Here is a 447,678-nt window from a genome sequence, read left to right on the forward strand (position 1 = left end):
AGAAGTCCGCGTGGCCCGGGGTGTCGAGCAGGTTGATGACGCAATCGCGGTATTCCATCTGCATCACCGAGGACGCCACGGAAATGCCGCGCTGCTTTTCGATTTCCATCCAGTCGGACGAGGCATGGCGCGAAGCCTTGCGCGCCTTGACGCTGCCGGCGATCTGGATCGCGCCTGCGAACAGCAACAGCTTTTCGGTCAGTGTCGTCTTGCCCGCGTCGGGGTGGGAAATGATGGCGAACGTACGGCGCCGCGCTACTTCGTGAGGGATGTTCATGATCGGAAGGATTTTACTTGGCGCCGCTTTTGGGCCCGGCGCGGTCCGGTATCGGGCATGAAAACGCGCGGGGCATGCACCGTCGCCGGCGCATGCCCCGCGCATGAGGTTCAGGAATGGCGGCGGAACGAAGCCAGGAACACGCCGGCCAGGATGAAGAGCGAGCCGAAGGTCCGGTTCATCCAGCGGATATGCTTGGCGCTGCGCAGCAGGCGCAGCACGCGCGCCGCCAGCAGCGTGTACACGCCCATGGCCACCAGGTCGGTGAACGCCAGCGTGGCGGCGATGGCCGCGTATTGCTGCGTCAGCGGCAGCGCGGTGTCCACGAACTGCGGCACCACGGCCAGCAGGAACACCGTGCCCTTGGGGTTCATGGTGTTGATCAGGAAACCGCGCAGCACCAGTTCACGGATCGTGGCGCGCTTGGGGTCGCCGGAATCCACCGTGACAGGCGCCGCATCCGTGCGGATCTGGCGCACGCCCAGGTAGATCAGGTAGGCCACACCCAGGTACTTGACCACGTTGAAGGCCATCTCGGACGTGGCCAGCACCGCGCCCAGGCCCACGGCCACCACCACGAACTGGAACAGGATGCCCATGATCAGGCCGGCCGTGTTCCAGTAGCCGCGCGCAAAGCCGTATTTCAGGCCGGAGGACATCGCCGAGATCGCGCCCGCGCCAGGCGAGAACGAAATGGCCCAGGAGGCCAGGAAGAACGTCAACCAGGTAGATAAGGGCATGGCGCGGGTCCGTGGGGGGCGGTTGCGGTGATATTACTTGCTCAGCAGCGCGGCGCGCGGCGCACCTGCGGGGCGTCCGGAACCGCCATTGCCTGCGGCGCGGCCGGAGCCTTCCGGACGGCGGTGGTTCTGTTGCGGACGGCCTTCGTTGCGGCCAGCGTGGGCCGGACGGTCGGCGGGCTTGCCGTCGCGCGAGCCATGGTTGGCGCGGCCTTCGCCGCCGGCACGGGCCGGGGCGGGGGCGCGGCCGCCAGCCGCGGCGCGGGACTGGCCCTGGCCTTGGGCCGGCCGCGAGCGGCCGCCGTTGCCATTGCCGTTGCCGCTACGGCCGCCATTGCGGCCGCCGCCGCCGCGCGGGCTGCGGTTGTCTTCGTCGCGTTCCTGGCGGTCGAAAGCCGCGGCGGTCGTGGCCGGCGGCGTCCAGCCTTCCACGGGCTTGCGCTCGATGGTCTTCTTGATCAGGCGCTCGATGTCCTTCAACAGCTTGATTTCGCTGTTGTCGACCAGCGAGACCGCGGCACCGGTGGCGCCGGCGCGGCCGGTGCGGCCAATGCGGTGCACGTAGTCTTCAGGCACGTTGGGCAGTTCGAAGTTCACCACCTGGGGCAGTTGGTCGATGTCCAGGCCACGGGCGGCGATGTCGGTCGCGACCAGCACCGTCACGGTGCTGTCCTTGAAGCCGGCCAAGGCGCGGGTGCGGGCCGATTGGCTCTTGTTGCCATGGATGGCGGCGGCGGTCAGGCCGTCCTTGACCAGCTTTTCGGCCAGGCGGTTGGCGCCGTGCTTGGTGCGGGTGAACACCAGCACCTGGTGCCAGCCGCTTTCGCGGATGATGTGGCTGATGAGGTCGCGCTTGTGGTGCTGTTCCACCATGTGCACCGTCTGGGTGACCAGCTCGGTGGCGGTGTTGCGCGGGGTGACGGAGACTTCGCCCGGATTGTTCAGCACGCCGCGCGCCAGGGTGCGGATCTCGTCGGAGAAGGTGGCCGAGAACAGCAGGTTCTGACGCTGCTTGGGCAGCAGCGCGAGGACCTTGCGGATGTCGCGGATGAAGCCCATGTCCAGCATGCGGTCGGCTTCGTCCAGCACCAGGATTTCGACGCCGGACAGGTCCACGGTCTTCTGGCCGCAGTGGTCCAGCAGGCGGCCGGGGGTGGCGACCAGGATGTCCAGCGGCTTTCTCAGCGCGGAGATCTGGGGGTTGATATTGACGCCGCCGAACATCACCATGGAGGACAGCGGGGTGTACTTGCCATAGGTCTGCACCGATTCCTCGACCTGCGCGGTCAACTCACGCGTCGGGGTCAGGATCAGGCAACGCGGACGGCCGGGCTTGCGCAGCTCGGGTTTTTTCTGCATCAGCAGGTGCAGGATGGGCAGCGTGAAGCCGGCGGTCTTGCCGGTGCCCGTCTGTGCGGCGGCGAGCAGGTCGCCACCCTTGAGGACCTGGGGAATGGCCTGGGCCTGAATGGGGGTGGGCGCGGTGTAGCCGGTTTCGGCAATGGCGCGCAACAGGGAATCAGCCAGCCCGAGGTCGGCAAAAGGGGAAGAGGTAGTCAAAACAACTCCAGCGGCAGCCCGTCGCTCAAGTTGAGAGACTCCAATCCAGGCGGACGAATAAAGGAGAAAAGGGAAGCGCCCTGATGGGCGAAGCTCGGCAGCGAAGGGCCTAGCGGACGTGCGCAGATTGGCAAAACGCACCGACGGATTGTAGCTGATGTGGCGTTGCAGCACCGCCCGGGCGGGCTAGTTCTGTATCAATAAGCAACACATTGCTGCGCCTTTGCACGAAATAAGTGTTTTCCCTAGGCTGCAATCCCTATAATCCGTCCGCTTTCATCCATTTGAAGAATAAAGGATCGCAATGAAAAAATCGGCAATTGTGGGCGTAGTCGTCGCGCTGGGCGCAGTATGGACCGGCACGGCTTGGTATACGGGCCAGAAGGCCGAGGCTTTCGTCAAGCAATCGATCGAGCAGGCCAACCTTGAACTGAAGAAGGTCGGCGAAAAGTGGGGCGTGACCCCCGTGGTTGAGCTGGTGTCCTTCGACCGTGGCGTGTTCTCGTCCACCGAGCGCTACCGCATCAAGTTCACCGAGGCGCCCGCCGACGGCCAGCCGGTCACGGAGCACGAGCTGCTGTTTGTCGAGCACCTGGACCATGGACCTTTCCCGCTGTCCAACCTGAAGTCGGGTTCCTTCGCGCCCGCCATGGTGGCCAGCCGCTTCCAGCTGGAAGAAACGTCCCTGGTCAAGGAATGGTTCGCCGCCGCCAAGGGCGCGGTGCCGCTGTCCGGCGCCTATAGCGTCAGCTACGCCAAGAACATCAGCGGCAACTTCGACATGGCTCCGGTCGAGTTCGCGAAGGACGCCAACAGCCTGAAGTTCTCGGGCATGAAGGGCGACGTGACCTACGCCACCGGCAGCAAGCACGGCACGGTCGCGCTGAAGGCCGACAGCCTGACGCTGGCGGGCGAATCCGAAGAAAGCGACATCGTCAGCATGGCCATGACCGGCCTGACCTTGACCAGCGACATGACGCCGGCGTCGAACGACATGTATGTCGGCAGCCAGAAGGTCGCGCTCAAGAACTGGACCATCACGTCCAAGGAAAAGCCGCCGGTCCAGCTCAAGGACACCGCGATCACCGTCGACATGACCGAAGCCAACTCGCTCATGGGCGTGAAGATGGCCATGGATTTCGGCATGATCAACGTGCAGGAAAAGGACATGGCCGGCCTGAAGCTGGTGCTGGACGCGCAGAAGCTGGATTCGAAGGCCTTCAAGGCGCTGAACGACGTCTATGAAGCCGCTTCGCGCCGCATGATGCAGAGCAAGGGCGAAGAACAGTCGCCCCAGTTCACGGACGAAGAAAAGCAGGTCATCAAGACCAACGTCGAACTGCTGCTGGCCGGCAACCCGACGCTGGCGGTCTCGCCGCTGGAAGTGCGCACGGCCAACGGTACGTCGACCTTCAACCTGGATCTGGACATGGCCAAGCCGGCCTCGCTGGACGGTGAGTTCGCCGACACGCTGAAGCAGGTGATCCGCAAGCTCAACGCCAAGCTGGTGCTGTCCAAGGGCAACCTGAGCGACCTGATGGCCATCGAACCCCAGGTGCGCGGCGTGCCGGCCGAGCAGGCTCAGCAGACCGCTAAGGGTCAGGCTGAAATGGTTGGCACCATGGCCACCGCCATGGGCATGGCCAAGGTCGAAAACAACAACATCGTGACCTACTTGAACTACGCTGACGGCCAGGTCGACTTCAACGGCAAGAAGATGCCGGTCGAACAGTTCCTGATGATGGTCATGAGCGGCGCGATGGGCGGCGCCCGCTAAGCCGGCCAGTCTCTCGCATCGAGCTATACAAAGGCCGCCGCGCCCTGGGCGCGGCGGCCTTTTTTTATTGCGGGCCGAGGCTGTTGCGTTTCAGCGCGGCAAGGCGCCGGCAGCCACTTCGCCGTTGCGCAGCACCGCGACGTGGAAGCGCTTGTCGGCCGCCTTCATGATGTCCTCGGTGGGATCGCCCTGCACCAGCAGCAGATCGGCCACGTTGCCCTCGGCGATGGCGCCGTGCTGGTCCATGCCCATCAGGTCATGTCCGCGCGAGGTGCCGGCGATCAGCGCGTCCACGGGCGTCATGCCGAACTCGACCATGTAGGCGAGTTCCATGGCGTTCTCGCCGTGCAGGTTGAACGGGGTGCCGGCGTCGGTGCCCAGCGCGATGCGCCCGCCTGCCTTGTAGTACATCTGGAACGACTCGCGGTGGCGCTGCTCCACCGCGCGCGCCTTCTCGACCGCGTAGGCGGGGATGCCGTTGTCGGCGTTGGCGATGATGTTGCGCACCGCGGCGATGGTGGGCACCAGATAGGTCTGGGCGTCCAGCATCTCGCGCAGGCATTCGTCGTCCATGAAGATGCCGTGCTCGATGGAATCGATGCCGGCGCGCACCGCATTCAGGATGCCCAGCGTGCCCTGCGCATGGCTGGCGGTGCTCTTGCGAAAGCGCTTGGCCTCATGCACGCCGGCCTTCATTTCGTCGAAGCTGTAGTGCGCGTCCATGGGGCTGACGCCTGGCGTCATGACACCGCCCGTGGCCATGATCTTCACCAGGTCGCAGCCGGCGTGGACCTGTTCGCGCACCGCCTTGATCACGTCCTCACAGCCGTCGGCCACGCGGCCGATGCGGTTGCCGTGGCCGCCCGTCATGCAGATGATGCGGCCCGAAGCCCTGATCGTGGGGCCGGGGAACACGCCGCGCGCGATGGCGTCGCGCACGCCGAATTCCAGGTAGTCCTTGCCGCCGCAATCGCGCAGCGCGGTGACGCCGCCGCGCAGGCTGGCCTGGGCGTTCTCCAGCGCCGTCAGCGTGATCTGCGCGGGGCCTTGCTTGCTCAGTTGCGCATTGGGATCCGCGCCGCCGGTGTAGACCAGATGGACGTGACAGTCGGCCAGGCTGGGCATCAGCGTCATGCCGTCCGTGCGCACGGTCGCGCCGGCATAGCCGGAAAACTCGCCGGCCGGCGCCACGCGCGCCACGTGCCGGCCGTCGACCAGCACGCCGTGGTTGGGCAGCAGCGTGCCCTTGCCGTCGAAAACCTGGCCGCCTATGAACAGGGTCTGTCGTGTCGCCGTCATGTCTCGCTCCGGGTTGCGCCTGGCGCTACCCCGCCACGTCCAGCCCCTCGCGGGACATGGATTGCAGGCGGGGCATGAGGCCAAGCAGGTGTTGGCTGTAGGGATGCTGCGGACGTTCGAAGAGGTCTTCGGTGTTGGCCACTTCCAGCAGTTCGCCATAGCGCATCACGCCCACGCGGTCGCACATCTGGCGGATCACCGGCAGGTCGTGGCTGATGAACAGCATGGTCAGCCCGAGTTCCTCCTGCAGGTCCTTCAGCAGGTTCAGGATCTGCGCCTGGATGGACACGTCCAATGCCGAGGTCGGTTCGTCGCAGATCAGGAAACGCGGTCGCGTGGCCAGCGCGCGCGCGATGCAGATGCGCTGCCGTTGGCCGCCCGAGAACTCGTGCGGAAAGCGCTCGGCGGCGCGATCGGCCAGGCCCACCACGTCCAGCAGGTCGGCCACGATGCGGCGCGTTTCCGCTTCGCTGGCCGCCAGCTTGTGGAAGCGGATCGGCTCGGCCACGATGTCCAGTACCCGCATGCGCGGATTGAGCGAAGAGAACGGATCCTGGAAGATCATCTGGATCTGCCGCCGGAATGGGTTCAGCTGTTTCTCGCCCTTGAGCGCGGTCAGGTCCGTGCCGCCGAAATTGACCGAGCCTTCGCTCGGCGTGTAGAGGCCGGAGATCAGCCGCGCCACCGTGGACTTGCCCGAACCGGACTCGCCCACCAGGCCGAAGACCTCGCCCTCGCCGATGGAGAAATTGACGCGTTTGACGGCGTCCAGCGTGCGCTGGTTGCGCTTGAGCAGGGCATTCTTCAATACGAAACGCATGCTCAGGTCGTTGACCTGCACCAGCGGGCCGCCGGTGCGCGCGCCGAAGTCGCGGCGCTGGCCCAGCCAGTGCGTGGCCAGGTCCAGCGGTTGCGCCGGCTTCTTTACGTCCTCGATGTAAGTTACCAGCGGGAAGCGCCGCAGCTTGATGTCGGGACGCGGCACGGCCGAGATCAGGCTGCGCGTGTAGGGATGGTCGGGGTCGCCCAGGATCTTGGATGTGGGGCCTTGTTCCACCAGCTTGCCGTGGTACAGCACCGCCACGCGGTCCGTCACGTCCGCGATCACGCCCATGTCGTGCGTGATGATGATCATGCCCACCTGCTCTTCACGGCACAGCTTCTTGAGCAGTTCCAGGATCTGCGCCTGGATCGACACGTCGAGCGCGGTGGTGGGTTCGTCGGCGATGATGACTTCGGGCTCGCAGCACAGCGCCAGCGCGATCACCACGCGTTGCCGCATGCCGCCGGAGAACTGGTGCGGGTATTGCTTGACGCGCAGTTCCGGCTTGTCGATGCCGACCTGCGCCAACAACTGCACCGCGCGCTTCTGCGCTTCGGCGTGGGACAGGTTCAGGTGCACCTGCATGGTCTCGACCAGCTGGCTTTCCACCGTCTGCAGCGGGTCCAGCGAGGTCAGCGGATCCTGGAAGATCATGCCGATGCGACGGCCGCGCACTTTGCGCTGCTGCGCCGGGGTCAGCGTGTCGATGCGTTCGCCGTTCAGCAGCACGGAGCCGCCCGCCAGGCGGCCAGGAGCCTCCAGCAGGCCGATCACGGCGTTGCCGATGGTGGACTTGCCGGCGCCGGATTCACCTACCACGCCCAGGATCTCGCCTTTTTCCAAGGAAAGCGAGACGCCGTCCACGGCTACCAGCGTGCCGCGGCGGCTGGGGAATTCGATGCGGATATCGTCGATGTTCAACAGGGCCATGGCGTCCTCAGCGCAGCTTGGGGTTGAGCGCGTCGCGCAGCCAGTCGCCCAGCAGGTTGACCGACAGCACCAGCGCCACCAGCGCGATGCCGGGGAAGATGGAGATCCACCACATGCCCGAGAACAGGTAGCTGTTGCCGATGCGGATCAGCGTACCCAGCGATGGCGCTGTGGGTGGCACGCCCACGCCCAGGAAGGACAGCGTGGCTTCGGTGATGATGGCGATGGCCAGGTGGATGGTGGCGATGACCAGCACCGGTCCCATCACGTTGGGCAGGATGTGGCGGCGCAGGATGGTGAAGGGGCCGATGCCGATGAGGCGCGCCGCCTGCACGTATTCCTTGTTGCGTTCCACCAGCGTGGAGCCGCGCACGGTGCGCGCGTATTGCACCCAGCCGGAGATGCCGATGGCGAAGATCAGCACGTAGAGCGCGAGCTGGTCGTGCATGTCGCGCGGCAGGAGGCCGCGCGCCACGCCGTCGATCAGCAGCGCCACCAGGATGGCGGGAAACGAGAGCTGCACGTCGGCGATGCGCATGATGAAGCTGTCGATGCGGCCGCCGGCGTAGCCGCTGATAAGGCCCAGCGTCACGCCCAGCACCATCGAGAACAGCACCGAGGCGAAGCCCACCAGCAGCGACACGCGCGAGCCATACAGCACCGCCGACAGGATGTCGCGGCCCTGGTCGTCGGTGCCCAGCAGGAAATCGGGACTGCCGCCCTCTTCCCAGGCCGGCGGCGTATTGGCGTCCATGATGCTCAGGGACGCCAGGTCAAAGGGGTTGTGCGGCGCGACCACGGGGGCGAACAGCGCGCCCAGCAGGATGGCCAGCGTGACGATCGCGGCGATGATGGCGCCGGGCGAACGCTTGAAGCTGTGCCAGAGGTCGCTGTCGGCGGCGCGGGCGAAGAAGGGAGCGATGCGAGCAATCATGATGAGTCCTTTACTTGCTCTGCACGCGCAGACGCGGGTCCACGGCGAAGTACAGCAGGTCCACGACCAGGTTGATGACCACGAACATGAAGGCGATCAGTACCAGATAGGCCGCCATGACGGGGATGTCCACCATGCTGATGGCCTGGATGAACAGCAGGCCCATGCCTGGCCACTGGAACACGGTTTCCGTGATGATGGCGAAGGCGATGATGGAGCCGAGCTGCAGGCCCGTGATGGTGATGACGGGCACCATGGTGTTCTTCAACGCATGGCGGAAATTGATCAGCCGTTCCGGCAGGCCGCGGGCGCGCGCGAACTTGATGAAGTCGGCGCGCAGCACTTCCAGCATCTCGGCGCGCACCAGCCGCATGATCAGGGTCATCTGGAACAGCGCCAGCGTGATGGCCGGCATGATCAGCGCCAGCCAGCCTGATTTGGTCAGAAAGCCGGTGGTCCACCATCCCAGGCTGACCACGTCGCCGCGCCCGAAGCTGGGCAGCCATCGCAGCTGCACGCCGAAGAACAGGATGAGCAGGATGCCGATGAGGAAGGTGGGCAGCGAGATGCCGGCCAGCGAGATCGCCATGAAGGCCTTGGACAGCACACCGTGGCGCTTGAGCGCGGTGTAGATGCCCATGGGTATGCCCAGGGCCAGCGCCATTACGGCAGATACGAAGGACAGTTCCAGCGTGGCCGGCATGCGCTCTTCGAGCAGTTCGCTGACGGGTCGGCGATGGCGGTACGACATGCCGAAGTCGCCGCGCACGGCGTTGGCCACGAAGTGCGCGTACTGCACCACGAAGGGATCGTCCAGGCCCAGCTGTTCACGCAGTTCCGCGCGTTGTTCAGGGGTGGTGTCCTGGCCCACCATGCTGGCTATCGGGTCGCCCACATAGCGGAACATGGCGAACGCGATCAGCGCCACCGTCAACATCACCAGCACCGACTGGATAAGCCGTTGCGCAATAAAGGAAAGCATTATCGGGAGCCCTCGGATTCAGATGACGCCGGGCCGCGTTTCCCTCGGATAGTGGGAGCCGGGGCTGGGCCGGGCGCGCCCGGGCGGCATGCGCCGCCCGGGGTTCGCGTCGCCGGTTTACGGCAGGACGACGTCGCGCAGGTCGAGCACGTCGTCGGCGCGCTGAATGACCTTGATGTTGTCCTTCACGCCCCAGGACATGGGCTGCTGGTGCAGCGGCAGGTAGCCATAGTCGTTGCGCACGATCTCGAAGGCTTCCTTGATCATGGCGTTGCGCTTGGCCTGGTCGGTTTCGACGCCGATCTTGTCGGTGAGTTCGTCGACCTTCTTGTTGCAATAGCCGCCCAGGTTGAACTGGCCCGCCGCGGTCTTGGCATTGCGGCACGAGGTCAGGTTCAGCAGCGTGTTGTGCGCGTCGGTGGAGCTGGGCGTCCAGCCCAGCATGTACATGCTGGTCTGATTGCCGGCCTGCAGCAGGATCTTGCCGAAGTACTTCGACTTGGTCTGCGCCAGCAGGTTGATCTTGATGCCCACGCGCGCCAGCATGCCGGCGACGGCCTGGCAGACCTTCTCGTCGTTGACGTAGCGGTCGTTCGGGCAGTCCATGGTGACCGTGAAGCCCTTGGGATAGCCGGCCTCGGCCAGCAGCTTCTTGGCGCGGTCGGGATCCGGCTTGTACGGCGCGCCGAAGGAATCGTCATAGCCGTTGATGGCGGTGGCGATGAGCGAGCCCAGCGGCTTGGCCGCGCCGCGCATGATCTTCTCGTTGATGGCCTTGGTGTCCACGGCCAGCACCACGGCTTCGCGTACCTTCGGATCCTTGAAGGGGTTCTTGCCCTTCACGTCCGAGAACAGCAGCTCGTCGCGGTCCTGGTCCATGCCGATGAAGATGGCGCGCGCTTCGGGCGCGGTCAGCGGCTTGACGCCCTTGGCGTCTTCGAGCCGTTTCCAGTCCTGCACGGGCACCGGCTGCACTAGGTCCATTTCGCCGGAGATCAGCGCGGCCACGCGCGTCGCTTCCTGCGTGATGGGCTGGAAGATGACCTCGTCGACGTTGGTCTTGATGTTCTTGTTCCAGTAGCCGTCGTAGCGCTTGAGCACGGTCTTCACGTCGGGCTGGCGCGAGGCCAGCATGAAGGGGCCGGTGCCGTTGGCGTTGAGGTTGGCGTAGTTGCCCTGGTTGTCGCCCTTGACGTTGGTGGCTTCGGTGGTCTTGTTCTTTTCCGACCACGACTTGCTCATGATGTACAGGAACACCCATTCGCGCGGCAGGATCGGGTTGGGCGTGGGCGTGGTGACTTCGATGGTGTAGTCATCCACCTTCTTGATGTCGGAGGCCTTGGCGCCGTAGCCCTTCATGTCGGAACCCGGGGTCAGGCTGCGCTTCCAGGAGAAGATGACGTCGTCCGCCGTGAACGGTGAACCGTCATGGAATTTCACGCCCTTGCGCAGCTTGAACACCCACTTCGTGGGTTCGGGGTTTTCCCAGCTTTCCGCCAGCAGCGGAGTCAGTTTCAGATTGCCGTCGTAGCCGGCAAGCGTTTCGTAGATGTTGCCCTGGAAGCCCAGCGTGAACGTTTCGTTCAGGGCCATCGGATCCATGGACGTCGCATCGCCTTGGTAGGACCAGTGAAAGGTCTTGGCGGCCGCGCCGGCGCTGAATGCCAGCGATGCGGCGATGGCAGCGGCGAGCGCAGCTTGCTTCAGGTGGGGAAAAGTACGCATAGCCCTCATGCTCCGTGTGGTGCGCGGATAGCGCGACAGAAGTGACAGGGCCCCGGCCCCATGGGGATCCGGGGCATGGCGTTGCTGCTTACGACGAAAAACGGATTGGGGTCTGGCGGGACGCAGCGCGAGCTGCGTGCGCGCCGGTGATGGCGCTGCCGGGTATCACTGCGTAGGACTTCGACTTCACGATAGACCCAACCCCTTGTGATTATCATGACGGGGACGGACCCGCATCGATGTAGGACGAATCTTATAGACGCATTCGTTTAAGCGTCAATCGGTTTGGATTGGGGTTAGTACTTGCTTGCCGGCGGCGTGGAATGGTGCGTTCGGCAAGGCTGGCGGCTGTGGGCTCAGGCGCCGGGCGGCGGCGCGTCGGCAAGGGTTTTCGCCAATTCGCGCACCACGCGCTTGCGGCGGTCGCTGTCTTCGTAGTGCTCGCCCAGGGCCGACCATTCGGGTCGGCTGCGGGCCTCTTTCAGCGCTTCGGGCAAGGGCCCTTTGCGCCAGGCTTCGTCCTCCGGATGGTCTAGTCTCAATGGCTCGCGCGCGGCATGGCCGCGGCGCTCCAGCGCTTCGATCAGTTGCCGCTGCCGCAGGGCCAAAAGACGCAGCACCGCGTCGTCGACGCTGATCTCGCGCCAGCCGCGCAGCTTGCCCGCCACGCGCTTGCCCAGCTTCTCGACGCCTTGCCACAGGCCGCCGGCGGCGGCGCCGATCAGCATGCCGGTGCCCAGGCTCAAGCCCGCGCTGAACAGATCCACCGCCGCGCCGGCCATGGCGCCCGCGGCGGCGCCCATGCCCACCTGCACGCCCATGTCCTTCAAGGCCTGGGGATGGAACAGGTCCATGCCCCAGCGTTCGCCTTGCAAGGGCAGCGCATCATCGGTGAAGTCGGCCGCGCGGAAGTTGTAGAGCGCCAGCAGGGCGTTGACGCAGGTCTGCTCGCGCTGGCGCACCTGATCGCGCAGCTTGCCCGAGGCGGCCGCGAGCGCTGCCTCGTCGCTGGCGCTGGAGACGTGCAAGGCCGCTACGTCGATCAGCAGGTCGGCCAGCAGTTCGTAGGCGGCGCCGCGGCGCGCGCGGCGCTGCTCGGCCAGGTTGGCGGACAGCCGGGCCAGCGCTGCGGCGTGCCGGTCCAGCAGCACGCCGAGCTTGGCGTAGAGCTGCTGTTCGCCATCCAGCGGCGGCGCGACTGTGTCGAATTCCACGACCGCGTGCAGGCCCAGCCGGGCCATGGCGGCGCGCCATTCGTCGGCGCGATGCGCGGGCGCGTTGACGAAGTTCAGCACCGGCAGCAGAGGACGGCCGCAAGCGGCCAGGATGGCGAGTTCGTCGCGGTGCTTGCCCAGCACCGGATCGCGCGCGTCGATGACGTACAGCGCGGCGTCGCAGTCCAGCATCTTGGCCAGTACGCGGGCTTCCTGCTCGTAGCGGCCATGCGCCTCGGGCGTGTCGAGGAAGCGGCGGATGCGCGCCGGCCCGTCCAGGCGTTCTTGCGGGCCGTCGAGCGTTTCCAGGTATTCCAACAGCGAGATGCTGTCTTCCATGCCCGGCGTGTCGAACCATTCCAATACGGCCCGCCCTTCCAGCCGCAGGCGCGCGCCTTCGACGTGGCGCGTGGTGCCGGGGCTGTCGGCGACTTCGCCGAAGGTGGTGTCGCGCGTCAGCGTGCGCAGCAGCGAGGTCTTGCCGGTGTTGGTATGGCCGACCAGCGCGATCTTGATGAGATCCTCAGCCATGGCCGGACTCCAGCCACGCAAGCGGGGCCAGGGGCGCCTGCAGCACGGCGTCGGCGGGCAGGCCCAGCGCCAGCAGGCGTTCGCGCCATAGAGAGGCGCGGGTGGCGGGAGCTTCGGCGTCCGCGCGCGGCGTGACCAGCCATACGCGCGTCTGTTCCGCGTGCGCGGCCAGTTCGGCGATCAGCGACAGCGTGCCTCGGTCCGGCGTCTGGCGCGCATCGCAGGCGATCAGCATGCGCGTGGCGGCCTGGCCGGCGAGCGCGTCCAGCACGCGGTTGCGCTCTTCGCGGGTATCCAGGTTGCCGGCCTGCTGGACGCCCGCGGGCATGTCGGCGGGCGGCCAGGCCAGGTCCGGCGGCAGCTCCAGTCCCAGCAGCACGGGCTGGCCGCCCAGGCCCGCGAGCGGCGGCGCGCCGACGCGCGGCTCGTGCAGGGGATCGACGGGGCGGTCTATGCCGGTGGACAGGGCGGGCGGCTCCAGGCGGTCGCGCAGGGCGGAGAAGCCGGGCAGTGAGGGATCGATGCGCAGGCGGCGCAAGGTGCGTAGCGATCCCGCCACGCACAGGACGCCGGCCAGCAGGCGCGGCAGGATGCCGTAGACCACCAGCACGCCGATCAGCCAGAGCGACCACTGCGCCTGCGCCTCGGCGGGCAAGACCTGTGCGCCATCGCTGGCGCGGATCATGGCCGCATCCGGCATGGGAAAGCCCAGCTGGGCTGGCAGCCAGCCGATCGCCTGCGTCAGGCTCACGAAGGTGTCGGGCGCCAGCAAGGTGGTGGCCCAGATGAAGCGGTAGCTGGCGGTGGACAACACGGCCAGCAGCACCGCCAGCGCTGCGCACAGAGCCGTCAGCCACAGCAGGTGGCTGACGCTGCCGAAGAGCCAGCGCAAGGCGCCCGCGCGGGCCAGCAGGTTGAGGAAAGCCTGGGGTACCAGCGCGCTGTCGGGGCCGCGGGCCAGCTTGCGCGTGGCCCAGAGCCAGAGACGTCCCAGTCCCGTGACGGAGGACGCCCGCAGCAGGAAGCTGGCCAGCCACAGCAGGAAGGTGAGCGCATGCAGGCCCAGCAAGGCGCCCAGCGCCCACAGCACGTTGACCGGCCGGGAGCCGTCGCCCAGCGCGCCCAGCGCGGCGCCGGCACCGGACATCGCGGCCAGCAGGAACAACGCGGCCAACATGGCGAGCGCGCTACGGCGCCATTTGTCGACCAGGGGGATGAGATTCTCGCGCTGCGCCAGCAACGCGGCGCGGGCGAGGATGCGCGTGGGCAGATCGGCGTCCTGCTGCCGCACGCGGCGCACCGCGGCAGCGTCTTCCAAGGGCCCCCAATGCGCTTCGCGCAGGCGTATCAGCTCCGCCAGCCAGTGCGCGCGCACGGGGCCGGCACCAAGGGGGTCGGGCGTGGGGGTGGAATCGCGAGAGGTCGTAGACGGCATCGCGTCGGGCGGCGGTACGGTCAGGCCCTGGGGGCGGTGGACCATTGTAGACCGGGCGGGACGGGAAACGGGGCCGCAGCCCCCACGCGTCAGTGGCTGGCGCGGGCGCTGCGGTACTGTCCGGGCGTGACGCCGACGGTGTCGCGGAAGACCCGCGCCAGGTGGCTGGCGTTGCCGAAGCCGCAGGCCTGGGCGATGCCGGCCAGGTCGCCCTTGCCGGCCGCCAGCAGCTTGCGCGCATGCGCCAGCCGCCGCGCCCGCACCCAGGCGTGCGGCGGCTCGCCGAAAGAGGTGTGGAACATGCGGGCGAAGTGGTAGGTGGAGAGCGCCGCCACGCCCGCGAGTTCGTCCAGCGTCAGCGGCTCGGCCAGGTGCGCGTCCACGTAGTCCATGATGCGCCGGCGCACGACGGGCGCGAGGCCGCCGCGCAGCGTTGCCGCGGGCTTGCGCGCCACACCCTGGTTCAGCAGATGGTGCAGGACTGTTTCGGCGGCGCTGCTGGCGGCCAGCCGGTCGGCTGGCTGGTTCCAGTCGGTTTCCAACAGCTGCCGGCAGACGTCGATCAGCGAGTCGTCGTGGATGTAGGTGCGGTCGCGCAGTTCCAGTGTGCGGGGCTCGCAGTCCAGCCGCATGACGGCTTCGCGGGCCAGGCGTTCCGGAGCGATGTACAGGTGCAGGAACTGCACGCTGTCGTTCATGCACCAGCGCGAATAGTGCTCCGAGGGCAGCACGCAGAACTTGCCGGCGCCGCCGTGCAGCCGGTCCGGGCCCAGGCGGAACGACTTGTCGCCGCCGCGCAGATAGAGCGACAGGGTGTGATGGCCCGGGTTGTCGTAGCCCATGGTTTCGTGGGCGCTGCGCGACCATTGCGAAATGGCGATGCCATCGCCCAGCGCGGCGGCGCGCCCCAGCGTTGCGGTGGAACCCGCCAGGGTGCGGAAGACGGAGAAATCGGCCGGGGCCGAGGCGACGGTAGCCATATGGGTGGAATGCTACTGCGATCCCGGGCGCGACGCGTGCGCGCGCGGAAGAAAACCGCAAGAACCGGCAATTCTTGCGGGCCGGGGAGGCGCAAACTTGGTTTCCCGACGGTCTTGCGGACCACCCTTCCGCGTCCCTGTTTCAGCATCGCATCGTGAACCTCTTCCTGTATTTCCTCACTGTCGTCATCTGGGGCACCACCTGGATCGCCATCAAGCTGCAGCTGGGCGTGGTGGCCATTCCCGTCTCCATCTTCTACCGGTTTGCGCTGGCGGGCCTGGTGCTGTTCGCGGCCCTGGCCCTGACCCGCAAGCTGCAGAAAATGGACCGGCGCGGCCACTGGCTTTGCGTGGGCCAGGGGCTGTGCCTGTTCTGCCTGAACTTCCTGTGCTTCTACACGGCGACCCAGTGGATTCCCAGCGGCCTGGTATCGGTGGTGTTTTCGGCGGCGACGCTGTGGAACGCGCTGAATGCCCGCCTGTGGTTCGGCACCCGCGTCGCGCCGCGCGTGATGGTGGCCGGCGCGCTGGGCTTTTCCGGCCTGGTGCTGTTGTTCTGGCCCGAATTGGCGGGGCAGGAGGCCAGCCATGAAACCTTGCTGGGCCTGGGCTTTGCCCTGTTGGGCACGTTCTGCTTTTCGACGGGCAACATGCTGTCGTCGCTGCAGCAGCGCGCCGGCATCCGGCCCTTGACCGGCAATGCCTACAGCATGCTTTATGGCGCAGCCATCCTGCTGGCGGGGTGCCTGGCGGCGGGTCTGCCATTCGACTTCGATACCTCGCCTTCCTACGTCGGCGCCCTGCTCTATCTGGCGATTCCGGGCTCCGTGATCGGCTTCACCGCCTATCTGACGCTGGTGGGCCGCATGGGCCCGGCGCGGGCCGCCTATTGCACGGTGCTGTTCCCGGTTGTGGCCCTGAGCGTGTCCACCTTTGCCGAAGGGTATCAATGGACGGCGCCGGCCCTGCTGGGCCTGGCGCTGGTGATGCTGGGCAACCTGCTGGTCTTCACCAAGTGGACGCCGTTCGCGCGGGGCGCGGCGGCTTGAGCTTGGCCCAGGGCCGGGCAAGCCCTAGCGGGTCAGAGCGCGCAGCCCTTCCAGCAGGCGATCGATTTCCGCGTCGTTGGTCAGATAGCTGACCGAGGCACGCGCGATCTGGGTCAGGCCGCGCGCCTGCATGTCCAGCGGCGTGTAGGACACGCCGTTGCTGCCGATGGTGATGCCCTGCGCGGCCATGGCGCGCTGCACGGATACCGCGTCCTGGCCGGCCAGGTCGAAGGACACCAGGCCCGAGCGTTCGCGGCCCTGGTCCAGCACCGTGATGCCGGGGATGGCTGCCAGTTCGGTCCGCAGGGCCTGGGCCGTGGCGGCGATTCGCGCGCGGATGGCTGGCAGGCCGATGTCCAGGGCTTCCTGCAAGGCGTTGGCCAGGCCGCAGCGCAGCGCTAGCGAGGCCTCCGCCGATTCCAGGCGCGCGGCGTCCTGGCGCAGTACGGGTTCGCCATCGGCGCCCAGGGGCGCGGAATGGGTGTCGACGAAGGCGGGCGTGAGCTGGTCCAGGAAGTCGCGCCGCACATATAGCAGGCCGGTGCCGCGCGGGCCGCGCAATGCCTTGCGTCCCGCCCCGCTCAACACATCGCAGCCGATCTGCGCCACGTCCACGGGCAACTGGCCGACGGCTTGCGCCGCGTCCACGAAGTACGGGATGCCGTGACGGCGCGCCACGCTGCCGATGGCGGCGGCCGGATTGATCAGGCCACCGTTGGCGGGCAGCCAGGTCAGCGCGATCAAGCGCACCCGCTCATCGAGCATGGCCTCCAGCTCCTGCGGATCGACGCAGCCGCTGTCGTCCGAGGGGATGGTTTCCAGCGTGGCGCCAGCACGCTGCGCCTTGAGCCGCATGGCGGCCAGGTTGCCGCCCCATTCGTGGCGGCCCACCAGGATGCGGTCGCCGGCGCGCCACGGCGCCATCGCCGCGAAGGCCGCGCCCCAGCCGGGCGAATTGCCGCCGGTCAGCGCGATCTCGGCCGCGTCCGCGTTGAGCAGCCGGGCCGCCAGCGTGCGAGCCTGCTCGATCAGCTCCCGCGACCGCACACCCGCTTCCATAGGCCCTTGCGTGGCTTCGCGGTGCAGGTGGGCGTGGATGGCGTGCAGCGTGGCGGCCGAGGGCAGCGACGCGCCGGCGTGATTGAAATGGACGGTGGTGTGCGCGCCTGGGGTCTGGGCGCGCAACGCCTCCACGGCGCTGGGAGTCAAGGGGGCGGACATGGCGGCTCCGGCGGGGATCAGGCTTGCGTGAGCGCGATAACGGCTTCGATTTCCACCGCCACGCCCTGCGGCAGGGACGCCACGCCGACGGCGCTGCGCGCATGGCGGCCGGCGTCGCCGAACACTTCGACCATCAGGTCGGAGGCGCCGTTGGCGATGGCGCTCTGGCGGTTGAAATCCGGCGTGCTGGCCACGAACACGCCCAGGCGCACGACGCGCGCCACGCGGTCCAGCTTGTCGCCGGTGGCGGCGGCGATCTGCGACAGCAGGCCCAGCGCCGACAAGCGCGCCGCTGCCACGCCATCGGCGTCAGAAACCTGGTCGCCCAGGCGGCCCAGATAGGCGGCCTTGCCGTCCTTGCGGGAGATCTGGCCCGAGATATACAGCAGGTTGCCTTCCTGCACGAAGGGCACGTAGTTGGCGGCGGGAGCGGCGGCGGCTTCGAGGGTCAGGCCAAGTTCGGCCACGCGGCCGGAGATCGAGCGGGTCATGAGGGACTCCTGAATAGGGAAACTAAGGGCAAGCCTCATGCTATCGGCCACTGCGGACCCTGACCAATCAATTTTCGCGCAGTACACATGAGTAAAACTAATGTGTATCGTCTTGCTCCGCGGCTACCTGCGCCAGCCACGCGTGGAAGCGCTGCGCCGCGTCGCCAAGCGCGCCGCGCGGCGTCACGAACCACCAGCCGATACGGGGAGATTCGAGCGCGGCGTCAGGCAGGGCCTCCACCAGCGCGCCGCTGGCGAGCTGGGCGGCGATAAGGCGGTGGCGGCCCATCGCCATGCCTTGCCCCGCCAGCGCCGCTTCCACAACGATGTTGTAGTCATGCAGACGCACGGGCCGCACGCCGCCCAGGTCCACGCCATGATGCCGGGCCCAGGCGTCCCATTCGAAGGGATGGCGGGCATGCGAGGCCAGCAACGGAAATCGCAGCAGATCCTGCGGCGTGCGCGGGCGTTTCCTGCCCGCGATCAGCGCGGGCGCGCAGACCACCGACAGCCGCTCCGCCATGATCAACCGCGCCCGCACGCCGGGCCACACGCCGCGCCCGTAGCGGATGGCGACGTCGACCTCGCCGCCCGCGACGTCCGCCAAACCGATGTCGGGCTGCAATTGGAGATCAATGTCGGGATGAGCGGCGGCAAACGCCGCCAGGCGCGGCGCCAGCCAGCGCGTGGCGAACGAGGCCAGCAGCCCGACGCGCAGCGTCTGCCGCACAGTCTCGGGCGCACGGATCTCGTCGGTACCCTGGCGCAGCAGTTCGAAGGCCGCGTGCACGCGCTCGTAATAGGCCTGACCCGCCGCGGTCAGCGCCACGGCGCGGGTGAGCCGCTCGAACAGCGCCACGCCCAGCTCGGCTTCCAACCGTTGGATATGGTGGCTGATGGCGCTTTGCGTCACGAAGAGTTCCTGCGCGGCCAGCGAAAAGCTCATGCGCCGCGCGGCCGCTTCAAAGGCGCGCAGGGAAACCAGGGCAGGCAGGGATCGCGCGGAACGCATGGAGGCAGGCGATGTGGTGATGAGGGAATGCGCATCATCGTACGCCGCGCGCGGCCCGGCAAACAGGCCGTTTGCGCCGCGTCCAAATGCAAAAGGCCCGCAACAAGTTGCGGGCCCTTCAGTACTGCATTCTTTGGCTCCCCGAGCTGGGCTCGAACCAGCGACCTGCGGATTAACAGTCCGTCGCTCTACCGACTGAGCTATCGGGGAACAGGTAGAGGGGGCGAATTATGCACAAAAAAACGGAAGAATGCAAAACGGCCCCGCGCGCGGGTTCAGGCGCTCTGGATCGCCTGCGCCGTGCGGAACAGCTGGGGCACGATGTCGCGCACCAGGCGGTCGGTGGAATAGTCGTGGCGCGGCGCGCTGACGCTGATGGCGGCCAGCGGCATGGCGCGGGCATCGCGCAGCAGCACCGCCGCGCCCACCTGATTCTGCAGGACCTGGTCTTCGGTCAGGGCGTAGCCCTCATCCCGGGCTTGCCGGACCAGCGCCAGCAACGCTTCGGGATCGATCACGGTGCGAGGGGTGAAGGCGCGCGGGGGCGAACGCAGAAGCGCCTGTCGCACGGCTTCGTCGTCCAGCTGCGCTAGCAGCATGCGTCCCGCGCTATTGCACCATGCCGGCATGCGGCGTCCCGGCAGCATTTCCGCCAGGGTCATTTGGCGGCTGGGCAGGCGCAACAGATAGATCATGTCGCTGCCCGCCAGCACGCTCATATGCACCGCCAACCCGCAACGATCGCGCAGCGCGACCAGGTGCGGCGCGGCCATGGATACAAGCCGGTCGCTGCGCAGGAAAAAGTAGCCGAGCTCCACCACGCGCGGTCCTAGGCGGTAGCGTCGCGAGGCGGCTTCCTTGACCAGATAGCCCAAGCGTTCCCAGGTATGCACGAAGCGTTGCGCGGCGCTCTTGCCCAGGCCGGTCACCGTGGCGATATCGGTCAGGCCCAGCGAGTCGCCGGCATCGCGGAATGCTTCCAGCACCCGGACGCCTTTTTCCAGCGATGCGACGTACAGCGGATCGTCGGCGGCCGCCGGCTCCGGCGGCAACGTTGCCGGTGCGACATCGGGAGGGGATGGCTGGCGCTTTTTCATGGAGGTTTCTCGAGTGCGGGACAGGCGGCGATGGCAGCCGGGGGCTGGGCAGGCGCTAGTTTCCCCGGATTGTCCGGCTTGGCAATACCCACTATAAAGTTAAGTATTCAATACTTTGTATTGCATAGCAATACTTTTAGGCAGCAAATGACTATCGAATCGACCCTATGCGACATGACCGCCGTCGCGCTGCGCGGGGAAATCGCAGCCGGGCATCTGAGCGCCCGCGAACTCATGGCGGCGCATCTGCGGCGCATCGAGGCCTGGAACCCGCGGATCAATGCCATCGTCACGCTGGACGCCGAAGCCGCAATGGCCGGCGCGGCCCGGGCCGACGAGCGCCAGGCTGGCGGGCAGGTTCTGGGTCTGTTGCATGGCCTGCCCATCGTGCACAAGGACTCGTTCCTGACGGCGGGCATGCGCACTACCTATGGTTCGCCGCTATACCGCGACTTTGTGCCGGAGCGGGACAGCCTGATCGTCAGCCGCGAACGCGCCGCTGGCGCCATCACCCTGGGCAAGACCAATCTGCCCGAATTCGGCGCGGGCTCGCAAACCTTCAATACCGTATTCGGCGCCACCCGTAATCCCTATGACCCGCGCATGACCGCCGGCGGAAGCAGCGGCGGCGCCGCCGCCGCGCTGGCTACCGGCATGGCGCCGCTGGCCGACGGCACGGATATGGGCGGTTCGTTGCGCAATCCGGCCTCGTTCTGCAATGTCGTGGGCCTGCGTCCTTCTCCGGGCCGCGTGCCGCAATGGCCCGCGGCCAGTCCCTACAACACGTTGACCGTGGCCGGACCCATGGCTCGCACCGTGGCCGATGTGGCCTTGCTGCTGGCCGCCACTGCCGGTCCCGATTCGCGCGATCCCTTGGCCATTGAACAGGATCCGGCCTGCTTTCTTGGCGCCCTGGAGCGCGATTTCAAAGGCGTGCGCATCGCCTATGCGCCGACCTGGGGGGATTTGCCCGTCGAACCCGCGGTGGTGCAGGCCCTGGAGCAGCGGCTGCCTGTGTTTGCGGATCTGGGCGCGCGCGTGGAGCCGGCCTGCCCCGATTTTTCCGGCGCGGATGCCGCTTTCCAGGCCCTGCGCGGACAGACCTTTGCCGTGGGCTATGAGGCCGCGTTGCTTGAGCACCGGCATCTGCTCAAGGACACGGTGATCTGGAACATCGAGCTCGGCCTGCGGCAATCCGCCGCCGCCGTCGTGCAGGCGGAGCGGGACCGCGCCGCGCTGTTCGCGCGCATGCACGCCTTCATGCAGACATACGAATTCATGATCGGCCCGGTCAGCCAGGTGCTGCCGTTTCCGGTCGAGCAGGAAACCGTCGGCAGCATCGAGGGTACGCCGATGCTCAATTACATCGACTGGATGCGTTCGGGCTATTACCTGTCCCTGACGGGGCATCCAGCCATTTCGGTGCCCTGTGGCTTTACCGCCGAGGGGCTGCCGGTAGGCATCCAGATCGTCGGGCGCTACCGCCAGGAGCGCGCCCTGCTGCAGCTTGCCCACGCGTTTGAGCAAGCCACGCAATGCTGGCGCCGGACGCCGGCTCTGGCCGACTGAACCACACAACCAACACAAGGGGAATTACGCATGATCAAGCACATCGCCAAGAGCGCATTCTTGTGCGCTCTGGCTGTCGGGCCGGCTCTGGCCGCGGCGCAGGACTATCCAAGCAAGCCGATCACGATGGTCGTGCCATTCCCGCCGGGCGGTTCGACGGACGTCATTGGCCGCCTGTTCGCCGCCAAGCTGGGTGATCGCCTGCGGCAGACCGTCGTGGTCGAGAACAAGCCGGGCGCCAATACCGGCATCGGCGCAGCGGCTGTCGCGCGCGCTGCTCCGGACGGCTATACGTTCATGATCACCGGAGCGCCCACTTTCACGCTCAACCCGCTGCTCTATCCGAATCTGAACTACGACCCGATCAAGAGCTACGAGTATGTCGCGATTGCCGGCAGCACGCCCTTCGTGATCCTCACGAATCCGCAGACGGGCATCGCCGCCGTTGCCGACATCAAGAGCAAGTCGGCCGCCCAGCCGCTGAGCTTCGGTTCCTTCGGCAACGGTTCCACGCCGCACATCGCGGGTGAATCGCTGGCGCAGCGTACCGGCGCCAAATTGCTGCATGTGCCCTATCGCGGCAGCGCGCCCGCCATGGCCGACCTGCTGGGCAATCAGATCCCGCTGTCGATCGACACGCTGGTCGCTGGCCTGCCGCAGATCAGGGCGGGCAAGGCGCGCGCCGTGGCCCTGACCGGCAACGCGCGCTCGGCCCTGGTGCCTGACGTGCCCACCGTCGCGGAAGGCGGCGTGGCGAACTACGACTTCGAAACCTGGTTCGGCGTGGTGATGCCGAAGGGCACGCCCGCGCCCATCGTCGCCCGCTTGTCCAAGGAGATCGAAGCGGTCATGGCTGAACCCGATACGCGCGCCAAGCTGGAGCAACTGGGGTTCGACGCCACGTACGCCGATCCGGCCGCGTTCCGCCGCAAGGTGGAAACCGAACTGGAGCGCAATGTGGCGATCATCAAGGCTGCGGGGATCAAGCCGGATTGAATCCCGGCTGCGCAGAAAAAAAGGCCGACTCCTGGAGTCGGCCTTTTTCATTCGTTCTTGGTGCCGGTGAAAGGAATCGAACCCTCGACCTTCTCATTACAAGTGAGCTGCTCTACCAACTGAGCTACACCGGCGCTGCGTACCCGGGGGCACGCGAAGGGCTGCATTGTAATGAAAAAAATGCCGGCCCTGCGGGGATGCCTTATTTGACGATGGTCAGGCGCGGACGTTTGGGTTCGTCGTCGTCTCCGCCGTCGTCGCCGGGGGCGGCGTCGGCGTCGGAACCTTCGGGCGCGGCGGTGGCCGTCGCGCCCTGGGCGCCCGCTTCCGGCGGTTCGTAGGGCTGCACTTCGAAGCCCATGCCGGCGCCGGTTTCGCGCGCGTAGATGGCGCTGACGGCACCCACGGGAACGTAGACGTTTTCGGTCACGCCGCTGAAGCGGGCCTGGAATTCGATGAATTCGTTGCCCAGCACCAGGCGGTTGGTGGCCAGCGTGCCCACGTTCAACGTGATCTGGCCGTCGCGCACATGGGCGACGGGCACCATGGTGTGCTCGTCGACCTGCACGGTGATGTAGGGCGTATAGCCGTTATCGGTGCACCATTCGTGCAGCGCGCGGATCAGGTACGGTTTGGTCGAAGTTTCACCCATCACGCAACAGCCTTAGCGACGCATCACTTTTTCCGAAGGCGTCAGCGCTTCGATGTAGGCCGGACGCGAGAAGATGCGTTCGGCGTACTTTTGCAGCGGAGCCGCGTTCTTGGGCAGTTCGATGCCGTAGTGGTCCAGGCGCCACAGCAGCGGAGCCACGGCCACGTCGAGCATGGAGAATTCCTCGCCCAGCATGTACTTGTTCTTCAGCAGCATGGGGGCCAGCTGGGCCAGGCGGTCGCGGATGTTCTGGCGGGCGTTGGCCAGCTTCTTTTCGTCGGGCTTGGCGCTGCGGTCTTCCAGCGTCGAGACGTGGACGAACAGTTCCTTCTCGAAGTTGTAGAGGAACAGGCGGGTGCGGGCGCGCATGACCGGGTCGGCGGGCATGAGCTGGGGATGCGGGAAGCGCTCGTCGATGTACTCGTTGATGATGTTCGACTCGTACAGGACCAGGTCGCGTTCGACCAGAATGGGCACTTGACCGTACGGGTTCATCACCGAGATGTCTTCGGGCTTGTTGTACAGGTCGATGTCGCGGATCTCGAAATCCATGCCTTTTTCGAACAACACGAAGCGGCAGCGTTGCGAAAACGGACACGTGGTTCCGGAATAGAGCACCATCATGGCGGTAAGTCCTTTATTGAAAAACGAAAGGCCAGCGCCTTAATCTAGCAGGCGCTGGCCCCAATTGCCAGGCGGGATAGGCGTACAGCCCTATCCGCTGATGCCGTCCCCATTTGCAATCGGGGACGGATAAGAACCTGGCGGGGCGTTGCGGTTAGCGCACGTGTTTCCAGTACGAGGCGTTGAGGCGCCAGGTAACCAGGAAGAACAGCAGCAGGAACAACATGACACCGACGCCGAGACGGACGCGGAATGTCTGGACGGGTTCGGCCATCCAGGACATGAACGCAGTCAGGTCGGCGACGTCGTTGTCGTATGTTGCGACTTGGGCCGGGTTAGCGGCCTTGAATTTGGCATCGAAGGTGGCATGGCCGTGGTAGTTGGCTACCGGTTCGGCCTTGACCGTGGAAAAACCCTGTGCATCGTACACCGTGGTGACGCGTTCCCAGGTTTTGGGGGCGCCTTCCTTGCCTTCGACCTCGTGCATGGCGACCGTCGTGAGCTCGCGCGGACCCTGCACTTCCCAGAGCGCGTGGGGCATGCCCACCGACGGGAAGACCAGGTTGTTCCAGCCCGTGGGACGCGCGGTGTCGCGGTAGAAGGTGCGCAGGTAGGTGTAGATGTAATCGGCGCCCGAGGGGCCGGCGTTCACGGATTTGGCGCGCGCGATCACGGACAAGTCCGGGGGCGTCGTGCCGAACCACTGCTTGGCGTCCTTCGGGGTCATGGCGACGTTCATCATGTCGCCGACCTTTTCGCCGGTGAACAGCAGGCTTTCCTTGATCTGCTGGTCGGTCAGCCCGATGTCCTTGAGCTTGTTGTAGCGCATCGAGGATGCGCTATGGCAGTTCAGGCAGTAGTTGACGAACAGCTTGGCTCCGTTCTGCAGCGACGCCATGTCGTTGACGCGGTACGGGGCCTTGTCCAGGGGGTAGCCGCCTCCGGCGGCGAGGGTGGCGGTACACGTGAGCATCAAGGCCACGGCACCAATCAGCTTCTTGATCATGGTTAATCCGTTATCTGGTGGGCTCAGTGGGCGTGGAACGTGACGCGGTCGGGCACCTTCTTGAAAGTGCCCAGGCGGCTCCATACCGGCATCAGGAAGAAGAATGCCAGGTACAGCAGCGTGCCGATCTGCGAGGTGACGTTCAACGGCGGACTGGGCGGCTGCGTACCGATGTAGCCGAGCACCAGGAAGTTGACCATGAAGATGCCGTAGATCCACTTGTGCCAGGTCGGGCGGTAGCGGATCGACTTGACCGGGGAATGGTCCAGCCAGGGCAGGAAGAACAGGATGACGACCGTGCCGCCCATGGCGACCACGCCCCAGAACTTGGCGTCGATCACGCGCAGCAGCACGGCCACGACGATCAGGATGCCGGGGACGGCGATGCGCATGAAGCCCTTCAGGTTGCTCTTGACGAGCAGCGCGATGGCGCCCAGCACGGAAGCGCCCGCCAGCACCCAGGTGAACTCGTCGGTGGTGGCGCGCAGCATCGAGTAGAACGGCGTGAAGTACCAGACCGGCGCGATGTGCGGGGGCGTCTTCAGCGAGTCAGCGGGGATGAAGTTGTTGAACTCGAGGAAGTAGCCGCCCATTTCCGGCGCGAAGAACACGATGAACGCGAACACGAGCAGGAAGCCGGCGACGCCCATCAGGTCGTGCACCGAGTAGAACGGGTGGAACGGGATGCCGTCCTTCGGGCGGCCGTACTTGTCCTTCGGGCCCTGCTTGATCTCGATGCCGTCCGGGTTGTTCGAACCGACTTCGTGCAGCGCCACCAGGTGGGCCGCGACCAGGCCCACCAGCACCAGCGGGATGGCGATGACGTGGAAGGCAAAGAAGCGGTTCAGCGTGGCGTCCGACACGACGTAGTCGCCGCGGATCCAGATCGACAGCTCAGGACCGATGAAGGGAATGGCCGCGAACAGGTTCACGATCACCTGTGCGCCCCAGTAGGACATCTGGCCCCAGGGCAGCAGGTAGCCGAAGAAGGCTTCCGCCATCAGACAGAGGAAGATCGCGACGCCGAAGATCCACACGAGCTCGCGCGGCTTGCGGTAGGAACCGTAAAGCAGTCCGCGCAGCATGTGCAGGTACACGACGACGAAGAACATCGACGCGCCGGTGGAGTGCATGTAGCGCACCAGCCAGCCCCACGGGACTTCGCGCATGATGTATTCGACGGACTGGAACGCGCGTTCCGCGTCCGGCTTGTAGTGCATGACCAGGAAGATGCCGGTCACGATCTGCAGCACCAGCACCAGTAGGGCCAGTGAGCCAAAGAAGTACCAGAAGTTGAAGTTCTTCGGTGCGTAGTACTCGGACAGATGGGCTTTCCAGGTAGAGGTCACCGGGAAGCGCCGGTCCAGCCAGCCCAACAGGCCTGTCGTCTCGACGGTTTTCTCGCCAGCCATGTAACGGCTCCTTCTCTCACGTGGCGTAATGCGGATTTACTTACGTAATTCGGGAAAAAAGCGCGACGCGCGCGTCAGGCCTTGTTGTCTTCATCGACGCCCACGATGATGCGGGTGTCGGTGAGATATTGGTACGGCGGGACTTCGAGGTTGTCGGGAGCGGGCTTGTTCTTGTAGACACGGCCGGCCAGATCGAACGTGGAGCCGTGGCAAGGACAGAGGAAGCCGCCCTGCCAGTCGGCGCCCAGACTGCCGCCCTTTTCGAAGTGGGACGTGGGCGAGCAGCCGAGGTGGGTACAGATGCCGACGCAGACGAAGAGCTCGGGCTTGCGCGAGCGGCCTTCGTTTTCGGCGTATTTGGGCGTGAAGCCGGGGCGCTTGGAATCAGGATCGGCCAGCAGCGCGTCCTGGGTCTTGAGACCAGCGAGTTGTTCAGGCGACCGGTGGATGATCCAGACCGGTTTTCCGCGCCATTCAACCGTCTTCATGGTGCCGACGGGAATGTCGCCGACGTCCACTTCAACGGGAGCCCCGGCAGCGCGGGCCTTTTCGGAGGGAGAAAACGTGCTCACAAGCGGCACTGCCGTTGCGACACCTGCTACGCCACCCACAGCACAGGCGGTGGTAACCCAGAAACGTCGCGAAGGATCAGGTGGCAGGTTGGGATCAACCGCACCGTCATCATCGTGCACCAGCGTATCCTGACTCATCTTCCTATCCTTGTTGATGCGCCCGCTCTACGAGTAGCATCACTTCTGCGGCATCGGGTTCGCGGGAATTTGTAACAACATAGCAACCGCGTATTATAGCGCCAGCCCACTCACGGGCGTATCACGAAGGGAGTGCTTTTATGAGCAAAGCGACTGGTTTCGTCAAAGAATTCCGAGATTTCGCTGTCAAAGGCAACGCAGTGGACCTGGCGGTCGGTGTCATCATCGGCGCGGCGTTCGGCAAGATCGTCGATTCGCTGGTCAAGGACATCGTCATGCCGTTGGTCAACTTCATCCTCGGAGGCTCGGTCGATTTTTCGAACAAGTTCCTGGTTCTGTCGATGCCGGCCGGCTACAACGGCCCCATGACCTACGCCGACCTCACCAAGGCCGGTGCCAACGTATTTGCGTGGGGCAACTTCGTCACGATCATCATCAACTTCGTGTTGCTGGCCTTCGTGATCTTCTGGATGGTCAAGGCCATCTACAAGGCCCGCACCAAGGCCGAGGAAGCGCCGGCGCCCGCCGCGACGCCCGAAGACGTGGCGCTGCTGCGTGAAATCCGCGATCTGCTCAAGAAGCCCTGATCCGATGCCGCCGCCGGCCCGGGATCCGCATGGACGCGGATCCGGGCCGCGGCTGGCGGACGTTCCCGCCGGCGCATGCCGGCCCCCGCTGAACGATCCGCTGCCTGTTCCCTTCCCCTAGTCCCGTTCTGCTGCCATTTGCCGTTCGACGCGCCGCGCGAACATGGCGAAGCTTGCGCGCACGATGCTGGGCTTCAACAGGAAATCGTGCGATTCGGCGGCCAGCGCGTCATTCACCGGTTTCACCTCGCCATAGGCGGCTGCTGCCTGCAATTGATTGCGGGCGGCGCGTTCGATCAGCACCGACAGGTACAGCGCTTCCTCGATGCACGAGCCCGCTGCCAGAAAGCCGTGGTTGGCCAGCAGGATGCTGCGCTTGCCGCCCAGCGCCGCCGAGATGATCTCGCCTTCCTGGTCGGCGATGGGCAGGCCGGGCCATTCCTTCAGATGGGCACAGTCGTTGTGGAACGGCGTCGCGTCCATGTGCGCGACCACCAGCGGCTGCCCCGTCATGGACAGCGTCGAGACATGGGGCGGGTGCGTGTGGATGATGCACTGCACGTCGGGACGCTGGCGATAGACCCAGAAGTGAAAGCGCACGGCGGGGTTGGGCGTGCCGGGGCCGTCGAGCACCTCCATGTTGTCGTTGATGCGGATGACCGAGGCCGGGATGATCTCGTCGAAGGCCTGGGCCAAGGGCGTCGTCAGGAACGTGCCGTCTTCCTTGCGCACGGTGATCTGGCCCGCCAGGGTTTCCGAATGGCCTTCGCTGGCGAGAATGCGGCAGCTCAGCGCCACCTTTTCTTCTTCGCTCCAGTTCCCGAAGTCGAGCTTGTTCGCGGAGCGCGCAAAGAAGGCGTCGGCATGGGCTTGTTTTTCCAGCATGGGGTCTCCTTGGGATAATGGCTCCATTACACGCCCGCCTCCGCCGCCCGCGATTGACCGATCACGAACGAGGGTTGACTCAATGCGACAGGAAGACCGGCGCCTTTCGGCCAGTGTTGGCCGACCCGACAGAGTGTTCCGATCATGCCACGCGCCCGCCAGACAGTGAATCCATCCGCCCGGCCCGCCTGTTCCGAGGCGGATCTGAACTTTGCGCCGCAGTTCCGCCCTTTCTATGCGCAGGAGATCGCGGGCTACGAGCGCGAGCTGGACAAGCTGGTGCTGCCGGGCGAATTCAGGGCGCTGACCGAACCGCCCAGGCTGCTATTGCAGGCCTGCAGGCTGCGCGCGGGCGGGCTGGTGGTGAGCCTGGAGTCCACGCCGATCAGCGTGCACCACCGCGCGGAGCATGCGGCCGATCTGGAGCATGCGGAGTTCCTGGCGAGCTTTGTGATTGCGGGCCACGGCGTCATCGTGCAGAACGACGCGACGCTGCCGCTGGAACCCGGCGACATCATCTTCCGCACGACCGCACTGCCATCGGAAATCCGGATGTACACCGATTCGCGCATCGTGGTGGTCAAGGGGCCGCTGTCGCGCCTGCTGGGCGCGCATAGCCTGGCGATGTCGCAGTTCACCGCGCAACGCGGCGTGGCGGTCCTGCCCATGGTGCAGACCGCCCATCGCTGCCTGCATCATGTGTTCTTCGACAAGGCGGAATCGAATCCGACGTCGTCGCTATTTGCCGAGCAGGCGCTGTTGGCGCTGCTCGCCTCGATCTACACCAGCCAGGCGTTGGAGAAGATACCGGGCGATGCGCGCGCGCCCGCCGACAACTGGCAGGTGCTGGCCAGCTATATCGATGCCCACATCACCGATCCGGAACTGTCGGTGCAGGCGGTGGCGGATGTGCTGCGCGTGACCACGCGCTGGGTGCACCGGCTGTTCAAGATGCGCTCGCTGCAATACACCAGCTATGTGCGTGAACGCCGCCTGCAGCTGGCCCGGGAGGCGCTGGAGGATCCGCGGCGCGCGCACGTCGAGGTCAAGGACATCGCGGCGTCTTGCGGCTTTCAGCACGCGAGCCATTTCATTCGCCGCTTTCATGAACGCTTCGGCATGTCGCCGGCCCTGTATCGCAAGACCGCCAGAAGCGGCAACGGCGGCGCCTAGCGCCGCGCCGCCTGCTCATGCCGTTCCTGCGCGTCAGCCCCGGCGCAGGTCCTGCGGGGTGGGCTTCATGAGAAACGCGGAGCTACCCGCCACGATGCCGAGGAAGGCCAGATAGACGCCGACGGGAAGAATGCTGTCGAACTTCTGCACCAGCGTGGCCGAGATCAGCGGCGCCAGCCCGCCGCCGATGGCGGCCGAGAACTGGACCCCGATGGACAATCCGGAATAGCGCAGCTCCGCGGGAAACTGCGCGCTGTAGAGGCTGGATTGCGGCGCGATCATGATCGCGTAGTTGAAGGCCATGGCGACGAAGACGGCAAGGCTGTACGCCATCAGCGAACCGCTGCCCACCGCGAGAAAGATCGGAATGGCCATGAGTCCAAGCAGCATGCCGCCCCAGCCACAGACGCGGCGCGCGCCGATGCGGTCGGCCAGCACGCCGAACAGCGGAATGGTGAACATCAGCACGCCAGCGCCGTAAAGCAAGGCATGCAGCGCGTCGGCGCGGCTGAAGCCGAGCTTGGACACCGCGTAGGAAACCGAGAACACCAGGAAGGTGTAGATCAGCGTGACCTCGGCAATCTTGCAGCCTATGCACAGCAGCAACGATTTGCCGTGCGCGCGCAGCAATTCGCCCAAGGGCATCTTGTCTTGCACGGACTGTCTGTTGCGCGCCTTCTCGCGCTTGACCTCTTCGAATTCAGGCGATTCGTCGATGCCGTGGCGGATGAACAGGCCGACGACGATCAGCACTGCGCTGGCCAGGAATGGCAGGCGCCAGCCCCAGGACAGGAAGTCCGCTTCCGGCAACCGCGTCACCAGCGCGAAGGAACCCACCGACAGCAGGATGCCCAGGGGCGCGCCCACCAGCGGCAGGCTGCCGAAGAACGCCTTCCATTTGGGCGGCGCGTGTTCTACCGCCATCAGCATGGCGCCGCCCATCTCGCCGCCGAACGACAGCCCCTGGCCGATGCGCAGCACCACCAGCAGCACCGCAGCCGAGATGCCGATTTGTTCATAGGTCGGCAACAGCCCGATGAGCACCGTGCAGATCCCCATCAGCAGCAGGCTGAGCGTCAGCATGGATTTGCGGCCGATGCGGTCGCCGAAATGGCCGAACAGGATGCCGCCGATGGGCCGTGCCAGCATGCCGCTGGCGAAGGCGCCGAAGGCTGCCAGCGTGCCGGTGACGGGGTCGAACTGCGGGAAGAAAATCTTGTTGAACACCAGCGCCGCGGCGGTGCCGTAGGCGAGGAAGTCGAAGGCTTCCACGGCGGTGCCGATGACTGTGGCAACGGCGACCCGGAACAGGTTCGGTTTCTTGTGTGATTGGGCAATAGGCTGCGCGGCCTGGATGGCGTCCATGTGGTTCCCTCTTGTCTTGTAGTAATGGTTCTTGTCGTTGTGCGCGGGACTCAGGGTCCTGGCGGCACGTACCCTGGCAACTGCTGGATGCGCTTGCGCCACGCCGCGATGGCGGGATAGGCGGCGATGTCGATGGCGGCTTCCTCGGCCAGCGCCAGGTAGCCGTAGCAGGCGATGTCGGCCACGGTCGGCGCTTCGCCGCCCGCCAGCCAGGCGTGGTCCGCAAGGCGCTTTTCCAGGCGCTGCAGCACGCGGTCGGTGCGGGCCTGCATGCCGGGCACGTCGAGCAAGGCCTCGCTCACGCCCAGGTGGTGCGCGGCCTCGGCGTTGCTGACCACGCGCGTCAGGCGCAGCGGCTGCAGGCTGTTGGCGATCTCGTTGGCGGACACCGATATCCAGGCGTGCATGGCGCCGATGCGAGGCAGCGGCGCCAGCCATTCGGGGGCGTAGTGATGCGCCAGATGCAGCAGGATGGCGTGGCTGTCCCAGATGGCCGTGTCGCCATCGGTCAGCGCGGGGATCTGCTGGAAGGCGCTGACGCGCTCGAACTCCGCGGTCTGGTTCTTGCGGGCCAGCACGTCGACGAACCTGCTTTGGTAGTCCCGGCCGATGAGCGCGAGAAACAGGCGCACCTTGTAGCAGTTGCCGGAGCGCGGGTGGTCGTAGAGGGTCAGCATTCAATGGCTCCGTGTGTAGGAGGCCCGGCCGGAAAGGGCCGGCAGCGGGCGGCTGCATGGAATGCTAGGGCGCTGGACTGCGCGCGGAATTGACAGGGAGAGAACCGCGATTGACCAGATGCGACGCACAGGCGGCGCCTTGATCGCGCCCTCTGGTTTTCCCCTAGCCGAGTCCTGCGGATTCGGCACGGACGGCGCGCACGGTCGCGCTGGGCGCCGTGCAATGAAAACGCCCCCTTGCGGGGGCGATCTTGAGGAGGCGGAGCCGGTTATGCCGGGTTGTCGATGTCGACGAATTCGACCTTGATGCCGAAGCGTTCCGCGACCGCCTGGCCCAGCGCCTGCGCGCCGTAGCGCTCGGTGGCATGGTGGCCCGCGGCGATGAAGCCCACGCCGGTTTCGCGCGCCAGGTGCACGGTGGATTCGGAAACCTCGCCCGTGATGTAGGCGCTGGCGCCCGCGTCCGCCGCATCGCCCAGCATGCCTTGCGCGCCGCCCGTGCACCAGGCCACGCGCGCCAGGGGCATGTCCGGGTCGCCCACCACCAACGGCTGGCGGCTCAGGCGTTCGGCCACACGCTCGCCCAACTGGCCCAGCGTTGCCACGCCCGTCGCCGTACCCAGCCAGACCAGGTTGTCTGGGCCGCAGGTTTGCGGCGCGCCGTCATCGCGCAGCGCGGGCGTCAGGCCCAGCACGCGCGCCAGCTGCGCGTTGTTGCCCAGCGTGGGATGCGCGTCCAGCGGCAGATGGTAGGCGTACAGGTTCAGGTCGTTTTTCAGGGCCAGGGCCATGCGCGCGCGGCGCGTGCCGATGACGCGGCGGTCTTCGTTGCGCCAGAGCCAGCCGTGATGCACCAGCACCGCATCCGCGCCGCGTTCGACCGCCACGCGCAGCAGGGCTTCGCTGGCCGTGACTCCGGCGATAATGTGTGCGATTTCGGATCGGCCTTCCACCTGCAGCCCGTTGGGGCAATAGTCCTTGAAGCGTGCCGTTTGCAGGGTGTCGTCCAGCCAGTTGGCCAGGACGTGGGAGTCCACTTTACTCATAGCTAGTCCTATCAGAATCATGCGCCGATATTGGCTGATCTTTGCTCAGGCCGTCACGGTCTGCCTGGGTATTCTATTCGTCGTGACGACCTTGCGGCCCGACCTGCTGCGGCTGGCCGGGCCGGCGGCGGGGCCTCAGTCCGCCGCGGCGGCCGCAAGACCGCCGGCTGCGCGCACCCAGGCCACTGCGTCCTATGCTGACGGCGTGGCTCGCGCGGCGCCCTCCGTGGTCAACGTATACACCACCAAGCATGTGAACGTGCCGTTGATTCCGCTGCCCGACGATCCGGTGCTGCGCCAGTTCTTCGGCCAGGTGCCGGGCGTGACGCGGCGCCAGGCCTCGACCAGCCTGGGGTCCGGCGTGATCGTGAACCAGGACGGCTACGTGCTGACCAACTACCACGTGGTGCAGGCCGCGGAAGCGATCGAGGTTGCGCTGTCCGACGGCCGCCGCGATACCGCGAAAGTGGTGGGCGCGGATCCGGACACCGATCTGGCCGTGCTGAAGCTGGCCACCTTGCGGTCCCTGCCCGCGGCCACGCTGGCGCCGGACCGGGGCTTGCGGGTGGGCGACGTGGTGCTGGCCATCGGCAATCCGTTCGGGGTGGGGCAGACCACCACGCTGGGCATCGTATCGGCGCTGGGCCGCAACGGGCTGGGACTGAACACCTACGAGAACTTCATCCAGACCGACGCGGCGATCAACCCCGGCAATTCCGGGGGCGCGCTGGTCGACGCCGCGGGCAATCTGGTGGGCATCAATACCGCCATCTATTCCGAATCGGGCGGGTCGATGGGCATAGGCTTTGCCACCCCCATCGAGATCGCGCGCAAGGTCATGGACGAGATCGTCAAGACCGGCGCGGTCAAGCGCGGTTGGCTGGGCGTGGAGCCGCAGGACGTGACGCCGGAGCTGGCGCGTGCGTTCGGGCTGGATCGCGATACCGCGGGCGTGATCATCGCCGGCGTGATGCGCGACGGGCCGGCGGCGCGCGGCGGCCTGCGGGTGGGGGACATCGTGCAGTCGGTCAACGGCAAGCGCATGATGGACACCGCCAGCCTGCTGTCGGAGATCGCGCAGCTGCCGCCGGGCCAGAGCGCCAAGCTGGGCATATTGCGCAGCGGTAAGCCAGCCGAGCTGGCGGTGGTGGTGGGCACGCGCCCGGGCAAGCCGCGCTAGGACAGCGCCGGGTCCGCGGGTGGGGGTTCAGGTTGCGGCGGGGTCCTTGGCCATCAGGCGCACCGCCGACAAGATGGCTTTCTTGGTGCTTTCGGATTGATTGCGCAGCAGCGCCCATATTTCCGTGCAATAGCCGTCCGGGCCGTCGTCCGGCGGGGACGCGCCGTTGTGCGGCGCATCCCCGCCCGGCCCCACGCCGTCGGTCAGCCACGGCACGCTGGTGTCCAGCGCCCGCGCCAGGCGCAGCAAGGTAGCGCGAGACGGCGAGTAGCAGTCTTCGCGCATGAGGATCCGATGGATGCACGATTGCGGCACGCCAGAAATGCGAGCCAGCTGGTTCTGGCTTTTGATGCCGCGCCAGCGCATCAGGGTGTGCAGTCTTTGGGCGAGTGACATGAGGGCAATGTAGAGTTGCCGTGGGCCGCCCACAAGGTGAAACGGTCCTGCTTTGTGGGCAGGACCGTCCGAAGGGATCAGTGGCGCTCTGTCAGCGAGTCCGAATCGGTCTCGCTTTCTGCTTCTGGTTTGGGCGTGACCAGCCGGGCGCAGATCAGCCCGACCTCATACAGCAGGCACAGAGGCACCGCCAGCATGAACTGGCTGACCACGTCGGGCGGCGTGACCACGGCGGCGATGATGAAGGCGCCCACCACCACGTAGCCGCGCGCGGCCTTCAACTTGGAGAGTTCGACCACGCCCATCTTCACCAGCAGCACCACGGCCACGGGCACTTCGAAGGTGATGCCAAAGGCCATGAACATCGTCATGACGAAGCTCAGGTAGGCCTCGATGTCCGGCGCTGGCGTGATGGACTGCGGCGCGAACGTGGCGATGAAGTGGAACACCGTGCGGAACACCACGAAATAGCAGAACGCCATGCCCGCGATGAACAGAAAGGTGCTGGAAACGATAAGCGGCAGCGCCAGGCGCTTCTCGTGCCGGTACAGGCCGGGCGCCACGAAGGCCCAGGCCTGGTACAGCACCACGGGCAGCGCCAGGATGAACGCGGCCATCATCGTGACCTTGACCGGCACCATGAACGGCGTGATGACGCCGGTGGCGATCATGCGCGTGCCTTCGGGCAGCGAAGCCAGCATGGGCTGGGCCAGCACGTCGTAAATGGCCGACGCGCCGGGGTAGATGAACAGCACGATGAATATGCCGATCACGGCGGCGGCGGCGCGCAGCAGGCGGGTGCGCAGCTCGACCAGGTGGGAGATGAAGGTCTCCTGCTGGCCTTCTTCTTGGGAGGCGTCCTGGGTCACGTCGGGGTTCCGGAGGGCGCGACGGGCTTGGCGGCGGGCGCGGCGTCGTCGGCCTTGGGCGCGCTGGGCGCGGGTTGTTGGGTCGCGGCGGGCGCGGGCGCAGCCACCGGCGGCAGATCCAGGTCCAGGTTCAGGCTGTGGTTCTGGCTGGGCGGCGGCGCGATGCTGCGTTCGGGTTCGGCAGGCGTTTCGCTGGCCACGGACGGTTCGGCCTTGATGTTGGCTTCGCGCGCGACCTCGTCGAGTTCAGCGCGGAACTGCTGGACGGGTTCCTGCAGCGAGGCCTGGGTTTCGTTCAGCGACTTCTGCACGCCCTGGGCGGCATCTTCCATTTCGCTCTTGAACTTGCGCAGTTCGTCGAGCTCGATTTCGCGCTGGATATCGGATTTCACGTCATTGACGTAACGCTGCGCGCGCCCGAGCAGGTGGCCGACGGTGCGGGCAACCTTGGGCAGGCGTTCGGGGCCGATGACGATCAGGGCGATGACGCCGATCACCATCAGTTCAGTGAAGCTGACATCAAACATTCGACGGCCGCTCGGGAGTGGATGCAATAAGGGCCGGCCTGTTCAGGACGGCCCGGGAGCCGAGCAGGCGCTCAGGAGTTGGATTTTTCCTTGGCCTGCACGTCGATGGTGTCGCCGGAGACGCGTTGCTGCGCGATCGGCTCGGCCGGCTTGTCGCCGCCGTTGGCGTCCTTCATGCCTTCCTTGAAGCCCTTGACCGCGCCGCCCAGGTCCGAGCCGATGTTGCGCAGCTTCTTGGTGCCGAAAATCAGCGCCACGATGACCAGGACAACCAACCAATGCCAGATGCTGAAACTACCCATGATGTTTCTCCGAATTACGCGTTGGGGGCCACGCGCCCTTTCCAGGGTCGCGAGCCGCCGATGATGTGGAAATGCAGATGCGGGACTTCCTGGCCGCCTTCGACGCCAGAATTGATCATGATGCGAAATCCGCCATCAGGGCCCGGATTGCAACCGTTTTCAGCGGCTAACCGCGGCGCTAACGACATCATTCTACCCAACCATTCTGCGTCCTCCCCCTTAATATCCTGCATGGATGTGACATGACGTCGAGGGATCAGCAATAAATGTACCGGCGCGGCCGGATTAATGTCGTGGAACGCAACAAAGTCCTCGTCCTCGTAGATTTTCTTGGACGGGATGTCGCCAGCGGCGATCTTGCAGAAAATACAGTTGTCGCTCATTTTTCCGGGTTCCGTGTTCAGTCTTGCGGGCGGCTCGCCTTTTCCGCCAGGCCGGACAGGCCCTCGCGGCGAGCCAGTTCGGCCAGTACGTCTTCGGGCCGAAGCTTGAAATGTGTCAAGGCCACCAGGCAATGGAACCACAGGTCGGCGGTTTCGCTGACGATGCGGTCGGGCACGCCGTCCTTGGCGGCCATGACCAGTTCGGTGGCTTCTTCGCCGATCTTCTTGAGGAAGGCGTCGGGGCCTTTGGCCAGCAGCTTGGCGGAATAGGAGGCTTGGGGATCGCCGCCGTTTTCGGGACGGCGGGTTTCCAGGGTATCGGCGATGCGCGCGAGGATTTCGGCGGCGCTTGCGGCTTGAGCGGTCATTTGTAGATCAGTTCGGGGTCTTTCAGCACGGGGTCCACCGTGATCCAGGAAGCCTGGTCGGTCTGGCCTTCCAGGCGGCGGTAGAAGCAGCTGGCGCGCCCGGTATGGCAGGCGATGCCGCCTTGCTGGTGGATCTTGAGCAGGATCACGTCGCCGTCGCAGTCCAGGCGCAGTTCGTGCACTTCCTGGGCATGGCCGGACTCTTCGCCCTTGCGCCACAGGCGCTGGCGGGAACGCGACCAGTAAACGGCGCGCCCGGTGGCGGCCGTTTCGGCGAGCGATTCGCGGTTCATCCAGGCCACCATCAGGATCTGGCCGTTTTCGGCGTCCTGCGCGATGGCGGGTATCAGGCCGTTTTCGTCGAAGACGACGTCGGCCATCCAGGCGGGTTCGTTGCTCATCTCATTCATCCGTTGTCCTCGCGCGGCGCCTTGCAGGCCGCCACTGGCGCGTGGGGACTCATCATCTTACGGCAATACCTTGTTGCACGCCTGAGAGGGGCTTCCCAAACTGATCCAGACTATCCCCAATTCAGGCCAGGCGAGCTGGGTTTTTCAATGCGTGCCAAGCAATCCGGCCTATGCAACTCGAGGCGCCACTCAAGCGAGGCCGCGCGGTGCCGGGCTCCGCCGGTCCGCTGCGGCACCCCCCTGGGGGGAAGCGCCGCAGGCGCTTCGGGGGGACTACATCCGTACTGGGATGCCGAGGCCAGCCATGAAGCGCTTGCACTCGCCCACGGTGTGCTGGCCGAAGTGGAAGATGCTGGCGGCCAGGACCGCGCTGGCGCGGCCGGTGGTGACGCCATCTGCCAGATGCTGCAGATTGCCCACGCCGCCGGAGGCGATGACGGGCACGGGCACGGCGTCCGAGACGGCGCGCGTGAGTTCCAGGTCGAATCCGGACTTGGTGCCGTCGCGGTCCATGCTGGTCAGCAGGATTTCACCCGCGCCGTAGGCGGCCATGCGGCACGCCCAGGCCACGGCGTCCAGCCCGGTGGCCTTGCGGCCGCCATGGGTGAAGACTTCCCAGCGGGCGGGTTCGCCCTGGGCCGAGACGCGGCGCGCATCGATCGCCACCACCACGCATTGCGAGCCGTGGTAGTCCGAGGCGGCGCGGACCAGTTCCGGATTGGCCACGGCGGCGCTGTTGATGCTGATCTTGTCGGCGCCGGCATTCAGCAGGCGCTGGATGTCGGACACCTGGCGCACGCCGCCGCCCACCGTCAGCGGAATGAAGACCTGCGAGGCCACCTGCTCGATGATGGGCAGGATCAGGTCGCGGCCGTCGCTGGTGGCGGTGATGTCGAGGAAGGTGAGTTCGTCGGCGCCCTGCTCGTTGTAGCGGCGGGCGATCTCGACGGGGTCGCCCGCGTCGAGCAGGTTGACGAAGTTCACGCCCTTGACGACGCGGCCCGCGGTGACGTCAAGGCAGGGAATGATGCGGCGGGTCAGCGCGCTTTGCACGGGCGCGCCGGCCGCGGGGGTGCTGCTGGAGGTGGTCATTTTGCCAGTTCGTCGGCGCGTGCCTGCGCCGCTTGGAAGTCGAGCGTGCCTTCGTAGATGCTGCGGCCCAGGATGGCGCCTTCGACGCCGTCTTCCTCGACGGCGCAGAGGGCTTCGATGTCCTGGATGCCGGCGATGCCGCCCGATGCGTAGACCGGGATGCGCACGTGCTGGGCCAGGCGGACCGTGGCTTCGACGTTGACGCCGGACAGCATGCCGTCGCGGCCGATGTCGGTGTAGATGATGGCTTCGCAGCCGTAGTCCTCGAACTTCTTGGCCAGGTCGAGCACGTCGTGGCGGGTCAGCTTGCTCCAGCCGTCGGTGGCGATCTTGCCGTCGCGGGCATCCAGGCCGACGATGATCTGGCCCGGGAAGGCGCCGCACGCGTCCTGCAGGAAGCCGGGGTTCTTGACCGCGGCCGTGCCGATGATCACGTAGGAAATGCCGGCGTCGAGGTAGCGTTCGATGGTGTCGAGGTCGCGGATGCCGCCGCCGATCTGCACGGGGATGTCGTCGCCGACAGCGTCCAGGATCGCCTTGATGGGGGCTTCGTTCTTGGGTTTGCCGGCGACGGCGCCGTTCAGGTCGACCAGATGCAGGCGGCGCGCGCCTTGGTCGAGCCAACGTGTGGCCATGGCGGCGGGGTCTTCAGAGAACACCGTTGCATCGTCCAGGTCTCCCTGGCGCAGGCGCACGCAGCGCCCGTCTTTGAGATCGATGGCGGGGATCAGCAGCATGGTGGGCAGCGAAAAAATATATGGGTTGAAAGGGCTGGCGGGCGTGGGCTCGGAGCCTACGGCTGCCAGTCTACAAAATTGCGATACAGGCGCAAACCGTGCTCGGCGCTCTTTTCGGGGTGAAACTGCACCGCGAAAATGTTAGCTGCCGCCACCGCGCAGGTAAAGGCAAGGCCATACTCGGTTTCACCAACAGTCAGGTCCGGATCTTCCGGGTCGGCGTAGTAACTATGGACGAAATAGAAGTGCGTTTCGTCCGGAATGCCGGCCCAGATAGGATGAGAGCGCGTCTGGCGCACTTTGTTCCATCCCATGTGCGGGACCTTGAGGCGCTCGGGGCGGGTGTCGGCCAGTCCGGCGGCGCCGGTGTCGGTCAGGCAGGCCGCGTCATCGCTGACGGGGTCGGCAAAGCTGGGGCCCGAGAAGCGGCGCACCACGCCGGGGAACAGCCCCAGGCAGGAGGTGCCGCCTTCCTCGCTGGAATCGAACAGCATCTGTTCGCCCACGCAGACGCCCAGCAGGGGCTTCTCGCGCGCGGCGCGCACGACGGCCTCGCGCAGGCCGGATTCGTTCAGGGTGCGCATGCAGTCCGCCATGGCGCCCTGGCCGGGAAACACGACGCGGTCGGCCGCGGCGATTTCCTGTGGTTGGCTGCAGATGCGGATGTCGGCATCGGGGGCGGCGTATTTCAGGGCGCGGGCGACGGAATGGAAATTGCCCATTCCGTAGTCGACGATGGCGATAGTGGTCACTTCTTTCTGCCTGCTGCGGGTGGATGGCGGAGGTGTTACAGCACGCCCTTGGTGGAGGGCACGACGTCGCCCATGCGGGGATCGACTTCCATGGCCATGCGCAGGGCGCGGCCACAGGCCTTGAAGACCGTTTCCGCCTGGTGGTGGGCATTGACGCCACGCAGGTTGTCGATGTGCAGCGTGATCAGGGCGTGGTTGACCAGGCCCTGGAAGAATTCGCGCGTCAGGTCCACGTCGAAGTCGCCGATGCGGGCGCGCGTGAAGGGGATGTGGTATTCCAGGCCCGGGCGGCCGGAGAAGTCCACCACCACGCGCGACAGCGCTTCGTCCAGCGGCACGTAGGCGTGGCCGTAGCGGCGCAGGCCGGCCTTGGTGCCGACCGCCTTGGCAATGGCCATACCCAGCGTGATGCCCACGTCTTCAACCGTATGGTGCGCGTCGATGTGCAGGTCGCCTTCCGCCTTGATGTCGAGGTCGATCAGGCCGTGGCGCGCGATCTGGTCCAGCATGTGGTCCAGGAACGGCACGCCGGTGTCGATCGTCTGCTTGCCGGTGCCGTCGATATTGACGGCCACGCGGATGCGGGTTTCGTTGGTGTTGCGGGTGATCTCAGCGGTACGCATGTTAAGCACTCAAAATCTCTTGCAGGGCGGATAGCAAGGCGGCGTTTTCGGCCGGGGCGCCCACCGAGATGCGCAGGCAGTCGGCCAGCAGCGGATGGGCGTTGGAGAAGTTGCGAATCAATATTTTGCGCGTTTTCAGGGCAAGATGCACGGCGTTGCCGTCCAGCTTGCCGGAAAAGCGGGCAAGAACGAAGTTGCCGGCGGAAGGGAATACCCGCACCCCGGGTAACTGGGCCAGGGCGGCGGCCAGCGGTTCGCGGTCCGCGCGCAGGCGGGCGGCCTGTTCGTCCAGCACCGGCTTGTGGCGCAGCACGGCCGACAGCGTGGCCTGGGTCAGCACGTCCAGGTTGTAGGGCGGGCGGACCTTGTTCAGTTCCGCGATCCAGGCCGGATGGCCGGCCAGGTAGCCGAAGCGCAGGCCGGCCAGGCCGATCTTGGACACCGTGCGCATGACGACCACATTGGGCGCGTCCAGCACCTGCGGCATCCAGGTACGGTCGGCGAAGGGCTGGTAGGCCTCGTCGAGTACCACCAGGCCGGGCGCGGCGGCGATGATGGCCGCTACGTCCTCATCGGACCAGAGGCCGCCGGTGGGGTTGTTGGGCACGGCCAGGAACACCACCTTGGGCTGGTGTTCCTGAATGGCGGCCAGCATGGCCGGCAAGTCCAGGGTCAGGTCGGCGGTCAGCGGCACGCCGACGAAGCGGGCGTGGTCGAAGCGCGCGGCCATGTCGAAATAGACAAACGACGGCCAGGGCGACAGCACCGCGTCGCCCGGGTTGCAGCAGGCCTGCACCACAATGTGGATGAGTTCGTCCGAGCCGTTGCCGAACAGCACGTCCGCCGCATCCGGCACGCCGAAGGCCGTTTTCACGGCCGCTTGCAGCGCCGACAGGTCGGCCGCCGGGTAACGGTTGAGCGGCGTGTCGCGCACGGCGCGGGCGATGTCGTCGCGCACCGCCTCGGGCAGTTCGTAGGGACATTCCATGGCGTCGAGCTTGATGCAGCCCTCGGCGTGGGCCACGGGATAGGCGGCCAGTTCGCGGATGTCCGCCCGGACGGTGCCGGCGATGCGGCCCGGCACGCTCATGGCTGGTCGATCCGGTATTGGGCGCTGGCGGCATGCGCCTGCAGGCCCTCGCCCAGCGCCAGTTCGGCGGCGATGCGGCCCAGTTTCTGGGCGCCCTGGTGCGAAACCTGGATCAGGCTGGAGCGCTTCTGGAAGTCATAGACGCCCAGCGGCGAGGAAAAGCGCGCCGTGCGCGAGGTCGGCAGCACGTGGTTGGGGCCGGCGCAGTAGTCGCCCAGCGATTCGGAGCTGAAGCGGCCCATGAAGATGGCGCCGGCGTGGCGGATCTGCGCGGTCCATTTTTCGGGCTGCTCGGTGGAGATCTCTAGATGCTCGGGCGCGATGTCGTTGGCGATCCGGCAGGCTTCTTCGAGATCCTGGACCAGGATCAGCGCGCCGCGGTTGGCCAGGCTGACGCGCAGGATGTCGGCGCGCGGCATGGTGGGCAGCAGGCGCTCGATCGAGGCCTGCACTTCTTCGATGAAGGCGGCGTCGGGGCACAGCAGGATGGACTGCGCGAGCTCGTCGTGCTCGGCCTGCGAGAACAGGTCCATGGCGATCCAGTCGGCGGGCGTCTTGCCGTCGCAAATGACCAGGATTTCGCTGGGGCCGGCGATCATGTCGATGCCGACCACGCCGAACACGCGGCGCTTGGCGGCGGCGACGTAGGCGTTGCCCGGGCCGACGATCTTGTCCACGGCCGGCACGGTGGCGGTGCCGTAGGCCAGCGCGCCCACGGCCTGCGCGCCGCCGATGGCGAAGACGCGGTCCACGCCGGCGATGGCCGCGGCGGCCAGCACGATGGGATTGCGCACGCCGTCCGGCGTGGGCGTGACCATGACCAGTTCCTGCACGCCCGCGACCTTGGCCGGGATGGCGTTCATCAGCACCGAGGACGGGTAGGCGGCCTTGCCGCCGGGCACATACAGACCCACGCGGTCCAGCGGGGTTACCTGCTGGCCCAGCATGGTGCCGTCGGCGTCGGTATAGGTCCAGGTCTCGGCGCGCTGGCGTTCGTGGTAGCTGCGCACGCGGTCGGCGGCGGCTTCCAGCGCGTTGCGCTGGGCCGCGGGCAGCGCGGCCAGGGCCGCATGCCAGTCCGCCTTGGGGATCTCCAGCGTCTGGGCCGATGCGCCGGGCATGCGGTCAAAGCGCTGCGTGTATTCCACCAGCGCGGCGTCGCCGCGGGCGCGCACGTCGGCCAGGATGCCGGCCGCGGCGCGGTCGATGGATTCGTCCTCGGTGGCTTCGAAGGCCAGCAGCGTGGACAGGGCGGATTTGAATCCGGGATCGCGGGAGTCGAGACGATTGATCAGGGCCATGGCGTCATGGAGCAAGCAGGTAACGGCCGCCGCGGCGTCGCGGCGGGCGAGGGTCAGGCGTTGCGGGCAGCGGCTCTTTCGAAGGCGTCCAGCAGCGGTTGCAGGCGGGCGCCGCGGGTCTTCAGCGCGGCCTGGTTGACGATCAGGCGCGAGGAAATCGGCATGATGTCTTCCACCGCGACCAGGTCGTTGGCGCGCAGGGTGCCGCCGGTGGACACCAGGTCCACGATGCAGTCGGCCAGGCCCACCAGCGGCGCCAGTTCCATCGAACCATACAGCTTGATGATGTCCACGTACACACCCTTGGCCGCGAAGTGTTCACGGGCTGACTGCACGTACTTGGTGGCCACGCGCAGGCGCGCGCCCTGGTGGACCGCGCCTTCGTAGTCGAAGCCCTTGCGCACGGCCACGGCCAGGCGGCACTTGGCGATGTTCAGGTCGATCGGCTGGTACAGGCCGCCGGGTTGTTCCTTGGCGTGCTCGATGAGCACGTCCTTGCCCGCGATGCCGAGGTCGGCCGCGCCGTACTGCACGTAGGTGGGCACGTCCGAGGCGCGCACGATGATCAGGCGCAGGCCGGGATCGCTGGTGGGCAGGATCAGCTTGCGCGAACTTTCGGGATTCTCGGGGACTTCGATGCCGGCCTCGGCCAGCAGCGGCATGGTCTCTTCGAAGATGCGCCCTTTGGACAGTGCCAGGGTCAGGGGGGCGACGGTGGTGGGGGCATCGTTCATGCCTGTTCCTTGCCGGTAACGCGTTGGATGTTCGCGCCGAGCGCGCGTAGTTTGACTTCCATCTGGTCGTAGCCGCGATCCAGGTGGTAGATGCGGTCGACCAGGGTTTCGCCTTCGGCCGCAAGGCCGGCGATGACCAGGCTGGCCGAGGCGCGCAGGTCGGTGGCCATGACGGTGGCGCCAGACAGGCGCGGCACGCCGCGCACGACGGCGGTGTGGCCGTCGATGTCGATGTCCGCGCCCATGCGGCGCAGTTCCTGCACGTGCATGTAGCGGTTTTCGAAGATGGTTTCGACGACGACCGAGGTGCCTTCGGCCACGGCGTTCAACGCCATGACCTGAGCCTGCATGTCGGTGGCGAAGCCGGGATATTCCAGCGTGCGAAAGCCCACGGCGCGGGGGCGCGAGGACATGGCGCAGCGGATCCAGTCGGGGCCGGTCTCGATGGTGAGGCCGGCCTCGGTCAGCTTGCCCAAAGTGGCGCCGAGGATGTCCGCGTCGGTATTGCGCAGGACGATGTCGCCGCCCGCAGCGCCCACCGCGCACAGGAAGGTGCCGGCCTCGATGCGGTCGGAGATGACGCGGTGTTCGGCGCCGTGCAGGCGCTCCACGCCGTCGATCACGATGCGGCTGGTGCCGTGGCCCTGGATGCGCGCGCCCATCTTGATGAGCAGTTCCGCCAGGTCCACCACTTCGGGTTCGCAGGCGGCGTTTTCCAGCACGGTCCGGCCTTCGGCCAGCACGGCGGCCATCAGCAGGTTTTCGGTGCCGGTGACGGTGACCATGTCGGTGCGCACCGAGGCGCCCTTCAGGCGTTTGGCGCGCGCCACCACGAAGCCGTGTTCGATGCTGATTTCGGCGCCCAGCGCGGCCAGGCCCTTGATGTGCTGGTCCACCGGACGCTGGCCGATGCTGCAGCCGCCGGGCAGGCTGACGCGGGCTTCGCCGAAGCGCGCCAACAGCGGGCCCAGCACCAGGATGGAGGCCCGCATGGTCTTGACCAGGTCGTAGGGAGCTTCCAGCTTGTCGACCTGGTTGGCCTGCAGCGTGACCGTGCCGTCCGCGTCACGCTCGGCGCGCACGCCCATGCGGCCCAGCAGGCGCAGCATGGTGGCGGTGTCGTTGAGGTGCGGCACGTTGCTGAGGGTCAGCGCGTCGGCGGTCAGCAGGCCCGCGCACAGGATGGGCAAGGCCGAGTTCTTGGCGCCGGAGATGGAGATTTCGCCATGCAGGCGCGAACCCCCGGTGATGCGTAGCTTGTCCATTACTTGCCTGCTTGCTGGTATTCGGCGGGAGTCAGGGTGCGCATGGACAGCGCATGGATCTCGGCCTTCATGCGGTCGCCGAGCGCGGCATAGACCAGCTGATGGCGCTGGATCAGGCGCTTGCCTTCGAAGGCGGCGCTGACGATGACCGCGTCGAAATGCGAGCCGTCGCCTTGCACGTCGAGATGTTCACAGGGCAGGCCGTCCGCGATGTATTGGCGGACTTGCGCGGGAGTGGGAAGCATGGACGTCAGTTCCTGAGTTTGTAGCCGCTGGCCAGTAGCCGCAGCGCATAGAGCGATAGCGCGAGGAACACCCCCGTCACCACCGCCAGGCTGCGCCAGGGGGAGACGTCCGACACCGAGAAGAATCCGTAGCGGAAGCCGTCGATGGTGTAGAAGATGGGGTTCCAGTGGGACACGCCCTGCCAGAAGGCGGGGAGCGTGTGGATGGAATAGAACACGCCGGACAGGAATGTGGCCGGCATGATGAGGAAGTTCTGGAAGGCCGCGAGCTGGTCGAATTTCTCGGACCAGAGGCCCGCGATCAGGCCCAGCACGCCCATGATGCCGCAGGCCAGCACGGCGAAGACGGCCAGCCACAGCGGGTGGGCGGGGACCAGCGAGACAAAGAACAGCGCCACCACCCACACGCACAGCCCGACCGCGAGGCCGCGCACGATGGCCGCCAGCACGTAGGCGGCGAAGATGTCGCGGTGCGACAGCGGCGGCAGCAGCATGAAGACCAGGTTGCCGGTGATGCGGCTCTGGATCAGCGATGACGAGGGATTGGCGAAGGCGTTCTGCAGCATGCTCATCATCATGAGCCCGGGGATCAGGAACGCCGTGTAGGGCACGCTGCCGTACACCATGACGCGCCCTTCCAGCACGTGGGCGAACACCAGCAGGTATAGCAGCGCGGTGATGACGGGCGCGGCGATGGTCTGGAAGCTGACCTTCCAGAAGCGCAGCAATTCCTTGCGCAGCAAGGTCGGGAAGCCGGAGCCCGCATCCAGGCGGGGCTGCACCAGCGGCTGGCTGGCGGTCGCGGCGGGCTGGGTCATGACGAGATCTCTTCGGGTTGCAGGGCGGTCGCGGGTTGCTCGTCGCCTTCGTGCATGATGCGCACGAAAGCGTCTTCCAGGTCGACCCCGCCGACGCGGGCCATCAGGGCCTGGGTGGTGTCCAGCGCCACGATGCGGCCGCGCTTGAGCATGGCGATGCGGCCGCACAGGGCTTCCGCTTCTTCCAGGTAGTGGGTGGTCAGCATGATGGTGTGGCCGGCCCTGTTCAGGCGCGAAATGAATTCCCACAGCGTGCGCCGCAGGTCCACGTCCACGCCGGCGGTGGGTTCGTCCAGCACGATCACGGGCGGACGGTGCACCAGCGCCTGGGCCACCAGCACGCGGCGCTTCATGCCGCCGGACAGCGCCCGCATATTGGAGTTGGCCTTGTCGGCCAGCCCCAGGTTGAACAGGATTTCGTCGATCCAGTCGTCGTTCTTGCGCAGGCCGAAATAGCCGGATTGGATGCGCAGGGTCTCGCGCACCGTGAAGAACGGGTCGTAGACGAGCTCTTGCGGCACCACGCCCAACGCCCGCCGCGCCGACTTGTAGTCGGCCACGACGTCGTATCCACAGACCGTGGCGCGGCCCGAACTGGCGTGCGCCAGACCGGCGAGGATCGAGATCAGCGTGGTCTTGCCGGCGCCATTGGGCCCGAGCAGGCCGAAGAACTCGCCGTGCTCGATGTTCAGGCTGACATTGTCCAGCGCCTGGAAGCCGGCGGCGGGCGCGCGCCCGAGCAGCTTCTGCCAGCCGCGCTGGCGCGGGGTATAGACCTTGGAGACGTTTTCTAGACTGACGGCGGACATGACGGCGGGAAATGGCCCGGAAAGAGCGAATTGATCATTATATAAGCGCGCCGCCGCTGCCCTGGCCGGTAGCCCTGGCATTCCCCTGGGTATCCGGCTAGTCTGTCCCTAAAATAATCGGCCCGGCGGGCCACTAGGGCGCGCCGGGCCGCGACAGCCGCAAGGCCGGTCATTGGTTGCGTTGGTTCAACGCCTTGATGAGGCCGTCGATGCCGTCGCGGTTGATCTGCTGGGCGAACTGGTTGCGGTAGTTTTCGATGAGCCAGATGCCTTCGACGTTCATGTCGTAGATCTTCCAGCCCTGGGCCGTCTTTTCCAGGCGGTAGTCGACGCCCACCGGCTGGTCGTTGCCCTGCGAGATCAGGGTGCGCACCACCACGTCGTCGGCTTTGGGATCGCCGCGGAACGGCAGCGCGCGCACCGTGGTGCTGGACGTGACGCGGGTCAGCGCGCCGCTGTAGGTGCGCACCAGCGTGCCGCGGAAGGCGTCGGCCAGTTCCTTTTTCTGCACGTCGTTGGCCTGGCGCCAGTAGCGGCCAGCGGCCAGGCGCGTGGTCTTCTGGAAGTTGACGTAGGGCAGGATGTGCTCGTTGACGACCTGATTGATGCGGGCGGGGTTGCCGGCCTTGACGGAGCCGTCGGCCTTCAGCACGTCCAGGGCCTCATTGGCCGTGGCGAGCACGAACTGGTCGGGAGAACCGTTGGGGTCGGGTTTGGCCTGCGCGCCGGCGGTCAGGCCCAAGGCCAGCAGGCCCGTGAAAACCAGACGCTGCAGGGAAACAAAAGAAACTCGCATCAAAACTCCTTACTTGTACTGGGGCGCAACCCCGCGGCTTACTTGGCCGCAGGTTGCGCCGCGGGTTGAGCCGCCGGCTGCGCGGCGGGGGCGGCGGCGTCCTCGTCGTCTTCGTAGTTGGGCAGCGAGGACTCGTCGTCCACCTTCTGGCCCAGCACCATGGCGGCGCGGCGCTGCAGATAGGCATCGCGCACGAAGCTGTAGGGATCGAGCGCGACGCGGTCGATGGTGTCGGTGGCGCTCAGCAGGCTGGCGCGCGTGTCGACCACGCGCAGGCCCCACAGCGAGTTGCGCAGGCGGACGTTGTCGATGGAATCGACGCCCATGTAGCCGTAGGTGGTGCCGGCGTAATCGCCGATCAGGCCAGCGCCGTCGCGTACCGACGACGAGCCGAAGAACGGCAGCACCAGGTACGGACCCTGGCTGAAGCCCCACACGCCCAGCGTGGTGCCGAAGTCGTTCGGGATGCGGCGCGCGCCATTGGCCGAGGCGACGTCGAAGCAGCCGCCCACGCCCATGGTGGTGTTGAACAGGAAGCGGCCCAGCGTGTTGACGAAGTCGTGGCCGCGGCCCTGCAGGAAGCTGTTGGCGCCGGACCAAAGGTCGCCGACGTTGCTGAAGATGTTGTGCACGCAGCTGCGCACCGGCTGCGGCGTGACGAAGGTATAGGCCTGCGCCACCGGCTTGAAGACGGCGCGGTCGACGGTGTCGTTGAATTTGTACACGCCCCGGTTGAAGCCTTCCCAGGGGTCGCGGGGATCCGGGTTCTGCGGCGCGGCGCAGCCTGCCATCAGCGCGCCCGCGGCGGCGACGGTGGCAATCCTGCAAATAGCTTTCTTGTTCATGATCAGGGCATCCCTATCAACGATTCTTATGATATTGCGTACCTTGGACGCGCTGCTGTTACCGCGTCTGTCGCATTGTCTTTAATTTGGCGTTTTCGCGGCGGGTTCCGACGCGCTCGAGCCTTGCTTCTCGGCCGACCCGTACAGGAACTGGCTGATCAGTTGTTCAAGCACCACGGCGCTTTGCGTGTAGCGGATCTTGCCGCCGTCGACAAAGTTTTCCTCTTCGCTGCCCGCGGTCAGGCCCAGGTACTGTTCACCCAGCAGGCCCGACGTCAGGATGGACGCCGAAGTGTCCTTGGGGAACTGATAGGCCGTTTCCAGGTTGACCGAGACGATCGCCTGGAAGGTCTTGTCATCGAACGAGATGCCGGCAACCCGGCCCACGACGACCCCCGCGCTCTTGACGGGCGCGCGCACCTTGAGGCCGCCTACGTTATCGAAGTTGGCCGTCAGCGTATAGGTCGGGGCGAAAGAAAAGGTGCTCAAGTTGCCGGCGCGCAACGCCAGGAACGCCAGCGCGACCGCGCCCAGCAATACAAACAGGCCTACCCAGAAGTCGGTTTTTTCGCGAGACATGATCGATCCGTATCAATTTCCAAACATCAAGGCGGTGAGCAGGAAGTCCAGCCCAAGTACCGCCAGGGAGCCCACCACCACGGTGCGAGTGGTCGCGCGGGCAACGCCTTCCGGGGTGGGCTTGGCCTGCCAACCCTCGTAGAGCGCGACCAGCGTCACCGTGACGCCGAAGACCAGGCTCTTGATGACGCCGTTGGCCACGTCTTTCCAGACGTCGACGCCGTTTTGCATCTGCGACCAGAACGCGCCGGCGTCCACGCCGATCAGCAGCACGCCCACGACCCAGCCGCCCAGGATGCCCACCATGGAGAACACCGCCGCCAGGATGGGCATGGCGATGATGCCGCCCCACAGGCGCGGCACCAGCACGCGGCGTATGGGGTCGACGGCCATGACTTCCATGGCCGCGAGTTGCTCGCCGGCTTTCATCAGGCCGATTTCCGCGGTGAGCGAGGTGCCCGCGCGGCCGGCGAACAGCAGCGCCGTGACCACGGGCCCCAGTTCCCGCACCAGCGACAAGGCCACCAGCAGGCCCAGCGCTTCTTCCGAACCGTAGCGGTTCAGCGTGTAATAACCCTGCAGCCCCAGCACGAAGCCCACGAACATGCCGGAGACGGCAATGATGAGCAGCGAGTAGTTGCCGATGAAATGGACCTGCTGCGACACCAGCCGCGGACGCGACAGCGCAATGCCGCTGCGCGCCAGCATGGCGCCGAAGAACCGGGTGAAGTAGCCGATGCCGGAAACGCGGGTGCGTACCCAGCCGCCCAGCGCGCCGATGGCGTTGTTGGATCCGCTCATGCGCGGCGGCCCTCCTGTTGCGAAAGCCACTTCTTGAAAGCGGGCGTTTCGGGATACTGGAACGCGACGGGGCCGTCGGGCTCCCCTTTGAGGAACTGCTGCACGTAGGGGTCTTGCGAGGCCGACAGCATTTCCGGCGTGCCGGCGGCGGCAAGCTTGCCCTGCCCGACCAGGTACACCTGGTCCGCGATGGCGAACGATTCATGCACGTCGTGCGTGATCAGCACCGAGGCGCAGCCGAGCCGGTCGGCCAGGTTGCGGATCAGGCGGGCGGTGATGCCCAGCGAGATCGGGTCCAGCCCCGCAAACGGTTCGTCGTACAGAATGAGTTCGGGCTCCAGCACCACGGCGCGGGCCAGTGCCACGCGCCGGGCCATGCCGCCGGAGATTTCCGCCACTTTCAGGTGCGCGGCTGCGCGCAGGCCGACGGCGTCGAGCTTATCCAGCACGCGCTCGGTGACTTCGGGTTCCGCCAGTGTGGTGTGTTCGCGCAGCGGGAAGGCCACGTTCTCGAACACGTTCAGGTCGGTGAAAAGCGCGCCCTGCTGAAATAGGACGCCCATGCGCTTGCGCAGCGATTGCAGTTCGGTGCGGCTGACATGGGCCATGTCCTGGCCGAAGGCCAGCACCCGGCCCCGCTGCGCGGTGAGCTGGCCGGTGGCCGCGCGCAACAGCGTGGTCTTGCCCGAACCGGAGCCGCCCATGATGGCGACGACCTGGCCGGCGCGCACGTCCATGGAAATGTCGCGCAAGACGGTGAAATCACCATAGCCTAGCGCCACACCTTCCAGGCGCAGGGCGAAGTCCGGGGTCTTGCTGGTTTGAGCGGGCATGGGCAACGAAAGGGTGTTTCGGCGGCGGAGCTTGCCCTGCTGTCCGGTCGATGCAACCGGCAAAATTCATAGCCGGCGCGGCGAAGACAGGCGGCGTCGGGAAGCGCCCTGTTACTCATATGCCGGGGGCGAGACTAGGCCTGGGCTCCCGGCGGCGAGGCGCCATTGTAGCCCGACGCTTTGTAATCACAACGCGATAGCCCGCGCGTGGAACAGTGTTTTCGGTTCAGGGAACAATATGCTTAGCGCCGCGCCTGTGCCGCCGCGGTCTCCCGGACCAGCCGCGCGACCAGGTCGGCGGTGCTCTCGCGCCGCGCGAGCGGCGCGCCCTGGCCGGCCCACAGGGACAGCACATCGGTGTTGCCGGCCTTGCCGCCCGCCGTGCGCATGGGGCGCGTCAGCGCGTTCTGCAGGGGGTACGGCAGGATGTCGGCCGCGATGGCGTCGGCCTCGCGCATGAAGGCGTTTTCGATGCCGCGGGCGGGCCGTCCCGAGAACGCCCGGGTCACGCGCGATTGCTCCGCGCGGGAGGCAGGCAGCAGCGCCTTGTAGGCTTCATTGATGCCGGATTCCGTGGTGGTCAGAAAGGCCGTCCCCATTTGTGCCAGATCGGCGCCCAGGGCCAGCGCGGCGGCGATGCCGCGGCCGTCCATGATGCCGCCGGACGCAATAACAGGGACGGATACTGCGTCGGCGACCTGTGGCACCAGCGCCATGGTGCCGATCAACGATTCCTCGAAGCCGCCCAGGAAGGTGCCGCGGTGGCCGCCGGCCTCGGCGCCCTGCGCCACGATGGCGTCCACGCCGTCCTGTTCCAGCGCGACCGCCTCGCGCACGGTGGTGGCGGTACCCACGGTCAGGATCCCCAGCTCGCGGCAGCGCGCGATGGCCGCGGCCGGCATGCGGCCGAAGGTGAAGCTGAAGACGGCCGGCCGTACCCGCAGGATGGCCTCGATCTGTTGCGGCAGCGGGTCGGCCTGCGGGCCGGGCTCGGCGGGAGCCGGAAGGCCCAGCTGCTGGTGGTAGCGCGCCATCAGCGCCAGCATGCGGTCGGTGTCGCCGCGCATGGGTTCTTCCGGCACCGATGCGAACAGATTGATGGCGAACGGCAGCGGCGTGCGCGCGCGGATGTCGCGCGCCGCCGCTTCGATCTGCTCGGGACTCATGTAGGCCGCCCCGAGCGACCCCAGGACTCCCGCCTTCGATGCCTCGGAAATCAGCTCTACCGTCGTGGCGCCGCCGGCCATGGGGGCCTGGACGATGGGATGGTGCAGCTTGAGCAGATCAATCAGACGGGTAGCCATGGAATTTCTCCTGGAAGGTTACTGAAGCTGGATGTTCCCAGCCTTGATGACGTGGGCCCACTTCTCGGTTTCGCTCTTGATGAAGGCGCCGAATTCCTCGGGCGTGCCGCCGCCGGCCTGGCTGCCGGTGTCGGCGATGGCCTTTTGCACGTCCGGTTCCTTCAGGATGCGGTTGAACTCGGCATTGAGCTTGGCGATGATGGGCGCGGGCGTGCCGGCGGGGGCGACGATGCCCTGCCAGTTATAGGACTCGAAGCCCGGCAGACCGGATTCGGCCATGGTCGGCACGTCGGGCAGCACGGCCAGGCGCTTGGCGGAGGTGACCGCGATGGGGTGGATCTTGGCGCCCTGGATCGCGGGCAGCGCGGAATAGCCCATTTCGAACATCATCGAGATATGCCCGCCCATGAGGTCGGTCGCCGCCAGGCTGCCGCCCTTGTACGGGACGTGGACGATGTCGATCTTGGCCTGCTCGCGGAACATTTCGCCGGACAGGTGGTGCGCGCCGCCCACGCCGGACGAGCCGAACGACAGCTTGCCGGGCTGCTTCTTGGCCAGCGCGATCAGGTCCGCCAGCGTCTTCACGGGCAGCTCGTTGTTCACGCTCAGCACCAGCGGGCTGTTCTCGATCAAGATGATCGGGGCCAGATCCTTCCGCGGATCGTAGGGCATGTCCTTCATCAGCGTCGGGTTGACCGCCATGGGCGCCAGGTTGCCCGTGCCGATGGTGTAGCCGTCGGGCGCGGCGCGCGCGATCAGGTTGGTGCCGACCACGCCGCCCGCGCCCGCCTTGTTCTCGACCACGATAGGCTGGCCCAGCGAGTCGCCCAGCTTGCGGGCCAGGAGGCGCACGCGGGTGTCGGCGAAGCCGCCCGGCGCGTAGGGCACGATCATGGTGATGGGCTTGGCCGGCCAGTCGGGGGTCTGGGCCTGGGCGGCGCCGCTGAAGGCGGTGGCGGCTGCCAGGGCGACAATAAGGGGACGCAACAATTTCATGCAGATGACTCCTGGTTTTGTTTTTAGTGTGAACGGGCCCGCGGGCCGATCGCATTATGCCCAGCGGCATTGTCATCTGTCGTGATCTTTCCCAAGCGCCACGCGGATAGCATCAGCAGCGCGGCGCTGGCCGCCAGCACCTGCGGCAGGCCGACGCTCCACTGCGCGGCCCAGGACGCCAGCAGCGGTCCCAGGATCTGCCCGGCGGCGAAAGCCGCGGTCATGAGGGCTGCCGCGCGCGGCGCGGAGGCACCCGCCGAGCGTCTGGCGGCCAGCATGCCCGCCTGCGTGATCACCATGAAGGTGCCGCCCACCAGCACTGCGGCCACGATCACGGCGGCGATGTGGTGCCAGACGGCCACGGCCAGCATGCCCAGCGCCATGAGAGCCTGGGCGGCGCGCCAGATTTGCACGCTGTCGCGGCCCCGCGCCAGGCGAGGCACCAGCAGGCAGGACACCGCCGCGGCCAGGCCGAACAGGGGCCAGGCCCAGCCGAAGATGGCCGGGTCGGGAATGATTTCCTTGGCCATCGCCGGCAGGAAGGTGGCTGGGACGATGTAGCCCACGCCGAACGCGCCGTAGTGCAGCGCCAGCGTAGGGATGTCGCGCGGCAGCCGGGCGGCGTGAGCCGCGCTGGCCGATCGCGCCGGCATTGGCGTGGCTTGGCGGCGCAGCCCTGACCAGGCGATTGCGGACAGCGCCAGCGCCAGCCCCCCCAGCGCGATCCAGACCGTGTCGGCGCGCGCGCCCCACGCCGCCAGCGCGAGGCAGGCCAGCCCCGTCAGCGCAATGCCCGCGCCCACGCCGGCGTAGGTCACGGCGGACGCGCCCGCCTCGCGCGGATCGCCCGCAGGCACCGCCCGCCATGCCGCCACGCAGATGAAGGCGCTGGCGCTGGCGTAGCCTGCGGCCAGCCGCAGCGCGCACCACATTGCCATGCCGTGCCAGAGCGGCATGGCCAGCGTCAGCAGCGCCACCGCAAGCAGGCTGGCCGCCAGCGTGCCGCGCAACCGGCGGATGGGCCAGGCGACCGCCGCCAGCGCACCCAGCAGATAGCCCACGTAATTGGCGGAGGCCAGCCAGCCGCCCTGCGCCAGCGACAGCCCGGCCTCCTGCGCCATCAGGGGCCAGACCGGCGTGAAGGCGAACCGGCCTATGCCCATGGCGGCGGCCAGGGCCAGCGCTGCGGGCCATGCCAGGGCGGCGGCGCCGCGCGAGGCGGAAGGGTAAATGGGCGTTGACATGGCCCTTACTCTACGGCTGTACTAATATCATTAATAGTGAATTATTAAGATAGCGAGTTCTCAAAATGAGAAACTTGGACCTCGATGCGCTGCAGATCTTCAAGGCGGTTGCCGATCAGGGCGGCGTGGCGCGCGCCGCTGCCCACCTGAACCGCGTGCAGTCCAATGTGTCGACGCGCCTGAAGCAGCTGGAGGCCTCGCTGGAGGCGCCGCTGTTCCGGCGCCAGAATCGCCGGCTGGTGCTGTCGGACCAGGGGCGGGTGTTGTTGTCCTATGCCGACCGCCTGCTGCGCCTTGCTGACGAAGCCCAGGCCGCGGTACGCGACGGTTCCCCGCAGGGCGTGCTGCGCATCGGCACCATGGAAAGTACGGCCGCCGCGCGCCTGCCGCCCATTCTGGCGGCCTATCACGCGGCCTGGCCGCAAGTGCGGATCGAACTGGTGACCGGCACGTCGGGGGCGTTGGCAGCCAAGGTGCGCAACTACGAGATCGAGGCCGCGTTCGTGGCGCAGCCCTTTCCGGCCGAGGGCTTGGCGGTGATGGATGCGTTCAAGGAAGAACTGGCGCTGATTTCGCCCTTGGCCTGGGACCCGATCGACAGCCCCAAGGATCTGGGAGAGCGCAGCGTGATCGCCTTCGCGGCGGGATGCTCATATCGGCGCATCCTGGAGTCCTGGCTGAACCAGGAAGGCGTCGCGCCGGGCAAGGTGATGGAGTTCGCCTCGTACCACGCCATCGTCGCCTGTGTGGCGGCGGGTTCGGGCGTGGCCATCGTGCCGCGTTCGGTGCTGGCGGTGCTGGGGGCGGAGCACACAGTGCGCATCGGCGCCCTGTCCGGCTCGCATGGCAGGGCCCTGACTCAGCTGGTCTGGCGCGCCGATGACGACACGCCGGCCTTGCAGGCCCTGCGGCACAAGCTCGATTCGCCGCAAGGCTGAGGCATGCCGCGCGTGATGCGCGGCCCTTTTGCGCTTAGAAGCGGTAGCCGACGCCCAGCGTCGCGACCCACGGATCGATGCGCGCGGTACCGATGTGCTGGCCGTCCAGCTTCACCTTGGAGCGGATGTCGATGTAGCGGATGTCCGCGTTCATGAACCAGCGCTCGTTGATCTTGAAGTCCGCGCCCAGCTGCGCGGCCACGCCCCAGGAGTCGCCCAGCTTCAGGTCCGAGCCCTTCAGCGCGCCTTCGGCCTGGGTGTCGAAGAAGTGGGTGTAGTTGATGCCCACGCCGATGTACGGCTGGATCATGCTGTCGGGCAGGATGTGCCATTGCAGGCTCAGCGTCGGCGGCAATTGCTTGGTCGAGCCGATCTTGCCCAGGCCGCTGCCGCTGACGTCATGCTGGAAGGGCCAGGCGCCCAGCAGTTCGATACCGATGTTGCGCGTGGCCATGTAGGTCAGCGTGAAGCTCGGGCGCACGTTGTTGCTCACGTCGAGTCCGACGCTGCCATTGAGCACGGTGCCGTTGTTGGACGAGGGGCGGACCTGCGTCACGCCGACCTTGAACAGCACGTCGCCCGCTTCGTGGGCGTGCGCGGGGGCGGCGAGCGTGCCAGCGGCGAGCAGGCCGGCGATGGCGGTGGCGCGGATACGGCCGTTCAGCGAAAACATTCTCTTCTCCGATCTTTCCATTGGGTGAGACGACAGGTTCTCAAACCTGGCGTCCGGCCCGCTTGATGTGTGTCAAATCGTGAAAAGACCGCAATCGGAAAGTGGTTATGTTGCAACAGGCCGGAGGGCAGGCAAAAAAATCGCCGCCGGCGCAATGCGCTCGGCGGCGATCCGGTTGAGCCTGATCGTGGCGATCAGCGCGGCAGTTCGCTGCTGCCCATGAGGTAGGCGTCCACCGAGCGCGCGCACTGGCGTCCTTCGCGGATGGCCCAGACCACCAGGGACTGGCCGCGACGCATGTCGCCGGCGGTGAAGACCTTCTCGACGTTGGTGCGGTAGTCGTCGGTATTGGCGCGCACGTTGCCGCGCGCATCGCGGTCCACGCCGAAGGCGTCCAGCACCGTCTGCACGGGCGACACGAAGCCCATGGCCAGCAGCACCAGGTCGGCCTTGATCTCGAATTCAGAGCCTTCGACTTCGCGCATCTTCATTTGGCCGGTGGCTTCGTCCTTGAACCATTCGACGCGCGCGCCGATCAGCTTTTCGACCTTGCCATTGCTGCCCTGGAGCAGCTTGGTGGTCACGGACCAGTCGCGCTCGCAGCCCTCTTCGTGCGAAGAGGAGGTGCGCATTTTCAACGGCCAGTACGGCCAGGTCATGGTCTTGTTTTCGCTTTCCGGCGGCTGGGGCATCAGCTCGAATTGCGTGACCGAGGCTGCGCCGTGGCGGTTGCTGGTGCCGACGCAGTCGGAACCCGTGTCGCCGCCGCCGATCACCACCACGTGCTTGCCCTTGGCCAGCGTCTGGTTGGTGAGCCGGTCGCCCGCCACCGCCTTGTTCTGCTGGCGCAGGAAGTCCATGGCGAAGTACACGCCCGACAGCTCGCGGCCGGGAACCGGCAGGTCACGCGGCGTTTCCGAACCGCCGCTCATCACTACCGCGTCGAACTCGGCCAGCAGCGATTCCGGCGTGCGCACCGTCAGGCCGTCGGCCACGGGGTCGCTGGGATTGCCGATGTAGGTCGACGGCGCGAACTCCACGCCCTCGGCTTCCATCTGCGAGATGCGGCGGTCGATCTGGTGCTTTTCAAGCTTGAAGTCGGGGATGCCGTAGCGCAGCAGGCCGCCGATGCGGTCGCTCTTTTCGAACAGCGTCACCGAATGGCCGGCGCGGGCCAGCTGCTGCGCGCACGCCATGCCGGCGGGGCCGGAGCCCACCACGGCAACCTTCTTGCCGGTCTTGCGCGCCGGCACCTGCGGCGACACCCAGCCCTCGGCCCAGCCCTTGTCGATGATGGCGTGCTCGATGGACTTGATGCCGACAGCGTCGCTGTTGATGTTCAAGGTACAGGCAGCTTCGCACGGCGCCGGGCAGATGCGGCCGGTGAACTCGGGGAAGTTGTTGGTGGAGTGCAGGACGTCCAGCGCGCGCTTCCAGTCCTGCCGGTACACCAGGTCATTCCAGTCCGGGATGATGTTGTTGACGGGGCAGCCGTTGTTGCAGAACGGGATGCCGCAGTCCATGCAGCGCGCCGCCTGCTGCTTGGCCTGGTCGTCGCTCAGGTGCAGCACGAATTCGCGCCAGTTCTTCAGCCGCTTCTGCGGGGCCTCGGAGGCCTCCTGCAGACGCTGAAATTCCATAAAGCCGGTAATCTTTCCCATGGTATCCCTCACGCAGCCAGTTGTTGCGGGTTGGCTGCACGCCACATTTCACCCAATGCGCGGCGGTAGTCCGTCGGCATGATTTTCACGAATTTGCCGCGCGAGGCTTCCCAGTCGCCCAGGATTTCGCGGGCGCGGAAGCTGCCGGTGTAGCGGAAGTGGTCTTCCACCAGGCGGCGCAGGATGGTTTCGTCCGTTTCGCGTTCACCGCCGCGCTGCGCGCTGTGCCAGACGTCGATGTTGTTCTGGGCAAGCTGTTCCGCGTGCGGCACGATGCTTTCCAGTTCGACCATGGACAGGTTGGCGCGCTGCTTGAGCGTGCGTTCCGGATCCCACACGTAGGCCACGCCGCCCGACATGCCTGCCGCGAAGTTGCGGCCCGTGGCGCCCAGCACCACGACGGTGCCACCGGTCATGTATTCGCAGCCGTGGTCGCCGGTGCCTTCCACGACGGTGGCCGCGCCCGAGTTGCGCACCGCGAAGCGTTCGCCGGCCACGCCGTTGAAGAACGCCTCGCCCGCCAGCGCGCCGTAAAGCACGGTGTTGCCGGCGATGATGTGGTCGGGGCCGAAGCCGCGGAAGTCGTTGGGCGAGCGCACGATGATGCGGCCGCCGGACAGGCCCTTGCCGACGTAGTCGTTGCCTTCGCCCACCAGGTCCATCGTGATGCCGTGGGCCAGGAACGCGCCGAAGCTTTGGCCGGCCGTGCCGTTGCACTGGATGTGGATGGTGTCGTCCGGCAGGCCATCATGGCCGTAGCGCGCGGCCACCGCGCCCGACAGCATGGCGCCGATGGTGCGGTTGCGGTTGCGCACGGGGACGATGAACGAGACCTTCTCGCCGCGTTCCAGCGCGGGCTTGCTGCGCTCGATCAACTGGTGGTCCAGCGCGCCGGCCAGGCCGTGGTCCTGCTCTTCGGTCTGGCGCACGTCGGCGTCGGATTGCGTTTGATGGAACACGCGGGCGAAGTCCAGGCCCTGGGCCTTCCAGTGCTCCACGCCCGAACGCATGTCCAGCAGGTCGGCGCGGCCGATCAGGTCGTCGAACTTGCGGATGCCCAGCTGGGCCATGATTTCGCGGACTTCCTCGGCGATGAAGAAGAAGAAGTTCACGACGTGCTCGGGCTTGCCCTGGAATTTCTTGCGCAGGACCGGGTCTTGCGTGGCCACGCCCACCGGGCAGGTGTTCAGGTGGCACTTGCGCATCATGATGCAGCCTTCCACGACCAGCGGCGCGGTCGCGAAGCCGAACTCGTCGGCGCCTAGGAGCGCGCCGATGACGACGTCGCGGCCGGTCTTCATCTGGCCGTCGGCCTGCACGCGGATGCGGCTGCGCAGGCGGTTGAGCACCAGCGTCTGCTGCGTCTCGGCCAGGCCCAGTTCCCAGGGCGTGCCCACGTGCTTGATGGACGACACCGGGGAGGCGCCCGTGCCGCCGTCATGGCCGGCGATCACGACATGGTCGGCCTTGGCCTTGGCCACGCCCGCGGCCACCGTGCCCACGCCGACTTCCGACACCAGCTTGACCGATACCGAGGCCTTGGAATTCACGTTCTTCAGGTCGTGGATCAGCTGGGCCAGGTCTTCGATGGAATAGATGTCATGGTGCGGAGGGGGCGAGATCAGGCCCACGCCCGGCACCGAGTAGCGCAGCTTGGCGATGTATTCCGACACCTTGTGGCCGGGCAGCTGGCCGCCTTCGCCGGGCTTGGCGCCTTGCGCCATCTTGATCTGGATCTGGTCGGCCGACGACAGGTATTCGGCGGTCACGCCGAAACGGCCCGAGGCCACCTGCTTGATCTTCGAACGCAGCGAATCGCCCTTCTTCAGTTCGACGTCCGCTTCGATGCGGTCCGAGCCCAGCACCGAGGCCAGCGTGTCGCCGTCCTTGATGGTGCTCTTGCCTTCGCGCATTTCGGCGCGGTAGCGCAGTTCGTCCTCGCCGCCTTCGCCGGTGTTGGACTTGCCGCCGATGCGGTTCATGGCCACGGCCAGCACCGAGTGCGCTTCGGTGGAGATCGAGCCCAGCGACATGGCGCCGGTGGCGAAACGCTTGACGATGTCCTTGGCGGATTCGACGTCGTCCAGCGGAATCGCGCGCGACGGATCGAAGCGGAACTCGAACAGGCCGCGCAGCGTCATGTGGCGGCGGCTCTGGTCGTTGATGATCTGCGCGTACTCCTTGTACGTGCGGTAGTTGTTGGCGCGCGAAGCGTGCTGCAGCTTGGCGATGGAATCCGGCGTCCACATGTGCTCTTCGCCGCGTACGCGATAGGCGTATTCGCCGCCCGCGTCCAGGTCGTTGGCCAGTACCGGATCGGTGCTGAAGGCGGCGCGGTGCTGGCGCAGCGCTTCCTCGGCCACCTGGAAAATGCCGATGCCTTCGATGTTGGAGGCGGTGCCGGTGAAGTACTTGTTCACCAGCGCGGTCTGCAGGCCCACGGCTTCGAAGATCTGCGCGCCGGTATAGGACATGTAGGTGGAAATGCCCATCTTGGACATGACCTTGTTCAGGCCCTTGCCGATGGCCTTGATGAAGTTCTTGACCGCCTTTTCGGGGTCGTTCATCTTGCCCAGCGATTCCAGCGCCAGGTAGGGGTGGATGGCTTCTGCGCCGTAGCCGCCCAGCAGCGCGAAATGGTGCACTTCGCGCGCCGAGCCGGTTTCCACGACCAGGCCGGTATTGGTGCGCAGGCCGGCGCGGATCAGGTGCTGGTGGACCGCAGACGTCGCCAGCAGCGCGGGGATGGCCACGCGCTCGCTGTCGACCAGGCGGTCGGACACGATCAGGATGTTGTAGCCGCTGCGCACCGCGTCCACGGCGCGCGCGCACAGCGCGGCCACGCGGGCTTCGATGCCCTCCGGGCCCCAGGCGGCGGGATAGGTGATGTCCAGCTCGAAGCTGCGGAACTTCTTGCCCGTGACCTGCTCGATGTCGCGGATCTGCGCCATGGCGGCGAAGTCCAGCACCGGCTGCGACACTTCCAGGCGCAGCGGCGGGTTGACGTTGTTGATGTCCAGCAGGTTCGGCTTGGGGCCGATGAAGGACACCAGCGACATCACCAGCTGTTCGCGGATGGGGTCGATCGGCGGGTTCGTGACCTGCGCGAACAATTGGCGGAAGTAGTTGTAGAACGGCTTGGCGCGATCGGACAGCACGGCCAGCGGCGCGTCGTTGCCCATCGATCCGATGACTTCCTCGCCCGTCGTGGCCATCGGTTCCAGGATGAACTTGTAGTCTTCCTGGGTCCAGCCGAAGGCCTGCTGGCGGTCCAGCAGCGACACCTGCGACTGCGTGGCGACGGCGGCCTGGCGCGGGGCCGGCAGCGATTCCAGCTTGATCTGCAGACGTTCGATCCACTGGCGGTACGGCCGGCTGTTGGCCAGCTGCAGCTTGATCTCGGCGTCGTCGATGATGCGGCCCTGTTCCAGGTCGATCAGGAACATCTTGCCCGGTTGCAGGCGCCACTTCTTGACGATGCGGTTCTCGGGGATGGACAGGGTGCCGGCTTCGGAAGCCAGGATGACCATGTCGTCATCGGTGACCAGGTAGCGGGCCGGGCGCAGGCCGTTGCGATCCAGCGTGGCGCCGATCTGGCGGCCATCGGTGAACGCAACCGCGGCGGGGCCGTCCCACGGTTCCATCATGGCGGCGTGGTACTCGTAGAAAGCGCGGCGGCTTTCATCCATCTGCGTGTGCTGCTCCCAGGCTTCCGGGATCATCATCATCATGGCGTGGGCCAGCGAGTAGCCCGAATTCACCAGCAGTTCCAGGCAGTTGTCGAACGTGGCGGTGTCCGACTGGCCTTCGTAGACGATGGGGTACAGCTTCTTCAGGTCGTCGCCCAGCACGGCCGACTGCATCATGCCTTCGCGCGCGCGCAGCCAGTTGAAGTTGCCCTTGACCGTGTTGATTTCGCCGTTGTGGGCAATCATGCGGTACGGGTGGGCCAGCGGCCAGGCGGGGAACGTGTTGGTCGAGAAGCGCTGGTGCACCAGCGCCAGGGCCGACACCGTGCGCGGGTCGGCCAGGTCGCGGTAGTAGCGGCCGACCTGGTCGGCCAGCAGCAGGCCCTTGTAGACCACGGTGCGCACCGAGGCCGAGGGCACGAAGTATTCCTTGCCGTGCGCCAGATGCATGTTCTGGATGGCGTGGCTGGCGGTCTTGCGGATCACGTACAGCTTGCGTTCCAGCGCGTCCGGCACCATCACGTCGGCGCCGCGGCCGATGAACAGCTGGCGGATCACGGGTTCGCAGGCGCGCACGGCGGGCGACATGGGCATGTCCACGTCCACCGGCACGTCGCGCCAGCCCAGGACGACCTGGCCTTCGGCGCGCACGGAGCGTTCCAGCTCCTGTTCGCAGGCCAGGCGCGAGGCCGTTTCCTTGGGCAGGAACACCATGGCCACGCCGTACTCGCCGGGAGGCGGCAGCGTGATGCCTTGATGGCCGAGCTCGTCGCGATAGAGCGCGTCGGGAATCTGGATCAGGATGCCGGCGCCGTCGCCCATCAGCTTGTCCGCGCCGACCGCGCCGCGGTGGTCCAGGTTTTCCAGGATCTTCAGGCCCTGCTGGATGATGGCGTGGCTTTTCTTGCCCTTGATATGGGCGACGAAACCGACGCCGCAGGCGTCATGCTCGTTCTTGGGGTTGTACAGGCCCTGGGCGGAAGGCAGCCCGATGCGGCTGGCATCGATGGGGGTCGCCTTGGGCGGGGGACAGGAGTCGATCGGGGTAATTTGGGGCATGGCGCGCTCCGCAGTGGGCCTGCGTCGTAATGTTGCAGTGCAGGAGACGGACAATACCCCCGACATGAGTAGGGTGCAATAGGAATAAATAGGGTATGTCCCCTATTTTTAATATGGACTGTCATTGATGGTTAATTCGGTGACGCATCAAGAGCCGCGCCAAATGGGCCTCGCCAGGAGGGTATGCACCAGTAAGGTGCTCGCTCATGCGACAAATCGCCTTTTTTCCTATAATATGTCCCCAATTATTTGAGGGATTTTGATAGCTGCGGCTGGCGTCGGCGTTGCGGAAACGCCAATGCGCACGGCGGTCTGCGCCGTAGTGGCACGCCACAATGAAAGAACCCGCCGTTCAGGCGGGTCCGTAATCAGGAGGATGTCGACGTGGGCGTCGTGGTGGGCGGCGAGGAACTCGGTTCCGCGTCGGTAGACGCCGCCGCCGGCTTCTTGCGCGGACGCCCGCGCTGGCCAGGTGCGACCCGGCGGCTGGCGGTATGGGCCAGGCTGGCGATGAAGGCGGGGCCGCCCAGCGCCCATTGTCCGGAGACAGCCTGGTCGATGCGCTGCGTTTCCTCGCGCGACAGGCCGTCCTGCAAGCGCTTGCGGTAATTGGCCTGGCGGTCGAACGGGGTATTGCCACAGGCCCAGTAGTCCGCGTGGTCCGACTGCCATTGCGCGGGCGCAGCGGTGGTGTTGCCGGTATGGCTGGAAGCGGACGACCAGGGCCAGGAATCGGGATCCTGCGAGGCGCCGCTGCGCACCGGGTAGGTTTCGAGCCAGACCAGCGACGGCAGCACCCAGGCGCCCGGTTCCAGTAAGGCAGAGCGGTAGCGGCCGGCGAAGACCCGGCCGCCGCGCAGGCGCGCCGCAAGGTTGCGGCCCAGCGTCTGCATCAGGCGCGGCAGGCCTTCCTCGTCCGCGGGCGTGGCCAGCAGCAGGATGCGGTCGTTGGCAAGCAGCCAGCCGTGAACCGAGACTCGGTGGCGTTGGGCGGATTCGCCCAGCCACGTGGCCAGTTGGTTCAATATGTCGGCCGGCGCGGGCTGCGACGGCGCCGCCAGCGGCTGGATGAAGTTGGCCTGCACCAGTTGGGGCAGCCCAGGGGCGTACAGACGGGGCAGACGGGCCATAGTGTCAGGACTTGCGTATTTGGAAGAACGGGTTGTCTTCGCTCACGGTATATAAATAGTGCCACGGTGGGCGCTGGTCAAGTCCCGTGATCATGGTCAGGGCAGGAAATCGCTTTTTTTCTGTCGTTCGTACCCCATAAAGCCCAGGTTAACATTCGGCGACGGAACGTCGTACCGTGGATATCCCCTAATCCGCGAGACGTTCTTTCCCATCATTCCGACCGGAGGAAAGCAATGGCAGTCGCCCTGGAACTCATTTCGCAGCATCGCTGCTTCGGCGGCTGGCAGCGCTATTACCGCCACGAGTCCGCGGAGATCGGCCTGCCCATGCGCTTCTCCGTCTACCTGCCGCCGCAGGCCGAGCAAGGCCCGGTTCCGGTGCTCTTCTACCTGGCGGGCCTGACCTGCACGGAAGAGACCTTCATGATCAAGGCGGGCGCCCAGCGCCTGGCCGCCGAGCTTGGCGTCATGCTGGTCGCCCCGGACACCAGCCCGCGCGGCGCCAACGTGGCCGGCGAGGACGAAAGCTGGGACCTGGGCACCGGCGCGGGCTTCTACGTGGACGCCACCACCCCCGCCTGGCGCGACCGCTACCGCATGTACAGCTACGTGACGCAGGAACTGCACGGCATCGTCACGGGCGAGGCCCTGCCCGGCGACGCGTCGCGCACCGGCATCTTCGGCCATTCCATGGGCGGCCACGGCGCGCTGGTGCTGGCGCTGCGCAACCCCGGCAAGTTCCGCTCGGTGTCGGCGTTTGCGCCCATCGCCGCGCCCAGCCAGTGCCCCTGGGGCAAGAAGGCGTTCGGCGCCTACCTGGGCGACAGGACCGAGGATTGGGCCGCGTACGACGCATCCGCGCTGATGCGCGGCGCCACCAACCCGTTTCCCGCTGGCATCCTGATCGATCAAGGCGAATCGGATCAATTCCTGGCCGAACAGTTGTATCCCGAGGTATTCGAGGCAGCCTGCGCCGCCGCTGGCCAGCCGCTGGACCTGCGGCGCCATCCGGGCTACGACCATGGCTACTACTTCATCTCGACGTTCATCGAGGATCACATCCGGTTTCACGTCGAGCGGCTTGGAAAACCGGCGCCCTGAGGGCGCGCTTCTATACTGGCGGGCCTGCCGCGGCAGGCTGCTTGCGCGCCCCGGCGCGCCGCCTGCGGTCTGTGCTCAATAGGAACGCCTGATTTGATCAACGGAATCGCTCCCTTCGTCTGGATACTGCTGGGCGCCGTCGTCGTCCTGCTGCCGGGCATCGTCATGCTGCTGGGCCGCGGCGGCCCGCGAGACGAGCGCGGCCGCAGGATGTTCCAGTTCCGGCCGGTGCGCCGCCTGTTCGGCCTGATGCTGGTGCTGCTGGGATGCGTATCGGGCCTGCTGGCCCTTTCGCTGGTGCAATTCTTCCGCCTGACGACCGATGAGCCGGTGGCGCATATTGAAGTTCGGCAGGTGGCCGACGGCCAGTTCCAGCTCAGCGCCAGCGCACCTGGCACCGGCACCAAGCAGTACGTCCTCTACGGGGATCAGTGGCAGATCGATGCGCGGGTCGTGCGCTGGCGCCTGCCGGCGCTGATGGCCGGCGTGCCGCCGCTGTACCGGCTGGAGCGCCTGTCCGGCCGCTATAGCGATGCGGCGCGGGAAGCCTCGGCCACGCGCTCGGTCCACGCGCTGGACGACTGGCCGGCGCCGGATCTGGCATCGCTGAAGAAGAATTTCCCGAACTGGTTCCCGTTCGTCGATGTCCAATTTGGCAGCGCTGCGTATATGCCGCTGTTCGATGGCGCCCGCTACCAGGTGTTGATGGATCCGCGCGGGGCGCTGTTCGTGCGGCCCGACGGCGAAGCTACGGCCGAGGGCTTGAAGCGGCTGGGCTGGTAGGGCAAGCCGCAGCCGCGTCCGGATCACGGGCTGGCCATCCGCCGGCAGCGCTCGTTTGTCCCATGGCGGCAAACCACCCCGAAAAAAATAAACGGGGACGCAATGCGACGAATGAAACTTTGACGCGTCGCAATAGTCGAATTAGCACTCCCAATACTAGAGTGCTAACATCGAATCCATGTCGTTATCCCTTCGCCATCCGGAGACCCCCGCTATGAAGCAACCCAGTACCTCGTTGGCCGCTACCGGCAACGCCCTGGCGTTGGCCATTGCCAATCCGGGCGCACTTGGCACGATCGACGCTTATATCTCCTCGGTCAACCGCCTGCCGGTCTTGTCCGCGGAACGTGAAACCGAGCTAGGCCGCCGCCTGCGCGACCAGGAAGACCTGGGCGCCGCGCGTGAACTGATTCTGTCGCACCTGCGCCTGGTGGTGTCGGTGGCGCGTCAGTACCTGGGCTATGGATTGCCGCATGCCGACCTCATCCAGGAAGGCAACGTGGGCCTGATGAAGGCCGTCAAGCGCTTCGACCCCGAGCGCGGCGTGCGCCTGGTGTCGTTCGCCGTGCACTGGATCAAGGCCGAAATTCACGAGTACATCATCCGCAACTGGCGGCTGGTGAAGGTCGCGACCACCAAGGCCCAGCGCAAGCTGTTCTTCAACCTGCGCAGCATGCGCCCCGACGGCCAGACGCTGGATCCGGAACAGGTCGACCACATCGCGCGCGAACTGAACGTGCGCCGCGAAGACGTGAGCGAAATGGAAGTGCGCCTGTCCGGCCGCGACATGTCGCTGGAAAACCAGGACGATGACGATGACAGCTACGCGCCCATCGCCTACCTGTCCGACGAGGGCCGCCAGGAACCCACCCGGGTGCTGGAACGCGCCGCCCGCGACCAGCTGCAAAGCGCCGGCCTGACCGACGCGCTGCAAGCGCTGGATCCGCGTTCGCGCCGCATCGTCGAGGCCCGCTGGCTGCAGGACGACGGCGGCGCCACGCTGCACGAACTGGCGCAGGAGTTCGGCGTGTCGGCCGAGCGCATCCGCCAGATCGAAGCGGCCGCCCTGAAGAAGATGCGCGGCAACCTGGCCTCTTGAGGCGCTTGTCGAACCATGCGAAGGGCCGCGATCAGCGGCCCTTTTGCTTTTCCGGCGCGCCGCGGCCGCGCATGAATATATTGATACAAATTCGGGCGGAAATTTTGCGCGGCGCGAGAAACTTAATGAGGATCGCACCGCCTAACTTCATGTAGACCGCGAACTTCGGTTAGCAGTCTTGTCATCCGTCTCGGCTTCTCCTCTTTCCCCTCCCCTATGAGACGGATGCTTGCGGGGCACCATGCATACCTGGTGCCCCGTTTTTTATGCGCGTCCGGTTTGCGCTTGCACAGAACTCAAGCGGCCAACGCCGTGCGCAGCCGGAGCAAGAAGCGCGGCTTGTCTAGGCCGCCTGGGCGTTGTCGGAGGCCGTCATGGCGCCATGCCACAGCGCGTCCTGCACGCGCCGTACGCCGGTCGCCATCGAACCGTCCTGGTACAGCTTGATCCAGCGGTAGCCGGGCGCCATGTTGTCCACCACGTGCTTGCCGTCGCGGATGCTGAACTGGAAGCAGGTCGACGGCGTGGCCAGCAGGCGCAGGTTGTGGCGGCGGCGGTCGAACTCATGGTGCACATGGCCCCACAGCAGCACGCGGACCTGCGGCCAGCGCGCCAGCAGCTTGAACAGGGCCTGCGGGTTGTCGATCATCATCGAATCGTGCCAATGGCTGTCGATCTGCATGGGGTTGTGATGCATGGCGACCAGCGTGTGGCGGCCCGGAGCCTCGGCCAGCGCGGCCTCCAGCAGGTCGAGCTGGCTCGCGGGCAGATGGCCGGCGTTGGAACCGGGCACGGTGGTGTCCAGCGTGACCACGCGCCAGGCGCCCACGTCCGTCACCGGGACCGACCATTGCGGCAGTTCCTGGCGCATCACGGCCGGCAGATCATGGTTGCCGGGCAGACAGCGGATGCAGGCCTGCGCCAGCGCCGGCGCCTCGGACAGGACGCGCGCCAGCCGGCGATAGGCTGCGGCCTCGCCGTCCTGGGACATGTCGCCGGTCGCCAGCAGCAGATCGGGATGCTTGCCGTCCGCCTCGATCTGGCGCAGCACCGCGCGCAGGCTGGCGTCCGTGTTGACGCCCAGCATCGAGGTTTCAGGTTCGCCGAACAGATGGCTGTCGGTCAGCTGGACCAGCATGGCGGGCGCGTCGTCGCGCCGGGTCAGGGAATGAATCCGGGCCAAGTGCCGCTCCTGCAAAGTTTGTGCGATTCCACATTACCCAAAAAACACGGCGCGACGCGTATCGCTTGTCCGCATTGGGGTAACGAAACGTGCATTCTCCACGATTCCTGGTAGTTCCTGCTCCGGTCCGGGAGGAAAAAGCCGCTATTCTTGTGGAACTTCACACAAGCTCCCCCCACAGAACATGGATGTAGGTTTTCTCGTATTCGGCCTGGCGGGTCTGTTGACGCTGGTCTGCTTCATGCCGCCCCTGGCCGGCCGCCTCAAGCTGCCCTATTCGGTGCTGCTGGCCATCGTCGGCTGTCTGCTGGGCATCATCGTGCACGTCCACGGCTGGGCGCCCAGCTGGATCGGCGACTTCCTGGATTCGCTGGAACGCTTCGAGATTTCGTCCGAAACCTTCCTGATGGTGTTCCTGCCGGTGCTCTTGTTCGAGACCGCGCTGTCCATGAACGTGCGGCGCTTGATGGACGATATCGGACCCATCCTCATGATGGCCATCGTGGCCGTGGTGGTCTGTACCGTGGTGGTCGGCGTCACGCTGGACGCCATTTCGCCCTACGGCTTGGTGGTCTGCCTGCTGCTGGGCGCCATCGTCGCCACCACCGACCCCGTGGCGGTGGTGGGCATCTTCCGCGAAGTGGGCGCGCCCAAGCGCCTGACCACCCTGGTCGAAGGCGAAAGCCTGTTCAACGACGCGGCCTCCATTGCCCTGTACTCCGTGCTGTTGGCCGTGCTGGGCGGCCATGGCGAACTCACCGCCAGCGGCATCTTCAACGACTTCATCGTGCACTTCATCGGCGGCGGCCTGGCGGGTTTCGCCATGGGCCGGCTGGCATGCTTCCTGTTCGCCTGGCTGCGCGGCTTTCCCACCGCGGAAATCACGCTGACCCTGACGCTGGCCTATCTGTCCTTCTTCATTTCCGAGCACTACCTGAACGTGTCGGGCGTGGTCGCCACCGTGATCGCGGGCCTGGTGGTGGGATCCACCGGCCGCACGCGCATGTCGCCGACCACCTTCGAATACCTGTCCAGCGCCTGGGAGCAGTTCGGCTTCTGGGCCAACTCGCTGATCTTCCTGTTCGCGGCCATGCTGATCCCCAAGCTGATGGCGGCCGCCGACTGGCAGGAACTGGCGCTGGTGGCCGTGGTGTTCGTGGCGACGCTGGTCGCGCGCGCCATCGTCGTCTTCGGCCTGTTGCCGCTGCTGGGCCTGACTCGGCTGGGGACCAAGGTCAGCAGGCCCTACAAGGTTGTCATGCTGTGGGGCGGCCTGCGCGGCGCGGTGTCGCTGGCGCTGGCGCTGGCCGTGACGGAGCAGACCGGGGTGGCCGAAGAGGCGCGCCAGTTCATTGCGGTGGCCACCACCAGCTATGTGCTGCTGACCTTGTTCATCAACGGCATCAGCCTGCGGCCGCTGATTCGCATGCTGGGCCTGAACCAGTTGTCGCCGGTGGAGCGCACCATCCGCAACCAGGCGCTGGCCGTGGCGCTGGAAGACCTGCAGGGCAAGACCGAAGAGGTCGCCAAGACCGAGCATATCGGCACCGAGGTCCGCGACCGCATTCGCGCCGTGTTCGACGCCAGCCTGACCAGCGTGCATGACGGCCAGGTCAGCCAGATGACGGACGAGCAGCGCGTGGCGGTGGGGCTGGCCATCGTGGCCCAGCGCGAAGAGGAAATGTTCTTCGACATCCTGAAGGCGCAGATCGTGGACTGGCGCATGGCCGAAACGCTGCTGGCGCGGGCCGAACGGCTGGAGGACGCGATCCGGCTGGGCGGCATTCCGGGTTTTGAGCGCGCCATCGTTGCCGACGTGCGCTATTCCACCGGTTTCCGGCTGGCCTTGCGGCTGCATTACCTGTTCGGCTTCCAGGGCTGGCTGGCGCGTGAACTGGGCCAGCGCTTCGCCAACCTGATGAGCAAGCGGTCGGTCGCGCAGCGCCTGATCGCCTTCGCGCGCGAACAGATCACGCCCCTGCTGGGCGAGGACGCCACGCAGCGCATCGTGTCCCTGCATCAGCGCCGCCTGGACCTGATCGAAAACGCCATGCAGGCCCTCAACCTGCAATATCCGTCTTATGCCCAGTGGTTGCAGGAAAGCTACCTGGGCCGCGTGGCCCGCGAAATGGAGCGCATCCGCTACCGCGACATGCTTGAGCAGTTCCTGATCAGCGGCGAGGTCTACGCCGACCTGATGGCGCAGTTGAAGAGCCGCTGGGCCCACATCGACAAGCACCCGCCGCTGGACATCGAAATGAGCGCGGCGGACCTGATCAAGCGCGTGCCGCTGTTCGAAGGCCTGTCCGCCGATTCCCTGCGGGCCATCAGCAAGCTGCTCAAGCCGCGCCTGGCGCTGCCGGACCAGCGCGTGCTGAACAAGGGCCGCCATGGCGAAGAAATGTGTTTCGTGGCCTCGGGCGCCGTGGCCGTGCATCTGCCGGACAACACCATGATCGAGCTGGGCAGCGGTGAATTCTTCGGCGAACTCGGCCTGCTGGGCGAACAGCAGCTGATGCCGGAGGTGACGTCGCTGGGTTACAGCAAACTGCTGATGCTGTCCTCGCGCGATTTCCACGCCCTGCTGGCGCGCGACGAGCATCTGCGTGAACGTATCCAGGTCGTGGCCAAGCAACGCCTGCGCGCAATCGAGGTGTGGAAGCAGTTTTCGCAGGCCAATGCCGCGCCCGCCCCGGTCCCCGCGCCGGCCTCGGCGCCGAGCCCGGCCCAGGCCGCCGAGGCCGCGGAAGCGGCGGGCGCTGCGTCCGGCACCGATACCCAAGCGGCGCGCGAAGCCGCGGGGGCGGATGCGCCGCCTGCAGGCGGCCTGCCAGGGAATCTCGCCGGCAACGTCACCGACACCCCGGCGCTGGGCGAGCCGGGCATCGTTCCGCGTTGATTCAGGAGTCGTGGCGGCCCGCGCAGCCGCGGGCCGCGAGGCTCAGGCCGGGATTTCGCCGGCCGCGCGGCGTTGCATGATGTCTTCGATGATCACCAACGCCGCTTCCAGCGTGAATTCGCCTTCCGCAACCTGGCGCACGGCCGTGGCCGCGTCGATGGTGGCGATCTCCATCACCTCGCCGTCCCGGTTGGCAGGACGGGCATCGGCTGCCAGCACGCAGGTGCTGGTCAGGACATCCTCGACCTGATAGCCCTCGGGCAGTCGGCGGTGGATGCGCAGGATGGTGCGCAGGGGCGAGCGCCGTGTCAGGTCGGGCGCGTCCAGGCCCGCCTCTTCGCCGCATTCGCGCACCAGCGCCAGTTCCAGGTCTTCGCGGCTGCCGGCCAGGCCGCCGACCAAGGTGTCCCACATACCGGGATCGGTCGATTTGCTGAGCGCGCGCCGCGCGACCCACAGGCGGCCATCCGGCGTCCATGCGTTCAGATGCACGGCCTTGGTGAGCAGGCCCAGCGGCCGCACGGCCGCGCGTTCGATCACGCCCAGCGGCTCGTCGCCGTCCAGAACATCCAGCAATTCGTCGCGCCAGCCACGTAGGCAGTTGGCTTGGCGCAACAGTTGCGCGGCCTGTTCGAGCACGCCGTTCAGGTCTGCGCCGGGCTGCAGGTCCGCGCCGATGCGCAGGCTTGCGCCGTCCGTTGCGATGCCGGGCGCATCGCGCAATGCGTCGCACGCCGCATGCGTGGCCCAGCCGCAGCGACGCCCCGCTATATATAAAGCGCGCGCGCCTTCCGGGGCGGGCTCTTGCGCGCGGGCGCGCAGGTCGGCGTACAAGTCGGACAACTGCTTGGGCATCGTGGAACCGTGGTGATGATGTTGCCGACGATTTTATGCCACCCTGTTTATCGCGCGCGGTCAAGGGGCGCGCGGAGATGGGGGCGGGCCTGACGAATTCAAGGGCACTAACTTACATCTATTTGCGCGTCCGCTATAATCCGCCAGTTTCTTTGTGATTTCGAGTGGGAACGACAGGGGCCGCTCTATCTCCCCGTCACGCCCTACCATCTAATAATTGCGCGTTGCCCGGTTCCGGTGACTTCCGCCACTAGCGAACGGACCTTCGCGCCGTGTTTCGAGGTAAGCATGAAGAAGTGGAGAGGGATACTGGGGGCTTGTGCGATGCTGATTGGCAGCGTGGCAGGTGCTCAGGTGCAAGATATGCCCGGCGGCCCGAAGGTCAATCAGCTCAATCTGCATGAAGGCGTGACGGCAATCTCGCGCGACATCATGTGGTTGCATTGGATGCTGCTCACGATCTGTATCGTGATCTTCATCGGCGTCTTCGGAGTGATGTTCTACTCCATCTGGGCGCATCGAAAATCCCGTGGTCATAAAGCCGCGACCTTCCATGAGCATCTGGGCGTGGAAGTCGCCTGGACCGTCATTCCGTTCATCATCGTCATCGCCATGGCGCTGCCCGCCACCAAGACGGTGGTTGCGATGAAAGACACTTCCAGCGCCGACCTCACCGTGAAGGTCACCGGCTACCAATGGAAGTGGGGCTACGAGTACCTCGACGGCTCGGCCACCGGCATCAAGTTCCTTTCCACGCTCTCGACCCCGCGCGCTCAGATCGAGAATCGCGAACCCAAGGGCGAGTTCTACCTGATGGAAGTGGACAACCATCTGGTCGTCCCGGTGAACAAGAAGATCCGCATCGTGCTGACCGCGGCTGACGTCATCCACTCGTGGATGATTCCGGACTTCGGCGTCAAGCAGGACGCCATACCCGGCTTCCTGCGCGACACCTGGTTCAACGCCGACAAGCCTGGGATCTACCGTGGCCAGTGCGCGGAACTGTGCGGCAAGGATCACGCATTCATGCCCATCGTCGTGGAAGTCATGGCGCAAGCCGACTACGATAAGTGGGTTGAAGACCAAAAGAAGAAGATGGCGGCAAACGCCGACGATCCCAATAAAGAGTGGACGGAAGCCGAACTGGTTGCCCGCGGCGAAAAGGTTTTCGCGGCGAATTGCGTTGCCTGTCACCAGGCCAACGGCAAGGGCATCCCGGGCAGTTTCCCCCCGCTCGACGGAGACAAGGTTGTTCTGGGCCCGAAGGCCGAACAGATCAACACCGTGCTGAAGGGCAAGCCCGGCACCGCGATGGCGGCATTCGGCGGGCAGCTCAACGATGTCGAAATCGCAGCGGTCATCAGCTATACGCGCCATGCCTGGAGCAATGCAGGCAAGGGGCAGGACCCGACGGTTCTACCGAAGGACGTGCAGGCTGCGCGCTGATTGCGCGCGCCTCGCCACACCCTCGCAGAACCGGTTCCGTTTAGTTAGAGATACCCTGCCGGCCCCGTCGATCGGGCCCGGCACTCAGCAGGAAGGAGTCCATCATGAGCAGCGTCACTGTAGACCACGTGTCGCCGGGCCACGGCCACGGTCACGATGACCACCACCACGCCATCCCCACCGGCTGGCGCCGCTGGCTTTTCGCCACGAACCACAAAGACATCGGGACGATGTACCTCATCTTCTCGTTCGTCATGCTGCTGGAAGGCGGCACGCTGGCGCTATTGCTGCGCACCGAGCTCTTCGAGCCGGGCCTGCAGTTCTTCCGCCCCGAACTCTTCAACCAGTTCACCACCATGCACGGCCTCGTCATGGTGTTCGGCGCGGTCATGCCGGCCTTCGTGGGTTTCGCCAACTGGATGATCCCGATGCAGATCGGCGCCTCCGACATGGCGTTCGCCCGCATGAACAACTTCAGCTTCTGGCTGCTGCCGGTGGCCGCGATCATGCTGACCGCGTCGTTCTTCGTGCCCGGCGGCGCCACCGCGGCCGGCTGGACGCTGTACGCGCCGCTGTCGCTGCAGATGGGCCCGGGCATGGACCTGGCGATCTTCGCGCTGCACATCATGGGCGCCTCGTCCATCATGGGCGCGATCAACATCATCGTCACCATCCTGAACATGCGCGCGCCCGGCCTGACGCTGATGAAGATGCCGCTGTTCTGCTGGACCTGGCTGATCACCGCCTTCCTGCTGCTGGCCGTGATGCCGGTGCTGGCCGCCGCCATCACCATGGTGCTGACCGACCGCCATTTCGGCACGGGCTTCTTCAACGCCGCCGCAGGCGGCGACCCGGTCCTGTATCAGCACGTGTTCTGGTTCTTCGGGCATCCCGAGGTCTACATCATGATCTTGCCGGCGTTCGGCATCGTGTCGGCCATCGTGCCCGCGTTCGCCCGCAAGAAGCTGTTCGGCTACGCCTCCATGGTTTACGCGACGGCTTCCATCGCCGTGCTGTCCTTCATCGTGTGGGCGCACCACATGTTCACCACCGGCATGCCGGTGACGGGCCAGCTCTACTTCATGTATGCCACCATGCTCATCTCCATCCCCACCGGGGTGAAGGTGTTCAACTGGGTCGCCACCATGTGGCGCGGCTCCATGACGTTCGAAACCCCGATGTTGTTCTCGATCGGCTTCATCTTCGTGTTCACCATGGGCGGCTTCACCGGCTTGATCCTGTCGGTGGCGCCGATCGATATCCAGGTCCACGATACCTACTACGTGGTTGCGCACTTCCACTACGTGCTGGTGGCGGGCTCGCTGTTCGCGCTGTTCGCCGGCGCCTACTACTGGGTGCCCAAGTGGACCGGCCGCATGTACAGCGAAAAGCTGGGCAAGCTGCACTTCTGGTCGACGCTGATCTCGTTCAACGTCACCTTCTTCCCGATGCACTTCCTGGGCCTGGCAGGCATGCCGCGCCGCTACGCCGACTATGCGGGCCAGTTCACGACGTTCCACCAGATGGCCACCATCGGCGCGTTCTGGTTCGGCCTGTCGCAGCTGATCTTCCTGTGGGCGATGGTGCGTTGCTACATGGGCAAGGGCGAACCCGCCGCGGCCAAGCCGTGGGAAGGCGCCGAAGGCCTGGAATGGACCGTGCCGTCGCCTGCTCCCTTCCATACGTTCGAAACCCCGCCCGAAGTGAAGTAAGGCAGCCTTTCATGTTTCAGGTAGCACAGCAATGACACCCGAGCAGCGCCGCCGCAACAAGATCGCAGGTCTGGTCCTGCTGGCTTTCGTCATTGCCGTGTTTGCCTGGACCGTGCTGCGCGGCTCGGCCCTGCTGTCTGGCGTCGCGGTCAGTTAGGCGCGGGCCATGAGCGACGACCTGCGCGAAACCTCCCAGCGCAAGCTGAGTTTCCTTCAGACCATGAAGGCGGTGGCGTGGGGGTTCTTCGGCGTGCGCAAGGGGGCGGGCCATCGGGAAGACGTCGCCAAGCTCAACCCGGTCCATGTGATCGTGGCGGGGCTGCTGGCAGCGGCTATCTTCGTTACTGTGCTGGTATTAATTGTGCGTTGGGCCGTTTCCAGCCTGACTTGAATCACTTAATTCTATAAATCTGTACCAGGGAGAAAGCCATGAGTGCAAGCCACTCGGTTCAAGGTAAAGAGGCACCGTACTACTTCGTGCCCGCCGACTCGGGTCATCCCGTGCGTACGGCTGTGGCGCTGCTGTTCATGGGCCTGAGCGCCGCGGCCTGGATCAACGGCGTCAGCTGGGCCAAGTGGACCCTGCTGGCGGGCTTCATCGGTTTGATCGTGGTGCTGTACTACTGGTTCGGCGACGCCATCCACGAATCCGAGATCGGCCTGAACAGCAAGCGCATCGACGGTTCCTACCGTTGGGGCATGAGCTGGTTCATCTTCTCGGAAGTCATGTTCTTCGCGGCGTTCTTCGGCGCCCTCTGGTACACGCGCACCATCACCACGCCGTGGCTGGGCGACATGGACCACCGCCTGATGCTGTGGCCCGACTTCCAGGCCGTGTGGCCGAACTTCGGTCCCGCCGGCGTGGTCGAGCACTTCCAGACCGTCGGACCCTTCTGGCTGCCCACCATCAACACGGCGCTGCTGCTGAGCTCCGGCGTCACGTTGACCATCGCCCACCATGCGCTGCGCGAAAACCATCGCGGCAAGACCATCTTCTGGCTGCTGGCCACCGTGGTCCTGGGCTTCGTCTTCGTGGCCTGTCAGGCTTACGAATACCACCACGCCTATACCGAGCTGAACCTGAAGTTCAATTCGGGCGCCTACGGTTCGCTGTTCTACATGCTGACGGGCTTCCACGGCTTCCACGTGCTGTTGGGCGCCACCATGTTGACGGTCATCCTGATCCGCCTGATCCGCGGGCATTTCACGGCCGACCATCACTTCGGTTTCGAAGGCGCCGCCTGGTACTGGCACTTCGTGGACGTGGTGTGGCTGGGCCTGTACCTGTTCGTGTATTGGTTCTGAGCGTTACGCGGAAACTATGAAGCGCGCCAGTTCTTGTGTGAGAACTGGCGCGTTTTACTCATCTGCGATCGTGATGCACTTGCGGGAACCCGCAGCCCGGATGCCTATCTAAGGCCTGTGCTTTCGATCCAGCCCATGTAATGGGCGAACAGCACAAACAGGAACAGAGCCACCGACAATCCGATGCGCACCGTCAGCGCGTTGACCGTGCGGCTGGTGGTTCCCTTGTCCCGCATCAGGTAGACCAGAGCCGATGCCAGGCTGGCCAGAATCCCGATAAAGGCCAGGACGACGAAAACGCGCATGGTGGTCTCCGGACGAATCAGAGTAGTTATTGTAGAAATATGGCCCGACCGCATTCAACCCGATACACGGTAGCCGCCTTGCTGTTGCTGGGTGTCGCCGTGGTCATCCTGGCTTCGCTGGGGCAATGGCAATTGCGCCGCGGCGATGAGCGACGCGCCATTCTGGCCGCTATCGAAGCGGGCCGCAAGCAAGCGCCGCTGCCCTTGACCCCGGCCACCGATCCCGCCGAGATGACCGCCTGGCGTTCGGCCCAGGCCAGCGGGGTCTGGCTGCCGCAATTCAGTGTACTGCTGGACAATCGCAACCACGACGGCAAGCCCGGCTATTGGCTGGCCACGCCCTTGCTGCTGGACGCCGATGCGCGCCGCGCCGTGCTGGTGCTGCGCGGCTGGATTCCGCGCGTCATGGGCATCCAGGGCCAGGGTCCTGCGCAGCCACCGCTGCCCGCCACGCCCGAAGGGCAGCAGACAGTGACGGGCGAACTGTCGCCGCGCGTGCCGCGCCTGTTCGAGATCTGGTCGCTGGGCGGGACGGAGCAATCCGCCTTGCCGGCATCGCTGCCCGCGGCTGGCGGCGTTTTGCCGCAGGTGCAGAACCTGCCGCTGGACGCATACGCCAAGTCCACCGGTCTGGCGCTGCTGCCCACGGTGCTGTCGCAATCCGCAAGCGGTGCTGAAGACGGCCTGGTGCGCGATTGGCCGCAGCCGTCCGTGGACTTCCAGCAGAACACGTCCTATGCCGTACAGTGGTTTGCCTTTGCCTCGATTGCCGCCGTCGCATGGCTGGTGGTGCTGGGGGGCGCCATCCGGCGCATGCGGCGCGCGCAGAACGCGCCCGACGCCTGACCGGGACGCCGATTCTTAACCCGCAAGACGACAGGATACAAAGTGGCTCGCGACCTTTCCTCTACCAAGCCCGCACGCAAGCGCTCCCTGATGCCGATGCTGCTGGTGTTCCTGTGCTCGCTGGCGCCCATCGTCGCGGCGGTCGTGGTCTACATGAATCCGCAGTGGTGGCCCGATGAGTCCAGCAATTACGGCGCGCTCCTGAATCCGCAGCGGCCCATGCCCGCGGCCGCGGAATTGCGCCTGACCACGCTGGATGGCCAGCCTTTCGACCTGCAGAGCCTGAAGGGCAAGTGGCTGCTGGTGGCCGCCGACGGCGGCGCTTGCCCGGAAAGCTGCGCCCGCAAGCTCTTCATCGCGCGCAACAGCCATGCCAGCCAGGGCAAGAACGTCGACCGGCTGGCGCGTGTCTGGTTCATCACGGACGATGCGCCCGTGCCGGACAAGGTGCTGGAAGCCTACAAGGGCACGGTCATGGTGCGCGCGAATCCGGACCAATTGGCGCGGTTCCTGTTGGCGCGCGATACTGCGGCGGGCCAGCCCGGGCTGGAGGCGCCGATCTGGGTGATCGACCCGCTGGGCAACCTGATGATGCAGTACCCTGCCGAGGCCGATGGCGTGAAGGTGCGCAAGGACATCAGCAAGCTGGTGTACAGCTCGAGAATTGGGTAACCACCCCCGGAGCGCCTGCGGCGCTTCCCCCTCAAGGGGGGCGCCGAGCGGGCGCCGTGCATGGACCGGCACAGCCGGCTCCATGGCGGCCCGGATTGGGGCAGGATGGTTTTAATGCGTCGCGCGCGGCGCCGCAGATTGGATGTTTATGGAAATCGAACGCATCAAAGCGCGTTATCGCAAGCTTGTTTTCTTTACCTGGTTCCTGACGCTGGACCTCATCATGTTCGGCGCTTTCGTGCGGTTGACGGACTCCGGCCTGGGCTGCCCCGATTGGCCCGGCTGCTACGGCAGCGTGACGCCGCTGGGCGCGATGGGCGACATCCACGAAGCGTCGCAGGCCATGCCTTTCGGCCCGGTCACCTTGTCCAAGGCCTGGATCGAAATGATCCACCGCTATGTCGGCACCATCCTGGGCATGCTGATCATCGCCATCGTCTACATGGCCTGGCGCTACCGTAGCCAGCTGGGCCGTTCGCCCAAGCTGGCCGTCGTGACCCTGATCGCGGTTTGCGTGCAGGGCGCGTTCGGCGCCTGGACCGTGACCCACAAGCTGATGCCCGTCGTCGTGACCGCACACCTGGTGTTCGGCCTGTCGGTGCTGGCGTTGATGACCTGGCTGTCGGCGCGCGAGCGTCCGCATCTGGCCGTGGCCGCGGCGGCCGCGCGCTGGAAGCCCTGGGTGGCCGGGGGCTTTGCCCTGCTGCTGGTGCAGGTGACCCTGGGCGGTTGGGTCAGCACCAACTACGCCGCGCTGGCCTGCATGGACTTCCCCATGTGCCACGGAGCCTGGGTGCCGGAAATGGATTTCCATGGCGGCTATTCGGTCATCCGGGCGCTGGGCGAATTGCCCTCGGGCGAGATGATCTCCCAGCCGGCGCTGACCGCGATCCACTGGGTCCACCGCAACTTTGCCTTCGTGGTGTTCCTGTACCTGGGCATACTGGCCTGGCGCCTGCGCGCCGAGCCCGGCCTGCGCGGCCCGGCCACGCTGATGCTGGCGCTGCTGGGCGCGCAGCTGCTGACCGGCCTGACCACGATCTTTTTCCAGTGGCCGCTGTTGATCGCGGTGCTGCACAATGGAGGCGCCGCCGGCCTGACCCTGGCCGCGGTGGTGTTGATGGTGCGTTTGTCCACAGCTGGACGTGCGCCCGCCGGGGGCTACGGCCCCAATTCGGTGCGCGTTTAAAATAGGGCCCACTATGACCAGTATTGCTGCTCCCCAGCCCGGATTGTTCCGCCAGTATTTCGTCCTCACCAAGCCGCGTGTGACGCAGTTGGCGGTGTTTTGCGCCGTGATCGGCATGTTCCTGGCGGCGCCCGGCATTCCCGACATGCGCCGCGTGCTGTTCGGCACGCTGGGCATCTGGCTGCTGGCCGCGGCCGCTTTCGCCATCAATTGCCTGATCGAACAGGAAATCGACGCCCGCATGCTGCGCACCGCGCGCCGCGGCACGGCGCGCGGCACGATTTCGGCGTTCCAGGTGCTGAGCATGTCCGGCCTGCTGGGCGGCGCCGGCATGTTCGTGCTGTATCACCTGGTCAATCCGCTGACCATGTGGCTGACCTTCGCCACCTTCGTGGGTTATGCCGTCATCTATACCGTCATCCTGAAGCCGCGCACGCCGCAGAACATCGTCATCGGCGGCCTGTCGGGCGCCATGCCGCCCGCGCTCGGTTGGGCCACCGTGGCGGACTCGGTGCCGGCCGAGGCCTGGATCCTGGTGCTGATCATCTTCATCTGGACGCCGCCGCACTTCTGGGCGCTGGCGCTTTACCGCAACCACGATTACAAAAAGGCCGGCCTGCCCATGCTGCCGGTCACGCATGGCAACCAGTTCACGCGCCTGCACATCCTCTTGTACAGCGTGGCGCTGGTCGCCACCACGTTGCTGCCCTATGCCATCCGCATGAGCGGCGAACTCTATCTGGCGTCCGCGCTGGTGCTGGGCGGCATGTTCGTTTCCTATGCGTGGCGGCTGTATCGCGCCTACAGCGACGAACTGGCGCGCAGCATGTTCCGTTTTTCCATACTCTACCTGGCGCTGCTGTTCGGCGCCCTGCTGGTGGACCACTGGGTCGGCCTGCTGCGCTGATCCCCTGGAGGTTGTCGATGTCCGTGTTTTCCACCAGCCGCCGGCTGGTCCTGCGCCTGGGCGCAGCCGCCGCTTTCACTGCCGCTCTGGCCGCCTGCGGCGACAGCAAGCCCGTCTTCAAGGGCAGCGACATCAGCGGCACCCAATTGGGTCGTGGCATGGAGCTGGTCGATTACAACGGCAAGACGCGCCAGTTGTCCGATTTCGCCGGCAAGGTGGTGGTCGTGTTCTTCGGCTTCACGCAGTGTCCGGACGTGTGCCCGACCTCGCTGGCCGAGCTGACCGAGGTCATGAAGAAGTTGGGTCCGGACGCCGACCGCGTCCAGGTGTTGCTGATTTCGGTGGATCCCGAGCGCGACACGCCTGAAGTCCTCAAGCAGTATGTCACCGCCTTCGATCCGCGCTTCCTGGGGCTGACCGGCACGCCGGACCAGGTGAAGAAGGCCGCCGCGTCCTTCAAGGCCTATTACGCCAAGGCGCCCACCAAGGACGGCAGCTACACCATGGACCACACGGCCGCGTTCTACCTGCTGGACGGCAAGGGCGAATCGCGCGTGCTGGCCAACAACAACATCGGGGTGGAAGCCCTGACGCAGGACATCAAAGCCTTGCTCAAGGGTTGAGCAGGCGCGCCCGCCCCTGGCCTACTTGCCGGCGGCGGCCCAACCGGCCAGCGCGGCGCGGGCCGGCTCGCTCAGTTCGGCGGCGGGGATCTCGCGCCGATGCGCCATGATCATCAGCGCGTAAGGGGTGGCCAGCGCGGCAGCCTCGGGGCACAGGCGGGACTCGTCGCCCACCGACGGCGAAACATTGCGCCAGTAGTTGATGGCCTGTTCGAGCTGGGGCAGGGTAATGGGATCCATCCGGCTATTGTCCACGAATGGGCAATGCTGTCCACCCGCGCAAGTCCTGCAAAGAAGCGTCACCATCGCAACACGCCGAAACCGTGCCTGGGTGCTATACCACTGCCGGTTAGTAACGATGGAGCATCGTCATGAATACATCCGCCAAAATTGAATCTGCGCGCCGCGCCATCCATCCCCTGGTCGCCGCGGCCGCAATCGCCGTCATCGTCATGTGCACGGTGGGCGTGGCCGCCGTGATGGGCTGGTTGCCCTCGCCTTCGGCCAACCCGCATGCCGACGAGCCGGTGGCCGAGGCCGGGCCGGAAAGCGCCAACCTGGCGCCTGCGCCGCAGGCCGCCGTGCCGCCCGCGCCCGCGCAACAAGGGGCCCAGGCGTCCGCCGCGCCGCGTCCGCAGGCTCAGGCGCAGGCGCCAGCTCCCGCCCAGCGTCCCGCGCCCCAGTCGTCCGCGCCGCAAGCCTGCGCCACCTGCGGCGTGGTGGAATCGGTCCGACAAGTGCAGGTCCCCGTCAAGGACAATAGCGACCACCTCATCGGCACCATCGGCGGCGGCGTGGTCGGCGGCGTCGTGGGCAACCAGTTCGGCGGCGGCAGCGGCAAGACGGCCCTGACCGTGCTGGGCGCGGTGGGCGGCGCTTTGGCAGGCCGTGAAGTTGAGCGTAATATCAGACAGCAACAAACGGTGACGCACTATGAACTCACGGTGCGCATGAATGACGGCAGCACGCGGCAGTTCCGCAGCGCGCAGCCGTTCGCTTTTGCGTCCGGCGATCATGTGCGCGTGGAGAACAATCAGCTGCTGCGCGGATGATCCCGCCTGCCGGCGATATCTGTCTTAGGGGAGACCAGGAATGAGCGACCAACACACGAACCCGTTCGTTCTGCCCGGCATGGGCCAGCATTCCGACCTGTCGGGCAACCCGCTCCTGGCCAGCATGGAAATGATGCGCCAGGCCTGGGCGGGCCTGACCGGACCTGGCGGTCTGGCCAGCAGCCTGCCCATGGCTCCCCCGATGAACCTGGAAGACCTGGACCGCCGTATCGCCGAATTACGTTCGGTGGAAAACTGGCTGCGCATGAACCTGTCCATGCTGTCCGGGACGATCCAGGGCATGGAAGTCCAACGCTCCACCATCAGCACCTTGCGAGCCTTCGTGGACAGCGCGGCCAGCATGGACATGAGCGCCTTCCAGGACAGCGGCGCGGCCTCGCCGCTGGAAGTGGTGCTGGGTCTGAAACCTGCGCCCAAGTCCGCAACCAAGGCGGCGGCCTCTGGTTCTGCCGCCGAGGGCGGCAAGACCAAGGACGAGGAAGCCACCGGCGCTGCGGGGCAGCAGCAATCCGCCGCGCCAGGCATGAGCGAGCAGATGGGCGCCGCGGCGCAATCGGCTTCCAAGGCCTGGTGGGATCTGCTGCAGCAGCAGTTCAACCAGATCGCCGCCGCTACCGCGGCTTCCATGCCGGCGGCGCCTGCCGCTCCCGGCGCGGATGCGGCGGCCAAATCCAGTCCCAAACCGGGCGATTCCAAGGCCGCGGCCGCGCCCGCCGCCAAGGCGTCCAAGCCGGCGGCCCGCAAGTCCGCCGCGCCCCGCAAGGCCGCCAAGAAAACCGGACCGGACGCCAACTAGCGTCGGTCCTCTCTTTCAATCGTCGGGCGAGATGGCCGCAAGGCCTCTCGGTCGCCATTCAACATACTGGAACCTATGCTTAACGTAGTAATTCTTGCCGCCGGACTGGGTAAACGCATGCAGTCCGATCTCCCCAAAGTGCTGCACACGCTGGCTGGCAAACCGATGCTGGGCCACGTGCTGGACAGCGCGCGCCAACTGAAGCCGGCGCGCATCATCGTCGTGGTCGGCCACGGCGCGGACCGTGTCAAGCAGGCCTACGAAGGCCAGGCGGACCTGCACTTCGTGTTGCAGCAGCCGCAGCAAGGCACCGGGCACGCCGTACAGCAGGCCGTGCCGCTGCTGCTTGAGGGCGATGGCAAGGACGACGTGACCCTGGTGCTCTACGGCGACGTGCCGTTGGTACAGCCCGAAACCCTGCAGCGCCTGCTGGCAGCGCGCGGCGCCGGCGCCGCTGTGCTGACCGAAGTGTTGGAAGATTCCACCGGCTATGGCCGCATCGTGCGCGACGCCAGCGGCAACGTGTGCCGCATTGTCGAGCACAAGGACGCCTCGGACGCCGAGCGCGAGATCAAGGAAGTGAATACCGGCATCCTCACCGCGCCGACCGCGAAGCTGAAGGACTGGTTGTCCCGCATCGACAACAACAACGCCCAGGGCGAGTACTACCTGACCGACGTGGTCGGCCTGGCGGTGGTCGACAGCGTGCCGGTGGGCGCGGCCCAACCGGGCGCGTCCTGGGAAACGCTGGGCGTGAACAGCCGCGTGCAGCAGGCCGAACTGGAACGCCGCTGGCAGGCCGAACAGGCCCGCCGTCAGCTGGAAGCGGGCGTCACCCTGGCTGACCCGGCGCGCTTCGATGTGCGCGGCTCGCTCACCTGCGGACGCGACGTGTTCATCGACGTGGGCTGCGTGTTCGAAGGCCAGGTGTCGCTGGCCGACGGCGTGCGCGTGGGCCCGCATTGCGTGCTGCGCGACGTCAGCGTCGGCCCGGGCACGCACATCGAAGCCTACAGCCATCTGCAGCAGGCCCAGGTCGGCCGCGATGCGCGCGTCGGCCCGTACGCCCGTCTGCGTCCCGGCGCCGAACTTGGCGATCGCAGCCATGTCGGCAACTTCGTCGAGATCAAGAAGAGCGTGCTGGGCGAGGACAGCAAGGCCAACCACCTGGCCTACATCGGTGACGCCGACATCGGCGCGCGCGTGAACGTGGGGGCGGGCACCATCACCTGCAACTATGACGGCGTGAACAAGCACCGCACCGTCATCGAGGATGACGCCTTCATCGGTTCGGACACGCAGCTGGTGGCCCCGGTGCGTGTCGGCCGCGGCGCGACGCTGGGCGCAGGCACCACCCTGACCCGCGACGCGCCGGCCGAGAAACTGACGGTGTCGCGCGCCAAGCAGGTCACCGTCGACGGATGGCAGCGCCCGGTCAAGAAATCGTGACGGGGCAGAGCGGAGAGGCGCCGGCCAACGGCGCCAAGCCCGCGCCGCCCGACGGCCTGCCGACGCCGCGCCGGTACTGGGCGGCGGCCACCGTGATGACAGGCATCAGCCTGTCGGTTCTGGACACCACCATCGCCAACGTGGCCCTGCCCACGATCGCCGTCGACCTCAATGCGTCGCCGGCCCAGGCGGTCTGGATCGTGAACGCCTACAACCTGGCGGTGGTGATGATGCTGCTGCCCTTGTCGGCGCTGGCCGAGCGCATCGGCTTTCGCCGCATGTTCACCTTCGGCCTGATGCTGTTCACCCTGGCCTCGCTGGGCTGCGCCCTGGCCGGCACGCTCTGGCAGCTGACGGCGGCGCGCGTGTTCCAGGGCATAGGCGCGGCGTCGCTCATGTGCATGTTCGGCGGGCTGGTGCGCAACATCTATCCGCTGAAGCTGCTGGGACGCGGGATCAGCATCAACGCCACCACCGTGGCCATCATGTCGGTGCTGGGGCCGACCATCGGCTCGGCCATCCTGTCGGTGGCGCCCTGGCCCTGGATCTTTGCCGTCAACCTGCCGATCTGCGCGCTGACGATGCTGGGCCTGCGCCATCTGCCGGAAGTGCCGCGCAACGACGTGAAGCTGGACTGGATCAGCGCCCTGCTGTGCATGCTGACCCTGGGCGTCTTCATTTCGGGCGTGGACATGATGGGCATGGACCTGCTGCGCGGCATCGGTCTGGTGGCGATCGCCACGGTTATCGGCTTCGTGCTGGTGCGCCGCGTCGGCAAGCAGCCGGCGCCGCTGGTGCCGGTGGACCTGCTGCGCATCCGTCCGCTGGCCTTTGCGGTGGGCGCCTCGGCCTGCACCTTCGCCGCGCAGATGGCGTCCTATGTGTCGCTGCCGTTCTATTTCCAGCAGGTGCTGGGCCGGCCCTATCTGGAAGTGGGCATGCTGATGGGCGCCTGGCCCGTGGGTACCGCCCTCATCGCTCCGCTGGCGGGCCGGCTGTCCGACCGTTACTCGGCCGCCACGCTCAGCGGCATAGGCGCGGCCGCGATGGTGGTCGGCATGCTGTGGCTGGCGGCGCTGCCGGCCACGGTGTCGAACTGGCCCATCGTCGCGGGCATGTTCGTGGCGGGGATGGGTTTCGGCTTTTTCCAGACGCCCAACAACCGCGCCATGCTGTCGGCGGCGCCCCGTTCGCGCAGCGGCGCGGCGGGCGGCCTGCAGGCCACCACCCGGGTCTTCGGCCAGAGCTTCGGCACGGCGCTGGTCGCGATCGCGTTCAGCATCAGCCTGGCCCATGGCCCGGGCCTGGCGCTGGTGCTGGGCACCATTTGCGCCGGGCTGGCGGTGGTGGTCAATACGGTCCGCTTCAGCAAGCTGCGGACCTAGGGCGGTCCCGAGGGGCCGTCTTTACGGCGCCGGCGGGCCCGGGCCTCGGCCGCTTCTATAATGACGGCCGGCGCCGGGTTTCAGTCACCCGGCGCAACGATTACCTATTTTGAAGGCGTTCAGGCATGAAGATCACGGTCGTGGGTACCGGTTACGTGGGGTTGGTGTCGGGGGCGTGCCTGGCCGACATGGGCAACGACGTCATGTGTCTGGACGTGGACGCGGCGAAGATCGCCCTCCTGCGCCAGGGCGGCATTCCCATCTACGAGCCGGGCCTCGAAGACCTGGTGCGCCGCAACGTGCAGGCGGGCCGCCTGCATTTCACCGACGACGTCGCGCAGAGCGTGGCCTTTGGCGACGTGCAGTTCATCGCCGTCGGCACCCCGCCCGGCGAGGACGGTTCGGCCGACCTGAAGTACGTGCTGGCCGCCGCCCAGAACATCGCGCGCCACATGACGTCGCGCAAGCTGATCGTGGACAAGTCCACCGTGCCGGTGGGTACCGCCGACAAGGTGCGTGACGTGGTGGCGCGTGAACTGGCCGCGCGTGGCGTGGACATTCCGTTCAGCGTGGCGTCCAACCCCGAATTCCTGAAGGAAGGCGCGGCCATCAACGACTTCATGAGCCCGGACCGGGTCGTGGTCGGCGCGGACGACGACTACACCATCGGCGTCATGCGCCGCATCTACGAGCCCTTCCAGCGCACCCACGACCGCCTGATGGTCATGGACGTGCGCTCGGCCGAGCTGACCAAGTACGCCGCCAACGCCATGCTGGCCACGCGCATTTCCTTCATGAACGAAATGGCGAACCTGGCTGAAGCCCTGGGCGCGGATATCGAGCAAGTACGCCGCGGCATCGGCGCCGACCCGCGCATCGGCTATCACTTCCTGTACCCCGGCGCGGGCTACGGCGGCTCCTGCTTCCCCAAGGACGTGCAGGCGCTGGTCAACACCGCTGCCGAGAACGCCTTGCCCATGCGCGTCATCGAGGCCGCCGAGGCTGCCAACCACGCGCAGAAATTCCGCCTGTCCGAAAAACTGGTGGCGCGTTTCGGCGAAGACCTCAAGGGCCGCAAGATCGCGCTATGGGGCCTGTCCTTCAAGCCCAATACCGATGACATGCGCGAAGCGCCCAGCCTGACCGTCATCGCCGAACTGACGCGCCGCGGTGCCGAGGTGCGCGCCTATGACCCCGTCGCCATGCACGAGGCCGCGCGCGCGCTGGCCGGCAAGCCCGGCATCAGCTTCGCCACCGACATGTACGACGCGCTGGACGGCGCTGACGCGCTCCTGATCGCGACCGAATGGAAGGTCTTCCGCGCGCCCGATTTCGACCGCGTCAAAGCCCTGCTCAAGACCCCGCTCATCATCGACGGACGTAACCTCTATACGCCCGCGGACGTGCGCGGCCTGGGCTTCGAGTACTCGGGCATCGGCCGCGCATGAGAATCCTGCAGCTGAACTTCGAGAAGGGGTGGCGCGGCGGCGAACGGCAGACGCTGTACTGCATGCGCGCATTCCGCAAGGCCGGCCACGACGTCGAAGTGATGTGCCGCGAAGGCGCGCCGCTGGCTGAGCGCGCGCGCCAGGAGGGTTTCGTGGCCCATACCTGCCGCAACGTGCCCGGACAGCTGGCCTTCCTGGCTGGCGCAGGCCGCTACGACATCGTCCACGCGCAGACCGCCAACACCATCACCTGGGCGGTCCTGACCAAATGGCTGCACCGCCGGCCGGTGGCTTTTTCCCGCCGCACGTCCTTCGTGGTCAAGCCCGGCGATGAATGGAAGACCGGCTTCAAATGGCGCCACGCCGACCTGTTTGTGGCGATCAGCGAGATGGCCGCGGGCGAACCGCGCCGCCTGGGGATCGAGCCCGTCATCATCCGCAGCGCCGTCGAGCCGCACCAGATCGACGCCGAGAATGTCGCCCGGCTGGTGCGCGAATTCGACCTGACCGGCAAGAAGGTCATGGCCACGTCGGCCGCGCTGATCCGCGACAAGGATCCGGTCACGCTGGTGCGCGCCGTGGCCGAATTGGCCAAGACGCGCCGCGACTTCGTGTTCCTGCACTTCGGCGCCGGCGGCGACCGCGAGCAGCAGGCCAAGGACGAGGCGCGCAAGCTCGGCATCGAGGACGTCTATCGCTTTGCAGGCTTTCGCAAGGGCGTGGAAGATTTCTACAGCATCCTCGACGTGTTCGTCATGAGCTCCGAGGAAGAGGCCCTGGGCAGCAGCGTGCTGGACGCCTTCCTGCAACGCGTGCCAGTGGTGTCCACCGATGCCGGCGGCCTGAAGGAAAGCCTGGCCGACGGACGCGGCGTGCTGTGCGCCGTGGGCGATTTCCAGGCCATGGCGCAGGGCATGGCGCGTTGCCTGGACGACGCGGCCTTCCGCCAGGAAGTCACCGAACGCGCCTATGCTTACGTGCGCGACGAGCACGACGTGCAGAAAATGGGCAACCGCTACCTGGCGCAGTTCGAGCGCCTGCTCGCCCGCCGCTGATCCGCCGCGCGTCAGGTCCGCAGATCTATCCGGGTCTCGAACTTGGCGCGATGCACCGAGAAGAAGGTGCGCACGTTGCGCACATTGGCCTGCGCGGTAAAGGCCCGGTGCACCAGCGCGTGATAAGCCGGCATGTCCTTCACCTGTGCGATGACCACGAAATCCGGCCCCGGCGACACCCGGTAGCACTGCAGCACCGCGGGTTCGGTCAGCATGCTCTGCTCGAACGCGTCCAGGCTTTCAGCCGCCTGCACGTCCAGGGTGATCTCCACGATCGCCGTCAGCGTGCTGCCCAGTTTTTCCGCCGACAGGATCGCCACCTGCCTGTCTATCACCCCTTCGTCCACCAACCGGCGGACCCGCCGCAGGCAGGTCGGGGGCGAGGCATGCACGCGTTGCGCCAGCTCCTGGTTGGTCAGCGAACTGTCTTCTTGTAACTGTTCAAGAATGCGCCGGTCCAGATCGTCCAGCTCTGGCAGGGAAATCTGTGCGTTTTGCATGATTAATTTCAAAAAAATGATTTTGAAGAAATATTATTTAATCACAATCATGTAAGGGAATTAACTTCCATTTTTATCAGTATAAAGAAATCAAATTTCTTGCGGGGACGAGCACAATGCGTCGGTACACGAACTTACCGGAGCACTCTCCTATGTGCGGCATTGTTGGCGCCGTCGCCCAGCGCGACATCACCCCGATCCTCGTCGAAGGCCTCAAGCGCCTTGAATATCGCGGCTACGACTCCTGCGGCGTCGCCGTCTACGCCGACGGCCATCTGCGCCGCACGCGCAGCACGCAACGCGTGGCCGAACTGGCCGAACAGGTTGCGCAGGACAAGGTCAGCGGCTTCACCGGTATCGCCCACACCCGCTGGGCCACGCACGGCGTGCCGGCCACCCACAACGCCCACCCGCACTTCTCGCGCCTGGGCAACGACGAGCCGCGCATCGCGCTGGTCCACAACGGCATCATCGAGAACCACGACGAACTGCGCGCCGAGCTGCAGGCCGTGGGCTACGTCTTCGAAAGCCAGACCGACACCGAAGTGATCGCGCACCTGGTCAACCACCTGTATGCCGGCGACCTGTTCGAAGCCGTGCAGAACGCCGTGCGCCGCCTGCATGGCGCCTACGCCATCGCCGTGTTCTGCCGCGACGAGCCGCACCGCGTGGTCGGCGCGCGCCAAGGCTCGCCGCTGGTCGTGGGCGTGGGCCAGAACGAGAACTTCCTGGCTTCCGACGCGCTGGCCCTGGCCGGCACCACCGACCAGATCATCTACCTGGAAGACGGCGACGTCGTCGACCTGCAGCTCTCGCGCGTCTGGATCGTGGACGCCAACGGCAAGAACGTGGACCGCGAAGTCCACACCGTGCACGTGCATACCGGCGCGGCCGAACTCGGCCCCTACCGCCACTACATGCAGAAGGAAATCTTCGAACAGCCGCGCGCCGTCGGCGACACGCTGCAGGACATCGAAGCCATCACGCCCGAACTGTTCGGCGACCAGGCCTACAAGATCTTCAAGGACGTCGATTCCCTGCTGATCCTGGCCTGCGGCACCAGCTACTACGCCGGCCTGACCGCCAAGTACTGGATCGAGTCCATCGCCAAGATCCCGGTGGCGGTGGAAATCGCCAGCGAGTACCGCTACCGCGACAGCGTGCCCAACCCGCGCTCGCTGGTGGTCACCATCTCGCAGTCCGGCGAAACCGCCGACACCCTGGCCGCCCTCAAGCACGCCCGCTCGCTGGGCATGGAAAACACGCTGACCATCTGCAACGTGTCCACCAGCGCCATGGTGCGCGAGTGCAAGCTGTCGTACATCACGCGCGCCGGCGTCGAGATCGGCGTGGCGTCCACCAAGGCCTTCACCACCCAGCTCACCGCCCTGTTCCTGCTGACCCTGGCGCTGGCGCAGGTGCGCGGCCATCTGAGCGAAGAGCAGGAAGCCGAACACCTGAAGGCGCTGCGCCACCTGCCCGTGGCCATCGGCTCGGTGCTGGCCCTGGAGCCGCAGATCATGGCCTGGGCCGACCGCTTCGCGTCCAAGGAAAATGCCCTGTTCCTGGGCCGCGGCATGCACTACCCGATCGCCCTGGAAGGCGCGCTCAAGCTCAAGGAAATCAGCTACATCCACGCCGAGGCCTACCCGGCCGGCGAACTCAAGCACGGCCCGCTGGCCCTGGTGACCGAGCACATGCCCGTGGTCACCATCGCGCCCAAGGACGAGCTGCTGGAAAAGCTGAAGTCCAACATGCAGGAAGTGCGCGCCCGCGGCGGCGAGCTGTATGTCTTCGCCGACGCCGACAGCAAGATCCAGAGCGCCGAAGGCATGCACGTGATCCGCATGCCGGAGCACTACGGCAAGCTCTCGCCCATCCTGCACACCATCCCGCTGCAGCTGCTGTCGTACCACACGGCGTGCGCGCGGGGCACGGACGTGGACAAGCCGCGTAACCTGGCCAAGAGCGTGACGGTAGAGTAAGGCCGGACAATCGCAGCCGTATCGAGCAAAAGCCCACCCGCCCGGTGGGCTTTTTGCTTTTTGGGCGGCTCGTGTGCGAATACTTACTTGTGCTGCGGACGGGCGTCAGTCTTTGTTATTTCTGAATAATGACTGTAGCCAGGCTGTTTTTGAATATGACATTGCGCCGGCCATTAATAAATAACCCCGCGCCGACATTATGTTTTTTAATTTTGGTTAAACCGGACCAAGAAAAACCCTTTTATATATTTGCTAACAACCTCAATGACGGGTCATGTTGCGGTTTATGTAATGAATGTAATTATTTGAGGGATTTCCCTGGGTTTATTGCGACGAATTCGACTTACTTGCACAGCAATAAAAATATTTAGAAAGAATTTCGCTGTTTGCTACCTATACGATTCGTTGGCTCGCCGCTTGGCACGTCTGATCAAGTATCGAGCTGTAAATATTCTTAAGCAATACGCCCGCCCGAACCGGGGCAAACATATTCGATTCTGCATCGATCTCGTGCCCCCGGGTGTCAATTTCTAGTGTCTCCGACACGACGAAAACAGTGAGGTCCCCCGTGGTAAAGAGAATCGCAGTGTGTGGCCTTGGATATGTCGGCCTGCCCGTAGCCGTCGCATTTTCCAAGCGCTTTGATGTCATCGGCTTTGATGTGGACAAGCGGAGAATCGCACGGCTGAAAGAGGGTGATGACTGGACCGGCGAGATCGAACGCGACGTGTTGCTGGCCTCCCCGATGCAGTTCACCGACCAGATTTCGGAACTGGAAGGCTGCGATTTCTTCGTCGTGGCCGTTCCGACCCCCGTCGACGAAAAGAACAACCCGGATTTTTCGCTGCTGGTGCGCGCCTGCCGCTCGATCGGCCCCGTGCTGCGTCCCGGCTGCATCGTGGTTTTTGAATCCACCGTCCATCCCGGCGCCACCGAGGAAATCTGCGGACCGGAGCTGGAGAAAGTGTCCGGCCTGCGCTGCGGCGTCGATTTCAAGCTGGGCTACAGCCCCGAGCGGATCAATCCGGGCGACCGCGAGCATCCGCTGGAGAAGATCGTCAAGATCGTGTCCGGCCAGGACGAGGAATCGCTGGAGGTCATTGCCGGCGTATACGAGAAGATCATCGACGCCGGCGTGCACCGCGCCTCCTCCATCAAGGTCGCCGAGGCGGCGAAGGTGCTGGAGAACACCCAGCGCGACATCAACATCGCGCTGATGAACGAAATGTCGAAGATCTGCGATCTGGTCGGCATCCGCACCTCGGAAGTGCTGGCAGCCGCCGGCACCAAGTGGAACTTCCTCAAGTTCTCGCCCGGCCTGGTGGGCGGACACTGCATCGGCGTCGATCCGTACTACCTGACGTCCAAGGCGCAGGAGCTCGGCTATCACCCCGAAGTCATCCTGTCGGGCCGCCGCATCAATGACGGCATGGCCAGCCATGTGGCTTCGCGCGTGGTTCAGACCCTGGCCCGCAACGGCCGCCTCAATGCCACGACCCGCGTCGGCATCCTGGGCATGACGTTCAAGGAAAACGTGCCCGACATCCGCAACTCCAAGGTGGTCGATCTCTACAACGCCCTGGGCGAATACGGCATCACTCCTGTCGCCTGCGACCCGATGGTCGACCCGGAACAGATGGAGCACGAGTACGGCATCAAGCTCGTGGAACGCGACCAGTTCCGCGACATGGACGTGCTGATCCTGGCGGTGCCGCACCGCGAAACCATGGACTCCATCTGGGACGACCTGCCCACGCTGGTCAAGAGCGGCGGCATGGTGTGCGACCTGAAGTCCGTGCTGGACAGCAAACGGCTTCAGTCCGACCTCCTGTACTGGACTCTTTAAGTTCAGGCTCACTATCGATCACTAGAGGAGAGCCTCCGAATGGCTGCTTTTACCACCGCTCCGATTGGAACCTGCCGCATCCATACGCCGCTGCGCGATGCCGTGGGCCGCTACCCGATCAAGCTGCAACTCGGGCGCAACTACGGTTTCGTGCACACCAGCGCCGAGGCGCTGCAGCAGGCGCGATTCATGTTTGGCCAGGGCGACATTCCTGCCGACGTCCAGCGCGTGATCTTCCGGCCTTCGAATGGCGAGCAGGCGCGCAAAGGCGCCCACAAGCCGGCTGACCTCTACGTGGTCGAACTGTCTTCGCGCAAGCTGCTGACCATAGACGGCTACCCGATACAGTCCAACTACCTGGTGCGCTACTTCAGCGAGTTCTTCGCCGACCGCACGCGCACCCGGATGTTCTGGTCCATGGCCCACGCCGACCGTCTGGCCGAGCGCCGTGCGCTGCTGGACCAGGAGCCGGTCTTCAAGGCGCTCACGCCGGACGACCGCAATCTGCTCGCCCGTATCGTCAAGCGCGACCAGACGGATGAGGAGATCGAGCAGGAAATGAACCAGCTGGTCGATCTGCTGGGCCGCGACAAAGTGGTGTTTGTCACGCACGTCAATGCCATGACGCCGGACAACGCGCCCATCGAGCAACGCCAGCAACTGATCGCCGCGGTGCTCGTCAGCGCGCAGCGCATCGGCGTGCCTTGCTACGACCCGACGCCGCTGATGAACAAGATCGGCCAGTCCGAGGCCATGGAAAATGGCGGATTGGACCTGACCCACTACACGCCGGCTTTCGCCGAGCGCCTGTGCGCAGAGTGGTTCAAGACCTACATGCGTCCGCGCCTGGATGCGTCGACGACGCAGCCCTCCGCGCCCAAGCTTTCCGCCGACGAAAGCGCCGATCGCATCGAGAAGCTCTGGGATTCGGGCGAACTGCGCGAAGCCTCGCGCCGCGTGCGCGAGGTGCTGCGCCGCCATCCCGGCCTGCCCGACCACACGCTGCTGTTTGCGCGCATCCAGGAAGAACTGGGCGACTACGAAGGATCGTTGGCGCTCTTGGGCAGCGCCGACGGCGCGGTGGCGTCCGGCAGCAAGGCAGAGCAGATCCTGATGCGCAACCAGTTCAAGCTGGGACGCCATGACGTGGCGTACTCGCTGGCTGCCGGCTTGCTGGGCGATGAGATCGAAACCCCCGAAATCGTGCGCATTGCGGCGATTTCCGCGGGCCAATTGGGTTATGTGGACGAGACCCTGGGCAACTGGAAGCAGCTGTTCCGCATCTCTTCCCCGGAAGACGCGGTCGCGGTGGAAGCCGCCGACACCGTGCTCGCGCTGCTGCAGGCCAGCGGTGACATGGAATCCGCCATACGCTGGATCCACGAGGTCCGCGCGGCCATGCCTGCGTACGGGCGCGGCTTCGCCATGCTGTGGCGCGACCGGCTGCTGGCCGGCGATCGCGCCGGACTGCGCAACCTGGCGTCCGAATCGCCCGCGCTCAATGATGTCGACGCGCTGGAGCTGGTCAAGGAAGCTTCGTGGCGCGGCGGCATCATGGCCGCCGCCACGCTGGCGGTTTCGTGCAAGCTGGCAAGCAGCGAGCAGGAAGATATCGTCGCCTGGCTGAATTCGCAGTCGCAAGCCTGGGCCGAGGAAGGCAACCGCGCGCTGGAAGAAGGACGCCTGCGCGATGCCGCGGAGCGCATCTGCGCGCACCGCCTGCTGACTCCCGATGCGCTGGCCGGCGTGCGCGCCCAGCGCGCCTTCGAGCGCGCGATGCGCCTGGGCGTGCGGGCCGCGCTGGTGGCGGGCAATCACAAGGAAGTCATCGACCTTACCGACATCGCGCTGGACAGCCAGATCGATTTCCCGGAGCTGCATGCCATGCGCGGCCGCGCGGCCGATGCGCTGGGCGACAAGAAGACCGCCATGCGGCACCTCGAGCAGGCTGCCGCCGGCGAGTCCGCCTCGTTCAGCACCCAGCTGCATTTTGCGCGAGTGGCCTTCCACGGCGGCTGGTATGGCGAGGCCATCGACGCCTACAAGACCGTGCTCGACCATGCCGGCGCGGACCAGGGCGCCAAGGACGAAGCGCAGCGCCAGCTGGGCAGGCTTGGACCCCGCGCCATCCGCGGCGCGCGGGAGATTCTTTCCTCCGGCGATCACCAGGCGGCCTGGAATCTGCTGGAGCGCGTCGCGCAGTCCTGGCCCGGCATGTCGGAAGTCGACCATGAAAAGCGGCGCATCATCGCCGTGCTGTACGCCGAAGCGCGTGCGCTGGATTCGGCCAGCACGACCGAACGCCTGGCGTTGGGCGAGCGCATCCTGAAGCTGGTTCCGGAAGATCCCATCGGCTTGCGCCTGGCCGCCGTGGGCGCCATGCGCCTGCATCGCTTCGAACAGGCCCTGCCGTACTGGCGCAAGCTGCAGGAACGTTCCGAGAATCCGGCGCAGTTCGATCACTACATCGAACGCTGCCTCGTGTGGATCGAGAAGATCAACCGGAGGAAGGCAGCATGAATCCCCCATTGACTACCGAGCGAGCGGAGGCTGCATCCGATCTGCAAGCGGTGCAAGCCCGGTTGGAAGAGATCGTCACGGCGTCGGTGCGGGTTCAAGTCGCCCAGGAAAACCTGCCCCGCGCCCAGGAATTGGCGCGCGACCACATGGCCGATTCCAAGGTCCGCTTCCTGCTGCTCAGGCTGAAGGAGGCGGCGGGCCTGAACGAAGGCATGGCCGAGCAGTGGGCCACGCTGTTGCAAGAGTGCCCGGACGATTTCCTGATCGTGCGCTACTGCGCGACTCGGTTGGTGAAGGAACGCAAGATCGATGAGGCCTTGGCCTTGGTCGATCATCATCTTCCGCCCTCGACGCAGAACCCCAATCGCTTGTTCGCGCGGGCCAAGCTGCTGAGCGACATCCGTGCGCACGAGCAGTCCGACGAACTCTTTCGCCGGCTGATTTCCGAGAACACCGATCGCAACATGCGCGTCGAGTTCGCCAAGCGCCTGCGCAAGCGCGGGTTGCTGGCCGACGCGTTCGATGCGATCGCGCCCGTCATGAAGCACCTGACGCCCGGCAGCAAGGCGGCGGAGCTGGCCAACGACCTGGCCAGCGACTACGCCTTCTACCAACGCTTCGAATCGGAAGAAGGGCTGGTGGGCAAGGATGTCAGGATCGTGTCGATGAAGCATGCGATCCTGCACTTCCGCGACCGCAAGATCGTGGATCAGTCGGCGGAGAAGCCGGTGTCGGTCGCGCTGGTGACGGGCAGCCTCGGGCCCGGCGGCGCCGAGCGCCAGCTGACGCGGCTTGCGGGCGAACTGACACGCCTGGCCGAGTGCCCCGAGCGCCGGCCGGCCGACGTGATCATGATGCCGAAGAAAGTCGAAGTCATGGTCAAGCAGCACACCGAGCCAGCGGGCTCCACCAAGAAGCAGGGGCTGGATTTCTTCCTGCCGGTGCTGGTGAAGGCACAGATCCCGGTCACGGAAATCAACAAGCTGCCAGCCGTTTCGGTGTCTCATCAATCCGTGCCCGAAGGCAGCCTGAGCCGTCTGCTGGAGCAGTTGCCGCCTCCGGTGCACTACGGCGTGACCCGGCTTACGCCTGTGCTGCGGGAGAACCCGTTCGACGTGGTGAGCCTGTGGCAGGACGGGACCTGCCTGTTCGGCGCGCTGGCCGCGCTGCTGGCCGGCGCTCCGACCATACATCTGGTCTTCCGCGGACTGCCGCCGAACATCCGCAAGGACCGCTTCCGCGAGGAATATCCCGAGCTCTACCAGGCCCTGGCCCAGGTGCCGGGGGTGGTTTTCGTCAGCAACAGCTGCAAGGCCGCGGAAGCCTATTCGGAATGGCTGGGCATCCCGATCACGCGCTTTCACATCCTGTACAACGGCGTGCCCGATCTGTCGACGGACGCCTCGGCCGTGGATGAGGAAAAGTGGAAAGCCTTCCAGGAAAGCACGAACGATGCCACCGAGACGATAGGCGGCGTGTTCCGCCTGGAGCCGGACAAGCGGCCACAGCTATGGATCAAGCTGGCGGCGATGTACCTGAAGGACAGGCCGCAGGCGCGCTTCGTCATCGTCGGCGACGGACGCCTGCGCGAGAACATCGAGGCCTTGGCTGAAGAGCTGAGCGTGACGGACAGATTGTTGCTGGTCGGTCTATCCAACCACGTGGGCTATTGGTATTCGCAAATGGATGCCAGCGTCCTGCTGTCGCGCTACGAAGGCTTGCCCAACGTGCTGATCGAAGCCCAGTTGGTGGGTGTGCCGGTGATCTCGACTCCCGCTGGCGGCGCCGGCGAGTGCTTTGTGGAGAACGAGACCGGCCACCTGCTCAGCTGCGTCGATCACCCGGACCTGCACGAGGCATGCGAGAAAGTCGCGTCCATGGTGGACCAGGTGCGCAGCAACGAGCAGCTGAGGGACCACAGCCGTCACCGGGCGCAGAAGCTGTTCTCGCTCGATGCCATGCTGACCAAGTTCATGGGCCTGTGCATGCCCGTGGTGTCCGAGAACGACGAACGCATGGATATCGAGCCCATGCGCCTGATGCAAGCCTGATTGGCGTCCAACCGATCAAGCTGCGCAAACGAAAGGATCTTATGCATATGTACGTCCCGGGTTCAGGGCTGCGGCGCAAAGCAGCCCTGACCATGGTGGTTCTTGCCACGCTGACTCTCGCGGGGTGCCAGCTGCCCCGTTCCGGCCCGATGCTGAGCGAAATGACGGGCGCGCACTATGACAAGGACGTCATCGTGATGCCCGTGTCGCGCGAACTGGTGCAGGCCAGCCGGGTGCCCGACGTGGCCGACTTTCCCGTGCGCTACCGCGATCTCACGCAGGCCGGATTCGACCGCCTGGTTCCCGGTGACGGCATCAACGTGAAGGTATGGGAGCGCGGCGGGCTGGGCGTGTTCGCGGCGGATCCGTCCGGCGTGAGCGACCTGGGAAACCAGGAGATAGACCCGGCGGGGAATGTGAGCTTCCCAATTCTGGGCAAGTTCCATGCCGCCAACATGACCCTGGCGCAGTTGCATGACGCCGTTGTCGCGCGCCTGGCCAGGCTCGTCGTGGGCGCCGACGTCAGCGTGACGCGCGCCGCGGATGCGCGCGGCCAGATGGTGACGGTGCAGGGCAACCTGACCAAGCCCGGCATGTATCCCATCACCCAGACCTCGCAGCGCCTGAGCAGCGCGCTGGCCCAGGCCGCGCCGGTGCAGACGAACCCCGAGCAGCTCGTCATCAGCCTGCGCCGCGACAACCAGGTGGCGTCGGTGCGGCTGTCGGATATCTACCGCAACCAGAACAACGACATCCTGCTGCGCGCGGGCGATGTCATCACCGCCTATGACTCGAAAGAGTACCTGACCGTGCTGGGCGCCGCCGGCACCCAGGGGCGCGTGGCCATCAGCAAGCGCAACTACAGCGTGCTGGATGCGCTGGCGGATTCCCGCGGCCTGGACGACAAGCTGGCGGATCCGCGTTCCGTGTTCCTGTTCACGCCCGCCAAGGCTGGCGCCGAGGGCAAGCCGGATCTGTTGCCGGTGGTCTACCAGTTCGATCTGACGCGTCCGGAGCAAGTGGCGCTGGCGCGAGAATTCACCGTGCAGGAAGGCCAGGCCATCTATATTTCGGATGCGCCGTTCACGCAGGTGCAGAAGGTGTTGTCCGCGTTCCGCGTCACGATGAGCGCCGGCTTCAGCGCCACGCGCGCCATTGACAGCGATTCGGGCGGCTCGTCCGGCATAAGCCAATAGCGTGTCGATGAGTAACGAGGACAGGATCAAGGGCTGGCGTTCGCGCCGTAAGGAAAGTAGCTACGCAGTAGGATCCGGCGTCGCGGCCTGGCGCCTGGATCCGGCGGCATTGTTTGAAGCAAGGGCCACGCCGGCCGTCCTGCTCAAGCCTCTGGTCGCGCGCCTGCAGGGCGAGCCGCACGATTCCGTGGCTGCCCGGCGGGCGGTGTACGAGGCGGTGCAGGCGGAACTGGACGCGGAGATCGCGCGCAGCGACGTCGACGAGACGCTGGCGGATTTTTCGCGCCGGCGCCTGCGCGTCATCGTGCGGCTGCTGGAAATGGATATCCGCGATGGCGTCGAAGTGTTCGTGCCCGGCTACATGCCAGCCAAACTGGTGGCCGAAGACGAGCGCCTGGCCGCGGCGCACGCGCGGCGCGTGGAGCGCCGCAAACAGGACGAGGCGCGCGAAGCGCGCCGCCACGCCTCGCGCAATGACATTGCGCTGGAGGTCGAAGTACCGCAGGACGAGGCTGGCGATCTCGCGATATTGCGAGCCCGCTTGCAAGGCCTGCATGAGGGGCACGATCCGAGCCATTCCGTGAAGGTCCGGCCGGTCGGGCGCACGCTGCTGGCGATGTTCATCTACCAGCTGCGCGTGATGCATGGCGAGAGCCGGATCGCCCTGGTATGGGCGCTGGTGGGCCCGGTCGTGCTGCTGACGCTGATTTCGTCGCTGTACATCCTGATGGGCACGCACTACATCATGGGCATGGACGTGCAGACGTTCTCGCTGTTGGGCGCGACGACCTGGATCATGTTCCGGCAGATCGCTTTCAGGAGCAGCACGGCCTACGTGTCAGCCCGCGGTCTGCTGAACTTCCAGGGCGTCACGCCCTTGATGTGCGCGCTGGTGCAGGCGTTCATCTATGTGTCGGTGTATCTGGTGGTGTTCCTGGTGCTGATCAGCGCCGGTCATGCGCTGGAACTCGTGACCTTGCCGAAAAGCTGGTCCGGCTTCCTGCTTTTTGTCATGCTGATGGGATGCTTCGGGGCCGCGCTGGGCGTGCTGTTCGGATCGATCGCGACCTACTGGCATTTCTTTCTCAGGCTCGCGCCGATCATTGAACGCTTTCTGCAGATCTTCGCGGCGGTGTTCTTCGTGTCGGAGCAGTTGCCGGAGAACCTGCGGCCGTGGATGCTGTGGCTGCCATTGGCGCATGGCATGCAGCTGCTGCGTTCCGCGTACTTCGAGGCCTACACCTCGCATGATGCGAGTCTCGGGTACTTCCTGACCTCTTTGGTTTTCATGATGGTGCTTGCGTTGGCGGCGGAGCGTCTGGCCCGTCCCAATGTCCAGCCGATGTGAGGGAAGAAGATGATCCATCTCAATGGCGTCACTGACGAGCCCTATGCATTCGGCAGCAGGCAGGCGCTGCTTTCCAACGTGGATCTCGACATTCCGGTCGGGCGCTATGCGCTGCTGTCGCCCGCGCCGGAACTGCATCGCCAGATCGTCGATGTGCTGTGCGGCTTGCGGCCGCCGCGCCAGGGCTTCGTCAAGCACGATGGCAACGTGTCCTGGGCGATAGGCCGCCAGGGCTTCATCCGCGGCAAGGCCAACGGCCTGAGCATGATCGACTTCGTCAGCGAGATGTACGAGATCGACGCGGATGCCACGCACGAACTGGTCGCCGACCTGGTCAGCGATCCCAGAACCCTGGCCAAGCCCATGGAGCATTGGCCGCTCTACGCGCGGCAGGAGTTTTCCTTCGCGCTGGCGCTGGCGCCGGCGTTCGATGTCTACGTGATCGAAGGGGCCATCCCTTTCGAGCCTTGCCGTTTCACCCGCCTGTGGCTGGCTCTGTTCGAAGAGCGCCTGGTCGGCCGGACACTCATTCTTTCCAGTTACCGCCAGAATCAGTTGGCGGACTATTGCTTCAAGGGTTTGATTTATGAACGAAGCGCACTCAGCATCGAAGACGACCTCGACCAGTGCATCCGCAGGTTCCCCCCGCGACGATCAAGGAGCGAATCCGGCACAGGCGACGACGTCCTCGGAGGCGGCTTCGATGAGGGCGGAATCGGCCTCTGAAGGCCGGTCCGAAATCGAACGCCGCCGCGGCGAGCGGCAATCGGCGCTGCGCGAGCGGCGCCGCCACCGCTGGATCAACACGCTCATCGTGCTGGCGCCGGTCGCGTGCGCCCTGGTCTACCTGCTGCTCTTCGCCACGCCGCGCTACGAGGCGGAGTCGCGCTTCTTCGTGCAGTCGGCCTCGGGCCAGCAAGGCGGCGGAGGGGCCGCGGCCAGCCTGCTGACCACGGGCAACGCGGGCGGCATGCTGGGCGGCTTCGTGGATGGTTGGGCGGTCGCCGACTTCCTCAAGTCGCGCGACGCCATGCAGCAGCTGGACAAGAAGGTCGGCCTGCGCCAGTACCTGATCCGTGCGGGCCTGGATCCGGTGAATCACCTGGCCGAAGACTCCAGCGAGGACGATCTCTTCCGCGCCTACCGGGCTTCCGTCAAGGTCTCGTTCAATGCGCTGGAGCAGATCGACGTGCTGCGCGTGAGCGCATTTTCCTCGGAGGACGCCGCGCTGCTGTCCAGGGCGCTGATCGAGCTGGCCGAGAGCTTCGTCAGCTCGATGAACGAGAAAGGCGTCGCCGACAAGCTGAAAGTGAGCGAGGAAGCGGTCAAGCTCGCGGAGCAGAAGGCCCTGGCCGCCCGGGAAACGCTGACCGCATGGCGAACCACGCACGGCAACATCGATCCCACGGCCACGGTGACGATGCTGCTGAACCTCTCCAGCCAGCTCGAAGGCGAGCTCAACACTGCGCAGATCAATCTCGACAAGATCCGCGCGTTGGGCAACAAGGACCATTTCATGCTGCGGCCCGCCGAGATGCAGGTGACTTCCCTGAAGAAGCGGATCGCGGCCGTGCGTCAGCGCCTGAGTGGCGCGGGCAACACGGAAGCGAAACAGCTCAAGTCCTACGAGGCGCTGCGCAACGCCCAGGCTTTCGCGGACTCGAACCTGACCCTGGCGCAGCAGACCTACCAGCAGGCCATGACGGATACGCTGCGGCTGCAGCGTTACCTGTCCATCATTGCGCAGCCGGTGCCCACGGACCGCCCGAGCAGTCCGCGCACGGGGATCCTGCTGCTGCAGGCGTTGGCGCTGGGTTTTGTGCTGATGTTCATCGCTCGCGTGGCGTGGGCGTTGTTGAGAGGATTGCGTCATGGTTGATACGGCAATTGCGGATCGTCCCGCTGGTACTGAGGCTGCGGCACGCTTGCGTGACGTGATCAGGCAGATTCACTCCTCGCCCGAGCCGCTGAACGACATGTCCATGCTGGAACCGGCGCTGCGCGAGGCTGCGGAGGGCTGGCGCGATGCCCGCCGCCTGCTGGTTTCGCCCTTGGTGCGGGAAGGCAAACTGGTTGCCGCGATCGCTGCGCTGGAGATCATGGTGGCGGTCTATCCTGCGCGCGCCGACGAGCGCCGCCTGCTCGCCAGCCTGTTCGGGCGCACGGAGCAATGGGACCGCGCCATCGCCGAGGCGGACGCCGCCGCAGGCATCGAGCCCGGCGCGGCGGCGCTGCATGCGGCGCGCATCCAGTTGCGCGTGCAGGCCGGCCGCGTGGCCGAGGCTGCCGAGGTCGCGCGCGCGACCAGGAACCTGGCGGAAAACGAGCCTGGCGAAGCCTACCCCTGGCTGATGGCCTTCGTGCGCAATGGCGATGCGGCCGAGGCGGCAGGCATGGCCGCCGCCTTGGACCCGCGAGAGCTGCCCAACGAGCGCGTGGCGACGATGGCCGTGCGCGCCCTGCTGGATGACGGCAGGGTGGCGGCCGCCATCGCCTTCGGCGACGCGGCCCTGGGCGCGGGCCACGACTGCGCGGTCCTGCGTTCGTCCCTGGGTCTGGCGCATCTGCGGCGCGGCACCGAAGACGACCGCAAGGTACATGCGCTGGCGCACTTCGAGGCCGGTCTGAGCGCGGCGCCTGCGGATGTCAGGCTGTTGACGCTGCATGGCGAGACCCTGCTGCGCGCCGGGCGCTACAAGGAAGCCCTGACGCCGTTGAAGCAGGCCATCGACCTGGCGCCGGATCTGGAGCAGACGCGGGCCTTCTATGCGCGCGCGCTGCGCTACACGCTGCAGTATGACGCGGCGGCCGACCAGATGATGCATTTGCTGGAGAAGTCGCCCGAAAAGCAGCTCTGGCAGCGTGCGGCCATCAGCGCGCTGTCGCAGGCGGGCCGCAAGCAGGAGGCCGAGACGCTCTTCGGGCAGTACGTGGCGCAACGCGGCCAGCGGCTGCCGGCGACCTTCCAGGAGGCCATGACGCAGCTGGAGGAACGGCTGCACACCGCACCGATCCCGCAGGCGCGCCTGGACTGGGCCTGGTCGATGCGCGGCGACACCAGTATCGATCGCGCGCAATGGGAGCGCCGCGCGCGCTGGGGCCATCTGGTGGACCACCTGCTGTTCGACTGGCTCGAATGCCGCGAGGAAAGCGTCGAAGAGGCCATGCAGGTGCTGGGAGAGCTGGATACCGGCGAGCGCTTCTTTGCGCCGCTGCTGGCGGGCGGCAAGGGCGTGGTGGTCGCCACCGCGCACGTCGGCCCCATGTATGCCGGGTTGATGGCGCTGGAACTGGTGGGCATCCCGTCGCGCTGGCTGGCGACCGCGCCCAGCATCGCGCAGAGCAGCTACTCCGCGGCGCTGATCTCCACCGCCGACCAGACCGAGGCGCAGGTCGCCAAGGCCTGCATGCGCGCGTTGACGTCGGGCTACGTGCTCTGCCTGGCGATAGACGGCGCGGCCAATCCGGCGGCGCCTCGCACCACCTTCGAAGGGCAGGACGTGACTTACTCCGGCTTCGCGTCCCACCTGGCGCATCGCATGGGCGTGCCCTCGGTGTTCTACGCGCCGCGCTGGGAGAACGGCCGCGTCGCCTACACGCTGGAGATGCTGCCCGCGGCCAAGCCTGGCGAGGACGCCGAGGCGTATTCCCTGCGCTGGCAGCAGGCCTATTTCGAACGGCTCAGGGAGCATCTGGCCGGTCCTCCGGAAAACCTGCGCCTGAGCGGCGGCATCTGGCGCCACGTCACGGCCGCGGACAAGTCCGCGCAGCAATAGGAGCGAGTGCCGATGAAGGCTGCAATCAAAACCGCGGGCTGGCTGCTTGCCCTGGCCATGTCGTACGGCGGGACGGCCACCGCCGCTGAAACGTGCAAAAGCCCGGACGAGCATTGTCCGTCCGTCGCGGCGCTACTGCAGCAGCGCGAGGGCTACGGCGCCCGGGCCACGGGCGGCCTGGGCGGCAAGTTCATCGACGTCACGTCCGATCAGGATTCGGGTCCCGGAACGCTGCGCGCCGCGTTGGCGCAGGCGAAGAAGGGACCGACCTGGATACGCTTCGCCTCCGACATGACCATCGTCCTGGATACGCAGCTGCGCGTGCCGTCGAACACGACGATAGACGGGCGCGGCAGGCGCGTCACCCTGATCGACGATGGCTTGGGCGTGTATGGCAGCAAGAACGTCATCCTCACGCACCTGACGATAGACGGACGCCTGTCGCGGCTTACGCAGGCCGTGAACGTGGCCAACAACAGCCGTGACGTGTGGGTCGATCACATGGATCTGTCGCGGATGTCGGACCGGCTGCTGAACGTGAAGAACGGGTCGACCGACGTCACGATCTCATGGACCAAGTTCCACAATTCGAACAAGGTCATGTTGCTCAACAACATTACGTCGAAGAACCTTTACGCCAACTACGACCGCGACTCGATTGCGCGCGTGACGCTGCACCACAACTACTTCCTCAACACCGTGCAGCGCAATCCGCGCGGGCAGTTCGGCACCTTCCACCTGTTCAACAATCTGCTGGAAGATTGGGATTTCTATGGCATGAGTTTCAGCCTGGAGGCCAAGGCCCTGGTCGAAGGCAATATCTTCAAGAACTCCGCGCAGCGCAAATGCGTGGAGCCGGAGTTCTTCCCCACGGTGGAAGGCATCAACGTGAACTATTGCCACTACATCCCGGTCGCCGCCAAGCGCAGCGCGCTGGAAAATGGCGAATCCGACCGCGGCGCCTATGAGACGCGGAAGGACGAACACGGTTATACGCGCGATTACAAGGCCTTCCTGCGGCTGAAGGACAATCTTTACCTGGGCGACGCGAAGCCGGTGTTGCAGGACTACCGGCGCGAGGCTGCGCCGACGCCGCCGTATTGCTATGGCTATGAAAAGCCCACGGCGGAGCTGGCGGAGAAGATCCGCAAGTTCGCGGGAAATACGGGCGGGGACACGCCGTTGCCGGTGTCCAGGATCGGGTCGGATTGCGGGGGGTCTCCAGGCCAGTAGTCTCGCGGTTCGCAGAAGCGGAGCCGGACCATGCGGATTGAAGCTAGGTGCTGTTCGCGAAATACAGCCTATGATTTGTTTTTAGAGAATACAAATCATAGGCTGTGAAAAGCCACAAACCACATTGTGTATTTCAGATTAACAGCCTAGACTTTGTATATCTGAAATACAGCTTGAGGTTTGTATTATGGATTTCACCGTACGCACCGCGACACAATTACCGGCCTTGCTCCAGGGGTTTCGCAAAGAGGCCGGCTTGACCCAGGCGGCCACGGCCTTGCGCCTTGGGGTCACACAACAGACTTTGTCCGCCCTGGAACGCAATGCCGACAAGGTCAGCGCAGACCGGCTGCTGCAGCTGTTGAGCATCCTGGGGGTCGAAATGGTCTTGCGCCAGCAAGGGGCGCAGCCGGGACCCGAAACAACATCCGAACCCAGCTGGTAAAGCCATGGGGCGACGTTCACATGCGCAGATCCTGGGCCTATGGATGAATGGCACCTATGTCGGAGAGTGGAGCAATCGACCCCACGCCGGCGAGGTCCTGCAGTACGACAAGGACTGGGTCGCCTCCGCGCCGGGCAGGCCATTGTCGCTGTCCCTGCCCTTCACGCCGGGCAATGGCCCGCATCGTGGCGACATGGTCCGCGCATACTTCGAAAACCTGCTGCCCGACAGCAAGGAAATCCGCGAACGGGTTGCGCGCCGGTTCCGGGCAGGATCGACCGACGCGTTCGCCCTGCTTGCCGAGATCGGCCGTGATTGCGCCGGCGCCTTGCAGATCCTGCCTGCGGGAACAGCGCCTGCAGACGTGACGTCGGTGCAAGCCTCGCCCTTGAACGATGCCCAGGTGGCGCAGCTGTTGCGCAGCGTGCCGGCGCCGGCGCTTCTCGGCGGCCAGACCATCGCCGAGGATGATTTCCGCATTTCCATCGCAGGTGCGCAAGAGAAGACCGCCTTGCTGCGGATGGACGGACAATGGTGCCTGCCCCAAGGCGCCACGCCGACGACTCACATCCTCAAGTTGCCATTGGGGCTGGTCGGCAATATGAAGTTCGACCTGAGCGAATCGGTGGAAAACGAATGGCTGTGCTCGGAGATCCTGGCTGCCTACGGCATGCCCGTGGCGCGCACGGAAGTACTGAGCTTCGAAGACATGAAGGTGCTCGCCGTTGAACGTTTCGACCGCCGCTGGCAGGACGGCGGAGACGGAGCCCGTGGTCTCATCCGCCTGCCGCAGGAAGACATGTGTCAGGCCACCGGCACCCCGCCGCACCTGAAGTACGAGGCGGATGGCGGACCCGGCATCGAGCGCATTATGAGTCTGCTCGAAACCTCGCGCCACGCAGAGCATGACCGGCGGACATTTTTCCAGGCTCAGGTCCTGTTCTGGATGCTATGCGCAACGGACGGCCACGCGAAGAACTTCAGCCTGTTCTTGCGGCCTGGCGGGGCATATGAACTTACCCCGCTATACGACGTGCTGTCCGCTTATCCGATCCTGGGCGAAGGGCCAGGCAAACTGTCGCCTGTCCGCGCGAAGATGGCGATGGCCGTGCGCTCGAAGAACCCACACTGGCGCATGCGCGACATCCAGCGCCGCCACTGGCTGACGGTGGGCGCGCGACATGGCGTCGTGACGCCGGACGGCCAGGGAGTCCAGTTCGTCGTGGACGATCTGATCGCGCGCACGCCAGAGGCTGTGCGCATGGTCCGCGCCAGATTGCCGCCAGGATTTCCGCAGGCGGTAGCGGACGGCATACTGGGCGGCTTGCAGGCGGCGGCGGACAGGCTCGCCGCGTAGCTTTGGCGCGTGCGTAGCAGCTACTGCAATTCATCGTTCGTTGAGTACATACCGCCCCGGCGTCTCCCCCGTCATCTGCCGGAAGTACGCGATAAACGCGCTGTCGCTGGCAAAGCCCAGATCGAACGCCACCGCGGTCACGCTCTGGCCCGCAGCCAGCAGATCCACGGCGCGCAGCAGGCGCCAGAGCTGTCGCCAGGCCTGATAGCTCATGCCGGTTTCGCGTTGGAAGATCCGGGTGATGGTGCGCGCGCTCGCGCCGACGCGTTGCGATAGCGCATCCAGTTCGGGCGGCAGTTCCTCCAGGTTCAGGCCGGCCAGGCGGCGATCCGTGGGCACGGGCAGCAGCATGGGCTCCTGTCTTGCCGCGCGCAATTCGTCCATGCACACGGCCAGCAGGTTGCACGGCGCGCCCTGGGACCAGTCGGCGTCAAAGGGTTCCAGGCTGATGCGCTCGAACACCTCGCGCAATAGCGGAGTCATCGAAAGTATGGCCGCGGCGGCCGCGGGCGCCGCGATACGCGCGGTGTCCAGATAGATCGAGCGGTACTCGACTTCGCCGCGGATCATGACGCGGTGCTCGGTTCCAGGCGGTATCCATGCCGCGCGGATCGGAGGCAGTACCGCGATCAACCCTGGCATTGCGAGGCGGATGGAGCCCGCGTGAGCAAAGAGCAGTTGGCCCCGGCCATGGCTATGCAGGCCGGAATCGTGCCGTATCAGGCGCGATGCGATGCCCGTCACCGGCTGGGCCATGGTGTCGGGGTTGAACGCGTCGGTGGGTGCGAGCCTGGCCATTTGTCCGAGTTCCGATGCTTTTTGTCTTCCTGGCTACAACGGCGAAGGCGACGGCCGGCTAAAAAACGGACTCTCCGTTTACCGATACCGCCATGTCCCGCCGTCCGCCTCTTCTGCTCGTCATTCCGCTGCTGAGTTTTCCGCAGATCGTCGAGACGATGTACAGCCCCGCCTTGCCGTTGATCGCAACAGCCTATCGGGCCACGCCAGAGGAAGCTGCGCAGACGCTCTCGCTCTGGTTCGTGGCCTTTGCCTTCGGCGTGGTGGTCTGGGGTCGTCTATGTGATTCCCGGGGCCGCCGGCCGGCGCTGCTGGCAGGGCTGGCGCTATATGCGCTGGGCGCGAGCTGGGCCATGGCGGCGGGCGATTTCACGCAGTTCCTCGCAGCCAGATTGATCTGCGCCTTCGGTGCGGCCGCGGGCTCAATCGTAACGCAGACGGCGCTGCGGGATAGCTATCAGGGTCCGACGCTGGCCCGGGTCTTCTCCATTCTGGGAATGGCGTTGGCCGCGAGCCCTGCGGTCGGCATGTATGCCGGGCAGGAGATCGCGGCGGCCGGCGGGCTCCAGGGCGTCTTTCTCGCGCTGGTTCTGCTCGCCGTCGCGCTGCTCGGGGCCAGCGCGTTGCTGTGGCCGGAAACCCGGCCGGAGTCACATGCGGCGGCGCCCTTCTGGCCGACACTGCGCGCCATGCTGCAAGACCGGGCGATCTGGCGCAGCGCGGCGCTGATCGCCATTTTCAACCTGGCGATTTTCGGCTATTACCAGCTGGGTCCATTCCTTTTCGCCCGCTTGCAGGATGCGTGCTTGGGGTTCGGCGAAAGCGGGTTGGCGCTGGCCGCGGCGTCGCTGTGCGGCGCGTTCCTGAACACGGCGCTGCTGCGGCGGGGGTATGCGTCCGAATGCCTCGTCCTGCTGGGTATCGGTCTGATGGCGCTAGGCGCGGCGCTGGTTGCCGCGCTTGTCGGGAGTTCGGCGTTTCTCATCGGCATGGCCGTGATTGCAGCGGCCTACGCGATCGCGATACCCAACATCCTGGCCCATGCCTTGCGCGCCTATGCCTGCGCCGCGGGGACGGCTGGCGCGATCCTGAGCCTGATCTACTACAACCTGCTGGGGGCCGCGTTGGTTCTTGCGGGGCTGGGGCAAAGGCTGGACCTATTGTTGGGCTGCTGTGCCCTGTTGGCGGCCGCCGTGCACGTGAAATGGCGCCCCGGCGCTTGAGGCGGGGCTCATGCGCCTCATGTCGATTGGGTGCTCTCACGGCGCAGGATCGAAACACGCAGGCCGGCGGGAAAGTCGGCAGCCGCGCCGCGCATGTCATAGCGCACCATCAGACCATGATTGTGTGCGATGCGGCGCGCGATCGATACGCCCAGGCCGCTGCCGGATTCTTCATTGCCGGCGGCGCGCACGAACCGGTCGCCCAGCCGTGGCAGGACCTCGGGCGCGATGCCCGCGCCAGCATCATCGATGAGGATGGCGCGGGCGCCAAGCGTCAGACGCACGCGTGTATGCCGCGGGCCATAGCGCACGGCGTTATCCAGCAGATTCTTCAGCATGATGGCCAGCGCATTGTTGCTGCCGGCCGTCGGAAGCGCGTTTTCCTTTCCGTCCGGCCATTCGATATCGATCTCGATGTCGCGCCGGTTTGCGATCCAGAGGCAGTCACCGACCGCCTGCTCGGCCACCAGGCTCCAGTTGACGGCGTCGTCAAAACCCGAGGGGCCGTTGCTGTCGAGCCGCGCCAGCGTCAACAACTGAGCTACCAGCCGGTCCAGGCGGTCCAGCCCCGCACCCACGCTGCGTTGGGCATCCGCTCGCAGCGTTGCGTCCTGCGCGCGCTGCGCCACTTCCCACTGCGCGCGCAAGGCGGCGAGCGGCGTGCGCAACTCATGGGCGGCGTCCGCGGTCAGGCGGCGTTCCTGTTCGATAAGACTGGCGACTCGTGCCAGCAAGTCATTCATGGCTTGCACGAGAATCTTGAGTTCCGCCGGCGCGGCAGCCTCGGACAGCGGCGTGCCGTCATCGGGACGGCGATTCTCCAAGGCCTGGGACAGCATGCGCACGGGCCGCAGAGCGCGGCGCACGGAAAGAATGAGCATGGCGATGAGTACAGGTAGTCCGATCAGCCAGGGAGCGATCTGGCTTGCGATGTAGGCGACCATGAGATCTTCGCGCTCACCGATGCGCTGGCCCACCGCGACGCGCGTTGTCTTGTCGTCGCTGGCGAGGTAATAAATCCGCCATGGCACGCCGTTGACCGTACTGTCGACAAAGCCCTCCTGGGACTGGTCGCGCGGGAATTGGAGCGCTTCGGCATCCAGTACAAGCGGCGCGCCTGCGTCGCGCCATATCGCCACGGACAGGTCTTTGCCGCTGGCGTCTCCAGAGTTCGGCGGGTGGGGGGCTTGAAGCGGGCCGGGAATGCTGGCGCGGGGGGGAAGCAGGGCCGCGACCGCAAGCGTCTGCTCAGCCAGACGCAGCATGTCGGTGTCGTAGAGCTCGTTGATTTCGTGTGCGGCGCGCCAGTAGGTGCCTGCAATGGTCAGCAGCCATGCCAGGGGAGCGGCCAGCAGCACGGCAATGATCAGCCTGCGCTGCAGCGTCATGCCTCGGTCTCCACCTGGCCCAGCGCGTAGCCAGCGCCTCTCAGTGTGCGGATCAGCTTGGGATGGATCTTCTTGCGCAGATGATGCACATGAACCTCGAGGGCATTGCTTTCCAGGTCGGAGTCCCAGTCGTAGAGCTTGTCGCGGATGAAATCGCGCGTCAGCACCCGGCTGGGATGCGTCAGGAATAGCTCCAGTAGCTGTGCTTCGCGTACGGTCAGATCCACCGCCAGTCCCTTCCACCGCGCTTCATGCGAGGCCGGCTGATACTCCAGGTCCCCATGGCGCCATACGGGTTCGGGCTTGCCCGCCAGCCGGCGCGTGACGGCGCGCAGACGGGCGGCCAGTTCATCCAGCGTGATGGGTTTGATCAGGTAGTCGTCCGCGCCAGCGTCGAGTCCGCCTATCCGGCTTTCGACGGCGTCGCGCGCGGTCAGTATGACCACGGGGACGTCGATTCCGGCTTGGCGCCAACGTGTCAGCAACGTCACCCCGTCTTCGGATGGCAGACCAAGATCCAGCACCACCGCATCGTAGTGCACGGCGCGCAGGGCATGGTCGCCCTCTTGACCGCTGACGAACCAATCCACCGCGTACCCCAGCAGCCGCAGGCCGTTCTTGAGGCCATCGCCTATCAGCGGGTCATCTTCGACGATAAGAATTCGCATTCAAGAACTCCTACTAATGGCTTGGATGAGATTACCACCGAGGCGCGGTTAATTTGGAGTTAAGGTTCGGCCCGTACGCTGCGGCCATCGTTAAAGCAAGCGCTTCAAATGGACCGACCAGAAATCATGACGCCGCAGCGCAAGGCCTCGCCACAGTCGACCGATTGGCCTTACACGGCTCCGCTCGCGCGGCCCCGCCCGGCATTGTTCGTGCATCCCTACGACGACCCGCAGCGCGGCTGTGTCGAATCCTATATCTACCTGCGCTACCGGCAGCGTTTTGGCGCTCGCCTGAAGCACTGGATGCCGACCCTGGTCAGCCTGCAGGCCGAAGGCCAGATCCTCGCCGCGGCAGGATTTCGCGGCGCGGCTGAAACCCTGTATCTGGAGCGCTATCTTTCGGCGCCGGTGGAGCAGTACCTGCGTCAGCGCGACTTGTCCGTGGCCCGTCGCCACATCGTCGAGACGGGCCAGTTCGCCGCCGTCCGGCCGGGCGCGGGACGGCTGCTGGTGCCCCATCTGGCACTGCATCTGCACCAGCAGGGCTTCGAATGGGCGGTCAGCACCCTGACCTCCGAACTGCACCACCTGTTCTCGCGCATGGGCCTGGCTCATCAGCCCCTGGCCGCCGCCACGCCCGCGCGGCTGGATCCTGGCGAACGGCGCGACTGGGGCAACTACTACGAACATGATCCTCAGGTATTTGCCGGGCGCCTGAGCCTTATTCTGAATCGATTCGGCGAGTCTCAATCATGACCGGTCAGGAGTTTCTTGCGTCGTTGACGCGCGGCGACCGTCGCTTGCAACCTGCCTTGCGTTCATCGGTGGCATTGACCTATGCAGAACTGTCGGAGCGGGTGCGGGTTTGCGCGGACGCGCTCTCTGCATATGGCCCGCGGGTAGTCGCGACGCTGTTGGACAACGGCGCGGATTGGATCGTTGCCGATCTGGCGTGCCTGGCGATGGGCGCCGTGCACTTGCCATTGCCGTTGTTCTTCACGCCGGAGCAGCGGCAGGCCGCGATGAGCGCGGCCGGCGCCAGCCTGCTGCTGACGCCGGCCAGCCGGCATGCGCAAGCAAGCTCCGACATGGATGTGTCCGAAGTCACCCAGCTCGGCGGCCTGGCGGTCAGGCTGCTGCCTTTTCCGGCGATTCCCTTGCCGGCTGGCACATCCAAGATCACGTTCACGTCTGGCTCCACCGGGCAGCCCAAGGGCGTATGTCTGGGCAGCGCCCAGATGCTGGATGTCGCGCATGGCCTGGCCGACGCCACGCGCGGGATCGGCATCGGCAGCCATCTCACTGCCTTGCCTTTGCCCGTGTTGCTGGAGAACATCGCCGGCGTCTACGCGCCCCTGCTGGAAGGCGCGTGTATCCACGTATCGCGGTTGGCGGAGGTCGGGCTGCAGGGATCCTCCCAATTCGATCCCGGGCGATTTCACGCGGCGCTGACTGCGTCCGAGGCCAATAGCGTGATCGTGCTGCCGCAGATGCTGCGCGCCTACGCCGCCTGGCTGGCAGCAACCCGGACGCCTGCGCCACCGCAACTGCGCCTGATGGCTGTGGGCGGCGCCGCGGTGGGTGCGCCATTGTTGGAGCAGGCGCGCAGGCTTGGTCTTCCCGCCTACGAAGGATATGGCCTGTCTGAAGCCGCTTCCGTGCAGACGCTGAACTTGCCGGGCGCGGATTTGCCGGGCTCGGCGGGCCGGCCATTGCCGCATGCGCGAGTCCGCATCGCCGAAGACGGCGAGATCGAGATCGCCGGGACGCCGTTTCTTGGCTATCTCGGCGTTCCGGCGACGGCCGGCGATTGGTGGCCGACTGGCGATCTTGGTCGCCTGGATCCAGCAGGGTATCTGCATGTAGAAGGCCGCAAAAAGAACGTTCTCATCACGGGCTTCGGCCGCAACGTTTCGCCGGAGTGGGTCGAGATCGAACTGGGCAATCAGCCCGAGATCCGCCACGCAGTCGTGTACGGCGATGGCGAAGCCGAGCTGGGCGCCGTGATCTGGCCCCAGGGCATGGCTTCGGCGGCGGCCATCGACGCGGCCATAGCGCGGGCCAACCAGCGGCTGCCCGACTACGCCCGCATTGGCCGCTGGCTTCAGGCGCGCGCCGAGTTCTCGGTGGACGGGGGCATGGCTACCGCCAACGGACGGCCCCGCCGAAGCGCGATTCTTCAACAGCATCCGGACCTGTTCCAAAGCGTCCGGCCCTTTTCTCCGGTGTAAACCAAAATGCCATTTTTCGATTCTCTCGTGGACGCAACGCGGGGCAGCCGGGAAGCGCTGGTCCAGGCGCCCATCATCCAGGACTGTCTGCGCGGCGAGGTCGCGCTGCCTTCATACATCCGCTTCCTGGCCGAGGCCTATCACCATGTGCGGCACACGGTGCCCTTGATGCACGCGTGCCGCACCCGCATGCCAGGCCGCCTGGCATGGATGGACGCGGCGCTGGAGGAATACATCGAGGAGGAAACCGGCCATGACGAATGGATACTGAACGACCTGCGCGCGGCGGGTGCGGACGCCGAGGCGATCAAGTGCGCGGGCCCCGGCCCGGATACGGAAATCATGGTGGCCTACGCCTACGACACCATCATGCGGAACAACCCGGTGGGCTTCTTCGGCATGGTCCACGTATTGGAGGGAACGAGCGTCGCGCTGGCTCTGAACGCTGCGGACCGGATCCAGCAGGCGTTGGGCCTGCCCGGAACGGCCTTCAGCTATCTGCGCTCGCATGGCACGCTTGATCAGGAGCACACCGCACATTTCGCCGAATTGATGAATCGGCTGGAGCATCCCGACGATCAGGCGGCCGTCATCCATGCGGCGCATATGTTCTACCGCCTGTACGGTGCGATCTTCCGCGGATTGCCGCGAGCCGCGGCCGGGAGCGTGCCGGCATGAAGATCAATCAGGCCTCGGTCGTGCTTACGGGAGCTGCCGGCGGGTTGGGCAGCGCCATCGCACGCATGTTGCGCGCCGAAGGAGCGCGCGTGTTGCTGGTCGGACGGCGCGCCGGTCCCACGCTGGAACTGGCCAAGTCATTGAGCCTGGACGCGCATGACCGCAGCGCGGTAGACGCCCTCGTGGTGGATATCACCACGCAGGAAGGACGGGCGGCGATTGCGGACGCCGCCGCGGCGCGTCGCGCCAACGTGCTCATCAACAACGCGGCGGTCGCGGGGTTTGGCGCGGCGGGCGCGATGGACCCTGAGCAGACCCAGCAGATCTTCGATACAAACGCCATCGCGCCCATGCTGTTGACCGCCAGCCTGCTGCCCGTGCTGCTTGGCCAGCCACGCGCTCAGGTCTTGAACATAGGCTCCGTGCTGGGCAGCCTGGGCGTTCCCGGCTTTGCGGCGTACGGCGCGTCCAAGGCAGCTCTGCGTGTCTATACGGAATCCCTGAGACGCGAACTCGCGGACTCTCCCGTGCGTGTCCAGTATTACGCCCCGCGCGCCATCGATACACCCTTCAATGCGGCTGACGTCATCGCCTTCAACCAGGCGACCGGATCGCCGACGGACAGCCCGGAGGCGGTCGCCCGTGCCGTGCTGCGCATGCTGGAAGCGGAGACGGCCCAGCGTTACGCCGGCCTGTTCGAAGCCCTGGCGGTCCGGCTCAACGCACTCTTTCCGCGCCTGCTCGATGGCGCATTCACCAAGCATCGGCGCGCCTTGAGGCCGCCGCCGCCGCAATCAGGAGTCTCATCATGATCCGCAGAGCTTTCCTGCGTTACGCTTCATCGGCCATGCTTGCCATGAGCGCATATTCCTTTCTTCCCGCAGCCCAAGCGGAGCCGGCCGACATGGACAACGCCATCGGCGCCTTGCAAAAGGAGTGGGCGGAGATTCAGTATCAGATGCCGGAAGCGAAGCGGGAGACCGGCTTCGAAGCCCTGGCGCAGAAGGCGCATGCCGTGACCGCGAAGTACAACAACCGCGCCGAGCCTCACATCTGGGAAGGCATCATCCTGAGTTCCTGGGCTGGGGCCAAGGGCGGGCTGGGCGCGCTTGGCATCGCGAAGCAGGCCAAGGCCGAATACGAGACTGCGATCCAGATCGACAGCAACGCGTTAAGCGGGTCCGCGCTCAACAGCCTCGGTGTGCTGTACTACAAGGTTCCTGGCTGGCCGGTCGGCTTCGGGGACAACAAGAAGGCCGAGGCGTTGTTGCAGCAGGCGCTTGCGATCAATCCGGATGGCATAGATCCCAACTATTTCTATGCGGATTATCTGGTTTACCGGAACCGCAATGCGGAGGCGGCCCCATATCTGGAGAAGGCGTTGCGTGCGCCCGCGCGCCCTGGGCGCGAGCTCGCCGATCGGGGGCGCAGGCAAGAGGCCGAGGCCCTGCTCAAGAAAGTTCGTGGCTGAGGCGGGGTTCCAGCTCCGGAGGCGGGTAATCAGTGCGCGGGGCGGGCGCTGGCCATGATCAAGTCAGATGCACCGACGACGCGATCCCCTGGTCCGCCATCTTCGAATACGGGCAGATCGATTCCGTCTCGTGGACCAGCGCCAAGGCGAGGTCCTTCGGCAGTCCGGGCAAGGAAATCTCCAGCCTGGCCTTGATGCAGAACAGGCCGTCAAACGCTTCGCGCGCGAAAGTGGTGGTGCAGTGAATGGCGAAATCCGCCGGCAGCGGGACACCGTTCTTCATGGCGACCAGCTTCATGGCGCCATGAAAGCAAGCGGCAAAGCCGGCCGCGAATAATTGCTCGGGATTGGTGCCGCCGCCGTTGCCGCCAAGCTCCTTGGGCAACCTGAGTTCGAGTTCCAGTTCGCCGTCGTTGGAGATCGCGCGGCCCGACGATCTGCCGTGTCCGGAGACGCCGCCAGTCACGGACACGGTGGTCGTGTACAGGGGCAGGTCCTCTGTGCCGACATAGGGTTCCAGGAGCGAAACAGAGGGCGCGGACGGGGCTTTCATGGGGGACTCCTCAAGTGCGGATATGCGGTTTGCTGTTTTTTCCGCGGCAACTATAAAGTTGTCCCCTATGGGCGAAAAGACAGAATTTCTGTTCTGACCGGCATCTTTTCTTGTACCGTCAGCGCCGGCTTCCTAGGCGCTCTTCTTGATATTGGCAAGCCGGTGCAACTCGTCCACGTCAAGGATAGCCAGCCCGCCATAGTAGGTTTCCAGCACGCCCGCGCGAGCTAGCCTCGCAAGCGCTGCATTGCAGCGTTGCCGCGAAATGCCGCACAGGCCGGCGATTTCTTCCTGGGAAACCTTCAGGCGTCCGTTGGTGCCGGAATGCCTCTCCGCATTGAACTGCGCGGCGACGGCGCGCGCCACCGTGGTGTCGACGTCGAGCAGCACGTTGGACGTGAAGCTGCTCATCAGCCAGTCCACGCGTTGCGCGAGATGCATCATCAGCGCCTTGGTGAACTCGATGTTGTTGTTCCAGAGACGTTCACAGGTCTCGCGCGGCAGAATCACGATCTGGCTGGGCCGCAGCGCGACCACCTCGTACTCGAACCGCTCGCGGCGGATCATGGTGGCTTCGCCGAACCAGCTGCCGGTGCTGAAGCCGGCCAGAGACAGGGACTTGCCGTCCGCGCCCGGCGAGGACCATTTCACCAGCCCCTGCACCACGCCGTACCATCCCGGCGAGCGGCTGCCCGCGCGGAACAGGAACTGGCCCGCGGCCAGCGTCACGACGCGCAATTCCGCGCGGATCAGGTCGCGTTCGAGTTCCGGCAAGCCCTTGTACCAAGGGACGACGTCGAGCATCTTGTCCACCGCCCCTTGCGTGCGCCGCCGCCGCGCGCTCAGGGGTTCGTCGCCGGCGTCGGCAAGCCGTTCGCCCATGTGTGCCTCCTTCGTAGCCGTTGTGGTGCCGCTCAGGTAAACCCTAGGGTGCTTTGTCACCATGATGACTGTCCGCGGTCTGGGGCCGGCACCAGAATAGCCGAGGTCCCAGACGCCAAAACCCACAAGAGGAGACAAGCATGTTGCCCATGCAAGGCATGATGTCCCGCAGCGCCCTGGCCTGCGGCCTGGCCGTGACGCTGCTGCACGCCCCTGCGGCCCAGGCGCAGATTTCAGACGATGTTATTCGAATCGGCTTCATCACCGACATGTCGGGCGTGTACTCGGGGCCGGACGGCCCGGGCGGCGCCGAGGCCATCAAGATGGCGATCCAGGAGATGGGTGGCGAGATCAACGGCAAGAAGATCGAACTGCTGACGGCCGACCATCAGAACAAGGCGGACATCGCCTCGGCCAAGGCACGGGAATGGTTCGACCAGATGGGCCTGGACATGCTGATCGGCGGCACCAATTCCAGCACGGCATTGGCCATGTCCAAGGTTGCGGCCGACAAGAAGCGGCCCATCATCGTGGTGGGCGCGGGCGCCCCGGCGCTGACCAACGAACAATGCACGCCCTACACGCTGAACTACGCCTACGATACCGTGGCGCAGGCGCGCGGAACGGGCGCGGCCGTGGTCAAGGCGGGCGGCAAGAGCTGGTACTTCCTGACGGCCGATTATGCCTTTGGCCACGCGCTGCAGGCCGACACGACCAAGGTGGTCCAGGCCGGCGGCGGCACGGTGGTCGGATCGGTCAAGCATCCGCTATCGGCCAGCGACTTTTCTTCGTTCCTGCTGCAGGCGCAAAGCAGCAAGGCGGAGATCCTGGCCCTGGCGAACGCCGGCGCGGACGCCACCAACTCGATCAAGGCCGCCAATGAGTTCGGCATCACCAAGACCATGCGCCTGGCCGGCCTGATCATGTTCATCAACGACATCCACGCCATGGGGCTGCCCGCCTCGCAAGGCATGTATCTGACGGACAGCTGGTACTGGAACGCATCGGACGAGACCCGCGCCTGGGCCCGCGCCTTCTTTGAAAAGCGCAAGGCCATGCCCTCCTCGCTGCAGGCGGCCGATTACTCCGCGGCGCTGCAATACCTGCGCGCGGTCAAGGCCACGGGTACGGATGACGCCGACCGCGTGCTGGCCTATCTGCGCGAGAACAAGCTGAACGACGTCTACATCAAGAACGGCGTAGTGCGGCCGGACGGCCGCGTCGTGCACGACATGTACTTGCTGCAGGTCAAGACGCCGGAACAGTCCAAGGAACCCTGGGACTACTTCAACGTCGTGCAGACCATCGACGGCAACCAGGCCTTCACCACCAAGGAAGAGAGCCGCTGCGCGCTCTGGAAGTGAACCTCATGAGCAAACGCAAAGTCATCGTGACCATCGCCCCGACCGGGGGCATGGCATTCAAGAGCCAGAATCCGCACCTGCCCACGCAGCCGCTGGAGATCGCGGAGGACGTGTACCGCTGCTATAACGCGGGCGCCAGCGTGGTGGCGCTGCATGCGCGCCGTCCCGACGACCAGGCGACTTGCGACGCTTCGGTGTACCGGCAGATGAACCGGCTCATCCGCGACCGCTGCGACATCGTGCTGAACAATTCGACCGGCGGCGGCGTGCATGGCGACATGGTCAAGGAAACCTCTCCGGGAACGTGGGAGATCCTGTGGGAAGAACGGCTCAAGGGCATGGACGCCGGCGCCGAGATGTGCACGCTGGACGCCACGACCTTGAACCTGGCGTTCGGCGACCGCGAATACCTGATGAACACGCCGCTCACCAAGGCCCGCGAACTGGCCGCCGGCATGCAGGCGCGCGGCATCAAGCCCGAATGGGAGGTCTTCAGCCCCACGCACATCCTGCAGGATGCCACGACGCTGATCGAAGAGGGACTGGACGAAGGGCCGCATTTCATCAACCTGGTCATGAACGTGCATCGCAACTTCCAGAACGCCATGCCATTTTCGGTGCGGCATTTGCAGATGATGGTGGACCTGCTGCCCAGGAACAGCATCTTCTGCGTCAGCGGCATCGGCCCCGCGCAGCTGGAGGCCAACATGGCCGCCCTGCTGCTGGGCGGCCATGCGCGGGTCGGCCTGGAGGACAACCTGTACTACCGCCACGGCGAACTGGCCACCAACGTCCAGCTGACCGAGCGCATCGTGCGCATCATCCGTGAAATGGACATGGAGCCCGCAACGCCCGCGGAGGCGCGCGAGATCCTGGGACTGCCGCTCAAAAGCGGCATCCGTCCCGAGTTTGCGCTCTGAACAGGAACCGCCATGAGCAATTCACTGCAAGGAAAACGCGTCCTCGTCACCGCGGGCGCGCAAGGAATAGGCCTGGCGATCGCGCGCAGGTTTCTGGAGGCGGGCGCCGAGGTGCACGTCTGCGACGTGGACGAAGCGGCGTGCAAGGCCGCTGCCGCCGCGCATCCGCGCCTGGGCGTCAGCGTGACGGACGTATCCAGCGAGGCGCAAGTCCAGGCCATGTTCGGCGAACTGGCGAAGAAATGGGGCAAGCTCGACGCGCTGGTCAACAATGCCGGCGTGGCCGGCCCGACCAACCGGCTGGAGGAAACCACGCTGGACGCCTGGCAGCGCACGCTGGATGTCAATCTGACGGGAACCTTCCTGTGCGCACGCAGCGCCGTGCCGTTGCTGCGCGCGGCAGGCGGCGGGTCCATCGTCAACATCTCGTCCGTCGCGGGCAGGCTGGGCTTTTCGCTGCGCACGCCCTATAGCGCCAGCAAGTTCGGCCTGGCCGGCCTGACGCAGACCTGGGCCATGGAGCTGGGGCCTTCGAACATCCGCGTCAATTCCGTGCTGCCGGGCGTGGTGTCGGGCGACCGCGTTGAACGGGTCATTGCCGCCCGCGCCGCGGCTGCTGGCGTGAGCAACGACGCGATGCGCGAGCAGCTTGTGGACAAGGTGTCGTTGCGCCGCATGACCAGCCCGCAGGACGTGGCCAATCAGGTGGCCTACCTGTGTTCGGACGAAGGCGCCATCATCAGCGGCCAGAGCATTTCCGTTTGCGGCAACGTGGAGTACCTGGGCTGAGTTGCCGATGCCGGTGCTCCACGCGCCGCGACGGTTCCAAAAAACCTGAGCATCAGTTCGACCCAGGCGAATTGTTCGGCGCATCTGGAAGTTCTAGACTGGATTCGTACATGCACTGTGTACCGATGGCCGTCGCATAGCGGCTTTGCAGCGACGGCGGGAGGTCCTGATGAATCAGGTCGAGACCTTTGCCACCATGCCGATGTGGGCGGGGTTCGTAGCCTTTGTGCTGGTCGTGCTGGCGCTGGATCTGTATGTGCTGGGCGGCCGGCATGCGCACCGCGTGCGGCCCCGTGAAGCCTTGTTCTGGGTGGGCGTCTGGATGGCGCTGGCGGCGTTGTTCGGCGCTCTGATGTGGTGGTATCTGGATGCCACCCTGGGGCGCGACATTGCGCACCGCAAGACACTGGAGTTCTACACCGGCTACCTGATCGAACTGTCCCTGTCCGTGGACAACATGTTCGTGTTCTCGCTCATCTTCGGCTACTTTGCGGTGCCGCTGGAATTGCAGCGCCGGGTGCTGCTGTACGGCGTGCTGGGTGCCATCGTGATGCGAGTCGGCATGATCCTGGCGGGCGTCTGGCTGCTGTCGAAGTTCGACTGGCTGTTCTATGTGTTCGGCGTGCTGCTGGTGGCGACCGGCGCCAGGATGCTGGCCCGGGCGGACCATCAGCCGGACATTGCCCGCAATCCGCTGGTGCGCCTGATGCGCTCGTCCATGCGCATCACCAAGGACTATCACGGCGAGTCGTTCTTCGTGCGCATCGGCGGCCTGCGGCATGCCACGCCCATGTTCGTCGTGCTGTTGATGATAGAGGCGAGCGACGTGGTGTTCGCGGTGGACAGCATTCCCGCCATCTTCGCCGTCACCACCGACCCGTTCCTGGTCTTCACCTCCAATATCTTCGCCATCATGGGCCTGCGGGCGCTGTACTTCCTGCTGGCCGACATGCGCGAGCGTTTCCGCTACCTCAAGCACGGACTTGCCGCGGTGCTCATCATCATCGGCGGCAAGATGCTGGCCGCGCCATGGTTCCATGTGCCGGTGCAGTGGTCGCTAGGGGCGGTAGGCCTTATCCTGCTGGCATCCGTGGGCGCCAGCCTGATCCTGCCCAGACGGGCCGCGGCCAGGGCCGCGCGCCATAAGGGATGAAGTCCACGAACCGGAGATCTGTCATGAACACGATCATTCTTGCCACCGATGGGTCCAGCCATAGCGATGCCGCGGCGCGCTACCTGGTTGAGGGCCCTTTGCTGAACCGGGACTTCACGGTGCACGTATTGCATTGCGAGCCGGACGTGACGGGCGATGTCAAAGCCTTCATCGGCCAGGCCGACATCGACGCCTGGCACCACGAAGAGAGCGACAAGGCAATGAAGTCCGTGGTCGAAATCCTGCGCGCGGGCCAGGTTGGTTTCGAGTGCCACGAGCTTACCGGCCACACGCCGGACAAGATCGTGGCGCATGCGATCAAGGTGGGCGCCACGGTCATCGTGATGGGGTCGCACCATCGGGCGCCGTTCCTGGACGCATTGCTGGGGTCGGTGTGCTCGCGGGTCATCGCCCACGCGCCTTGTCCGGTGCTGCTGGTCTGAACGTCCGCGTTGACGCGCTAGCAGGTGAGTTTGAGCTGATAGCTGCCATCGGCGCCGCGGGCCAGGCGAACCCGGTCGAAGCGATAGTTGCGCCCCTTGAACGCATAGGTCGCGTCGGTCTCGTCGTCGTCGCGGCCCTGCCAGACTATTTTCCGGTCCAGCGATTCGGCGTAGTAGTAGAAGATGGTATTGGTGGATTCGATCAATCCCAGGTCGCCGCGCAGGCCGGTGGAGCTGTTGGCTTCCACGTTCCACCAGCCTTCGGTGCGCCATTCGCCTCCGTCGGGTAGATAGTGCACCGCGAATCTCAAGTCGCGGCCGCAGGCGTTCTCGATCTGGAGGGATGCGGGCTTGGCCGGCGCAGGCTTCTTGCTGTCCGGCTTGGCGGCCTGGAGCTGGTCTTGCCGTTCATTCCAGCCCATGCCGTAATAGGCTAGCAGGCCGCCGATTGCCAATACGGCCGAGACGCCGATGACCACCTGCCGCACGGTCTTCTGCCGCATGTGTTCCGTGTACCGCTGCTCCAGAATCCGCGTCTCGTGCTGTTGCAGCAGTTGATCGCGGTGTTTTTTCCTGGCCGAGGTCGTCACCGCGGATGCCCCGGCCAGCAGCAGGAGCAGGGTGAGGTAGCGGTATTTCATCAGCAGGCTGGCCAGCGATGGAACGAGGTTGGCGGCCAAGCCCAACGCCATGGCGCAACCGATGAAGGCCAGCGGCCATATCCAGAAATTGCGTCCCTTGGCGATTTCGGTGGCGTAATAGTCGCGCAGGGTATCGGTGGATCCGGAATCCGGCGGGGCTTTCCCATTCGTCCCGCTGCCGTTGCCGCCGGGCGCGCCAGCGGCGCGTTGCTCGGCAATCCACGCGTCATGCTCTTGACGCCGTTTCGGATCGGAAAGCACCGCGTAGGCCTCGTTCAGGCGCGCCATGACGCGCTTTGCTTCCTCGGGCTTGTCAGGATTCTTGTCCGGGTGCCACTTTTGCGAGAGATAACGGTATGCGCCGCGGATGACTTCATCGCTGGCGTTTTCCGAAACTTGGAGCGTGTCGTAATGGGTATGTAAGCCAGCCATTGCCTTGGGTCCGCGTTCCGAAGCCGGGCGCTCAGCTTCCTGCACGGCGAGCTTACGCTGCAATCATGGGCGTCGGTATCAGCCAAAGAGACTACATCGCCAGGTGGGTACACGGCGCAATGGTATCTTTCCCATTTTCCTGCACGCCACCCCGTTTCATGCCCGACGACGCCCAAACCTCCTCAGATTTCTCGCCCGCTGAGCCGCAAGCGGCACTTCCGCGGCCCTTTGTCCAGAACTCGGGCACCCGCCGCACACTGCATTTCACGCAGCAGGAAATCCAGAGCAGCATGTCCACCCTCAACCCCGATGCGCTCGAGCTGGAGTACACGCGGATGATGATGGGCTTCGTGCTTTTCAATCCGGCTCCAGCCCGCATCATGATGGTGGGGCTGGGTGGCGGCTCACTGCCCAAGTTCTGCCATCGTTACCTGGCGGACAGCGCCGTCGATGTGGTGGAGATCGACCCGGCTGTCATCGCCCTGCGCGAAGCCTTCATGGTGCCGCGCGACGACGACCGCTTCCGCGTGCTCCAGGCCGACGCGGCCGACCATATGCGGGGCCTGTCGGACCATGCGGACGTGATCCTGTTGGACGGGTTCGGCATCGGCGGGATTCCGGGTCCGCTGTGCTCGGCGGAGTTCTACGCCGATTGTTTCCGCGCCCTGCGCGAGAACGGCATCCTGGTGATCAACTTCCACGTCAATCACCCGGATCATCACGAATACATGGACCGGGTGCGCGCCTCGTTCGGTTCGTCCATGTTCGAGGTGGTGGATGACGACATGACCAACAGCATCGTGTTCGCCTGCAAGGGCGATCTGCTGGACGATCCCGCCGCAGCCGAGCTGCGCCGGCCGGCGTCCATGCCCAAGGACGCCTGGCGCCAGTTGATGCCGACGATGAAGGTGATCGGCGCGACGCTGGTGCTGAGATAGCGCCTTAGCGGGCCCAATAGTCGTCGGGAAACGCGTCGATGGCGCAGCCGCCCGCGCAAATGGACTGCCGCAATGCGCTGGCCTGAACCAGAAGATTCTCCGCATAGAATCGGGCGCTGGCCTGGATGGCTTGCAATGCTGCGCCCTCGGCCGCGCCGTCCAGCGCGGCGCGCAGGCGCAGCCCCTGCATCCAGGCGCCCGTCACCAGCCCCCAGAGCTCAAGATAGGATACGGCGCCCGCATGGGTGGCGCGCGGATCGGCCTCATGGCATGCCAGCAGCCAGACGATGGTTGCGCGCAAATGCGCGCAGCCTTGTTGCAGGCTGCGTCCGAACTCGCGGGCGCCGGCCGCACCCGCCAGCATCGCCTCGGCCTGCTGAGAGATCTCGTCCAGCAGCAGCTGGGCTTGCGCGCCGCCGTCGCGGACCGTTTTGCGGCCCAGCAGGTCATTCGCCTGTATCGCGGTGGTGCCTTCGTAGATGGTCAGGATGCGCGCGTCCCGGTAGTACTGGGCCGCGCCCGATTCCTCGATGTAGCCCATGCCGCCGAAGACCTGGACCGCGTCGTATGTGATGCGCTGGGCGGCCTCGGTGAACCAGCCCTTCATCACGGGTATCAGCAGGTCGACGCGGGCCTGGGCGCGGCTGCGGGCCTCGGGGCTGGCGGCCGCGCGGGCCAGGTCTTTCTGCATCGATAGGTACACGCCCAGCGCACGCATCGATTCGATCCGGCTCTTCATGCCCAGCAGCAGGCGGCGTACGTCGGGGTGGCGCAGGATGGGAAGCTGCGCGCCTTCTTCGCCGACGATCTTGCCCTGGACGCGTTCGCGTGCGTACCAGACCGCATGCTGGAACGCGCGTTCGGCAATGGCCAGGCCCTGGTTGCCGACGGCGTGGCGGGCCTCGTTCATCATGACGAACATGTTCTTCAGCCCTTCGTTCAGCTCGCCGACCAGATACCCGGTTGCGCCCGGCCCGGCGCCGAACTGCATCACCGCGGTGGGGCTGGCGTGGATGCCCAGTTTGTGTTCCAGGGCCGAGCAATGCACGTCGTTGCGCTCGCCAGGAGAACCGTCGTCCTGAATCAGAAACTTGGGCACGGCGAACAACGACAGGCCTCTCGCGCCGGCGGGCGCATCGGGCGTGCGGGCCAGCACCAGATGGATGATGTTGGACGCGAGTTCGTGGTCGCCGTAGGTGATGAAGATCTTCTGGCCGGATATTGCATAGGAACCATCGTCCGACGGCATCGCGCGGGTGCGCACGGCGGTCAGGTCCGAGCCCGCCGCCGGTTCGGTCAGGTTCATGGTGCCGGTCCATTCGCCGCTGATCAGCCGCGGCAGCAGCAGGTCCTTCAATGCGGGAGTCGCCGAGTGCAGCAGGGTTTCTATGGCGCCGCTGGTCAGCATGGAGCAGAGCGCGAAGCTAGGGTTGCTGGCGTGCCAGATTTCCTCGGTCAGGGTGGCCAGCACGCAGGACAGCGCCTGGCCGCCGTATTGCTCGGGTTGGCGCAAGCCGTTCCATCCGCCTTCGCAGAAGGCGAGGTAGGCCTGCTGCCAGCCGGCGGGCGTGGAAACGGTGCCGTCATGCAGGCGGCAGCCTTGCTGGTCGCCGATGCGATTGAGCGGATCCAGCAAGCCTTGCGCGAACTTCTCGGCTTCGAGCACGACGGAGCGCGCGAGTCCGGCGTCCAGGGCGGAGCCGCAATCTTGCAGATGCGGGTCCAGGGGAAACACCGCTGTCGTGAGAAAGTCGATGTCATGCATGGGCGCGTGATACTGGCTCATGGGATGCCTATTCAGAAGATGAGAGTGATTGCGCCGGGCCGGTACGCTGGGCGATTCAAGCCTCGTTCATGTGGGTCAGCCGTACCGGATAGCGGACATACTGCGCCTCGGCATGGCTTTCGAACAGCCAGCGGGCTTGCGCATGGGGCGTGCCGCGCAGCGCCAGCGGTTCTTCCACCAGCGAGACCGGCACATCGGACGCTTCCAGGCGGGCGATCGCATCTCGCGCGTCCAGATCCGCCATGCGCCCGGCGATTGCCTGATTGATGGCGGCGGCCAGCATGACCCGCTGATGGTAGGTAGCGGTTTGCGCGTGGTCCAGGTCCAAGGCCAAGACCTGCAGCAAACGCAGCCAGAAGTGGTCCTCGAGCGCGGCAATCGCGACGCAGGCGTCATCGCGCGTGCGGAACACGCCATAGGCGGGCTTGTTCAAAACGTCCAGGCGCTGCGCCGCCAGGCTGCCGAGTCCGGCCGAGGAGAACTGTCCCAGGCGCGGATTCATCCAGTGGGCGACGCAATCCGTCAGCGATACGTCCAGGTGCTGTCCGCGCCCCGTATGCTGGCGCTGCATCAGCGCCGCCAGCGTGCTGGACAGGGCATACATGGCGCCGCAGAGGTCCGCGACGGGCAGCCCTGCCCCCGGCGCGGGCATGCGGGGATCGCTGCCCGACAGCGCTAGCGCGCCCGCCGTGGCGAGATAGTTGATGTCATGTCCCGGGCGCTGCGCATGGGGACCGTTCTGGCCATAGCCGCTCAGGGATACGTAGACCAGCCTGGGGTTGATGGCGGCCGCCGCGTCATAGCCTAGCCCCAGCCGCGCCATGACCCCGGGGCGGAAGCCTTCGACCAGGACGTCACAGGCGGCGATGATGTCGCGCGCCGCCTGCGCGCCGGCAGGCTGCTTGAGATCCAGCATGACGCATTGCTTGCCGCGGTTGACCGAATCGAACACGCCGGGATAGAGCAGCCGGGCATTGTCGCCGTGAGGAGGACGTTCGATCTTGGTGACGGTCGCGCCGAGTTCCAGGAGGTTCTGGGTCAGGAATGGGCCCGGCAGCAGTTCGGAAAAATCGGCAACGGCGATGCCGGACAGGGGAAGGGAGTGCGGCTGAGGCATGGCTAGGGTCCGTGCGGGGAAGGGGCAAGGCGCGAGGGCGGCGCGCCTCGTTCGAACATGACGTCGCCTAGTCCAGCTGGACGTTGGCTTCCTTGACCACGTTGCCCCACTTGACGGACTCTTCCTTCACGAAGGCAGCGAAATCGGCGCCGGATTTCTTCAATGGAACGCCGCCGAAGGCGATCAGGCGCGAGGAGATCTGCGGGTCTGCGATGGCCTGCGCGAATGCCTTTTCAAGCTTGGCATTCACAGGAGCAGGCGTGTCGGCGGGCACGAAGATGCCCATCCAGGAAACGGAGCTTGCGCCTGGATAGCCAAGTTCGGCGAGCGTCGGCACGTCTGGGAAGGACGGCAGCCGGGCTTCGCCCGTGACGGCGAGCGCGCGGATTTTTCCGTCCTTGATGAAGGGTTCGGTCGACACGGGATAGTCAAAGGAAATGTCGACCTGGCCGCCGATCAGGGCGGTGATCGAAGGCGCGCTGCCCTTGAACGGAATGTGGCTGAACTTGACGCCCGCGACGGATTGGAAGAGCTCGGCCGCAAGGTGGGTGCCGGTGCCGGCGCCCGCGCTGGACGTGTTCAGCTTGCTGGGATTGGCCCGGGCGTAGGCCACCAGCTTGTCCAGCGTGTTGTAGGGCCGGGATTCGTTGACGACGAGGATGTTGGGGATGGCGGTGAGTCCCTGCACGGCGACCAGCGCCTTTTCAGGTTTGCTGGCGGTCTTGTAGATCAGGGGATTGGTGACTTGGGTGCCTTGGGTGCCGAGAAAGATCGTGTAGCCGTCCGGTTTGCTATTGGCCGCGTACTCAGCGCCGATGTTGCCGCCTGCGCCGGCGCGGTTTTCGATGATGATGGGTTGTCCCAGCAGCTCGGCGGCGCGGGCGCCGACCGTGCGCGCCACGTTGTCCGTGATGCCGCCAGCCGTGAACGGCACGATGAAGCGTATCGGCCGATCCGGAAAGGCAGCGTCCGCCGAGGCATTGAGCGGCGCGAGCGCCATCGCGACGGCGAGTGCGGCCGCCGCGGTACCGAAGAGCTTGTTGAACATGGGAAGTCTCCTGTTGTGTAGGTCCGCCGTCTGGAGCGGCGGATGGGGAAACGCGCTATCGCGCGGATGCGATGAGCACGGCGTCCAGCGCGACCGCGCCGTCCGGGCTGACGAGCACGGGATTCAGGTCCAGCTCCTTCACCTCATATGGGCCGTGCATCACGAAGTCGGACACGGCCAGCAGCAGTTTCTCAAGCGCGCCGATGTCGGCAGGCGCCTGGCCGCGGCACCCGGCAAGCAATTGATGGCAGCGGGTCTCCTCGATCATGGCGCGGGCATCCGCAGGCGTCAGCGGCAAGAGACGGCGGCTCACGTCCTTGAAGACCTCGACGTAGACGCCGCCCAGACCGAAGGTCAGGACGTGGCCGAACAGGTCGTCGCGGTGCACGCCGACCAGGGTTTCCACGCCGCGTTGCGCCATCATTTGTTCGATCAGGATGCCTTCGATGTCCGCCTGCGGATACGCCTCGCGCGAGCGCGTCATGATCAGATCCCAGGCGTTGCGGACTTCCTCGGGCGTACGCAAGCCGACGATGACGCCGCCTATGTCCGACTTGTGCAGAATCTGCGGGCTGACGATCTTGGCCACTATCGCGCCGCCACATTGCGCGGCCGCGGCCACGGCTTCATCGGCCGATTGGCATACGCGGCCGAAGGGCACGGCGACGCCGGCTTCGCTCAGCAGCTGCTTGGCGGCGCGCTCGGCGTAGGCTTGCGGCGCAGGCGTGCCGCGCGGGGACGCGGCCAGCATGATCGACGGTTCCCATCGCGGATCGAAGGCGCGGGCGGATACGCCATAGCGATTCCACTTCGACAATGCCTTGACGGCCTTGCCCAACGTCCGGATGGGTGCGATGCCCGCATCGACCAGGCATTGGTAGCCACTTCCCAGCTTGTCACTCATCCAGACCGGCACGATGGGTACATCGACTTCGGCCTGCACCTTGACCAGGTTGCGGCAGGCGGCCAGGGTCGTGTCGCCGTATTCCATGGGAATGGGATAGAGCACCACGTCCACGTTCGGATCCTGGGCGACGCATAGCAGCGAACCGTAGCTGATGTCGCTTTGGACCAGGATCTCGGCGGTGGTGTCGACGGGATTGTCGATGGCGGCAAAGGCCGGAAGCAGATCGGCCAAGGCCTGGCGGGTCCGGGGAGCGAACTGCGCCAGTGTCAGGTCCGCGCAGCCCAGCATGTCGGCGGCCAGCGCGACCGTGCCGCCGGAGAACGAATACACGGCGGTGCGGATGGCGCGCGCGGGTACGCCGCGCGCCAGCAGCGCGGCGGTATCGATCAGTTCGTCGATGTCGTCGACTTCCACGATACCCAGCTGCCGGAAGGCCGTGCTGTTGATGTCCGCGCTGCCCGAGAGCGCGGCGGTATGGGATTGCGTGGCCTGGACCCCATAGGCGGACTTGCCGACCTTCAGGGCCACGATGGGCTTGCCCTGGCGCGCGGCATTGAGGGCCGCGGCGGCGAAGCGGGGGGCGTCGTTGATGCCCTCCAGCAGCGTGACGATGACCTTGATTTCGGGCATCGCGGCCATGTGGTTGATGTAGTCGCTGGCGGTCAGGTCGACCTCGTTGCCGCTGGAGCACCACAGGCCGATGCCGATGCCGCGGCCGCTGGCCTGCAGGAAGGTGCGGCCCAGCCCGCCGCCCTGCGTGACGAGGCCGATCGGGCCGGGCATGCGGTCGTACTGGAAGGCCGGCGAGAACGTGAAGCCCAGTCCACGGTTGTTGTTGTTCATGCCGGGGCAATTCGGCCCGTAGATGCGGATGCCGGTCTCGCGGACGATGGCGCGCATCTGTTCTTCGAGCTGGCGCCCTGCCTCGCCGGTTTCGCCAAAGCCGGAGGTCAGCACGATGGCGAACTTGACGCCCTTGCGGCCGCAGTCCGCCAGCACGCTGACCGCGGCGGGCGCCGGCACGACCACGATCGCGGTCTGCGGCGCATAGGGCAGATCCATCACCGAGCGGTAGGCGCGCCTGCCCATGACCGTGTCCTTGGTGGCGTTGACCAGGAACAGTTCGCCGCCATAGCTGGAGTGTTCGACGATGTTGGTCAAGGCGCGCTGGCCGATGCTGGCGGGCCGGTCCGAGGCGCCGATCAGGACGAGTGAACTGGGGTCGAACAAGGGGGCAAGGTCTGAAAACATTCGAGGTCCTCCGGGCATGTCGCGCATGCTCGCCTGGCAGTTGTGAATGGTGCAATTAATACGACATGCCGGATACTAATTCGACATATTGCATTGGTCAATCGAAAATAAATTCGACATTTCGTTATTCGGTACGATATTATGAATTTAAGCGGCGTCCTCAAGGGGGCGGTCACCGCCCCAAATGCGGGTGGCGCGCCGGGGGGAATCGCGTGATGGCATGCACGGCCGCTGGCCGTTCCATACAGGAAAGACATCTCCATGGATTTAGAAATTGCGGGAAAGGTGGCGCTGGTGACCGGATCGGGTCGCGGCATCGGCGCCCAGACGGCGCGCGTGCTGGCCGAAGAAGGCGCGCGCGTCGTCATCACGGACATCGACGGCCAGACTGCCTCGGCCACGGCGCAGCGGTTGCGCGATGAGGGCCACGAGGCCATCGGCGTGCAATGCGACGTCTGTGAGCGTGACGCGGTGGCCGCCATGGTGGACGCGGCAACGGCCGCTTACGGCGGCGTCGACATCCTGGTCAACAACGCGGGCTTCACGCGCGACAAGTATCTGGGCAAGATGGCCGAGTCCGATTGGGACTCGGTGGTCGACACCATCTTGAAGGGCGCCTTCCATTGCACCCGCGCCGTGCTGCCGGGCATGATGGAACGCAAGTGGGGGCGCGTTATCAACATCGCCTCGCGTTCCGTGTTCGGCAATCCCGGCCAGACCAACTACACCACCGCCAAGCTGGGCCTGGTGGGCTTCACCCGCGCCCTGTCGCTGGAACAGGCCAAGTTTGGCATCACCGTCAACGCCATCGCGCCCGGCTTTGTCGAAACCGAACTCATGCAGTCCCTGCCCTCCTATCCGGTACTGCGGGACGCGGCGCTCGCCAAGAACCCGGTCGGCTTCCTGGGGCAGCCGGACGACATCGCATCGTCCGTCGCCTTCATCGCTTCGGAGCGCGCCCGCTACATCACTGGCGTCACGCTGTACGTGACGGGCGGACGCTTTTCGTCTTGATACGCACACCCCAAATCTTGCAATGGCCGCTTAGAGGACAACATGGATTTTGATTTCGATACGGATCAACTGGCCCTGCGCGACAGCATCAGGCGCTATATGAAGGCCGAGATCGGCCCGCGCATCGCCGCCTGCGAAGCCGACAGGCGCATCCCTGCGGACGTGCTGGAGGGACTTGCGCAATTCGGCTACATCGGCGGGCTGCTGCCCGAGGACGATGGCGGCTTCGGACTGGACTTCGTCACGTGGGCGATGATGGTCGAAGAGGCCGGCTACTGCTGGGGATCCCTGCGCACCATACTCAACATCACGAATATCTTCCTGCGTCTGGTCAATGCCTATGGCACGCCCGCTCAGAAGGAAAAATTCCTGCGGCCCGTGCTGTCGTCCGCCAAGAACGTGTGTGTGGCGATCAGCGAGCCCAACCACGGTTCCAACGTGGCGGGCATCGAACTCAGGGCGCAAGACCAGGGCGACCACTACGAGCTCAACGGCAGCAAGCTGTGGATCACCAATGGTGTGAACGCGGACTATGCCATCGTCCTGGCGCGTACCTTCAGCGCCAGCTGCGACGGCAAGCTATCGCTGTTTCTGGTGGAGCGCGAGCAGTCGCCCTACGAGGCGCGCCTGGTCGACAAGATGGTTCTTAAGGCTTCCGGCACCGCCGAATTGCGTTTTGACGGCGTGCGCGTACCCAAGGAGAACCTGCTGGGCGTCGAGGGCACCGCGCTCAAGACCATGCTGACGGGCCTGAACTATGGCCGCCTGAACATCGCGATGGGCGCGGTGGGCGCGGCGCAGGCCGCGCTGGACCTGTCCATCGAGTATGCAAAGACCCGGCGCCAGTTCGGCCGCCCCATCGGTGAATTCCAGCTGGTACAAAAACACATCGTCGACATGATGGTGCGCACCGAAGCGGCGCGTGCGCTGGGCTACAAGGCCGCCGTGGCCGTGCAGAAAGGCCTGCCCGCGCGCGTCGAATGTTCCATCGCCAAACTCTATGGCGCCGAAGCCGCGCATGAGGTCGCCAAGATCGCCTTGAGCGTCCATGGCGGCTTGGGCTATTCCACCGAGTATCCGCTGGAGCGCATCTTCCGCGATACCAGCGGCGGCACGATACCCGAGGGCACCGCGGAAGTGCAGACGCTGATCGTGGGCCGCGAGGTGCTGGGCTTGTCCGCGATCAACGCGGCGGAGACGGCAAAGTGACGGCGGCTTCTGTCGCAGTCGATACGCCGGCGCCCGGCGCCTTGGCAGACATGCGCTACTACTGGGATGACTTGCCGCTCGGCCTGGAAGTCGTAACGGCCGCGCGCACCATCACCGAAGCTGACGTGGTTGCCTTCGCCGGCCTGAGTGGCGACTACAACCGGCTGCATACGGATGCGGTCTATGCGGGGCAGAGCAAGTTCGGCCAGCGCATCGCGCACGGCATGCTGGTCGGCTCCATCATGTCCGGCCTGAACACGCGCACCGTGCTCAACCAGTGTCTGGAACCGTCGATACTGGGCCTGCTGGAAATGTCCTATCGCTTTGCCAAACCTACCTTCGTCGGCGACACGATCAAGGTCAGGATCCTGGTGACTGGCCGGCGCCTGGCCAGCGACGCAAGCCGCGGCGTGGTCGAGTTCGAACGGCAGGGCATCAATCAGAACGGGGAAACGGTATGCGTCTGCAGCGTCAAGATGCTGGTCGCGTGCCGCGCCCAACAATCCAATGAACACATCGCGGAGGCGTGAATTGATCAAGACCGAAATCGGGTACACCACCCCGGAAACCATTACGGTGCGCGGCAAGAACCTGGCCACGGAATTGCTGGGGAAAGTCGACTTCGTCGACATGATGCTGTTGACGATCTTCAACCGCACGCCCAGCCCAGCCGAGAAGGCCATGATCAACCACATCCTGGTCACCGCATGCGACCACGGCCTGACGCCCAGCGCCATGAGCGCCCGGCTGACCTTCCTGGGTGCGCCGGAAGCGATGCAGGCGGCGGTGGCCGCGGGGCTGCTGGGCGCGGGCAGCGTCTTTCTGGGTACCACCCAGAACTGCGCCGAGATGTTGGCAGCCGGGGCCGCCGACCTGTCCGATGATCCGGACCAGGCGGCGTGCGATGCCGCTGCGCGTGCGATGCTCAGCGTAAGCCGGGCCAAGAAGCAGCCTGTCTACGGCATCGGCCATCCGATACACGTGCACGGCGATCCGCGCGTACCGACGCTGTGCCAGTTGGCGCAGGAGCTGGGCTTTCACGGCAAGCACTGGCGTCTGATGGACGCGGTTCATCGAGTGCTGCTGCAGGACCGGAACAAGAACCTGCCCATGAACGTGGTCGGTGCGATCGGCGCCATCATTTGCGACATGGGCCTGGATCCAATGATCGCGCGCGGCCTGATGCTGGTCGGACGCGCGGGCGGTCTGGTGGCGCATTTGTATGAAGAGCGTGAGCACCCGATAGGCCAGCAGATATGGGATCTGGTGCTGGCTCAGGACGAGCGCAATGTTGCCCCTGTTCGTTGACATGGACTACACTTCCGACGCCGTTTAACAACGCCTTTTCAACTTGCTGCGCTTGTGTCGCAGGCCGATGGCAAACTCCAGGTAATTGAGCGTCATATGCCGACCTTTGTTAGCGCCGCCGCCCGTGCCATGGCGGTATTTGAAGTCTTCGCGCGAGAGAAGCGAGAACTCTCCAACTCCGATCTGGCGCGTTTGCTGGATCTGGCTGATAGCAGCTGCCTGGACCTGCTGCATACCTTGCATCAATTGGGGTACCTGTTGCGCACGCAATCGCGGCGTTACTACCCGACGGGCAAGCTGCTGCTTGCCGTGCAGCAGATAAGCACGGTCGATCCCATCATCCATGCCACGCGCGAAGCGCTTGAACAGTTGTCCGAACGCACCGGGGAAACCGCGTACATCGGGCGTATCGATGGCGCCGCGGTCAAGGTGGTGGCGGTGCGCGACGGCAAGTATCCGCTGCGCTATATCCTGAGCCTGGGCGAGCGCATCGCGCTGCATGCTTCCGCCATGGGCAAGGCATTGCTGGGCGGCCTGCCACCCGAGGCCGCGCGCAAGCTGCTGGCCGCCAAGCCGCTGCGTAAACTCACGCCCGCCACCGTCACCGAACCCGACGCGCTCCTGGCTGAAATCGACAAAAGCCGCGAACGCGGCTGGTATCACACGCACGGCGAAGGCGGAGACGGCGCGGACGCATTGGCTGTGTCGGGCTGGCTGGGCGAAGAATGCGTGGCCATGGCCATTTCGGGGCCGTCGGATCGTTTCCAGAGCAAGCGCGAAGAGTACGTCGAGGTGCTGCGCGAGGTCGCGGAGAAAGTCTTTACGCGCGAGCAGTAGGGTCAGTTCCGCGGTCGCGCTCAGGGCTGCCAGGCCCAGCCGCTAGGGCTTTTCTTCCAGGATCGCCGACAACATTTCCCGGGATGCGCCGGACAGGGCGTCGGGTGCGGTGCCGGCTTTTCCGTCCACGTCGGGCTCCAGCGTAGCGAGCAATGTGGAGAGCGCCTGCGCCAGCGATGCATCGGCTTGTTCGGCTGCGGCTTGCGTCGAGTCGGATTCGCGGACCGCGGAGGTCGCCAGCAGGACCATGGCTGCCTCCAGCGGTTGCGCGATGGCGCTGCTTCTGTCGGCTGCGGCCTTTTGCTTGTCCGCAACGGCGGAAGCGATGTTGCTGTCGTCACTGGCGGATCTCAGGATACTGCTGGACTTCCATTTTTCTCTTTCGCTCGCGTAGGCCGCCAGCAGCGCGAAGCGGTCCCGTTCGATCAGCAGCGGCGAGGCGGCGATGTCGACCGCCAGCGATTGAAATGCGGCGCGGGCGGCTGCGGCGTTCTTGTTCACCAGCGCGGTGGTCATTTCGGTCCATTTGCGATGGAACGGCAAGGCCGTGGCGGCGCTGAACATGTCCTCCCCCAGCGTGGCGCGTTGCTCGAAAGCCAGCACCAGGTAGTCCACGTCGTTTACGGGCTCCAGGCCGCCGTTTCCATTTTGCCGGTGCAGCACGCCGTCGACCAGTTGCAGACCCTGCAGCTTGTCTTGCGAGTCCGCGCCCGCCAATACGCGATAGCCGCTGCGGCGCAGCGCCATGCCGTCGAAAATGCCGAAGCGGATGCTGGCGCCGTCGGTGCCGAACAGCTTGCTCAGCGGTTTGAGCAGGCCTTCTCCAGCCTTGACGACGGCGCCGCCCACTACGCCGCCGAACATGCTGACCGTGGTGGAGACGAAGTCGAGTATGCCGCGGGTGAGGCCGGTGTCGCTGAAGCGGCACAGCGCGGCGAACATCTCCAGGCCGTCGCTGTTGTACGGCACGTTGCGGGCGATGTAGACGTTTCGGAAAACCACCCTGCCCCCGCCCGATTTTGGCGCCGTCTCACCCATCGCCTGCTGGATCGCCTCGTAGCCGACGACGTAGGGAATCTCGCGCTGCGCGCCCGCTTCGGTGTAGCGCAGGAAGAAGGCGCACAGAGGCAGGAACGCGGCGATGTAGTTGCCGGCGTCGGTCAGGCGCATCTCGACCATGCGTACGCTGAAATAGCATTGCCCGGGGACGAAGGCTTCCCCATTCAATCCACGCTCGCCCAAGGACGCGGCGCCGGGCGGCGGATCGATCTCCGCATAGTAATTGCGGCCCGCGGGCACGGTCGGCACCAAGCCGCCCATGCCGTCCGTGGACGAACCCAGGTCGCCGATCTTGCGCAGCATGCCGAATAGGGAAGTCATGGCGTGTACTCCTGGTGGCTGGTCTCAGTCGCGCACGATCGCCAGCGCGGAGGCCCAGGTGGGTGAGCCCCTGGCCTCGTCGTGCGAGCCGGCGCAGGCGCGCCGGTAGGCTTCCGCGAATCCTTGGGTATTGGCAAGGTCGAAATAAGCGAGGTAGAAGCGCCTGATGAAGCGGGCGCAGGTTTGATCCTCCACCTGCCAGCGGAACGCCAGGACACCCATGGCGCCGGCCCGCATGACCTCCAGCGCGGTACGCACCGACGCGCCGCTGCATGAAGACAGCACCAGCAGTTTGCAATTGCCGGCCTTCATCCAGCTGCCGACCAGGCGTATGGACAATTGCAGGCCCCTGCCGGCCTGGCTGCCCGGCAATACCAGCATGGTGCTGTCGCCCACGGAATGGGAATGGCCCGAGTAATGCAGGATGTCGTAGCCGCCGCCGGTCACCTTTTCTTCCAGGTAATCCTGCAGCTCATAGCCGGTGAGCGGAGGCACGTCCTCGACCACGAGGCGGCCGTCCAGACGCTTGGCCAGGGCTTGCAGGTTTGCGAGCTCCTCGGCGACGGCCGTCAGCGGTTTCAGCGTGACGCTCGGGATATCGTTGCTGCCATCTTCCGGTTGGAACGAGATGACGCCGCTGAAGTTCGCGCCGATGAAAAGCAGGCGCAGGGGGCCGGCCGGCCGGGATACGGTCTCCTCCTGATCGCTGGCGGAGTCCATGCCTTCCATGTGCAGGCGTCGGGCCATGGGTATGCGCTGGCACAGGTAGCGCCGCTCACTGGCCTTGATACTGGCGTTGCAGCTCAGTTCGAAGGGCAAGCTGAAGAAGGCCGCGCTCTGGCGGTCCGACACGTTGAAATCGAATCGCAGGTCGGCCCAGGCCAGTTTGTCGGCGGGTACGACGCCTTCCTGGTCGCGGGCGAGCTGGATCAGCGTGGCGATCGGCGGACCCACCGTGTCGGCCACCATCACGTCAAACGCCTGCCTTCCCATGTCGCTGAGCGACTCCAGCCAATTGGCCACTCTTTGGCTGCCAAGATAGGGCGAGAACTGATCGACGCGCATCAGCAGCGAATCGATATCGGATTGCCGCTTATAGGGAAGTTCTGGCGACCTGAATTCGTGCGGGCCGGACTGGAGCCGGTATCGGACCGCTTTTTCGGCGACTTCTATGATCAGCCGGCGGGGTTGAGTGGTGGCCGCCAGGCTGTCCAGCGCCCTGGCGAGCGCTGTGCTGCCGTCGCGCGTCTTGCCGGGCTCGTTGCTCCACATAAGCCTTTCTGGTCGTTCAAGCGCGCAGCGCTGCAGGGCCTCGGACGGATCCTCCGTTACGATCAACACGGGTACGGGCGCCTGCTCGGCCAGCCACTCCAGCACCTCGACCACCGTCGCGCCGCTCTTCTTCTTTTTTCCGCCTTGGGGCGCGGGCTTGGCGTCAATGATCAGCAGGCCCGGCAGCGACCCATGACGCTCGATCTCCTGCCGCGTGTTGCCCAGGTCGAAGACGTGCTGGAACGGCGCACCGATGAAGGGTTTGATTCGCGGGTATTTTTGCTCGTGCCTGGGCAGTTGCTGGATGCGGTCGGCCCAGCATTCCTCGTCGCCATCGTCGCCGCCGGCAAGCAGGATCCAGCTGCTGTTCTGTGCAGGTTGTTCCATCGCAGTCTCCTTTAGCCCGACCGGGAAGGGAAACGCAGGGTGAACGAACGCCACGGCGGCAAAACGGATTCATACGCTTGCGAGGGCGGGGCCGCGGATTCGGCCATGGGCGGGTCCGTCGTCAGCATGCCGCCGTGGGCCTGCATGGTACGCACGATCTGGGCGATGCCCAGGCCGGCGCCATCGTGGGCCGCGCGTTCCGCGTTCAGGAGCGCATCGTCGGGCACGGCGTGCGTGCGCTGGTCGGTGTCCCAGGCTTGTTCTGCGCTAAGTCCCAGGCGTACCGAGCATCCATCCGGGTCGTCGCTGATGTCGACTTCCACGCGGGCGTCGTCGGAGCGGCAGCGCAGCAGATAGGCCAGAATGGACCGGAAGGCTGCGGATAACGCTTCGGCGTCGGCATGCACCATGGGTCCGCCCGCCGCGCCCGCCTGGGCCAAAGGCGCGATGCGGCCTTGGTCCCGCTGCGGAAAGGCGGTGATGACCCGCGTCAGCAGTTCGTGCAGCGCCACGCGGGCATGCTCGGGCGGAGCCTGCCGGCGCGCTTCGTTGGCGCTGGCCAGCCGTTCGAAGGTGATGTCCACCTTGCCGATTTCCGCCACGATGCGTTGGCCGAGGTTCTGAGCCTTGGCGAGGATGGCTTCGGACTGCTCGCCGCGCGCCGCGTCCTCGTGCAGCAAGGCGGTCTGCGTGGCGAGGCTGCAGGCCAGCGCCAGTGGGCTGCGGGTCTGTTCGGCGATTTCGGCCACCGTTTCGCGCAGAAAGCGCATGTCGCGCGCCCACTTCATGTCGGCGATGTCGGTGAAGAACCAGATCGACATGTCCAGGCTGGGATCCAGGTCCGTCCGGGTCGCCAGCACCGAGCGCGGCTGCCCGCCTGCGCCGCGCAGCTCGATGCGTTCGCGCCTGACGCCGGCCTCCGAACTCAGCAGTCCTTGCGCCGCGGGGTCGTCCGGCAGCGCGAAGGCCGTGATCGACACCGGCGTCTCGCCTTCGAGGCAGCGGCCGGGTTCGGCGCCCAGCATGTCGGCCGCGACCCGGTTCATCTCGATGATGGAGCCTTCGCGGCCGACGAACACGACGGCCTGTTCGGTTTCGGCCATCAGGCTTTGTTTGGTCTGTCTGAGCAGGTGCTGGTCCAGCCCCTCCTCCAGCGACGCAATGATCTCCAGCAGGTCGTCGGCGTCGGGTCCCTTGAACGCATGCGATACCGAGGACTCCACGTCCAGCAGCCAGCGGATGCGGCCGTTCAGGCGGATCGGCACCGTCATGGCCGAGCGCAGGGGACGCGGCGGACCCGTGTAGTCGTTCCTGGGATCGTCGGCGTCGCCCACGTCATCCAGGGATAGCAGTTGGCGCTGCCGCAGCGTCTGGCCCAGCATGCCGCGCTCGATGGGCTGCAGGTAGCCGTCGGGCAGCGCGTATTCGGGCGCCAGGCTGTGCTGGGTCACGATCTCGTAGCGGCTTTCCTTGCGGTTCACGCGGAACAGCGCCACGTAGTCCCAGGAGAAGAACTGGGCCAGCCTGGGCACGATGTCTCGCGCCGCCGTGCGCAAGGAATCTGCCGTCATGATGGTCTGGCGCAAGGACTCGGCGAAGAGGGTGCGTTCGTCGTCGCGTTCTTTCTCGAAGCGCATCAGCACCGGCTCCAGGTCCAGGGCGCGCAGGATATCCAAGTGGCGTTGGCCATACTGCGCCGGCTGGCGCGAACACAGGCTCAGCGCAGAGCTATAGCCACCCTGGCGCGTGACGGGTAGCGTGACGCTGGCTTGCATGCCCATGTCGCGATAGCGGCGCACGATTTCGTCGCCCGGCTCGAAGTCGTGGCCGCTGACGAAGGGCTCCATCTCCTCGATCCAGGTCTGGCCGGAATCCAGGAAAGGCCGGATCGCGGGCGGCAGCTCCATCCAGCGCGCCGGCCAAAGCTCCACCCCTTCTGGCCGCACCGCAATCGCGCGGAACAGCGACACCTGCGCGTCGTAGATGCCGAACACGGCGTGCTCGAATGGCACCAGTGGACGGATCTGTTCCAGGATGGCATCGAGCTTGAGGCGCCAACCGCTGATGGCCGGGTCCAGCGCGATGCGCCGAATCTCGTCGCGGGCGGACTCCAGCGCCCGCGACTGGATGATGGCGATCACGCCCAGCAGCTCGCCGTTGGGCGCGGGGTCGGGCGTCATGACCAGTTGGAATAACCGCTCTTCGCCGTCGCTTCCGGGCATGGCGACGATCACGGCCACCATGGAATCGCCTTCCTGATTGCGGGCGCAGCAGCGGATGGCATCGGCGATGCGGGGCGCGTCGCTCTTGCGGAAATGGCGGGCCAGAGGCTCGCCGCAGACCTCGTCGAGCTTCTGGCCCAGCGCGCGGGCCGCCTCGCGGTTGGCAAAGCGCACCACGCCCTCCAGGTCCAGGCGGAACACGGCATAGGGCGTGCGTTCGAAGCGGCGCGACTCGGCTTTCCTGAAGGGCGTGCCGTCGTTGACCAGCACCACGAGTTCACCGCTTTCCAGTTTGCACAGCGGCACCAGTTGCGCGGGCACCGGCGCGCCGTCCCTGGCTTGGTAGATGCCGTCGACGGCGCCGTTACCCATCGTCAGCGCCGTGCCCAGGCCATAGGCTTCGGCGACGTCGCGGCCGCGGAACTCCTGGACGCTGGGGTCGAGCGCATCGCTGGCGTCCAGGATTGCGCCGTTCTGGCCGAGCAGCAGGCAAGGCACGCCCGCTCGCGACATTACCCGCAGCATTTCCGCGGGATCGCCCGGTATCGAAGCGGACGCCGGTACGCGCACGTACTGGTCATGCTCCAGATCCGTCTGTGCCTGAGGAATCTCAAACATATCCAAGCCCTCCCTGCCTGCCGCGGTTGCTGGCGCGGCTGCCGGCTCAACGTTTGATGAACGCAATGATCTGCTGCTGGGTGCCTTTGTCGTTGTCGAAGCCGCCATGCGTGCTGGCTGCCACGGGCGGGTTGGCGGAGCCGGGCGCAGGGCTGCCTTCGGGCGAGACGTGCACGGCGTCGCAAGCGATGCCGGCATCGCGGAAATAGCGTTCCATGCCCAGCAGCGGCGTGGTGGTGCCGCCTTCGAAGGACTCGCTCACCAGATAGAGCAGCGAGCGGCGATACGGGCCGCAGGTGGGGTCGTCTTCCTCGGCCCGGTCGGAAAGGTGGAACTGCTGATAGCGTTTTACCCGCGTCTTCAGGTGCGGCACGACCAATTTCTGGAAGGTGTCCAGCGTGACTGCCGGGGCCATCAGGTTGAGCGATTCCAGCTCGCCGCCGTCAGCCGTCAAGCGGTGCACGAAGTGGCTGGCGACGATCGCGCCGGCCGAATGGCCGACGATGTGCAGGCGCACGCGGCCCTGGCTGACATGCGATTTGAAGTGCTTGTAGAGCATGATCATCGCGGCTTCTTCCTGCGCCATGCCTTTGGGCGTCGGTTCGCTCATGGCCTGGGCGTTCTGCTTCATCTCGCCCCAGATCACCGTGCCAGGCCGGGCCAGCCAGCGTTCCAGGCGCTGGTTCCACCAGCGCTCCAGCCGCTCGCCCAGGCCGCCCGTGGTGCGCGGCACGCTGTGGGCGGCGTCCTGGATGATGTTCTTCACGGTGGTGATGAAGTCCGTTTCCCACATCAGGAAGACCGGGAAGATCTGTTTCTCGTAGAGCAGCGGGATCCATTCGGCGGCGGCTTCCGCCGCATCTTCTTCGCCCACCAGGCCGCCATGCGCGTACACGCAGACGTCCATGGGCCTGTCCTTCAAGCCCCACTTCTCGCGCGCGGCGTTCATGTGCACATCGACGATGGCGCGCAGGTCGTCGGGCGTGGTGCGGAACGTGCCGCTGTTGCTGAGCTTGCCGTTGTTGCCGACGTTGACGATGAAGGGCGAGAGCTCGCGGTTGCGCAGCACGGTTCCCGCGGCCAGCGTGACACGCTTGCCTTCGGTGCGCAGGGTGATGCTGTTCGAGATCTTGGTGTGCTCATGCGTGACCACGCCCAGCTGCACCACCCAGCAATCCATGGCGTTGCGCATCCAGTCGTCGTAGGTCAGTACCGCCAGGCCATGGGTGCCCCATTCCTCGCCCCAGGAGTTCTGGATCAGGAAGCCGTCCTGCGTATAGCCGACGATGACGAAGGCGTGGCCGTCGGTGGCGGAGTCCTGTTTGTCGGGCGGGATGATCCAGAATGGCTGCGCGCCCGGCGTGGAAGGCGCCTTCTGCGGGGTGACGCCATGGCCGTCGTCCCAGCCGGCATGGCAGCCCGCGCTGGCGTACAGGATGCCGACCTCGTTGAGCGCCGCGTGCATTTCGACGATGTTGCGCGTGTCGATGCGGTAGTAGGCGCCCAGCGGGCGCTTGACGGCGTCCAGCCACCAGTCGTCGGCGGTTTCGTTGGCCGCCGCCGGCATGGCCAGGGCCGGAAACAGTTCCTGGGCGCACGCGCCGTGCTTGAACCAGCCCTTGAGCGCGCCGCGCAGGCTCGATCCCGTGTCGTCGACGGAACCCGGGAACTCGTCATAGCGTCTGGCCATGGAGTACAGCATGAATGGCGAGATGGCCGGGCGCGGTTCGCGCTCCGATTTGCGCAGCAGGTATTCGACCACCGTGGACAAGGCGAAGCCGGTGCAGGCCGAGGTGTCTTCCTGGTGCTTCACGGTCAATCCCATCGCGGGAATCATCTCGGTCTTGGGCGTGACCGAGATGTTTGGGCGAAATGGGAGATCGCGGACGTCGAAGGCGTCAGGCTTGGCCGTGCGGCGAAACGGCAGCGCAGGCGGCAGTGCGCGGCTTTTGCGTTTCGGGTCGGATCGGGGCGTCTTGGCCGCTGCCGTGCCGGCCGCGGCGGGCTGCCGCTTTGCCGCCGTCTTGCGTGCCGGGGCGGCGCGCCCCGCTTGCTTCTTTGCAGCCATGGCGTACTCCAGTGGAGACAGGCTTTCAGCGCGAGGGCGGCGGTTTCAGGCAAGACAATATGACGACAGCAAAGATTGCGCCCGTAGCTGCGATATATAGGCGCGCCTACTCTGCTTCGCTAGTATCCGAAAGTATTAATCCGTGAATTTGCAATGGTGCGTTTGCACTATGTGCGGCTTAATCCCACTGCGCCGCCAGGCCCTCGGGACTGACTTCGCGCCCATTGCGCTCCAGCGCCGCGATCTGCGCCATGTCCTCGTCCGTCAGCCGCAGGTCCTGGGCGAGCAGGTTGCTGGCCAGGTTCTCGCGCTTGGTCGACGATGGAATGACGGCATAGCCCAGTTGCAGCGCCCAGGCCAGCGCGACCTGCGCGGGTGTCGCGTCATGCCGCTGGGCGATCAGGCCGATGACCGGATCCTTCAGCACCTTGCCATAGGCCAGCGTCATGTACGACGTGACCGGAATGTCCTGTTCCTGCAGGAAGGCGGCGAGCTTGCGGTTCTGCAGGTAGGGGCTGAGTTCGATCTGGTTGGTGGCGATCTGCTCGCGGCCCACCGCGGCGATGGCGGCACGGGTTTCGGCGATGGGGAAGTTGGAGATGCCGATCTGGCGGGTCAGGCCTTGCGTCTTGGCCTCGGCCAGCGCGGTCATGAATTCGTCGATGGCGACGCCGTTGCCGGGCGCGGGCCAATGGATCAGGGTCAGGTCCGCGTAGTCGCTGCGCAGCTTGGCCAGGCTGTCCTTCAGGCTGGGGATGAGCTTGTCGCGGGCGTAGTTGGGAACCCAGATCTTGGTCGTGACGAACAGCGCTTCGCGCGGCACGCCGGATTCGGCGATGGCCTGGCCGACTTCGGCTTCGTTTTCGTAGATTTGCGCGGTGTCGATGGCGCGGTAGCCAAGATCCAGCGCGTTGCGCACGGAATCGATGACGGCCTGGCCCTGCAGGCGGAAGGTGCCGACGCCGAAGGCGGGAATGCTCATGGGTAACTCCTGATGGGTTCGCGGATCCGGGCGCAGATGCCCGGGAATGCCTGCAGTGTGCCTGGCGGATACTTGCGGAAAAAGTCCGGTATTCACGAAAGACTTTTGATATAAATGCAAGAATGAAGACGACCCTCGATGAAATGCAGGTCTTTATCGCCATTGTGGACAGCGGTTCCATCACCGCTGCCGCAGACGTGCTTGGACAGACCGTTTCCGCCGCCAGCCGGACCATGAGCCGGCTGGAAGAGAAGCTGCAGACCACGCTGATGCGCCGCACCACGCGGCGGCTGGAGCTGACCGAGGAAGGCCGGGCCTACCTGGAGCAGGCGCGCAAGATCGTGGCCGCGGTGGAGGAAAGCGAGGAGCTGATGAGCCTGCGCCGCAACCAGCCGGCCGGTCGCTTGCGGGTGGATGCGGCCTCGCCCTTCATGCTGCACGTGATCGCGCCGCTGGTGCCGGGCTATCGCAAGCGCTATCCGCAGGTGGAACTGGAGCTCAACAGCAACGAGGGCAACATCGACCTGCTGGAGCGCCGCACCGACCTGGCCATCCGCATCGGACGCCTGAAGGATTCATCGTTGCATGCGGTGCCGCTGGGCCACAGCCGCGTGCGCGTGCTGGCCAGTCCCGGTTATCTGGGCGTGCATGGCACGCCCAGGCGCGTGGCCGATCTGGCTTCGCACATTTTGCTGGGCTTCAGCCAGCTGGAAGCGCTGAACGAATGGCCCTTGCTGGAGGCCGACGGCCAGGCCCTGCACATCAAGCCGCACGTGCGCGCGTTCAGCGGCGAAACCTTGCGGCAACTGGCCCTGAACGACGGCGGCGTCGTCTGCCTGTCCGATTTCATGACGCGTGGCGACCGCGCCAGCGGCGCCTTGCAGCAGCTGCTGGTGAAGCAGACGCAGGACGTGCGCCAGCCGATCAACGCGGTGTACTACCGCAACACCGCGATCTCTTCGCGCATCAAATCCTTCATCGACTACATGGTCCAGGCGCTGGGCCCGCGCGGCTTCGAATAGCGGCGCGGGCGCTGCGGGCTCAGGCGCGTTCGCCGCTGACCGATTCGTACACCAGCGTCGCCAGCGTCAGGTCCTCCAGCGCGCTGCCCACGGCCTTGAACACGGTGATTTCCTGATCGTCGCGGCGGCCCGGCAGTTCACCGGCGGCCAGTTGGTGCAGGTCGCCGCGGATATCCTCGCGCTTGAGCGCGCCGGCTTCGAAGGCGGCCAGCAGGTCGCCGGACTTGGTGGGCGCCTCGCTGGTGTCCACGTAGACCGAGGTGCCGTCGAAGCAGGCCGCGTCGGTTTCGCGCATTTCGGGCTTGAAGCTGCCGATCAGGTCCAGGTGCACGCCGGGGCGCAGCCAGGCGCCGTGGATCAGCGGCACGGTGGACAGGGTGGCGCAGCTGATGATGTCGGCCTGGCGCGCGGCGCTTTCCAGGTCGGCGGCGGCTGCCGCATCGAAGCCCTGCGCGCGCAACTCGCCGGCCAGTTTCTCGGCGCCGGCCGCACGCACGTTCCACACCAGCACGCGCTGGATCGGGCGCACCGTGCGCATGGCCTGCGCCACCAGGCCGGCGATGCGGCCGGAGCCCACGATGAGCAGCGTGCTGGCGTCGGCGCGCGCCAGATAGTCCGCGCCCAGCGCGGCCGCGCCCGCCGTGCGGTACACGGTGACGATGTCGCCGTCCACCTGGGCTATCGGGACGCCGGTGGTGGCGCTGTACAGGTTGTAGGTGGCGTGCAGGCCGGGCAGGCCCTGGTGGGTGTTCTCGGGGAAGATGTTGATGATCTTCACGCCGAAATAGCCGCGGTCGCTCCAGGCGGGCATGATCAGCGAGGTGCCGTGCGCATTGCCCGACTGGATGGCGTGGACATGCCGCGGCGGCACGGTGGCGCTGCCGCGGAAGGCCTCCCGCAGGGCGGGAATGACGGCGTCGAAGGACAGGGCGTCGCGGGTTTGTTCGGTGTCGATGAAGCGCATGATTAGGTGCCTGCGGCGGGGCGGTCTGTCGTAGGGAGCAGGGGCAGTCTAGCAGCGCCGCGTCGGTGGCGCGCCGCAAGGGCGGCGGCGGGCCTCGCCGCTGGCTATCAATCTTTGCGCAGGCGTCATAACACCCCGTTATCGCATGCCTGCGCCCCTTGCTTTTTCTGTTCCATAAATTCCTTTTGAATCAATGATTTGATTGGAACTTGCCGAGCCGCCGCAAAATCCCTGCATAGTGGATTTCCCTGGGTCCACGGGGGCAAATCCCGCTGGCATGCTTCGACCACCGTTAGCGCCTGGGCGCGCAAAGAGAGGTCGTTTCATGTCGAGTTCAGTTCATCCCGCCACAGGACGGCCCGTGCTGGCCCGGGCTGTCCGCGGGCAAATTTCCGCCGCCGGAGCGCGCGTCGCATGATCCGGCAACTGCTCAACCGCCTCACCATCTCGCTGCCCGTCCTGCTGGGCGTGGTGGTGGTGTGCTTCGTCCTCCTGCAAGTGGCGCCGGCCGATCCCGCCGCCGTCATCGCCGGGCCTACGGCAACCACGGAAGAGCTGGCGCAGGTACGCCAGGAACTGGGCCTGGACAAGCCGATGGCCTACCAATTGTCCATGTACATGTGGCGCCTGCTGCATCTGGACCTGGGCCGGTCGATGATTTCCAACGTGCCGGTGATCGACGAGATCGGCGCCACGATAGGCGCGACGGCGGAGCTGATGCTGGCCAGCGTGGTCTGGTCGGTCCCGCTGGCCATCCTGCTGGGCACGCTGGCCGCCTACCGGCGCGGCAAGCTCATCGACCGGTTCGTGATGACGCTGTCGGTCGTCGGCGTGTCGCTGCCGGTGTTCTGGGTCGGATTGCTGCTGGTGCAGCACGTGGGGGGCGCGGGCCTGTTGCCCTATATCGGCCGCAATGGCCCCTTGTGGACGCTGGCCGGGCTGCAGTCCATCGCCCTGCCCGCCTTGACCCTGGGTTCGGTGCTGATCGGACCGGTGGCGCGCATCACTCGCACCGCCGTGATCGAAACGCTCAGCGGCGACTACGTGCGCACGGCCCGGGCCAAAGGCGCGGGCGAGCGCCGCGTGGTGCTGCGCCACGCGCTGCGCAACGCGCTCCTGCCCATCGTCACGCTGGTGGGCCTGCAAGTCGGCAACCTGCTGGGCGGCGCTGTCGTGACCGAACAGATCTATTCCTGGCCGGGCGTCGGCCGCATGGCCGTGGGCGCGATCTTTGCCGGCGATTTCCCGTTGGCCCAGGGCGCGATCCTGGTGACGGCGCTGGGCTTCATCGTCATCAACCTGATCGTGGATCTGCTCTACGGCTACCTGGATCCGCGAGGACAAAAATCATGAGCGCAGGCGCGACTTCTTCGTTGGGCGGCGTGCCGCCTCAGGCCATGGCCGCGCCGCTGGCGCGCCTCGCATCGCGCTTGCGCCGCGACCCCATCCTGCTGCTGTCGCTGCTGGCGGTGATCGCGATTGTGCTGACGGCGGTGTTCGCGCCCTGGCTGGCGCCGCACGACCCCTATTCCACCAACATGTCCATCGCCCGCAAGGCGCCGGGCTGGACCTCGCCCGAGGGCGTGGCCTATCTGCTGGGCACCGACGTGCAGGGCCGGGACATCCTGTCGCGCATCATCTACGGCATACGCGCCACGTTGATGCTGAGCGTACTGGCGGTCATCGGCGGGTCGGGAATCGGCGCGGCGCTCGGCATCCTGGCGGCCTATTACCGTCCGCTGGAAGGCGTGATCATGCGCGTGGTGGACGTGCTGCTGTCGTTTCCCGCGATCCTGTTCGGGCTCAGCCTGTCGGCGCTGATGGGGCCTGGAACGCTGAGCATGGTGCTTGCCCTGGGCATATCCGCCATCCCTGGCATGGCGCGCATCGCCCGCGGTTCGGCCATGGTGGTGATGAAACAGGAATACATGGAAGCCGGCCACGCGATGGGCTTCGGCAACTTCTACCTGATCACGCGCTACCTGCTGCCGAATTGTTCGTCGATGCTGATGATCTACGCCACCTTGCAGCTAGGCCACACCATCCTGCTGGGATCGGTGCTGTCGTTCCTGGGCCTGGGGCCGCAGCCGCCTTTCGCCGAACTGGGCAGCATGGCCGCCGACGGACGCAAGTTCCTGCAGGTGTTCCCGCATATCTCCACCATTCCGACGATGACGATCTTCTTCATCGTGCTGGCCTTCAACCTGCTGGGCGACAGCCTGCGCGATGCGCTCGATCCCAAGCTGCGGTTCTGAACCGCGGCGCGCTTGACCACACATCAGACCAACTTCGGGGAAATCACAACCATGACGATCACCAAGGGCCTGGCCCTCGCGCCGCTGGCGTTGACCTTTCTGTTGTCCGTGCAGACGCCCGCGCTGGCGCAGTCCGACAAGACTGTCCTGATCCTGCGCGAGCTGGATACCGACAAATACGACCCGCACCGCACCACCGCGCGCGGCGCTGCCGAGGTGCTGTTCATGGCTGCCGACACGATGGTGGGCCTGGACTACGACATGAAGACGCCGGTGCCGGCGCTGGCCAAGAGCTGGACCGTATCGCCCGACGGCCTGACCTACACCTTCAGCCTGCGCGACAACGTGACGTTCTGCAGCGGCAAGAAGATGACGGCCAAGGACGTGGTGGCGAGCTACGAGCGCTGGCTGAATCCGGAAACCAAGGGATTGGAGCGCTGGCGCGCGGGTCCGGTGGACAGCATCACGGCGCCCGACGACTACACCGTGGTCTACAAGCTGAAGAAGCCCTACAACGAGCTGCTGCAGCAGATGGCGCACTACATGCATTCCGTCATCAATATCGATCAGGTCAAGGCCCTGGGCCAGGACTATGGCGTGAAGGCCTTCGACGGCACCGGCCCCTACTGCTTCCAGAGCTGGACGCCGCGCAACGAGGTCGTGCTGACCAGGCATGCCGGATACGACTGGGGCCCAACGATCTACAAGGATCCCACGCCCAAGGTCGACCGGATCGTCTGGAAGATTGTGCCGGAGGAAAGCACCCGCCTGACGGCGCTGCAAAGCGGCCAGGCGGACCTGTCGCGCTACCTGCCGCAGTGGTCGATCAAGGACCTCAAGGCCGACAAGCGTCTCTTCGTGAGCAAGGCTGACCCGTTCTACTGGACCTTCTTCCTGGGTTTCAAGATCGACAAGCCCATGCTGGCGGACGTGAACGTGCGCCGCGCGATCAACCTGTCCGTCAACCGCCAGGCCTTGACCGAGGCCATCACCTTCGGCGAGGCGGCGCCCGCCACCAGCATGCTGGCCACCAAGACGCCGGCGGGCAAGAACGAGGCCTACCGCTATGACCCGGCCGCCGCCAAAAAGCTGCTGGATGAGGCCGGCTGGAAAATGCAGTCCGACGGCTACCGCTACAAGGACGGCCAGAAGCTCTCGCTGCTGCACTACGGAATCACGGGCTACTGGAAGGACATCATGGAAGCCGTGCAGGGCGACATGAAGAAAGTCGGCGTGGACCTGCGCGTGCAGCTGTTCGACTCGACCTCGGCCTGGGGCAAGCTGGCCACGCAGGAGTTCGACGAGTTCAGCATGAGCTTTGGCTACATGAGCACGGGCGAGGCCCTCAACAGCTATTTCCTGTCGGCCAGCATCCCGACGCCGAACCGCATGAACTGGAAGGATGCCGATACCGACAAGTGGCTGGAAGAAGGCGGCCAGGCGCTGGACCCGAAGGAGGGCGACGCGATCCTGTCCAAGGCGTTGACCAAGATCTCGGACGGGGTCGCCTGGATTCCGCTGTACCACGACTCGCTCTACCTGGTGGGCGGACCGCGCATGAAGCCGATGCAGGCGCACGGCATCTTCGGCGCGGCGGCCTACAAGGGCCTGGACATCGCCTTCAAGTAAGCGCGATGGCGGCGCGGCCGGTCCGCGCCGCCGTTTCATCATTCATCACGTCGCTGAGAGCCTTCCGTGAGCGCAAGCAATCAATCCCGTATCACTCATTTCAAGAACCTGTCCACGCTGGTGGCGTGGGACGCCGAACTGGGCTCGCACGTCTATATCGAAAACGCCGATCTGGTGATGCGCGGCAACACCATCATCCACGCAGGCTCCGGCTACGCGGGCCCGGCCGATGAGGTGGTGTCCGGCAGCGGCCTGATGGCGATGCCGGGGCTGGTCAACGTCCACACCCATCCCTCTTCCGAGCCTGGAAACCGCGGCCTGCTGGAAGAACTGGGCAGCGATAAGCTGGGCCAAAGCTCGCTGTACGAATACATGCCCGTGTTCCGCATGGGCATAGAGACTGCGCCATATGCCAATCAGGTGGCGGTGTCGGAGATGTTGCTGAGCGGAGTGACAACCTTCGTCGACATGTCCCTGCCGCGTCCGGGCTGGGCCGACGTGGTGGCGGCCACCGGCATCCGCGGCGTACTGGGACCCATGTTCCGGTCCGCCGCATGGCGCACCACGGACGGCCATTCGGTCGAATACACCTGGGACGAGGACGGGGCGGAAAAATCGTTCGAGGCGGCGCTGGCCGTGGCGGACAGCGCCATCAATCATCCCAGCGGACGCCTGAGCGCCATGCTGTGCCCCTCGCAAGTCGATACCTGCTCGCCCGGCCTGCTGAAGCAGGCGCAGCAAGCCGCCCGCCGCCTGGGCGTGCCGATGCAGATACACGCCGCGCAGAGCGTGGTGGAATTTTCAGAGATGACGCGCCGACATGGCCGTACGCCCATCGAATGGCTGGACGACCAGGGCCTGCTGAACAGCGACCTGATCATCGGACATGGCATTTTCCTGAACGATCACCGCACGCTCTATTGGCCCCATGCCGACGACTTCGGCCTGTTGCAGCGTTCCGGCGCCCACGTGGCGCATTGTCCGACCGTGTTCGTGCGCCGCGGCATTGCGCTGAGTTTCCTGGGCCGCTACCTGCGCGCCGGCATCAACGTGGGCATCGGCACCGATACCTTCCCGCACAACATGCTGGATGAAATGCGGCTGGCCTGCTATGTGGCGCGGCTGCAGGCGGGAAATTTCCGCGCAGCGTCCACGCAAGAAGTCTTCAATGCCGCCACGGTCAATGGCGCCAGGATGCTGGGGCGCGACGATATCGGCCGGCTGGCCGTGGGCGCCAAGGCAGACTTTTCCCTGGTAGATCTGTCGCATCCATACATGCGCCCGTGCCGCGAGCCGCTGCGCAGCCTGATCTACTCGGCCGGGGACCGGGCCATACGCGATGTCTACGTCGACGGCGAACAGCTGGTGCGCAATGGCGAGCTCTTGACCATCGATATCGAAAACGCGATGCAGCAGGTGGAGCGTGCCCAGGCGCAGACGATCGCGACCGTGGCGCAGCGTGACTATGCCGGCCGCAGCATCGACGATATGTCGCCGCGCGTTTTCCCCAGCCGCGCTTAACGGAGAGCCTGGATGAGCGAGACACTACTGGCGGTCGAAGGCCTGAGCGTGGAGTTCGGTCCTCGCGGCCAGCCCTACCGCGCCGTGAAATCGCTGGACTTCACCATAGGCCGAGGCGAGACCGTGGCCCTGGTGGGAGAGTCCGGTTCCGGAAAATCAGTCACGGCGCTGTCCATCCTGCGCCTCATCGAGCGCGCCGGCGGCCGCATCGCGGCGGGGGCGGCCCGCTTCGTGCCACGCGACGGACGCGAAGTCGACCTGTTCAAACTGGAAGAGTCGGCCTTGCGGCGGGTACGCGGCAATGAGATATCGATGGTGTTCCAGGAGCCCATGACGTCATTGAACCCGGTGATGACGGTGGGCGATCAACTGGCCGAGGTGTATCTGCTGCATCAGGACATCTCGCGCGCGCAGGCCTGGAAGCAGGCCGAAGCCATGCTGGCCGCGGTCAAGATGTCCGAACCCGAGCGCCGCATGACCCAGTATCCGGGCGATCTGTCCGGCGGCATGCGCCAACGCGTGATGATCGCCATGGCGCTGGCCTGCCGGCCGCAGCTGCTGATCGCGGACGAGCCGACGACTGCGCTGGACGTGACGGTGCAGGCCGAGATCATCGACCTGATCCGCGACCTGCAGCGCGAGGTGGGCATGGCGGTGCTCTTCATCACCCACGACATGGGCGTGGTGGCGGAGATCGCCGACCGCGTGGTGGTCATGCGGCACGGCGACAAGATCGAGGAAAACGGGACCGCCGCGCTGTTCGGCGCGCCGGGCCAGCCCTACACCCGTGACCTGCTGGCGTCCGTGCCCAAGCTGGGCGACGGCTCGCCCTGCGAAGCCGCGCTGCAGGGACGCCCGGTTGTGCTGGAGGTCGCGGGCCTGGCGAAGCGTTTCCCGGTGAAGGCGGGGGCGTTTGGCAAGGTGGTGGCGAACGTGCACGCGGTGGAAGGCGTGTCGTTTGCGCTGCGGGCCGGCGAGACGCTGGCACTGGTGGGTGAATCCGGCTCCGGAAAATCGACCACCGGCCGCCTGCTGATGAAGCTGGTACAGCCCAGCGAAGGGGCGATCCGGCTGGCCGGCCAGGACGTGACTCACATGAAACCGGACCAGATGCGCGAGATGCGGCGGCATATCCAGATGATCTTCCAGGATCCATATGCCTCCCTGAACCCGCGTCTGCATGCCTGGGACCTGGTCAGCGAACCCCTCAAGGTGCACGGCGGGCTCAGCCGCGAGCAGCGCCGCGAGCGTGCCGCTCAGCTGCTGGAACGGGTCAACCTGCCGCGGGAATTCCTCGACCGCTACGCGCACCAGTTCTCGGGCGGCCAGCGCCAGCGCCTGTGCATTGCGCGCGCCTTGAGCGTGAGCCCGAAGGTCATCGTGGCCGATGAGCCGGTGTCGGCGCTGGACGTGTCGGTGCAGGCGCGTGTGATCGAGTTGATGAAGGAACTGCAGGCGGAGATGGACCTGTCCTACCTGTTCATCTCGCACGATATGGCGGTGGTGGAGAAAGTCAGCCACCGCGTGGCGGTGATGTATCTGGGACAGATCGTGGAGATCGGTCCGACGCAGGAAGTGCTGCATCGTCCCCGGCACCCGTACACGCAACGGTTGCTGTCGGCGGTGCCGATTCCCGATCCCGCCCGCCGCCACCTGCGCGCGGCAAGCACCGCGCGCGATATTCCCAGCCCGATCCGCAAGGTCGGCGACAACCCGCAGGTCTGCGAACTGGTGCAGGTGGCCGCGGGGCACTACGTCCAGATGGCGACCTAGGAAACTCAGGCGCGGCTGAAAAGCCGCCCTGCCGCCATGGCGACGGCGGCCTGCGTGGGTTCCACCACGGGCAGGCCGCAAGCCTCTTCCAATCTGTCGCGCAGGTCGGCCATGCCGGCGCATCCCATGATCAGCACGTCGGCGCCGTGGTCGTCGCGCAGCGTCCGGCCCACCGCCGTCATGCGCTCGAAGGCGCTTTCCGGATCCGCCAGGTCGCTGACTTTCATGTCCAGCGCCAGTTCGCCGCAGATGCGGTCGGCGACGCCCATGGCGCGGAAGTAGCGCAGGTGCCGCGCAACGGCGGCGCTGGCGATGGCGATCACGCCGATGCGCGTAGCCATGCTCATGGCCGTCAGCACGGAACACTCGCCGATGCCCAGCACGGGGACCGGGACCAGGTCCCGCAATCCGTGCAGGCCGGGATCGCTGAAGCAGGCCACGATGAAGGCGTCGGTGGCGTCGGCCTCCTGCCGGAACAGCTGCGCCATCGGCGCGATGCTGGCGTCGGCCTCTGCCTGGGTCTGGATGCCGGCGGGGCCGCCGGTCGATGTCAGGAAGCGGAAATCCAGCGGCAGGCCCTGGAACGGCGCCGTCGCGCGTGCGATGGCTTCCGTGACCTTGACCAGGGAGTTCGGGTTTACGAGGGTGATGCGGGCGTTGGACACGATTGAGTAGAATCCCTGCGAAAGAGGCGGTAAGGCGCGGTGCGCGCGTGGTTCAGGTCTGGAGGAAATAAAGCAGCATGTCGGAGTTACCTGGAAAGGTCCGGTCCGGGCCGTTGAACCTGCGGCAGATCGAGGTATTCCACGCCATCATGATCACGGGTTCGCTCAGCGCGGCGGGCCGGCTGCTGCACGTGACGCAGCCCGCCATCAGCCGGGTGCTGGCATCGATAGAGCTGCGTCTGGGCTACGCCTTGTTCGAGCGGTTCAAGGGGCGCCTGCATCCCACCAAGGAGGCGCGCAAGCTCTTCCAGGAGGTTGAATCGATTCAGGCCGGGGTCAGCCGCCTGAACGACATGGCCGCCGGCATGGCGGGCCATGGCGCGGGACTGGTCAGCGTGGTGTCCAGCCCCAGCTTCGGCGAATGGCTGATCCCTGCCGCTACCGCGAAATTCTGCGCGCGCAATCCGGGCGTGCGCATCCGCTACCGGCCGCTGGGCATGGACGCGCTGCTGCCCCAGGTGCTGCTGGGACATGCGGATATCGCCATTTCCACGTTCAAGCCCGAGCATCCCAACCTGATTACCAGTGAACTGGCGCAGGGCGAGATCGTCTGCGTGCTGCCGGCAGGCCACCGGCTGGCACGCGAAAGCGTCATCGAGCCGGCGATGCTGGCGGGCGAAATGCTGGTGGGCTATGGCCGCGACACGCCGTTGGGCGAGACCTTGCACGACTATCTGGATCCGCTGGGCCAGGGATTCACGCCGGCCATCGAGGTGCGTTCTTCGCAGACCGCGTGCTCCTTCGTGCGCCAGGGCGTCGGCATCGCCCTGGTGGATTCGTATGGACTGACGGACGCGCTGATGCAGGGCATCGTGGTGCGCCGGATCGAACCCGCGATCGCGCTCTCGGTGCACATTTCCCATTCCCGGATCGAACCTCCGCCGTCCATCGCCAAGGCGTTTCTGGCCCAGTTTTCCCAGATCGTCAAAAAAGAACTGCCTGCGATGACGCAGGCCATCGTCAACCGGGCTTAGACCACTTCCGGCACCGGCAGCGGATCGCCGGCGCCCGTGCGTTCGATGATCAGCCGGTAGTGATGCGGGCTGCGATGCTTGGCGAAGTTGAAGACGTGGTCGCGGAAGGTCTGGCCCATCGCCAGATCGATGTTTGCCGTGATCACTTCATCTTCTTCGCCGCTGGAACGCGCGACGATTTCACCGGACGGCGCCACGATCATGGAGCTGCCTATCATGTGATGGCCGTCTTCATGGCCGCACTTGCCGGCGGCGCCGACCCAGACCGCGTTCTGGTAGGCGCTGGCCTGCAGCACGATCTCATGCGTGGTGGTGCGCAGGTGCGCGGGTTCGTTCCAGTGGATGTTCAGCGATGGCGTGTTGTAGCCCAGTACGATCAGCTCGGCGCTTTGCAGCGACATGACGCGATAGGTTTCGGGCCAGCGGCGGTCGTTGCACAGGCACATGCCGATCTTGACGTCGTTGGTTTCCCAGACGCCGAAGCCCAGGTCGCCGACTTCAAAGAACTTCTTTTCCAGGTGCTGGAACGGCGCGCCGATCTTGTGGTCGGAGTGGCCCGGCAGGTGGATCTTGCGGTACTTGCCGATGATCCGGGCGCTACGGTCCACCAGGATGGCGGTGTTGAACTGGCGGCCTTCGGGCGTCAGCTCGGCGTAGCCGAGATAAAAGCCAATGCCGAGCTCGCGCGCGGTGTCGAACAGCGGCTGCACGTCGGCGTTGGGCATGCTCTTCTCGAAGTACCGCTCGACGGCCTCGGCGTCGTCCATCCAGTAGCGCGGGAAGAACGTGGTCAGCGCCAGTTCGGGGAAGACGACGAACTCCGCCTTGCGGGCGGCGGCTTCGCGCATCATTTCGACCAGACGGCGGACTACCGCCGCGCGGGAATCGGCAAGGTTGACTGCGCCCATCTGGGCGACCGCCAGGCCCATCTTGCGGGCGGGAGTTGCGTTACTCACGATGTAGATCTCCAGGTATTGCTTGTCGTCGTGGATTGCGTGCCATGCGCCGTGGTCTACGGCTCGATCACGGTCGGAAAAATCTTGCGCAGCAGGGCCGCGCGCGGACTGACCTCGCGCGTTTTCTGCAGCGGGGCCGGCAGGCCGCGGGCGATGAACTGGCCGCGGCCGCGCTCGGCATTCAGCTGGCCTTCGTCGATGATGACGGCGCCGCGGCTGATTACCGTGACGGGCCATCCGGTGACCTGGCGGCCTTCGTACGGCGTGTAGCCCACGGCGTCGTGCAGGCCGGCGGCGCTCACCGTCACGGTCTTCTCGGGGTCCCAGATCGCGATGTCGGCGTCGGCGCCGACCGAAAGCGTGCCTTTGCGCGGATACAGGCCGTACATGCGGGCATGGTTGGTCGAGGTGAGCGCCACGAACTGCTGCAGGCTGAGCCGGCCGCTGCGCACGCCTTCCGAAAACAGCAGCGGCATGCGCACTTCCAGCCCCGGCAGGCCGTTGGCGATCTGCTTGAACGTGGTGGCGTCGCCGGCGGGCAGCTTGCCGGATTCGTCATAGCGGTACGGCGCATGGTCGGAAGACAACAGCGCCAGCGTGCCGCTGTCCAGGCTCTGCCACAGCGCTTGCTGCGATACCGGGTCGCGCGGTGGCGGGCTGCAGCAGAACTTGGCGCCTTCGACGCCGGGGATGTCGATGTCTTCGGCGGTCAGCAGCAGGTAATGGGGGCAGGTTTCGCCATACACGGGCGCGCCCAGCGTTTGCGCCGCATGGATCGCCTGCGCGCCGCCCTGAGTCGACACGTGCACGATCAGGACCGGCACTTCCAGTACTGCAGCCAGCTTGATGGCGCGTTGTGTCGCTTCGGTTTCCGCGATGGGGTCATGACTGACGGCGTGGTACTTGGGCGCCGTGTGTCCGGCCGCGAGCAGGTGGCGCGTGATCCAGCTGATGACGTCGTTGTTTTCGGCGTGGACCATCGGCAGCGCGCCTTCGCGCGCCGCAATGGCGAACACGTCCAGCAGCTGTTTGTCATCCAGCTTGAGTTTGTCGTAGGTCATGAAGACCTTGAACGACGTGATGCCCGCGCGGATCAGCTCGGGCAGGTCGCGGTTCAGCGTTTCGGGTGTGGGGTCGGAGATGATCAGGTGGTAGCTGTAATCGATCACCGATTTTTCGGCGGCCGAGGCGGCATAGGCATCCGCCACCTGGCGCAACGATTGGCCGCGATGCTGCGCGGCGAACGGCACGATGGTGGTGTTGCCGCCATGGGCCGCGGAGATGGAGGCGCTGTGCCAATCGTCGGCGCACAGCACGCCCATGCTGGAAAGCTGTTCTACGTGGCAGTGGCTGTCGATGCCGCCAGGCATGACCAGCCTGCCGCTTGCGTCGATGGCGCGGCGGCCTGCTGGCAACGATGTCGATATCGCGGCGATGACGCCGTCCACGATGCCGATATCGCCGATGAAGTCGGCGTCGGCCGTCACGATGCGGCCGTTGTGCAGAGTCAGATCGAAGTCTGTCATGGGAATCCGAGCGCGGGGAAGGGCATGCCGCGGCGCGCGCGGCGGCGTGCCCGGCGGAAGACGCAAGCATGCATGCGTACCGGGAAATCGGAAACCACGCGGCAGGCCCGCGCGCCGCCGCGAGCGGCTCACCGGGATTTACGCTAAGGCCATGATTCGGCGGGCTATTTGACGGACAGGGAGAGGCTGCCCGCGCACGATGCATAACGCTGGATCATGGAGGCTATGCAAAGTTTTATATCGGGTTTCCCCGGGGCAATCCGCGCTCAGAGTGCCTTGAAGGTCTTGAGATGGATGCTGGTTTCCGTGGCGGAGATGCCCTTGAGCGTGCGCAGGCGGTCCAGCACTTCGGACAGCTGGTCGATAGTGGGCACGCGCAGCTCGGCCAGCAGGTCCCAGCGGCCGTTGGTGTCGTGCAGGCCCGCCACGCTGGGTTCGCCCATCAGCAGGCTTACGATCTTGCGGGTTTCATGGCCTTCGACGGCGATGCTCATCCAGGCGACGATGTCCTCGGTTTCCACCTCGGGCCGCAGGCGCACGGTATAGCCGCGGATGACGCCGCGCTCTTCCAGTTTGCGGATGCGGTTGTCGATGGTGCCGCGCGAGACATCGAGTTTTTTCGCCAAGGTGGCGACGGACATGCGGGCGTCGGCGCGCAGCAGGCCCAGCAGGTTCTGATCTAGCGTGTCCATTGTTAATAGTGCTATTTGGCGCTGGCAGAATGGCAGAATCTTAGCGTTTTGTGTGGATTATTGTCACTATTAATTGGTTTGCCCATCCCCCAGAATTTCTGTTCCATAACTCGGGGAGAACAAATTGACGACGCTGCTTTCAACTTCCGACGTGGCCAAGATCGTGGCCCTGCAAGGCCCGCAACAGGTCTTTTCCGGTCTGCTGGACTATCTGCTGTCGGACTTTCTTCGATGGCAGGAATTCGACAAGAGCGCGCGGGTGGCCAGCCATTCCGCGACCGGCGTGATCGAACTGATGCCCACCGCCGACAGCGAGTTCTACACCTTCAAGTACGTCAACGGTCATCCGGGTAATCCGCTGGACGGGCTGTCCACCGTGATGGCCTTCGGCGCGCTGGCGCGAGTCAGCACCGGGGAGCCGCTGCTGATCAGCGAGCTGACCTTGACCACCGCATTGCGCACGGCCGTGACCTCCGCCCTGGCGGCGCGCGCTTTGGCCCGGCCGGACTCGCACAAGATGGCGCTGATCGGCAACGGCGCGCAAAGCGAGTTCCAGGCGCTGGCCTTCCATTACATCCTCGGCGTCGACACGCTGCACGTCTATGACGTGGACGCAGGCGCCACACGCAAGCTTGAAAGCAATCTGGCTTCAGTGCCCGGCTTGCGCGTGGTGCGCTTCGATAGTGCGGCAGAGGCGGTCAAGGGCACGGACATCGTCACCACGGTGACGGCGGACAAGGCCTACGCCACCATCCTGACCGCGGACATGGTCGAGCCGGGCATGCATATCAACGCCGTCGGCGGCGACTGCCCGGGCAAGACGGAACTGCACGAGGACGTGCTGCGCGCGGGACCGGTGTTCGTGGAATACGAGCCGCAGACGCGCATCGAAGGCGATCTGCAGCAGATGCCCGCGGACTTCGCGGTGACGGAACTGTGGCGGGTGTTGACCGGCCAGAGCGCCGGCCGCAGGAGCGCAGCGGACGTGACCATCTTCGATTCGGTGGGCTTTGCGCTGGAGGATTTTTCGGCGCTGCGCTGGCTGCGCGACGCCGCCGCTCGACACGGCATCGGCGCCCGCATCGAGGTGGCGCCGCAATTGCCGGATCCGAAGAACCTGTTCGAGGCGGTGCGCGCGGCGCAGCCCGCGCTCGCCCGGGCATAGCGCCGGCGGACGGCCGCGTCTTCGTGGCGCGGCCGTGTTTGCCGACGCTGGCGCGGCGGGCCACGCCAGCGCTGATGCGATGGCGGCCGCGGCGCGGTCAGGCGCGCCGCGGGGTTTCAACCGGCGGCGTGCCGTCGTGGAACAGCGACTTCAGCTGCGAGCGCAGCTCGGGACTGTCGGCATGCTTGTGGACCGTGGTGGCGTGCTGCACGGCCGCTTCCAGCAGTTCCTTTTCGGAATCCGCGGCCAAGGCCACCGAACAATTCATTTCGCTGGGGTACTCGCGGCAATCGATGTATTTGCGAGTCATGAGAGTCTCCCTGTGCGCAGGCTGCGTGGGCCTGCGCAAGAACATCCGGCGCGCGGCGCGGGAAGTCCGGGCCGCTGGCGCGTCGCAGCGGCGGGGGCGGTTCGAAAAGTATAGATCTGGCGCCGCGGGCGCGGCGCGGTTCGCAAGGAACGGTCCGCGCCGGTGCGCAAAGGGATTCGTCCGCACTGGTGCGTAAACACCGGCGCGGACGCGGCGCGTCAGAAGCTGACGCGCTGCTTCAAGGCCTGGGCGATCATCGCGATGTCGATGTCCTTGCCCGGATGCTTCAGGCAGAAGTCGTACAGCACGGCCACGTAGGCATTGCCCAGCAGCTTGGTGATGGCGCCGGCGGTGGTGGCGGCGATGGTGCCGCCCACCGCGCTGCCCGCGCCGGGGATGAATTTCAGCAGCCCCGAGACCACCGAGCGCCCGATCAGCGTGGCGGCGGACGCGCCCAGCGTGGAGGTGACCAGCGTGGTGATGGCGGCGGTATTCAGTTCCATCCCGAAGGTGATGCCGATCTTGGCGATCATGCCGACCTGGATCGGCACCAGCGCGACGGCGTCGGAGAACGGGATGGGCGCGGCGGCAGCCGAGGCGGCCAGGCCGGCGGCCACGTTGACCTCTATCTCAGCCCGCTTTTTTTTTACTTCCAGGGCTTTCTTGTTGCGGGTGGACAGGGCGTTGGCATAGGCCCGCTGCTGCGCTTCGGGGATGTGCAGCGCCGTGGCCTCGATCAGGTTGTCCAGGCCCATGGGCGGCAGTTCCGCGTCCAGCTCCTCGATCCATTCAGGCAGCGCGCGCACCGCCACCACCTGTTTGGCGCGCGGCAGCAGCTTGCGCGCTTCGTCGACGAAGGGGCTGTTCTTGCGCGCCTTGGTCAGCACCGCCACGACGGGGATGCCGGCATCGGACAGCATGTTGCACAGCTCGATTTCGGCGTCTTCGACGCGGTGGCTGCTGTCCTGGATGCAGAGCCAGGCCACATGCAGATGCCGGTCCTGGTCGTCGGAGGCGGAGCGTTCCTGGATCAGGTCCGCCAGCTGCTGGCGCGAGCGCTCGTAGTCGCCGACCTCCAGGCCGCGCGTGTCGATGATGGTGAGCGGATGGCCGGCCCGGGTGAATTCCTGGGTCGACTGGGTAACGGGCTTGCCCGCGCCGGTCTTGGCCAGGTCGCCGCGGAATACGGCGTTGATCAGCGTGCTCTTGCCCACGCCGGTCTTGCCCGCGACCAGGATGTTCACACGCCCCGCGCCGCGCGTCGCGGTGCTGATGGCGTCCGCGATGGCGTCCTGCAACTGGGGCGTGTCCATGCGGGGCGTGCTCATGAGGTGTGTGCGTAGAAAGGCATGGGGAAGATTCTAGCGAGAAACGCGCGCCGCCATCAGGCGCCGCCCGCCACGCCGTAAAGATGGGCCGATTCGGGGAAGGTCCGCGCACGGACTTCGCCGGCATAGCTTTGCGCCGCCTGCTGGATGCGGCCGGCCAGGTCGTCGTAGCGTTTCACGAAGCGCGCGGTGCGCTCGAACATGCCCAGCATGTCGTCCACCACCAGCACCTGGCCGTCGCAGCGCGCGGATGCGCCTATGCCTATGGTCGGGCAGGCGACGGCCTCGGTGATCGACGCCGCCAGCGGCTCGACCACGCCCTCGATCACCAGCGAGAAGGCGCCGGCGTCCGCCACGGCGGCGGCATCGGCGGCAATGCGGGCGTACTCGGCTTCGCCGCGGCCGCGTGCGCCGTAGCCGCCCAGGATGTTCACGGCTTGCGGCGTCAGGCCGACATGGCCCATGACCGGGATGCCGCGCGCCGACAGGTAGGCGACGGTGGGCGCCATGCTCTGGCCGCCCTCCAGCTTGACCGCGCCCGCGCCCGTTTCCTTCATGATGCGCGCCGCGGATCGGAAGGCTTGTTCGGGGCTTTCCTCATAACTGCCGAAAGGCATGTCGACGACGATCAGCGCCCGGCGCGAGCCGCGCACCACGGCGGCGCCGTGCGCAATCATCATGTCCAGCGTGACGGGCACGGTGGAAGGCAGTCCGTAGATCGTCTGCGCCAGGCTGTCGCCCACCAGCAGGGCATCGCAATGCGGGTCCAGCAGTTCGGCCATGCGCGCCGTGTAGGCCGTCAGCATCACCAGCGGTTCCTGGCGCTTGCGTGCGCGGAACGCCGGCACGCTCAGGCGGGGGGCGTGGGCGGCAGCCGCGTTCAGGGTGGCGGTCGTAGACATCGAAATCCTTCCTATCCAGGGTTGAGTGCTTGAATCGGGACATTGCGATACCCGCATCGTAGCGGAAGGCCGCGGGCGCGGCGCTGCAGCTAGCGCATGGCGTTGCCGAGCAGGCTAATCTTTGCGGCAAAACGTAATCGAAAATTTTCGGACATCGTGATGCCGTGCTCTGTGGAAAGCGTCCGCAACAAATTTAGGGACGTTTTGGAGTTTCCACAAAAGCGTTACATCTTCAAGGGTTCACTCGCTTTTTCGACAGGTCCGCCTGCGTAGAATTCGCCGCTCACCAGGTTATTTCGCGGCTTCCGCGCAACATTGCTCATGCCTAGTCCCGGGCTCATTCCACGCTTGCTGTGTTCGCGTCCGCTGACCAAGAGCCTGCGTTACTTCTACCGCCACACCCGGCCCGCCGCGTACCGGCACAACGAAACCTTGTGGCCCTTCGTGACGTTGCGGCGCGATGCGCAAGAGCGGCTGACAGGTTGCGAACTGCGTGGCGTGCAAGGCCCCGCCATCACCCCGCTGGAACAACTGCCGCGCGACATCGGCGCCGACGCCCATCTGATACTGAGCGGCCCTTCGGTGGCTCGGATCGACTACGCGCGTTGCCGCCTGGATGTGGCGATGGGCGTCAACGGCTCGATCGCGCTGCGGCGTCAGCACCCTACCCTGCGCTTTGCCTATTACGCGATGCTCGATGCGGGTTTCGTCAACCGCAGGCGCGATCTGGTGGCGGAAGTGTTGGCGCAGGACCTGACGTTGTTCGTCACGCCCGAGGTCTACCGCTGGATAGGCTTCCTGTTCGACCGCAAGAACGTGCGCTGCCGCATTGCGCTGTTCGAAGAGGTGCATCAGCGCGCGCTGCAGCCGCGCGCGCGCCCCGAGGAGCTGGAAGCGCGCCTGGCCGGCGACCCCGGACTGGTGCTGTTCGATGCGCGCAATCCGGTACATGCGCACGGCTTCAGCCTGGACCCGCCGCGCGGCCTGTTCGGCGGCGGCACCGTCGCCTATACGGGCTTGCAGCTGCTGGCGTGGCTGGGCGCGAAAACCATCTACCTGCACGGCCTGGACCTGACGGCCGCGGCGGGACCCCGTTTCTATGAAAGCGCGGCAACGCAGCTGTCCACCGCGCTGGACCGGCAATTCTCCGGACACATCGAACCCGCATTCCGGCAAGCCAGCCGGCTGCTTGGCGCACGCGGCATCAAGGTCTACAACCTGTCGCTCGCCAGCCGGCTGGGGAACGACGTGTTCGAGAAGCGCGATTGGAGCTGCCTGCTGCCCGCGCAGCCGTTATCGAGTATGACCCCATGAAGATTCTGTACACCAATTTCCACCAAGGCGACGGCGGCGGCCACACTACCTACGTAATGTCGCTGGCGCGCATTCTGTGCGAAAAGTCCGAGGTGACGGTGGCGGCGCCCGCCAGCAGCCGCCTGCTGGCCGAGGCCGCTGCGCTGCCCGGCGTGCGCACGCTGGACCTGGAGTTCAAGGGCCGGCCGCTGCAGCAGCTGCGCGCGCTGCGCCGCCTGCGGGCTTTGCTGCGCGACGAAAAGTTCGACGTGGTCCACGCCAACGGCTCCGCCGACCATCGCCTGTGCATGCTGGCGACCATGGGCATGGGCGCGCGGCGTCCCTTCATGGTGTACACCCAGCATACCGACCGCAGCGCCAACAGCCTGGGCGCGCGGGTGCGCGCCAAGTGGGGCACCAACCGCGTCATCTGCGTGTGCACCCATACGTTTCGCCGCATGAAGCAGTCGGTCTTCCGCAACGAAGACCTGCGCGTGGTGCACAACGGCGTGGATACGGAAAAGTGCAGCCCGGCTTCGCGGCGCGAAGTGGTGCAGGCGCGCGGCAGTCTGCTGCCCGAGGGCATGCAAGGCCGCCTGGTCATTGGCAGCAATGCCGGCACCGCGGTCTACAAGAACTGGCTGGACATGGTGACCGCCGTGTCCATGCTGCCTGAAAGCAAGCGGCGCCAGGTGGTGGTGCTGATCGCCGGAAAACTGCCGGACGCCGAGCAGATGCGCCGCGTCAGCGAGCTGGGCATGTCGGACCAGGTGGTGTTCACCGGCCTGCTGGACGATGTCGGCCCCTTCCTGTCGGCGCTGGACGTGGGCTTTGTGCTGTCCTCGAAGCTGGAGACGATTTCCTTCGCCTGCCGCGAGATGATGGCCGCCGGCAAGCCCGTGATCGTCAGCGCAGTGGGCGGACTGCCCGAAAACGTCACCGATGGCCGCGACGGCTGGGTGGTGCCGCCGGCCTCGGTGGACAGCATCGTCGAAGCGCTGTCGAAGATCCTGGAAAACCGCGAGGCCTTGGGCGTGATGGGCGCCGAGGCCCGCAGCACGGCGTTGCGGGAATTTTCGCTGAGCACATTCGTCGGCAAGACCGAACGCGTCTATCGCGAAAGCCAGGCGCAGCCGGCCTGAGGGCCGCGGCCGGCGCGCCGCCGTTATTCGCTGTACGTCTTGGTGCTGTACAGGCTCACGGGCAGCAGGTTCAGCACCGGCAGGCCGCTGACGGGGTCCTTGGCCTGCTTGTCGATGTAGGCCTGCAACACGTCGGCGTCCAGCACGCCGATGTCCTGCCGGCGCGAGGCCGGCACGTTGGCCAGGGTCTTGTAGCCGTCGCCGCCGGTGGCGTTGAAGCTCAGCACGAACAGCTTGTAGCTGCGGCTTGGGTCCAGCGGCAGCCAGTTGCCGCTGGCCTGATCCCGGACTTCGATGTTGGACACGCGGCTGCCCTGGGCCTGGGCCGCATTCACGTCCCAGCGCAGGCCGCCGGCGTACGGATAGGGGCCGGTGGAGCCGCCCGCGCCGTAGACCGCCTGCATGCCGTCTTCCAGCATGCTCTTGACCTCGGCCCCGGTCACGTCCAGGCGCCAGAGCATATTGCCGAAAGGCACCACCTCGATCACATTGGCTGCCGTGACGTTGCCCAGTAGCGGCACGCGCACGCCGCCGCCGCTTTGCAGCGAGATGTCGGCGCCGCCGTAGCTGGCGTTGGCCACGTCCAGGTAGGCCTGGGCCACCAGCTGCTGGATGTCGCCGCCGCGCAGGCTGACGCTGCCCAGCGTATTGCAGGCGGCGCTGGAGCGGCTGTAGTCGCGCGTACCGGGACCGCCCGGCACGCGCCGGGAGCATAGTTCCTGCGGCACCGAAGCGACCAGGCTGCGGCTGAACTGGTCGACGCGGGCCTTGAACGGCTGCAGCACAGACGCGGCCTGCGCGTCGGGCGTTTGCATGCGCAAGAAGCCGCTGGCCTGCACGTCCGCCTGGATCGCGGCTTCGTCAGCCGCCGAAGGCGCGGCGCCGGCGACCTTCAGCGGGCCGTCCATCAGCACGTGCGGCGTGCCGGCGCAGGCGGTGACGTCGCCATTGGCGTCGAAGCTGACCTTCAGCTCGCCGACCACCTGCGAGTACTCCCAGGCCTGCACCAGGCAGACGCGCTTGCCGTCCTTGTCCTGCAGCACGGTGGGATAGGCGCCCGCTGGCGACCCCACGCCATAGTCCGCCATGGAGGCGGGACCCAGCAGCGTGTGCGAGTCGCCGCCCACCACCACGTCCACGCCGCTTAGCTGCGCGATCACCTGCTTGTCATAGCCGTAGCCGATGTGGCTCATCACCACGATCTTGTTCACGCCCTGCGCGCGCAGCGCGTCGATCTGCTGCTGCGCGGCGATGGTCTCGTCCGAGAACACGGTGCCGGCGTCCGGGCTGGAGGACTGCTGGGTCTTGGCGGCGATGGTCAGGCCGACCAGGCCGATATCTTGGCCGTCGCGCTTGAGGACCACGGCGGGCTTGACCATGTCGGGGGCGCGCGAGGGGTTCAGCGCCGAGCCGGCGGCGAATGTGACGTTGGCGCTCAGCACGGGCGTCTGGCAGGCGCCCGCGTGCAGCAGTTCGATGAAGCGCTTCAGGCCGCTGTCGCCCTTGTCGAACTCGTGGTTGCCCAGGGTCATGGCGTCGAAGCAGACGGTGTTCATCATGGCGGCGTCGGCCTCGCCCGGTTCGCCCGCGCGGTTGAAGTACAGCGTGCCGGTGGTGGCGTCGCCCGCGTGCAGCTTGAGCACGTTGGCGGATTGCGCAGCCAGCGCGTTGATCGCGCCGGTCACTCGCGGAAAGCCGCCCGTATCGGCGTTCACGGCGACGCGCGCGCCGGAAGCGTTCTTGAGCTTGAGGTCCTTCTTCTTGCTGTCCAGGTTGGAATGGTGATCGTTGATGTGCAGGATCGTCAGTTCCATCGGCCGCCCGGGCGCGGGCTGTTCGGGCTGTTCGACGACCTTGTCGTCATCGCCATCGCCGCCGCCGCAGCCGGCCAGAAGCGCCAGGGCGCTCAGCATGGCCGCGCCCGCGTTCCTCTTCCACGTGTTCATTCGCGTGTACCCCTCTGTCATCGGAGGGCGAATGGTCGCGGGTCAAGATGACGCGGAAATGAATGACAGTGTTGTCATGTTGCGCGCGACATGTCGCACGCCTGTCATGGAAAAGCAACGGGCCCGGCGCATGCCGCGCCGGGCCCGTCGTTGCCGCAAGATGCGGGCTTAGTAGTGGATCACCGTGCGGATCGACTTGCCTTCATGCATCAGGTCAAAGGCTTCGTTGATGCGTTCCAGCGGCAGGGTGTGGGTCACGAACGGATCCAGGTCGATCTTGCCGCTCATGGCGTCTTCCACCATGCCCGGCAACTGCGTGCGGCCCTTGACGCCGCCGAAGGCCGAACCGCGCCAGACGCGGCCGGTGACCAGCTGGAACGGACGCGTGCTGATTTCCTGGCCGGCGCCGGCGACGCCGATGATGATGCTCTCGCCCCAGCCCTTGTGGCAGCATTCCAGCGCGGCGCGCATCACGTGCACGTTGCCGATGCACTCGAACGAGAAGTCCACGCCGCCGTCGGTCATTTCGACGATGACGTCCTGGATCGGCTTGTCGTGGTCCTTGGGGTTGACGCAGTCGGTCGCGCCCATGGCGCTGGCGAGCACGAACTTGTTGGGGTTGGTGTCCACGGCGATGATGCGGCCGGCCTTGGCCTGCACCGCACCCTGGATCACGGCCAGGCCGATGCCGCCCAGGCCGAACACGGCGACGGTGTCGCCTTCCTTGACCTTGGCGGTGTTGTGCACGGCGCCCAGGCCGGTGGTGACGCCGCAGCCCAGCAGGCAGACCTTTTCATGCGGAGCGGCCGGGTTGATCTTGGCCAGCGAGATCTCGTTGACCACCGTGTACTCGCTGAAAGTGGAGCAGCCCATGTAGTGGTAGAGCGGCTTGCCTTCGTAGCTGAAGCGCGAGGTGCCGTCGGGCATGACGCCCTTGCCCTGGGTGGCGCGCACCTTCTGGCACAGGTTGGTCTTGCCGGACAGGCAGAACTTGCACTCGCGGCATTCGGCCGTGTAGAGCGGGATGACGTGGTCGCCGGGTTTCAGCGAGGTCACGCCTTCGCCGACTTCGACCACCACGCCCGCGCCTTCGTGGCCCAGCACCGCGGGGAACAGGCCTTCAGGGTCGTCGCCGCTGAGGGTGAAGGCGTCGGTGTGGCAGACGCCGGTGTGGGTGATCTTCACCAGCACCTCGCCGCGCTGCGGCGGCGCGACGTCGATTTCAACGATTTCCAGCGGCTTGCCGGGTCCGAATGCGACTGCTGCGCGTGATTTCATAGCTAGGGCTCCACGTATGTCAGATGGCGTTATTTCAAATAGGAACGGACCAGGCGCATCAAGAGATCGATCTCCGCTTCGGGTTCGATCGTGGCGTCCTGGCGGCCGCCCTGGGCGGATTGGAGGAAGGTTTCGCGCAGATGGCTTTCCAGCACCTCGGCCATCAGGCCGGTGGCGGCGCCGCGCAAGGCGGCCAATTGCTGCAGCAACGCGCCGCATTCCGTGCCTTCGTTCACGGCTCGTTCCAGCGCCAGCGCCTGGCCCTGGATGCGGCGCAAACGGGTGACGACGCGTTTTTTCTCTTCCGGGGAGTGCGGCACGGCAGGCTCCGATAAATACAGGGGGGGAGTATAGGAAATCTGGCTGCCCACGTCCACTACGGTACTCCCGCGCCGGGGACCATGCCTAGGCGCGGCGCGGGCGACAAGCCCGGTGCGGGCGCGGTACGCGGGTCCGATAGCCGTCTGTACCTGTCTATACTAGGCGCTGATCGCCGTCCGTCGCCTTGCGCCGCATTACAGGATCTCCCATGGCTTCCAACCCCCCCAAATTGCCCGTTCAGGCCAATGCGCCGCCTGCGCCGCTTTATGCACAGGTCAAGCAGATGATCGCGCAGCAGATCCGCAGCGGCGCGTGGCCGGAACATTACCGGGTGCCGTCGGAAAGCGAACTGGTCGATGAGCTCGGGTTCAGCCGCATGACCATCAATCGCGCCTTGCGCGAGTTGACGGCCGAGGGGCTGCTGGTACGCATGCAGGGCGTAGGCACCTTCGTGGCCCAACCCAAGGCGCGCTCGGCGCTGTTCGCCGTCAACAACATCGCCGACGAGATCGCGGCGCGCAACCATCGCCACCACAGCCGCGTGGTGCGCCTGGCCGAAGAGCCCGCAGGCGCCGAACAGGCGCTGGCGCTGGATATCCGCGCCGGGCAGCCGGTGTATCACTCGGTCATCGTGCACTACGAGGACGACCTGCCGATCCAGCTAGAGGATCGCTACGTCAACGTGCGTCTGGCGCCTGACTATCTGAAGCAGGATTTCACGCAGAGCACGCCCTATGAATACCTGACGCGCGTGGCGCCGCTGAGCGAAGGCGAGCACGTGGTCGAAGCCATCCTCGCCAAGCCGCGCGAATGCCAGCTGCTGCAGATCGAGCGCGACGAGCCCTGTCTGCTGATCAGCCGCCGCACTTGGTCGGGCGACCGCGCCGTCACCCTGGCCCGTTTGATTCACCCTGGTTCCCGGCATCGCCTGGAAGGCAAGTTCACCACATGAAGCAACCCGAAGTTCATCTGTACCGCGCCGCCGACTATCCACGCATGCCCTGGCGCAATGGCGGCGGCACCACGCAGGAAGTCGCCTGCAATCCGGGCGGCAGCGCCGCCGCGTTCGACTGGCGGCTGTCGATCGCCGACGTGGCGCAGGACGGCGGGTTTTCCGCCTTCACGGGCTATCAGCGCATCATCACCGTGCTCGAAGGCCAGGGCATAGAACTCACCGTGGACGGCCGCGCGCAGACGCCGCTGGCGCCGCGGCAGGCCTATGCCTTTGCGGGCGATGCGCAGGTGCAGTGCCGCCTGTTGAACGGGCCGATACGCGATTTCAACCTGATCTATGCGCCGGCGCGCTGGCATGCCCGGCTGCAATGGGTGGCGGGCGCGGGTCCGTGGGCATTCCATAGCGCCGCGTCCGAGGTGCTGGTGCTGACGGCGGGCGGCGCGCTCGTTGTGCGCATCAATGGCGCCCCGCATGCGCTGCCGTCGCGTTACGACTGCCTGCATGCCGCATCGTCGGACGGCCTGGCCGAGTACCGCCTGGAAGCCGAGGCGCCGTTGGATGCCTGCGTGATCGAACTGCTGCCGCGCAAGGTCTGACTGGAGGCGCGGCCGCCAGCGGGCGGCGGCATTCCACTGTTTCCATGAAAACCGGGACGTCATCGTCCCGGTTTTTCGTTCGGGTAATCCCCGAGGAAAAATCGACTCCCATCAGCTTGTATATACAAGCATAGGCATCCTATGATTCAGACTGGCGCAGCGCCTGCGACGGCGTGCAACCGAACTGATCAAGGAGAGCCTCTTGGAACACTCGAACCGATACCGCGACGTCGTTATCCGCGCCCCGCGCGGCAGGCAACTGAATGCCAAGAGCTGGCTGACCGAAGCCCCCTTGCGCATGCTGATGAACAACCTGGACCCCGACGTGGCCGAGAATCCCAAGGAGCTGGTGGTCTACGGCGGCATCGGCCGCGCCGCCCGCGACTGGGACTGCTATGACAAGATCGTCGAGTCGCTCAAGAACCTGAACGAGGACGAAACCCTGCTGGTGCAGTCCGGCAAGCCGGTGGGCGTCTTCAAGACCCACGCCAACGCGCCGCGCGTGCTGATCGCCAACTCCAACCTGGTGCCGCACTGGGCCACCTGGGAGCACTTCAACGAACTGGACGCCAAGGGCCTGGCCATGTACGGCCAGATGACCGCAGGCAGCTGGATCTACATCGGCAGCCAGGGCATCGTGCAGGGCACGTACGAAACCTTCGTCGAGGCGGGCCGCCAGCACTACGGCGGCAACCTCAAGGGGCGCTGGGTGCTGACCGCGGGCCTGGGCGGCATGGGCGGCGCGCAGCCGCTGGCGGCCACGCTGGCCGGCGCCTGCTCGCTGAACATCGAATGCCAACAGACCAGCATCGACTTCCGCCTGCGCACCCGTTACGTCGATGAACAGGCGCGCGACCTGGACGACGCGCTGGCGCGCATCGCCAAGTACACGCAGGAAGGGCGCGCCGTCTCCATCGCCCTGTGCGGCAATGCCGCCGAGATCCTGCCCGAGCTGGTGCGCCGCGGCGTGCGGCCGGACATGGTGACGGACCAGACCAGCGCGCACGATCCGCTGAACGGCTATCTGCCGGCGGGCTGGACCTGGCAGGACTACCGCGCGCGCGCCAAGCGCGAGCCGGCCGCGGTCATCAAGGCCGCCAAGCAGTCCATGGCGGTGCACGTGCAGGCCATGCTGGCCTTCCAGCGCCAGGGCGTTCCGACCTTTGACTACGGCAACAACATCCGCCAGATGGCCAAGGAAGAAGGCGTGGCGGACGCATTCGATTTTCCGGGCTTCGTGCCCGCCTACATCCGGCCGTTGTTCTGCCGCGGCGTGGGCCCGTTCCGCTGGGCAGCGCTGTCGGGCGATCCGCAGGACATCTACAGGACCGATGCCAAGGTCAAGGAGCTGATCCCCGACGACGCGCACCTGCACCGTTGGCTGGACATGGCGCGCGAACGCATCAGCTTCCAGGGGCTGCCGGCGCGCATCTGCTGGGTGGGCCTGGGCCAGCGCGCCCGGCTGGGCCTGGCGTTCAATGAAATGGTCCGCACGGGCGAGCTGTCGGCGCCCATCGTCATCGGCCGCGATCACCTGGATTCCGGCTCGGTCGCCAGCCCCAATCGTGAAACCGAAGCCATGCGCGACGGCTCGGACGCGGTGTCGGACTGGCCGCTGCTGAACGCGCTGCTGAATACCGCCAGCGGCGCGACCTGGGTGTCGCTGCACCATGGCGGCGGCGTGGGCATGGGCTTCTCGCAGCATGCCGGCATGGTCATCGTGTGCGACGGCACGGACGAGGCCGCCGAGCGCATCGCCCGCGTGCTGACGAACGACCCGGGCACGGGCGTCATGCGCCATGCCGACGCGGGCTACGCGGCCGCCATTGAATGCGCGCAGGAGCAGAACCTCAATCTGCCCATGCTTGCGGGCAAGCGCTGATACCGCGCTGCCCATACCCGCGGGCCGTGACCGCGCCCGTCCAATCGCCATGACCGGGACGACATAATGACTCAGGACAGCCAGGCAGCAAGAGGACCGCTCATCGAGCGGCGCTCGATCGATTTCATCCCCGAAACGGAGCGTCACGGCAAGCTCTACAGCCAGTTCACGCTGTGGATGGGCGCCAATCTCCAGATCACCGCCATCATCACCGGAGCGCTGGCGGTGGTGCTGGGCGGAGACGTCTTCTGGTCGCTGATCGGGCTGTTCGTCGGACAGGTCTTCGGCGGCGCGGTCATGGCGCTGCATGCGGCCCAGGGGCCCAAGCTGGGATTGCCGCAGATGATATCCAGCCGGGTGCAGTTCGGCGTCTATGGCGCGGCGATACCCATCGTGCTGGTGTGCCTGATGTACCTGGGATTCACGGCCACGGGCACGGTGCTGTCGGGGCAGGCCCTGGGCCAGCTGTTCGGCGTGAGCGATACGGCCGGCATCCTGATCTTCGCCGCGGTGATCGTCGGGGTGACGCTGTTCGGCTACCGCATGATCCACATCATCGGACGGATTGCGACGGTGCTGGGCATCATTGCCTTCTTCTACCTGTTCAGCCGCGTTATCGCGCTGGGCGACGTGGGCCAGTTGCTGCAGATCCGCCATTTCACCTGGAGTTCATTCCTGCTGGCGGTTTCGCTGGCGGCATCGTGGCAGATCGCCTACGGCCCATACGTCGCGGACTATTCGCGCTATCTGCCGAGCCGGACCTCGTCGTTCAAGACCTTTCTGGCGGTAGGACTGGGTTCGGTGCTGGGCGCGCAGATCGCCATGGTGCTGGGCGTGCTGGCCGCGGCCATGGCGGCCGGCCAGTTCGCCGGGCGCGAAGTTGCCTACATCGTGGGGCTGGGCGGCACGGGAGCCACGGCCGCGCTGCTGTACTTCACCATCGCGTTCGGCAAGGTCACGATTTCGACGCTGAACTCCTACGGCAGCTTCATGTGCATCGCGACCATCGCCAGCGGCTTTCGCGGACATGTGGAGATTTCCCGCCGGCAGCGCGCGCTGCTGGTGCTGGCGATCGTCGCCGCGGCCACGGCGGTGGCGCTGATCGGCCAGCATTCCTTCCTGAACGCATTCAAGTCCTTCATCCTGTTCCTGCTGGCGTTCTTCGTGCCGTGGAGCGCGGTCAACCTGGTCGACTACTACTTCGTGAGCCGCGAGCAATACGACGTGGAGGCGCTGTCGGATCCGAACGGGCGTTATGGCCGCTGGAACTGGCCTGGGATCCTGATCTATCTGTTCGGGGTGCTGGTGCAGATGCCCTTCATTTCGACCAAGCTCTACACGGGTCCGATGGTCGAGCGCCTGGGCGGGGTGGATATCTCGTGGATCATCGGCCTGGTCGTACCCAGCATCCTGTATTACCTGTTCGCGCGCCGGGGCGCCGTGCCGCAACATCGCGGCGCCGTTCGCGCGACCCATACGCTTTGACGCCGGCACTCGCCTAGGAGAACAACAATGGAATTGCATCTGACACCCGGCCACATGACCTTGGCCGACCTGCGGCGCGTCTACCAGCAGCCGGCGCGCGTGACGCTGGACCCGGCGGCGGCCGGGCCGATCGAGGCCAGCGTGGCCTGCGTCGAGCGCATCATTGCCGAAGGCCGCACGGCCTACGGCATCAACACCGGATTCGGATTGCTGGCCACGACGCGGATCGCGCGCGAGGATCTGGAAGCCCTGCAGAGTTCGCTGGTGCTGTCGCATGCGGCCGGGGTGGGCGAGGCGCTGGACGACGCGATGGTGCGGCTGATCATGGTGCTGAAGATCAACAGCCTGGCGCGAGGCTATTCGGGCATCCGCCGCAAGGTGATCGATGCGCTGATCGCGCTGGTGAACGCCGAGGTCTATCCGCATATTCCGCTGAAGGGATCGGTGGGCGCGTCCGGCGACCTTGCGCCGCTGGCGCACATGTCTCTGTTGCTGCTGGGCGAGAGCAAGGCGCGCCATCGCGGCGCCTGGCTGCCCGCGCGCGAAGCGCTGGCCCAGGCGGGGCTGGAACCCTTGACGCTGGCGGCCAAGGAAGGCCTGGCGCTCTTGAACGGTACGCAGGTTTCGACGGCCTATGCGCTGCGCGGGCTGTTCGAGGCCGAGGACCTGCTGGCGGCCGGGCTGGTCTGCGGCAGTCTCAGCGTGGAAGCCATGCTGGCATCGCGCGCGCCGTTCGATCCCCGCATCCACGCCGCGCGCGGCCAGCCTGGCCAGATCGACGTGGCGGCCGTGTACCGCGATCTGCTGACCGAGGACAGCGAGGTCGGGCATTCGCACGCGAACTGCGACAAGGTGCAAGACCCCTATTCGCTGCGCTGCCAGCCGCAGGTCATGGGCGCCTGCCTGACGCAGATACGCCATGCCGCCCAGGTGCTGGAGATCGAGTCCAACGCGGTCTCCGACAATCCGCTGGTGTTTGCCGAGCAGGGCGATGTGGTTTCGGGCGGCAACTTCCATGCCGAGCCGGTGGCCATGGCGGCGGACAACCTGGCGCTGGCGCTGGCCGAGATCGGCGCGCTGTCCGAGCGCCGCATCTCGCTGATGATGGACAAGCATATGTCGCAGCTGCCGCCGTTCCTGGTGAGCAACGGCGGCGTGAATTCCGGATTCATGATTGCCCAGGTGACCGCGGCGGCGCTGGCCAGCGACAACAAGGCGCTGGCCCACCCCGCCAGCGTGGACAGCCTGCCGACTTCGGCCAACCAGGAGGACCACGTGTCCATGGCGCCGAATGCGGGCAAGCGGCTCTGGCCCATGGCCGAGAACGTGCGCGATATCCTTGCGATCGAATGGCTGGGCGCCTGCCAGGGCCTGGATTTCCGCCAGGGCTTGAAGACTGCGCCCAAGCTGGAGCGTGCTCGCGGCCTGTTGCGCCAGAAAGTGGCGCACTATGAGCGGGACCGCTTCTTCGCGCCCGACATTGAAGCGGCGAGTCAGCTCATTGCGGGCCAGGGTCTGACGGCATTGGTGCCGGCCGGCCTGTTGCCCAGTCTTTAACGCCGGCGCGCAAGAGGAGCCTACGCATGAGACAGGTCTGGCGCAATTGCCACGCCGCCACGATGGCGCAGGGTAAGTACTCCGTGATCGAACGGGCCGCCATCGTGACAGGCGAGAACCGCATCGAGTGGATCGGTCCTGAGGAGAAACTGCCGCCTGGGGGCGACGCGCGCGAGCACGACCTGGGCGGCGCCTGGGTCACGCCCGGGTTGATCGATTGCCACACCCACCTGGTGTTCGGCGGCAATCGCAGCCTGGAGTTCGAACAGCGCCTGCAAGGCGTGGACTACGCCACCATCGCCGCGCAAGGCGGCGGCATCGCCAGCACCGTGCGCGCCACCCGCGCCGCCAGCGAGGATGAACTTTACGCCAGCGCACGCAAGCGCGCCCTGCATCTGATGCGCGACGGCGTGACCACGCTGGAAGTGAAGTCCGGCTATGGGCTGGACCTGCCCAACGAGCGCAAGATGCTCAGGGTGGCGCGGCGCCTGGGCCAGACCCTGCCGCTGACCATCAGCGCGACCTGTCTGGCCGCGCACGCGCTGCCGCCGGACTACGCGGGCCGCGCGGACGATTACATCGACGAAGTCGCGCGCCGCATGCTGCCGCTGCTGGCCGTCGAGGGCTTGATCGACGCGGTGGATGCATTCTGTGAGCATTTGGCATTCACGCCGGCACAGGTCGAACGGGTGTTCCAGGCTGCGCGTGAACTGGGACTGCCCGTGAAACTGCACGCAGAGCAATTGTCTTCGTTGCACGGGGCGGCGCTGGCCGCGCGTTATGGCGCCTGGTCGGCGGATCATCTGGAATACCTGACCGAAAGCGATGTGCTGGCGATGGCGCAGGCCGGCACGGTGGCGGTGCTGCTGCCCGGGGCGTTCTACGCCCTGCGCGAGACCAGGCTGCCTCCCATCGACCTGTTGCGCCGCCATGGCGTGCCCATCGCCATCTCCAGCGACCTGAACCCCGGCACCTCGCCCGCGCTGTCGCTGCGGTTGATGCTGAGCATGGCCTGCACGCTGTTCCGCCTGACGCCCGAAGAAGCGCTGGCCGGGGCGACGACGCATGCGGCGAAAGCGCTGGGACTGCAGGCCACGCATGGCACGCTGGAAGCAGGCAAGTATGCGGACTTCGTTGCCTGGGAGGTGCAGCATCCCGCCGAGCTGGCCTACTGGATAGGCGGCGACCTGCCCAAGCGGGTGGTCCGGCATGGCGCGCTGATCGACGCCGCAACACTCGCCTGAAACGGGCAGATCCGGACAGGATCGCGCCCGCAACGGACGGCTTGAACCGGCCCGCGTCCGCAATCGCCACAGGCGGTCTACCATCCATGGATGACGTGCCCCGTCCGGGGGCGCGCGCTCAACTTGGATGTGGGTATGCGGATATGCATGATGGAAGGGCCGGCTGATCTGGAGCCCAAGGGCGCGACCTGGGAAGGTATCGCCGAACGCATCGCTGAGCTGGCCCCGGATCTTCTGGTGACCAGTGAAATGCCGTTCGGGCCGTGGCTGGCCGCCGACCCGCAATACGACGCGGCCCGCGCGGCGGCGTCGGTGCGCATGCATGAGGCGGGCCTGGATGCGCTGGCGGCGCTGGGAGTGCCGGCCATCGTATCGTCGCGGCCGGTGCATGCGGGCGAACGGTTGGCCAACGAGGCGTTCGCCCTGCAGGACGGCCGCTATACCCGGTTGCACCATAAGCAATACTTCCCGGAGGAACCGGGCTATTTCGAAGCGACCTGGTTCCATGCCGCCATGGATGGGTTCGAGGTGTTCGAGGTGGGCGGCATACGCCTGGGCGTGCAGCTATGCACCGAATTGATGTTCAACGAGCGCTCGCGCGCCTACGGACGCGCGGGCGCCGAGCTGATCGTGGCGCCGCGAGCCAGCAGCGCGTCGACGCGCCGCTGGCTGACGGCGGGCGCCATGGCGGCGCTGGTGTCGGGCTGCTATGTGGTCAGCTCGAACCGCGCGGGACGCACGGCGGCGGGGCAGGTATTCGGGGGCACGGCGTTCGCGTTCCAGCCGGATGGCGAACCCCTGGCGCAAACCAGCGATACCGAATCCATCGTGGTGATCGAGGTGGATCCGGCCCGTGCGCGCGCGCAGCAGTCGCTATACCCGTGCTACGTCCGGGAATAGCGCGTTCCTAGCGCGTCGAGCTGGCCTGCGCCGGTTCGCTCGCGTCAAAGCGCAGCCGCGAAAAACTGGCGACGCAGGCCAGCGCGGCGCACACGCAACCCAGCCACAGCGCGGCGATGGCGCCGTGCGTGCTGGAAATGTTGAAGCAGGCGGCCACCAGGGCCGCGCCCGAGGCCTGGCCCAAGAGCCGCACCGTGCCTATCATGCCGCTGGCGCCGCCGGCGCGCGAGGCCGGCGCCGACATCATGATGGCGCGCAGGTTGGGCGACTGGAAGAAGCCGAATCCGGCGCCGCACAGCGCCATGCGCCAGCAGAGGTCCCAGACCGAGGGCGAGGCCGGCATCAGCGCCAATGAGGCCAGGCCCAGCGCCAGCAGCGCCAACCCCACGCCGCCCAGGGCGCCGGCCGCATAGCGGTCCGACAGTCGCCCCGCTATCGGCGCCATGACCGCCACCACCACCGGCCAGGGCGTGATGAGAAAGCCGGTCTGCACCTGGCTGTAGCCGAGCGTGGCCTGCAGCAGGAACGGCAGCGACACGAAGGCCAGCGCCTGCGCCGCGAACGCGCACACGGCAGTGGCGGCGGACAGGGCGAACAAGGGCCGGCGCAACAGGTCCACCGCCAGGATGGGCGCGGGGTGGCCGGCCTGCCGGCGCATCAGCAGCCACAGGCTGGCCGCGGCGATACCCCATTCCAGCGCCACGCGCGGCAAGGGAGCCGCGTGCGCCAATTCGTTCGACCCCAGCACGAACAGGCCCAGCGTCAGGGCGCACAGCGCCGCGGCCAGGCCGTCGAAGCGATGCGGCGCGCGCGCGGTCCCGGGCAGCTTGCGCAGGCCCAGCGCGAACGCCAGCAGGCCGATGGGCACGTTGATCAGGAACAGCCAGTGCCAGGATCCCAGCAGCAGGATGGCCGAGGCCACGGTCGGCCCCGCCGCGAAGGAAATGCCTACTACCATGGCGTTCAGGCCCAGGCCGCGGCCCAACAGGTGCGAAGGGTAGATGAAGCGCAGCAGCGCGCCGTTGACGCTCATGACGCCGGCCGCGCCCAGGCCTTGCAGCACGCGCGCGATCACCAGCGTGGGCAAGGACGGCGCCAGGCCGCTGGCCAGCGAGGACAGGATGAAGATGGCCAGCCCCACGATGTAGACCCGCCGGTGGCCCAGGATTTCGCCCAGCGCCGCGGCCGGCAGCAGGCCCGCCACCATGGCCAGCTGATAGCCGCTGACGATCCAGATCGAGCCCGCGTCGCTGGCTTGCAGGTCGCGCGCGATGGTGGGCAGCGCCGTGTTGGCGATGGCGGTGTCCAGGCTGGCCATGCATAGCGCCAGCATGACGGCCAGGAGCGCGCCTGGGCGTTCGGCTGCCGGCAGGCCGACGCCGGCCGGATAGACAGTATGGCGGGAGAACGAGAGCATGTGCGGGACCACGGGGGCAACGCGTCCGGATAGAGGGAGAGGGCCGGAAGCTGCGATCACTGATTCTAGAACGTGTTAAGGGATCCGGCCCGCGGACCGGGTCGCGAGCTGGCTTTCCTTGCGGGGCGTTTCTCCTTATCCTGCCGCCTTGCGCGGCGGCGGGCCGCGTTTTCAAGGAGTGGTCGACTATGCAATCTGGCGTATCCCAGCACCGTCGCCGGTTCTTGCCGGCGCTCGCGCTGGGCGTTCTGGGCGCTGCGGCGGCAGGGCGTCTTGGCGCCGTGCCCCTGACTCGCATCCTGGTCGGCTTTCCGCCGGGGGGCGGGGTGGATGTGATCGCCCGCCTGTTGGCGCGGCAGTTGGAAGCCGGCCTGGGCGAAGTGGTGCTGGTCGAGAATCGCCCCGGCGCGGGAGACTTGCTGGCGGCGCAGGAATTGCTGGCCGCGCGTCCCGATGGGCACACCCTGCTGTTCACCAACGAACACACCTTGGCCATCGTGCCGCACATCGATGCGCAGGCCGGCTTTGCGTCGCCGGATGATTTCGCGGCGGTAGCGCAGACGACCGACCAGAGCGCCATTGCGCTGGCGGTCAGGGCGGATTCGCCTTGGCTGACGCTGCAGGATCTGCGCGGATACGAAGGTCCGCTGCCGGTGGGCGTGCCGGCGCCCGGCAGTGTGCCGGAGCTGGCCGTGGAGCTGCTGGCCGAGCGTTTCGGCGTGGCGGCCACGGCAGTGTGCTATCGCGGCGGCGCGCCCTTGGTGACCGACTTGCAGGCCGGCTATGTGGCGCTGGGCCTGACATCCCTGGCTGAACTGCGGGAGCCGGTAAGCGCCGGACGGCTGCGCCTGCTCGCCATTTCGGGGCCAGGCCGCCATGCCGACCTAGCCGATGTTCCCACCTTTGCCGAGCAAGGCTTCGGAGGATTGGAGCACGGCGGCGTGGCCGGCTTGTTCGCGCCGCGCGGCGTGGCGCCCGCCCGCGTCGAGCAACTGCAACAGCAGGTGGCGCGGGCGCTCGAATCGGAGGAGGTCCGCACGCAGCTGCGCTTGCAGGGGTCGCGGGTGAGTTTTGGCGATGCCGCCACGCTGGCGCGCAACATGAACGCGATTCATCAGGCCTGGGCCGAACGCGCCCTGGCCTGGCGTGCGCGGACGGGCGGCTGAGCGCCCGCGCCCGGCTCTCTAGGGCGTGCGGATGGCTGCGCGTTCGCGCAGCAGTTGAGCCAGTTCTGCGTGGCAGAGCCGGACCGCGGCGCGGGCCTGCTGTTCGGGGGCGCGCGCCATCAGGCAGATGCGCCGTGTGAGTTGCGGACGCTGCAGTGGCACGATGGCCAGGCCGTCCTGCCGCTGCCCTTGTGTGTACAGGCGCGAGATCAGGCCCACGCGCAAGCCCGCGCGCACCAGGCTGTAGAGCGTGTCGGTGTAATTCAGGGTGTCGGTCGCGGCCAGGTCCGAGCCCAGCTGGCGTAGCGTGGCCACGATCATTTCGTAGGTACTGCCGCGCGACAGCACGGCCAGCGGCTCGGCCTTCAGGTCCTGCCAGGTCACCGCCTGGCGCCGCGCCAGCCGGTGGGTGTCGGCCAGCACCGCGACCAGGTCGTCCTCGGCCACGAAGGCCGCGGCCACGCCGGGCGTGAGGCCGAAGTCCAGGCCCAGGCCGATGTCCAGTTCGCCATTGCCCAGCGCGGCCATGAGCTCGTCGTTGAGGTGGTCGCTGAGGATCAGCACGATTTCAGGATGGCGCAGGCGCCATTGCGCCACCACCGGCGCCAGCAAGTGCATGGTGGACGGGATGCAGCCGATGCGCACCGTGGCGGCCTGGGTATCCAGCAGGCGCTGCAGGTCTTCGGCGCCCTGCGTGTAGCTGTTGAGCAGCCATTCGATCTGCGCACGCGCGGCTTGTCCGGCGGGCGTCAGGCGCACGTGGTGGGTGCTGCGTTCGAACAGGGCCACGCCCATCAGCGTCTCCAGTTCGCGGATGGCGGCGGACAGGGCCGGCTGGCTCAGCGCCAGAGCCTCGGCGGCGCGGCTGAAACTGGCGTGGCGGGCCACTTCCTTGAAACCGCGCAGCTGGCGCAGCGTGGGCTGGCGGGCGGGTGCGGCGTGGCCATCGGGAGCGGGACGCTTGGTCATAGATTTGCCTGATGAATCTATAAAAATATAGCATTTCAGTTATCACCAGGATCTGGTTAGGATGGCGCCGTCGTCCTCCTCCGCGCTGCCGGCTCCGCGCGCGCCCCTCGCTCCGATCCCGCTCCTTCCATGTTCAAACGCCTGTTCCTGTCCGTGTCCGCGCTGGCGGCCGCGCTGTGCCTTGCCCCCGCTGCCGGCGCCGACACCTGGCCGGAAGCCCGGCCCCTGACCCTGATCGTGCCGTTCAGCCCGGGCGGCAACGTCGACACCACGGCGCGCCTGGTGGCGCAGAAGCTGTCGGACCGCCTCAAGCAGTCCGTCATCGTCGACAACGTGGCGGGCGCGGGCGGCGTGCTGGGCGTGGCCAAGGCCGTGCACGCCAGGCCGGACGGCTACACGCTGGTGATGGGCTTTGACGGTCCGATCAGCGTGGCCCGGCTGATCAACTCGGCCGTGAAGTACGACGCCGAATCCGACCTGACGCCGGTGGCGCTGGTGACTACCGCGCCAGTGGTGCTGTTGGCGCGTCCGGGCCTGCCGGCGCAGAACATGGACGAGCTGATCGCGCTGGCGCGCGAGAAACCCGACACGCTGACCTACGCCTCGTCCGGCGTGGGCACCGTGCTGCATCTGGCCATGGAGGTGATGCAGGACCAGGCCCGCGTCAAGCTGGTGCACGTGCCCTATCGCGGCGGCGCGCAGATCACCAACGACGTCATGGGCGGCCAGGTGGACCTGGGCCTCCTGGTGACCACCAGCGCCACGCCGCTGGTGCAGCAGAAGAAACTGCACGCGCTGGGCGTGACGTCCGCCGCGCGCGTTGACACGCTGCCGCAGGTGCAGGCGTTTGGCGAGACGCCGGCGCTCAAGGGCTTTGAACTCAACACCTGGACCGGCGTGTTCGTGCCGGCAGGCACCGACCCCGCCGTGGTCGAGCGGCTGAACCAGGAACTGAACGCGGTGCTGCGCATGGACGAGGTGCAAAAGCGCCTGGCCGAAGGCGGCGCCATGCCCGGACAGGGCACGCCGCAGGATTTTGCCGCTTTCCTGAAGAAGGAAAAAGCCTTGTACGCGCACATCGTGAAGAGCGCCAACATCCAGCAGGAATAGGCCTGCCCCTTTGCAGGAAGCCATGCCATGAATACACCCCCCGTGCTGCCCGAGATCCAGGCCATCCAGGAAGAGATGGTGGCGCTGCGCCATCGCATCCACGCCAATCCCGAACTGGCGTATCAAGAGGTCGCCACGGCCGAGCTGGTGGCCGAAAGGCTGGCGGCCTGGGGCTACGAGGTGGATCGCGGCCTGGGCGTGACCGGCGTGGTGGGCACCTTGCGCCGCGGCAGCGGCGCGCGCCGGCTGGGCCTGCGCGCCGACATGGATGCCCTGCCCATCCATGAGACCACCGGCCTGCCCTATGCCAGCCAGAATCCCGGCAAGATGCACGCCTGCGGCCATGATGGCCATACGGCCACGTTGCTGGCCGCGGCCCGCGCGCTGGCCGAGCGCGGCCGTTTCGACGGCACCGTGCACCTGATCTTCCAGCCGGCCGAGGAAGGCCATGGCGGCGCGCAGAAGATGATTGCCGACGGCCTGTTCGAACGCTTTCCGTGCGACGCCGTCTACAGCTTTCACAACGAGCCGGGTTATCCGGCCGGGCATTTCGGCTTCCGCTCCGGCGTGATGTACAGCTCGTCCGACACGGTGATCCTGACCGTCAGCGGCGTGGGCGGCCATGGGGCCATGCCGCACGTGGCGGTGGACCCCATCGTGGCGGCGGCCAGCATCGTGCTGGCCCTGCAGACCATCGTCTCGCGCGAGATCGATCCCAACGACATGGCGGTGGTGACCATAGGCGCCATCCATGGCGGCGACGCGCCCAACGTGATTCCGAAGACGGTGGAGCTGCGCCTGACGGTGCGCGCGCGCCGCCCTGAAACGCGCGCGCTGCTGCGCGAACGCATCACGGCGATCGCCACCGCGCAGGCCGCGGTGCACCGCGCCAGCGTCCAGGTGGACTATCGCTGGCGCTATCCGCCGGTGGTCAATGACCGTGATGCCACGCAGTTCGCGGCCGAGGTGGCGCGCGGCTGGCTGGGCGAAGGCCTGCTGATCCCCGACCTGGAACCGCTGCAAGCCAGCGACGATTTCGCCTTCATGCTGGAACAGGTGCCTGGCAGCTATTTCATCGTTGGCAATGGCGAGGGCGAAGGCGGTTGCATGGTGCACAACCCCGACTACGATTTCAACGACGGCATCCTGCCGGTCACGGCCAGCTACTGGGTGACGCTGGCGGAAGCCTATCTGGCCGCCGGCGCGCGCTGACCGGCCGCCGCTACTTTCCGCGACGCATGACTGCCTCACACGACCTGACCACCGCCGGCGCGCCTGCCTTCGACGCCACCACCGACTACTGGCAGGAGATCGTCAGCGCCGATGCGCTGACGCTGCCGGCAGACCCGCCCTATTCCCGCGGCTATCCCGCGCGGCTGCCCGACGGCCGCTATCTGGTACTGCCGCTGCGCGGCGTGCCCGGCGACCCTGACCGCTGCGTGGCCTCGCTGATCGCCAACCATGCCAGCCTGGAAGTGGTCGACGCATTGGCCGGCTTCATGGCCGAGCGCGCGCGCGTCTTCGAGGCCGAGGTGGTCGTGGGCCTGCCGACGCTGGGCCTCGCTTTCGCGCCCATGGTGGCGCGCGGCCTGGGGTTCACGCGCTATGTGCCCTTCGGCTATTCGCGCAAGTACTGGTACGACGAACGCCTGGCCGTGCCGGTGCAGTCGCTGACCACGCCGGACGCCGGCAAGCTGCTGTACGTGGATCCGAATCTGGCGGGCAGCCTGGCGGGGCGCCGCGTGCTGGTGGTGGACGACGCCGTCAGCACGGGGCAGACGATGCTGTCCGCGCTGGAACTGCTGGCGCGCTGCGGCGCGGAAGTGGCGGGCATCGTCGTGGCCATGTGCCAGGGCGAGCGCTGGCGCGAGCGGCTGGTGGATGCGCAGGGCGCGCCGATATCGGTGGCCTGCGCGTTCGAGTCGCCGCGCATGCGCCGCACGGCCGCGGGCTGGGTGCCGGAAACGGCCGCCTGAAGTACGGCGGCGCGGGCGCCTACAGGGATTCCGGATCGCGGCGCAGCGAGAAACCCTGCGCTTCGTTCATGGCCAGGTAGCTGACGTTGCGCGACACCACCGGCGGCTTGTCGCCGGCGTGCAGCGCGCGCACCTTGTCCAGCACCATCTTGTCCTCCAGCGTCATGCGGTCGATCATGCGCAGGTATTGCATCCAGCTTTCCACCAGGAAGACCTCGCGCCAGACGCCCTCGCGCTCCAGGTCGCGGAACAGTTGCCATTGCTGCGCCCCGTTGCGCAGCCGCATGAGGCGCAGCGGGTGCGTCGCGCCGATCAGCGCGGACAGTTTTTCCTTTTCGATCAGGTACTCCACGGCGACCAGCACCGCGCCGTGCTGCGTGTTGAAGCCTACCGCGGCCATCGCCGGCTCGGTGGTGTCGGCCCGCGCCAGCGACGTGGTGTCCAGATGTTCGGGCAGCCGCGAGCGGTACATCAGCGCGACGGTGATGCCCAGCATGATGCCGGCGGTGGCCAGGGCGCCGGAAACGCCCATGGTGCCGGCGAAATGGCCCCACATGAAGGAGCCCGCCGCCAGCCCGCCGAAGATGGCCGTCTGGTACAGCGCCAGCGCGCGCGCCTTGACCCAGTCTGGCACCAGCATCTGGACGGTGGTGTTGTAGGTCGCCAGCACGCCGATCCAGCAGCTGCCTGACAGCAGCAACGCGGGAAATGCCACCCACAGGGTGCCGGTCAGGCCCAGCGCCAGCAGGCATGCGGCCAGCAGGCCCGCCGCGGCGCTGATCAGGCCGCTCGCGCCCCAGGCGGCCTGCACCCGGCGTACGACGGCGCTGCCGAGGATGGCGCCCAGGCCCAGCGCGCCCAGCATGTAGCCGTACAGCAGGGCGCTGCCGCCTTCATGTTCGTGCGCCAGCAGCGGCAGCAAGGCCCACAGCGCGCTGGCGGACAGGCCGAAGGCGAATGACCGCAGCATCACCACGCGCGTGACGGTGGAGTGCTGGGTGTAGCGCAGCGCCGCCACCACGCCTTCCAGGATGCCTTCGGGCGGCAGGCGGCGCAGCGGCAGGTCGCGCTTCCAGCGCCAGATCGCCCAGATCAGGCCGCCGTAGCAGAAGCAGTTCAGCAGGAACACCCAGGGCGCGCCCATGGCGCCCAGCAGCAGGCCGCCGATGGCCGGGCCGACCGCGCGCGCCACGTTGAAGTTGACGCTGTTCAGCAGCACCGCGCTGCCGACGTGGGCGCGCGGCACCTGTTCGCCCACCGCGGCCTGCCAGGCCGGCGTGACGATGGCGCTGCCGATGGCGATGCAGAACACCGACGCGATCAGCGTGATGGGATGCAGCAGGCCGGCAAAGGCCAGGATGGTGATGAAGACGCCGCCCGTCAGCTCCAGCAGCATGCCGGTCAGCATGACCTTGCGGCGGTCGTAGTTGTCAGCCAGCACGCCAGTCAGGATGGACAGCGCCACCAGCGGGAAGGCGGCGGCCACCTGGATCATGGCGACCATCAGCGGGCTGCTCTGTTCGGTGGTGATTATCCACGCGGCCGCGACGGATTGCGCCCAGGTGCCCAGGTTGGCGAACAGATTGGCGATCCAGATGATGCGGAAGGCCGGAAACGCGAAGGGGGATAGCGTGCTGACCTGCAGCACGGGGGCGGGAGCGGCGGGTGCGTCCGCGGGCAGATCGGTGTTGGCCGAAACGGGTTGCAGCATGGAGTTCTTCCGGCGCGCCGGGTAGGCGCTCCTGTCGGACGTGGTCTGGGTCGGGTAATGGTACGCCTAAGCCAGCGGTCGATGGGAGCGCGCGCGCCACCGCAGGGCGGCCGCGCACCGCCCCGGGGGCTGCTGCCAGGGGCCGCCTATTGCTTGGCGGCCGGGGCCGGCGCAGGGGCCGGCGGATAGGCCTGGTTCAGGTATTCCACGATCAGCGGCACCTGGTCGGCGGGAATGGGGGCGCCGTAGGTGCCCACCATCTTCTTGACCTCGGCGTCCCAGAAGCCCAGGGGCATGGGCGGCTGCGACGATACATAGTCCACCGAATGGCACATCAGGCACAGGGCCGCATGCTGGGCCCCCGCGCCCGTGCCGGGATGCAGGGTGGCGGTTTCCTGGGGCAGCTTGATCTCCAGGGCCTGGGCGGCCGGGGCCAAACAGGCGAGGCCCAGCGCGAGCGCCGGCAGGCAGCGACGGAAATGGCGGTTCATGGCGCTCTCCTCAGGCGGCGGTGACGCGGACGGCTTCGACCACGTTGCGCATGTAGCCGGCCGGGTTCCACAGCGGGTCCAGCGGCTGGGTTTCGCCGGCCGTGTTGGTGGCGCGGACCTTCAGCATGTAGTCGCCGGCGGCCTTGGGTGTGAAATCGGCGTGCCATTCGCGGAAGGAGTAGCGGCCCAGGTCGCGGCCCAGTTTGGCGGCCTGCCAGGTCTTGCCGCCGTCCGACGAGAACTGGACTTCGCGTATGCCCTTGCCGCCGTCGAAGGCGATGCCGCGCACCTGCACCGGCTTGCCGCGGGCGACGCGCGCGCCTTCTGCGAGGCTGGTGATGAAGCTGCGCACGTTGTAGCGGCCGATGGGGCGTGTTTTTTCCGGCGCCTTGCCCGGGGGCGTGCAGGCGCAATCGTTGTCGGGAATGCGGTAGGCTTTCTGCATCCAGAAGCCGTCGAACTCCTTATCCAGCACCTTGATGTCGGCCAGGTGCTTGACCCAATAGGTGCCGTAGTACCCCGGCACCACCAGGCGCACGGGATAGCCGTTGAGCATGGGCAGGTCGGCGCCGTTCATGGCATAGGCCAGCATGACCTCGCCGTCCAGCGCATGGGCGGCGTCCAGCGCCTTGACGAATTCCGGCGTGCCGGGCAGCACCGGGCGGTCCATGCCCTCGAACGTCACCTGGCGCGCGCCGGCGCGGATGCCGGCTTTCTCCAGCACGCGCTTGAGCGGGATGCCCAGCCAGCGGGCATTGCCCATGGCGCCGTTGCCCGACTGCCCGCCGCCCACGCGCGGCGCGAAGAAGCCGCGGCTGTTGCCCGAGCACTGGGTGACGGCCACCAGCTCCACCGGTTTGCCGAATTGCTGCTTCAGATCGGCCAGCGACAGCTCCAGCGGCTTGTCCACCAGCCCGCTGACCTTGATGCGGTAGGTGTTCAGGTCGATGGCGGTGGGAATATTGCCCAGGTGGTAGCGCACGAAGAACGCGTCGTTGGGCGTGATGATGTTTTCATTGAAGACCGCGAACGGCGTTTCCAGCTGCGGCGGGCGCGAGGTCTGGCGGATCAGGGGCCGCTTCTGCGGATAGGCGATCAGGTCGCGCTCGCCGTTGGCGAACGGCAGGGTGACGGTGGCCGGCGCCGCCAGGCTGGTCAGCGCATGGCCGGCCAGCGTGCCGGTGGCGCCCAGCGTACAGGCCTGGCGCAGGAAGCGCCGGCGCCCATTCGGGTCGAATGTGCTCATCTTGGTGTCTCCTCGTTCTTGTCAGCGCCCTGCCCCGGCGCGTTCAGACGAGCCTACGCGCGGTGGCCTGACAAATGCGTTAACGTCCGCGCTGCCCGTTTCAATTTCCGCGTTTTCCGCACCGATGATCCTGACCTTCAACAAGCGCGCCTTTGCCGCGCTGCTGGCCGTAACCGCGCTGGAAGCGCTGATCGCCACCCTGGGCGCGCCTTATCCCCTGTTGCGGGGCTTCGTGGGCGACGTGGTGGCGGTGGGCTGGGCCTATCTGGTGTATCGCAGCTTCATCCGCGCGGACGTGCTGCCGCTGGCGCTGGCCGCGCTGTTCACCGGCTACGCGGTGGAACTGGGGCAGTACCTGGCCCGGCATTTCGGCTGGCGGCTGGAGCAGCCGGTATTGCGCGTGATCCTGGGCAGCGTGCCCGACTGGTGGGACATGCTGGCCTATACGCTGGGATTCTTCCTGGTGCTGGCGCTGGCCGCCTGGAACCGGCGGCGGGACGCCGCGCTGCGCGGCGCCTAGGCGCTTTTCATCTTTCTGCCCGGCCGAACGCGCCGGGCCTCCAACCGGGAATCAGCCTGCCTGGCAGACCGGCGCGTCGTCGTGCGCGCGCGCGGCGGGCTTGGTCGCGCGCAGCGGCTGCAAGCGGGCATTGTGAAACGGCGCGAAGAGCTCGGCCCAGGACGAAGGAAACAGCGGCGTGGCGTGGCGCACGGCATCGCGGCGGGCGTAATGCGTCAGCAGTTGTTGACCGATCGGGGCGTCTCCCAGGGGATGGCGGGTATTCATGGTATTTCCGTATTGCATTGAAAGTGTATTCATTGTACCAGCGTGCACGCATTCCGGCCAACCCCCGCTTACGCACGGCAAGTCATTGATCCATAAAGACTGTCCCTGTTTATTGGGCAACATCTGGCCGATCTCCGGGATTGCCCTAGCAGTTCAAAATAGTAGACGGTATACAATGTGCATCATGCCCGGGCTTAGACCAGCCTGGAGTCTTCACCACTGGACCTGGAGCGCGTCATGGCTGAACTGATGAACCGAGATGAATTCCGTACCGCGTTGGAAAACGCGATCAAGGGCAAGAGCGCCAACGCTTCGCCCTTTTCCATCGCCTGGGCAGAAGGCAAGCTCAGCCGCCAGCATCTGCAGCGCTGGGCCGAGAACCACTACCACTACGTGGGCCCGTTCGCCGACTACCTGGGCTACCTGTACGCACGCACGCCTGATTCCTACACCGAGGCCAAGGACTTCCTGCTGGCCAATATGTATGAAGAGGAAATCGGCGGCGACCGCCACACGGACCTGCTGATCCGTTTTGCCGAAGCCTGCGGCACCACCCGCGAACGCGTCACCAACCCCGACAACATGTCGCCCACCACCCGCGCCCTGCAGAGCTGGTGCTACGCCGTGGCCATGCGCGAGGATCCCATCGTGGCGGTGGCCGGGCTGGTGGTGGGCCTGGAATCGCAGGTGCCGTCCATCTACCGCAAGCAGACCCCGACCCTGCGCGAGAAGTACGGCTTCACCGACGAGGAAGTGGAGTTCTTCGACCTGCATATCGTGTCCGACGAAATCCACGGCGAACGCGGCTACCAGATCGTGCTGGAGCACGCCAACACGGTGGACCTGCAACAGCGCTGCCTGAAGATCTGCGAGATCGGCGCGCAGATGCGGCTGCTGTACACGACCGCGCTCTACACCGACTACGTGCAGCAGGAAATCACGCTGCCTGAACTGGGCCTTGCCGCCTGAGCACACCGCAAGACCGTCTGGCGCCGAGCGCCGGACGGCCGCGGCCCCGCAGAACCCAGAGCAGAAAATCCATGCCTACCATCGTGTTTCATAAGGGCGGCCAGACCTACACCGACGTGGTGAAGGACAACACCAATCTGGTGGTGCGGGCCGGCATCAAGCAGTTTCCGTATCCGCATCTGCGCTACGAATGCGGCATGGGCAAGTGCGCCAAGTGCGCCTGCCGCGTGCTGGCCGGGGCCGAGCATTTGCCGCCGGTCAACTGGAAGGAAAAGAAGCAGCTGGGCGAACGCATCGACCAGGGCTACCGGCTGGCGTGCCAGCTTTGGCTCACCAGCGACATCGAGCTGGTCCAGGACGTGGAGGCATAGCGGCCATGGACCCGGTGTACGTCATATTGACCACCAAGCCCGGCGTGTTCCGCACGGAAGCCGACGACGGCGCGGTGGATATCCTTGAAACCTACGATTACGCGTTCTACGGCCGCGCGCTGGCCGTCTACCGCATCGCCCGCCTGCATGGCGAAACCAAGCTCATCGTCACCGAGGAAACGCCGCCCTACGTGGTCAATCGCGTGCCTTCCAAATTCCTGGAGAAGTTCGCGTCAGTGGAAGCGGCCCGCAAGGAACTGGCTCACCTGACGCGCTTCGGCAGCATGGAATCGACCTTGACGCTGCGCCCGGGCGCGGTCGCCGCGGAGCACTGAACAACATGGTCCAGATCACATTCATCTCCAATGGCGGCCTGGTCGCCACGGCGCCCGAGAACAGCAATCTGTTGCGCGTGTCGCTCAAGGAAAAAGGCGGCATTCCCTTCAAGTGCGGCGGCGGCCTGTGCGGCACCTGCAAGTGCCGCATCGAGGAAGGGCTGGAAAACACCGACGCCATCAAGCCGAAGGAGCGCAAGCACCTCCGTCCGGAAGACTTCGAGGCCGGCTACCGCATGGCCTGCCAGACCTTCGTCAATGGCGACGTGAAGGTCTCGTGGGTGATCCAGAATGGCAAGGGCGTGGTGGTCGGCGCGGCGTCCGATCCGGTGGAAGCAGCGACCTGAGGGTTGCTGCCGCGGGCTGCAAGGCCGCGGCCGGTAGCCAAGGCCCCTGGCCGCGCGGCCGTCGCGGCGCTGTCAGCTTCTGGCGTGTCGCCGGGTCAGGCCACCGACGCGTGCGGCTGCTGCTGCGCTTCCGTATAGGCCTTGGCGGCGTTGTGCACGTGCTGGCTGGCCAGCAGCGCGGCCAGGTCGCCGTTGCCGGCGATGACGGCATTGAGGATCTGGGAATGCTCATCCCAGTTCTGCTTGGCGCGCAGCATGTTGCTGGGCGCGAACAGCAGCGCGGTGCGATCGCGCAGCGAACGCATCAGGTCGGTCAGCACCACGTTGCCGCCGATGGTCGCCAGCATTTCATGGAACTGGGAATTCAGCGCCAGGAACTTGTCCAGCTGTTCGCTGCGCGCGGCTTCCGTGCCTTCGCGCAGGAAGGCCTGCAGGCGTTCCACGGTTTTCTCATCGCGGCGCTGCGCCGCGAGCTTGGCGTTCAGGCCTTCCAGCGTGGCGCGCACTTCCACCATGTCGTAGGCGACCGCGTCGGACAGCACCGACACGGACGCGCCGCGGCGCGGCTCGATGGTCACCAGGCCTTCGGCGGCCAGGGCGCGCAGCGCTTCGCGCACCGGGATGCGCGACACGCCCATTTCTTCGGACAGGCGACCTTCGACCAGGCGGTCGCCGGGCGTGAACTCGCCGCTGAGGATGCGCTCGCGCAGCTTGTCGCGGATGACGGCAAACAACTGCGGATGCTGCTCGCCGATCTTCAGCGAGGCGGAATGCTGCGTTGCTGCGGCTTGCGGGCTGACGGGTGAGGTTGTCATGGCGAGCAGGTTTGGCGTAATGGATACAGTCTCCATTGTATTACCGGGTGTAGCTGCATGGCTTGGCGGGGCGCCGCATCAGTGTCCCCAAAAAGCCTTGGCCAGCACGCCCAGCGCGCCCAAGGCGCATACCGCCAGCAGCACGCTGCGCACCGCGCGCGGCGGCAGGCGGTGGCGCAGCCGGTTGGAGACCGCAAAACCGGCCAGCAGGAAAGGCGCCAGGCTGAGCGCCAGCCCGGCGTGATAGCCCGTATACCGCTTGGCCCATGCCAGCATGGCCAGCGAGAAGATCGATCCCAGGAACAGCACCATGCCCAGGGTGGCGCGCAGGCGCGGCGGCGCCGCGTGCTGCATCACGATGGCGATGGGCGGCGCGCCCACCGAGGTCATGGTGCCCATGATGCCCGAGGCCACGCCCGCGCCGGACACGCGTCCGGGCGTGGCGGAAAAGTGCAGGCCGGCCACGCTCAGCGCCACGGCCACCAGGATCAGGGCGGCGAACAGCACCCCCAACGCCTGCGGCGCGAAGCGCGTCATGGCGTAGATCGCGATCAACGTGCCGACGGCGCGGCCCGCCAGCGCGTAGGACACCGAAGGCCAGTCGATGGCGGCCCGCTCGCGCAACGCGGTCAACAGCGAAATGAAACCGCCCAGCGTCAAGAGCGGCCCCGGCGCCAGTTGCGGGAAGAACATGGCCGCCACCGGCGCGGCGAACATGGCGAAGCCCACGCCGCCCACGCCCTGTGCGATCGCGGCGCCGAACACCACGGCGGCCATGGTGGCGTACTGGAGGAGATCGGGGTACGGCAGGGAGGATGTCATGCCCGGCTTAATCGTTACTATGTATACGATAGTCTATCCAGGATTTTTCTGAATTTCATGAGATGCTGCAAAAACTAGGGTAATCCCCTGATTTTTAGGCGTTATTCATGGGTTTTTCAGAATTATCGCTTTCCCTAGGCGCTGCATATTTTGATTGGTATGGCTACAAACGAAATATAGTATACCGAACGTGGCGCCATAACAGCCACGCATACAAGGGGAATAGCACATGCAAGCGGACGTAGTGCTCAACGCTGCTCATTGGATGTACCTGATCAGCGTGGCCGCCATCATCCTGACGATGATTCTGCGGGCCAACGTGGTGGTGCCGTCGGTGATCGGCACCTTTCTGGTGGTGCTTGCCATCACGGGCAATCCGATCAGCGCCCTGATCGGCATTTTCTCGGCCAGCTTCGTGGCTGCGAAGGAGCTGTTCAACATCTTCCTGGTGATCACCTTCATGACGGCGCTGCTCAACGCGCTGAAAACCCTGCAGGCGGACGTGCGCATGGTGCAGCCGTTTCGCCGCGTCATGCGGGGCGGACATTCGTCCTTTCTGATCATCGCTCTCTGTACTTATGTGATCTCGCTGTTCTTCTGGCCCACGCCTGCGGTGCCGCTGGTGTCGGCCATCCTGCTGCCCGCTGCCATCGCGGCGGGCCTGCCGCCCTTGGCGGGCGCCATGGCCATCGCCATCGCCGGACAGGGCATGGCGCTGTCCTCGGACTACGTGATCGGCGTGGCGCCCAGCATCAGCGCCAAGGCCGCCGGGGCGGCGGTCAGCGCCGCCGTGGTCGCGGACCGCGCGCTGGTGCTGTCGCTCATCACCGGCGGGGTCGCGCTGGTGGCCGCCTACCTGCTGATCCGCAAGCACATCGTGCCGGCCGACGCCGGGCTCCTGTCCGCCTGGCAGGCACGGGCGCAGGACGGCAGCCTGGCCCGCATCGAGCAGTCCGGCTCGTTCGACAAGGCCGAGCTGGCCCGCGGCACCATGGGCGCGGACCCCGCGCTACCCAGCGGCCCGGCCCTGAGCGACGAAGAGCGTCGCCGCGTGCGCTGGTCCAAGACCTTTGCCGTCGTGACGCCGCTGGCCTTTCTGGCCGTGATCGCGGTCATGGTGCTGCCGCGCCTGTTCCCGTCCCTGCCCGCGCTGCGCGGCGGCGACGCGGCGGCGCTGGTGGGCGGGGTGGCCTTTGTTGTGATGATGCTGGTGACCCTGGCCGCGGAAGGCCCGCGCAAGATGCTGGACGTCTGTCCGGAGCACGTCACCGACGGCTTCGTGTTCGCCTTCAAGGCCATGGGCTCGGTGTTGCCGATCGCGGGCTTCTTCTTCGTGGGCGCCAATGAGACCGCCGCGCAGATCCTGGGCGTGCCGCAAGCGCAGGCGCCGGGCCTGCTGTTCGAGGTGATTTCCGCCGGCCAGCACCTGATTCCCGAAAACCATTTCCTGGTGGCCTTTGGCGTGCTGCTGGTCGGCATGATCACCGGCATCGACGGTTCAGGCTTCGCGGGCCTGCCCTTGACCGGCACCCTGTCCGGCGCCCTGGGGCCGGTGGTGGGTGTGGACCCGGCGACGCTGGCGGCGGTGGGGCAGATGGGTGCGGTCTGGACGGGTGGCGGCACGCTGATCGCCTGGTCCTCGCTCATCGCGGTGGCGGGATTTGCGCGGGTCAACGTGCTGTCGCTGGTGCGCGCCCTGCTGTTGCCGGTGCTGCTGGCGCTATTCGTCTCGACGATCTGCGCCGTGCTGATCTGGAGCTGATACCTGTATGTGGTGCTGCTTTGGGGTCCCTGCGGGGACCCTTTTTTCCAGGGGGGGGGCCCGCCCTGAAGCAGGGGTTTACACGTATCGATCCATATTGATTAAAGTATACAATGTTCATAAGCCAACCCGCCCAGGCAATCGCGGCCAGCCGGGCGCAGATTAAGGAAGAGCTCCCGTGGACGACCTCTCGCAGCAAACATTCCTGAACCACATCGGCGGCAGCTGGGTGCCCAGCGGCACCGGCAAGACGGCGCCCAACATCAACCCGGCCGACACCAGCGATATCGTGGGCCGTTTCCAGGTGTCGGACGCGGAAGACGCCCGCCAGGCGGTGGCGTCCGCCGAAGCCGCCTTCGCCGGCTGGCGCGATACCCCGATTTCCAAGCGCGCCGCCATCCTGTTCCGCGCGGCCCAGTACCTGGAAGACCATGCCAACGACATCGCCCGCGAACTGACTCGGGAAGAGGGCAAGAGCCTGAACCTGGCCAAGGACGAGGTGCTGCGTTCGGCGCAGACGATCCGCTTCTACGCCGTGGAGGGGCAGTCCTTCACGGGCGAGACCTATCCCAATGACGACCCGGACATGGTGGTCTACAGCCAGCGCGAGCCGCTGGGGGTGGTGACGGTGATTTCCCCCTGGAACTTCCCCATCTCCATTCCCGCCCGCAAGATCGCCCCGGCGCTCATCACGGGCAACACCGTGGTGTTCAAGCCCTCGTCCGACGCGCCCATGTCGGGCTACCGCCTGACCGAAGCCTTCGTCCAAGCCGGCCTGCCGGCCGGGGTGCTGAACTTCCTGACCGGCCCGGCCGGCGCGGTGGGCGAGGCCATTACCGGCGCGCGCGCGGTGCGGGCCATTTCCTTTACCGGCTCCACTGCCGCGGGCGAGCAGATCCACCGGACCGCGGGCCTGACCACCCGTACGCAGATGGAGTTGGGCGGCAAGAACCCGTTGATCGTGCTGGCGGACGCCGATCTGGACCGCGCCGTGGACCTGGCGGTGAAGGGCGGCTTTTCACTCAGCGGCCAGGCCTGCACCGGCACCAGCAGGGTGCTGGTGGACAAGCGCGTGCGCCAGGCCTACACCGACAAGCTGCTGGCCCGCATCAAGGCGCTGACCATCGGCAACGGCCTGGACGGCAACTTCGACCTGGGGCCGCTGGCCACGGCCAAGCAGCTGGACAACGTGCTGGGCTATGTGGCGGCAGGCAAGCAGGAAGCCACCCACCTGTACGGCGGCGACCGCCTGACGGGCGCCGGGTTCGAGCGCGGCTATTACGTGTCGCCGGCGCTCTTCACCGACGTCACGCAGCAGATGCGCATCGCCCGCGAAGAGATCTTCGGCCCGGTGATCGCGCTGATCGAAGTGGACGGCTACGAAGACGCCATCGCCAAGGCCAACGACACCGAATACGGCCTGTCGGCCGCCATCGCCACCACCGATGCGCGCTATGCGCACCGCTTCGCCCGCGACATCCAGGCCGGCACGGTGAAGATCAACCGGACCACCACCGGCAACCTGATCAACGCGCCGTTCGGCGGGCTCAAGCATTCCAGCACCTCCACGTTCCGCGAATCGGGGCGGGTGGGCTTGGAGTTCTACACGCAGATCAAGACCGTCTACCGCGCCGGCTGAGGCCGCGGCTCCCAATCGCAAGCAGAAGAGGTATCCCCATGAAGCAGGTCTATCGTCTGGAACTGGAAGAAGCGCGCGTGATGGTCCGCGCGGCCATCGCAAAATCTGAGGAAATCGGCGTGCGGGAGTCGATCTGCATCGTCGACGACGGCGGCTATCCCATCGCCCTGGAGCGCATGGACGGCGCCCGCATCACCGGCCCGCAGATCGCCTGGAACAAGGCCTTTACCGCCGCCGGGCACAAGCGTTCCACCCATCTGTTCAACACTCCGCCCAACGGTCCGGCGCTGCCTGGCAACGAGGCCTTCGGCATCCAGTGGAGCTTTGACGGCAAGTTCGCCGTGTTCGTCGGCGGCTTTCCCATCGTGGTGAACAACGAGGTGATCGGGGGCGTGGGCCTGAGCGGCGGCAACGGCGAACAGGACACCAAGGCCGGCCTGGCCGCGCTTGCCGCGCTGGCGGCGCTGCTGGAGCCGCGCGGCATGAAAGTGCTGGTCGAGGCGGATATCAAGAAATAAGCGAGGCCGGCCATGGCATACCGCGTGCACATCCTGCAAACCGACGAATCGTTCCAGGTCGAAGAAGGCGAATCCGTACTGCAGGCCGCCGAGCGCTCGGCGGTGAAGCTGCCGCACGAGTGCACCTTCGGCGGCTGCGGCACCTGCCGCATCAAGCTGGAGTCCGGCGCCGTGGAGTATGAAGAGTTCCCCATGGCCCTGACGCCCGAAGAAGCGGCCGAAGGCTACGCGCTGGCCTGCCAGGCCCGGCCGCTGGGCGATCTCTGCATCAGCGTGGCCAGCAGCCGGCAGTCGTTTCCCGAACCGCGCCGCCTGCCCGCCACCATCCACCGCATCGAACGGTATTGCGACGACGTCATCCACCTGACGCTGGCGCTGCCCGAAGCGGGCCTGGAGTATGTGCCGGGCCAGTACATGAACGTGGTGCTGCCCGACGGCGAGACGCGCAGCTTTTCCATGGCTTCGGCGCCCGCCGGCAACCTGGTGGATTTCCACGTGCGCCGCATTCCAGGCGGCCGCTACACCGACCAGTGGCTGGGCCAGGCGCAAGCCGGCGCCGGCATGGAGATCGAAGCGCCGCTGGGCGTGTTCAGCTACCACGAGGAAGACTGGCGGCCGCTCATCATGATGGCCACCGGCACGGGCATCGCGCCGATCAAGGCCATCCTGGAATCGCTGCTGGACAACGAGGACTGCCCGCCCGTCACGCTCTACTGGGGCATGCGCACCGAGGCCGACCTCTACCTGCGCGACGTAATCGAAAGCTGGGCAGGGCGGCTGTACGAATTCAACTTCGTGCCGGTGCTGTCGCGCGCGGGCGCGGACTGGCAGGGCCGCCGCGGCCACGTGCAGCAGGCGGTCCTGGAAGACCACCAGGATCTGTCCGAGCACGCCTTTTACCTGTGCGGCGCGCCGGACATGATCCACCAAGCCAAGAGCCTGCTGGCCGCGCGCGGCGCCAGCCTGGACCACATGTATTCCGACAGCTTTACCTTCCAGCACGCGCTGGCCGCCGCCTGAACGGCCGCGCCTGCCGGATTATCGGTACACCAGCACCGGCAGTCGGGTGCGCGCCAGCACGCGCTGGGTTTCGCTGCCCAGCAAGAAGCCCGTCATGCCGTGGCGACCGTGCGAACCCATGATGATCAGGTCGCAGCCCTGGTTCTGCGCCGCCTCGACGATGGCTTCGTGCGGATGGTCGTTGACCGTGACCACGGCGTTGCACGGCACCAGCGCGTGGCGCGCTTCCATCTCCAGGTTGTCCAGGTAGGTTTGCGCGTTCTTGCGCGCCTGGTCGGTGTGGTGCGCCTGCGTGGTGCCCAGCATTTCGGCCTGGTAGACCAGCAGATGGTCCTCCGGAATGGCGCGGATGAGCGTGATGGTGGCTCCCATTTCCTTGGCGAAAACAAGAGCGCGCTTGAAAGCCGATTCAGACAGCAGGGAGCCGTCCACGGCGACGAGCAGGTGCTTATACATGTTGCCTCTCCTTTCGAAAAGGAATCGGGAGCAACTAGCCAATCCAGTATAGGCTCGCCGCCTGGTGCAAGCCAGTCCTGCATACGGACGAGAGAGCGGGCTGTGTTTTTCGTATATTTCCCAAAGCGGCCGAACCTGCGTTTCAACATAACCTCATATCGACTAAGTATTTTTCGACGCAGCGCGGCGATGACAGAATCGGTTCGACTCCTTGAACCAACAGCCGCAAACAACCTTCCATGTCATCGCCACGTCACCAGGCTCACGCCCGTGTACTCGCCATCGCCGGCAGTCCGTCGCAGCGCTCCCGTTCCGCGGTGCTGCTGCGGCACGCCGCCGGGATCCTGCAGCCGCGCGGGTTGAGCGTGGGCGAACTGGGCTTGCGCGATATCCCCGCCGAAGACCTGATAGAAGGCAATTACGCCGGCGCCGCGGCCAACGCGCTGCGTGCCCGCGTGGCGGCGGCAGATGCGGTCGTGATTTCCTCGCCGGTCTATCAGGCCTCCTTTTCCGGCGGGTTGAAGGCGGTACTGGACCTGCTGGATCCGAAGGCGCTGGCCGGCAAGGTGGTGTTGCCCATCGCCACGGGCGGCAGCCCGGCGCATCTGTTGGCGCTGGAGTACGGCTTGAAGCCCGTGCTGTCGGCGCTGGGTGCGCGCCACATCCTGGCGGGCGTCTACGCCACCGATACCCAGGTACGCGTGGACGAGTTCGGCGCGGGCGAGATAGACGGGGAAGTCCGCCGGCGGCTGGAGGACTCGGTGGAGCGCCTGTCCGAGCTGGTATTGCCGCGCGCCGCCGTTTCCAACCCATCCTACGATCTGGGCCGGCTCGCGCTAGCGGGCGGCTTCAGCGTCTGACCGATGCGCCGAACCCGCGTCCGCGCCGCTCCCGACACGCCGGCCTTGCCTTGGCTGGGAGGCGCGTTGCTCGCGGCGCTGTGGCTGGGCGGCAGCGAGACGGCCAGGCAGGCGCTGCCGGCGCTGAGCCTGCTTGCGCCGCTCCTGTACCAGGCGGTGCGCGGCATACGCGCGGCGGATCCGGCGCTGGTCGACACCGGCCGGTCCCATGACCTGAGCGGCTGGTCTCTTTATTGGCATGTGCGTCTGCCGGGCGCATTGCCGTTCATCCTGACGGGCTTGAGGCAGGGGCTGGGACTGCTATGGCTGACCCTGATAGCACTGGAACTGTTCGCGACGCCGACTGCGCCGGGAATTCCGCAATGGCTGGGCAACGGTCCGCCGGGCGTGACGATCCTGCTGCTGGCGATTGCGCTCTACGCGGTCCTCAGCTTGGGCTCGGGGGCGCTGGTAAGCGCGCTGGAGCGCTGGCTGCTGCGCTGGAGGCCGCGATGATGTTCATCAATCCCAATGAGTTCGAACTGTTGCAGCACCTGGACGTGCGCCAGCGTACGGAGCCGGACGAAATGCCCGAGGCCGAGCCGCGAACTGCGCTGCGCGTAACCTTGCGCAAGCTCGCCAAGCGCCATGGCGACCGCATCGCATTGCAGGCGTTGGACCTGGAGATTGCGGCCGGCGAGTTCGTGGCCGTGGTCGGGCGCGCAGGCAGCGGCAAGAGCACCTTGCTGCATCTGCTGGCCGGCAAGCTCGCGCCCAGCGGCGAGCAGGGCGGCGAGCCGGCCCGTCCGCCGCTGCTGTTCGACAATTTTCCCGTCTGGGAGCGTGACGGCCGCGTGCGCCTCCTGCTGCCGGACGCGCGCCTTCTGCCCTGGAAGACCGTGCTGCACAACGTCGCCCTGGGCCTGCCCGGCACGGCGCAGGCGGCCGAAGCGTTGCGCCAGGTGGGCCTGGACGGCCGCGGCGGCGACTGGCCCGCGCAGTTGTCCGAGCCGCAGCGCCAGCGCGTGGCGCTGGCCAGGGCCCTGGCGCGCCGTCCCGGCCTGTTGCTGCTGGACGAACCGTTTCAGGGGCTGGACGCGCTGAGCCGCATCGAGGCGCAGCGGCTGCTGGAGGATATCTGGCGCCGGCAGGGATTTACCGCCGTGCTGGCGACCCACGACGCGGCCGAGGCCGTGGCGGTGGCGGATCGCATCCTGGTGCTGGACGAAGGCGGCGTGGCGCTGGACGAGCGCGTCGGCCTGGCGCGTCCTCGGGTGCGCGGCTCGGCCGCATTCGCCGCGCTGGAGGCCCGCGTGCTGCGCGCCGCGTTGCGTCTGCAAGACACGCCGGACGCCGCGCGGCCCTTGGCGCCCGTCATCCAGATCCGACACCTGCGGCTGGCGGTCTGAGACCGCGCTCGGCGATTCCCCCATGGGCGGCATGACGCCGCTCTTCACTCCAGGAGCAAGACCATGAGCATTCAATCCATCAACGCCCGCAACCAGTTCCGCGGCAAGATCAAGGAGATCATCCTGGGTCCGGTGGTGTCCGAGGTGGACGTGGATACGCCGGCCGGCATCGTGACCTCGGTGATCACCACCCGGTCGGTCAAGGAACTGGGCTTGGAGGTCGGCACCGAGGTGCTGGCTTTCGTCAAGGCGACCGAGGTTTCCGTCGCCAAACTGTGAACCGAAGCAGATCAGCGCCGGCGCTTCCCCTGCGCCGGGGTTAGGCATATATTGTCAGCGCGATATCCGGCAGTTCCTCCTGGCTTGTGGCTTTACGCTTGGCGATTCACGGAGAACGGAAAATGCGTCGACTGCAACGATGGTTCATCGGCTGGTTATGCCTGGGGTTGGCTGTGTGCCTTCCCGCCACGGCGCAGACCAAGCTGGACAACGCGCAACTGGATCAATTGATGGCGCCCGTGGCGCTGTATCCGGATTCGCTGCTCTCGCAAATCCTCATGGGCGCGACCTACCCCGACGATGTCGCGGCGGCCGCCAAATGGTCGGCCGCGCATACCTCGGAATCCGGCGACCAGGCCGTCAAGGCGGTCGAGGGCGAATCCTGGGATCCCAGCGTCAAATCCCTGGTGGCCTTCCCCTCGGTCATGGACATGATGGGCCGCCAGCCGGACTGGGTGAAATCCGTGGGCGACGCCTTCCTGGCGCAGCCCGACGCCGTCATGGATTCGGTCCAGCGGCTGCGCGTCCAGGCGCAGAAGGCCGGCAACCTGAAGAGCACGCCGCAGCAGAAGGTCACCTCCAGCACGACCAACGACAAGACCGTCGTGGTGATCGAGCCGGCCGATCCGCAGGTCGTGTACGTGCCCAGCTACAACCCGACGGTGGTGTACGGCACCTGGGCCTACCCCTCCTATCCGCCTTACTACTACCCGCCGCCTCCGGGTTCGGTGTTCGCCACCTCGCTGGTGGCCGGCATCGGCTTCGGCCTGGGCGTGGCTGCGGTCAACTCCATGTGGGGCGGGTTCGATTGGGGGCATAACGACGTCGACATCGACGTCAATCGCTACAACAACATCAACGTCAACCAGCGAATCGACCGCAACAACATCAACAACAACAACAGGACCACCTGGCAGCACAACCCGGCCAACCGCGGCAACACCCCGTATGCGGACCAGGCCAGCCGCCAACGTTTCGACAGCCAGCGTCAGGCTGGCGTGCAGAACCGGGCGCAGGGCCAGGGCGGCCGCTCGCCGGGCGCGGCGGCAGCGCCGAACTCCCGCGATGCCGCGCGCCAGCGCGCGGCGCAGTCGTTCGAAGGCCGCACCGGGCAGTCCATCCCCGGCCATGCCGAACCGGGCGCGGGGCGCGGCCAGGGGGCGGGCCGAGGCGATGCTGCGGCGAACCGCGGGCAAGGCCAAGGGCAACAACGGGCTGGACAAGGCGGGCAGGGGGGGCAAGGGGCTCGCGACCGGGCGCAAGGCGGCGGGCAGGCGCAGCACAACCGGCCGTCCAACAGCGTGTCCACGCAGGACCGTCAAGCTGCAGCCCAGCGCCAGCGCGCCGACGAAGCGGCCGCGCGCGATCGTGGCCGCGCCTCCAATAGCGCCAACGCGCTGAGCGGCGCCGGCAACGGCGACCAAATGCGGCAGCAGCACACGCGCAGCGAGATGAACCGCGGCGGCGGTGGCGGCGGTCCGCGCGGCGGCGGACACGCAGGCGGCGGACGCGGTGGTGGTGGCGGCGGCGGCGGACATTTCGGCGGCCGGAGATAAGCACCATGGACAAGGGAACTCTCATGACCATTGCTCGTTTGCGCGCGCTGGGCGCCGCGTCGCTGCTGGCGCTGGGCCTTGCGGCCCCCGCCGCGGCGCAAAGCCTGTATCCGAGCCCGCAGGCCGCCGCCGACGCCTTCGTCGACGCCATGGCCACTGGCGACCTCGACGGACTGGCCAAGGTGTTGGGGCCGAATCACAGCAAGATCGTGCCGGGCGGCGTGGCGCAGGACGACATCTACCGTTTCCTGGCGGCCTGGTCGCGCAAGCACGAGATCGTGGCCGATGGCGGCCGTTCCTGGCTGGCGGTCGGGGATTCGGGCTGGACCCTGCCCGTGCCCATCGTGCGCGCCGGGCAGGGCTGGCGTTTCGACCCGGCGGCGGGCACGGCGGAAATCCGCCGCCGCGCGATCGGCCGCAACGAACTGACCGCCATCGAGACCCTGCGGGAGCTGCAGGCCGCGCAAGGTCGTTACAAGGACGGCGTGGGCCAGGGGCGCTACGCGAGCCGCCTGGTCAGCCGTCCGGGACAACGCGACGGGCTGTACTGGCCCGAGGTGCCGGGCGCCCCGCAGCAGGTCTATGGCTTGGACGCGCTCAGCATGGGGCCGGAGGTGCCGCTGGACGACGCTTACTACGGCTACCGGTACAAGGTGATACCGGGCGCGGACGGCGGCTCGTATCACATCGTCGCGTGGCCGGCGCGTTACGGGCAGACCGGCATCGACTCCTTCGTCGTCGGCCCCGACGGGCGCGTGTTGGAGGCCGACCTGGGACCCTCGTCCGCAGCGCGCGCCGCGGCCTTGCGGGAACGCGATATCCGTGCCGAAACCTGGACCGATGCCGACGTGCAACCCGTTGGCAGCAAATGATTTTTTCCGGTTTTCGGGGAGTAATCGGCGTACGCCTGTTGCTGGGTCGCAACAGGCGTGTCCGTTTGTCCGGCTGGCACGGCACGATGCCCTTTTGTCAGCCCGCTGTGCCTAAAATGGCGAGCACCGGGACCCTGCCCGATACCCCTTTGCCGGACCTAGAAATTGAACCCCATGCATTTTGTCCGCTACGCCCTGTTCGGCGTAGGGATGGCGCTTAGCGCCGCGGCCGCCTCGGCCCCGATTTTCGTCCTGAACTCCCTGGACGCCAACGTCAGCATCGTTGATCCGGCCACCTACAAGGAATTGCGGCGCGTGCCCACGGGCAAAGAGCCGCATCACCTGTACCTGACCCCCGACGAAAAGTCGCTCATGGTGGCCAACGCCACCAGCGATTCGATCACGCTGATGGATCCCAAGACCGGTGAAGTGCAGCGTACGCTGACCGGCATCGTCGATCCCTACCAGCTGCAATTCTCGCCGGACATGAAGTGGTTCGTGACCGCGGCCAACCGCCTGGACCACATCGACATCTATTCCTGGCATCCGCTGGAAAAGGGCTTCGACCTCAAGCTGGTCAAGCGCATCCAGGCCGGCAAGACGCCCAGCCACATCATGATCGACAAGAACAGCACCACGGCCTACGTGACGCTGCAGGACAGCGATCAGCTCATCGCCATCGACCTGGCCACGCAGACGCCGAAATGGACGGTGTCGGTGGGCAAGACGCCCGCCGACGTGTTCCTGACGCCCGACCAGAAGACGTTGCTGGTGGCACTGACCGGCGACTCCTACGTCGAGGCCTACGACGTCAGCAACGGCCCGGCCAAGCTGGTGACGCGCATCAAGACCGCCGCGGGCGCCCATGCCTTCCGCGCGCAGGGCGACCACCGCCACCTGTTCGTCAGCAACCGCACCGCCAACTCCATCAGCCGCATCGACCTGCAGACGCTGGCCGTCACCGATACCTTCCCGGTGCCGGGCGGTCCGGACTGCATGGACGTGCTGGCCGACGGCAAGACCCTGCTGGTCACCTCGCGCTGGGCCCGCAAGCTCACCGTGGTGGACCTGGAGCAGAAAAAGGTGGTCAATCAGGTGCCGGTGGGCAAGTCGCCCCACGGCGTCTGGACCTTGAACCATGCTCCCACGCGGTAGCAAGGGCCCCCACGCCGCGCCCGCTTGCGCGGGCTCGCTGCCCCCCAAGGGGGCGGTTTTGCCTTGGGACGGCCCGGCGGCAAAACGCCTCCGCGCGGCGGTCGTGTTCGCGCTGGCCTTTCCCGCCATGGGAATGGCCGCGCCCGCTACCTGCGACAAACCGGTCTACCTGACGTTCGATACCGGCCACATGGGCGTGGCCCCGCTGATCGCCGACGTGCTGGCCCGACACAACGTCAAGGTGACGTTTTTTCTGGCCAACGAGCGCACACTGACCGACGGCTCCAGCCTGGACGACGTGTGGGCGCCCTGGTGGAAGGCGCGCGCGGCCGAAGGCCATGTCTTCGGCTCGCACACCTACGACCACGTCTATTGGCAGGCGGATCTCCCCGGCGGCAAGTTCCGCGTCAAGCCCAGCGCCGGTCCGGACGAGGGCAAGCGCGCCGAATGGACGCCCGAGCAGTATTGCGCCGAGATCAAGCGGTCCGTCACCCGTTTCCATCAGATGACGGGCAAGAACATGCTGCCGATCTACCGCGCGCCGGGCGGCAAGACCTCGCCCGCGCTGCTGAAGGCGGCCAAGGCCTGCGGCTTCGAGCACGTGGGCTGGGCGCCCGCCGGTTTCCTGGGCGACGAACTGCCCAGCGACAAATACCCCAACGCCCGCCTGCTGGACCAGGCGCTGCGCACCATCAAGCCCGGCGACATCCTGCTGGCGCACCTGGGCATCTGGTCGCGCCAGGACCCCTGGGCGCCGGCCGTGCTGGAGCCGCTGATTGAAGGTTTGCAGCGCAAGGGCTATTGTTTTGCTACCTTGGATACGCATCCGTCCTACCGCGATTGGATCGCTACGCATCATTGATCATGGATACGCTTAGTCAATTGTTCGGAGAGTGCCAGCAATGGCTCTTCGAAACGGCGATTCAGCCCGCGCTGTTCCACCTGGGCATGAGCAACTTCATCGAGGACGGCTACGACGCCACCATGTGGTTGTTGGTCGGCCTGCTGCAGGTCGCCGTGCTGGTGCTGGTGTTCGGCCCGCTGCAGCGCCTGCGTCCGGTCGAGGCCGTCACCGACCGCCGCCAGATCGGCATCGATGTGCTCTACACGCTGATCCACCGGTTGGGCGCTTTCCGGCTGGTGCTGTTCTTCACGGTGGAGCCGCTATGGGATAGCGTGTTCGGCCAGTTGCACGTCTGGGGGTTCGCGCCGTTCCAGCTGGACCAGTACTGGCCCGGCGTGACGGACAAGGCCTGGGTCAGCCTGATCATCTACCTGTTGCTGTTCGACGCGGTGGACTACTTCTACCACCGGGCCCAGCACCGTTTCGGCTGGCTCTGGGCCTTGCACGCCGTGCACCACAGCCAACGCCAGATGACCATGTGGAGCGACGACCGCAACCACCTGCTGGACGACATGCTGCGCGACGTGCTGGTGGTGTTCGTGTCGCAGCTGGTGGGCGTGCCGCCGGCGCAGTTCGTCATGGTGGTGGCCATCACCCAGTTGGCGCAGAGCTTCTCGCACGCCAACCTGCGCATGCATTTCGGCGCCATCGGCGAGCGCCTGCTGGTCAGTCCGCGCTTTCACCGGCACCACCACTCCATCGCCTACGACGCCTCGTCGCCGGGACCGGTGGGCGGCTACAACTTCGGCGCGCTGTTCCCCATCTGGGACGTGCTGTTCCGCACTGCCCGTTTTGGCGTGGGCTACGGCCCCACGGGCATCCATGACCAGCAGGCGGAGCTGGGCGGACGCGATTACGGCCGCGGTTTCTGGTCGCAGCAGTGGCTGGGCTTGAAGCGCATGGTGGGCCGCGACCGCGAACCCGCCGCCGCGCCGCCGTCGCCTCCGGCCTCGGTGGAACGCGCCTGAAGCCGGTCTGGCCTCAGAGGCCGCGCATGAAAGACCACGCATGAAAAAACGAGCCCGCTGGGCTCGTTTTGTTTTGGGCGGGCAGGGAATCCCGTGTCAGGGCTGCGCGTCGTGCGTGGTTTCCCGCTTGATCTCGCCGTGCCTGCGTTCCATTTCCTGGCGTAGTTCGCGGCGCAGCCGGGCGGCTTCCATGCGCTGCTTTTCTTCCAGGTTGCGCGGTTCCAGCGGCGGCACCGCGGTCGGCGCGCCCTGCTCATCCACCGCAACCATCGTGAAATAGCAGCTGTTGGTATGGCGCACGAGCTTCTTGCGGATGTCCTCGGTGACGACCTTGATGCCGATTTCCATGGACGTGCGGCCGGTGTAGTTCACCGCCGCCAGGAAAGTCACCAGTTCGCCCACGTGGATGGGTTCGCGGAACACGACCTGGTCCACGGACAGGGTCACCACATATTGGCCGGCGTACCGGCTGGCACAGGCGTAGGCCACCTGGTCCAGGTACTTGAGGATGGTTCCGCCGTGCACATTCCCTGAGAAATTCGCCATGTCCGGCGTCATCAGGATGGTCATCGACAATTGGTGGCTAAAGGCTTCGTCCATGGCGGGCGTTTAATCTTGGATAAAACGCCTATGGTAGCGGCAGGCGCCTGTCATGGCTGCGTCTTTTCAGCGGCTTCCGGGGATTCTTGCGGGGTGTCTTCGGGCGGGGTGTCGCGCAGCAGGGCGGGCGGCGTCCACAATCCGTCCAGCAGCGCGGGTTCGGGCGCATAGACGCGCAGCAGCACGCTGACTGCGCCGGCTGCGGGCAGCGGCAGCCAGTTGGACTGTTCCTCGGGCGCGGGCGGCGCATGGCTGATGCGCAGGTCCAGCGAACCGTCGGCGTTGTACCGCAAAGGATCACGGTCGCCCAGCGCGTAGCGGTTCAGCGGATTGGCCGACGGCATGCCTTGCGCGTCGTAGGCCGCCAGCGACCACAGCGCCGCGGCGGGCGGCAGTTGGCCGCTTTCAAAATGCAGCGTGTAGCCGTGCGCGCCATCCAGCGGTGCGCCCTGGCTGTCGGCCGCCAGCAGCAGCACGCTCAGGTCTTCGGGCAGGCCCGCGCCTGGCTGCGCCTGCGCCGCCAGGGCGCGCCGCAGATAGGAATTGCCGTAGACGCCGATGCTGGCGGTTTCCTGGTGCCAGCCGTTGACGCTGCGCACCGTGGCGCCGGCCGCCGCCGTCATGCGCTCGCGCGCCGCCCGCAGGCCGCGGCGCAAACCCTGTTTGGCGGGATGGTCGAGCTGGGCGAAGTCGAACGGCCGGCCGGCGGCCAGCCCGGCGCCGCGCAGCCTGGCCAGCACGGGCTGATCGGTGGCATGCGGCGGGTTCTTGCGCAGCAGCTCGGCCGCATATTCGAAGTAGGCGTCGGTCGGCATGGATTCGACCTGCTCGCGCACCGGGATGCGCAGATTCAGGGAGGGATCGGCCTTCGCCCGCTGCGCTTGCGCGGGCAGGTTCCATTGCGCCAGCGGCGTCAGCTGGAAGCCGTCTTGCAAGACGTGGACCGCGGGGTAGTCGGCGGGTCCATCCGCCTGGATCAGATTCTTGGCCCATACGTAGGCCGTGGGCGCGTCGATGCGCGCCATGCCCGAGGGCAGCACGCCGCTCCAGCCCGGCGGCACGATCACGGTATTGCCCTTGGCCGTGCCGGTGCTGCGCTTGCCCAGCGTGGCGAACACATCCGTCCACATGTCCAGCAGCGTCAGCGCATAGAGCCGGCCTTGGGTATCCGGCACCGACAGCACTACCGGCCCGGACGTCAGGTCCAGCCAGCCGACGCTGCGCAGCATGTCCGGATTGGCCCAGGGCGTGGCCGCGCCCGGCTGCGGCAGCGCCCGCGCATGCAGAAAGGTATTGGCCGGCGCGCCCTCGGCGCCGCGGGACGGGTGGGTGAACTGGCGGCGGGTCAGGTCCATCGTGACCAGCGGGTAGAAGTAGAGATAGCCTTCCATGCCCGCCTGGTGGGCGGCTTCGGTGGCGGCCGCGGCGGGAGTCAGGGCGGCCGGGGCCGCGCGGGTCAGCGTGGCTGGCGCGAGCGTGGCGGTGATGGACAAGGCCAGGGCAACAAGGCGGCGCATCGGCGCTCCTACGGTCATGCGGGAAAGAAGGCTGGCGGCGCGGCCTCCCCCAAAAAGGGCGGGTCGGCGGGCCAGTCCAGGCAGCCGCAGATGGTAGCAGCCGGCGGATCATCCAAAATCTGCGAAAACCTCCGATTTGGCCGCTAAATCTCAGACATAAGGAAGGTCGTCCTTAAGACGGGTCCCATGGCGTACCCGTCCCGCAAAGCCTATACTTGGAAAAATATCCTTGGAATTCGTAGGGCTTTTGCTTCGGCCAGCCAACGGCTTCCTTCATTTCACCCGGAGAGGAGTGTTTCATGGTCAACATGAATCGCCGCCAGTTCTTCAAGGTGACCGGTGCGACGCTGGCAGGCTCCAGCCTGGCTTTGCTGGGGGCAGCCCCCGGCACGGCCATGGCCGAAGTCCGCCAGTACAAGCTTGCGCGCATGACTGAAACGCGCAACACCTGTCCCTACTGTTCGGTCGCCTGTGGACTGCTGATGTACGGCTTGGGCGACGGCTCCAAGAACGCCCGCGCCAGCATCATGCACATCGAAGGCGACCCGGACCACCCCGTCAACCGCGGCACGCTCTGTCCGAAGGGCGCTGCCCTGATCGACTTCATCCATAGCCCCAACCGCCTGAAGTACCCGGAATACCGGGCGCCGGGTTCGGACAAGTGGGTGCGGATGTCGTGGGACGATGCCCTGACCCGCATCACCAAGCTCATGAAGGCGGACCGCGACGCGAACTTCGTCGAGAAGACCGCGGACGGCAAGACCGTCAACCGGTGGCTGACCACCGGCATGCTGGCGGCCTCCGCAAGCAGCAACGAGGTTGGCTACATCACGCACAAGACTGTGCGCAGCATGGGGATACTGGCATTCGATAACCAAGCCCGTGTCTGACATGGCCCGACGGTGGCAGGTCTTGCCCCGACGTTTGGCCGTGGAGCGATGACGAACCATTGGGTCGACATCAAGAACGCGGACGTAGTACTGATCATGGGCGGCAATGCCGCCGAGGCCCACCCTTGCGGGTTCAAATGGGTCACGGAAGCAAAAGCCCACAACAAGGCAAAGCTGATCGTCGTGGATCCGCGCTTTACGCGCTCGGCATCCGTGGCGGACTTCTACGCGCCCATACGCACCGGCACCGACATCATTTTCCTGGGCGGCGTCATCAAGTATCTGCTGGACAATGACAAGATCCAGCACGAGTACGTGCGCAACTACACGGACTTTTCCTTCATCGTGCGCGAGGACTTCGCGTTCGACGCGGGCCTGTATTCCGGCTACGACGCCGAGAAGCGCACCTACAACAAGGCCAGCTGGGACTACGAGCGCGGCGACGACGGCTACGTCAAGACGGACCCGACGCTGGCGCATCCGCGCACCGTCTACCAGCTGCTGAAGAAGCACTACTCGCGCTACACCGAGGACATGGTCGAGCGCGTCTGCGGCACGCCCAAGGACAAGTTCCTGAAGGTGTGCGAGATGCTGGCGTCCACCGCCACCACCAACCGCGCCGCGACCATCCTCTACGCGCTGGGCTGGACGCAGCACTCCATCGGTTCGCAGATCATCCGCACGGGCGCGATGGTGCAACTGCTGCTGGGCAACATCGGTATCGCCGGCGGCGGCATGAACGCGCTGCGCGGGCATTCGAACATCCAGGGCCTGACCGACCTGGGCCTGATGTCGAACCTGCTGCCCGGCTACATGACCCTGCCCAACGAGCCCGAACAGGACTACGGCAAGTACATCGAGTCGCGCACGCAGAAGCCTCTGCGGCCCAACCAGCTGAGCTACTGGCAGAACTACAGCAAGTTCCACGTGAGCCTGATGAAGGCCTGGTGGGGCAAGTCCGCCACGGCCGAAAACAACTGGGCGTTCGACTACCTGCCCAAGCTGGACAAGCTCTACGACATGCTGCAAGTCTACGAGCTCATGAACCAGGGCAAGATGAACGGCTACCTCGCCCAGGGCTTCAACCCCCTGGCGGCCGCGCCCAACAAGGCCAAGCTGAACGCCGGGTTCGCCAAGCTGAAGTTCCTGGTCATCATGGACCCGCTGGTCACCGAGACCTCCGAGTTCTGGCGCAACGCGGGCGAGGCCAACGATGTGGATCCCTCCAAGATCCAGACCGAGGTCTTCCGCCTGCCCACCACCTGCTTCGCCGAGGAAGACGGCACGCTGGTGAACTCCGGCCGCTGGCTGCAATGGCACTGGAAGGGCGCCGAGCCTCCGGGCGAGGCCAAGAGCGACATCGAGATCATGGCGCTGCTGTTCACGCGCCTGCGCAAGATGTACCAGGACGAGGGCGGCAAGTATCCCGATCCCATCGTCAACCTGTCCTGGCCGTACTCCAATCCGCAGAATCCCACCGCGGAAGAACTGGCCAAGGAATACACGGGTAAGGCGCTGGTGGAGCTGACCGATCCCAAGGATCCTTCCAAGGTCACCCGCAAGGCCGGCGAGCAACTGGCCGGCTTCGCGGAACTGCGCGACGATGGCTCCACCATCAGCGGCTGCTGGATCTTCGCGGGCGCCTGGGGGCCTACCGGCAACCTGATGGCGCGGCGCGACAACAGCGACCCGACCGGTATCGGCCAGACCCTGAACTGGGCCTGGGCGTGGCCGGCCAACCGCCGCATCCTGTACAACCGCGCTTCCTGTGACGTGGCGGGCAAGCCGTTCGATCCGCGCCGTAGCCTGATCTCCTGGAACGGCAAGTTCTGGACCGGCGCCGACATCCCCGACTTCAAGGGCGACGAAAATCCGGACGGCGGCATGGGACCGTTCATCATGAACCCCGAGGGCGTGGCGCGCTTCTTCGCGCGGGCGGGCATGGCCGAAGGGCCGTTCCCCGAGCACTACGAACCCTTCGAGACGCCGCTGGGCTACAACCCGCTGTATCCGAAGGCCAAGGGCGTCACCAGCAACCCCGCCGCGCGGGTCTTCAAGGACGACCTGGCCGCGATGGGCACGGTGGACAAGTTCCCCTACGTGGCCACGACCTACCGCCTGACGGAGCATTTCCACTACTGGACCAAGCACGTCCGCATCAACGCGATCCTCCAGCCGGAGCAGTTCGTGGAAATCGGCGAGGCGCTGGCCAAGGAATTGGGCATCGCCAACGGTTCGCGCGTGAAGGTGTCGTCCAACCGCGGCTACATCAAGGCGGTGGCGCTGGTCACCAAGCGCCTGCGCGCGCTGACCATCGAGGGCAAGACGGTGCACCACGTGGGCATCCCCATCCATTGGGGCTTCGTGGGCCTGGCCAAGCCTGGCTTCCTCACCAACACCCTGACGCCGTTCGTGGGCGACGGGAATTCCCAGACGCCGGAATTCAAGTCGTTCCTGGTGCAGGTCGAGAAGGCCTAAGGAGACCGACATGTCCATGCAATCCCTAGACATCAAGCGGCGCTCCGCCACCACCACGCCGCCGCCGGGCATCCGCGAGCCCGTCACGGGCTCGGTGGCCAAGCTGATCGACGTCTCCAAGTGCATCGGCTGCAAGGCTTGCCAAAGCGCCTGTATGGAATGGAACGATCTGCGCGACGAGATCGGCACCAACGTGGGTGTCTACGACAACCCGGCCGACCTGACCGAGCATTCCTGGACCGTCATGCGCTTCTCCGAATACGAGAATCCGCAAGGCGATCTGGAATGGCTGATCCGCAAGGACGGCTGCATGCACTGCGAGGATCCGGGCTGCCTGAAGGCCTGTCCGTCGCCGGGCGCCATCATCCAGTACAACAACGGCATCGTGGATTTCCACGAAGAGAACTGCATCGGTTGCGGCTACTGCATCACCGGCTGCCCGTTCAACGTGCCGCGCATCTCCAAGAAGGACCACAAGGCGTACAAGTGCACCTTGTGTTCCGACCGCGTGGCCGTCGGCCAGGAGCCGGCCTGCGTCAAGGCGTGTCCTACCGGCGCCATCGTCTTCGGCACCAAGGAAGACATGACGCAGCACGCCGAGGAGCGGATCGTCGACCTCAAGTCGCGCGGCTTCGACAAGGCTGGCCTGTATGACCCGCAGGGCGTGGGCGGCACTCACGTCATGTACGTGCTGCATCACGCCGACCAGCCCGGGCTGTACCACGGGCTGCCCAAGGACCCGCAGATCAGCCCCATGGTCTCGCTATGGAAGGGGCTGGCCAAGCCCGTGGGCGTGGCCGTGATGGCCCTGACCGCGCTGGCTGGCTTTTTCCACTACGCCCGCGTAGGCCGCAACGAGGTGTCCGAGGAAGACGAACGCCGTGCCGAAGAGGAGGTGCGCCATGAGTGAAGACCGCCATTACCGCCGGATCAAGCGCTACACGCCGGGCGAGCGCACCAACCACTGGATCATCGCTTTCACGTTCATCCTGTTGGCGCTGTCCGGGCTGGCGCTGTTCCACCCGTCCATGTACTGGCTGAGCAACCTGTTCGGGGGCGGACCCTGGACGCGCATCCTGCATCCCTTCATCGGGGTGGTGATGTTCGCCTGCTTCGTCGTGTTCGCCGGCCACATGTGGCGGCACAACCTCATGACGAAGGCCGACCGCCAGTGGATGCGGCAATTGAACGATGTGGTCGAGAACCGCGAGGAAAAGCTGCCCGAAGTCGGCAAGTACAACGCCGGCCAGAAGCTGCTGTTCTACGTGCTGATCCTCTGCATGCTGGGCCTGTTCGTCAGCGGCATCGTGATCTGGCGCGAGTATTTCGCGTTCTACTTCCCGATCTGGGTCATCCGCGCCGCTTCGGTGGTGCATGCCGTCAGCGCGCTGGTGCTGATCTGCGCCATCATCGTGCACATCTACGCTGCCATTTGGGTCAAGGGTTCCCTGACCGCGATGCTGCGGGGGTATGTCACGGCGGGTTGGGCGTGGAAGCATCATCGCGCCTGGTTCCGCGAGCAAATCAGAAAATAGTGCAAAACGGAACGCGCAGTTTGCGCGTTCCCTCAGCGCTGCGGCAAATGGGGCTTTCTTGGCCCCCACGCACCCGCCCAACGGCTGCTATCCTTCTCCTTGAAGGCTGGCAGCCGTGTTTTTTTACTGGAGACGCAAGTGCAGCGAATTCTTCCGCGCGGCGAGATCGAAGCGCTAGATCACAACCGCATTCCCCAAGTCAGCCTGCCGGACCGCGCGTCGGTTTTCGCCACGCGCGCAGCCCGCTTGCGGCAACTGGCGGCGGATAGCCCGGTGGCCGACTACCTGCTGCTGATGGCGCATCTGGTCGACGCCCAGCATCGCGCCCTGCAGGGCTGCGCCGCGCCCGAGGCTTCCGAGGAGCGCATTTCGCTGGCGCAGGCGCATGGCATGCCGCCCCTGCAGGCCGTGGGCTGGCCGCGCGACCCCTTGTGGCGCAACATCCTGGGCCAGCTGCTGGACCATGTCGCCGGCGCCAAGGACGTGCCGGCCGAGGCCATCGAAGTCTGCGCCGGCCTGCGCCGTGCGCTGGCCGAGGATCCGGAGTCGCTGGAGGATCTGGCCGAGGCGGTGCTGTCCGAACAGGACCAGGGCGTGGACGGCGCCGCGGCGCCCTTCGTGATGGCGGCCCTGCAAGTCTATTGGACCGATCTGGCCAGCCGTTTCGACGAAAAGCAGTTGCCCGTGGCCAGCCCCTTTGGCGTCTGTCCGGTGTGCGCCAGCCTGCCGGTGGCCAGCGTGGTGCGTGTGGGCGGGCAGTTCGAAGGCTACCGCTACCTGTGCTGCAGCCTGTGCGCGACCCAGTGGCACATGGTGCGGGTGAAATGCTCGCATTGCGAAGACGTGGAATCGGTGGCGTATCAGGCCATCGAGGGCCGTACGCCCGCCATCAAGGCGGAAACCTGCGACCACTGCCATACCTATCGCAAGATCTTCTACCAGGACAAGGACCTGCAGGTGGAGCCCGTGGCCGACGACCTGGCCAGCCTGATGCTGGACGTGCTGGTCGGCGAGGCGGGCTATTCGCGGGCCAGCGGCAATCCGTTGCTGTGGCACGGATCGGAGCCGGCGTCGGATCAGGGAGCAGAGCAGTAATGGCCGCACAAGCGCCCGAAGGCGGCGTGGCCGCGGTATCGGAGATCCCTTCGTTGGACCGGTTGCTGAATGCGCCGGCCATGCGCGCCGCGCTGGACGAGCACGGCCGCACCCAGGTGGTGGCGGCGCTGCGCCGGGATTTGGACGCGATGCGCGAACGTGCGCTGGCCGGCGGGCTGCCGCGCCAGGAGCTCGACGCCGACGCCGTGGCCGCGCGCGTGGCCGCGGCATTGGCCCGGACGGCCGAGCCGAAGCTGCGGGCCGTGTACAACCTGACCGGCACGGTGCTGCACACCAACCTGGGCCGGGCGCTGCTGCCCGATGAGGCGGTGGCCTCGGTGCTGCGCGCGCTCACCACCCCCGCCAACCTGGAGTTCGACCTGGACACCGGCGGGCGCGGCGACCGCGACGACCTGATCGATGAACTGTTGTGCGAACTGACGGGGGCCGAGGCCGCTACCGTCGTCAATAACAATGCGGCCGCCGTGCTGCTGATGCTGAACGCGCTGGCGGACCGGCGCGAAGTCGTGGTGTCCCGCGGCGAACTGGTCGAAATCGGCGGCGCGTTCCGCATTCCGGACATCATGAAGCGCGCCGGGGCCAAGCTGGTCGAAGTCGGCACCACCAACCGCACCCATGCCGCCGACTACGAAAACGCCATCGGCCCGCGCACCGCCATGCTGATGAAGGTGCATTGCAGCAACTACGCGGTCACCGGTTTCACCAAGAGCGTGAGCGTGGCCGAGGTGGCGGCGCTGGCGCACGCGCGCGGCCTGCCCGCTACCGTGGACCTGGGCAGCGGCACGCTGGTTGATCTGACCCAGTTCGGCCTGCCCAAGGAAGACACCGTGCGCGAAACCATCGCGGCCGGCGCGGACCTGGTCACTTTCAGCGGCGACAAACTGCTGGGCGGGCCGCAGGCCGGCCTGCTGGTGGGCCGCAAGGACCTGATCCGCAAGATCAAGAAGAACCCGCTCAAGCGCGCCCTGCGCGTCAGCAAGCTGACGCTGGCGGCCTTGGAGCCGGTGTTGGGTCTGTACCGTGCGCCCGAGTTCCTGGCCCAGCGCTTGACCACCTTGCGCTTGTTGACCCGCCCGCAGCGCGACATCCAGCCGCAGGCCGAACGCCTGCGCGGCGTCCTGGCGCAGGCGGCGGGCGAACACTACGCGGTCGAGGCCGTGCCCATGTTCAGCCAGATCGGCAGCGGCGCCTTGCCCGTGGACCAACTGCCCAGCTACGGCCTGGCCGTGCGCTACACCGGCAGCGGCCGCGCCGGACGGCACCTGGACAAGCTGGAGACGCAATTGCGCCGCCTGCCCGTGCCCGTGATCGGCCGCATTGCCGACGACGCCCTCTGGCTGGACCTGCGTTGCCTGGAAGCGCGCGACGAAGCGGCCTTCGCCGCGCAACTCGCGGAGCGCCTGGCGTGATCATCGGCACCGCAGGCCATATCGACCACGGCAAGACCACGCTGGTGCGGGCGCTGACCGGCGTCGATACCGACAGGCTCAAGGAAGAAAAGGCGCGCGGGATTTCCATCGAGCTGGGCTACGCATACACCCCGCTGCCCAACGGCGACGTGCTGGGCTTCATCGACGTGCCGGGGCACGAGAAGCTTGTGCACACCATGGCGGCCGGCGCCAGCGGCATCGATTTCGGCCTGCTGGTGGTGGCGGCGGACGACGGCGTCATGCCGCAGACGCGCGAACACCTGGCGATCCTGGCTTTGCTGGGCGTGGAACGCGGCGCGGTGGCGTTGACCAAGACCGACCGCGCCGATGCCGCGAGATTGCAGGCAGTGCGCACGGAAATCGCCGAACTGTCCGCGGGCACCTTCTTGCAGAACGCCCCGCTGTACGCCGTATGCGCGGCGCAGGCCGACGACCCGGGCGTGGCGCAACTGAAGGCCTATCTGCACGCCGAGGCGCAAGCCCTGCGCCAGCGCGACAGCGCGGGCCTGTTCCGGCTGGCGGTCGATCGCGTGTTCACCCTGGCCGGCCATGGCACGGTGGTGACAGGCACGGCCCATGCCGGGCTGGCGCGCGCGGACGACGACGCTGCCGACTTGCGGCTGATGCCTGCCGGCACGCGCGTACGCGTGCGCAGCATCCATGCCCAGAACCAGGCCAGCGAAACCGGCGCGGCGGGCCAGCGCTGCGCCTTGAATCTCGCAGGCATGGACAAGAACGCCATCGCGCGCGGCGACTGGATCGCGGATGCGCGCTGCTTCCTGCCGTCGCGCCATGTCGACGTGGCGCTGACGCTGCTGGCATCCGCCGACGCGCCGGTGCGCGCCTGGGCGCCGCTGCATGTGCACATCGGCGCCGCGCGCCACGTGGCGCACGTGGTGCCGCTGAGCGCGGAATCGCTGGCGCCCGGACAGTCCGGCTGGGTGCAGCTGGTGTTCGACGATCCTGTTTGTGTCATGCCGGGCGACCGCTACATTGTGCGCAACGCGCAGGCCACGCGCACGGTCGGCGGCGGCCGGGTGCTGGATCCGAACGCCCCGGACCGCAAGCGCCGGTCCGCCGCGCGCATGCAGTGGCTGCAGGCGCTGGCGGCCATGCTGGACGGCGCCGGCCTGCATCCCGTGCTGGAGCATGCCGCGCTGGGGCTGGACGAAGACGCCTTGCAGCGCCTGACGGGCAAGCCCGTGAGCGAGATCCCTGCGCCGCCCGCAGCGGTGTGGCTGGAGGCGCGTACGCCGCAGGCGCCGCGCACCCTGATCCTGGCGGCGCATTGGGATGCGCTGCGCGCCCGCGTGGAGCAGGCGCTGGCTGCTTTCCATCAAGGCGCGCCCGACGAACCAGGCCCCGACGGTCCGCGTTTGCGCCGCATGGCCATGCCCGCCGGCCCGGATGCGTTGTGGCAGGCGGCGCTGGACGATCTGCAGCGCGATGGCCGCATCGTGCGCAATGGCCCCTGGCTGCACCTGCCGGGCCATAGCGCGACCTTGGCGCCCGAGGAATCGGCGCTGGCCGGGCGCGTGCTGCCGCTGCTGGCGGCCGGCGCCTTCGATCCGCCCTGGGTGCGCGATCTCGCCCGCACGCTGGGTGAGCCCGAAGACCGCATGCGGCAACTGCTGCGCAAGCTGTTGCGGCGCGGCGAAGTGGCCCAGGTGGTGAAGGACCTGTTCTATCATCGCGACCAGGTGGCGGCGCTGGCGGCGCTGGCGCAAGGCCTGGCGGCGCAGCCCGAGGGCTTGAACGCCGCCTCGTTCCGCGACGCCACCGGTCTGGGCAGGAAGCGCGCGATCCAGATCCTCGAGTTCTTCGACCGCGTGGGATATACCAGGCGCTTGCGCGACGCGCACGTGTTGCGCCAGGAAAGCGCCTACGGAAGCCCGCGGCAGGCGCAGTAACCGGTATTATGGGCGGCCACCGTGGAAGGCATTCGTGCCCGGTGGCACGGCTGGGCTTCAAACCCAGTTGGGGGCGTCAGACGTTCCCAGGTAGGTTCGACTCCTGCTGCCTTCCGCCATCTCTTGCGCGGCGCACTAAGCCCGCAGCATCCCCGTCACTACGCCGCCTACCCGGTCCGAGTTCCAGTCCAGCTGTCCCAGATGCCAATATCGGACGGATCCCCCGCGGTCCACCAGATAGTTGGCGGGCAGGCCGACCGCGTCCCATTGCTTTGACGCCGTGCTGTTCCTGTCGTGCAGCACGGTACCCGCGACCGGCCATTTCGCCAGAAAGGCGTTGATCCTGGCCGCCGAATCGCCGACGTTCACGGCCACCAGGCGCAGGCCTTCCTCGCGATGGCGTTTGGCCATGGCGGACATGATGGGGATTTCATCGCGGCAAGGGTCGCACGAGGTGGCCCAGAAGCTGACGATGATCACGTTGCCGCGCCAGGAGGCGAGTTTCTTTTCGCGGCCGGCCAGGTCCGGCAAGGCCAGCGGCGGCGTGGACGCGGTCCAGGGCGCCCAGTCCGGGCCGGTGGCCTTCTTGAGCGCATCGTCGCTGGCGGCCCGGGCATACCAGGGCAGGGCCGCCAGCGACAGGCCGGACTGCAGGAGTAGGCGGCGGCTGATCATGGCGGTCCCCGTGGGTGGACAGTAGGCGGGCTTAGATGGAAAGCGGCTTGGCGCTGAGCTTGTAGCTGAAGCTGGCGGGATCCAGGCTGTCCAGCCGTCCGTCCGAGGTTTCGCCGTTGGGGTACATCAGGAACGGCACGGGACCGTGGGTAGCGCCCGGCAGGACCACGTCGTGGCCGTGGTTGTACGCCACCCAGTTCATTTCCCAGGCGCCGAACAGCATGACGCGCGCGGCGCGCACCTTGGGGTCGGTCAGCGGCAGTTCGCCGGGCGGCTCCTCCAGCATGACCTTGCGCACGTCGGCGGGGTCCACCGGCACCCAGCCGTAGCCCGCGGCATAGAACTCGGCGCGGCAGTGCTGCGCCTTGGTGACGTCGCCAGCCTTGCCCAGGCTTTTGTAGCCGAACTCGGAGTCCGCCACGCGCAGGCCGTAGGCGTCGCGGGCGGGTATGCCGGCGGCGCGGGCCAGCGCGACAAACAGGGAGTTGATGTCGGCGCACTTGCCGTTCAGATCGTTGGCCGTGAGCATGTAGCGCACGTCGCCCACGCCGCAGCCGCGGGTGGACGCGGTCCTACAGGTGTTCTCCACCACCCATTCGTAGATGGCGCGGGCCTGCGCCAGATCGCCGCGGTGGCCGCGCGTGATGCGGTCGGCGGTGCTCTTGACGATGCCGTCGGTGGGTAGCAGCGCGGTGGGCTGGAGGAATTCGCGCAGCGCGGCGGCGCTTTCGCGGGGGGCGCCGGCCGAGGGCGGCTGGCTCAGGTCCACGCGCCGGTTGCGGGTCTGGAAGCGGCTGGTGACCGTGACCTGGCGCGGCGCCTGCGCGTCAGGCCATTGCACGGCCAGCATCTGCACGCCGTAGCCGGGCGCCTGGGTCAGTTGGGCGACGCCGCCGCCGCTGACCTGCCAGGCGCTCTGTGCGCCGCGCTGGTAAGGGGTGTCCGTGGCGTAGGGGACCGGAATCCAGATGCGCGCGTGCGCGCCCGGATCCTGCACGGTGATGTCGGTGGTCAGTTCGAAGGCGCGCCATCCGGTGCTGACGGGGGCGAGTCCCGCGCGCGCCGCCCTGGGCAGGGTCGCGCTGGCGGCGCACAGGGCGCCCGAGAAACGGAGGAAATGTCGGCGATCCATGTAGCCCTCACTCACGGTGAAGATTGGCTGTCGGTGCGCCCGGGGCCGGGCGGCCGTCCGTTGCTGCGTGCTGCTGGATCATCATAGGGCCAATCCCGGGGGCGGTGCTATCCTTTTCCACTGACCTATGGAGATTGAGATGACCACCCAGGATGTTGCCAGCGCGGCGGTGCCGCGATTGACTTCGCTTTCGCACGGCGGCGGCTGCGGCTGCAAGATCGCGCCCGGCGTGCTGTCCGAGCTGCTCAAGCGCTTCGGCCCGGCGGTCAGCTACCCCGATCTGCTGGTGGGGACCGAGACGGCCGACGACGCGGCGGTCTACCGTCTGAACGACGAACAGGCGCTCATCGCCACCACCGATTTCTTCATGCCCATCGTCGACGACCCCTACGACTTCGGCCGCATCGCCGCGACCAACGCGCTGTCGGACGTTTACGCGATGGGCGGCACGCCCATCATGGCGCTGGCCATCGTGGGCATGCCGATCAACGTGCTGCCGCACAGCGTCATCGCCGACATCCTGCGCGGCGGCGAAGCCGTCTGCAAGGACGCCGGCATTCCGGTGGCCGGCGGCCACAGCATCGACTCCGTTGAACCCATCTATGGCCTGGCGGCGATGGGCCTGGTGCATCCCGCCCGCATCAAGCGCAACGCCGACGCGCGCGCCGGCGATGTGCTGATCCTGGGCAAGGCATTGGGCGTGGGCATTCTGTCGGCCGCGCTGAAGAAGAACCGGCTGGACGACGCTGGCTACCGCGCCATGATCACCGAGACCACCCGCTTGAACCGGCCCGGCCCGGCGCTGGCCGCCATGGAAGGCGTGCACGCCATCACCGACGTGACCGGCTTCGGCCTGTTGGGGCATACGCTGGAAATGGCGCGCGGCGCGCAACTGACGGCGCATGTGCGGCGCGATGCGCTGCCCTGGCTGCCCGGCGTGCAGGCCTTTGCCGCGGACGGCGTCATCACCGGCGCGTCCGGCCGCAACTGGGCCTCCTATGGCGCGTCCGTGCGCCTGGGTGAGGGCGTGAGCGACACGGAGCGCGCCTTGTTGACCGATCCGCAGACCGCGGGCGGACTGCTGGTGGCCTGCTCGCCGGACGCCGCGCAGGCGGTGCTGGACCTGTTCCGCCAGCACGGCTTCGAGCAAGCGGCCGTCATCGGCGACATGCGGGCGGGCGAACCCGAAGTGCGCGTCGACTGAAAACCCCTGGCAGGCCTGGGCGCTAGCGCGCCTGGCCGGCGCGGCCCAATTCCTGCACCTGGTAATTGATCTGCCAGTGCAGCAGCTCGGTGTAGGCGTTCAGGCGGACCTGCTCCGCCCATTGTTCCGCCGTCGCGTCCTGCTCCGCCTCCAGCGCCAGTCCCGATGGACCTGCCCAGGGCAGGATGCGGCCGGGTTTGCCCTGCCGGAACACCCCTTCATCGGTCAGCAGCACGTGCTTGCTGTTGAAGCCGAAACACCAGGCCGGATCGGGCTGGGCGGCCAGTAGGTCGCAGCCGCTGCGGAAGTAGCGAGTCTCCGGGAGGCTCAGGTGATACAGCGTGGGCAGGATGTCCTTGTGGCTGCCTACGCGCGCCGGGTCGTAACGCGCCTGTGTCCGGTAGGCCTGCGGCACATACAGGTAGAACGGCACGGCGCGCGCCAGCGCCGCGTCCTTCGGATCCTGATAGTCGATGCCCAGGATGTTGTGGTCGCCGGTCACGGCGACGATGGTCCGCGACGCGTAGTCCGATGCCTTCAGGCGCGTCAGGAAGCCCCCCAACTGATCGTTGGCATATCGCAGCGTGTCGAATGCGGCCGCCAGCGTGTCCCAGGTCTTGAAGTAGGGCAGGCTGGCCACATCGTCCAGGGGCAGGCCGCCGCGCTGGCCGCCGTCGGGCACGATGAACGGAGGGTGATGGGTGGTGGACAAGGCCACGATGAATAGCGGCTGGCCGTCCTGGGTGCCTTGCGCCAGCCGCTCTTCGATATAGCGGAACATGTACTCGTCGGGCACGCCCCAGGTTCCCGTCCGTGCTTGGGGATAACGCATTCTGAGGGTCTGCTGATCCACGAATTCATGCGCGCCCAGCTTGGTGGCGAAGACGCCGAGGTTGCGCCAGGTGGCGGCGCCGGAGGTGACGAAGACGACCCGGTAGCCGCGTTGCAGAAAGGGCGTGAAGGCGTTGCTGGCGAATGGCGTGTCCACCGCCGACGATTGGCCGACGGCGGCAATGGGGCTGCGCACCAGCAGCAGGCTCAAGGATTCTATGGTGCCGTTGCCTTCGGCCACGAAGCGCTCGAATACCCAGTCCTCGCGCCAGTGCGGACGCAGTGCGCCGAGCAGGTCGCGGTCGGGGTTGTCATAAGCGTTCAGATGCGCGCCCATGCTCTCCATGACCTGCAGCACCACGTGGGGCGGTCTTGCGGCTGCCGCGGAGTTGGGTGCGGTTGTGGCCATGAATGGCCGCAGGCCGTTGTCCGGCCAGCCCAGAAAACGCTCGTAGAGCAAGCGCCCCTCGCGCAAGGTGACGGGTTCGAAGCGCTTGTCGTTGCCGCGGTCGGACAGGGCCCACGAAAAGGCCGAGACGCCATTGGGCGCGATGTCATTGAGCAGGCGCAGCGACGAGATGCTGGTGTCGTCCTTGTTGAGCGGAAACTTGCCCAGCGAACCTCTACAGGCCAGCACGGTGATGCCTATGATCAGCGCAAACCGCAACAGGCTGGGAATGAACGCGCGGCGCTTGAACCGCATGCCTTGCACCCAGCCGCGCCAACGGCGGCCGAGCCACCAGGTCCCCGCCAGCACCGCCGCCAGCAGCAGGCCTGCCTGCGTCAACGGGTAGCCATGCCACAGGGTCATCAGGATGGCCTGGGTGTCGTCGTCCACCAGCCCGAACACGAAGATGTCGATGGAACGGGAAAATGTGGCGAAGTAGAAGACGCTGACGATCGTGATGGCCGCGAACAGCGTCGCCATGGCTGCGCCCAGTCCCGGCAGATGGCGCTGCCAACGCCGTTGCAGCCCGGGTCTGGCCGCCGCCGCCATGGACAGCAGCAGCAGCGCCGAACAGGCGATGCTGGCGACCTTGATGTCGAACAGCAGCCCTGTCGTCAGGCTGCGCCGCACGTCCTGCGGCAGCGCGTCATAAGTCCCCGGCGCGGCATAGCGCAGCAGCAGGTAGACGCGTCCGGCGCTTTGCGCCAGGACGCTGATCAGCCAAGGGGCCAGCAGGACCAGGAAGGATCGCTGAAAATTGACGAACCAGTCTTGCCACCCGAGCGCCGGACGGAAATGCCTAATCAACATCTTGGGAGCAGGGTTACGGATCAGCGCCGCAATCTACCGGAGCAACCATCCCAAGTTATGAAGATCTGTATAAATTTTGTAGCGCGGCGCCGCGTCTACGCGGTCAGGTCGCGCGCGGTGGCTTCGGCCTGTTCGATCAGCCAGCGTGTGACGACCTCGGCGTCCGGCGTGGCGCGGCGCGTATTGCGCACCAGCCAGTAGGCGTGCTCGGTGGCGCTGGCGGCCTGGCCGCCGACGGCCTCCAGCCGTTTGTCCGCCAGCATCGGCGCAATCAGCGCCAGCCGGCCCAGCGCGATGCCGTGGCCCGCCAGCGCCGCGTGCACGATCTGGTCGTACTGGTTGAAACGCAGCATGCCCCGGGTGGGCACGCGGGCCAGGCCGCGCGCATTCAGCCATTCCGACCATTGCAGCCAGGGACGCGTCGGGTCGTCGAATTCCAGCAGCACGTGGCGTTGCAGTTCCTCGGCATCCAGCAGGCGGGCCTTGAGCGAGGGGTGGGCCACCGGCACCACGGCCTCGCCGAACAGCCAGGTTGCGCTGTCCGGCACGCCGTCGCGCAGGCTGTAGCGGATGGCGATATCCACGCTTTCGCGGTCTATGTCTATCAGCCGGTTGTCGGCCGCCACGCGCACGTCGATGTGCGGATGCGCCGCCTGGAAGTCCCCCAACCGCGGCAGCAGCCACAGCGAGGCCACGCCTATGGTCGTGGTCACGGTAACGGGCGTGCGGCGCTCGGGGGCGCGCAGCTGCTCGGTCAGGTCGCCCAGCTGGCTCAGCCATACGTCGGCCATGCGGAACAGCTGTGCGCCCTCGGAGGTGAACGACACGCTGCGGAATCCGCGCACCAGCAGGGGCACGCCCAGGTGGGCCTCCAGCGCCCGGATCTGGCGGCTCACGGCCGACTGGGTCACATGCAGATCCTGCGCGGCCAGGGTGATGCTCATGCGGCGGCCCACGGCCACGAAGCCTCGGACCAGATCAAGCGGTGGGAGTTTGGCCAGCGGATATGGCATTCGTAAAACTCATGCGTGTCGGACGGAAATGTCGCTTGAGCAATAGTACCTCCAGGGCGTTCAATAGGACTCAGACGACGGGTGTAGGGCGCATAGCCCCGCCATCCGCCGCGATCGCCGCCGCCGCGGCCCAGGGGTACGCCATGATCCAGGTATGTTGCACTGCGGGAATGTCATTTCGTCTGGCCGGCGGCTCGACTATGCTGCTCAAACGCGCCTCGGGCGTCCGCATCGTGTGTCACGCCGGCACCTTGTGGCTGTCCGAATATCAGCGTTTCGATGACAGCGTGCTTCAAGCCGGTGATTCCATCACCGTCGGCAGCGATCGCGATGTCGTTCTCAGCGGCCTGCCGGATGCGCAGGTCGCGCTAATTTCGTAGCAGCTTGTCCCGGAGCTCCAGTCATGACCGCGCCCCTGCCCGATACGCCCCGCATCGAGATGTGGTTCGATTTCGCCAGCCCGTACAGCTATCTGGCCATCGAACGCGTCGACGCCCTGGCGCAAGAGGCCGGGGTCCGGGTGGATCTGCGGCCGTTCCTGCTGGGTCCGATCTTCCAGGCCCAGGGCTGGAACGACACGCCGTTCCGGCTGTTTCCGGGCAAGGGCGCCTACATGATGCGCGACATTGCCCGCCTGGCTGAAAAGTACGGCCTGGTCTACAACCGTCCGCGCCTGTTTCCGCGCATGAGCGTGCTGCCCGCGCGCATCGCGCTGCTGGGGCAGGACGAGCCCTGGGGCCGCGATTTCTGCGTGGCCGTGTTCCGCGCCAATTTCCAGCACGACCTGGACATCCAGTCCGAGGACGTCGTGCATGGGCTGCTGACGGACCTGGGGCTGGACGCCGCCGCCTTGATCGCTCGTGGCAAATCCGAAGCCGCCAAGGAGGCGCTGCGCCGCCAGGTCGACCGTGCCCGCAACCTGGGCCTGTTCGGCGCGCCCACATTCTTTGTGGACGGCGAGATGTTCTGGGGCAACGACCGCCTCGAAGATGCGCTGGAATGGACCCGCCGCGCGGCGCCCGCCAGCGCCTGGAGCACATCGGCCGCGCGCACTTGAGCGCTGCCCAAGCAAGTTTTTTCGTCAACGCAACTTCAGCAATGAAAAACGCCAGCAGTGCCTATCGCGGCGCGCCCATGCCGGGCGGCCGTTCGTTCACGCAGTTCCGCGCCGCGCGCATCCGGCGCGTGTCGTTCCAGTGGAAACAGGCTGCCGATGCCGGCACGCCGGACAAGGGCAGTCCGCAAGGCGGGCCGCGGGGCCGCTAGGACCCCGCGCGACCAGCCGGCTAGGGGCTCAGCCCTTGCTGACAGGCGCCACCCGCGCCCACTCCTCGTCCGAGTACAGCCGCGAGCGCAGCAGGAAGCGCTTGCCTTCCGCGCTGTCCAGCGAGAACGCGCCGCCGCGGCCGGGCACGGCGTCGATGATGAGCTGGGTGTGCTCCCAGTACGCGAACTGGTCCTCGCCCATGTAGAACGGGCAGCCTTCCAGTTCGCCCAGCAGCACATCCGATCCGCCCACCATGAATTCGCCCTGGGCATAGCACATGGGCGAACTGCCATCGCAGCAGCCGCCGGACTGGTGGAACATCAGCGGGCCGTGCTTGGCCCGCAGCGTTTCGATCAGGCTGCGCGCCTCGTCGGTGGCGACCACGCGCGGCGTTTGCTCTGCCATGTCAGGCTCCTTTGAGGCGCGCCGGGCCTCGCGGCCCGGCGCCGGCACACAACCGGGTCAGAAGAAACCCAGCTTCTTCGGCGAGTAGCTCACCAGCAGGTTCTTGGTCTGCTGATAGTGGTTGAGCATCATCTTGTGGTTCTCGCGCCCGATGCCCGATTGCTTGTAGCCGCCAAACGCCGCATGCGCAGGATAGGCGTGATAGCAGTTGGTCCACACGCGGCCCGCCTTGATGGCGCGTCCCATGCGATAGCAGGTGTTGGCGTCGCGCGACCACACGCCCGCGCCCAGGCCGTAGAGCGTGTCGTTGGCCAGGGCCAGCGCGTCGTCGGCATCCTTGAAGGTCGTCACGGCCACCACCGGCCCGAAGATTTCCTCCTGGAACACGCGCATCTTGTTGTGGCCCTTGAACACCGTGGGTTGCACGTAATAGCCGCCTTCCAGCGCGCCCTGCATCTGCGCGCGCGAGCCGCCGGCCAGCACGTCGGCGCCTTCCTGCTTGCCGATGTCCAGGTACGACAGGATCTTCTCCAGCTGCTCGGTGGACGCCTGCGCGCCCAGCATGGTGTCCGCGTCCAGCGGATTGCCCTGCTTGATCTCGGCCACGCGCTTGAGGGCGCGTTCCATGAACTTGTCGTACAGGGATTCCTGGATCAGCGCGCGGCTGGGGCAGGTGCAGACCTCGCCCTGGTTCAGCGCGAACATGACGAAGCCTTCGATCGCCTTGTCGAGGAAGTCATCGTCCTGCGCGGCCACGTCGGCGAAGAAGATGTTGGGCGATTTGCCGCCCAGTTCCAGCGTGACCGGAATGATGTTCTGCGAGGCGTACTGCATGATGAGGCGGCCGGTGGTGGTCTCGCCGGTGAAGGCGATCTTGGCGATGCGCTTGTTCGAGGCCAGCGGCTTGCCCGCTTCCAGGCCGAAGCCCGTGACCACGTTCACCACGCCCGGGGGCAGGATGTCGCCGATCAGTTCCATCAGCAGCAGGATGCCCAGCGGCGTCTGCTCGGCGGGCTTGAGCACCACGCAGTTGCCCGCGGCCAGGGCCGGCGCCAGCTTCCACGCGGCCATCAGGATGGGGAAGTTCCACGGAATGATCTGGCCCACCACGCCCAGCGGTTCGTTGAAGTGATAGGCCACGGTGTCGTGGTCGATCTCGGACAGCGAGCCTTCCTGGCTGCGGATGCAAGAGGCGAAATAGCGGAAGTGGTCGATCGCCAGCGGGATGTCGGCGGCGCGCGCTTCGCGGATGGGCTTGCCGTTGTCCCAGGTTTCGGCCGTGGCCAGGCGCTCCAGGTTCGCCTCCATCACGTCGGCGATCTGCATCAGCATGCGGGCGCGCTGCGCGGCCGGGGTCGCTCCCCATTTCGGCGCGGCGCGATGCGCGGCGTCCAGCGCCAGCTCGATGTCGCGCTCCTTGGAGCGGGCATTGCGCGTCAGCACCTGGCCCGTGACCGGCGTGACGTTGTCGAAGTATTCGCCGTCGGAGGGCTTCTGCCATTTGCCGTCGATGAAATTGTCGTACTGGGTCTTCAGGTCCAGGCGCGTGCCGTAGGAGTCGGGGGTGATGCGGGTCGCGATGTCCATGCTTGTCTCCGGTATTGTGGGGGTGCGGCAGTCGGCTGCCTGTCCTTTATCAAGCAAGGAGCGTGCCAGTCGGTGCTTCCCCGCTGGACAGCCCGCGGCTTGCATGCGAAAGTAGGTTTCCAAAATGGGGCGACGTGCAGCAATGCCCCAGAGGGCCGGCCCGCCGCCGGGCCGCCCCTGGGCGGGTCAGCTCCCCAGGGGGCAGGCAGTCCGCGTAGCGGGCGCGGCGTGAGGGCTCGCTCCCTGTCGCTTTTTGCGACATCGTCGCGGAACAGGTGTCGCAGAACGCCTGTCCCAGGAGACATGCATGGCCACTCATTCCCGTCAGCACGCGCTGACGCAAGCGCGCCTGCTGTTCAACCAGCAAGGCGCGGTGCCCGGCGGCATGGTCGCCGAGCCCATCCTGCGGTCGTGGCGTCGCTGCGCCGACCTGGGCTTCGACATGCGCGGCGTGCGCCGCGCCGAGCTCATGACCCAGGGCGAGTTGCGCGAGGCCCAGCAGCGCAACGAGGCGCTGCGCAGGCTGTCCGAACCCGCCATATCCCTGCTGCGCCGCCAGGCCGGCGGCAGCGGCGGCCTGGTGATCCTGTCCGACGCGCAAGGCCTGGTGCTGGACTCCGACGGCGACACCGGTTTCGCCCAGCGCGCCTCGCGCGTGGCGCTGATGCCCGGCGCGCCCTGGGACGAAGCGGCGGCAGGCACCAACGCCATCGGCACCGCGCTGGTGGAAGGCCGGCCCATCGCCGTGCATGGCGCGGAACACTATTTCGAACCCAACCGCATCCTGACCTGCGCCGCCGTCCCCATTACCGACAGCGAGGGCCGCACGCTGGGCGTGCTGGACCTGTCCAGCCCGGCGCGCGACCTGCGGCCCGACGTGCTGGAACTGGTGCGCGCCGCCGTGGACCTGATCGAGCACCGTTTGTTTGAACAGGCCTACGAGCAGCACGCCGTGCTGCGGCTGCACGTGGACCATTCCGGACTGGGCGCGCCCGGCGAGGGCCTGCTGGCCTTCCAGGGCGACCTGCTGATCGGCGCCAACCGCCGCGCCTTGCAGGCGCTGGGCCTGGCGCCCACCGCACTGGGCGTGTACCGCTACGCCGACGTATTCGATGGCGACATGGAGCGCTGCCCCGACGCGGCCGGCAGGGTGCAGGCGCGCTCGGGCGCCGTGTACCACGCGCGTCTGCGTTGGCCGCGTTCGCGCGCGCCACAGGCGCCAGCGCGGCCGGCGCTGCCGCCCGCGGCCGGCCCGCGCCCCGCTGAACCGAGTTTCGATGCCGCAACCCTGGGCGCGCTGGCACGCGCCGTCCACCTGTCGGATGCGGGCGTGTCGATTCTGTTGCAAGGCGAAACCGGCGTGGGCAAGGAAGTGTTCGCGCGCCAGCTGCATGCGCGCAGCAAGCGCGCCTGCGGGCCGTTCGTGGCGGTGAACTGCGCGGCGTTGCCGGAAAGCTTGATCGAATCCGAGCTGTTCGGCTATGAAGACGGCGCCTTCACTGGCGCGAGGCGCCAGGGCAGCAAGGGACTGCTGCGCCAGGCGCACGGCGGCGTGCTGTTCCTGGACGAGATCGGCGACATGCCGCTGATGCTGCAATCGCGCTTGCTGCGCGTGCTGCAGACGCGTGAAGTCTCGCCGCTGGGCGCGGCCAGGCCGGTGTCCGTGGACTTCGCGCTGGTGTGCGCGACACACCGGCCGCTGGCGCACGAGGGGCCCGACGCGCCGGTGCGCCCGGACCTGTACTTCCGCATCGCCGAATACACCGTCACGCTGGAACCGTTGCGTGCACGCGCCGACCGCCTGGAGCTGCTGCGTGGCCTGTGGGCGGCGCAAGGCGCAGGCCCTGTGCTGCCGGCCGAGATCGAAGCCATCCTGGCCGCCTATTCATGGCCCGGCAACTACCGGCAACTGGCGGCCGTGCTGCGCACATTGCACGTGCTGGCGGGACCTGCCGGCGTCGTCGAGGCCGACATGCTGCCCGCCGACATCCGCGGCGCGGCGTCTGCGCCGCAAGCCGCAGGCACAGACGTTGATCCTGCGAATCTGCAAGCCATGACGGACGCCGCGATCCACAATGCCCTGGCCGCCCATGGCGGCAATGTCAGCCGCGCTGCGCGCGCGCTGGGCGTGCACCGCAGCACGCTTTATCGCCGCGTTGCGGCGCTGGGCGCGCCGCGTGCGAGGTAGTTTTTCGCCTAGCCCATCAGGCGCGCAAGTTCCGCGCCCGGATCCTTGGCGCGCATGAAGGCTTCGCCCACCAGGAAGGCGTCGACCTTGTGCTGGCGCATCAGCTGCACGTCTTCCGGCTTGAGGATGCCGCTTTCGGTCACGACGCGCTTGCCGGCGGGGATCCGGGGCAGCAGGTCCAGGGTGTTCGACAGGCTGGTCTCGAAGGTGCGCAGGTTGCGGTTGTTGATGCCGAGCAGCGGCGTCTTCATGGTCAGCGCGACGTCCAGTTCCTGGGCGTCGTGCACTTCCACCAGCACGTCCATGCCCAGTTCCATTGCCAGCGTTTCATAGTCGCGCAGTTGCGCGGGGCTGAGCGCGGCCACGATCAGCAGCACGCAGTCCGCGCCCATGGCGCGCGCGACGATGATCTGGTAGGGGTCGATCACGAAGTCCTTGCGCAGCACCGGCAGCGAGCAGGCCGCGCGCGCCTGGCGCAGGTGGTCGTGGGAACCCTGGAAGAACTGCACATCGGTCAGCACCGACAGGCAGGCCGCGCCGTGCACCGCATAGGTGGCGGCGATTTCCGGGGGATTGAAAGGGTCGCGCAGCACGCCCTTGGACGGCGAGGCCTTCTTGATTTCGGCGATGACGCCGGGCTTGCCTTGCGAGATCTTGTCTTCGATGGCTTGGGCAAAGCCACGCACGTCCTGCCGCGCCTGCGCTTCGCGCAGGACTTCGGCTTCGCTGCGCATCTGGCGAGCGGCGGCGACTTCCTCGGCCTTGACGGCGAGGATCTTCGCGAGAATATCGTTCATTTCAGGAATTTCCGGGTATATGCGCAGAATTCTTCCAGCTTGGCTCGCGCCGCGCCGGTGGAGATAAGTTCAAATGCTAGAGCCAATGCCTCGGGAATGGAATCGGCCTTATTGCCAGCATAGATGGCGAGTCCCGCATTGAGCGCGACGATGTCGCGGGCGGTGCCTTCGACATTTTCGAGCGCTTCGATGACAAGCTCACGCGATTGTTCGCGATTGGACACCTTGATGCTCCGGTTGGACATCATGGATAGCCCGTAGTCCTCGGGGTGGATCTCATATTCGAGGACTTTCCCGTCCTTGAGTTCCCCGACCAGGGTGGCGCCGCCCAGCGAGGCCTCGTCCATGCCGTCCTTGCCGTGCACCACCAGCACGTGGCGCGACCCCAGGCGTTCCAGCACGCGCACCTGGATGCCGACCAGGTCGGGGTGGAACACGCCCATCAGCTGGTTGGCGGCGCCGGCCGGGTTGGTCAGCGGACCCAGGATGTTGAAGATGGTGCGCACGGCCAGTTCCTTGCGCACGGCGGCCACGTTCTTCATGGCGCCATGGTGGGCGGGCGCGAACATGAAGCCGATGCCGGTGGCCTGGATGCACTCGGCCACCTGTTCGGGCGTCAGCACCAGGTTGGCGCCCAGGGCTTCCAGCACGTCGGCGCTGCCGCTGGAGGACGAGGCGCTGCGGTTGCCGTGCTTGGCGATCGGCACGCCGGCCGCCGCCGCCACGAACATGGCAGTGGTGGAAATGTTGAAGGTGTGGCTGCCGTCGCCGCCGGTGCCGCACATGTCCAGCAGGTCGGCGGGGTTGGGGGTGACCACGGGCGTGGCGAATTCGCGCATGACCTGCGCGGCCGCGGTGATCTCGCCGATGGTCTCTTTCTTCACGCGCAGGCCCATCAGCAAGGCGCTTGCGATCTGCGGCGACATTTCGCCGCGCATCAGCATGCGCATGAGATGCAGCATTTCGTCGTGGAAGATTTCGCGGTGTTCAATGCAGCGCGTCAGCGCTTCGGCGGGGGAAATAGTCACGATGCGTCCTTCTTAGGCGAGGTTCAGGAAATTGCGGAGCAGGGCATGGCCGTGCTCGCTGAGCACCGACTCGGGATGGAACTGTACTCCGTATAGCGGCAAGGTCTTGTGGCGCACGCCCATGATGTCGCCGTCCGGCGCGGTCGCGGTCACGGCCAGGCAGTCGGGCAGGGTGGCGGGGTCGATGGTCAGCGAGTTGTAACGGATCACGGTGTACGGGGTGGGAAGACCGGTGAAGATGTCCGTGCCCGTGTGCGAGATCCGCACGGTCTTGCCGTGCATGATCTGCTGCGCGCGCACGATGTCGCCGCCGTAGGCCGCGCCGATGGCCTGATGGCCCAGGCACACGCCCAGGATGGGCTTCTTGCCGGCAAAGGTCTGGATCACGGGCACCGAGATGCCTGCTTCGGCCGGCGAGCAGGGGCCGGGCGACACGCAGATGCGGTCCGGATTCATGGCGGCGATCTCTTCCAGCGTGATCTGGTCGTTGCGCGCCACGCGCACGTCTTCGCCCAGTTCACCGAAGTACTGCACCAGGTTGTAGGTGAAAGAGTCGTAGTTGTCGATCATCAACAGCATTTAATTCTCCTGTGGGGCCGCCCGGCGGCCCGGATATGTCCGGTGGGGGCGGGGCCTCAGATGGGTTCGTCCAGGCCGTGCTGCACCTGTTCCGCGGCGCGCAGCACCGCGCGGGCCTTGGCTTCGGTTTCGGCCCATTCGGCTTCGGGGTTGGAGTCGGCCACGATGCCGGCGGCGGCCTGCACGTACAGCGTGCCGTCCTTGATGACGCCGGTGCGGATGGCGATGGCCACGTCCATTTCGCCGCCGTAGCTCAGGTAGCCAGCCGCGCCGCCGTAGATGCCGCGGCGCACGGGCTCCAGCTCGTCGATGATCTTCATGGCCTCGACCTTGGGTGCGCCGGTCAGGGTGCCTGCGGGGAAGGACGCGCGCAGCACGTCCATGCTGCTCATGCCGGGGTTCAGCGTACCGGTGACGTTGGACACCAGATGCATCACGTGCGAGTAGCGTTCAATCACCATGGTGTCGCTGACCTTGACCGAGCCCACCTGGGCCACGCGGCCCACGTCGTTGCGCGCCAGGTCGATCAGCATCACGTGCTCGGCCACTTCCTTGGGATCGGCCTTCAGTTCGGCGGCCAGGGCGGCGTCTTCCTCGGGCGTGCCGCCGCGCTTGCGGGTGCCGGCCAGGGGACGGATCGTAATCTGCGACTTGGGCTCGCCGTTTTCCACCACGCGCTCCTGGCGCACCAGGATTTCCGGCGACGCGCCGACCACCTGGAAGTCGCCGAAGTTCCAGAAGTACATGTAGGGGGAGGGATTGAGCGACCGCAGGGCGCGGTAGAGGGAGAGAGGGGAATCGCGGAAGGGCTTGGCGATGACCTGGCCGATCTGCACCTGCATCAGGTCGCCGGCGGCGATGTGTTCCTTGGCGCGGTGCACGGCCGCCAGATAGTCTTCCTTCTTGAAGTCGCGCCGCTCTTCGGTCTGCATGCTGGCGTGGCTGTAGGGAATTTCCACCGGGCGTCGCAGTCGGGCGCGCAGGTCGTGCAGGCGCTGCTGGGCGCGGCTGTAGGCTTCGGGCTGGCCCGGGTCCGCGTAGACCATCAGGTAGATCCGGCCGGCCAGGTTGTCGACGATGACCAGCTCGTCCACGTGCATCAGCATCAGGTCGGGCGTGCCGCCTTCCATGCCGGCGGGAAACGGCTTGACCGCCGGGCCCAGGCAGGGCTCGATGTGGCGCACCGTGTCGTAACCGAAGTAGCCGGCCAGGCCGCCGCAGAAGCGCGGCATGCCGGGACGCAGGGCGACCTTGAAGCGGCTCTGGTATTGCTCGATGAAGGCCAGCGGATCGCCGTCATGGGTCTCGGCGACCTTGCCGTCGTGCAGCACCTCGGTGCGGGTGCCGCTGGCGCGGATCACCGTGCGGGCCGGCAGGCCGATGAAGGAGTAGCGGCCGAAGCGTTCGCCGCCCACCACCGATTCCATCAGGCAGGTCATGCGCCCGCCCTGGGGGCCGGCGTGCGCGAGCTTCAGGTAGATGCCCAGCGGGGTGTCCAGGTCGGCATAGGTTTCCGCGACCAGCGGGATGCGGTTGTAGCCTTGTGCGGCGAGGGCCTTGAATTCGATTTCGGTCATGTCGGGTCTCGTGAGCGATTTATCTGCTATCGGACCAGGCGCGCAACAAAAAAGCCCGGTCCAGGTTACTGGTTCCGGGCTTGGCTCTGTGATTATTTACACAGCTACGGCACTAGGCGGCATACGCGTCCAGGGCCGGGAGGGATCATCGCCACCCGGAAGACAAACGCCACCAGCGCCACGAGGCGCCGAGCATTTGGTTCTGGATGGAAACGTTCATTGAGCTTTGTTCAGTATTGAATTCGCGGTGCGCCGCCGGGTGTTCAGGAGCCTGTTCTTGCCGCGTTCTGGTTTTGATTCCAGAGCGCGACCCACTGGGCGGCGGCGACTAGCGTGTCAACTATACCATCGACATCCAGCTCGCGCACGTCCCGGCCTTCGTTGTAACCATAAGGCACGACCAGGACCTGGGTGCCGGCGCTGCGGCCGGCCTGGGCGTCATTGACCGAATCGCCGATGGTCACGGCTTCGTGCATGGCGACGCCGAGCAGGTCGCAGGCATGCACCACCTGATCCGGATCGGGCTTGCGGCGCTCGCAGGTGTCGCCGCAGACCACGGCGTCGAAAAAGCCCGCCAGGCCCGTGCGCTGCAGCAGCGGCAGGGTGAATTCGGTGGGCTTGTTGGTGACGACGGCCAGCTTCAGCCCTTGCTCGCGCATGAGCTTCAGGCCGTCGATGACGCCGGGATAGATCTGCGCCTTTTCGCCATTGGACAGGTGGTAATGGCGATAGAAGGCGGCGCGGGCCACGTCGAACTCGGCGGCAGAGGGGTCGGCTGCATCCAGGCTGCCGGCCAGGCTGCGGCGCACCAGGTTGTCCACGCCCTTGCCCACGAAGGTGGCCACCACGTCTTCGCGCAGGGGCGACATGCCCAGTTCCACGCGCATGGCATTGGCGGCGAAGGCCAGGTCGGGAATCGAATCCAGCAGGGTGCCGTCCAGGTCCAGCAGCGCGGCGCGAAAAGCGGTCATGTCGGTTCCCCGGCTCAGATGGCGGTGGTTTCGCCGATGGCGATCTGTTTGCGCATGGACTTGATGATGCCGGCATAGTCCGGCTTGCCGAAGATGGCGGAGCCGGCCACGAAGGTGTCGGCGCCGGCGCGGCGGATTTCAGCGATGTTGTCGATCTTCACGCCGCCGTCGACCTGCAGCACGATTTCCTGGCCGCCGGCCTGCGTCCAGGCGTCGATGCGGGCGCGCGCCTCGCGCAGCTTGCTCAACGCACCCGGGATGAAGCTTTGGCCGCCGAAGCCCGGATTCACCGACATGATCAGGATCAGGTCGATCTTGTCCATCACGTAGTCCAGGTAGGACAGCGGGGTGGCGGGATTGAACACCAGGCCGGCCTTACAGCCGTTTTCACGGATCAGCGACAGCGTGCGGTCCACGTGGCGGCTGGCGTCCGGGTGGAAGCTGATGTAGTCGGCGCCGGCCTTGGCGAACATCGGCACCAGGTCGTCCACCGGTTCCACCATGAGATGCACGTCGATCGGCACCTGGACATGGGGGCGGATGGCCGCGCACACCATCGGGCCGATGGTCAGATTGGGGACATAGTGGTTGTCCATCACGTCCACGTGGATCCAGTCGGCGCCGGCGGCGACGACGTTGCGGACTTCCTCGCCCAGGCGGGCGAAGTCGGCCGACAGGATGCTGGGGGTGATGCGGGTGGAAGCCTGTTGGGTAGACATGATGTTCGGGATCGGGGAGGGCATAATGTGCCATTATTGCAGTTTGAGGCGCGGTACCGGGAATGGCCCGGCCCGGCGGGTCCGGGAACCGTGTCTTTTCCAGCGTCAGGCGCCGTACCACGGCCGCCCGCCAGCACCACACAGGGAAGGACTGTGAAACCTTACGACCTGAGCGTCTCTGTCTCTCCGCGCTTCGTGCCTGAACAGTCCGATCCTGGCGAACAGCAGTTCGTGTTCGCCTATACCGTCCGCATCACCAATACCGGCGAGCATCCCGCCCAGGTGATCAGCCGCCATTGGATCATCACCGACGGCAACCAGCGCGTGCAGGAAGTGCGCGGGCTGGGCATCGTCGGGCAGCAGCCCTTGCTCGCGCCCGGCGAAACCTTCGAGTACACCAGCGGCTGTCCCCTGCCCACGCCGGTGGGCACGATGCGCGGCACTTACCACTGCGTCGGCGAGAACGGCATTCCGTTCGAAGTGCCGATCTCCGAATTCGTCCTGGCCATGCCGCGTACCCTGCATTGAATGGCCCGGCTATCCGTCGCACGTTTTTTCATTTGCTCATGAAGCGCATTCTCAGTCTGTCCGTGCTGTCCGTCTTGCTGGCGGCATGTTCCACCCCCTCCGATATCCCTCCCGACTCCGGTTCGACCGGCATCCCCGGCCCGTCCGCGCCCGCAGCCGACGGCCCGCTGGTGGTGCCGTCGCTGGCGTCCTTGCCCGATACCCCGCCGCGCGCGCTGGCGGGCAAGTACAAGGCGGCGAACTGGGCCGAGATGCCCGGCTGGACCAACGATGACCTGTCGCGCTTCTGGCCCCTGTTCCTGCGCAATTGCCGCGGCCTGATGCGGCCGACCAGCGGCAACCTGGCCGCGCCGGCGCGCGCCACGCCGCGGGCCTGGCAGCCGGTCTGCGCCGCCGCCGCGGATCCGTCCCGCGCGCCTGCCGCGGGCGATGGCGAGGGCGTGCGCCGCTTCCTCCAGACCTATCTGCAGCCCTGGCGCCTGAACGCGGCCGACGGCAAGCCGGCCGCCAATACCGTGACGGGCTATTACGAGCCCCTGGTGCGCGGCTCGCGCCGCCAGGGCGGCAGCCATCAATGGCCGCTGTACACCGTGCCGGCGGACCTGCTGACCATCGACCTGGGTTCGATCTATCCGGAACTGGCGGGCAAGCGCGTGCGCGGCAAGCTGGACGGCAAGCGGGTGGTGCCCTATGACTCGCGCGCCGCCATCGAATCGTCAGGCCGCCGTCCGCCCGTGCTGGTGTGGGTGGACGACCCCGTCGACAACTTCTTCCTGCAGGTGCAGGGCTCGGGCCGTGTGCAGCTGACCGACGGCCCCGATTCCGGCAAGACCATCCGCGTGGCCTACGCCGACCATAACGGCCAGCCTTATGCCTCGATTGGCCGCTGGCTGATCGACCGGGGCGAGCTGTCGGCCGACCAGGCCTCCATGCAGAACATCCGCGCCTGGGCCCAGCGCAATCCCAAGCGCGTGCCGGAAATGCTCAACGCCAACCCGGCGGTGGTGTTCTTCCGTGAAGAGGCGGTGATCGACCCGGAGCAAGGCCCCAAGGGCGCCTACGCCGTGCCGCTGGCCCCCATGCGTTCGATCGCGGTCGACGCGGGCTTCGTGCCGCTGGGCACGCCGGTATTCCTGGCCACCACCTATCCCGCGTCCGATCGGCCGCTGCAGCGCCTGGTGCTGGCCCAGGACACGGGCACGGCCATCCGCGGCGCCGCGCGCGCCGACTTCTACTGGGGCTACGGCGACGACGCCGGCCAGCAAGCCGGCCGCATGAAGCAGCGCGGCCAGATGTGGGTGCTGTGGCCGAAACAGGCCGGGGAGCCGAGCGCAAGATGAGCCATCAGATCGTCGTTTGCGGGGCCGGCATCGTCGGCCTGTCCACTGCCCTGGCGCTGGCCCGCCGCGGCCAACGCGTGGCCGTGCTGGCGCCGCGCGCCAGCGTGCCGCCGGCCGATCCCGACCGCTACCATCCGCGCGTCTACGCCATTTCGCCCGCCAGCCAGCGCTTTCTGGCCGAACTCGGCGTGTGGGACGCCATGCCCGCGTCCCGGCTGACGCCGGTCAACGCCATGGAAATCCACGGCGATGCCGACGGTCAGGTGAATCTGAGCGCCTGGCAGGCGGCGCTGCCGCAACTGGCCTGGATCGTCGAGTCCGGCGAAATCGAGCGCGTGCTGATCCAGGCCGTCCGCATGTTCGGCATTCCCTGGCTGGAGGACCGCTGCACGGGTTACCGCGACGGCGCCATCGACACCGAAAGCGGCACGCGCATCGAGGCCGAGCTGTTCGTGGGCGCCGATGGCGCGGCGTCGCCGCTGCGCGAGGCCGCCGGCCTGAAGCATGAATCCGTGTCCTATGACGACACGGGTCTGGTGGTGCATCTGGACGCCGAGCGTTCACATCAGGGCGCCGCCTTCCAGTGGTTCCGCGATGACGGCGTGCTGGCTCTGCTGCCGCTGCCCGATACCTCCGCCGGTGCGCAGGTTTCCATGGTCTGGTCCATGCGCACCGAACTGGCGCAGGCGCTGCTGGCCTTGCCGTCCGAGGAGCAGGCTGCCCGCCTGGAAACCCTGCTGGCCGACGCCGCCGAAGGCCGCCTGGGCGCGCTGAAGGTCCGCAGCAAGCTGCATGGATTCCCCTTGACGCTGGAGCGCGCCCAGATGGTTGCGCCCGGCATCGCGCTGGCGGGCGACGCGGCGCACCGCCTGCACCCGCTGGCAGGCCAGGGGCTGAACCTGGGCCTGGGCGACGTCGAGGCCCTGGCCCGCGTCGTCGCCGGCCGCGAAGCCTACCGTGCGGCGGGCGACCTGCGCGTGCTGCACCGCTACCAGCGCGCGCGCGCCGAGCCGGTGCTGGCCATGCGCCTGGCCACCGACGGCCTGCACAAGCTGTTCGCGTCGCGGGCGACGCCGCTGGTCTGGCTGCGCAATGCCGGCATGCACTGGGTCGAACGGGCGCCTCTGATCAAGCGCCGCCTGATCACCGGCGCTTCGGCCAACTAGGGCCGGATCCGTCCCGCGGAACCTCGCCCGCGGGCGGATTGTCTGACTCATAGGGGGCGCCTGCCCGTGCAGGCCGGATTCGCCCAGGCGCGGATCGGTTACCCTTTCCGCACAAGAACACGATAGATAAGTACAGGAGTACCGATGAATTTCCGCATATCCGCCACCTTGGCCGCTTGTTTCCTGGCCGCGGGCCTGGGCATGTCCGCCGGCGCGGCGGCCCAGGGCGACAAGTCCGTCTCCACCCAGTCCGTGGGCCAGCCCGGCAAGGGCGACAAGAGCTACTCCACCACCCAGGTAGCGCCGGCCGATCCCGTGGCGGACGCGGTCAAGGACCGCTTCCGCCAGCGTTTCGACGGCATGGATGTCACGGCCGTGCGCCGCACGCCCTACGGGCTGTTCGAAGTGCAGCTGGGCATGGACCTGATCTATACGGATGAAAAGGTGACCTGGGTCATGGAAGGTCCGTTGATCGACGCCATGACGCGCCGCGACGTCACCCGCGAAACGCAGGAGCGCCTGAGCGCCGTGTCGTTCGACCAGCTGCCGCTGGACCTCGCCATCAAGCAGGTCAAGGGCGACGGTTCGCGCAAGGTCGCGATCTTCGAAGACCCCAATTGCGGCTACTGCAAGCAATTGCGCAAGACGCTGGAAAACGTCGACAACATCACCGTCTACACCTTCCTCTATCCCATCTTGTCGCCCGATTCCAAGGACAAGGTGCGCGACGTGTGGTGCTCGAAGGACCCGGGCGCGACCTGGGACGACTGGATGCTGCGCGGCAAGAAGCCCGCCACCGCGAATTGCGACGTACCCGAGGACAAGCTGCTGGCCCTGGGCCAGAAGCTGATGGTGCGCGGCACGCCGACCACGTTCTTTGCAGACGGCTCGCGCGTCAGCGGCGCCTTGCCGCTGGAGCAATTCAAAGCCCGCTTGAACTGACCGGCGCGCGGCGCCGGCCGGGAGGCTGGCGCCACAGGCGCCAAGCCCCCGGAGACAGCTCTTGAAAATCGCAATACTCGACGATTACCACGACGTAGCCAAGCGCTATGCGGATTGGACCTCGCTGGGCGGCAACGCCGAGGTGCGGATCTTCAACAACTTCATTCCCGAGGGGCAGGTCGAGCCCACGCTCGAACCCTTCGAGGTGATCGTCGCGATGCGCGAGCGCACACCATTCCCTGCGGAACGGATCCGCGCGCTGCCGAACCTGCGCCTCTTGGTCACTACCGGCATGCGCAACAACGCCATCGACATGCAGGCTTGCGCCGAGCAGGGCATCGTCGTGTGCGGCGCGCCCGGCAGCGCCGAGGCCAACACCGCCACGGCTGAATTGGCCTGGGCGCACATCCTCGGCCTGTTCAAGCATCTGCCCACCGAAGACGCCGCCATGCGCCGCGGCATGTGGCAGACGGGCATGCCCGAGCCGCTGGCGGGTAAGCGCCTGGGCGTGCTGGGTCTGGGCAAGCTGGGCGCGGCGGTGGCCAAGGTGGGGCTGGCCTTCGGCATGGACGTGGTGGCCTGGAGTCCCAACCTGACCGACGAGCGCGCCGAGGCGGCGGGCGTGAAGCGGGTGGACAAGCACGAGCTCTTCGCCACGTCCGACGTCGTCAGCCTGCATCTGATCCTGTCCGAACGCAGCCGCCATGTGGTCGACGCGGCAGCCCTGGCCGCGATGAAGCCGACCGCCTACCTGGTCAACACCTCGCGCGCCGGCCTGGTGGATCAGGAAGCCTTGATGGACGCGCTGGTGAAGTTCCGCATCGCCGGCGCCGGCCTGGACGTCTATCCCGAGGAACCGCTGTCGCCCACGGATTCCGTGCGCGACCTGGACAACGTGATCCTGACGCCGCACCTGGGCTACGTCAGCCGCGAGAACTTCGAAGCCTTCTACCAAAACGCGCTGGAGGCGGTGAAGGCGTGGAAGTCGGGCCAGCCGATTCGCGTGCTGAATGCGTAGGCGTAGCGCCTGCAAATGAAAAAGGCTGCCCTGGGCAGCCTTTTTCAATTCCCGCGCGCCGTTTTCAGCCGCGCGTGAACGTCACCTTCTTCTCGACGATGGCGCCGGGCTCCAGCGCTTGCGGCGTATCGCCACAGGCTTCGCCGGCATCTTCCTGCGGGTCTTCGGCATCGAACGCCGTGTCGCCATTGGCGTCAGGCAGACCGGTGGGCTTCAGGCCCACGAAGTCGAACAGGTCGCGGTCCATCAAGTGCGAAGGCACCACGCGCGACAGCGCGTTGAACACGTTCCACGAGCGGCCTGGATGCTGCTTGTCCCATTCCTTGATCATGCGGCCCACTTCCTTGCGCTTCAGGTTCTCTTGCGAACCGCAGAGATTGCAGGGAATGATGGGGAACTGCTTGAGTTCGGCGTAGGCGATCAGATCGGTTTCCGGCACATAGGCCAGGGGGCGGATCACTGTGTGGCGGCCGTCGTCGGACACCAGCTTGGGCGGCATGCCCTTGGCCTTGCCGCCGTAGAACAGGTTCAGGAAGAACGTGCCCAGGATGTCGTCGCGATGATGGCCCAGCGCGATCTTGGTCGCGCCCAGTTCGGAGGCGACGCGGTACAGGATGCCGCGGCGCAGGCGCGAACAGAGCGAGCACATGGTCTTGCCCTCTTCCAGCACGCGCGTGACGATGGAATACGTGTCCTGCGTCTCGATGTGGAAGGGCACGCCCAGTTCCGTCAGGTACTGGGGCAGGATGTGGTCGGGAAAGCCCGGCTGCTTCTGGTCCAGGTTGACCGCGATCAGCTCGAACTTGAAGGGAGCGCGCTTCTGCAACTGCAGCAGGATGTCCAGGAGCGCGTAGGAGTCCTTGCCGCCCGACAGGCAGACCATGACGCGGTCGCCTTCTCCAATCATGTTGTAGTCGGACAGGGCGCGCGTGGTTTCGCGGGCCAGGCGCTTGGTCAGCTTGTTGCCTTCGTGGCGGGCCTTTTCTTCGGCCTCGGTGCGAAAGCGCACCTCGGGGGTAGCTATGTCGTTCATGGTCAGCGAGTGATCTGGATTTCCACGCCCACCGCCGCGCAGTCGGAAAAGGCCATGGGCTTGCTGATGCGCAGGCGCAGCGCGCGGATTTCCTGGAAGTCGGCCAGCAGGCGCGCCGCGACCTGCTCCGACAGGGTTTCGATCAGGTTCACGTGCGCCTGCGTGCATTCTTCCACGATGGCCTCGCGCAGCCGGCGGTAGTCCAGCACGCTGTGGATGTCATGGTCGTCGACCGAGCGCTGGATGTCCACGTCGAAATCGGCGTCGACATGCAGGGGCTGGGTGGCGCGGCGCTCGTGCTCGAGGATGCCGATGCGGGCGTCGAGCGCAAGCCCGGAAAGAATGATGCGGCGTGTAGGCATGATGAAAACCTGGGTGGGGTAGCCCGGAATTGTAAGGCGACAGCGGAACGGGGGCGGCGCGCTGGCTACAATCCGGCCATGTCCGGGCGTCCGCGAGGCGCCGGCGCAGTCAATAAGGGGTGAAATGCAACAGATGCACGATTCGGTCATTGTAGGCGGCGGCCCCGCCGGCGCCTCCTGCGCCCTGTGGTTGGCGCGCCTGGGCCTGTCCCCGCTATTGGTCGAGGCTGGCCCCCGGCTGGGCGGGCTGGGCAATGACAATCCCTTCGCCGACGACTGGATCGCCGTGCTGCCCGGCGTGACCGGGCAGCAGGTGGCCGCCAATATCGACGCCAGCGTGCGCGCGGCCGGCGTGCCGCTGCGGCTGGAAACCCGCGTAACCGGGGTGCGTCCCTGCAAGGGCGGCATCGAGGCCACGCTGGCAGGCGCCGACGGCGCCGAATCCCTGGTGCGCGGACGCACCCTGGTGATCGCCTCGGGCGTGCGCGCCAAGGGGCTGCCGGACCATCCGCCGGGCGCATCCTGGCCCGGCGTGCTGATCGGCCCGGGCTCGCCCATCGTGGCGCAGGACTATTCGGGCCTGTCGGTGGCGGTGCTGGGCGGCGGCGACAACGCCTTCGAAAACTACGTCTACGTGCGTAACCGCGGCGCCCGCAGCGTGCATCTCTATGCCCGCAGCGTCCGCGCCCAACAGCAATGGGTGACGCGCGCCGGCCGCGAAGGCGTGCATATCGGACCGTACAAGGTCGACCCCGCCACCCGCAGCGTGGACGGCAAGCAGTACGACCTGATCCTGGTCTTCTACGGCTGGGAGCCCCAGGCCGGCTTTGCCGACAGCCTGCACCTGGCCCGCGACGAGCGCGGCTACATCCGCACGGACTTCGCCACCGCCGAAACCAGCGTGCCCGACATCTACGCTGTGGGCGAGGTGGCGCACCGCATGCATCCCTGCGTGGTCACCTCCATGGCCGACGGCGTGGTCGCGGCCAAGGCCATCCAGCGCCGCTGGGAGCGCGGCGCGGAGTAGGGACGCGGGCTTCAGGCCGTGAGCAGGAATTCCAGCACCGCGGCCTCGAACGCCTCGGGCAATTCGATGTTCGCCAAGTGCACGGCCGGCAGCGTCAGCAGCCTGGCGCCAGGGATGGCGGCGGCGATCTGCTCGCCGTGGCTGGCTGCGGTGACCGTGTCGTGCTGGCCCGCGATGACCAGCGTCGGATTCGGGATCAGCGCCATGGTGCGACGCAGGTCGAAGTCCCGCACGGCGGCGAATGCGCCCGCCAGGCCATGCTTGTCGGTGTTCAGCAGCATGGTGCGGAACGGTTCGACGGCGGGATTGCTCTGCTGCAGCCAGGACGCAGGAAACCAGTTCTTCAGGAAGGTCTCGGCCGTTTCCGACATGTTCTCTGCCCGCAGCGTGGCGGCGATGCGTTCGTCCCATTGCGGCACGGGTCCCAGATAGGCCGAGGTATTGCTCAGGACCTGGCGATGGATGCGCTGTGGCGCATGCACGCCCAGCCATAGACCGACGATGCCGCCCAGCGACAGCCCCAGGAAATGCGCGCGCTCGATGCCCAACCCGTCCATCAGCTCCAGCACGTCGCGGCCCAGGCGGTCAAGCGAGTAAGGACCTTGCGGCACACTGGACGCGCCATGGCCGCGGTAGTCATAGCGCAGCACGCGGAAGTGGCGAGTCAGCGCGGGAATCTGTGCGTCCCACATGTGCAGCGTGGTGCCGATGGAGTTCGCCAGCACCAGCGTGGGCAGATCCGCGCGGCCATCGTAACGGTAGGCGATGCGCGCGCCGTCGCCGGCGGTGTAGTAGGAGATGTCTTGCATGATGCTTGGCCTCGCGGTGGTTGGTGTGAGGCAAATCGTAGTTGCGCGCCGTTAGAGAAAAAATTACAAAGTTTGCACAATCATTGTCGGAAAAACAGACATGAGCGAATTCACGCTGCACGATCTCCAATGCTTCGACGCGGTGGCGCGCGCCGGCGGCTTTCAGGCGGCCGCGGCAACGCTGCACCGTTCGCATCCGGCGGTATTCGCCGCCGTGGCCAAGCTGGAACGGCAGTTGGATCTGGCCTTGCTGGACCGCAGCGGCTACCGCGTGAGCCTGACAGCCGCGGGGCAGTCCTTCCATGCGCGCGCGCAAGCGCTGCTGCGCGAGCTGACCGCCTTGCGCGCGCACGCCGAACAACTGGCCATGGGCGAGGAAACCGAGCTGCGCATCGTGATCGGCGACTTCTGTCCGCGCCCCTACGTGCTGGGCTTGCTGAGCCGCTTTTTCGCGGACTGTCCGGCCACGCGCCTGGACCTGCACTTCGAGGCCGTGTCCGGGCCGCAGGAACGCCTCTACGACGGCGAGGCCGACCTCATCCTGCATCGCGTCGCCAAGAACGACGCCCGCATCGAATGGGTCGACCTGGCCAAGGTGCCTTTCGTACCCGTGGTGGCGCCGGGCTTTCTGCGTGAACCCGTGCCGCGCGCGATCAAGCCCGCGCTGATGCGCGACTACACGCAATGCGTCATGCGCGACACCGCCAGGCACATGCCGCCGCAGGATTACTTCACCGTGGAAGGCGCGCGCCAGTGCACGGTGGCGGACCAGCTGATGAAGAAGGAAATCATCCTCCAAGGCATGGGCTGGGGTCACATGCCGCGTTTTCTCGTCGAAGACGAACTGCGCGACGGACGTCTGATCTCGATCGCCAACCGCCATCTGCCGGGCAGTGTCGAAGAGCTGGTCGCCGCGCGCCGCACGGACTGCGCGCAAGGTCCGGTCTCGAACCGCTTGTGGCACTACTTGCAGAATGCCGCGCCAGCCTTGCGCCGCGCCTTGGCAGCGAGCCGCGGCCGCTAAGGGAAAATACGCATGGCATAGCGCCACACGCTTCTTCAGAATGCCTTCCAGACGCAAGTTCGTCTTCAAATTTTCGCCGACTGCCAGTGTTGCCAGTCAGGCGTAGGGCAAAAAGGCCCGAGCCGGAATTTCCGGCTCGGGCCTTTTCGTTTTCCGTTTGTCCATCGCTTTTCTTCGAATGGCGTTTCGCTGCGCCGTGGGCGCAGCTTTGCCTGAAGAAACGTGGCAGGCAGCGGGCGGACGGCAGTCGTCGTGATGTGGTGGGCAAAGGCGCCTGCCCAATCCCGGGCAGTTCAGGGCTTGCGTGCAAGCCCTAGCCGGAGGCTTGCCTTCAGAAACGCACAGGAGCGCAACGATGAGCGTATACAACCGCCGCCGCTTTCTGCAGCACAGCGGCTCCATGGTCCTACTGAGCGCCGCGTCGGGGATGGCAGCCTTGCCCCGCCAGGCTTACGCCCAAGACACAGTCAAACTGGGCTTGCTGCATTCGCTGTCCGGCACCATCGCCATCGCCGAGGCGTCGCTGGTGGACGCGGAGAAGCTGGCGATCGAAGAGATCAACGCCTCGGGCGGCGTGATGGGGCGCAAGATCGAACCCGTGGTCGAAGACGGCGCGAGCGAGAACGCCGTGTTCGCCGAGAAAGCGCGCAAGCTGCTCGACCGCGACAAGGTCGCCGCCATCGTGGGCTGCTATACCTCGGCTTCGCGCAAGGCGCTGCTGCCGGTGCTCGCGCGCAGCAAGGGCCTGCTGTACTACCCCACCTACTACGAGGGCCAGGAGCAGGACGCGCGGGTGTTCTATCCGTCGCAGGAAGCCACGCAGTCCGTGATCGCGGCGGTGGAGTGGATGGCGCGTGAAAAGGGCAAGACCTTTTTCCTGGTCGGCTCCGACTACATCTATCCGCGCACCTGCAACAAGATCGCCAAACCGGCCATTGCCCGCATGAATGCCAAGGTGGTGGGCGAAGAGTACGCGCCGTTGGGCCATACCGAGTTCTCTTCCATCATCAACAAGATCAAGGCGGCCAAGCCCGAGTGCATCTACAGCACCGTGGTGGGCGGCTCCAACGTGGCGTTCTACAAGCAGCTGCGCGCCGCCGGCCTGGACGGCACGCGCGTGGTGCTGCTGTCCACCGTGGTGTCCGAGAACGAGATCGAAGGCATCGGCAAGGACAACGCGGCGGGCTACTACGCCTGCATGGGTTACTTCCAGAGCCTGCAGAATCCGGCCAACGAAAAATTCGTCAAGGCCTTCAAGGCCAAGTACGGCCAGGACCGCGTCATCGGCGACCCGATGGAGGTTGCCTACAACAGCGTGTACCTGTGGAAGCTCGGCGTGGAGAAGGCCGGTTCGTTCGATCCCGACAAGGTGATCGCGGCCTCCGCCGGGCTGACACTGCAGGCGCCGGAGGGCACCGTGCGCGTGCACGAGACCAACCATCACGTCTGGAAGAAGGTGCGGGTGGGCCGGGCGCGGCCGGACGGGCAGTTCGACATCGTCTGGGAATCGGCCGACCTGATCGAGCCCAATCCCTTCCCGAAGCTGTAGCCCGCGCTTGCGGATGTGCGCAAGCCCTTGGCCGGCGGCCTTGCCGCCGGCGCAGCCAGGAACGTGACCATGAATATCGACATCGCGGCAATGCAGCTGTTCAACGGGATCAGCCTGTTCAGCATCCTCCTGCTGATGGCGATCGGCCTGGCCGTCGTGTTCGGCCTGATGGGCGTCATCAACATGGCGCACGGCGAGCTGATGGCTATGGGCGCTTACACCACCTACCTGGTCGCGGTCGCGTTTCAGCATTGGGCCCCCGGCTGGATGGACGTCTACCTGTTCGCGGCCATTCCGCTGGCGTTCCTGGTCACCTTCGCCTTCGGCTATGTGCTGGAGCGCGGCTTCATCCGCTGGTTCTACAACCGCCCGCTGGACACGCTGTTGGCGACCTGGGGCCTGAGCCTGATCCTGCAACAGGCCTACCGTTCGCTGTTCGGCGCGCAGGAAGTCAGCGTGCCGCTGGCCTCCTGGCTCAGCGGCGCGTGGGAGCCCACGCCCGACTTGCAGTTCCCGCTGAACCGCATCTTCATCCTGGGCCTGACGCTGCTGGTGGCGGTGGGCGTGTATCTGCTGCTTTACCGCAGCGCGTGGGGACTGCGCGTGCGCGCCGTCACCCAGAACCGCGCGATGGCGGGCGCCGTTGGCATCAACACGCGGCGCGTGGACGCGCTGACCTTCGCGCTGGGCTCCGGCCTGGCGGGCATCGCCGGCTGCGTCTTCACCATGATCGGGTCGACCAACCCCGGCACGGGCCAGCTCTACATCGTCGATTCATTCATCGTGGTGGTATTCGGCGGCGTCCAGAGCCTGCTGGGAACGGCGTTCTCCGGCCTTGCGATCGCACAGTCGCAGACCACGCTGGAATACCTGATGAGCGGCTCGATGGCCAAGGTCACGATCCTGGTCCTGGTGATCCTGGTCCTCTATTTCCGCCCGAACGGGCTGTTCGCCAACAAGACTCGGGGGTGATGCGATGAAGGCCCTGCACCGGAAAACCGAAGAGATCGCGATCCTGCTGGTCGCGGCGCTGATCCTGGCCGTCCTGCCCCTGTCGCTGGATCCGTTCCGGCTGAACCTGGTCGGCAAGTACATGGCGTTCGCCTTCGTGGCGATAGGCATCGTGCTGACCTGGGGCTACAGCGGCGTGCTGAGCCTGGGCCAAGGAATTTTCTTTGGACTGGGCGGGTACATGATGGCCATGTTCCTGAAGCTGGAGGCGTCCGCGCCAGAGCTGCCCGACTTCATGGTTTGGAGTAGCGTGGAGAGCCTGCCGGTCTGGTGGCAGCCATTCCATTCGCTGACGTTGACGCTGCTGCTGATCGTGGTCCTGCCGGGACTGGCGGCCTATCTGTTTTCGTTGGCGATCTTCCGCAAGCGGGTCAGCGGCGTGTATTTCGCCATCGTCACGCTGGCCCTGGCAATGACGCTGACCGTGCTTATCATCGGCCAGCAGGGAGACACAGGCGGCGCCAACGGCATTACCGACTTCCGCACGCTGCTGGGCTGGGACATCGTCGGCGATGAAGGCAAGCAGGCGCTGTACTTCATCGAAGCCGGCGCGCTGGTCGTGGCGATGCTGGCGGCGCTGGCGATTGTGCGCAGCCGGCTGGGCAAGATCCTGATCGCCATCCGCGACCGCGAGGACCGCGTGCGGTTCTCGGGCTACGACACCGCGCACGTAAAGGCTTGCATCTTTTGCGTGGCGGCGATCCTGTCCTCCATCGGCGGCGCCTTCTTCACGCTGCAGGTAGGCCTGATCTCTCCGGGCGCGATCGGCGTGGTCGCGTCGATCGAGATGGTGATCTATGCGGCGGTCGGCGGCCGGCTTTCGATTCCCGGGGCCGTGGTCGGGGCCTTGCTGATCGGCTTTCTCAAGTCCTATCTGTCAGAGACGTTCCCGGAAGTCTGGCTGTATTTCCTGGGGGCCATTTTCATTGCGGTCGTCGTGGTCATGCCCAACGGCCTGGCCGGCGTGTTCGGCCAGATTCAGGCGCGCCGCGCCGCGGGGAGCGCGCGATGAGTGCCACCCTGGACCTGCAGGAGCCCGCCAGCATGGAAATGAGCAGCGACCGCCCGGCGCCCGGCGCCATCCTGAGCGTCGAGGACCTGACGGTCTCGTTCGACGGCTTTCGCGCCGTGGACGGCTTGAGCCTGCGCGTGGCGCAGGATGAGCTGCGCGTCATCATCGGTCCGAACGGCGCGGGCAAGACCACGCTGCTGGACATCATCTGCGGCAAGACCCGGCCTTCAGCGGGCCGCGTGATGTTCCAGGGGCGCGACCTGGTGCGCATGGCGGAATTCGACATCGTGCGGGCCGGCGTCGGCCGCAAATTCCAGACGCCGTCGGTCTATGAAGACCTGACGGTGCTGGAGAACTTCGAGATCTCGCTGCCGAACGCGCACGGGGTGGTGCGCTCGCTGCGATTCCGGCGCACGGCCGAAATCCGCGAACGCATCCAGGACATGGCGGGGCAGGTGTTCCTGCAGGACCGCCTGGCGGAGAAGGCGGGCCGCCTGAGCCACGGCCAGAAGCAATGGCTGGAGATCGGCATGCTGCTGATGCAGAACCCGCAGTTGCTGTTGCTGGATGAACCCGTGGCCGGCATGAGTCCGCGCGAACGCGAACAGACGGCCGAGCTCCTGGCGCGCATCTCGCGCGGCAAGTCTATGGTGGTCATCGAGCACGACATGGATTTCGTCAAGCGCATTGCGCACAAGGTCACCGTGTTGCATCAGGGCCGCTTGCTGAGCGAAGGCACGGTGGCCGAGGTGCAGGCTGACCCGCGCGTGCTGGACGTGTACCTGGGCCATTGAGAGGAGGGCGCGCCATGTTCCAGATCGACAAGTTGAACGTGAGCTACGGCGAATCGCACGTCGTCCACGACGTGTGCTTCGACGTGGCGCCACGGGAATCCGTGGCCATCATGGGCCGCAACGGCATGGGCAAGACCACCTTGCTCAAGGCGCTGATCGGCATGCTGCGGTCGGGTTCGGGCAGCATCCGGCTGGATGGCGTGGAGCTGGCCGGCATGGAGAGCTACCAGCGCGTGCGCAGCGGGCTGGCCTTCGTGCCGCAGGGCAGGATGATCTTTCCCTTCCTGACCGTGGAGCAGAACATCCTGACCGGCGCGGAGCGCAGCGGCCTGAAGGCCGTGCCGGAATACCTGTACCGCTTTTTCCCGGTGCTGCACGAGATGCGCCGGCGCAAGGGCGGCAACCTGTCCGGCGGGCAGCAGCAGCAACTGGCGATCGCTCGCGCGCTGATTTCCGATCCGCGCGTGCTGATCCTGGACGAACCCACCGAGGGCATCCAGCCTTCCATCATCAAGGACATTGCGCGGGTCCTGAACGCGCTGCGCGAGGAACGCGGCTTCGCCATCGTCGTGTCGGAACAGATGCTGAGCTTCGCGCTGGACCTCGCGGACCGCTTCCTGGTGATAGACCGGGGCCGCATCGTGCACGAAGCCTGCCGCGAGAGCCTGGACCAAGACAAAGTCAGATCTTTCCTGACGGTATGACCGTCAACCACCGAGGAGCATTGTCATGAGACACGGAGATATCTCCAGCAGCAACGATTGCGTGGGCGTGGCCGTCGTGAACTACAAGATGCCGCGGCTGCATACCCGCGCGGAGGTGATGGAGAACGCCCGCAAGATCGCCGACATGGTCGTGGGCATGAAGCGCGGCCTACCCGGCATGGACCTGGTCATCTTCCCCGAGTACTCCACCCACGGCATCATGTACGACGCCAAGGAAATGTACGAAACCGCTTCGGCCATCCCGGGCGAAGAGACCGCGGTGTTCGCCGACGCCTGCCGCAAGGCCAACGTATGGGGCGTGTTCTCGCTGACGGGCGAGCGCCACGAAGAGCATCCGAACAAGGCGCCGTACAACACCCTCATCCTGATGAACAACAAGGGCGAGATCGTGCAGAAGTACCGCAAGATCATGCCCTGGGTGCCGATCGAGGGCTGGTATCCGGGCGATTGCACCTATGTGTCGGAAGGCCCCAAGGGCTTGAAGATCAGCCTCATCATCTGCGACGACGGCAATTACCCCGAGATCTGGCGCGATTGCGCCATGCGCGGCGCCGAGCTGATCGTGCGCTGCCAAGGCTATATGTATCCGGCCAAGGACCAGCAGGTCATGGTGTCCAAGGCCATGGCGTGGATGAACAACGTCTATGTGGCGGTGGCCAATGCCGCGGGCTTTGACGGCGTGTATTCCTATTTCGGCCATTCGGCCATCATCGGCTTCGACGGCCGCACGCTGGGCGAATGCGGTGAAGAAGACATGGGCGTGCAATACGCCGAGTTGTCCACCAGCCTGATCCGCGACGCGCGCAAGAACATGCAGTCGCAGAACCACCTGTTCAAGCTGGTGCACCGCGGCTATACCGGCAAGATCAATTCCGGCGAAGAGGCCACGGGCGTCGCGGCCTGCCCGTACAACTTCTACGCCAACTGGATCAACGATCCGGAGGGCACGCGCAAGATGGTCGAGTCCTTTACCCGGTCCACCGTGGGCACGCCGGAGTGCCCCATGGAAGGCATCCCCAACGAGGACGCCAAGCACCGCTAGGCGTGCCTGCCGACCATCCGGTCCGTCCGGCCCGCCGCGCCGGACGGACGCCTTCCGAGGACATGAACCGTGCCGTCTCCGCTCGAAACCTACCGGATTGCGCAAGAACCCTTCTACCGTCCCACGGGACGGGAAACCGCGTTATACGAGCATGCGTACGCGCACCGGCTGCCCATGATCCTCAAGGGGCCAACCGGCTGCGGCAAGACGCGCTTCGTGGAGTACATGGCCTGGAAGCTGGGACGCCCGCTGGTCACGCTGGCCTGCAACGAGGACATGACTGCCTCCGACCTGGTGGGCCGCTACCTGCTGGATGCCGACGGCACCGCCTGGCACGACGGCCCGCTGACGCTGGCCGTGCGCCATGGCGGCATCTGCTACCTGGACGAGATCGTCGAAGCGCGCCAGGACACCACGGTGGTCATCCATCCGCTGACCGATGCCAGACGCATACTGCCTTTGGACAAGAAGGGCGAGGTGGTGCGGGCCCATCCGGACTTCCAGCTGGTGGTGTCCTACAACCCCGGCTACCAGAGCAGCGCCAAGGATCTCAAGCCCTCTACCCGGCAACGCTTCGTGGCGCTGGATTTCGACTATCCGGAGCCCGGGCGCGAAGCCGAGATCGTGGCGCATGAGGCCGGCATAGACACCGGCTTGGCAGAGCGGCTGGTGCGCATCGCGCACAGTTCGCGCGAGCTCAAGCGTCACGGCTTGGACGAGGGCGTGTCCACCCGCATGCTGATCTACGCCGGCATCCTCATCCGCGACGGCGTCAGTCCCGCCGAAAGTTGCGACATGACCATGACGCGCGCGCTGACCGACGATCCCGACATGGCGGCGGCGCTGCGGTCGCTGGTCGACGCGAACCTGGAATGAACATGCGAGCCGTCCTGTCCGCGGGTGAAGGGGCCGGCGCTGGCGCACGCCTGGCCGGCACGCTGGACGACAAGCTGCGCCGGCTGGCCGCGCGCGGCGGCGAGGACCAGGCGGTTCAAGCGCGGCGCTGGATCGAAGCGCTGCACCGCGAAGACCCCGATTGCGCCGCCGCGGTGGCGGAGCGCTTCGACCAGTTGATGGCGAAGCTGACGGCCGGCGGGCTGGGGCGCTGGATGCTGGCCGGCCTGCGGCGCTACGAGCGCCAGCTCGGTCCGCTGCGCGCGTATTTCCAGCTGCGCGATGCCTATGCCCGCGAGGCCTTGAACAGCGAAGCGGGCGCGCAGGAGCTGGAAGCCGCGCAGGCGGGGCTGTCGTGGCTCTTGTGCGGCCTCGCAGGCAGGGCGATGGCGGTCGAGGCCTTGCGGCGTCCGACGCTGGACGGGCCGCCGTCGCGCCCCATCCTCGCGCCTTCGCATTTGCTGGTGCCGGACAGCTATACCGTGCTGGACGGCGCCGACCGCCGGGCGTTGTACCGCGCGGCCGTGGCGCATGCAGCGGCCCATCTGCGTTACTCGCCGGCCGCGCAGCCGGTACTGAGCCTCAAGCCCATGGGCGTCGCTGTGGTGTCGGCTATCGAGGATGCGCGGGTGGAGCGGCTGCTGGCGGCCGACTATCCCGGCGTGCGCCGCTGGTTCCGGCCCTTCGTGCCGCCGCCGCCCGATCCGGCGGACCTGGGATTCGCGGCGCTGATCCAGCGCATGAGCCGGCTGTTGATGGATCCGTCGCTGCACGACGACAACCATTGGGTGAACAAGGCGCGGGCGCTGTTCGAGGCGCAGGCCGCCGACCTGCGCGACACGGCGGCCTTTCGCCGCCTGGCCTCGGTGCTGGCCAACGACCTGGGCCAGATGCGGGTGCGCTTCAACCCGCAGCAGTACGCCGTGCCCGTGCCCTATCGTGACGACAACGCCTATCTGTGGGACTACGGCGACGCGGCAGAGCCGCCGCCTGAGCTGACCCTGGGATCGCAGGGTGTGGCGCCCGAGCGGCGCGACGCCGCACCGCAAGGCCAGGACGAGCCGGCGCCAGCCGCCGACGAAACGGAGCTGGGACGCTACCGATATCCCGAATGGGACTACAAGCTGGGCCGCAGCCGGCCGGACTGGTGCACCGTGATCGAGAAGCTGCCGGGTTGGACCGGCACGCCGCCGCCCGCGCCCGCCGGGCCTGCGCAGCGCCTGGCCCTGCCGCAGTCGCGCCGCCTGAGCCGCGCGCGCCGTTTGAGGCGCCAATGGGAGGGCGATGACATCGACCTGAACGCCGCGATCGAGGTCTTGATCGACCGGCGGCTGGACTTGGCCCCCGACGCCCGCTTCTTCATGCGGCCCGGCAGCCAGCCCTGCGCCAGCAGCACGCTGGTGCTGCTGGACCTGTCGGCGTCGGCCAACGACCTGGCGTCCGACGCAGGGGCGGCGGTGCTGGACCTGGAGAAGCGCGCGGCAATGCTACTGGCGCAGGCCACCTCAGGCGACGGCGACCGGATTGCCGTGCACGGCTTTTGCTCGGACACGCGGGCGGCGGTGTACTACTACCGCCTGCTGGAGGCCGGCGCCCCGATCGCGGCCGCGTTGGGCCGCATAGGCGGGGCCCAGGCCCGTTATTCGACGCGCCTGGGCGCGGCGTTGCGGCATGCCGGCGCGCTGGCGCTGCAGGTGCCGGGAGAGCGGCGCGCCATCATCGTCGTGACCGATGGCGAACCCTCCGATATCGACGTGCACGACCCGCGCTATCTGGTGGACGATGCCCGCGAGGCGGTGCTGGAACTGCGCGGGCGAGGCGTCGGCGTGCATTGCGTCGCGTTGGACGCGCAGGCCGAACCGCAGCTGCGCGCGATGTTCGGCTTTCGCGGTTACCGGATCGTGACAAGCCCGGCGGCATTGCCGCAGGCGCTGATCCGCGCCTATGCCAGGACGGCGGCATGACCACCCCAGGAATCCACGTGTTGACGGCGGCTGCGGCTGTGCTGAAACTGATGAACTCGACAAAGGATGGATGTCCGCGCCAGCGGGCCTCCCGATCATGGCAAACAAAGATCCTATCCGCGTAGGCGTGTTGTTTTCCGAAACAGGTGCCACATCGACCATAGGCCGGTCCCAGCTGCATGGCACCTTGCTGGCCATCGACGAGATCAACGAGGCGGGCGGGGTGGATGGCCGCGAGATCGTGCCGGTGCGCTACGACCCGAGGTCCGACCCCGCCACCTATAGCGTGCTGGCCGAAAGACTCATCACGCAAGACCGCGTCAACGTCATATTCGGCTGCTACATGTCCAGCAGCCGCAAGGCGGTGCTGCCGGTGGTCGAGAAATGGAACCGCCTGCTGTTCTATCCGACGCTGTACGAAGGGTTCGAGTTTTCGAACAACATCATCTACACCGGCGCCGCGCCCAACCAGAACAGCGTGCAGCTGGCGGAATTCATGACCGCAAACTTCGGCGCGCGGGTCTACCTGATCGGTTCGGACTACATCTATCCCTACGAGTCCAACCGCATCATGGGCGAACTGGTGCTGCAGCGGCAGGACAGCGCCAAACTGGGCGAACGCTACGTGCCCTTGACCGCGACGGAGCGCGACTACCGGGAGATCCTGGACGACATCCGCAACAAGCGGCCGGACTTCATCTTCTCCACCGTGGTGGGCAATTCCACGGCCTGCCTGTACCGCGCCTATGCGGATGCGGGCTTCGATCCGAAGACCATGCCCATCGCCAGCCTGACAACCTCCGAAGCGGAGATCTCGCAGATGGAGCCCGAGGTGGCGGCCGGCCACTTCACTTCGGCGCCGTATTTCCAATCCATCGATTCCGATATCAACCGGCGCTGCCTGGAACGATTGCGGCGGCGCTTCGGCCATGACTGCGTGCCCAACCTCTGCTGGGAAGCGGCGTACTTCCAGATGCACATCTTCGCCAACGCCTTTCGCGACACCGGCACCGACGAGATCGCGCAGATCCTTCCGCGCGTGCTGCAAAGCGAATTCCAGGCGCCGCAGGGCCGTGTGCGCATCGACCCCACCAACCACCACACCTGCCTGTATCCGCGTGTCGGCAGGGTCAACGCCAAGGGCCAATTCACCATCGTGCGCGAGGCCACGCGGTCCGTGCATCCCGATCCGTACCTGGTCACCCATTCGCTGGGCGACTGGACGGCCACCCTGAGTTCGCTGGATATCTGATGGGCGATACCGCCAGCCGCCAGCGCGCGGAGCGCGCGACGCCATCCCTGCTCAAGGACCTGCGCACGCTGCGGATCGCCGTCTATCACCCCGACGACGCCGATGGCCGCCAATTGACGCAGCAGCTGCAACGGATCGGCTGCCAGGTGCAGACCTTCTGGCCTCCGGCGCCCACCTTGCCCGAAGGGCTGGATGCGGTGTTCCTGGCCGTGCGTCCGGACGTGATCGACCTGGGTTTCGAGTGGGCCAAGAGTGAAGACGCGCCCATGGTCATCGCCATCGTCACCTACGAGAATCCAACCATCGTCGAGGCGGTGTTGCGCATCGGCGCGAAAGCGGTGCTGCCTTCGCCCGTGCGCTCGTTCGGCCTGTTGTCGTCATTGGTGGTGGCGCGCCAGGTCTACGACGACATCAAGTCGCATGCCCGGCGCCTGCGCAAGCTGGAGGGAAAACTGCTGGGCGTGCGCCGCATCGCGGAAGCCAAGAGCATCCTCATGCGCACGCGCAACGTCACCGAGGACCAGGCCTACGACCTGATCCGCGAGCAGGCCATGAACAAGCGCGTCACCACCGAAGAGATCGCCGGCGCCATCGTCAACGCCAACGAAATCCTGTCGCTGGGCAAGTAGGACGCGCCGCGCAGCCTCAGTACTTGCCCGTCAGCAGTTCGCCCGCATTGGGCACGCGCGCTTCCAGGTCCAGCACCTTCAGCATGCGGTAGACGGTGGCCGCGGCCGCTGTCACCACCGGCAGACCCAGGCGGTCCTGCACCGGCTGGATCGATGCCAGGGACGGCATCTGCACGCAGGCGGACAGCACCACCGCGTCCACGCCGCGCGTGTTCAGGCGATCCACATGGCTGGCCGGCGCCATCGGATCCTGCGCGCCAACCTTCAGGTTGTCGGGAATCTCCAGCGACAGGCTGTCCTGCACCTCGATGCCTTCGTTCTCGATGTAGTCCACCACCAGCTTGGTCAGCGGCTTCATGTAGGGCGTCAGGATCGCGACCTTGCGCGCGCCGATGGCGTGCAGGCCTTCCACCAGCGCGCCCGCGCTGGAGATGACCGGCGCCGGCGCGCCGTTGTCCACCGTGGCCTGGTGCAGGCGTTCCTGCGAGACGCGGTGATAGCCCAGCCCCTGGCTCATGATCGCCACCAGGCAGGCATAGCCCAGCACGTCCACGCGCGCATCGGACAGCTCCTGCGCGCAACGGTCCGACTCCCGGTCCATCGACGCCAGTTCCGCCGCCGTCACCTGCTTCATGCGCATGCGGCTGGAATGGAAAGTGAAGCGCTCCGGCGCGATGGTCTCGCGCAGGCGCAGCATGGCCGGGATCTCCGTTTCCATGGTGGTGTTGGAACTGGGGACGATCTGGCCGATGCGCAGGGCGCGGGGGGATGTGGTCATGGCGATGCTCCTCGAAAGGCGTAAGAGGGCCGGCCCGCTGCGGCGTGCGGGAACTCGGCAATGCGGAATGCGGATGTCAGCCGGTGGCGGTGCCTGCGGCGGCGAGCGCTGGTCTCATGGCAGGTCCCCGGATGTTTGTCGTGTGCTCTATCGGCAGGACTTATTCTGGTCGCCGGGAACGATATTTTCCAATATAGTTTTTATCTGGTTTGATATCTTTCCCAAATAACTGGCCGCCATGGAAATCCGCCAACTCCGTTATTTCGCCGTGCTGGCCGAAGAGCTGAACTTCACCCGGGCCGCGGCGCGCCTGCACATCTCGCAACCGCCGCTCAGCCTGCAGATCGCCCAGCTGGAGCGCGAACTCGAGGTCAAGCTGTTCGACCGCAACAACCGCCGCGTGACCCTGACCGAGGCCGGCGAAGCCTTCCTCAACGACGTGCGCGCGCTCCTCGCCAGCCTGAAGGACGCCACCGTCCGCGCCCGCGCCGTGGACCAGGGCCTGGCGGGCCGCATCGAGGTCGGCCTGTCCGGCTCGCACTTCATGGGCCCCGTGCCGGCGCTGATCGCCCGCTACAAGGCCTCCCATCCCCAGGTCTCGGTCCTGCTCAACGAAATGAACCCCGCCGCGCAGCTGGACGCGCTGCGCGGACACCGCATCGACGTCAGCATCTCGCGCACCGCCGTCGACGATGAAGAACTGCAGTCCATGCCCCTATGGCCCGATCCCGTCGTGGCCGTGCTCCCCAAGGGCCACCCGCTGTCCGCCCGCAAGCGGCTGGCACTCGGCGACCTCGCCGGCGAAGCCTTCGTCATGCTGCGCCAGGACACCTCCGCCTTCGCCCGCACCTTGGCCGAAACCTGCGCCCGCGCCGGCCTGCCGCTGTCAGCCGCCCAAACCGTCGCCGAAGTCCCCGCCCAATTGGCGCTCGTCGCCGCCGGCCTGGGCGTTGCCTTGGTGCCGCGTTCCGCCTGCCGTCACGCCACCGACCGCATTGCCGTTTGCACGTTACCCGCCGACATCGCCCGCGCCATGGTCTATGCCGTCACCCGCCGGCAAGGCAGGAGACGCGCGCTGGATACGTTCTTGCAGACGGCGGCGCAAATGAAGGAAGAGTGATAACCGCAAGCGTTCATTCGACGCGCCGAGAGACCCGCCAAATTCAGAAGCAGCATCAACCAGCGCGCAGCGCCATCACCGATCGCAAGACACCGCATAAGCCCCAGAAGGCCGCCCGCGCGGCCGCCCTGGGGCGGACCCCGCAAGACACACCACCCATCCGCCAGCCGTGGCCAAAACGCCAAGCACACCACCCGCCCCAGCGCTCGCCAAGATTCAAACAGCACAGCCTGGCGCGGCGGCCCGGCCGGTGGCGCGGGGCGTCGATAAGCCCAAGGGAATCCGAAGGAACCGCCGCAGGTGGTGACGAGGATGACGCAGGGGCAGTCCGGAGCGAACGCTCCGGACCGCAATCGTTGCCCCGCGCCACCGGCCGTGCCGCCGTGCCAGGCGTCTTAAGAACACAAAGACCGGCCCCAAAAACAAGGGACCGTCTCACAAAAAGACGGCCCCAAGAAAACCAAGCAAAGCAAAACAACTCAGCCCGTCAACACGCAATCCAAAGCCTCCGGCGCACCCAACCGCACCCGGAACGCTCTCAACTCATCCCGCCGGAACACATGCACGGTCACGCGATCCCCCGCCCGGTACTGCGCCAATAGCAGTTCCAGCCCCGCCGGCGCATCCACCCGCAAGCCGTCCACCGCCACCAGCACATCCCCCGCCGACAACCCGCCCTTATGCCCCGCGCCGCCCTCCAGCACCGTCGCCAGCACCAGCGATTCCCCCTGCTTGCGCGTACGCACATCCAGCGAAGGAATGTTGGCCGCCGTCTTCCATTGCAGCTTGATGCCCTGCGGCTCCAGCAGCTCCGCCAATGGCACATCCGCCGTCCCATAGGCATGGCGCGCGATGAAGCGCCGTGTATCCACGCCCGTGGCTTCGAGGATCAGCGCCGGCAGCCCATCCTCCGGCAACCCTTGCGGCTTGCCCTGATAGAAATCACGCCCATAGCGGCTCCACAGCAGACGCATCACATCGTCCAGCGAGTGCGCACCGTCCGTTTCCCGGCGGATCAGCAGATCCAGTCCCAGCGCCACCAACGCACCCTTGGTGTAATAGCTGACCAGCGCATTCGGCGAATTTTCATCCTGCTTGTAATAACGCGTCCAGGCATCGAACGAACTCTCCGCCACCGACTGCTTCAACCGCCCTGGCGTACGCGCCACGCTGGTGATGGTCTTGGCCAGCAGCCGCAGATAGTCAGGTTGCGTGATCGCGCCCGAACGCAACAGCAGCAGATCGTCGTAATAGGACGTGAAGCCCTCGAACACCCACAGCAGGCGCGTCAGGTCGGGCTGCGAGAGATCATAGGGAACAAAGGCGTCCGGCTTGATCCGCTTGACGTTCCAGGTATGGAAATACTCATGGCTCACCAGGCCCAGAAAGCCGCGATAGCCTTCGCCCTGGCCCTGCTGGCCCATCACCGGCAGATCCTTGCGCGCCGTCATCAGCGCCGTGCTGGCGCGATGCTCCAGCCCGCCATAGCCGTCGCCCGTGACCATGGTCATGAACACGTAGCGGTCCGAGCTGTCCAGGAAAGGCGCGCGCTTGGTGCGCGGCTCGAAGAACGCAATCTGCGTTTCGCAGATCTTGCGCACGTCTTCCGTGATGCGTGCCAGGTCCAGATTGGGCGTAACCCCGGTGAACACCAGTTCATGTTCGGCGCCATGCGCCGTGAAGCTCGATACCTGCGGCGTGCCCATTTCCACCGGATGATCGATCAGCGCGTCATAGTCTGGCGCCAAATACAGCCCGAAACCATGGCGGCGCGCAGCGCCCTTGTGGCCGCGCGCTTCCGGCAGGCTGGTGTAGACCTTCCAGCCCGGAATCGAGCGCGGCGGCGCCAGGTCCACCAGGCAGGGCAGGTGGTCCTGGCCATGCACCCGCAGGAACACGCTGGTGCCGTTGAAAAAGCCGTGGGTCTCGTCCAGGTGCGCGCCGCGCACCGACAGATCCCAGGCATAGACCTCGTACTCCACCCGCAGCGGACCCTCGCAGGGCGCAGCCTGCCAGGTATGGTTGTCGATCTTCTCGACAGGCACGCGCCGCGTGCCCGAATGGGCCGTCAGCGATTCGATCTGGCGCGAGAAATCGCGGATCAGATAGCTGCCCGGAATCCAGGCCGGCAGCGACAGGCGCTGGCCGTCGGGGGAGGGCGCTGCGATGCTTAGGGTTATCCGGTAGCGGTGTCCGGCCGGATCATGGGGCGCGAGGCGGTAAAGTAGCGGCAAAGCGTAGTCTTTTTCCATGGCCATATCTTACTTTCATACTTATTCGGAGACATCAATGAGCGAGTCGTTTGTGCTGGTCGAAACCCGGGGCCGCGTCGGCCTGCTGACGCTGAACCGCCCCAAGGCCCTGAACGCCTTGAACGATCAACTGATGGATGAGCTCGGCGCGGCCCTGCTGGCGTTCGAAGCGGACGCCGATATCGGCGCCGTGGTCATCACCGGCAGCGAAAAGGCCTTCGCCGCCGGCGCCGACATCGGCGCCATGAAAGACTGGTCATACATGGACGTGTATGGCAGCGAATACATCACGCGCAACTGGGAAACGCTCAAGCGCATCCGCAAACCCGTGATCGCCGCCGTGGCCGGTTACGCCCTGGGCGGCGGCTGCGAACTGGCCATGATGTGCGACATCATCATCGCCGCCGACACCGCCAAGTTCGGCCAGCCCGAAATCAAGCTGGGCGTGATCCCGGGCGCCGGCGGCACCCAGCGTCTGCCGCGCGCGGTGGGCAAGGCCAAGGCCATGGACCTGGCGCTGACCGCCCGCATGATGGGCGCTGAAGAAGCGGAACGCGCCGGCCTGGTGTCGCGCGTGGTGCCGGCCGACAAGCTCATGGAAGAAGCCATGGACGCGGCCACCGTCATCGCCTCCATGTCCTTGCCGTCGGTCATGATGGCCAAGGAGTGCGTCAACCGCGCCTTCGAAGGCTCGCTCAACGAAGGCCTGCTGTTCGAGCGCCGCGTGTTCCATTCGCTATTCGCCACGGAAGACCAGAAGGAAGGCATGGCCGCGTTCACCGAAAAGCGCAAACCGGATTTCAAACACCGTTAATCCTTGTTACGCCCGGGCGGCCAGCCCGGGCACGCCAGGATCCGCCCCGCGCGCCCTCCCAGGGCGCGTTTTTTTTGCATGCCTTCAAGCGCATGAGGGGCGTTGCGCCTTGAAACGGTTCGGCAGCACCTTGTTGCAGAGTTCGGCCCTATCCTGAAAAAGCGTCACCGCGAGGTGCCGCGCCAGAGAGGCTTGCCCGAACTGGCAAGTCCGGCGCGGCGGCTCGCTTGCAGAAAAAATCAATAAGGAGCCTTGCATGCGTACATCCATCGCTACCCGCCGCTGGTCCGCCGCGGTCCTTGCCGGCGCGCTCAGCGCCTGCTTCGTTACCGCCGCCCAGGCGCAATCGCCGCGCCCCTCGTTGCGCCTGGTGTCCGAGACGCCGTATCCGGCCGCCTCCGCGCCCGCGGCGCAGATGAGCGAGCAAGAGCTGCGCGACATCGCCATCGACGCCTATGTCTATGCCTATCCGATGGTGCTGATGGAATTGGCCCGGCGTAAGGCCACGGCCGTGCAGACGCCGCTGGACGGCAAGGCGCCGGTGAACCAGTTCGGGCACAAGGCCGCCTTCCCCGATCCGCGCGCGGGCGACGTGCCCTGGCCCAGCGCCGATGCGCTCTATTCGAGCCTGTGGTTCGACGTGTCGCGCGCCCCGCTGATCGTGAACCTGCCCGCGACCGGCGACCGCTATATGGTGTTGTCGGCGCTGGACATGTGGAGCGACGTATTCGCCTCGCGCGGCACGCGCACCAACGGTAGCGGCGCCCAGTCCTTCGCCATCGTCGGCCCTGGCTGGCAGGGCAGCGTGCCCCCCGGCATGGACGTGATCCACAGCCCTACGGCTACCGGCTGGCTGATCGGCTGGACCCAGGCGGGCGGTCCGCAGGACTATGCCGCCGTCAATCAGATCCAGGCCGGCATGACCGCCAGCCCGATGGCCGCGCCCGTCACCGCCAGGCCCGCAGCCAACCGCGGTTCCCGCAGCGCCTATCCGCAGACCGGGGCCGGCGTGGGGTCGGCGCCGATCGGCAGCGACCTGCCGCCGCCCATGCCCGTGACCGTGCCCGACGGCACGCCGGCCGAACAGGCCGCCGGCATGGACGCGGCCTCGTTCTTCACGCTGTTCTTCGACGTAATGCGCAATAACCCGCCGCATGCCAACGACACGCCCATTCTGGATCGCATGCGCCGCATCGGTTTGGACAGCCGTCAGCCGTTCTCGTATGGTCGCCTGAGTCCCGCCGTGCAGCAGGCGCTGGCGCAGGCCCAGCCGCTGGCGGGCCGGCGCATCGCCGACGGCGTATCGCGCCTGGGTACGCCCATGAACGGCTGGAGCACCGTGCTGTCCGGCATCGGCACCTATGGCACCGACTACACGCGCCGCGCCGCCATCGCCTATGCGGGCCTGGGCGCGCCGACCCCGGAAGACGTGCTGTACCCGGTCACGGTGTCCGACTCCAAAGGCCGCGCGCTGAATTCCAATGAAGACTACGTGCTGCACTTCGACAAGGGCCAGCTGCCGCCGGTCAACGCCTACTGGTCGCTGCACGTCTACGACGACAAGCACGGTTTCGCCGACAATCCGGCCAACCGCTATGTGCTGCGCAGCACCGACGGCCTGAAGTACAACGCCGACGGTTCGCTGGACATCTACATCCAGCGCCGCGACCCCGGCGAGCGCAAGCGCTCGAACTGGATCGCCACGCCGGCCGCCGATGCGCCGTTCCTGCTCAGCATGCGTTTGTACGCGCCGCAGGATACGGCGCTGGACGGACTGTGGGCGCCGCCGCCGGTCAAGGAGGATTGATCCTGTTTTGATGGTATAAAGCGCGGCCTCCGTGACGGAGGCCGCGCTTCATTGAGCAGGGTTTGCGCAGCATGCTGCGAGGGGTGTTCGCGTCCCTAATTTCGGCCGATCCAGGCGTTGTTTGCGCCTTACAAACGGCCGAAAGTTCATTTGCTAGGGTAAAAAGAATCACGCTATACTCTGCGGGTTTGACGCTTGCGGGATAAGAACACGTAGCGGCTGACAAGTAGCGGGCACGGCGTTGATGAGCCTTTTGAAATCAACGACTTGGCGCCGGCTATGGGAGGCAGCTACGGGCAGCGAGACGCGCCGGTTCTGATAGGGGCAAAGAAGCAAAGCGAGGAAGTTTGATGCAACAGAACTCCATGCAGCATGAAGTGCGGCAGGGTCCGGTTGACGGTCAGGGTCAGCAGCAAGCAATGTTTGACCACGACATGGCGGATAAAGTTCTGGTTCTCAGTGACGCGGATCGCGCGGCGCTGAATGCTCAAGCCAGTCGCGGGCTCCTGTTGGCATTGGCAGCGCAAGGTGCCATGGGGCTCGCAGCAGCAGTAATTGCGGGGGTTGTCGGAGGGGCGGCGGCAGGTTGGTCGGCGCTGGCGGGGGCGGGAGCGGATTTCATTCCCAATGCGTTGTTCGCATTGCGCCTGGCTGTCAGCGTACGGGCCGGTAAGTCCAGTCCCTTTACCTTTCTCTCTGGTGAGTTGATCAAGTTGTTCGCAACGGCGCTGCTGTTGTGGCTGCTTTCGCGTGTGGCGCAGGATAGCCTCGTATGGCCTGCCGCGTTGCTCGGTCTGATACTCACATTGAAGGGCTATCTCCTGCTCTTGATGTTCCGCAAGTTGTCATAGCGCCGAGCAGGTTTGCGGCAAACGAAATCGTGGAATCGTCCGGTTCGCAAGGGCCGGGCACAGCAAATAGGGTAGGATTCAAATGGCTGCTGCCAGCGACGTGTCGCCTCAGTCCGCGTATATTCAGCACCACCTGGTGCATCTGAACAATACCGGTGAGAAACAGAGCGCTATCGCTCAGTTCGACATCATCAATTACGACTCGTTGTTCTGGTCCGGCCTGATGGGTCTGATCGTCATTTTCTTCCTGTGGCGCGCTGCGCGCCGCGCCACCAGTGGCGTGCCGGGCCGTTTCCAGGCCTTCGTGGAAATGATCGTCGACATGGTCGACGATCAGGCCAAGGGCATCGTCCACAACGCCAAGAGCCGTCTTTTCATCGCCCCGCTGGCACTGACCGTGTTCCTCTGGATCATCCTGATGAACGCGCTGGACTTGCTGCCCGTCGACCTGCTGCCCTCCATCTGGCGCCTGACCGGCCTGGGCGCTGAGCACGGCGATCCGCTCTATTACCACCGCATTCTGCCGACCGCCGACCTGAACGTGCCGATGGGCATGTCGCTGGGCGTGCTGCTGCTGATGTTCTACTACGGCATCAAGATCAAGCACCCGGGCGGCTTCGTCAAAGAGCTGTTCACCGCGCCGTTCCACGCGCATGGCATCGGCGCCATCGTGCTGGCCCCGTTCAACCTGCTGCTGAACCTGATCGAATACGCCGCCAAGTCCGTGTCGCTGGGCATGCGGTTGTTCGGCAACATGTTCGCCGGCGAACTGATTTTCATGCTGATCGCCCTGCTGGGCGGCGCCTGGACCGGCTTCAACGGCGCCAGCATCGGCTTGGGCATCGGCCACATCCTGGCCGGCTCCATCTGGGCGATCTTCCACATCCTGATCGTTCTGCTGCAGGCCTTCATCTTCATGATGCTGACGCTGGTGTATCTCGGCCAGGCTCACGAAGGCCACTGATCCCCCGAATTTCCCGTGCTGGCCACCCGGCCAGCACGGGATAGCAAGATTATCTTGCATTGAGCAGTACCCCTTATTTTTCAATTTTTGACTTCAGATTTCTAACCAAGGAGTTGTCATGACCAACGTCGCTTTCGTTGCCCTCGCTTGCGGTCTTATCATCGGTCTGGGCGCTATCGGCGCTTGCATCGGCATCGCACTGATGGGCGGCAAGTATCTGGAAGCCTCGGCTCGTCAGCCTGAACTGATGAACGCTCTGCAAACGAAGATGTTCCTGCTGGCTGGCCTGATCGACGCGGCATTCCTGATCGGCGTGGGTATCGCCATGCTGTTCGCCTTCGCCAACCCGTTCGTCGGCTAAGGCACCGCCCGCCGGCGAAAAGGCGGGTCATGACGCTGGCGGCGGTGCGGGTGCAAGCTCCGTCGCCGCCCAGCAAAGTATCGAGTGCTCCGTGACGCCCCTTTCCGGGTGCGGTCGGAGCCGCAAGGTGTTAAAGGAACGACCGTGAATCTGAACGCGACGATCATTTTCCAGATGCTCGTGTTCTTCGTTCTTGGCTGGTTCACGATGAAATTCGTGTGGCCTCCCCTGACGAAGGCGATGGACGAGCGCCGCCAGAAAATCGCCGACGGCCTGGCCGCCGCCGAGAAGGGCAAAGCCGATTTGGCTCAAGCCCAGGCGCGCGTCAGTCTGATCGAGGCTTCTGCCAAGTCCGAAAACCACGCCCGCATCATCGAGGCCGAGAAGCAAGCCGCCTCCCTGATCGAGCAGGCCCGCCGTGAAGCGGAAGCCGAACGCGCCCGCATCGTGGCGCAGGCTGCCCAGGATGCCGCGCAGGAAGTCCAGCGCGCCCGCGACCTGCTGCGCGACGACGTCGCTGCGCTGGCCGTCAAGGGTGCTGAACAGATCCTCAAGCGCGAGGTTGACGCCCGCGCACACGCCGAGCTGCTCAACCAGCTCCGCGCGCAGCTTTAATCCGGGACCGTCATGGCTGAACTTTCCACTGTTGCCCGGCCCTACGCTGAAGCGCTCTTCAGCGCGGCGCGCGACGACAAGGCCGGCTTGCCGGCCTGGTCCGATCTGGTCAGCGAACTGGCTCAGGTCGCCTCCAACCCCGACGTGCGCGAGGCCATGGCCGACCCGCGTCTGGGCGACAAGCAGCGCGTCGAGCTGTTCTCCGGCCTGGTAAAGGCCGAACTGCCTCAAGCCGCCCGCAATTTCATCGAGCTGCTGGTCGAAAACGACCGGCTGCTGCTGCTGCCCGACATCGCCGCGCAATTCGCGGTGCTGCGGAATCGTCACGACGGCACGGCGCAGGCGGAAATTACCAGCGCGTTCGAAATGAGCGATGCCCAGGTCAAAGAGCTGGTCAGCGCGCTCGAACAAAAATTCGGCCTCAAGCTCAAGCCCAGCGTCACCGTTGATCCGTCGCTGATCGGCGGCGTGCGCGTGGCCGTCGGTGACCAGGTGCTCGATACTTCCGTACAAGCCCAATTGGCCCGCATGCGCGATCAGCTCGCCGCTTAAGGCAACTAACAGGATTCCAGGAGTCAATATGCAACTCAATCCCTCCGAGATCAGCGAACTGCTCAAGAGCCGCATCGAGGGCCTGGGCGCTTCGGCTGATGTCCGTACTCAGGGCACCGTCGTGTCCGTGACCGACGGTATTACCCGCATCCACGGCTTGTCCGACGTGATGCAGGGCGAAATGCTCGAATTCCCCAACAACGTTTTCGGTCTGGCGCTCAACCTCGAGCGTGATTCCGTCGGCGCCGTTATTCTCGGCGACTACACCGGCGTTTCCGAAGGCGACCAGGTCAAGACGACCGGCCGCATTCTGGAAGTTCCGGTCGGTCCCGAACTGAAAGGCCGCGTGGTCAACACGCTGGGCGAGCCGATCGACGGCAAGGGCCCGGTCAACGCCAAGGCCACCGACATCATCGAAAAAGTGGCGCCTGGCGTTATCGCCCGCCGCTCGGTGTCGCAGCCGCTGCAAACCGGCATCAAGGCTATCGACTCGATGGTGCCGATCGGCCGCGGCCAGCGCGAACTGATCATTGGCGACCGCCAGACCGGCAAGACCGCCGTCGCTGTCGACACGATCATCAGCCAGAAGGGCAAGGGCGTCACCTGCGTGTACGTCGCTATCGGCCAGAAGGCTTCGACGATCAACAACGTGGTGCGCAAGCTGGAAGAGCACGGCGCGATGGAATACACCATCGTCGTGGCCGCTTCGGCCTCCGACTCGGCCGCCATGCAGTACCTGGCCGCCTACGCCGGCTGCACGATGGGCGAATACTTCCGCGACCGCGGCGAAGACGCCCTGATCGTTTATGACGACCTGACCAAGCAAGCCTGGGCCTATCGCCAAGTGTCGCTGCTGCTGCGTCGTCCGCCGGGCCGCGAAGCCTACCCGGGCGACGTGTTCTACCTGCACTCGCGCCTGCTGGAACGCGCTGCCCGCGTGAACGAAGAGTACGTCGAGAAGTTCACCAACGGCGCCGTCAAGGGCAAGACCGGCTCGCTGACCGCGCTGCCGATCATCGAAACCCAGGCAGGCGACGTGTCGGCCTTCGTTCCGACCAACGTGATCTCGATCACCGACGGCCAGATCTTCCTGGAAACCGACCTGTTCAACGCCGGTGTCCGCCCCGCAATCAACGCCGGTATCTCGGTGTCGCGTGTGGGTGGCGCTGCTCAGACCAAGGTCGTCAAGAAGCTGTCCGGCGGTATCCGTACCGACCTGGCGCAGTACCGTGAACTGGCCGCCTTCGCGCAGTTCGCTTCCGACCTGGACGACGCGACCCGTCGCCAGCTGGAACGCGGCAAGCGCGTGGTGGAACTGCTCAAGCAGCCGCAATACCAGCCGCTGCAAGTGTGGGAACTGGCCGTCACGCTGTACACGGTCAACAACGGCTACCTGGATGAAGTGGACGTGGCCCAAGTGCTGTCGTTCGAGAAGTCGCTGAAGGATCAACTGAAGGCCAAGCATGCGGCCCTGATCCAGCGCATCGAAGACACCAAGGAACTGTCCAAGGATGACGAAGCCGAATTGGCCGCCGCCATCCAGGAATTCAAGAAGCACGGTGCTTTTTAAGAAAGTGATGGGTTAGGCGTCCGCGACGCCTCACCCATCCTTCCCGGATGGATGAGGCGCCAGCGGAACCCATCGGCCAGTCTTCACAGGAAAGCGCAATGCCCGGAATTAAGGAAATCCGAACCAAGATCAAGAGCGTGCAAAACACGCGCAAGATCACCAAGGCGATGGAAATGGTCGCCGCATCCAAGATGCGCAAGGCGCAGGAGCGGATGCGTGCTGGCCGTCCGTACGCCACCAAGGTGCGCGAGATTGCTGCGCACCTGATGCAGGCCAACCCCGAGTACAGCCACCCGTACCTGGTCGAACGCGAAGTCAAGGCGGTCGGCGTGATCATGGTCACGACCGACAAGGGCCTGTGCGGCGGCTTGAACACCAACATCACCCGCGTGACGTTGGGCAAGCTGAAAGAGTTCGAGAAGAACGGCATCGCCGTGCAAGCGACCGCTTTCGGCAACAAGGGCGTGGGCGTGCTGACGCGCATCGGCGCCAAACTGGTTTCCCAGGAAGTGCAACTGGGCGACAAGCCGCAACTCGACCGCCTGTTGGGCGCGATCAAGGTGCAGCTGGACGCCTACCTGGAAGGCCGCATCGACGCGCTGTACGTGGCTTCGACCCGCTTCGTCAACACGATGAAGCAGGAGCCGCTGTTCTTGCGCCTGCTGCCTCTGGCCAGCGGTTTGGATGATCCGTACCAGACGGGCGCTGATAGCCTGGCCAAGACCTCGGAAGTGAAGTCGGACTACAGCTGGGATTACATCTACGAACCCGACGCCCGTAGCGTGATCGACGACCTGCTGCAGCGTTACGTTGAAGGCCTGCTGTACCAAGCCGTGGCCGAGAACATGGCTTCGGAGCAGTCGGCCCGGATGGTCGCCATGAAGGCGGCGTCGGACAACGCCAAGAAGGTCATCGGCGATCTGCAACTGGTCTACAACAAGACCCGTCAGGCCGCGATCACCAAAGAAATTTCGGAAATCGTAGGGGGCGCTGCCGCCGTTTGAGGCAGGCAGCATCCCGTCACAAGCTATCAAGCAAGGAATCGACATGAGCAACGGAACCATCGTTCAGTGCATCGGCGCCGTGGTGGATATTCAGTTCCCCCGCGATCACATGCCCAAGATTTACGAAGCGCTCACCCTGGCCGACGAGGGTTCCTCGTTCGCCGAAAAGGGTCTGACGCTGGAAGTGCAGCAACAGCTGGGCGACGGCGTGGTGCGTACCATTGCGCTGGGCTCCAGCGACGGCCTGCGCCGCGGCATGAAGGTCACCGGCACGGGCGCCCCGATCTCGGTGCCCGTCGGCACCGGCACGCTCGGCCGCATCATGGACGTGCTGGGTCGTCCCATCGACGAAGCCGGCCCGATCCAGCACGACGAAAAGCGCGGTATTCACCAAGCGGCTCCCCGTTTCGACGAACTGTCGCCGTCGGTGGAACTGCTGGAAACCGGCATCAAGGTTATTGACCTGGTTTGCCCGTTCGCCAAGGGCGGCAAGGTCGGCCTGTTCGGCGGCGCCGGCGTGGGCAAGACCGTCAACATGATGGAACTGATCAACAACATCGCCAAGCAGCACAGCGGCTTGTCGGTGTTCGCCGGCGTGGGCGAGCGTACCCGCGAAGGCAACGACTTCTACCATGAAATGGAAGAGTCGAACGTTCTGGACAAGGTTGCGATGGTGTTCGGTCAGATGAACGAACCCCCGGGCAACCGTCTGCGCGTGGCGCTGACCGGCCTGACCATGGCCGAGAAGTTCCGCGACGAAGGCCGCGACATCCTGTTCTTCGTGGACAACATCTACCGCTACACCCTGGCCGGTACCGAAGTGTCGGCACTGCTGGGCCGTATGCCGTCGGCGGTGGGCTACCAGCCCACGCTGGCTGAAGAAATGGGCAAGCTGCAAGAGCGCATCACGTCGACCAAGACCGGCTCGATCACCTCGATCCAGGCCGTGTACGTCCCTGCGGACGACTTGACCGACCCGTCGCCTGCCACGACCTTCCAGCATTTGGACTCCACCGTCGTGCTGTCGCGTGACATCGCCGCCCTGGGTATCTACCCGGCCGTGGACCCGCTGGATTCGTCCAGCCGCCAGCTCGACCCGCAAGTCGTCGGCGAAGAGCACTACGCCGTTGCCCGTGGCGTGCAGCAAACGCTGCAGCGCTACAAGGAACTGCGCGACATCATCGCGATTCTGGGCATGGACGAACTGTCGCCGGAAGACAAGCAGGCCGTGGCCCGCGCCCGTAAGATCCAGCGCTTCCTGTCGCAGCCGTTCCACGTTGCAGAAGTGTTCACCGGTTCGCCCGGCAAGTACGTTCCGCTGGCCGAAACCATCCGTGGTTTCAAGATGATCGTGAACGGCGAGTGCGATGCGCTGCCGGAACAGGCCTTCTACATGGTCGGCTCGATCGACGAGGCCTTCGAGAAGGCCAAGAAACTGCAATAAGGAACCGATATGGCTACCCTGCATGTGGATGTCGTCAGCGCAGAGGAAGCGATCTTCTCCGGTGAGGCGAAGTTCGTGGTGCTGCCTGGCGAAGCGGGTGAACTGGGCATTCTGCCCGGCCACACCCCGCTGATTTCGCGCATACGCCCCGGGACGGTCAAGATCGTTCGTGCCGACCAAGGCGAGGAAAACATCTTCGTCGCCGGGGGCATTCTGGAAGTGCAGCCGGGCAGCGTGACGGTTCTGGCCGACACGGCTATCCGTGCCGCCGACCTGGACGAAGCCCGCGCCCTGGAAGCGCGCCAGAAGGCCGAACAGGCCCTGGCCAACGCCAAGGACAAGGCGGACATCGCCGTGGTCGAAGCGGAACTCGCCATGCTGGCTGCGCAAGCCATCGCGGCGCGCAAGCTGCGCCAAGGCGGCCGTTCGCACTAAGCGGCGAAGCTGTGCCCCGGGGTTCGCTCCGGAATCGAAAGAAGCGGCCTCCGGGCCGCTTTTTTCATGCTCGTGTTTTTCATGTCCACGTGAACGTCCGCCGCGCCGCCCTTTGTGCGAGCCGCAATGCGATCACTACGAATAGCTGCAAGGCGGTTGCAACAGTAGCCTTCAGTCTTCCTAGTCAAGCGTAGGGGGAAGCGTGCGAGAAGTCCTGGATTGCGGGGTACTGCTGGCGCCCGGCCACGATGGGCCGATGCGCGACCTGGTCGCGCTGCACCCGGCCAGGCAGACGCGTGTGCGGCTGCATCTGGTGTCGCTGAGTCCGGTGCGCTATGCGGCCCCCGGCGTGGCGGCACGCGATGCCGCATCCGGCGCGCAGAGCGATGCCCATGCGCAGGCCGAAGGCCAGGAAGCGGACGTGCAGGCGTTGGCGCGGCTGGCGGTGGCGCTCAGGCGCTACGACTGCTGCATCCTGCCGGTGGCGCCGCCATCGCTCTCCTGGACGCGGATGGCCCTGCAACAAGCGGGCAGCGCGTTGAGCACGCCGGTGCTGTTGCTGGTCTCCGATGTGAAGGCGCCCGCCATCGAAGACCTGCTGAGCCTGGGCGCGTCGGATTTCATCATGCAGCCGGCCTGCCTGGAGAGCATGCGGGTGCGGCTCGGCCGCCTGGCCGGCGCGGCGCAAGGGCGAGGCTTGGCGCGGACGGATATCCGCGAGCCCGCGACGGCCTATCGCGAGGCGCAGCCCCAGTTGGGTGCGGACGGGGTGTCGAGGCACGCTGTCCTGCGCTCGCGGGTGCCGGCGGATCAGGTCGAGCAAGCCTTGTCGGGCATGCGCAAGCAGCACCCGCGGCCTTCGCACGAATCCTTCCGGATCGCGAAGGCGCGAGTGGTGGACGGCTTCGAGCGCGACTATATCCGGCATGCGCTGTCGCGCCATGGCGGCAACGTGGCGCAGGCGGCGCGGGCGTGCTGCAAGCATCGGCGGGCGTTCTGGGCCCTGATGCGCAAGCACGGCATCGAGGCGGCGCCGTACCGGCAGGCCGCGCAGGAGCGGGGAGCCTGAAACGACGGGGCGGTGGCCAACTGGTCGGCGCGGGGCCAGCCAGCGGGACGTCACGCGCGCCGTCTTGCCCCGGAAAGCGCCCCGCTTGCGCGGCGGCAAGTGCGGCGCAGAGCCTGGCTGCGACTTGTCAGCCAGGGGAAGTAAAATCACGGCTTCCGATCATCGAGGATAGTCGTGTCTGCTTCCGTACTGAAGAACGATGTGTTCTTGCGCTCGCTGCTGCGCGAGCCCGTGCCCTACACCCCGATCTGGCTGATGCGCCAGGCCGGCCGCTACCTGCCTGAGTACCGCCAGACGCGGGCCCGCGCGGGTTCCTTCATGGGCCTTGCTCAGAACCCGGACTACGCTTCGGAAGTCACGTTGCAGCCGCTGGAGCGTTTCGACCTGGACGCAGCGATCCTGTTCTCGGACATCCTGACGGTGCCGCACGCCATGGGCCTGGGCCTGGACTTCGCCGAAGGCGAGGGCCCGCGCTTCGCCCGTCCGGTGCGTACCGAAGAAGACGTGGCGCGCCTGGAAGTGCCGGACATGGACAAGCTGCGCTACGTGTTCGATGCCGTGCGCACGATCCGGCGCGACCTGGACGGCAAGGTGCCGCTGATCGGCTTTGCCGGCAGCCCCTGGACCATCGCCTGCTACATGGTGGAAGGCCAGGGCAGCGACGACTACCGCCTGATCAAGACGCTGCTGTACGCGCGTCCCGACTTGCTGCACCGCATCCTCGAAATCAACGCCGAAGCCACGTTGCAGTACTTGAACGCGCAGATCGCCGCCGGCGCCCAAGCCGTGATGCTGTTCGACAGCTGGGGCGGCGTGCTGGCGGATGGCCTGTTCCAGCAGTTCTCGCTGGCCTACACCCGCAAGGTCGTGGCCGGGCTGACCCGCGAACACGAAGGCCGCCGCGTGCCGGCCATCGTCTTTACCAAGGGCGGCGGCCAGTGGCTGGAACAGATCGCCGCTTGCGGCGCCGATGCCGTGGGCCTGGACTGGACGGTGGATCTGGCCGCCGCGCGGCGCCGCACCGGGGACTCGGTCGCGTTCCAGGGCAACCTCGACCCCATGGCCTTGTTCGGCGGCGGACCCGCCATCCGTGCCGAGGCGCGGCGCGTGCTGGACGCGTTTGGACCGGTGGGCAAGGGCGGCCATGTGTTCAACCTGGGACACGGTATTTCCCGCTTTACTCCGCCAGAAGCCGTAGCCGAATTGGTTGATGAAGTCCATCAGCACAGCCGTTCGCTGCGGGGGTAAGTGAGTGAACGCTTCGGTCTACAGGGCCGGAGCAGGAGGGTCCCCGGGGACACTTGTGCACAGCAAGATTGCTCTCGGGGAAAACCCTTTAGATGCTAGTTTACAATCTCGGAAGCTCTAATAAGTCATTGTTTTTAATGATTAAATTAGGGTTTTCAACAAGATTTCGCAAGTTTGCGCAATCTTGTCAAATTCCAATTTTCGATGTTGCTCCAGCCTTTTCCCCAAAGTTATCCACAGGCGGAAAATGGAGCGCGCCGGCATCATCCGGGATCATCCGTCTACATGCTCCGTCCTAGCTCCCATGTCTGAAGCGCAGCCGAATACGACCCCAGCGGTCTGCTGGGTGCGGGTGGCGCTGGACGTGCCCTTGCCCGGCCCCTTCGATTACCGCAGCGACGCGCCGGTGACGGTGGGCCTGCGGGTCATCGTGCCGTTCGGCCGCCGCAAGCTGATTGGCGTGGTGGTGGACAACCCGGCGGAGCCGTCTTTCGACCCCAAGCAGATCCGGCCGATCGAAGAGGTGCTGGATGACCTGCCGCCTTTCGACGAGGACTGGCTGCGTCTGGCCCGCTTTGCCGCCGACTACTATCAGCGGCCGCTGGGCGAGGTGATGCTGCCCACGCTGCCGCCGCCGCTGCGCAAGCCCACGGCCTACCAGGGCAAGCGCTCGGCCGGCGGACCCGTGGCGCGCCTGGACGGGCGCAAGCGCAAGGCGGTGCGCGCGCCGGCCCAGGCGGATCAGCCGCCGGAACTCAACGACGCCCAGCGCGAGGCGGTGGACGCCATCGGCGCGCTGGACGGGTTCAAGCCCGTGCTGTTGCACGGCGTGACGGGCAGCGGCAAGACCGAGGTGTACCTGCGCGCGGCCGAAAGGGTGTTGGCGGCGGGACGCCAGGTGTTGCTGATGGTGCCCGAAATCAACCTGACGCCGCAGCTCGAAGGCGCGCTGCGCGCGCGCCTGGAGGCGCTGGTCGGACCGGACGGCCTGGCGGTCATGCATAGCGGCCTGTCCGATGGCGAACGCCTGCAGGCCTGGACCCGCGCCCAGCGCGGCGAGGCCCGCATGTTGCTGGGCACGCGCATGTCGGTGTTCGCGCCCTTGAGCCAGTTGGGCCTGATCGTGGTGGACGAAGAACACGACGCGTCCTACAAGCAGCAGGACGGCTTGCGCTATTCGGCGCGCGACCTGGCGGTGTGGCGCGCCCATGACCTGAATATCCCGGTGGTGCTGGGGTCGGCCACGCCGTCCCTGGAGACCTGGCAGCATGCCGAGCGCGGCCGCTACCTGCGACTGACCCTGCCGGGCCGCGCGCGCGCCAGCAGCCTGCCGTCCATGCGCCTGATCGACACGCGGCGCCTGCAACTGAAGCAGGGCATGTCGCCGCAGTTGCTGGACGCCATCGGGCAGCGTCTGGAACGCAAGGAACAGTCGCTCATCTTCCTGAACCGCCGCGGCTATTCGCCGGTGCTGCATTGCCAGTCTTGCGCCTGGGTCAGCAATTGCCCGCGTTGCACCGCGTTCACCGTCCTGCACCGCACCGACGGCCGCGGCCATCGCCTGCAATGCCATCACTGCGGCTATCAGGCCCCCGTGCCGCGCGCCTGCCCCGAATGCGGCGACCAGGACCTGGCGCCGATGGGACGCGGCACGCAGCGGGTCGAGGAGCATCTGGCGGAGTTGTTTCCCGAGGCGCGCATCCTGCGCATCGACGCCGACAGCACGCGCAAGAAGGGCAGCGCCGAAGCGCTGTTCGCCTCGGTGCATGCCGGCGAGGTGGACATCCTGGTCGGCACGCAGATGGTGGCCAAGGGCCACGACTTCGCGCGCCTGGGACTGGTGGGCGTGCTGAACGCGGATTCCATGCTGTTCGCGCACGACTTCCGCGCGCCGGAGCGTTTGTTCGCGCAGCTGATGCAGGTGGCGGGCCGCGCCGGCCGCCATCAAGGCAACGGCGAGGTGCTGATACAGACCAACTACCCTGAGCAGCCGGTCTACCAGGCGTTGCTGCGGCACGATTACGCGGGCTTTGCCCGCCATGCCCTGCACGAGCGGGAAAGCACCGGCCTGCCGCCTTTCGTTTACCAAGCCCTGCTGACCGCCGAGGCGCGCGAGCTGAAGGTGGCGCTGGAGTTCCTGGAGCGGGCGCGGGCCTTGCCGGAAGGCGAGTGGGCGGCCGACTTCCCGGGCCTGGACGCCATTATGCTGTACGACCCGGTGCCGCTGCGCGTGGTACGCGTGGCCAATATCGAGCGTGCGCAGCTGCTGGCCGAAAGCAGCAGCAGGCCGGCCTTGCAGGCCTTCCTGACGTCCTGGTCGCATCACCTGCCGTACTTGGCCAACGAAGCGCGCGTGCGCTGGCAACTGGAAGTCGATCCGCTGGAAATCTGATCGGCCGCGGCCGGGGCCAATGCGCCGTCGATCCGATTGTTCTATGATCTTTCTCCTCTATCGCGCCGGCGCGGCAGGCCCGCTGCGGCGGCTGCGCCCGTCCCCTTTTTCTCGCGTGTTACCGGCCCGCTGACGGGCGGCCGCAAGCTCCGTGCTTGCTGGCCGCAGCTTCAATGCGGCCGCCGCGATGCATGATCACCTGACTCAAATGTCCGCCAGCGAACCTATAGCCCAAGGCATGAACCCCGCTCAACGCGAAGCGGTGCTGTACCTGGACGGCCCCTGCCTGGTGCTGGCCGGCGCCGGCAGCGGCAAGACGCGCGTGATCACGCAGAAGATCGCCTACCTGCTGCGCGAATGCGGCTACATGGGGCGCAACGTGGTGGCGCTGACCTTCACCAACAAGGCCGCGCGCGAGATGGATGAGCGCGTGAAGACCCTGGTGGACCGCAAGCTGTCCAAGGGCCTGATCATCAGCACCTTCCATTCGCTGGGTGTGAAGATGCTGCGCGAGGAAGCGCGCAATGCGGGGCTGAAGCCGACGTTTTCGATCCTGGACGCCGACGATGCCATGGCCATCATCCAGGAACTGCTGAACACTACCGACAAGGCCCGTCTGCGCCACGTGCAGGGCATCATCTCGCTGTGGAAGAACGGCTTGATGGAACCGGACGATGCCGCGCGCGAGGCCATCACGCCGGCCGACGTGGAAGCGGCCAACGTCTACCGCAGCTACGCCGCCACGCTGGCCGCCTACCAGGCGGTGGACTTCGACGACCTGATCCGCATCCCGGCGCTGCTGCTGGCCAACAACGAAGAAGTGCGCACCCGCTGGCAGAACCGCGTGCGCTATCTGCTGGTGGACGAGTACCAGGACACCAACGTGTGCCAGTACCGCCTGGTGCAGTTGCTGACGGGCTCGCGCGCCATGTTCACGGCGGTCGGCGATGACGACCAGGCGATCTACGCCTGGCGCGGCGCGACCATCGAAAACCTGGCCAAGCTGACCACCGACTACCCCAACATCAAGCTCATCAAACTGGAGCAGAACTACCGTTCGGTGCAGCGCATTCTGGCGGCCGCGAACCAGGTGATCGAAAAGAATCCCAAGCTGTTCGACAAGAAACTGTGGTCCGAGCTGGGGGTGGGCGAACCCATCCTGGTGTCGGCCATGGACGGCGAGGAACAGGAGGCCGAATCCATCGCCATGAAGGTGTCGGCGTCGCGCTTCGAGCGCCAAGCGCAGTGGAAGGATTTCGCCATCCTGTACCGCAGCAACCATCAGTCGCGCATCCTGGAACAGGCGCTGCGCAACCTGAAGATTCCGTACACGATTTCGGGCGGCCAGAGTTTTTTCGACAAGACCGAAGTGCGCGACGTGCTGGCCTATCTGCGCATCCTGGCCAACGACGACGACGATCCGGCCTTCATCCGCGCGGCCACCACGCCCAAGCGCGGCATCGGCCAGGCCACCTTGCAGACGCTGGGGCAGTACGCCGCCAGCCGTGAACTGTCCCTGCTGGCGGCTGTGGCCGAGACCGGCCTGGAAAGCCTGCTGGCGCCACGGCAGTTGGAGCCGCTGCGCACCTTCACCGAGTTCATCCGCCGCATGCAATGGCGCGCCGGCCGCGGCGCGGCCGATGCCAAGAGCGCCGCGCCGTCCGAGCCCGCGGGCGTGCTGCTGGACGATCTGCTGGAGGCCATCCAGTACGAACGCCATCTGTATGAGCTGTTCGAAGAGCGGCCCGCGCAGACGCGCTGGCAGAACGTGCTGGAGCTGACCGGATGGCTCAAGCGCAAGGCCGAAGAAGACAACATGACGCTCTTCGATCTGGTGCAGCACGTGGCGCTGGTCACCATGCTGGAGCGCGGCGAGGAAGAAGAGCCCGATGCCGTGAAGATGTCCACCCTGCATGCCTCCAAGGGGCTGGAGTATCCGCACGTGTACCTCGCGGGCGTCGAGGAAGGCTTGCTGCCGCACCTGGGCAAGGACGACGAGGTCGGCGACCCGGCGCGCGCGGCCGAGAACCTGGCTTCGCGCATCCAGGAAGAGCGCCGGCTGATGTACGTGGGCATCACGCGCGCGCAGCGCAGCCTGAACCTGAGCTGGTGCAAGCGCCGCCGCCGGGCGCGCGAGGACCTGGTGCGCGAGCCTTCGCGCTTCATCGAGGAAATGGGCCTGGGCGATGTGCGCATGCAGGAAGACGCGGCTACCGCCGCGATGAATCCCAAGGAGCGCATGGCCATGCTCAAGGCGCTGCTGAAGAAATAGGGGCGGGGCGGCGGCTTGTGGAAAGCCGCGGCCTGCTCCTACACTGGACTGCGCCCGCCCCGCGGTCCGGGGCGCGGCAACCCCGTGGATCGAAGGAGCGCGCCATGTGTCGCTGGCTGGCTTATACCGGTAGTCCCATACAGATGGAGAGCGTGCTGTTCAAGGCCAAGCACTCCCTGATCGACCAGAGCCTGCACTCGCGGCTGGGCGCCACCACCACCAATGGCGACGGCTTCGGGCTGGGCTGGTATGGCCGTCAACACGAAGGCCAGCCGCTCGAGCCGCCGTTCCGCTACCGCAGCGTGCATCCGGCCTGGAACGACCGCAATCTGCGCGAGGCCGCGCGCGCAATCCATGCGCCGCTGTTCGTGGCGCACATCCGCGCCGCCACCGACACGCCCGCGCAGGAAACCAACTGCCATCCGTTTCGCCATGGCCAGTGGCTGTTCGTGCACAACGGCGTCATCCGCGACTATCCGCTGCTCAGGCGCGACCTGATGCTGATGATCGCGCCGGCCTATTTCGGGTCGCTGGAAGGGTCCACGGATTCCGAGGTGATGTTCCTGCTGGCCTTGAGCTTCGGCCTTGAGGAAGACCCGCTGGCGGCGCTGGCTCGCATGGTGGGCGCGGTGGAAGAGACCGGCAGGCGGCATGGCGTGGCGCAGCCCATCAACATGACGGTCTGCGCGCTGGACGGCCAGCGCCTGATCGCCGTGCGCTATTCCAGCGAGGCCGATTCGCGCACGCTGTTCCACAACACCTGCGTGCGCCATCTGCGCCAGCTGTATCCCGACAATCCGCAGATCGCGGCGTTGGATGATGACGCCTTCATGCTGCTGTCGGAGCCCTTGACCGAGATGCCCGGCGCCTGGGAGGAAGTGCCCGAAGCCACCGCCATCATCGCGGGCGGCGGCACGGTGGCGCACTATCCGTTTGTGCCGGTGCCGCCAGGAGCCTGAGCCGGGGTTCAGTGCCCCGTATGCAGGGCCGGATTCAGCGTGCCCCAGGCGGCGGTGCGCACCAGGCACTCCACGGCGCCGGTCTGCGAATTGCGGCGGAACAGCAGGCCTTGCTGGCCCGCCAGCGAGGTGGCCTTCACCACCGCGCCTTCCGGCGTCAGCACGCGCGTGCCGGCGGTGATGTAGCAGCCGGCTTCCACCACGCAGTCGTCGCCCAGCGAAATGCCGATGCCCGAGTTGGCGCCCAGCAGACAGCGCTTGCCGATGGACACCACCTGCTTGCCGCCGCCCGACATGGTGCCCATGATGGATGCGCCGCCGCCGATGTCGCTGCCGTCGTCGACGATGACGCCGGCGCTGATGCGGCCTTCGACCATGGACGCGCCCAGCGTGCCGGCGTTGAAATTGCAGAAGCCTTCATGCAGCACCGTGGTGCCGGGCGACAGATGCGCGCCCAGGCGCACGCGCGCGGTGTCGGCGATGCGCACGCCGCCGGGCATGACGTAGTCGGTCATGCGGGGAATCTTGTCCACGCCGCGGATTTCCAGGATCTGGCCAGAGGCGCGCAGGTGCCAGCGCAGCGCATCCACCTGATCCACCGCGCAGGGGCCGGCCGAGGTCCAGGCCACGTTGGCCAGCACATTGAACAGGCCGTCCAGGTTGGCGTCGTGCGGGCGGATCAAGCGGTGGCTGAGCAGGTGCAGGCGCAGATAGGCGTCGTGCGCATCGACCGGCGGTTCGTCCAGCGACGAGATCGCGGTACGCACGGCGACGATGTCGACCTTGCGGCGGGTGTCGCGGACCAGGGCGGTGGGCACGTGTTCGCCCAGCGCGGCGCGGGCTTCCTCGGGCGACAGGTGGCGGGTGCCGGTGGCCGGCGAGTTGTCGGCCAGCGAGGGACGCGGATACCAGGTGTCCAGGATGGCGCCGTCGGCGGCCAGCGTGGCGACGCCATAGGCGATGGCGCTGAGGGGCTTGGGGGAGTCGGCCATGATGAAAGAGGAAGGGCGCAGTCTGAGTGCGTAATTCTAAGGCGAAAGGGCTGCGGCTTTCAGAGGTTGCCGAAGGCCCATCGCAGGCTCAGCGAGCCAGTGTGCTCGCGGTTGCCGCCGCCATACTGGCCGCCGTAGGCCAGGCCGATGACGGCCGAGCGCGACACGGCGATTTCCAGGCCCGCGCCCGCCAGCGCGGCGGACCGGGCGATGGGCGCGCCGGCCACCGACAGCACGCTACCGCCGTCCAGCACCAGGGTGGTTTCCGGCTGCACGTCGCCGAAGGCCCGGCGCCAGCCCAGCGTCGCATGCAGCTTGCCGAAGGTGGGGCCGAGCGCGAAGCCGGTCTGGCCGCGCAGCCCCAGCGTGGTGGTGGTCTGCCGGATCCGTCCCGCGTCGCCCGAGAGCGCCGTGGAACCGCCCGATTCGCTGAAGCTGCGCGTGCGCACATTGCGCACGGCCAAGCCGGCGAACGGTTCGATGGCGGCGCGTGGCGACAGTGCCAGCTCGTAACCCAGTTCCGAGAAGGCCTGCGCGGTGTAGGCGCTGAAGTCGGCGGTCAAGGTCTGCCGGGCGATGCCGGGCATCTCGAAATGCCGCCGGGTGTCGATGTCGTGCCAGGTGTAGGAGGCGGCCGTCAGCAGGTTCAGCTTGCCCGGGCCCGCGTCGAACGACCTCTTGCCATAGATCCCCGCGGTATAGCTGTACACGTCCAGCCGTGCATCGGCCGCGTCGATGCGGACCCGGCTGCGGGTGGCGCCCAGCGCGCCGCCCAGGCGCCAGCCGGCGCCGGCATCGAATTCGCCGCCGCCATACACGCCGGTGGTGCGTTGCTTGATGCGGGCCGTGTTGGCGCCGCCTTCCAGCGTCTGCCAGTTGTCGACGGCGACGAGCCAGCCCGGCTGGGCCGGCGCGGGACGGGTCGGCCGATCGGCAAGCAGGCTGTGGTCCGGTTCGGCCTGTCCGGTGTGGGCGTGCGCCGCGCCAGCCGCGCACAGGGCTTGCATGGCGAGCGCCCGCGCCAGCAGTTGCCGGCGCACGGCTATCGGTGGCGGCAAGGACTTTTTACGCCAGTTCTTTCAGCAGCAGCTCCCAGAATTTCATGCGCTGTTCCAGCGTCGAAACCAGGATGTACTCGTTCAAGGTGTGCGCGCCGTCGCCGTCGGCGCCCAGGCCGTCCAGCGTCGGGATGCCCATGGCGGACGTGAAGTTGGCGTCGCTGCCGCCGCCCGTCATGGGTGCGTCTTCCAGCAGGAAGCCGGCGCGTTCGGCGTAGCCCTGCACCAGCGCCAGAAGATCGGCGGCGGCTTCGGTCTTCACCATGGGCGGACGGTTCAGTTCCACGTCGATGTCCAGTTCCACGTCCGGACCCACGGCGCACAGCTCGCGCATGCGGCGCAGCACGTCCTCGGCGGCGCCCATGTCGGGCACGCGGAAGTCGACCACGCAGCGGCACAGCGCCGGCACGGTGTTGGTCACGGTGCCGCCGGCGATGGTGCCGACGCTGACGGTGATGCCGCGGTCATAGTCGGTCATGGCTTCCAGCGCCAGCACCTGGTGGGCCATTTCGCGGATGGCGCTGCGGCCTTTCTCGTGCTGCATGCCGGCATGGGCCGGACGGCCCTTGACGTTCAGGTTCAGCATGCCGGTGCCCTTGCGCGCCGTGACGCACTTGCCGCCGTTGGGGCGGGCGGGTTCGCAGACCAGCGCGTACTTGGCGTTGGCGGCGAAGCGCTCGATGTGCGCGCGCGACGCGTGGCTGCCGGTTTCTTCGTCGGGCACCACCAGGAAATCCACTGGCAGATGGGTCGCGCCGGGGCGAGCCAGGCCGGACAGCGCGGTCAGCGCCAGGTAGATGCCGGCCTTCATGTCGTAGCCGCCGGGACCATAGAGGCGGTCGCCTTCGATGCGTACCGGGTTCTCCAGCAGCGTGCCTACCGGATGCACCGTGTCCATGTGCGCCAGGATCAGGATGCCGGGGCGCGTGTCGCCGGGGGCGCGGTTGGTCGCGTACAGCAGCGGGCCCGTGGTCGGGCCCAGCGACGACAGTTCCACCGTCAGGCCGGCGGCCGCGGCGTAGTCGGCGATGATGCGCGCCATGGCGGCGATGCCTTCGGGGAAGTTCGAGGGCGATTCGCATTGCAGCCAGCTCTTGATGCCGGCGACGATCTGTTCAGTGCTCTGGGTGTTGGACATGACGGTATCGGATATCTGCAACGAAGAAAATGGGAGCGGTCAGGCGACCTGCTGGCCGGCCAGGCGGGCCAGTTCGGCGTCATCGGGCATCTTGCCATCGAACCAGAGGCTGGCGCACACGGCGGACATGGCGCGGCCGTCGTGGCCGATGCCGGGCACGACCTGCAGCTTCCAGCCGAACGGCACGCCGCGGCGCTCGGCCTCCTTGCGGCCGAACTCGAAGTAGTTCTGGGCGCGCGCAAAGCGGTGCGGGCCTTGACGCATGGCGGCGGGTTCGGACGGCAGGTTGGGGTCGTCGGTGGCGATGTCCTGGTCGCCCGCCAGGATGGTCATCGGGTAGGCCAGCAGCTTGACCAGGTGCTCTTCGGTCAGGCCGACGCCGTCCATGCCTTCGGGGAAGGGATAGTCGAACGTGGGCAGCGTGTACCAGCCCGGGTTGCCGGCAGTCACGGCCTTGAACGGCGCGTGCGGCTGGCTGCTCATCAGGCGGTGCACGAACTGGCCGCCCGCGGAATGGCCGAACAGGTAGACGTTCTGGCCGTCGGTGATTTCACCGGCGATCAGGTCCTTGATGACGTTGCCCACCAGCGCGTAGGTCCAACCGTCGATGTGGCGCGGATTGCCGCCGGCCGAAAACACGCGGCCGTTGTTGTAGCTTTCCACGCCGGGCCAGATCTCGTTGGAGAAGGTCAGCGCCACGATCAGCAGCTTGTGCTTGTCGGCGGCTTCCACCCAGAAATCGCGGTACTCGTCGCCGTTGCGCAGCACGCCGTGCTGCACGATGACCACCGGCATGTCGGGCGTGTAGCCGTAGGGGCGGTAGGTCTGGAGCTTGAAGGGACGGTCGGAGTTGCGGTCCTCGTCCACATACAGGATGGCGTTGCGGCCGGCATGGCCCAGTTCGATGGCGATGCGGTCGACGTTGGACATCTCGGAGGGTTTCATCAGGCGTTCGCCTCATTCAGGTGGCAGGCCGACCAGTGGCCTGCCGAGATTTCTTTCAGGACCGGCGCCTGCTCGCGGCAGCGCGGCATGGCGTGGGGGCAGCGGGGATTGAAGGTACAGCCCGGCGGCGGGTTCAGCGGCGACGGGATTTCGCCCTTGATCGGCGTGAACTTGCGGCCGCGGCGGCCCACGTCCGGCACCTCGGCCATCAGGGCCTGGGTATAGGGATGGTTGGCGCGCGCGAAGATCTCGGCCGACGTGGAGATTTCCACGATCTTGCCCAGATACATGATCGCCACGCGGTCCGAGATGTGCTTGACCACGCCCAGGTCGTGGCTGATGAACAGGTAGGTGAAACCGTGCTGTTCGCGCAGGTCCATGAACAGGTTGATCACCTGCGCCTGGATCGACACGTCCAGCGCGGCCACGGGCTCGTCGCAGACCAGGAACTTCGGCGCCACCATCAGCGCGCGGGCGATGCCGATGCGCTGGCGCTGGCCGCCCGAGATCTGGTGCGGGAAGCGGTCGCGGTATTCGGGGTCCAGGCCCACTTCCTTCAGCGCCTGGTCGATGCGCGCGGGAATCTGGGCGGCGGGCGCCAGCTTGTGGACCTTGAGCGATTCGCCCAGGATCTGGCGCAGGCGCTGGCGCGGATTCAGCGAGGCCTGCGGATCCTGGAAGATCATCTGCACGCCCAGCGTGTAGGCGAGCTTGTCGGCGCCGCGCAGGCGGCGGGCTTCCTGGCCCTGGTACAGCAGCTGGCCTTCAGTCTGGCCGTGCAGCCCGGCGACGACGCGGCCCAGCGTGGACTTGCCGCAGCCGGACTCGCCGACCAGGCCCACGACTTCGCCGCGCTTGATGGACAGGTCCACGCCGTTGACCGCATACACGGTGCGGCGGTCGATGGGACGGCCGGTCAGGGCCAGGATGCGCTGGGCCAGGTCGGGCCGTTGCTCGAAGCGCTTGTGGACGTTCTTGAGCTCGATGACGGGAGTATCGGCTTGGCTCATACCGGCTGGGCCTCGCGGGTAATCGGCACGTAGCAGCGGTAGTTGCGCGCGCCTTCGGTGGTGACGGTGGGGGCTTGTTCGGTGCAACGCGTGACCGCGCTGGTGCAGCGCGGGCGGAACGGACAGCCCGAGGGACGGCCGGCGAGGCTGGGCGCCATGCCGTTGATCTGGTGCAGGCGCGCGCCAGGCTGGGTGGCGCCGGGCATCGAATCCAGCAAGCCCTTGGTGTAGGGGTGGCGCGGCGCGTCCAGCACCTCTTCGACCGGGCCGCTTTCGACGATGCGGCCGGCGTACATCACGGCCACGCGGTCGGCCAGTTCGGCCACCACGCCCAGGTCGTGGGTGATCCAGATCAGCGCCGTGTTGTGCTCGCGGCAGATCTCCTGCATGCGGTAGAGGATCTGGCCCTGGATGGTGACGTCCAGCGCCGTGGTCGGCTCGTCGCAGATGATCAGGTCGGGCTTGTTCAGCATGGCGATCGCGATCGCCACGCGCTGGCGCATGCCGCCCGAGAATTCGTGCGGATAGCTCTTCAGGCGCTTTTCGGGTGAAGGAATGCCGACCATGGCCAGCGCCTCGCGGCAGCGTTCCTCGGCTTCCGCGCGCGGCACGTTTTCGTGGGTGAGGATGGCTTCCATCATCTGCTCGCCGATGCGCAGCACCGGATTGAGCGTCATCAGGGGATCCTGGAAGATCATGGCGATGCGGTTGCCGCGCAACTGGCGCATCTGCTCTTCGCTCAGCTTGCGCAGGTCCGTGCCCTTGAACTTCACCTCGCCGTCCACCACTTCCCCGGGCGGGTCGATCAGACCCAGGAGCGAAAAGCCCGTGACGGATTTGCCGGAACCCGATTCGCCGACCAGGCCGACGATCTCGCCGCGGCGCACGGTCAGGTCGACGCCGTCGACCGCCAGCCAGGCGCCGGCTTCGGTATGGAATGCGGTGCGCAGGCCGCGCACTTCAAGAATGTTTTCGCTCATTTCAGTTGCCCATTGCGCCAACCGCGGCGCATGTAATGGAGATAGCTCCATCGGGATGCCGCGGAGCCGGCTTTGCCGGTCCGCAGGCATGCCCCCTTGAGGGGGAAGCGCGCAGCGCTTCGGGGGTGGGCCTCATCTCTTGGGATCCAGGCTTTCGCGCAGGCGGTCGCCCACGATATTGATGGAGAGGATCAGCACCAGCAGGGCGATGCCCGGGAACAGGCTGATCCAGTAGTCGCCCGACAACAGGTACTGGAAGCCGTTGGAAATCAGCAGGCCCAGCGAGGGTTCGGTGATGGGCACGCCCACGCCCAGGAACGACAGCGTGGCTTCCAGGGCGATTGCGGTCGCGATCTGGATGGTGGCGAACACCATGACGGGGCCCAGGCAGTTGGGCAGCAGGTGGAACAGCATGATGCGCCAGGCCGGGAAGCCCAGGTTGGCGGCGGCTTCCACGTACTCCTTGCGGCGTTCCTGCAGCGCGCGGCTGCGCATGATGCGGGCGTAATGCCCCCACTGCACCAGCACCAGGGCCAGGATCACCTTGTCGACCCCGCGCCCCAGCACCACCAGCAGCACCAGCGCCACCAGGATGGTCGGAAAGCCCAGGATGAAGTCGACGATGCGCATGAGCACGGTGTCGACCACGCCGCCTACATAGGCGGCCACCAGGCCGATGGTGCCGCCCACGGCGGTGGCCAGCACCACGGCGGACAGGCCCACCATCAGGCTGATGCGCAGGCCATACAGGATGGCGCTGAGCATGTCGCGGCCCTGGTCGTCGGTGCCGAGCCAGGCGATGCTGCCGTCCATCAGCGCCTGGCGCGGCGCCAGGCGGCCGTCCATCAGCGAAAGGTTGGCGAGGTCGTAGGGATTCTGCGGCGCGAAGTAGGGCGCGAAGACCACCAGCACGATCAGGATGGTCAGCGCGATGACGGAGCCGCGCACCGTCGGGCGCGCGTGCAGTTTCTTCAGGATGGAGGCGCGCTGGGGCGTCTCAGCCAGGGGCTGGACGGTGCGGGTGCGGCCGGGATTGGGAGTTTGAGCCATGGCGGATTATTGAGCGGGAGTCACGAGCTGCACGCGCGGATCGAGCGTGGCGTACAGGATGTCCACAACCAGGTTGATGATCACGAAGATCAGGGTGACCAGCATCACGTAGGCCACCACGACCGGGCGGTCCAATTGGTAGACGCTGTCGATCAGCAGCTTGCCCATGCCTGGCCATGCGAACACGGTTTCGGTGATGGTGGAATAGGCGATGAGGGTGCCGAATTCCATGCCGATCACGGTGACCACGGGGATCAGGATGTTGCGCAGGATGTGGCGGCGCACGATGCGGCCGGGCTTGACGCCCTTGGCGCGCGCGAACTTCACATAGTCCTGGCTGCGGGCCTCGACCACGCCGGACGCGGTCAGGCGCAGCACCAGCGCGATGTTGGCCAGCGCCAGGTTGATGGCCGGCATGATCAGGTGCGACCAGCCGTCGGCAGTCAGAATGGACAGGGGCACGCCCAGCACGGTGACCGTGTCGCCGCGGCCGGTGGCGGGCAGCCAGCCCAGCCACACCGCAAACAGCAGGATCAGCATCATGCCTTGCCAGAAGTTCGGCAGCGAAAAACCCAGCACCGAGGATGCCATGATGCCGCGGCCCAGCGGCTGGTCGCGGTACAGGCCCGCGATCAGCCCCAGCGGAATGCCGAACACACAGGTCAGCATGATGGCCACGACCACCAGCTCGAACGTGGCGGGAATGCGCTGCACGATCAGTTCGATGGCGGGGATGCCGTGCACGAAGGAGGTGCCCAGGTCGCCGTGCAGCGCGCGCCACAGGAATCCTGTGTATTGCTGCCATACCGGCAGGTCCAGGCCCAGGCGGGCGATCATCGCCTCGCGTGCGGCCTGGCTGGCTTCGGGGCTGACCAGCAGTTCGATCGGATCGCCCACGGCATAGACCGCGAAGAAGACCACGACCGAAACGGCCAGCAGCACGAACAGACTCTGTATCAGTCTGCGTAGGATGAACAAGGCCACGAGATTATTTCCTTGGTGGGCTCAGGGTTTGCGGGCGCCGCGTAGGGTCTTACTTGGCGGGCTTGGCCGACATGGCCAGGGTGTACTGGTCGGCGCGGCCTTCATAGGTCAGTCCCTTGCGGAACGCCCAGATGCTGCTTTCGAAATGCAGGGGAATGCTGGGCAGGTCGGCCAACGCCAGCGTCAGCGATTCCTGCAGCAGTTTTTCGCGCGCGGCCGGGTCCACGGTGACGAGGGCGCGCTTGAACACGCGGTCGAACTCGGGGTTGTCATAGCCGCCGTAGTTGCTGGTGCCCAGGCCGTGTTCCTTGTCGAACGCGCTGACCCAGTATTGCAGGAAGGACGAGGCCTCGCCGGTTTCCGACGACCAGCCGCCCATGGCGAAGCTGAACTCGCGCTTGGCGCGCTTGGGGAAGTAGACCGAGCGCGTCATGGTGTCGACGGTGGTCTTGATGCCCACGCGCGACAGGTATTGCGCTACCGCCTGCGTGATCTGCGCGTCGTTGATGTAGCGGTCGTTGGTGGACGAGACGGTCAGTTCGAAGCCGTTCGGGTAGCCGGCCTCGGCCAGCAGCTTCTTGGCGGCGGCCGGGTCGTACTTGAGCTCGGGCGGCTTGGGCAGGGTGCCGAACATGCCGTCGGGCAGGAATTGGTTGGCCGGCGTGGCGGCGCCGTCCATGATGCGGTCGGCGATGGTCTTGCGGTCGATGGCCATGGAAATGGCTCGGCGCACGCGCACGTCCTGCAGCGGGTTCTTGCCGTCGGCGGCCTTGACGCCGGGGCTGGGATTGCGCGCCACGTCGGGCTGGAAATACACCACGCGTACCGACGGCGTGATGACGTGGCCGAAACCCGGGGTCTCCGAAATGCGCTTCACGTCGCGCGCGGCGGGGTTTTCGATCAGGTCGAAGTCGCCCGCCAGGAGGCCCGTCAGGCGCGGGCCGGCAGCCGGCACCGGCACCATCCTCACGTCCTTCCATGCGGGCTTCGCGCCCCAGTAGGCGTCGTTGCGCGTCAGCTCGATCGCGGTGCCCTTGACGTAGCTCTTCAGCGTGTAGGGCCCGGTGCCGATCACGGAGCGGCCGGTATTGAAGTCGGCCACGGTGGGCCAGACGCCGGTGACGCCGCACTTGTTCTTCAGGTCGAAGCTGATCGGGCCGTGTTCGGCGATGCCGTTCCACAGCATGCCCATGCGGGTCAGGTCGTTGGGCAGCAGCGGATAGGGCTGGCGCGTCTTGATCACCAGCGTGTTGCCGTCGCGCACCTGCACGTCGGCGAACTTCTGCACGATGGAAGGGTACGAGCTGCTGATGGACTGCTCGTTGTTGACCACGCGGCAGAAGGTGAACAGCACGTCCTGCGCCGTGAAGGGCTGGCCATTGGAAAACTTGACGCCGTCGCGCAGCGTGAATTCCCAGGTCGTGTCGTCCACCGGCTTCCAGGCCGTGGCCAGGCGCGGGATCAGGTCCATCTTGGCATCTTGCCCCACCAGCGTCTCGAACATGTGCGAAGTCATCGCATCGTTCGGCGTGGCCTGGTGGTAGTGCGGATCCATCGACGTCGGCTCGGACGACAGGCCGATCCGCAGAACGCCGGCGGCGTCCTGCGCGATGGCCGCGGTGGTACAGGCGGCCATGGCGAAGGCCGTGAGCATGCTGCGGTAGAGCGTCTGGGCAGACATGGATTTTGTCCCTTTGTTGTATTGGTTATGGTGTTGCAGGGCGGCGTCGCTGGCGGGCCGCCGCGGATCTTCAGGCGATGGGCTGCGCCAGCCGGACGACGGTCACGCCGGGCCGCAGATTGGCGGTGGACGGCATGATCAGCACGCAGTCGTCATAAGGCGTGACGACGGGCTCGCCCTCGGACCAGCCGATCAGGTCGCCGGCGCGGGCCAGCGTTTCCAGGCCCTTCCAGGGCTGGGCGAAGCGGAAATCGGCGCTCTTGGCGGCGATCGCATGCGTGACGCGCAGTGCGCGCTGCGTGGGCGCCGCGGGGGCGAACCAATCCGCGGGCAGGTCGCCGCGGTCCACCGTGCCCGCTTCCACCAGGAAGCGCGCCATCTGGTCGACGGCCACGCCGCGCGCCTCGGGCGCGCCATGGAAGCCGCATTCGATCAGCAGGGAACGGGTGCCGTTGTCGCCGGCTTCGCCGAAGCGGCCGTAGTCGCGCATGCGCACGCCCGCGGCATGGCCGGCGTCGGCGATGATGGTGGCGGGGTTGCCCAGCGCCAGCGCCAGATCGATATTGCGTTGCTCCATGCCGGTCAGCTGCAGCGGCACGTCGGAATTGCTCATCGAATGGAAGTCCAGCAGCCAGTCGGCCTGCTCGACCCAGGGCTGGATCTCGGCTGCGCGGCGGCGTTCCTGGCTGGCGGGCGCGCTCAGCTTGTCGTCGCTCCAGACGCGGTTCATGTCTTCGTCGACGAAGCGCGCGGGCGCGTAGTTGGCGGGGTCGAAGCGGTCGAACGCCGCCAGGTTGCAGAACGCCAGCGTCAGCGAACCGCGGCGCGGGCGCAGGCCTGCCGCCAGCGCGTCCTTCAGCGCCCAGGCGCCGCAGAGTTCATTGCCGTGGATCAGCGCGCTCAGCATGACGCGCTTGCCCGGCACGCCCGAATCGAAATGCCAGACCCCCGGGGTATCCGTGTTGCCCACCCGCTCCGCCGACAAGTTCGGACAGGCAAGTAGAAATGGGCGCGGTGTGGACGCGGGGGCGGACGTGGGCATGGGAACTCCGATGAAGCGACGGGATTGTATAGGCGATGGCGCTGGGGTGGCGGCTAGCCGCCGGCATGAGCGGGCGCCGCGGCGCGGCGGGCGCTGAAACAGGCTGCTAACACGGGTTTTCCCTTATATATAGGGCGCGTCAGGCGCGCGCCGCCTTTGAGTATTGGGCGAATTCTAGGAGCTTGGCTGCTTTCTCTACAATTAGAATATTTATCTCGAGCTTTGCAGAAAAGGCAAAGCTTGTTCCCCATTCCCAATCCCTGAGAACCGCGAGGGCTGACGTGCACGGCATCGCCTTGAAGTATTTTCTGGAGGTTGCCCAGGCGGGCAGCCTGAGCGGCGCGTCCGAGCGCCTGCATGTGGCGGTGTCGGCCATCAGCCGGCAGATCGCCAAGCTGGAGGAAGAGGCGGGCGCGCCGCTGTTCGAGCGCGCCGCGCGCGGCATGGTCCTGAGCGAAGCGGGGCAGCTGCTGCTGGCGCATGCCCGCCGCACCATGCTGGAAGCCGATTCCGTGCTGCAGGAAATCGCCGCCATCAAGGGCGCCGCGCGCAACGAGATCCGGGTGGCCTCGGTCGAGGGCGTGGCGCGGATCTTCCTGCCCTCGGTGATGGCGCGTTTTCGCCGCGACTGGCCCAACATCCGCTTCGATCTGCACGTGGGTTCGCCGGCCGAGGTCAGCCGCCGGGTGGCCGAAGGCAGCGTGGAGCTGGGGATGGTCTTCATCGCCGAACGCATCGGCGGGGTCAGTCCGCGCTATTCGCGCCGCGCGCCGGTGCATGCGGTGATGGCGGCCGACCATCCGCTGGCGGGCCGCGCCAGCGTCAGCCTGCAGGATCTCAGCCAGTATCCGCTAGCCCTGACCGGGCCCGGCACCACCACGCGGCAGCTGTTCGAAATGGGCTGCGCGCTGGAGTCGGTGCAGCTGGAGCCGGCGCTGACCTGCAACGATTCCTCGCCGCTGCACGGTTTTGTCTTCGGGTCGGACGCCATCATGCTCAGCGGCTATATCTCGGTGGCCTGGAGCCTGCGGCGCGACGAGCTGATCGCCGTGCCGATTTCCAACGCCGAGCTGCAATCGCGCACCCTGCAGATCCAGGTCATGCCGGGCCGGGTGCTGCCGCCGGCGGCCGAAGCCTTCGTCGAACTGCTGGCGCGAGAACTGGACGACGCGTTGTAAGGCAGGGCGGCGGCATAGTCTGCCAAGGGTGCAAAAAAAAACGGCTGCCCTGGGGCAGCCGTTTTCGTTCAGGCGGACCTGATTACTTCTTTTCGGGCGTGACCGAGGTGGCCAGCGTGTACTGGTCGCGACGGCCTTCGTAGGTGATGCCCTTGCGGAAGGCCCAGATGCTGCTTTCGAAGTGCAGCGGGATCAGCGGCACGTTGTCCAATGCGATCTGGGTGGACTGCTGCAGCAGCTTCTCGCGCTTGGCCGCGTCCACCGTCACGATGGCTTCCTTGTAGACCTTGTCGAAGTCGGCATTGCTGAAGCCGCCGTAGTTGCTGGTGCCCAGGCTGTTGGGGGAATCCAGGGATGCCACCCACAGCTGGAACAGCGCCGAGGCTTCACCCGTTTCCGCCGGCCAGCCGCCCATCGAGAAGCTGAACTCGCGCTTGGCGCGCTTGGGGAAGTAGATGGAGGCCGTCATGGCGTCCACATTGGTCTTGATGCCGACGCGGGCCAGGTACTGGGCCACGGCTTGCGCCACCTGGCCGTCGTTGACGTAGCGGTCGTTGGTCGACGACAGCGTCAGTTCAAAGCCGTTCGGGTAGCCGGCTTCGGCCAGCAGCTTCTTGGCGCCTTCCGGGTCGAACTTGATTTCCGGAGCCTGGGGCAGCGCGCCGAACATGCCGTCGGGCATGTACTGGAAGGCGGGCGTGGCCATGCCGTCCATGATGCGGGCGGTGATGGTCTTGCGGTCGATGGCCATCGAGATGGCCTTACGCACGCGCAGGTCCTGCAGCGGGTTCTTGCCGTCGGCGCTCTTGACGAAGGGGCTCGGGTTGCGGCCCACGTCCGGCTGGAAGAACACCAGGCGGGTCGACGGGGTGGCGACGAAGCCGAACTTGGGGTTGTCCTTCAGGCGCGGCAGGTCGCGAGCGGCGGGGTTTTCGATCATGTCGAAGTCGCCGGACAGGAGGCCGGTCAGGCGCGGGCCGGCCGACGGCACCGGCACGAACTTCACTTCCTTCCAGTACGGCTTGGGGCCCCAGTAGTTTTCATTGCGGACCAGCTCGATGCCGGTGCCCTTGACGTAGGACTTCAGGGTGTACGGGCCGGTGCCGATGGCATCCTTGCCGTTGTTGAAGTCGGCCACGGTGGGCCAGGCGCCGGTTACGCCGCAACCCTTCTTGGGGTCGAACGTCAGCTTGCCGTGCTCGACGATGCCGTTCCAGACGATGGGCAGCGAGCGCGCCAGTTCGGCGGGCATCAGCGGGAAGGGCTCGCCGGTCTTGATGATGACGGTGTGCGCGTCCGGCGTCTGCACGTCGGTGATGCGCTTGGTCATGTCCATGTAGGACTGCGACACGTTGGTTTCGTTGTTCAGCGTGCGGCAGATGGTGAACAGCACGTCTTCGGACGTGAACGGCTTGCCGTTGGAGAACTTGACGTCGTCGCGCAGCTTGAATTCCCAGGTCTGGTCGTCCAGCGTCTTCCAGGAAGTGGCCAGTGCGGGCACCAGCTTCATGTCGGCGCTGCGACCCACCAGGGAACTGTAGACGTGCGCGGAGAACGCGTCGTTCTGCGTCATCTTGTGATAGTGGGGGTCCGCCGAGGTGGGTTCGGCCGACAGGCCGATCTTCAGCGTCTGGGCTTGGGCGGCGGCCAGGGGAATGGCGGCGGCCGCAAGGGCCAGGGTAGTGCGCAACTTCATGGTGACAACTCCGGATGGGGAACGAACCGGATCGCGCCTGCGTGTAAACCGGCCTGCGCCAGCCGCGCGGGCGGCGTCGCCTGGAAGGGGCTCAGGGGGGTTTGGCGCCGGGCACGACGGCAAGGGGCCGATTATCGGTAGGGGCTTCGCGCACTGTCAATGCGCAATGGCAAGCGCGGCGCTAGGGAAAACGCGGAGAGGGAGGGGGAAAGAGGGCGCCGCGCTGCCTCGTCTGGAGGCCTGCGCGGCGCGATGGCGCCCGGGTGAGGGACTGGGCGCCGAAGAACCGCCGCAAGGGGCGCCGGGAAGCCGGCGGGCGTTGCGGCGGGGTCGCGCCAGGCTGAATCGCGGGAGATCGATCGCGACTCAGGCCAGCGCGGCAGGGCTTACCACTGCGAACCGGAGAAGCGCGAGCTGGCGGCGCGGGCCTTGTTCATCGACTCGTTCACTTCGTCGATGAAGGAAAACACGGCGGCAACAGCTGCCACTACGGCTTGGCCGGCCTTCTTCAGGCTGGTCAGCGGATGGGAATTCGGTTGGTTCTCGAGGGCGCCGCGGAGCAGATCGCGCTCCAGCGCGTCGGTCAGTCGGGCAGTGTGGTTCAGGGTCAGTTCGCTCATGGTTTGCTCCAGTCCGTTTCGTCTTGGTGTAAACCATTATAGGGATAACCCTAGGGTCGATGCAACGCTATTTTTAGGGTAAACCCCTATATGTTGTAAAAATGTTTATTCCCCAGGGACTTAGCCGCTATTTCGCAGGGCGCGGGCCGCGTCCGCCAGCTCTCCGGCGGTCAGTCCGATGGGGCCGACACCCTGGGCCACCAACGCATCGGCCGCCGCGCCGTGCAGCCAGACGGCGCCGGCCACGGCCTGGTCCAACGGCAGCTTCTGGGCGATCAGCGAACCCAGCATGCCCGCTAATACGTCCCCGGTTCCGGCGGTGGCGAGCCCCGGATTGCCGCTGGTGTTGATCCGCAGATCGCCATCCGGGGAGCTGACCACGGTGCCTGCGCCCTTCAGCACGATCCAGGCGCCGTAGCGTAGCGCCAGTTTCCTGGCGGCGGCCGGGCGGTCGGCCTGCACCTCGGCCGTATCCACGCCAAGCAGCCGCCCGGCCTCGGCCGGATGGGGCGTCAGCACCACGGTGCCCTCGCCCCAGTTGGGTTGGATGTCGCCGCGGGCCAGCAGATTCAGCCCGTCCGCGTCCAGCACCAGCGGCGCTGCGCGGCGCAGCACGAACAGCTCGGACAGAGCGTTGGCCGCCAGGGCGCCCGTGCCTATGCCGCATCCCGCCACCCAGGCGGTGACGCCCCAGTCTTCTTCCAGCAGCGAGCGGGCGTCGCGCAGCATCAGTTCGGGCTGCTGCGGATCGCAGGCCAGCGGCGCGGCGTCCTGGGCGAAGCCGACCAGCACCTTGCCGGCGCCGGTCTTCAGGGCGGCGCGCGCGGCCAGCAGCGCCGCGCCCGTCATGCCCGGGCCGCCGCCCACCACGCCCACCGTGCCGAAACTACCCTTGTGAGTGTCGCGGCCGCGCGGCGCGAACAGGGCGGGCAGGGCGGCGCGGTCGATGGCGCCGCCGGCGGACGGGGCGGTAGTGTTCATGGGCTGAGGCTCCTGGGGATGGCGGCGTGGCGCGAAGGCGCGTATCTACTATAGTGCGCCCAAACCGGCCGGCATCCGGTCCGGCCCAAGACTAGACGACGTGGAGACGAACATGAGCGACATCACGCTGGAACACTATTCCGCCTATGAGTCCCTGAAACTGCGCCGGCACCCCGGCGGGGTGCTGGAGGTGATCATGGGGGCCAAGGGCGGCAAGCCGGGCAAGCTGTCCACCGCCGACGACCGCATGCACCGCGAACTGGCAGACATCTGGCGCGATATCGACACCGATCCGGACACCCGGGTGGTGGTGATCCGTGGCGAGGGCAAGGGCTTTTCGGGCGGGGGCGACCTGGACCTGGTGCAGCAGATGGCCGACGATTTCGACGTGCGCACCCGCGTCTGGCGCGAGGCCCGCGACCTGGTCTACAACATCATCAACTGCAACAAGCCCATCGTGTCCGCCATGCATGGCGCGGCCGTGGGCGCGGGCCTGGTGGCCGGCCTGTTGGCCGACATCTCCATCGCCGCACGCGACGCGCGCATCATCGACGGCCATACCCGCCTGGGCGTGACGGCCGGCGACCATGCCGCCATCGTCTGGCCGCTGCTTTGCGGCATGGCGCGCGCCAAGTACTACCTGATGCTGTGCGAAACCGTGACCGGCGAGGAAGCCGAGCGCATCGGCCTGGTGTCGTTGTGCGTGGACGAGGCCGAACTCATCGGACGTGCCTTCGAAGTCGCCAACAAGCTGGCCGCAGGCTCCCAGACCGCGATCCGCTGGACCAAGTATTCGTTGAACAACTGGCTGCGCATGGCGGGGCCGAGCTTCGATACCTCGCTGGCCCTGGAATTCATGGGCTTTGGCGGCCCGGACGTACGCGAAGGGATCCAATCCCTGCGTGAACGCCGCGCGCCGAACTTCCGGCCGGATTCGCCGTTCTGAGGCGGCGGATTGCGCGCGTTGGGGCAGGGCGCGCAATCCGGCTTTCCTACTTCTTGAAGAACTTCGCGAACGCCGCCTGCGCTTCCTCGGATTGCAGGCGGATGCGGAACTGCTGGGCTTCGTAGTCCAGCGTGTCCTGGATCGCCTGGCGGTCCGGGCGGCGCAGCATGGACTTGGTCAGGCGCAGCGCGGCCGGCGGCTGGCGCGCCAGGTCGGCGGCGGTGGCCTGCGCCGCCGCCAGCGCCTGGCCCTTGGGCGTGACCGACGTGGCCAGCCCGGCGTCGCAGGCGTCTTGCGCCGTGAAGGCCTTGCCCTGCAACAGCCATTCGGCGGCGCGGCGGGCGCCGGCCAGGCGCGGCATCAGCAGGCTGGAAGCGCCTTCCGGACACAACCCCAACGCCACGAACGGCATGCGCAAGGTGGCGCCTTCGCCGATGTGGACGAAATCGCAGTGCTGCAGCAGCGTCACGCCGATGCCGATGGCATAGCCTTCGACCGCGGCAATGACCGGCACGTCCGCCATGGACAGCGCGCGCAGGAAAGTCAGGCCCGCGCTGTCGCCGGCGCCGCGCTCCGCCTGGAAGTCGCGCAAATCGTTGCCCGCCGTGAAATGCTCGCCCGCGCCGGTCAGGATGACGGCCGCCAGCGCGGTGTCGGCCGACGCCAGCGCGATCTGCTCGGTCAGCGCGGCATAGGTGGCGGTATCCAGCGCGTTGCGGCGATCCGGACGGTTGATGGTCAGCGTCAACACCGCGCCGTCGCGGCTGACCTGCAGACCGGCGCTCATGCGCCGAAACCGTTGGCCAGACGGGTCTTGGCGTCTGCGTATTCGCTGCGCAGCGTGGCCACGATCTGGCGGGTCGGCAGCACGCTGGCGATGCCGCCCACGCCCTGGCCCGCGCCCCAGATGTCCTTCCAGGGCTTGACCCGGGTCGAGCCGAAATTCGACGCGCCGCTGTCGGGTTGCGGCAGGTTGGCCGGATCCAGCCCGGCGGCGGCGATGCTGGCCTTCAGGTAGTTGCCGGGGATGCCGGTGAAGAACGGGGTATACAGGATGTCCGAAGCGCTGGCATCCACGATGGCGGATTTGTAGCCTTCGCTGGCGTTGGCTTCCTCGCTGGCGATGAAGCGCGTACCCATATAGGCGAAGTCCGCGCCCATGGCCTGCGCGGCCAGGATGTGCGCGCCCGAGGTGATCGCGCCCGACAGGATCAGCGGGCCGTCATAGAAGCGGCGCACTTCGGACACCAGCGCGAAGGGGCTGAGCGTGCCCGCATGGCCGCCAGCGCCGGCGCACACCAGGATCAGGCCGTCCACGCCGGCTTCCAGCGCTTTTTCGGCGTGGCGGATGGTGGTCACGTCGTGGAATACCTTGCCGCCCCAGTCATGCACGCCTTTGACCAGGTCTCCGGGGGCGCGCAGGCTGGTGATGATGAGCGGCACGCGGTGGCTGGCGCACACGGCCAGGTCCTGCTCCAGCCGGTCGTTGGACTGGTGGATGATCTGGTTGACCGCGAATGGCGCAACCGTCGCCCCGGGGTTGGCCTCGCGGTGCGAGGCCAGGCCGGCCTGGACTTCGTCCAGCCAGTCGGTCAGCAGGCTTTGCGGACGCGCGTTCAGCGCGGGGAACGACCCCACGATGCCGCTGGTGCACTGCGCCACCACCAGCTTGGGGTTGGACACGATGAACATCGGGGCGCAGATGACCGGCAGGGACATCTGGCCGTACAAATCAGTCACAAGAGAGTGGGGCATGGCGTCGTCGCGGAAAAAGGTCACTGGAGGACTTGAACATCGGGACTTGAGCATCCTAGGCGGGTGTGCCTATAATTACCTACCGACCGTCCGGTAATTAATTAATCCTTATTAAACGGCATGCGCTGAATCGCTGTCAATGGAGGTACGCGAGTCCCTCCGGCAGCTGCGGCGCGGCCCCTGCAAAGGCTGCCATGGCGACCTCCGCCCCTCCTGCCCAGAAACGCGCCCGCGCCGGCCGCCCACCCACCGTGGCGGCCCCGCGCGAACGCATCCTGGAAGAAGCCGCCAAGCTCTTCGCCCAAAGCGGCTACGACGGCAGTTCGGTGTCCGACCTGGCCGGCGCGCTCGGCGTGTCCAAGGCGGCCATCTATCACTACTACACCACCAAGCAGGACATCTACGACGCCATCATCCTGGCCGTGCTGAGCGGCCTGACGCAGGCCGTCGCCCAGGATGTCGCGCGGGCCGAGGGCGCCACGGCCCGCCTGCGCGCCTTCATGGTGGGCCACGCGCGCTACTTCGAGCAGCACCACGCCGAGTTCGTCACCATGCTGATCGGCTATTCCGGCATGGCGCTGACCGAACGCGAAGACGCCGCCCGGCTGCGCGACGGCTACGAGAAGCGCCTGCGCGAACTGATCGCGCAAGGCGTCGCCGCCGGCGAGTTCCGCGCGCTGGACGTGGCCGCCGCGGGCCGCGCCGTGCTGTCCATGCTGAATTGGATGGTGCGTTGGTACAAGCCCGGCCAGGGCGACAGCGCCGAAGCCATCGCCGCCGGCTATTTCGATCTATTGGTCGGAGGCATGCGCGCCTGAGGCGCGGCTGTCCCCGGCTTGCCCCGCTTTTTGTGAGACTCCCATCATGGCCCTCGATACCGAAACCCTGAACCTGTTGCTGGACGCCGTGCGCCGCTTCGTGCACGAACGCCTGATCCCCGCCGAAGACGAACTGGCCGAAAGCGGCCAGGTGCCGCCCGACATCGTCAACGAGATGCGCGAGCTGGGCCTGTTCGGCCTGTCCATCTCGCCCGACCATGGCGGTCTGGGCCTGACCATGGAAGAGGAAGTGCGCGTGGTCTTCGAGCTGGGTCAGACCTCGCCCGCGTTCCGCTCGCTGGCCGGCACCAACATCGGCATCGGCTCGCAAGCCATCGTGCTGGCCGGCACCGACGAGCAGCGCGCCCGCTACCTGCCCAAGCTGGCCAGCGGTGAATTGATCGGCTCGTTCGCGCTGACCGAACCCGACGCCGGTTCCGACGCGATGGCGCTGCGCCTGTCCGCGGTGCGCGACGGCGACAGCTACGTACTCAACGGCACCAAGCGCTACATCACCAACGCGCCCATCGCCGGCCTGTTCTCCGTCATGGCGCGCACCGCGCCGGAACGCCGCGCCAATTCCATTTCGTGCTTCCTGGTCGAAGCCGGCACGCCCGGCCTGAGCATCGGCAAGCCGGACAAGAAGATGGGCCAGGCCGGCGCCCTGACCAGCGACGTGGTGTTCGACAACTGCCGCGTCCCGGCCAGCGCGCTGCTGGGCGGCGAAGAGGGCAATGGTTTCCGCACCTCGATGCGGGTGCTGGACAAGGGCCGCCTGCATATCTCGGCGCTGTGCGTGGGCATCGCCGACCGCCTGCTGAGCGATGCCGTGAAGTACGCCATTGAGCGTAAGCAATTCGGCCAACCCATCGCCGAATTCCAGCTGATCCAGGCCATGATCGCCGACAGCCAGGCCGAACTCTACGCCGCGCGCTGCATGGTGCTGGACGCCGCCCGCATGCGCGACCGCGGCGAGAACACCACCATGCAGGCCGCCTGCTGCAAGCTGTACGCCACCGAAATGGTGGGCCGCGTGGCCGACCGCGCGGTGCAGATCCACGGCGGCGCCGGCTACATGTCGGAATACGCGGTCGAGCGCTTCTACCGTGACGTGCGCCTGTTCCGCATCTTCGAAGGCACTTCGCAGATCCAGCAGCTGGTGATCGCCCGCGAAACCATCAAGGCGCATTCCTGAGCGCGGACCGGGCGCAAGAGGCTAATATCCTGCATGACTGACGGTGATCCGGCGCACGGCCCCAGGCCGCGCCGGCATATGACGCGCCAGCGGCCGCGCGCCGCTGGCATGACGGAATTCCAGTCTGGCTTGCGCGCCGCCGCAAGCCAGACGTTTTCATTTCTCTTCTAGCGAAAAGATTACTAATGTCGCAACGTCCCGCTCCCCTTACCGGCATACGCGTGCTGGACCTCACCCGCGTCCTGGCGGGTCCCTGGTGCACCCAGAACCTCGCCGACCTTGGCGCCGAGGTCATCAAGATCGAACGTCCCGGCGCGGGCGACGACACGCGGGCCTGGGGGCCTCCGTACCTGAAGGACGAGGCGGGCAACGACACCACGGAAGCGGCCTATTACCTGTCCGCCAACCGCAACAAGCTGTCGGTGGCGCTGGATATCGCCTCGCCGCGCGGCGCCGAGCTGGTGCGCGAACTGGCGCTGCAAAGCGACATCCTGGTTGAAAACTTCAAGGTCGGCGGCCTGTCGAAGTACGGCCTGGACTACGAAAGCCTGAAGGAACTCAACCCGCGCCTGATCTACTGCTCCATCACCGGCTTCGGCCAGACCGGCCCTTACGCCAGCCGTCCTGGCTATGACTTCATGATCCAGGGCATGGGCGGCCTGATGAGCATCACCGGCGAACGCGACGACCTGCCCGGCGGCGGTCCGCAGAAAGCGGGCGTGGCCGTGACCGACCTGATGACCGGCATGTACTCCACGGTCGGCATCCTGGCCGCGCTGCACGAACGCTCGCGCAGCGGCCTGGGCCAGCACATCGACATGGCGCTGCTGGACTGCCAGGTCAGCATGCTGGCCAACCAGAACCTCAACTACATGACCTCGGGCGTGGCGCCCAAGCGCGCAGGCAATGCCCACCAGAACCTGGTGCCGTACCAGGTCTTCGCGGCCAGCGACGGCCACCTGATCGTGGCGGTCGGCAACGACAGCCAGTTCCGCAACTACTGCGGCGCGATCGGCTTGCCCGAGCTGTCGGCCGATCCGCGCTTTGCCACCAATCCGCAGCGCGTGAAGAACCGAGCCGAACTGGTGCCGCTCCTGGCCGAACGCATGGCCACCGGCGCGCGCGACCACTGGCTGGCCGCGCTGGAAGGCGTGGGTGTTCCCGCCGGCCCCATCAACACGCTGGACCAGGTCTACGAAGACCCGCAGGTCCTGGCGCGCGGCATGAAGCGCGAAATGCCGCACCCGACCGCGGGTACGGTGCCCATTGCCGCCAGCCCGCTGAAGTTTTCCGACAGTCCGGTCGAGTACCGCCGTCCGCCGCCCATGCTGGGCGAGCACACCGAGCAGGTGCTGTCCGAGAAGCTGGGCCTGTCGGCCGAAGAAATCCTGGCGCTGGCGCAAAGCCGGGCCTGAACCCCATCCAATAAAAGCAGGAGAGTGGTGATGAAGGAGATTCAAACCATCGGCGTCGTCGGCGCCGGGGCCATGGGGCGCGGCATCGCGCAGATCGCGGCGCAAGCCGGGCTGCGCGTGCGCCTGTACGACACCAGCGCGGACGCCGTCGCGGCCGCGCGCGAGTCGCTGCGCCAGACCTGGGACAAGCTGGCCCAGAAAGGCAAGCTGAGCGCCGCCGACGCGCAGGCGGCGCTGGAGCGCGTGGAATCCGCCACCGCGCTCACCGACATGTCGAACTGCCAGCTGGTGGTGGAAGCCATCGTCGAGCGCCTGGACGTCAAGCGTGACCTGTTCGCCGCGTTGGAAGGCGTGGTGGCCGAAGACTGCATCCTGGCGTCGAACACCTCGTCGCTGTCGATCACCGCCATCGCCGCCGCCTGCAAGCGGCCGCAGCGCGTGGCCGGCTACCACTTCTTCAACCCCGTCGCGCTGATGAAGGTGGTCGAAGTCATCGACGGCCTGCGCAGCGCGCCCGAAGTCGGCGACGCGCTGGCCGAGCTGGCGCGCCGCATGGGCCACACGCCCGTGCGCGCCAAGGACATGCCCGGCTTCATCGTCAACCATGCCGGCCGCGGCATGAATACCGAAGGCCTGCGCGTGGCGCAGGAAGCCGTGGCGACCTTCGCCCAGGTCGACGCCGTGATGCGCGAGCAGGCCGGTTTCCGCATGGGCCCGTTCGAACTGCTGGACCTGACGGCGCTGGACGTGTCCCACCCCGTCATGGAATCCATCTACCGCCAGTTCTTCGACGAGCCGCGCTTCAGGCCCTCGCCGATCACCACCGTGCGCCTGGCCGGCGGCCTGATCGGCCGCAAGGCCGGCGAAGGCTTCTACGTCTACGCCGACGGCCAGAAGCAGGTGCCGGCCGAGCCGCCCGTGCCTGCGCTGCCCGAGAACCTGAAGGTCTGGGTCAGCCCCAAGCACGCCGAAGGCTACGCCCGCGCCGCCGCGCTGGTCGAAAAGCTGGGCGCCACGCTGGTGACCGGCTCCACGCCTGACGCCGACGCGCTCGTCCTGGTCACGCCCTACGGTGAAGACGTCTCCACCACCGTGTCCGCGCAAAGTCTGAACGCGGCCCGCACGGTCGGCCTGGACACGCTCTACGCCTTTGACGGCGCCAAGCGCCGCACCATCATGGTGTCGCCCGCCACCGAAGCCAAGTGGCGCGACGCCGCGCACGCGCTGCTGGCCGCCGACGGCGTGCCCGTCACGGTGATCGAGGATTCGCCTGGCTTCATCGCCCAGCGCATCGTCGCCACCATCGTCAACATCGCCAGCGACATCGCGCAGCAGCAGATCGCCACGCCCAAGGACATCGACCTGGCGGTGACGCTGGGCCTGGGTTATCCGGTGGGTCCGCTGGCCCTGGGCGACAAGCTCGGCGCCGACCGCATCCTGGAAATCCTGAAGAGCATGCAGCGCGTGACCGGCGATCCGCGTTATCGCCCCAGCCTGTGGCTGCAGCGCCGCGTGCAGCTGGGCATGTCGCTGACCAAGGCGGCTGGCGAACAGTGATGCGATGAGCATGACAGGCGCCGACCTGGCATGCGCAAGAAAAAACCCGCAAGACATCGTGTCTTGCGGGCTTTTTTTGCGACGCAGGCCGCCTCAGTTCGCCGGCTTGACCCCGATCAGGGACACCAGCGGCGTCCACAGCGCGATGTCGTCGCGGATGCGGCGCGCAAACTTCTCCTTCACTTCGCCTGCCCGCGGCTGGCTGCCGGAAGCGTCGAATTTGCTCAGCACGTCCGGGTCGCGCAGCATGACCTGCACGGCGTCGGCCAGCCTGTCCACCACTTCGGCGGGTGTGCCGGGGGGCGCGAACAGGCCATTCCAGGTTTCGATCTCGTGGCCGGAGATGGTGTCGGCGATGGCCGGGACGCCGGGCAGCTGAGGTACGGGCTGGCGGCTGGACACGCCCAGGAAGCGGATGCGGCCGCTGTCCTTGTACGGCAGGATCTCCGAGATGTTGGCCGAGTAGAGATCGGTCGTGCCGCCCATGGTGTCCAGCAGGGCGGGCGCACCGCCGCGATAGCCGATCAGCGTCGCCTCGATACCCGCGCGCTTGAGAAACACCAGCACCGACATATGCGACATCGACCCCTCGCCGCCGTGCGCGACGGTCAGCGCGCCCGGTTTGGCCCGGCCATACTCGATCAGTTGCGCCAGGTTCTGGAAACGCGAGCTGGACGGCACCGTGAGCACCAGTGGATTGCTGGCGATGTTGGCGACCGGCACCAGATCGTTCAACGGGTCGTAACGCACATTGAACAGAAAGCGCACCAGCGAAACCTGGCCGATGGAGCCCACCATCAGCGTGTTGCCGTCGTTGCGCGAGCGTATCAACGCATCGGTGGCAATGGTGCCGCCTGCGCCGGCCTGGTTCTTCACGACTACCGATGAGCCCAAGGTGCGGCGTAGCGAATCGGAGGTAATGCGCGCCACATAGTCGGTGTTGCCGCCGGGCGGATACGGCACGATCAAGGTGATGGCGGTCCCGTCCTGGGCGCGGACCAGCGCGGGCAGCAGCAATGGCGTGGAAGCCAGCAGCCGCGAGAACTGACGACGATTCATGATGTTTTCCCCTTGTGTCGTAGTGATGCGCGGCCTGGGCTTCAGCGTACCGCGGCAGCCATCTGGCCGCCGCCCTTGGCGCCGACCACTTTACCGTCCGCATACACCGTGGCGCCGCGCACCAGCGTATGCACCGGCTTGCCCTTGAGGCGGCGGCCGGCATAGGGGCTCCAGCCCACCAGGCTGAGCACGTCCTCGTCGCGCACTTCGTATTCCGTCTCCAGATCGACCAGCACCAGGTCGGCGTCCAGGCCCACGCGGATTTCGCCCTTGCTGCGCAATCGGAACAATTCGGCGGGCTTGGCCGAACATGCCTCGGCCACGCGTTCCAGGCTGATCTTGCCTTCCTGGGCCGCCGTCAGGAACATGCTCAGGTAGAACTGCGTCGACGGCGTGCCGGTGTGGGCTTTCCAGCCATCGGTCCAGCCCACTTCCTTTTCTTCGCGCGTGTGCGGCGCATGGTCGGTGGCGATGATGTCGATCGTTCCGTCGTTCAGGCCTTCCCACAAGCCCGGCACGTTCTTCTCCGGCACCCAGTACGACAGCGCATACGAGCCCAGGCGCTGGATGGCCGACCATTCGCAACCCAGGAACAAGGCCCAGGGATTGATTTCGCAGGTGACCTTCTGGCCCGCCGCCTTGGCCTCGCGGATGAGCTGGACGCTGCCGGCGGTCTGGGTGTGCAGGATGTGCAGATGGCAGCCGGCCGCCTTCTGCAGGCGCAGCAAGGTGGCGATGGCGGTTTCCCAGATCACGCCGTCGTGGGCGGCGTAGGCGCGCGCATAGGCGAGGGCGTCGCGCTCGCCCCGGTCCCAATAGGTCTGTTCGATCACGTCCATCAGGGCCTGGTCGTGCGGATGCACCATCAAGGGCACGTCCAGTTCAGCGCAGCGCTGCATGATGCGCAGCAGCTTGCCGTGGTCATGCACGCCGATGCCAGGCATGTGCGGATAGTCCCGTCCCGTGTCCACCACCATGAAGATCTTGAACGCGGTGATGCCCGTGGCGGTCATGGCTTCCATTTCCGACTCTATCGTCGGCGCCGGGTTGAAGTTCCAGTCGACCACGGCATCGCTGCGGTAGATGGCGAACTGCTTCTCCAGCAGGTCCAGCGAGTTTGGCGGCGGATTGACGTTGGGCATGCCCACGCTGGTGGTGACGCCGCCCGCGGCGCATTGCTGCGTGGCGGTGAGGATGGTGTCCTTGTACTCAAACCCTTTCTGCGAGCCCTGGCGGTGGTGCGAGTGCATGTCGATCGCGCCTGGCAATACGGCCAGGCCGCTGGCATCGATGACGTTGCGCGCCTCGGGTTCGCTGCCGGCCTCGTACACGCCGGCTATTTTGCCGTCGCGGATGCCGATGGAGGCGCGCACGCGGCCTTGCGGCGTGACCACCAGGCCGTTCTTGATCAAAGTGTCCATGCTGTTTTCCTTGTGATGGGGAATGCCAAAACGATCAGGCCGCGCGGGCGGCAGGCGGGAGGGCGCGCTGGCGCACCGTGTCCCAGACCTGCATGACGTAGTCCCTGCTCAGGCCTTTGGTGATGAAAACCATGCGGGATTGCCGGTCCGCGTCGGGCCATTGCGGCAACTCGACAGGCGGATGGAATAGGCGCTGCACCGCTTGCAGCACGATGGGCCGCTGGTGACCGGCGATATGCAGAATGCCTTTGACGCGCAGCAGCTCGTCGGGATGCGCCATGACCAGCGCATCCAGCCAGGCGCTGACTTGCGGCCAGTGCAAGGGCTCGGCGAAGTCCAGGCAGAAGCTGTCGATGCGCGCATGGTCATGGGCATGCGTGTGCTTATGCGTGTGCTTGTGGGTGTGTTCATGCTCGTGTCCATCCGCGTAAGGGGCGGCATTGAGCCATTGCCGCGCCTGCTCCGGGCGCACGTTCACGTCGTAGACGTCCGGCCCGTCCAGCACCGTGGCATCCGGCCGCGCCGCAGGGTCGCACACCACGCGCGTTGCCCCCGGGTTGACGCGCGCAAGCGTGTCCACCAGGGCCGAGACTTGCGCGCCGGGCAGTTCGGTCTTGGTGACGATCAAGGCATCGGCGACGGCCACCTGCTTGACGGCTTCCGGGTGCGCGGCCAGCGTGTCCGGCCCGTTGACGGCATCCACCACGGTCAGCACGCGATTCAGGCGAAACGAGCGCGCCACCGGAAATGTCATCAAGGCCTGGATGACCGGCACCACGTCGGCCATGCCGGTTGTTTCGATCAGGATGCGATCGAAGGCGGCGATGGTTCCGGCGCTGCGCTTGGCGCGCAGGTCGCGCAGGGTCTCGACCAGGTCGCCTTGCACGGTGCAGCACAGGCATCCGGTGGTCAGCTCGATGGTGTTGTCGTTGCTGCTGGCGATCAAGGCGTGATCGATGCCGATCTCGCCAAACTCATTGACGATGACCGCCGCATCGGCCAGCGCCGGGTCGCGCAGCCAGTGGTTCAGCAGGGTGGTCTTGCCGCTGCCCAGGAAGCCCGTCAGCAAGGTGACCGGAATGCGCGTTTCGGAGGTTTCGCCTTCTGCCATGATCTTCCTTTGCAAAAAATACTAAATTCGCAACCATTGCGATTAAATGAATTTTTGCATCAAGCTGAGGTTTTTGGCAAGCCCCCGAGATTTAGCACCGCTAGCCCCGGGGGCAGAGGAAAGGGTGACGCTGCTAGAATCGCGGGGAAATTGAATTTCGCAATGGATGCGAAATTTCACGCCCTAGAGGCGCAACGACAGGGAGAGGGCGACGTGGCGGGTGAAATCAGGACGCGCAACCGGATACTGCACATCCTGCAGCTCTATGACAGGAGCGCCGCATGGTCGGTGGAGGAAATCGCCGTTGAAATGGATGTGTCCGTCAGCTCGGCCTATCGCGATGTGCAGGAACTGGTGCGCGCGGATTTCCTGACTCCGGTGATGGGCGCGCGCTACGTGCTGGGGCCCACGTTTGCCCATTTCGACCTGCTGATGCGTCATGGGGACCCTTTGCTCAAGGTGGCGGAACCGCTGATGCGGCGTCTGGTGGAGGCGACCACGCCTTCGTCGGCCTCGGTGCTCACGCGCAGCTACCAGGACAAGGTCATGTGCATTCACCAGGAAATCGGCGATCCGGCCGCGCGCGTCGGCCGCTATGAACGCGGCGCCACCATGCCGATGTTTCGCGGCGCGACCTCCAAAGTCATCCTGGCACACCAGAGCCGCCGCGCCCTGGAGCGCATGTACCTGGCCCATGAAGAGGAAGTGCGCGCCATTTCGCACTGGAAGAGCTTGAAGGACCTGTGCCTGGAGCTCGATGCCATCCGCGAGGCGGGCGTGGCCGTCAGCGATTCCGAGATCACGCCGGGGACCATAGGCATTGCAGCGCCCATCTTTCTGGAGCAGCGCGTGGTGGCCGGACTGAGCCTGATCGTGCGCGCCGAGCATTGCCGTCTCGAGCCTTTCCGCGCGGCGGTCATCGACGCCGCCAGCCAGATCAGCAGCCAGTTGGCCGAGGTGGAAGGCGCCTGGGTCGCCCGCGCCTGAGAGCCGACATAAGGCCTCGGCAATCGCGTCAGGTCTGCCGGTTTGGCGCAAAGAAAAAGCCCCTTGATCAGATCAAGGGGCTTTTTCCATCATGGGCCGCGAGTGTCTTACTTCACTTCGCCGCATCCACCATGTACTGCACCGCTGCGCGGATATCGTCTTCCGAGGCGTTGGCCGCGCCGCCCTTCGGGGGCATCGGCGGCTTGCCTTGCATGGCGACCTTGACCATGGCGTCCATGCCGGTCTTGATGTACGGATCCCAGGCGGCCTTGTCGCCGAACTTGGGAGCGTTGGCCACGCCGGTGGCATGGCAGGCGAAACAGACGCTCTTGTACAGCTTTTCGCCGGCCGGATTGACCGCTGCCGCGGCTTGCGGCGCGGCGGCTGGCGCTGCGGGAGCAGGCGCGGGTGCGGCGGCGGCGGCCGGAGCAGCGGCAACAACCGGGGCGGCGGCAGCGGGTGCGGCGGCGGGCGCGGCAGCCGCTTCCTTCTTGTCGCCTTCCGCGGCCGGAGCGGCCGGCTCGGGCAGCGAAGCGCCGGACTTGTTGGCCATGTACACCACGGCGCGCGCGACTTCGTAGTCGGACAGCGTGGGGTTGCCGCCCTTGGCGGGCATGCCGCCCTTGCCGTGCAGGGCCACGTTCATCATGGCGTCGTAGCCCGCGGTGATGAAGGGCGCCCAGGCGGCGTTATCGCCCACCTTGGGTGCGCCAGCCACGCCGGCGGTATGACAGGCCGTACAGACGGCGGCGAAGACCTGTTCGCCGGTCTTGAAGACCTTGGGGGCATTCGCATCGACCAGCTGGAAACCCGCGACCGGGGCGATGCGCTTGGTGATGGCTTCCTGGGACAGCGTGTCCGAACCCGCTCCTGTCTTGGTGCCCGAGACCACCATGTTCACCAGTAGGATGATGATGGCGATCGGGATCACGAAAGACAGGACGATCGTGACGATCAGTTGCTTCGGGGTCTTGATGGGGGTGGCGTGCTCTTCTATGTGTTCCTGCTCGTTGCTCATGACCAAATCCTGCTAACGGGTACCGGGGGCGCCTGGCGGCGGCAACAGAAAATCAGTACTGCACAAGTCGGCGGCGTGAACGGCCCGCCTTGCAAGCAAACGCTGGATTATATAACGGTGTCATAGACACGAGTCCAATCCAACCGACGGGGTTTTCGCTGAGTTTGACGGAAGATTTGATCCAGTTCATGCAGTTCAGCGAAAACTGGGTACAATACCGCCTCCTTGCGCTGCGCCCGTAGTTCAATGGATAGAATGAGAGTTTCCGAAGCTCTTGATACAGGTTCGATTCCTGTCGGGCGCGCCATCAAATCAAAGGCTCATGTTTTTTGAGCCCGCATTGGGACCAAAACGCGCGAATCAACGCGAGTCCTTCGGTCTTTCCCACGGTTCCCAAGCCCCACCTTTGTTGCCAGTTGCACCCCATCACCTGGCGGGACTACCAGGTGTATTTCACGCCCGCGCGCAGGGCGTACTGACTGAAGTCCTGTGCGCCCCATGCTCCCGACACATTGGTCCATCCCGTCCAGCGCTTGCTGAACTGGGCGTTGGCGCCAAGCTTCAATTCGTAGCGGTTGCTCGGATACATGCTGCCCACCGGCAGTTCGTTGAATGAGACGTTGCTGGACACGCCCGTGTGCCACCAGTTCACCGTCATGTACGGCTGCCAGGCGCTCTTGTCTTTCTCATGCACGTACGTCCGGTGAATCCGCACGCCCAGGCGCGTGATCAAGCCATGTGAGTTCGCGCCGTTGACCTGGGTGCCGTTTGGCTCGGTGATGTCGTCCTCGTTATAGCCCACATAGATCAGCTGGCCTTGCGGCTCGATGACCCAGTTGTTGCGGGCTGGGATGGCGTAGCCGGTCTCGCCCGAGACCGCCCAGCCGGTGGCGTTGTAGCGCACGGTCGGCAGCAGCTGGCCTTCCACGCGGTTGTTGAACCAACCGTATTGAAACCAGGTGTCGACATAGGCGCCCAGCTTCTGCTCGTCATTCTGGTACCAGGTGCCGTAGGCCCCAACGCTCCAGCCCTCGACCTTGCCCTTCGCGCTATACGGATTGCCCCGCGCGTTCGCGTCGGTGCTGGCCGAGCCGTAGCTGCCCATCACGCCCAGGTGCAGGCGATCTTCGCCGTTGTCGCGGAACACCTTCCACTTGGCCAGTTCGACGCCACCGTGCAGCAGGAAGGAATCGGTGCTGGTCTTGAAGACGCCGTTGGCGCTACGGCTGTCCTCCCATTTGCCGACCACGCGCAGCCAGCCCGAGCGGGGCTTGTCGTCCGTGCGGACGAAGCCCTGGCTTTCGACGTACTGCGGCTCGCCCAGGCGGTCGTGCAGGCTGTGAACGAACATCTGGCTGGCCAGGCGCTGGTTGGCGAGATAGGCGGCCACTTCGGGACGGTACAGAGGCGCGGGAGGCTCGGGGGGCGGCACCGGTGGTCCCGGCGGCACCGGCGGCACTGGCGGTCCCGGTGGTCCCGGCGGCGTTGGTGGCACCGGTGGTCCGGGTGGCGCCGGGCTCTCCTCCGTGCGCAGGTACCAATTTCCATCCTGACTCTGCGGCCCGCCTTTGAACAACTGATACTCATACGCGCCTGCGACCGCGCGCCCGTTCAGGGCGAAGTCGCCGTTCGAGTTGCGGTCGACTTTCACCACCTGGATGCCATTGCCTGCCGTCAATGCGCCGGGACCGCCTGCATTGGTGACCCGCAACTGCGTGGTGCCGGCGGTGTCGCCATGCACGATCAGCTTGTCGGTTGGCGAGGACGAGTCGCCCAAATAGGTGTGGATCGAAATCAATCCATTGTTGCCGGTGTAGTTGTTATTGACTGTCAGGGTCTTGAATCCACCCGACGCAGGCGGCGCATAGTTGATCAAGCCGCCATGCGTCAGGGTCGCCACGACTGAACTGGCGGTCATGTTCCATACGCTGGGGGCATCTGTGCTTACCCCCGGACCTTGAACCTGGCCGGTCAGCACCGCGCCGTTCTGCAACGCCAGGAAGGCTCCGCCATCTCCTCCCACATCGCTGTTCAAACGTGCCTTGCCCTGGCTGCCATCGAGCGCGAGGGTGCCCTGGGCGACTACGGTCTGGCCTGTCCACGGTGTCAAGCCGCTCAAGGTCAGGGTCCCTGGCCCGGTCTTCGTCAGGGTGGCTGCACTCGCATCGAAGTCGCCGGCAAAAGCGGTATTGAGGCTGTTGGCAAGCGTGATTTCCCTGTCGGCGCGGTTGAGCTGGCTGCCGGCAACGCCGGAGAGATTTTGCAGCGTCGTACCGGCAGCGCTGATGCCGCTGACGTCGAGCAATACGTCGGCGGCGTTCAGCTGGACTCCGGTGCTGCTGGATATGTCGCCCGGGCCCTGCAACAGCACGGTGCCGCTGTTGATCTGGGTGGCTCCGGTATAGGTGTTGGGGGCGGAGAGGATCAATGTACCGGCGCCCGCCTTGGTCAGCGTAACCCCATCCCAACCCAGGTTTGTAGCCGTCTGGTTGGTCAGCGGAATGTCTACCTCGAAGGTATCCGTTGGGTTCACCAGGGTGAACGTGCCATGGCCCTGCGCAACCCCGCCGAACCAGCTCATGTTGAGCCCGATGTCGTAGTTCAGATCGCCATTGCGCTTTTGGCCGGCGTAATACAGATAGTCTGGCGTGACCTGATCGACCGACAGGCGGTCAAAGTCTCCCTGAATGGGATTGTTGGCCCGTACCGCGTGTATCCATTGCGTGCCAACCAGACTGGCCTTGTTCGGTATGGTCAGCCAGGGGTTATAGACGTTCAGCGTGCCGCCCAAGGTGGCATTGTTGGCCACAAGCTTGGCGCTTTCCTGAGTGCTGGGCGTGTCGTTTCGCCCTGCATCCCCGCTGATGTTCAGCGTGCCGGCGGCCTGTTGCACCCAGTCTCCGCCTACGGTCAGAATGCTGCCGGTCGGGCTGGCGGCATTGAAGAGATTGATCACGCCAGAAGTGTTGTTGACCTTGGCGGTGGTGGCGCTGCCCTGATTCGCGCCCGGACCATTGATGAAGAAATTGCCCGAGCTTGCTTCCAGCGTCGAGCCGCCAAGAATATTCAGCGTGGACAGGGTGTTGTAATTGGCGGTGGCGCCGCTGCCGCGCGGGGCCAGTGTCCAAGCCGAGCCGTTGTCCAGGTTGACGGTTGTCGTGCCCTGCGTCGTGGCAATGACCCCCTTCATGCTGGTATTGCTGGCGTTCAGCCTGAACGAGCCAGTGCTGGTCTGGCTGACCAATGCGGCCGCAGCATTGGCATTGATACCCGTGCTGTTGGACAGGTTTACGACTGCGTTGTCGGCGCCGCTGGCAACGGTGATCAGGTTGTAGGCGCCGCCTACATTCAAACTGGCGCGGTTGAGGCTGACGGCCATGTTTTTGCCAGTCTCAAAATAAATGGAACCTGCCTGGTTTGTGGTGAAGATATTGCTGCTGGTGCTTGAGCTGCCGTTGTATGTCCCGCCATCCAGATTCAAATGCAGGGCATACGAACTGCTCCCGGACGTGGAAATAGTCATGGTGCCCAAGGAATTGACTGTGCCTCCTGGCACTCCCGTGGTGCTGCCAATGACAATGCCATCATTGCCCGTCAAGCCGCTGGTAGTGATCGTCGTATTGCCGTTGAGGTTGACCGTGGAGCCATTGGAGGCATCGACGCCGCGCGAGCCGCCCAATGATGTCGTCGTATTGATGGCAAGGTCGCCCAGCACAGTGACCGTGCCGCCGCTACCCGCCCAGATGCCGGACGCGCTTCTCTGGCCCTTGATCGTCATCTTGCCGCCGGCGATGGTCACGCGATCCAGCGTTGCCGAGGGTGCGATTCCGTCCTGCCCGACCAGAATGCCATAGCTGTTGGTGACCGCAGTCGTGCCCGTCGTAATGTCTACCAGCCCCGCCGTAACCACGCCGCCCTGATATGCGCGAATGCCAAAGCCGCGATTGTTGGTCACGGAAGTCAGGTTGCCGATAGATATGGTGCCCCGCCCAGCATCCGTACCCGTCGTAGGCGAGGTGCCATTGCCTAACGCGTATACGGCGGCCGCATACCCTCCGGACATGGTGATGTTGAAGTTGCCGCCAGTAATCGAACCGCCGCTATTCGCGTGGAGTCCGGTATTGCCTGTAGACGGTGAGGTGCCGCCTGTCCCCGTCGAATTGAGCGTGCCATTGCCGGCAAAATTGATCCGCGAACCCGCGCCGCTCGCCACAGCGTTACTGATATTGTTGGTGGTGGCTTGGGTGGTGACGCTGACGGCAGTGCTGTTGACGGATAGTGTCGCTGCGCCAGTCGCTGTCAATGCATTTCCTGTTGGCGCCGTATAGCTATTCAGCGTGGCCGAGCACGTCGAACCTGCGTTGGCGGTAACACTGATGCCTGTGTCCGGACTACAGGCTGCATAAGCCGCCGTGCCGAACATTCCGGAAAAAATCATGACTGGCAGCGCCAGTCCTACACCCGTTGGAAAGATGACTTCATGATTACCTAGATTTTTCTTATCCATGACTACTCCGGAGGGCAGCACTCGATAAAAGAAACATCTATATCGTCATGATGATATGTTTTTTTATATTGTTTCAGCGATAAAGTTCTTCGGCAGCGTTGCGAATTCGCGACGCGGCTTCCGCGAAGCCGGGCAACGCGACATCGCGTCGTGGGGCGCCTCAGGTAGTGGTCTGCACATGCAACCGGCTGGACTTGCAGCGGTGCAAGGCGCGGTAGTGCTCCAGCGCCCGTCCGTTGGCGCCATAGGCGATGGACTCGATGCGCAGCAGGGGTTCGGGTTCCTTCATGCCCAGCAATTCGCAGGTCTGGGTGTCCGGCTGCACCGCGTCGATCCAACGTTCCGCGCGCACGATGCGCAGGCCGTACTGCCTGCGCAGCACGTCATACAGCGAGCGGTTTTCCAGACGGGTGCGGTGCAGGCCCGGCACCAGATCGGCGGGCACCGCCGTTTCCACCAGCAATTGCAGTTCGCCGTCGACGCTGCGCAGGCGCTTGAGCGCCACGACCTGGCTGTCTTCGGCCAGCCCCAGCGAACTGGCTTCGTGCGTCGTGGGTGCGCGTAGTTCCTGCAGCAGCACCTGGGTGCGTACCGTGCGGCCCTTGCGTTCCATTTCGTCCGAAAAGCCCAGCACGGTGGACACGAAGTCTTCGTCGCGCTCGCGCGCCGATACGAAGGCGCCCTGGCCGCGGATCTTGTAGATCAGGCCGTTGCGGACCAGGTCCGCCAGCGCTTCGCGCACGACGATGCGCGAAATGCCATATTGCTCGCCGAACTCGGCCTCGGTGGGCAGCTTGTCGCCGACGGCCAGTTCGCCTTGCAGGATCTTGCCGCGCACCACGTCGCGGAACTGAGTCCAGAGCGGGGCGCCGGCGCTGCGGTCCAATATGGCTTCGGTGGAGATGGGGCTGCTCATGTCGTCAAAGAGTTTGAAATCGAACCTGTAGCCAAGGCGGATTCGGCGGGCTCTGCCCAGGACGCCTCGTCTGGAGGAAGTTGAACACAATGCCGGTCCCGCAGCGTCGCGGTGCAGGCTCGTAACTCGTCTTGCCGGCGCGCAAGGCTCCAGCCCAGCTCGGCCGCGGCGATATCCGCCAGTTCCGCCAGCAGTGCCGGCGTGACTTGGCCGCGGATGGCCAGCAAGGTGCGCCGGATCACCAGGTCGGCCAGGTGCTGCACAGCCGTTTCGCGGCACAGATAGCGGATCTCGGCGGTTGAATGATCTGGCGCGTGGCGCAAGGGCTTATCGCCCGCCGCGGCGAAATCCGCCGCCATGGCGCCTGCCCGTGAACCATAGCGCATGAACAGTTCGGCGACGCGCCCGCGGTCCAGCGCGGCGGCTGCCTGAATGCTGTCCAGAAAGCGTTGGCGTCCCGCCGCATCGGCGGGCATGCCCGCCCCGCCGCCGATAGCCACCTGCTCGGTCGACTGGCGCCGTGCGCGGCCCAGCTGCTGCAGCACCGCGTCGGCCGCCAGTTGCGCCAGCGAACGGAAGGTCGTCCATTTGCCGCCGACCAGGCACACCATCGGCACCTCGCGTCGGGCGTTGGGCGGGTCGATCACCACCGCGTGATCGCGCGATATCTGTCCGGGCTTGTCGGCATCCGACTGGGCCAGCGGCCTGACGCCCACGTAAGTGTAGACCACGTCCTTGCGGCAGAAATGCAGGCGGGGAAACACCTCATGCAACACGTCGAGCAGGTAGTCGATCTCCGCCGGCTCGGTCGCGGCGAGGTCGGGATCATCAATCGGAATGTCGGTGGATCCCACCAGCACCCGGTCCAGGAACGGGTAGACGATGCACACCCGGCCGTCGGACGCTTCGAAGTAAGCCATGCGCCCCTGGAGCGCGGCGCGTAGCGCCGGATGGTCCAGGATCAGGTGTGACCCCTTGGTGCCCATGACGCGCGAGCCATCGCCTTCCAGCGCGCCGGCCGCGCGGTCCAGCCAGGCGCCCGTCGCGTTGACCACCGTGTCTGCCGTGACTTGCACGGATTCGCCGGTCAGCGCATCGTGCAGCGTAATGACGCGGCCTTGGCAAGCCGTCACGCTGCAGTAGTTCGATGCGACCGAGGCCGGATGGCCGCGATGGGCATCGTCGATCAGCTCCAGCACCAGCCATTCCGGATGCCGTATCCAGGCGTCGTAGTACGTGGCCGTCCAGCGCACCGCCGCGCCGAACAGCGTACTGTCCGCCGCCGGCACGCGTTCGATGCGATGTTCCGGCATGACGCGCTGGTTGCGGCCCAGCTTGTCGTAGAGGCGCAAGCCCAGTCCCACCACGCACCGCCCGCGCGCGCCCGGCGAGGCGTTCAGGCCGGCAAAGCGCAGCATGCTGCCCCACAGGCCGCCGAAGCGGCTGGATAGCGGCACCACGGTTTCCAGCGGCTGCACCAGATGCGCCGCGTTGCGCAGCAGCAGATTGCGTTCGCGCGTGGCTTCGGCCACCAGGGAAAAGGATCCGCTTTCCAGGTAGCGCAAGCCGCCGTGGATCATGCGCGATGGCGCGCTGCTGGCGCCTGCGGCCACATCGCCCTTGTCGACGATCAGGCAATCCACGCCCTGCAGCGACAGGTCGCGGAACACGCCAGCCCCGTTGATGCCCGCGCCAACGATCACGGTGGAAAAATGGCGGCCCGCCAGGGAGGCCGGGCGCACGAAAGGCGAGGTGCGCGGGGTCATCGGGCGGGTCCCGCAAGATGGCCGAAAGCAGGGGCCATGCTGTCCACCAAGCCATGGAAGCTGTCGTAGAAGTCGGCGTGCGCCTGCGCTTCGGCGGCAAGGGGCTCGACCCGTTCGCATGGGGCGGGCAGCAAGTCATCGCCGCCAGGGTTTTGCGACAGCGCGGCATACAAGGCGGCGCCGCGCGCGCCGGTTTCGTCGTCGCCGCAGCGTTCCACGGCGTGGCCCAGAAAGCCCGCCAGCAGGCGCGCCAAGCGCAAGTCCCGGGCGCCGCCGCCCAACGCGGCCACTCTGCCCGGCACGCCCAGACCAAGCGCCGCCAGGCGTTTCAGATGCCGCGCGTGCAACGCCAACACGGCGTCGACCACGGCGCGCGCCATGTGCGCGCGGGTGTGATGCCCTTGCAGGCCGACGTATCCCGCGCTGGCTCCCGCCGGCCAGCTGCCGCCATTGATGAAGGGCAGAAAACGCAGACCCTCGGCTCCCAAGGGCACCTCCATCGCGCAATTCACCGCCGCGGCCGCATCCTGGAACTGCAGGGTGCGCGCCAGCCAGGCCACGTTCGCCATCGATGAGGGACTGTTTTCCAGATAGAGCCTGCGATCCGGATCGCCGAAGCTGACGATGGCGCCAACTTCCGGCTTCGGTTCGCGGGCCGGCGCCACCACCGCATTCACGCACCAGGTGCCGAGTACGGCCACGGCATGGCCCTGGCGTTCTGCATTCACCGCTTTCAGCGAGGCGAGCAGATCGATTGCGCCCAGCGCCACGGGCAGGCCGGCCGGCAAGCCGAAGGCGGCCGCCTGGGCTGGCCGCAGCCGGCCGATCACGGCGCCGCTGGGCGCGATGGGCGCCAGCGCCGTGGCGGCCAGGCCGGACAGGCCGGCTGCCTCGCAAGCCATCGTGGACCAAGTCCCGGCATTGAGCGACAGCAGGCCCGCCGTACTGGCGTCGCTGGCGTCCGTGGCGATCTCGCCGGTCAACAGGAACCCCAGATAGTCCTTGGCGAACAGCAGGTGGCGGATGCGGCCGAGTTGACCGGCGTCCGCGCCGTAGAGTTCGGCCGCGATCAGCGACGACTGCCCCGACCATGGCCGGCAGCCGACTTCGTCATACAGCGCGTCGCCCATGCGGCGGCCCAGCGCCCGGGCGCGGGCGGCGGCGCGCTGGTCGGTCGATGCCACCGCGCGGCCTCCCAGCAATTGGCCGCTGGCATCCAGCGCATACAAGCCGGCGCCATGACCCGTGCAGCACAGCGCGCGCACGTCGGCCACGCGCGGACCCAGTTGGGCGGCCACGCCTTGCAAGGCCCGCGCCAGCGCCGTGTGGATGGCGTCCGCGGGCAGCTCGCAACCGCCTTGCGCCAATTGCCGATAGGGCAGCGCGCCGCCCGATGCGGCCAGTGTGGCGCCGCTCCCGGCCTCGAAGGCAACCGCCTTCAAGCCCGTGGAGCCCATGTCTATGCCGAGGTAGATGTCTGTTCTCATGTCATAACATTGTCTACGGAAATTTCACGCAGGATAGCAGTGTTTCCCCTAGTAATTTAAAAAATCCGGCTGCAATATAGTTCAGCGATGTCATAACAACGATTCGACCGAAACAGGTTGAACAACAGGCACCGAGGGCTGCAGGGTTCTTGGAACGATGCGAAAAAAGGAGCGGAACATGAGACGAGATTTCTTGAAGACCGTAGCGGCGGCGGGCGCCGGCCTGGCGAGCGCCAACGCCTTTGCGCAGAACACCCCGCAAGCCCCCGGGCTGCGCGGCAACGCCAACGATGTCTACGTGATGAACGTGATGGTGTCCGGGGTGGAGTACTGGTTTCCTGTCTACGAAATGATGAAACAACTGGGCCATTCGCTCGGCGTGCGCACCCGCTATTCGGGCACGCCCGAATACGACGTCAACAAGCAGCTGGCCTCGTTCGAGCAGGAACTGGCGCGCAAGCCGGCCGGCATCCTGCTGCATCCCATGAACCCCGACCCCTTCATCGAACCCATCAACCGCGCCGCGGCCATGGGCATTCCGGTGGTGACCTTCGCGGCCGACTCGCCCAATTCCAAGCGCGTGTCGTTTGTCACGTCCGACAACGACCGCGAAGGCGCGCAGGCCGCCGACGCCATTGCGGCCTCGCTCAATGGCAAGGGCGAGTACGCGGTGCTGGAAAACCCCGGCCAGGACAACCATGACCGCCGCGTCGCCGCCTTCATCAATCGCATGAAGACCCAGCACCCCGGCATGAAGCTGGTGGGCCGCGCGGCCAGCAACCAGGATCCGAACAAGGCGTACCAGGCCACGCTGAGCCTGGCGCAGGCCAACCCCGGCCTGGGCGCGCTGTTCATGCCCGAAGCCAATTCGGCGCTGGGCGCGGCGCAGGCCTCCATCGAGACCAAGAAGAACATCAAGGTCCTGTGCTGCGACGTGAACGCCAAGATCCTGGACATGATCAAGTCGGGCGAGGTCTTCGGCTCCGTCAATCCGAACCAGGGCGTGCAGGGCTACATGGGCATGATGCTGCTGTTCCTGGCGCGCAACCAGCAACTGATCGACCCGATGAACGACGCCAAGCGCAACGGCACCAACCCCATGGCCGTGCCGTTCCTGGACAACGGCCTGTCCATCGTCAGCAAGGCGAACGCCGACGACTTCTATTGGGACAAGTACCTGGCGCGTCGCGGCACCAAGGGCATCAACGAATGAAGGCGCCCGCAGCGCTGCTGGAACTGCAAGGCATCAGCAAGCAGTTCGGCGCGTCCAAAGCCCTGGCCGACGTGCGCTTCACGCTGCGCCGGGGCGAAATCCATGCCTTGTGCGGCGAGAACGGCGCTGGCAAGTCGACGCTGATGAAGATCATCGACGGCATCCATCAGCCGGACAGCGGTGACATCTACCTGGAAGGCGAGCGCGTGGTCATCAATGGGCCGGCCCATGCGATGCGCCTGGGCATCGGCCTGGTCCACCAGGAAATCTCGCTCTGCGGCGACGCGACCGTGGCCGAGAACATCTTCATGCCCATGATCAGCGCCGGCGCGCAGGCCTGGATGGACTATGCCGGCCTGCAAGAGCGCGCCGCGGCCGTGCTGCGGCGGCTGGGCCAGGACATCGATCCGGGCTTGCGGGTCGATGCGCTGGGCATATCCAGCCAGCAGTTGGTCGAGATCGCCCGCGCCTTGACGCTGGACTGCAAGGTGCTGATCCTGGACGAACCCACCGCCGCGTTGACGGAAGTGGAGTCCGTGGCGCTGTTCCGCGTATTGCATGACCTCAAGGCCCAGGGCATCGGCATCGTCTACATCAGTCACCGCATGGCCGAGATCTTCGAGCACTGCGACCGCGTCACGGTGTTGCGGGACGGCCGCGACGTGCACAGCGCCGATATTGCGGCGCTTTCTCCGGATGCGCTGGTGCGCTGCATGGTGGGCCGCGACCTGGGCAACTATTACCCGCCCCGGCAGGCGGCTGGCGATGCGCCGGCCGAGACCCTGCTGGAAGTGGAGGACCTCGCCGATGGCGCCGCCGTCCACGGCATCTCGTTCACGCTGCGCCGGGGCGAAATCCTGGGCATCTCCGGCCTGATGGGCGCGGGCCGCAGCGAGCTGGCCGAAACCGTGTGCGGCCTGCGGCGCGCGCGACGAGGCGCCGTGCGGCTGCGCGGCCAGCCCCTGCGGCTGCGCCGCTACGCCGATGCCCTGCGCCACGGCATCGCCTACCTGAGCGAAGACCGCAAGGCCGCCGGTCTGTTCCTGGACATGCCGATCGAGCAGAACGTGTCTTCGATGGCGCTGCGCCGCATCAGCTCGCGCTTCGGCCTGCTCAAACGCACGGCGGAACGCAGCCTGGCCGTCGAGCTGGGCGCCCGGCTCAGGCTCAAGTCGGACGGCGTGGCGATCGATGCCAGTTGCCTGTCGGGCGGCAACCAGCAGAAGGTGGCCATCGCCAAACTGCTGGCGACCCGCCCCTCGGTGCTGCTGATGGACGAACCGACGCGCGGCGTGGACGTCGGCGCCAAATCCGAGATCCATCACCTGCTGCGCGACCTGGCCAATCAGGGCGTGGGCGTGGTGGTGATCTCGTCCGAGCTGCCGGAGATCATCGGGCTATGCGACCGGGCCCTGGTCATACGCAACGGCAGGCTCGCCGGAGAACTGGCGGCAAGCGAGATGACGGAAGAAAAACTGCTGCGGCTGGCCTCGGGCCTGACCGCCGAGGAGGCCACATGACGAGCGACCTGAAAACCCAGCCGGCGGCGCAAGCGGTCCTGATGCCTCCCGCCGCCGGCCTGCCGACGGAGCCCCGCCCAGGGCGCCGGCTGGGCAGCTTCCGCGAAGCGGGACTGCTGCTGATCATTGCCGCGTTGTGCGTCGTCATGAGTTTCGCATCGCCGCATTTCCTGACTTGGGAAAACGTGCGCGCCATGCTGCTGTCGTTTTCCATCGAAGGCATCGTGGTGGTCGGCATGACCATTCTGGTCATCGTCGGCGGCATCGACTTGTCGGTGGGCTCGGTGGTCTGCCTGGCCATGGTCATCACCGGCAAGCTCTTCCTGCTGGGGCTGGACCCATGGACCGCGAGCCTGGCCGCGATCGCCGTCTGCACGATGGTGGGCGCGCTTATCGGCGGCTGCGTCACGCGCATCGGCCTCAGCCATTTCATCGCGTCGCTGGCGTTCATGGTGATCGTGCGCGGCCTGTGCCTGGCAATTACCCAGGGTACGCCGCAATCGCTGTTCTCATTGCCCCCGCAGTTCAAGTTCATCGGGCAGGGATCCATTGCGGGCATACCCGCCGTCATCCTGATCTTCGCAGCCATCGTCGTCGTCAGCGACTTCGCGTTGCGCCGCGCCTCCTTGTTGCGCAAGGTGTTCTACACCGGCAGCAATGAAAAGGCGGCGCTCTATGCCGGCATCCGCACCGGCCGCGTGAAGTTCTGGGTCACGGTGCTGTGCTCGACCTTGGCCGGCGTCGCCGGCGTGGTCTACACGGCCCGCTTCGGCGCTGCCACGCCCAACTTCGGCGTGGGCATGGAACTCAACGTCATCGCGGCGGTGGTGATCGGCGGCGCCAGCCTCAAGGGCGGTTCGGGCACCGTGCTGGGCGCGGTGTTGGGCCTGGCCCTGCTGTCGGTTGTCACCAGCTCGCTCATCCTGCTGGACGTGTCGCCGTACTGGCAAGACGTCGTGAAGGGGCTGATCCTGCTGGGCGCCGTCACCGTCGACCATCTCATGAACGTCAAAAAGGTTTCCCGATGAAGACTACAACACTGGGCGCGTCCGGCATCGTCTGCGAATCCGTCGGCCTGGGCACCTGGGCCATGGGCGGCTGGATGTGGGGCGGCGGGGACGACGCGGCCGCCATTGCCGCCATCCAGGCGTCCCTCGACGCGGGCGTGCGGCTCATCGACACCGCGCCTGCCTATGGCCTGGGGCATGCCGAAAGCCTGGTCGGCCAGGCCCTCAAGGGGCGCCGCCAGCAAGCCGTCATCGCCACCAAATGCGGACTGGTCTGGCACACCCGCCAAGGCGAGCATTTCTTCGACGAGGAAGGCCAGGCCGTGCACCGCCACCTGGGCCGCGCCTCCATCTTCCACGAAGTGGAGCAAAGCCTGGCGCGGCTGCAGACGGACTACATCGACCTCTACATCACCCATTGGCAGGACGCCGGCACGCCCGTCGCCGAGACCATGGACGCCCTGTTGGATCTGAAGCGGCAAGGCAAGATCCGCGCCATCGGCGTCAGCAACGTGGATCCCGCCACCTTGACGGAATACCTGCGCCATGGCCCGGTCGACGCCATCCAGGAACGCTACAGCCTGATCGACCGCGAGATCGAAGCCACGCTGATGCCGCTGTGCCGCCGCCACAACGTCGGCACCCTCGGGTACTCCTCGCTGGCGCTCGGCCTGCTGGCGGGCCCCATCGATCCGCAGCGCCGCTTTACCGGTGACGACCAGCGTGCCGGCAACCCCCGCTTCAGCGTCGCCAACCGCAGCCGGCTGCAAGGCTTCTTCGCGGAACTGGAGCCGCTGCGCCAGCGGCTGGACTGCTCGGCTTCGCAGCTGATGATCGCCTGGACCACGCGCCCAGGCGGCGTGTCCGTGGCGCTGTGCGGCGCCCGCACGCCGCAGCAGGCCATGCAGAACGCCGGCGCCGCCGCGCTGGAACTGTCGCCTGAAGACCTCGGCGCCATCGACCAGGCGGCCGGGCGCCACCTGCAAACACTGGATTGAACAAGGAATTCCCATGCTGCACAGAAAAGAAGCGCGTCTGAACCGGCTGCTGAACGGCGGCCGTTGCCTGGACATCGCCGTCGACCACGGCGTTTGCAATGAACCCAGCTTCCTGTCCGGACTGGAGGACATGCCGGCCGTGATGGAACAGCTGGCCGCGGCGCGGCCCGACGCCATCCAGCTGAACTACGGCCAGGCCGACCTGCTGCAGCAGCGTCCAGGCCGGGACAAGCCCGCGCTGGTCATGCGCCTGGACATGGGCAACCCCTACAACGCCACGGCCCATCGCGTCATGTGGGCCGTGCTGCAGAACGAGCAGGACCCGGTGCTGCCTGCGGTTCAGATGGACGCGGCCTGCGTGGTGGTCAACCTGTTCATGCTGCCGGACGAACCCGACCTGTTTCGCCAATGCGTCGCCAACATCGCGCGAGTCCGCGCGGACTGCGACCGCTACGGCATGCCGCTGATGATCGAACCCCTGGTCATGGCCCCGCACTCCGCGCGCGGCGGCTACATGGTCGATGGCGACGCCGAGAAGATCGTCACGCTGGTCAGGCTGGCGCGTGAAATGGGCGCCGATATCGTCAAGGCCGACCCCACCACCGCCACGCGCGATTTCCACCGCGTGGTGCAGGCGGCGCGCTGCCCGGTGCTGGTGCGCGGCGGCGGCCGCGAAGACCTGCGCCAGGTCTTCGAGCGGTCGCGCGAATTGCTGGATGAAGGCGCGGTGGGGCTGGTGTATGGCCGCAATGTCTACCAGCACGCCGATCCGTCCTCAGTGGTGCGGGCGCTGATGGCCATGATCCATGACGACGCCAGCGCCAGGCAGGCGTGGAACCTTTACGAAGCAGGCGGCCGATAGGGCGCGCGGCGCTTCGGCCGCAAGGTTCCTAGTGCTCCTCCTTGGCATGGTTGATCGTGTACTTGGGAATGGCGACGGTAAGGTCTTCCTCCGCGACGATCGCCTGACAGCTCAGGCGGGACTGCGCTTCCAACCCCCAGGCGCGGTCGAGCAGATCCTCTTCGGACTCATTCGCTTCGTTCAAGGATTCGAAACCCTTGCGCACGATGCAATGGCAGGTGGTGCAGGCGGCACTCATGTCGCATGCATGTTCTATTGCAATGCCGTTGGCCAGCAAGGCCTCGCAGATCGTGGCGCCGGCCTGCACCTCCAGCTCGGCGCCTTTGGGCGCCAGTTCTGCGTGTGGGAGTACGGTGATCTTGGGCATATCTGATTCCTGTTCAAGGACGTCTCCCTGTTCAAAGGAAGGCGTAGTGGCGTGAGAGAAGCCTGGGGCTTACCAACGTTGGAATGTCAAGGCCGCCAGAAATGCGCGAGAACCCTGTGGAAATCCACACGATCGGTCTAAAATCCGCACACGTTTCGATCCGTGCCTGCACAAGCGGCAGGTCCCTCGCACGTAACATCCCACGCCATTGCAGCCCGCCATCGGTCAGACTTCCGCTTCCGCGCCGCCAAGTTCGTCCTATGCCGCCCGCATCCATCAGGTGCAGGTCGACGCATTGCGCCGAAGCTTTCCGTTCGCCCTGGCCGGGTCGCTGATCAGCGCCTGTTTTTCCGCATTCGCCTTGGTCGGCGTGCTGCCCCAGCACGAGATCCTGCTATGGCTGGGCGCCACGCTGATGGTGGGCGCGCTGCGCTGGGCCGCAGTGGTGGCCTACGACCGCCATCGCACCGATCCGACGTCGGCGCAGCGCTGGGTGCGCCGGATGCTGGCCGGCAACCTGTGTTCCGGCATTCTGTGGGGCTTGCCGTTCGCCTATTGGACCTTTTTCGTCCCGCTGGAATACCAGCTGTTCTTCATCGTCATCCTGTTCGGACTGGGCACCGGCGCCATCTATTCGAACTACATGATGCTGCCGGTGATGTACGCGTTCGAGGTGCCGGCCTTCGCGCCGATGTTCATCGCGCTGGCGGCGCAGCCTTCCGCCATCCATCTGGCGCTGGTGACGGGCGGTCTCGCATATCTGATCGCGACCCTGGCCTTCATCCATCGCATGAACCGCACCCACCTGGACGCGCTGCGGCTGGGTTATGAGAACCTGGCGCTGCTGGAACAGGTGCGCCAGGAGAAGATAGCCGCCGAACGCAGCGACCTGGAGAAGTCCCGCTTTCTGGCGGCGGCCAGCCACGACCTGCGCCAGCCCGTGCACGCGGTGAACCTGTTCCTGGGCCTGCTGGCCAACGAGCCCTTGTCCCGGCACGGACGCTATCTGGTCGATAACATCACCAGCGCGCTGTCGGCGATGGGCCATCTGTTCGACGCCTTGCTGAACCTGTCGCGGCTGGACGCCGGCGTCATCGAGCCTCGTTTCGAGACGTTCAGGATGCAGCCGCTGCTGGACCAGCTAAAGGCCGAGTACGCGCCGCAGGCGGGCGAGAAGGGGATACGGCTGCGGGTGCGCGCGTGCGCGGCCAGCGTGCGTTCGGATCCCGTGCTGCTGGAGCGCATGCTGCGCAACCTGATCAGCAATGCCATCGTGCACTCCGACGGCGGCCGCGTCCTGGTGGGCTGCCGCAGGCGCGGAAGCCGATTGCGCATCGAGGTCTGGGACAACGGCCCGGGGATCCCGAAGGCCGAGCAGGAGCGCGTCTTCTGGGAGTTCCATCAACTGGCCAATCCCGAGCGCGACCGCAGCAAGGGCCTGGGGTTGGGCCTGGCCATCGTGCGCCGCACCGCCAGGCTGCTGGCCCACGAACTGGCGCTGCGCTCGGAGGAGGGCCGCAGCACGGTTTTCACGGTCACGGCGCCGCTGTCGGATCCGGCCGCGGCAGGCCTTTCGATCACGGATGCCAATGTAGGACTGCCCCGGGCGGCTGCAAGCGAAGACAGCCTGCGCGGCAAGCTGGCGTTGCTGGTGGACGACGACGCGCAGAACCTGGCGGGCCTGTCCATGCTGTTCGAAAGCTGGGGCTGCCGCGTCATCGCCGCGACCAGCGGCAATGCGCTGTTCGAGCGCGTGCTGCCGCTGGCCGAGACGCCTGCCCTGATCGTCACCGATTACCGGCTGCGCGAACACGAGACCGGCATCCACGTGATCGAAAGGCTGCGCGAGGAATACAACGATCCCGATCTGCCTGCCTTGCTGGTCAGCGGCGACACCGATCCGGCGCGCCTGACGGAAGCCGCCGAGCGCGGCGTGCCGCTCTTGCACAAGCCCGTGCAAGTCCAGGCCCTGCGCGAGCACGTGACGGGCCTGCTGCATGCCAGAGCGGCTGCGTCCCTTACCGGAGATGCCGAATGACGGCAGTGTTATTGGTTGACGACCACGCCATGTTCCGCGAAGCGCTGGTGATGGCGCTGGGCCAGGGCGTGCCCGGCTTGACGATCCATCCCGCGGCCAGCGGCCAGGAAGCGCTGGAGGTGTTGGACCGGCATACCGCGATCCAGCACGTCATCATGGATTTCTATCTGCCCGACATGGCCGGGGCCGACCTGCTCAAACGCTTGCGTCAGCGCCGATCGCAGCTGCGCATCCTGGTGCTGTCGGCCTCGCAAGATCCCGATGACATGCGCCGGGCGCTGGAAGCTGGCGCGCAGGGCTTCCTGAACAAGTCCGCCAGCTGCCAGGAGCTGGCCGCCGCGCTGGAAGCGGTCAGCGAGGCGGCGCCACCGCAGCGCAGCGCGTTGTCCGCAGGTGACCAGGACGAAGCGGCCTTGCTGCGCGCGCTGACGCCGCGCCAGGTCGAGGTGCTGTGCCTGATGTGCGACGGGCTGCGCAACAAGGAAATCTCGGAACGGCTGAACATGACCGAGAAGACCGTCAAGACGCACGTGTCGGCCATCCTGGGCACGCTGGGCGTGCTCAATCGTACGCAGGCGACGCTAGTGGCGCGGCGCGGCGGCGTGTTCGGGAAGCCGGTCTAGGCGGCTGTCCGCTGTCGCTGGCGACCTTGCCGGCCACGAGCGAGATCTCGCGTCCGGCTGCCGCGATCGTGTCGGGCCGGTGCGCCACGATCACCCGCGTCATGTCGAGCCTGGCGATGGCCGTGTTGACGATCCGTTCGCGTTCAAGGTCCAGGTGGCTGGTGGCCTCGTCCAGGAACAGGATGGCGGGCTGCTTGTACAGCGCCCGCGCCAGCAGCACCCGCTGCTTCTGGCCGCCCGACAGCACCGTGCCCATGTCTCCCACCAGCGTGTTGTAGCCCATGGGCATGGCGCTGATGTCGTCGTGGATCGCGGCGATTGCGGCGCAGCGGCTGGCGCGGTCAGGGTCGTATTGCGGATCGAAGAAGCTGATGTTCTCGCCGATGGATCCGGCGAAGAGGACGTCGTCCTGCAATACCGTGCCGGCGATGCGGCGCAGGGCGGCCGCGCCCGCGCCTCGCGCCGGCACGCCGTCTATCAGCACTTCACCGTCGGTCGGCGTCAGGACGCCCAGCAGGATGTTGATCAAAGTGGTCTTGCCGCCGCCGGAAGGCCCGGTGATCGCGACCGACTCGCCTGGCTCGATCCTGAAGCTGATGTCGTCCAGCACATACGGTTCCTGCGGCCCGTACCGGAAGCGCAGATTGCGGACTTCGATGACGGGCGAGCGCGGGTGCTCATCCTGCACTGGCAACCTTTCGTCGACCGGCTCGGGTGTTTCGCGCACGATGTCGGCCAGGCGTTCGCCCTGCAACCGCAACATCCTCACCTCCACCAGCTTGTCCAGCAGCGCCGCCACGCGCTGGTCGAACAAGGTCTTGTAGACGATGAAGGCGAGCAGGGCGCCCACGGTGAACTGGCCGTCCAGCACCAGTCTTGCGCCCAGCCACAGTATCGCGATGGAGGACAGGCCGAACAGCAAGCCGTTGAACGTGCGGAAGAACAGCGTCCATTTCTGCACGCGCAGGTCGGCGTTGATCTCGTTGACCAACAGCGACAGCCAGCGGGAGCGCCGGTCTTCCTGATGCTGGAACAGTTTGATCGCCTTGACGCCCCGCACGGTTTCCAGGAAATGCGATTGCTCCTTGGCGGCGTGCACGATGTGCTCTTCGGTGGCGTAATGCAGCGGCGCATAGCCTGACCAGCGGGCCAGTCCGTACAACGCCATGGCGCCCACCGCGATCCATGCCAGGGGCGGGCTGTACAGGAACATCAGCACCAGCGTGATCAGCATGACCAGGCCGTCCAGCAACGCCTCCAGGAAGGACGTCGTCACGGTGCGCTGTATGGCGTCGATGGCGCCGAAGCGCGACACCACGTCGCCCAGGTGCCGCTTCTCGAAGTAAGCCACCGGCAGGCGCAGCAGATGCGTGAAGACGTTGGTGCGCCATTGCAGGTTCAGCGTGGTGCCCATGACCATCAGCATCCAGCTGCGCGCCACCGAAGTCAGCTGCTTCATGATCATCAGCAGCCCGAAGGCCAGCGCCAGCGTGGTCAGCAGATCCCGGTCCCCGGTGTTCAGCACATGGTCCACCACCCATTGCAGGAAGAACGGCTGGACCACGGTGAGGATTTCCAGCGCCAGCGCCAGCAGCAGCACCTGCGAGAACGCGCCGCCCAGGCCGGAAACCCTGCCGGTCAGCTCGCGCAGCCGCACGCGCTTGTGATCCCGGACCTCCTGGAAATCGGGCGTGGGCCAGAGTTCCAGCGCGACTCCGGTGAACGATGCGGACAGTTCGCCGATGGAGCATTTGCGCGTGCCGCTGGCAGGATCGATCAGCGTGGCGGAGCGGCCGTTGATGGCCGTCAGCACCACGAAGTGATTGAACTCCCAATGCAGGATGCAGGGCAGTCTCAGCTTGCCCAAGGCGCCCAGGCTGACCTTGACCGGCCGCGACGCCAATCCCAGCTGGCTGGCGACGTGGATCAGGGTGGCCAGCGTCGCGCCCTTGAGCGATACGGGAAAGCGGCCGCGCAGGGTGGCCAGGCTTTGCTCATGGCCGTGATAGCCCGCGATCATGCCCACGCAGGCCAGGCCGCATTCGGCGGCCTCGGTCTGCAGCAGCCTGGGCACGCGCCGTTTGACTCCCAGCGTCAGGCGTTCGAGCATGTTCATAGTTTCCCCGACAGCCGCTGGGCGGGATCGAACGCCCATTGGTACAGGCGGCGCGTCTGCTGCAGGATGTCCGCTTCCAGCCGCATGCCGGGCCGCAGCGCCAGCGCCTCTCCGTGGGGGCCGCGCGCAGGGGTATCCAGCGACACCGTGATCCGGTACAGATCCTCCTGCACATCGCCATTCGCGGCGGCTTCATTCAGTTGCCATTCGGGCAAGGCCGTGCGCGTCACGGTCTGGACCACGCCGGACTGCTGTCCGAAGGTCTGATACGGGTAGGCCGCGAAACGCATGAGCACCTGGTCGCCGGGCGCGACGAAGCCGACGGCGCGGCTGGGCGCCAGCAGTTCGGCCTGCAGGCGGGCGCCGTCGGGGACGATGGTGGCCAGCGGCCGCTTGGCGTCCACGGCCTGGCCCGCCGCGGCGGTGACGGCGGTCGCGACGCCCGCCTGGGGGGCGGAGATGACGACGCGGCGCCTGGCTTCGCTGCGGCTGAGGTCCACGGCAATGTCGGCCATGTCCCGGTCCAGCTGCGCCAGCTGGTTCTGTTGCCGCAACGACAGGTCCGCCAGCGCGGCCTGGCGGTTGGACAGGTCCATGGCCAGCCCGATGCGGTCGCGCAGCAGCGCCTGCAGCTGATTGCGCTGTTCCAGCAGTTCGGCGCGCTTCTGGTCGGCTTCCTCGGCGGACAGATAGCCTTTTTCCATCAGGCCGTGATAGCGGCGCGCGCTGTCTTCGGCCAATTTGATGCGGGCGCGCTGCCCCTCGATCTGGCTGTCCATGGCGGTCAGCTGGGCCTTCAGGCTGGCGATTGCCGTGGCCTGGTTGTCGTGTTCGCCCTGCTGCAGCAATAGCGTCTTCTGGCGCGCCAGCCGCAGGCTTTCTTCGCGCTGCCGGATCTGGCCGCTGATCGCCTCCTGGGTTTCGCCCAGGGCGCTTTGCTGATCGCCCGACACCACGTAGAGCACCTCGCCAGCGGCGACATGCTGGCCTTCCTGGACCCGGCGTTCAAGCACGATGCCGGCCTGCGGCACGTAAAGCTTGATGAGCCCGGTGTCGGGCGCCAGCTGGCCGCTCACGGTCGCGCGTTTGGTGTACGAGCCAAAGGCAAGAAAGAGACAGACGGCCAGCACGAAACCCGCCAGCACGGCGGTGACCAGTGCGAACGACACCGGCCGGATCAGGACGATATCGCCCAGCCCGACGGAGCGTTGTGCGGCAAGCGCCTGTTTGCGATAGAGCGTCACGGCGTTGGAGGCAGCCCAGGAAAGCGTGGTGAGCAAAAGCCGGCCGGCATGGTGGAAAAAAACCGCGGCGAACGCGCCGCCGCGCCATGAAATCGGATGTCAGCCGGGGCATCCGTCCGATGCGGCCGGGATTCCGACTGACTACTTCGGCATGTAAACCGTCTTGCCGGCGGGGAAGCTGCCTTTCTGGGGGGCAAAGGTGATGGTGTTACGGTTCGGTCCCCAGCCGCCGCTGACCGCCTGGGTTTCTTCGGCGCTCAAGGGTCTGATCTGTTGTTCCGCGTCGCGCTGCGGATCGGGTTGTTCAGTTTTTTCCATCTCTATCTCCTGCTGCGTGCTGACGAAGGAAGCCGCGCCAGCGTCGGCCGAGCATCGTCCGAAACGAGGCGCCCGTCGCGATGCGCTGCAAACGGGAAGCCAAGCTCCCAAACACTGGCATGCTCGGGGCGGACAGTAGCAGCGCACCAGTGCAGGCGCATCGGTCTTTAGTCGTAGGGACGGAAATCCGGCGGTCTGACCGGCGCGGTTTCGCGCCGGCCGGGACGGGAGACGGATCGTTTGCGTGCCTACGACCAAAGACCGATTCGGCGCTGCGGCTCCACTGCTACTGTCCGCGTCGGGCCGTTCGACGGCCGGCGCGTCGGTGTTCCGGTCCTTGGGACCAGGAGGCCAGCGCGGTCCGTCCGCTGAGGCTTGGCCGACGCTGGCGCGGCTTCCTTCGTCAGCACAGCAGGAGCAGGACATGAAGAAAACGGAGCAAACGAACCGGCAGCAGACTGCCGGGGATCAGATCCGCCCCTTGAGCGCCGAGGAAATCCAGGCGGTCAGCGGCGGCGCAAATGGCAAGAAACCGGGGGTTCCCGGCCCGCAAGGCGGGCGCGTGAATGCCACGTCCGTGACCAAGGCGAGCTTCTATCGTTGAACGCGGGATCAGGCGGCATGGTTCCCAGCCATGCCGCCATGAGGCCATAATCCAGAGACAACGGGACGGTCGAAGCCGAAGCCCCAGGCACGGAATTTGCTGCTCAGCCTACTCCGCACAGCCCTGGCGGCTTGTTTGGGCCCGCAGGCGAGGCCGCGCGCCCATCTTCTGGGAGAATGCTCATGGCCACGCGAACCATCTGGAAAGGCGCGATCACCTTCGGCCTGGTCCACATCCCCGTGGGCCTGCATACCGCCACGACGGAATCGGGCGTGGATTTCGACTGGCTGGACCGCCGGTCGATGGACCCGGTCGGCTACAAGCGCATCAACAAGCGCACGGGCAAGGAGATCGAATCCAAGGACATCGTCAAAGGGGTCGAGTACGAGGACGGCCAGTACGTCATCATCTCGCCCGATGAAATCGCGGCAGCCTATCCGCGCACCACCCAGACCATCGAAATCCAGCAATTCGTGGAGGCGTCCGAAGTCTCGTTCGTGTATCTGGAACGTCCCTATTACGTTGCTCCGATCAACAAGGGGCAAAAGGTCTACGCGCTGCTGCGCGACACGCTGGTGAAAAGCGGCAAGATCGGCATTGCCAAGGTCGTGATCCAGACCAAGCAGCATCTGGCGGCCTTGATTCCGATGGGAGACGCGCTGGTCCTGAACCTGATGCGCTGGGGCGACGACGTGAAGTCCGTGGAGGACCTGGATCTGCCCAAGGCCGGCGCCAAGAGCATGTCGCCCAGCGCGGCCGAATTGAAGATGGCCAAGATGCTGGTGGACGAGATGTCGGCGCAGTGGAACCCGGCCGATTACCAGGACGAATTCAAAGCGGCCATCATGGGGCTGGTGGAAAAGAAGGTAAAGGCGGGCAAGACGGAAACCGTGGTCGAACCGCAGGAGGAAGCGCCGGCGTATGCGGATAACGTGATCGATCTGACCGAGCTGCTGCAGCGCAGCCTGCGCGGCGGGGCGTCCAAGGGGCGTGCCAAAGCCGATGCCAGGCCCGCGAAGAAAGCCGCGCCGCGCAGCGCCACCGTGAAGAAGGCGCCCGCGAAGAAGGCGGCCAAGAGCGCCAGGCAGGCGAAAAAGGCGGCCTAGCGATGGCAGACAGCCTGAAGAAATATCGCGAGAAGCGCAATTTCGCCGTCACGCCCGAACCTGCGGACGGCGGCGATTCTGGCGGTGAAGGCCTGGCATTCGTGATTCAAAAGCACTGGGCCAGCCACCTGCACTATGACTTCCGCCTGGAACTGGACGGCACGATGAAAAGCTGGGCAGTGCCGAAGGGGCCGTCGTTCGATCCTTCCATCAAACGCATGGCGGTGCAGGTCGAAGACCATCCCATCGCATACAACCAGTTCGAAGGCACCATCCCCGAGGGACAGTATGGCGCCGGCAAGGTGATCATCTGGGACGAGGGGCGCTGGACTCCGATCGGCGATCCCCGGAAGGCATATAAGGCTGGCCATCTGAAGTTCACGCTCGAAGGCGTGAAGATGCGCGGGCGCTGGGCGCTGATCCGCATGAAGGGCAAAGAGGGCGAGCGCCAGCCGCCCTGGCTGCTGATCAAGGAAAGCGACGAGTACGCGCGGCCTGAGCGGGATTTCAGCGTGGTGGACGAGCTGCCGGACAGCGTGGTGCCGTTGCGCAAGAAGAAGGCGGCGACTGCGCGCAGCGAACCGCCAATCCGCGCCGCGAAGGCGGCAGCAGCCGTGGCAGCGTTACCGGGCAAGGCCGCCGCCCTGCCTGCATCGCTCAAACCTCAGCTGGCCACCCTGGTCGAGGGCGTGCCGCGGGGCGCGGACGACTGGTCCTACGAAATGAAGTTCGACGGCTACCGGATCCTGGCCAGGCTGGACGACGGCAGCGTGAAGCTGTACACGCGCAACGGCCACGACTGGACGGCCAGGATGCCGCGCCTGGCCCAGGAGCTGGCGGCGCTGCAGATCGCCAATGCCTGGATCGACGGCGAGATCGTGGTGCTGACGCGCGAAGGCGTACCCAGCTTTCAGGCCTTGCAGAACGCCTTCGATGCCGCCAGTACGGCGGACATCGTCTTCTATGCGTTTGACCTGCCTTACGTCACGGGGCGCGATCTGCGCGACGAGCCGCTCAGGCTGCGGCGGGATCTGCTGCGGCGGATCATCGCCACGAGCCAGAGCAAGCACGTGAAGTTCAGTGAGGCCTTCGACAAGCCGGCGGCAGACCTGGTCGCTTCGGCCTGCAAGCTGGGCCTGGAGGGCATCATCGGCAAGCGGCTGTCCGCGCCCTACGTGTCGCGCCGCACGGACGACTGGATCAAAATCAAGTGCACCAGACGCCAGGAGTTCGTCATCGTGGGTTACACCGAGCCCAAGGGCAGCCGCAAGGGCTTCGGCGCGCTGCTGCTGGCGGTGCATGAGCCGGATGGCGGGCTGCGCTACGCCGGCAACGTGGGCACAGGGTTCGACGACAAGACGCTGCAGGACCTGCATCGTAAGCTGGCCGGCATCGAACAAAAAGCCAGCGCGTTGACCCAAGGCAAGCCGCGCGCCCTCAAGCAGGTCCACTGGGTCCAGCCTACGCTGGTAGGTGAGGTTTCGTTCGGAGAATGGACTGGCGACGGACATGTACGCCATTCGACCTTCCGCGGGCTGCGGACTGACAAACCACCCAAGAAGATCACGCGCGAGGTTGCCATGCCGGCTGAAAAGATATCCACCCGCAATCGCCCCGCCAAAGCCATAAAAGCGGGCGCTGAAACGTCTGCGAAGGGGATGAAGCTGTCCAATCCCGATCGCGTCATCGATCCCTCTTCAGGCGCGACCAAGCTCGACCTGGCGCGCTACTACGCGCTGGTGGCGCCGCTGATGATGCCGCACCTGCGCGGCCGCCCGGTTTCGTTCGTCAGGGCGCCCGCGGGGATCGAGGGCGAGCATTTCTTCCAGCGGCATTCGGAGTCTTCCATCCCGGGGGTGCTTGCGCTGCCTGAACGCCTGTACCCGGGGCATCCGCCGCTCATGGAAATATCGAACGTAGCGGCGATACTCGCTGCTGCCCAGCTGAACGTCGTGGAGTTCCACACGTGGAATGCGCTCAAGACCGCGATCGGCAAGCCGGACCGGATGGTGTTCGACCTGGACCCTGGAGCAGGGGTGGATTGGCCTGCGGTGCAGCAGGGCGCGGAACTGGTGCGCGTGCTGCTGCAGGAACTGGGCCTGCATGGCTGGCTGAAGACCAGCGGCGGCAAGGGGCTGCATGTGGTCGTGCCGATCCGCAAGCAATATGGCTGGGACGCCGTGAAGGACTTTTCCGAAGCCATGGTGCGCCATCTGGCGCAAACGCTGCCGAAGCTGTTCGTCGCCAAGAGCGGTCCCAAGAACCGTGTGGGCAAGATTTTCGCCGATTACCTGCGCAACGGCTTCGGCGCCACGACGGTGGCGGCCTGGTCGGCCCGCGCCCGGCCCGGCCTGGGCGTGTCCGTGCCGGTCCGCTGGGACGAACTGGCGGGGCTGAAAGGGTCGGCGCAATGGACCATCGCCAACATCCACACCCGCCTGGATGCGGGCAACGAGCCTTGGGACGATTACGCGCCCCAGGCCATCGGCCGGGCCATGAAGCAGCTCGGGGTCGAGCCGCGATCCTGACGCCCGGCATGGCCGTCAGCGCGCGTTGACGATTGTTGCCGTCGCGGCAACATCATGGTCCCCTCCGCGGATCTACTGCCGTTCTGCGGGCAGACCTACGATTTGGGCGTCGTTCAACCCATCGAGGAAGTCACCATGAGTCAACGCCTGAATGCCTTTGCGCAATCGCCCGAACTGTTCAAGAAATTCGTCGAATTCGGCATGCTGCTGAAGTCCGGCGCGATCGAGCAGCCGATCCTGCGCCTGGTCGAAATCCGCGCCTCGCAGATCAACGGCTGCGGCTTCTGCCTGGACATGCATGTGAAGGATGCCAAGATCCACGGCGAGGGCGAGCTGCGCCTGCACCACGTGGCGATCTGGCGCGAATCCGGCGAATTCTCGCCGCGCGAGCGCGCCTGCCTGGCCTGGACCGAAGCGCTGACTACGCTGGGCGCGCAGGGCGTGCCCGACGAGATCTATGAACGCGTCCGCACGCAGCTGTCCGAAAAGGAAATCTCGGACCTTAGCTTCGCGGTCATGGCGATCAATGGCTGGAACCGCCTGAACGTGGGTTTCCGCACCGTGCCGGGTTCGGCCGACAAGGCCTATGGCCTGGATAAAGCCAAGTTCAACTGAGGAACCATCATGAAAATCCTGGTTATCGGCGGCACGGGCCTGATCGGCTCCAAACTGGTCAAACTGCTGCTTGAGCGCGGTCATGAGGCAATTGCCGCGTCCCCCGCTACCGGCGTCAACACGCTGACCGGCGAGGGCCTGGATGCCGCGCTCTCCGGCGTCGACACGGTGGTCGACGTTGCCAACTCGCCGTCGTTCGAAGACCGCGCCGTGCTGGAATTCTTCCAGACCTCGGGGCGCAACCTGCTGGCGGCGGAGGCCCGCGCCGGCGTGCGCCACCACGTCGCGTTGTCGGTGGTCGGCACGCAGCGCCTGGCCGAAAGCGGCTACTTCCGCGGCAAGATCGCGCAGGAGGCGCTGATCGTGGCTGCCGGCATCCCGTACACCATCGTGCACAGCACCCAGTTCTTCGAATTCCTGGGCGGTATCGTGCAGTCGGGTACCGAAGGGACGGAGGTGCGGCTGTCGCCGGCCTACGTCCAGCCCATTGCGTCGGACGACGTGGCCCTGGCCATGGCCGATGCCACGCTGGCGCCGCCAGTGAACGGCATCGTGGAAATCGCCGGCCCCGAGCGGGTGCGACTGGCCGAGCTGGCGCAGCGCTACATGGCCAAGATCGGCGACGCGCGCACCGTGCGGGCGGACGCCGGCGCGCGCTACTTCGGCGCGCAGCTCCACGACGACACGCTGGTTCCGGGAGCCGGCCCACGGCTGGGCAAGATCGGCTTCGAAACCTGGTTCAGCCGTTCGGGCGCAAGAAAGTAGCGGCGGGCACAAGGACCTTCATGAGCAAACCGCGGCCTCCTTCCCAGCGTCTCCTGGACAAGTACCGGGGGAAGGATTTCCATGCCCTGTACACCACCAGCGTGACGGTGCGCGGCGGGGAGGCTGCGGATGGACGGGCCTCCGGCATGGCCATTTCGGACGACGGCGAGTTGGTGGTGGAACTGCGCCTGCCGGTGGAGCTGGGCGGCACGGGCGGGGGCACCAACCCTGAACAGCTATTCGCCGCCGGCTTTGCGGCGTGCTTCCATGGCGCGCTCGGCATGCTGGCCGAACGTGCCGGTCTGGCCATCCCGGACGCTGCCGTGACGGCCACCATCTCGTTCGGCCGGGACCCCGTCGACGGCTTTTTCGCGCTGACGGCGGACGTCAACATCCACCTTCCAGGCGTGCCTGCGCCGGTCGCCGAAGAACTGGTGCGCAATACGGAACGCCTGTGTCCGTACGCCAAGATGGCCCAGGGCGGGATCCAGAGCGTGGTGGCCCTGACCCAATAACGCTCAGGCCTGTTTCGACAGCAGGCTGTCGATGATCAGCAGATCCTGTGCGCGGATGCCTTCGGTCATGAAGTCGATGAAGACACGCATGCGCGCCGGCAGGTGCTGGCGGCTCAGAAAGCACAGGTAGTGTCCGCGGTCGTCGGGCGAGTACTGCGGCATGCAGGCGACCAGCCTGCCTGCGCGCAGATGCTCGCAGACCTGATAGGCCGCCATCTGCGCGATGCCATGGCCGTCCAGCACGGCCTGCAAGACCAGATCGGCATCGTTGAAGGTCAGCATGGCGGGCGGCGCGAACTTGCGCAGATGGCCGCCGACCTTGAACTCCCATTCGAATACGCGGCCCGACGCCAGCAGGAAATTCACGCAGCTATGGCTGGATAGCTCGTCGACGCTGAGCGGCAGTCCATGCCTGGCGGCATAGTCGGGCGAGGCGCACAGCATCATCTGCATGGGAATCACTTTCTTGGCGATCACCTGGCTGTCTTCCATGCGGCCGTTGCGAAACGACACGTCGACGCGGTCCGTGGTGAAGTCGGTCGGGCCGTCATCCAGCAGCAGCTCCACCGAGATGTTCGGATGCGCTTGGCGGAACGCCTTCAGCAGGGGCGCCACGATCTTGCGGCCAAACCCCACGGTGGAACAGACGCGCACCAGGCCGGAGGGCGGACCCTCGCGCAGGTCGCGCATGTTGTCCAGGGCCTGGATGATCCGTTCCACGCCGGGATGGCATTGTTCGTAAAAGCGCTGCCCCTCGGCGGTAAGCGAGGTGCTGCGCGTGGTGCGCACGAAGAGCCGCACGCCCAGCTGGTCTTCGAGCTTCTGCACGCTGCGGCTGACTGCCGAACGGCCTATGCCCAGCCGGTCGCCGGCCTTGGCGAAGTTGCCCTCGGCCGCGACGGCCAGGAAGGCCATGACGCCGGCATAGCTGGTGGCGAAGCTGTCGGCCAGGGAGTCCGGGCCGTTCGCGGGAGAGGTAACCGGGGAGGCGGGGAGAGGGGTAGGCATGGTGGCAGCGGCGCAAGTTGGTTGATCCTACCCCCTAAGACGTGGGGCAGGCCGGTTTTGTGACGCTGCCGCGGAAAAAAAAATAGGCCAACCTCGGGCGAGCGGCGCCCGGGGCTGGCCAGGATGGGATAAGTGCGTGTCCCCTATTGAACGGGGATCAGGGCGGGAGCGCCCTTTTTCTTGATCAGCACGACCACGAACTTGGCCGGCTGGGTCTGGCTGGCATTGCGGCCCACGGTGTGGATGTCGTCCGGCCCTTCGTAGAAGGTCTGGCCCGGGGTCAGCGTCACTTCCTTGCCGCCTTTGACCTGCATGACGATGCTGCCCTCCAGTACATAGACGAAGGCCGAGGCGTCATGGCGGTGCAGGGGGTCGGCCGCCCCGGGCGGATAGTCGACGACGAGCATCACGGCATCGCGGCCGGGGATGTCCGGCAGGTCTTTGCTCATTACTTCGGTGACGATGGGATCGGCCGGCTTGCCGGCGGACGCCGCGTGGTGCGATGCGGCATGGGCGGGCTGGTCCAGCAGCGCGCCGGCGGCGATGAAAGACAACGCGAGTTTGGTGAGTTTCGGCATGGCCTGTCCTGAGTGGATGGGTGACAGGTCCATCGTAGAAGCGCGGGCGGCGCGGCGGTAGGTCCGCGCAAGGGATCACCATGTTGCCCCTCATGCACCAACGCCGGCGCGGGCGGCCTCAGCGTTGCGCCAGCGCGGCCGCGATGCGGGCCAGCTTGTCCGGATTGCGCTGCACCAGAATCCGGGTCAGGCGCTTGCCGTCCGTCTCGTAGGACTGCACGGATTCAAGCTCGCCATCGATAAAGCGCAGCAGCGTCCATTGTCCGTTCACCTGGACCACTTCGGTGCGCAGCGCCTCGCGGTAGCGGCGCTTGCCGGCGTAGAACAGCTGCGCCAGCCGCTTGCCGCCCACCAGGCTGGCAAAGGCGGTGGCCTTGCCGCCGCCGTCGCCGATGAGTTCGGCGTCGTCGCTCAGCAGCGCATGCAGGCCGTGGAAGTCGCTGCGGTCCATCGCGTCGGCAAAGGTCAGCAGCAGCCGATGCAGCGTCGCGCGCGGCACGGCCTCGCGCGGGGTGCCTTGGCGCAATTGCTGCTTGGCGCGCCGCACCAGCTGGCGGACCGCGGCCTGGGTCTTGTCCAGGGTCTGCGCGATGTCCTCGTAGTCGGCGTCGAACACCTCGCGCATCAGGAAGGCCGCGCGGGCGTTCGGCGACAGGCGCTCCAGCATGAACAGAAATGCCACTGACACATCGTCGGCCAGTTCGTGGATCTGTTCGGGCGTGGAGGGCGCGGCCATCAGCATCGGTTCCGGCAGCCAGACGCCCACATAGTTTTCCCGTTCGGCACGGGCGGCGCGCAGGCGGTCGATCGCCAGACGGGTGGTGACGGTGACGAGCCAGGCTTCGGGGTTCTCCAGCGTGGCACGGTCGGCGCCATGCCAGCGCAGCCACGCATCCTGCACCACGTCTTCCGCCTCGGCCACCGAACCCAGCATGCGATAGGCGATCGCGTGGAGGCGCGGGCGATGGCGGTCGAACAAAGTCACGGAGCCGGTCATGGAATGGGCCAACGCTTGGAGGGAAGGATGGGAGGCAGGGCATTTTGCCGTAGCGGCGTGGGCGGAACAAGAGTAGGGAACCGCCGCGAATTGGTGCGGATCGCACAACAGCATGCTTCCCCGCACACGCCTACCGCGCCTGAAGAGCCAGACCTACGATCCTCCCAACTTCGCCACGCGCAGAAGCCTCCGCGCCGCCACCTTGGTGGCGCACCTTCCTGGAGATACCGCCATGTTTGCCATTGAAAACACCGAATCCGTCGACCTGGTTCCGTCGCGCTACGCGCTGCAGATCGGCGACATCGACGCGCTGGTCGTCAGCGACGGCGTGCTGCCGCTGCCGACCTCGACGATGGCCACCAATGCCGATCCCGCCGATCTCGCGGCCTGGCTGGAACACATGTTCATGCCGCCCGACGCGTTCGACTGGCCGTTGAACGTGATGGTGGCGCGCAGCGGCGATCAGACCATACTCATCGATGCGGGACTGGGCGGGCAGTTCGCGGGCTTTCCGCGCGCCGGGCTGTTTCCCCAGCGGCTTGAGTCCGCCGGCATCGCGCTGGAATCCGTGACCGACGTGATCATCACGCACATGCACATGGACCACGTGGGTGGGCTGCTCGTGCCCGGCGTCAAGGAACGCTTGCGTGCGGATGTGCGCATCCACGTGTCCGCGACCGAAGTGGCGTTCTGGACTTCGCCGGATTTCTCGCACACCGTCATGCCCAAGCCGGTGCCTGCGGTGCTGAAGTCGACCGCCACCAGCTTCTACAACGAATACCGCGACCGTCTGCGGCTCTTCGAAGACCGGCATGAGGTGGCGCCGGGCGTCATCGTGCGCATGACAGGCGGCCATACGCCCGGACACAGCGTGGTCGATCTGGTCTCGGGCGGCGAACGGCTGACCTTCGCTGGCGACGCCATGTTCCCGGTGGCATTCGACCATCCCGAATGGCACAACGGCTTCGAACACGACCCCGAGGAATCGGCCCGCGTCCGCCTCGGTCTGTTCCAGGAGTTGGCGCAGAACCGTGGGTTGCTGGTCGCCGCCCACTTGCCGTTCCCGTCCCTCGGGCGGGTCGCGGTTGACGGCGACGCGTTCCGCTGGGTGCCGGTCATCTGGGATTTTTGAGTGCGCTGAGACGCCCATTCTGCAAAGGCTGGGCGTCGGCGACGCGCATTGGCCCGCGGCCGGTCAACGGCCGGGGCCGGTTTGGATACGTTTGATTAACTCTGCGCGTGACGAATTTCGAATTCAGGCAATGATTGTTTATTGCTGATTATTGGAAATTTGGACAGCGACTTCTGTGTTGATTTGTCCGGACGAGGTGTCTGCATAAATCCATAAATGCTTGATAAAGCGAGACATGAATCCGGCGTCAGGATGCCGATGATGGCGAAATTTGTTGCAGTGAAACATGCGGAATGCTGCAGCCGTCGAGTTTCATGGTTGCATGCCGATTGACGCAGTCTCACAAGGGCGGGATACGAGAAAAAACACGAAGTTTTGATAGGGGCATTTCGTGTTTAAAGTCCGGAAATTTAGTTAAAATCAATCGCTTGGGATTATGAGCGGGAGCATCGTCTCCCGCTTTGCATTTAGGCCCGTCGGCGTATACCAACGTCTGCGGGCCATGAGAAAAACGGGTTAACGGTCCTTGTTTTTCTTCCAAAGTCGGCCGTCGTTCGCCAATCCGGCGAGTGTATTGGTGCGTCGCAGCAGGGGAGCCCAGCCCCTTCGGATTCTGATAACCCATCCCGATACTGACCGGGACTGTTCCGCCGCAGGCCGGTGGGACAGGGGTGTATCTCAGGCTTAGGATATCCACGCATGAATCTCCGGTTTCTGGAAACGTTTGTCCGAGCCGCCAGGCTCAAGAAAATGACTTTGGCCGCGGAAGAACTCCACGCGTCCCAGGCGGCTATTTCCGCCCGCATTGCGGCCTTCGAGGAAGAACTGGGCGTAAGAGTCTTTGTGCGGGAGAAGGGCAAGCAACTGAGCTTGACGCCGATAGGCGCAGAAATGCTTGGCCCTGCGGAAGAACTGCTGGCACATGCGAGAGCCTTCACCAGCCGGTTCGCGACCACGGACGTAAGGCTTACCCAGATCAGCATCGGCATGAGCGGGACCGTTGCGGAAGCGATACTCGAGCCCATGGCCGCCGCCCTCTGCAGACAATGGCCGAACGTCACCGTGCATCTGCAGTCTTTGACCAGCACGGACATACGGCAGCAATTGCGTGAGGGCACGCTCGACATCGGGCTGTTGCTGGGCAGCATCGAAGAGCCGATGGTGGTAAACCGGCAGTTGCTCGAGCTGGACTACGTCTGGGTCTGCAGCCCAAGCCTGATGCGCGGCGATGTCGAGCCGTCGGTGAACCACTTGAAGCGGCTGCCTCTGTTGTCCTATCCGGTGGATTCGCTGTTGTACTCTGCCATCGCCAGCTATTTTTCGTCTCCTCAGATGCAAGGCTTCAAGCTGATCGTATTGAGATCGCTGTCGGTCATGCTGCGGTTGGCCGTTGCGGGCGCGGGATACGCGGTCTTGCCGATCGAGCTCATCCGCGGGGAGCTCGATTCGGGCAAGCTTGTGCGGCTGCCATTTTCCATGCCATTTCCTAAGCAGACCTACTTTGCCGCTTATGTCGACCAACCCTCGATTCCGCTGCGCGCAGCCATGGTCGATTGCATTTGCGAGGTCGCCAGGCTGGTCTCGGATGGCATGGCGAACGGGCCGACGCTAGCCGCCTGAGCGCAGCCGGGCTTCGGCGTGTGCTGCCTGTGCCTCAATCCTGGCCCGTTTGAGACGCCGCGATGATCTGCCGCCACGCCACGGTATCGCGCTGTATCTTCTGCGCAAACGCGTCGGGGCCGTTACCTACCGGTTTCGCAATCTGCCTCGCAAACGTTTCCCGCAACGAGGGCTGGGCCAATGCTTGCTGCACGCTGCGAGCGACCTTGGCGGTGATCTCATGCGGCGTGTTGCGCGGCGCGCAAATACCTACCCAGCCCACGAAGCCCAAGTCGTCCAGGCCCTGTTCAGCCAAGGTCGGTACGGACGGCATCTGCGGCAGGCGTTGATCGGCGCTGACGCCCAGTCCCTTGACCCGGCCAGACTCGATGAAGGGCAGCGCTGAAATAATGCTGTCCATCATCAGGTTCACGCGTCCCGTGGCGAGATCCGCATAGGCGGGCGTGGATCCGCGGTACGGCACGTGCAGCATGTTCAGGCCATTGCGCGCGCTGATCGTTCGGCCTGCAAGATGAGGCATGGTGTTCGTGCCGCCCGAGGCGTAGCCGTATTTGCCGGGCGCCTGTTTGGCGGCCGCGATGAATTCCTGGAGATTGGTGGCGGATACGCCCGGATCGGCCACCCAGACCGTCGGCGTATCGGCAATATGGACGACCGGAGCCAGATCCTCGACGCGGTACGGCAAGCTGGGATAGAGCGCTGTTGCCACGACCAGACTGCTGGTCGAGCAGAGCAGCAGCGTGTAGCCATCGGGGTGTGCCCGGGCGACGGTCGCAGAGCCTATGGTGCCGCCCGCGCCCGGCCGGTTTTCGACGACCAGAAGCTGGCCCAGCGCCTGGCCTGCGGGGCCTGCGATCTGGCGCGCTACTGCGTCATTGCCGCCACCTGGGGGAAAAGGCACGACCAGCGTCACGGGTCTGCTCGGCCAGTCAGAGGACTCCGGCGAATGCGCCGCATGCGTCAGGGCGCAAGCCAGGGACAGGAGTCCGGCCGTGGTGGCGCGGAGCAAGGGGAGTTGGCGGATCATGCGGCTTCTTGGTGGCAAGGTGGGTAGGCGATTTGCACGTAACCCCGCATCCTGTCGGACATCCTTGCCCTAGTGAAGCTAGAAAATATTCATTCCAATCAAAGAAAATTCATGACACGGCCCAGCGGCGATCAGTCGTTGCCGCCGGGCCGGGGCGACGCCGCACGGCGGCCTCGCGTTCAATCGTCCAGTGCCGGTACGGTCCCGATCTGGGCGAGGATGCGCGGCGATTCCATGTCGCCGGTTTCCTTGTCCACCAGTACTTCGTAGGCGGCGACGCCGGCGAACTTGGAGGCCATGGAGTTGGCGATGCGTATGGCGCCGAACTCGCTGCTGGCGGCGCGGATTTCACCGGGCGCGACGCCATCGGCGGCGGCGCGGTAGGGAACGACGATGTACTGGACGAGATGGGCAGCTTCTGACACAGGGTTCTCCTGGACGACAGTTTTTTGGGCGAGCGAAATGTATCACGTTGTACTGTGTTTTTGTACAGTATTGTTTGACCGCGCGCCAACAATTTTCAGGCGGCCTGGGAAAACCCCTAGCGCGCACTCGTTGCCCGATTTTCAGCTGGCCTCTATTATTTTCGAAAATATTCGAATTTTTATAAAAAGAGGCAAGGGATGGAAGCGAACCGCTATGACGCGTACCGCGAGGACACCATAGGCCGCGCCAATGTGGCCGACTCGCCCGAGCTGATCGCCTATTACCAGGAGCTGGCCCGCCTGGAGACGGGCGCCCTGTGGACGGTGGCGAACAAGATCGAACCGTGGGCGCCGCGGTCTGCCTCGGTGCCGGTGGTGTGGCGCTACCAGGACCTGCGCGGCCACGTGCTGCGTTCGTCCGAGCTGGTTTCGCCCGAAGAGGCGGGCCGGCGCGTGATCTACCTGAACAACCCGGGCCGGCGCGACGTGGCCGCCGCCGTGGGCTGGCTGTACTCGGGCCTGCAGGTCATGAAGCCGGGCGAACTGGCTTCCGCCCACAAGCATTCGCATTCGGCGCTGCGCTTCATCATGGAAGGGCGGGGCGCCTTCACGGTGGTCGACGGCCACAAGATGACGCTGGGCGCGAACGATTTCGTGCTGACGCCCAACGGCACCTGGCACGAGCATGGCGTGGCCGAAGACGGCACCACCTGCATCTGGCAGGACGGCCTGGACATCCCGCTGGTCAACGCCATGGAAGCCGGCTTCTATGCCGTGCATCCCGACTTGAACCAGACCGTGACCTATCCGGTCGACGACACCAGCGCAGCCTGGGCCAATCCGGCGCTACGGCCTCAGGTGTCCGGTTGGACCAAGCCCTATTCGCCGCTCTTCAAGTACGAATGGGAGCCCACCTACGAGGCGCTGCGCCGCTATGCGCGCACCACTGCGGGCAGCCCCTACGACGGCATCCTGCTCGAATACGTCAACCCGGCCACGGGCGGCCCGGTCATGCCCACCATCGGCGCCAGCATGCAGCTGCTGCGGCCCGGCGAGCACACCAAGGCCCACCGCCATACCGGCAGCTTCATCTACCAGGTGGCCAAGGGCAGCGGCTATTCCATCATCGACGGCAAGCGCTATGACTGGACCGAGCGCGACATCTTCTGCGTGCCCTCGTGGGCCATCCATGAACACGTCAATCTTTCATCGAACGACGACGCCTGCCTGTTCAGCTTCAACGACCTGCCCGTGATGCGCGCGCTGGCGCTTTACCGCGAAGAAGCGGTCAAGGAAAACGACGGCCATCAAGTGCTGATCTAGCGCCGCCCGTTCCCTCCCGAATTTTCATCCGCCGCGCGGGCTTGGCCCGCGCGCTTGACTCAACTCGTCCTGAATCAATGGAGTTCTTATGCGCTTGGTAACTTTTCGCGCTCACCCCACCGCCGCTGCCCGCCTGGGCGCGCTGGCCGAAGGCTATGTGATCGACCTGGCCCTGCTGGGGCGCGCCGGCGGCGTGGACCTGCCTGACGACATGCTGGCTTTCATCGACCTCGGTCCCGTGGCGGTGGCGCAGGCCAGCAAGCTGATGGAGGCCTATCGCGGCAACTGGCCCGTGGGCAGCGCGCTGCCGCAGGAGAACGTCAAGCTGCTGGCGCCGATTCCGCGTCCGCGCAAGAACATCTTCGGCATCGGCCTGAACTACGTGGAGCACGTGGAGGAATCCAGCCGCACGCTGGATACCTCGGCCGACCTGCCCAAGCAGCCGGTGATCTTCTCCAAGCCGCCCACCACGGTCATCGGCCCGGGCGACGCCATCGAGCACAACGCCAAGATCACGCAGCAGTTGGATTGGGAAGTGGAGCTGGCCGTGATCATGGGCCGCCGCGCTTCGCGCGTGGCCGAGGCCGATGCGCTGTCGTACGTGTTCGGCTACAGCGTGATGCTGGACATGAGCGCGCGCGATTGCCGCCGCGCCGGCCAGTGGATCTATTCCAAGGGCATGGACACCTACGCGCCCTTCGGCCCGTGCATCGTGACCGCCGATGAGATCCCGGATCCGCAGGTGCTGGACCTGTGGCTCACGGTCAACGGCGAAAAGAAGCAGGGCTCCAACACGCGCCACATGCTGTTCAAGGTGCCGTTCCTGATCTCGGACATCAGTGCGGGCATCACGCTGGAACCGGGCGACATCATCGCCACCGGTACGCCAGAAGGCGTGGGCGCGGGACGCAAGCCCCAGGAATGGTTGTGGCCGGGCGACGTGGTGGTGGCCTGCGTGGAAGGCATCGGCACGCTGCGCCATCCGGTGGTGGCGGTCTAAAACGCCCGGCCGCCGACGCGGGCGGCGGGCAACGCAGTCTCCAAGGGGAAAAACATGATCAAGAAACAGATACTGGGCGGCGCGTTGTCCGTCGCGTTGGGCGCCGCGGCGTCCATGGGGGCGGCCCATGCCGCGGACCCGGTCAAGATCGGCTTCATCGCCACCTTGTCCACGCCGGCGGGCTACATCGGCGAAGACGAGCGCGATGCGTTCAACCTGGCCATCAAGCAGGGCGGCGGCAAGCTGGGCGGCGTGCCCGTGCAACTGGTGATCGAGGACGACGGCCTGAAGCCCGCCAACGCCAAGCAGGCGGCCGACCGCCTGCTGCAATCGGGCGTCAAGCTCTATACCGGCGTGAACTTCTCCAACGTGCTGGCGGCGGTCGTGCCCAGCGTGGTGAAGTCGGGTGCGTTCTACGTCAGCCTGAATCCCGGCCCGTCGAACTTCGCAGGCGAAAAGTGCGATCCCAATTACTTCGTGGCGTCCTACCAGAACGACGCCTTCCACACGGCCGGCGGCGTGGCGGCCAACGAGCTGGGCTACAAGAAGGTCGTGCTGCTGGCGCCCAACTACCAGGCGGGCCGCGACGCCATCGAAGGCTTCAAGCGCACCTACAAGGGCGAAGTGGTCGCCGAGATCTACACCAAGCTCGACCAGTCGGACTTCTCGGTGGAGCTGGCGCGCCTGCGTTCGCTGGCGCCCGACGCCATCTATCAGTTCCATCCGGGCGGCACGGGCATCAACTTCGTCAAGCAGTACGCGGCGGCCGGGCTGAACAAGAGCATCCCGATGCTGATGCCCAGCTTCTCGATGGATGCGCGCATGATCCAGGCCACGGGCGACGCCTCGGCCGGCGCCTACATCACCGGCATCTGGTCGCAGGACTTCGACAACGCGCAATCCAAGGCCTTCGTGCAGGCGTTCAAGGACGCCTACGGCCGCGTGCCGACGGACTACGCCATGCAGGCCTACGACACGGCGCAGCTGATCGGCGCGGGCCTGAAGGCCACCGGCGGCGACCTGTCCAAGGCCGCGGACTTCCGCGCCGCGCTGCGCAAGCCCGAGTTCACATCGCTGCGCGGCAAGTTCAGCATGAACACCAACCAGCATCCGATCCAGGATCTGTACCTGATGCGCATCGAGAAGGATAGCGACGGCAGCCTGTCGCCGAAGCTGGTCCGCAAGCTGGTGTCCGATGACAAGGACGCCTACGCGCAACTCTGCAAGATGCCGTCATGACGCTTCTGTTTGAACAGCTGCTCAACGGGCTGCAGTTCGGCGCCATGCTGTTCATGCTGGCGGCCGGACTGACGCTGATCTTCGGCATCATGGGCGTGGTCAACCTGACGCACGGGTCGTTCTACATGGTGGGGGCGTATTGCGCGGCCTACGCCATCGGCACCACCGGCTCGTTCCTGGCGGGCGTGCTGGCGGCGTTGCTGGGGGCGGGCCTGTATGGCATTTCCGTCGAAGTGGTGGTGATACGTAAGCTGTACAAGCGGGATCACCTCTACCAGGTGCTGGCCACCTTCGGCCTGCTGCTGTTCTCCAACGAAGCGGTCAGCCTGATCTTCGGCCGGCGTCCGCCGCTGGTGGGCATCCCAAGCTTCCTGGAAGGCGCGGTGACGCTGGCGCCGGGGTTCCAGTATCCGCTGATCCGCCTGTCGTTCATCGCCATAGGCGCGCTGGTGGCCGTGGGCCTGTGGTGGCTGGTCAACCGCACGCGCATCGGCATGCTGATCCGCGCGGGCGCCGACGACCGCGAGATGGTCGACGCGTTGGGCATAGACATCCGCAAGCTCTACACGCTGGTGTTTGGCTTGGGCGCCTTGCTTTGCGGCCTGGCCGGCGTGATGGCCGCGCCGCTGCTGGCGGTCGAAATCGGCATGGGCGAGCGCATCCTGATCACCACCTTCGTGGTCATCGTGATCGGCGGCGTGGGATCGGTGCGTGGCGCGTTGGCCGGCGCGCTGTTGGTGGGCATGGTGGACAGCCTGGGGCGTGCCTTCCTGCCCCAGCTGCTGTCGACGATGTTCTCGCCCGCCACCGCGGACCCGCTGGCGGCAGGCATGGCTTCCGCCAGCATCTATGTATTGATGGCGATCGTGCTGATTGCCAAGCCGGGTGGACTGTTCCCGGCGCGAGGATGAAGATGGCATACACACTTACGAACCGCGCCCGCTGGGGCCTGGCGGGTCTGGCGGTGCTGATCCTGCTGCCGGCCGCGGCGCTTGCCTCGGGCTCGCCGTTCCTGATCGGCGTGGTGACGCGCTTTCTGATCTACGGCCTGGCGGCGGTCAGCCTGGACCTGGTGATCGGCTATGGCGCCATGGTCAGTTTCGGCCATGCCATGTTCTTCGGGCTGGGCGGTTATGCGGTCGGCATCATTGCCTTCCATACTTCGGAAGCCGGCCCGATCTTCGGCTGGGCCGGCAGCAACGCCGCGCTGGTGGTGTGGCCGATAGCGCTCATCGTGTGCGCGCTGGCCGGCTGGCTGTTCGGCTATCTGGCGCTGCGCACGCGCGGCGTGCAGTTCATCATGATCACGCTGGCGTTCGGCCAGATGGTGTACTTCGTGCTGGTGTCGCTGCAGTTCTACGGCGGCGATGACGGCCTGATGATTCCGCAGCGCAATGAGCTGCCCGGCATCAATCTGGAAAGCCCCATGGTTTTCTACTATGTGTGCCTGGCGCTGCTGACCCTGTGGACGCTGCTGTGCATCCGCGTGACCAACTCGCGCTTCGGCATGGTGCTGCAGGCGCTGCGCCAGAGCGAGCGGCGCGCCATCAACCTGGGCGTGGCGCCCACGCCGTACCGGCTCAGCGCCTTCGTGCTGTCGGCGGTGGGCACGGGGCTGGCCGGCGTGCTGTGGGCCAACTATGCCGGGCTGGTGACGCCCGACATGGCGGCCTGGACCAAGTCCGGCGAACTCATGGCCATCGTCATCCTGGGCGGCGTGGGCACCTTGCTGGGGCCGATCGCGGGCGCGGCGGTGTTCCTGGGGCTGGAGCAGATGCTGTCGTCCCTGACCGAGCACTGGCTGCTGTACATGGGGCCCATCCTGGTGCTGGTGGTGCTGTGGGGCCAGAAGGGCCTGTTCGGAAAACTGCTGGAGACGCGCCATGCCGACTGACGCAAGCGCGAGCCTGTTGCGCCTGACGCAGCTGCGCAAGGCCTTCGATGCGGTGGTGGCTACCAACGGCGTGGACCTGGACGTGCGCGCCGGCGAGATCCACGCCATCATCGGCCCCAACGGCGCGGGCAAGTCCACCCTGATCGCGCAGATCTGCGGCGAGATCCGGCCGGATTCCGGCACCATCCACCTGGACGGACAGGACGTGACCGGGCTGCGCGCCTTCGAGCGTGCGCGCCTGGGGCTGGGCCGCTCGTTCCAGATCACCGAGCTGTGCCAGGAATACACCGCGCTGGAGAACGTGATCCTGTCGCGCATGCTCAAGGGCGGCCGCGCCTTCCAGGCCTGGTCCAACCCGCGCCATGATGCGGCGTTGAAGACCGAGGCCATGCAGTGGCTGAAGCATGTGGGGCTGGAGGACCGCCGCCACGTGCGTTCGGCGGACCTGGCGCACGGCGAGAAGCGGCAGCTGGAGCTGGCGGTTGCGCTGGCGCGTTCGCCGCGGTTGCTGCTGCTGGACGAACCCATGGCCGGCATGGGGCCCGAGGAATCGGCGCGCATGACGCGGCTGTTGCAAGGCATGAAGGGCGACTACGGCATCCTGCTGGTGGAACACGACATGGACGCGGTCTTCGCGCTGGCCGACCGCATCAGCGTGCTGGTCTATGGCCGCGTGGTGTTCAGCGGTTCGCCCGAGGAGGTGCGCCGCCATCCGGAGGTGCGCGCGGCGTATCTGGGAGAAGAACATGTTGAAGGTTGAAGGGCTGACTGGCGGCTACGGTTCCAGCAAGGTCCTGTTTGGCATGTCGTTCGAGGCCAGCGAAGGCGAGGTGATCTCGCTGATCGGGCGCAACGGCATGGGCAAGACCACCACGATCAAGACCCTGATGGGCATGCTGCCCGCCACCGGCGGCGCGGTGCAGTTCCGCGGCCAGACGCTGGGCCGTTCCGCGCCCAGCAGCGTGGCGCGCCTGGGGGTGGGGCTGGTGCCGGAGGGCCGGCGCGTGTTCGGTTCACTGACGGTGCAGGAAAATCTGGTGGCGACCTCGCGCGCCGCGCCGGGCGGATGGGACCTGGAGCGCGTCTACACGCTGTTCCCGCGCTTGAAAGAGCGCCGCGGGCAGTCATCGCGCACGCTCTCAGGCGGTGAACAGCAGATGCTGGTGGTGGGGCGCGCGCTCATGACCAACCCCAAGCTCCTGATCCTGGACGAAGCCACCGAGGGGCTGGCGCCGCTGATCCGCCAGGAGATCTGGCGCTGCCTGCGGGCGCTGAAGGCCGAAGGCCAGACCATCCTGGTGATCGACAAAAACCTGCCCGAGATGGCGACGCTGGTCGACCGCCATTACATCGTGGACAAGGGCCGGGTAGCCTGGTCGGGGCGGCCCGCCGAGCTGTCCGCCCAGCCCGAGCTGGCGCAGCGTTACCTGGGTATTTGAGCAGGCCGCGCGGCCCTGGGGCGCGGGTAGAATGGGCCGCGCGCGGATACGCGCCCCGGCTGCAGACATCTGGAGACCATCTTGAAGCCTAGAATCAAAGCTTCCCGCCAGGACGATCCCGGATCGGACGGGAGCGCCGGCGTGGAGGAAATCACGCTGTCCGAGCAGGTCTACCGCCTGCTGCGGCGCGACATCATGCGCGGCGCCTTCGCGCCGGGCCAGTCCTTGCGGCTGGAACTGCTGAAGCAGCGCTACGGCAGCAGCTTCTCTCCCATCCGCGAAGCCCTCAACCGCCTGCGCAGCGAGCGCATGGTCATCAGCACCACGTCGCGCGGCTTCAGCATCGCGCCCTTGTCGGTCGAGGAAATGTGGGACGCCTGTGAAACCCGCATACTGATCGATTGCGACGCGCTGCGCCGCTCGCTGGCCAATGCCGACGACGCCTGGGAAACGCGCCTGGTCGGCGCGTACCATGCGCTGACGCTGGCCGCGCAGCGGGCCGAGGCCGCCGCCGAACCTTCGGAAGAACTGGACGAACTGCTGGAGGCGCGCCACCTGGAATTCCACCACGCGCTGATCGGCGCCTGCCGCTCCCATTGGCTGCTGGACCTGTCCACGCAGCTCTACGCGCAGACCGAGCGCTACCGCCGTCCGGCGCGCGCCGGTGCGACCGCCTACGGGCCGGAGCGCAACGTCGACGACGAACATCGCCAGCTGCTGGACGCCGCCGTTGCGCGCGACGTGGAAGGCTCGGTCGCCATGCTGGCCGCGCACTACCGCAAGACCGCGCAGTTCATCGAACGCATCATTTCCCAGCCCCAATCGCAGCCCACATCGCAGGCCAGGCATGCATAACACCGACATCGATCTCTTCTTTCCCACCATCGCCGAGCGCGAGGTGCAATACAACGCGCGCGAATCGGTGCCGGATTTCGACGCCTGCGTGCGCCGGTATGCCGAGTCCTCGGCGCGGGTGCGCACGCGCCGCCCCGGCGTGCTGGACCTGCGCTACGGCATGGGCCAGGACGAGCGGCTGGACCTGTTCCTGCCCGCCGCCTCGCAGGCGCCGGCGCCGCTGTTCGTGTTCATCCATGGCGGCTATTGGCGCGCGCAGCGCAAGGAAGACGCTCCGGTAATGGCCGAGGCCTTCAACGCCGCGGGCGCCGCGGTGGCTACCCTGGAATACACGTTGGTGCCCGAGGCCACCTTGGGCGAAGTGGTGCGCGAGGTGCGTTCCGCCGTGGCCTGGCTGTATCGCAACGTGGCGGCCTATGGCGTGGATCCCGAGAGGATCTACGTCAGCGGCAGCTCGGCGGGCGGCCATCTGGCCGGCATGCTGGTCGCGCCGGCGTGGCAGGCGCGCTACGGCGTGCCGGACGACGTGATCAAGGGCACGCTGGCGTTGAGCGGGCTGTTCGACCTGCGTCCGCTGTGCGACGTCCTGCCCAACACCTGGCTGCAGCTCACGCCCGAGCAAGCCGCGCATCAAAGCCCGATCTTCCATCTGCCGGAACGCGCGGGTCCGATGCTGCTGGCCGTGGGCGGGTTGGAGACCCAGGGCTTCAAGAACCAGACGGCGGCATACGAAGCAGCCTGGAATGCCGCAGGGCTGGCTTCCACCCGCATCCCGACGCCGCACTGCAACCATTTCGACCTGGTCAATGAGCTGGAAGATCCGGACAGCGATCTGACCCGCGCCACCCTGGCAATGATGGGGCTGGGCGCCAAGTGAAGGGCCGGCCGATGGCGTAAGCTTGACGTCCATGGCCGACCTGAAACTCCTTGAAGATCTGATTGCCCTGGCGCAGACCGGCAGCTTCGTGCGTGCGGCCGAGCTGCGCCACGTCACCCATCCTGCGTTCGGACGGCGCATCCGCGCGCTGGAGGCCTGGGCCGGCGCGCCATTGATCGAACGTCAGCGCCTGCCTGTGGTCCTGACCGCCGAAGGCGAGGCCTTGCTCAAGACGGCGACGCAGGTGGTGGAGCAGATGGCGCAGGTGCGTCATCGCATCCGCAGTTTCGGCGCAGGCGGCGAGGCGGTGCTGCGCATCGCCACCGGCCGCAGCCTGGCCCGGACGCTGGTGGCCGACTGGATTGCGCGCCTGCGCCACCGCACGCCCAAGGTGTTGACCGAGGGCACGCAGGTCGAGCTGTCCACCGGCATGATGCAGGACATGGCGGCCCGGCTGGAACAAGGCCGGGTGGACCTGCTGTGCTGCTATGAGCATCCGGCTCTGTCCGTGCAGCTGAGCCCAGGACGCTACCGCTACATGACCTTGGGCACCGACAAGCTCGTGCCCGTCAGTCAGGCGGATTCACGCGGCCGGCCCCGTTACGTGCTGCAGGAAGGCGGTCCGTCCGTGCCCTTGATCACCTATGCGGGCGGCCTGGCCATGGAGCGCATCGTGGGAGACCGCCTGGAGGCCACGCCCTACGCCCTGGCGCCATTTCTGCGCAGCGATTCGCTGGACGCGGCGCATGGCGCGGTTGCCAAGGGCCTGGGCGTGGCCTGGCTGCCCTGGTCCATGGTGGCGGCGGATTGCCGCCGCGGCGCGCTGGCCGCCCTGGGCGGCCGCAGCGAGGAAATCTCGTTCGAGGTGCGGCTGTACCGGTCGCGGGCGCGCCTGGCTGACCTGGCCGAAGCGGCCTGGGAAGCCACGGCCAGCCGCAAGGCCTGAAATCCGCTGGTCGCGCGCCAGGCGTGTGCCGAATCCGCACGGCAATGTGTCGATTCGGCACGAAATATCCCTGGTGTACGCCCGAGAATAGCTCCCGAAACATCAAATGAGACGGCGCCGCCGTCCGCCTCAGCACCCCAGGGAGAAAACATGAAATCCGTCCTGCATCCGTTGCGCGGCGCGCTAGCCGCTATCTGTGCCGTCTCTGCGCTGGCCGCGGCGTCTTCCGCCCACGCCGAGTATCCCGAACGCGCCATCTCGCTGGTGGTCGGCTACCCGGCGGGCGGCAGCGTGGACCTGACCGCGCGCCTGTTCGGCGAAGAGCTGGCCAAGCGCCTGGGCCAGAGCGTGGTGGTCGAGAACGTGGGCGGCGCCGGCGGCACCATCGGCGCGCAGCGCGTGGCGCGCGCCGCGCCCGACGGCTACACGCTGCTGCTGGGCTCCACCAATGAAATGGTCATCGCCAGCATGATCAACAATGCGGTCAAGTACGACAGCGTGAAGGACTTTTCGCCGTTGGGCGTGATTGCCTCGCAGCCCATGCTGCTGGCCGCCAGCAAGAATTCGGGCGTGAAGACCGCCGCCGAGTATCTGCAGAAGCTGCGCGCCGCCGCGCCCGGCAGCTTCAACTACGGTTCTTCCGGCGTGGGCACGACCCTGCACCTGGCCGGCGAAATGATCAACCAGTCGACCGGCACGCGCGCCGAGCACGTGCCGTACCGCGGCGTGGCGCCGCTGGTGACGGACCTGATGAGCGGCCAGCTGGACTACGGCATGCTGGTGCTGTCCTCGGGCCTGCCGCAAGTGCGCGCCGACAAGATCGTGGCGCTGGGCGTGACCGAGAAGAAGCGTTCGCCGGTGGCGCCGGACCTGCCTGCCTTGGCTGAAACCCCGGGGTTCGAATCCGTGGACATCAGCGTCTGGTTCGCGCTCTATGGCCCGGCCGGCCTGCCGGAGCCGGTGGCGGCCAAGCTGCGCAGCGCGCTGGCCGAGACGCTGAAGTCGGAGCAGTTCCGCGCCAAGATGCAGGAAGCCGGCGGCGTGCTGTCGCAACCGGGCCTGGACCCGGCGGCCTATCAGGCCGAGGAAACCAGGAAGTACGGCGCGCTGGTCAAGGCCGCCAAGATCGAAGCCCAGTGATTCGAAACCGGATCATCGCAACACCCTAGCACCGCAGCGGACGACATCCATGGAATTCAAGCTTCCCGTACCCGACCTGAGCGCCGAGCGCGCCGGCAATACCGGCACCCCAGGCGTGTGGCATTTCGATTCAGGCCTGCCGGGGCGCGCGTTGATGCTGTCCGCGCTGGTGCACGGCAACGAGCTGTGCGGCGCCTGGGCCTTGAAGGACCTGCTGGCGGCGGGCCTGCGGCCGCGCCGCGGCAGCCTGACGCTGGCGTTCTGCAATCTCGATGCGTTCGACCGTTTCGACCATGCCAACCACGATGCGTCGCGCTTCGTCGCCGAGGACATGAACCGCGTCTGGAGCGCCGAGCGCCTGGACAACCCCACGACGCCGGACCGTCGGCGCGGCGCCGAACTGCGTCCCTGGGTGGAGCGCGCGGATTGGCTGCTGGACCTGCACTCCATGCATGAACCGGGCGCGCCTTTGCTGCTGACCGGCGTTCTGCCGCGCAACATCGCGCTGGCGCGCAGGCTGAAGGCGCCGCAGCACGTGATTGTGGACGCGGGCCACAAGGACGGCGTGCGCATGCGCGACTTCGGCCAGTTCGGCGATCCGGCCCGCGAAGACGCCTGCGCCTTGCTGATCGAATGCGGTTTCCATGGCGAGCTGGCTGCGCGCGACGTGGCGCGCGACATGGTGGCGCGCATGTTGCTGGAATCGGGCGTGGCGGATGCGGCGGACGTGCCGGCGGGCTGGCTGTTGCCGGATGCCGAAAACCAGCGCGTGCTGGAAGTGACGGACGCGGTGGTCGCGCCGTCCATGGACCTGCGCTTCTCGCAGCCCTGGACGGGCCTGGAGACGTTTGAGCGGGCCGGTTCGACGATAGGCTGGGCCGACGGCCAGCCCATCGTGACGCCGTACGATCAATGCACGCTGGTCATGCCGTCGTTGCGGCAGCTGAAGCCGGGCGTAACGGTGCTGCGGCTGGCACGCGATTACGCGGGATAGAGCGCCGCAGCGCGTCTTACTTCTGAGGCGTAAACCGCAGTTCGTCCAGTTGATAGCCCTGGGCCTTGGCCGCATCCAGGGCCTTGTCCAGTTCTTCCTTGGGCAGCTGCGGCGAGCGCGACAGGATCCACAGGTATTTCCGGTCCGGGGTCCCGACTACCGACCAGCGGTATTCGGGGTCCAGGCCGATGACCCAGTAATCGCCCTTGAACGGCTTGAAGAACGAGACTTCCAGCTTGGCGTTGTTGCTGCCTTCCACCACGTTGGCGGTGCCCGAGGCGGAATCGATGTCGCCATCCTTGGTGCGGCAGCGGTTGTTCACGCCGACCGTGCCGTCGGTATGCGCGGTGTATTCAGCGGTGGTGTCTCCCACGCAGTCGCGCTGGAAGAACATGGGGAAATTCGCGATCTCGTACCACATGCCTGCGTAACGCTTCAGGTCCACCGATTCCACGGTTTGCATGGGCGGCGGTGCGGCATGGACTACCCCCGCCACGCTGGTGGCCAAGGCCAACAGGAATGTTGCGGTGCGGCGCATGGGGAAAACCTCCTGATGTGACAGAGCGGTCCGCGCCGGCCGGCAGGCGGTCGGCGCGGATCAAAACCCTAACGATACGCCTTATTTGCGCGGGGCCTTCAGCGCGGCGTGGTAGCGGGCCACATAGGTATCGAAATCCTCGGTGTCCGATTGCTCCAGGCGCAGCTGTTCCGCCGTGGATTGCGCGGCGGCCTGTTCATAGGCTGCCGCCAGGTCGGCGGGCAAGGCCTGGGCGCGCAGCGCGTCGGCATGCTTGCGGCTGAGGTCCAGCGAATAGTCATGGAACGACAGGCCGCTGTCGGTCAGCGAAGCCAGCAGGCGCGCCGACGGCGTGGAGTCGGGCTGGTCGAGCTTGGCGCGCTGGGCCGCCAGGGCCTCGGCATAGGCGCTGCCGCCCAGGGCGGAGTCGAACAGCGCGGCGTATGGCGCGATCTGGTCCAGCAGTTCGTGGCCCCATTGCGCCAGGCCGATGGGCTGGCCTTCGCGGTCCAGCGTCAGGCCGGGCTTGCGGCCTTCCTTGACGACGGTCGAGAAGTTGTCGGCGCTGCGCTGACAGTAGCCGTTGGCGGGGAAGAAGGGGCTGTCGGATGCGGTGCAGAACAGCAGGAAGGCGTCGACGAAGCGGCTGGTGCTGGCGTCGATGCCGACCGGCGAGTTCGGGTCGATATCCAGGCAGCGTACTTCAACGTACTGCACGCCGCGTTCGGCCAGCGCCGTGATCGGGCGTTCGCAGCGGCCGGTGGCGCGCTTGGGGCGGATGCTCGAGTAGTACTCGTTTTCGATCTGCAGCACGTTGGTGTTGAGCTGGATCCATTCGCCGTCGCGGTGGGTGCCGATCTTCTGGTAGTCGGGCCAGGGCTGGGTAACGGCGTCGTACAAGCGGCCCAGGAACGTGTCCAGGTCGTTGTAGCAGAGCTTGAGCTGCGACTGCGCCTTGTTCTGGTAGCCCAGGTCGCTCATGCGCAGGCTGGTGGCATAGGGCAGGTACAGCGTGCTGTCATCCAGCTTTTTCAGCGGATGTTCGCGCCCGCGCAGGAAGTCGCTGGACAAGGCCGGGGCGGCGCCGAACAGGTACATCAGCAGCCAGGAATAGCGCGTGAAATTGCGGATCAGGCCGATGTAGCCGCGCGAACGCCGGTCCTGGACGCTACCGGGCTGCGTGTCCAGCACGGACCACAGGTCTTCGGCCAGCGAGAAGTTGTAGTGCACGCCGGCGATGCATTGCATGGTCTTGCCGTAGCGCACGGCCAGGCCGCGGCGGTACACGTGCTTGAGCATGCCGGTGTTGGACTTGCCGTACCAGGCGATGGGGATGTCCGCTTCGGGCGGCAGCGTGGCGGGCATGGACTGGTTCCAGATCAGTTCATGGTCCAGCACGCTGTAGACGTGGCGATGGGTGTTGGTCAGTTCGGCCAGCAGCGCGTCGACGTCCTTGTGCGTGCCCGTGATGAGTTCGAGCAGGGATTCGGAGTAGTCGGTGGTGACGTGTTCGTTGGTCAGCGCGGATCCCAGGCCGGCGGGGTGCGGCTTGCGGGACAGGACACCTTGTTCGTCCACGCGCAGGCCTTCCTTTTCGATGCCCCGCAGGGTCTGGGTCAGCAGCGATCGGTTGGCCTCCAGGCGGGAGAGGCGGTTGGCGGCAGTATCAGTCACGGGTTCTTCTCGTTTGGGTCTGTCGCCGGATTTTACGGGGTGCCGGCCTCCTGTGCCGAGGGAGTCAATACTGGGGACAGGGACAATGCCTGGGCGGTGCGCGCCAGCCACTCGTCCAGGTCGGCGTAGACCGGGTCGGCGATGGGGGCGGTTTCATTGAAAATCTCGTGCCAGGCGGTGTCGTACCAGCGCAGGGTCAGCAGTTCGGCGGGGGCGCGCTGGGCGAACTGTCGGCTGCCTTCGGCAGCGACGATGGAGTCGTCGCCCGCCACCATCAGCAGGGTGCGGCAGGCCAGCAGCGGGGCTTCTCGCAGGGACTCGCGGCCGCCTTCGTCCACGAAGCGCGCCAGGCGTCCCGTCATTTGGCGCCGCACCAGCGGATCGCTGCGGTAGGCCTTGACCACGGCCGGGTCGTGGGAAATGCGGGCGGGCGCCAGGCCATGGGGCACGCGCAGGTCGGGCGCATGCAGCGACATCCAGGTCAAGGTGCGCCGCACCCACGGCGGTACATGCACCACGAAGGGCGGGGAACTGAGCGCCAGGCCGTCGATCTCGGTCAGGCGGCGCAGGGCGATCCGCACCGCGACCAGGGCGCCCAGGCTGTGGCCCAGCAGGATGGGCGGGCGTCCGTGCGCCGCGGTCCAGGCCCGCAGGCGATCGACCGCATCGACGACCAGATCGTCTTCGCGGCTCAGGGTCGCGGGCCGGCCGCCGGAGCGGCCATGGCCGCGGTGGTCGTGGGCGCCCACCGTCCAGCCGCGCGCGGTCAACCAGCGCGCCAGGCGGTCATAGCGCCCGGCATGCTCGCTAAGTCCGTGCAGCAGGTAGATACTGGGGGTGCCCAGGCCGGCGATCGGCGGGGGTACATTGGGCGCGGCTGGCCACACATAGTTGGCCAGTGGCGTGCCGTCGGGCGCGGGGGTCATCGAAATCGGCGACAATTTCTGGCTTCCTCGAAATGAATAGACAGTCCAGGTCCTCGGGTAATGACGATTTCATCGCTGTTTCGTTTCATGTTCAAGAAAGCCGGCGCGATTGTCGCGCTGGCCTTGCTGATCACGGCCTGCTCGCCCAGTTACAACTGGCGCGAAGTCGACGTGGCCGACGGCCACGCGCGCGCCGCGTTTCCGGACCGGGTCACGACCGATACCCGCGACCTGAAGCTGGATACCCATACCCTGCGTTTTACCCTGGCCAGCGCGACCGTGGGCGAGGCGGTCTTTGCGGTGGGGTCGGCGCCGCTGCCGCCCGACATCGCGAAGGATCCGGCCGCCAGGCAGGCGCTGGGCATGGCGCTGATGCATTCGCTCTACGCCAACATGCAGTCGCCGCCGCCCAACGAATGGCCTGCCTATGGGCAGGACATCGAAGTCCAGGGCAAGGCCATGGGCAAGCCGGGCTGGCTGCGCGCCAGGGTCTGGGTGACCGACACCATGTTGATCGAGGCCGTGGCAGCCGGCACCGTGGAAAGCCTGCCGGCCGAGCGGGCGCATGAATTCCTGCGTTCCGTCGTCATCAAGCCGTGACGGGCGCGATCAGGCCCAGTCTCAATGCCGCGACCACCGCGGCGCGCCGGCCGCGCACGCCGAGCTTTTCGCAGGCGTTGCACAGATGGAAATTCACGGTGCTTTCACTGACGCCCAGGATGCGGGCGGTTTCCCAGCTGGTCTTGCCCATGGCGGCCCAGTGCAGGCAACTGGCCTGGCGTTCCGACAGGGGTTTGATGGGCCGGGCCGGACTTGGCCCTGCATCCACGGTTGAATTTGCGGCCGGGTTCGTGGCCGCGTTTTTGGCCGCGTTTGTGGCGAGATGCGGGGACGTGGCGGAAAGGGCGGTGGCTGGCATGGCGGTGGGGGGCAAAAGCCTGGCGATTGACGAGTTGCCCCATGCTGCCGCCCCGGCAGGCCGTCCGGCAAGCGATGATGCCTTCACGCATCAAACCTCTTATCTCTAACGGAATAAGCGCATGTCCGCCGTCGTGCAGTTCTATTTTTCATCGATCGTGCTGATGCTGCCTTTGCTCTTCTGCGCAGGCATAGGGGTGTACTGGGGCAAGCGGGACCTGCCGTTCGGCGGCTCCTTCATCACCATGCTGGTGACCTCGGTGACCACGCCCGCCCTGGTGTTCCACACATTCGTCACCACCCACCTGGACGACCGCGCGCTGGCCGACGTGGCGGTGGCGACGCTGCTGGCGCTGCTGCTGTGCGCGCTGGTGTGCGCGCTGCTGCTCAAGGCATGGAAGCTGCCGGTGCGCACGCTGTTGCCCACGGCCTTCCTACCCAACGCCGGCAACCTTGGCTTGCCGATTTCGCAGATGGCTTTTGGCGACGCCGGCCTGTCGGTGGCGGTCGCGTTCTTCGCCGTCAGTTCCTTTGTCATGCATACCATTGCGGTGCGCCTGTTGCCGGGCGTGAACACCAAGGGCAGCTGGAAGAGTCCGATTTTGCTGGCCTCCCTGGTCGCCGTGGCCCTGCGTCTCATGCACGTGCCGGTGCCCGCATGGCTGATCGAGACCTCGCGCATGCTGGGCGCGGTGACCGTGCCGCTGATGCTGCTGAGCCTGGGCCACGCGCTGGCCTTGATCCCGTCCAACGGCCTGCGCGACGGCGCCAAGGTCGCCGCCATCCGCCTGGCCGTGGGCCTGGGAGCGGGGCTGGCGGTGGTGTGGGCGCTGGATCTGGAGCCGGTGCTGGCCGGGGCGCTGAGCCTGCAGATGGCCATGCCTTGCGCGGTGGTGAGCTACATGTACGTCAAGCGCTATACGACGCAGGGCGATACCGCGGCGGGCGCGGTGCTGGTGTCGACCGTGGCATTCCTGCTGCTGGCGCCGGTGATACTTTGGTTCAGCCGCGGGGCTTGAGCCCGGCAATTGTCGCGACGCTGTCGCGACAATTGCGATGGCCGCAAGTCCAGACGCTTGCGTGCTTCGTACCCGGCGTCCGCTGAGCTTGAGTTACGCCGCGCCCGACATCGCGCGCAACTGCGCCATCAACGCATCGGGAATCTCCACGCCGTGCTTGAGCGCTTCGTCGCGCAGTTTGCGGCGGCGGTCGCCCGGCAGGCGTACGCCTTCGTCTTCCAGCATGGCATCAACCAGGACTTCGACGCGGTCCAGATAGGCGTTGTTGCCCGCCATGGCGCCTGGGTCGATCGCCATGAAGGCCTGGCCCAGCCGCGCCGGGCCGCCTTCGTCGACGAAGAACGATTCGGTCTCGAAGCCGAAGTGCGAGCCGGTCAGCGCGCAAGCCAGCAGTTCGACGATCAGCGCCAGCATTGCGCCCTTGACGCCGCCCGCGGGCAGCATGCTGCCCGCCAGGCCGGCCTTGGGGTCGGTGGTGGGCTGGCCGTCGGCGTCCAGCGCCCAGCCCAGGGGGATGGGCTGGTTGTCGCGGGCCGCGATCATGAGCTTGCCGCGCGCGACCTGCGACAGCGACAGGTCGATCACCAGTCGGGCGCCGCCGCGCCGTGGAAAGACGGCGGCGATGGGGTTGGTGCCGAAGAGCGGGCGCTTGCCGCCCCAGGCGGGCATGGCGGCGGGCGAGTTGCTCAGCGCCAGCCCCACCAGCCCGAGGTCGGCCAGGGCTTCGAGGTGGTAGCCGGCTTCGCCGAAGTGGTGGCTGTTGGCCACGCCGATGAAGGCCACGCCATGCTCGCGGGCGCGCAGGCCGGCCTGTTCGATCGCCATGGCGCAGGCGGGAAAGGCCAGCCCGGAGCCGGCATCGATCAGCGCGGCGCCGCCGCGCTCATGCACGATGCGCGGCACCGCCGTACCGATGGCGCGGCCGGCGCGCAGGTGCCCGGCATAGAAAGGCACGCGCGACAGGCCATGGGAGCTGAGCCCCTGGCTTTCGGCGAAGACCAGCGCGCGCGCCGTGGTGTCGGCCATGGCCGGGTTGGCGCCCGCGGCGGCCAGGCCTGCCGCTGCCAGATGTTGCAATTCGTCCAGATAGATGTGAGCCATATCCTTCTCTTCATGGGCTTGCGCCGGGCCGTGTGGCTTCATCGGTCGCCGCCCGTAAGCGCCATTGTCACCCCGGCGGCCACCATGTCGGAAACGCGGGTGTTGGCTTCTTGCGTCAGGCCGGCGATATGCGGCGTCAGGATCAGGTTGGGCGCGCCCGCCAGCGGGCTGCCGGCGGGCAGGGGTTCAGCTTCGAACACGTCGAGTGCCGCGCCGCGCAGATGGCCCGTGCGCAGCGCATCCGCCAGCGCGGCTTCGTCCACGATGCCGCCGCGCGAGGTGTTGATCAGCACGGCGCCCGGTCGCATGTGCGCGATGCGGCCGGCATCCATCAGCCGCCGCGTGCCGGGCGTGAGCGGCAGGTGCAGCGTGACGGCATCGGCCTGGGCCAGCAGCTCGTCCAGCGTCATGGGGGCGACGCCGGTTTCCCGCCAGGCGGGATGGTCCGGCGGCAGCGCCGCGTCGCAGCCCGCCACGCGCATGCCCAGCGCCTGCGCCAGGCTTGCGGTCAGCCGGCCGATGCCGCCGAAGCCCACGATGCCCAGCATGCGGCCGTGCGCTTCCAGTCCCTGCGAAAGCGCGTTGCGCGGCCATGCGCCCGCCGCGACCTCGGCCGTCGACGCATAGGCGCCGCGCAGCAGCATCAGCATGGCGCCCACGACGTACTCGGCGACGGCGCGCGCATTGGCGCCGGTGGCCGGTATCACCGCGATGTTGCGCGCGGCGCAGGCGTCCAGGTCGATGTTGTCCAGCCCCACGCCCAGGCGGCCGACGGCCCGCAGCCGCGGGGCCGCCTGCAGCAGGGCGGCGTTCACCTGGCTGCGGTTGCGCACGATGAGCGCGTCGGCCTCGGCCGCCGCGGCCAGCAGGGCCTCGCGCTGCTCCACCAGTTCAGGCTCGTACCGCACCTTGAAGCGCTGGCGCAGCGCGTCGACCGCGGGCGCGTCCATGAACTCGGAAATGAGGATATGCATCGGTGGGGACTCCACGGTGGTCAGGCGATCTGGATGTTGGCGTCGCGGATGATCTTGGCCCAGCGCTCCACCTCGGACTTCAGGTAGGCGCCGAACTCCGCGGGGCCGCGCGGCTGCGGCACGAAGCCCAGCTGCAGCAGCGCCTGCTTCATGGCGGGCTGCGAAACCTGGCGCACGATGGCGTCGCCGATGCGCTGCACCAGCTCGGGCGGCGTGCCCGCAGGCGCCAGCACGCCGGTGAAGTTTTCGACGATCAGGTCGGGCAGGCCGGCCTCCTTCACGGTGGGCACGTCGGGCAGGTCCGCGCTGCGTTCGCGGGTGGTGATGGCCAGCGCCCGCAAGGAGCCGTTCTTCACGTGCGAGAGCGATTCCGGGTAGTTGGAGAACACCACGTCCAGGTGGCCGCCTATCAGGTCGGTGAGGGAGGGCGCGCCGCCCTTGTAGGGGATGTGCATCATCGGCACGCCGGTCAGCTTCTGGTACAGCGCCAGGGTCAGGTGCGGCGGCGTGCCGTTGCCGCTGGACCCGGCAGAAAGCGACTTCGAGCGGGCGGCCTTGGCCAGGTCGGCCATGCTCTTGATGTCGCTCTTGGCGTTGACCACCACCATGATGGGCGAAGATGCCAGGCCCGCCAGCGGCGTGAGGTCGCGCGTCAGGTCGTAGCCCGCCTTGCCGGCGAAGAGCGTGGCGTTGGCCGCATGCGACAGCGTGATCGCCAGCCAGGTGTAGCCGTCCGGGGCGGCGTGGGAAACGTGCGCCGCGCCGATGTTGGCGCTGCCGCCGGGCTTGTTTTCCACCACCACGTTCCAGCGCTCGGCGTCGCTCAGGGCTTTGCCGACCTGGCGCGCGGCCACGTCGGTCAGGCCGCCGGGCGGGAACGGCACCACATAGTTGATGGGCCGTTCGGGCCAGGCTTTCTGCGCCAACGCGCGCTGCCACGGCGCCACGGCACAGAGGCCGGCGGCGCCCAGGGCGGCAAGCAGGCGCCGGCGTTGCGCGGCGTCGGGATGGTGATCGTGTTCGCTGTTCATCTGTCTTCCTCCTTGGGGGACGCCCGGGTAGGAATGCAACCGCCTGTGCTGCCGCGGCGGATGTCGCCCGGGTCTGCTGGTGTGGTTCTGAGACGATGCTGCGGGGAAATGCTGGCGGCAGGACGGCGTGTCCGCAATCCTGCTTGCGGACACGCCGTTGCCGGGGACGACAGGCGCGGTCAGGCGCTTTCGAAGATGCGGGTCAGGACGAATTCGCGGTGGCCCAGCGCTTCGGCCGCGGTCCAGCGGCCGTTGGCGGTGGCCAGCATGCATTCCAGCAGCTTGTCGCCGGCCTGATTCAGGTCGATGTCACGCTGCAGCAGGCCGCTGGTGTCCACGTCGATGTGTTCGGACATGGTGCGCACCGTGCGCGGATTGGCGCAGATCTTGATGACCGGCAGTATCGGGTTGCCGATGACGTTGCCCTGGCCGGTGGGGAAGAAGTGCACCGCATAACCCGAGGCTGCGCACAAGGTCACCATTTCGGCCGCGGCGGAGGACGAGTCCATGAACCACAGACCTGGGCCGTCGGGGATCTCGGCCTTGTCGATCACGCCGTCCACGCGGCATTGCTTGCCGATCTTCTGGATGTTGCCCAGCGCCTTTTCCTCGATGGTGGTCAGCCCGCCCGCGATGTTGCCCTTGGTGGGCTGGGATTCAGACAGGTCGCTGGTCTTCCAGCGGTCGATCATGGCCTGGTAGCGGTTGAACATGAACATGAAGCGTTCGCGCACCGCATCGTTGGCGCAGCGCTCGGCCACGATGTGTTCGCCGCCGGTCAGCTCCGAGGTCTCGCCGAAGACCAGCGTGGAGCCCAGCGCATACAGCTTGTCGAAGGCGTTGCCCACGGTGGGGTTGGCGCCACAGCCCGAGGTGGTGTCGGATTCGCCGCATTTGGTCGACACCCACAGGTCGGCGATGGGGCACTCGCTGCGCGTCAGCGCCGTGGCGTAGTGCACGAATTCCTTGGCGCAGCGCGAGGCGCGCATGATGGTGTCGTGGTCGCCGTGCAGTTCGATGCTGAAGCCCATGACCGGCTTGCCGGTGGCGGCGATGCCGTCCACCACGCGCTTGGTCCAGCCTTCTTCGATGCCGATCACCACCACCGCGGCAACGTTGGGATTGCAGCCGGTGCCGATCAGGGTGCGGAAGTGCAGCTCAAGGTCCTCGCCGAATTGCAGTCGGCCATAAGGGTGAGGCAGGGCCATCGTGCCCTTGATGTTGTTGGCCACGGCTTCGGCTGCGGCATTCGAAATATCGTCCACGGGCAGGACGATGACGTGGTTGCGGACGCCGACGCGGCCGTTGTCGCGGCGGTAGCCCTGGAAGGTGGTCGAGGCGGTGATGATGGACATGGCGGATTCCTGTGCGGGGTGGGGGGCTTACCAGCGCTTGGTCTTGATGTTGTGCACATGGGCGTGCTGGCCGGCCTTGATGGGCTCCACCACGCGGCCGATGTCGACGCCGTACTTGAAGACGGTGTCGCCCACGGCCATGTCCTTCATCGCCACCTTGTGGCCGATGGGTATGTCCTGCGATGCGCGCACGTGGATGATCTTGTCTTCATCCATGATCCAGGCGTTCAGTTCGGTTCCGGCGGTGACTCCTTCCACGACGGCGACCGCCACCGTGTCCTTGGCATCGTGCAATACGGCGTGAATCATTTGTCTTCCTCTCTTGGGCTTGGGGGCGCCCGGCAGGTGCGGCGGCAGGGCGCGGATCGCTACGGCCAGGAAATCTTAGGACCGTGTTTCATGCATGTTAACTAAATCATATATATGAATTGTATGACTTGAGCAGGTTCCGTCCCCGCCGCTACACTGTGGACTCCTGATTTTTGCGATGCACCCATGAACACCAGCCTGTCCTCGACCGTGCCTTTGGGCAGTCCCTTGTACGCGCAGGTCAAGCAGGCCGTGCTGGCCGCGCTGGCGCAGGGGGAATGGAAGCAGGGCGAGGCGATCCCGCCCGAAAAGCTGCTGGCGGAACGCTTCGGCGTATCCATCGGCACCTTGCGCAAGGCCATCGACGAACTGGCCGCGGAGAATATCCTGGTGCGGCATCAGGGCCGCGGCACCTTTGTGGCGGTGCACACGCGCAACCACCATTTCTTCAAGTTCTTCCGTATCGTGCGGCAGGACGGCGACAAGTCCTATCCAGCGACCGAGCTGCTGCGTTTTCGCCGCGTGCGGGCCTCGGCCATCGCGCGCGAGAAGCTGAACCTGCCCGCCGGCGCCATGGTGTTCGAGTTCCTCAACCTGTTGTCGCTCAACGGCGACGTGGTGATGATGGATGAGATCTGCCTGCCGGAATCGTGCTTTCCGGGCATGACCGAAGCGCACCTGCGCGACCGCGCCAGCACGCTATATGCGCTGTACCAGGACGTCTTCGGCGTCAACGTGATCGCCACCGACGAGCGGCTGCGCACCTGCGTGGCCGAACGCATGCAGGCGCGGGCGCTGGGCGTGGCCGAAGGCAGCCCCTTGCTGGAGATCCGCCGCGTGGCGTTTTCCTACAAGCGGCAAGCGGTGGAATGGCGCATCTCGCGCGTCAACACCGAACGCTACGAGTACCTGGGCCAGGAACCCTGGGAGGCCGGCGCCTGAGGGGCCGCCGCGCGCGCCAGGCGGGCCGGATAGGCCGTCCGCCGTTGCGGCGCGCTTCAGCAGTGCTAGAATTCCTGCCGCAGTACAAAATTTTTCGGCGCCGATTTGCCTGATCCGCTTGCGGGCGCCTTCCAATAAATCCAGCTAAAGAGGTCCGTATGACCACTCCTGCCCAAAATTTGGCCGGTGATTCGGCCAGCGGGTTCGTACCCGCAACCGTCACGACTTCCGCTTCCGCTGATCCCGGTTCGGTCGGTCTCGTTGCCCCCACCTTCATCCGTTTCGATGAGCCCCTGTCCTTGCAGAGCGGCCAGTCGCTGGCCGCCTACGAACTGGCGGTCGAGACCTACGGCACGCTCAACGCCCAGCGCAGCAACGCAGTCCTGATCTGCCACGCGCTGAACGCTTCGCACCACGTGGCGGGGCAGGCGGCCGACAATCCCAGCGACGTGGGCTGGTGGGACAACATGGTGGGGCCCGGCAAAGCGGTGGACACCAACGTCTTCTTCGTCATCGGCGTCAACAACCTGGGCTCCTGCTTCGGCTCGACCGGCCCGGCCAGCATCAATCCGGAAACCGGCAAGCCCTGGGGCGCGGCTTTTCCGGTGCTGACCGTCGAGGACTGGGTAAGGGCGCAGGCCAGGGTCGCGGACCACTTCGGCATCGAACGGTTCGCCGCCGTGATGGGCGGATCGCTGGGCGGCATGCAGGCGCTGAGCTGGGCCATCACGCTGCCGGACCGCGTGGCCAATTGCGTGGTGATCGCCAGCACGCCGCGCCTGTCGGCGCAGAACATCGGCTTTAACGAGGTGGCGCGCCGCGCCATCATCACCGATCCGGATTTCCACGGCGGCGACTATTACGCGCAGGATACCGTGCCGCGCCGCGGCTTGTCGGTGGCGCGCATGCTTGGCCACATCACCTACCTGTCCGACGACGACATGGCCGAGAAGTTCGGCCGCGCCCAGCGCGCACCGGCCGAGAACGGCGCCTACCACTATGGCTACGACGTCGAGTTCGAGGTGGAGTCGTACCTGCGCTACCAGGGCGAGAAATTCACCCGCTATTTCGACGCCAACACCTATCTGCTGATCACGCGCGCGCTGGACTATTTCGATCCCGCGCGCACCACCGGCGGCGACCTGGCGCGCGCGCTGGCCCCGGCCAAGGCCGATTTCCTGCTGGTATCGTTCTCGACCGATTGGCGTTTCCCGCCGGAGCGGTCGCGCGAAATCGTGCGCGCGCTGCTGAAGAACGCCAGCCCCGTGACCTACGCCGAGATCGACGCGCCGCATGGCCACGACGCCTTCCTGCTGGAAGACGCCCGCTACCATGCCGTGGTTCGCGGCTATTACGAACGCATCGCGCGCGAGCTCGGGCTCGGCGTTGCCGCCCAGACCGAAGGACGTTCCGCATGACTCCCGTGACTCCCCGACCCGCGCACAGCGTCCTGCGGCCCGACCTGGCGCGCATCGCCAGCTGGATCGAGCCCGGCAGCCGCGTCCTGGACCTGGGCTGCGGCGACGGCGCGCTGCTGGCGCATCTGCGCGACCACCGGCAGGTGCGCGGCGCGGGCGTGGAACTGGACGACAACTGCGTCATCGCCTGCGTGCGCCGCGGCGTGGAAGTGATCCAGCAGAACCTGGAAGACGGGCTGGCGCTGTTCGACGACAAGCAGTTCGACACCGTGGTGCTGTCGCAAACGCTGCAATCCATGCACCGGACCGAGCACATCCTGCGCGAAATGGCGCGGGTGGCGCGCTACGGCGTGGTGTCGTTTCCCAACTTCGGTTACTGGCCGCACGGTTGGGCCATCCTGCGCGGCCGCATGCCGGTGACGGGGCAGATGCCCTACCAGTGGTACAACACGCCGAACATCCACCTGTGCACGCTGCGCGACTTCGAGCAGCTGGCCGGCGAACTGCGCCTCTCCATCCTTGAACGCGCCACCTTCAATGAAGGTCGCGAGGTCAAGCTGCTGCCCAGCTGGCGCAGCACCCTGGCGGTGTACCGCTTCGCGTCGCCCTGACGTTTTGGTACGTTTCCTATTTGTACGCAGGGTCGCCAAGGCCTAGAATGCCGCAAGTCTGCGGCGCCTGGCCGGCGCGCTGGCGCGTATCAGGAGACCGTTATTACCGCTGCATCCAACGTCTACACCAGCCCCCGCGTGGCCCCCTTGCTGGTCCTTGGATTTGCCAGCGGATTGCCTTTGGCCCTGACCAGCGGCACCTTGCAAGCCTGGGCCACGGTGGAAAACGTGCCGCTGCAGCAGATCGGGTTCCTGACCCTGGTGGGCAGCGCCTATACCCTCAAGTTCCTGTGGGCTCCCTTCGTGGACCGCTATGCGCCGCCCTTGTTGGGGCGCCGGCGCGGCTGGATGCTGCTGACGCAGTTGCTGCTGGCCGTGGCCATCATGGCGATGGGCGCCTTGTCGCCTTCTTCCGCCTTGCAGACGCTGGCCCTGCTGGCCGTGCTGGTGGCGTTTCTGTCGGCCACGCAGGACATCGCTTTCGACGCCTATTGCACGGACGTGCTGCGCAAGGATGAGCGCGGCGCGGGCGCGGCCATCAAGGTCATGGGCTACCGCCTGGCGATGATCGTGTCGGGCGGGCTGGCGCTGATCCTGGCGGACCAGTGGATAGGCTGGGGCAATACCTATGTGCTGATGGGCGGGCTGATGCTGCTGTGTGCGTTGGCGACCATCTGGGCCCCCGAGCCCGAGCACGTCGCCCGCCCGCCGCGCACGCTGCGCGAGGCCGTGGGCGAGCCTTTGCGCGAGTTCTTCACGCGGCGCGGGGCGCTGGCGGTGCTGCTGCTGATCGTGCTGTACAAGCTGGGCGACGCGTTCGCGGGGGCCTTGTCCACCACCTTCCTGATCCGCGGCGCGGGCTTTACGCCGACGGAAGTGGGCACGGTGAACAAGGTGCTGGGACTGGCCGCCACCATCATCGGCGCGCTGGCGGGCGGATCGCTCATGTCGCGCTGGGGCCTGTACCGGTCGCTGATGGCGTTCGGGCTGCTGCAGGCGGTATCGAACCTGGCTTACTGGCTGATCGCCGTCAGCCCCAAGAGCCTCTGGCTGATGGCTGCGGGCGTGGGCATCGAGAACCTCTGCGGCGGCCTGGGCACGGCGTCCTTCGTCGGCCTGTTGATGGCGCTGTGCCGCCAGCAGTTTTCGGCGACCCAGTTTGCGCTGCTGTCGGCGCTGTCGGCGGTGGGCCGCACGTATCTGGCGGGTCCGCTCACGCCTCCTTTGGTCGAGGCGATGGGCTGGCCAGGCTTTTTCCTGCTGACGGTTGTGATCGCGCTGCCGGGGCTGGTGCTGCTTCACTTGCTGCGCGGCACGATAGAAACCATGGAGAAGCAGGGCGAGCAGGCCTAGGCTCGGAAGCCGGCGCCTGGCGCCGGGGCCATACAAAAAAACGGCGCCGAGGCGCCGTTTTTTCATGGCCGGACGGACTTATTCGTCGCCGAGCAACCTGACGATCAGCACGTCGCTGGGCAGGGATTCCAGCAGCCGTTCGGCCACGCTGCCGATGGCGGTGCGCAGAATGCCGGTGCGGCCATGGGTGCCGGTCACGACCAGGTCGGACCGGTGGTTGAACGAGTATTCCGACAGCACGGTTTCCGGCTGGCCGCATTCCAGCACCACCTTGGGGGCGGCAACCTGGGCGAGTTCGGGCGTTTCGGCGATGAAGTCCCGGGCGCTTTGCTCGGCCCCCTTGTAGAAGCTGCGCGTGATGGCGTCATCCGGCGTGTTCTTGCCCTGGAAGGGGACGTCGTAGGAGTGGAACAAGGTCAGGTCCGCGTTCGGCACCAGTTGCAGCGCGGCGCGCAGCGCCTGGCGCGAGCCGGCGGAGAAGTCGGTGGCGACCAGCACGTCGCGGTAGGGCCGGCGCGGACGGGTCTTGACCACCAGCACGGGCTGGCGCGCCTGGCGGGCCAGCTTTTCAACCGTGGTGCCCAGCAGCAGGCGGCCCAGGGTTTCATCGCGCGCGGTGCCGGTGACGATCAGCGAGCAGCCGTAGCTGTCGGCGGTTTCCATGATGCGGACCAGCGGATCGCCGCTGACCACCACCACTTCGGTCGGCACGTCGGCGGCAGCCAGGTCCTCGGCCAGCTCGCGCTCGGCCAGCGCCTTGTGGTCCGTCGACAGGCGCCGCCACACGGGCGTGGTGAGGCGGGCCGGCGTGGCATGGGATTCCATGACATGCAGGACGATGAGCTTGGTGTTGAGTTCCTTGGCCAGCTGCAGCGCGCGGTCCAGGGCGCGGTCGCCACGCGCGCTCAGGTCGGTCGCCAATAGGATGGGGCCAGTTTGCTGTGTCATACGTTCTCTCCCGGTTGTGGCTGGACTGCCGACTCCCGCGTGCGTGCGCTCCAGCCGTTCCGCCCTCGCGGGCCTTATCCCCATTGTCCCGCGGCTGCGCGGAGGGGGACTTGATAGATATCAACGCAAAGTCGAGCGTAAGGGATGGCGGGCGCGCAGGCAATGGCCGCCCGCCGCGCCGCCGGCTTAATACAATGGGGCCAGTTCCACTCCCTGTCTGCCCATGTTCCCGGATCTGTCTCCCGTCTTGCTGCACACGCTGTATCTCGTCGCCATCGTGGCGGAAGCGATGACCGCGGCGCTCTCGGCCGGCAGGCGCGACATGGACTGGATGGGCGTCTGCATCATCGCCTGCGTGACGGCGCTGGGCGGCGGTTCGCTGCGCGATGTGCTGCTGGGGCATTACCCGCTGACCTGGGTTGTCCATCCCGAATACCTGTGGATGACGGCGGGCGCGGCGATCTTTACGGCCCTGATCGCGCCCGTCATGCGGCGCCTGCGCAGCCTGTTCCTGCTGGCGGACGCGCTGGGCCTGGTGGCCTTCACGGTCATCGGCTGCCAGGTGGCGCAGCTGATGCAGCTGCCGATCACGGTGGTGTTGATCAGCGGCATGATCACCGGCTGCGCCGGCGGGGTGCTGCGCGACGTGCTGTGCAACGAGGTGCCGCTGCTGTTCCGCAAGGAACTCTATGCCAGCGTGTCCTTCGTGACCGGCGGACTGTATCTGGGTTCGCAAGCCCTGGGCTTGTCCGCCAATGCCGCGGTGCCGATCGCGCTGGCGGCGGGCCTGGCGGTGCGCCTGCTGGCTCTGCGCTTCAATTGGCAGATGCCGAAGTTCGTGTACCGGGACGATTGGGACTGAGGGCAGGGCGGCATGGCGCTCTGCAACAATTTTCTTATTTATGTTTCAAGAAATTTCTAGTATCTTCACTAGGTCTCATACCATGCATTGCGCAGTACAAGGGGAGCCGATTGGACGTCAAAGCGCCCGCCACGATTCCGTATTTCCTGCAGGAACAGATTCGTGAATTGATCGTGGACGGCACCATCCGTCCGGGCCAGCCGCTGCGCGAACAGGAGCTGGAGCAGCGTTTCGGCACCAGCCGCAGCCCGATCCGCGAAGCGCTGCGCCTGCTGGAGTTGAGCGGCCTGGTCACCCATATCCAGCGCAAGGGCTTCAGGGTCACCCTGTACACCGAGGCCCAGATCCGCCATCTGTACCAACTGCGCGCCGAACTCGAGGCCTATTGCATCCGCCAGGCGGCGGATGCGGCCGATCTGGCGCCGCTGTTGGCCGAACTGCGTTTCCATGACGCCGTCGTCGGGGCGGCATTGGCTTCGGGCGATGGGCGCGCCGCCATTGCCTCGGCCTGCGCGTTCTATCTGGCTGCGGCCCGCAGCACGGGCAATACCCCGCTTGCCGGCATGCTCAGCAAGCTTTACGAACAGATCGAACCGCTGCGCTACCTGTTGGCCAGGCAGGCGCTGCCGTTCACCGGCATCCAGACCTGCACCAACGGCGTCATCGAAGCATTGGCCGGCCGCGACGTCGAGCGTGCCGCCAATCTGACGCGCAGTTATCTGGCGGACGTGCTGCCCAGCGTGGCGCAGGCATATCGCCAGGCCGCGCTGCAGGACGCGGAAGAGCCGCAGCCGCGCTACGCTCGCGCCTGAGCCGGCCGCGCCTCGCCTATCCCCTCGGCGGAGTGCGGACTTCTATGCCGGCCTGTTCCAGCGCCTTGCGGATGCCGTCGGCGAAGATCAGCGCGTTCGGCTGGTCGCCATGGATGCACAGCGTATCGGCCTGCACCGCCACGTCCTTGCCGTCGACCGAACGCACCTTGCCTTCGCGCACCATGCGCACCACCTGCGCCACCGCCTGATCCAGGTCTTCGATCATCGCGCCGGCGCGGCTGCGCGGGGTAAGCGAACCGTCGTCCTGGTAGGAGCGGTCGGCAAAGACTTCGTTGGCGGCGGCCAGGCCGATGGCCCGGGCCGCGTCGATCAGCTTGCTGCCGGCCAGTCCGTACAGGATCAGCGAGGCATCCACGTCCTTGACGGCCTGGCAGATGGCGCGAGCCAGCCCTTCGTCCTTGGCGGCCATGTTGTAGAGCGCGCCGTGCGCCTTGACGTGGTGCAGCCGCGCGCCTTGCGAGGCGGCCACGCCGGCCAAGGCGCCGATCTGGTAGACCACAATGTCGTAGGCTTCATCGGGGCTGATCTGGATGATGCGGCGTCCGAACCCGGCCAGATCCTGCAGGCTGGGGTGCGCGCCCAGCGCCACGCCGCGCGCCAGCGCGGCCGCCACGGTCTTGCGCATGGTGGCCGGGTCGCCGCCATGGAAGCCGCAGGCGATGTTGGCGGAGCTGACGAACTGCAGCACCGCTGCGTCGTTGCCCATGGTCCAGGCGCCATAGCTTTCGCCCATGTCGCAGTTCATGTCGATGCGGGTGGTCATGGCAAATTCCTTTCTAGGCCAGGAGCGCGCGCAACGGCGCCAGCGCGTCCTGCAATTGCGTGAAGGCGCGCTCGCGCTCGCCGTCCAGGCGCTGCGCCTCTTCCAGTTCGATCTGCTGGAAGCGCAGCGTCTGTCCCGGCGCGCACTGCGCCAGGACGGGCAGGTCCACCGTGGCGATCTGCGCGATCTTGGGGTACCCGCCAGTGGTCTGGCGGTCGGCCATGAGGATGATGGCCTCGCCGCCCGAAGGCACCTGCACGGTGCCGAAACAGGCGGCTTCCGACAGCATCTGGCGCGGCTGGCTCATGGTCAGTGCGGGGCCCAGCAGGCGGTAGCCCATGCGGTCGGACTGCGGGCTGATGCGGAATTCGGCGCCGCCGCCGAAGGCCTGGCGGGTGGCCTGGGTGAATTCCTCCCAGTGCAGGCCCGGCAGGAAGCGGATGAACTCGCGGCGCTTGGCGCCCAGCGCTGCGGGCAGGTAGACGCGCTGGTTCCACAGCGCTTCCTGCAAGGCATCCAGGTCGCGGCCGGCGGCCAGCGGCGCATGCAGCGGCACCTGGTCGCCCTTGGCCAGCGCGCGCCCCTGGAAGCCGCCGAAGCCGCTGCGCAGGTAGGTGCTTTCGCTGCCCATGACGCGGGGCAGCGCGAAGCCGCCGTGCACCGCGAGATAGCCGCGCACGCCCACGGCCGACCGGGCGCCGAAGGCCAGCGTGTCGCCGGCCCGCGCCACCAGCGGGCGGTGGACCGGGATGTCCTGGCCGTTGAGCGTGGCGCCGAGGTCGGCGCCGGCTAGCGCGAAACAGGCGGCCGCGTCAAAGCGCAGGGTCGGACCCGTCAGGGTCATTTCCAGCGTGGCGTGTTCGTCCTGGTTGCCAGCCAGGGCATTGGCCAGCCGGTGCGCGCGCTCGTCCATGGCGCCGGCGGCCGGGATGCCCTGGTGCTGGTAGCCCTCGCGGCCGCGGTCCTGGAAGCTGGACAGCATGCCGGGCTTGATCACGGTCACGCTCATGGCCGGGCTCCCCGGATGCGGTCGAATTCCTCGGGGCTGATGGGCACGAAGCGGACCGAGTCGCCGGGCTGCAGCAGGGCGGCGGGTTCGCGGGCCGGGTCGAACATGGTGAGCGGCGTGGCGCCGATGATGTTCCAGCCGCCGGGCAGGCGGTTCGGGTAGATCACGGTCTGCCGGTTGGCCACCGCTACGGCGCCGGACGGCACCGCGGTGCGCGGCGAGGCGCGGCGCGGGATATTCAGTTTCTCGTCGTGCACGCCCAGATAGGCGTGGCCGGGCGCGAAGCCCAGCATGAAGACCATGCTGCGCGGCTGGCTGTGCAGCTGGATGACGCCTTCGGGGGTGAGGCCGGCGGCTTCGGCCACTTCGTCGAGGTCGGGGCCGTGTGCGCCGCCGTAGCAGACCGGGATGTCGATCTCACGTCCGCCCAGGGTGTCCGCGGCGATGCCTTCGGACAACAGCTGTCCGATGCGCTCAGCCAGTTGCGGATAAGTGGGGCCGCCGCTGGCGCCGGGGCGGTAATGCACCGCCACCGCGACGAAGGAGGGCACCACGTCGGTCACGCCGGGAAGCCGCGCGTCGCGCAGCTTGCCGGCCGCGGCCAGACAGGTCCTGCCTACGTCGGCGTCGATCTGGTCGCCAAAGGAAACGATCAGGCAGCGGTCACCCTGCGGCAGGATGCGCCAGGAGGTTTCGGCCGGAGAAGGAGGTTCTGAATTTGCGTTCAACGACACGAAACCTGTAGAGACGGATTACTTGGCGAACAGCGAATCCAGGTTCTTGAACGCCTTGAATTCCAGCGCGTTGCCCGACGGATCCAGGAAGAACATGGTGGCTTGTTCGCCGACTTCACCCTTGAAGCGGATGTAGGGCTCGATGACGAATTCGGTGCCGGCATCGGTCAGACGCTTCGCCATCGCTTCCCATTGTTCCATGGAAAGCACGGCGCCGAAATGGCGCACGGGCACATCGTGGGAATCGACGGCGCTGGTGGCCTTGTGGCCGCATTCGCCGGGCGCCAGGTGGGCGACGATCTGGTGGCCGTAGAAGTTGAAGTCGATCCATTCGGGCGAGCTGCGGCCCTCCGGACAGCCCAGTTTTTCGCCATAGAAGGCGCGGGCTTCGGCCAGGTCGCGGACCGGGAAGGCGAGGTGGAACGGCGGCAGGTTGGTTTGAGCGGTCATGGAAGGCTCCGGGTCAGGCAAAGAAAAAATGATCAATCAGATTGCGGGCCATCGCAAGCTGGGACGGCCTAGCATCGATGGGTAGTTTAGGTATTGTTTTTTTGATTGAAAAACGATATTTTTTGCTAGTTAGCATCGAAATAATTGATCGTGATCAAAGAGTTCAAGACCTTCATCGCCGTGGCGCGGGACGGCACCTTTACCGGCGCCGGCACCCGGCTGGGCCTGACCCAGTCCGCGGTCAGCGCCCAGATCAAGCGCCTGGAGGACTACCTGGGCGGACCGCTGTTCGACCGCAGCGCGCGCGCCGCGGTGCTGAACGCGCATGGCCGCGAAGTGCTGCCGCAGGCGGAAGAGCTGGTCGCCATGGCGGAGCGCATGATTACCGCTGGCGGGGCGGGCCATGTCAGCGGCCTGTTGCGCATCGGCGCCATCGCGTCCGTGCAGCAGGACCTGCTGGCGCGCGCGCTGGGCGGATTCCGCGCGGTCTATCCGGACGTGCGGGTGCGCATCGTGCCCGGTGTCTCGCTGTCGCTCTTGGGACAGGTGGATGCGGGCGAGGTGGACATGGCGATACTGATCAAGCCGCCCTTCGCTTTGCCGCCAGAACTCGGCTGGCAGCCGTTGCTGCGCGAACCGGTGATGCTGGCCATGCCCGCGTCCATGCCGGTCGCGCCCTGGCGCGAACTGCTGGCAAGCCAGCCCTTCATCCGCTACGACCGTGCGTCATTCGGCGGGCGCGTGGTGGACCTGTTCCTGAAGAAGCAGCGCATCCCGGTGCGCGAGGCTGTCGAGCTGGACGAGATCGACGCCATCGCCAACATGGTGCGGTTGGGGCTGGGCGTGGCGCTGTTGCCGCAGCTGCGGCGGCTGGACATGACGGGCTTGCGGCTGTTGCCGCTGGGGGAGGCGGCGTTCCACCGCGAGATCGGCCTGATAGGCCGGCTGCCGTTCGATGCCGGCAGCGTGCAGGAGAAGATGGCGGAATGCCTGGCGGCCGCCGCGGCGGAGCCTTGAGCCGTTTGGCGGGCGGCGCATGACGCGCCGCCCGCCATGGCGGCGGTGGTTTACAGCCGGTCGCAGCGGACCGTGATGGGGTGGCTGCGCAGCGTGGACATCACGACGTCGTTGACTTCGCCTTCCACGTCGGTGATCACGTAACCGATCTGGCCGCGGGTCTGCAGGGTTTGGCTGACGATGTTCAAACCGTGTTGCGCCATCAGGTTGTCCAGCGTGCCCAGCGCGCCCGGGGCGTTGCGGTGCACGTGCAGGATGCGGGTGCCGCCGGCGGGTTCCAGATAGGGCAGTTCGGGGAAGTTGACCGCGCCCTTGGTGGTGCCGGCCTGCAGGAAGCGCACCAGCTTCTCGGCCACTTCGCGGCCGATGTTCTCTTGCGATTCCTGCGTGCTGCCGCCGATGTGCGGCGTCAGGATCACGTTGGGCAGGCCGATCAGCGGGCTGGCCAGCGGTTCGTCCGCGCCCTTGGGTTCGGTCGGGAACACGTCCAGCGCGGCGCCGGCCAGATGGCCGGATTTCAGCGCCGCGTGCAGCGCGTCGATATCCACCACGGTGCCGCGCGAGGCGTTGATCAGGATGGCCCCACGGCGCATGCGGCCGATGGTGTCCGCGTTCATGATCTTTTCGGTGGTCTTGCCGCCCGGCACGTGCAGGGTTACCACGTCGGCCTGCTCCAGCAGCTCGTTGAGCGTGGCGGCGGGCCGGGCGTTGCCCAGCGGCAGCTTGGCTTCGACGTCGTGATAGACGACGCGCATGCCCAGGCCTTCGGCCAGCGTGCTGATCTGCGAGCCGATGTTGCCGTAGCCCACGATGCCCAGCGTCTTGCCGCGGGTCTCGAACGCGCCGGCGGCGCTCTTGTCCCAGTGGCCCAGGTGCACGCGGGCGTTCTTTTCGGGAATGCGGCGCAGCAGCAGGATGGCTTCGCCCAGCACCAGCTCGGCCACCGAGCGGGTGTTCGAGAACGGCGCGTTGAACACCGGAATGCCGCGTTGCATGGCGGCGTCCAGGTCGACCTGGTTGGTGCCGATGCAGAAGCAGCCCACGACGCGCAGGTCGGGGTTGCCGGACAGCAGGGCGGCATCCAGGTGCGTGCGAGAACGGATCCCCGCCACCTGAGCGCCGCGCAGGGCGTCGCTCAGTTGCGACGCCGGCAAGGCGGCGGCATGCGTGACGATGTCGGAGTAGCCGGCGGCTTCAAAAACAGCGCGGGCGCTCGGGTGGATGTTCTCGAACAGGACGATTTGTGCCATGACAGCCTGAGGGGTGGGTGAGGAATCCGTTTTATTGATTGTGGCCCATTTTTGCTGCAGTGCAAGGAGTAGCCATTGAGGCGGCATGGATGAATTGTTTCAGGCGCGCAAATGATTCGGGCATCGCCACAAAGAGCGATGCCCGAACAGAACCTGAAGATTCGCGTTAACGATAGGCCTGGAAGACCTTGGCGCCGCCCTGCTTGTCGACCAGCACCACGTCGTGCGGCGTCTTGCGGCCGCCGTATTCGGGGCCGTCCATGCCGGGGGAGCCCAGCGGCATGCCGGGCGCGGCCAGGCCGGCGGCGTCAGGCTTTTCGAGCAGCAGGCGGCGCACGTCGCTGGCCGGCACGTGGCCTTCGATCGCATAGCCTTCGACGGCGGCGGTGTGGCACGAACCGTAGTTGGCCATGCCGGCGTTGCGGCGGATGGGGCCGGTGTCCTGGACGTCATGGGTGGTGACGGCGAAGCCGTTGTCGCGCATGTGCTTGACCCAGTCTTCACAGCAGCCGCAGGTCGGGGTCTTCCAGACCTCGACCTTGACGGGCGTCTGGGCGGTGGCGAATACGGGCGCGCACAGGGCTGCGGCAAGGGCCAGGCGGCGCGTGAGGCGGGTAAGGTTCATGATGCTCCGTTGCGGGACGATGTGGTTGCAAGCGTACTGTAGAAGAACGGGAGTGACCCCATTCTGTCCCGCACATTACGATTCTGTAATGTTGGCCGGAGACGTGTGGCCGTCCGGCGCGCGCAGTGTGATGCCGACCACGGTGCCGTGCGCGCCCGAGGCCGCATCGACCTCGCCGCCATGCATGCGCGCGATGGCGCGCACGATGGCCAGGCCCAGGCCATGGCCCTCGCTGCGCGGCGCGCGCGCCTGGCTGGAGCGGAAGAATCGGTCGAAGATGCGGGGCAGGTCGGCCGACGGGATGGGGGGGCCGGGGTTGCGTACTTCCACCCGCGCGCCCGTGGGTGAAACCGAGCAGGTCAGCACGATTTCACCGCCCCGAGGCGTGGCCTTGATGGCGTTGGAAATCAGGTTGGCCAGCGCGCGCCGCACCAATCCGGCGTTGGCGGCCACGGTGGCGTCGCCCAGGCAGCGCAGATGCACGCCGCTTTCTTCCAGCGTGGCTTCGTAGTATTCAGCCACGCGCCGCGCTTCGGCGGCCAGCGACACCGGCGCCAGGTCCGCGGCCCGTTCGCCGCGGTCGGCGCGCGCCAGGAACAGCATGTCGTTGACCAGGGTCTTCAGGTCTTCCAGTTCTTCGAGATTGGATTCCAGCGCGTCGCGCAGTTCCGCCGCGTCGCGCGGCGACGACAGCATGACCTGCGTGCCGTTGATCAGCGTGGCCAGCGGCGTGCGCAGCTCGTGCGCCACGTCGGCGTTGAAGCCTTCCATTTGCTGGTACGCGGCCTGCAGGCGCTCCAGCGTGCGGTTGAAGGAGCGGACCAGGTCATGCAGTTCGCGGTCCGTGTCCTCCAGCGGCAGGCGCCGCGCCAGGTTGTCGGGCTGGATGCTGGCGGCCTGTTCGGACAGCCTGCGCGCCGGCGCCATGCTGCGCCTGACCGCCCAGGCCGCCAACACCACGGTCGCGCCCACCCACAGCGCGCAGATCAGCACCAGCGCGGTGCCGTAGGCGTACAGGAACTGCGAGCTGGTGCGCGTGCTGACCGCCACGGTCAGTTGCGCGCCGGGCAGGATGCGGTCATTCATGGCGACCCGCAGGCCGCGCATGCGGCCGCCGTCGGCGGTCTGCAGCACGACCTGCCTGCCGTCGCCGGTCGCCAGCGTTTCGGGAGCGGGGCCGCCGTACACGGAATGGCCGTGCGCATCGACGATCCAGATGCCCAGCTGGCCCTCGCCCGCGCGCATGTCGTCGAAGGTGGCGGCCAGGTCCTTCAGGCCGCGGGCGTTGTTCTGCATGTCGATCAGGTGATCGATCAATTCCAGCTTGCCGCTGACTTCGGTGATCTCCTGGCGTTCCACTTCGCGCTTGAGAGCCCAGAACAGCGTGGCCCCCGCCAGGCTGGACACCAGCAAGGCGATGGCGCCCAGCAGCAGCGTCAGCCGCGCCTGCATGGAACGCATGCGCAGCGGCTTCATGCGGGGCGGCTATCCGCGGGGCGCGATTCCAGCACGTAGCCCATGCCGCGCACGGTATGCAGCAAGTTGGTGTCGTAGGGGTCGTCCAGCTTGCTGCGCAGCCGCCGCACCGCCACGTCGATGACGTTGGTGTCGCTGTCGAAATTCATGTCCCAGACCTGTTCGGCCAGGGTGGTGCGCGACAGTACCTGGCCCTGGCGGCGCAGCAGCAGGGCCAGCAGATTGAATTCCTTGGCGGTCAGGTCCAGGCGGCGGCCGCCGCGCTGGGCGCGGCGGCGGGCCAGATCCAGTTCCAGGTCGGCCAGGCGCAGCAGGGTGGGTTCTTGCGAACGTCCGCGGCGCAGCAGCGCTTGCACCCGCGCCAGCAGTTCAGAAAAGGCGAAAGGCTTGACCAGGTAGTCGTCGGCGCCGCCTTCCAGTCCGCGCACGCGGTCCTCGACGGCGTCGCGCGCGGTCAGCATCAGAATGGGCGTGTCCTTCTGTTCGCGCACAGCGGCCAGCACGCCGAAGCCATCCACGCCCGGCAGCATCACGTCCAGCACGATCAGGTCGTAGACGCCTTCCAGCGCCAGATGCAGGCCGTCCACGCCGTCGCGCGCCAGGTCCACGACGTGGCTTTGCTCCGACAATCCCTTCTTGAGGTAGTCGGCCAGTTTGGGTTCGTCTTCGATGACCAGGATGCGCATGGCAGGAAATTTACCATTCGCGCGGCGCCTGGGCCCGCGCATGGCGGAAGCCGCCTTGCGCAGGCTCAGGCCGGGCTGTCGATGGCGATGCGGTCGGGCGGAAAGCGCAGGGCGAACACGCTGCCCTTGCCGGGTTCGCTGGTGATCAGCAGTTCGGCGTCATGGCGCATGGCGATGTGCTTGGTGATTGCCAGCCCCAGGCCGGTGCCGCCCACCGCGCGCGAGCGGCCGCGGTCCACGCGGTAAAAGCGCTCGGTCAGGCGGGGCAGGTGGCGCGCGGGGATGCCGATGCCGGTGTCCTGCACGCTATAGCGCGCGCCGCCGTCTTCCTCGCGCGCCCAGCGCACGGTGATGGTGCCGCCGTCGGGCGTGTAGCGCACCGCGTTGGTCAGCAGGTTGGACAGGGCCGAGGTCAGCTCGGTTTCGGCGCCCAGCACGTCCAGCGATTCGTCGATATGCCATTCCAGCACGTGGCGGCCGCCCGACAGGGCCTCGATCTGCTGGCGCGCCTTCTGCAGCAGCGCGCCCATGTTGACCGCGCGCGGGTCGCTGCCCGGCGAGGATTCCAGCGTGGACAGGGTCAGCAGGTCTTCGACGATGGCCTGCATGCGCTGGGCCTGTTCATGCATCATGTCGATGTACTGCTCGCGTTGTTCGGCGGGCAGGGCGTCGGCGGGCATGTCGCGCAGCGTTTCCAGAAAGCCCGCCAGCACCGTCAGCGGCGTGCGCAGCTCGTGCGAGACGTTGGCGACGAAGTCGCGGCGCGTGGTTTCCAGGCGTTCGATCTGGGTGACGTCGCGCGTGATCAGCAGGCGCTGGTTGCTGGCGTAGGCCGTCAACTGCATCATCATCAGCCGTTCCTGGCCTTGCTGGCCCAGCCGCACCAGGATGGGTTCGGGCCAGGACGGGCGGTGCGCGTATTCGACGAATTCCGGCGCGCGCAGCAGGTTCAACAGGTTATGGCCGCGGTCGGCCGGCAGGCGCAGGCCCAGGTGCTGGCGCGCCATGCGGTTGCACCAGTCGATCTGGAAATCCTCGTTCAGGGTCACCGCGCCGTCCGGCAGCGCTTGCGCCGCGGCCAGCATGCCCTGCATGGTGTTCTGGGTTTCGTTCAGTTCGCGGGCCCGGGCGCGGGTGTAGCGGTACAAGGGGGCGAGGATATCGTCCCAGGGGCCGACCGAAGCGGGCGGCGAGGTATCGGGATGGTTGGCCCAGTGGGACACCAGGTGCAGGCGCCAGCTGCGCCAGAGCAGCATGGCGGCCAGCGCGAAGGAGAAAAGTATCCAACCCGCCGGGTCTCCTATGAGCCATTGGGCCAGCAATGCGGCAACCGCCCACAGGGCGACCAGGAAAAGAGTGCGCAGCCAGATCATCGTGCGGGAGTTTTACCGCGTCGGGAGCTGGGCAGTAAACCGGTAGCCGCTGCCGCGGACCGTTTCCACGTGCGCGTCGTGGCCGCTGGGTTCCAGCGCCTTGCGCAGGCGGCGGATGTGCACGTCGACCGTGCGTTCTTCGACGAAGACGTGGTCGCCCCAGACCTGATCCAGCAGCTGCGAGCGCGAGAACACGCGTTCGGGGTGCGTCATGAAGAAATGCAGCAGGCGGAATTCGGTGGGGCCGATCTGCAGCGACTGGCTGTTGCCCGACAGGCGATGCGTCACCGGATCCAGCTTCAGGCCGCCCACGTCGATCACGTCGTCGGTCAGCTGGGGCGCGCGGCGGCGCAGCACGGCCTTGATGCGCGCCATCAGCTCCTTGGGCGAGAAGGGCTTGGTAATGTAGTCGTCGGCGCCGGCTTCCAGGCCGTCCACCTTGTCTTGTTCGGAACCCTTGGCGGTCAGCATGATGACCGGGACGGCGCGGGTGCGCTCGTCGTTGCGCAGCTTGCGCGCCATGGCCAGGCCGGAGGTGCCGGGCAGCATCCAGTCCAGCAGGATCAGGTCGGGAAGCTCGGCGCGGATCAGGGTCTGGGCCTGGTCGGCGTCGAAGGCGCGCAGCACCTTGTGTCCGGCGAAGGACAGGTTGACGGCGATCAGTTCCTGGATGGCGGGTTCGTCTTCGACGACGAGGATGGTGCTGGACATGGCGGATTGGGCACACTTCTGAGCGCCGGCGCGGCGCGAACATTGCGATAGTATGGCCGCAATATTTCAGGTATGTGACCGCCGGGCGTCATCGTCTGCGTTCGCCGGCCGCCCGCGGGAGCCCGATAGGCTACCATTGAACGATATATCGGGAATTCACCATGCAAAACCCCTCCGAATCGCAACATTCCGCGGATTCCGCCTCGCAATCGACCCATTTCGGCTTCCAGACGGTGCCGGAAGGCGAAAAGGCCCGCAAAGTCGCCGAAGTCTTCCACTCGGTCGCCCAGCGCTACGACGTCATGAACGATTTCATGTCGGCCGGGCTGCACCGCGTCTGGAAGGCGTTCACCATCGGCCGCGCCGCCATCCGTCCCGGCATGAAGGTGCTGGACATCGCCGGCGGCACGGGCGACCTGGCCAAAGCGTTCGCCGAGCGCGCCGGTCCTACCGGCGAGGTCTGGCTCACGGACATCAACGATTCCATGCTGCGCGTGGGCCGCGACCGCCTGACCGATGCCGGCCTGCTGGTGCCCACCGCCGTGTGCGACGCCGAGCGCCTGCCGTTCCCCACCGGCTATTTCGACCGCGTCAGCGTGGCTTTCGGCCTGCGCAATATGACCCACAAGGACCGCGCCCTGGCTGAAATGACCCGGGTGCTGAAGCCGGGCGGCAAGCTGCTGGTGCTGGAATTCTCGCGCGTGGCCAAGCCGCTGGCCCCCGCCTACGACTGGTATTCCTTCAATGTGCTGCCCTGGCTGGGCAAGAAGGTGGCCAAGGACGAAGCCAGCTACCGCTACCTGGCCGAATCCATCCGCATGCACCCCGACCAGGAAACCCTGGCGGACATGCTGCGCACGGCCGGACTGGAACGGGTGCAGTACTTCAACCTGACCGCCGGCATCGCCGCTCTGCACGAAGGCGTCAAGCTGGGCTGATCCGCGCCGGCCATCCGGATTTTTCGCCGCCCTGCGGGAACTTGTGGGGCGGCGTCTTGTCCGTTATTCTTACGGTATTCAGATTAATGTAAGAAAAGTCGCGACGAAGGTCCCGCGGTCCGTGGGACTTCCTGCTGCTCGGGGCGGCAGGGGCGCGAGTACGAGGGAGCAAACCTATGTCCAAATTCTGTCTTTCGCGGTTTGTCGCCGCGGCGCTGATCGCCGTTTCCGGCGCGGCACTGGTGACGGCGTCGTTTGACGCCGAAGCCCGCCGTGCCGGTGGCGGCAGCAGCGTCGGCCGACAATCCTCCAACGTGACCCAGCAGCGCCAGGCGACCACGCCGCCGGCCGCCGCCAACAACACGGCGGGCGCCACCGCTGCTCCGGCAGCCGCCGGCGCGGCCACGGCCGGCGCAGCAACCGCGGGCGCCGCCGCCAAGAGCGGCGCGTCGCGCTGGCTCGGCCCCATCGCCGGCATCGCCGCCGGCCTGGGTATCGCCGCGCTGCTCTCCAGCATGGGCCTGTCGGGCGCTTTCGCCGAGTTCCTCGGCTCCGCGCTGCTGATCGCCGCGGTCGTGTTCGCCGTCATGTTCATCATCCGCCGCCTGCGCGGCGCCGGTCCGCGCACTGCCACGCAGGGCGCGTTCGGTGGCGCCAACAACGCGCCGGGCCAGCAGCAACAGCAGCCGATGTGGCGCGAAACGCTGAAGCCGGCGGCTCCCGCTGCAGCAGCGGCTCCGGTTGCCGCCGCCGCGGCGCCGGCCGCGATGCCCAAGATGGGCGACGACAACAACTGGTTCGTGCCGGGTGACTTCGACACGCCCAACTTCCTGAAGCAGGCCAAGGAGCAGTTCGTGCGCATCCAGGCCGTCTGGGACAGCGGCAGCACCGATGGCCTGCGCGAATTCCTGACCGACGACCTGATCACCGAGCTCAAGCCGCAGCTGGCCGAGCGCGGCGCGGCGCCCAACAAGACCGAAGTGGTCCTGCTGAACGCTGAAATGCTGGGCATCGAAACCGTGTCCGACGGCCACCTGGCCAGCGTGCGCTTCTCCGGCATGCTGCGCGAAGCGCCGGGCGCCGAGGCCTTCCGCTTCGAGGAAGTCTGGAACCTGTTCAAGCCTGCCAATGGCGGCTGGCTGCTCGCAGGCATCCAGCAGATCCCGGTGGATCTCGCCAGCTAAGCCTGGCCGGCCGGGGCCGATCCCCACCTCCGTTGCGGATGCCGCAAGGCATCTGTTTGAACCGGCCCTCACAGGGCCGGTTTTTCCATGTGCTTGCGCAAAACACCCATCCATCTAACCCGTTACACTCCCGATTTACCCATTAACTTCCGCAACCCCCGCAATCGGGGCCGTTGCAGACCGCCATGCTGCCTCTTCCGTTCCTGCCCACCCCCTCGCGACTGGCTGTAAGCGCGCTCAACGCCCTGTTGCGGCGCGAGGACTGGGCGCGCGCGCGCCTGGTGCGGCATGCGGGCAAGACGGTGCGTTTCGCGCTGGGCGGCTTCAGCCTGGGCCTCACCATCGACAGCGAAGGGCTGGCGGCCCAGGCCGATGCGGCCGTGGTGCCCGACGTGACCCTGACGGTCGCGCCTGAAAAACTGCCGCTGCCGCGCCTGGGCGCGGACCGCGAGCGCCCCGATTTCGCCGAGGCGACCCATATTTCGGGCGACGCGGCGTTGGCGCAGGTGGTGTCGGACCTCTCCAAGCAGTTGCGCTGGGATCCGGAGGACGCGCTGGCCCGGGTGGTGGGCGACATCGCCGCGCTGCGCCTGGTGGGCGGGGCGCGCGCGGCCGCCGGCGGCGCGCGCACGGCCAGCCTGCGCCTGGCCGAGAACGTGTCCGAATACCTGTCCGAGGAAAGCGGCATGCTGGCCAGCCGACCGGCGCTGGAACAGTGGCGCCTGGACCTGGCCGAGCTGAACGCCCGCGCCGATGCGCTGGCCCGTTCGGCCACCGCGCTGCAAACCCGCCTGGCGTCCGCCAGCGCAAAGCGGGGCGCCTGATACATGTTCCCCCTGCTGCGCCTTTTCCGCATCATTCTGGTTTCGCTGCGCTATGGCCTTGATGAGCTGGTGCTCTCCAGCCTGAACCATCCGCTGGCCACCTGCCTGTTGCGCGTGATCCGCCTGGGCACGCGTCCGCGCAAGCCGCGCGGCTTGAGGCTGCGCCTGGCGCTGGAATCGCTGGGGCCCATCTTCGTGAAGTTCGGACAGGTGCTGTCCACCCGCCGCGATCTGATCCCCGCCGATATCGCCGACGAACTGGCGCTCTTGCAGGACCGCGTGCCGCCGTTCCCCTCGGCGCAGGCCGCTGCCTGCATCGAGGCGGCGCTGGGTGCGCCGCCCGAGAAGCTGTTCGCGCAGTTCGAAGTGGATCCGGTGGCCTCGGCCTCGATCGCGCAGGTGCACTTCGCCGTGCTGCACGACGGCCGCGAGGTCGCGGTCAAGGTGCTGCGTCCGGGCATGCTCAGCATCATCGAGAAAGACCTGTCGCTGCTGAAAGTGGTGGCGCGCATCATCGAGCGCCTGGGCGCCGACGGCCGCCGCCTGAAGCCGCGCGAAGTGGTGGCCGAATTCGACAAGTATCTGCACGACGAGCTGGACCTGGTGCGCGAAGCGTCCAACTGCAGCCAGCTGCGCCGCAACTTCGGCCCCGAGTCCGGCCGCGGCGACATGTTGATCGTGCCCGAGGTGATCTGGGAATACACGGCGTCCACGGTCTTCACCATGCAGCGCATGTACGGCATGCCGGTAGGCCAGGTGGAGCGCATGCGCCAGGCCGGCATCGACATCCCGACGCTGGCGCGCACCGGCGTGGAGATCTTCTTCACGCAGGTCTTCACCGACGGCTTCTTCCATGCCGACATGCACCCGGGCAACATCTACGTGTCGGACCGTCCGGAAACGCTGGGCAGCTACATCGCCCTGGACTTCGGCATCGTGGGCTCGCTGTCCGAGTTCGACAAGAATTACCTGGCGCAGAATTTCCTGGCCTTCTTCCACCGCGATTACCGCCGCGTGGCGCAACTGCACATTGAATCGGGCTGGGTGCCGCCCGATACGCGCGAAGAAGAGCTGGAGGGCGCCGTGCGCGCCGTCTGCGAACCGTACTTTGACCGGCCGTTGTCGGAGATCTCGCTGGGGCAGGTGCTCTTGCGGCTGTTCCAGACCTCGCGCCGGTTCAATGTGGAGATCCAGCCGCAGCTGGTCCTGTTGCAGAAGACCCTGCTGAACGTTGAAGGATTGGGCCGCCAGCTCGATCCCAACCTGGATCTCTGGAAGACCGCCAAGCCCTATCTGGAACGCTGGATGCGTCAGCGCGTCGGATTCAAGGGGCTGCGGCAGAGCCTGGAAAAAGAAGCCGCGCAGTGGTCGCAAATGCTGCCTGCTTTGCCCAGGCTGGTCCATGACCACCTGAGCCGTCCCAACGTCTCGCCCGCCTTGCTGGCCGAGATGATCCAGTTGCGGCGGGCCCAGGAACAGAACAACCGGCTGGTTGCAGCGCTGGTTGGGGTGGCCGCGGTTGCCATCGGGGTCGCGATATGGGCCTTGACCCGATAGGCGGCGCGATGATCTAGACGGTATCTGTCATGTTTCATTCATGAAACGGTCATCATAGCTTCGCGGTACACGGCGAAAAATAGCGCTGCGGTGGATGAATGCAGCGCCCTCGCCGGCAGCGCGCGCGCCATTCTTAATTTCTATATCTATAGCCCCACTAGCGGGACGAATACAAGGGCAGACCATGCTTTATCCTGAACTCTTCAAGACCATGGAAGCCGTGCGCTGGAACATGGCGCATGACATCCCGTGGGGCGACTTCGATCGCAGCAAGCTCTCGGACGAGCAGGCCCACACGATCAAGATGAACGCCATCACCGAATGGGCCGCCTTGCCGGCCACCGAAATGTTCCTGCGCGACAATCGCGGCGACAGCGATTTCTGCGCGTTCATGTCGGTGTGGTTCTTTGAAGAACAGAAGCATTCGCTGGTGCTGATCGAATACCTGCGCCGCTTCCGTCCGGACCTGGTGCCCACCGAGGAAGAACTGCACAACGTGCGCTTCGAGTTCGACGCCGCGCCCGAACTCGAAACCCTGATGCTGCATTTCTGCGGCGAAGTCCGTTTGAACCACTGGTACCGCCGCGCCGCCGAATGGCACACGGAGCCGGTCATCAAGGCCATCTACAAGACGGTGGCCCAGGACGAGGCCCGCCACGCCGGCGCCTACCTGCAGTACATGCGCCGCGCGCTGCACGACCGCGGCCAGGACACGAGCGAGCAGGCCCGCCTGGCGTTCTCCAAGATCGGCGTGCTGATGGCGTCGGCCGGCCGCACGCAGCAGGCCCTGCACCCGACCAACCTGCACGTGAACAAGGACCTGTTCCCCAACGACACGGTGCAGTCGCGCCTGCCGGAACCTGGCTGGCTGGAGCATTGGCTGGACACGCAGATCCGCTTTGACGGCGTCTGGGAGCAGAAGGTCGCCACGCGCATCCTGCACATCCTGTCCAAGCTGATGGACCGCAGCTTCGAAACGGTGAAGGACCTGAACCGCTACCGCAAGGAAATGACGGCGCTGATCGTGCCGAAGGAAAAGCAGATCATCCTGGGCGGCGCCTGAGCCGGGACGATACAATCGCCGCATGCCTGCCGCCCGTTTCGAATCCAAGGTCCTGTCCCGCGACGAATGCGTCGCCGCCGTCGCCGCCGGCCGCTATCCGCGGCCGCTGGTGTTCACCAACGGCGTCTTCGACATCCTGCATCGGGGCCACGCGACCTACCTCGACCAGGCCGCCCAGCTGGGCGCGACCCTGGTGGTGGCGGTGAACACCGACGAGTCGGTGCGCCGCCTGGGCAAGGGCGCCGAACGCCCGCTGAACCGCATGGAAGACCGCGCCGCCTTGCTGGCCGCGCTGGGCTTCGTGACCGTGGTCACGTCCTTCCATGAGGACACGCCCGAGGCCCTGATCGGCCAGCTCAAGCCCGACCTGATCGTCAAGGGCGGCGACTACGACATGGAAAAGCTGCCCGAGACCGCCCTGGTCAAGACCTGGGGCGGCCGCGCAGTGGCGATTCCGTTCGAGTTCGAGCGCTCGACCACGGCGCTCGTGAAGAAAATCCAGAACAAGTAAACCGAGTCCCTTCGCGGACTCAGCGCGGTTCCCGCAGCAGGCGGTTGATCGCTTCCAGGTCTGCCTCGGCCAGGATGCCGCTGGTGGCCTTCAGGCGCAGGCTGGCGAGCACCGTGCTGTAGCGCGCCAGCGCCAGGTCGCGCTGGGTGGCGTAGAGCTGCTGCTGGGCGTTGAGTACGTCCAGGTTGATGCGCACGCCGACCTCGTAGCCGGTGCGGTTGGCTTCGACCGCGGCGCGGCTGGATTTTTCGCCTGCCTCCAGCGCCTGGATGCGCGCCAGGCCGCTGGTGACGCCGGTGTAGTACTGGCGTGCGGCTTGCACGGCCTGGCGGCGCGCCGCCTCGTAATCGTGGCGCGCCTTCTGTTCCAGCTGGACCTTTTCAGTCACTTGCGACGAGACCCCGCCGCCCGAGTACAGCGGGATCGACAGCACCACGCCGATGGTGCTGTCGATGGGCTTGCCCGGCGCGGCATTGCGCATCACGGCGTCGCTGGCGCTGCCGCTGCTGGCGCGCAGGTTCAGGGTCGGGTAATGGCCGCTCTTGGCGATCTGGATCTCGCGGCCGGCGATGCGCGTCAGGAGCTGCGCGCGCAACACGTCCAGGCTGGAGGACTCCGCCTGGTTGCTCCAGTCGGCCACGCGGGCGGGCTGCGGCGCGGGCAGCTGCACGCCATAGGGCAGTTCGGACAAGGCGCCGGGAGCCGTGCCGATGATCTTGGCCAGTTCGTCGCGGCGGACTTCCAGGTCGTTCTGCAGGCGCAGTTCCTGCGCCACCACCAGGTCGTAGCGCGCCTGTGCCTCGTAGGTGTCGGTGATGGTGGCGTTGCCGAGTTCGAAGTTGCGCTTGGCGGACTCCAGCTGCCCGGCCACGGCGGCCTTTTCGGCCTCGGTGGCGGTCAGCGTGTCCTGGGCGTAGAGCACGTTGAAATAGGCGTCGGCCACGCGCAGCAGCAGGTCCTGATAGGCCTGTTGCAGCTGCACCTCGACGTCGGCGACGACCAGCTTGGATTGCTCGAAATTCTGCCAGCGGCCCCAGTCGAACAGCGGCTGGGTCAGGGACAGGTCCCAGACGCCGCGGCCGCCGCTGTAGGCGATGCCCATGCCGCGGGTGCTGCGGGTTTCCTGGTAGGCGCCGCCGGCTTCGGCGGAGATCAGGGGCAGGAGCAGGGAACGGGCCTGGGGTTCTTTTTCCAGGCCGGCGCGGTAGTTGGCGCGCGCGGCGGCGTAGATCGGGTCATTGCCCAGCGCCGATTGCCAGATCTGGATCAGGTTCTGCGCGCGGACAAGCGTCGGGCCGACGCTTGCGGCGCAGGTAAAAACCAGTAAAGCCGTTAGCAATCGGAAACGCATGGTGGTCAACGATACGCCGGGCCGCCCGGGGCGCGGCGGCCCTGTCAGAGGGGCAGGCGCCGGGCGGCAGGGTTGGGGATCAGAACTTGAACTGGGATACCGTGACGCCGCGCAGCGGCTTGATGACGGTTTCGAACAGGTTCACCGTTTCGAAGCTGGCCGCGGTGGTGCGGGTGATGCGACAGGCCGTCATGACGGGCGCCTGGCCCACGATCACGACCAGGCGGCCGCCCACGCGCAACTGGTACTTCAGCGCGTCGGGGACGGTCGGCACGGAACCCGTGACGAGGATGGCGTCGTATTCGGTGGAGCCCCAGCCGTTGCGGGCGTCGCCGGTTTCGACCTTGACGTTGGTGACGTTGTTCATCTGCAGGTTCTGCTGCGCGAACGTCACCAGGCGGCTGTCGATTTCGACCGAGGTGACCTGCTGCGCCAGGTAGCCCAGCAGCGCGGCCTGGTAGCCGGAGCCGGTGCCGATTTCCAGCACGCAGTCGGACTTGGTCAGCAGCAGCTCTTGCGCCAGGCGGGCTTCCACCTTGGGCGCCAGCATGTTCTGGCGGGTGTTGACCGCGTTGATCTCAAGCGGCAGTTCCAGGTCGGAAAACGCCAGCGCGCGCAGGGCCGGCGGAACGAATTGTTCGCGGCGCACATCGAACAGCGCTTGCAGCACGTTGGCGTCCAGAACGTCCCACGGGCGGATCTGCTGTTCCACCATGTTGAAGCGGGCTTGTTCTACGTCGGGCAGGGTCGAAGCGTTCATGACGGTCAGAAAAAACAGAGGAATCAACAGACCATTGTACCGATTCGTAGCGTACTGTGACGCCCGACCCCGCCGACAGATGTTTCAGACGCCGCCCGGATCTACCACCAGGCGTGGAAGTGGTGCACCGGGCCGTGGCCCGAACCCACCGACAGGCGCTCGGCGTGGCGGATGGCCTCCGTGAGGTAGGCCTTGGCGCGGCGCGCCGCCTCGGGCACGTCCCCGGTTTGCGGCAGCAGCGCGGCCAGCGCCGCCGACAGCGTGCAGCCGGTGCCGTGGGTGTTGACGGTCTCGATGCGGTGGCCGGGCAGCTCGATCATGCGGTCGCCGTCATGCAGCAGGTCGATGGTCTCGCTGCCGGGCAGGTGGCCGCCCTTGACCAGCACCCAGCGCTCACCTGAATGCGCCAGCTTGTTGCGCAGGCGTTCGGCCACGCGCCGCATTTCCTTGACGGTCTCGACCGGACGCTCTTCCAGCAGCACGCCGGCTTCGGGCAGGTTGGGCGTCAGCAAGGTGGACTGCGGCAGCAGGGCCTCGCGCATGGCGCCCACGGCGTCGCGTTCCAGCAGCAGGTCGCCGCTTTTGGCCACCATCACCGGGTCCAGCACCACGTGGGCCGGTGTCCACTTGGCGAGCTTCTCGGCCACCACCTGGATCACCGGCTGCTGGCCCAGCATGCCGATCTTGACCGCGTCGATGCGCACGTCCGCGAACAGCGTGTCGATCTGCTGGCCGACGAAAGCGGGCGGGACCGCCGAGATGCCGGTGACGCCCTGGGTGTTCTGCGCCGTCAGCGCGGCGATCACCGCGCAGCCGTAGGCGCCCAGCGCGCTCATGGCCTTGACGTCGGCCAGGATGCCGGCGCCGCCGGAGGGGTCGACGCCAGCGATGGTCAGCGCGTTGGGGATGGGGCGGCCGCTGGCGGCCTCCTGGCGGCCGTTCATTTGGGGGCGCCCGCCGTGATCAGGCCTTCGTTGGGCGAGCTGGGGGCGCCGCTGTACAGCTTCTTGGGCATGCGGCCGGCCAGGAAGGCCTCGCGGCCGGCTTCCACGCCCTTCTTCATGGCGCTGGCCATCAGGATCGGATCGCGCGCGCCGGCGATGGCGGTGTTCATCAGGACGGCGTCGCAGCCCAGTTCCATGGCGATGGCGGCGTCCGACGCGGTACCCACGCCGGCGTCCACCACGATGGGCACGCGGGCCTGCTCGATGATCAGGCGCAGGTTCCAGGGATTCAGGATGCCCATGCCCGAGCCGATCAGCGAGGCCAGCGGCATCACGGCGACCGCGCCCAGGTCTTCCAGCATGCGGCACTGGATGGGATCGTCGGTGCAATACACCATGACCTTGAAGCCTTCGTCCACCAGGGTCTTGGTGGCCTTCAGGGTCTCCGGCATGTTGGGGAAGAGGGTCTGCGGGTCGCCCAGCACTTCCAGCTTCACCAGGTCGTGGCCGTCCAGCAGTTCGCGCGCCAGGCGCAGCGTGCGCACGGCCTCGTCGGCGCTGTAGCAGCCGGCGGTGTTGGGCAGCAGCGTGAATTTGGACGGCGGGACGTAGTCCAGCAGGTTCGGTTCACCGGCGTTCTGGCCGATATTGGTGCGGCGGATGGCGACGGTGACGATCTCGGTGCCGCTGGCGTCCAACGCCGCGCGGGTCTGTTCGAAGTCCTTGTACTTGCCGGTGCCGACGAGCAGGCGCGACGAGTAGGCGCGGCCGGCGATGGTGAGAGTGTCTTGAGTGGTCATGGCGGAGGTTCAAAGGGCGGGTGCGCACGATGCGAGACCCGCGGGGACTGGCGATACGTTGGACGAATGATAAAGCACGGCGCCGCGCGGCAGACGTGCTCGGTGAAATGCGGCGTTCCACTATTTGCAGATCGTGGTGCGGACACGTTCAGCGCAGGCGGTCCAGGTCGGCGCAGATCGCCTCGGCGGCGTCGATCAAACGCGGACCCGGGCGGTACAGCGCGTCGGCATCCACGCCGTACACATGCCCCAGCCGCGCGGCGGGCAGTCCCAGCGCCTGCCAGGCGGCCAGGTTGCGGGCGCCGTCCTCGGGGCGGGAGATGCCGGCCAGCACCGCCTCGGGGCGCGCCGCCAGCACGCTTTCCAGCGTGACCTGGGGCGCCACCACGGGCGCCTGGCCGAAGACATTGACGCCGCCGCAGACGCGCAGGGCGTCGCTGACGATGCTGCTGTCGTTCAAGGTGTAGATGGGGTCCAGCCCCGCCTGCACGAAGACGCGCACGGGGCGGCGGCCGGCATAGCGGGCGGCCAGGGCGTCCAGGCGCGCGCGCAGGGCCTGGGCGGCAGGCCGCGCCTGCGCTTCGGTGCCGAACAGCGCGCCCATGCGTTCGACCGCGTCGGGGATGGCGGCCAGGGTCTGCGGGTCGCTGTAGAACACCGGCACGCCCAACTTGTCCATCACCCGCGCCAGCGGCGCGGCGGCGGCGGGCTGCCAGGCGATCAGCAGGTCCGGACGTACGGCAGCCACGCGTTCGGGATCGGGCTGGGTGCCGTCGCCGATGATGGGCAACTGGCGGGCGGCGGGCGGATAGTCGCTGCCACGGATGGTGGCGATGAGCCGGTCGCCCGCGCCGGCGGCAAAGACCAGCTCGGTGGCGTGCGGGGCCAGGGTGACGGCGCGCCGGGCGGGAGCGGCCAGCGAGACCTGGCGTCCCTGGTCGTCGCGGATCTGGATGACCGCGCCGGCGGCGGAACCCGCCCCGGTATCCGTCGCCGGACCTGCTGCGGCGAGTCCCGCGGACAGCAGCGCGCCCAGGGCCAGGAACAGCCCCGGAGCGATGCGAGGGTGGGTACGTGCGAGGGGCATGCAGGAAGCCGATATAGCCAGCGGGGAACGCCGACTATATCGGAATGCCGCGATCAGTAGCGCAGCGTGAGCGACGCGTAGAAATTGCGGCCCGGGGCGGGGTACAGGCTGTAATTGGCGACCGGACCCAGCATCTCGAACGAAGCATTGCCGCCGCGGATGCCGTAGGTGGCGTACTGGCGGTCGAAGATGTTGTTCACGCCGATGGCGCCTTCGATGTTGCGCGTGAACTTGTAGGCCACCTTGGTGTTGAACAGCACGTAGGCGTCCAGTTCCTTGGCGAACTGGTTGGCCTGGTCGTTGTCCATGCGCGACTTGCCCACGTATTGCGCCGTCACGTTCCACAGGAACGCGTCGGTGGGACGCCAGGTCACGCCGGCGTTGGCCAGCCACTTGGGCGCCAGCGGCACGGTCTTGCCCGCCAGGTCCACGCCGGCGTAGGTGCCGGAGCGGAATTGCGCTTCCATCCAGGTCAGGTTGGCGTCCAGCGACACGCTGCTGGAGATCGCGGTGTGGCCTTCCAGTTCGATGCCTTGGCGGCGGGTCGGGTCCAGGTTGGTGTTGGCGCCCGTGCCCGGACCCCAGATGCCATCAGCCAGCGGGTTGTACTGGATTTCGTTGGTCAGGTCATAGCGGAAGTACGACAGGCGGGCGCTGCTGCTGGCCGATTGCCAGGTCACGCCGATTTCCTTGTCGGTGGAGGTCTGCGGCGCCAGCGGGGTCTGCACCGACAGCAGTTCGTCGGCGTTGGGCAGGCGGAAGCTGCGGCCGACCTTGCCGTACACGCCGAAACCGGCGGGCAGGTCCTGGCGCACGCCCAGCTGCCAGGCGGTCAGGTGGTTGCTGCGGTCCGACGCCGTGCCCGAGCCAGAGATCACGTCCAGGTCGTCGGAGGCGTACTGGCGGCGCACGCCGGCCGTCACGTAGGTGCTGTCGGTGGCGCGCACCTGGCCTTCGGCGAACAGGCCGTACTGGTGCTGGCGCGACTGCCACTTCGAGGGCTGGAAGTCGTAGTAGGCGTTCTGGTTGGCGGTGGTCTTGGCTTCCTGGCCGTCGGCGCCGAAGACGATGCTGTGGCCGCCGTTGATCGGCAGGCGGTAGCGCACGCTGGCGATGTTCTCTTCCAGCTTCTGGTCGCGCAGGATGTCGCCGAAGCCGTCGTAGGTCAGGCCGTCGAGCTTTTTCTCGCGGGTCGACAGGTCGGCGTACAGGGTGCCGGCGCCGATCGCCTGCTCGAGCTGCAGGCCGAAGGTAGTGGTCGTGGTCTTGACGTAATCGACGTCGTTCTTCGAGCCGCGCGGATCGTCCTGGTACTCGTTCAGGCCGGTCTTGGGGTTGATCGTGCGCGGACCGGGCAACTCCAGCTTCTGCGTGGTGGTGCGGCCGTACAGGCGGATCGAGCCGTCGTCGTGGCGGAACGTGATGCCGCCGCCGCCGCCCTCGCGGCGCTCGCCGCTGTGGTCGCGGTAGCCGTCGCTGTGCAGCGATTGCATGTAGGCGTCGACGCCGACCTTTTCATTGTTCATGGACACGGCCGCGTCGTACTGGCGCAGGCCATAGCTGCCGAAGGTGGCGGTGGCGCGGGCGGCGACTGGCTCCTTGGTGAAATCGGAACGCGTGATGATGTTGATCACGCCGCCGGTGGTGCCGCCGCCGTACTGCACGGAACCGCTGCCGCGCACGATTTCAATGCGCTCGACCTGGTCCAGCGGCACTACGCCGAGGCTGGGCGCCGACAGGTCGTTGGTGTTCTGCTTGACGCCATCGATCAGGATCAGCGTGTTGCTGGCGCCGGTGATGCCGAAGCCGCGCAGGTCGACGATGGAGTTGTCGCTCGAGCTGCTGGTGTTGATCAGGTGGATGCCGGCCTGGGTCGACAGCACGTCCTGCATGGTGCGGGCGCTGGACGCGGCGATGTCTTCGGCGGTGATGACCGAGATCGACACCGGCAGCGTGCGGCCGTCGGTCGGCACGCGCTGGGCGGTGACCGTGATGGCGTCGAGCTGGGGAGTGGAGGAGGCGGCTTGCTGGGCGGCGGCGATGGCCGGGGCGGAGCAGAGCAGGGCGCCGGCATAGCGCCGGATGGAGCGGGTTTTCATCTACGTAACCTCGATGCGACCCGCGACCCCGCAGGCCATTCACGATGGGGAGGATGCCCAAGCCGCGGCGGGCCGGTGTAGGCCTGGCGGCAATGCATGGACTTCCTTGCGATCGAACAGGCCGGTATCGGGCTGCCATGGGCGCATTGCGCGCATGGGGACCGTTGCGGGGGCAGCACAGGCTGGAGCCAGGGGTTGCCGGCGCCTTGTGGGGCGGCAGCCCTGGGAGGTTCTTCCTGTTTCCCGTTTACCTTTCGCGCGCGGTGCGGCAAGTGTTGCGTTCTTGCCTGCCCTGTGCGCCGAAAGCACCGGTTCGGGGCCGAAACTGTATCACCGGGAGGCGCGGATAGGCCCATTTTGTTACGATCAGGGCTTGTTTTTGCGGCGTTTTTCGCTTTTTCGCCACATTGCGCCGTCATCGCCAACTCCATCCGGACCTGCCCGTGTCGTATCCCCGCCTGCCTTACCCGCCCGAAGCCTATACCCATGGCGGTGAATTCGCCCGCCTGCTGGGCAAGCGCATCCTGATTCTGGATGGCGCCATGGGCACCATGATCCAGCGCTACAAGCTGGGCGAGGCGGACTTCCGCGGCGAGCGCTTCGCCGGCCACGGCAAGGACGTCAAGGGCAACAACGAACTGCTGTCGCTGGTGCGCCCGGACGTGATCTCCGAGATCCACCGGCAATACCTGGAAGCGGGCGCCGATGTCATCGAGACCAACACCTTCGGCGCGACGACCATCGCGCAGGGCGACTACGAGCTGCCGGAACTGGCCTACGAACTGAACCTGGTGTCCGCGCGCCTGGCGCGCGAGGCCTGTGACGCCTACAGCACGCCCGAGCGGCCGCGTTTCGTGGCCGGCGCGCTGGGCCCGCAGCCCAAGACGGCCTCGATCTCGCCGGACGTGAACGATCCGGGCGCGCGCAACGTCACCTTCGAGGAACTGCGCGTCGCCTATGTGGAGCAGCTCAACGGCCTGCTGGACGGCGGCATCGACATCGTCCTGATCGAAACCATCTTCGACACCCTCAACGCCAAGGCGGCCATCTTCGCCACCGAGGAAGTGTTCGAGGCGCGCGGCGTGCGCTTGCCCGTGATGATCTCGGGCACGGTGACCGACGCGTCCGGCCGCATCCTTTCCGGCCAGACCGTGGAAGCCTTCTGGAACTCGGTGCGCCACGCGCGCCCCATCACCATCGGCCTGAACTGCGCGCTGGGAGCGGCGCTGATGCGCCCCTACGTGGCCGAGCTGGCCCGCATCTGCGACACCTACGTCTGCGTCTATCCGAACGCCGGCCTGCCCAACCCGATGGCCGAAACCGGCTTCGACGAAACCCCGGCCGACACCTCCGCGCTGCTGGAAGAGTTCGCGCGTGCCGGCCTGGTGAACATGTCGGGCGGCTGTTGCGGCACCACGCCGGACCACATCCGCGAGATCGCGGCCAAGGTCATGTCACTGACCCCGCGCGCCGTGCCGGACATTCCGGTGAAGACCCGCCTGTCGGGCCTGGAACCGCTGAACATCGACGAAGACACGCTCTACGTCAACGTGGGCGAACGCACCAACGTGACGGGCAGCAAGATGTTTGCCCGCCTGATCCGCGAAGAGAAATACGACGAGGCGCTGGCCGTGGCCCGCCAGCAGGTCGAGAACGGCGCGCAGATCATCGACATCAACATGGACGAGGCCATGCTGGATTCGGTGGCCTGCATGCGGCGCTTTCTCAACCTGATCGCGTCCGAGCCCGACATCGCGCGCGTGCCGATCATGATCGACAGCTCCAAGTGGGAAGTCATCGAGGAAGGCCTGAAGTGCGTGCAGGGCAAGCCCGTGGTGAACTCGATCTCCATGAAGGAAGGGCTGGAGCCCTTCCGCCACCATGCGCGCCTGTGCCGCCGCTACGGCGCGGCCGTGGTGGTGATGGCGTTCGACGAACTCGGCCAGGCCGACACGCTGGAGCGCCGCAAGGAAATCTGCGGCCGCGCCTACAAGATCCTGGTCGAGGATGAAGGCTTCCCGCCGGAAGACATCATCTTCGACCCCAACGTCTTCGCGGTCGCGACCGGCATTGACGAGCACAACCACTACGCCGTGGACTTCATCGAAGGCACGCGCTGGATCCGCGAAAACCTGCCCTACGCCCGCATTTCGGGCGGCGTGTCCAACGTCAGCTTCTCGTTCCGCGGCAATGAGCCGATGCGCGAGGCGATTCACACGGTGTTCCTCTACTACGCCGTGAAGGAAGGCATGACGATGGGCATCGTCAACGCCGGCCAGCTGGGCGTGTACGCCGACCTGGATCCCAAGCTGCGCGACCTGGTCGAGGACGTGGTGCTGGACCGCGCCGAGCCCGTGGGCAAGACGGACGCCGACGACGAGCGCACGCCGACCGAACGCCTGGTGCAGTTCGCCGACAGCGTGAAGGGCTCGGGCGCCAAGAAGGAAGAAGACCTGACCTGGCGCAACGCTGAGGTCGAGGCCCGCCTGTCGCACGCGCTGGTGCATGGCATTACCGCCTTCATCGTCGAGGACACCGAGGAAGTGCGCCAGAAGATCGCCGCGCGCGGCGGCCGTCCGATCGAAGTGATCGAAGGCCCGCTGATGGACGGCATGAACGTGGTGGGCGACCTGTTCGGCGAGGGCAAGATGTTCCTGCCGCAGGTGGTGAAGTCGGCCCGCGTCATGAAGCAGGCCGTGGCCCACCTGGTTCCCTTCATCGAGGAAGAAAAGCGCCAGATCGCGGCCGCCGGCGGCGACGTGCGCGCCAAGGGCAAGATCGTCATCGCCACGGTCAAGGGCGACGTGCACGACATCGGCAAGAACATCGTGTCGGTGGTCCTGCAGTGCAATAACTTCGAAGTCGTGAACATGGGCGTGATGGTGCCCTGCGCCCAGATCCTGGAAAAGGCCAAGGAAGAGAACGCCGACATCGTCGGCCTGTCCGGCCTGATCACGCCCAGCCTGGAAGAAATGGCCTACGTCGCCAGCGAAATGCAGCGCGACGAATACTTCCGCAGCCGCAAGCTGCCGCTGATGATAGGCGGGGCCACCACCAGCCGCGTGCATACCGCCGTGAAGATCGCGCCCAACTACGAAGGCCCGGTGATCTACGTGCCGGACGCCAGCCGTTCAGTGGGCGTGGCCACCAGCCTGATGTCGGATCAGTCGGAAGCCTACCTGGCCGATCTGGCCCAGGAATACGAAGAGGTGCGCCGCCGCCACGCCAACCGCAAGGCCACGCCCATCCTGCCGCTGGCCGAAGCGCGCGCCTCGCGCCCCGCGATCGACTGGGACAACTACACGCCGCCGCGCCCCAAGTTCATCGGCCGCCGCACGTTCAAGAGCTACGACCTGGCCGAGATCGCCAAGTACGTGGACTGGGGCCCGTTCTTCCAGACCTGGAGCCTGTTCGGCCCGTTCCCGGCCATCCTGGACGACAAGGTCGTGGGCGAGCAGGCGCGCAAGGTCTACGCCGACGGCCAGGCCATGATGAAGCGCATCATCGAAGGCCGCTGGCTCACCGCCAACGGCGTGGTGGGCTTCTATCCGGCCAACAGCATCAACGACGAAGACATCGAGGTCTACAAGGACGAGACCCGCAGCGAGGTGCTGTTCACCTACCGCAACCTGCGCCAGCAGGGCGCCAAGCGCGAAGGCGTCAGCAACAAGTCGCTGTCCGACTTCATCGCGCCCAAGTCCAGCGGCAAGCTGGACTACATCGGCATGTTCGCCGTCACGGCGGGCCTGGGCATCGAAAAGAAGGAAGCGGAATTCGAAAAGGCGCTGGACGATTACTCCAGCATCATGCTCAAGTCGCTGGCCGACCGCCTGGCCGAAGGCTTTGCCGAATGCCTGCATGCCCGCGTGCGCCAGGACCTGTGGGGCTACGCGCCCGACGAAGCCCTGTCCAACGAGGACATGATCGCCGAGAAATACGTGGGCATCCGCCCCGCGCCCGGCTATCCGGCCTGCCCGGAACACGTCATCAAGACCGACATGTTCCGCGTACTGGACGGCGCCGACATCGGCATGATGCTGACCGACAGCTACGCCATGTACCCGGCTTCCAGCGTGTCCGGCTTCTACTTCAGCCACCCGCAGTCGCAGTACTTCAACGTGGGCGTGATCGGCGAAGACCAGCTGCAGGACTACGCGGCCCGCAGCGGCCGCAGCATCGAAGACCTGAAGCGCACCCTGGCGCCGAACCTGGGTTGAGCGCTGCCGGGGGAGCGGCCAGGCGTACTCGCCGGCCATTCCCCCGTCCATGCGGCTGTGCCGTTACGCTTGCTCTGCGTCCTGATGCGTCTTGCCACGGCCCACATAGGGAATGGCGTGGTCGATGGTTTCCCAGATGTAGCGCCCGGACGGGCTTTGCTGTTCCTCGGCCACGTGCGACACCAGGCCGGCCGCGCGCGAGATGACGGCGAAGCCGCGCATCAGTTCGGTCGGCACGCCGATCTCGCTGAGCAGCGCCGCGACCGCGCCGGTGGCGTTGATGGTGATGTGCTTGCCGTAGGTCTCGTCGATGGCGGCCGAGAGCAGGCGCAGCGCCTTGAGCGAGTCGCCCTTGAGATCCGGCTCGGCCTCGGCCAGCGCCAGCAGCTTGATCGAGCGCGGGTCGTCGGGCTTGTGCAGATGGTGTCCGAAGCCGGGCAACGCGCTGCGCGATTCGCGGAATTCGCGGGCGATCGCCAGGGCTTCCGTGCGGGCATCGTCGGCCTGGTGGATGCGGTCCAGCAGGCGCGAGCAGTTTTCCATGGTGCCGACGAACTGGCTGCCCACCGCCATCAGCCCGGACGCCACCGCGCCCTGCAGGTTTTCCGGCGCGCTCATGTAGATCAGCCGCGTAGCAATGGCGCTGGGCGTCAGGCCATGCTCCATCAGCGTGACCAGCACCGCGTCGACGATGCGCAGGTCCACCGGGCGCGCCTCGCGGCCCAGGATCTGCATGATCATGACTTCGGTGAAGGTCTTCTTGCCGATCAGGTCTTCGACCAGATCCACGTCGCGGTAGGACATGCCGGTGAGGTGATGCGCGCAGAGGCGGGTTTCGGGCGTTTTCATGGGGTCTCCTTCAGGGCCGCGTCGCGCACGGCGTTTTTCAGCACCTTGCCCACGCTGGAGCGCGGCAGACTGTCATGGATGTGGAATTGCTTGGGCGTGGCCACGGGGCCGAGCAGGGCGCGCACGTGGGTCTTCAACTCGTCAGCGCTGGCCTGCGCACCGGGATGGAACTGCACGGCGGCGTGAACGGCTTCGCCCCATTTGTCGTCGGGCAGGCCGAACACCGAGCACTCGTACACCGCGGGATGCGCGGACAGCGCGTTCTCCACGTCCACCGGGTAGATGTTGAAGCCGCCCGTGATGATCACATCGCGCAGCCGGTCCTTCAGGAACAGATAGCCGCGCGCGTCGATCAGGCCGGTGTCGCCGGTATGCAGCCAGCCGTCCACGACCGTTTCGGCGGTCTTCTCCGGCAGGCGCCAGTAGCCGGACATGACCAGATCGCCCTGCACCACGACCTCGCCGATCTCGCCGCGCGGCAGCAGCGCGCCGTCGGGCGACATGATGGCCACGTCGCTGAGCCAGGTGACGCGTCCGACCGAGGCGCGGTTCTCCGGGGCTTCCAGATCGGCGGGCCGCAGCACCGTCATGATCTGCGGCGCCTCGGTCTGGCCGTAGGTGGTGCCCAGCACCGGGCCGAAGAAGTCGCGCGCCCGGTCGATCTTTTCCACGGGCATGGGCGCGCCGCCGTAGATCAGGTTGCGCAGGCGTGGGAAGTCGGCGCGCGAGACGCCGGGTTGCGCCATGATCATGTAGATCAGCGTGGGCGGCATGAAGCTCAGCGTGCCGCCGCGTTCGCGGAAGGCGGCGGTGATGCTGGCCGGCGTGACGCCGTCCAGCAGCAGATGGGCGCCGCCGCAAGCCAGCACCGGCAAGAGATAGGTGCCGGTGCCATGCGTGATGGGGGCTGCCACGACGTAGCGGTCTTCGTGGGTCAGGCCCCAGCTCATGATCTGGTTGATGATGCCCGCGTTCCACGCGTGGTAAGGCTGCATCACGCCCTTGGGCAGGCCGGTGGTGCCGCCGGTGAACTTGATGGCCTGGGTGGCGTCGCGCGGCAGCGCATGGCGTTGCGGTTCGCGTCCGGCGCAGCGGGCCAGCAGCGCGTCCAGCGCCAGCGGCGCCGCCGCGTCTTCCAGATGGATGTGGCGGCGGCCTTGCGGCGCCTGGGCCTCGGGCGCCAGCGGCGCGCCCATGCCGTCCACGATCACGATGGACGGCTCGGTCGCGTCCAGGATGCGCCCGATCTCGCGCTCGGTGCTGCGGTAGTTGAGCGGTACCCACACCTTGCCGCTGGCCAGCACGGCCAGCAGCGCCAGGATGTGCCGAGCGGAGTTGCCGGCGCAGATCGCCACCCGCGTCTGCGGCGCCGGGTCCAGGTCCTGCAAGGCCGCGGCCAGCGCCCGCGTGTCGGCGGCCAGCCGTGAGTACGTGACCTGGCCTTCGGGCCCGTCCAGCGCGATGCGGTCCGGATACTGCTCGGCAGCGCGGAAGAAGAAATCTATCGGGTACATCCTGGTGTTCCTAGTTGGCTTTGAGATTGGCGCTCTTGACGACCTTGCCCCACTTGTCGATCTCGCTGGAGATCTTCCTGGCGTAGGTGTCGGGCGTGTTGGGCTGCTGCGGCGCGTAGAAGCCGGACTGCTGGTACGACGCCTGCAGCGCCGGGCTGGCCAGCGCCTTGTTGATGGCCTGGTTCAGGCGCTCGACGATGGGTTTGGGGGTGCCGGCAGGCGCCATCACGCCGAACCAGGATTCGACGTCGAAGCCGGCCAAGCCGGATTCGGCCAGCGTCGGCGTGTCGGGCGTGGAGGGCAGGCGCTGCGGCGAGGTGACGCCGATGGCGCGCAGCTTGCCCGCCTGCACATGCGGCAGCGACGAGGGCAGGTTGTCGAACATGGAATCCACCTGGCCGCCCAGCAAGTCGGCCACGGCCGGGCCGCTGCCGCGGTACGGCACGTGCAGGATGTCGCTGCCGGTCTGCATCTTGAACAGTTCGCACGACAGGTGGATGGACGAGCCGCTGCCGGACGAGGCGCAGGTCAGCTTGCCGGGGTTCTTCTTGGCGTAAGCCACGTATTCCTGCACGGTCTTGACCGGCAGCTTGGGATTGACCACCAGGATGTTCGGAATGGTCGCCAACAGGCCCACCGGCTCGAAGCCCTTCACGAAGTCATAGTTGAGCTGGCTGTACAGCGTGCGGTTGATGGTGTTGGCGATGGAGCCCACGTACAGCGTGTAGCCGTCTGGCGCGGCGCGCGCGACGATTTCCGCGCCGATGTTGCTGTTGGCGCCGGTCTTGTTCTCGACCACGAAAGTCTGGCCCAGTTCTTCCGCGAGGGACTTCGCCATCAGGCGCGCCACGATGTCAGTGGCGCCGCCGGCGGCGTAGCCGACCACCAGCGTCACGGGACGCTCGGGATAGGGTTGGGCCGCCAGGGCCGGGGCCGCGAGCAGCGCGCCCAGGGCGGCCGCCGCGGCGGCCCACCGCTTGCTTTGGATCTTCATTGTTGTCTCCGTCCTGTTTGTCTAATATTTGGACAAATCTGCGTCTGCCCGGCTTCATATTGGGCTTTGATAGAGGCCTCATCAACGCAAGCTGTCCAAAAAATGAACAAACTAGAATCCGAAGACACGGGGCCGCGCGTGTTGCGCCGCGGGTTGCGCGTGCTGGGCGTGCTGCGGCAGGCGGGGGCGGCGGGCATGCACGTGGTCGACATCGCGCGTGCGGCGGGCATGCAGCGGACCACGGCCTACCGCTATCTCGACGTGCTGGTTCAGGAGGGCTACGCCCTGCGCGAGTCCGAAGCGCCGCGCTGGCGCGTGGCCGAGCTGGGCGTGATGATGGCGGGCGATCCGCATGCGCAGGCCGTGCGCAGCCTGCGGCCGGTGCTGCGGCAGATCAGCGACGTCAGCGGCGATTCCGCTTTTCTCATCTGCCGCGCCGGCAACGATTCGCTCTGCCTGCACCGTGAAGTGGGCAACTATCCCGTGCAGGTGCTGGCGGTTACGGTGGGGCACCGCCAGCCGCTGGGCGTGGGGGCGGCCGGGCTGGCGCTATTGGCCGCGCTGCCGCCTGACGAGTCGGAAGAGGTGATTGCGCAGAACGAGCAGGCGTTGCGCGCTTACGGCGGCATGACGGTGGCGCAGATGCGGCGCCTGGTGGAGAACACGCGCGGACGCGGCTGGTCGGTGGTGGGCAACGCGGCGGTGCCCGGCGTGCTGGGCGTGGGCGTGGCCTTGTGCGATGCAGGCGGATATCCGCGCCTGGCCGTCAGCGTGTCCAGCCTGATCAGCCGCATGCAGGCGGCGCGCCAGCGCAATATCGCCGACCTGATCCGCGCCCAGCTGGCGCAGGACGAGGTCAGGACGCAGCGCTGGGCGTTGCCGGGGTTTCCGGCTGCCTAGGCGGCTGCCGGCGTCGGCACCCGGTAGGTCTTCTGGTAATGCACCGTGAAAGTCCTGAAGGCTTCCAGGGCCTTGTGCGGATCGTGGCCGGGCTTGACCAGGAAGCTGTCGAAGCCGACGCGCGCCTGGTAGTGGATGGTGTCGATCATCACGTCGCCGACCGCGCGCAGTTCGCCTTGCCACTGGTAGCGCGTGCGCAGCAGCTGTGCCAACGAATAGCCGCGGCCATCGGTGTAGACCGGAAAATCCACGGCGATGAAGGCAATGCCGGCGGGGTCCAGGGTGCCGTCGGCTTCGGCCAGGTCGCGCAGATCGGCGTCGGGGTCGAGCAGGACCGCGACGGGATGCTGGTGGCGGCGCAGGGTGGCGCGCGAGGTTTTCCAGACGGAAAGCGGCACGATCCAGCCCGGCGCGTCGCCAGGCACCTGGCCCTCGGCGGGAACCTCGGGTTCAGGCGTGAAGACGCGCGAGGCGTCCGCTTCCAGGCGGCCGTTGCGGATCAGGTGCGGGCCGGGGGCGTCGTGCGGATAGATTTCAGACATGGGCGGCCTCGGCTTGCTGCGCGGGTTTGGCGAAGGCGGGATCGGAGTAGACGTCCTGCTTGAAGGGATCGATGCCGACCCGGTCTACCACGTCGATGAAGCGTTCCTCTTCGCTGTCGCGCAGGCCCAGGTAAGTGCGGATCAGGCGGTCCACCACGCCCGCGACCTGCTCGCGCGCGAACGACGGGCCGATGATGCGGCCGATGGCGGCGCCGCCGCCGCGCGTGGATTCGATGTCGGGCAGCGGCTTGGCGGCGCCGTTCTGGCGGCCGCCTATGGTGACCTGATACCACTCCTCGCCGGCCTTATCGACGCCAAGAATGCCGATATGGCCCACGTGATGGTGGCCGCAGGAGTTGATGCAGCCCGAGATGTTCAGGTCCAGCTCGCCGATCTCGAAGAGATAGTCGAGGTTGTCGAACTGGCGCTGGATGGCTTCGGCCACGGGGATGGAGACGGCATTGGCCAGCGCGCAGAAATCCCCGCCCGGACAGGCGATGATGTTGGTCAACAGCCCGATGTTGGGCGTGGCCAGGTTCAGCGCCTGCAACGTGGTCCAGAGTTCATGCAGGCGCGCGCGGCGCACGTCGGCCAGGATCAGGTTCTGCTCGTGCGAGACGCGCAGCTCGCCGAAGCCGTAGTCGTCGGCCAGGTCGGCCACCGCGTCCATCTGGTCGGCGGTGATATCGCCCGGCGGCACGCCGGTGGGCTTGAGCGACACGGTGACCGCGGCATAGCCGGCTACCTTGTGCGGATGCACGTTGGTGCGCAGCCAGCGCGCAAAGCGCGGATCGGCGGCGGCCAGCGCGGCGGTGTTGTCCACGTCCTGCGCGGCAGTGGCGTCGTATTGCGGCCAGACGAAGCGGGCCTTGATGCTGTCGACGAATTCCTGGGTGATGGTGTCGGGGCCGCCCTTGATGAGCTGCCACTGTTCGTCCACCTGTTGCGCATAGACTTCCGGCGTCAGGTCCTTGACGAGGATCTTGATGCGCGCCTTGTACTTGTTGTCGCGGCGGCCGTGCAGGTTGTAGACCCGCAGCGCGGCCTGCAGATAGGTCAGCAGGTCCTGCCATTCGACGAAGGGGTTGATCAGCTTGCCGACGATGGGCGTGCGGCCCAAACCGCCGCCGACCCAGACCCGGAAGCCCAGCTTGCCGTCGCGTTCGACGGCTTGCAGGCCGATGTCGTGCACGCCCACGGCCGCGCGGTCCTGCACCGCGCCGCTGACCGCGATCTTGAACTTGCGCGGCAGGAAGGCGAATTCGGGATGCAGCGTGGACCACTGGCGGATGATCTCGCACCACACCAGCGGATCCACCAGCTCGTCCGGCGCGACGCCGGCGAAGTGGTCGGTGGTGGTGTTGCGGATGCAGTTGCCGCTGGTCTGGATGGCGTGCATCTGCACCGTGGCGAGTTCGGCCAGGATGGCCGGCACGTCTTCCAGCTTGGGCCAGTTGAACTGGATGTTCTGGCGGGTGCTGAAATGGCCGTAGCCGCGGTCCCATTTGCGGGCAATGTGCGCCAGCGTGCGCAGTTGGCGCGACGCCAGGATGCCGTAGGGAATGGCGACGCGCAGCATGGGCGCGTGGCGCTGGATGTACAGGCCGTTCTGCAGGCGCAAAACGCGGAATTCATCTTCCGTTAGTTGGCCATCGAGGAAGCGGCGCGTCTGGTCGGAGAATTGCGCCACGCGTTGCTCGACGAGCTGCTGGTCGACGGGGTCATACACGTACATGTCTACTGCCCTTGAAGTCTTCTCGGTCTGAGCCCTTGCGCTCGCCTGGCGCAATGCGGCAGGGGAAAGGGGTTCATAACCGTAACAGGCAGCTATGGCGACCGTCTAAGTCATTCTGGTAATAAGATAATGGGGGCCCCCACGCTGCGCCCGCTTTGCGGGCTTGCTGCCCCCCGAGGGGGCTGTCCCGCCTTGGGGCGGCCCGGCGGCGGGACGGCCGATGTATACCCCCACGCTGCGCACGCTGACGCGCGCTTGCTGCCCCCCGAGGGGGCTGTCCCGCCTTGGGACGGCCCGGCGGCGGGACGGCAATTCTTGTGGGACAGTCGATTCAACAGCCGATTTACAACGCCGCGTTCACCGCCCACTTCGCTACCACGACCAGAATGACCACCAGACAGGCCGCCATCAGCAGCCCGGTCAATATCAATGGCGCCGGCTTGTTGTTGGCGATGTCGGCATCGTAGCCCCGCCCGCGGCGCACGCCGAAGAATCCCCACAGCACGGATTTGACCGTGCGCAAGAAACTGAGCATGTAGACCTCCTGGCGTCGTGGCGATGCTGCAAATGTAGGCCGGCGCCGTCCGCGGAGACAGATGCAGATCCGCCTTACCCGACCGTATCAGACGCCGGACCGGCGGGGGCGCCGATGCCGCGCACGATGTGGTCCAGCAGTTCGCGCGCGGCGGGGGACACATGGCGGCCGGCGCGGCTCAGCACGTGCAGGCTGCCCTGGTTGAGGATGGGGTTGGCCAGCGGCAGGCTGGCCAGGCGCTGGGCGCGCAGGTCGGCCGTGACCGCGATGGGCGGCGTAAGCGCGTAGCCGATGCCGGCGGCGGCGAACTGCCACAGCGCCTTGAAGGACGAGGTGGTCAGCACGTTGCGCAGCCTGACCTGTTCGCTGATTTCGGCGGCCTGGATGTGCTGGCGCACACCGAAACCCTCCTGCATGGACGCGCCGGGATAGTCGGCCAGATCGGTGAGCAGCAGGGGACGGCGCAGCAGGGTCAGCGGGTGGTCCTCGCGGACAATGGCGCGGATGGGCTCGGGCCGTGAGTAATGGGTGCGCAGGCGGGCGTCGTTGGGGGGCTGGAACACCAGTCCGATATAGGCGCGGTCATCCACGATGCGCTGCACGATCTCGGAGGTGCGCGCCACGTCGATGTCCAGCGTGACCTCCGGGTGGCTGCGCCAGTAGCCGGGCAGCACGCGCTCGAACATCAGCTCCACGAAGCCTTCGCCCAGCACCAGGTCTATGTGTCCCCGTTCGGCCTTGCGCAGGCTGTCGATCTCGGAGAAGAAGCTCTCCTGGATGTCCTGCTGGCGCTTGATGTAGCGCGCCAGGATATGGCCGGCGTCGGTCGGCACCACGCCGCGCCCGCGGCGCTCGAACAGGGCGATGCCGCAATCGCGCTCCAGCGCGGCGATGGCGCGGCTGACGGCGGACGGGTCCATGTCCAGCACTTCGGCGGCGCCGCGCACCGAGCCGCGGCTCATGACCTGCATGAAATAGTGGGTGCGGCGGGCGTCGAGTTTTTCGTCCATGGCGAGGGCTCCGTGGCGGGAGTGCGGCGGCAGATCCACAGATACAATCTAGGGTTTACCCTTGCATGGTGCGAGATCATGCAAAATTTTCCCTGGAAAAGCCTATCCGTTGCATTTTACGCAACGTTTCTGCGCCAGCCCTGTCATGGTTGCGCGTAAGGCCGCCGGCGAAAATCGGCCCTGCTGCGCGCGCCGTCGCCGCCGCCGCGCTGCGACGCCCATTGCGGGCGCCGGCCGGCCGGGATTGCGGCGGGCAGCCACGACGACTATTCACGTTCATCAGGGGAATCCGATGTCTCACGCCAGCGCAAGCCTGGCCGCGCCTTCCATGCCGCTATCCGGGCGCATCCGCATGCTCGCCGCCATTTTGCTGGTGGTCGTCATTTCTGAAGCGATCGGCAGCGCCACCTTCAACGTGGGGCCGGGCAAGATCATCCTGCAGCCGATGCTGTGGGCGATTTTCATCGGCGCCATCGTGGCCGCCTTCGGCCAGCGCATGCCGGCCGGCCTGAACATCGACACCGCCATGCAGACCCGCATCAGCGGCTATCTGCAATACGCGCTGCTGCCCTTCCTGGCCAAGCTGGGCCTGATGGTGGGTGGCGCCTTGCCGCAGGTGCGCGAAGCCGGCTGGGCCCTGGTGTTCCAGGAGTTCGGCCACTTCTTCGGCACCATGGCCGTCGGCTTGCCGCTGGCCCTGCTGCTGGGCATCAAGCGCGAGGCCATCGGCGCCACTTTCTCGGTGGGCCGCGAGCCCAGCCTGGCCATCATCGGCGAACGCTACGGCATGAACTCGCCCGAAGGCCGCGGCGTGATGGCCGAATACATCACCGGCACCGTGATCGGCGCGCTGTTCGTGGCCCTGATGGCCGGCTTCATCACCAGCCTGAACATCTTCGATCCGCGCTCGCTCGCCATGGGCGCCGGCGTGGGCTCGGGCAGCATGATGGCCGCAGGCGTGGGCGCGATCGCATCCCAGCAGACGCCCGAAGTCGCGCACCAGGTGGCCGCGCTGGCCGCCGCCGCCAACCTGCTGACCACCGTGGTGGGCGTGTACTTCACGCTCTTCATCTCGCTGCCGACCACCATCTTCCTGTATGGCAAGCTGGAGCCCGTGCTGGGCCGCTTCTCGCGCGGCAAGGCCGAGACCGTCGCCGCTGATGACGAGGTCACGCAGGATGCGCCGGCGCACGGCGTCAAGATGGGCTTCGGCGACCGCCTGACCGCCTATGTCATCTGCGGCCTGTTCGCGCTGGTGGGCAACCGCCTGGGCTACAACGTGCCGTTCGCCGACGCCTTGCCGGGCATGGGCATCATCATCCTGCTGGTCGTCATTACCGACCTGGTGCTGCGCGTGGTGCCCAAGCTGCCGGCCGTGTTCGTGCTGTCGCTGATCGCCATGACCGCGGGCTGCCCCGGCGTGCTGCCGTACTCGGACCAGATCATCGCGATGGTCGGCAAGGTGAATTTCCTGCCGTTCACGACCGTGATCCTGGCCATGGCCGGCCTGTCGATCCTCAAGGACCTGCCGGCGTTCCGCAAGCTGGGCTGGAAGATCGTGGTGGTGTCCCTGGCCGCCAACGCCGGCACCTTCCTGGGTGCGACCATGATCGCGGAATTCTTCCACTGATCGCGGCCCGTTCCCGAATCAAGAACCGCCTGATGCTTTTTGTCAGGCGGTTTTTTTTGGTCAGGGCGCGAAACCCGGCCGGTAGCGCGCGTTGTCCGTGACGTTCTCGGTCGCGCCGATGTTGGCGACCTTGGGAACGCCCAGGCCCGCCGCCTTCATGGCCACGGCGGTCTGCAGTTCCTGGACTTGCGGATTACCCATGGCGAGGCGATAGGCCTGCAATGGCATCAGGCCTTCGATCGTGCCCAGGTCGTTGGCGGAGCCGGCGCGCTGGGCCACGGGGTCGGGCTGCGCGGTGAAGTCCTCAACGGCGCGGCGCATGCGCGATGCCGCGTGCAGGTCGCGCAGCGCGTCCGCGTTCGAGGCGTCGAAGGAGGTCAGCGGCAATGGCAGGCTGGCGCGTTCGCGGCCGGCTTGCGCCGCGTGGCCGGCGGCCGCAGCCCGGGCCGCGTGGACATGGGCCACGCGTTGGGTTTCGGGAAATGCGCGGGCGGCGTCCAACGCGGCGGAGCGCGCGGGATAGGGCGCGTCAGCCCGGTGGATGGCGGAGATCGCAGCGACGTTCATGCTGGGCCTCTTCTGGTGATGGCCGGCGGATCGGCCCGCCTGCCGACTTCACTGTAACAGCTGGGGGCGATGCGGGCGAAAAAAAAGGCCCCTGCACGCGTCAGGGGCCTAGCGACGCTGCTCGGGGCCGCGCCGTACCAAGGCAGGTGATGGCCAGGGAGCCCGGCGGGTTCTCCCGGCCCTGCGCCTGCCCAAACCGGGTCAGGGCTTGGTGGCCTGCATGGACGGACGCTGGCTGAAGGTTTCGTACCAGGCGGCGGTGGCGGGGTGGCCGGCGCGCCAGTCCAGGTCGGGGAAGCGGAAGTCCAGATAGCCCAGCGCGCAACCGATGGTGATGGTGCCGATGTCCAGGCGGCCAGCCAGCGCAGCGGCGTTCTTTTCCACCAGCGCGAGGCCGTCGCGGACCTTGCCCAGTTGGCCCTCGACCCAGCCGTCCCAGCGCAGCGCTTCCGGACGCAGCACGGTTTCGTAGCGGGCCAGCAGCGCCGCGCCCAGCATGCCGTCGGCCATGGATTGTTCCGTCAGCACCTGCCAGCGCGTCTTGCCGGCCGGGAACAGCGAACCGCCGCCCAGCTCGTTCAGGTATTCGCAGACCACGCGGCTGTCGTACAGCGTCTGGCCGTCATCGGTGATGAAGGTGGGCACCTGGCCCAGCGGGTTGCTGGGGATGATGGTCTGGTCGCGGGCGACGGGGCCAGCCGCGCTCGGCAGCTTCTCGATGCGGTCGGCCAGGCCGAGCTCATGGGCGATGACCATGCATTTGCGCACGAAGGGCGAGGCGGGCGAGTAGAAGATTTTCATGAGGATCCTTGTCGGTGGAGAGGCGTCAGTGTTGTGCATGGGCCAGATGTTGTCCAGCGATCCAGCCGAAGGTCAGGGCGGGACCGAGCGTGATGCCGGGGCCGGGATAGGCGCCGCCCATCACCGACTGCATGTCGTTGCCGGCCACGTAGAGGCCAGCAATGGGCGCGCCCGCGCCGTCCAGGGCCTGGGCATGCGGATTGGCGGCGATGCCGCAAGCGGTGCCGATGTCGCCGGGATAGACCTTGACCGCGTAGTAGGGACCCGCGGCCAGCGGCGCGAGGCAGGGATTGGGAGCGTGTTCCGGATCGCCCAGGTAACGGTTGTAGGCGGTCGATCCCTTGCCGAAATCCGGATCCTGGCCTTGGGCCGCGTGGGCGTTGTAGCGTTCCACCGTGGCCTGCAGCGCATCGGCGGGTACGCCCAGCCGGGCCGCCAGCGCCGCCAGCGTGCCGGCTTGCAGCAGATAGCCGGCGTCGATCAGATGTTGGCGCGGCCGGCCCCCCGGCAGCGCCAGGCCCAGGCCCCAGGTGTCGATGAAGCGCTGGTCGCAGATCAGGAAGGCGGGAATGCTGGGCGTCGTGCCATGGCTGCGATACATGGCCTGCACGAACTCGTGGTACGAGGCCGATTCGTTCACGAAGCGCTGGCCCGCGCCATTGACCGCGATGAGGCCCGGTTTGGCCCGGTCCCACACCAGGTGCGGGTAATGCAGGGGTTTGCCGTCCGCGGATTCCAGCAGCGAGACCGGGGCCCAGAACGCGGGGCTGGCGTGGCCCGAGCCGAGCGCAGCGCCGGCGGCTTCGGACAGGCGGATGCCGTCGCCCGCGTTGTCCCGCGGCGACATGGACCACAGACCGGTGGGCTGGGGATAGCTCTGCGCGCGGCGCGCCGGATCCCAGGGAAAGCCGCCCGTGGCCATCACCACGCCGCGGCGCGCGCGGATGTTCAGCGTCTTGCCGTTACGCCGGACCGCGACGCCCTGCACGCGGCCCGCCGCGTCGCGGTGCAACGCCAGCGCGGGTGTGTCCAGCCAGTACTCGATCCTGCGCGCCAGCATGCCGTGGAACAGCTGCGCGGCCAGCGCATTGCCCAGCAGCAGCCGGGTGCCGCGGTGATAGCCGCGCGCACGGTCGGCGGCATAGCGCAGCACCAGCTTCATGCTGTGACGCCAGGCCGCAAATGAACGCGTGGCGCGCAGCAGATGACGCACATCGGTGATGTTGACCATCATGCCGCCCAGCACCGTGAATTCCTTCAGGGGATCGCGCAGCACGCGGAAGTCGCGGCCGAGCTTGCGGCCGTCGAACTCCAGCGGGTCGAGCGAGCGCCCGCCCATCGCGGCGCCGGGCAGGTCGGGGTAGTAATCGGGCGAGGCGGTGCGCGCGGCCAGGTCCAGGATGCCGCGCGACACCAGGTAATCCATCATGCGCGGTCCGGCTTCGAGGTAGGCGCGCTTCATGTCGTCGGGCGCCGCCGCACCCACGGTTTGTTCCAGATAGGTCCAGACCTTCTCGTAGCTGTCCGGATGGCCGGCGGCGTCCGTCTGCGCGTTCAGCGGTATCCACAGCGCGCCGCCGGAGATCGCGGTCGAGCCGCCGATGCGGCCGGTCTTTTCCACCAGCAGCACGTCCAGTCCTTCCTCGCGCGCCGTCAGGGCCGCGGCCATGCCGCCCGCGCCCGAGCCGACCACCAGCGCGTCGACTTCCTTGTCCCAAGTAATGCCTTCCATGCTGCCTATGCTCCCGATCCGCCCAGCGATTTGCCGCCGTCCACGAAGATGACCTGGCCGGTGATGAAGTCCATGTGCGGCGCGGCCAGGAAGGACACGGCATAGGCGATGTCTTGCGGCTGGCCGGCGCGGCCGGTGGGCTGCAGGGCCAGTTGGGCCGCAAGGCGTTCGGGCGTGAGGTTGCGCAAGAGCGGTGTATCGATGAGCCCGGGGGCGATGGCATTGACCAGGATGCCGCGCGGGGCCAGTTCCATGGCGGAGGCCCGCGTATAGCCGACCAAGGCCGCTTTCGAGGCCACGTAGTGCGGATGATTCTTTGCGCCCAGGTAGGCGCGCGAGGCGATGTTGACGATCTTGGCGCCCGGCGCCATGTCGCGCGCGGCCTCCTGCGTCAAGGTCGCCACCGCCAGCAGGTTGACGTCAAAGGCGCGGCGGTAGTCGGCGCTGCCCACTTCAAAGAACTTGCGTTCGTCGAACAGCCCCGCGTTGTTGACCAACGCGGCCAGCGGCGCGAGCGACCGGGCCAACGCGCGGGTGGCGGCTTCGTCCGTCAGGTCCACCACGCGGTATTCCACGTCCAGCCCTTGCGCCCGTAGCGACTCGGCCTCTTTCGCGGCCAGTTCCGCGTTGCGGTCGGCCATCACGACGCGAAAGCCGTCGCGCGCCAGCCGTTCCACGATGGCAAGACCCATGCCGCTGGCGCCGCCCGTGACCAATGCCGTGCCCTGATTCATGATGTTTCCTCACACGGCCAGGTAGCCGCCGTCCACGGGCAGCACCACGCCGTTCACATAGCTGGCCATGTCCGAGGCCAGGAAAAGAACCGGACCCACGATCTCGTCGGCCCGTCCCGAGCGCGCCATGGGGGCGCGCTGCATGTACCAATCCGTGCCCTGCGCCTGCGCGCGCTGGCCCGCCGTCATCTCGGTTTCCATCAGGCCGGGCGCCACGGCGTTCACGCGCACGCCGTGCGGCGCCAGGTCGCGCGCAAGCACCTCGGTGAACGAGCGCACGCCGCCCTTGGACACCACGTAGCCCGCGGTCGAGATGCTGCAGCCGTAGGCCACGATGGAGCACAGGTTGACGATGGCGCCGCGCGTGGCCTTCAACTGTTCGACGAAGGCGTGCGTGACGTTGAACGTGCCCTGCAGGTTCACGCTCATCAGGCGTTCCCAGATCTCGGGCGTCTTGGGATCGTCGAACGGGGCGCGCGCCGATATCCCGGCGTTGTTGATCAGGATGTCCAGATTGCCGTGTTCGGTGGCGGACCGTTGCGCAAAGTCGCGCACGGCGGCGGCATCCGTCACGTCCAGCACCGCGTCCGCGGCCTTGCCGCCCGCGGCGCGGATGGCCTGCACGGTGGCGGCGGCCAGTGCGGCGTCCACGTCGGCGACGATCACGGCCGCGCCTTGCCTGGCGAAGCCCTGCGCGATGGCCGCGCCCAGGCCGCGGCCCGCGCCCGTGACGAGCACCCGCTTGTCTTGCATCGATATCATGGTCGGTCCTTTCGGCGCCTCAGGCGCCCAGATAGGCGCGCTGCACGCCTTCGTCGCTGGCGAGCGCGGCGGACTCGCCTTCCAGCGCGATCTCGCCGTTTTCGAGGATGTACGCGTAGCTGGACACCGACAGCGCAAGCTTCACGTTCTGCTCCACCAGCAGGATGGTGATGCCTTGCTCGCGGTTCAGCCGCAGCACGATGTCGAAGATCTGTTCGACCACCAGCGGCGACAGGCCCATGGACGGTTCGTCCAGCAGGATCATGCGCGGGCGCGCCATCATGGCGCGGCCCGTGGCCAGCATCTGCTGTTCGCCGCCGGACAGCGTCGCGGCCTTTTGTTCGTAGCGTTCGCGCAGGCGCGGGAAGGTGTCGCACACCATGTCCAGGTCCTGCCGCACCGCGCCCCGGTCGGTGCGCAGGTAGGCGCCCATCTCCAGGTTCTCGCGCACGCTCATGTCGCGGAAGATCTCGCGGCCCTCCGGCACCTGCACGATGCCGCGCCCGACGATGGCGTCCGCTGCCAGGCGGTGTATGGGTTCGCCCGCAAAGCGCACGCTGCCCGCGGTGGGCGCCACCAGGCGCGAGATCACGTTCAGCGTGGTGGACTTGCCCGCGCCGTTGGCGCCCAGCAGCGCCACGATGGCGCCCTGCGGCACTTTCAGCGATACGTCCTGCAGGGCGCGGATATTGCCGTAGGCGGCCGATACCGCGTCGACTTCAAGCAGATGATCAGCCACCGGCGGCTCCCTTGCCCAGATAGGCTTCAATGACCCGCGGGTTGCTGCGCACCTGAGCGGGCGTGCCTTCGGCGATCTTCTCGCCAAAGGACATGACGGTGATGCGATGCGAGATCGACATCACCAGCTGCATGACGTGTTCCACCAGCAGCACCGTGATGCCGTCGCGTTCGCACAGCTCCGTCAGCAGGCGGTCCAGCGTTTCGATTTCGCGGTTGCGCAGGCCGGCCGCGGGCTCGTCCAGCAACAGCAGCTTGGGCGATATGGCCAGGGCGCGCGCCAGCTCCAGCATCTTCTGGCGGCCGAAGTCCAGGCTGCACGCCGGCGTGTCCAGGAAGTCGGCCAGCCCGACGCGCTCCAGCAGGTGTTCGACGCGCTCGCGCGTCTGCGCGGCCGCGGGGCGCAGCAGCTTGCCTGGGCTATTGGCGCCATGCGCGTAGGTGCCCAGCAGCGCGTTTTCGCGCACGCTCAGCGCGCCGAACAGCTCCAGGTTCTGGAAGGTGCGCGCCACGCCCAGCGCCGCCATTTCGTGCGGCTTCTTGCGGGTGATGTCGGCGCCGTCGAACAAGATGCTGCCGCTGCTGGGACGGTAGTAGCGCGAGATGCAATTGAAGGTGGTGGACTTGCCCGCGCCGTTGGGTCCGATCAGCGCATGGATGCGGCCGCGCTCCACTTGCATGGACAGGCCGTTGATGGCGGTGAGGCCGCCGAACTTGACGGTCAGGCCTTGCACGTCCAGATAGGGATGGCTGCTCATGCGGCGCTCCTTTGGGTCGGTTTGGCCGCGGCCGGGCGCGTGGCGGAAGGCAAGGGCGCGGCCGGCGCCGGAGCCCGTCCGCGCGCGCCGCGGCCTGCGAACAGGCCCTTGGGCGCGAACATCATGAAGCCCATCAGGATGACGCCGTAGATGATTTCCTGGAACGACAACGCCTGGCGCAGCAGCTCGGAGATCAGGCCGAAGGCCAGCGCGCCCGCGATGGCACCGCGCACCGAACCGATGCCGCCGACCACCACCATCGTCAGGATCAGGATGGTGGTCTGGAAGCCCAGGCTCTCAGGGTGGATGAAGGAAGCGAAGGTCGTGTACATGCCGCCCGCGATGCCGGCGTAGGCCGCGGAAAGCGTGAAGGCCGTGCGCTTGATGGCGTTGACGTTCACGCCCATGGCCTGGGCCGCCACGTCGCTCTCGCGCACGGCGCGAAACGCCGAACCCAGCTGCGAACGGGACAGGGCGACGGTGGCCCACAGCAGCAGCGCGGCGATCAGCACCACGAAGGGATAGGCCTTCGCGTCCGACACCAGTTCATAGCCGAACAGCGTGGCCGGCGAGATCCGGAAGCCGTTCGAGCCATTGGTGACCGATTGCCAGTTCAGGAACACCCACTGCATCGCCTCGCCGAAGGCGAAGGTGGACAGCGCCAGGTAGATGTCGCGCATGCGCAGCGCCAGCGCGCCGATCACATAGCCCAGCGCGGCTGCCAGCAGCCCGCCCGCGATGATGGAAATGAAGAAGGGCGGATGCCACAGGTTGTTGATGAGGCCGGCGGTATAGATGCCCACGCCGTAGAAGGCCGCGTGCGAGAGCGCGAACTGTCCGGTTTCGCCGATGACCAGGTGCAGGCCCAGCGCCAGCACCACGAACACCATCAGCAGGTTCACCACATAGATGACATAGCCGCTGGCCGCGAAAGGCAGGATCGCCAGCACGATGGCCATCAGCGCCAGCAGCGCATGGTCGATTTTCTTGCTCATACTTTCTTCACCTGCAGTTTGCCGCCCAGGAGCCCTTGCGGACGCAGCAGCAGCACGACCATGATGGCCACGAAGGGCGCGACCACGATGGCATTGGTAGAAATGAACAGCCCCACCAGGTTCTCGGCCACGCCGATCACGAAGCCGCCCACCACCGCTCCAGGCAGGCTGGTGATGCCGCCCACGATGGCCGCGGCGTAGGCCAGGATGGCGATGTGGCCGATGTCGGGCGTGATCAGGATCTTGGGCGTGATGAGCAGCGCCGCGACCGCCGATATCAAGCCGGCCAGGGCCCACACCAGCATGCGGATGCGGGTCAGGTTCACGCCCACCAGGCGGGCGGCCTTGGGATTCATGCCCACGGCGCGCATGGCGCGGCCGACCCGGGTATAGGTGAACATGCCGAACAGCAGCAGCATCACCGCCACTGCGACCGCGAAGATCACCAGGTCCAGCTGGGTCAGCACCGCGTCGCCGATGATGATGGCGTCGGTCGAGGCCAGCGGCGGCAGCGAGCGCGGCGTGTCGCCCAGGCCGGTCTGGCGCACCAGACCCTTGAGCGCATAGGCCAGGCCCAGCGTGGCGATCACCATCTGCACGCCCACGCCCTTGGAGGCGATGACGCGTTCCATCACGACGCGCTGGAACAGGCCGGACAGGACGGCCACGGCGGCGAGCGTGATGGGAATGACGACGAGATAGGGCCAGCCCATCACCAGGGTGAGGAACAGGGCGATGTAGCCGCCGACCATGAAGATCTCGCCCTGGGCGAAATTGGGCACGTCGGTGGTCTTGAAAATGATGACTACGGCGACCGCCAGCAGCGCGTACACGCTGCCCGTCACCAGTCCCGACAGCACCCCCTGCTGCAGGAACAGCCAGATATCGGCAAAGCTCATGATGTTCTCCGGCAGCCCGCGCGCTGCTGCGCCAACGCGCGGGCCAGGCCCATGGCGGGCCGCTGGTTTACTTCTGGTACTGCCAGACGCTCTTGAAGGCGCCAGGCACGAGCGACATGTTGGTGCCGTCGAACTTGATGTAGATGGCGGATTCCTGCGCCGCGCGGTCGTTCGGGCCGAATTCGATCGGACCGGCCATGACGCCGGAGTCGAACTTCATGGTTTCCAGCGCCTGCAGCACCTTCTCGCGGGTGGGCTGGGGGCCGGCGGCCTTGAGCGCGTTGACCACCGCCATCGCGGGCGGCAGGCCGTAAGGCATGTAGGTCTGCGGGTGGCCCGGCTTGGCGGCCAGGTCGGGGTAGGCCTGCTTGTACATGTCATACACCCAGGTCAGCTTGGCGCCGCCCGGCACGTCGGACAGCACTTCCTGGATGTAGACGTTCTTGAAGGCGTCCTTGTTGCCCACGTTCTCGACCAGCTGCTTCAGGTCGGCGGTGCCGTTCACCGCCAGGACGATGGGCTTGTTCCAGCCCAGTTCCTGCGCCTTCTTGATGATGAGCGCGGCGGGGCGGGCGTAGGTCGTCAGCAGCAGCACGTCGGCGTTGGCGGCGCGGATCTTCAGCATGGGCGCGGTCACGTCGGTGATGTTCGGGTTCACCGACTGAACTTGCAGCGATGGGTCGCCCAGCTGCTTGACCTGGGCCTGCGCGGCTTCCAGGTTCCAGCCGCCGTAGGCGTCGTCATGGTTGATGTAGCCGATCTTCTTGGCCTTCAGGTGCTCGGCCGCGAACTGCACCATCGAGCCGCCCACGGCATGCTGGGAAATGGAGAAGGCGCCATAGATGTACTTGGACGGCGGATACAGCGCGCCGTCGCCCGAGGCGTTGAGCATGACCAGCGGCACCTTCTCGCGCTCCACGTATTCGCGCGAGGCCACCACCGCGGCCGAGCAGGAACCGCCGTTCAGCAGGAACACCTTGTCCTGCTCGTTCAGCTTCTTCACCGCGGCGACCAGGTCGTTGGCGTTGCAGCGGTCGTCCTCGATCACCAGTTCGATCTGGCGGCCGTGCACGCCGCCTTCCTTGTTGACCTTGGCGTACCACATCTTGGCGGCGTTCAGCACGTCAAAGCCGTAGGCCATGCCGCTGCCGGACAAGGGCGCGAACAGACCGATCTTGATGGTCTTGTCGGTGATGCCCGGTTCCTGCTGGGCCTGCGCGCCCGTGCTCAGCGCCCATGCGCATAGCGCGGCGGCGGCTGCGTAGCGACTGCTTTTCTTCATCTTTGTCTCCCGTTCTTTTTTGATGCGCGCCTTTGTTTGGGTGGGGCGCTTTGCTGCGTTGCCGGCCTGGCCGCCGGAATGCCTTACTGCATGCGGTAGCCGCCGTTGACGTCGATGACGCTGCCGGTGATGTAGCCGGCTTCCTCCGACGCCAGGAAGCGCACGGCGGCGGCTACGTCGTCCACGGTGCCGATGCGGCCCAGCGGAATGGCTTGTGCGGCGGCAGCGAGCGCGCCGCTGCTGGTGACGGTGCTGCGCAGCATGTCGGTGTCGATGAGGCCCGGCGCGATGCCGTTGACCGTGACGCCCAGATGAGCGGATTCGCGCGCCATGGCCTTGGTCAGGCCCAGCACCGCGGACTTGGCCGCGATGTATGAGGCGCTGGAGCGGTAGCCGCCCAACTGTGCCGCAACCGAGGTGAACGTGACGATGCGGCCATGCGCCAGTGGCGCGGCCTCGCGCCGGCGCAGGTAGGCGCGGCCGCACAGGAACACGCCGCGGGCGTTCACGGCGAAGCTGCGTTCCCAGATGTCCAGCGAGGTGTCCTTGATGAGCGGACGTTCGCCGTTTTCCTGGAACAGCAGCAGGCCGGCGGCGCTGACGAGCACGGCGATGGGGCCATGCTGCGCTTCGATCTGTTCGAACGCGTTCTCGACCGAGGACTCGTCGCTGACGTCGAAGGCGTGCGACGCGTGCGGCGCGCCCAGTTCGTCGGCCACGCGGCGGGCGCGCCCGGCGTCCACGTCCGAGACCACGACGCGCAAGCCGGCGCTGGCCAGTTCCTGGCAGATGCGGGCGCCTATGCCGCCGCCGCCGCCCGTGACGAGCGCAAGACGGGGAGCCGGGCCCGTGCCGGCCGGCGTGGATACATTGGACATTTTGTCTCCTGGTGGCGTGCTGTCCGCCTGGGGCGCGACCGAGCCGTTGGTTTGAATTTTTTGCGATTATGTATACATGGGTGGGCGTCAGGTATAGGTGATTACCCGAGGTGTTTTACGGGGATTCTCCGAAAACCTATGCGGTGCCTGGCGCCCCTATGTATTCTTCATGTATACAATGCGGCTATGGACACGCTATCTCAACACGTTACCGACACGCTGCGGGACTGGGTGCTGCACGGCAAGTTCAGCCCCGGCGCCCGCCTGGAAGAAATCCCGCTGGCGGAAAAACTGGGGGTGTCGCGCACGCCGGTGCGCGCGGCGCTGGCGACGCTGGGCAATGAAGGTCTGCTGGAGCATCTGCCCAAGCGCGGCTACACGGTGCGCGCTTATGACATCGGCGAAATCGTGGCGGCCTATGAGGTGCGGGCGGCGCTGGAAGGGCTGGCCTGCCGCCAGGCGGCCTTGCGCGGGCTATCGAACGATGCCGTGGCGGTGCTGAAGAATTGCCTGGACGAAGGCGACCGGATACTGGGCAAGGGCGTGTTGCTGGCCGAGGACCATCTGCCGTACCAGCAGGTGAACATCACCTTGCACAACGGCATCCTGGAAGCGGCGGGCAACCCCTGGGTGCGGCGCTTCGCGACGCAGGCGCAGGCGATTCCCTACGCCTCGGACCGGATCATCCTGTGGGAAGACCACGGCATCATCCTGCGGTCGCATGACGACCATCACCGCATCGTCAATGCGATCATCGCCCGCGACGGTGCGCGGGCCGAGGATCTGATGCGCGAACACGTGTACTACGCGGGCATCATCCTGAAGAACAACTACGAAAGGCTGGCGCAGGCGTACCGGGTGTAAGGCACGCCCGCGCTCCAACCTCAGGCCGCGGCCGCAGGCGCCTCGAGGCAGGGATTGAATTCGCCGGTGGCGGGGTCGCGCAGGTACAGCAGGCCGGTGGCCACGCCGAAGTAGGTGCCGTGCAGTTCCAGTTCGCCCTTTTCCACGCGGCGGCGGATGGACGGGAAGGTCATCAGGTTGTTCAGGCTGTGCTCGACCACGGCCAGTTCCAGACGCTTCAGGTTGGCCTGGCGGTCGCCGGTGCCGGGGCCCAGGCGTTCGGCCACGGGCTCGATCTGCGACATCCACTTGCCGATGAAATCGCCCTTGGTCAGCGGCTTGGCGTCGTCGAAGAAGGAGCGGATGCCGCCGCAGGAGGCATGGCCCAGCACCACGATGTGCTTGACGTTCAGGCCGTTGACCGCGAATTCGATCGCGGCGCTGGTGCCGTGGTACGAGGATTCCGAGTCAGGGTCACAGGGCGGGACCAGGTTCGCGACGTTGCGCACGACGAACATCTCGCCGGGGCCGGCATCGAAGATGACTTCGGGCGACACGCGGGAGTCGCAGCATCCGATGATCAGGATTTCCGGGTTTTGTCCCGATTCGGCCAGCTTCTGGTATCGGCTGCTTTCCGAAGGGAAACGGCCCCCCAGGAAAGATTGATAGCCTTCGGTAAGTCTTTTTGGAAACATGATCTTTTCTTCCTCGTAGCTGGAGCCAGGCGTGCTGGCGTGTCGGCGCACGCAACAAGGGGCTTCGTGTGGAAGCCCCTTTTATTGAGTCGACAAACCGAATTTTCCCATATTTGACCTTGCGCCACGCTGTCTAGACCCTGAAGTAATCAGGGTTTTTTTTGGCAGGCGGGCCGTAACGGGCGTCTAGCCGGCGCCTAGCGGGCGTCGACGTCCAGCGCGGTGACGCGGGTGAATTGCAGCGGCGTGACGGCCCGGATCTGCTTGATCTGGCCGGGCGCCAGCGGGCCGATGACGTCGTCGCGCACGCGGCCGATCTCGCGGTCCTGCGCGTCGTACAGCACGAAGGTCAGCATGGCGCTGTTGATGTGCCGCGTCGACTGGTTGGACAGCAGCCCGGTGATGGCCGACACGTTCTGGTTGACGTCGCGCACGGCCTGGACGTTGCCCAGCGTGACGCCGTAGACCAGGCTCTGCGCGCCGGCGGCGCCGGACAGGCCGGCAAGCAGCGCGAACCAGGCAAGGGCAAGTTTCATCATGGTCTCCTGTGCAGCCGCGGAGTCGGATGCCGTTCGGGTCCGCAGGGCGGTCAATGCCTCCTCTACCTTGGGGGCATGCTTATCTCACACCTTTCCCGCCATGTACACAACGGGGCAAAGGGATGAATGGGTAACAGGGTGCTTGGATTGGTCGCAAATTCGCCTGCGTGGGGGGCATGTCCACGGGGGAAGCCTGCAGCGGTTTCAGGGGCGTGTAAGGCCTTGGCGATTCTTGACTTTCCGCACTCTTGCGCAGGGTTCGGGTTTGTTCGATCATGACCGGGCCGGCGATTGGGCCGGCGGATCGTGCGGCCCGCCTTTGCGACTGAGTCCAGGCGCGCGGGCGCCAAGGGAGGAATCCATGCTTTCCCGTACCAGCCAGTTGGCCTCGGCCTTTCTGTTGACCGCTTGTTTCGCCGGCGCAGCCCTTGCCCAGACGCCCGCAGCTCCCGCCACCGCCAAGACGCCTACGCCGCAGCAGCAGCGCATGGCCGACTGCAACAAGTCCGCCGAAGGCAAGAAGGGCGATGACCGCAAGGCCTACATGAGCAGCTGCCTGAAGGGCGAAACCGCCGCGCCCGCCAAGGAACTCACGCCGCAGCAGCAGAAGATGAAGGACTGCAACGCCAAGGCCACCTCGCAGCAACTGACCGGCGACAAGCGCAAGACCTTCATGAGCACCTGCCTGAAAGGCTAGCGCCGACGCAACACGGCATGTCGCGAAGAAAAATCGCCAGCCCCTGAAACGGGCTGGCGATTTTTTTGGCATGAGGCGCCTCTCAGCCGCCGGAACGTCCCGGCCCCTGCAAGCGCCCCAGCACGCTTTCCAGCGCCAGCCCGACCGCCAGCACCTTGCGGTCCTCGCCTGGCAGCCCGTCGACTTCCAATCCCACCGGCAGTCCGTCCGCTGACAGGCCGGCGGGCACGCTCAGTCCCGGCAGGCCGGCGTTGCTGCCCGGATCGACATTGCGCGCCAGGCGGCCGAAGCTCTCGAAGCTGCTGGCTTCGGGCGTGGCGGCCAGCGGCGGGATCGGCACCGTGGGAAACAGCAGGCCGTCCAGCGCATGGTCCTGGAATGCGCGGCGGTACACGCCGATGAGCTCGTCGCGGTGCGTCGCCATGGCGCGTTCATAAAGCGGCTGCAGCGGCAGCGCCTCGCCCGTGGGCAGGGGCAGCACGCCAGGCACGATCAGGCCGTCGAAAATCCCTTTGACGTCCGGGCTGGAGATCTGGGCCACCACCTGTTCGAAGCTGAGGCCGGTGCCGTAGCGGCTGAGATAGTCCGTCAGGTCGCCCTTCTGCTCGTACAGGCAGACCGGCATGCCGACTGCGGCGTTGCTGGCTTCCAGGCCCGGCATGTCCAGTTCGACCAGTTGCACGCCGGCCGCGCGCAGCTTGGCCAGCGCGGCATCCATGACGGCCTGCACCTGCGGGTCCAGGTCCTTCCAGAAGTAGTCGCACAGGCCCAGGCGCATGCCGGCAGGCGGCAGGGCGGACAAGGGCTGGCGGTCGCCCGTCAGCACCGCGTCCAGCAGCACGATGTCGTCCATGCTGTTGGCGATGGGTCCAGGCGTGTCGCGGGTGTGCGAGATCGGCGTGATGCCGGCGCCGTCGTAGCGGCCCACCGACGGGCGAAAGCCCACCGCGCCGTTCACCGCCGCAGGCAGGCGCACCGAGGCGCCCGTGTCCGTGCCCAGCGCGGCCGGCGTCAGGCGTGCGCCCACCGCCGCGCCGCTGCCCGAGGACGAGCCGCCGGCGATCAGGCGCGCGTCATAGGCGTTGCGGGTGCCCTCGCCGTGCGCGCCGGGAAAGGCGGTGTTGTAGCCCGACACGCCAAAGGCCAGTTCGTGCATATTGGTCTTGCCCACGATGACGGCGCCCGCCTCGCGCAGGCGGCGCACCACCGGCGCGTCCTCGGCCGGACGGAAATGCTTCAAGGCCGGCGTGCCGGCCGTGTTGGGCAGGCCGGCAACGTGGATGTTGTCCTTGATGGCGATGGGCACGCCGGCCAGCGGCTGCGCGGCCTGGTCCGCCTGGCCGCGGGCGGCATCCCGGGCGCGGGCCTGGGCCAGCGCGCCTGCGCGGTCCACGGTGATGAAGGCGTTGAGATCGGCGCGCGCCTCGATGCGGTCCAGGCAGGCCTGGGTCAGCGCAACGCTGGTGAGGCGGCCCTGCCGGATAAGGGCCGCGGCCTCGGTGACGGTCAGGTCCGCAGGGGACGCGGCGGGCAATGGCTGTTTGGACGTATCGGACATGACGCTTCCTTACCTGTGCGGGATTCTGTCGAACCCGTACCTATACAGGGGGAAGCGGGCGCTGTCGAGCAGGTCCCGCCGCCGCGCCAGGAATCAGCCCGGCTTCCTCACCACGATGGTCGCCGTGTCGCTGGTGAAGGAAGCGTCGTCCTGCACGTCGAAGTGCGCGCGCACCACGTCCGGCGCGATGCCGAACATATGGCGCAGGGCCGCCACCAGCGTGTCCGGCGTGCGCATGCGCACGACCCAGGACTGGAACTCCAGCGGCAGGCGGCGCGGCGTCAGGCCCTGCAGGGTGAAGCCGGCCTCGGTCAGCATGCGGGTCCACTCGGCGACCGAGTAGTCGCGCACGTGCGAGGTGTCTCGCAGCACTTCGATGGTCTGCAGCCAGGTATCCAGCAGCGGTTCGCCCGGCGACACCACATCGGCGAACACGGCGATGCCGCCCGGCTTCAGCACCCGGAAGGCTTCGCGCAGGCCGCGCCCGGCGTCCTGCCAGTGGTGGGTGGAATAGCGCGACATCACCAGGTCGAACTCGCCGTCGCCGAAGGGCAGGTACTCCGCCTTGCCCTGGCGGGTGGCCAGATTGGCCAGCCCGCGCTTGGCGGCCTCGCCGGCGACCACGTCCAGCATCTGCTGCGACAGGTCGTAGGCGGTGACGTGTTTGACTTGCGGCGCCACGTGAAAGCTCACGTGGCCGCCGCCACAGCCCAGGTCCAGCAGCCGGGCTTCGGGATGCTGCGCGGCGATGTCGGCCATCTGCAGCAGGTCTTCACCCTGGGCGTGTACGGCGCTGGTCAGATAGGCGGTCGCGCGCGGGCTGAATTGGCGGTCGACGGCGGCGTCATGGGTACTGGCGGTCATGGGAATCCTTGGGTGGCTGGGGCCGGTACGGGGGTGGAAAGCAGGTGGAAGCGGCGGCCCAGGCGCTAAGATAGGCGGCTGTCCATACACGTACAAGTCCATTGCTCATCCTGGTATGACTACTTCCCCCCAGGCCGGCGCCGCCGGCCACGAAGGCTCCCCCCTGCGCCGCCAGGCGCTGGGCGAATTCGTGCGCAGCGCCCGCTCCCGCATCACGCCCCAGATGGCCGGCCTGCCCGAAGGCATGCGCCGCCGCACCCCCGGATTGCGGCGCGAGGAAGTGGCCCAGCTTTGCGGCATCAGCGTCACCTGGTACACCTGGATCGAGCAGGGGCGGGAAGTGTCGGTATCGCCTTCGGTCTGGTCGCGCATCGCGGGCGTGCTGCAACTGGCCCGCGCCGAACGCGCCTATCTGTTCGACTTGGCCGACTGCGCCGATCCGCAGCACGGCCGCGACGACGCCGGCGCGCCAGGTCCCTTGCAGGAATGCGTGAACGCGATCAACGCCCCGGCCTACGTGCTGGACCGGGCCTGGAACGTGCTGGCCTACAACGAGCCCCTGCGCGACCTGTTCGACAACTGGCCGGCGCGCGATGCCGAACCGAATCTGCTGCGCTACATCTTCCTGGACCCCGCCGCGCGCGAACTGGTGGTGGATTGGGACCAGCGCGCCCGCCGCGTGGTGGCGGAATTCCGCGCCGACGCCGGCGCGCACCTGGACGAGCCGGCCGTGCTGGCGCTCCTGGACAACCTGAACCGGCAAAGCCCGGTGTTCGCCCACTGGTGGACGCGCCATGCGGTGGTCGAGCGTGAAGGCGGCCTGCGCGAATTCCAGCATCCGGGCCGCGGCAAGCTGGCCTACCAGCAGATCACGTTCCGGCTGGCGACGCATCCGGACCTGAAGCTGGTGATGTTGTTGGGCGGGGGCGCACAGCCCTGAAAGATCAGCCCTTGAACAGGCTGTCCTGCATCCCGGCGTCGACCAGCCCCTGCAGCAGTTTCTTCACCGGCGCCGGCAGCGCAATCGACGGCAGTTCGTCCGCCGGCACCCAGCGTTCCGGCCTTGCGGACTCGCGCAGCCCTGTCGCGCGCACCGGCACCAGCCAGGGCCGGATGTGCAGGCGGTAGTGCGTGAAGGTGTGGGCGAAGGCCGCCAGCTCGAAGCGCTGTTCGGGCTCCAGGCCCAGCGCGCGGGAAGCGCTGTCGGGGTCTTGCGACACGTCGAATTCGGGCAGGCTCCACAGTCCGCCCCAGATGCCGGGCTCGGGCCGCTGCTGCAGCAGGAAGGCGCCCTGATGCCGCAGGACCAGCATACAGGTCTCGCGTTCGGGGATCGCCTTGCGCGCCTTGGGCGTGGGCAGTTCGGCCTGGCGGCCTTCGCGTTTGGCCACGCAGCTGTCCGCCACGGGGCAGGCCTCGCAGGCAGGCTTGCCGCGCGTGCATAGCGTGGCGCCCAGGTCCATCAGTCCCTGCGTGTAGGCGGCCATGTCCAGGCCGGGCGCGGCTTCGACCTGCGCATCTGCCAGCGCCCACAGCTTCTGTTCGACTTCACGCTTGGTCGGGTCCCCGGCGATGCCGAAGTGCCGCGTGAACACGCGCTTGACGTTGCCGTCCAGGATGGGCGAGCGCTCGCCGTAGGCGAACGCGGCGATGGCGGCGGCGGTGGAGCGGCCGATACCCGGCAGCGTGGCGATGGCTTGCGCCGTGGGCGGGAAACGTCCGCCCCAGTCGCGCGCGATTTCTTGCGCGCAGCGGTGCAGGTTGCGGGCGCGGGCGTAGTAGCCCAGTCCGGCCCAGTAGGGCATTACGTCTTCCTGCGCGGCCGCCGCCAGCGCGGCCACGTCCGGAAAGCGCTGCAGGAAGCGTTCGTAATAGGGGATGACCGTCGCCACCTGCGTCTGCTGCAGCATGATCTCGGAAAGCCAGATGCGGTAGGGATCCCGGGTGTTTTGCCAGGGGAGATCGTGGCGGCCGTGACGGCGCTGCCAGTCGACGATACGAGGGGCGAAGTCCATGGCGGCAATTATCGCATCGCCCTATTGCCCGGGGTGGGGCTAGCGGTTACAAACAATGGAAACAGAAGCGCGCCAGCGCCCGCAATTCACGTCCCTTGCTCGCCCGCGTGCGCTTCAAGAGGGTGTCGCGCGTCGCCGGCCGGGGTTCCTGGATCCCTTGGAGTCGACATGAACGCTCCTGCTTCGCCTGCCTTGCGTGCCGCGCTTGAATCCGTCCAGCTGGACGACAAGTACACCCTGGAGTCCGGGCGCGCCTGGATGAGCGGCATCCATGCCCTGGTCCGCCTGCCCATGATGCAACGCGTGCGCGATGCGCGCGCCGGCCTGAATACGGCGGGCTTCGTGTCTGGTTATCGCGGTTCTCCGCTGGGCGGCGTGGACCAGAACATGTGGAAGGCGGCCAAGTACCTGAAGGCCCATCACGTCGAGTTCCAGCCCGGCATCAACGAAGACCTGGCCGCCACCGCGGTGTGGGGCTCGCAGCAGGTCAACCTGTTCCCGGGCGCCAAGTACGACGGCGTGTTCGGCATGTGGTACGGCAAGGGGCCCGGCGTGGACCGCTGCGGCGACGTCTTCAAGCACGCCAACGCCGCCGGCACCTCGCGCCATGGCGGCGTGCTGGTGGTGGCGGGCGACGACCACCCCGCCAAGTCCTCGACCCTGCCGCACCAGAGCGACCACATCCTCAAGGCCTGCATGATCCCTGCGCTGTTTCCGTCCAGCGTGCAGGAAGTGCTGGACTACGGCCTGCATGGCTGGGCGATGAGCCGCTACGCGGGCGTCTGGGTGGGCATGAAGTGCATCACCGATATCGTCGAAGTCTCGGCTTCCGTGGACGTGGCTCCCCATCGCGTGGAGATACTGCTGCCGCAGGACTTCCTGCTGCCGGCCGACGGCCTGAACATCAGGCTGCCCGACACGCCGCTGCAGCAGGAGGCCCGCCTGCTGGACTACAAGCTCTATGCCGCGCTGGCCTATGCCCGCGCCAACAAGCTCAACCGCGAACTCTGGCATGTGCCGCAGCGCGATGCGCGCTTCGGCATCATGACCTCGGGCAAGGCATATCTGGACACGCGCCAGGCGCTGTCCGACCTGGGGCTGTCCGAGACCGTATGCCAGCGCATCGGCCTGCGGCTGTTCAAGGTCGGCATGGTCTGGCCGCTGGAGTCCACCGGCATGCAGCATTTCGCCGAAGGCCTGGACGAGATCCTGGTGGTCGAGGAAAAGCGCCAGGTGCTGGAGTACCAGCTGAAGGAAGAACTGTTCAGCTGGATCGGCAGCGGCAAGAAGATTCCGCGCGTGGTCGGCAAGTTCGACGACAAGGACGGCGGCGAATGGTCGGTGCCGCAAGGCAACTGGCTGCTGCCGGCGCATTATGAGTTCTCGCCCGCCATGGTCGCGCGCGCCATCGCCGCGCGCCTGTTGCGCTTCGAACTGCCCGAGGACGTGCGCGCCGGCATCGAGGCGCGCCTGGCTTTCATCAGCGGCCGCGAACAGGCGCTGGCGCGCCCGCGCGTGGTCGAAGAGCGCAAGCCCTGGTTCTGTTCGGGCTGTCCGCACAACACCTCGACCCGCCTGCCGGAAGGCTCGCGCGGGATGGCAGGCATAGGCTGCCACTACATGGTCCGCTGGATGGACCGCAGCACCGATGTCTTTACGCAGATGGGCGGCGAGGGCGTGCCCTGGGTGGGCCAGGCCCCGTTCACCGAGGAAAAACACGTGTTCGCCAACCTGGGCGACGGCACCTACTTCCATTCGGGCTTGCTGGCCATACGCGCGGCGGTGGCGGCCAAGGTGCCCATCACCTACAAGATCCTGTTCAACGACGCGGTGGCGATGACGGGCGGGCAACCGGTGGACGGACCCTTGAGCGTGCCCATGATCAGCAGCCAGGTGGCGGCCGAGGGCATCGAGAAAATCATCGTCGTCACCGACGATCCCGACAAGTACAAGCATGTCGAGGGGTTGGCGCCCGGCGTGCCGGTACGGCACCGCGACGAGCTCGACGCGGTCATGCGCGAATTGCGCGAGCATCCCGCGGTATCGGTGCTGATCTATGACCAGACCTGCGCCACCGAGAAGCGGCGCCGCCGCAAGCGCAATGCCTACCCGGACCCGGCCCGCCGCGTGCTCATCAACGAACGCGTGTGCGAAGGTTGCGGCGATTGTTCACAGAAATCGCACTGCCTGTCGGTGGAACCCCTGGACACCGAGTTCGGCCGCAAGCGCACGATCAACCAGTCCAGCTGCAACAAGGATTTCTCCTGTCTGAAGGGCTTTTGCCCCAGCTTCGTGACGGTGGAAGGCGGCAAGCTCAAGAAGCCGGGCGCGCTGGCGCAGGACGGCGCCATCGATGACGACGTGCCGCAGCCGGCAGCGCGCGAATTGCATCAGCCCTACGGCGTCTTCATCGCCGGCGTGGGCGGCACCGGCGTGGTCACCATAGGCCAGCTGCTGGGCATGGCCGCGCACCTGGAAGGCAAGGGCTGTTCGGTGCTGGACATGGCGGGCCTGGCGCAGAAGGGCGGCGCGGTGTACTCGCACGTGGTGCTGGCGCAGACGCCGGACCGCCTGCTGAATACGCGGGTCGCCATGGGCGAGGCCGACCTGCTGCTGGCAGGCGACCTGGTGGTGGCCACCAGCGCCGAATCCATGGCGCGGGTGAATCCCGACCGCACCCGCGTGCTGCTCAACAGCGACACCGCGCCGACCGCGTCCTTCGTCAGCAATCCGGACTGGACGCTGCCGGGCGCCAACCTGACCGCCGACCTGGCGTCCGCCTGCGGCAAGGAGCACCTGGCCACTGTCGATGCCGCCGCATTGGCCCTGGGCCTGCTGGGCGATGCGATCTACTCCAATCCGCTGATGATGGGCTACGCCTACCAGAAGGGCTGGATCCCGCTGTCGCAGCAGGCGCTCTTGCGCGCCATCGAACTGAACGGCCAGCAGGTGCCGAACAACCTCGCCGCCTTCGCCTGGGGCCGCCGCGCCGCGCATGACCTGGCGGACGTGAAGCGCCTGATCGCCAACGGCGGCGCGCCGTCGCGGCCGGAGGGCATCATCGAACTCAAGCGTCCGCGCGCCGACAAGCCTGTGTTGGAACTGAAGAAGCCGACGGGCGAGCTGGAGCGGGTGGTGGCGGTGCGCAAGGCGTTCCTGACCGACTACCAGAACCAGGCTTACGCCCTGCAATACACCGAACTGGTGGACAAGGTGGCGCGCGCCGAGCGCGAGGCCACGGGCACCAACCGGCTGGCGCTGGCGGTGGCGCGCTACTACTTCAAGCTGATGGCCTACAAGGACGAATACGAAGTCGCGCGGCTGTATTCGGACGGCGAGTTCCTCAAGCGGGTGCAAGCGCAGTTCGAAGGCGACTGGAAGCTGCGTTTCCACCTGGCGCCGCCGCTGTTCGCGCGGCGCGACAAGGACGGCCACCTGATCAAGCGCAGCTATGGCCCGGGGATGTTGCGCGTGTTCCGGGTGCTGGCGCGGATGCGCAGATTGCGCGGCACGAGACTGGACCCGTTTGGCTACACGGCCGAGCGCCGCGCCGAACGCGAACTGATCCGCGAGTACCGGGAGACGATCACGGCGATCCTGTCGAAGCTGAATCGCGGGAACCTGGACCGTGCAGTGGCGCTGGCGAGTTTGCCCGAGGACATCCGGGGGTATGGCCACGTGAAGGAGGCCGCGATGGAGAGCGTGGCTGCGCGCAGGGAGGCGTTGCTGAAGGACTTCAGTGCGACGGTGGTTTCCATTGGAGGAGCGCGGGTGGCCTGAGTCATTCCATCCCCGTCACTCCATCACCCGCCGCGTCTCGCGCGGCAGTTCCCCGAAGCGTTCCCGGTAATACTCCGAGAACCTCCCCAGATGTCCGAACCCCACGCCCAGCGCCACTTCCGTGACGCTGGCGCCTGCCTGCGTGCGCAACCGGTTTCTGGCTTCGTCCAGCCGCAGCGCCCGCAGCGCGTTCATGGGCGTGGTGTTGCGGTGTTCCTGGAACAGGCGCGTCAGCGCGCTGGCGCTGGCGCCGGCATGGCGGGCAATGTCCGCCAGGGTCAGCGGGGCGGCGAGGTGGTCGCGCATATAGGATTCCGCCGCGCTCAGGCGGCGCGGGACGGCGGGGGCGATGCCGGCATGCGCCTGCCAGCTGTTGGGCTGGTTGTAGAGCAGGTGCAGCACCAGCGTGTCTTCCAGGTGCTCCAGCCAGGCCGCGGGCGGGCGGGGAGCGCCGTCATCCAGGGTGGGCAGCAGGTGGATCAGGCTTTCGACCATGCTGCGCCAGACGGCGCCGACCGGGTTGTCCAGGCGCAGGGCGGGGCTGAAGTCCAGCGGCCGGGTGGCGGCCTCGCCGAAGGCGCGCAGCCCGATGGCTTCGAGCTTGCCGCGAGGGATCTTGAGCAGCAGCTGTTCGCAGCCGGCTTCCCAATGCAGTTTCAGCGGGCGGTTGGGGGCGATGACGGCGGCGCAATCGGGGTCGGCGTCGACGCGGTCGTTGCCGCATTCGATACAGGCGCGGCCGCTCAGGGGGACCTGGACCAGCATGAAGTCCTGCAGGCGGTCGGGTTCGATGTGGACTTCGGCGCCGTAGCGCAACGTACAGACCGTCAGCGAACCGAAGCGGCCCCGGTTCAGCTCGGCATCGACGCGGCCGCCTTTCCAGGTGAGACGGTGCTCTTTCAGGGCTTCGGAGACGAGGGTGCGCGTCTCGTCCTGCTGGGTGGAGCTGAAGACGCGCCGCTTGAACAGGGGCGCAAGCGTGAGTCGGGACCAGCCGTGCATGGATGCCTCCGGGACGGGAACGCTCCCGTGTCATTGGCGAGGGTACTTTAAACGTCAAGGACTTGGAATTAAGTGATTCCCGGATAAGGCTGACGGAATCCGGATAGAGCGGCTCCCTGGGGCAGCCTAATCTAGCCGGCAGGCCCTTCGCGTGTTGGTTGGAGGGCGCCGCCGCGGCGCGTAAGCTGGCGGCGTTGTTCGGCAGCATGCGTTAACCGACGGCAGACGGGTTCTGTCAACTTTCCGCCGGCCAGGCCGGGCGGGAAAAACGGGGTGGCTCATGAATCAAAAGCTATGGAGCCGGCGCGCGCTGGCTGCGCTGGTGTGCATGACGGCGGCGGCGAGCGCCGTGGCGGCGGACAAGGTCAAGGTCGGCTTGCTGACCACGTTGTCGGGGCCGGGCGCGGCGCTGGGCAACGAGATCCGCGATGGCTTCAATCTGGCGCTGCAGCATACCGGCGGCAAGCTGGGCGGACTACCGGCCGAAGTGGTGGTGGCGGACGACCAGCAGAAGGCGGACACCGGCCGCCAGGCGGTGGAGCGGCTGTTGAAGCGCGACCGCGTGAACGTCATGACGGGCATTGTGTTCTCGAACGTGCTGCTGCCGGTGATGCCGGCCATCCTGCAATCGGGGACCATCTACCTCAGCACCAATACGGGCCCCGAGAACTATGCGGGCGCGGGCTGTAATCCGAATTTCTTCGCGGTGGCTTGGCAGAACGAGGACATCCCGGCCGCGATGGGCAAGTACGCCACCGACCAGGGCTACAAGAGCGTGGCGCTGATCGCGCCGGACTATCCGGGCGGGCGCGAATCGCTCAACGGCTTCAAGCGCCTGTACAAGGGCGGCCTGTCCGAAGAGATCTACACCCAGCTCGGGCAGCTGGACTATGGAGTGGAGATCACGCGCCTGCGCGCCAGCAAGCCGGACGCGGTGTTCTTCTTCCTGCCCGGCGGCATGGGCGTGAACTTCATCAAGCAGTTCAACGGCGCCGGCCTGTCCAAGGAGATCGCGCTGCTGGCGCCGGGCTTCTCGGGCGACGAGGACACCATCGCGGCGGTGGGCGCGCCCATCGAGGGCATGCGCAATACCTCGCAGTGGGCATCGGACCTGGACAACCCGGCCAACCGCAAGTTCGTCGAGGATTTCCGGAAGACCTACAACCGCAGCCCCACGCTGTATGCCTCGCAGGGCTATGACGCGGCCATGCTGCTGGATAGCGCGGTGCGCCAGACCGGCGGCAAGCTGGAGGCGGATGCGCTGCGTCCGGCGCTGAGGCGCGCGGATTTCAAGTCGGTGCGCGGCGATTTCAAATTCAACCGCAACCAGTATCCGGTGCAGAACTATTACCTGCGCATCGTCGAGGCGGGGGCGGGGGGCAAGTTGTCCAATAAGCTGTCGGGCACGGTGCTGACCCAGTACCAGGACCCTTTCGCCGCAGCCTGCCAGATGAAGTAGGGCGGACATCCGCAACAAGGAGATACGTATGACCCAGAACATCACGACGCGCGAAGTGACGGTGGCCTCGCATGACGGCAAGTCCTTCGGCGCCTATCTGGCCGTGCCGGCGTCCGGGCACGGCCCGGGCCTGGTGCTGTGCCAGGAGATCTTCGGCGTGAACGACTTCATGCGCCGCGCGGCGCAGCTGCTGGCCGAGGAAGGTTATGTGGTGCTGGTGCCGGACCTGTTCTGGCGTCAGCAGCCGGGCATCCAGCTGACCGACGGCCCGGCCGACATGCCGCGCGCCTTCGAGCTCTACCAGAAATTCGACGTGGAGCTGGGCCTGAAGGACATCGCTTCCACCATCGCCGCGCTGCGCGGGCTGTCCGAGCAGCAGGGCGGAGTCGGCGTGCTGGGCTATTGCCTGGGCGGAAAATTGGCCTACCTGGCCGCCTGCCGCACCGACGTGGATGTGGCCATCGGCTACTACGGCGTGGGTATCGAGAACAGCCTGGACGAAGCGTCGCAACTGCGCGGCCGCCTGGTGCTGCACATCGCCGAGCAGGACGGCTTCTGTCCGCCCGAGGCGCGCCAGCGCATCCTGGAGGCGCTGGGCAACAAGCCCGGGGTGCAGATCTACGTCTATCCGGGCATGGACCATGCGTTCGCACGCACGGGCGGCGACCATTACGACAAGCCGTCGGCGCTGATGGCACACCAGCGCAGCATGGCGGCCTTGCAGCGCGCCATCGGGCCGGAATTCGACTATTCGTACCTTTGGGACAAGCATTGCGAGTACGAATTCGGCACGCGCGACGTGGCGGCCACGATGGCCACCATGGTGGCCGAACCCTACGTGAACCACATCCCCACCATGACCGGCGGCGTGGGCCACAAGGAACTGAGCCGCTTCTACCAGCACCACTTCGTCAACAGCAATCCGCCCGACACGCGCCTGGTGCCGCTGTCGCGCACGGTGGGCGCCACGCAGATCGTGGACGAGCTGCTGTTCTGCTTTACGCACACCACCGAGATCGACTGGCTGTTGCCGGGCGTGAAGCCCACTGGCAAGTATGTGGAGATTCCGCTGATCGCCATCGTCAAGTTCCGCGGCGACAAGCTTTATCACGAGCACATCTATTGGGACCAGGCCAGCGTGCTGGTGCAGGTGGGCCTGCTGGACCCCAAGGGCCTGCCCGTGGCCGGCCGCGAGACCGCCGCCAAGCTGCTGGACGAGACCCTGCCGTCGAACACGTTGATGGCGCGCTGGAAAGAAAGCGAGAACAAGTAGGAGCCGGACATGTCATACACCGAAGAGCAATTGGCCGCGATGGTGCGCGGCGACAGCGTGCACCGCGGCGTCTACACCGACCCCGCCATCTTCGACCTGGAGATGCAGCGGATCTATGGCCGCGCCTGGATCTACGTGGGGCATGAAAGCCAGGTGCCCAAGACGGGCGATTACCACACCACGCGCCTGGGCGACCAGGACGTGTTGATGGTGCGCGCCACCGACGGCCGCGTGCACGTGCTGTACAACCGCTGCCCGCACAAGGGCGCCAAGGTGGTGGCCGACGGCGAGGGCTGTGTCGGCAAGTTCTTCCGCTGCCCTTACCACGCCTGGACCTTCAAGCTGGACGGCAGCCATCTGGGCGTGCCGTTGAAGCAGGGGCTGGAGGGTACGGCCTACGATCCCGCCGATCCGTCCTTCTCGATGCGCCGGGTGGCGCGCGTGGAAAGCTATCGCGGCTTCGTGTTCGCCAGCCAGGCCAAGGACGGCCCGGCGCTGGAAGACTTCCTGGGCGGCGTGCGCTCGTCGATCGACAACCTCTGCGACCGTTCGCCGGTGGGCGAGGTGGAAGTGGCCGGCGGCATCTTCCGCGTCATGCAGCGTTCGAACTGGAAGGTGTTCTACGAGAACCTGCACGACACCATGCATGCCCGCGTCACGCATGAATCGTCATATGCCGCGGCCCGCGACGAGGCCAAGGAAATGGGCGAGATGCCGCTGGAGCTGCACATCATGGACGGCAACGGCGAACCCTACGAATTCTGGGAAAAGCTGGAGCTGCGCGCCTATCCCAACGGCCACGGCTACATGGAAGGCATCTTCAATCCGGGCGCGGCCGAGCGCGACCCGGTGTCGCGCGCGCATTTCGAAACCCTGACCGCCGCTTACGGCGAGACGCGCGCGCGCGAGATCCTGGGCATGAACCGCCACAACACGGTGATCTACGGCAGCGGCTCGCCCCACACGGTGTTCCAGCAGTTCCGCGTGATCCGCCCCATCGCCGTGGACCGCACCATGATCGAGATCCAGACCTTCCGCTGCAAGGGAGCGCCGGACGGGGTGTTCAAGCGCGCCATGCTGTACGCCAACGTCATCAACTCGCCTTCGTCCAACGTCATGCCGGACGACATCGAACTCTACAACCGCTGCCAGGAAGGCAATGCCACACGCGGCGGCGAATGGGTCAGCATGCACCGCTACCACGGCAGCGACCGCAGCGATAGCGAAGGCCTGGTGTCGGTCAACGGCACCAGCGAACTGCCCATGCGCAACCAGTTCGACGCCTGGAAGACCTATATGGAAGCCGGCCCCGCTGCCACGGAAGCCGCCGCCACCGGAGACCGCTCATGCTGCTAGACCTTGATTTCGACGTGAGCACGGCAGGCCTGTCGCCGGCCGAGGTGCCGGCCGACGCCTACCACCGCATCGCGCAGTTCCTGTATCGCGAGGCTCGTCTGCTGGACGAGCGCCGCTACGACGACTGGCAGGCGCTGTGGACCGCCGACGGCATGTACTGGATGCCGCGCGTGCCGGGCCAGCAAAGTCCGTATGACCACATCTCGCTGTTCTGGGAAGACCGCATGCTGCGCGACGTGCGCATCCGCCGGCTGGAGCATCCGCGCAACTGGTCGCAGCAGCCGCCCACGCGCAGCGCGCGGCTGGTGGGCGCGGTGGAGATCGAGGGCGTGGACGCGGGCGGCAACCTGGTGGTGCATTCCACCTTCCAGATGACCGAATGGCGCAAGCGCCAGCCGCGTCAGCTGGCGGGCCGCTATACCCACAAGCTGGCCGCCGAGGGCGATAGCTGGCGCATCCGCATGAAGCGGGTGGATCTGGTCAATTGCGACGACGTGCACGACGTGTTCGAGGTGTTCGTGTGACCACGACCGATGCCGCGGTGCTGGCGCTGCACTTCCAGAACGACGTGCTGCATCCCGAGGGCAAGATCCGTGTCGGCCTGGATGCGGACAGCGGGGCGCGCCAGCGCCTGCTGGACAATGCGGCGGCCCTGCTGGCGGGCGCGCGGGCGCATGACCTGCCCATCGTGCACGTGCGCATCGCGTTCCGGCCGGACTACGCCGACCTGATGGCCAATTGCCCCATCTTCCGCAACGTGGCCGCCATCGGCGCGGTGCCGGAGGGGCAGTGGGGCAGCGCCTTTTACGAGGGGCTGCAGCCGCTGGCGGGCAGCGCGCGCGAGTTCGTGGTCAAGCACACCCGCATCAGCGCCTTCTACGGCACGCCGCTGGAAGAGACGCTGCGGCTCTTGGGCGCGCGCCGGCTGGTGGTGGCGGGCGTCGCCACGCATTCGGTGGTGGAGGGCACGGTGCGCCATGCGGCCGACATCGGTTTCGAAGTCATGGTGGCGCAGGACGCCTGCGCGTCCGCCGACCCGGCGGTGCATGACGCGTCGCTGGCCAGCATGCGCCTGATTGCGCAAACCGGGCCGGTGGCGGAAGCTGTGCGCTGGGCCGCCGCGCCTCATTGATCAAGGATTCATCATGGACTTCACAGGCTTTCCCGGGCTGGCCGGCAAGACCGCCATCGTCACCGGCAGCACCCAGGGATTGGGCGCGGACATCGCGCGCGGCCTGGCCGCGGCCGGCGTCAACGTGGTGCTGGTCGGGCGCAATGCCGAGGCCGGCCGCAAGCTCGAAAATGAGCTGGACGGCCGCGCGCTGTACTGCGAAACCGACATCGGGCAGGACGACCAGATACAGCGCTGCATCGACGCCGCCGTGGCGCGCTTCGGGCGGTTGGATATCCTGGTCAACAACGCCTGCCAGTACGCGGACCGGGGCCTGGCCTCGTCGCGCGCGGAATGGCACAGCACGCTGGACACCAATCTGGTGTCCGCGGCCATCTTCACGCAAATGGCTGCGCCGCTGCTGCCGCGCGGCGGCGTGGTGGTGAACATGGGCAGCACGGGCGGCAAGTTCGGCGCGGCAGGGCGCGCGCTTTATCCGGCGTCCAAGGCGGCGCTGCTGCAGATCACCAAGAACTTCGCGGTGGAACTGGCGCCGGCTGGCGTACGCGTGCTGGCGGTGTCGCCCGCCTGGACCTGGTCGCCGTCGGTGGAACAGTTGTCGGGCGGTTCGCGTCCGGCGGCGGACGCGGTGGGAGCGCATTTCCATCCGCTGGGGCGGGTCGGCTCGGGCGAGGAGATCGCCGCGGCCGTGTGCTTCGCTTGCTCCGACGCGGCTTCGTGGATGACGGGGGTGGACATACCCGTGGACGGCGGCTTTTCCATCCTGGGGCCGGACCGCGGCATTTCGCCGCGCGCCTGGTTCAAGGAGCTGGCGCCCTGAAGGCGCCAGCTGGCGGCGTCAGCGGATGACGATCTGCCCTTCTTCGACGGCGGCCTTGCCGCCGATCTGATCTTCCAGGAATTCCTGCACCTTGTTGCCCACCTGAATCGTCGCGCCGCCGCAGAAGCGGCGCGCGGCCTGGATGGTGGCGCTGGCCAGGGGCTGCAGGTCCAGCACCAGCTGGGCCTCCTCCGCGTCCAGCGCCAGCAGGTCCTGGCTGAGCTTGACGTGGGTGTTGCGGGCGCGGTCGGCGACGTCGCCCGGGGCGCGCTGAGGATTGGCCTTCAGGAACATCAGCAGTTGTTCCAGCTTGGATTTTTCCTCGTGCATCTTCTGGCGCTTGCGCGCCAATGCCGAGCGCTTGATGTCGGCGTGCGGATCCAGGCCGGCCTGCACCAGCGTCGGGATACCCGAGGGCGAGCCGATGGTGCCGGCGCGCACCGCCTGCATGGCGCGGGTCTGGCCGCCGGTGATGGCGCTTTGCTGGGTGTTGGGCGGGCCGACGTTGACGCTGCCGCCGGCCGCGATGCTGCTCTGGCGGACTTCGCGCTCCACGTCTACGTCCTTGCCTGCACTGATGACCGCGTTCTCGATGAACTTGGCGCGCAGCGCGCCGCCACAGACGACGCGCGCGGTGCGTGCGGCGGCGGTGGCGTCTTGCAGGGCTTCGGCCAGGCCGATGACGCCGCCCTTGACCGTCACGTTGCCGCCGGCCTCGACCAGCGCGGCTTCCATGGTGCCGTTGACCATCACGTCGCCCGTCACGTGGACTTCCATGGTGGCGGCGATGTCGCCGCGTACCAGCAGCGAGCCTTCGAAATGGATATTGCCGGTACTCAGGTTGACGGCGTCGACCTCGACCAGGGGATTGACCTGCACGCCGTGGCTGACCAGGGTGGGCGTGCCGGCGATGGTGGCGCGCAGCAGCAGCGGATCTTCCGGGTCGACGGCGGCGCCGGACAGGTCGCTGGCGAACGGCGTGTCAGGCAGCTCGTCGGGCAGGATCGGTTCGCCCAGCACGGTGCTGCCGTCGACGCCGGGCAGGGGCGGCGTGCGCCGCATCAGCGGCATGCCGGGCGTGACCAGCAACAGGCTGCCCAGGTCGCGGTAGTCCACCTGGGCCAGTTCGTCGATGTCCTGGCCGCGGGGCTTGAGACGGTCCAGCAGGCTTTCGAAGCGCGTCGGGGTGCCGCGGGTGGGCGGCGTGCCGCGGGCGATCTGCGTGGTTTCGCGGCGGCCTTGCGTGACGGTGTCGATCAGCTCCTGTTCCAGGATGCCGTGGACGATGCCGCGCTCGGCCAGCACCTGGCGCACGGCTTCCAGCGTGACGGGCTTGCCCCCCTTGGGCGGGAGCAGGGTCAGCAGGGCGGACATGCGCTCGGCGTCCAGTTCCAGTTCCAGCGAACCGTCGACGACCTGGCCAACCGGGGCCCGCACGGGTTCGTTGGCGTGGCGGCACAGGTCGATGAAGGTCAGGACGGCCTGGCTGTCCAGCGCTTCGGCGCCCCAGCCCTGAGCGACGGCCACCGTCGCCAGCGTGTCCCAGCTGGGCAGGTCGGCATTGGCTTGGGGGCCTGGTTCGTCGTCGTCCGCGACCGCGACGCTGGCCTCGGCCTCGAGGGCGGCCGCCCCGTCCGTCTCGGCTGGCGAGGGGGACGCCAGGGCGGAATCCGCTGCATCGGGACGTGCGGGCGGCGTGTAGACCGCCGTCAGGACGTTGGTCGTGGCGTCCAGCGTCAGCTGGAGCGTGTTTTCTGCGTCCATCTTGCCTCTCCAGCCTGGTGTTTCTGTCAGGTGAAATTATTTAGTAATTATAGGAAATATTAAGTCATATTCTAGCGTAAGCGCCATGGGCTACTGGAAAGTAGGCAGGGAAAATTCCACCGCATGCCCTAGTTCTGCCCCTGTTTGCTCCTGGGACGGCGACCGTTCGGCCAGGACTAGGGCGTCGGTACTAGCGACAAATGGGCGTTGCCGCAGCAGCATAGGAGCTCGATTACACGTCTTCGGACGCCGCCGGAGCCCACCCATGCACCGCCATCCCCGTTCTGTCCTGCCGGCCCTGCGCGCCCTCGCGGCGCGCGCCGCGGGCATGGCGGCGCTGGCAGCCCTGGCGGCCGGCATTCTGGCGCTGGCGCCCGCCGGCTCCGCCCAGGCGGCCGACATCTACCGCTACAAGGATCCCTACGGCGTGTGGCGTTCCATGAAGGTGCCCACGGGCTACGCCAAGTATTACAAGCGGGCGCAGGCCAGGACTGCCTGGCGCGGCAGCGGCATGAAGGTCTGCCTGGAATGCGAGCCCAAGTCCGGCGATGGCGCACGCCTGGTGACGCTGGCCTCCGCGTCGCGCGCGCAGCGCTGGGGAGACCTGAAGGTACCGCAGGCGCATGACGGGCTGATTGCCCGGGCAGCCCGGGAGTCGGGCGTGGATCAGGCCTTGCTGACTGCCGTGATCGCGATCGAATCGGGCTTTCGCAGCGACGCCCGCTCCCCCAAGGGGGCGCTGGGCTTGATGCAGCTGATGCCCGCCACCGCGGCGCCGTTGTTGTCGGTGACGGACGTGGAGACGGCGCTGGTGGATCCGGCGACCAATGTGAACGCGGGGTCGCGCCATCTGCGCCGGCTGATCGACCAGTATCCCGGTCGCCTGGATCTGGCGCTGGCGGCCTATAACGCGGGGGAAGGAGCGGTGCGCAAATACGACGCCGTGCCGCCCTATGCGGAAACCCAGGCGTACGTGCGGGATGTGACCGCCTTGTACGAGCACTACAAGGCGCCTTGAAGGGGAGCGGCCGCAGGCCGGCTCCCCGGCGTCGTTACATGGACGCGAAGACCTTTTCGGCGATGTCCAGGGTGGACTTGATCACCGCGTCATCGTGCGTGGCCGAGACGAAGCCCGCTTCGAAGGCAGACGGCGCGAAATGCACGCCGTGGTCCAGCATGGCGTGGAAAAAGCGATTGAACGCCGCGGTGTCGCAGGCCGAGACTTCAGCGAACGAGGTCGGGACCTTATCGCTGAAGTAGATGCCGAACATGCCGCCCACCGAGTCGGCCGAAAAGGCCAGGCCGGCGGCGCGGGCGCGTTCCTGCAGGCCCTGGGCCAGCTTGGCGGTCTGGGCTGCGAGCTTGTCGTAGAAGCCCGGAGCGGCGATCAGGCGCATCGTGGCCAGGCCCGCGGCCACGGCCACCGGGTTGCCCGACAGCGTGCCGGCCTGGTAGACGCCGCCCAGCGGGGCGATGTTCTTCATGATCTCGGCGCTGCCGCCGAAGGCGCCCACCGGCATGCCGCCGCCGATCACCTTGGCCAGCGTGGTGATGTCGGGCTTGACGCCGGTAAGCCCCTGCACGCCTTGCGGGCCGACGCGGAAGCCGGTCATGACTTCGTCGAAGATCAGCAGCGCGCCGTGCTGCGTGCAGACTTCGCGCAGGCCTTCCAGGAAGCCCGGGGCCGGCTTGATCAGGTTCATGTTGCCGGCGACCGGCTCGACGATGATGCAGGCGATGTCGGCGCCATGCTGGGCGAAAGCCTCGCGCACGGCGTCCAGGTTGTTGTATTCCAGGGTCAGCGTGTGCGAGACGAATTCCGGCGGCACGCCGGCCGAGCTGGGGTTGCCGAAGGTCAGCAGGCCGGAGCCGGCCTTGACCAGCAGGCTGTCCGAATGGCCGTGGTAGCAGCCTTCGAATTTCACGATCTTGGCGCGGCCGGTGGCGCCGCGGGCCAGGCGGATGGCCGTCATGGTCGCTTCCGTGCCCGAGCTGACCAGGCGCACCTGCTCCAGCGAAGGCAGGCGCGAGATCAGCACTTCGGCCAGCTCGATTTCCGCTTCGGTGGGGGCGCCGAAGGACAGGCCGTTGACCGCGGCTTCCTGCACCGCGCGCACCACTTCAGGATGCGAGTGGCCGAGGATGGCGGGGCCCCAGGAACCGACGTAGTCGATGTACTGCTTGTCTTCCGCGTCCCACACATACGGGCCTTGCGCGCGCTTGATGAAGCGCGGCGTGCCGCCCACGGAGCGGAAGGCGCGCACGGGCGAGTTGACGCCGCCGGGGATGCTGCGGCAGGCGCGTTCGAAAAGCTGGGCGTTACTGGACATGGCGTTCAAGGCTTGCGGTTGGGGTTGTCGGAGTACGGCGCGGAGCATGCGGCCGCGGCGGCGCGGATGCTGGGCGCCTCGAATAGCGCGGTGATGACGGCGATGGAGTCGGCCCCGGCCTGCGCCACCAGCGGCGCGTTGTCGGGCGTGATGCCGCCGATGGCGACGACCGCGGGCCGGGGCGCATCGCAGTTGTCCGTCAGGCGGCGCGCTTCGGTCAGGACCGAAAGCGGCGCGCGCACGGTATCGGGTTTGACGGTGGAGGCAAACATGGCGCCGAAGGCGATGTAGTCGGCGCCCGCGGCCAGCAGTTCCTGCGCGCGGCCCAGGTCGTCGTAGCTGGAGCCGCCCAGGATCAGGTCGGGGCCGGCCTCGGCGCGGATGCGCGCCAGGCTTTCGTCCTCGCGGCCGACGTGCGCGCCGTCGGCGCCCACTTCCAGCGCCAGGCGCCAGTCGTCATTGATCAGGAAGACCACGCCCAGTTCGCGGCACAGCGGCGCCAGCGCGCGGGCCTGGGCGGCGCGCACGGCGTCGGGCACGTTCTTGCGGCGCAGCTGCAGCGAGCGCATGCCGCCAGCGGCGGCCTGGCGCACCGCCAGCAGCAGGCGCTCGGTATCGTCCCATTCGGGGGTGACGCCATAGAGGCCAGTGGGGAAGCGCAGCGCTTTCATTGGGAGGGAATCCGGTTGGGAATGCGCCGGCCCATGCCCGGCAGGAAGCTGGCGGCCACTGCCGCGTCGGCGTGCGCCAGTCCCTGGCGCACGGCTTCCGGCATTTCCAGGCCGCGAGCCAGCATGGCCGCAATGGCAGCGGCGGCCACGCCGCCGGCGTCGCCGTTGCGGTCCGGGGGCGCATGCCATGGCAGGATGGAGGTCTGGCCGTTGGGTCCCAGCAGCATGTTGGCGTAGTGGCCGGGCCGCTGCGGGCTGCCCAGGACCAGGACCCATTCCGCGCCCGCCGCCAGCAGGGCGTGCATGGGCGTCGGTGCGTCCCCGATATCAATGTCACCGTCGGCGTGCCACTGCGCCAGGCGCAGGTGCTCGATGATCAGCAGGTCCGTCTGCGGCAGCACCAGCTCCAGGGTGGCGGCCAGCAGGTCGTCGGCATCGTCCTCGTCGGCGGCGTCGGCCGGCGGCTGGGCGCGCTGGCCCAGATGCAGGACCAGCGGCACCTGGCTGTAATCGGCGGCGATCTGCGCCGCGACGCTGGCGGTTTCGGCGGTGTATAGTCCGCCCACCTTGATGGCCTGCACGGACATGTCTTCGAGCAGGCAGCGAGCCTGGTCGTCCAGCAGGTCAGGCGTAACGGGATGGATTTCTTCGATGCCGGCGGTATCCCGCACGGTCAGCGCGGTCACGGCCGCCAGACCATGGCAACCCAGGCTGGCGCAAGTGACGGCGTCTGCCGGCAAGCCGTCGGAGCCCGAGGGATCGAGCGGACCGAAGACCAAAACGAGAGGGGGAGTAACGGGGGCCACTTGGACAGCGTTAGAGTGGAGGGGCGCCCGGACTCATTTGCGGTGAATCAGGGGAACCCCTATTGGGTTTCGGTAAGATTGTCCCCATTCTAATGGAAGCCCCTTACCTTTGCCCTGATGCCGGGCAAGGGCCTGGATTGATGTAAGAGAGAACTATGCGTACTTGGATGTGTTTGATTTGCGGCTGGGTCTATGACGAAGAGGCCGGCCTGCCCGACGAAGGCATTGCGCCCGGCACCCGCTGGGAAGACGTGCCCCCAAACTGGGTCTGTCCTGAATGCGGCGCCCGCAAAGAGGACTTCGAATTGATGGAAATCTGAGGCCTCAGCGCCGACATATTCCGCCAAGGCTCGTAAGATGGGGCTACGCCCCATCCTTCGCAACCGTGGGCCGGACCTGCCGCCAGGCATGATGATTGCTGGGTACGCGCGGCCTCCCCACGGTTCTTTCAGATTACCCATGTAGGGGTTGCCATGACGGAAAAACATCACGAAGACGCCGCGACGCAGGCAGCCAATTTCGCCAACCAATTCCTGATCGCCATGCCCGGCATGGTTGAAGGCAGCCTGGCGGGTTCGGTCATCTATGTCTGCGAACATACTGAACGTGGCGCGCTGGGCCTGGTCATCAACCGGCCCACCGACCTGACGCTGGGCACCCTGTTCGAGCGCATCGACCTGACGCTCGAAATCGGTCCCGTGAAGGACACCCTGGTCTTCTTTGGCGGTCCGGTGCAGACCGACCGCGGTTTCGTGCTGCATGCGCCGGCCGGCGACTACAGCTCCAGCATCAAGCTGGGCGACATGGCGCTGACCACCTCGCGCGACGTGCTGCAGGCCGTGGCCGACGGCAAGGGGCCGGCCCGCATGCTGGTCACGCTGGGCTACGCCGGCTGGGGCGCGGGCCAACTCGAAAGCGAGATGGCGCAGAACGCCTGGCTCAGCGTGGGCGCCGACGACAGCATCATTTTCGACGTGCCCCCCGAGGAACGCTATCCGGCCGCGCTGAAGCTGCTGGGCATCGATCCGGTGATGCTGGCGGGCGATGCCGGACATGCCTGAAGAGACCCTGCTTGCCTTCGATTTTGGCGAGAAGAAGATCGGCATCGCCATTGGCAATACGCTGACGCGCCAGGCGCGTCCGCTGGAAATCATCTTCAGCGAAGTCCGCGAGGCGCGCTTCGGCCGCATCGCGGCGCTGCTGCAGGAGTGGCAGCCCCACCGCGTCGTGGTGGGGCTGGCGCTGGACGCCGACGGCGGCGAACAGCCCGCCACCGCGCGCTGCCGCCGCTTCGCCAACCAACTGCACGGCCGCTTCGGCCTGGCCGTCGAACTGGTCGACGAACGCGGCTCCAGCATGGAGGCGCAGCGCCTGCTCGGCACCCATGCCGCCGATGACGCGATGGCGGCTGCCGTTATCCTGCAACGATACCTGGACACCCTGCCTGCGTCCTGAGGCGCGCGGTCCGGACTGCCTATGCTCAATCCGCAACTCGATCGCCGCGGCGAACTGATACACCTGTTGACCACCGAAGGGCTGCCCCGCCGGCACGTCGAACGGCTGCTGGACGCGGCGCGCGCCTGGGCGGCGCGCGGCGATGCCGCGGGGGCGGCGCCGGCCTGCCCATCGCCCGCGATGCCGGTATTCCTGTGCCTGCCCGACGAGTCCGCGCAGGACCGCGACGCCTACACCGCCGCTGCGCAGCGCTTGTCGCTGTCTGCGGTGGCCCTGGATCCGCAGGCCGGCGCCGCGCTGGCTGCAACCGTCGCGCGCTTGGCCCCGGGCCTGCTGGTGCTGCGCCATGGCGCCAGCGGCGCGGCGCATTGCGCGGCCGCGCATGCGGCGCCAGGCCTGCGCATCCTTAACGCGGGCGACGGCAGCCACGCCGATCCCTTGCCCGCGCTGGCGCTGGTGCAAGCCATGCTCGACGCGCGGCAGGACCTCACCAATCTGGCCGTGACGCTGGTGGGCGACATCCGCCACTCGCGCGTGGCGCGTTCCGTCATCCATGCCATGACCACGCTGGGCGTGCCCGAAGTCCGCGCCGCCGCGCCGCGCACCCTTTTGCCTGACGGACTGCCGCAGCTCGGCGTGCGCGCCTGCGCCACGCTGCGCGAAGGCTTGCAGGATGCGGACGTGGTCATCGCGCTGCCCTTGCATGTGGAAGGGATCAGCGGCGCGCAACTGCCTTCCGCCCGCGAATACGCGCAGGCCTACGGCCTGACGCCGGAGGCCCTGGCCGCGGCCCGCGCCGATGCCCTGTTGCTGCCGGCGGGCGCGCTGACGCCCGGCATCGAGGTCGACGGCGATGTGTCGGCCAGCCTGGCGCCCATCGAGGCGCGGTTGGCGGATATCGAACAGCATTTGCGCCTGGCCGCCATGGAATTGCTGACCGGAGACGCATCGTGAGGCTGCATATCGCCAATGGCCGGCTGATCGATCCCGCCAATGCGATGGACGGACGGCACGACCTCTACATCGCCGACGGCCGCGTCGTCGCCGTAGGCCGCGCGCCCGACGGTTTTCAAGCGGATCGCTCCCTGGACGCAAGCGGGCTGGCGGTGCTGCCGGGCCTGATCGATCTGTCCGCGCGCGTCACGCAACCGGGCGCGGCGGCCTTCGCCGCCGCCGAACTGCGCGCGGCGCTTGCCGGCGGCGTCACCCGGCTGGTGTTGCCGCCGGATCCCGGCGCGCCGCTGGACGAGCCCGGCAAGGCCGAGGCCCTGATGCGCCACGCCGAGGCCGGGCAATGCCGGGTCCATCCGTTGGGCGCGATGACGGTGGGGCTGGCCGGCGAAACGCTGGCCGAGATGGGCCTGCTGGCGCAGGCCGGCTGCCTGGCCTATACGCAGGGCGAGCAGGGCATCGCCGATACGCGCGTGCTGTGGGGCGCGATGCGCTATGCCGGCGGCATGGGCCTGGCGCTGTGGCTGCGTCCGCAGGATCCGTGGCTCGCGCGCGGCGCCGTGGCTGCAAGCGGCGCCTACGCCGAGCGCCTGGGCCTCGAAGGGCTGCCGCCGCAGGCGGAAACCGTGGCGCTGCACACCATTTTCGAATTGCAGCGCGTCACCGGCGCGCGCGTGCACCTGACGCGGCTGTCCTCGGCCGCCGGACTGGAACTTCTGCGCGCCGCCCGGCGCGAGGGCTTGCCGGTCACGGCCGATGTGTCCGTCCACAACCTGCACCTGACCGACGTCGACATCGGCTTCTTCAACACGGACTTCCGCCTGAACCCGCCGCTGCGCGGCCAGCGCGACCGCGACGCGATCCTGGCCGCATTGGCCGACGGCACGGTCGATGCGCTGTGCTCCGATCACAATCCGATCGACGACGCCGCCAAAGCCGTGCCGTTCCCCTTGGCCGAGCCCGGCGCTACCGGGCTGGAGCTGCTGCTGTCCCTGGCCCTGAAGTGGGCGCGCGATCACCGCCGGCCCCTGGCCGAAGCGCTGGCGCGCGTCACTTGCGGCCCCGCCGCGGTGCTGGCCAGCGTTGCGCCACTGGCCGCAGCCGCGGGCCATCTGGGCGTGGGAGCGCCAGCAGACCTGTGCCTGGCCGACCTGGAAGCCGAATGGCTGGTGATGCCCGGCGCGCTGCAAAGCCGCAGCGGCCATACCCCGTTCGCGGGTATGATGCTGCCCGGCCGCGTCCGCGCCACCGTGGTAGGTGGCAGCCTGGCCTGGGAGACTCCGGTTTGAAGCTGCTGCGCTTTGTTCTTAGGCTGTTCCTCGTGGTGCCCTGGATTCTCTTCGGCCTCTTGTGCGTGGGCCTGGTGTATCCCCTGATCGGCCCCAAAGCACGGGCCTGGCTGAATCGCCGCTGGTCGCGCTGCCTGATGGCCTTCTGTGGCCTGCGGGTCGTCCTCAAGGGCGAGCCGCGCCTGACCGGTCCGGTGCTGCTGGTGGCCAATCACGTGTCCTGGATCGACATCTTCGTGTTGAATTCGGCGCGCGCCACCTCCTTCGTCGCCAAGAGCGAAATCCGCAGCTGGCCGATCATCGGTTGGCTGGTGGCCGGCGCCGGCACGCTCTTCATCGAACGCGGCCAGCGGCATGCGGTGCACGCCATGGGTGAATCCATGCATGCCCGCTTCAAGCAGGGCGATGCGGTGGGATTGTTTCCCGAAGGCACGACCAGCGAGGGCTTCGAGCTATTGCCCTTCCACGCCAGCCTGTTCGAACCGGCACGTTCGGCCGCCGTCGAGATCCAACCGGTGGCCTTGCGCTTCCTGCAGCACGGCAAGCGCAGCGGCTATGCGGCGTTCGTGGGAGAGGAGTCCTTGGTCGCGAATCTCTGGCGGGTGCTGGGCGTGACGGGCTTGGCCGTCGAAGTGGTGTTCCTGCCGCCGTTGGCGGCGCGGCACCCGGACGGGAGCCTGCCTACGCGGCTGGAGCTTTCGCATCAGGCCCGGGATGCGATTTTGAGTGTGCTGTAGCTAAGGCTAGAGCGCTTCGTAGGTCGTCCGTCGTCGCGGGCGGCGTGGCGGCTCGCGCCCACGATTGCGGTCCGGAGCGTTCGCTCCGGACTGCCCCGTCGTCATCTTCGTCCAGGCCTTCGGCCTTCCCTTCAGATTCCCTCGGGCGCATCGAGGTTGCGAGCCGCCACGCCGCCCGCGCCGACGGACTACGTGCGTCTTGGCTTGTTGCGCCGCTAGAGCAGTGGTTGGGGGCGTGTCTTGCGGGGCCCGCCCCAGGCCGGCCGCGCGGGCGGCCTTTTGGGGCTTACGCGGTGTCTTGCGTCTGGTGATGACGCTGCGCGCTGGTGGTTGGTGAATTTTGGTACGTAGGGCGCCGAAGCAGGTCGGTAGGCCAACAATCGTCATTTCAACCCCAGTGCCGGATGGGTGGCGCGCGTGACGGTCAGCATGCGCAAGCAGTTCGCCATCGCGCGCCACCCATCACCGCCCATCCCCCATGAGCTGGCGACCATTAGTCAACGGCTCACCGCATTCGCGCAAGCGAACACAATTGAAATTCAAGGAATCACGTATGTCATTCTCGGCCGCCCGCGCGGCCGAGAATGACGGGCAAGCAAAAACTCTCCCCTGACCACGGCTCCAGCAGCGGACCAGGCCAAGACGTTCGTAGCACGTCGGCGGGGACGCCTGAGTGGCGAGCAACCTCGATGCGCCCGACGGAATCCGAAGGAGTCGCCGAAGGCGAGGACGAGGATGAGGATGGGGTAGTCCGGAGCGAAGGCTCCGGACCGCGATCGTGGGCGCTCGCCACTCAGGCGTCCCCGCCGACGGGCGACCTACGAAGCACTACGGCAAGATCAAAAAACCCGCGCAACAGAGAAGATCTGTGCCTGCGGGTCCAAGCACCACGACCGCGTTCTCATTCAGACAACGGATCCTGAAACTGCGAACACTTGACCTGCACCAGCCTCCGATCCTGCAACCGCAAAGCCGTCAGCGACCCGCCCCAAACGCACCCCGTATCCAGGCAGATCACATCCGGCCGTTGCAATAGCCCCAGCGTCGACCAATGGCCGAACACCGTCGTGACATTCCGCGTGGCGCGGTTGGGCACGTCGAACCAGGGCACCAGGCCGGTAGGCCAGGCGCCCGGCGTCACCTTGGTGGCGAATTCCATGTGACCGTTGGGCGTGCACAGGCGGATGCGCGTCAGCGCGTTGATGATGACCCGCATGCGCTTGCCGCCCTTGTGGTCTTCTTTCCACGTGGCAGGCTCGTTGCCATACATCTTTTGCAGCGCCTTCTGCCAGTTCGGTCCGCGCAGGGCGTCCTGGACTTCGCCAGCCAGCGCCAGCGTCTTGGCCACGTCCCATTTGGCCAGCGTGCCGGCGTGGACCAGCAGGTGGTTCTGTTCGAAGTGGGCCAGCGGGCGAAAGCGCAGCCAATTGATCAGGTCGGCCGCGTCCGGCGCGCGCAGGATGCCCTCGAGCGTGTCCGATTTGGACGGCTTGCGCACTCCCGCGGCCGTGGCCAGCAGGTGCAGGTCATGGTTGCCCAGCACCGAGGTCGCGCGGTCGCCCAGGTCGATGATGCGGCGCAGGGTTTCCAGCGACTCGGGGCCGCGGTTGACCAGATCTCCGGCGAACCAGAAGCGCGACTGGGGGTCGCCGACCAGTTCGGGATGGGACAGCAAGCGATCCAGCGGCGAGCAGCAGCCCTGCACGTCGCCGATCATCCAGATACTGCCGTTCATGCGGGACTTTTGCTCCAAGGCCAACGTTGTTGCACGATCCGCGTGATGGTGTGGCGGTACTCCATGTAGCTCATGGCGCCCAACGCCACGATCATGGCGCCGATGTTCGGACCCAGGGCGGTCAGCCAGGCTGGCCATTTGCCCAGCATGCCCACGTTCAGGGCCAGCTGGTTCAGCATGAAGAAGCCCACGCCGAGCAGGATGCCGATGAAGACCTTGGCGCCTACGCCGCCGCGGCGCGTTTGCATCAGGCCGATCGGAGCGGCAATGGTGATCATGACCAGCAGGGTGAACGGATACGCCAGTTTGCGCCACAAGGCGACGACCTGTCGACCATATTGCAGCTGGTTGTTGCGCAAATAATCCACATAGTCCAGCAGCGTGGCGATGGACATGCGTTCAGGTGTCAGCACGCGGGCCAGCAGGCGTTCGGCGCTGAGGGTGGTGTCGATATTGCGCTCGGGGACCTTGACCACGGTGGCGGGCGGGTGCTTGGGCGGACGCGCGTTGGCCAGCGCGTCTGCGGCTTCGTCGTCCAGCCGGGTTTCGGTGACGTCCTTGAGCAGCAGATCGCCGCGGGTGAACAGGCCGGTCGGCGCGGTGGACAGGGCGGACAGCGTCAGGTCTTTCTTGAACTCGTAGAGGGTGACGGAGCTGACCTGGCCGTCGCCCTTGAGTTCGCCGATGTTGATGATGCGGGTGCCGCCGTCGGCGGTGGGTTCCTTGAACCAGTAGCCGCTCTTGAGGCGGTCGCCGCCGGCCTTGCCGCGGAACAGCAGGTTGGCCTCGCCGGATTTGATTTCGGCCCAGGGCGTGACGTACTCGGACAGCAGGGCCGCGCCTATCATCAGCGGAATCGTGACGATCCAGAGCATGCGCAGCAGCTTCATGCCGCTGACGCCGGACACCCGCAGGATGACCAGCTCGTTGCGCTGGGCCAGGCCCGCCAGCGCCAGAATGGCGCCGATCAGCAGGCCGATGGGAAGCAGGTCGTAGAGACGGGTCGGGATCGCCAGCGCCTGCATGTACAGCAGGGCCATCATGGAGAACTTGTCGCCGACGTTGTCCAGATCGTCCACCAGCGCGAAGAACGTGAAAAGGCCCAGCAGGGCCATGAGGACCACTGCGCAAGAGCGATAGATCTCGCGGGCCAGGTAGCGACGTGCGGTACGCATGAAGAAATGGAGGAACGCCTAAACCCGAAAGCTTAACAAATCCCGCCGCCGAGGGTGGGGGCCGGAGCGCCGGATCCGTGTCAGGGAATGTCGACCATCTGCATTCGCCGCGTCAGGACGCCGACCCGGGAGTTCAGGTACCGGGTATTGCGGTGGGCGTCATAGAAGCGCGGGTTGGGCAGCATGGCCGCCAGCCGGGCCGACTGGCTGGCCCCGAGGTTGGCGGCGGAAGTATTGAAATAGTGCTTGGCGGCAGCCTGGGCGCCGAATACGCCTTCGCCCCATTCGGCCACGTTCAGATACAGCTCCAGGATCCGCTCCTTGCTCATGACGTGTTCGATCATGTAGGTCAGGACGAGTTCCTGGCCCTTGCGGATATAGCTGCGGGAACTGGACAGAAACAGGTTCTTGGCCAGCTGCTGGGTGATGGTGGAGCCGCCGCGCATCTTGCTGCGGCCGGCTTCCTGCTGCTTCTGGTTGTATTCCCAGGCCTTGCGGATGGCGTCCCACTCTACGCCGTCGTGCTCGGTGAAGTTGGAGTCCTCGGACGCCACCACCGCGCGCTTGAGGTTGCGGTTGATCTTGTCGTAGGGCACCCATTCGTACTTCAGCTCGAAATCGGGGTTGCCGTCGCTCAGGCGGGAGCGTTCCTCGCGCATGATCGCGCTGCTGCCCGGGGGGCGATAGTTGTACCAAACCACCTGGGCGAACAGCCAGAACTGGTAGAGCAGCACCAGGCACACCAGCGCCATCAGCGCGCCACTGATGATCCGGAACCAGGAGCGGCCCTTGCGCGTCGCCATGCGGTCTATTGCCCGGCCTTGAGGGCCTCGCGCAGCGCGGCCAGCACCGGGGCGGGGTCGGGACGCACGCCATGCCAGATGTAGAAGCTTTCGGCCGCCTGGCCCACCAGCATGCCCAGGCCGTCGGCCGTGAGGGCGGCGCCGTCGGCTTGGGCCTGCTGCATGAAGGCGGTGGGCTGGGCGCCGTACATCATGTCGTAGGCGGCGGCGCCGGGCGCGTAGAGGCCCGGGGGCAGGTCCGGGGCGGCGTTCTGCAGGCCGCTGGCGGTGGCGTTGATGACCAGGTTCCAGCCGCCGGCCAGGGCGGCGTCCGCCAGGCTGCCGCCCGTGACAGCCGTCTGCGGCGACACGCCGCTCTCGTGCCAGGAGGCAGCCAGTTCTTCCGCCTTGGATGCGGTGCGGTTGACGATGTGGATGCGGGCGCAGCCGGCCTCGGCCAGCGGCTGCAGCACGCCGCGCGCTGCGCCGCCCGCGCCGACCAGCAGCACGGACGCCCCGGTGAGGCGCACGCCCAGGCGCAGCAGGTCCGACACCAGGCCCACGCCGTCGGTATTGCAGCCATGCCAGGCGCCGTCGCGCCAGGACAGGGTGTTGACCGCGCCGGCCAGGCGGGCGCGGCTGGACAGGCGGCCGGCGGCCAGGGTGTAGGCGTCCAGCTTGAAGGGCACCGTTACGTTCAGGCCCAGCCCGCCCTCGGCGATGAAGGCGGCGACCGCCTCGGCAAAGCCGTCCACCGGGGCCAGCAGTCGCTCGTAGCGTAGCGGCTTGCCGGTCTGCTCGGCAAACATGGCGTGGATCTGGGGGGAGCGGCTGTGCGCGATGGGGTTGCCGATGACGGCGTATCTGGCGAGAGGGGGCGCCTCGGTCATGGGGCTTGTGTTTCCAGGGTGTCGTTGACGAAATGCCAGGTGCGGGTGATGACCAGCACGTCCGTGTCGCGCGCGATATCGGGCGGGAACGGCGGGAAGGGAGCGGCCAGCTGGACGATGCGGCGGGCCGCCTGGTTCAGCACGGCATGCGGCGAGGGCTGGTCGATCTCGACATTGGCGATGCTGCCGTCGGCGCGCACCGACACCGTGATGCGCAGGGATCCGTAGATGCGGCCGCGGGCCTCGTCCGGGTAATGCTGGGTGCCGACCGTTTCGATGCGGGTGCGCCAGGCGTCCAGGTAGGCGGCGTAGCGCGAGGCCTCGGCGGACGGCGCCACGAATTGCTTGCGCGGTTCGGCGCTGTATTGCTGGACCCGCGCCGCCAGCGCGGCCACCTGGGCGCTCTGGATGACACTGGCCTGGTCCTCGGCGTCGCGGCCGAGGTCGGCGCCGTCGGGCCAGGGGTTGACGGCCTGGCGCTCGGCGCCTGCCTTGTCGGCGGCGCGCAGCTGGGTCATCAGGCGGGTCTGTTCGGCTTCCAATTGCACCTGGCGGCGCCGCATGGCCTCCAGCACGATGGTTTCGGCCGATTCGCCGGTGCGGGGCAGCGGGGTGGTGGACATGCCGCGCTCGGCGTTGCCGCCGCCAGTCATCTGGTTCTGGGCCTGCGCGCGCGGCGTTTCCGGTGGCGTTTCGCTGCGGGCATTGAGCAGCACGACTTCCAGGCTGGTGACTGGCGGGCGCGAGAGCGCGGGCGCGCCGAAGCGCCACGCCAGGGCGCCGGCGTGCACCAACAGCGATATCGCGATGCCGATGCGCAGGTAATGCTGGGCGGGTGCGCCCAGCCACCGCAGGTAACGGCTCAGCGAGGAGGAGGAATCAGCGAGGCGTTGCACCTGCGCATTGTAGAGCGAGTCCAGGTCCGCCGGGCGCCCGTGGCGGTTCACACGGAAAGCCTAGGCCTGACGTGCGTAAGCCCTGGCCCCGGGTCTGCAATAGCCCCCGGGGCGGAATCCGGACGGCGCTTCAGGCGGCCGTGCGGGGAAAGACCCAGACCTTGCTGGCCGGCAGCGACAGCCGGCAAGGGCCGGGCTCGCGGCCTTCGGGGCCATAGGCGCGCAGGGCCAGGGTATGGGCCGGGTCGGCGTCGGGGGTGCGGAACAGGTACTCCCAGCGGTCGCCCAGATACATGCTGGTCAGCAGCGGCATGTCCACGTGGTTGCCGTCGGGGTCGTCCGCCAGCCGCACTTGCTCCACCCGGATGACGGCGGTGCCGTCCTGGCCCTGGGCCACCCCAGGGCTGGCCTTGCCCCACAGCGACCAGCCGCGCCCTTCGATGCGGGCCTGGCCGTCGCGAACCTCGGTGACCTTGCCGTCCAGCCGGTTGTTGCTGCCCATGAATTCGGCGGTGAACAGGGTGGACGGGGAGCCGTACATCTCCTGCGGCGTGCCCTGTTGTTCGATCTTGCCGTTGTTCAGCAGCAGGATGCGGTCCGAAATCGCCATGGCTTCGCTCTGGTCATGCGTCACCATCAAGGCCGACAGGCCCAGCCGGATGATCAGCTCGCGCAGGAAGGCGCGGGCCTCCTCGCGCAGCTTGGCGTCCAGGTTGGACAGCGGTTCGTCCAGCAGGATGACCGGCGGGCTGTACACCAGCGCCCGGCCGATGGCCACGCGCTGCTGCTGGCCGCCGGACAGGGCGTGCGGATGGCGCTGGCCCAGCTTGCCCAGGCCCAGCTGGTCCAGCACGGCCTGCACGCGTTCGCGCACCTCGGCGCCGGGCACCTTGCGCAGCTTGAGCGGGTAGGCCACGTTCTCGAACACGGTCTTGTGCGGCCACAGCGCGTAGGACTGGAACACCAGGCCCAGGTTGCGCTCCTCGGCCGGGATCTCCTTCTTCGCCGCGCCGTCGTAGACGACGCGTTCGCCGATGGTGATGCGGCCGCGCTTGGGACCTTCCAGGCCGGCCACGGCGCGCAGCAGCGTGGTCTTGCCGCTGCCCGAGGGACCCAGCAGCGACACCACTTCGCCTTGGCGCAGCTGCATCGACACGCCCTTGAGCACCGGGTTGTCGCCGTAATCCAGGTGCAGGTCTTCTACAGAAAGCTCAATCATGAAGTTTGACTCCGAATCGCAGGGCGACGCCCAGGCCGATCACGACCAGAACGATATTGATGAAGGAAAGCGCGGCCACGATGTCGATGGCGCCCGAGGCCCACAGCGACACCAGCATGGAGCCGATGGTTTCGGTGCCGGGCGACAGCAGATAGACGCCGGTGGAGTACTCGCGCTCGAAGATCAGGAACATCAGCAGCCAGGAACCGATCAGGCCGTACTTGGCCAGCGGCACCGTGACGTGGCGGGTGACCTGGCCGCGGCGCGCGCCGGCGCTGCGGGCGGCTTCTTCCAGTTCCGGTCCCACTTGCAGCAAGGTCGAGGAAATCAGCCGCAGGCCATAGGCCATCCACACCACCGTGTAGGCCAGCCACACGCTGAAGATGGTGCTGCGCATGGCGCGCAGCCATTCGATGAAGTTCTCGCGCAGCCATTCCGCGAAGGGTAGGGCCGACAGCCAGCCGCCTTCGTCCAGGGCGTTGTCCAGCCACATCGGCACGAACAGGAACACCCACAGGAACGCCAGGCCGGCCAGGAGGCCCGGCACCGCGCGCGGCACCAGCACGCTGTAGTCCATGAAGCGGGTGACGTTGTCCGGCTTGCGGTGCATGGCCAGGCCCACGAACATGTAGCAGAACACGGCCAGCGCGCCGCCGAACACGCCGATGGCCACCGAGTTGACGATGGCGCGCATCAGGTTGGGCTGCGAGAACACGGTGCGGAACGCGTCCAGCGACAGCACGTCCAGCAGCGACACGCCCATGCCCCAGTTGGACACGAACGCACGCAGCAGCACGCCCAACAGCGGCACCACGATGGTCACCAGCAGCCAGAACGCCACCACTGCGCCGGCCACCCAGCGCCACTTGCCCAGCGGCAGGGCGCGGGCGCGCGAGGCCTTGCCCTTGACCGTGACGAAGCGGTTGGCGGTGCGCATCAGGCGGCGCTGCAGCATCACCAGCGGAATCGTCATGCAGATCAGCACCACCGCCACGGCGGCCATCAGGTGATAGGACGGGATGCCCAGCTTGTTGGTGAGCTTGTACAGATACGTCGCCAGCACCAGGTTGCCTTCCGGATCGCCCAGCACCAGCACCAGGCCGAATACTTCCAGGCCCAGGAAGAACAGCAGCACGGTGGCGTACAGCATGGCCGGGCGCACCATGGGCAGGCTGACCGACACCATCACGCGCAGCGGCGAGGCGCCGGACACGCGCGCGGCTTCCTCGACGTCGGAACCCATGCTGCGCAGCGCCGACGAGATGTACAGGTAGGCGTGCGGCACGTGGGTCAGGCCGGCGATGATGACGATGCTGGTCAGCGAATAGACGTTCCAGGGCACGAAGCCCAGGATGTTTTGCGCCCAGGTCGAGAAAAAGCCCACCGGACCCGCCGCCACCACGTAGCCGAAGCCCAGCACCATGGGCGACACGAACACCGGCACC

The 447,678-nt window shown here is 66.6% G+C and carries 417 protein-coding genes, 4 tRNA genes and 1 riboswitch (2 of these 422 cut by a window edge); of the genes, 213 read left to right on the top strand and 208 right to left on the bottom strand.

What is annotated here, in order from left to right; genetic code table 11:
* The 3 genes from NGK62_RS12245 to NGK62_RS12255 all read right to left on the bottom strand — a co-directional run.
* On the bottom strand, nt 1–277 hold the 5' end (the start) of the coding sequence (locus NGK62_RS12245; RefSeq protein WP_054455568.1) for a peptide chain release factor 3. The gene continues 1,331 nt to the left of window position 1, outside the view; the window shows 277 of its 1,608 coding nt (coding positions 1–277); its start codon is at nt 275–277; its stop codon lies beyond the left edge, outside the window.
* A gap of 110 nt (nt 278–387) precedes the next feature.
* Complete coding sequence (locus NGK62_RS12250; protein WP_059376713.1) at nt 388–1,017, bottom strand: LysE family translocator; 630 nt, start codon at nt 1,015–1,017, stop codon at nt 388–390.
* A gap of 33 nt (nt 1,018–1,050) precedes the next feature.
* Nucleotides 1,051–2,577: a DEAD/DEAH box helicase gene (locus NGK62_RS12255; RefSeq protein ID WP_187774072.1), complete on the bottom strand. Its 1,527-nt coding sequence runs from the start codon at nt 2,575–2,577 to the stop codon at nt 1,051–1,053.
* 304 nt (nt 2,578–2,881) lie between these two features.
* Between NGK62_RS12255 and NGK62_RS12260 the strand changes: the two genes are divergently transcribed.
* The gene (locus NGK62_RS12260; protein WP_251878492.1) at nt 2,882–4,354 is read left to right on the top strand and encodes a YdgA family protein; all 1,473 of its coding nucleotides are present in this window, start codon (nt 2,882–2,884) and stop codon (nt 4,352–4,354) included.
* A 90-nt stretch (nt 4,355–4,444) separates the two neighbouring features.
* Here the strand turns inward: NGK62_RS12260 and NGK62_RS12265 are convergent, their stop codons facing one another.
* The 8 genes from NGK62_RS12265 to NGK62_RS12300 all read right to left on the bottom strand — a co-directional run bounded on the left by NGK62_RS12265 (nt 4,445) and on the right by NGK62_RS12300 (nt 15,207).
* Entirely contained in the window at nt 4,445–5,653 is a 1,209-nt protein-coding gene (locus tag NGK62_RS12265; RefSeq protein ID WP_059376720.1) for a metal-dependent hydrolase family protein, read from the bottom strand.
* Between the two features lie 25 nt (nt 5,654–5,678).
* Entirely contained in the window at nt 5,679–7,406 is a 1,728-nt protein-coding gene (locus NGK62_RS12270; protein ID WP_251878494.1) for an ABC transporter ATP-binding protein, read from the bottom strand.
* Between the two features lie 7 nt (nt 7,407–7,413).
* On the bottom strand, nt 7,414–8,340 hold the full coding sequence (locus NGK62_RS12275; protein ID WP_059376724.1) for an ABC transporter permease: 927 nt from the start codon (nt 8,338–8,340) through the stop codon (nt 7,414–7,416).
* A 10-nt stretch (nt 8,341–8,350) separates the two neighbouring features.
* The gene (locus NGK62_RS12280; RefSeq protein WP_059376727.1) at nt 8,351–9,322 is read right to left on the bottom strand and encodes an ABC transporter permease; all 972 of its coding nucleotides are present in this window, start codon (nt 9,320–9,322) and stop codon (nt 8,351–8,353) included.
* Nucleotides 9,323–9,439: 117 nt separating this feature from the next.
* Nucleotides 9,440–11,047 (bottom strand): ABC transporter substrate-binding protein, encoded by a 1,608-nt coding sequence (locus tag NGK62_RS12285; protein WP_251878496.1) that lies wholly within the window; start codon nt 11,045–11,047, stop codon nt 9,440–9,442.
* A 356-nt stretch (nt 11,048–11,403) separates the two neighbouring features.
* Nucleotides 11,404–12,792 carry a GTPase/DUF3482 domain-containing protein gene (locus NGK62_RS12290; protein ID WP_059376731.1) on the bottom strand — a complete coding sequence of 463 codons (1,389 nt, stop codon included), beginning with the start codon at nt 12,790–12,792 and terminating at the stop codon, nt 11,404–11,406.
* Nucleotides 12,785–14,227: a DUF2868 domain-containing protein gene (locus tag NGK62_RS12295; protein WP_251879584.1), complete on the bottom strand. Its 1,443-nt coding sequence runs from the start codon at nt 14,225–14,227 to the stop codon at nt 12,785–12,787. Before NGK62_RS12295 ends, NGK62_RS12290 begins: the two co-directional genes overlap by 8 nt.
* Nucleotides 14,228–14,316: 89 nt before the next feature.
* Nucleotides 14,317–15,207 carry a helix-turn-helix domain-containing protein gene (locus NGK62_RS12300; protein WP_251878498.1) on the bottom strand — a complete coding sequence of 297 codons (891 nt, stop codon included), beginning with the start codon at nt 15,205–15,207 and terminating at the stop codon, nt 14,317–14,319.
* Nucleotides 15,208–15,362: 155 nt separating this feature from the next.
* Between NGK62_RS12300 and NGK62_RS12305 the strand changes: the two genes are divergently transcribed.
* Nucleotides 15,363–16,256 carry a DMT family transporter gene (locus NGK62_RS12305; protein WP_118933472.1) on the top strand — a complete coding sequence of 298 codons (894 nt, stop codon included), beginning with the start codon at nt 15,363–15,365 and terminating at the stop codon, nt 16,254–16,256.
* Nucleotides 16,257–16,280: 24 nt separating this feature from the next.
* On the opposite strand, the gene NGK62_RS12310 is transcribed toward NGK62_RS12305, so the two are convergent.
* From NGK62_RS12310 to NGK62_RS12330, 5 genes are all read right to left on the bottom strand, one after another.
* Nucleotides 16,281–17,477 (bottom strand): aminotransferase class V-fold PLP-dependent enzyme, encoded by a 1,197-nt coding sequence (locus NGK62_RS12310; protein ID WP_118933473.1) that lies wholly within the window; start codon nt 17,475–17,477, stop codon nt 16,281–16,283.
* 17 nt (nt 17,478–17,494) lie between these two features.
* Nucleotides 17,495–17,968 carry a RidA family protein gene (locus NGK62_RS12315; protein WP_054455544.1) on the bottom strand — a complete coding sequence of 158 codons (474 nt, stop codon included), beginning with the start codon at nt 17,966–17,968 and terminating at the stop codon, nt 17,495–17,497.
* 97 nt (nt 17,969–18,065) lie between these two features.
* The gene (gcvA, locus tag NGK62_RS12320; protein WP_118933474.1) at nt 18,066–18,980 is read right to left on the bottom strand and encodes a transcriptional regulator GcvA; all 915 of its coding nucleotides are present in this window, start codon (nt 18,978–18,980) and stop codon (nt 18,066–18,068) included.
* Nucleotides 18,981–19,114: 134 nt separating this feature from the next.
* Nucleotides 19,115–19,190, bottom strand: a tRNA-Asn gene (locus NGK62_RS12325).
* A gap of 65 nt (nt 19,191–19,255) precedes the next feature.
* Complete coding sequence (locus NGK62_RS12330) at nt 19,256–20,077, bottom strand: IclR family transcriptional regulator (RefSeq protein ID WP_059376748.1); 822 nt, start codon at nt 20,075–20,077, stop codon at nt 19,256–19,258.
* Between the two features lie 147 nt (nt 20,078–20,224).
* Between NGK62_RS12330 and NGK62_RS12335 the strand changes: the two genes are divergently transcribed.
* Nucleotides 20,225–21,646, top strand: coding sequence for an amidase (locus NGK62_RS12335; RefSeq protein WP_118933476.1), 1,422 nt, complete (start codon nt 20,225–20,227; stop codon nt 21,644–21,646).
* Nucleotides 21,647–21,676: 30 nt separating this feature from the next.
* Nucleotides 21,677–22,642 carry a Bug family tripartite tricarboxylate transporter substrate binding protein gene (locus tag NGK62_RS12340; RefSeq protein WP_251878500.1) on the top strand — a complete coding sequence of 322 codons (966 nt, stop codon included), beginning with the start codon at nt 21,677–21,679 and terminating at the stop codon, nt 22,640–22,642.
* A gap of 58 nt (nt 22,643–22,700) precedes the next feature.
* Here the strand turns inward: NGK62_RS12340 and NGK62_RS12345 are convergent.
* The 6 genes from NGK62_RS12345 to petA form a co-directional block, all read right to left on the bottom strand.
* Nucleotides 22,701–22,776 (bottom strand) — tRNA-Thr (locus tag NGK62_RS12345).
* A gap of 68 nt (nt 22,777–22,844) precedes the next feature.
* Entirely contained in the window at nt 22,845–23,294 is a 450-nt protein-coding gene (locus tag NGK62_RS12350) for a ClpXP protease specificity-enhancing factor (protein WP_054455540.1), read from the bottom strand.
* 12 nt (nt 23,295–23,306) lie between these two features.
* Entirely contained in the window at nt 23,307–23,918 is a 612-nt protein-coding gene (locus tag NGK62_RS12355) for a glutathione S-transferase N-terminal domain-containing protein (protein WP_006388039.1), read from the bottom strand.
* A gap of 154 nt (nt 23,919–24,072) precedes the next feature.
* Nucleotides 24,073–24,924 (bottom strand): cytochrome c1, encoded by an 852-nt coding sequence (locus tag NGK62_RS12360; protein ID WP_059376756.1) that lies wholly within the window; start codon nt 24,922–24,924, stop codon nt 24,073–24,075.
* A 23-nt stretch (nt 24,925–24,947) separates the two neighbouring features.
* Nucleotides 24,948–26,336 (bottom strand): cytochrome b, encoded by a 1,389-nt coding sequence (locus NGK62_RS12365; RefSeq protein ID WP_059376757.1) that lies wholly within the window; start codon nt 26,334–26,336, stop codon nt 24,948–24,950.
* Between the two features lie 74 nt (nt 26,337–26,410).
* A complete protein-coding gene (gene petA, locus NGK62_RS12370) occupies nt 26,411–27,046 on the bottom strand; it encodes a ubiquinol-cytochrome c reductase iron-sulfur subunit (protein ID WP_054455534.1) in 636 nt (211 codons plus the stop codon).
* A 140-nt stretch (nt 27,047–27,186) separates the two neighbouring features.
* On the opposite strand from petA, the gene mscL reads away from it, so the two are divergent.
* Nucleotides 27,187–27,633: a large conductance mechanosensitive channel protein MscL gene (gene mscL, locus NGK62_RS12375; protein ID WP_042795720.1), complete on the top strand. Its 447-nt coding sequence runs from the start codon at nt 27,187–27,189 to the stop codon at nt 27,631–27,633.
* 117 nt (nt 27,634–27,750) lie between these two features.
* Here the strand turns inward: mscL and NGK62_RS12380 are convergent, their stop codons facing one another.
* On the bottom strand, nt 27,751–28,518 hold the full coding sequence (locus NGK62_RS12380; RefSeq protein WP_118933479.1) for an aldolase: 768 nt from the start codon (nt 28,516–28,518) through the stop codon (nt 27,751–27,753).
* Between the two features lie 144 nt (nt 28,519–28,662).
* Between NGK62_RS12380 and NGK62_RS12385 the strand changes: the two genes are divergently transcribed.
* Nucleotides 28,663–29,691 carry an AraC family transcriptional regulator gene (locus NGK62_RS12385; RefSeq protein ID WP_059376761.1) on the top strand — a complete coding sequence of 343 codons (1,029 nt, stop codon included), beginning with the start codon at nt 28,663–28,665 and terminating at the stop codon, nt 29,689–29,691.
* Between the two features lie 33 nt (nt 29,692–29,724).
* Here the strand turns inward: NGK62_RS12385 and NGK62_RS12390 are convergent, their stop codons facing one another.
* The 3 genes from NGK62_RS12390 to NGK62_RS12400 form a co-directional block, all read right to left on the bottom strand.
* Nucleotides 29,725–31,056 carry an MFS transporter gene (locus NGK62_RS12390; protein ID WP_059376763.1) on the bottom strand — a complete coding sequence of 444 codons (1,332 nt, stop codon included), beginning with the start codon at nt 31,054–31,056 and terminating at the stop codon, nt 29,725–29,727.
* A gap of 50 nt (nt 31,057–31,106) precedes the next feature.
* Entirely contained in the window at nt 31,107–31,733 is a 627-nt protein-coding gene (locus NGK62_RS12395) for a glutathione S-transferase family protein (protein ID WP_059376767.1), read from the bottom strand.
* Between the two features lie 269 nt (nt 31,734–32,002).
* Nucleotides 32,003–32,779 carry a Nif3-like dinuclear metal center hexameric protein gene (locus NGK62_RS12400; RefSeq protein ID WP_251878503.1) on the bottom strand — a complete coding sequence of 259 codons (777 nt, stop codon included), beginning with the start codon at nt 32,777–32,779 and terminating at the stop codon, nt 32,003–32,005.
* A 19-nt stretch (nt 32,780–32,798) separates the two neighbouring features.
* Here NGK62_RS12400 and NGK62_RS12405 point away from each other — a divergent pair, with 19 nt between their 5' ends.
* The gene (locus NGK62_RS12405) at nt 32,799–33,959 is read left to right on the top strand and encodes a trypsin-like peptidase domain-containing protein (RefSeq protein ID WP_251878505.1); all 1,161 of its coding nucleotides are present in this window, start codon (nt 32,799–32,801) and stop codon (nt 33,957–33,959) included.
* A gap of 27 nt (nt 33,960–33,986) precedes the next feature.
* On the opposite strand, the gene NGK62_RS12410 is transcribed toward NGK62_RS12405, so the two are convergent.
* From NGK62_RS12410 to NGK62_RS12535, 26 genes are all read right to left on the bottom strand, one after another.
* The gene (locus NGK62_RS12410) at nt 33,987–34,355 is read right to left on the bottom strand and encodes a helix-turn-helix domain-containing protein (RefSeq protein ID WP_059376775.1); all 369 of its coding nucleotides are present in this window, start codon (nt 34,353–34,355) and stop codon (nt 33,987–33,989) included.
* A 77-nt stretch (nt 34,356–34,432) separates the two neighbouring features.
* Nucleotides 34,433–35,224 carry a twin-arginine translocase subunit TatC gene (tatC, locus tag NGK62_RS12415; protein WP_251878507.1) on the bottom strand — a complete coding sequence of 264 codons (792 nt, stop codon included), beginning with the start codon at nt 35,222–35,224 and terminating at the stop codon, nt 34,433–34,435.
* Nucleotides 35,221–35,751 (bottom strand): Sec-independent protein translocase protein TatB, encoded by a 531-nt coding sequence (tatB, locus tag NGK62_RS12420; protein ID WP_059376782.1) that lies wholly within the window; start codon nt 35,749–35,751, stop codon nt 35,221–35,223. The genes tatC and tatB overlap by 4 nt, the downstream gene beginning before the upstream one ends.
* Nucleotides 35,752–35,822: 71 nt before the next feature.
* Nucleotides 35,823–36,053: a Sec-independent protein translocase subunit TatA gene (gene tatA, locus NGK62_RS12425; RefSeq protein WP_054455514.1), complete on the bottom strand. Its 231-nt coding sequence runs from the start codon at nt 36,051–36,053 to the stop codon at nt 35,823–35,825.
* Between the two features lie 14 nt (nt 36,054–36,067).
* Entirely contained in the window at nt 36,068–36,436 is a 369-nt protein-coding gene (locus NGK62_RS12430; protein ID WP_054455512.1) for a histidine triad nucleotide-binding protein, read from the bottom strand.
* A gap of 17 nt (nt 36,437–36,453) precedes the next feature.
* Nucleotides 36,454–36,804, bottom strand: coding sequence for a phosphoribosyl-ATP diphosphatase (locus NGK62_RS12435; protein ID WP_013390944.1), 351 nt, complete (start codon nt 36,802–36,804; stop codon nt 36,454–36,456).
* Nucleotides 36,801–37,205: a phosphoribosyl-AMP cyclohydrolase gene (gene hisI / locus NGK62_RS12440; protein WP_054455509.1), complete on the bottom strand. Its 405-nt coding sequence runs from the start codon at nt 37,203–37,205 to the stop codon at nt 36,801–36,803. Before hisI ends, NGK62_RS12435 begins: the two co-directional genes overlap by 4 nt.
* Nucleotides 37,206–37,487: 282 nt before the next feature.
* Complete coding sequence (gene hisF / locus NGK62_RS12445) at nt 37,488–38,306, bottom strand: imidazole glycerol phosphate synthase subunit HisF (protein WP_251878509.1); 819 nt, start codon at nt 38,304–38,306, stop codon at nt 37,488–37,490.
* On the bottom strand, nt 38,303–39,043 hold the full coding sequence (hisA, locus tag NGK62_RS12450) for a 1-(5-phosphoribosyl)-5-[(5-phosphoribosylamino)methylideneamino]imidazole-4-carboxamide isomerase (RefSeq protein ID WP_054455505.1): 741 nt from the start codon (nt 39,041–39,043) through the stop codon (nt 38,303–38,305). Before hisA ends, hisF begins: the two co-directional genes overlap by 4 nt.
* 56 nt (nt 39,044–39,099) lie before the next feature.
* Complete coding sequence (hisH, locus tag NGK62_RS12455; RefSeq protein ID WP_118933482.1) at nt 39,100–39,795, bottom strand: imidazole glycerol phosphate synthase subunit HisH; 696 nt, start codon at nt 39,793–39,795, stop codon at nt 39,100–39,102.
* A 35-nt stretch (nt 39,796–39,830) separates the two neighbouring features.
* Nucleotides 39,831–40,418 (bottom strand): imidazoleglycerol-phosphate dehydratase HisB, encoded by a 588-nt coding sequence (hisB, locus tag NGK62_RS12460; protein ID WP_013390948.1) that lies wholly within the window; start codon nt 40,416–40,418, stop codon nt 39,831–39,833.
* 1 nt (nt 40,419) lies between these two features.
* A complete protein-coding gene (gene hisC / locus NGK62_RS12465) occupies nt 40,420–41,508 on the bottom strand; it encodes a histidinol-phosphate transaminase (protein ID WP_251878511.1) in 1,089 nt (362 codons plus the stop codon).
* Complete coding sequence (hisD, locus tag NGK62_RS12470; protein ID WP_059376795.1) at nt 41,505–42,809, bottom strand: histidinol dehydrogenase; 1,305 nt, start codon at nt 42,807–42,809, stop codon at nt 41,505–41,507. The genes hisC and hisD overlap by 4 nt, the downstream gene beginning before the upstream one ends.
* Before the next feature lie 53 nt (nt 42,810–42,862).
* Nucleotides 42,863–43,543: an ATP phosphoribosyltransferase gene (gene hisG, locus NGK62_RS12475; RefSeq protein ID WP_059376797.1), complete on the bottom strand. Its 681-nt coding sequence runs from the start codon at nt 43,541–43,543 to the stop codon at nt 42,863–42,865.
* Nucleotides 43,540–44,808 (bottom strand): UDP-N-acetylglucosamine 1-carboxyvinyltransferase, encoded by a 1,269-nt coding sequence (gene murA, locus NGK62_RS12480; RefSeq protein ID WP_059376799.1) that lies wholly within the window; start codon nt 44,806–44,808, stop codon nt 43,540–43,542. Before murA ends, hisG begins: the two co-directional genes overlap by 4 nt.
* Nucleotides 44,808–45,053 (bottom strand): BolA family protein, encoded by a 246-nt coding sequence (locus NGK62_RS12485; RefSeq protein ID WP_059376809.1) that lies wholly within the window; start codon nt 45,051–45,053, stop codon nt 44,808–44,810. The genes murA and NGK62_RS12485 overlap by 1 nt, the downstream gene beginning before the upstream one ends.
* Before the next feature lie 5 nt (nt 45,054–45,058).
* Nucleotides 45,059–45,871 carry an ABC transporter permease gene (locus NGK62_RS12490; protein WP_118933486.1) on the bottom strand — a complete coding sequence of 271 codons (813 nt, stop codon included), beginning with the start codon at nt 45,869–45,871 and terminating at the stop codon, nt 45,059–45,061.
* Nucleotides 45,868–46,680 (bottom strand): ABC transporter ATP-binding protein, encoded by an 813-nt coding sequence (locus NGK62_RS12495; protein WP_059376817.1) that lies wholly within the window; start codon nt 46,678–46,680, stop codon nt 45,868–45,870. Before NGK62_RS12495 ends, NGK62_RS12490 begins: the two co-directional genes overlap by 4 nt.
* Before the next feature lie 169 nt (nt 46,681–46,849).
* On the bottom strand, nt 46,850–47,476 hold the full coding sequence (locus NGK62_RS12500; protein ID WP_059376820.1) for an MlaC/ttg2D family ABC transporter substrate-binding protein: 627 nt from the start codon (nt 47,474–47,476) through the stop codon (nt 46,850–46,852).
* Between the two features lie 38 nt (nt 47,477–47,514).
* Nucleotides 47,515–48,321: an MlaA family lipoprotein gene (locus NGK62_RS12505; protein ID WP_059376823.1), complete on the bottom strand. Its 807-nt coding sequence runs from the start codon at nt 48,319–48,321 to the stop codon at nt 47,515–47,517.
* An 81-nt stretch (nt 48,322–48,402) separates the two neighbouring features.
* Nucleotides 48,403–48,900 carry an outer membrane lipid asymmetry maintenance protein MlaD gene (gene mlaD, locus NGK62_RS12510; protein ID WP_059376825.1) on the bottom strand — a complete coding sequence of 166 codons (498 nt, stop codon included), beginning with the start codon at nt 48,898–48,900 and terminating at the stop codon, nt 48,403–48,405.
* A gap of 12 nt (nt 48,901–48,912) precedes the next feature.
* Nucleotides 48,913–49,701, bottom strand: coding sequence for a lipid asymmetry maintenance ABC transporter permease subunit MlaE (gene mlaE / locus NGK62_RS12515; RefSeq protein WP_013390959.1), 789 nt, complete (start codon nt 49,699–49,701; stop codon nt 48,913–48,915).
* Nucleotides 49,698–50,534 carry an ABC transporter ATP-binding protein gene (locus tag NGK62_RS12520; protein WP_118933493.1) on the bottom strand — a complete coding sequence of 279 codons (837 nt, stop codon included), beginning with the start codon at nt 50,532–50,534 and terminating at the stop codon, nt 49,698–49,700. Before NGK62_RS12520 ends, mlaE begins: the two co-directional genes overlap by 4 nt.
* 242 nt (nt 50,535–50,776) lie before the next feature.
* Nucleotides 50,777–51,838: an NAD(P)H-dependent flavin oxidoreductase gene (locus tag NGK62_RS12525; RefSeq protein ID WP_251878513.1), complete on the bottom strand. Its 1,062-nt coding sequence runs from the start codon at nt 51,836–51,838 to the stop codon at nt 50,777–50,779.
* Between the two features lie 18 nt (nt 51,839–51,856).
* Nucleotides 51,857–52,834: a Bug family tripartite tricarboxylate transporter substrate binding protein gene (locus NGK62_RS12530; protein ID WP_251878515.1), complete on the bottom strand. Its 978-nt coding sequence runs from the start codon at nt 52,832–52,834 to the stop codon at nt 51,857–51,859.
* A gap of 23 nt (nt 52,835–52,857) precedes the next feature.
* Nucleotides 52,858–54,078 (bottom strand): YbfB/YjiJ family MFS transporter, encoded by a 1,221-nt coding sequence (locus NGK62_RS12535; RefSeq protein ID WP_251878517.1) that lies wholly within the window; start codon nt 54,076–54,078, stop codon nt 52,858–52,860.
* 65 nt (nt 54,079–54,143) lie between these two features.
* On the opposite strand from NGK62_RS12535, the gene NGK62_RS12540 reads away from it, so the two are divergent.
* Nucleotides 54,144–55,016 carry a LysR family transcriptional regulator gene (locus NGK62_RS12540; protein WP_251878519.1) on the top strand — a complete coding sequence of 291 codons (873 nt, stop codon included), beginning with the start codon at nt 54,144–54,146 and terminating at the stop codon, nt 55,014–55,016.
* A 34-nt stretch (nt 55,017–55,050) separates the two neighbouring features.
* Here the strand turns inward: NGK62_RS12540 and NGK62_RS12545 are convergent, their stop codons facing one another.
* The 4 genes from NGK62_RS12545 to NGK62_RS12560 form a co-directional block, all read right to left on the bottom strand.
* Nucleotides 55,051–55,689 carry an OmpW/AlkL family protein gene (locus tag NGK62_RS12545; RefSeq protein WP_059376841.1) on the bottom strand — a complete coding sequence of 213 codons (639 nt, stop codon included), beginning with the start codon at nt 55,687–55,689 and terminating at the stop codon, nt 55,051–55,053.
* Between the two features lie 194 nt (nt 55,690–55,883).
* Nucleotides 55,884–57,350 (bottom strand): glutamate synthase subunit beta, encoded by a 1,467-nt coding sequence (locus NGK62_RS12550; RefSeq protein ID WP_054455468.1) that lies wholly within the window; start codon nt 57,348–57,350, stop codon nt 55,884–55,886.
* 8 nt (nt 57,351–57,358) lie between these two features.
* Nucleotides 57,359–62,098 (bottom strand): glutamate synthase-related protein, encoded by a 4,740-nt coding sequence (locus NGK62_RS12555; RefSeq protein ID WP_059376846.1) that lies wholly within the window; start codon nt 62,096–62,098, stop codon nt 57,359–57,361.
* A gap of 368 nt (nt 62,099–62,466) precedes the next feature.
* Nucleotides 62,467–63,228, bottom strand: coding sequence for a hypothetical protein (locus tag NGK62_RS12560; RefSeq protein WP_059376848.1), 762 nt, complete (start codon nt 63,226–63,228; stop codon nt 62,467–62,469).
* A 234-nt stretch (nt 63,229–63,462) separates the two neighbouring features.
* On the opposite strand from NGK62_RS12560, the gene fghA reads away from it, so the two are divergent.
* The 3 genes from fghA (at nt 63,463) to rpoH (ending at nt 66,211) form a co-directional block, all read left to right on the top strand.
* On the top strand, nt 63,463–64,329 hold the full coding sequence (fghA, locus tag NGK62_RS12565; protein WP_059376850.1) for an S-formylglutathione hydrolase: 867 nt from the start codon (nt 63,463–63,465) through the stop codon (nt 64,327–64,329).
* 93 nt (nt 64,330–64,422) lie between these two features.
* Nucleotides 64,423–65,112: a hypothetical protein gene (locus NGK62_RS12570; RefSeq protein ID WP_251878521.1), complete on the top strand. Its 690-nt coding sequence runs from the start codon at nt 64,423–64,425 to the stop codon at nt 65,110–65,112.
* A gap of 214 nt (nt 65,113–65,326) precedes the next feature.
* Entirely contained in the window at nt 65,327–66,211 is an 885-nt protein-coding gene (gene rpoH, locus NGK62_RS12575) for an RNA polymerase sigma factor RpoH (protein WP_373429037.1), read from the top strand.
* A 343-nt stretch (nt 66,212–66,554) separates the two neighbouring features.
* On the opposite strand, the gene cpdA is transcribed toward rpoH, so the two are convergent.
* Nucleotides 66,555–67,394 (bottom strand): 3',5'-cyclic-AMP phosphodiesterase, encoded by an 840-nt coding sequence (gene cpdA / locus NGK62_RS12580; protein WP_059376857.1) that lies wholly within the window; start codon nt 67,392–67,394, stop codon nt 66,555–66,557.
* Between the two features lie 184 nt (nt 67,395–67,578).
* Between cpdA and NGK62_RS12585 the strand changes: the two genes are divergently transcribed.
* The gene (locus NGK62_RS12585) at nt 67,579–70,293 is read left to right on the top strand and encodes a cation:proton antiporter (protein ID WP_251878525.1); all 2,715 of its coding nucleotides are present in this window, start codon (nt 67,579–67,581) and stop codon (nt 70,291–70,293) included.
* A 42-nt stretch (nt 70,294–70,335) separates the two neighbouring features.
* Here the strand turns inward: NGK62_RS12585 and NGK62_RS12590 are convergent, their stop codons facing one another.
* A complete protein-coding gene (locus tag NGK62_RS12590) occupies nt 70,336–71,148 on the bottom strand; it encodes an NUDIX hydrolase (protein ID WP_059376863.1) in 813 nt (270 codons plus the stop codon).
* Between the two features lie 288 nt (nt 71,149–71,436).
* Between NGK62_RS12590 and coxB the strand changes: the two genes are divergently transcribed.
* The 5 genes from coxB to NGK62_RS12615 all read left to right on the top strand — a co-directional run bounded on the left by coxB (nt 71,437) and on the right by NGK62_RS12615 (nt 75,611).
* A complete protein-coding gene (gene coxB, locus NGK62_RS12595; RefSeq protein WP_059376871.1) occupies nt 71,437–72,594 on the top strand; it encodes a cytochrome c oxidase subunit II in 1,158 nt (385 codons plus the stop codon).
* Nucleotides 72,595–72,698: 104 nt separating this feature from the next.
* Entirely contained in the window at nt 72,699–74,306 is a 1,608-nt protein-coding gene (gene ctaD / locus NGK62_RS12600) for a cytochrome c oxidase subunit I (RefSeq protein WP_054455447.1), read from the top strand.
* A 31-nt stretch (nt 74,307–74,337) separates the two neighbouring features.
* Nucleotides 74,338–74,463, top strand: coding sequence for a cytochrome oxidase small assembly protein (locus tag NGK62_RS12605; protein WP_013390977.1), 126 nt, complete (start codon nt 74,338–74,340; stop codon nt 74,461–74,463).
* A 9-nt stretch (nt 74,464–74,472) separates the two neighbouring features.
* Nucleotides 74,473–74,697: a DUF2970 domain-containing protein gene (locus tag NGK62_RS12610; protein ID WP_013390978.1), complete on the top strand. Its 225-nt coding sequence runs from the start codon at nt 74,473–74,475 to the stop codon at nt 74,695–74,697.
* Nucleotides 74,698–74,735: 38 nt separating this feature from the next.
* Nucleotides 74,736–75,611 carry a cytochrome c oxidase subunit 3 gene (locus NGK62_RS12615; protein ID WP_042795688.1) on the top strand — a complete coding sequence of 292 codons (876 nt, stop codon included), beginning with the start codon at nt 74,736–74,738 and terminating at the stop codon, nt 75,609–75,611.
* Between the two features lie 104 nt (nt 75,612–75,715).
* Here the strand turns inward: NGK62_RS12615 and NGK62_RS12620 are convergent, their stop codons facing one another.
* On the bottom strand, nt 75,716–75,916 hold the full coding sequence (locus NGK62_RS12620; protein WP_059376874.1) for a twin transmembrane helix small protein: 201 nt from the start codon (nt 75,914–75,916) through the stop codon (nt 75,716–75,718).
* A gap of 39 nt (nt 75,917–75,955) precedes the next feature.
* Here NGK62_RS12620 and NGK62_RS12625 point away from each other — a divergent pair, with 39 nt between their 5' ends.
* The 5 genes from NGK62_RS12625 to NGK62_RS12645 all read left to right on the top strand — a co-directional run bounded on the left by NGK62_RS12625 (nt 75,956) and on the right by NGK62_RS12645 (nt 80,153).
* The gene (locus NGK62_RS12625) at nt 75,956–76,762 is read left to right on the top strand and encodes an SURF1 family protein (protein ID WP_251878527.1); all 807 of its coding nucleotides are present in this window, start codon (nt 75,956–75,958) and stop codon (nt 76,760–76,762) included.
* Between the two features lie 90 nt (nt 76,763–76,852).
* Nucleotides 76,853–77,434, top strand: coding sequence for an SCO family protein (locus NGK62_RS12630; RefSeq protein WP_054455444.1), 582 nt, complete (start codon nt 76,853–76,855; stop codon nt 77,432–77,434).
* Between the two features lie 154 nt (nt 77,435–77,588).
* A complete protein-coding gene (locus tag NGK62_RS12635; protein WP_059377620.1) occupies nt 77,589–78,623 on the top strand; it encodes a COX15/CtaA family protein in 1,035 nt (344 codons plus the stop codon).
* A gap of 13 nt (nt 78,624–78,636) precedes the next feature.
* Nucleotides 78,637–79,530, top strand: coding sequence for a heme o synthase (cyoE, locus tag NGK62_RS12640; RefSeq protein WP_059376878.1), 894 nt, complete (start codon nt 78,637–78,639; stop codon nt 79,528–79,530).
* 17 nt (nt 79,531–79,547) lie between these two features.
* Nucleotides 79,548–80,153, top strand: a complete 606-nt coding sequence (locus NGK62_RS12645) for an SCO family protein (protein ID WP_059376881.1) — start codon at nt 79,548–79,550, stop codon at nt 80,151–80,153.
* A 21-nt stretch (nt 80,154–80,174) separates the two neighbouring features.
* On the opposite strand, the gene NGK62_RS12650 is transcribed toward NGK62_RS12645, so the two are convergent.
* Entirely contained in the window at nt 80,175–80,393 is a 219-nt protein-coding gene (locus NGK62_RS12650; RefSeq protein WP_059376882.1) for a DUF3717 domain-containing protein, read from the bottom strand.
* 131 nt (nt 80,394–80,524) lie between these two features.
* On the opposite strand from NGK62_RS12650, the gene NGK62_RS12655 reads away from it, so the two are divergent.
* The 6 genes from NGK62_RS12655 to NGK62_RS12680 all read left to right on the top strand — a co-directional run bounded on the left by NGK62_RS12655 (nt 80,525) and on the right by NGK62_RS12680 (nt 87,359).
* Nucleotides 80,525–81,205, top strand: coding sequence for a glycine zipper 2TM domain-containing protein (locus NGK62_RS12655; RefSeq protein WP_251878530.1), 681 nt, complete (start codon nt 80,525–80,527; stop codon nt 81,203–81,205).
* A gap of 40 nt (nt 81,206–81,245) precedes the next feature.
* Entirely contained in the window at nt 81,246–82,022 is a 777-nt protein-coding gene (locus tag NGK62_RS12660) for a PhaM family polyhydroxyalkanoate granule multifunctional regulatory protein (protein WP_251878532.1), read from the top strand.
* 75 nt (nt 82,023–82,097) lie between these two features.
* Nucleotides 82,098–83,471: a bifunctional UDP-N-acetylglucosamine diphosphorylase/glucosamine-1-phosphate N-acetyltransferase GlmU gene (gene glmU, locus NGK62_RS12665; protein ID WP_251878535.1), complete on the top strand. Its 1,374-nt coding sequence runs from the start codon at nt 82,098–82,100 to the stop codon at nt 83,469–83,471.
* The gene (locus NGK62_RS12670; protein WP_059376892.1) at nt 83,444–84,856 is read left to right on the top strand and encodes an MFS transporter; all 1,413 of its coding nucleotides are present in this window, start codon (nt 83,444–83,446) and stop codon (nt 84,854–84,856) included. The genes glmU and NGK62_RS12670 overlap by 28 nt, the downstream gene beginning before the upstream one ends.
* Nucleotides 84,857–84,981: 125 nt before the next feature.
* The gene (locus tag NGK62_RS12675) at nt 84,982–86,304 is read left to right on the top strand and encodes a UDP-glucose dehydrogenase family protein (RefSeq protein WP_054455429.1); all 1,323 of its coding nucleotides are present in this window, start codon (nt 84,982–84,984) and stop codon (nt 86,302–86,304) included.
* The gene (locus tag NGK62_RS12680; RefSeq protein WP_251878537.1) at nt 86,301–87,359 is read left to right on the top strand and encodes a glycosyltransferase family 4 protein; all 1,059 of its coding nucleotides are present in this window, start codon (nt 86,301–86,303) and stop codon (nt 87,357–87,359) included. The genes NGK62_RS12675 and NGK62_RS12680 overlap by 4 nt, the downstream gene beginning before the upstream one ends.
* An 11-nt stretch (nt 87,360–87,370) precedes the next feature.
* Here the strand turns inward: NGK62_RS12680 and NGK62_RS12685 are convergent, their stop codons facing one another.
* Entirely contained in the window at nt 87,371–87,859 is a 489-nt protein-coding gene (locus tag NGK62_RS12685) for an Lrp/AsnC family transcriptional regulator (RefSeq protein WP_118932270.1), read from the bottom strand.
* 152 nt (nt 87,860–88,011) lie between these two features.
* On the opposite strand from NGK62_RS12685, the gene glmS reads away from it, so the two are divergent.
* The 12 genes from glmS (at nt 88,012) to NGK62_RS12745 (ending at nt 105,616) form a co-directional block, all read left to right on the top strand.
* Nucleotides 88,012–89,844 carry a glutamine--fructose-6-phosphate transaminase (isomerizing) gene (gene glmS / locus NGK62_RS12690; RefSeq protein WP_118932271.1) on the top strand — a complete coding sequence of 611 codons (1,833 nt, stop codon included), beginning with the start codon at nt 88,012–88,014 and terminating at the stop codon, nt 89,842–89,844.
* Between the two features lie 586 nt (nt 89,845–90,430).
* On the top strand, nt 90,431–91,690 hold the full coding sequence (locus NGK62_RS12695) for a nucleotide sugar dehydrogenase (RefSeq protein WP_118932272.1): 1,260 nt from the start codon (nt 90,431–90,433) through the stop codon (nt 91,688–91,690).
* Between the two features lie 39 nt (nt 91,691–91,729).
* Nucleotides 91,730–94,210, top strand: a complete 2,481-nt coding sequence (locus NGK62_RS12700) for a hypothetical protein (RefSeq protein WP_118932273.1) — start codon at nt 91,730–91,732, stop codon at nt 94,208–94,210.
* Complete coding sequence (locus NGK62_RS12705) at nt 94,207–96,261, top strand: glycosyltransferase (protein ID WP_059376913.1); 2,055 nt, start codon at nt 94,207–94,209, stop codon at nt 96,259–96,261. The genes NGK62_RS12700 and NGK62_RS12705 overlap by 4 nt, the downstream gene beginning before the upstream one ends.
* A gap of 41 nt (nt 96,262–96,302) precedes the next feature.
* The gene (locus NGK62_RS12710; RefSeq protein WP_251878539.1) at nt 96,303–97,457 is read left to right on the top strand and encodes a polysaccharide biosynthesis/export family protein; all 1,155 of its coding nucleotides are present in this window, start codon (nt 96,303–96,305) and stop codon (nt 97,455–97,457) included.
* Between the two features lie 7 nt (nt 97,458–97,464).
* Nucleotides 97,465–98,805 carry an ABC transporter permease gene (locus tag NGK62_RS12715; protein WP_353506917.1) on the top strand — a complete coding sequence of 447 codons (1,341 nt, stop codon included), beginning with the start codon at nt 97,465–97,467 and terminating at the stop codon, nt 98,803–98,805.
* Nucleotides 98,806–98,814: 9 nt separating this feature from the next.
* The gene (locus tag NGK62_RS12720; RefSeq protein WP_251878543.1) at nt 98,815–99,531 is read left to right on the top strand and encodes a P-loop NTPase family protein; all 717 of its coding nucleotides are present in this window, start codon (nt 98,815–98,817) and stop codon (nt 99,529–99,531) included.
* Entirely contained in the window at nt 99,509–100,684 is a 1,176-nt protein-coding gene (locus NGK62_RS12725; protein ID WP_118932276.1) for a KpsE/RkpR family capsule polysaccharide export protein, read from the top strand. The genes NGK62_RS12720 and NGK62_RS12725 overlap by 23 nt, the downstream gene beginning before the upstream one ends.
* Nucleotides 100,677–102,581 carry a Vi polysaccharide transport protein VexE gene (locus NGK62_RS12730; protein WP_059376922.1) on the top strand — a complete coding sequence of 635 codons (1,905 nt, stop codon included), beginning with the start codon at nt 100,677–100,679 and terminating at the stop codon, nt 102,579–102,581. Before NGK62_RS12725 ends, NGK62_RS12730 begins: the two co-directional genes overlap by 8 nt.
* Nucleotides 102,582–102,593: 12 nt before the next feature.
* Complete coding sequence (locus NGK62_RS12735) at nt 102,594–103,814, top strand: pectate lyase family protein (protein ID WP_251878545.1); 1,221 nt, start codon at nt 102,594–102,596, stop codon at nt 103,812–103,814.
* A gap of 184 nt (nt 103,815–103,998) precedes the next feature.
* Entirely contained in the window at nt 103,999–104,259 is a 261-nt protein-coding gene (locus tag NGK62_RS12740) for a helix-turn-helix domain-containing protein (protein ID WP_054455917.1), read from the top strand.
* Between the two features lie 4 nt (nt 104,260–104,263).
* On the top strand, nt 104,264–105,616 hold the full coding sequence (locus tag NGK62_RS12745) for a type II toxin-antitoxin system HipA family toxin (protein WP_251878547.1): 1,353 nt from the start codon (nt 104,264–104,266) through the stop codon (nt 105,614–105,616).
* A gap of 30 nt (nt 105,617–105,646) precedes the next feature.
* Here the strand turns inward: NGK62_RS12745 and NGK62_RS12750 are convergent, their stop codons facing one another.
* On the bottom strand, nt 105,647–106,414 hold the full coding sequence (locus NGK62_RS12750; RefSeq protein ID WP_059376929.1) for an AraC family transcriptional regulator: 768 nt from the start codon (nt 106,412–106,414) through the stop codon (nt 105,647–105,649).
* Between the two features lie 92 nt (nt 106,415–106,506).
* Here NGK62_RS12750 and NGK62_RS12755 point away from each other — a divergent pair, with 92 nt between their 5' ends.
* Entirely contained in the window at nt 106,507–107,637 is a 1,131-nt protein-coding gene (locus tag NGK62_RS12755; RefSeq protein WP_251878549.1) for an MFS transporter, read from the top strand.
* 17 nt (nt 107,638–107,654) lie between these two features.
* Here the strand turns inward: NGK62_RS12755 and NGK62_RS12760 are convergent, their stop codons facing one another.
* Together NGK62_RS12760 and NGK62_RS12765 are read right to left on the bottom strand one after the other, a co-directional pair.
* Entirely contained in the window at nt 107,655–109,025 is a 1,371-nt protein-coding gene (locus tag NGK62_RS12760; RefSeq protein WP_251878551.1) for an ATP-binding protein, read from the bottom strand.
* Nucleotides 109,022–109,693: a response regulator gene (locus tag NGK62_RS12765; protein WP_059376936.1), complete on the bottom strand. Its 672-nt coding sequence runs from the start codon at nt 109,691–109,693 to the stop codon at nt 109,022–109,024. The genes NGK62_RS12760 and NGK62_RS12765 overlap by 4 nt, the downstream gene beginning before the upstream one ends.
* Before the next feature lie 108 nt (nt 109,694–109,801).
* Between NGK62_RS12765 and NGK62_RS12770 the strand changes: the two genes are divergently transcribed.
* Genes NGK62_RS12770 through NGK62_RS12790 form a run of 5 tightly spaced genes read left to right on the top strand, consistent with a single transcriptional unit; the run spans nt 109,802 to nt 114,073 of the window.
* Nucleotides 109,802–110,449 carry a thermostable hemolysin gene (locus NGK62_RS12770; protein WP_223283353.1) on the top strand — a complete coding sequence of 216 codons (648 nt, stop codon included), beginning with the start codon at nt 109,802–109,804 and terminating at the stop codon, nt 110,447–110,449.
* A complete protein-coding gene (locus NGK62_RS12775) occupies nt 110,446–111,924 on the top strand; it encodes an AMP-binding protein (RefSeq protein WP_251878553.1) in 1,479 nt (492 codons plus the stop codon). The genes NGK62_RS12770 and NGK62_RS12775 overlap by 4 nt, the downstream gene beginning before the upstream one ends.
* A 6-nt stretch (nt 111,925–111,930) precedes the next feature.
* Entirely contained in the window at nt 111,931–112,602 is a 672-nt protein-coding gene (locus tag NGK62_RS12780; protein WP_251878555.1) for an iron-containing redox enzyme family protein, read from the top strand.
* Nucleotides 112,599–113,414, top strand: coding sequence for an SDR family oxidoreductase (locus NGK62_RS12785; RefSeq protein ID WP_059376945.1), 816 nt, complete (start codon nt 112,599–112,601; stop codon nt 113,412–113,414). Before NGK62_RS12780 ends, NGK62_RS12785 begins: the two co-directional genes overlap by 4 nt.
* Nucleotides 113,411–114,073 carry a tetratricopeptide repeat protein gene (locus NGK62_RS12790; protein ID WP_059376948.1) on the top strand — a complete coding sequence of 221 codons (663 nt, stop codon included), beginning with the start codon at nt 113,411–113,413 and terminating at the stop codon, nt 114,071–114,073. Before NGK62_RS12785 ends, NGK62_RS12790 begins: the two co-directional genes overlap by 4 nt.
* Before the next feature lie 58 nt (nt 114,074–114,131).
* Here NGK62_RS12790 and NGK62_RS12795 read toward each other — a convergent pair whose 3' ends face one another.
* Both NGK62_RS12795 and NGK62_RS12800 read right to left on the bottom strand, forming a co-directional pair.
* Entirely contained in the window at nt 114,132–114,626 is a 495-nt protein-coding gene (locus NGK62_RS12795) for an Ohr family peroxiredoxin (RefSeq protein WP_059376950.1), read from the bottom strand.
* Between the two features lie 132 nt (nt 114,627–114,758).
* Nucleotides 114,759–115,508, bottom strand: coding sequence for a Crp/Fnr family transcriptional regulator (locus NGK62_RS12800; protein ID WP_223283354.1), 750 nt, complete (start codon nt 115,506–115,508; stop codon nt 114,759–114,761).
* A gap of 140 nt (nt 115,509–115,648) precedes the next feature.
* On the opposite strand from NGK62_RS12800, the gene NGK62_RS12805 reads away from it, so the two are divergent.
* From NGK62_RS12805 to NGK62_RS12825, 5 genes are all read left to right on the top strand, one after another.
* Complete coding sequence (locus NGK62_RS12805; protein WP_373429040.1) at nt 115,649–116,872, top strand: ABC transporter substrate-binding protein; 1,224 nt, start codon at nt 115,649–115,651, stop codon at nt 116,870–116,872.
* A 5-nt stretch (nt 116,873–116,877) separates the two neighbouring features.
* The gene (locus NGK62_RS12810; protein WP_192330587.1) at nt 116,878–117,792 is read left to right on the top strand and encodes a beta-keto acid cleavage family enzyme; all 915 of its coding nucleotides are present in this window, start codon (nt 116,878–116,880) and stop codon (nt 117,790–117,792) included.
* Nucleotides 117,793–117,804: 12 nt separating this feature from the next.
* Nucleotides 117,805–118,581, top strand: coding sequence for an SDR family oxidoreductase (locus NGK62_RS12815; protein ID WP_251878557.1), 777 nt, complete (start codon nt 117,805–117,807; stop codon nt 118,579–118,581).
* Nucleotides 118,582–118,750: 169 nt separating this feature from the next.
* On the top strand, nt 118,751–119,734 hold the full coding sequence (locus NGK62_RS12820) for a TerC family protein (protein WP_251878559.1): 984 nt from the start codon (nt 118,751–118,753) through the stop codon (nt 119,732–119,734).
* A gap of 23 nt (nt 119,735–119,757) precedes the next feature.
* Entirely contained in the window at nt 119,758–120,177 is a 420-nt protein-coding gene (locus NGK62_RS12825; RefSeq protein ID WP_251878561.1) for a universal stress protein, read from the top strand.
* A gap of 17 nt (nt 120,178–120,194) precedes the next feature.
* Here the strand turns inward: NGK62_RS12825 and NGK62_RS12830 are convergent, their stop codons facing one another.
* A complete protein-coding gene (locus NGK62_RS12830) occupies nt 120,195–121,250 on the bottom strand; it encodes a DnaJ domain-containing protein (protein ID WP_059376964.1) in 1,056 nt (351 codons plus the stop codon).
* Nucleotides 121,251–121,408: 158 nt separating this feature from the next.
* Here NGK62_RS12830 and NGK62_RS12835 point away from each other — a divergent pair, with 158 nt between their 5' ends.
* Nucleotides 121,409–122,188 carry a fused MFS/spermidine synthase gene (locus NGK62_RS12835; protein ID WP_502802963.1) on the top strand — a complete coding sequence of 260 codons (780 nt, stop codon included), beginning with the start codon at nt 121,409–121,411 and terminating at the stop codon, nt 122,186–122,188.
* Nucleotides 122,189–122,192: 4 nt separating this feature from the next.
* Here the strand turns inward: NGK62_RS12835 and NGK62_RS12840 are convergent, their stop codons facing one another.
* From NGK62_RS12840 to NGK62_RS12855, 4 genes are all read right to left on the bottom strand, one after another.
* Nucleotides 122,193–123,974: an acyl-CoA dehydrogenase family protein gene (locus tag NGK62_RS12840; RefSeq protein ID WP_251878565.1), complete on the bottom strand. Its 1,782-nt coding sequence runs from the start codon at nt 123,972–123,974 to the stop codon at nt 122,193–122,195.
* 55 nt (nt 123,975–124,029) lie between these two features.
* Entirely contained in the window at nt 124,030–125,091 is a 1,062-nt protein-coding gene (locus NGK62_RS12845; protein WP_251878567.1) for a CaiB/BaiF CoA transferase family protein, read from the bottom strand.
* 67 nt (nt 125,092–125,158) lie between these two features.
* Complete coding sequence (locus tag NGK62_RS12850; protein WP_118932292.1) at nt 125,159–126,139, bottom strand: Bug family tripartite tricarboxylate transporter substrate binding protein; 981 nt, start codon at nt 126,137–126,139, stop codon at nt 125,159–125,161.
* Nucleotides 126,140–126,194: 55 nt separating this feature from the next.
* A complete protein-coding gene (locus tag NGK62_RS12855) occupies nt 126,195–128,297 on the bottom strand; it encodes an acetate--CoA ligase family protein (protein ID WP_251878569.1) in 2,103 nt (700 codons plus the stop codon).
* Nucleotides 128,298–128,558: 261 nt separating this feature from the next.
* Between NGK62_RS12855 and NGK62_RS12860 the strand changes: the two genes are divergently transcribed.
* The 5 genes from NGK62_RS12860 (at nt 128,559) to NGK62_RS12880 (ending at nt 132,665) form a co-directional block, all read left to right on the top strand.
* A complete protein-coding gene (locus tag NGK62_RS12860) occupies nt 128,559–129,311 on the top strand; it encodes an SDR family NAD(P)-dependent oxidoreductase (protein WP_118932294.1) in 753 nt (250 codons plus the stop codon).
* 42 nt (nt 129,312–129,353) lie between these two features.
* Complete coding sequence (locus NGK62_RS12865; protein WP_118932295.1) at nt 129,354–130,520, top strand: acyl-CoA dehydrogenase family protein; 1,167 nt, start codon at nt 129,354–129,356, stop codon at nt 130,518–130,520.
* A 50-nt stretch (nt 130,521–130,570) separates the two neighbouring features.
* On the top strand, nt 130,571–131,050 hold the full coding sequence (locus NGK62_RS12870) for a MaoC family dehydratase (RefSeq protein WP_118932296.1): 480 nt from the start codon (nt 130,571–130,573) through the stop codon (nt 131,048–131,050).
* 1 nt (nt 131,051) lies between these two features.
* Nucleotides 131,052–131,828: a citryl-CoA lyase gene (locus NGK62_RS12875; RefSeq protein WP_118932297.1), complete on the top strand. Its 777-nt coding sequence runs from the start codon at nt 131,052–131,054 to the stop codon at nt 131,826–131,828.
* 96 nt (nt 131,829–131,924) lie between these two features.
* A complete protein-coding gene (locus NGK62_RS12880; protein WP_118932298.1) occupies nt 131,925–132,665 on the top strand; it encodes an IclR family transcriptional regulator in 741 nt (246 codons plus the stop codon).
* A 42-nt stretch (nt 132,666–132,707) separates the two neighbouring features.
* Here the strand turns inward: NGK62_RS12880 and NGK62_RS12885 are convergent, their stop codons facing one another.
* From NGK62_RS12885 to dkgB, 5 genes are all read right to left on the bottom strand, one after another.
* Nucleotides 132,708–134,045, bottom strand: a complete 1,338-nt coding sequence (locus tag NGK62_RS12885; protein WP_251878571.1) for a hypothetical protein — start codon at nt 134,043–134,045, stop codon at nt 132,708–132,710.
* A gap of 24 nt (nt 134,046–134,069) precedes the next feature.
* Nucleotides 134,070–135,758: a CHAT domain-containing protein gene (locus tag NGK62_RS12890; RefSeq protein WP_124260359.1), complete on the bottom strand. Its 1,689-nt coding sequence runs from the start codon at nt 135,756–135,758 to the stop codon at nt 134,070–134,072.
* Nucleotides 135,716–138,544 carry a PAS domain-containing protein gene (locus NGK62_RS12895; protein ID WP_251878573.1) on the bottom strand — a complete coding sequence of 943 codons (2,829 nt, stop codon included), beginning with the start codon at nt 138,542–138,544 and terminating at the stop codon, nt 135,716–135,718. Before NGK62_RS12895 ends, NGK62_RS12890 begins: the two co-directional genes overlap by 43 nt.
* A 46-nt stretch (nt 138,545–138,590) precedes the next feature.
* Nucleotides 138,591–140,612, bottom strand: coding sequence for a C1 family peptidase (locus tag NGK62_RS12900; protein WP_251878575.1), 2,022 nt, complete (start codon nt 140,610–140,612; stop codon nt 138,591–138,593).
* Between the two features lie 178 nt (nt 140,613–140,790).
* Entirely contained in the window at nt 140,791–141,594 is an 804-nt protein-coding gene (gene dkgB, locus NGK62_RS12905; RefSeq protein ID WP_251878578.1) for a 2,5-didehydrogluconate reductase DkgB, read from the bottom strand.
* A 122-nt stretch (nt 141,595–141,716) separates the two neighbouring features.
* Between dkgB and NGK62_RS12910 the strand changes: the two genes are divergently transcribed.
* Nucleotides 141,717–142,616 (top strand): LysR substrate-binding domain-containing protein, encoded by a 900-nt coding sequence (locus tag NGK62_RS12910; protein ID WP_059376982.1) that lies wholly within the window; start codon nt 141,717–141,719, stop codon nt 142,614–142,616.
* Between the two features lie 19 nt (nt 142,617–142,635).
* Here NGK62_RS12910 and lhpI read toward each other — a convergent pair whose 3' ends face one another.
* A complete protein-coding gene (gene lhpI / locus NGK62_RS12915; protein WP_059376984.1) occupies nt 142,636–143,580 on the bottom strand; it encodes a bifunctional Delta(1)-pyrroline-2-carboxylate/Delta(1)-piperideine-2-carboxylate reductase in 945 nt (314 codons plus the stop codon).
* Nucleotides 143,581–143,994: 414 nt separating this feature from the next.
* Between lhpI and NGK62_RS12920 the strand changes: the two genes are divergently transcribed.
* The 5 genes from NGK62_RS12920 (at nt 143,995) to NGK62_RS12940 (ending at nt 150,758) form a co-directional block, all read left to right on the top strand.
* Nucleotides 143,995–144,933: an ABC transporter permease gene (locus tag NGK62_RS12920; protein ID WP_059376986.1), complete on the top strand. Its 939-nt coding sequence runs from the start codon at nt 143,995–143,997 to the stop codon at nt 144,931–144,933.
* Entirely contained in the window at nt 144,930–145,835 is a 906-nt protein-coding gene (locus NGK62_RS12925) for an ABC transporter permease (protein ID WP_059376989.1), read from the top strand. Before NGK62_RS12920 ends, NGK62_RS12925 begins: the two co-directional genes overlap by 4 nt.
* A gap of 51 nt (nt 145,836–145,886) precedes the next feature.
* Entirely contained in the window at nt 145,887–147,464 is a 1,578-nt protein-coding gene (locus NGK62_RS12930) for an ABC transporter substrate-binding protein (protein WP_251878580.1), read from the top strand.
* A gap of 66 nt (nt 147,465–147,530) precedes the next feature.
* Complete coding sequence (locus NGK62_RS12935) at nt 147,531–148,985, top strand: amidohydrolase family protein (protein WP_118932307.1); 1,455 nt, start codon at nt 147,531–147,533, stop codon at nt 148,983–148,985.
* 12 nt (nt 148,986–148,997) lie between these two features.
* Entirely contained in the window at nt 148,998–150,758 is a 1,761-nt protein-coding gene (locus tag NGK62_RS12940; protein ID WP_251878582.1) for an ABC transporter ATP-binding protein, read from the top strand.
* A 5-nt stretch (nt 150,759–150,763) separates the two neighbouring features.
* On the opposite strand, the gene NGK62_RS12945 is transcribed toward NGK62_RS12940, so the two are convergent.
* A complete protein-coding gene (locus tag NGK62_RS12945) occupies nt 150,764–151,423 on the bottom strand; it encodes an aspartate/glutamate racemase family protein (RefSeq protein WP_251878584.1) in 660 nt (219 codons plus the stop codon).
* A gap of 77 nt (nt 151,424–151,500) precedes the next feature.
* Between NGK62_RS12945 and NGK62_RS12950 the strand changes: the two genes are divergently transcribed.
* Nucleotides 151,501–152,457 carry a LysR family transcriptional regulator gene (locus tag NGK62_RS12950; protein ID WP_251878586.1) on the top strand — a complete coding sequence of 319 codons (957 nt, stop codon included), beginning with the start codon at nt 151,501–151,503 and terminating at the stop codon, nt 152,455–152,457.
* On the opposite strand, the gene NGK62_RS12955 is transcribed toward NGK62_RS12950, so the two are convergent.
* The 3 genes from NGK62_RS12955 to NGK62_RS12965 form a co-directional block, all read right to left on the bottom strand.
* Entirely contained in the window at nt 152,454–153,386 is a 933-nt protein-coding gene (locus tag NGK62_RS12955) for an N-carbamoyl-D-amino-acid hydrolase (protein WP_187523969.1), read from the bottom strand. The genes NGK62_RS12950 and NGK62_RS12955 overlap by 4 nt on opposite strands.
* A gap of 83 nt (nt 153,387–153,469) precedes the next feature.
* The gene (gene hydA, locus NGK62_RS12960; RefSeq protein WP_118932311.1) at nt 153,470–154,939 is read right to left on the bottom strand and encodes a dihydropyrimidinase; all 1,470 of its coding nucleotides are present in this window, start codon (nt 154,937–154,939) and stop codon (nt 153,470–153,472) included.
* A 266-nt stretch (nt 154,940–155,205) separates the two neighbouring features.
* Entirely contained in the window at nt 155,206–155,631 is a 426-nt protein-coding gene (locus tag NGK62_RS12965; protein WP_059377005.1) for an Lrp/AsnC family transcriptional regulator, read from the bottom strand.
* Between the two features lie 124 nt (nt 155,632–155,755).
* Here NGK62_RS12965 and ocd point away from each other — a divergent pair, with 124 nt between their 5' ends.
* On the top strand, nt 155,756–156,796 hold the full coding sequence (gene ocd / locus NGK62_RS12970) for an ornithine cyclodeaminase (RefSeq protein WP_286012375.1): 1,041 nt from the start codon (nt 155,756–155,758) through the stop codon (nt 156,794–156,796).
* A 97-nt stretch (nt 156,797–156,893) separates the two neighbouring features.
* Here ocd and NGK62_RS12975 read toward each other — a convergent pair whose 3' ends face one another.
* The 3 genes from NGK62_RS12975 to panB form a co-directional block, all read right to left on the bottom strand.
* Nucleotides 156,894–157,106, bottom strand: coding sequence for a DUF1059 domain-containing protein (locus tag NGK62_RS12975; protein ID WP_059377009.1), 213 nt, complete (start codon nt 157,104–157,106; stop codon nt 156,894–156,896).
* A gap of 218 nt (nt 157,107–157,324) precedes the next feature.
* Entirely contained in the window at nt 157,325–158,434 is a 1,110-nt protein-coding gene (locus NGK62_RS12980; protein WP_059377011.1) for a YcjF family protein, read from the bottom strand.
* A 56-nt stretch (nt 158,435–158,490) separates the two neighbouring features.
* Complete coding sequence (gene panB, locus NGK62_RS12985; protein ID WP_118932314.1) at nt 158,491–159,336, bottom strand: 3-methyl-2-oxobutanoate hydroxymethyltransferase; 846 nt, start codon at nt 159,334–159,336, stop codon at nt 158,491–158,493.
* Nucleotides 159,337–159,657: 321 nt separating this feature from the next.
* Between panB and NGK62_RS12990 the strand changes: the two genes are divergently transcribed.
* Nucleotides 159,658–160,650, top strand: coding sequence for a WaaZ-like lipopolysaccharide core biosynthesis protein (locus NGK62_RS12990; protein WP_118932315.1), 993 nt, complete (start codon nt 159,658–159,660; stop codon nt 160,648–160,650).
* Entirely contained in the window at nt 160,647–161,771 is a 1,125-nt protein-coding gene (locus NGK62_RS12995; RefSeq protein ID WP_251878589.1) for a glycosyltransferase family 4 protein, read from the top strand. Before NGK62_RS12990 ends, NGK62_RS12995 begins: the two co-directional genes overlap by 4 nt.
* A gap of 23 nt (nt 161,772–161,794) precedes the next feature.
* On the opposite strand, the gene NGK62_RS13000 is transcribed toward NGK62_RS12995, so the two are convergent.
* From NGK62_RS13000 to NGK62_RS13010, 3 genes are all read right to left on the bottom strand, one after another.
* Nucleotides 161,795–163,717, bottom strand: a complete 1,923-nt coding sequence (locus NGK62_RS13000) for a bifunctional metallophosphatase/5'-nucleotidase (protein ID WP_251878590.1) — start codon at nt 163,715–163,717, stop codon at nt 161,795–161,797.
* Between the two features lie 168 nt (nt 163,718–163,885).
* Complete coding sequence (locus NGK62_RS13005) at nt 163,886–164,995, bottom strand: S-(hydroxymethyl)glutathione dehydrogenase/class III alcohol dehydrogenase (RefSeq protein ID WP_059377025.1); 1,110 nt, start codon at nt 164,993–164,995, stop codon at nt 163,886–163,888.
* Nucleotides 164,996–165,024: 29 nt separating this feature from the next.
* Nucleotides 165,025–165,315 (bottom strand): metal-sensing transcriptional repressor, encoded by a 291-nt coding sequence (locus tag NGK62_RS13010; RefSeq protein ID WP_041652083.1) that lies wholly within the window; start codon nt 165,313–165,315, stop codon nt 165,025–165,027.
* A gap of 209 nt (nt 165,316–165,524) precedes the next feature.
* On the opposite strand from NGK62_RS13010, the gene hutC reads away from it, so the two are divergent.
* The 7 genes from hutC (at nt 165,525) to NGK62_RS13045 (ending at nt 173,935) form a co-directional block, all read left to right on the top strand.
* Complete coding sequence (gene hutC, locus NGK62_RS13015; RefSeq protein ID WP_059377027.1) at nt 165,525–166,268, top strand: histidine utilization transcriptional repressor HutC; 744 nt, start codon at nt 165,525–165,527, stop codon at nt 166,266–166,268.
* Nucleotides 166,265–166,867 carry a HutD/Ves family protein gene (locus NGK62_RS13020; RefSeq protein WP_251878593.1) on the top strand — a complete coding sequence of 201 codons (603 nt, stop codon included), beginning with the start codon at nt 166,265–166,267 and terminating at the stop codon, nt 166,865–166,867. The genes hutC and NGK62_RS13020 overlap by 4 nt, the downstream gene beginning before the upstream one ends.
* Before the next feature lie 202 nt (nt 166,868–167,069).
* Complete coding sequence (hutU, locus tag NGK62_RS13025; protein WP_118932319.1) at nt 167,070–168,749, top strand: urocanate hydratase; 1,680 nt, start codon at nt 167,070–167,072, stop codon at nt 168,747–168,749.
* 66 nt (nt 168,750–168,815) lie between these two features.
* Nucleotides 168,816–170,234: a purine-cytosine permease family protein gene (locus NGK62_RS13030; RefSeq protein WP_059377045.1), complete on the top strand. Its 1,419-nt coding sequence runs from the start codon at nt 168,816–168,818 to the stop codon at nt 170,232–170,234.
* Nucleotides 170,235–170,261: 27 nt separating this feature from the next.
* Entirely contained in the window at nt 170,262–171,791 is a 1,530-nt protein-coding gene (gene hutH, locus NGK62_RS13035) for a histidine ammonia-lyase (RefSeq protein ID WP_251878595.1), read from the top strand.
* A 26-nt stretch (nt 171,792–171,817) separates the two neighbouring features.
* A complete protein-coding gene (gene hutI, locus NGK62_RS13040) occupies nt 171,818–173,035 on the top strand; it encodes an imidazolonepropionase (protein WP_059377054.1) in 1,218 nt (405 codons plus the stop codon).
* A 147-nt stretch (nt 173,036–173,182) separates the two neighbouring features.
* Nucleotides 173,183–173,935, top strand: a complete 753-nt coding sequence (locus NGK62_RS13045) for a carbon-nitrogen hydrolase family protein (protein WP_251878597.1) — start codon at nt 173,183–173,185, stop codon at nt 173,933–173,935.
* Between the two features lie 7 nt (nt 173,936–173,942).
* On the opposite strand, the gene NGK62_RS13050 is transcribed toward NGK62_RS13045, so the two are convergent.
* Nucleotides 173,943–175,352: an MFS transporter gene (locus NGK62_RS13050; protein ID WP_118932322.1), complete on the bottom strand. Its 1,410-nt coding sequence runs from the start codon at nt 175,350–175,352 to the stop codon at nt 173,943–173,945.
* 188 nt (nt 175,353–175,540) lie between these two features.
* Here NGK62_RS13050 and NGK62_RS13055 point away from each other — a divergent pair, with 188 nt between their 5' ends.
* On the top strand, nt 175,541–176,518 hold the full coding sequence (locus NGK62_RS13055; RefSeq protein WP_251878599.1) for a tripartite tricarboxylate transporter substrate-binding protein: 978 nt from the start codon (nt 175,541–175,543) through the stop codon (nt 176,516–176,518).
* Nucleotides 176,519–176,536: 18 nt separating this feature from the next.
* Here the strand turns inward: NGK62_RS13055 and NGK62_RS13060 are convergent, their stop codons facing one another.
* Nucleotides 176,537–177,487, bottom strand: a complete 951-nt coding sequence (locus NGK62_RS13060; protein ID WP_059377064.1) for a LysR family transcriptional regulator — start codon at nt 177,485–177,487, stop codon at nt 176,537–176,539.
* A gap of 129 nt (nt 177,488–177,616) precedes the next feature.
* On the opposite strand from NGK62_RS13060, the gene NGK62_RS13065 reads away from it, so the two are divergent.
* The 3 genes from NGK62_RS13065 to NGK62_RS13075 are packed head-to-tail and all read left to right on the top strand — an operon-like array spanning nt 177,617 to nt 180,573.
* A complete protein-coding gene (locus NGK62_RS13065; RefSeq protein ID WP_251878601.1) occupies nt 177,617–178,597 on the top strand; it encodes a Bug family tripartite tricarboxylate transporter substrate binding protein in 981 nt (326 codons plus the stop codon).
* A gap of 27 nt (nt 178,598–178,624) precedes the next feature.
* Nucleotides 178,625–179,809, top strand: a complete 1,185-nt coding sequence (locus NGK62_RS13070) for a M20 aminoacylase family protein (protein WP_251878603.1) — start codon at nt 178,625–178,627, stop codon at nt 179,807–179,809.
* Between the two features lie 26 nt (nt 179,810–179,835).
* Complete coding sequence (locus NGK62_RS13075; protein WP_118932326.1) at nt 179,836–180,573, top strand: phosphoribosyltransferase; 738 nt, start codon at nt 179,836–179,838, stop codon at nt 180,571–180,573.
* Between the two features lie 19 nt (nt 180,574–180,592).
* Here the strand turns inward: NGK62_RS13075 and NGK62_RS13080 are convergent, their stop codons facing one another.
* The 3 genes from NGK62_RS13080 to sorA all read right to left on the bottom strand — a co-directional run bounded on the left by NGK62_RS13080 (nt 180,593) and on the right by sorA (nt 184,021).
* Nucleotides 180,593–182,284, bottom strand: coding sequence for an MFS transporter (locus NGK62_RS13080; RefSeq protein ID WP_059377079.1), 1,692 nt, complete (start codon nt 182,282–182,284; stop codon nt 180,593–180,595).
* 146 nt (nt 182,285–182,430) lie between these two features.
* The gene (sorB, locus tag NGK62_RS13085; RefSeq protein ID WP_059377085.1) at nt 182,431–182,775 is read right to left on the bottom strand and encodes a SorB family sulfite dehydrogenase c-type cytochrome subunit; all 345 of its coding nucleotides are present in this window, start codon (nt 182,773–182,775) and stop codon (nt 182,431–182,433) included.
* Between the two features lie 10 nt (nt 182,776–182,785).
* On the bottom strand, nt 182,786–184,021 hold the full coding sequence (gene sorA / locus NGK62_RS13090; protein WP_118932327.1) for a SorA family sulfite dehydrogenase catalytic subunit: 1,236 nt from the start codon (nt 184,019–184,021) through the stop codon (nt 182,786–182,788).
* A gap of 124 nt (nt 184,022–184,145) precedes the next feature.
* On the opposite strand from sorA, the gene NGK62_RS13095 reads away from it, so the two are divergent.
* Nucleotides 184,146–184,541, top strand: coding sequence for a DUF2809 domain-containing protein (locus NGK62_RS13095; RefSeq protein ID WP_059377089.1), 396 nt, complete (start codon nt 184,146–184,148; stop codon nt 184,539–184,541).
* A 51-nt stretch (nt 184,542–184,592) separates the two neighbouring features.
* On the opposite strand, the gene NGK62_RS13100 is transcribed toward NGK62_RS13095, so the two are convergent.
* Nucleotides 184,593–184,808 (bottom strand): hypothetical protein, encoded by a 216-nt coding sequence (locus tag NGK62_RS13100; RefSeq protein WP_251878606.1) that lies wholly within the window; start codon nt 184,806–184,808, stop codon nt 184,593–184,595.
* A 237-nt stretch (nt 184,809–185,045) separates the two neighbouring features.
* Between NGK62_RS13100 and NGK62_RS13105 the strand changes: the two genes are divergently transcribed.
* From NGK62_RS13105 to NGK62_RS13120, 4 genes are all read left to right on the top strand, one after another.
* Nucleotides 185,046–185,777 carry an iron-containing redox enzyme family protein gene (locus NGK62_RS13105; protein WP_054455904.1) on the top strand — a complete coding sequence of 244 codons (732 nt, stop codon included), beginning with the start codon at nt 185,046–185,048 and terminating at the stop codon, nt 185,775–185,777.
* Nucleotides 185,778–185,848: 71 nt separating this feature from the next.
* Nucleotides 185,849–186,148 (top strand): 2Fe-2S iron-sulfur cluster-binding protein, encoded by a 300-nt coding sequence (locus NGK62_RS13110; protein ID WP_054455328.1) that lies wholly within the window; start codon nt 185,849–185,851, stop codon nt 186,146–186,148.
* Between the two features lie 5 nt (nt 186,149–186,153).
* On the top strand, nt 186,154–186,483 hold the full coding sequence (locus NGK62_RS13115; protein WP_118932328.1) for a ferredoxin: 330 nt from the start codon (nt 186,154–186,156) through the stop codon (nt 186,481–186,483).
* The gene (locus NGK62_RS13120; protein ID WP_041652092.1) at nt 186,480–186,830 is read left to right on the top strand and encodes a 2Fe-2S iron-sulfur cluster-binding protein; all 351 of its coding nucleotides are present in this window, start codon (nt 186,480–186,482) and stop codon (nt 186,828–186,830) included. Before NGK62_RS13115 ends, NGK62_RS13120 begins: the two co-directional genes overlap by 4 nt.
* Before the next feature lie 95 nt (nt 186,831–186,925).
* Here the strand turns inward: NGK62_RS13120 and NGK62_RS13125 are convergent, their stop codons facing one another.
* A complete protein-coding gene (locus NGK62_RS13125; RefSeq protein ID WP_059377095.1) occupies nt 186,926–187,645 on the bottom strand; it encodes a GntR family transcriptional regulator in 720 nt (239 codons plus the stop codon).
* Between the two features lie 78 nt (nt 187,646–187,723).
* Nucleotides 187,724–188,467, bottom strand: a complete 744-nt coding sequence (locus tag NGK62_RS13130; protein WP_251878608.1) for a sulfite exporter TauE/SafE family protein — start codon at nt 188,465–188,467, stop codon at nt 187,724–187,726.
* A gap of 229 nt (nt 188,468–188,696) precedes the next feature.
* Between NGK62_RS13130 and NGK62_RS13135 the strand changes: the two genes are divergently transcribed.
* The 4 genes from NGK62_RS13135 (at nt 188,697) to NGK62_RS13150 (ending at nt 193,406) form a co-directional block, all read left to right on the top strand.
* Nucleotides 188,697–190,229 (top strand): hypothetical protein, encoded by a 1,533-nt coding sequence (locus NGK62_RS13135; protein WP_059377097.1) that lies wholly within the window; start codon nt 188,697–188,699, stop codon nt 190,227–190,229.
* 178 nt (nt 190,230–190,407) lie between these two features.
* Nucleotides 190,408–191,868, top strand: coding sequence for an aldehyde dehydrogenase family protein (locus tag NGK62_RS13140; protein WP_059377100.1), 1,461 nt, complete (start codon nt 190,408–190,410; stop codon nt 191,866–191,868).
* Between the two features lie 38 nt (nt 191,869–191,906).
* Entirely contained in the window at nt 191,907–192,386 is a 480-nt protein-coding gene (locus tag NGK62_RS13145) for a GlcG/HbpS family heme-binding protein (protein WP_251878610.1), read from the top strand.
* A 12-nt stretch (nt 192,387–192,398) separates the two neighbouring features.
* Complete coding sequence (locus NGK62_RS13150) at nt 192,399–193,406, top strand: 2Fe-2S iron-sulfur cluster-binding protein (RefSeq protein ID WP_118932331.1); 1,008 nt, start codon at nt 192,399–192,401, stop codon at nt 193,404–193,406.
* A gap of 18 nt (nt 193,407–193,424) precedes the next feature.
* Here NGK62_RS13150 and NGK62_RS13155 read toward each other — a convergent pair whose 3' ends face one another.
* Nucleotides 193,425–193,862: a universal stress protein gene (locus tag NGK62_RS13155; RefSeq protein WP_059377110.1), complete on the bottom strand. Its 438-nt coding sequence runs from the start codon at nt 193,860–193,862 to the stop codon at nt 193,425–193,427.
* Nucleotides 193,863–194,101: 239 nt separating this feature from the next.
* Between NGK62_RS13155 and ssuE the strand changes: the two genes are divergently transcribed.
* From ssuE to NGK62_RS13200, 9 genes are all read left to right on the top strand, one after another.
* Nucleotides 194,102–194,722 carry an NADPH-dependent FMN reductase gene (gene ssuE, locus NGK62_RS13160; RefSeq protein ID WP_118932332.1) on the top strand — a complete coding sequence of 207 codons (621 nt, stop codon included), beginning with the start codon at nt 194,102–194,104 and terminating at the stop codon, nt 194,720–194,722.
* 3 nt (nt 194,723–194,725) lie between these two features.
* Nucleotides 194,726–195,217, top strand: coding sequence for an ABC transporter permease (locus tag NGK62_RS13165; protein ID WP_251878612.1), 492 nt, complete (start codon nt 194,726–194,728; stop codon nt 195,215–195,217).
* The gene (locus NGK62_RS13170; RefSeq protein ID WP_118932334.1) at nt 195,214–196,110 is read left to right on the top strand and encodes an ATP-binding cassette domain-containing protein; all 897 of its coding nucleotides are present in this window, start codon (nt 195,214–195,216) and stop codon (nt 196,108–196,110) included. The genes NGK62_RS13165 and NGK62_RS13170 overlap by 4 nt, the downstream gene beginning before the upstream one ends.
* Nucleotides 196,111–196,173: 63 nt before the next feature.
* Nucleotides 196,174–196,389, top strand: a complete 216-nt coding sequence (locus NGK62_RS13175; RefSeq protein WP_054455309.1) for a TOBE domain-containing protein — start codon at nt 196,174–196,176, stop codon at nt 196,387–196,389.
* Nucleotides 196,390–196,511: 122 nt separating this feature from the next.
* On the top strand, nt 196,512–197,945 hold the full coding sequence (locus NGK62_RS13180) for a DUF3300 domain-containing protein (RefSeq protein WP_251878614.1): 1,434 nt from the start codon (nt 196,512–196,514) through the stop codon (nt 197,943–197,945).
* A gap of 23 nt (nt 197,946–197,968) precedes the next feature.
* On the top strand, nt 197,969–198,817 hold the full coding sequence (locus NGK62_RS13185) for a DUF2950 family protein (protein WP_251878616.1): 849 nt from the start codon (nt 197,969–197,971) through the stop codon (nt 198,815–198,817).
* A gap of 174 nt (nt 198,818–198,991) precedes the next feature.
* Nucleotides 198,992–199,972, top strand: coding sequence for a YVTN family beta-propeller repeat protein (locus NGK62_RS13190; RefSeq protein WP_013391071.1), 981 nt, complete (start codon nt 198,992–198,994; stop codon nt 199,970–199,972).
* 127 nt (nt 199,973–200,099) lie between these two features.
* Nucleotides 200,100–200,834: a polysaccharide deacetylase family protein gene (locus tag NGK62_RS13195; RefSeq protein WP_251879588.1), complete on the top strand. Its 735-nt coding sequence runs from the start codon at nt 200,100–200,102 to the stop codon at nt 200,832–200,834.
* A 2-nt stretch (nt 200,835–200,836) separates the two neighbouring features.
* Nucleotides 200,837–201,844 (top strand): sterol desaturase family protein, encoded by a 1,008-nt coding sequence (locus tag NGK62_RS13200; RefSeq protein WP_059377132.1) that lies wholly within the window; start codon nt 200,837–200,839, stop codon nt 201,842–201,844.
* Nucleotides 201,845–201,940: 96 nt separating this feature from the next.
* On the opposite strand, the gene NGK62_RS13205 is transcribed toward NGK62_RS13200, so the two are convergent.
* The gene (locus NGK62_RS13205; protein WP_059377136.1) at nt 201,941–202,444 is read right to left on the bottom strand and encodes an acyl-CoA thioesterase; all 504 of its coding nucleotides are present in this window, start codon (nt 202,442–202,444) and stop codon (nt 201,941–201,943) included.
* Between the two features lie 50 nt (nt 202,445–202,494).
* Nucleotides 202,495–203,961 carry a DUF1254 domain-containing protein gene (locus NGK62_RS13210; protein WP_059377138.1) on the bottom strand — a complete coding sequence of 489 codons (1,467 nt, stop codon included), beginning with the start codon at nt 203,959–203,961 and terminating at the stop codon, nt 202,495–202,497.
* A 299-nt stretch (nt 203,962–204,260) separates the two neighbouring features.
* Between NGK62_RS13210 and fdnG the strand changes: the two genes are divergently transcribed.
* The 7 genes from fdnG to NGK62_RS13245 all read left to right on the top strand — a co-directional run bounded on the left by fdnG (nt 204,261) and on the right by NGK62_RS13245 (nt 213,439).
* Complete coding sequence (gene fdnG / locus NGK62_RS13215; RefSeq protein WP_251878618.1) at nt 204,261–207,329, top strand: formate dehydrogenase-N subunit alpha; 3,069 nt, start codon at nt 204,261–204,263, stop codon at nt 207,327–207,329.
* A 10-nt stretch (nt 207,330–207,339) separates the two neighbouring features.
* Nucleotides 207,340–208,239, top strand: coding sequence for a formate dehydrogenase subunit beta (fdxH, locus tag NGK62_RS13220; protein WP_118932339.1), 900 nt, complete (start codon nt 207,340–207,342; stop codon nt 208,237–208,239).
* Nucleotides 208,232–208,864, top strand: coding sequence for a formate dehydrogenase subunit gamma (locus NGK62_RS13225; RefSeq protein ID WP_059377141.1), 633 nt, complete (start codon nt 208,232–208,234; stop codon nt 208,862–208,864). Before fdxH ends, NGK62_RS13225 begins: the two co-directional genes overlap by 8 nt.
* A 138-nt stretch (nt 208,865–209,002) precedes the next feature.
* Nucleotides 209,003–209,959: a formate dehydrogenase accessory protein FdhE gene (gene fdhE, locus NGK62_RS13230; protein ID WP_251878620.1), complete on the top strand. Its 957-nt coding sequence runs from the start codon at nt 209,003–209,005 to the stop codon at nt 209,957–209,959.
* Nucleotides 209,959–211,389, top strand: coding sequence for an L-seryl-tRNA(Sec) selenium transferase (gene selA / locus NGK62_RS13235; protein ID WP_059377146.1), 1,431 nt, complete (start codon nt 209,959–209,961; stop codon nt 211,387–211,389). The genes fdhE and selA overlap by 1 nt, the downstream gene beginning before the upstream one ends.
* Nucleotides 211,386–213,320 (top strand): selenocysteine-specific translation elongation factor, encoded by a 1,935-nt coding sequence (gene selB / locus NGK62_RS13240; protein WP_251878622.1) that lies wholly within the window; start codon nt 211,386–211,388, stop codon nt 213,318–213,320. Before selA ends, selB begins: the two co-directional genes overlap by 4 nt.
* 23 nt (nt 213,321–213,343) lie before the next feature.
* Nucleotides 213,344–213,439: transfer RNA gene (locus NGK62_RS13245), tRNA-Sec, on the top strand.
* 16 nt (nt 213,440–213,455) lie between these two features.
* Here the strand turns inward: NGK62_RS13245 and NGK62_RS13250 are convergent.
* A complete protein-coding gene (locus NGK62_RS13250) occupies nt 213,456–213,995 on the bottom strand; it encodes a TlpA disulfide reductase family protein (protein ID WP_251878624.1) in 540 nt (179 codons plus the stop codon).
* Nucleotides 213,996–214,026: 31 nt separating this feature from the next.
* On the bottom strand, nt 214,027–215,127 hold the full coding sequence (locus NGK62_RS13255; RefSeq protein ID WP_251878626.1) for a transglutaminase-like domain-containing protein: 1,101 nt from the start codon (nt 215,125–215,127) through the stop codon (nt 214,027–214,029).
* A gap of 139 nt (nt 215,128–215,266) precedes the next feature.
* Here NGK62_RS13255 and selD point away from each other — a divergent pair, with 139 nt between their 5' ends.
* Nucleotides 215,267–216,331, top strand: coding sequence for a selenide, water dikinase SelD (selD, locus tag NGK62_RS13260; protein WP_118932345.1), 1,065 nt, complete (start codon nt 215,267–215,269; stop codon nt 216,329–216,331).
* 22 nt (nt 216,332–216,353) lie between these two features.
* Here the strand turns inward: selD and NGK62_RS13265 are convergent, their stop codons facing one another.
* Nucleotides 216,354–218,420, bottom strand: a complete 2,067-nt coding sequence (locus NGK62_RS13265; protein WP_251878628.1) for an LTA synthase family protein — start codon at nt 218,418–218,420, stop codon at nt 216,354–216,356.
* Nucleotides 218,421–218,515: 95 nt separating this feature from the next.
* Nucleotides 218,516–219,433, bottom strand: a complete 918-nt coding sequence (locus tag NGK62_RS13270) for a LysR substrate-binding domain-containing protein (RefSeq protein ID WP_118932347.1) — start codon at nt 219,431–219,433, stop codon at nt 218,516–218,518.
* 170 nt (nt 219,434–219,603) lie between these two features.
* Here NGK62_RS13270 and NGK62_RS13275 point away from each other — a divergent pair, with 170 nt between their 5' ends.
* The 3 genes from NGK62_RS13275 to NGK62_RS13285 are packed head-to-tail and all read left to right on the top strand — an operon-like array spanning nt 219,604 to nt 220,699.
* Nucleotides 219,604–219,813 (top strand): DUF2917 domain-containing protein, encoded by a 210-nt coding sequence (locus NGK62_RS13275; RefSeq protein WP_118932355.1) that lies wholly within the window; start codon nt 219,604–219,606, stop codon nt 219,811–219,813.
* A 23-nt stretch (nt 219,814–219,836) separates the two neighbouring features.
* Nucleotides 219,837–220,490, top strand: coding sequence for a 2-hydroxychromene-2-carboxylate isomerase (locus NGK62_RS13280; RefSeq protein ID WP_118932348.1), 654 nt, complete (start codon nt 219,837–219,839; stop codon nt 220,488–220,490).
* 41 nt (nt 220,491–220,531) lie between these two features.
* The gene (locus NGK62_RS13285; RefSeq protein WP_165867821.1) at nt 220,532–220,699 is read left to right on the top strand and encodes a hypothetical protein; all 168 of its coding nucleotides are present in this window, start codon (nt 220,532–220,534) and stop codon (nt 220,697–220,699) included.
* Nucleotides 220,700–220,727: 28 nt separating this feature from the next.
* On the opposite strand, the gene NGK62_RS13290 is transcribed toward NGK62_RS13285, so the two are convergent.
* Together NGK62_RS13290 and adh are read right to left on the bottom strand one after the other, a co-directional pair.
* Nucleotides 220,728–221,105: a DUF779 domain-containing protein gene (locus NGK62_RS13290; RefSeq protein WP_054455269.1), complete on the bottom strand. Its 378-nt coding sequence runs from the start codon at nt 221,103–221,105 to the stop codon at nt 220,728–220,730.
* Nucleotides 221,106–221,162: 57 nt separating this feature from the next.
* Complete coding sequence (gene adh, locus NGK62_RS13295) at nt 221,163–222,692, bottom strand: aldehyde dehydrogenase (protein WP_059377164.1); 1,530 nt, start codon at nt 222,690–222,692, stop codon at nt 221,163–221,165.
* A gap of 307 nt (nt 222,693–222,999) precedes the next feature.
* Between adh and NGK62_RS13300 the strand changes: the two genes are divergently transcribed.
* Nucleotides 223,000–224,880, top strand: coding sequence for a sigma-54-dependent Fis family transcriptional regulator (locus NGK62_RS13300; RefSeq protein ID WP_251878631.1), 1,881 nt, complete (start codon nt 223,000–223,002; stop codon nt 224,878–224,880).
* A gap of 8 nt (nt 224,881–224,888) precedes the next feature.
* Here NGK62_RS13300 and trpC read toward each other — a convergent pair whose 3' ends face one another.
* From trpC to rpe, 6 genes are all read right to left on the bottom strand, one after another.
* Nucleotides 224,889–225,677 (bottom strand): indole-3-glycerol phosphate synthase TrpC, encoded by a 789-nt coding sequence (gene trpC / locus NGK62_RS13305; protein WP_059377198.1) that lies wholly within the window; start codon nt 225,675–225,677, stop codon nt 224,889–224,891.
* A complete protein-coding gene (gene trpD, locus NGK62_RS13310; RefSeq protein WP_054455246.1) occupies nt 225,674–226,705 on the bottom strand; it encodes an anthranilate phosphoribosyltransferase in 1,032 nt (343 codons plus the stop codon). The genes trpC and trpD overlap by 4 nt, the downstream gene beginning before the upstream one ends.
* Nucleotides 226,706–226,717: 12 nt before the next feature.
* Nucleotides 226,718–227,284, bottom strand: coding sequence for an aminodeoxychorismate/anthranilate synthase component II (locus tag NGK62_RS13315; protein ID WP_059377201.1), 567 nt, complete (start codon nt 227,282–227,284; stop codon nt 226,718–226,720).
* A gap of 56 nt (nt 227,285–227,340) precedes the next feature.
* Nucleotides 227,341–228,861, bottom strand: a complete 1,521-nt coding sequence (gene trpE / locus NGK62_RS13320) for an anthranilate synthase component I (protein WP_054455241.1) — start codon at nt 228,859–228,861, stop codon at nt 227,341–227,343.
* Nucleotides 228,862–229,124: 263 nt separating this feature from the next.
* Nucleotides 229,125–229,832 carry a phosphoglycolate phosphatase gene (locus NGK62_RS13325; protein WP_059377203.1) on the bottom strand — a complete coding sequence of 236 codons (708 nt, stop codon included), beginning with the start codon at nt 229,830–229,832 and terminating at the stop codon, nt 229,125–229,127.
* A gap of 14 nt (nt 229,833–229,846) precedes the next feature.
* Nucleotides 229,847–230,575, bottom strand: coding sequence for a ribulose-phosphate 3-epimerase (gene rpe, locus NGK62_RS13330; RefSeq protein ID WP_251878633.1), 729 nt, complete (start codon nt 230,573–230,575; stop codon nt 229,847–229,849).
* Between the two features lie 129 nt (nt 230,576–230,704).
* On the opposite strand from rpe, the gene apaG reads away from it, so the two are divergent.
* From apaG to NGK62_RS13355, 5 genes are all read left to right on the top strand, one after another.
* Nucleotides 230,705–231,079, top strand: coding sequence for a Co2+/Mg2+ efflux facilitator ApaG/CorD (apaG, locus tag NGK62_RS13335; protein WP_039882644.1), 375 nt, complete (start codon nt 230,705–230,707; stop codon nt 231,077–231,079).
* Nucleotides 231,080–231,117: 38 nt separating this feature from the next.
* A complete protein-coding gene (gene mltA / locus NGK62_RS13340) occupies nt 231,118–232,419 on the top strand; it encodes a murein transglycosylase A (protein ID WP_251878635.1) in 1,302 nt (433 codons plus the stop codon).
* The gene (locus NGK62_RS13345) at nt 232,416–233,585 is read left to right on the top strand and encodes a UbiH/UbiF family hydroxylase (RefSeq protein WP_251878638.1); all 1,170 of its coding nucleotides are present in this window, start codon (nt 232,416–232,418) and stop codon (nt 233,583–233,585) included. The genes mltA and NGK62_RS13345 overlap by 4 nt, the downstream gene beginning before the upstream one ends.
* 144 nt (nt 233,586–233,729) lie before the next feature.
* Entirely contained in the window at nt 233,730–234,527 is a 798-nt protein-coding gene (locus NGK62_RS13350) for a DsbC family protein (protein WP_059377211.1), read from the top strand.
* Nucleotides 234,528–234,588: 61 nt separating this feature from the next.
* The gene (locus NGK62_RS13355) at nt 234,589–235,545 is read left to right on the top strand and encodes a D-2-hydroxyacid dehydrogenase family protein (protein WP_059377213.1); all 957 of its coding nucleotides are present in this window, start codon (nt 234,589–234,591) and stop codon (nt 235,543–235,545) included.
* Nucleotides 235,546–235,609: 64 nt separating this feature from the next.
* Here the strand turns inward: NGK62_RS13355 and ttcA are convergent, their stop codons facing one another.
* Nucleotides 235,610–236,578 carry a tRNA 2-thiocytidine(32) synthetase TtcA gene (gene ttcA, locus NGK62_RS13360; RefSeq protein WP_251878640.1) on the bottom strand — a complete coding sequence of 323 codons (969 nt, stop codon included), beginning with the start codon at nt 236,576–236,578 and terminating at the stop codon, nt 235,610–235,612.
* Nucleotides 236,579–236,580: 2 nt separating this feature from the next.
* Nucleotides 236,581–236,940: a dihydroneopterin aldolase gene (gene folB, locus NGK62_RS13365; RefSeq protein WP_008164827.1), complete on the bottom strand. Its 360-nt coding sequence runs from the start codon at nt 236,938–236,940 to the stop codon at nt 236,581–236,583.
* A gap of 124 nt (nt 236,941–237,064) precedes the next feature.
* On the opposite strand from folB, the gene NGK62_RS13370 reads away from it, so the two are divergent.
* Nucleotides 237,065–237,967 carry an NAD(P)/FAD-dependent oxidoreductase gene (locus tag NGK62_RS13370; protein ID WP_118933392.1) on the top strand — a complete coding sequence of 301 codons (903 nt, stop codon included), beginning with the start codon at nt 237,065–237,067 and terminating at the stop codon, nt 237,965–237,967.
* Between the two features lie 11 nt (nt 237,968–237,978).
* On the opposite strand, the gene pcaD is transcribed toward NGK62_RS13370, so the two are convergent.
* Nucleotides 237,979–238,776 carry a 3-oxoadipate enol-lactonase gene (pcaD, locus tag NGK62_RS13375; RefSeq protein ID WP_251878642.1) on the bottom strand — a complete coding sequence of 266 codons (798 nt, stop codon included), beginning with the start codon at nt 238,774–238,776 and terminating at the stop codon, nt 237,979–237,981.
* Between the two features lie 100 nt (nt 238,777–238,876).
* On the opposite strand from pcaD, the gene NGK62_RS13380 reads away from it, so the two are divergent.
* The 11 genes from NGK62_RS13380 (at nt 238,877) to NGK62_RS13430 (ending at nt 250,672) form a co-directional block, all read left to right on the top strand.
* Nucleotides 238,877–239,800 (top strand): LysR family transcriptional regulator, encoded by a 924-nt coding sequence (locus tag NGK62_RS13380; RefSeq protein WP_251878644.1) that lies wholly within the window; start codon nt 238,877–238,879, stop codon nt 239,798–239,800.
* A 355-nt stretch (nt 239,801–240,155) separates the two neighbouring features.
* The gene (gene urtA, locus NGK62_RS13385; RefSeq protein ID WP_059377226.1) at nt 240,156–241,349 is read left to right on the top strand and encodes an urea ABC transporter substrate-binding protein; all 1,194 of its coding nucleotides are present in this window, start codon (nt 240,156–240,158) and stop codon (nt 241,347–241,349) included.
* A 69-nt stretch (nt 241,350–241,418) separates the two neighbouring features.
* On the top strand, nt 241,419–242,321 hold the full coding sequence (urtB, locus tag NGK62_RS13390) for an urea ABC transporter permease subunit UrtB (RefSeq protein WP_059377229.1): 903 nt from the start codon (nt 241,419–241,421) through the stop codon (nt 242,319–242,321).
* Nucleotides 242,322–242,325: 4 nt separating this feature from the next.
* Nucleotides 242,326–243,372 carry an urea ABC transporter permease subunit UrtC gene (gene urtC / locus NGK62_RS13395; RefSeq protein WP_251878646.1) on the top strand — a complete coding sequence of 349 codons (1,047 nt, stop codon included), beginning with the start codon at nt 242,326–242,328 and terminating at the stop codon, nt 243,370–243,372.
* 32 nt (nt 243,373–243,404) lie between these two features.
* Nucleotides 243,405–244,166 (top strand): urea ABC transporter ATP-binding protein UrtD, encoded by a 762-nt coding sequence (urtD, locus tag NGK62_RS13400; protein WP_118933397.1) that lies wholly within the window; start codon nt 243,405–243,407, stop codon nt 244,164–244,166.
* Nucleotides 244,167–244,180: 14 nt separating this feature from the next.
* On the top strand, nt 244,181–244,870 hold the full coding sequence (gene urtE, locus NGK62_RS13405; RefSeq protein ID WP_059377235.1) for an urea ABC transporter ATP-binding subunit UrtE: 690 nt from the start codon (nt 244,181–244,183) through the stop codon (nt 244,868–244,870).
* Between the two features lie 25 nt (nt 244,871–244,895).
* Complete coding sequence (locus tag NGK62_RS13410; RefSeq protein ID WP_013391115.1) at nt 244,896–245,933, top strand: aliphatic amidase; 1,038 nt, start codon at nt 244,896–244,898, stop codon at nt 245,931–245,933.
* Between the two features lie 69 nt (nt 245,934–246,002).
* Complete coding sequence (locus NGK62_RS13415) at nt 246,003–246,809, top strand: CbbQ/NirQ/NorQ/GpvN family protein (protein WP_059377251.1); 807 nt, start codon at nt 246,003–246,005, stop codon at nt 246,807–246,809.
* A gap of 2 nt (nt 246,810–246,811) precedes the next feature.
* On the top strand, nt 246,812–248,791 hold the full coding sequence (locus NGK62_RS13420; protein WP_251878648.1) for a nitric oxide reductase activation protein NorD: 1,980 nt from the start codon (nt 246,812–246,814) through the stop codon (nt 248,789–248,791).
* 97 nt (nt 248,792–248,888) lie between these two features.
* Nucleotides 248,889–250,043, top strand: coding sequence for a transporter substrate-binding domain-containing protein (locus tag NGK62_RS13425; protein ID WP_059377640.1), 1,155 nt, complete (start codon nt 248,889–248,891; stop codon nt 250,041–250,043).
* The gene (locus tag NGK62_RS13430) at nt 250,043–250,672 is read left to right on the top strand and encodes an ANTAR domain-containing response regulator (RefSeq protein ID WP_054455204.1); all 630 of its coding nucleotides are present in this window, start codon (nt 250,043–250,045) and stop codon (nt 250,670–250,672) included. The genes NGK62_RS13425 and NGK62_RS13430 overlap by 1 nt, the downstream gene beginning before the upstream one ends.
* A 16-nt stretch (nt 250,673–250,688) precedes the next feature.
* Here the strand turns inward: NGK62_RS13430 and NGK62_RS13435 are convergent, their stop codons facing one another.
* On the bottom strand, nt 250,689–251,450 hold the full coding sequence (locus NGK62_RS13435) for a maleate cis-trans isomerase family protein (protein WP_286012378.1): 762 nt from the start codon (nt 251,448–251,450) through the stop codon (nt 250,689–250,691).
* A gap of 238 nt (nt 251,451–251,688) precedes the next feature.
* Between NGK62_RS13435 and NGK62_RS13440 the strand changes: the two genes are divergently transcribed.
* Nucleotides 251,689–252,570: a LysR substrate-binding domain-containing protein gene (locus NGK62_RS13440; RefSeq protein WP_059377260.1), complete on the top strand. Its 882-nt coding sequence runs from the start codon at nt 251,689–251,691 to the stop codon at nt 252,568–252,570.
* 479 nt (nt 252,571–253,049) lie between these two features.
* On the opposite strand, the gene NGK62_RS13445 is transcribed toward NGK62_RS13440, so the two are convergent.
* Complete coding sequence (locus tag NGK62_RS13445) at nt 253,050–254,828, bottom strand: M61 family metallopeptidase (protein WP_502802964.1); 1,779 nt, start codon at nt 254,826–254,828, stop codon at nt 253,050–253,052.
* 31 nt (nt 254,829–254,859) lie between these two features.
* On the opposite strand from NGK62_RS13445, the gene NGK62_RS13450 reads away from it, so the two are divergent.
* The 16 genes from NGK62_RS13450 (at nt 254,860) to NGK62_RS13525 (ending at nt 273,179) form a co-directional block, all read left to right on the top strand.
* Nucleotides 254,860–255,636, top strand: coding sequence for an enoyl-CoA hydratase (locus tag NGK62_RS13450; protein ID WP_054455195.1), 777 nt, complete (start codon nt 254,860–254,862; stop codon nt 255,634–255,636).
* A gap of 256 nt (nt 255,637–255,892) precedes the next feature.
* On the top strand, nt 255,893–257,443 hold the full coding sequence (locus NGK62_RS13455) for a DUF1254 domain-containing protein (protein ID WP_251878652.1): 1,551 nt from the start codon (nt 255,893–255,895) through the stop codon (nt 257,441–257,443).
* 434 nt (nt 257,444–257,877) lie between these two features.
* The gene (locus NGK62_RS13460) at nt 257,878–258,294 is read left to right on the top strand and encodes an ATP synthase subunit I (RefSeq protein ID WP_353506921.1); all 417 of its coding nucleotides are present in this window, start codon (nt 257,878–257,880) and stop codon (nt 258,292–258,294) included.
* 82 nt (nt 258,295–258,376) lie between these two features.
* The gene (gene atpB, locus NGK62_RS13465; protein ID WP_054455191.1) at nt 258,377–259,258 is read left to right on the top strand and encodes a F0F1 ATP synthase subunit A; all 882 of its coding nucleotides are present in this window, start codon (nt 258,377–258,379) and stop codon (nt 259,256–259,258) included.
* Between the two features lie 118 nt (nt 259,259–259,376).
* Nucleotides 259,377–259,619: a F0F1 ATP synthase subunit C gene (atpE, locus tag NGK62_RS13470; protein WP_003815363.1), complete on the top strand. Its 243-nt coding sequence runs from the start codon at nt 259,377–259,379 to the stop codon at nt 259,617–259,619.
* Between the two features lie 144 nt (nt 259,620–259,763).
* Nucleotides 259,764–260,234, top strand: a complete 471-nt coding sequence (locus tag NGK62_RS13475; protein ID WP_013391129.1) for a F0F1 ATP synthase subunit B — start codon at nt 259,764–259,766, stop codon at nt 260,232–260,234.
* Nucleotides 260,235–260,246: 12 nt separating this feature from the next.
* On the top strand, nt 260,247–260,786 hold the full coding sequence (locus NGK62_RS13480; protein ID WP_059377271.1) for a F0F1 ATP synthase subunit delta: 540 nt from the start codon (nt 260,247–260,249) through the stop codon (nt 260,784–260,786).
* 28 nt (nt 260,787–260,814) lie between these two features.
* Nucleotides 260,815–262,356 (top strand): F0F1 ATP synthase subunit alpha, encoded by a 1,542-nt coding sequence (gene atpA / locus NGK62_RS13485; RefSeq protein ID WP_054455187.1) that lies wholly within the window; start codon nt 260,815–260,817, stop codon nt 262,354–262,356.
* A gap of 98 nt (nt 262,357–262,454) precedes the next feature.
* Nucleotides 262,455–263,360: a F0F1 ATP synthase subunit gamma gene (gene atpG / locus NGK62_RS13490; protein ID WP_054455186.1), complete on the top strand. Its 906-nt coding sequence runs from the start codon at nt 262,455–262,457 to the stop codon at nt 263,358–263,360.
* A gap of 43 nt (nt 263,361–263,403) precedes the next feature.
* On the top strand, nt 263,404–264,804 hold the full coding sequence (gene atpD, locus NGK62_RS13495) for a F0F1 ATP synthase subunit beta (protein ID WP_059377274.1): 1,401 nt from the start codon (nt 263,404–263,406) through the stop codon (nt 264,802–264,804).
* 9 nt (nt 264,805–264,813) lie between these two features.
* The gene (locus NGK62_RS13500; RefSeq protein ID WP_013391134.1) at nt 264,814–265,239 is read left to right on the top strand and encodes a F0F1 ATP synthase subunit epsilon; all 426 of its coding nucleotides are present in this window, start codon (nt 264,814–264,816) and stop codon (nt 265,237–265,239) included.
* A gap of 256 nt (nt 265,240–265,495) precedes the next feature.
* Complete coding sequence (locus NGK62_RS13505; protein ID WP_502802973.1) at nt 265,496–266,308, top strand: helix-turn-helix domain-containing protein; 813 nt, start codon at nt 265,496–265,498, stop codon at nt 266,306–266,308.
* Nucleotides 266,309–266,482: 174 nt separating this feature from the next.
* A complete protein-coding gene (gene hemE / locus NGK62_RS13510) occupies nt 266,483–267,556 on the top strand; it encodes a uroporphyrinogen decarboxylase (RefSeq protein WP_059377279.1) in 1,074 nt (357 codons plus the stop codon).
* A gap of 304 nt (nt 267,557–267,860) precedes the next feature.
* Nucleotides 267,861–269,948 (top strand): primosomal protein N', encoded by a 2,088-nt coding sequence (locus NGK62_RS13515; RefSeq protein WP_251878656.1) that lies wholly within the window; start codon nt 267,861–267,863, stop codon nt 269,946–269,948.
* 208 nt (nt 269,949–270,156) lie between these two features.
* Entirely contained in the window at nt 270,157–272,220 is a 2,064-nt protein-coding gene (locus NGK62_RS13520) for a UvrD-helicase domain-containing protein (RefSeq protein ID WP_251878658.1), read from the top strand.
* A gap of 104 nt (nt 272,221–272,324) precedes the next feature.
* Nucleotides 272,325–273,179, top strand: coding sequence for a class II glutamine amidotransferase (locus NGK62_RS13525; protein WP_118933380.1), 855 nt, complete (start codon nt 272,325–272,327; stop codon nt 273,177–273,179).
* An 8-nt stretch (nt 273,180–273,187) separates the two neighbouring features.
* On the opposite strand, the gene dapD is transcribed toward NGK62_RS13525, so the two are convergent.
* From dapD to NGK62_RS13575, 10 genes are all read right to left on the bottom strand, one after another.
* Nucleotides 273,188–274,171 carry a 2,3,4,5-tetrahydropyridine-2,6-dicarboxylate N-succinyltransferase gene (gene dapD, locus NGK62_RS13530; RefSeq protein WP_118933379.1) on the bottom strand — a complete coding sequence of 328 codons (984 nt, stop codon included), beginning with the start codon at nt 274,169–274,171 and terminating at the stop codon, nt 273,188–273,190.
* 59 nt (nt 274,172–274,230) lie between these two features.
* On the bottom strand, nt 274,231–275,229 hold the full coding sequence (locus NGK62_RS13535; RefSeq protein WP_251878661.1) for an autotransporter outer membrane beta-barrel domain-containing protein: 999 nt from the start codon (nt 275,227–275,229) through the stop codon (nt 274,231–274,233).
* A gap of 7 nt (nt 275,230–275,236) precedes the next feature.
* Nucleotides 275,237–276,367, bottom strand: a complete 1,131-nt coding sequence (locus NGK62_RS13540) for a M20 family metallopeptidase (protein ID WP_251878663.1) — start codon at nt 276,365–276,367, stop codon at nt 275,237–275,239.
* Between the two features lie 39 nt (nt 276,368–276,406).
* Nucleotides 276,407–277,312: an alpha/beta hydrolase family protein gene (locus NGK62_RS13545; RefSeq protein ID WP_118933378.1), complete on the bottom strand. Its 906-nt coding sequence runs from the start codon at nt 277,310–277,312 to the stop codon at nt 276,407–276,409.
* A complete protein-coding gene (locus tag NGK62_RS13550; RefSeq protein WP_013391145.1) occupies nt 277,312–278,322 on the bottom strand; it encodes an ABC transporter ATP-binding protein in 1,011 nt (336 codons plus the stop codon). Before NGK62_RS13550 ends, NGK62_RS13545 begins: the two co-directional genes overlap by 1 nt.
* Nucleotides 278,319–279,302, bottom strand: coding sequence for an ABC transporter ATP-binding protein (locus NGK62_RS13555; protein WP_059377297.1), 984 nt, complete (start codon nt 279,300–279,302; stop codon nt 278,319–278,321). Before NGK62_RS13555 ends, NGK62_RS13550 begins: the two co-directional genes overlap by 4 nt.
* A 132-nt stretch (nt 279,303–279,434) precedes the next feature.
* Nucleotides 279,435–280,352 carry an ABC transporter permease gene (locus tag NGK62_RS13560; RefSeq protein ID WP_251878665.1) on the bottom strand — a complete coding sequence of 306 codons (918 nt, stop codon included), beginning with the start codon at nt 280,350–280,352 and terminating at the stop codon, nt 279,435–279,437.
* Nucleotides 280,353–280,358: 6 nt separating this feature from the next.
* A complete protein-coding gene (locus NGK62_RS13565; protein WP_013391148.1) occupies nt 280,359–281,336 on the bottom strand; it encodes an ABC transporter permease in 978 nt (325 codons plus the stop codon).
* A 49-nt stretch (nt 281,337–281,385) separates the two neighbouring features.
* Entirely contained in the window at nt 281,386–283,017 is a 1,632-nt protein-coding gene (locus NGK62_RS13570) for an ABC transporter substrate-binding protein (RefSeq protein ID WP_251878667.1), read from the bottom strand.
* A 70-nt stretch (nt 283,018–283,087) separates the two neighbouring features.
* Nucleotides 283,088–284,059 carry a M14 family metallopeptidase gene (locus tag NGK62_RS13575; RefSeq protein WP_118933377.1) on the bottom strand — a complete coding sequence of 324 codons (972 nt, stop codon included), beginning with the start codon at nt 284,057–284,059 and terminating at the stop codon, nt 283,088–283,090.
* Nucleotides 284,060–284,340: 281 nt separating this feature from the next.
* On the opposite strand from NGK62_RS13575, the gene NGK62_RS13580 reads away from it, so the two are divergent.
* Nucleotides 284,341–285,237 carry a LysR family transcriptional regulator gene (locus NGK62_RS13580; protein ID WP_251878669.1) on the top strand — a complete coding sequence of 299 codons (897 nt, stop codon included), beginning with the start codon at nt 284,341–284,343 and terminating at the stop codon, nt 285,235–285,237.
* An 82-nt stretch (nt 285,238–285,319) separates the two neighbouring features.
* On the opposite strand, the gene NGK62_RS13585 is transcribed toward NGK62_RS13580, so the two are convergent.
* The 3 genes from NGK62_RS13585 to NGK62_RS13595 all read right to left on the bottom strand — a co-directional run bounded on the left by NGK62_RS13585 (nt 285,320) and on the right by NGK62_RS13595 (nt 288,534).
* The gene (locus NGK62_RS13585) at nt 285,320–286,933 is read right to left on the bottom strand and encodes an ABC transporter substrate-binding protein (protein WP_059377307.1); all 1,614 of its coding nucleotides are present in this window, start codon (nt 286,931–286,933) and stop codon (nt 285,320–285,322) included.
* Between the two features lie 386 nt (nt 286,934–287,319).
* The gene (locus NGK62_RS13590) at nt 287,320–287,553 is read right to left on the bottom strand and encodes a hypothetical protein (protein WP_054455155.1); all 234 of its coding nucleotides are present in this window, start codon (nt 287,551–287,553) and stop codon (nt 287,320–287,322) included.
* A 120-nt stretch (nt 287,554–287,673) separates the two neighbouring features.
* Entirely contained in the window at nt 287,674–288,534 is an 861-nt protein-coding gene (locus NGK62_RS13595) for an NAD(P)H-hydrate dehydratase (protein ID WP_251878671.1), read from the bottom strand.
* 112 nt (nt 288,535–288,646) lie between these two features.
* On the opposite strand from NGK62_RS13595, the gene NGK62_RS13600 reads away from it, so the two are divergent.
* A complete protein-coding gene (locus tag NGK62_RS13600; protein WP_013391155.1) occupies nt 288,647–289,480 on the top strand; it encodes an enoyl-CoA hydratase/isomerase family protein in 834 nt (277 codons plus the stop codon).
* A 46-nt stretch (nt 289,481–289,526) separates the two neighbouring features.
* Here NGK62_RS13600 and NGK62_RS13605 read toward each other — a convergent pair whose 3' ends face one another.
* Both NGK62_RS13605 and NGK62_RS13610 read right to left on the bottom strand, forming a co-directional pair.
* Entirely contained in the window at nt 289,527–290,267 is a 741-nt protein-coding gene (locus NGK62_RS13605) for an enoyl-CoA hydratase-related protein (protein WP_251878673.1), read from the bottom strand.
* Entirely contained in the window at nt 290,264–291,235 is a 972-nt protein-coding gene (locus tag NGK62_RS13610) for an NAD(P)H-dependent flavin oxidoreductase (protein WP_251878675.1), read from the bottom strand. The genes NGK62_RS13605 and NGK62_RS13610 overlap by 4 nt, the downstream gene beginning before the upstream one ends.
* A 194-nt stretch (nt 291,236–291,429) precedes the next feature.
* Here NGK62_RS13610 and NGK62_RS13615 point away from each other — a divergent pair, with 194 nt between their 5' ends.
* The 4 genes from NGK62_RS13615 (at nt 291,430) to NGK62_RS13630 (ending at nt 296,220) form a co-directional block, all read left to right on the top strand.
* Complete coding sequence (locus NGK62_RS13615) at nt 291,430–292,053, top strand: TetR/AcrR family transcriptional regulator (RefSeq protein ID WP_054455146.1); 624 nt, start codon at nt 291,430–291,432, stop codon at nt 292,051–292,053.
* A 46-nt stretch (nt 292,054–292,099) separates the two neighbouring features.
* Nucleotides 292,100–293,248, top strand: a complete 1,149-nt coding sequence (locus NGK62_RS13620) for an acyl-CoA dehydrogenase family protein (RefSeq protein WP_059377313.1) — start codon at nt 292,100–292,102, stop codon at nt 293,246–293,248.
* 185 nt (nt 293,249–293,433) lie between these two features.
* A complete protein-coding gene (locus NGK62_RS13625; RefSeq protein WP_059377315.1) occupies nt 293,434–294,663 on the top strand; it encodes a CaiB/BaiF CoA transferase family protein in 1,230 nt (409 codons plus the stop codon).
* A gap of 30 nt (nt 294,664–294,693) precedes the next feature.
* Nucleotides 294,694–296,220 (top strand): 3-hydroxyacyl-CoA dehydrogenase, encoded by a 1,527-nt coding sequence (locus tag NGK62_RS13630; protein ID WP_251878677.1) that lies wholly within the window; start codon nt 294,694–294,696, stop codon nt 296,218–296,220.
* A 93-nt stretch (nt 296,221–296,313) separates the two neighbouring features.
* Here NGK62_RS13630 and NGK62_RS13635 read toward each other — a convergent pair whose 3' ends face one another.
* The 3 genes from NGK62_RS13635 to NGK62_RS13645 are packed head-to-tail and all read right to left on the bottom strand — an operon-like array spanning nt 296,314 to nt 299,811.
* Nucleotides 296,314–297,279: a Bug family tripartite tricarboxylate transporter substrate binding protein gene (locus NGK62_RS13635; protein WP_251878679.1), complete on the bottom strand. Its 966-nt coding sequence runs from the start codon at nt 297,277–297,279 to the stop codon at nt 296,314–296,316.
* Nucleotides 297,280–297,320: 41 nt separating this feature from the next.
* Nucleotides 297,321–298,754, bottom strand: a complete 1,434-nt coding sequence (locus NGK62_RS13640; RefSeq protein WP_353506922.1) for a dihydroorotase — start codon at nt 298,752–298,754, stop codon at nt 297,321–297,323.
* On the bottom strand, nt 298,735–299,811 hold the full coding sequence (locus tag NGK62_RS13645; RefSeq protein ID WP_251878683.1) for a CobW family GTP-binding protein: 1,077 nt from the start codon (nt 299,809–299,811) through the stop codon (nt 298,735–298,737). The genes NGK62_RS13640 and NGK62_RS13645 overlap by 20 nt, the downstream gene beginning before the upstream one ends.
* Nucleotides 299,812–299,973: 162 nt before the next feature.
* On the opposite strand from NGK62_RS13645, the gene NGK62_RS13650 reads away from it, so the two are divergent.
* Nucleotides 299,974–300,798 carry an IclR family transcriptional regulator gene (locus NGK62_RS13650; RefSeq protein ID WP_251878685.1) on the top strand — a complete coding sequence of 275 codons (825 nt, stop codon included), beginning with the start codon at nt 299,974–299,976 and terminating at the stop codon, nt 300,796–300,798.
* Nucleotides 300,799–300,910: 112 nt separating this feature from the next.
* Here NGK62_RS13650 and NGK62_RS13655 read toward each other — a convergent pair whose 3' ends face one another.
* Nucleotides 300,911–301,816 carry a c-type cytochrome gene (locus NGK62_RS13655; protein WP_251878687.1) on the bottom strand — a complete coding sequence of 302 codons (906 nt, stop codon included), beginning with the start codon at nt 301,814–301,816 and terminating at the stop codon, nt 300,911–300,913.
* 232 nt (nt 301,817–302,048) lie between these two features.
* Here NGK62_RS13655 and NGK62_RS13660 point away from each other — a divergent pair.
* A tRNA-Arg gene (locus NGK62_RS13660) sits at nt 302,049–302,123 on the top strand.
* Between the two features lie 132 nt (nt 302,124–302,255).
* On the opposite strand, the gene NGK62_RS13665 is transcribed toward NGK62_RS13660, so the two are convergent.
* The 4 genes from NGK62_RS13665 to NGK62_RS13680 all read right to left on the bottom strand — a co-directional run bounded on the left by NGK62_RS13665 (nt 302,256) and on the right by NGK62_RS13680 (nt 310,492).
* Complete coding sequence (locus NGK62_RS13665) at nt 302,256–306,323, bottom strand: autotransporter outer membrane beta-barrel domain-containing protein (protein ID WP_251878689.1); 4,068 nt, start codon at nt 306,321–306,323, stop codon at nt 302,256–302,258.
* Between the two features lie 160 nt (nt 306,324–306,483).
* A complete protein-coding gene (locus NGK62_RS13670; RefSeq protein ID WP_251878691.1) occupies nt 306,484–307,239 on the bottom strand; it encodes a GntR family transcriptional regulator in 756 nt (251 codons plus the stop codon).
* Nucleotides 307,236–309,005: a glycerol-3-phosphate dehydrogenase/oxidase gene (locus NGK62_RS13675; protein WP_251878693.1), complete on the bottom strand. Its 1,770-nt coding sequence runs from the start codon at nt 309,003–309,005 to the stop codon at nt 307,236–307,238. Before NGK62_RS13675 ends, NGK62_RS13670 begins: the two co-directional genes overlap by 4 nt.
* A complete protein-coding gene (locus NGK62_RS13680; protein ID WP_251878695.1) occupies nt 309,002–310,492 on the bottom strand; it encodes an FGGY family carbohydrate kinase in 1,491 nt (496 codons plus the stop codon). The genes NGK62_RS13675 and NGK62_RS13680 overlap by 4 nt, the downstream gene beginning before the upstream one ends.
* A gap of 178 nt (nt 310,493–310,670) precedes the next feature.
* On the opposite strand from NGK62_RS13680, the gene NGK62_RS13685 reads away from it, so the two are divergent.
* From NGK62_RS13685 to NGK62_RS13705, 5 genes are read left to right on the top strand one after another with little or no spacing between them, the layout of a single operon-like run.
* Complete coding sequence (locus NGK62_RS13685; RefSeq protein ID WP_059377361.1) at nt 310,671–311,705, top strand: substrate-binding domain-containing protein; 1,035 nt, start codon at nt 310,671–310,673, stop codon at nt 311,703–311,705.
* The gene (locus tag NGK62_RS13690) at nt 311,702–313,225 is read left to right on the top strand and encodes a sugar ABC transporter ATP-binding protein (RefSeq protein WP_118933435.1); all 1,524 of its coding nucleotides are present in this window, start codon (nt 311,702–311,704) and stop codon (nt 313,223–313,225) included. The genes NGK62_RS13685 and NGK62_RS13690 overlap by 4 nt, the downstream gene beginning before the upstream one ends.
* Before the next feature lie 41 nt (nt 313,226–313,266).
* Nucleotides 313,267–314,253 carry an ABC transporter permease gene (locus NGK62_RS13695; protein ID WP_251879594.1) on the top strand — a complete coding sequence of 329 codons (987 nt, stop codon included), beginning with the start codon at nt 313,267–313,269 and terminating at the stop codon, nt 314,251–314,253.
* On the top strand, nt 314,250–315,230 hold the full coding sequence (locus tag NGK62_RS13700) for an aldo/keto reductase (protein WP_251878697.1): 981 nt from the start codon (nt 314,250–314,252) through the stop codon (nt 315,228–315,230). The genes NGK62_RS13695 and NGK62_RS13700 overlap by 4 nt, the downstream gene beginning before the upstream one ends.
* Nucleotides 315,231–315,243: 13 nt before the next feature.
* On the top strand, nt 315,244–316,092 hold the full coding sequence (locus tag NGK62_RS13705) for a class I fructose-bisphosphate aldolase (RefSeq protein WP_251878699.1): 849 nt from the start codon (nt 315,244–315,246) through the stop codon (nt 316,090–316,092).
* A gap of 28 nt (nt 316,093–316,120) precedes the next feature.
* Here the strand turns inward: NGK62_RS13705 and fdx are convergent, their stop codons facing one another.
* The gene (gene fdx / locus NGK62_RS13710; protein WP_251878701.1) at nt 316,121–316,459 is read right to left on the bottom strand and encodes an ISC system 2Fe-2S type ferredoxin; all 339 of its coding nucleotides are present in this window, start codon (nt 316,457–316,459) and stop codon (nt 316,121–316,123) included.
* A 208-nt stretch (nt 316,460–316,667) separates the two neighbouring features.
* Between fdx and NGK62_RS13715 the strand changes: the two genes are divergently transcribed.
* Both NGK62_RS13715 and NGK62_RS13720 read left to right on the top strand, forming a co-directional pair.
* Complete coding sequence (locus NGK62_RS13715; RefSeq protein WP_251878703.1) at nt 316,668–318,497, top strand: ATP-binding response regulator; 1,830 nt, start codon at nt 316,668–316,670, stop codon at nt 318,495–318,497.
* A complete protein-coding gene (locus tag NGK62_RS13720; protein WP_118933440.1) occupies nt 318,494–319,120 on the top strand; it encodes a response regulator transcription factor in 627 nt (208 codons plus the stop codon). The genes NGK62_RS13715 and NGK62_RS13720 overlap by 4 nt, the downstream gene beginning before the upstream one ends.
* Here the strand turns inward: NGK62_RS13720 and NGK62_RS13725 are convergent.
* The 3 genes from NGK62_RS13725 to NGK62_RS13735 all read right to left on the bottom strand — a co-directional run bounded on the left by NGK62_RS13725 (nt 319,059) and on the right by NGK62_RS13735 (nt 322,798).
* Complete coding sequence (locus NGK62_RS13725) at nt 319,059–321,236, bottom strand: peptidase domain-containing ABC transporter (RefSeq protein WP_251878706.1); 2,178 nt, start codon at nt 321,234–321,236, stop codon at nt 319,059–319,061. The two genes, NGK62_RS13720 and NGK62_RS13725, sit on opposite strands and share 62 nt — an antisense overlap.
* The gene (locus NGK62_RS13730; protein WP_251878708.1) at nt 321,233–322,516 is read right to left on the bottom strand and encodes an HlyD family secretion protein; all 1,284 of its coding nucleotides are present in this window, start codon (nt 322,514–322,516) and stop codon (nt 321,233–321,235) included. Before NGK62_RS13730 ends, NGK62_RS13725 begins: the two co-directional genes overlap by 4 nt.
* A 105-nt stretch (nt 322,517–322,621) precedes the next feature.
* Nucleotides 322,622–322,798, bottom strand: a complete 177-nt coding sequence (locus tag NGK62_RS13735) for a hypothetical protein (RefSeq protein ID WP_165867897.1) — start codon at nt 322,796–322,798, stop codon at nt 322,622–322,624.
* A 424-nt stretch (nt 322,799–323,222) separates the two neighbouring features.
* Between NGK62_RS13735 and NGK62_RS13740 the strand changes: the two genes are divergently transcribed.
* The 6 genes from NGK62_RS13740 (at nt 323,223) to NGK62_RS13765 (ending at nt 328,931) form a co-directional block, all read left to right on the top strand.
* The gene (locus NGK62_RS13740; RefSeq protein WP_059377386.1) at nt 323,223–323,402 is read left to right on the top strand and encodes a hypothetical protein; all 180 of its coding nucleotides are present in this window, start codon (nt 323,223–323,225) and stop codon (nt 323,400–323,402) included.
* 182 nt (nt 323,403–323,584) lie between these two features.
* On the top strand, nt 323,585–324,508 hold the full coding sequence (gene ku / locus NGK62_RS13745) for a non-homologous end joining protein Ku (RefSeq protein ID WP_251878710.1): 924 nt from the start codon (nt 323,585–323,587) through the stop codon (nt 324,506–324,508).
* A gap of 2 nt (nt 324,509–324,510) precedes the next feature.
* Nucleotides 324,511–327,036: a DNA ligase D gene (ligD, locus tag NGK62_RS13750; RefSeq protein ID WP_251878712.1), complete on the top strand. Its 2,526-nt coding sequence runs from the start codon at nt 324,511–324,513 to the stop codon at nt 327,034–327,036.
* A gap of 135 nt (nt 327,037–327,171) precedes the next feature.
* Complete coding sequence (locus NGK62_RS13755) at nt 327,172–327,651, top strand: carboxymuconolactone decarboxylase family protein (RefSeq protein WP_118933468.1); 480 nt, start codon at nt 327,172–327,174, stop codon at nt 327,649–327,651.
* A 9-nt stretch (nt 327,652–327,660) separates the two neighbouring features.
* Nucleotides 327,661–328,416 carry an SDR family oxidoreductase gene (locus tag NGK62_RS13760; RefSeq protein ID WP_251878714.1) on the top strand — a complete coding sequence of 252 codons (756 nt, stop codon included), beginning with the start codon at nt 327,661–327,663 and terminating at the stop codon, nt 328,414–328,416.
* Between the two features lie 20 nt (nt 328,417–328,436).
* The gene (locus NGK62_RS13765; protein ID WP_059377396.1) at nt 328,437–328,931 is read left to right on the top strand and encodes an Ohr family peroxiredoxin; all 495 of its coding nucleotides are present in this window, start codon (nt 328,437–328,439) and stop codon (nt 328,929–328,931) included.
* Between the two features lie 3 nt (nt 328,932–328,934).
* On the opposite strand, the gene NGK62_RS13770 is transcribed toward NGK62_RS13765, so the two are convergent.
* From NGK62_RS13770 to NGK62_RS13780, 3 genes are all read right to left on the bottom strand, one after another.
* Nucleotides 328,935–329,939 carry a LysR family transcriptional regulator gene (locus NGK62_RS13770; RefSeq protein ID WP_251878716.1) on the bottom strand — a complete coding sequence of 335 codons (1,005 nt, stop codon included), beginning with the start codon at nt 329,937–329,939 and terminating at the stop codon, nt 328,935–328,937.
* Nucleotides 329,940–330,082: 143 nt separating this feature from the next.
* Nucleotides 330,083–330,517: a cupin domain-containing protein gene (locus NGK62_RS13775; protein WP_251878718.1), complete on the bottom strand. Its 435-nt coding sequence runs from the start codon at nt 330,515–330,517 to the stop codon at nt 330,083–330,085.
* Between the two features lie 118 nt (nt 330,518–330,635).
* Entirely contained in the window at nt 330,636–331,514 is an 879-nt protein-coding gene (locus NGK62_RS13780) for an RNA polymerase sigma-70 factor (protein WP_251878720.1), read from the bottom strand.
* A gap of 232 nt (nt 331,515–331,746) precedes the next feature.
* On the opposite strand from NGK62_RS13780, the gene NGK62_RS13785 reads away from it, so the two are divergent.
* Together NGK62_RS13785 and NGK62_RS13790 are read left to right on the top strand one after the other, a co-directional pair.
* Nucleotides 331,747–332,646, top strand: a complete 900-nt coding sequence (locus NGK62_RS13785; RefSeq protein WP_251878722.1) for an MBL fold metallo-hydrolase — start codon at nt 331,747–331,749, stop codon at nt 332,644–332,646.
* A gap of 699 nt (nt 332,647–333,345) precedes the next feature.
* Nucleotides 333,346–334,266 (top strand): LysR family transcriptional regulator, encoded by a 921-nt coding sequence (locus NGK62_RS13790; protein ID WP_059377405.1) that lies wholly within the window; start codon nt 333,346–333,348, stop codon nt 334,264–334,266.
* Between the two features lie 34 nt (nt 334,267–334,300).
* Here the strand turns inward: NGK62_RS13790 and NGK62_RS13795 are convergent, their stop codons facing one another.
* Together NGK62_RS13795 and NGK62_RS13800 are read right to left on the bottom strand one after the other, a co-directional pair.
* Nucleotides 334,301–335,293, bottom strand: coding sequence for a Bug family tripartite tricarboxylate transporter substrate binding protein (locus NGK62_RS13795; RefSeq protein ID WP_251878724.1), 993 nt, complete (start codon nt 335,291–335,293; stop codon nt 334,301–334,303).
* A 179-nt stretch (nt 335,294–335,472) separates the two neighbouring features.
* Complete coding sequence (locus NGK62_RS13800) at nt 335,473–335,718, bottom strand: hypothetical protein (RefSeq protein WP_054455066.1); 246 nt, start codon at nt 335,716–335,718, stop codon at nt 335,473–335,475.
* 198 nt (nt 335,719–335,916) lie between these two features.
* On the opposite strand from NGK62_RS13800, the gene NGK62_RS13805 reads away from it, so the two are divergent.
* From NGK62_RS13805 to NGK62_RS13860, 12 genes are all read left to right on the top strand, one after another.
* The gene (locus tag NGK62_RS13805) at nt 335,917–337,041 is read left to right on the top strand and encodes a cupin domain-containing protein (protein WP_059377411.1); all 1,125 of its coding nucleotides are present in this window, start codon (nt 335,917–335,919) and stop codon (nt 337,039–337,041) included.
* An 88-nt stretch (nt 337,042–337,129) separates the two neighbouring features.
* Nucleotides 337,130–338,041, top strand: a complete 912-nt coding sequence (locus NGK62_RS13810; protein ID WP_251878726.1) for a fumarylacetoacetate hydrolase family protein — start codon at nt 337,130–337,132, stop codon at nt 338,039–338,041.
* 54 nt (nt 338,042–338,095) lie between these two features.
* Entirely contained in the window at nt 338,096–339,280 is a 1,185-nt protein-coding gene (locus tag NGK62_RS13815; RefSeq protein WP_251878728.1) for an ABC transporter substrate-binding protein, read from the top strand.
* A complete protein-coding gene (locus tag NGK62_RS13820) occupies nt 339,277–340,191 on the top strand; it encodes a branched-chain amino acid ABC transporter permease (protein WP_054455060.1) in 915 nt (304 codons plus the stop codon). The genes NGK62_RS13815 and NGK62_RS13820 overlap by 4 nt, the downstream gene beginning before the upstream one ends.
* Nucleotides 340,188–341,174: a branched-chain amino acid ABC transporter permease gene (locus tag NGK62_RS13825; protein WP_059377416.1), complete on the top strand. Its 987-nt coding sequence runs from the start codon at nt 340,188–340,190 to the stop codon at nt 341,172–341,174. Before NGK62_RS13820 ends, NGK62_RS13825 begins: the two co-directional genes overlap by 4 nt.
* Nucleotides 341,164–341,934 (top strand): ABC transporter ATP-binding protein, encoded by a 771-nt coding sequence (locus NGK62_RS13830; RefSeq protein WP_118933451.1) that lies wholly within the window; start codon nt 341,164–341,166, stop codon nt 341,932–341,934. Before NGK62_RS13825 ends, NGK62_RS13830 begins: the two co-directional genes overlap by 11 nt.
* Nucleotides 341,921–342,613 carry an ABC transporter ATP-binding protein gene (locus tag NGK62_RS13835; RefSeq protein WP_118933469.1) on the top strand — a complete coding sequence of 231 codons (693 nt, stop codon included), beginning with the start codon at nt 341,921–341,923 and terminating at the stop codon, nt 342,611–342,613. Before NGK62_RS13830 ends, NGK62_RS13835 begins: the two co-directional genes overlap by 14 nt.
* A gap of 81 nt (nt 342,614–342,694) precedes the next feature.
* Nucleotides 342,695–343,468 carry a GntR family transcriptional regulator gene (locus tag NGK62_RS13840; protein WP_118933452.1) on the top strand — a complete coding sequence of 258 codons (774 nt, stop codon included), beginning with the start codon at nt 342,695–342,697 and terminating at the stop codon, nt 343,466–343,468.
* Complete coding sequence (locus NGK62_RS13845) at nt 343,461–344,345, top strand: alpha/beta hydrolase (protein WP_059377423.1); 885 nt, start codon at nt 343,461–343,463, stop codon at nt 344,343–344,345. Before NGK62_RS13840 ends, NGK62_RS13845 begins: the two co-directional genes overlap by 8 nt.
* Before the next feature lie 31 nt (nt 344,346–344,376).
* Nucleotides 344,377–345,291 carry a LysR family transcriptional regulator gene (locus NGK62_RS13850; RefSeq protein WP_059377426.1) on the top strand — a complete coding sequence of 305 codons (915 nt, stop codon included), beginning with the start codon at nt 344,377–344,379 and terminating at the stop codon, nt 345,289–345,291.
* A gap of 150 nt (nt 345,292–345,441) precedes the next feature.
* Nucleotides 345,442–346,431 carry a Bug family tripartite tricarboxylate transporter substrate binding protein gene (locus tag NGK62_RS13855; RefSeq protein ID WP_059377429.1) on the top strand — a complete coding sequence of 330 codons (990 nt, stop codon included), beginning with the start codon at nt 345,442–345,444 and terminating at the stop codon, nt 346,429–346,431.
* Between the two features lie 49 nt (nt 346,432–346,480).
* On the top strand, nt 346,481–347,425 hold the full coding sequence (locus NGK62_RS13860; protein ID WP_059377431.1) for a M14 family metallopeptidase: 945 nt from the start codon (nt 346,481–346,483) through the stop codon (nt 347,423–347,425).
* Nucleotides 347,426–347,441: 16 nt separating this feature from the next.
* On the opposite strand, the gene NGK62_RS13865 is transcribed toward NGK62_RS13860, so the two are convergent.
* The 3 genes from NGK62_RS13865 to NGK62_RS13875 all read right to left on the bottom strand — a co-directional run bounded on the left by NGK62_RS13865 (nt 347,442) and on the right by NGK62_RS13875 (nt 350,542).
* Nucleotides 347,442–347,963 (bottom strand): lipocalin family protein, encoded by a 522-nt coding sequence (locus NGK62_RS13865; protein WP_251878730.1) that lies wholly within the window; start codon nt 347,961–347,963, stop codon nt 347,442–347,444.
* Nucleotides 347,964–348,044: 81 nt separating this feature from the next.
* Nucleotides 348,045–349,616 carry a glutamate--cysteine ligase gene (gshA, locus tag NGK62_RS13870; RefSeq protein ID WP_251878732.1) on the bottom strand — a complete coding sequence of 524 codons (1,572 nt, stop codon included), beginning with the start codon at nt 349,614–349,616 and terminating at the stop codon, nt 348,045–348,047.
* A 32-nt stretch (nt 349,617–349,648) separates the two neighbouring features.
* Nucleotides 349,649–350,542, bottom strand: coding sequence for an alpha/beta hydrolase (locus NGK62_RS13875; protein WP_187524003.1), 894 nt, complete (start codon nt 350,540–350,542; stop codon nt 349,649–349,651).
* A 60-nt stretch (nt 350,543–350,602) separates the two neighbouring features.
* Here NGK62_RS13875 and NGK62_RS13880 point away from each other — a divergent pair, with 60 nt between their 5' ends.
* On the top strand, nt 350,603–351,142 hold the full coding sequence (locus NGK62_RS13880) for a hypothetical protein (protein ID WP_059377439.1): 540 nt from the start codon (nt 350,603–350,605) through the stop codon (nt 351,140–351,142).
* Here the strand turns inward: NGK62_RS13880 and NGK62_RS13885 are convergent.
* The gene (locus tag NGK62_RS13885; RefSeq protein WP_118933458.1) at nt 351,132–351,371 is read right to left on the bottom strand and encodes a helix-turn-helix domain-containing protein; all 240 of its coding nucleotides are present in this window, start codon (nt 351,369–351,371) and stop codon (nt 351,132–351,134) included. The genes NGK62_RS13880 and NGK62_RS13885 overlap by 11 nt on opposite strands.
* Nucleotides 351,372–351,582: 211 nt before the next feature.
* On the opposite strand from NGK62_RS13885, the gene NGK62_RS13890 reads away from it, so the two are divergent.
* Complete coding sequence (locus tag NGK62_RS13890; RefSeq protein WP_059377444.1) at nt 351,583–352,479, top strand: AEC family transporter; 897 nt, start codon at nt 351,583–351,585, stop codon at nt 352,477–352,479.
* Between the two features lie 93 nt (nt 352,480–352,572).
* On the opposite strand, the gene NGK62_RS13895 is transcribed toward NGK62_RS13890, so the two are convergent.
* The 5 genes from NGK62_RS13895 to NGK62_RS13915 all read right to left on the bottom strand — a co-directional run bounded on the left by NGK62_RS13895 (nt 352,573) and on the right by NGK62_RS13915 (nt 357,249).
* Nucleotides 352,573–353,580 carry an Ldh family oxidoreductase gene (locus NGK62_RS13895; RefSeq protein ID WP_251878734.1) on the bottom strand — a complete coding sequence of 336 codons (1,008 nt, stop codon included), beginning with the start codon at nt 353,578–353,580 and terminating at the stop codon, nt 352,573–352,575.
* A gap of 38 nt (nt 353,581–353,618) precedes the next feature.
* Nucleotides 353,619–354,554 (bottom strand): hydroxyacid dehydrogenase, encoded by a 936-nt coding sequence (locus NGK62_RS13900; RefSeq protein ID WP_251878737.1) that lies wholly within the window; start codon nt 354,552–354,554, stop codon nt 353,619–353,621.
* 20 nt (nt 354,555–354,574) lie between these two features.
* Nucleotides 354,575–355,585 (bottom strand): Bug family tripartite tricarboxylate transporter substrate binding protein, encoded by a 1,011-nt coding sequence (locus tag NGK62_RS13905; RefSeq protein WP_059377449.1) that lies wholly within the window; start codon nt 355,583–355,585, stop codon nt 354,575–354,577.
* Between the two features lie 179 nt (nt 355,586–355,764).
* Nucleotides 355,765–356,940, bottom strand: coding sequence for a UxaA family hydrolase (locus NGK62_RS13910; protein WP_059377451.1), 1,176 nt, complete (start codon nt 356,938–356,940; stop codon nt 355,765–355,767).
* 27 nt (nt 356,941–356,967) lie between these two features.
* Nucleotides 356,968–357,249 carry a UxaA family hydrolase gene (locus NGK62_RS13915; RefSeq protein ID WP_042795507.1) on the bottom strand — a complete coding sequence of 94 codons (282 nt, stop codon included), beginning with the start codon at nt 357,247–357,249 and terminating at the stop codon, nt 356,968–356,970.
* A 186-nt stretch (nt 357,250–357,435) separates the two neighbouring features.
* Between NGK62_RS13915 and NGK62_RS13920 the strand changes: the two genes are divergently transcribed.
* The 4 genes from NGK62_RS13920 (at nt 357,436) to NGK62_RS13935 (ending at nt 361,573) form a co-directional block, all read left to right on the top strand.
* Complete coding sequence (locus NGK62_RS13920; protein WP_059377452.1) at nt 357,436–358,191, top strand: GntR family transcriptional regulator; 756 nt, start codon at nt 357,436–357,438, stop codon at nt 358,189–358,191.
* Between the two features lie 87 nt (nt 358,192–358,278).
* A riboswitch (SAM riboswitch) is annotated at nt 358,279–358,360 on the top strand.
* A complete protein-coding gene (gene metX, locus NGK62_RS13925; protein WP_181953334.1) occupies nt 358,350–359,609 on the top strand; it encodes a homoserine O-succinyltransferase MetX in 1,260 nt (419 codons plus the stop codon). It overlaps the preceding riboswitch by 11 nt.
* Entirely contained in the window at nt 359,606–360,220 is a 615-nt protein-coding gene (metW, locus tag NGK62_RS13930) for a methionine biosynthesis protein MetW (protein ID WP_054455023.1), read from the top strand. The genes metX and metW overlap by 4 nt, the downstream gene beginning before the upstream one ends.
* A gap of 102 nt (nt 360,221–360,322) precedes the next feature.
* The gene (locus NGK62_RS13935) at nt 360,323–361,573 is read left to right on the top strand and encodes a muropeptide transporter (RefSeq protein WP_280015276.1); all 1,251 of its coding nucleotides are present in this window, start codon (nt 360,323–360,325) and stop codon (nt 361,571–361,573) included.
* A 78-nt stretch (nt 361,574–361,651) separates the two neighbouring features.
* On the opposite strand, the gene NGK62_RS13940 is transcribed toward NGK62_RS13935, so the two are convergent.
* Nucleotides 361,652–362,521 (bottom strand): universal stress protein, encoded by an 870-nt coding sequence (locus tag NGK62_RS13940; RefSeq protein ID WP_059377457.1) that lies wholly within the window; start codon nt 362,519–362,521, stop codon nt 361,652–361,654.
* Nucleotides 362,522–362,744: 223 nt separating this feature from the next.
* Between NGK62_RS13940 and NGK62_RS13945 the strand changes: the two genes are divergently transcribed.
* Nucleotides 362,745–363,383, top strand: a complete 639-nt coding sequence (locus tag NGK62_RS13945; RefSeq protein ID WP_059377459.1) for a trimeric intracellular cation channel family protein — start codon at nt 362,745–362,747, stop codon at nt 363,381–363,383.
* A gap of 110 nt (nt 363,384–363,493) precedes the next feature.
* On the top strand, nt 363,494–364,195 hold the full coding sequence (locus tag NGK62_RS13950) for a GntR family transcriptional regulator (protein WP_251878741.1): 702 nt from the start codon (nt 363,494–363,496) through the stop codon (nt 364,193–364,195).
* A 16-nt stretch (nt 364,196–364,211) separates the two neighbouring features.
* Here NGK62_RS13950 and NGK62_RS13955 read toward each other — a convergent pair whose 3' ends face one another.
* The 4 genes from NGK62_RS13955 to NGK62_RS13970 are packed head-to-tail and all read right to left on the bottom strand — an operon-like array spanning nt 364,212 to nt 367,172.
* Entirely contained in the window at nt 364,212–364,979 is a 768-nt protein-coding gene (locus NGK62_RS13955) for a LamB/YcsF family protein (RefSeq protein ID WP_059377463.1), read from the bottom strand.
* A gap of 13 nt (nt 364,980–364,992) precedes the next feature.
* Complete coding sequence (locus NGK62_RS13960; RefSeq protein ID WP_251878743.1) at nt 364,993–365,988, bottom strand: 5-oxoprolinase subunit C family protein; 996 nt, start codon at nt 365,986–365,988, stop codon at nt 364,993–364,995.
* Nucleotides 365,985–366,716 carry a 5-oxoprolinase subunit PxpB gene (gene pxpB / locus NGK62_RS13965; RefSeq protein ID WP_251878745.1) on the bottom strand — a complete coding sequence of 244 codons (732 nt, stop codon included), beginning with the start codon at nt 366,714–366,716 and terminating at the stop codon, nt 365,985–365,987. The genes NGK62_RS13960 and pxpB overlap by 4 nt, the downstream gene beginning before the upstream one ends.
* Nucleotides 366,717–366,740: 24 nt before the next feature.
* Nucleotides 366,741–367,172, bottom strand: a complete 432-nt coding sequence (locus NGK62_RS13970; RefSeq protein ID WP_251878747.1) for a VOC family protein — start codon at nt 367,170–367,172, stop codon at nt 366,741–366,743.
* A gap of 150 nt (nt 367,173–367,322) precedes the next feature.
* On the opposite strand from NGK62_RS13970, the gene NGK62_RS13975 reads away from it, so the two are divergent.
* The gene (locus NGK62_RS13975; protein ID WP_059377665.1) at nt 367,323–368,189 is read left to right on the top strand and encodes a LysR family transcriptional regulator; all 867 of its coding nucleotides are present in this window, start codon (nt 367,323–367,325) and stop codon (nt 368,187–368,189) included.
* A 50-nt stretch (nt 368,190–368,239) separates the two neighbouring features.
* On the opposite strand, the gene serA is transcribed toward NGK62_RS13975, so the two are convergent.
* The 6 genes from serA to phoB form a co-directional block, all read right to left on the bottom strand.
* Nucleotides 368,240–369,439, bottom strand: coding sequence for a phosphoglycerate dehydrogenase (gene serA, locus NGK62_RS13980; RefSeq protein WP_118933464.1), 1,200 nt, complete (start codon nt 369,437–369,439; stop codon nt 368,240–368,242).
* A 166-nt stretch (nt 369,440–369,605) separates the two neighbouring features.
* A complete protein-coding gene (locus NGK62_RS13985) occupies nt 369,606–370,064 on the bottom strand; it encodes a DUF411 domain-containing protein (RefSeq protein WP_059377471.1) in 459 nt (152 codons plus the stop codon).
* Nucleotides 370,065–370,139: 75 nt separating this feature from the next.
* The gene (locus tag NGK62_RS13990) at nt 370,140–371,540 is read right to left on the bottom strand and encodes a heavy metal sensor histidine kinase (RefSeq protein ID WP_118933465.1); all 1,401 of its coding nucleotides are present in this window, start codon (nt 371,538–371,540) and stop codon (nt 370,140–370,142) included.
* The gene (locus tag NGK62_RS13995; protein WP_251878749.1) at nt 371,537–372,226 is read right to left on the bottom strand and encodes a heavy metal response regulator transcription factor; all 690 of its coding nucleotides are present in this window, start codon (nt 372,224–372,226) and stop codon (nt 371,537–371,539) included. The genes NGK62_RS13990 and NGK62_RS13995 overlap by 4 nt, the downstream gene beginning before the upstream one ends.
* 65 nt (nt 372,227–372,291) lie before the next feature.
* The gene (gene phoR / locus NGK62_RS14000) at nt 372,292–373,599 is read right to left on the bottom strand and encodes a phosphate regulon sensor histidine kinase PhoR (protein WP_118933466.1); all 1,308 of its coding nucleotides are present in this window, start codon (nt 373,597–373,599) and stop codon (nt 372,292–372,294) included.
* Nucleotides 373,600–373,611: 12 nt separating this feature from the next.
* On the bottom strand, nt 373,612–374,310 hold the full coding sequence (gene phoB, locus NGK62_RS14005) for a phosphate regulon transcriptional regulator PhoB (RefSeq protein WP_006227196.1): 699 nt from the start codon (nt 374,308–374,310) through the stop codon (nt 373,612–373,614).
* 161 nt (nt 374,311–374,471) lie between these two features.
* Here phoB and ubiE point away from each other — a divergent pair, with 161 nt between their 5' ends.
* The 6 genes from ubiE to rfaE2 all read left to right on the top strand — a co-directional run bounded on the left by ubiE (nt 374,472) and on the right by rfaE2 (nt 380,387).
* Nucleotides 374,472–375,248 (top strand): bifunctional demethylmenaquinone methyltransferase/2-methoxy-6-polyprenyl-1,4-benzoquinol methylase UbiE, encoded by a 777-nt coding sequence (gene ubiE / locus NGK62_RS14010; protein WP_251878751.1) that lies wholly within the window; start codon nt 374,472–374,474, stop codon nt 375,246–375,248.
* A 176-nt stretch (nt 375,249–375,424) separates the two neighbouring features.
* A complete protein-coding gene (locus NGK62_RS14015) occupies nt 375,425–376,432 on the top strand; it encodes a Tim44 domain-containing protein (protein WP_251878753.1) in 1,008 nt (335 codons plus the stop codon).
* 185 nt (nt 376,433–376,617) lie between these two features.
* The gene (locus NGK62_RS14020) at nt 376,618–377,256 is read left to right on the top strand and encodes a ubiquinone biosynthesis accessory factor UbiJ (protein WP_059377483.1); all 639 of its coding nucleotides are present in this window, start codon (nt 376,618–376,620) and stop codon (nt 377,254–377,256) included.
* 3 nt (nt 377,257–377,259) lie between these two features.
* Nucleotides 377,260–378,813, top strand: coding sequence for a ubiquinone biosynthesis regulatory protein kinase UbiB (ubiB, locus tag NGK62_RS14025; protein ID WP_059377486.1), 1,554 nt, complete (start codon nt 377,260–377,262; stop codon nt 378,811–378,813).
* A gap of 184 nt (nt 378,814–378,997) precedes the next feature.
* A complete protein-coding gene (locus tag NGK62_RS14030; protein ID WP_054454988.1) occupies nt 378,998–379,876 on the top strand; it encodes a ferritin family protein in 879 nt (292 codons plus the stop codon).
* 22 nt (nt 379,877–379,898) lie between these two features.
* Nucleotides 379,899–380,387 (top strand): D-glycero-beta-D-manno-heptose 1-phosphate adenylyltransferase, encoded by a 489-nt coding sequence (gene rfaE2 / locus NGK62_RS14035; protein WP_059377488.1) that lies wholly within the window; start codon nt 379,899–379,901, stop codon nt 380,385–380,387.
* Nucleotides 380,388–380,406: 19 nt separating this feature from the next.
* Here the strand turns inward: rfaE2 and NGK62_RS14040 are convergent, their stop codons facing one another.
* From NGK62_RS14040 to NGK62_RS14065, 6 genes are all read right to left on the bottom strand, one after another.
* The gene (locus tag NGK62_RS14040; RefSeq protein WP_059377668.1) at nt 380,407–381,738 is read right to left on the bottom strand and encodes a TolC family outer membrane protein; all 1,332 of its coding nucleotides are present in this window, start codon (nt 381,736–381,738) and stop codon (nt 380,407–380,409) included.
* A 79-nt stretch (nt 381,739–381,817) separates the two neighbouring features.
* Nucleotides 381,818–382,498 carry a protein-L-isoaspartate O-methyltransferase family protein gene (locus tag NGK62_RS14045; protein WP_059377489.1) on the bottom strand — a complete coding sequence of 227 codons (681 nt, stop codon included), beginning with the start codon at nt 382,496–382,498 and terminating at the stop codon, nt 381,818–381,820.
* A 101-nt stretch (nt 382,499–382,599) separates the two neighbouring features.
* Nucleotides 382,600–383,442 (bottom strand): bifunctional hydroxymethylpyrimidine kinase/phosphomethylpyrimidine kinase, encoded by an 843-nt coding sequence (gene thiD, locus NGK62_RS14050; protein ID WP_251878755.1) that lies wholly within the window; start codon nt 383,440–383,442, stop codon nt 382,600–382,602.
* Complete coding sequence (locus NGK62_RS14055) at nt 383,439–384,242, bottom strand: thiazole synthase (protein WP_054454980.1); 804 nt, start codon at nt 384,240–384,242, stop codon at nt 383,439–383,441. The genes thiD and NGK62_RS14055 overlap by 4 nt, the downstream gene beginning before the upstream one ends.
* 148 nt (nt 384,243–384,390) lie before the next feature.
* Complete coding sequence (locus NGK62_RS14060; RefSeq protein ID WP_118933622.1) at nt 384,391–385,329, bottom strand: cobalamin-binding protein; 939 nt, start codon at nt 385,327–385,329, stop codon at nt 384,391–384,393.
* 53 nt (nt 385,330–385,382) lie between these two features.
* Nucleotides 385,383–387,428: a TonB-dependent receptor gene (locus tag NGK62_RS14065; protein ID WP_059377493.1), complete on the bottom strand. Its 2,046-nt coding sequence runs from the start codon at nt 387,426–387,428 to the stop codon at nt 385,383–385,385.
* 443 nt (nt 387,429–387,871) lie between these two features.
* On the opposite strand from NGK62_RS14065, the gene metH reads away from it, so the two are divergent.
* Nucleotides 387,872–391,645, top strand: a complete 3,774-nt coding sequence (gene metH / locus NGK62_RS14070) for a methionine synthase (RefSeq protein ID WP_251878757.1) — start codon at nt 387,872–387,874, stop codon at nt 391,643–391,645.
* Nucleotides 391,646–391,708: 63 nt separating this feature from the next.
* Here metH and NGK62_RS14075 read toward each other — a convergent pair whose 3' ends face one another.
* Genes NGK62_RS14075 through NGK62_RS14085 form a run of 3 tightly spaced genes read right to left on the bottom strand, consistent with a single transcriptional unit; the run spans nt 391,709 to nt 395,002 of the window.
* Nucleotides 391,709–392,494, bottom strand: coding sequence for a citryl-CoA lyase (locus NGK62_RS14075; protein WP_251878759.1), 786 nt, complete (start codon nt 392,492–392,494; stop codon nt 391,709–391,711).
* Nucleotides 392,491–394,008 (bottom strand): class I adenylate-forming enzyme family protein, encoded by a 1,518-nt coding sequence (locus NGK62_RS14080; protein ID WP_251878761.1) that lies wholly within the window; start codon nt 394,006–394,008, stop codon nt 392,491–392,493. Before NGK62_RS14080 ends, NGK62_RS14075 begins: the two co-directional genes overlap by 4 nt.
* Nucleotides 394,009–394,018: 10 nt before the next feature.
* On the bottom strand, nt 394,019–395,002 hold the full coding sequence (locus tag NGK62_RS14085) for a Bug family tripartite tricarboxylate transporter substrate binding protein (protein ID WP_251878763.1): 984 nt from the start codon (nt 395,000–395,002) through the stop codon (nt 394,019–394,021).
* A gap of 102 nt (nt 395,003–395,104) precedes the next feature.
* Here NGK62_RS14085 and NGK62_RS14090 point away from each other — a divergent pair, with 102 nt between their 5' ends.
* On the top strand, nt 395,105–395,902 hold the full coding sequence (locus NGK62_RS14090) for an IclR family transcriptional regulator (RefSeq protein WP_251878765.1): 798 nt from the start codon (nt 395,105–395,107) through the stop codon (nt 395,900–395,902).
* Here the strand turns inward: NGK62_RS14090 and NGK62_RS14095 are convergent.
* From NGK62_RS14095 to NGK62_RS14110, 4 genes are all read right to left on the bottom strand, one after another.
* Nucleotides 395,899–396,444, bottom strand: a complete 546-nt coding sequence (locus NGK62_RS14095; RefSeq protein ID WP_251878767.1) for a DUF934 domain-containing protein — start codon at nt 396,442–396,444, stop codon at nt 395,899–395,901. The genes NGK62_RS14090 and NGK62_RS14095 overlap by 4 nt on opposite strands.
* Nucleotides 396,437–398,179 (bottom strand): nitrite/sulfite reductase, encoded by a 1,743-nt coding sequence (locus tag NGK62_RS14100; protein WP_059377508.1) that lies wholly within the window; start codon nt 398,177–398,179, stop codon nt 396,437–396,439. The genes NGK62_RS14095 and NGK62_RS14100 overlap by 8 nt, the downstream gene beginning before the upstream one ends.
* Before the next feature lie 343 nt (nt 398,180–398,522).
* Entirely contained in the window at nt 398,523–398,714 is a 192-nt protein-coding gene (locus tag NGK62_RS14105; protein WP_059377509.1) for a DUF2970 domain-containing protein, read from the bottom strand.
* A gap of 74 nt (nt 398,715–398,788) precedes the next feature.
* Nucleotides 398,789–399,724 carry a LysR family transcriptional regulator gene (locus tag NGK62_RS14110; protein WP_059377510.1) on the bottom strand — a complete coding sequence of 312 codons (936 nt, stop codon included), beginning with the start codon at nt 399,722–399,724 and terminating at the stop codon, nt 398,789–398,791.
* A 292-nt stretch (nt 399,725–400,016) separates the two neighbouring features.
* Between NGK62_RS14110 and NGK62_RS14115 the strand changes: the two genes are divergently transcribed.
* On the top strand, nt 400,017–401,354 hold the full coding sequence (locus tag NGK62_RS14115; RefSeq protein ID WP_251878769.1) for a DUF3100 domain-containing protein: 1,338 nt from the start codon (nt 400,017–400,019) through the stop codon (nt 401,352–401,354).
* Nucleotides 401,355–401,414: 60 nt separating this feature from the next.
* Here NGK62_RS14115 and NGK62_RS14120 read toward each other — a convergent pair whose 3' ends face one another.
* From NGK62_RS14120 to NGK62_RS14170, 11 genes are all read right to left on the bottom strand, one after another.
* A complete protein-coding gene (locus tag NGK62_RS14120; RefSeq protein WP_251878771.1) occupies nt 401,415–401,921 on the bottom strand; it encodes a hypothetical protein in 507 nt (168 codons plus the stop codon).
* Nucleotides 401,922–402,122: 201 nt separating this feature from the next.
* Nucleotides 402,123–402,722, bottom strand: a complete 600-nt coding sequence (locus NGK62_RS14125; protein ID WP_059377518.1) for a glutathione S-transferase — start codon at nt 402,720–402,722, stop codon at nt 402,123–402,125.
* A gap of 25 nt (nt 402,723–402,747) precedes the next feature.
* A complete protein-coding gene (locus NGK62_RS14130; RefSeq protein ID WP_251878773.1) occupies nt 402,748–404,454 on the bottom strand; it encodes an FAD-dependent oxidoreductase in 1,707 nt (568 codons plus the stop codon).
* Between the two features lie 5 nt (nt 404,455–404,459).
* Nucleotides 404,460–405,188, bottom strand: a complete 729-nt coding sequence (locus tag NGK62_RS14135; protein WP_251878775.1) for an SDR family NAD(P)-dependent oxidoreductase — start codon at nt 405,186–405,188, stop codon at nt 404,460–404,462.
* A gap of 9 nt (nt 405,189–405,197) precedes the next feature.
* Entirely contained in the window at nt 405,198–405,950 is a 753-nt protein-coding gene (locus NGK62_RS14140; RefSeq protein ID WP_251878777.1) for an SDR family NAD(P)-dependent oxidoreductase, read from the bottom strand.
* A 19-nt stretch (nt 405,951–405,969) separates the two neighbouring features.
* Entirely contained in the window at nt 405,970–406,689 is a 720-nt protein-coding gene (locus tag NGK62_RS14145; RefSeq protein ID WP_059377529.1) for an ABC transporter ATP-binding protein, read from the bottom strand.
* On the bottom strand, nt 406,682–407,446 hold the full coding sequence (locus NGK62_RS14150; RefSeq protein ID WP_059377532.1) for an ABC transporter ATP-binding protein: 765 nt from the start codon (nt 407,444–407,446) through the stop codon (nt 406,682–406,684). The genes NGK62_RS14145 and NGK62_RS14150 overlap by 8 nt, the downstream gene beginning before the upstream one ends.
* Entirely contained in the window at nt 407,443–408,441 is a 999-nt protein-coding gene (locus NGK62_RS14155; RefSeq protein ID WP_059377534.1) for a branched-chain amino acid ABC transporter permease, read from the bottom strand. The genes NGK62_RS14150 and NGK62_RS14155 overlap by 4 nt, the downstream gene beginning before the upstream one ends.
* Entirely contained in the window at nt 408,438–409,340 is a 903-nt protein-coding gene (locus NGK62_RS14160; RefSeq protein WP_059377535.1) for a branched-chain amino acid ABC transporter permease, read from the bottom strand. The genes NGK62_RS14155 and NGK62_RS14160 overlap by 4 nt, the downstream gene beginning before the upstream one ends.
* Nucleotides 409,341–409,407: 67 nt before the next feature.
* Complete coding sequence (locus NGK62_RS14165) at nt 409,408–410,622, bottom strand: ABC transporter substrate-binding protein (protein ID WP_059377537.1); 1,215 nt, start codon at nt 410,620–410,622, stop codon at nt 409,408–409,410.
* An 83-nt stretch (nt 410,623–410,705) separates the two neighbouring features.
* Complete coding sequence (locus NGK62_RS14170; RefSeq protein WP_059377540.1) at nt 410,706–411,500, bottom strand: SDR family NAD(P)-dependent oxidoreductase; 795 nt, start codon at nt 411,498–411,500, stop codon at nt 410,706–410,708.
* A 186-nt stretch (nt 411,501–411,686) separates the two neighbouring features.
* Between NGK62_RS14170 and NGK62_RS14175 the strand changes: the two genes are divergently transcribed.
* Nucleotides 411,687–412,364 (top strand): GntR family transcriptional regulator, encoded by a 678-nt coding sequence (locus tag NGK62_RS14175; protein ID WP_013391284.1) that lies wholly within the window; start codon nt 411,687–411,689, stop codon nt 412,362–412,364.
* Nucleotides 412,365–412,384: 20 nt separating this feature from the next.
* On the opposite strand, the gene NGK62_RS14180 is transcribed toward NGK62_RS14175, so the two are convergent.
* Together NGK62_RS14180 and NGK62_RS14185 are read right to left on the bottom strand one after the other, a co-directional pair.
* Complete coding sequence (locus tag NGK62_RS14180; protein WP_054455866.1) at nt 412,385–413,038, bottom strand: carbonic anhydrase; 654 nt, start codon at nt 413,036–413,038, stop codon at nt 412,385–412,387.
* A 197-nt stretch (nt 413,039–413,235) separates the two neighbouring features.
* Nucleotides 413,236–413,574 carry an FxLYD domain-containing protein gene (locus NGK62_RS14185; protein WP_251879596.1) on the bottom strand — a complete coding sequence of 113 codons (339 nt, stop codon included), beginning with the start codon at nt 413,572–413,574 and terminating at the stop codon, nt 413,236–413,238.
* Between the two features lie 364 nt (nt 413,575–413,938).
* Between NGK62_RS14185 and NGK62_RS14190 the strand changes: the two genes are divergently transcribed.
* Nucleotides 413,939–414,274, top strand: coding sequence for a PsiF family protein (locus NGK62_RS14190; RefSeq protein ID WP_059377545.1), 336 nt, complete (start codon nt 413,939–413,941; stop codon nt 414,272–414,274).
* Between the two features lie 82 nt (nt 414,275–414,356).
* On the opposite strand, the gene iaaH is transcribed toward NGK62_RS14190, so the two are convergent.
* Both iaaH and NGK62_RS14200 read right to left on the bottom strand, forming a co-directional pair.
* Nucleotides 414,357–415,832, bottom strand: coding sequence for an indoleacetamide hydrolase (iaaH, locus tag NGK62_RS14195; RefSeq protein WP_251878780.1), 1,476 nt, complete (start codon nt 415,830–415,832; stop codon nt 414,357–414,359).
* Nucleotides 415,833–415,925: 93 nt separating this feature from the next.
* Nucleotides 415,926–416,696 (bottom strand): class I SAM-dependent methyltransferase, encoded by a 771-nt coding sequence (locus NGK62_RS14200; RefSeq protein ID WP_251878782.1) that lies wholly within the window; start codon nt 416,694–416,696, stop codon nt 415,926–415,928.
* A gap of 115 nt (nt 416,697–416,811) precedes the next feature.
* On the opposite strand from NGK62_RS14200, the gene NGK62_RS14205 reads away from it, so the two are divergent.
* On the top strand, nt 416,812–417,636 hold the full coding sequence (locus NGK62_RS14205; protein ID WP_118933633.1) for a helix-turn-helix transcriptional regulator: 825 nt from the start codon (nt 416,812–416,814) through the stop codon (nt 417,634–417,636).
* A 4-nt stretch (nt 417,637–417,640) separates the two neighbouring features.
* Here the strand turns inward: NGK62_RS14205 and mutY are convergent, their stop codons facing one another.
* Nucleotides 417,641–418,711, bottom strand: a complete 1,071-nt coding sequence (gene mutY / locus NGK62_RS14210; protein ID WP_251878784.1) for an A/G-specific adenine glycosylase — start codon at nt 418,709–418,711, stop codon at nt 417,641–417,643.
* A gap of 168 nt (nt 418,712–418,879) precedes the next feature.
* On the opposite strand from mutY, the gene NGK62_RS14215 reads away from it, so the two are divergent.
* Entirely contained in the window at nt 418,880–422,491 is a 3,612-nt protein-coding gene (locus NGK62_RS14215) for an indolepyruvate ferredoxin oxidoreductase family protein (protein WP_251878786.1), read from the top strand.
* A gap of 15 nt (nt 422,492–422,506) precedes the next feature.
* On the opposite strand, the gene NGK62_RS14220 is transcribed toward NGK62_RS14215, so the two are convergent.
* Nucleotides 422,507–423,493: an AraC family transcriptional regulator gene (locus NGK62_RS14220; RefSeq protein WP_251878788.1), complete on the bottom strand. Its 987-nt coding sequence runs from the start codon at nt 423,491–423,493 to the stop codon at nt 422,507–422,509.
* A gap of 280 nt (nt 423,494–423,773) precedes the next feature.
* Between NGK62_RS14220 and NGK62_RS14225 the strand changes: the two genes are divergently transcribed.
* Genes NGK62_RS14225 through NGK62_RS14250 form a run of 6 tightly spaced genes read left to right on the top strand, consistent with a single transcriptional unit; the run spans nt 423,774 to nt 429,533 of the window.
* Nucleotides 423,774–424,952, top strand: a complete 1,179-nt coding sequence (locus tag NGK62_RS14225; RefSeq protein ID WP_059377565.1) for an ABC transporter substrate-binding protein — start codon at nt 423,774–423,776, stop codon at nt 424,950–424,952.
* Nucleotides 424,953–424,980: 28 nt separating this feature from the next.
* On the top strand, nt 424,981–426,225 hold the full coding sequence (locus NGK62_RS14230) for a dienelactone hydrolase family protein (RefSeq protein WP_059377568.1): 1,245 nt from the start codon (nt 424,981–424,983) through the stop codon (nt 426,223–426,225).
* 9 nt (nt 426,226–426,234) lie between these two features.
* On the top strand, nt 426,235–427,581 hold the full coding sequence (locus NGK62_RS14235) for an aromatic ring-hydroxylating dioxygenase subunit alpha (RefSeq protein ID WP_059377569.1): 1,347 nt from the start codon (nt 426,235–426,237) through the stop codon (nt 427,579–427,581).
* Nucleotides 427,572–428,105: an aromatic-ring-hydroxylating dioxygenase subunit beta gene (locus NGK62_RS14240; protein ID WP_251878790.1), complete on the top strand. Its 534-nt coding sequence runs from the start codon at nt 427,572–427,574 to the stop codon at nt 428,103–428,105. Before NGK62_RS14235 ends, NGK62_RS14240 begins: the two co-directional genes overlap by 10 nt.
* Nucleotides 428,102–428,713, top strand: a complete 612-nt coding sequence (locus NGK62_RS14245; RefSeq protein WP_059377573.1) for a cysteine hydrolase family protein — start codon at nt 428,102–428,104, stop codon at nt 428,711–428,713. Before NGK62_RS14240 ends, NGK62_RS14245 begins: the two co-directional genes overlap by 4 nt.
* Before the next feature lie 13 nt (nt 428,714–428,726).
* Nucleotides 428,727–429,533 (top strand): SDR family oxidoreductase, encoded by an 807-nt coding sequence (locus NGK62_RS14250; RefSeq protein ID WP_118933638.1) that lies wholly within the window; start codon nt 428,727–428,729, stop codon nt 429,531–429,533.
* 18 nt (nt 429,534–429,551) lie between these two features.
* Here the strand turns inward: NGK62_RS14250 and NGK62_RS14255 are convergent, their stop codons facing one another.
* Complete coding sequence (locus tag NGK62_RS14255; RefSeq protein WP_251878792.1) at nt 429,552–431,297, bottom strand: flagellar assembly protein A; 1,746 nt, start codon at nt 431,295–431,297, stop codon at nt 429,552–429,554.
* A gap of 265 nt (nt 431,298–431,562) precedes the next feature.
* Between NGK62_RS14255 and NGK62_RS14260 the strand changes: the two genes are divergently transcribed.
* Nucleotides 431,563–432,315, top strand: a complete 753-nt coding sequence (locus NGK62_RS14260) for a lytic transglycosylase domain-containing protein (protein ID WP_118933640.1) — start codon at nt 431,563–431,565, stop codon at nt 432,313–432,315.
* A 34-nt stretch (nt 432,316–432,349) separates the two neighbouring features.
* Here the strand turns inward: NGK62_RS14260 and hemL are convergent, their stop codons facing one another.
* Genes hemL through NGK62_RS14275 form a run of 3 tightly spaced genes read right to left on the bottom strand, consistent with a single transcriptional unit; the run spans nt 432,350 to nt 435,104 of the window.
* Complete coding sequence (hemL, locus tag NGK62_RS14265; RefSeq protein ID WP_059377579.1) at nt 432,350–433,627, bottom strand: glutamate-1-semialdehyde 2,1-aminomutase; 1,278 nt, start codon at nt 433,625–433,627, stop codon at nt 432,350–432,352.
* Nucleotides 433,628–433,632: 5 nt separating this feature from the next.
* A complete protein-coding gene (gene thiE, locus NGK62_RS14270) occupies nt 433,633–434,298 on the bottom strand; it encodes a thiamine phosphate synthase (protein WP_059377580.1) in 666 nt (221 codons plus the stop codon).
* Nucleotides 434,295–435,104, bottom strand: a complete 810-nt coding sequence (locus NGK62_RS14275) for a bifunctional hydroxymethylpyrimidine kinase/phosphomethylpyrimidine kinase (RefSeq protein WP_118933643.1) — start codon at nt 435,102–435,104, stop codon at nt 434,295–434,297. Before NGK62_RS14275 ends, thiE begins: the two co-directional genes overlap by 4 nt.
* Nucleotides 435,105–435,259: 155 nt before the next feature.
* On the opposite strand from NGK62_RS14275, the gene NGK62_RS14280 reads away from it, so the two are divergent.
* The 7 genes from NGK62_RS14280 (at nt 435,260) to NGK62_RS14310 (ending at nt 440,124) form a co-directional block, all read left to right on the top strand.
* Nucleotides 435,260–435,424: a rubredoxin gene (locus NGK62_RS14280; RefSeq protein WP_003814980.1), complete on the top strand. Its 165-nt coding sequence runs from the start codon at nt 435,260–435,262 to the stop codon at nt 435,422–435,424.
* Nucleotides 435,425–435,577: 153 nt separating this feature from the next.
* Nucleotides 435,578–436,165: a YqgE/AlgH family protein gene (locus NGK62_RS14285; RefSeq protein ID WP_088138214.1), complete on the top strand. Its 588-nt coding sequence runs from the start codon at nt 435,578–435,580 to the stop codon at nt 436,163–436,165.
* Nucleotides 436,158–436,559: a Holliday junction resolvase RuvX gene (gene ruvX / locus NGK62_RS14290; RefSeq protein WP_059377673.1), complete on the top strand. Its 402-nt coding sequence runs from the start codon at nt 436,158–436,160 to the stop codon at nt 436,557–436,559. Before NGK62_RS14285 ends, ruvX begins: the two co-directional genes overlap by 8 nt.
* Before the next feature lie 21 nt (nt 436,560–436,580).
* Complete coding sequence (locus NGK62_RS14295; protein WP_251878794.1) at nt 436,581–437,513, top strand: aspartate carbamoyltransferase; 933 nt, start codon at nt 436,581–436,583, stop codon at nt 437,511–437,513.
* Nucleotides 437,510–438,799 carry a dihydroorotase gene (locus tag NGK62_RS14300; RefSeq protein WP_251878796.1) on the top strand — a complete coding sequence of 430 codons (1,290 nt, stop codon included), beginning with the start codon at nt 437,510–437,512 and terminating at the stop codon, nt 438,797–438,799. The genes NGK62_RS14295 and NGK62_RS14300 overlap by 4 nt, the downstream gene beginning before the upstream one ends.
* Nucleotides 438,796–439,536, top strand: a complete 741-nt coding sequence (locus NGK62_RS14305) for a lysophospholipid acyltransferase family protein (RefSeq protein ID WP_059377587.1) — start codon at nt 438,796–438,798, stop codon at nt 439,534–439,536. The genes NGK62_RS14300 and NGK62_RS14305 overlap by 4 nt, the downstream gene beginning before the upstream one ends.
* Before the next feature lie 429 nt (nt 439,537–439,965).
* Entirely contained in the window at nt 439,966–440,124 is a 159-nt protein-coding gene (locus NGK62_RS14310; protein WP_251878798.1) for a hypothetical protein, read from the top strand.
* Between the two features lie 313 nt (nt 440,125–440,437).
* Here NGK62_RS14310 and NGK62_RS14315 read toward each other — a convergent pair whose 3' ends face one another.
* The 7 genes from NGK62_RS14315 to NGK62_RS14345 form a co-directional block, all read right to left on the bottom strand.
* On the bottom strand, nt 440,438–441,271 hold the full coding sequence (locus tag NGK62_RS14315; RefSeq protein ID WP_059374024.1) for a symmetrical bis(5'-nucleosyl)-tetraphosphatase: 834 nt from the start codon (nt 441,269–441,271) through the stop codon (nt 440,438–440,440).
* Entirely contained in the window at nt 441,268–442,446 is a 1,179-nt protein-coding gene (gene lptG / locus NGK62_RS14320; RefSeq protein ID WP_059374023.1) for an LPS export ABC transporter permease LptG, read from the bottom strand. Before lptG ends, NGK62_RS14315 begins: the two co-directional genes overlap by 4 nt.
* Nucleotides 442,447–442,526: 80 nt before the next feature.
* Entirely contained in the window at nt 442,527–443,249 is a 723-nt protein-coding gene (gene mtgA / locus NGK62_RS14325; RefSeq protein ID WP_054458994.1) for a monofunctional biosynthetic peptidoglycan transglycosylase, read from the bottom strand.
* A 5-nt stretch (nt 443,250–443,254) separates the two neighbouring features.
* Nucleotides 443,255–444,118: a shikimate dehydrogenase gene (gene aroE, locus NGK62_RS14330; RefSeq protein ID WP_251878800.1), complete on the bottom strand. Its 864-nt coding sequence runs from the start codon at nt 444,116–444,118 to the stop codon at nt 443,255–443,257.
* Nucleotides 444,115–445,014, bottom strand: a complete 900-nt coding sequence (locus tag NGK62_RS14335) for a TonB family protein (protein WP_118935099.1) — start codon at nt 445,012–445,014, stop codon at nt 444,115–444,117. The genes aroE and NGK62_RS14335 overlap by 4 nt, the downstream gene beginning before the upstream one ends.
* 130 nt (nt 445,015–445,144) lie before the next feature.
* A complete protein-coding gene (locus tag NGK62_RS14340) occupies nt 445,145–446,233 on the bottom strand; it encodes an ABC transporter ATP-binding protein (RefSeq protein WP_118935095.1) in 1,089 nt (362 codons plus the stop codon).
* A protein-coding gene (locus tag NGK62_RS14345) for an ABC transporter permease (RefSeq protein ID WP_118935096.1) crosses the window boundary here: on the bottom strand, nt 446,226–447,678 show its 3' portion. The gene runs 320 nt beyond the window's last position; the window shows 1,453 of its 1,773 coding nt (coding positions 321–1,773); its start codon lies beyond the right edge, outside the window; it ends in the stop codon at nt 446,226–446,228. The genes NGK62_RS14340 and NGK62_RS14345 overlap by 8 nt, the downstream gene beginning before the upstream one ends.

The sequence above is a fragment of the Achromobacter sp. Marseille-Q4954 genome, assembly GCF_943737025.1.
Classification (GTDB): Bacteria; Pseudomonadota; Gammaproteobacteria; order Burkholderiales; family Burkholderiaceae_B; genus Achromobacter; species Achromobacter bronchisepticus_A.

What these genes read in the sequence shown, in the direction of transcription:
- metX (WP_181953334.1), top strand. Translation starts at nt 358,350, where the DNA reads ATGACCACTCCTGCCCAAAATTTGGCCGGTGATTCGGCCAGCGGGTTC.
- sorB (WP_059377085.1), bottom strand. Translation starts at nt 182,775, where the DNA reads ATGAACCGCCATTTCCGTCGCTGCCTGCCGGCGCTCGCGCTGGGCCTC.
- NGK62_RS14045 (WP_059377489.1), bottom strand. Translation starts at nt 382,498, where the DNA reads ATGAACGCTTCGACCCTGCCCGACGTAGAACAAGCCCGCTTCAACATG.
- NGK62_RS13740 (WP_059377386.1), top strand. Translation starts at nt 323,223, where the DNA reads ATGAAGAAAACGGAGCAAACGAACCGGCAGCAGACTGCCGGGGATCAG.
- NGK62_RS12825 (WP_251878561.1), top strand. Translation starts at nt 119,758, where the DNA reads ATGAACACGATCATTCTTGCCACCGATGGGTCCAGCCATAGCGATGCC.
- NGK62_RS12285 (WP_251878496.1), bottom strand. Translation starts at nt 11,047, where the DNA reads ATGCGTACTTTTCCCCACCTGAAGCAAGCTGCGCTCGCCGCTGCCATC.
- NGK62_RS13765 (WP_059377396.1), top strand. Translation starts at nt 328,437, where the DNA reads ATGAGCAAACCGCGGCCTCCTTCCCAGCGTCTCCTGGACAAGTACCGG.
- NGK62_RS12810 (WP_192330587.1), top strand. Translation starts at nt 116,878, where the DNA reads ATGAGCAAACGCAAAGTCATCGTGACCATCGCCCCGACCGGGGGCATG.
- NGK62_RS12865 (WP_118932295.1), top strand. Translation starts at nt 129,354, where the DNA reads ATGGATTTTGATTTCGATACGGATCAACTGGCCCTGCGCGACAGCATC.
- mltA (WP_251878635.1), top strand. Translation starts at nt 231,118, where the DNA reads ATGAAGCGCATTCTCAGTCTGTCCGTGCTGTCCGTCTTGCTGGCGGCA.
- NGK62_RS13045 (WP_251878597.1), top strand. Translation starts at nt 173,183, where the DNA reads ATGATGGAAGGGCCGGCTGATCTGGAGCCCAAGGGCGCGACCTGGGAA.
- NGK62_RS13585 (WP_059377307.1), bottom strand. Translation starts at nt 286,933, where the DNA reads ATGAAGTTGCGCACTACCCTGGCCCTTGCGGCCGCCGCCATTCCCCTG.
- NGK62_RS13005 (WP_059377025.1), bottom strand. Translation starts at nt 164,995, where the DNA reads ATGAAATCACGCGCAGCAGTCGCATTCGGACCCGGCAAGCCGCTGGAA.
- NGK62_RS14250 (WP_118933638.1), top strand. Translation starts at nt 428,727, where the DNA reads ATGGACTTCACAGGCTTTCCCGGGCTGGCCGGCAAGACCGCCATCGTC.
- aroE (WP_251878800.1), bottom strand. Translation starts at nt 444,118, where the DNA reads ATGACCGAGGCGCCCCCTCTCGCCAGATACGCCGTCATCGGCAACCCC.
- NGK62_RS13865 (WP_251878730.1), bottom strand. Translation starts at nt 347,963, where the DNA reads ATGCGCCGCACCGCAACATTCCTGTTGGCCTTGGCCACCAGCGTGGCG.
- NGK62_RS13285 (WP_165867821.1), top strand. Translation starts at nt 220,532, where the DNA reads ATGAAAAACGCCAGCAGTGCCTATCGCGGCGCGCCCATGCCGGGCGGC.
- NGK62_RS12870 (WP_118932296.1), top strand. Translation starts at nt 130,571, where the DNA reads ATGCGCTACTACTGGGATGACTTGCCGCTCGGCCTGGAAGTCGTAACG.
- NGK62_RS12280 (WP_059376727.1), bottom strand. Translation starts at nt 9,322, where the DNA reads ATGCTTTCCTTTATTGCGCAACGGCTTATCCAGTCGGTGCTGGTGATG.
- NGK62_RS13100 (WP_251878606.1), bottom strand. Translation starts at nt 184,808, where the DNA reads ATGAATACCCGCCATCCCCTGGGAGACGCCCCGATCGGTCAACAACTG.
- NGK62_RS12330 (WP_059376748.1), bottom strand. Translation starts at nt 20,077, where the DNA reads ATGAAAAAGCGCCAGCCATCCCCTCCCGATGTCGCACCGGCAACGTTG.
- NGK62_RS13915 (WP_042795507.1), bottom strand. Translation starts at nt 357,249, where the DNA reads ATGATTCACGCCGTATTGCACGATGCCAAGGACACGGTGGCGGTCGCC.
- NGK62_RS13770 (WP_251878716.1), bottom strand. Translation starts at nt 329,939, where the DNA reads ATGCCTACCCCTCTCCCCGCCTCCCCGGTTACCTCTCCCGCGAACGGC.
- hisF (WP_251878509.1), bottom strand. Translation starts at nt 38,306, where the DNA reads ATGACCACCTCCAGCAGCACCCCCGCGGCCGGCGCGCCCGTGCAAAGC.
- NGK62_RS12760 (WP_251878551.1), bottom strand. Translation starts at nt 109,025, where the DNA reads ATGACGCTGCAGCGCAGGCTGATCATTGCCGTGCTGCTGGCCGCTCCC.
- atpG (WP_054455186.1), top strand. Translation starts at nt 262,455, where the DNA reads ATGCCCGGAATTAAGGAAATCCGAACCAAGATCAAGAGCGTGCAAAAC.
- NGK62_RS13155 (WP_059377110.1), bottom strand. Translation starts at nt 193,862, where the DNA reads ATGTATAAGCACCTGCTCGTCGCCGTGGACGGCTCCCTGCTGTCTGAA.
- NGK62_RS13970 (WP_251878747.1), bottom strand. Translation starts at nt 367,172, where the DNA reads ATGACCGCTCAAACCAACCTGCCGCCGTTCCACCTCGCCTTCCCGGTC.
- NGK62_RS12855 (WP_251878569.1), bottom strand. Translation starts at nt 128,297, where the DNA reads ATGTTTTCAGACCTTGCCCCCTTGTTCGACCCCAGTTCACTCGTCCTG.
- NGK62_RS12360 (WP_059376756.1), bottom strand. Translation starts at nt 24,924, where the DNA reads ATGATCAAGAAGCTGATTGGTGCCGTGGCCTTGATGCTCACGTGTACC.
- fdx (WP_251878701.1), bottom strand. Translation starts at nt 316,459, where the DNA reads ATGCCCAAGATCACCGTACTCCCACACGCAGAACTGGCGCCCAAAGGC.
- NGK62_RS13460 (WP_353506921.1), top strand. Translation starts at nt 257,878, where the DNA reads ATGGCGGATAAAGTTCTGGTTCTCAGTGACGCGGATCGCGCGGCGCTG.
- NGK62_RS13655 (WP_251878687.1), bottom strand. Translation starts at nt 301,816, where the DNA reads ATGAGCAACGAGCAGGAACACATAGAAGAGCACGCCACCCCCATCAAG.
- NGK62_RS13060 (WP_059377064.1), bottom strand. Translation starts at nt 177,487, where the DNA reads ATGACCAAGCGTCCCGCTCCCGATGGCCACGCCGCACCCGCCCGCCAG.
- NGK62_RS12730 (WP_059376922.1), top strand. Translation starts at nt 100,677, where the DNA reads ATGGTTGATACGGCAATTGCGGATCGTCCCGCTGGTACTGAGGCTGCG.
- dapD (WP_118933379.1), bottom strand. Translation starts at nt 274,171, where the DNA reads ATGGCCGACTCCCCCAAGCCCCTCAGCGCCATCGCCTATGGCGTCGCC.
- NGK62_RS13645 (WP_251878683.1), bottom strand. Translation starts at nt 299,811, where the DNA reads ATGGCAGAAGGCGAAACCTCCGAAACGCGCATTCCGGTCACCTTGCTG.
- NGK62_RS14240 (WP_251878790.1), top strand. Translation starts at nt 427,572, where the DNA reads ATGCTGCTAGACCTTGATTTCGACGTGAGCACGGCAGGCCTGTCGCCG.
- NGK62_RS12555 (WP_059376846.1), bottom strand. Translation starts at nt 62,098, where the DNA reads ATGCCCCAAATTACCCCGATCGACTCCTGTCCCCCGCCCAAGGCGACC.
- NGK62_RS14190 (WP_059377545.1), top strand. Translation starts at nt 413,939, where the DNA reads ATGCTTTCCCGTACCAGCCAGTTGGCCTCGGCCTTTCTGTTGACCGCT.
- hutH (WP_251878595.1), top strand. Translation starts at nt 170,262, where the DNA reads ATGGAATTGCATCTGACACCCGGCCACATGACCTTGGCCGACCTGCGG.
- NGK62_RS12620 (WP_059376874.1), bottom strand. Translation starts at nt 75,916, where the DNA reads ATGCGCGTTTTCGTCGTCCTGGCCTTTATCGGGATTCTGGCCAGCCTG.
- NGK62_RS14110 (WP_059377510.1), bottom strand. Translation starts at nt 399,724, where the DNA reads ATGGACGAAAAACTCGACGCCCGCCGCACCCACTATTTCATGCAGGTC.
- NGK62_RS12770 (WP_223283353.1), top strand. Translation starts at nt 109,802, where the DNA reads ATGGACCGACCAGAAATCATGACGCCGCAGCGCAAGGCCTCGCCACAG.
- NGK62_RS13690 (WP_118933435.1), top strand. Translation starts at nt 311,702, where the DNA reads ATGAAGGCGCCCGCAGCGCTGCTGGAACTGCAAGGCATCAGCAAGCAG.
- NGK62_RS12735 (WP_251878545.1), top strand. Translation starts at nt 102,594, where the DNA reads ATGAAGGCTGCAATCAAAACCGCGGGCTGGCTGCTTGCCCTGGCCATG.
- NGK62_RS12920 (WP_059376986.1), top strand. Translation starts at nt 143,995, where the DNA reads ATGATCCGGCAACTGCTCAACCGCCTCACCATCTCGCTGCCCGTCCTG.
- NGK62_RS13410 (WP_013391115.1), top strand. Translation starts at nt 244,896, where the DNA reads ATGAGACACGGAGATATCTCCAGCAGCAACGATTGCGTGGGCGTGGCC.
- NGK62_RS13905 (WP_059377449.1), bottom strand. Translation starts at nt 355,585, where the DNA reads ATGAACAGCGAACACGATCACCATCCCGACGCCGCGCAACGCCGGCGC.
- NGK62_RS13210 (WP_059377138.1), bottom strand. Translation starts at nt 203,961, where the DNA reads ATGCGCCGCCTTGTTGCCCTGGCCTTGTCCATCACCGCCACGCTCGCG.
- NGK62_RS12400 (WP_251878503.1), bottom strand. Translation starts at nt 32,779, where the DNA reads ATGAGTAAAGTGGACTCCCACGTCCTGGCCAACTGGCTGGACGACACC.
- trpC (WP_059377198.1), bottom strand. Translation starts at nt 225,677, where the DNA reads ATGAACGATATTCTCGCGAAGATCCTCGCCGTCAAGGCCGAGGAAGTC.
- NGK62_RS12815 (WP_251878557.1), top strand. Translation starts at nt 117,805, where the DNA reads ATGAGCAATTCACTGCAAGGAAAACGCGTCCTCGTCACCGCGGGCGCG.
- NGK62_RS13725 (WP_251878706.1), bottom strand. Translation starts at nt 321,236, where the DNA reads ATGAACATGCTCGAACGCCTGACGCTGGGAGTCAAACGGCGCGTGCCC.
- NGK62_RS13440 (WP_059377260.1), top strand. Translation starts at nt 251,689, where the DNA reads ATGGAAATCCGCCAACTCCGTTATTTCGCCGTGCTGGCCGAAGAGCTG.
- panB (WP_118932314.1), bottom strand. Translation starts at nt 159,336, where the DNA reads ATGTCTACGACCGCCACCCTGAACGCGGCTGCCGCCCACGCCCCCCGC.
- NGK62_RS12910 (WP_059376982.1), top strand. Translation starts at nt 141,717, where the DNA reads ATGAAGACGACCCTCGATGAAATGCAGGTCTTTATCGCCATTGTGGAC.
- trpE (WP_054455241.1), bottom strand. Translation starts at nt 228,861, where the DNA reads ATGACCGAAATCGAATTCAAGGCCCTCGCCGCACAAGGCTACAACCGC.
- NGK62_RS12980 (WP_059377011.1), bottom strand. Translation starts at nt 158,434, where the DNA reads ATGAGCACGCCCCGCATGGACACGCCCCAGTTGCAGGACGCCATCGCG.
- NGK62_RS12340 (WP_251878500.1), top strand. Translation starts at nt 21,677, where the DNA reads ATGATCAAGCACATCGCCAAGAGCGCATTCTTGTGCGCTCTGGCTGTC.
- NGK62_RS13550 (WP_013391145.1), bottom strand. Translation starts at nt 278,322, where the DNA reads ATGAGCCAAGCCGATACTCCCGTCATCGAGCTCAAGAACGTCCACAAG.
- NGK62_RS13130 (WP_251878608.1), bottom strand. Translation starts at nt 188,467, where the DNA reads ATGACATCCTCCCTGCCGTACCCCGATCTCCTCCAGTACGCCACCATG.
- NGK62_RS14135 (WP_251878775.1), bottom strand. Translation starts at nt 405,188, where the DNA reads ATGAATCAGGGCACGGCATTGGTCACGGGCGGCGCCAGCGGCATGGGT.
- NGK62_RS13575 (WP_118933377.1), bottom strand. Translation starts at nt 284,059, where the DNA reads ATGCCCACGTCCGCCCCCGCGTCCACACCGCGCCCATTTCTACTTGCC.
- NGK62_RS13430 (WP_054455204.1), top strand. Translation starts at nt 250,043, where the DNA reads ATGGGCGATACCGCCAGCCGCCAGCGCGCGGAGCGCGCGACGCCATCC.
- NGK62_RS12655 (WP_251878530.1), top strand. Translation starts at nt 80,525, where the DNA reads ATGAATACATCCGCCAAAATTGAATCTGCGCGCCGCGCCATCCATCCC.
- NGK62_RS13225 (WP_059377141.1), top strand. Translation starts at nt 208,232, where the DNA reads ATGAGTGAAGACCGCCATTACCGCCGGATCAAGCGCTACACGCCGGGC.
- NGK62_RS12995 (WP_251878589.1), top strand. Translation starts at nt 160,647, where the DNA reads ATGAAGATTCTGTACACCAATTTCCACCAAGGCGACGGCGGCGGCCAC.
- NGK62_RS13995 (WP_251878749.1), bottom strand. Translation starts at nt 372,226, where the DNA reads ATGCGCATCCTGGTCATCGAAGACGAACCCAAACTGGCCGACTACCTC.
- NGK62_RS13880 (WP_059377439.1), top strand. Translation starts at nt 350,603, where the DNA reads ATGACGATTTCATCGCTGTTTCGTTTCATGTTCAAGAAAGCCGGCGCG.
- NGK62_RS13610 (WP_251878675.1), bottom strand. Translation starts at nt 291,235, where the DNA reads ATGCCCCACTCTCTTGTGACTGATTTGTACGGCCAGATGTCCCTGCCG.
- NGK62_RS12900 (WP_251878575.1), bottom strand. Translation starts at nt 140,612, where the DNA reads ATGGCTGCAAAGAAGCAAGCGGGGCGCGCCGCCCCGGCACGCAAGACG.
- NGK62_RS14130 (WP_251878773.1), bottom strand. Translation starts at nt 404,454, where the DNA reads ATGGAAGGCATTACTTGGGACAAGGAAGTCGACGCGCTGGTGGTCGGC.
- NGK62_RS13605 (WP_251878673.1), bottom strand. Translation starts at nt 290,267, where the DNA reads ATGAGCGCCGGTCTGCAGGTCAGCCGCGACGGCGCGGTGTTGACGCTG.
- NGK62_RS13985 (WP_059377471.1), bottom strand. Translation starts at nt 370,064, where the DNA reads ATGAACCTTACCCGCCTCACGCGCCGCCTGGCCCTTGCCGCAGCCCTG.
- NGK62_RS12955 (WP_187523969.1), bottom strand. Translation starts at nt 153,386, where the DNA reads ATGGGCCTGGCGGTCGCCCAGATGGGCGCAGTCAACCTTGCCGATTCC.
- NGK62_RS13175 (WP_054455309.1), top strand. Translation starts at nt 196,174, where the DNA reads ATGAGCATTCAATCCATCAACGCCCGCAACCAGTTCCGCGGCAAGATC.
- NGK62_RS13595 (WP_251878671.1), bottom strand. Translation starts at nt 288,534, where the DNA reads ATGAACACTACCGCCCCGTCCGCCGGCGGCGCCATCGACCGCGCCGCC.
- NGK62_RS13075 (WP_118932326.1), top strand. Translation starts at nt 179,836, where the DNA reads ATGACTGCCTCACACGACCTGACCACCGCCGGCGCGCCTGCCTTCGAC.
- NGK62_RS12395 (WP_059376767.1), bottom strand. Translation starts at nt 31,733, where the DNA reads ATGCTGACCCTCTACGACCACCCGCGCTCCGGCAACTGCTACAAGGTG.
- NGK62_RS12390 (WP_059376763.1), bottom strand. Translation starts at nt 31,056, where the DNA reads ATGGACGCCATCCAGGCCGCGCAGCCTATTGCCCAATCACACAAGAAA.
- NGK62_RS14105 (WP_059377509.1), bottom strand. Translation starts at nt 398,714, where the DNA reads ATGCTCAGTTTCTTGCGCACGGTCAAATCCGTGCTGTGGGGATTCTTC.
- NGK62_RS13895 (WP_251878734.1), bottom strand. Translation starts at nt 353,580, where the DNA reads ATGGCTCACATCTATCTGGACGAATTGCAACATCTGGCAGCGGCAGGC.
- NGK62_RS13150 (WP_118932331.1), top strand. Translation starts at nt 192,399, where the DNA reads ATGGCATACCGCGTGCACATCCTGCAAACCGACGAATCGTTCCAGGTC.
- ctaD (WP_054455447.1), top strand. Translation starts at nt 72,699, where the DNA reads ATGAGCAGCGTCACTGTAGACCACGTGTCGCCGGGCCACGGCCACGGT.
- folB (WP_008164827.1), bottom strand. Translation starts at nt 236,940, where the DNA reads ATGCCTACACGCCGCATCATTCTTTCCGGGCTTGCGCTCGACGCCCGC.
- NGK62_RS12820 (WP_251878559.1), top strand. Translation starts at nt 118,751, where the DNA reads ATGAATCAGGTCGAGACCTTTGCCACCATGCCGATGTGGGCGGGGTTC.
- NGK62_RS12765 (WP_059376936.1), bottom strand. Translation starts at nt 109,693, where the DNA reads ATGCGAATTCTTATCGTCGAAGATGACCCGCTGATAGGCGATGGCCTC.
- NGK62_RS12975 (WP_059377009.1), bottom strand. Translation starts at nt 157,106, where the DNA reads ATGACTCGCAAATACATCGATTGCCGCGAGTACCCCAGCGAAATGAAT.
- NGK62_RS14235 (WP_059377569.1), top strand. Translation starts at nt 426,235, where the DNA reads ATGTCATACACCGAAGAGCAATTGGCCGCGATGGTGCGCGGCGACAGC.
- NGK62_RS12520 (WP_118933493.1), bottom strand. Translation starts at nt 50,534, where the DNA reads ATGCCCGCTCAAACCAGCAAGACCCCGGACTTCGCCCTGCGCCTGGAA.
- NGK62_RS14140 (WP_251878777.1), bottom strand. Translation starts at nt 405,950, where the DNA reads ATGATATCGATGCAAGACAAGCGGGTGCTCGTCACGGGCGCGGGCCGC.
- NGK62_RS13830 (WP_118933451.1), top strand. Translation starts at nt 341,164, where the DNA reads ATGCCGACTGACGCAAGCGCGAGCCTGTTGCGCCTGACGCAGCTGCGC.
- NGK62_RS14100 (WP_059377508.1), bottom strand. Translation starts at nt 398,179, where the DNA reads ATGTACGTGTATGACCCCGTCGACCAGCAGCTCGTCGAGCAACGCGTG.
- NGK62_RS13515 (WP_251878656.1), top strand. Translation starts at nt 267,861, where the DNA reads ATGTCTGAAGCGCAGCCGAATACGACCCCAGCGGTCTGCTGGGTGCGG.
- NGK62_RS12950 (WP_251878586.1), top strand. Translation starts at nt 151,501, where the DNA reads ATGTCGGAGTTACCTGGAAAGGTCCGGTCCGGGCCGTTGAACCTGCGG.
- NGK62_RS14295 (WP_251878794.1), top strand. Translation starts at nt 436,581, where the DNA reads ATGCTCAATCCGCAACTCGATCGCCGCGGCGAACTGATACACCTGTTG.
- sorA (WP_118932327.1), bottom strand. Translation starts at nt 184,021, where the DNA reads ATGAGCACATTCGACCCGAATGGGCGCCGGCGCTTCCTGCGCCAGGCC.
- NGK62_RS12550 (WP_054455468.1), bottom strand. Translation starts at nt 57,350, where the DNA reads ATGGGAAAGATTACCGGCTTTATGGAATTTCAGCGTCTGCAGGAGGCC.
- ssuE (WP_118932332.1), top strand. Translation starts at nt 194,102, where the DNA reads ATGTCATCGCCACGTCACCAGGCTCACGCCCGTGTACTCGCCATCGCC.
- NGK62_RS12270 (WP_251878494.1), bottom strand. Translation starts at nt 7,406, where the DNA reads ATGGCCCTGTTGAACATCGACGATATCCGCATCGAATTCCCCAGCCGC.
- NGK62_RS12850 (WP_118932292.1), bottom strand. Translation starts at nt 126,139, where the DNA reads ATGTTCAACAAGCTCTTCGGTACCGCGGCGGCCGCACTCGCCGTCGCG.
- NGK62_RS13350 (WP_059377211.1), top strand. Translation starts at nt 233,730, where the DNA reads ATGAATTTCCGCATATCCGCCACCTTGGCCGCTTGTTTCCTGGCCGCG.
- NGK62_RS13695 (WP_251879594.1), top strand. Translation starts at nt 313,267, where the DNA reads ATGCCTCCCGCCGCCGGCCTGCCGACGGAGCCCCGCCCAGGGCGCCGG.
- NGK62_RS12775 (WP_251878553.1), top strand. Translation starts at nt 110,446, where the DNA reads ATGACCGGTCAGGAGTTTCTTGCGTCGTTGACGCGCGGCGACCGTCGC.
- NGK62_RS12860 (WP_118932294.1), top strand. Translation starts at nt 128,559, where the DNA reads ATGGATTTAGAAATTGCGGGAAAGGTGGCGCTGGTGACCGGATCGGGT.
- NGK62_RS13170 (WP_118932334.1), top strand. Translation starts at nt 195,214, where the DNA reads ATGATGTTCATCAATCCCAATGAGTTCGAACTGTTGCAGCACCTGGAC.
- cyoE (WP_059376878.1), top strand. Translation starts at nt 78,637, where the DNA reads ATGACCAGTATTGCTGCTCCCCAGCCCGGATTGTTCCGCCAGTATTTC.
- thiE (WP_059377580.1), bottom strand. Translation starts at nt 434,298, where the DNA reads ATGAAAGCGCTGCGCTTCCCCACTGGCCTCTATGGCGTCACCCCCGAA.
- NGK62_RS14150 (WP_059377532.1), bottom strand. Translation starts at nt 407,446, where the DNA reads ATGAGCAGCCATCCCTATCTGGACGTGCAAGGCCTGACCGTCAAGTTC.
- NGK62_RS12895 (WP_251878573.1), bottom strand. Translation starts at nt 138,544, where the DNA reads ATGTTTGAGATTCCTCAGGCACAGACGGATCTGGAGCATGACCAGTAC.
- hutI (WP_059377054.1), top strand. Translation starts at nt 171,818, where the DNA reads ATGAGACAGGTCTGGCGCAATTGCCACGCCGCCACGATGGCGCAGGGT.
- rpe (WP_251878633.1), bottom strand. Translation starts at nt 230,575, where the DNA reads ATGCCCTCCCCGATCCCGAACATCATGTCTACCCAACAGGCTTCCACC.
- pcaD (WP_251878642.1), bottom strand. Translation starts at nt 238,776, where the DNA reads ATGCAAGACATCTCCTACTACACCGCCGGCGACGGCGCGCGCATCGCC.
- NGK62_RS13520 (WP_251878658.1), top strand. Translation starts at nt 270,157, where the DNA reads ATGTCCGCCAGCGAACCTATAGCCCAAGGCATGAACCCCGCTCAACGC.
- NGK62_RS12500 (WP_059376820.1), bottom strand. Translation starts at nt 47,476, where the DNA reads ATGCGAGTTTCTTTTGTTTCCCTGCAGCGTCTGGTTTTCACGGGCCTG.
- NGK62_RS13845 (WP_059377423.1), top strand. Translation starts at nt 343,461, where the DNA reads ATGCATAACACCGACATCGATCTCTTCTTTCCCACCATCGCCGAGCGC.
- ubiB (WP_059377486.1), top strand. Translation starts at nt 377,260, where the DNA reads ATGTTCCCCCTGCTGCGCCTTTTCCGCATCATTCTGGTTTCGCTGCGC.
- NGK62_RS12615 (WP_042795688.1), top strand. Translation starts at nt 74,736, where the DNA reads ATGAGTGCAAGCCACTCGGTTCAAGGTAAAGAGGCACCGTACTACTTC.
- NGK62_RS14230 (WP_059377568.1), top strand. Translation starts at nt 424,981, where the DNA reads ATGACCCAGAACATCACGACGCGCGAAGTGACGGTGGCCTCGCATGAC.
- NGK62_RS13455 (WP_251878652.1), top strand. Translation starts at nt 255,893, where the DNA reads ATGCGTACATCCATCGCTACCCGCCGCTGGTCCGCCGCGGTCCTTGCC.
- fdxH (WP_118932339.1), top strand. Translation starts at nt 207,340, where the DNA reads ATGTCCATGCAATCCCTAGACATCAAGCGGCGCTCCGCCACCACCACG.
- NGK62_RS13080 (WP_059377079.1), bottom strand. Translation starts at nt 182,284, where the DNA reads ATGCTGCAACCCGTTTCGGCCAACACCGATCTGCCCGCGGACGCACCC.
- rpoH (WP_373429037.1), top strand. Translation starts at nt 65,327, where the DNA reads ATGAAGCAACCCAGTACCTCGTTGGCCGCTACCGGCAACGCCCTGGCG.
- NGK62_RS13300 (WP_251878631.1), top strand. Translation starts at nt 223,000, where the DNA reads ATGGCCACTCATTCCCGTCAGCACGCGCTGACGCAAGCGCGCCTGCTG.
- urtD (WP_118933397.1), top strand. Translation starts at nt 243,405, where the DNA reads ATGGAAATGAGCAGCGACCGCCCGGCGCCCGGCGCCATCCTGAGCGTC.
- NGK62_RS13200 (WP_059377132.1), top strand. Translation starts at nt 200,837, where the DNA reads ATGGATACGCTTAGTCAATTGTTCGGAGAGTGCCAGCAATGGCTCTTC.
- NGK62_RS13875 (WP_187524003.1), bottom strand. Translation starts at nt 350,542, where the DNA reads ATGACCCCCGCGCCCGACGGCACGCCACTGGCCAACTATGTGTGGCCA.
- NGK62_RS12630 (WP_054455444.1), top strand. Translation starts at nt 76,853, where the DNA reads ATGCCGATGCTGCTGGTGTTCCTGTGCTCGCTGGCGCCCATCGTCGCG.
- metW (WP_054455023.1), top strand. Translation starts at nt 359,606, where the DNA reads ATGACTCCCGTGACTCCCCGACCCGCGCACAGCGTCCTGCGGCCCGAC.
- NGK62_RS13675 (WP_251878693.1), bottom strand. Translation starts at nt 309,005, where the DNA reads ATGACCCCGCGCACCTCGCCTTTCGTGCGCCCGGCCTCCCTGGCGGGC.
- NGK62_RS12845 (WP_251878567.1), bottom strand. Translation starts at nt 125,091, where the DNA reads ATGCCTCAGCCGCACTCCCTTCCCCTGTCCGGCATCGCCGTTGCCGAT.
- NGK62_RS12410 (WP_059376775.1), bottom strand. Translation starts at nt 34,355, where the DNA reads ATGTCACTCGCCCAAAGACTGCACACCCTGATGCGCTGGCGCGGCATC.
- NGK62_RS12835 (WP_502802963.1), top strand. Translation starts at nt 121,409, where the DNA reads ATGCCCGACGACGCCCAAACCTCCTCAGATTTCTCGCCCGCTGAGCCG.
- lhpI (WP_059376984.1), bottom strand. Translation starts at nt 143,580, where the DNA reads ATGCGCTTCATCGACACCGAACAAACCCGCGACGCCCTGTCCTTCGAC.
- hisG (WP_059376797.1), bottom strand. Translation starts at nt 43,543, where the DNA reads ATGAACGATGCCCCCACCACCGTCGCCCCCCTGACCCTGGCACTGTCC.
- NGK62_RS14075 (WP_251878759.1), bottom strand. Translation starts at nt 392,494, where the DNA reads ATGAAAACGCCCGAAACCCGCCTCTGCGCGCATCACCTCACCGGCATG.
- NGK62_RS14340 (WP_118935095.1), bottom strand. Translation starts at nt 446,233, where the DNA reads ATGATTGAGCTTTCTGTAGAAGACCTGCACCTGGATTACGGCGACAAC.
- NGK62_RS13275 (WP_118932355.1), top strand. Translation starts at nt 219,604, where the DNA reads ATGTCATTTCGTCTGGCCGGCGGCTCGACTATGCTGCTCAAACGCGCC.
- NGK62_RS12660 (WP_251878532.1), top strand. Translation starts at nt 81,246, where the DNA reads ATGAGCGACCAACACACGAACCCGTTCGTTCTGCCCGGCATGGGCCAG.
- NGK62_RS13815 (WP_251878728.1), top strand. Translation starts at nt 338,096, where the DNA reads ATGATCAAGAAACAGATACTGGGCGGCGCGTTGTCCGTCGCGTTGGGC.
- NGK62_RS12380 (WP_118933479.1), bottom strand. Translation starts at nt 28,518, where the DNA reads ATGCTGGAAAAACAAGCCCATGCCGACGCCTTCTTTGCGCGCTCCGCG.
- NGK62_RS13955 (WP_059377463.1), bottom strand. Translation starts at nt 364,979, where the DNA reads ATGACCACCCGCATCGACATGAACTGCGACATGGGCGAAAGCTATGGC.
- atpE (WP_003815363.1), top strand. Translation starts at nt 259,377, where the DNA reads ATGACCAACGTCGCTTTCGTTGCCCTCGCTTGCGGTCTTATCATCGGT.
- NGK62_RS13625 (WP_059377315.1), top strand. Translation starts at nt 293,434, where the DNA reads ATGTCGCAACGTCCCGCTCCCCTTACCGGCATACGCGTGCTGGACCTC.
- NGK62_RS14255 (WP_251878792.1), bottom strand. Translation starts at nt 431,297, where the DNA reads ATGGACGCAGAAAACACGCTCCAGCTGACGCTGGACGCCACGACCAAC.
- NGK62_RS13910 (WP_059377451.1), bottom strand. Translation starts at nt 356,940, where the DNA reads ATGTCCATCATCACCGCCTCGACCACCTTCCAGGGCTACCGCCGCGAC.
- lptG (WP_059374023.1), bottom strand. Translation starts at nt 442,446, where the DNA reads ATGCGTACCGCACGTCGCTACCTGGCCCGCGAGATCTATCGCTCTTGC.
- NGK62_RS12505 (WP_059376823.1), bottom strand. Translation starts at nt 48,321, where the DNA reads ATGAACAAGAAAGCTATTTGCAGGATTGCCACCGTCGCCGCCGCGGGC.
- NGK62_RS13920 (WP_059377452.1), top strand. Translation starts at nt 357,436, where the DNA reads ATGAACACCAGCCTGTCCTCGACCGTGCCTTTGGGCAGTCCCTTGTAC.
- NGK62_RS13180 (WP_251878614.1), top strand. Translation starts at nt 196,512, where the DNA reads ATGCGTCGACTGCAACGATGGTTCATCGGCTGGTTATGCCTGGGGTTG.
- NGK62_RS12625 (WP_251878527.1), top strand. Translation starts at nt 75,956, where the DNA reads ATGGCCCGACCGCATTCAACCCGATACACGGTAGCCGCCTTGCTGTTG.
- urtA (WP_059377226.1), top strand. Translation starts at nt 240,156, where the DNA reads ATGAGCGTATACAACCGCCGCCGCTTTCTGCAGCACAGCGGCTCCATG.
- NGK62_RS12495 (WP_059376817.1), bottom strand. Translation starts at nt 46,680, where the DNA reads ATGTCCGCCGTCAGTCTAGAAAACGTCTCCAAGGTCTATACCCCGCGC.
- NGK62_RS14260 (WP_118933640.1), top strand. Translation starts at nt 431,563, where the DNA reads ATGCACCGCCATCCCCGTTCTGTCCTGCCGGCCCTGCGCGCCCTCGCG.
- ttcA (WP_251878640.1), bottom strand. Translation starts at nt 236,578, where the DNA reads ATGAACGACATAGCTACCCCCGAGGTGCGCTTTCGCACCGAGGCCGAA.
- NGK62_RS14090 (WP_251878765.1), top strand. Translation starts at nt 395,105, where the DNA reads ATGAACAAACTAGAATCCGAAGACACGGGGCCGCGCGTGTTGCGCCGC.
- NGK62_RS13900 (WP_251878737.1), bottom strand. Translation starts at nt 354,554, where the DNA reads ATGCATATCCTCATTTCCGAGTTCATGGACGCGCCCGCGGTCGACGCG.
- ruvX (WP_059377673.1), top strand. Translation starts at nt 436,158, where the DNA reads ATGCCTGAAGAGACCCTGCTTGCCTTCGATTTTGGCGAGAAGAAGATC.
- NGK62_RS13775 (WP_251878718.1), bottom strand. Translation starts at nt 330,517, where the DNA reads ATGCCGAAACTCACCAAACTCGCGTTGTCTTTCATCGCCGCCGGCGCG.
- hisA (WP_054455505.1), bottom strand. Translation starts at nt 39,043, where the DNA reads ATGCTGCTGATCCCCGCCATCGATCTCAAAGACGGGCGCTGCGTGCGC.
- NGK62_RS14280 (WP_003814980.1), top strand. Translation starts at nt 435,260, where the DNA reads ATGCGTACTTGGATGTGTTTGATTTGCGGCTGGGTCTATGACGAAGAG.
- NGK62_RS14205 (WP_118933633.1), top strand. Translation starts at nt 416,812, where the DNA reads ATGACTACTTCCCCCCAGGCCGGCGCCGCCGGCCACGAAGGCTCCCCC.
- glmS (WP_118932271.1), top strand. Translation starts at nt 88,012, where the DNA reads ATGTGCGGCATTGTTGGCGCCGTCGCCCAGCGCGACATCACCCCGATC.
- NGK62_RS13055 (WP_251878599.1), top strand. Translation starts at nt 175,541, where the DNA reads ATGCAATCTGGCGTATCCCAGCACCGTCGCCGGTTCTTGCCGGCGCTC.
- NGK62_RS13380 (WP_251878644.1), top strand. Translation starts at nt 238,877, where the DNA reads ATGAGCGAATTCACGCTGCACGATCTCCAATGCTTCGACGCGGTGGCG.
- atpD (WP_059377274.1), top strand. Translation starts at nt 263,404, where the DNA reads ATGAGCAACGGAACCATCGTTCAGTGCATCGGCGCCGTGGTGGATATT.
- NGK62_RS13070 (WP_251878603.1), top strand. Translation starts at nt 178,625, where the DNA reads ATGAATACACCCCCCGTGCTGCCCGAGATCCAGGCCATCCAGGAAGAG.
- NGK62_RS14310 (WP_251878798.1), top strand. Translation starts at nt 439,966, where the DNA reads ATGCGCAAGCAGTTCGCCATCGCGCGCCACCCATCACCGCCCATCCCC.
- phoB (WP_006227196.1), bottom strand. Translation starts at nt 374,310, where the DNA reads ATGTCCAGCACCATCCTCGTCGTCGAAGACGAACCCGCCATCCAGGAA.
- NGK62_RS13810 (WP_251878726.1), top strand. Translation starts at nt 337,130, where the DNA reads ATGCGCTTGGTAACTTTTCGCGCTCACCCCACCGCCGCTGCCCGCCTG.
- NGK62_RS12560 (WP_059376848.1), bottom strand. Translation starts at nt 63,228, where the DNA reads ATGGCCCGTCTGCCCCGTCTGTACGCCCCTGGGCTGCCCCAACTGGTG.
- urtE (WP_059377235.1), top strand. Translation starts at nt 244,181, where the DNA reads ATGTTCCAGATCGACAAGTTGAACGTGAGCTACGGCGAATCGCACGTC.
- NGK62_RS13790 (WP_059377405.1), top strand. Translation starts at nt 333,346, where the DNA reads ATGAATCTCCGGTTTCTGGAAACGTTTGTCCGAGCCGCCAGGCTCAAG.
- NGK62_RS14215 (WP_251878786.1), top strand. Translation starts at nt 418,880, where the DNA reads ATGAACGCTCCTGCTTCGCCTGCCTTGCGTGCCGCGCTTGAATCCGTC.
- NGK62_RS13270 (WP_118932347.1), bottom strand. Translation starts at nt 219,433, where the DNA reads ATGCCATATCCGCTGGCCAAACTCCCACCGCTTGATCTGGTCCGAGGC.
- NGK62_RS12435 (WP_013390944.1), bottom strand. Translation starts at nt 36,804, where the DNA reads ATGACCGCTCAAGCCGCAAGCGCCGCCGAAATCCTCGCGCGCATCGCC.
- NGK62_RS13820 (WP_054455060.1), top strand. Translation starts at nt 339,277, where the DNA reads ATGACGCTTCTGTTTGAACAGCTGCTCAACGGGCTGCAGTTCGGCGCC.
- NGK62_RS12700 (WP_118932273.1), top strand. Translation starts at nt 91,730, where the DNA reads ATGGCTGCTTTTACCACCGCTCCGATTGGAACCTGCCGCATCCATACG.
- NGK62_RS13325 (WP_059377203.1), bottom strand. Translation starts at nt 229,832, where the DNA reads ATGACCGCTTTTCGCGCCGCGCTGCTGGACCTGGACGGCACCCTGCTG.
- NGK62_RS13290 (WP_054455269.1), bottom strand. Translation starts at nt 221,105, where the DNA reads ATGGCAGAGCAAACGCCGCGCGTGGTCGCCACCGACGAGGCGCGCAGC.
- NGK62_RS14115 (WP_251878769.1), top strand. Translation starts at nt 400,017, where the DNA reads ATGTCTCACGCCAGCGCAAGCCTGGCCGCGCCTTCCATGCCGCTATCC.
- NGK62_RS12710 (WP_251878539.1), top strand. Translation starts at nt 96,303, where the DNA reads ATGCATATGTACGTCCCGGGTTCAGGGCTGCGGCGCAAAGCAGCCCTG.
- NGK62_RS14120 (WP_251878771.1), bottom strand. Translation starts at nt 401,921, where the DNA reads ATGAACGTCGCTGCGATCTCCGCCATCCACCGGGCTGACGCGCCCTAT.
- NGK62_RS13940 (WP_059377457.1), bottom strand. Translation starts at nt 362,521, where the DNA reads ATGACACAGCAAACTGGCCCCATCCTATTGGCGACCGACCTGAGCGCG.
- NGK62_RS12540 (WP_251878519.1), top strand. Translation starts at nt 54,144, where the DNA reads ATGAGAAACTTGGACCTCGATGCGCTGCAGATCTTCAAGGCGGTTGCC.
- NGK62_RS13705 (WP_251878699.1), top strand. Translation starts at nt 315,244, where the DNA reads ATGCTGCACAGAAAAGAAGCGCGTCTGAACCGGCTGCTGAACGGCGGC.
- NGK62_RS13505 (WP_502802973.1), top strand. Translation starts at nt 265,496, where the DNA reads ATGCGCGACCTGGTCGCGCTGCACCCGGCCAGGCAGACGCGTGTGCGG.
- NGK62_RS12780 (WP_251878555.1), top strand. Translation starts at nt 111,931, where the DNA reads ATGCCATTTTTCGATTCTCTCGTGGACGCAACGCGGGGCAGCCGGGAA.
- selD (WP_118932345.1), top strand. Translation starts at nt 215,267, where the DNA reads ATGACCACCCAGGATGTTGCCAGCGCGGCGGTGCCGCGATTGACTTCG.
- NGK62_RS14170 (WP_059377540.1), bottom strand. Translation starts at nt 411,500, where the DNA reads ATGTCCAATGTATCCACGCCGGCCGGCACGGGCCCGGCTCCCCGTCTT.
- mutY (WP_251878784.1), bottom strand. Translation starts at nt 418,711, where the DNA reads ATGGACTTCGCCCCTCGTATCGTCGACTGGCAGCGCCGTCACGGCCGC.
- NGK62_RS13450 (WP_054455195.1), top strand. Translation starts at nt 254,860, where the DNA reads ATGAGCGAGTCGTTTGTGCTGGTCGAAACCCGGGGCCGCGTCGGCCTG.
- NGK62_RS13590 (WP_054455155.1), bottom strand. Translation starts at nt 287,553, where the DNA reads ATGAGCGAACTGACCCTGAACCACACTGCCCGACTGACCGACGCGCTG.
- NGK62_RS14040 (WP_059377668.1), bottom strand. Translation starts at nt 381,738, where the DNA reads ATGCGTTTCCGATTGCTAACGGCTTTACTGGTTTTTACCTGCGCCGCA.
- NGK62_RS13540 (WP_251878663.1), bottom strand. Translation starts at nt 276,367, where the DNA reads ATGTCCAACACCCAGAGCACTGAACAGATCGTCGCCGGCATCAAGAGC.
- NGK62_RS12300 (WP_251878498.1), bottom strand. Translation starts at nt 15,207, where the DNA reads ATGGCTACCGTCGCCTCGGCCCCGGCCGATTTCTCCGTCTTCCGCACC.
- atpA (WP_054455187.1), top strand. Translation starts at nt 260,815, where the DNA reads ATGCAACTCAATCCCTCCGAGATCAGCGAACTGCTCAAGAGCCGCATC.
- iaaH (WP_251878780.1), bottom strand. Translation starts at nt 415,832, where the DNA reads ATGTCCGATACGTCCAAACAGCCATTGCCCGCCGCGTCCCCTGCGGAC.
- NGK62_RS12940 (WP_251878582.1), top strand. Translation starts at nt 148,998, where the DNA reads ATGAGCGAGACACTACTGGCGGTCGAAGGCCTGAGCGTGGAGTTCGGT.
- NGK62_RS12880 (WP_118932298.1), top strand. Translation starts at nt 131,925, where the DNA reads ATGCCGACCTTTGTTAGCGCCGCCGCCCGTGCCATGGCGGTATTTGAA.
- hisB (WP_013390948.1), bottom strand. Translation starts at nt 40,418, where the DNA reads ATGCGTACCGCTGAGATCACCCGCAACACCAACGAAACCCGCATCCGC.
- NGK62_RS12785 (WP_059376945.1), top strand. Translation starts at nt 112,599, where the DNA reads ATGAAGATCAATCAGGCCTCGGTCGTGCTTACGGGAGCTGCCGGCGGG.
- NGK62_RS12720 (WP_251878543.1), top strand. Translation starts at nt 98,815, where the DNA reads ATGATCCATCTCAATGGCGTCACTGACGAGCCCTATGCATTCGGCAGC.
- NGK62_RS13620 (WP_059377313.1), top strand. Translation starts at nt 292,100, where the DNA reads ATGGCCCTCGATACCGAAACCCTGAACCTGTTGCTGGACGCCGTGCGC.
- NGK62_RS13890 (WP_059377444.1), top strand. Translation starts at nt 351,583, where the DNA reads ATGTCCGCCGTCGTGCAGTTCTATTTTTCATCGATCGTGCTGATGCTG.
- NGK62_RS13265 (WP_251878628.1), bottom strand. Translation starts at nt 218,420, where the DNA reads ATGTTGATTAGGCATTTCCGTCCGGCGCTCGGGTGGCAAGACTGGTTC.
- NGK62_RS13050 (WP_118932322.1), bottom strand. Translation starts at nt 175,352, where the DNA reads ATGCTCTCGTTCTCCCGCCATACTGTCTATCCGGCCGGCGTCGGCCTG.
- NGK62_RS13195 (WP_251879588.1), top strand. Translation starts at nt 200,100, where the DNA reads ATGGGAATGGCCGCGCCCGCTACCTGCGACAAACCGGTCTACCTGACG.
- fghA (WP_059376850.1), top strand. Translation starts at nt 63,463, where the DNA reads ATGGCAGTCGCCCTGGAACTCATTTCGCAGCATCGCTGCTTCGGCGGC.
- NGK62_RS13315 (WP_059377201.1), bottom strand. Translation starts at nt 227,284, where the DNA reads ATGCTGTTGATGATCGACAACTACGACTCTTTCACCTACAACCTGGTG.
- NGK62_RS14220 (WP_251878788.1), bottom strand. Translation starts at nt 423,493, where the DNA reads ATGCACGGCTGGTCCCGACTCACGCTTGCGCCCCTGTTCAAGCGGCGC.
- NGK62_RS12265 (WP_059376720.1), bottom strand. Translation starts at nt 5,653, where the DNA reads ATGACGGCGACACGACAGACCCTGTTCATAGGCGGCCAGGTTTTCGAC.
- NGK62_RS12800 (WP_223283354.1), bottom strand. Translation starts at nt 115,508, where the DNA reads ATGGGCGAACGGCTTGCCGACGCCGGCGACGAACCCCTGAGCGCGCGG.
- rfaE2 (WP_059377488.1), top strand. Translation starts at nt 379,899, where the DNA reads ATGCCTGCCGCCCGTTTCGAATCCAAGGTCCTGTCCCGCGACGAATGC.
- NGK62_RS12335 (WP_118933476.1), top strand. Translation starts at nt 20,225, where the DNA reads ATGACTATCGAATCGACCCTATGCGACATGACCGCCGTCGCGCTGCGC.
- NGK62_RS13670 (WP_251878691.1), bottom strand. Translation starts at nt 307,239, where the DNA reads ATGAGCAGCCCCATCTCCACCGAAGCCATATTGGACCGCAGCGCCGGC.
- petA (WP_054455534.1), bottom strand. Translation starts at nt 27,046, where the DNA reads ATGAGTCAGGATACGCTGGTGCACGATGATGACGGTGCGGTTGATCCC.
- NGK62_RS13095 (WP_059377089.1), top strand. Translation starts at nt 184,146, where the DNA reads ATGATCCTGACCTTCAACAAGCGCGCCTTTGCCGCGCTGCTGGCCGTA.
- NGK62_RS14160 (WP_059377535.1), bottom strand. Translation starts at nt 409,340, where the DNA reads ATGAGCTTTGCCGATATCTGGCTGTTCCTGCAGCAGGGGGTGCTGTCG.
- hisI (WP_054455509.1), bottom strand. Translation starts at nt 37,205, where the DNA reads ATGAGCAACGAACCCGCCTGGATGGCCGACGTCGTCTTCGACGAAAAC.
- NGK62_RS12490 (WP_118933486.1), bottom strand. Translation starts at nt 45,871, where the DNA reads ATGACCCAGCCCGCCGCGACCGCCAGCCAGCCGCTGGTGCAGCCCCGC.
- NGK62_RS14285 (WP_088138214.1), top strand. Translation starts at nt 435,578, where the DNA reads ATGACGGAAAAACATCACGAAGACGCCGCGACGCAGGCAGCCAATTTC.
- atpB (WP_054455191.1), top strand. Translation starts at nt 258,377, where the DNA reads ATGGCTGCTGCCAGCGACGTGTCGCCTCAGTCCGCGTATATTCAGCAC.
- urtB (WP_059377229.1), top strand. Translation starts at nt 241,419, where the DNA reads ATGAATATCGACATCGCGGCAATGCAGCTGTTCAACGGGATCAGCCTG.
- NGK62_RS12750 (WP_059376929.1), bottom strand. Translation starts at nt 106,414, where the DNA reads ATGGCCAGGCTCGCACCCACCGACGCGTTCAACCCCGACACCATGGCC.
- hisD (WP_059376795.1), bottom strand. Translation starts at nt 42,809, where the DNA reads ATGGCCCTGATCAATCGTCTCGACTCCCGCGATCCCGGATTCAAATCC.
- NGK62_RS12925 (WP_059376989.1), top strand. Translation starts at nt 144,930, where the DNA reads ATGAGCGCAGGCGCGACTTCTTCGTTGGGCGGCGTGCCGCCTCAGGCC.
- NGK62_RS12885 (WP_251878571.1), bottom strand. Translation starts at nt 134,045, where the DNA reads ATGACTTCCCTATTCGGCATGCTGCGCAAGATCGGCGACCTGGGTTCG.
- NGK62_RS12610 (WP_013390978.1), top strand. Translation starts at nt 74,473, where the DNA reads ATGAGCGACGACCTGCGCGAAACCTCCCAGCGCAAGCTGAGTTTCCTT.
- NGK62_RS14060 (WP_118933622.1), bottom strand. Translation starts at nt 385,329, where the DNA reads ATGCCCCTCGCACGTACCCACCCTCGCATCGCTCCGGGGCTGTTCCTG.
- NGK62_RS12530 (WP_251878515.1), bottom strand. Translation starts at nt 52,834, where the DNA reads ATGAAATTGTTGCGTCCCCTTATTGTCGCCCTGGCAGCCGCCACCGCC.
- NGK62_RS13860 (WP_059377431.1), top strand. Translation starts at nt 346,481, where the DNA reads ATGGAATTCAAGCTTCCCGTACCCGACCTGAGCGCCGAGCGCGCCGGC.
- NGK62_RS13945 (WP_059377459.1), top strand. Translation starts at nt 362,745, where the DNA reads ATGTTCCCGGATCTGTCTCCCGTCTTGCTGCACACGCTGTATCTCGTC.
- NGK62_RS12525 (WP_251878513.1), bottom strand. Translation starts at nt 51,838, where the DNA reads ATGGCTACCCGTCTGATTGATCTGCTCAAGCTGCACCATCCCATCGTC.
- NGK62_RS12585 (WP_251878525.1), top strand. Translation starts at nt 67,579, where the DNA reads ATGGATGTAGGTTTTCTCGTATTCGGCCTGGCGGGTCTGTTGACGCTG.
- NGK62_RS13805 (WP_059377411.1), top strand. Translation starts at nt 335,917, where the DNA reads ATGGAAGCGAACCGCTATGACGCGTACCGCGAGGACACCATAGGCCGC.
- NGK62_RS13250 (WP_251878624.1), bottom strand. Translation starts at nt 213,995, where the DNA reads ATGATCAGCCGCCGCCTACTCCTGCAGTCCGGCCTGTCGCTGGCGGCC.
- hydA (WP_118932311.1), bottom strand. Translation starts at nt 154,939, where the DNA reads ATGACAGACTTCGATCTGACTCTGCACAACGGCCGCATCGTGACGGCC.
- NGK62_RS12790 (WP_059376948.1), top strand. Translation starts at nt 113,411, where the DNA reads ATGATCCGCAGAGCTTTCCTGCGTTACGCTTCATCGGCCATGCTTGCC.
- mtgA (WP_054458994.1), bottom strand. Translation starts at nt 443,249, where the DNA reads ATGGCGACGCGCAAGGGCCGCTCCTGGTTCCGGATCATCAGTGGCGCG.
- NGK62_RS14085 (WP_251878763.1), bottom strand. Translation starts at nt 395,002, where the DNA reads ATGAAGATCCAAAGCAAGCGGTGGGCCGCCGCGGCGGCCGCCCTGGGC.
- NGK62_RS12385 (WP_059376761.1), top strand. Translation starts at nt 28,663, where the DNA reads ATGCCACGCGCCCGCCAGACAGTGAATCCATCCGCCCGGCCCGCCTGT.
- NGK62_RS12930 (WP_251878580.1), top strand. Translation starts at nt 145,887, where the DNA reads ATGACGATCACCAAGGGCCTGGCCCTCGCGCCGCTGGCGTTGACCTTT.
- NGK62_RS13760 (WP_251878714.1), top strand. Translation starts at nt 327,661, where the DNA reads ATGAAAATCCTGGTTATCGGCGGCACGGGCCTGATCGGCTCCAAACTG.
- urtC (WP_251878646.1), top strand. Translation starts at nt 242,326, where the DNA reads ATGAAGGCCCTGCACCGGAAAACCGAAGAGATCGCGATCCTGCTGGTC.
- NGK62_RS12430 (WP_054455512.1), bottom strand. Translation starts at nt 36,436, where the DNA reads ATGAGCGACAACTGTATTTTCTGCAAGATCGCCGCTGGCGACATCCCG.
- NGK62_RS12365 (WP_059376757.1), bottom strand. Translation starts at nt 26,336, where the DNA reads ATGGCTGGCGAGAAAACCGTCGAGACGACAGGCCTGTTGGGCTGGCTG.
- NGK62_RS13555 (WP_059377297.1), bottom strand. Translation starts at nt 279,302, where the DNA reads ATGAGCGAAAACATTCTTGAAGTGCGCGGCCTGCGCACCGCATTCCAT.
- NGK62_RS14225 (WP_059377565.1), top strand. Translation starts at nt 423,774, where the DNA reads ATGAATCAAAAGCTATGGAGCCGGCGCGCGCTGGCTGCGCTGGTGTGC.
- NGK62_RS12355 (WP_006388039.1), bottom strand. Translation starts at nt 23,918, where the DNA reads ATGATGGTGCTCTATTCCGGAACCACGTGTCCGTTTTCGCAACGCTGC.
- serA (WP_118933464.1), bottom strand. Translation starts at nt 369,439, where the DNA reads ATGGCACAAATCGTCCTGTTCGAGAACATCCACCCGAGCGCCCGCGCT.
- NGK62_RS13615 (WP_054455146.1), top strand. Translation starts at nt 291,430, where the DNA reads ATGGCGACCTCCGCCCCTCCTGCCCAGAAACGCGCCCGCGCCGGCCGC.
- NGK62_RS13030 (WP_059377045.1), top strand. Translation starts at nt 168,816, where the DNA reads ATGACTCAGGACAGCCAGGCAGCAAGAGGACCGCTCATCGAGCGGCGC.
- NGK62_RS14200 (WP_251878782.1), bottom strand. Translation starts at nt 416,696, where the DNA reads ATGACCGCCAGTACCCATGACGCCGCCGTCGACCGCCAATTCAGCCCG.
- NGK62_RS14030 (WP_054454988.1), top strand. Translation starts at nt 378,998, where the DNA reads ATGCTTTATCCTGAACTCTTCAAGACCATGGAAGCCGTGCGCTGGAAC.
- NGK62_RS12405 (WP_251878505.1), top strand. Translation starts at nt 32,799, where the DNA reads ATGCGCCGATATTGGCTGATCTTTGCTCAGGCCGTCACGGTCTGCCTG.
- NGK62_RS13115 (WP_118932328.1), top strand. Translation starts at nt 186,154, where the DNA reads ATGGACCCGGTGTACGTCATATTGACCACCAAGCCCGGCGTGTTCCGC.
- hutC (WP_059377027.1), top strand. Translation starts at nt 165,525, where the DNA reads ATGGCTTCCAACCCCCCCAAATTGCCCGTTCAGGCCAATGCGCCGCCT.
- phoR (WP_118933466.1), bottom strand. Translation starts at nt 373,599, where the DNA reads ATGATCTGGCTGCGCACTCTTTTCCTGGTCGCCCTGTGGGCGGTTGCC.
- mlaD (WP_059376825.1), bottom strand. Translation starts at nt 48,900, where the DNA reads ATGTCTCGCGAAAAAACCGACTTCTGGGTAGGCCTGTTTGTATTGCTG.
- NGK62_RS13000 (WP_251878590.1), bottom strand. Translation starts at nt 163,717, where the DNA reads ATGAACACGTGGAAGAGGAACGCGGGCGCGGCCATGCTGAGCGCCCTG.
- hisC (WP_251878511.1), bottom strand. Translation starts at nt 41,508, where the DNA reads ATGAGCGTGCCGGGCCGCATCGCCGGCACCGTCCGGGCGGACATCCGC.
- NGK62_RS12290 (WP_059376731.1), bottom strand. Translation starts at nt 12,792, where the DNA reads ATGGCTGAGGATCTCATCAAGATCGCGCTGGTCGGCCATACCAACACC.
- ligD (WP_251878712.1), top strand. Translation starts at nt 324,511, where the DNA reads ATGGCAGACAGCCTGAAGAAATATCGCGAGAAGCGCAATTTCGCCGTC.
- NGK62_RS12680 (WP_251878537.1), top strand. Translation starts at nt 86,301, where the DNA reads ATGAGAATCCTGCAGCTGAACTTCGAGAAGGGGTGGCGCGGCGGCGAA.
- NGK62_RS14080 (WP_251878761.1), bottom strand. Translation starts at nt 394,008, where the DNA reads ATGTACCCGATAGATTTCTTCTTCCGCGCTGCCGAGCAGTATCCGGAC.
- NGK62_RS13255 (WP_251878626.1), bottom strand. Translation starts at nt 215,127, where the DNA reads ATGGATCGCCGACATTTCCTCCGTTTCTCGGGCGCCCTGTGCGCCGCC.
- NGK62_RS12260 (WP_251878492.1), top strand. Translation starts at nt 2,882, where the DNA reads ATGAAAAAATCGGCAATTGTGGGCGTAGTCGTCGCGCTGGGCGCAGTA.
- NGK62_RS13720 (WP_118933440.1), top strand. Translation starts at nt 318,494, where the DNA reads ATGACGGCAGTGTTATTGGTTGACGACCACGCCATGTTCCGCGAAGCG.
- glmU (WP_251878535.1), top strand. Translation starts at nt 82,098, where the DNA reads ATGCTTAACGTAGTAATTCTTGCCGCCGGACTGGGTAAACGCATGCAG.
- NGK62_RS13630 (WP_251878677.1), top strand. Translation starts at nt 294,694, where the DNA reads ATGAAGGAGATTCAAACCATCGGCGTCGTCGGCGCCGGGGCCATGGGG.
- murA (WP_059376799.1), bottom strand. Translation starts at nt 44,808, where the DNA reads ATGGACAAGCTACGCATCACCGGGGGTTCGCGCCTGCATGGCGAAATC.
- NGK62_RS14315 (WP_059374024.1), bottom strand. Translation starts at nt 441,271, where the DNA reads ATGAACGGCAGTATCTGGATGATCGGCGACGTGCAGGGCTGCTGCTCG.
- NGK62_RS13600 (WP_013391155.1), top strand. Translation starts at nt 288,647, where the DNA reads ATGAGCGACATCACGCTGGAACACTATTCCGCCTATGAGTCCCTGAAA.
- NGK62_RS13065 (WP_251878601.1), top strand. Translation starts at nt 177,617, where the DNA reads ATGTTCAAACGCCTGTTCCTGTCCGTGTCCGCGCTGGCGGCCGCGCTG.
- NGK62_RS13500 (WP_013391134.1), top strand. Translation starts at nt 264,814, where the DNA reads ATGGCTACCCTGCATGTGGATGTCGTCAGCGCAGAGGAAGCGATCTTC.
- NGK62_RS12840 (WP_251878565.1), bottom strand. Translation starts at nt 123,974, where the DNA reads ATGAGCCAGTATCACGCGCCCATGCATGACATCGACTTTCTCACGACA.
- ubiE (WP_251878751.1), top strand. Translation starts at nt 374,472, where the DNA reads ATGCAAAACCCCTCCGAATCGCAACATTCCGCGGATTCCGCCTCGCAA.
- NGK62_RS12250 (WP_059376713.1), bottom strand. Translation starts at nt 1,017, where the DNA reads ATGCCCTTATCTACCTGGTTGACGTTCTTCCTGGCCTCCTGGGCCATT.
- NGK62_RS13190 (WP_013391071.1), top strand. Translation starts at nt 198,992, where the DNA reads ATGCATTTTGTCCGCTACGCCCTGTTCGGCGTAGGGATGGCGCTTAGC.
- hemL (WP_059377579.1), bottom strand. Translation starts at nt 433,627, where the DNA reads ATGTCCAGTAACGCCCAGCTTTTCGAACGCGCCTGCCGCAGCATCCCC.
- coxB (WP_059376871.1), top strand. Translation starts at nt 71,437, where the DNA reads ATGAAGAAGTGGAGAGGGATACTGGGGGCTTGTGCGATGCTGATTGGC.
- NGK62_RS12965 (WP_059377005.1), bottom strand. Translation starts at nt 155,631, where the DNA reads ATGGACACGCTAGATCAGAACCTGCTGGGCCTGCTGCGCGCCGACGCC.
- NGK62_RS13990 (WP_118933465.1), bottom strand. Translation starts at nt 371,540, where the DNA reads ATGAAGCCGCTGCGCATGCGTTCCATGCAGGCGCGGCTGACGCTGCTG.
- NGK62_RS13525 (WP_118933380.1), top strand. Translation starts at nt 272,325, where the DNA reads ATGTGTCGCTGGCTGGCTTATACCGGTAGTCCCATACAGATGGAGAGC.
- NGK62_RS14185 (WP_251879596.1), bottom strand. Translation starts at nt 413,574, where the DNA reads ATGAAACTTGCCCTTGCCTGGTTCGCGCTGCTTGCCGGCCTGTCCGGC.
- NGK62_RS13165 (WP_251878612.1), top strand. Translation starts at nt 194,726, where the DNA reads ATGCGCCGAACCCGCGTCCGCGCCGCTCCCGACACGCCGGCCTTGCCT.
- NGK62_RS13960 (WP_251878743.1), bottom strand. Translation starts at nt 365,988, where the DNA reads ATGAGCGTGACCGTGATCAAGCCCGGCATGCTGTCCAGCTTCCAGGAC.
- NGK62_RS14065 (WP_059377493.1), bottom strand. Translation starts at nt 387,428, where the DNA reads ATGAAAACCCGCTCCATCCGGCGCTATGCCGGCGCCCTGCTCTGCTCC.
- NGK62_RS13825 (WP_059377416.1), top strand. Translation starts at nt 340,188, where the DNA reads ATGAAGATGGCATACACACTTACGAACCGCGCCCGCTGGGGCCTGGCG.
- NGK62_RS13755 (WP_118933468.1), top strand. Translation starts at nt 327,172, where the DNA reads ATGAGTCAACGCCTGAATGCCTTTGCGCAATCGCCCGAACTGTTCAAG.
- NGK62_RS13185 (WP_251878616.1), top strand. Translation starts at nt 197,969, where the DNA reads ATGACCATTGCTCGTTTGCGCGCGCTGGGCGCCGCGTCGCTGCTGGCG.
- NGK62_RS12605 (WP_013390977.1), top strand. Translation starts at nt 74,338, where the DNA reads ATGACACCCGAGCAGCGCCGCCGCAACAAGATCGCAGGTCTGGTCCTG.
- NGK62_RS13700 (WP_251878697.1), top strand. Translation starts at nt 314,250, where the DNA reads ATGAAGACTACAACACTGGGCGCGTCCGGCATCGTCTGCGAATCCGTC.
- adh (WP_059377164.1), bottom strand. Translation starts at nt 222,692, where the DNA reads ATGGACATCGCGACCCGCATCACCCCCGACTCCTACGGCACGCGCCTG.
- NGK62_RS12745 (WP_251878547.1), top strand. Translation starts at nt 104,264, where the DNA reads ATGGGGCGACGTTCACATGCGCAGATCCTGGGCCTATGGATGAATGGC.
- NGK62_RS12830 (WP_059376964.1), bottom strand. Translation starts at nt 121,250, where the DNA reads ATGGCTGGCTTACATACCCATTACGACACGCTCCAAGTTTCGGAAAAC.
- NGK62_RS14095 (WP_251878767.1), bottom strand. Translation starts at nt 396,444, where the DNA reads ATGTCTGAAATCTATCCGCACGACGCCCCCGGCCCGCACCTGATCCGC.
- NGK62_RS13545 (WP_118933378.1), bottom strand. Translation starts at nt 277,312, where the DNA reads ATGAAACCCTCCGAGATGTCCAACGTCGACCGCATCGCCATCGAACTG.
- NGK62_RS13855 (WP_059377429.1), top strand. Translation starts at nt 345,442, where the DNA reads ATGAAATCCGTCCTGCATCCGTTGCGCGGCGCGCTAGCCGCTATCTGT.
- NGK62_RS13135 (WP_059377097.1), top strand. Translation starts at nt 188,697, where the DNA reads ATGCAAGCGGACGTAGTGCTCAACGCTGCTCATTGGATGTACCTGATC.
- NGK62_RS12310 (WP_118933473.1), bottom strand. Translation starts at nt 17,477, where the DNA reads ATGTCCGCCCCCTTGACTCCCAGCGCCGTGGAGGCGTTGCGCGCCCAG.
- NGK62_RS14125 (WP_059377518.1), bottom strand. Translation starts at nt 402,722, where the DNA reads ATGAAAATCTTCTACTCGCCCGCCTCGCCCTTCGTGCGCAAATGCATG.
- gcvA (WP_118933474.1), bottom strand. Translation starts at nt 18,980, where the DNA reads ATGCGTTCCGCGCGATCCCTGCCTGCCCTGGTTTCCCTGCGCGCCTTT.
- NGK62_RS13735 (WP_165867897.1), bottom strand. Translation starts at nt 322,798, where the DNA reads ATGGAAAAAACTGAACAACCCGATCCGCAGCGCGACGCGGAACAACAG.
- NGK62_RS13785 (WP_251878722.1), top strand. Translation starts at nt 331,747, where the DNA reads ATGTTTGCCATTGAAAACACCGAATCCGTCGACCTGGTTCCGTCGCGC.
- tatB (WP_059376782.1), bottom strand. Translation starts at nt 35,751, where the DNA reads ATGTTTGATGTCAGCTTCACTGAACTGATGGTGATCGGCGTCATCGCC.
- NGK62_RS13125 (WP_059377095.1), bottom strand. Translation starts at nt 187,645, where the DNA reads ATGACAACCTCACCCGTCAGCCCGCAAGCCGCAGCAACGCAGCATTCC.
- NGK62_RS12685 (WP_118932270.1), bottom strand. Translation starts at nt 87,859, where the DNA reads ATGCAAAACGCACAGATTTCCCTGCCAGAGCTGGACGATCTGGACCGG.
- NGK62_RS14155 (WP_059377534.1), bottom strand. Translation starts at nt 408,441, where the DNA reads ATGAGCAAGAAAATCGACCATGCGCTGCTGGCGCTGATGGCCATCGTG.
- NGK62_RS12645 (WP_059376881.1), top strand. Translation starts at nt 79,548, where the DNA reads ATGTCCGTGTTTTCCACCAGCCGCCGGCTGGTCCTGCGCCTGGGCGCA.
- mlaE (WP_013390959.1), bottom strand. Translation starts at nt 49,701, where the DNA reads ATGAGCGGATCCAACAACGCCATCGGCGCGCTGGGCGGCTGGGTACGC.
- selA (WP_059377146.1), top strand. Translation starts at nt 209,959, where the DNA reads ATGGCCGCACAAGCGCCCGAAGGCGGCGTGGCCGCGGTATCGGAGATC.
- NGK62_RS13570 (WP_251878667.1), bottom strand. Translation starts at nt 283,017, where the DNA reads ATGTCTGCCCAGACGCTCTACCGCAGCATGCTCACGGCCTTCGCCATG.
- NGK62_RS13780 (WP_251878720.1), bottom strand. Translation starts at nt 331,514, where the DNA reads ATGACCGGCTCCGTGACTTTGTTCGACCGCCATCGCCCGCGCCTCCAC.
- thiD (WP_251878755.1), bottom strand. Translation starts at nt 383,442, where the DNA reads ATGAACGGCCGCCAGGAGGCCGCCAGCGGCCGCCCCATCCCCAACGCG.
- NGK62_RS13445 (WP_502802964.1), bottom strand. Translation starts at nt 254,828, where the DNA reads ATGGCCATGGAAAAAGACTACGCTTTGCCGCTACTTTACCGCCTCGCG.
- NGK62_RS13480 (WP_059377271.1), top strand. Translation starts at nt 260,247, where the DNA reads ATGGCTGAACTTTCCACTGTTGCCCGGCCCTACGCTGAAGCGCTCTTC.
- mscL (WP_042795720.1), top strand. Translation starts at nt 27,187, where the DNA reads ATGAGCAAAGCGACTGGTTTCGTCAAAGAATTCCGAGATTTCGCTGTC.
- NGK62_RS14180 (WP_054455866.1), bottom strand. Translation starts at nt 413,038, where the DNA reads ATGTTTCCAAAAAGACTTACCGAAGGCTATCAATCTTTCCTGGGGGGC.
- NGK62_RS13650 (WP_251878685.1), top strand. Translation starts at nt 299,974, where the DNA reads ATGGATGCGAAATTTCACGCCCTAGAGGCGCAACGACAGGGAGAGGGC.
- NGK62_RS13425 (WP_059377640.1), top strand. Translation starts at nt 248,889, where the DNA reads ATGGCAAACAAAGATCCTATCCGCGTAGGCGTGTTGTTTTCCGAAACA.
- NGK62_RS12755 (WP_251878549.1), top strand. Translation starts at nt 106,507, where the DNA reads ATGTCCCGCCGTCCGCCTCTTCTGCTCGTCATTCCGCTGCTGAGTTTT.
- NGK62_RS12295 (WP_251879584.1), bottom strand. Translation starts at nt 14,227, where the DNA reads ATGCCGTCTACGACCTCTCGCGATTCCACCCCCACGCCCGACCCCCTT.
- NGK62_RS12670 (WP_059376892.1), top strand. Translation starts at nt 83,444, where the DNA reads ATGGCAGCGCCCGGTCAAGAAATCGTGACGGGGCAGAGCGGAGAGGCG.
- NGK62_RS12350 (WP_054455540.1), bottom strand. Translation starts at nt 23,294, where the DNA reads ATGGGTGAAACTTCGACCAAACCGTACCTGATCCGCGCGCTGCACGAA.
- NGK62_RS14165 (WP_059377537.1), bottom strand. Translation starts at nt 410,622, where the DNA reads ATGAAGAAAAGCAGTCGCTACGCAGCCGCCGCCGCGCTATGCGCATGG.
- NGK62_RS13635 (WP_251878679.1), bottom strand. Translation starts at nt 297,279, where the DNA reads ATGAATCGTCGTCAGTTCTCGCGGCTGCTGGCTTCCACGCCATTGCTG.
- tatA (WP_054455514.1), bottom strand. Translation starts at nt 36,053, where the DNA reads ATGGGTAGTTTCAGCATCTGGCATTGGTTGGTTGTCCTGGTCATCGTG.
- NGK62_RS12485 (WP_059376809.1), bottom strand. Translation starts at nt 45,053, where the DNA reads ATGCTTCCCACTCCCGCGCAAGTCCGCCAATACATCGCGGACGGCCTG.
- ku (WP_251878710.1), top strand. Translation starts at nt 323,585, where the DNA reads ATGGCCACGCGAACCATCTGGAAAGGCGCGATCACCTTCGGCCTGGTC.
- NGK62_RS12990 (WP_118932315.1), top strand. Translation starts at nt 159,658, where the DNA reads ATGCCTAGTCCCGGGCTCATTCCACGCTTGCTGTGTTCGCGTCCGCTG.
- NGK62_RS13145 (WP_251878610.1), top strand. Translation starts at nt 191,907, where the DNA reads ATGAAGCAGGTCTATCGTCTGGAACTGGAAGAAGCGCGCGTGATGGTC.
- NGK62_RS13280 (WP_118932348.1), top strand. Translation starts at nt 219,837, where the DNA reads ATGACCGCGCCCCTGCCCGATACGCCCCGCATCGAGATGTGGTTCGAT.
- NGK62_RS13435 (WP_286012378.1), bottom strand. Translation starts at nt 251,450, where the DNA reads ATGACCACATCCCCCCGCGCCCTGCGCATCGGCCAGATCGTCCCCAGT.
- NGK62_RS13345 (WP_251878638.1), top strand. Translation starts at nt 232,416, where the DNA reads ATGAGCCATCAGATCGTCGTTTGCGGGGCCGGCATCGTCGGCCTGTCC.
- NGK62_RS13205 (WP_059377136.1), bottom strand. Translation starts at nt 202,444, where the DNA reads ATGGACGAAGCCTTTAGCCACCAATTGTCGATGACCATCCTGATGACG.
- NGK62_RS12650 (WP_059376882.1), bottom strand. Translation starts at nt 80,393, where the DNA reads ATGGATCCCATTACCCTGCCCCAGCTCGAACAGGCCATCAACTACTGG.
- NGK62_RS13795 (WP_251878724.1), bottom strand. Translation starts at nt 335,293, where the DNA reads ATGATCCGCCAACTCCCCTTGCTCCGCGCCACCACGGCCGGACTCCTG.
- NGK62_RS13665 (WP_251878689.1), bottom strand. Translation starts at nt 306,323, where the DNA reads ATGGATAAGAAAAATCTAGGTAATCATGAAGTCATCTTTCCAACGGGT.
- NGK62_RS14175 (WP_013391284.1), top strand. Translation starts at nt 411,687, where the DNA reads ATGGACACGCTATCTCAACACGTTACCGACACGCTGCGGGACTGGGTG.
- NGK62_RS12535 (WP_251878517.1), bottom strand. Translation starts at nt 54,078, where the DNA reads ATGTCAACGCCCATTTACCCTTCCGCCTCGCGCGGCGCCGCCGCCCTG.
- NGK62_RS12675 (WP_054455429.1), top strand. Translation starts at nt 84,982, where the DNA reads ATGAAGATCACGGTCGTGGGTACCGGTTACGTGGGGTTGGTGTCGGGG.
- NGK62_RS13105 (WP_054455904.1), top strand. Translation starts at nt 185,046, where the DNA reads ATGGCTGAACTGATGAACCGAGATGAATTCCGTACCGCGTTGGAAAAC.
- NGK62_RS12275 (WP_059376724.1), bottom strand. Translation starts at nt 8,340, where the DNA reads ATGATTGCTCGCATCGCTCCCTTCTTCGCCCGCGCCGCCGACAGCGAC.
- NGK62_RS12715 (WP_353506917.1), top strand. Translation starts at nt 97,465, where the DNA reads ATGAGTAACGAGGACAGGATCAAGGGCTGGCGTTCGCGCCGTAAGGAA.
- NGK62_RS13370 (WP_118933392.1), top strand. Translation starts at nt 237,065, where the DNA reads ATGCAACAGATGCACGATTCGGTCATTGTAGGCGGCGGCCCCGCCGGC.
- NGK62_RS13420 (WP_251878648.1), top strand. Translation starts at nt 246,812, where the DNA reads ATGCGAGCCGTCCTGTCCGCGGGTGAAGGGGCCGGCGCTGGCGCACGC.
- NGK62_RS12705 (WP_059376913.1), top strand. Translation starts at nt 94,207, where the DNA reads ATGAATCCCCCATTGACTACCGAGCGAGCGGAGGCTGCATCCGATCTG.
- NGK62_RS13835 (WP_118933469.1), top strand. Translation starts at nt 341,921, where the DNA reads ATGTTGAAGGTTGAAGGGCTGACTGGCGGCTACGGTTCCAGCAAGGTC.
- dkgB (WP_251878578.1), bottom strand. Translation starts at nt 141,594, where the DNA reads ATGAGCATTCCCGCCTTCGGCGTCGGCACCTTCCGCCTGCAGGGCCAG.
- NGK62_RS13685 (WP_059377361.1), top strand. Translation starts at nt 310,671, where the DNA reads ATGAGACGAGATTTCTTGAAGACCGTAGCGGCGGCGGGCGCCGGCCTG.
- NGK62_RS14015 (WP_251878753.1), top strand. Translation starts at nt 375,425, where the DNA reads ATGTCCAAATTCTGTCTTTCGCGGTTTGTCGCCGCGGCGCTGATCGCC.
- NGK62_RS12805 (WP_373429040.1), top strand. Translation starts at nt 115,649, where the DNA reads ATGTTGCCCATGCAAGGCATGATGTCCCGCAGCGCCCTGGCCTGCGGC.
- NGK62_RS13850 (WP_059377426.1), top strand. Translation starts at nt 344,377, where the DNA reads ATGGCCGACCTGAAACTCCTTGAAGATCTGATTGCCCTGGCGCAGACC.
- NGK62_RS12590 (WP_059376863.1), bottom strand. Translation starts at nt 71,148, where the DNA reads ATGCCCAAGCAGTTGTCCGACTTGTACGCCGACCTGCGCGCCCGCGCG.
- NGK62_RS14020 (WP_059377483.1), top strand. Translation starts at nt 376,618, where the DNA reads ATGCTGCCTCTTCCGTTCCTGCCCACCCCCTCGCGACTGGCTGTAAGC.
- NGK62_RS13560 (WP_251878665.1), bottom strand. Translation starts at nt 280,352, where the DNA reads ATGGCTCAAACTCCCAATCCCGGCCGCACCCGCACCGTCCAGCCCCTG.
- NGK62_RS13680 (WP_251878695.1), bottom strand. Translation starts at nt 310,492, where the DNA reads ATGAGAACAGACATCTACCTCGGCATAGACATGGGCTCCACGGGCTTG.
- NGK62_RS12795 (WP_059376950.1), bottom strand. Translation starts at nt 114,626, where the DNA reads ATGAAAGCCCCGTCCGCGCCCTCTGTTTCGCTCCTGGAACCCTATGTC.
- NGK62_RS14055 (WP_054454980.1), bottom strand. Translation starts at nt 384,242, where the DNA reads ATGACCACTCAAGACACTCTCACCATCGCCGGCCGCGCCTACTCGTCG.
- NGK62_RS13110 (WP_054455328.1), top strand. Translation starts at nt 185,849, where the DNA reads ATGCCTACCATCGTGTTTCATAAGGGCGGCCAGACCTACACCGACGTG.
- NGK62_RS12315 (WP_054455544.1), bottom strand. Translation starts at nt 17,968, where the DNA reads ATGACCCGCTCGATCTCCGGCCGCGTGGCCGAACTTGGCCTGACCCTC.
- NGK62_RS13020 (WP_251878593.1), top strand. Translation starts at nt 166,265, where the DNA reads ATGAAGCAACCCGAAGTTCATCTGTACCGCGCCGCCGACTATCCACGC.
- NGK62_RS12545 (WP_059376841.1), bottom strand. Translation starts at nt 55,689, where the DNA reads ATGTTTTCGCTGAACGGCCGTATCCGCGCCACCGCCATCGCCGGCCTG.
- NGK62_RS12725 (WP_118932276.1), top strand. Translation starts at nt 99,509, where the DNA reads ATGAGGGCGGAATCGGCCTCTGAAGGCCGGTCCGAAATCGAACGCCGC.